General features: G+C 67.1%; 421 protein-coding genes, 5 tRNA genes, 1 other RNA gene and 3 pseudogenes (2 of these 430 running past the window's edge). 233 read left to right on the top strand and 197 right to left on the bottom strand.

From position 1 onward, the window contains the following. The 3 genes in view from ASD05_RS01040 to ASD05_RS01050 are tightly spaced (at most 20 nt apart) and all read left to right on the top strand, a layout consistent with a single transcriptional unit that may run on beyond the window. On the top strand, window positions 1-321 hold the 3' portion of the coding sequence (locus tag ASD05_RS01040) for a branched-chain amino acid ABC transporter permease (RefSeq protein ID WP_056586407.1). 888 nt of this gene lie to the left of the window's left edge; the window shows 321 of its 1,209 coding nt (coding positions 889-1,209); its start codon lies off the left edge, out of view; its stop codon occupies window positions 319-321. 20 nt (window positions 322-341) lie between these two features. Further along, window positions 342-1,115, top strand: coding sequence for an ABC transporter ATP-binding protein (locus ASD05_RS01045; protein WP_007830307.1), 774 nt, complete (start codon window positions 342-344; stop codon window positions 1,113-1,115). A gap of 16 nt (window positions 1,116-1,131) precedes the next feature. Further along, window positions 1,132-1,893, top strand: a complete 762-nt coding sequence (locus ASD05_RS01050; protein ID WP_042672979.1) for an ABC transporter ATP-binding protein — start codon at window positions 1,132-1,134, stop codon at window positions 1,891-1,893. A gap of 9 nt (window positions 1,894-1,902) precedes the next feature. On the opposite strand, the gene ASD05_RS01055 is transcribed toward ASD05_RS01050, so the two are convergent. Beyond that, window positions 1,903-2,361 carry a (2Fe-2S)-binding protein gene (locus ASD05_RS01055; RefSeq protein WP_007830311.1) on the bottom strand — a complete coding sequence of 153 codons (459 nt, stop codon included), beginning with the start codon at window positions 2,359-2,361 and terminating at the stop codon, window positions 1,903-1,905. A gap of 11 nt (window positions 2,362-2,372) precedes the next feature. Continuing rightward, window positions 2,373-4,568 carry a xanthine dehydrogenase family protein molybdopterin-binding subunit gene (locus ASD05_RS01060; protein WP_056586410.1) on the bottom strand — a complete coding sequence of 732 codons (2,196 nt, stop codon included), beginning with the start codon at window positions 4,566-4,568 and terminating at the stop codon, window positions 2,373-2,375. A 155-nt stretch (window positions 4,569-4,723) separates the two neighbouring features. Here ASD05_RS01060 and ASD05_RS01065 point away from each other — a divergent pair, with 155 nt between their 5' ends. Then, a complete protein-coding gene (locus ASD05_RS01065) occupies window positions 4,724-5,500 on the top strand; it encodes a Crp/Fnr family transcriptional regulator (RefSeq protein ID WP_056586413.1) in 777 nt (258 codons plus the stop codon). Here the strand turns inward: ASD05_RS01065 and ASD05_RS01070 are convergent. Then, a complete protein-coding gene (locus ASD05_RS01070; RefSeq protein WP_056586416.1) occupies window positions 5,472-6,452 on the bottom strand; it encodes a Bug family tripartite tricarboxylate transporter substrate binding protein in 981 nt (326 codons plus the stop codon). The two genes, ASD05_RS01065 and ASD05_RS01070, sit on opposite strands and share 29 nt — an antisense overlap. Before the next feature lie 17 nt (window positions 6,453-6,469). Further along, the gene (locus ASD05_RS01075; protein ID WP_056586419.1) at window positions 6,470-7,534 is read right to left on the bottom strand and encodes a CDP-6-deoxy-delta-3,4-glucoseen reductase; all 1,065 of its coding nucleotides are present in this window, start codon (window positions 7,532-7,534) and stop codon (window positions 6,470-6,472) included. Between the two features lie 76 nt (window positions 7,535-7,610). Here ASD05_RS01075 and ASD05_RS01080 point away from each other — a divergent pair, with 76 nt between their 5' ends. Then, window positions 7,611-8,543 (top strand): NAD-dependent epimerase/dehydratase family protein, encoded by a 933-nt coding sequence (locus tag ASD05_RS01080; protein WP_056586422.1) that lies wholly within the window; start codon window positions 7,611-7,613, stop codon window positions 8,541-8,543. Window positions 8,544-8,672: 129 nt separating this feature from the next. On the opposite strand, the gene ASD05_RS01085 is transcribed toward ASD05_RS01080, so the two are convergent. Next, window positions 8,673-8,757: transfer RNA gene (locus ASD05_RS01085), tRNA-Leu, on the bottom strand. 42 nt (window positions 8,758-8,799) lie between these two features. Between ASD05_RS01085 and cysM the strand changes: the two genes are divergently transcribed. The 3 genes from cysM to ASD05_RS01100 all read left to right on the top strand — a co-directional run bounded on the left by cysM (window position 8,800) and on the right by ASD05_RS01100 (window position 10,635). Further along, entirely contained in the window at window positions 8,800-9,702 is a 903-nt protein-coding gene (gene cysM, locus ASD05_RS01090) for a cysteine synthase CysM (RefSeq protein ID WP_056586426.1), read from the top strand. Window positions 9,703-9,842: 140 nt separating this feature from the next. Beyond that, window positions 9,843-10,418 carry an NUDIX domain-containing protein gene (locus ASD05_RS01095; protein WP_007830325.1) on the top strand — a complete coding sequence of 192 codons (576 nt, stop codon included), beginning with the start codon at window positions 9,843-9,845 and terminating at the stop codon, window positions 10,416-10,418. Further along, window positions 10,408-10,635 (top strand): sulfurtransferase TusA family protein, encoded by a 228-nt coding sequence (locus tag ASD05_RS01100; protein ID WP_056586429.1) that lies wholly within the window; start codon window positions 10,408-10,410, stop codon window positions 10,633-10,635. The genes ASD05_RS01095 and ASD05_RS01100 overlap by 11 nt, the downstream gene beginning before the upstream one ends. 75 nt (window positions 10,636-10,710) lie before the next feature. On the opposite strand, the gene galU is transcribed toward ASD05_RS01100, so the two are convergent. Both galU and ASD05_RS01110 read right to left on the bottom strand, forming a co-directional pair. Continuing rightward, on the bottom strand, window positions 10,711-11,601 hold the full coding sequence (galU, locus tag ASD05_RS01105; protein WP_056586432.1) for a UTP--glucose-1-phosphate uridylyltransferase GalU: 891 nt from the start codon (window positions 11,599-11,601) through the stop codon (window positions 10,711-10,713). 102 nt (window positions 11,602-11,703) lie between these two features. Then, entirely contained in the window at window positions 11,704-14,583 is a 2,880-nt protein-coding gene (locus tag ASD05_RS01110; RefSeq protein ID WP_056586435.1) for a valine--tRNA ligase, read from the bottom strand. A gap of 105 nt (window positions 14,584-14,688) precedes the next feature. On the opposite strand from ASD05_RS01110, the gene yaaA reads away from it, so the two are divergent. From yaaA to ASD05_RS01140, 6 genes are all read left to right on the top strand, one after another. After that, complete coding sequence (gene yaaA / locus ASD05_RS01115; RefSeq protein WP_056586437.1) at window positions 14,689-15,474, top strand: peroxide stress protein YaaA; 786 nt, start codon at window positions 14,689-14,691, stop codon at window positions 15,472-15,474. Window positions 15,475-15,630: 156 nt separating this feature from the next. Beyond that, a complete protein-coding gene (locus ASD05_RS01120) occupies window positions 15,631-16,473 on the top strand; it encodes a 2OG-Fe(II) oxygenase (protein WP_056586440.1) in 843 nt (280 codons plus the stop codon). A 10-nt stretch (window positions 16,474-16,483) separates the two neighbouring features. Further along, window positions 16,484-17,386, top strand: coding sequence for an alpha/beta fold hydrolase (locus ASD05_RS01125; protein ID WP_056586443.1), 903 nt, complete (start codon window positions 16,484-16,486; stop codon window positions 17,384-17,386). Continuing rightward, a complete protein-coding gene (queF, locus tag ASD05_RS01130) occupies window positions 17,383-18,249 on the top strand; it encodes an NADPH-dependent 7-cyano-7-deazaguanine reductase QueF (protein WP_056586446.1) in 867 nt (288 codons plus the stop codon). Before ASD05_RS01125 ends, queF begins: the two co-directional genes overlap by 4 nt. Window positions 18,250-18,372: 123 nt before the next feature. Next, complete coding sequence (locus ASD05_RS01135; RefSeq protein ID WP_056586449.1) at window positions 18,373-19,278, top strand: SDR family NAD(P)-dependent oxidoreductase; 906 nt, start codon at window positions 18,373-18,375, stop codon at window positions 19,276-19,278. 79 nt (window positions 19,279-19,357) lie between these two features. Next, window positions 19,358-20,248 carry a LysR family transcriptional regulator gene (locus ASD05_RS01140; RefSeq protein ID WP_056586452.1) on the top strand — a complete coding sequence of 297 codons (891 nt, stop codon included), beginning with the start codon at window positions 19,358-19,360 and terminating at the stop codon, window positions 20,246-20,248. Window positions 20,249-20,311: 63 nt separating this feature from the next. Here ASD05_RS01140 and ASD05_RS01145 read toward each other — a convergent pair whose 3' ends face one another. The 3 genes from ASD05_RS01145 to ASD05_RS01155 all read right to left on the bottom strand — a co-directional run bounded on the left by ASD05_RS01145 (window position 20,312) and on the right by ASD05_RS01155 (window position 23,751). Then, window positions 20,312-21,679 carry an MmgE/PrpD family protein gene (locus tag ASD05_RS01145; RefSeq protein WP_056586455.1) on the bottom strand — a complete coding sequence of 456 codons (1,368 nt, stop codon included), beginning with the start codon at window positions 21,677-21,679 and terminating at the stop codon, window positions 20,312-20,314. Window positions 21,680-21,788: 109 nt separating this feature from the next. Further along, window positions 21,789-22,952 (bottom strand): acyl-CoA dehydrogenase family protein, encoded by a 1,164-nt coding sequence (locus ASD05_RS01150; RefSeq protein WP_056586458.1) that lies wholly within the window; start codon window positions 22,950-22,952, stop codon window positions 21,789-21,791. Between the two features lie 16 nt (window positions 22,953-22,968). Beyond that, on the bottom strand, window positions 22,969-23,751 hold the full coding sequence (locus ASD05_RS01155; protein WP_056586461.1) for a citryl-CoA lyase: 783 nt from the start codon (window positions 23,749-23,751) through the stop codon (window positions 22,969-22,971). Window positions 23,752-23,858: 107 nt separating this feature from the next. On the opposite strand from ASD05_RS01155, the gene ASD05_RS01160 reads away from it, so the two are divergent. The 3 genes from ASD05_RS01160 to ASD05_RS01170 are packed head-to-tail and all read left to right on the top strand — an operon-like array spanning window position 23,859 to window position 28,722. Next, window positions 23,859-26,186 (top strand): acyl-CoA dehydrogenase, encoded by a 2,328-nt coding sequence (locus ASD05_RS01160; protein ID WP_056586464.1) that lies wholly within the window; start codon window positions 23,859-23,861, stop codon window positions 26,184-26,186. 43 nt (window positions 26,187-26,229) lie between these two features. Further along, complete coding sequence (locus ASD05_RS01165) at window positions 26,230-27,216, top strand: Bug family tripartite tricarboxylate transporter substrate binding protein (RefSeq protein WP_056586467.1); 987 nt, start codon at window positions 26,230-26,232, stop codon at window positions 27,214-27,216. A gap of 3 nt (window positions 27,217-27,219) precedes the next feature. Further along, complete coding sequence (locus ASD05_RS01170) at window positions 27,220-28,722, top strand: class I adenylate-forming enzyme family protein (protein WP_056586470.1); 1,503 nt, start codon at window positions 27,220-27,222, stop codon at window positions 28,720-28,722. A gap of 2 nt (window positions 28,723-28,724) precedes the next feature. On the opposite strand, the gene ASD05_RS01175 is transcribed toward ASD05_RS01170, so the two are convergent. Then, window positions 28,725-29,141, bottom strand: coding sequence for a nuclear transport factor 2 family protein (locus ASD05_RS01175; protein WP_056586473.1), 417 nt, complete (start codon window positions 29,139-29,141; stop codon window positions 28,725-28,727). A gap of 213 nt (window positions 29,142-29,354) precedes the next feature. On the opposite strand from ASD05_RS01175, the gene ASD05_RS01180 reads away from it, so the two are divergent. Then, window positions 29,355-30,035 (top strand): hypothetical protein, encoded by a 681-nt coding sequence (locus tag ASD05_RS01180; protein ID WP_056586476.1) that lies wholly within the window; start codon window positions 29,355-29,357, stop codon window positions 30,033-30,035. Here ASD05_RS01180 and ASD05_RS01185 read toward each other — a convergent pair. Then, window positions 29,978-31,165: a DNA topoisomerase IB gene (locus ASD05_RS01185; RefSeq protein ID WP_056586479.1), complete on the bottom strand. Its 1,188-nt coding sequence runs from the start codon at window positions 31,163-31,165 to the stop codon at window positions 29,978-29,980. The two genes, ASD05_RS01180 and ASD05_RS01185, sit on opposite strands and share 58 nt — an antisense overlap. Before the next feature lie 144 nt (window positions 31,166-31,309). On the opposite strand from ASD05_RS01185, the gene ASD05_RS01190 reads away from it, so the two are divergent. After that, the gene (locus ASD05_RS01190; protein WP_056586482.1) at window positions 31,310-32,356 is read left to right on the top strand and encodes a purine-nucleoside phosphorylase; all 1,047 of its coding nucleotides are present in this window, start codon (window positions 31,310-31,312) and stop codon (window positions 32,354-32,356) included. Between the two features lie 6 nt (window positions 32,357-32,362). On the opposite strand, the gene ASD05_RS01195 is transcribed toward ASD05_RS01190, so the two are convergent. Then, window positions 32,363-33,046, bottom strand: coding sequence for a TIGR02117 family protein (locus ASD05_RS01195; RefSeq protein ID WP_056586486.1), 684 nt, complete (start codon window positions 33,044-33,046; stop codon window positions 32,363-32,365). 7 nt (window positions 33,047-33,053) lie between these two features. Then, a complete protein-coding gene (dinB, locus tag ASD05_RS01200; protein ID WP_157609917.1) occupies window positions 33,054-34,271 on the bottom strand; it encodes a DNA polymerase IV in 1,218 nt (405 codons plus the stop codon). A 138-nt stretch (window positions 34,272-34,409) separates the two neighbouring features. On the opposite strand from dinB, the gene ASD05_RS01205 reads away from it, so the two are divergent. Together ASD05_RS01205 and ASD05_RS01210 are read left to right on the top strand one after the other, a co-directional pair. Next, window positions 34,410-35,255 carry an RNase A-like domain-containing protein gene (locus tag ASD05_RS01205; protein WP_056586492.1) on the top strand — a complete coding sequence of 282 codons (846 nt, stop codon included), beginning with the start codon at window positions 34,410-34,412 and terminating at the stop codon, window positions 35,253-35,255. Window positions 35,256-35,274: 19 nt separating this feature from the next. Beyond that, the gene (locus ASD05_RS01210; RefSeq protein WP_056509888.1) at window positions 35,275-35,553 is read left to right on the top strand and encodes a contact-dependent growth inhibition system immunity protein; all 279 of its coding nucleotides are present in this window, start codon (window positions 35,275-35,277) and stop codon (window positions 35,551-35,553) included. A 45-nt stretch (window positions 35,554-35,598) separates the two neighbouring features. On the opposite strand, the gene ASD05_RS01215 is transcribed toward ASD05_RS01210, so the two are convergent. Beyond that, entirely contained in the window at window positions 35,599-36,234 is a 636-nt protein-coding gene (locus ASD05_RS01215) for a hypothetical protein (protein ID WP_056586495.1), read from the bottom strand. A gap of 129 nt (window positions 36,235-36,363) precedes the next feature. On the opposite strand from ASD05_RS01215, the gene ASD05_RS01220 reads away from it, so the two are divergent. Further along, window positions 36,364-36,927 (top strand): putative glycolipid-binding domain-containing protein, encoded by a 564-nt coding sequence (locus tag ASD05_RS01220; RefSeq protein ID WP_056587754.1) that lies wholly within the window; start codon window positions 36,364-36,366, stop codon window positions 36,925-36,927. Between the two features lie 19 nt (window positions 36,928-36,946). On the opposite strand, the gene ASD05_RS01225 is transcribed toward ASD05_RS01220, so the two are convergent. Then, a complete protein-coding gene (locus tag ASD05_RS01225) occupies window positions 36,947-37,900 on the bottom strand; it encodes a GlxA family transcriptional regulator (protein WP_056586500.1) in 954 nt (317 codons plus the stop codon). Window positions 37,901-38,009: 109 nt separating this feature from the next. On the opposite strand from ASD05_RS01225, the gene ASD05_RS01230 reads away from it, so the two are divergent. Further along, complete coding sequence (locus ASD05_RS01230) at window positions 38,010-39,014, top strand: SLAC1 anion channel family protein (protein ID WP_056586503.1); 1,005 nt, start codon at window positions 38,010-38,012, stop codon at window positions 39,012-39,014. 3 nt (window positions 39,015-39,017) lie between these two features. Here the strand turns inward: ASD05_RS01230 and ASD05_RS01235 are convergent, their stop codons facing one another. Then, entirely contained in the window at window positions 39,018-39,875 is an 858-nt protein-coding gene (locus tag ASD05_RS01235) for a class I SAM-dependent methyltransferase (RefSeq protein WP_056586506.1), read from the bottom strand. Between the two features lie 78 nt (window positions 39,876-39,953). Here ASD05_RS01235 and ASD05_RS01240 point away from each other — a divergent pair, with 78 nt between their 5' ends. Beyond that, a complete protein-coding gene (locus tag ASD05_RS01240) occupies window positions 39,954-40,379 on the top strand; it encodes a helix-turn-helix domain-containing protein (protein WP_056586509.1) in 426 nt (141 codons plus the stop codon). Here the strand turns inward: ASD05_RS01240 and ASD05_RS01245 are convergent, their stop codons facing one another. Further along, a complete protein-coding gene (locus tag ASD05_RS01245) occupies window positions 40,380-41,162 on the bottom strand; it encodes an IclR family transcriptional regulator (RefSeq protein ID WP_007830371.1) in 783 nt (260 codons plus the stop codon). Window positions 41,163-41,349: 187 nt separating this feature from the next. On the opposite strand from ASD05_RS01245, the gene ASD05_RS01250 reads away from it, so the two are divergent. The 8 genes from ASD05_RS01250 to ASD05_RS01285 all read left to right on the top strand — a co-directional run bounded on the left by ASD05_RS01250 (window position 41,350) and on the right by ASD05_RS01285 (window position 48,763). After that, window positions 41,350-42,237: an amidohydrolase family protein gene (locus ASD05_RS01250; protein ID WP_056586512.1), complete on the top strand. Its 888-nt coding sequence runs from the start codon at window positions 41,350-41,352 to the stop codon at window positions 42,235-42,237. Further along, a complete protein-coding gene (locus ASD05_RS01255) occupies window positions 42,234-43,748 on the top strand; it encodes a sugar ABC transporter ATP-binding protein (protein ID WP_056586515.1) in 1,515 nt (504 codons plus the stop codon). The genes ASD05_RS01250 and ASD05_RS01255 overlap by 4 nt, the downstream gene beginning before the upstream one ends. 17 nt (window positions 43,749-43,765) lie before the next feature. Next, the gene (locus tag ASD05_RS01260) at window positions 43,766-44,803 is read left to right on the top strand and encodes an ABC transporter permease (protein WP_056586517.1); all 1,038 of its coding nucleotides are present in this window, start codon (window positions 43,766-43,768) and stop codon (window positions 44,801-44,803) included. Window positions 44,804-44,838: 35 nt separating this feature from the next. Beyond that, entirely contained in the window at window positions 44,839-45,792 is a 954-nt protein-coding gene (locus tag ASD05_RS01265; RefSeq protein ID WP_056586520.1) for an ABC transporter substrate-binding protein, read from the top strand. Window positions 45,793-45,813: 21 nt separating this feature from the next. Continuing rightward, the gene (locus tag ASD05_RS01270) at window positions 45,814-47,091 is read left to right on the top strand and encodes an L-fuconate dehydratase (protein ID WP_056586523.1); all 1,278 of its coding nucleotides are present in this window, start codon (window positions 45,814-45,816) and stop codon (window positions 47,089-47,091) included. An 18-nt stretch (window positions 47,092-47,109) separates the two neighbouring features. Then, a complete protein-coding gene (locus ASD05_RS01275) occupies window positions 47,110-47,886 on the top strand; it encodes an SDR family oxidoreductase (protein WP_056586527.1) in 777 nt (258 codons plus the stop codon). Window positions 47,887-47,915: 29 nt separating this feature from the next. Beyond that, on the top strand, window positions 47,916-48,245 hold the full coding sequence (locus ASD05_RS01280) for an L-rhamnose mutarotase (RefSeq protein WP_056586530.1): 330 nt from the start codon (window positions 47,916-47,918) through the stop codon (window positions 48,243-48,245). A 77-nt stretch (window positions 48,246-48,322) separates the two neighbouring features. After that, a complete protein-coding gene (locus ASD05_RS01285) occupies window positions 48,323-48,763 on the top strand; it encodes a helix-turn-helix domain-containing protein (protein WP_056586533.1) in 441 nt (146 codons plus the stop codon). Between the two features lie 23 nt (window positions 48,764-48,786). Here the strand turns inward: ASD05_RS01285 and ASD05_RS01290 are convergent, their stop codons facing one another. The 6 genes from ASD05_RS01290 to ASD05_RS01315 form a co-directional block, all read right to left on the bottom strand. After that, window positions 48,787-49,356: a spore coat protein U domain-containing protein gene (locus ASD05_RS01290; RefSeq protein WP_162248877.1), complete on the bottom strand. Its 570-nt coding sequence runs from the start codon at window positions 49,354-49,356 to the stop codon at window positions 48,787-48,789. After that, entirely contained in the window at window positions 49,320-51,632 is a 2,313-nt protein-coding gene (locus ASD05_RS01295; protein ID WP_056586539.1) for a fimbria/pilus outer membrane usher protein, read from the bottom strand. Before ASD05_RS01295 ends, ASD05_RS01290 begins: the two co-directional genes overlap by 37 nt. 37 nt (window positions 51,633-51,669) lie before the next feature. Continuing rightward, complete coding sequence (locus ASD05_RS01300) at window positions 51,670-52,500, bottom strand: molecular chaperone (RefSeq protein ID WP_082571932.1); 831 nt, start codon at window positions 52,498-52,500, stop codon at window positions 51,670-51,672. A gap of 13 nt (window positions 52,501-52,513) precedes the next feature. Continuing rightward, window positions 52,514-53,020, bottom strand: coding sequence for a spore coat U domain-containing protein (locus ASD05_RS01305; RefSeq protein WP_056586545.1), 507 nt, complete (start codon window positions 53,018-53,020; stop codon window positions 52,514-52,516). 218 nt (window positions 53,021-53,238) lie between these two features. Beyond that, window positions 53,239-54,396 (bottom strand): alpha-hydroxy acid oxidase, encoded by a 1,158-nt coding sequence (locus ASD05_RS01310; protein ID WP_056586547.1) that lies wholly within the window; start codon window positions 54,394-54,396, stop codon window positions 53,239-53,241. A gap of 114 nt (window positions 54,397-54,510) precedes the next feature. Further along, window positions 54,511-55,395 carry a LysR substrate-binding domain-containing protein gene (locus ASD05_RS01315; protein ID WP_056586550.1) on the bottom strand — a complete coding sequence of 295 codons (885 nt, stop codon included), beginning with the start codon at window positions 55,393-55,395 and terminating at the stop codon, window positions 54,511-54,513. A gap of 119 nt (window positions 55,396-55,514) precedes the next feature. On the opposite strand from ASD05_RS01315, the gene ASD05_RS01320 reads away from it, so the two are divergent. After that, entirely contained in the window at window positions 55,515-57,176 is a 1,662-nt protein-coding gene (locus tag ASD05_RS01320) for an L-lactate permease (RefSeq protein WP_056586554.1), read from the top strand. Here ASD05_RS01320 and ASD05_RS01325 read toward each other — a convergent pair. Further along, the gene (locus ASD05_RS01325; RefSeq protein WP_056586557.1) at window positions 57,154-57,762 is read right to left on the bottom strand and encodes a TetR/AcrR family transcriptional regulator; all 609 of its coding nucleotides are present in this window, start codon (window positions 57,760-57,762) and stop codon (window positions 57,154-57,156) included. The two genes, ASD05_RS01320 and ASD05_RS01325, sit on opposite strands and share 23 nt — an antisense overlap. An 85-nt stretch (window positions 57,763-57,847) precedes the next feature. Between ASD05_RS01325 and ASD05_RS01330 the strand changes: the two genes are divergently transcribed. Further along, on the top strand, window positions 57,848-58,270 hold the full coding sequence (locus ASD05_RS01330; RefSeq protein WP_056586560.1) for a DUF1348 family protein: 423 nt from the start codon (window positions 57,848-57,850) through the stop codon (window positions 58,268-58,270). Between the two features lie 168 nt (window positions 58,271-58,438). After that, entirely contained in the window at window positions 58,439-58,882 is a 444-nt protein-coding gene (gene cynS / locus ASD05_RS01335; protein WP_056586562.1) for a cyanase, read from the top strand. On the opposite strand, the gene ASD05_RS01340 is transcribed toward cynS, so the two are convergent. Continuing rightward, window positions 58,876-59,634 carry an SDR family oxidoreductase gene (locus ASD05_RS01340; RefSeq protein WP_056586566.1) on the bottom strand — a complete coding sequence of 253 codons (759 nt, stop codon included), beginning with the start codon at window positions 59,632-59,634 and terminating at the stop codon, window positions 58,876-58,878. The two genes, cynS and ASD05_RS01340, sit on opposite strands and share 7 nt — an antisense overlap. 249 nt (window positions 59,635-59,883) lie before the next feature. Next, window positions 59,884-60,477, bottom strand: a complete 594-nt coding sequence (locus tag ASD05_RS01345) for a nucleotidyltransferase family protein (RefSeq protein ID WP_200955373.1) — start codon at window positions 60,475-60,477, stop codon at window positions 59,884-59,886. A gap of 120 nt (window positions 60,478-60,597) precedes the next feature. Here ASD05_RS01345 and ASD05_RS01350 point away from each other — a divergent pair, with 120 nt between their 5' ends. Together ASD05_RS01350 and ASD05_RS01355 are read left to right on the top strand one after the other, a co-directional pair. Continuing rightward, on the top strand, window positions 60,598-61,158 hold the full coding sequence (locus ASD05_RS01350) for a nucleoside 2-deoxyribosyltransferase (RefSeq protein ID WP_056586570.1): 561 nt from the start codon (window positions 60,598-60,600) through the stop codon (window positions 61,156-61,158). A gap of 56 nt (window positions 61,159-61,214) precedes the next feature. Then, window positions 61,215-62,087 (top strand): alpha/beta fold hydrolase, encoded by an 873-nt coding sequence (locus tag ASD05_RS01355; RefSeq protein ID WP_056586573.1) that lies wholly within the window; start codon window positions 61,215-61,217, stop codon window positions 62,085-62,087. Window positions 62,088-62,117: 30 nt separating this feature from the next. Here ASD05_RS01355 and ASD05_RS01360 read toward each other — a convergent pair whose 3' ends face one another. The 3 genes from ASD05_RS01360 to ASD05_RS01370 all read right to left on the bottom strand — a co-directional run bounded on the left by ASD05_RS01360 (window position 62,118) and on the right by ASD05_RS01370 (window position 65,807). Beyond that, window positions 62,118-62,453 (bottom strand): DUF1161 domain-containing protein, encoded by a 336-nt coding sequence (locus ASD05_RS01360; RefSeq protein WP_056587760.1) that lies wholly within the window; start codon window positions 62,451-62,453, stop codon window positions 62,118-62,120. Between the two features lie 23 nt (window positions 62,454-62,476). Then, the gene (locus ASD05_RS01365) at window positions 62,477-64,714 is read right to left on the bottom strand and encodes an NADP-dependent isocitrate dehydrogenase (RefSeq protein WP_056586577.1); all 2,238 of its coding nucleotides are present in this window, start codon (window positions 64,712-64,714) and stop codon (window positions 62,477-62,479) included. A 151-nt stretch (window positions 64,715-64,865) separates the two neighbouring features. Then, window positions 64,866-65,807: a LysR family transcriptional regulator gene (locus ASD05_RS01370; RefSeq protein ID WP_056586579.1), complete on the bottom strand. Its 942-nt coding sequence runs from the start codon at window positions 65,805-65,807 to the stop codon at window positions 64,866-64,868. A 117-nt stretch (window positions 65,808-65,924) separates the two neighbouring features. Between ASD05_RS01370 and ASD05_RS01375 the strand changes: the two genes are divergently transcribed. Further along, on the top strand, window positions 65,925-66,791 hold the full coding sequence (locus ASD05_RS01375) for an oxidoreductase (protein WP_056586583.1): 867 nt from the start codon (window positions 65,925-65,927) through the stop codon (window positions 66,789-66,791). Window positions 66,792-66,800: 9 nt separating this feature from the next. Here ASD05_RS01375 and ASD05_RS01380 read toward each other — a convergent pair whose 3' ends face one another. Further along, complete coding sequence (locus ASD05_RS01380) at window positions 66,801-67,436, bottom strand: ATP-binding cassette domain-containing protein (protein ID WP_056586585.1); 636 nt, start codon at window positions 67,434-67,436, stop codon at window positions 66,801-66,803. A 55-nt stretch (window positions 67,437-67,491) separates the two neighbouring features. On the opposite strand from ASD05_RS01380, the gene ASD05_RS01385 reads away from it, so the two are divergent. After that, on the top strand, window positions 67,492-68,265 hold the full coding sequence (locus tag ASD05_RS01385) for a hypothetical protein (RefSeq protein ID WP_056586588.1): 774 nt from the start codon (window positions 67,492-67,494) through the stop codon (window positions 68,263-68,265). Between the two features lie 27 nt (window positions 68,266-68,292). On the opposite strand, the gene ASD05_RS01390 is transcribed toward ASD05_RS01385, so the two are convergent. The 3 genes from ASD05_RS01390 to pbpC form a co-directional block, all read right to left on the bottom strand. After that, complete coding sequence (locus ASD05_RS01390; protein WP_056586591.1) at window positions 68,293-69,585, bottom strand: CynX/NimT family MFS transporter; 1,293 nt, start codon at window positions 69,583-69,585, stop codon at window positions 68,293-68,295. Beyond that, complete coding sequence (locus ASD05_RS01395) at window positions 69,582-70,283, bottom strand: FadR/GntR family transcriptional regulator (protein ID WP_414930029.1); 702 nt, start codon at window positions 70,281-70,283, stop codon at window positions 69,582-69,584. Before ASD05_RS01395 ends, ASD05_RS01390 begins: the two co-directional genes overlap by 4 nt. A 125-nt stretch (window positions 70,284-70,408) precedes the next feature. Then, window positions 70,409-72,661, bottom strand: coding sequence for a penicillin-binding protein 1C (pbpC, locus tag ASD05_RS01400; RefSeq protein ID WP_056586597.1), 2,253 nt, complete (start codon window positions 72,659-72,661; stop codon window positions 70,409-70,411). 264 nt (window positions 72,662-72,925) lie between these two features. On the opposite strand from pbpC, the gene ASD05_RS01405 reads away from it, so the two are divergent. Next, window positions 72,926-73,132, top strand: coding sequence for a thrombospondin type 3 repeat-containing protein (locus ASD05_RS01405; RefSeq protein ID WP_007830422.1), 207 nt, complete (start codon window positions 72,926-72,928; stop codon window positions 73,130-73,132). A 67-nt stretch (window positions 73,133-73,199) separates the two neighbouring features. On the opposite strand, the gene ASD05_RS01410 is transcribed toward ASD05_RS01405, so the two are convergent. The 12 genes from ASD05_RS01410 to ASD05_RS01465 form a co-directional block, all read right to left on the bottom strand. Next, window positions 73,200-73,826 carry a LysE family translocator gene (locus ASD05_RS01410; RefSeq protein ID WP_056586601.1) on the bottom strand — a complete coding sequence of 209 codons (627 nt, stop codon included), beginning with the start codon at window positions 73,824-73,826 and terminating at the stop codon, window positions 73,200-73,202. A gap of 54 nt (window positions 73,827-73,880) precedes the next feature. Beyond that, window positions 73,881-74,159, bottom strand: a complete 279-nt coding sequence (locus tag ASD05_RS01415) for a DUF2277 domain-containing protein (RefSeq protein WP_056586604.1) — start codon at window positions 74,157-74,159, stop codon at window positions 73,881-73,883. Between the two features lie 31 nt (window positions 74,160-74,190). Next, window positions 74,191-75,582, bottom strand: coding sequence for an amidase (locus tag ASD05_RS01420; RefSeq protein ID WP_056586607.1), 1,392 nt, complete (start codon window positions 75,580-75,582; stop codon window positions 74,191-74,193). Then, window positions 75,579-76,316, bottom strand: a complete 738-nt coding sequence (locus ASD05_RS01425) for a DUF2848 domain-containing protein (protein WP_157609918.1) — start codon at window positions 76,314-76,316, stop codon at window positions 75,579-75,581. The genes ASD05_RS01420 and ASD05_RS01425 overlap by 4 nt, the downstream gene beginning before the upstream one ends. 3 nt (window positions 76,317-76,319) lie before the next feature. Continuing rightward, window positions 76,320-77,648 (bottom strand): MFS transporter, encoded by a 1,329-nt coding sequence (locus ASD05_RS01430; protein ID WP_157609919.1) that lies wholly within the window; start codon window positions 77,646-77,648, stop codon window positions 76,320-76,322. Window positions 77,649-77,700: 52 nt separating this feature from the next. Beyond that, window positions 77,701-78,393 carry a DUF4286 family protein gene (locus ASD05_RS01435; RefSeq protein ID WP_056586610.1) on the bottom strand — a complete coding sequence of 231 codons (693 nt, stop codon included), beginning with the start codon at window positions 78,391-78,393 and terminating at the stop codon, window positions 77,701-77,703. A 144-nt stretch (window positions 78,394-78,537) separates the two neighbouring features. Beyond that, a complete protein-coding gene (locus tag ASD05_RS01440; protein WP_056586613.1) occupies window positions 78,538-79,455 on the bottom strand; it encodes a LysR family transcriptional regulator in 918 nt (305 codons plus the stop codon). A 102-nt stretch (window positions 79,456-79,557) separates the two neighbouring features. After that, entirely contained in the window at window positions 79,558-79,926 is a 369-nt protein-coding gene (locus tag ASD05_RS01445; protein WP_056586617.1) for a nuclear transport factor 2 family protein, read from the bottom strand. Between the two features lie 94 nt (window positions 79,927-80,020). Further along, window positions 80,021-83,422 carry an efflux transporter outer membrane subunit gene (locus tag ASD05_RS01450; RefSeq protein ID WP_056586621.1) on the bottom strand — a complete coding sequence of 1,134 codons (3,402 nt, stop codon included), beginning with the start codon at window positions 83,420-83,422 and terminating at the stop codon, window positions 80,021-80,023. Further along, the gene (locus tag ASD05_RS01455) at window positions 83,410-84,723 is read right to left on the bottom strand and encodes a hypothetical protein (protein ID WP_056586624.1); all 1,314 of its coding nucleotides are present in this window, start codon (window positions 84,721-84,723) and stop codon (window positions 83,410-83,412) included. The genes ASD05_RS01450 and ASD05_RS01455 overlap by 13 nt, the downstream gene beginning before the upstream one ends. A gap of 37 nt (window positions 84,724-84,760) precedes the next feature. Next, window positions 84,761-85,945, bottom strand: coding sequence for an HlyD family efflux transporter periplasmic adaptor subunit (locus tag ASD05_RS01460; protein ID WP_235507825.1), 1,185 nt, complete (start codon window positions 85,943-85,945; stop codon window positions 84,761-84,763). A 656-nt stretch (window positions 85,946-86,601) separates the two neighbouring features. Continuing rightward, window positions 86,602-92,628 carry an alpha-2-macroglobulin family protein gene (locus ASD05_RS01465; protein WP_056586631.1) on the bottom strand — a complete coding sequence of 2,009 codons (6,027 nt, stop codon included), beginning with the start codon at window positions 92,626-92,628 and terminating at the stop codon, window positions 86,602-86,604. A gap of 461 nt (window positions 92,629-93,089) precedes the next feature. Here ASD05_RS01465 and opgC point away from each other — a divergent pair, with 461 nt between their 5' ends. Beyond that, window positions 93,090-94,232: an OpgC domain-containing protein gene (gene opgC, locus ASD05_RS01470; protein ID WP_056586634.1), complete on the top strand. Its 1,143-nt coding sequence runs from the start codon at window positions 93,090-93,092 to the stop codon at window positions 94,230-94,232. A 12-nt stretch (window positions 94,233-94,244) separates the two neighbouring features. On the opposite strand, the gene ASD05_RS01475 is transcribed toward opgC, so the two are convergent. Genes ASD05_RS01475 through ASD05_RS01485 form a run of 3 tightly spaced genes read right to left on the bottom strand, consistent with a single transcriptional unit; the run spans window position 94,245 to window position 96,400 of the window. Then, on the bottom strand, window positions 94,245-94,997 hold the full coding sequence (locus ASD05_RS01475) for an SGNH/GDSL hydrolase family protein (protein WP_056587768.1): 753 nt from the start codon (window positions 94,995-94,997) through the stop codon (window positions 94,245-94,247). Window positions 94,998-95,025: 28 nt separating this feature from the next. Beyond that, on the bottom strand, window positions 95,026-95,775 hold the full coding sequence (locus tag ASD05_RS01480) for an anti-sigma factor domain-containing protein (RefSeq protein WP_056587770.1): 750 nt from the start codon (window positions 95,773-95,775) through the stop codon (window positions 95,026-95,028). 31 nt (window positions 95,776-95,806) lie between these two features. Next, a complete protein-coding gene (locus ASD05_RS01485; RefSeq protein ID WP_056586637.1) occupies window positions 95,807-96,400 on the bottom strand; it encodes an RNA polymerase sigma factor in 594 nt (197 codons plus the stop codon). 142 nt (window positions 96,401-96,542) lie between these two features. On the opposite strand from ASD05_RS01485, the gene ASD05_RS01490 reads away from it, so the two are divergent. Beyond that, a complete protein-coding gene (locus ASD05_RS01490; protein WP_056586641.1) occupies window positions 96,543-97,082 on the top strand; it encodes a hypothetical protein in 540 nt (179 codons plus the stop codon). A 39-nt stretch (window positions 97,083-97,121) separates the two neighbouring features. Next, entirely contained in the window at window positions 97,122-98,432 is a 1,311-nt protein-coding gene (locus ASD05_RS01495; RefSeq protein WP_056586645.1) for a hypothetical protein, read from the top strand. A 13-nt stretch (window positions 98,433-98,445) separates the two neighbouring features. Here ASD05_RS01495 and ASD05_RS01500 read toward each other — a convergent pair whose 3' ends face one another. Genes ASD05_RS01500 through ASD05_RS30575 form a run of 3 tightly spaced genes read right to left on the bottom strand, consistent with a single transcriptional unit; the run spans window position 98,446 to window position 101,519 of the window. Continuing rightward, window positions 98,446-99,915, bottom strand: coding sequence for a rhomboid family protein (locus ASD05_RS01500; RefSeq protein ID WP_056586647.1), 1,470 nt, complete (start codon window positions 99,913-99,915; stop codon window positions 98,446-98,448). 19 nt (window positions 99,916-99,934) lie between these two features. Continuing rightward, window positions 99,935-101,332 carry an argininosuccinate lyase gene (gene argH / locus ASD05_RS01505; RefSeq protein ID WP_056586648.1) on the bottom strand — a complete coding sequence of 466 codons (1,398 nt, stop codon included), beginning with the start codon at window positions 101,330-101,332 and terminating at the stop codon, window positions 99,935-99,937. A gap of 31 nt (window positions 101,333-101,363) precedes the next feature. Continuing rightward, window positions 101,364-101,519 (bottom strand): hypothetical protein, encoded by a 156-nt coding sequence (locus tag ASD05_RS30575; RefSeq protein ID WP_235507842.1) that lies wholly within the window; start codon window positions 101,517-101,519, stop codon window positions 101,364-101,366. Here ASD05_RS30575 and ASD05_RS01510 point away from each other — a divergent pair. The 3 genes from ASD05_RS01510 (at window position 101,464) to ASD05_RS01520 (ending at window position 104,604) form a co-directional block, all read left to right on the top strand. Then, the gene (locus ASD05_RS01510) at window positions 101,464-102,462 is read left to right on the top strand and encodes a sensor histidine kinase (RefSeq protein ID WP_235507826.1); all 999 of its coding nucleotides are present in this window, start codon (window positions 101,464-101,466) and stop codon (window positions 102,460-102,462) included. The two genes, ASD05_RS30575 and ASD05_RS01510, sit on opposite strands and share 56 nt — an antisense overlap. 127 nt (window positions 102,463-102,589) lie before the next feature. Further along, on the top strand, window positions 102,590-103,339 hold the full coding sequence (locus tag ASD05_RS01515; protein ID WP_056586653.1) for a LytR/AlgR family response regulator transcription factor: 750 nt from the start codon (window positions 102,590-102,592) through the stop codon (window positions 103,337-103,339). Further along, window positions 103,336-104,604 carry an AI-2E family transporter gene (locus tag ASD05_RS01520; RefSeq protein ID WP_056586656.1) on the top strand — a complete coding sequence of 423 codons (1,269 nt, stop codon included), beginning with the start codon at window positions 103,336-103,338 and terminating at the stop codon, window positions 104,602-104,604. Before ASD05_RS01515 ends, ASD05_RS01520 begins: the two co-directional genes overlap by 4 nt. A 60-nt stretch (window positions 104,605-104,664) precedes the next feature. Here the strand turns inward: ASD05_RS01520 and ASD05_RS01525 are convergent, their stop codons facing one another. Continuing rightward, window positions 104,665-105,189 carry a GNAT family N-acetyltransferase gene (locus ASD05_RS01525; RefSeq protein WP_056586657.1) on the bottom strand — a complete coding sequence of 175 codons (525 nt, stop codon included), beginning with the start codon at window positions 105,187-105,189 and terminating at the stop codon, window positions 104,665-104,667. A gap of 48 nt (window positions 105,190-105,237) precedes the next feature. On the opposite strand from ASD05_RS01525, the gene ASD05_RS01530 reads away from it, so the two are divergent. Further along, complete coding sequence (locus ASD05_RS01530; RefSeq protein ID WP_056586660.1) at window positions 105,238-106,161, top strand: LysR family transcriptional regulator; 924 nt, start codon at window positions 105,238-105,240, stop codon at window positions 106,159-106,161. A gap of 11 nt (window positions 106,162-106,172) precedes the next feature. Here the strand turns inward: ASD05_RS01530 and ASD05_RS01535 are convergent, their stop codons facing one another. The 4 genes from ASD05_RS01535 to ppc all read right to left on the bottom strand — a co-directional run bounded on the left by ASD05_RS01535 (window position 106,173) and on the right by ppc (window position 111,454). Further along, window positions 106,173-107,420, bottom strand: a complete 1,248-nt coding sequence (locus tag ASD05_RS01535) for an MFS transporter (RefSeq protein WP_082571933.1) — start codon at window positions 107,418-107,420, stop codon at window positions 106,173-106,175. A 176-nt stretch (window positions 107,421-107,596) separates the two neighbouring features. Then, window positions 107,597-108,148: a hypothetical protein gene (locus ASD05_RS01540; RefSeq protein ID WP_056586663.1), complete on the bottom strand. Its 552-nt coding sequence runs from the start codon at window positions 108,146-108,148 to the stop codon at window positions 107,597-107,599. Then, on the bottom strand, window positions 108,145-108,546 hold the full coding sequence (locus ASD05_RS01545) for a GFA family protein (protein WP_056586667.1): 402 nt from the start codon (window positions 108,544-108,546) through the stop codon (window positions 108,145-108,147). The genes ASD05_RS01540 and ASD05_RS01545 overlap by 4 nt, the downstream gene beginning before the upstream one ends. A gap of 64 nt (window positions 108,547-108,610) precedes the next feature. Then, window positions 108,611-111,454, bottom strand: a complete 2,844-nt coding sequence (gene ppc / locus ASD05_RS01550) for a phosphoenolpyruvate carboxylase (protein WP_056586670.1) — start codon at window positions 111,452-111,454, stop codon at window positions 108,611-108,613. 104 nt (window positions 111,455-111,558) lie between these two features. Here ppc and hemC point away from each other — a divergent pair, with 104 nt between their 5' ends. From hemC to ASD05_RS01570, 4 genes are read left to right on the top strand one after another with little or no spacing between them, the layout of a single operon-like run. Then, on the top strand, window positions 111,559-112,464 hold the full coding sequence (gene hemC, locus ASD05_RS01555) for a hydroxymethylbilane synthase (RefSeq protein ID WP_235507827.1): 906 nt from the start codon (window positions 111,559-111,561) through the stop codon (window positions 112,462-112,464). Between the two features lie 16 nt (window positions 112,465-112,480). Further along, on the top strand, window positions 112,481-113,254 hold the full coding sequence (locus tag ASD05_RS01560; protein ID WP_056586674.1) for a uroporphyrinogen-III synthase: 774 nt from the start codon (window positions 112,481-112,483) through the stop codon (window positions 113,252-113,254). Continuing rightward, window positions 113,251-114,351, top strand: coding sequence for a uroporphyrinogen-III C-methyltransferase (locus tag ASD05_RS01565; RefSeq protein ID WP_056586677.1), 1,101 nt, complete (start codon window positions 113,251-113,253; stop codon window positions 114,349-114,351). Before ASD05_RS01560 ends, ASD05_RS01565 begins: the two co-directional genes overlap by 4 nt. A 6-nt stretch (window positions 114,352-114,357) precedes the next feature. Further along, a complete protein-coding gene (locus ASD05_RS01570; protein ID WP_056586681.1) occupies window positions 114,358-115,638 on the top strand; it encodes a heme biosynthesis protein HemY in 1,281 nt (426 codons plus the stop codon). A gap of 209 nt (window positions 115,639-115,847) precedes the next feature. Here the strand turns inward: ASD05_RS01570 and ASD05_RS01575 are convergent, their stop codons facing one another. Beyond that, entirely contained in the window at window positions 115,848-119,069 is a 3,222-nt protein-coding gene (locus ASD05_RS01575; RefSeq protein WP_056586684.1) for an Rne/Rng family ribonuclease, read from the bottom strand. A 562-nt stretch (window positions 119,070-119,631) separates the two neighbouring features. Here ASD05_RS01575 and ASD05_RS01580 point away from each other — a divergent pair. Genes ASD05_RS01580 through ASD05_RS01595 form a run of 4 tightly spaced genes read left to right on the top strand, consistent with a single transcriptional unit; the run spans window position 119,632 to window position 122,796 of the window. After that, window positions 119,632-120,732, top strand: a complete 1,101-nt coding sequence (locus ASD05_RS01580) for an RluA family pseudouridine synthase (protein ID WP_056587776.1) — start codon at window positions 119,632-119,634, stop codon at window positions 120,730-120,732. Next, window positions 120,725-121,396, top strand: a complete 672-nt coding sequence (locus ASD05_RS01585) for an HAD family hydrolase (RefSeq protein ID WP_056586687.1) — start codon at window positions 120,725-120,727, stop codon at window positions 121,394-121,396. The genes ASD05_RS01580 and ASD05_RS01585 overlap by 8 nt, the downstream gene beginning before the upstream one ends. A 10-nt stretch (window positions 121,397-121,406) precedes the next feature. Further along, window positions 121,407-121,778: a Rieske (2Fe-2S) protein gene (locus ASD05_RS01590; protein WP_056586691.1), complete on the top strand. Its 372-nt coding sequence runs from the start codon at window positions 121,407-121,409 to the stop codon at window positions 121,776-121,778. Between the two features lies 1 nt (window position 121,779). Further along, a complete protein-coding gene (locus tag ASD05_RS01595; protein WP_056586694.1) occupies window positions 121,780-122,796 on the top strand; it encodes a S49 family peptidase in 1,017 nt (338 codons plus the stop codon). Between the two features lie 4 nt (window positions 122,797-122,800). On the opposite strand, the gene ASD05_RS01600 is transcribed toward ASD05_RS01595, so the two are convergent. The 3 genes from ASD05_RS01600 to ASD05_RS01610 are packed head-to-tail and all read right to left on the bottom strand — an operon-like array spanning window position 122,801 to window position 125,306. Further along, window positions 122,801-123,955: an MFS transporter gene (locus tag ASD05_RS01600; RefSeq protein WP_056586696.1), complete on the bottom strand. Its 1,155-nt coding sequence runs from the start codon at window positions 123,953-123,955 to the stop codon at window positions 122,801-122,803. 2 nt (window positions 123,956-123,957) lie between these two features. Then, window positions 123,958-124,728 (bottom strand): SAM-dependent methyltransferase, encoded by a 771-nt coding sequence (locus tag ASD05_RS01605; RefSeq protein ID WP_056586699.1) that lies wholly within the window; start codon window positions 124,726-124,728, stop codon window positions 123,958-123,960. Continuing rightward, complete coding sequence (locus ASD05_RS01610) at window positions 124,725-125,306, bottom strand: Maf family nucleotide pyrophosphatase (RefSeq protein ID WP_056586702.1); 582 nt, start codon at window positions 125,304-125,306, stop codon at window positions 124,725-124,727. The genes ASD05_RS01605 and ASD05_RS01610 overlap by 4 nt, the downstream gene beginning before the upstream one ends. A gap of 82 nt (window positions 125,307-125,388) precedes the next feature. On the opposite strand from ASD05_RS01610, the gene ASD05_RS01615 reads away from it, so the two are divergent. The 24 genes from ASD05_RS01615 to ASD05_RS01730 all read left to right on the top strand — a co-directional run bounded on the left by ASD05_RS01615 (window position 125,389) and on the right by ASD05_RS01730 (window position 147,254). After that, entirely contained in the window at window positions 125,389-125,946 is a 558-nt protein-coding gene (locus ASD05_RS01615; RefSeq protein ID WP_056586705.1) for a YceD family protein, read from the top strand. Window positions 125,947-126,110: 164 nt separating this feature from the next. Beyond that, window positions 126,111-126,293 (top strand): 50S ribosomal protein L32, encoded by a 183-nt coding sequence (rpmF, locus tag ASD05_RS01620; protein WP_007830466.1) that lies wholly within the window; start codon window positions 126,111-126,113, stop codon window positions 126,291-126,293. A gap of 61 nt (window positions 126,294-126,354) precedes the next feature. Then, window positions 126,355-127,452: a phosphate acyltransferase PlsX gene (plsX, locus tag ASD05_RS01625; protein ID WP_082571934.1), complete on the top strand. Its 1,098-nt coding sequence runs from the start codon at window positions 126,355-126,357 to the stop codon at window positions 127,450-127,452. After that, window positions 127,452-128,432, top strand: coding sequence for a beta-ketoacyl-ACP synthase III (locus ASD05_RS01630; protein WP_056586708.1), 981 nt, complete (start codon window positions 127,452-127,454; stop codon window positions 128,430-128,432). The genes plsX and ASD05_RS01630 overlap by 1 nt, the downstream gene beginning before the upstream one ends. A 53-nt stretch (window positions 128,433-128,485) precedes the next feature. Then, entirely contained in the window at window positions 128,486-129,439 is a 954-nt protein-coding gene (gene fabD / locus ASD05_RS01635; RefSeq protein WP_056586711.1) for an ACP S-malonyltransferase, read from the top strand. A gap of 27 nt (window positions 129,440-129,466) precedes the next feature. Then, the gene (gene fabG, locus ASD05_RS01640; RefSeq protein WP_056510018.1) at window positions 129,467-130,210 is read left to right on the top strand and encodes a 3-oxoacyl-ACP reductase FabG; all 744 of its coding nucleotides are present in this window, start codon (window positions 129,467-129,469) and stop codon (window positions 130,208-130,210) included. 98 nt (window positions 130,211-130,308) lie between these two features. Beyond that, complete coding sequence (acpP, locus tag ASD05_RS01645) at window positions 130,309-130,548, top strand: acyl carrier protein (RefSeq protein ID WP_007830471.1); 240 nt, start codon at window positions 130,309-130,311, stop codon at window positions 130,546-130,548. A 99-nt stretch (window positions 130,549-130,647) separates the two neighbouring features. After that, a complete protein-coding gene (gene fabF, locus ASD05_RS01650) occupies window positions 130,648-131,892 on the top strand; it encodes a beta-ketoacyl-ACP synthase II (RefSeq protein WP_007830472.1) in 1,245 nt (414 codons plus the stop codon). 157 nt (window positions 131,893-132,049) lie between these two features. After that, entirely contained in the window at window positions 132,050-132,391 is a 342-nt protein-coding gene (locus tag ASD05_RS01655; RefSeq protein ID WP_235507828.1) for a hypothetical protein, read from the top strand. Window positions 132,392-132,401: 10 nt separating this feature from the next. Beyond that, window positions 132,402-133,076, top strand: a complete 675-nt coding sequence (rpoE, locus tag ASD05_RS01660; protein ID WP_082571935.1) for an RNA polymerase sigma factor RpoE — start codon at window positions 132,402-132,404, stop codon at window positions 133,074-133,076. 17 nt (window positions 133,077-133,093) lie between these two features. Next, a complete protein-coding gene (locus ASD05_RS01665; protein WP_056586717.1) occupies window positions 133,094-133,768 on the top strand; it encodes a sigma-E factor negative regulatory protein in 675 nt (224 codons plus the stop codon). A gap of 29 nt (window positions 133,769-133,797) precedes the next feature. Beyond that, the gene (locus ASD05_RS01670) at window positions 133,798-134,880 is read left to right on the top strand and encodes a MucB/RseB C-terminal domain-containing protein (protein ID WP_056586721.1); all 1,083 of its coding nucleotides are present in this window, start codon (window positions 133,798-133,800) and stop codon (window positions 134,878-134,880) included. Between the two features lie 94 nt (window positions 134,881-134,974). Further along, on the top strand, window positions 134,975-136,456 hold the full coding sequence (locus ASD05_RS01675; RefSeq protein ID WP_056586724.1) for a DegQ family serine endoprotease: 1,482 nt from the start codon (window positions 134,975-134,977) through the stop codon (window positions 136,454-136,456). Window positions 136,457-136,977: 521 nt separating this feature from the next. Next, the gene (gene lepA / locus ASD05_RS01680; RefSeq protein ID WP_007830478.1) at window positions 136,978-138,789 is read left to right on the top strand and encodes a translation elongation factor 4; all 1,812 of its coding nucleotides are present in this window, start codon (window positions 136,978-136,980) and stop codon (window positions 138,787-138,789) included. Between the two features lie 7 nt (window positions 138,790-138,796). Beyond that, a complete protein-coding gene (gene lepB / locus ASD05_RS01685; protein ID WP_056586727.1) occupies window positions 138,797-139,762 on the top strand; it encodes a signal peptidase I in 966 nt (321 codons plus the stop codon). Window positions 139,763-139,796: 34 nt separating this feature from the next. Further along, a complete protein-coding gene (locus ASD05_RS01690) occupies window positions 139,797-140,165 on the top strand; it encodes a DUF4845 domain-containing protein (RefSeq protein WP_007830480.1) in 369 nt (122 codons plus the stop codon). Between the two features lie 17 nt (window positions 140,166-140,182). Continuing rightward, entirely contained in the window at window positions 140,183-140,869 is a 687-nt protein-coding gene (gene rnc / locus ASD05_RS01695) for a ribonuclease III (RefSeq protein ID WP_056586730.1), read from the top strand. A gap of 7 nt (window positions 140,870-140,876) precedes the next feature. Next, window positions 140,877-141,842, top strand: a complete 966-nt coding sequence (gene era / locus ASD05_RS01700; protein ID WP_007830482.1) for a GTPase Era — start codon at window positions 140,877-140,879, stop codon at window positions 141,840-141,842. Between the two features lie 133 nt (window positions 141,843-141,975). Next, a complete protein-coding gene (recO, locus tag ASD05_RS01705; RefSeq protein ID WP_056586733.1) occupies window positions 141,976-142,746 on the top strand; it encodes a DNA repair protein RecO in 771 nt (256 codons plus the stop codon). Continuing rightward, entirely contained in the window at window positions 142,743-143,519 is a 777-nt protein-coding gene (locus tag ASD05_RS01710) for a pyridoxine 5'-phosphate synthase (protein WP_056586736.1), read from the top strand. Before recO ends, ASD05_RS01710 begins: the two co-directional genes overlap by 4 nt. Window positions 143,520-143,532: 13 nt before the next feature. Continuing rightward, window positions 143,533-143,925: a holo-ACP synthase gene (gene acpS / locus ASD05_RS01715; protein WP_056586739.1), complete on the top strand. Its 393-nt coding sequence runs from the start codon at window positions 143,533-143,535 to the stop codon at window positions 143,923-143,925. Then, entirely contained in the window at window positions 143,922-145,016 is a 1,095-nt protein-coding gene (nagZ, locus tag ASD05_RS01720) for a beta-N-acetylhexosaminidase (RefSeq protein WP_056586741.1), read from the top strand. Before acpS ends, nagZ begins: the two co-directional genes overlap by 4 nt. A gap of 3 nt (window positions 145,017-145,019) precedes the next feature. Beyond that, window positions 145,020-146,366: a galactosyl transferase GMA12/MNN10 family protein gene (locus ASD05_RS01725; protein WP_056586743.1), complete on the top strand. Its 1,347-nt coding sequence runs from the start codon at window positions 145,020-145,022 to the stop codon at window positions 146,364-146,366. A gap of 21 nt (window positions 146,367-146,387) precedes the next feature. Then, window positions 146,388-147,254: a hypothetical protein gene (locus ASD05_RS01730; RefSeq protein ID WP_056586746.1), complete on the top strand. Its 867-nt coding sequence runs from the start codon at window positions 146,388-146,390 to the stop codon at window positions 147,252-147,254. 18 nt (window positions 147,255-147,272) lie between these two features. Here ASD05_RS01730 and ASD05_RS01735 read toward each other — a convergent pair whose 3' ends face one another. The 5 genes from ASD05_RS01735 to ASD05_RS01755 form a co-directional block, all read right to left on the bottom strand. Then, window positions 147,273-147,959: a class I SAM-dependent methyltransferase gene (locus ASD05_RS01735; protein ID WP_056586748.1), complete on the bottom strand. Its 687-nt coding sequence runs from the start codon at window positions 147,957-147,959 to the stop codon at window positions 147,273-147,275. A gap of 38 nt (window positions 147,960-147,997) precedes the next feature. Beyond that, the gene (locus ASD05_RS01740) at window positions 147,998-148,519 is read right to left on the bottom strand and encodes a M48 family metallopeptidase (protein ID WP_056586752.1); all 522 of its coding nucleotides are present in this window, start codon (window positions 148,517-148,519) and stop codon (window positions 147,998-148,000) included. After that, window positions 148,516-149,787, bottom strand: a complete 1,272-nt coding sequence (locus tag ASD05_RS01745; RefSeq protein ID WP_056587782.1) for an Hsp70 family protein — start codon at window positions 149,785-149,787, stop codon at window positions 148,516-148,518. Before ASD05_RS01745 ends, ASD05_RS01740 begins: the two co-directional genes overlap by 4 nt. A gap of 2 nt (window positions 149,788-149,789) precedes the next feature. Continuing rightward, the gene (lysS, locus tag ASD05_RS01750; RefSeq protein ID WP_056586755.1) at window positions 149,790-151,352 is read right to left on the bottom strand and encodes a lysine--tRNA ligase; all 1,563 of its coding nucleotides are present in this window, start codon (window positions 151,350-151,352) and stop codon (window positions 149,790-149,792) included. A gap of 123 nt (window positions 151,353-151,475) precedes the next feature. Further along, complete coding sequence (locus ASD05_RS01755; protein ID WP_235507829.1) at window positions 151,476-152,120, bottom strand: LON peptidase substrate-binding domain-containing protein; 645 nt, start codon at window positions 152,118-152,120, stop codon at window positions 151,476-151,478. 49 nt (window positions 152,121-152,169) lie between these two features. Here ASD05_RS01755 and ASD05_RS01760 point away from each other — a divergent pair, with 49 nt between their 5' ends. Then, the gene (locus ASD05_RS01760) at window positions 152,170-152,730 is read left to right on the top strand and encodes a YggT family protein (protein ID WP_007830493.1); all 561 of its coding nucleotides are present in this window, start codon (window positions 152,170-152,172) and stop codon (window positions 152,728-152,730) included. 65 nt (window positions 152,731-152,795) lie between these two features. Here ASD05_RS01760 and accD read toward each other — a convergent pair whose 3' ends face one another. The 19 genes from accD to ASD05_RS01855 all read right to left on the bottom strand — a co-directional run bounded on the left by accD (window position 152,796) and on the right by ASD05_RS01855 (window position 172,296). Next, entirely contained in the window at window positions 152,796-153,668 is an 873-nt protein-coding gene (gene accD, locus ASD05_RS01765) for an acetyl-CoA carboxylase, carboxyltransferase subunit beta (protein WP_007830494.1), read from the bottom strand. 66 nt (window positions 153,669-153,734) lie between these two features. Further along, window positions 153,735-154,580, bottom strand: coding sequence for a tryptophan synthase subunit alpha (gene trpA / locus ASD05_RS01770; protein WP_056586761.1), 846 nt, complete (start codon window positions 154,578-154,580; stop codon window positions 153,735-153,737). Then, the gene (gene trpB, locus ASD05_RS01775; RefSeq protein WP_056586764.1) at window positions 154,580-155,857 is read right to left on the bottom strand and encodes a tryptophan synthase subunit beta; all 1,278 of its coding nucleotides are present in this window, start codon (window positions 155,855-155,857) and stop codon (window positions 154,580-154,582) included. The genes trpA and trpB overlap by 1 nt, the downstream gene beginning before the upstream one ends. 47 nt (window positions 155,858-155,904) lie before the next feature. Next, window positions 155,905-156,597, bottom strand: a complete 693-nt coding sequence (locus tag ASD05_RS01780) for a phosphoribosylanthranilate isomerase (RefSeq protein ID WP_056586766.1) — start codon at window positions 156,595-156,597, stop codon at window positions 155,905-155,907. Next, window positions 156,594-157,415, bottom strand: coding sequence for a tRNA pseudouridine(38-40) synthase TruA (gene truA / locus ASD05_RS01785; protein ID WP_056586769.1), 822 nt, complete (start codon window positions 157,413-157,415; stop codon window positions 156,594-156,596). The genes ASD05_RS01780 and truA overlap by 4 nt, the downstream gene beginning before the upstream one ends. Window positions 157,416-157,444: 29 nt before the next feature. Then, window positions 157,445-160,273 carry a FimV/HubP family polar landmark protein gene (locus ASD05_RS01790; protein WP_056586772.1) on the bottom strand — a complete coding sequence of 943 codons (2,829 nt, stop codon included), beginning with the start codon at window positions 160,271-160,273 and terminating at the stop codon, window positions 157,445-157,447. A gap of 169 nt (window positions 160,274-160,442) precedes the next feature. After that, the gene (asd, locus tag ASD05_RS01795) at window positions 160,443-161,585 is read right to left on the bottom strand and encodes an aspartate-semialdehyde dehydrogenase (RefSeq protein WP_056586775.1); all 1,143 of its coding nucleotides are present in this window, start codon (window positions 161,583-161,585) and stop codon (window positions 160,443-160,445) included. Between the two features lie 88 nt (window positions 161,586-161,673). Continuing rightward, window positions 161,674-162,762 (bottom strand): 3-isopropylmalate dehydrogenase, encoded by a 1,089-nt coding sequence (gene leuB / locus ASD05_RS01800; RefSeq protein ID WP_056586778.1) that lies wholly within the window; start codon window positions 162,760-162,762, stop codon window positions 161,674-161,676. Window positions 162,763-162,805: 43 nt separating this feature from the next. Beyond that, window positions 162,806-163,456: a 3-isopropylmalate dehydratase small subunit gene (leuD, locus tag ASD05_RS01805; RefSeq protein WP_056586781.1), complete on the bottom strand. Its 651-nt coding sequence runs from the start codon at window positions 163,454-163,456 to the stop codon at window positions 162,806-162,808. A 16-nt stretch (window positions 163,457-163,472) separates the two neighbouring features. Next, complete coding sequence (gene leuC, locus ASD05_RS01810; protein ID WP_007830503.1) at window positions 163,473-164,894, bottom strand: 3-isopropylmalate dehydratase large subunit; 1,422 nt, start codon at window positions 164,892-164,894, stop codon at window positions 163,473-163,475. 45 nt (window positions 164,895-164,939) lie between these two features. Then, complete coding sequence (locus ASD05_RS01815; RefSeq protein ID WP_056586785.1) at window positions 164,940-165,893, bottom strand: LysR substrate-binding domain-containing protein; 954 nt, start codon at window positions 165,891-165,893, stop codon at window positions 164,940-164,942. A 116-nt stretch (window positions 165,894-166,009) separates the two neighbouring features. Then, the gene (locus ASD05_RS01820) at window positions 166,010-166,150 is read right to left on the bottom strand and encodes an entericidin A/B family lipoprotein (protein ID WP_056586789.1); all 141 of its coding nucleotides are present in this window, start codon (window positions 166,148-166,150) and stop codon (window positions 166,010-166,012) included. Window positions 166,151-166,271: 121 nt separating this feature from the next. Then, complete coding sequence (gene gltA / locus ASD05_RS01825; protein WP_056586793.1) at window positions 166,272-167,582, bottom strand: citrate synthase; 1,311 nt, start codon at window positions 167,580-167,582, stop codon at window positions 166,272-166,274. A 24-nt stretch (window positions 167,583-167,606) separates the two neighbouring features. Continuing rightward, entirely contained in the window at window positions 167,607-167,921 is a 315-nt protein-coding gene (locus ASD05_RS01830) for a succinate dehydrogenase assembly factor 2 (RefSeq protein ID WP_007830507.1), read from the bottom strand. 23 nt (window positions 167,922-167,944) lie between these two features. After that, window positions 167,945-168,646: a succinate dehydrogenase iron-sulfur subunit gene (locus ASD05_RS01835; RefSeq protein ID WP_056510083.1), complete on the bottom strand. Its 702-nt coding sequence runs from the start codon at window positions 168,644-168,646 to the stop codon at window positions 167,945-167,947. Between the two features lie 16 nt (window positions 168,647-168,662). Beyond that, entirely contained in the window at window positions 168,663-170,471 is a 1,809-nt protein-coding gene (sdhA, locus tag ASD05_RS01840; RefSeq protein WP_007830509.1) for a succinate dehydrogenase flavoprotein subunit, read from the bottom strand. A gap of 7 nt (window positions 170,472-170,478) precedes the next feature. Continuing rightward, complete coding sequence (gene sdhD, locus ASD05_RS01845) at window positions 170,479-170,844, bottom strand: succinate dehydrogenase, hydrophobic membrane anchor protein (RefSeq protein WP_007830510.1); 366 nt, start codon at window positions 170,842-170,844, stop codon at window positions 170,479-170,481. A 13-nt stretch (window positions 170,845-170,857) separates the two neighbouring features. Next, entirely contained in the window at window positions 170,858-171,304 is a 447-nt protein-coding gene (gene sdhC, locus ASD05_RS01850; RefSeq protein WP_007830511.1) for a succinate dehydrogenase, cytochrome b556 subunit, read from the bottom strand. A gap of 233 nt (window positions 171,305-171,537) precedes the next feature. Next, window positions 171,538-172,296, bottom strand: a complete 759-nt coding sequence (locus ASD05_RS01855; RefSeq protein ID WP_056586796.1) for a GntR family transcriptional regulator — start codon at window positions 172,294-172,296, stop codon at window positions 171,538-171,540. 185 nt (window positions 172,297-172,481) lie between these two features. On the opposite strand from ASD05_RS01855, the gene ASD05_RS01860 reads away from it, so the two are divergent. The 5 genes from ASD05_RS01860 to ASD05_RS01880 all read left to right on the top strand — a co-directional run bounded on the left by ASD05_RS01860 (window position 172,482) and on the right by ASD05_RS01880 (window position 178,510). Next, on the top strand, window positions 172,482-173,468 hold the full coding sequence (locus ASD05_RS01860) for a malate dehydrogenase (protein WP_056586799.1): 987 nt from the start codon (window positions 172,482-172,484) through the stop codon (window positions 173,466-173,468). Window positions 173,469-173,480: 12 nt separating this feature from the next. Further along, complete coding sequence (gene tam, locus ASD05_RS01865; RefSeq protein WP_056586801.1) at window positions 173,481-174,269, top strand: trans-aconitate 2-methyltransferase; 789 nt, start codon at window positions 173,481-173,483, stop codon at window positions 174,267-174,269. Further along, window positions 174,266-175,264 (top strand): HpcH/HpaI aldolase/citrate lyase family protein, encoded by a 999-nt coding sequence (locus tag ASD05_RS01870; RefSeq protein WP_056586805.1) that lies wholly within the window; start codon window positions 174,266-174,268, stop codon window positions 175,262-175,264. Before tam ends, ASD05_RS01870 begins: the two co-directional genes overlap by 4 nt. Window positions 175,265-175,299: 35 nt before the next feature. Then, window positions 175,300-175,848, top strand: a complete 549-nt coding sequence (locus tag ASD05_RS01875; protein WP_056586807.1) for a hypothetical protein — start codon at window positions 175,300-175,302, stop codon at window positions 175,846-175,848. Window positions 175,849-175,924: 76 nt separating this feature from the next. Beyond that, entirely contained in the window at window positions 175,925-178,510 is a 2,586-nt protein-coding gene (locus ASD05_RS01880; protein WP_056586811.1) for a bifunctional aconitate hydratase 2/2-methylisocitrate dehydratase, read from the top strand. Between the two features lie 66 nt (window positions 178,511-178,576). Here ASD05_RS01880 and ASD05_RS01885 read toward each other — a convergent pair whose 3' ends face one another. After that, on the bottom strand, window positions 178,577-179,296 hold the full coding sequence (locus ASD05_RS01885; protein WP_056586815.1) for a hypothetical protein: 720 nt from the start codon (window positions 179,294-179,296) through the stop codon (window positions 178,577-178,579). An 18-nt stretch (window positions 179,297-179,314) separates the two neighbouring features. Continuing rightward, window positions 179,315-180,451: a DUF2827 domain-containing protein gene (locus tag ASD05_RS01890; RefSeq protein WP_056586817.1), complete on the bottom strand. Its 1,137-nt coding sequence runs from the start codon at window positions 180,449-180,451 to the stop codon at window positions 179,315-179,317. 470 nt (window positions 180,452-180,921) lie between these two features. Between ASD05_RS01890 and ASD05_RS31010 the strand changes: the two are divergent. Together ASD05_RS31010 and ASD05_RS29880 are read left to right on the top strand one after the other, a co-directional pair. After that, a pseudogene (locus tag ASD05_RS31010) lies at window positions 180,922-181,053 on the top strand (ESPR domain-containing protein); the annotation flags it as partial. A 216-nt stretch (window positions 181,054-181,269) separates the two neighbouring features. Continuing rightward, a pseudogene (locus ASD05_RS29880) lies at window positions 181,270-188,181 on the top strand (hemagglutinin); the annotation flags it as partial. Between the two features lie 11 nt (window positions 188,182-188,192). Here ASD05_RS29880 and ASD05_RS31015 read toward each other — a convergent pair. Together ASD05_RS31015 and ASD05_RS31020 are read right to left on the bottom strand one after the other, a co-directional pair. Continuing rightward, entirely contained in the window at window positions 188,193-188,609 is a 417-nt protein-coding gene (locus tag ASD05_RS31015) for a hypothetical protein (protein WP_414930030.1), read from the bottom strand. 18 nt (window positions 188,610-188,627) lie between these two features. Then, window positions 188,628-188,861 (bottom strand): hypothetical protein, encoded by a 234-nt coding sequence (locus ASD05_RS31020; protein WP_414930031.1) that lies wholly within the window; start codon window positions 188,859-188,861, stop codon window positions 188,628-188,630. On the opposite strand from ASD05_RS31020, the pseudogene ASD05_RS31025 reads away from it, so the two are divergent. The 4 genes and pseudogenes from ASD05_RS31025 to ASD05_RS01925 form a co-directional block, all read left to right on the top strand. Next, window positions 188,746-189,237: pseudogene (locus ASD05_RS31025) on the top strand (YadA-like family protein); the annotation flags it as partial. The gene ASD05_RS31020 and the pseudogene ASD05_RS31025 sit on opposite strands and share 116 nt — an antisense overlap. An 80-nt stretch (window positions 189,238-189,317) precedes the next feature. Continuing rightward, window positions 189,318-190,469, top strand: a complete 1,152-nt coding sequence (locus tag ASD05_RS01915) for a DUF2827 domain-containing protein (protein ID WP_056586833.1) — start codon at window positions 189,318-189,320, stop codon at window positions 190,467-190,469. Continuing rightward, complete coding sequence (locus ASD05_RS01920) at window positions 190,466-191,614, top strand: DUF2827 domain-containing protein (protein WP_056586836.1); 1,149 nt, start codon at window positions 190,466-190,468, stop codon at window positions 191,612-191,614. Before ASD05_RS01915 ends, ASD05_RS01920 begins: the two co-directional genes overlap by 4 nt. 8 nt (window positions 191,615-191,622) lie before the next feature. Further along, a complete protein-coding gene (locus tag ASD05_RS01925) occupies window positions 191,623-192,237 on the top strand; it encodes a hypothetical protein (protein WP_056586839.1) in 615 nt (204 codons plus the stop codon). An 18-nt stretch (window positions 192,238-192,255) separates the two neighbouring features. Here the strand turns inward: ASD05_RS01925 and ASD05_RS01930 are convergent, their stop codons facing one another. Further along, the gene (locus ASD05_RS01930; RefSeq protein ID WP_056586842.1) at window positions 192,256-193,101 is read right to left on the bottom strand and encodes a helix-turn-helix domain-containing protein; all 846 of its coding nucleotides are present in this window, start codon (window positions 193,099-193,101) and stop codon (window positions 192,256-192,258) included. Between the two features lie 133 nt (window positions 193,102-193,234). Here ASD05_RS01930 and ASD05_RS01935 point away from each other — a divergent pair, with 133 nt between their 5' ends. The 7 genes from ASD05_RS01935 (at window position 193,235) to ASD05_RS01965 (ending at window position 201,038) form a co-directional block, all read left to right on the top strand. Beyond that, window positions 193,235-193,669: a hypothetical protein gene (locus tag ASD05_RS01935; RefSeq protein ID WP_056586845.1), complete on the top strand. Its 435-nt coding sequence runs from the start codon at window positions 193,235-193,237 to the stop codon at window positions 193,667-193,669. 154 nt (window positions 193,670-193,823) lie between these two features. Further along, window positions 193,824-196,688, top strand: a complete 2,865-nt coding sequence (locus tag ASD05_RS01940; RefSeq protein ID WP_056586849.1) for an aconitate hydratase — start codon at window positions 193,824-193,826, stop codon at window positions 196,686-196,688. 37 nt (window positions 196,689-196,725) lie between these two features. Next, a complete protein-coding gene (locus ASD05_RS01945; RefSeq protein ID WP_056586853.1) occupies window positions 196,726-197,187 on the top strand; it encodes a metallophosphoesterase family protein in 462 nt (153 codons plus the stop codon). Between the two features lie 152 nt (window positions 197,188-197,339). Beyond that, window positions 197,340-197,642 (top strand): FeoA family protein, encoded by a 303-nt coding sequence (locus ASD05_RS01950; protein ID WP_056586857.1) that lies wholly within the window; start codon window positions 197,340-197,342, stop codon window positions 197,640-197,642. Further along, on the top strand, window positions 197,635-199,530 hold the full coding sequence (gene feoB / locus ASD05_RS01955; protein ID WP_056586859.1) for a ferrous iron transporter B: 1,896 nt from the start codon (window positions 197,635-197,637) through the stop codon (window positions 199,528-199,530). The genes ASD05_RS01950 and feoB overlap by 8 nt, the downstream gene beginning before the upstream one ends. A 28-nt stretch (window positions 199,531-199,558) precedes the next feature. Then, the gene (locus ASD05_RS01960; RefSeq protein ID WP_056586862.1) at window positions 199,559-199,849 is read left to right on the top strand and encodes a DUF6587 family protein; all 291 of its coding nucleotides are present in this window, start codon (window positions 199,559-199,561) and stop codon (window positions 199,847-199,849) included. A gap of 4 nt (window positions 199,850-199,853) precedes the next feature. Next, on the top strand, window positions 199,854-201,038 hold the full coding sequence (locus ASD05_RS01965; protein ID WP_056586865.1) for an FAD-dependent monooxygenase: 1,185 nt from the start codon (window positions 199,854-199,856) through the stop codon (window positions 201,036-201,038). 173 nt (window positions 201,039-201,211) lie between these two features. Here the strand turns inward: ASD05_RS01965 and ASD05_RS01970 are convergent, their stop codons facing one another. Continuing rightward, window positions 201,212-202,450 carry a hypothetical protein gene (locus tag ASD05_RS01970; RefSeq protein WP_056586868.1) on the bottom strand — a complete coding sequence of 413 codons (1,239 nt, stop codon included), beginning with the start codon at window positions 202,448-202,450 and terminating at the stop codon, window positions 201,212-201,214. A 70-nt stretch (window positions 202,451-202,520) separates the two neighbouring features. Continuing rightward, window positions 202,521-203,906 carry a reverse transcriptase family protein gene (locus tag ASD05_RS01975; RefSeq protein ID WP_056586871.1) on the bottom strand — a complete coding sequence of 462 codons (1,386 nt, stop codon included), beginning with the start codon at window positions 203,904-203,906 and terminating at the stop codon, window positions 202,521-202,523. A 377-nt stretch (window positions 203,907-204,283) separates the two neighbouring features. Here ASD05_RS01975 and ASD05_RS01980 point away from each other — a divergent pair, with 377 nt between their 5' ends. The 5 genes from ASD05_RS01980 to ASD05_RS02000 are packed head-to-tail and all read left to right on the top strand — an operon-like array spanning window position 204,284 to window position 211,990. Beyond that, window positions 204,284-205,315 carry a PDDEXK nuclease domain-containing protein gene (locus ASD05_RS01980; RefSeq protein ID WP_235507830.1) on the top strand — a complete coding sequence of 344 codons (1,032 nt, stop codon included), beginning with the start codon at window positions 204,284-204,286 and terminating at the stop codon, window positions 205,313-205,315. Continuing rightward, on the top strand, window positions 205,312-206,766 hold the full coding sequence (locus ASD05_RS01985; RefSeq protein ID WP_056586877.1) for a DUF3375 domain-containing protein: 1,455 nt from the start codon (window positions 205,312-205,314) through the stop codon (window positions 206,764-206,766). Before ASD05_RS01980 ends, ASD05_RS01985 begins: the two co-directional genes overlap by 4 nt. A gap of 19 nt (window positions 206,767-206,785) precedes the next feature. Then, a complete protein-coding gene (locus ASD05_RS01990) occupies window positions 206,786-207,451 on the top strand; it encodes a DUF4194 domain-containing protein (protein ID WP_056586879.1) in 666 nt (221 codons plus the stop codon). Next, window positions 207,444-210,818 (top strand): ATP-binding protein, encoded by a 3,375-nt coding sequence (locus ASD05_RS01995; RefSeq protein ID WP_056586882.1) that lies wholly within the window; start codon window positions 207,444-207,446, stop codon window positions 210,816-210,818. The genes ASD05_RS01990 and ASD05_RS01995 overlap by 8 nt, the downstream gene beginning before the upstream one ends. Next, window positions 210,815-211,990: a DUF3322 domain-containing protein gene (locus ASD05_RS02000; protein ID WP_056586885.1), complete on the top strand. Its 1,176-nt coding sequence runs from the start codon at window positions 210,815-210,817 to the stop codon at window positions 211,988-211,990. The genes ASD05_RS01995 and ASD05_RS02000 overlap by 4 nt, the downstream gene beginning before the upstream one ends. Window positions 211,991-212,014: 24 nt before the next feature. Here the strand turns inward: ASD05_RS02000 and kynA are convergent, their stop codons facing one another. The 7 genes from kynA to ASD05_RS02035 form a co-directional block, all read right to left on the bottom strand. Beyond that, window positions 212,015-212,851, bottom strand: a complete 837-nt coding sequence (gene kynA / locus ASD05_RS02005) for a tryptophan 2,3-dioxygenase (protein WP_414930032.1) — start codon at window positions 212,849-212,851, stop codon at window positions 212,015-212,017. Between the two features lie 20 nt (window positions 212,852-212,871). Continuing rightward, window positions 212,872-213,357 (bottom strand): hypothetical protein, encoded by a 486-nt coding sequence (locus ASD05_RS02010; protein ID WP_056586895.1) that lies wholly within the window; start codon window positions 213,355-213,357, stop codon window positions 212,872-212,874. A gap of 13 nt (window positions 213,358-213,370) precedes the next feature. Continuing rightward, window positions 213,371-214,657 carry a kynureninase gene (gene kynU, locus ASD05_RS02015; protein WP_056586898.1) on the bottom strand — a complete coding sequence of 429 codons (1,287 nt, stop codon included), beginning with the start codon at window positions 214,655-214,657 and terminating at the stop codon, window positions 213,371-213,373. Window positions 214,658-214,667: 10 nt separating this feature from the next. Next, window positions 214,668-215,321, bottom strand: coding sequence for an arylformamidase (gene kynB, locus ASD05_RS02020; RefSeq protein WP_056586901.1), 654 nt, complete (start codon window positions 215,319-215,321; stop codon window positions 214,668-214,670). A 74-nt stretch (window positions 215,322-215,395) separates the two neighbouring features. Further along, window positions 215,396-215,722: a YkgJ family cysteine cluster protein gene (locus tag ASD05_RS02025; protein WP_056586904.1), complete on the bottom strand. Its 327-nt coding sequence runs from the start codon at window positions 215,720-215,722 to the stop codon at window positions 215,396-215,398. A gap of 22 nt (window positions 215,723-215,744) precedes the next feature. Further along, window positions 215,745-217,196 carry a sensor histidine kinase gene (locus tag ASD05_RS02030; RefSeq protein ID WP_056586907.1) on the bottom strand — a complete coding sequence of 484 codons (1,452 nt, stop codon included), beginning with the start codon at window positions 217,194-217,196 and terminating at the stop codon, window positions 215,745-215,747. After that, entirely contained in the window at window positions 217,193-217,849 is a 657-nt protein-coding gene (locus tag ASD05_RS02035) for a response regulator transcription factor (RefSeq protein WP_056586909.1), read from the bottom strand. Before ASD05_RS02035 ends, ASD05_RS02030 begins: the two co-directional genes overlap by 4 nt. Here ASD05_RS02035 and ASD05_RS02040 point away from each other — a divergent pair. Further along, complete coding sequence (locus ASD05_RS02040; RefSeq protein ID WP_157609920.1) at window positions 217,778-219,886, top strand: alpha/beta hydrolase family protein; 2,109 nt, start codon at window positions 217,778-217,780, stop codon at window positions 219,884-219,886. The genes ASD05_RS02035 and ASD05_RS02040 overlap by 72 nt on opposite strands. Window positions 219,887-219,912: 26 nt before the next feature. Here ASD05_RS02040 and argF read toward each other — a convergent pair whose 3' ends face one another. After that, window positions 219,913-220,878, bottom strand: coding sequence for an ornithine carbamoyltransferase (argF, locus tag ASD05_RS02045; RefSeq protein WP_056510143.1), 966 nt, complete (start codon window positions 220,876-220,878; stop codon window positions 219,913-219,915). Then, window positions 220,875-222,083 (bottom strand): aspartate aminotransferase family protein, encoded by a 1,209-nt coding sequence (locus ASD05_RS02050; RefSeq protein WP_056586915.1) that lies wholly within the window; start codon window positions 222,081-222,083, stop codon window positions 220,875-220,877. Before ASD05_RS02050 ends, argF begins: the two co-directional genes overlap by 4 nt. 161 nt (window positions 222,084-222,244) lie before the next feature. Here ASD05_RS02050 and ASD05_RS02055 point away from each other — a divergent pair, with 161 nt between their 5' ends. Then, entirely contained in the window at window positions 222,245-222,568 is a 324-nt protein-coding gene (locus ASD05_RS02055) for a DUF3579 domain-containing protein (RefSeq protein WP_007831348.1), read from the top strand. 147 nt (window positions 222,569-222,715) lie between these two features. On the opposite strand, the gene rpsT is transcribed toward ASD05_RS02055, so the two are convergent. Beyond that, window positions 222,716-223,030 carry a 30S ribosomal protein S20 gene (gene rpsT, locus ASD05_RS02060; protein ID WP_007831346.1) on the bottom strand — a complete coding sequence of 105 codons (315 nt, stop codon included), beginning with the start codon at window positions 223,028-223,030 and terminating at the stop codon, window positions 222,716-222,718. Between the two features lie 119 nt (window positions 223,031-223,149). On the opposite strand from rpsT, the gene murJ reads away from it, so the two are divergent. The 7 genes from murJ (at window position 223,150) to ASD05_RS02095 (ending at window position 230,041) form a co-directional block, all read left to right on the top strand. Continuing rightward, entirely contained in the window at window positions 223,150-224,703 is a 1,554-nt protein-coding gene (gene murJ / locus ASD05_RS02065) for a murein biosynthesis integral membrane protein MurJ (protein ID WP_056586918.1), read from the top strand. 74 nt (window positions 224,704-224,777) lie between these two features. Then, window positions 224,778-225,629, top strand: a complete 852-nt coding sequence (locus ASD05_RS02070) for a SirB1 family protein (RefSeq protein WP_007831342.1) — start codon at window positions 224,778-224,780, stop codon at window positions 225,627-225,629. A gap of 1 nt (window position 225,630) precedes the next feature. After that, the gene (locus ASD05_RS02075) at window positions 225,631-226,059 is read left to right on the top strand and encodes a bleomycin resistance protein (protein WP_056586922.1); all 429 of its coding nucleotides are present in this window, start codon (window positions 225,631-225,633) and stop codon (window positions 226,057-226,059) included. A gap of 142 nt (window positions 226,060-226,201) precedes the next feature. Next, window positions 226,202-226,633, top strand: coding sequence for a YciI family protein (locus ASD05_RS02080; RefSeq protein WP_056586925.1), 432 nt, complete (start codon window positions 226,202-226,204; stop codon window positions 226,631-226,633). Window positions 226,634-226,665: 32 nt separating this feature from the next. After that, window positions 226,666-227,091, top strand: a complete 426-nt coding sequence (locus ASD05_RS02085; protein ID WP_056586928.1) for a YciI family protein — start codon at window positions 226,666-226,668, stop codon at window positions 227,089-227,091. Further along, a complete protein-coding gene (locus ASD05_RS02090; RefSeq protein ID WP_056586931.1) occupies window positions 227,088-228,386 on the top strand; it encodes an RNA polymerase sigma factor in 1,299 nt (432 codons plus the stop codon). The genes ASD05_RS02085 and ASD05_RS02090 overlap by 4 nt, the downstream gene beginning before the upstream one ends. Window positions 228,387-228,433: 47 nt before the next feature. Then, window positions 228,434-230,041: a M14 family metallocarboxypeptidase gene (locus ASD05_RS02095; RefSeq protein ID WP_162248878.1), complete on the top strand. Its 1,608-nt coding sequence runs from the start codon at window positions 228,434-228,436 to the stop codon at window positions 230,039-230,041. 27 nt (window positions 230,042-230,068) lie between these two features. Here the strand turns inward: ASD05_RS02095 and ASD05_RS02100 are convergent, their stop codons facing one another. The 5 genes from ASD05_RS02100 to purM form a co-directional block, all read right to left on the bottom strand. Continuing rightward, window positions 230,069-231,070 (bottom strand): GlxA family transcriptional regulator, encoded by a 1,002-nt coding sequence (locus ASD05_RS02100; RefSeq protein ID WP_056586937.1) that lies wholly within the window; start codon window positions 231,068-231,070, stop codon window positions 230,069-230,071. Next, window positions 231,034-231,654, bottom strand: coding sequence for a DJ-1/PfpI family protein (locus ASD05_RS02105; RefSeq protein WP_056586940.1), 621 nt, complete (start codon window positions 231,652-231,654; stop codon window positions 231,034-231,036). Before ASD05_RS02105 ends, ASD05_RS02100 begins: the two co-directional genes overlap by 37 nt. Further along, window positions 231,651-232,223, bottom strand: coding sequence for a cysteine hydrolase family protein (locus ASD05_RS02110; protein WP_056586943.1), 573 nt, complete (start codon window positions 232,221-232,223; stop codon window positions 231,651-231,653). Before ASD05_RS02110 ends, ASD05_RS02105 begins: the two co-directional genes overlap by 4 nt. A 120-nt stretch (window positions 232,224-232,343) precedes the next feature. Continuing rightward, window positions 232,344-233,429, bottom strand: a complete 1,086-nt coding sequence (locus ASD05_RS02115) for an AI-2E family transporter (RefSeq protein WP_200955374.1) — start codon at window positions 233,427-233,429, stop codon at window positions 232,344-232,346. 50 nt (window positions 233,430-233,479) lie between these two features. Beyond that, window positions 233,480-234,520, bottom strand: coding sequence for a phosphoribosylformylglycinamidine cyclo-ligase (gene purM / locus ASD05_RS02120; protein WP_056586946.1), 1,041 nt, complete (start codon window positions 234,518-234,520; stop codon window positions 233,480-233,482). Window positions 234,521-234,660: 140 nt separating this feature from the next. Here purM and hda point away from each other — a divergent pair, with 140 nt between their 5' ends. From hda to ASD05_RS02150, 6 genes are all read left to right on the top strand, one after another. Next, on the top strand, window positions 234,661-235,347 hold the full coding sequence (gene hda / locus ASD05_RS02125) for a DnaA regulatory inactivator Hda (RefSeq protein WP_235505650.1): 687 nt from the start codon (window positions 234,661-234,663) through the stop codon (window positions 235,345-235,347). A 26-nt stretch (window positions 235,348-235,373) separates the two neighbouring features. Next, window positions 235,374-237,005, top strand: a complete 1,632-nt coding sequence (pcnB, locus tag ASD05_RS02130) for a polynucleotide adenylyltransferase PcnB (protein ID WP_056586949.1) — start codon at window positions 235,374-235,376, stop codon at window positions 237,003-237,005. Next, entirely contained in the window at window positions 237,002-237,658 is a 657-nt protein-coding gene (folK, locus tag ASD05_RS02135) for a 2-amino-4-hydroxy-6-hydroxymethyldihydropteridine diphosphokinase (protein WP_082571937.1), read from the top strand. The genes pcnB and folK overlap by 4 nt, the downstream gene beginning before the upstream one ends. 13 nt (window positions 237,659-237,671) lie before the next feature. Further along, the gene (locus ASD05_RS02140; protein ID WP_056586953.1) at window positions 237,672-238,280 is read left to right on the top strand and encodes a trimeric intracellular cation channel family protein; all 609 of its coding nucleotides are present in this window, start codon (window positions 237,672-237,674) and stop codon (window positions 238,278-238,280) included. A gap of 125 nt (window positions 238,281-238,405) precedes the next feature. Further along, on the top strand, window positions 238,406-239,050 hold the full coding sequence (locus ASD05_RS02145) for a DUF47 domain-containing protein (protein WP_007831315.1): 645 nt from the start codon (window positions 238,406-238,408) through the stop codon (window positions 239,048-239,050). Window positions 239,051-239,064: 14 nt separating this feature from the next. After that, window positions 239,065-240,075 carry an inorganic phosphate transporter gene (locus ASD05_RS02150; RefSeq protein WP_056586956.1) on the top strand — a complete coding sequence of 337 codons (1,011 nt, stop codon included), beginning with the start codon at window positions 239,065-239,067 and terminating at the stop codon, window positions 240,073-240,075. A 3-nt stretch (window positions 240,076-240,078) separates the two neighbouring features. Here ASD05_RS02150 and ASD05_RS02155 read toward each other — a convergent pair whose 3' ends face one another. Both ASD05_RS02155 and ASD05_RS02160 read right to left on the bottom strand, forming a co-directional pair. Then, entirely contained in the window at window positions 240,079-240,525 is a 447-nt protein-coding gene (locus ASD05_RS02155; protein WP_056586960.1) for a TM2 domain-containing protein, read from the bottom strand. A 7-nt stretch (window positions 240,526-240,532) separates the two neighbouring features. Continuing rightward, window positions 240,533-241,057: a GNAT family N-acetyltransferase gene (locus ASD05_RS02160; protein WP_056586963.1), complete on the bottom strand. Its 525-nt coding sequence runs from the start codon at window positions 241,055-241,057 to the stop codon at window positions 240,533-240,535. 180 nt (window positions 241,058-241,237) lie between these two features. Between ASD05_RS02160 and rpsP the strand changes: the two genes are divergently transcribed. The 8 genes from rpsP to ASD05_RS02200 all read left to right on the top strand — a co-directional run bounded on the left by rpsP (window position 241,238) and on the right by ASD05_RS02200 (window position 247,379). Then, a complete protein-coding gene (rpsP, locus tag ASD05_RS02165; protein ID WP_007831311.1) occupies window positions 241,238-241,501 on the top strand; it encodes a 30S ribosomal protein S16 in 264 nt (87 codons plus the stop codon). Window positions 241,502-241,517: 16 nt separating this feature from the next. Next, window positions 241,518-242,072 (top strand): ribosome maturation factor RimM, encoded by a 555-nt coding sequence (gene rimM / locus ASD05_RS02170; RefSeq protein WP_056586966.1) that lies wholly within the window; start codon window positions 241,518-241,520, stop codon window positions 242,070-242,072. A 16-nt stretch (window positions 242,073-242,088) separates the two neighbouring features. Continuing rightward, on the top strand, window positions 242,089-242,835 hold the full coding sequence (trmD, locus tag ASD05_RS02175; RefSeq protein ID WP_056586969.1) for a tRNA (guanosine(37)-N1)-methyltransferase TrmD: 747 nt from the start codon (window positions 242,089-242,091) through the stop codon (window positions 242,833-242,835). A gap of 110 nt (window positions 242,836-242,945) precedes the next feature. Further along, on the top strand, window positions 242,946-243,323 hold the full coding sequence (rplS, locus tag ASD05_RS02180; RefSeq protein ID WP_007831302.1) for a 50S ribosomal protein L19: 378 nt from the start codon (window positions 242,946-242,948) through the stop codon (window positions 243,321-243,323). A 124-nt stretch (window positions 243,324-243,447) separates the two neighbouring features. After that, window positions 243,448-244,188: a CoA pyrophosphatase gene (locus ASD05_RS02185; RefSeq protein WP_056586972.1), complete on the top strand. Its 741-nt coding sequence runs from the start codon at window positions 243,448-243,450 to the stop codon at window positions 244,186-244,188. A gap of 41 nt (window positions 244,189-244,229) precedes the next feature. Continuing rightward, window positions 244,230-245,231, top strand: a complete 1,002-nt coding sequence (locus ASD05_RS02190; RefSeq protein WP_007831297.1) for a CobD/CbiB family protein — start codon at window positions 244,230-244,232, stop codon at window positions 245,229-245,231. 17 nt (window positions 245,232-245,248) lie between these two features. Then, window positions 245,249-246,340: a histidinol-phosphate transaminase gene (hisC, locus tag ASD05_RS02195; protein WP_056586975.1), complete on the top strand. Its 1,092-nt coding sequence runs from the start codon at window positions 245,249-245,251 to the stop codon at window positions 246,338-246,340. A 13-nt stretch (window positions 246,341-246,353) separates the two neighbouring features. Continuing rightward, on the top strand, window positions 246,354-247,379 hold the full coding sequence (locus ASD05_RS02200) for a hypothetical protein (RefSeq protein WP_056586977.1): 1,026 nt from the start codon (window positions 246,354-246,356) through the stop codon (window positions 247,377-247,379). A 14-nt stretch (window positions 247,380-247,393) separates the two neighbouring features. Here ASD05_RS02200 and rsgA read toward each other — a convergent pair whose 3' ends face one another. The 3 genes from rsgA to ASD05_RS02215 all read right to left on the bottom strand — a co-directional run bounded on the left by rsgA (window position 247,394) and on the right by ASD05_RS02215 (window position 250,070). Next, window positions 247,394-248,344: a ribosome small subunit-dependent GTPase A gene (gene rsgA / locus ASD05_RS02205; RefSeq protein WP_056586980.1), complete on the bottom strand. Its 951-nt coding sequence runs from the start codon at window positions 248,342-248,344 to the stop codon at window positions 247,394-247,396. Between the two features lie 12 nt (window positions 248,345-248,356). Beyond that, window positions 248,357-248,710, bottom strand: coding sequence for a 4a-hydroxytetrahydrobiopterin dehydratase (locus tag ASD05_RS02210; RefSeq protein ID WP_056586983.1), 354 nt, complete (start codon window positions 248,708-248,710; stop codon window positions 248,357-248,359). A gap of 106 nt (window positions 248,711-248,816) precedes the next feature. Beyond that, complete coding sequence (locus ASD05_RS02215) at window positions 248,817-250,070, bottom strand: M48 family metallopeptidase (RefSeq protein WP_056586986.1); 1,254 nt, start codon at window positions 250,068-250,070, stop codon at window positions 248,817-248,819. A gap of 59 nt (window positions 250,071-250,129) precedes the next feature. Between ASD05_RS02215 and orn the strand changes: the two genes are divergently transcribed. The 6 genes from orn to ASD05_RS02245 all read left to right on the top strand — a co-directional run bounded on the left by orn (window position 250,130) and on the right by ASD05_RS02245 (window position 256,847). Further along, on the top strand, window positions 250,130-250,726 hold the full coding sequence (gene orn, locus ASD05_RS02220; protein WP_056586989.1) for an oligoribonuclease: 597 nt from the start codon (window positions 250,130-250,132) through the stop codon (window positions 250,724-250,726). 253 nt (window positions 250,727-250,979) lie between these two features. Next, on the top strand, window positions 250,980-252,893 hold the full coding sequence (locus tag ASD05_RS02225; protein ID WP_056586992.1) for a DEAD/DEAH box helicase: 1,914 nt from the start codon (window positions 250,980-250,982) through the stop codon (window positions 252,891-252,893). Between the two features lie 211 nt (window positions 252,894-253,104). Continuing rightward, on the top strand, window positions 253,105-254,178 hold the full coding sequence (locus ASD05_RS02230; protein ID WP_056586994.1) for an NAD/NADP-dependent octopine/nopaline dehydrogenase family protein: 1,074 nt from the start codon (window positions 253,105-253,107) through the stop codon (window positions 254,176-254,178). After that, complete coding sequence (locus ASD05_RS02235) at window positions 254,168-255,172, top strand: 3-hydroxybutyryl-CoA dehydrogenase (protein ID WP_056586998.1); 1,005 nt, start codon at window positions 254,168-254,170, stop codon at window positions 255,170-255,172. The genes ASD05_RS02230 and ASD05_RS02235 overlap by 11 nt, the downstream gene beginning before the upstream one ends. Continuing rightward, a complete protein-coding gene (locus ASD05_RS02240) occupies window positions 255,169-255,966 on the top strand; it encodes an alpha/beta fold hydrolase (protein ID WP_056587001.1) in 798 nt (265 codons plus the stop codon). Before ASD05_RS02235 ends, ASD05_RS02240 begins: the two co-directional genes overlap by 4 nt. After that, entirely contained in the window at window positions 255,963-256,847 is an 885-nt protein-coding gene (locus tag ASD05_RS02245) for a quinone oxidoreductase family protein (protein ID WP_056587003.1), read from the top strand. The genes ASD05_RS02240 and ASD05_RS02245 overlap by 4 nt, the downstream gene beginning before the upstream one ends. Window positions 256,848-256,865: 18 nt before the next feature. On the opposite strand, the gene ASD05_RS02250 is transcribed toward ASD05_RS02245, so the two are convergent. Beyond that, on the bottom strand, window positions 256,866-257,348 hold the full coding sequence (locus ASD05_RS02250) for a MarR family winged helix-turn-helix transcriptional regulator (RefSeq protein ID WP_007831268.1): 483 nt from the start codon (window positions 257,346-257,348) through the stop codon (window positions 256,866-256,868). Between the two features lie 145 nt (window positions 257,349-257,493). Between ASD05_RS02250 and ASD05_RS02255 the strand changes: the two genes are divergently transcribed. The 22 genes from ASD05_RS02255 to ASD05_RS02360 all read left to right on the top strand — a co-directional run bounded on the left by ASD05_RS02255 (window position 257,494) and on the right by ASD05_RS02360 (window position 282,633). Next, a complete protein-coding gene (locus tag ASD05_RS02255) occupies window positions 257,494-259,686 on the top strand; it encodes an indolepyruvate ferredoxin oxidoreductase subunit alpha (RefSeq protein ID WP_056587004.1) in 2,193 nt (730 codons plus the stop codon). A 4-nt stretch (window positions 259,687-259,690) separates the two neighbouring features. Further along, window positions 259,691-261,187, top strand: coding sequence for an indolepyruvate oxidoreductase subunit beta family protein (locus ASD05_RS02260; protein ID WP_056587007.1), 1,497 nt, complete (start codon window positions 259,691-259,693; stop codon window positions 261,185-261,187). 16 nt (window positions 261,188-261,203) lie between these two features. Further along, the gene (locus ASD05_RS02265) at window positions 261,204-262,196 is read left to right on the top strand and encodes a PDR/VanB family oxidoreductase (protein ID WP_056587010.1); all 993 of its coding nucleotides are present in this window, start codon (window positions 261,204-261,206) and stop codon (window positions 262,194-262,196) included. Between the two features lie 16 nt (window positions 262,197-262,212). Next, a complete protein-coding gene (locus ASD05_RS02270) occupies window positions 262,213-263,526 on the top strand; it encodes an aromatic ring-hydroxylating dioxygenase subunit alpha (RefSeq protein ID WP_056587014.1) in 1,314 nt (437 codons plus the stop codon). A 120-nt stretch (window positions 263,527-263,646) separates the two neighbouring features. Continuing rightward, the gene (locus tag ASD05_RS02275; RefSeq protein ID WP_056587017.1) at window positions 263,647-264,129 is read left to right on the top strand and encodes an aromatic-ring-hydroxylating dioxygenase subunit beta; all 483 of its coding nucleotides are present in this window, start codon (window positions 263,647-263,649) and stop codon (window positions 264,127-264,129) included. Window positions 264,130-264,136: 7 nt separating this feature from the next. Then, entirely contained in the window at window positions 264,137-265,762 is a 1,626-nt protein-coding gene (locus ASD05_RS02280; RefSeq protein WP_056587021.1) for an AMP-binding protein, read from the top strand. Further along, window positions 265,759-266,931: a thiolase family protein gene (locus ASD05_RS02285; RefSeq protein WP_056587024.1), complete on the top strand. Its 1,173-nt coding sequence runs from the start codon at window positions 265,759-265,761 to the stop codon at window positions 266,929-266,931. Before ASD05_RS02280 ends, ASD05_RS02285 begins: the two co-directional genes overlap by 4 nt. Continuing rightward, on the top strand, window positions 266,928-268,181 hold the full coding sequence (locus tag ASD05_RS02290; protein WP_056587029.1) for an SDR family NAD(P)-dependent oxidoreductase: 1,254 nt from the start codon (window positions 266,928-266,930) through the stop codon (window positions 268,179-268,181). The genes ASD05_RS02285 and ASD05_RS02290 overlap by 4 nt, the downstream gene beginning before the upstream one ends. Window positions 268,182-268,197: 16 nt before the next feature. Then, the gene (locus ASD05_RS02295; RefSeq protein WP_056587033.1) at window positions 268,198-269,010 is read left to right on the top strand and encodes a cyclase family protein; all 813 of its coding nucleotides are present in this window, start codon (window positions 268,198-268,200) and stop codon (window positions 269,008-269,010) included. 139 nt (window positions 269,011-269,149) lie between these two features. Then, complete coding sequence (locus ASD05_RS02300) at window positions 269,150-269,884, top strand: SDR family oxidoreductase (RefSeq protein ID WP_056587036.1); 735 nt, start codon at window positions 269,150-269,152, stop codon at window positions 269,882-269,884. Between the two features lie 161 nt (window positions 269,885-270,045). Beyond that, on the top strand, window positions 270,046-271,212 hold the full coding sequence (locus ASD05_RS02305; protein ID WP_056587039.1) for an ABC transporter substrate-binding protein: 1,167 nt from the start codon (window positions 270,046-270,048) through the stop codon (window positions 271,210-271,212). 212 nt (window positions 271,213-271,424) lie between these two features. After that, window positions 271,425-272,570 carry an ABC transporter substrate-binding protein gene (locus ASD05_RS02310; protein ID WP_056587042.1) on the top strand — a complete coding sequence of 382 codons (1,146 nt, stop codon included), beginning with the start codon at window positions 271,425-271,427 and terminating at the stop codon, window positions 272,568-272,570. 22 nt (window positions 272,571-272,592) lie between these two features. Then, window positions 272,593-273,912 carry an aromatic ring-hydroxylating dioxygenase subunit alpha gene (locus ASD05_RS02315; RefSeq protein ID WP_056587044.1) on the top strand — a complete coding sequence of 440 codons (1,320 nt, stop codon included), beginning with the start codon at window positions 272,593-272,595 and terminating at the stop codon, window positions 273,910-273,912. Beyond that, window positions 273,909-274,373, top strand: a complete 465-nt coding sequence (locus ASD05_RS02320; RefSeq protein ID WP_056587047.1) for an aromatic-ring-hydroxylating dioxygenase subunit beta — start codon at window positions 273,909-273,911, stop codon at window positions 274,371-274,373. The genes ASD05_RS02315 and ASD05_RS02320 overlap by 4 nt, the downstream gene beginning before the upstream one ends. Window positions 274,374-274,413: 40 nt before the next feature. Continuing rightward, on the top strand, window positions 274,414-275,577 hold the full coding sequence (locus tag ASD05_RS02325; RefSeq protein ID WP_056587048.1) for an ABC transporter substrate-binding protein: 1,164 nt from the start codon (window positions 274,414-274,416) through the stop codon (window positions 275,575-275,577). Window positions 275,578-275,611: 34 nt separating this feature from the next. Next, window positions 275,612-276,667: a branched-chain amino acid ABC transporter permease gene (locus tag ASD05_RS02330; RefSeq protein WP_056587051.1), complete on the top strand. Its 1,056-nt coding sequence runs from the start codon at window positions 275,612-275,614 to the stop codon at window positions 276,665-276,667. After that, window positions 276,664-278,451, top strand: coding sequence for an ABC transporter permease subunit (locus ASD05_RS02335; protein ID WP_056587052.1), 1,788 nt, complete (start codon window positions 276,664-276,666; stop codon window positions 278,449-278,451). The genes ASD05_RS02330 and ASD05_RS02335 overlap by 4 nt, the downstream gene beginning before the upstream one ends. Then, entirely contained in the window at window positions 278,448-279,179 is a 732-nt protein-coding gene (locus ASD05_RS02340) for an ABC transporter ATP-binding protein (protein WP_007831224.1), read from the top strand. Before ASD05_RS02335 ends, ASD05_RS02340 begins: the two co-directional genes overlap by 4 nt. Further along, the gene (locus ASD05_RS02345) at window positions 279,169-280,758 is read left to right on the top strand and encodes an ATP-dependent acyl-CoA ligase (RefSeq protein ID WP_056587055.1); all 1,590 of its coding nucleotides are present in this window, start codon (window positions 279,169-279,171) and stop codon (window positions 280,756-280,758) included. The genes ASD05_RS02340 and ASD05_RS02345 overlap by 11 nt, the downstream gene beginning before the upstream one ends. Window positions 280,759-280,862: 104 nt before the next feature. After that, window positions 280,863-281,639: an SDR family NAD(P)-dependent oxidoreductase gene (locus ASD05_RS02350; protein WP_056587058.1), complete on the top strand. Its 777-nt coding sequence runs from the start codon at window positions 280,863-280,865 to the stop codon at window positions 281,637-281,639. Beyond that, window positions 281,636-282,169 carry a MarR family winged helix-turn-helix transcriptional regulator gene (locus tag ASD05_RS02355; RefSeq protein WP_056587060.1) on the top strand — a complete coding sequence of 178 codons (534 nt, stop codon included), beginning with the start codon at window positions 281,636-281,638 and terminating at the stop codon, window positions 282,167-282,169. The genes ASD05_RS02350 and ASD05_RS02355 overlap by 4 nt, the downstream gene beginning before the upstream one ends. A 2-nt stretch (window positions 282,170-282,171) precedes the next feature. Beyond that, entirely contained in the window at window positions 282,172-282,633 is a 462-nt protein-coding gene (locus tag ASD05_RS02360; RefSeq protein ID WP_056587063.1) for an acyl-CoA thioesterase, read from the top strand. A gap of 5 nt (window positions 282,634-282,638) precedes the next feature. Here ASD05_RS02360 and ASD05_RS02365 read toward each other — a convergent pair whose 3' ends face one another. Further along, on the bottom strand, window positions 282,639-283,031 hold the full coding sequence (locus ASD05_RS02365) for a hypothetical protein (RefSeq protein WP_056587067.1): 393 nt from the start codon (window positions 283,029-283,031) through the stop codon (window positions 282,639-282,641). Window positions 283,032-283,756: 725 nt separating this feature from the next. Here ASD05_RS02365 and ASD05_RS02370 point away from each other — a divergent pair. The 4 genes from ASD05_RS02370 (at window position 283,757) to ASD05_RS02385 (ending at window position 284,796) form a co-directional block, all read left to right on the top strand. Continuing rightward, a tRNA-Arg gene (locus ASD05_RS02370) sits at window positions 283,757-283,833 on the top strand. A gap of 41 nt (window positions 283,834-283,874) precedes the next feature. Further along, window positions 283,875-284,081, top strand: coding sequence for a hypothetical protein (locus tag ASD05_RS02375; RefSeq protein ID WP_056587070.1), 207 nt, complete (start codon window positions 283,875-283,877; stop codon window positions 284,079-284,081). A 26-nt stretch (window positions 284,082-284,107) separates the two neighbouring features. Further along, window positions 284,108-284,181 (top strand) — tRNA-His (locus tag ASD05_RS02380). Between the two features lie 51 nt (window positions 284,182-284,232). Further along, window positions 284,233-284,796: an HNH endonuclease gene (locus tag ASD05_RS02385; protein ID WP_056587073.1), complete on the top strand. Its 564-nt coding sequence runs from the start codon at window positions 284,233-284,235 to the stop codon at window positions 284,794-284,796. Window positions 284,797-284,888: 92 nt separating this feature from the next. On the opposite strand, the gene ASD05_RS29885 is transcribed toward ASD05_RS02385, so the two are convergent. Both ASD05_RS29885 and ASD05_RS02390 read right to left on the bottom strand, forming a co-directional pair. After that, window positions 284,889-285,059 carry a hypothetical protein gene (locus tag ASD05_RS29885; RefSeq protein ID WP_157609921.1) on the bottom strand — a complete coding sequence of 57 codons (171 nt, stop codon included), beginning with the start codon at window positions 285,057-285,059 and terminating at the stop codon, window positions 284,889-284,891. Between the two features lie 465 nt (window positions 285,060-285,524). Further along, window positions 285,525-285,600 (bottom strand) — tRNA-Lys (locus ASD05_RS02390). 139 nt (window positions 285,601-285,739) lie between these two features. Between ASD05_RS02390 and ASD05_RS02395 the strand changes: the two genes are divergently transcribed. Continuing rightward, window positions 285,740-286,447: an SDR family NAD(P)-dependent oxidoreductase gene (locus ASD05_RS02395; protein WP_056587077.1), complete on the top strand. Its 708-nt coding sequence runs from the start codon at window positions 285,740-285,742 to the stop codon at window positions 286,445-286,447. Between the two features lie 52 nt (window positions 286,448-286,499). Here the strand turns inward: ASD05_RS02395 and ASD05_RS02400 are convergent. Beyond that, window positions 286,500-286,575: transfer RNA gene (locus tag ASD05_RS02400), tRNA-Ala, on the bottom strand. An 88-nt stretch (window positions 286,576-286,663) separates the two neighbouring features. Between ASD05_RS02400 and ASD05_RS02405 the strand changes: the two genes are divergently transcribed. Next, window positions 286,664-287,530, top strand: coding sequence for an alpha/beta hydrolase (locus tag ASD05_RS02405; protein ID WP_056587791.1), 867 nt, complete (start codon window positions 286,664-286,666; stop codon window positions 287,528-287,530). Between the two features lie 16 nt (window positions 287,531-287,546). On the opposite strand, the gene ASD05_RS02410 is transcribed toward ASD05_RS02405, so the two are convergent. Next, a complete protein-coding gene (locus tag ASD05_RS02410; RefSeq protein WP_056587080.1) occupies window positions 287,547-288,524 on the bottom strand; it encodes a GMP reductase in 978 nt (325 codons plus the stop codon). A gap of 293 nt (window positions 288,525-288,817) precedes the next feature. On the opposite strand from ASD05_RS02410, the gene ASD05_RS02415 reads away from it, so the two are divergent. After that, entirely contained in the window at window positions 288,818-291,232 is a 2,415-nt protein-coding gene (locus ASD05_RS02415) for a UvrD-helicase domain-containing protein (RefSeq protein ID WP_056587083.1), read from the top strand. Between the two features lie 36 nt (window positions 291,233-291,268). Here ASD05_RS02415 and ASD05_RS02420 read toward each other — a convergent pair whose 3' ends face one another. From ASD05_RS02420 to ASD05_RS02430, 3 genes are read right to left on the bottom strand one after another with little or no spacing between them, the layout of a single operon-like run. Further along, a complete protein-coding gene (locus ASD05_RS02420) occupies window positions 291,269-292,108 on the bottom strand; it encodes a BPSS1780 family membrane protein (RefSeq protein WP_056587086.1) in 840 nt (279 codons plus the stop codon). A 9-nt stretch (window positions 292,109-292,117) separates the two neighbouring features. After that, the gene (locus ASD05_RS02425) at window positions 292,118-293,176 is read right to left on the bottom strand and encodes a homoserine kinase (protein ID WP_056587089.1); all 1,059 of its coding nucleotides are present in this window, start codon (window positions 293,174-293,176) and stop codon (window positions 292,118-292,120) included. 58 nt (window positions 293,177-293,234) lie between these two features. Beyond that, a complete protein-coding gene (locus ASD05_RS02430; protein WP_056587093.1) occupies window positions 293,235-293,606 on the bottom strand; it encodes a hypothetical protein in 372 nt (123 codons plus the stop codon). Between the two features lie 97 nt (window positions 293,607-293,703). On the opposite strand from ASD05_RS02430, the gene polA reads away from it, so the two are divergent. From polA to ASD05_RS02445, 3 genes are all read left to right on the top strand, one after another. Beyond that, a complete protein-coding gene (polA, locus tag ASD05_RS02435) occupies window positions 293,704-296,520 on the top strand; it encodes a DNA polymerase I (RefSeq protein ID WP_056587096.1) in 2,817 nt (938 codons plus the stop codon). A 37-nt stretch (window positions 296,521-296,557) separates the two neighbouring features. After that, complete coding sequence (locus ASD05_RS02440) at window positions 296,558-297,835, top strand: M20/M25/M40 family metallo-hydrolase (protein ID WP_414930033.1); 1,278 nt, start codon at window positions 296,558-296,560, stop codon at window positions 297,833-297,835. Window positions 297,836-297,960: 125 nt separating this feature from the next. After that, a complete protein-coding gene (locus ASD05_RS02445) occupies window positions 297,961-298,863 on the top strand; it encodes a LysR family transcriptional regulator (protein ID WP_007831195.1) in 903 nt (300 codons plus the stop codon). Window position 298,864: 1 nt separating this feature from the next. On the opposite strand, the gene ASD05_RS02450 is transcribed toward ASD05_RS02445, so the two are convergent. Next, window positions 298,865-300,076: a D-amino acid dehydrogenase gene (locus ASD05_RS02450; RefSeq protein WP_056587099.1), complete on the bottom strand. Its 1,212-nt coding sequence runs from the start codon at window positions 300,074-300,076 to the stop codon at window positions 298,865-298,867. A gap of 186 nt (window positions 300,077-300,262) precedes the next feature. Here ASD05_RS02450 and ASD05_RS02455 point away from each other — a divergent pair, with 186 nt between their 5' ends. The 5 genes from ASD05_RS02455 to ASD05_RS02475 all read left to right on the top strand — a co-directional run bounded on the left by ASD05_RS02455 (window position 300,263) and on the right by ASD05_RS02475 (window position 304,336). Then, window positions 300,263-301,153 (top strand): transporter substrate-binding domain-containing protein, encoded by an 891-nt coding sequence (locus tag ASD05_RS02455; protein ID WP_007831192.1) that lies wholly within the window; start codon window positions 300,263-300,265, stop codon window positions 301,151-301,153. 112 nt (window positions 301,154-301,265) lie between these two features. Continuing rightward, window positions 301,266-302,015, top strand: coding sequence for an aspartate/glutamate racemase family protein (locus ASD05_RS02460; protein ID WP_056587102.1), 750 nt, complete (start codon window positions 301,266-301,268; stop codon window positions 302,013-302,015). Window positions 302,016-302,118: 103 nt separating this feature from the next. Next, entirely contained in the window at window positions 302,119-303,015 is an 897-nt protein-coding gene (locus tag ASD05_RS02465) for a dienelactone hydrolase family protein (RefSeq protein ID WP_056587107.1), read from the top strand. A 108-nt stretch (window positions 303,016-303,123) separates the two neighbouring features. Next, window positions 303,124-304,005 (top strand): ZIP family metal transporter, encoded by an 882-nt coding sequence (locus ASD05_RS02470; RefSeq protein WP_056587110.1) that lies wholly within the window; start codon window positions 303,124-303,126, stop codon window positions 304,003-304,005. A gap of 118 nt (window positions 304,006-304,123) precedes the next feature. Continuing rightward, window positions 304,124-304,336 (top strand): hypothetical protein, encoded by a 213-nt coding sequence (locus ASD05_RS02475; RefSeq protein WP_056587114.1) that lies wholly within the window; start codon window positions 304,124-304,126, stop codon window positions 304,334-304,336. 10 nt (window positions 304,337-304,346) lie between these two features. Here the strand turns inward: ASD05_RS02475 and ASD05_RS02480 are convergent, their stop codons facing one another. The 8 genes from ASD05_RS02480 to ASD05_RS02515 form a co-directional block, all read right to left on the bottom strand. After that, on the bottom strand, window positions 304,347-305,801 hold the full coding sequence (locus ASD05_RS02480) for an N-acyl-D-amino-acid deacylase family protein (protein ID WP_056587117.1): 1,455 nt from the start codon (window positions 305,799-305,801) through the stop codon (window positions 304,347-304,349). 308 nt (window positions 305,802-306,109) lie between these two features. Further along, window positions 306,110-307,105 carry an ABC transporter ATP-binding protein gene (locus tag ASD05_RS02485; RefSeq protein ID WP_056587119.1) on the bottom strand — a complete coding sequence of 332 codons (996 nt, stop codon included), beginning with the start codon at window positions 307,103-307,105 and terminating at the stop codon, window positions 306,110-306,112. Then, window positions 307,102-308,142: an ABC transporter ATP-binding protein gene (locus tag ASD05_RS02490; protein WP_056587797.1), complete on the bottom strand. Its 1,041-nt coding sequence runs from the start codon at window positions 308,140-308,142 to the stop codon at window positions 307,102-307,104. The genes ASD05_RS02485 and ASD05_RS02490 overlap by 4 nt, the downstream gene beginning before the upstream one ends. A 10-nt stretch (window positions 308,143-308,152) precedes the next feature. Next, window positions 308,153-309,046, bottom strand: coding sequence for an ABC transporter permease (locus ASD05_RS02495; protein ID WP_056587122.1), 894 nt, complete (start codon window positions 309,044-309,046; stop codon window positions 308,153-308,155). Between the two features lie 24 nt (window positions 309,047-309,070). After that, window positions 309,071-310,006 carry an ABC transporter permease gene (locus ASD05_RS02500; RefSeq protein ID WP_056587125.1) on the bottom strand — a complete coding sequence of 312 codons (936 nt, stop codon included), beginning with the start codon at window positions 310,004-310,006 and terminating at the stop codon, window positions 309,071-309,073. 18 nt (window positions 310,007-310,024) lie between these two features. Next, window positions 310,025-311,617: an ABC transporter substrate-binding protein gene (locus tag ASD05_RS02505; protein WP_056587128.1), complete on the bottom strand. Its 1,593-nt coding sequence runs from the start codon at window positions 311,615-311,617 to the stop codon at window positions 310,025-310,027. Between the two features lie 48 nt (window positions 311,618-311,665). After that, a complete protein-coding gene (locus ASD05_RS02510; protein WP_056587134.1) occupies window positions 311,666-313,117 on the bottom strand; it encodes a M81 family metallopeptidase in 1,452 nt (483 codons plus the stop codon). 48 nt (window positions 313,118-313,165) lie between these two features. Beyond that, complete coding sequence (locus tag ASD05_RS02515) at window positions 313,166-314,323, bottom strand: NAD(P)/FAD-dependent oxidoreductase (protein WP_056587137.1); 1,158 nt, start codon at window positions 314,321-314,323, stop codon at window positions 313,166-313,168. 202 nt (window positions 314,324-314,525) lie between these two features. Here ASD05_RS02515 and ASD05_RS02520 point away from each other — a divergent pair, with 202 nt between their 5' ends. Beyond that, window positions 314,526-315,239 carry a helix-turn-helix domain-containing protein gene (locus tag ASD05_RS02520; protein WP_056587140.1) on the top strand — a complete coding sequence of 238 codons (714 nt, stop codon included), beginning with the start codon at window positions 314,526-314,528 and terminating at the stop codon, window positions 315,237-315,239. Between the two features lie 100 nt (window positions 315,240-315,339). Next, window positions 315,340-316,599, top strand: a complete 1,260-nt coding sequence (locus tag ASD05_RS02525; protein ID WP_056587143.1) for a M20/M25/M40 family metallo-hydrolase — start codon at window positions 315,340-315,342, stop codon at window positions 316,597-316,599. A gap of 42 nt (window positions 316,600-316,641) precedes the next feature. Here the strand turns inward: ASD05_RS02525 and ASD05_RS02530 are convergent, their stop codons facing one another. The 8 genes from ASD05_RS02530 to ASD05_RS02565 all read right to left on the bottom strand — a co-directional run bounded on the left by ASD05_RS02530 (window position 316,642) and on the right by ASD05_RS02565 (window position 325,238). Further along, entirely contained in the window at window positions 316,642-318,735 is a 2,094-nt protein-coding gene (locus ASD05_RS02530) for a DUF3300 domain-containing protein (protein WP_056587800.1), read from the bottom strand. 167 nt (window positions 318,736-318,902) lie between these two features. Then, window positions 318,903-319,538 carry a DUF3299 domain-containing protein gene (locus ASD05_RS02535; protein WP_056587803.1) on the bottom strand — a complete coding sequence of 212 codons (636 nt, stop codon included), beginning with the start codon at window positions 319,536-319,538 and terminating at the stop codon, window positions 318,903-318,905. 6 nt (window positions 319,539-319,544) lie between these two features. Beyond that, window positions 319,545-320,807, bottom strand: a complete 1,263-nt coding sequence (locus ASD05_RS02540) for an ABC transporter permease (protein ID WP_056587146.1) — start codon at window positions 320,805-320,807, stop codon at window positions 319,545-319,547. A gap of 55 nt (window positions 320,808-320,862) precedes the next feature. Further along, window positions 320,863-321,609, bottom strand: coding sequence for an ABC transporter ATP-binding protein (locus ASD05_RS02545; RefSeq protein ID WP_056587148.1), 747 nt, complete (start codon window positions 321,607-321,609; stop codon window positions 320,863-320,865). A gap of 4 nt (window positions 321,610-321,613) precedes the next feature. Then, window positions 321,614-322,186 (bottom strand): DUF2796 domain-containing protein, encoded by a 573-nt coding sequence (locus ASD05_RS02550; RefSeq protein WP_235507832.1) that lies wholly within the window; start codon window positions 322,184-322,186, stop codon window positions 321,614-321,616. 23 nt (window positions 322,187-322,209) lie between these two features. Continuing rightward, entirely contained in the window at window positions 322,210-323,118 is a 909-nt protein-coding gene (locus ASD05_RS02555; protein WP_056587154.1) for a sulfurtransferase, read from the bottom strand. Window positions 323,119-323,158: 40 nt separating this feature from the next. Further along, window positions 323,159-324,076 (bottom strand): DMT family transporter, encoded by a 918-nt coding sequence (locus ASD05_RS02560; RefSeq protein WP_007831137.1) that lies wholly within the window; start codon window positions 324,074-324,076, stop codon window positions 323,159-323,161. Window positions 324,077-324,098: 22 nt separating this feature from the next. Further along, window positions 324,099-325,238, bottom strand: coding sequence for an aromatic ring-hydroxylating oxygenase subunit alpha (locus ASD05_RS02565; RefSeq protein WP_056510304.1), 1,140 nt, complete (start codon window positions 325,236-325,238; stop codon window positions 324,099-324,101). A 275-nt stretch (window positions 325,239-325,513) separates the two neighbouring features. On the opposite strand from ASD05_RS02565, the gene xseB reads away from it, so the two are divergent. The 4 genes from xseB (at window position 325,514) to ASD05_RS02585 (ending at window position 329,930) form a co-directional block, all read left to right on the top strand. After that, a complete protein-coding gene (gene xseB, locus ASD05_RS02570; protein ID WP_007829283.1) occupies window positions 325,514-325,780 on the top strand; it encodes an exodeoxyribonuclease VII small subunit in 267 nt (88 codons plus the stop codon). Next, on the top strand, window positions 325,777-326,697 hold the full coding sequence (locus ASD05_RS02575) for a polyprenyl synthetase family protein (protein WP_056587157.1): 921 nt from the start codon (window positions 325,777-325,779) through the stop codon (window positions 326,695-326,697). Before xseB ends, ASD05_RS02575 begins: the two co-directional genes overlap by 4 nt. Window positions 326,698-326,877: 180 nt before the next feature. Continuing rightward, complete coding sequence (gene dxs / locus ASD05_RS02580) at window positions 326,878-328,737, top strand: 1-deoxy-D-xylulose-5-phosphate synthase (protein ID WP_056587160.1); 1,860 nt, start codon at window positions 326,878-326,880, stop codon at window positions 328,735-328,737. A gap of 110 nt (window positions 328,738-328,847) precedes the next feature. Further along, window positions 328,848-329,930, top strand: coding sequence for a TRAP transporter substrate-binding protein (locus tag ASD05_RS02585; RefSeq protein WP_056587164.1), 1,083 nt, complete (start codon window positions 328,848-328,850; stop codon window positions 329,928-329,930). Window positions 329,931-330,046: 116 nt separating this feature from the next. Here the strand turns inward: ASD05_RS02585 and ASD05_RS02590 are convergent, their stop codons facing one another. Then, window positions 330,047-331,879: a TRAP transporter large permease gene (locus ASD05_RS02590; protein ID WP_056587167.1), complete on the bottom strand. Its 1,833-nt coding sequence runs from the start codon at window positions 331,877-331,879 to the stop codon at window positions 330,047-330,049. A 21-nt stretch (window positions 331,880-331,900) separates the two neighbouring features. Continuing rightward, window positions 331,901-332,515, bottom strand: a complete 615-nt coding sequence (locus ASD05_RS02595) for a TRAP transporter small permease subunit (protein ID WP_056587170.1) — start codon at window positions 332,513-332,515, stop codon at window positions 331,901-331,903. A 164-nt stretch (window positions 332,516-332,679) separates the two neighbouring features. Between ASD05_RS02595 and ASD05_RS02600 the strand changes: the two genes are divergently transcribed. Beyond that, on the top strand, window positions 332,680-333,966 hold the full coding sequence (locus ASD05_RS02600; RefSeq protein ID WP_056587173.1) for an SUMF1/EgtB/PvdO family nonheme iron enzyme: 1,287 nt from the start codon (window positions 332,680-332,682) through the stop codon (window positions 333,964-333,966). Window positions 333,967-333,976: 10 nt separating this feature from the next. On the opposite strand, the gene ASD05_RS02605 is transcribed toward ASD05_RS02600, so the two are convergent. Next, on the bottom strand, window positions 333,977-335,416 hold the full coding sequence (locus ASD05_RS02605; RefSeq protein ID WP_056587176.1) for an MFS transporter: 1,440 nt from the start codon (window positions 335,414-335,416) through the stop codon (window positions 333,977-333,979). A 108-nt stretch (window positions 335,417-335,524) separates the two neighbouring features. Here ASD05_RS02605 and ASD05_RS02610 point away from each other — a divergent pair, with 108 nt between their 5' ends. After that, on the top strand, window positions 335,525-336,385 hold the full coding sequence (locus ASD05_RS02610) for a hypothetical protein (protein WP_056587178.1): 861 nt from the start codon (window positions 335,525-335,527) through the stop codon (window positions 336,383-336,385). 34 nt (window positions 336,386-336,419) lie between these two features. On the opposite strand, the gene ASD05_RS02615 is transcribed toward ASD05_RS02610, so the two are convergent. Further along, window positions 336,420-337,775 carry an aspartate aminotransferase family protein gene (locus ASD05_RS02615; RefSeq protein ID WP_056587181.1) on the bottom strand — a complete coding sequence of 452 codons (1,356 nt, stop codon included), beginning with the start codon at window positions 337,773-337,775 and terminating at the stop codon, window positions 336,420-336,422. Between the two features lie 107 nt (window positions 337,776-337,882). Between ASD05_RS02615 and ASD05_RS02620 the strand changes: the two genes are divergently transcribed. Continuing rightward, a complete protein-coding gene (locus ASD05_RS02620; protein WP_007829312.1) occupies window positions 337,883-338,839 on the top strand; it encodes a LysR family transcriptional regulator in 957 nt (318 codons plus the stop codon). 262 nt (window positions 338,840-339,101) lie between these two features. Here ASD05_RS02620 and ASD05_RS02625 read toward each other — a convergent pair whose 3' ends face one another. Continuing rightward, window positions 339,102-339,866 (bottom strand): FadR/GntR family transcriptional regulator, encoded by a 765-nt coding sequence (locus tag ASD05_RS02625; protein ID WP_056587184.1) that lies wholly within the window; start codon window positions 339,864-339,866, stop codon window positions 339,102-339,104. Between the two features lie 211 nt (window positions 339,867-340,077). Here ASD05_RS02625 and ASD05_RS02630 point away from each other — a divergent pair, with 211 nt between their 5' ends. The 8 genes from ASD05_RS02630 to ASD05_RS02665 all read left to right on the top strand — a co-directional run bounded on the left by ASD05_RS02630 (window position 340,078) and on the right by ASD05_RS02665 (window position 348,032). Next, window positions 340,078-341,283 (top strand): ABC transporter substrate-binding protein, encoded by a 1,206-nt coding sequence (locus ASD05_RS02630; RefSeq protein WP_056587186.1) that lies wholly within the window; start codon window positions 340,078-340,080, stop codon window positions 341,281-341,283. Between the two features lie 22 nt (window positions 341,284-341,305). Beyond that, window positions 341,306-342,166 (top strand): branched-chain amino acid ABC transporter permease, encoded by an 861-nt coding sequence (locus tag ASD05_RS02635; RefSeq protein WP_007829315.1) that lies wholly within the window; start codon window positions 341,306-341,308, stop codon window positions 342,164-342,166. Window positions 342,167-342,171: 5 nt separating this feature from the next. Next, on the top strand, window positions 342,172-343,131 hold the full coding sequence (locus tag ASD05_RS02640) for a branched-chain amino acid ABC transporter permease (RefSeq protein WP_056587805.1): 960 nt from the start codon (window positions 342,172-342,174) through the stop codon (window positions 343,129-343,131). Beyond that, on the top strand, window positions 343,128-343,895 hold the full coding sequence (locus ASD05_RS02645; RefSeq protein WP_056587189.1) for an ABC transporter ATP-binding protein: 768 nt from the start codon (window positions 343,128-343,130) through the stop codon (window positions 343,893-343,895). The genes ASD05_RS02640 and ASD05_RS02645 overlap by 4 nt, the downstream gene beginning before the upstream one ends. 172 nt (window positions 343,896-344,067) lie before the next feature. Further along, entirely contained in the window at window positions 344,068-344,778 is a 711-nt protein-coding gene (locus ASD05_RS02650; protein ID WP_056587192.1) for an ABC transporter ATP-binding protein, read from the top strand. A 34-nt stretch (window positions 344,779-344,812) separates the two neighbouring features. Further along, window positions 344,813-346,069 carry a Zn-dependent hydrolase gene (locus ASD05_RS02655; RefSeq protein ID WP_056587195.1) on the top strand — a complete coding sequence of 419 codons (1,257 nt, stop codon included), beginning with the start codon at window positions 344,813-344,815 and terminating at the stop codon, window positions 346,067-346,069. Next, window positions 346,066-347,562 carry a M81 family metallopeptidase gene (locus tag ASD05_RS02660; RefSeq protein WP_056587199.1) on the top strand — a complete coding sequence of 499 codons (1,497 nt, stop codon included), beginning with the start codon at window positions 346,066-346,068 and terminating at the stop codon, window positions 347,560-347,562. The genes ASD05_RS02655 and ASD05_RS02660 overlap by 4 nt, the downstream gene beginning before the upstream one ends. A 92-nt stretch (window positions 347,563-347,654) precedes the next feature. Further along, window positions 347,655-348,032, top strand: coding sequence for a nuclear transport factor 2 family protein (locus ASD05_RS02665; protein WP_056587203.1), 378 nt, complete (start codon window positions 347,655-347,657; stop codon window positions 348,030-348,032). Between the two features lie 39 nt (window positions 348,033-348,071). Here the strand turns inward: ASD05_RS02665 and ASD05_RS02670 are convergent, their stop codons facing one another. Beyond that, a complete protein-coding gene (locus ASD05_RS02670) occupies window positions 348,072-349,211 on the bottom strand; it encodes a helix-turn-helix domain-containing protein (protein WP_056587206.1) in 1,140 nt (379 codons plus the stop codon). 179 nt (window positions 349,212-349,390) lie between these two features. Between ASD05_RS02670 and ASD05_RS02675 the strand changes: the two genes are divergently transcribed. The 7 genes from ASD05_RS02675 to ASD05_RS02705 all read left to right on the top strand — a co-directional run bounded on the left by ASD05_RS02675 (window position 349,391) and on the right by ASD05_RS02705 (window position 357,055). Then, window positions 349,391-349,888: a (2Fe-2S)-binding protein gene (locus tag ASD05_RS02675; protein WP_056587209.1), complete on the top strand. Its 498-nt coding sequence runs from the start codon at window positions 349,391-349,393 to the stop codon at window positions 349,886-349,888. A 13-nt stretch (window positions 349,889-349,901) separates the two neighbouring features. Continuing rightward, the gene (locus tag ASD05_RS02680; RefSeq protein ID WP_056587212.1) at window positions 349,902-352,352 is read left to right on the top strand and encodes a xanthine dehydrogenase family protein molybdopterin-binding subunit; all 2,451 of its coding nucleotides are present in this window, start codon (window positions 349,902-349,904) and stop codon (window positions 352,350-352,352) included. A 24-nt stretch (window positions 352,353-352,376) separates the two neighbouring features. Beyond that, window positions 352,377-353,168: an FAD binding domain-containing protein gene (locus ASD05_RS02685; RefSeq protein ID WP_056587215.1), complete on the top strand. Its 792-nt coding sequence runs from the start codon at window positions 352,377-352,379 to the stop codon at window positions 353,166-353,168. Between the two features lie 67 nt (window positions 353,169-353,235). Further along, window positions 353,236-354,138 (top strand): AAA family ATPase, encoded by a 903-nt coding sequence (locus ASD05_RS02690; protein WP_056587218.1) that lies wholly within the window; start codon window positions 353,236-353,238, stop codon window positions 354,136-354,138. 30 nt (window positions 354,139-354,168) lie between these two features. After that, entirely contained in the window at window positions 354,169-355,383 is a 1,215-nt protein-coding gene (locus tag ASD05_RS02695) for a vWA domain-containing protein (RefSeq protein WP_056587221.1), read from the top strand. Window positions 355,384-355,416: 33 nt separating this feature from the next. Next, window positions 355,417-356,025 carry a CoxG family protein gene (locus ASD05_RS02700; protein WP_056587224.1) on the top strand — a complete coding sequence of 203 codons (609 nt, stop codon included), beginning with the start codon at window positions 355,417-355,419 and terminating at the stop codon, window positions 356,023-356,025. A gap of 16 nt (window positions 356,026-356,041) precedes the next feature. Continuing rightward, window positions 356,042-357,055 (top strand): XdhC family protein, encoded by a 1,014-nt coding sequence (locus tag ASD05_RS02705; protein WP_056587226.1) that lies wholly within the window; start codon window positions 356,042-356,044, stop codon window positions 357,053-357,055. A gap of 166 nt (window positions 357,056-357,221) precedes the next feature. Here the strand turns inward: ASD05_RS02705 and mnhG are convergent, their stop codons facing one another. From mnhG to gyrA, 21 genes are all read right to left on the bottom strand, one after another. Next, window positions 357,222-357,578 carry a monovalent cation/H(+) antiporter subunit G gene (mnhG, locus tag ASD05_RS02710; protein ID WP_007829341.1) on the bottom strand — a complete coding sequence of 119 codons (357 nt, stop codon included), beginning with the start codon at window positions 357,576-357,578 and terminating at the stop codon, window positions 357,222-357,224. Further along, window positions 357,575-357,853, bottom strand: coding sequence for a K+/H+ antiporter subunit F (locus tag ASD05_RS02715; RefSeq protein ID WP_007829342.1), 279 nt, complete (start codon window positions 357,851-357,853; stop codon window positions 357,575-357,577). Before ASD05_RS02715 ends, mnhG begins: the two co-directional genes overlap by 4 nt. Then, a complete protein-coding gene (locus tag ASD05_RS02720) occupies window positions 357,850-358,341 on the bottom strand; it encodes a Na+/H+ antiporter subunit E (protein ID WP_056587230.1) in 492 nt (163 codons plus the stop codon). The genes ASD05_RS02715 and ASD05_RS02720 overlap by 4 nt, the downstream gene beginning before the upstream one ends. Then, window positions 358,338-359,996 (bottom strand): monovalent cation/H+ antiporter subunit D, encoded by a 1,659-nt coding sequence (locus tag ASD05_RS02725; RefSeq protein ID WP_056587808.1) that lies wholly within the window; start codon window positions 359,994-359,996, stop codon window positions 358,338-358,340. The genes ASD05_RS02720 and ASD05_RS02725 overlap by 4 nt, the downstream gene beginning before the upstream one ends. 41 nt (window positions 359,997-360,037) lie before the next feature. Then, window positions 360,038-360,388 carry a Na+/H+ antiporter subunit C gene (locus ASD05_RS02730; protein ID WP_056510360.1) on the bottom strand — a complete coding sequence of 117 codons (351 nt, stop codon included), beginning with the start codon at window positions 360,386-360,388 and terminating at the stop codon, window positions 360,038-360,040. Continuing rightward, a complete protein-coding gene (locus ASD05_RS02735) occupies window positions 360,388-363,327 on the bottom strand; it encodes a monovalent cation/H+ antiporter subunit A (protein WP_056587233.1) in 2,940 nt (979 codons plus the stop codon). Before ASD05_RS02735 ends, ASD05_RS02730 begins: the two co-directional genes overlap by 1 nt. Before the next feature lie 75 nt (window positions 363,328-363,402). Continuing rightward, the gene (gene crcB / locus ASD05_RS02740) at window positions 363,403-363,783 is read right to left on the bottom strand and encodes a fluoride efflux transporter CrcB (RefSeq protein WP_056510364.1); all 381 of its coding nucleotides are present in this window, start codon (window positions 363,781-363,783) and stop codon (window positions 363,403-363,405) included. Window positions 363,784-363,814: 31 nt separating this feature from the next. Beyond that, the gene (locus tag ASD05_RS02745) at window positions 363,815-365,116 is read right to left on the bottom strand and encodes a TRAP transporter large permease (protein WP_056587236.1); all 1,302 of its coding nucleotides are present in this window, start codon (window positions 365,114-365,116) and stop codon (window positions 363,815-363,817) included. Next, the gene (locus ASD05_RS02750; RefSeq protein WP_056587239.1) at window positions 365,109-365,618 is read right to left on the bottom strand and encodes a TRAP transporter small permease; all 510 of its coding nucleotides are present in this window, start codon (window positions 365,616-365,618) and stop codon (window positions 365,109-365,111) included. The genes ASD05_RS02745 and ASD05_RS02750 overlap by 8 nt, the downstream gene beginning before the upstream one ends. A gap of 21 nt (window positions 365,619-365,639) precedes the next feature. Further along, a complete protein-coding gene (locus tag ASD05_RS02755) occupies window positions 365,640-366,608 on the bottom strand; it encodes a TRAP transporter substrate-binding protein (RefSeq protein ID WP_056587242.1) in 969 nt (322 codons plus the stop codon). Window positions 366,609-366,752: 144 nt separating this feature from the next. Beyond that, window positions 366,753-367,082: a ComEA family DNA-binding protein gene (locus ASD05_RS02760; protein WP_056587244.1), complete on the bottom strand. Its 330-nt coding sequence runs from the start codon at window positions 367,080-367,082 to the stop codon at window positions 366,753-366,755. A gap of 138 nt (window positions 367,083-367,220) precedes the next feature. Continuing rightward, on the bottom strand, window positions 367,221-368,390 hold the full coding sequence (lapB, locus tag ASD05_RS02765) for a lipopolysaccharide assembly protein LapB (protein WP_056587247.1): 1,170 nt from the start codon (window positions 368,388-368,390) through the stop codon (window positions 367,221-367,223). Continuing rightward, window positions 368,380-368,715, bottom strand: a complete 336-nt coding sequence (locus ASD05_RS02770; protein ID WP_056587250.1) for a lipopolysaccharide assembly LapA domain-containing protein — start codon at window positions 368,713-368,715, stop codon at window positions 368,380-368,382. The genes lapB and ASD05_RS02770 overlap by 11 nt, the downstream gene beginning before the upstream one ends. A 57-nt stretch (window positions 368,716-368,772) precedes the next feature. Further along, window positions 368,773-369,099 carry an integration host factor subunit beta gene (locus ASD05_RS02775; protein ID WP_056510378.1) on the bottom strand — a complete coding sequence of 109 codons (327 nt, stop codon included), beginning with the start codon at window positions 369,097-369,099 and terminating at the stop codon, window positions 368,773-368,775. A gap of 78 nt (window positions 369,100-369,177) precedes the next feature. After that, on the bottom strand, window positions 369,178-370,866 hold the full coding sequence (gene rpsA, locus ASD05_RS02780; RefSeq protein ID WP_007829366.1) for a 30S ribosomal protein S1: 1,689 nt from the start codon (window positions 370,864-370,866) through the stop codon (window positions 369,178-369,180). A 230-nt stretch (window positions 370,867-371,096) separates the two neighbouring features. Continuing rightward, window positions 371,097-373,109 carry a bifunctional 3-phosphoshikimate 1-carboxyvinyltransferase/cytidylate kinase gene (locus ASD05_RS02785; RefSeq protein ID WP_056587255.1) on the bottom strand — a complete coding sequence of 671 codons (2,013 nt, stop codon included), beginning with the start codon at window positions 373,107-373,109 and terminating at the stop codon, window positions 371,097-371,099. Between the two features lies 1 nt (window position 373,110). Then, complete coding sequence (locus tag ASD05_RS02790; protein WP_056587258.1) at window positions 373,111-374,001, bottom strand: prephenate dehydrogenase; 891 nt, start codon at window positions 373,999-374,001, stop codon at window positions 373,111-373,113. A 19-nt stretch (window positions 374,002-374,020) separates the two neighbouring features. Continuing rightward, a complete protein-coding gene (gene pheA, locus ASD05_RS02795; protein WP_056587262.1) occupies window positions 374,021-375,145 on the bottom strand; it encodes a prephenate dehydratase in 1,125 nt (374 codons plus the stop codon). A 24-nt stretch (window positions 375,146-375,169) separates the two neighbouring features. After that, window positions 375,170-376,300 carry a 3-phosphoserine/phosphohydroxythreonine transaminase gene (gene serC / locus ASD05_RS02800; protein WP_056587266.1) on the bottom strand — a complete coding sequence of 377 codons (1,131 nt, stop codon included), beginning with the start codon at window positions 376,298-376,300 and terminating at the stop codon, window positions 375,170-375,172. A gap of 7 nt (window positions 376,301-376,307) precedes the next feature. Continuing rightward, entirely contained in the window at window positions 376,308-376,898 is a 591-nt protein-coding gene (locus tag ASD05_RS02805) for a DUF2059 domain-containing protein (protein ID WP_056587271.1), read from the bottom strand. After that, the gene (gyrA, locus tag ASD05_RS02810) at window positions 376,895-379,540 is read right to left on the bottom strand and encodes a DNA gyrase subunit A (protein ID WP_056587274.1); all 2,646 of its coding nucleotides are present in this window, start codon (window positions 379,538-379,540) and stop codon (window positions 376,895-376,897) included. The genes ASD05_RS02805 and gyrA overlap by 4 nt, the downstream gene beginning before the upstream one ends. Window positions 379,541-379,764: 224 nt before the next feature. On the opposite strand from gyrA, the gene ompA reads away from it, so the two are divergent. The 4 genes from ompA to ssrA all read left to right on the top strand — a co-directional run bounded on the left by ompA (window position 379,765) and on the right by ssrA (window position 382,338). Beyond that, entirely contained in the window at window positions 379,765-380,415 is a 651-nt protein-coding gene (gene ompA, locus ASD05_RS02815) for an outer membrane protein OmpA (protein ID WP_056587277.1), read from the top strand. 132 nt (window positions 380,416-380,547) lie between these two features. Continuing rightward, entirely contained in the window at window positions 380,548-381,276 is a 729-nt protein-coding gene (ubiG, locus tag ASD05_RS02820; protein WP_056587281.1) for a bifunctional 2-polyprenyl-6-hydroxyphenol methylase/3-demethylubiquinol 3-O-methyltransferase UbiG, read from the top strand. Beyond that, window positions 381,276-381,941, top strand: a complete 666-nt coding sequence (locus tag ASD05_RS02825) for an HAD family hydrolase (protein WP_056587811.1) — start codon at window positions 381,276-381,278, stop codon at window positions 381,939-381,941. The genes ubiG and ASD05_RS02825 overlap by 1 nt, the downstream gene beginning before the upstream one ends. Window positions 381,942-381,953: 12 nt before the next feature. Beyond that, window positions 381,954-382,338, top strand: a transfer-messenger RNA (tmRNA) gene (gene ssrA, locus ASD05_RS29265). 68 nt (window positions 382,339-382,406) lie between these two features. Here the strand turns inward: ssrA and ASD05_RS02830 are convergent. After that, the gene (locus tag ASD05_RS02830) at window positions 382,407-382,610 is read right to left on the bottom strand and encodes a hypothetical protein (protein ID WP_007829384.1); all 204 of its coding nucleotides are present in this window, start codon (window positions 382,608-382,610) and stop codon (window positions 382,407-382,409) included. Between the two features lie 9 nt (window positions 382,611-382,619). Beyond that, entirely contained in the window at window positions 382,620-382,895 is a 276-nt protein-coding gene (locus tag ASD05_RS02835; RefSeq protein WP_056587284.1) for a hypothetical protein, read from the bottom strand. Window positions 382,896-383,242: 347 nt separating this feature from the next. On the opposite strand from ASD05_RS02835, the gene ASD05_RS02840 reads away from it, so the two are divergent. From ASD05_RS02840 to ntrC, 12 genes are all read left to right on the top strand, one after another. Next, entirely contained in the window at window positions 383,243-384,814 is a 1,572-nt protein-coding gene (locus ASD05_RS02840; protein ID WP_235507833.1) for a class I SAM-dependent methyltransferase, read from the top strand. A 37-nt stretch (window positions 384,815-384,851) separates the two neighbouring features. Next, entirely contained in the window at window positions 384,852-386,588 is a 1,737-nt protein-coding gene (gene ggt / locus ASD05_RS02845; RefSeq protein ID WP_056587287.1) for a gamma-glutamyltransferase, read from the top strand. Window positions 386,589-386,649: 61 nt separating this feature from the next. Further along, a complete protein-coding gene (locus ASD05_RS02850; protein WP_056587302.1) occupies window positions 386,650-387,399 on the top strand; it encodes a pseudouridine synthase in 750 nt (249 codons plus the stop codon). Between the two features lie 89 nt (window positions 387,400-387,488). Then, a complete protein-coding gene (locus ASD05_RS02855) occupies window positions 387,489-388,496 on the top strand; it encodes a YncE family protein (protein ID WP_082571939.1) in 1,008 nt (335 codons plus the stop codon). Further along, a complete protein-coding gene (locus tag ASD05_RS02860; RefSeq protein WP_056587304.1) occupies window positions 388,480-389,292 on the top strand; it encodes a polysaccharide deacetylase family protein in 813 nt (270 codons plus the stop codon). Before ASD05_RS02855 ends, ASD05_RS02860 begins: the two co-directional genes overlap by 17 nt. 13 nt (window positions 389,293-389,305) lie before the next feature. Continuing rightward, entirely contained in the window at window positions 389,306-390,280 is a 975-nt protein-coding gene (locus tag ASD05_RS02865) for a sterol desaturase family protein (RefSeq protein WP_056587307.1), read from the top strand. A 50-nt stretch (window positions 390,281-390,330) separates the two neighbouring features. Beyond that, window positions 390,331-391,221: an EI24 domain-containing protein gene (locus ASD05_RS02870; RefSeq protein ID WP_056587310.1), complete on the top strand. Its 891-nt coding sequence runs from the start codon at window positions 390,331-390,333 to the stop codon at window positions 391,219-391,221. After that, on the top strand, window positions 391,218-392,018 hold the full coding sequence (locus ASD05_RS02875; protein ID WP_200955376.1) for a competence/damage-inducible protein A: 801 nt from the start codon (window positions 391,218-391,220) through the stop codon (window positions 392,016-392,018). The genes ASD05_RS02870 and ASD05_RS02875 overlap by 4 nt, the downstream gene beginning before the upstream one ends. A gap of 146 nt (window positions 392,019-392,164) precedes the next feature. Next, window positions 392,165-393,580 (top strand): type I glutamate--ammonia ligase, encoded by a 1,416-nt coding sequence (glnA, locus tag ASD05_RS02880; RefSeq protein ID WP_007829403.1) that lies wholly within the window; start codon window positions 392,165-392,167, stop codon window positions 393,578-393,580. A gap of 135 nt (window positions 393,581-393,715) precedes the next feature. Continuing rightward, window positions 393,716-394,225 carry a hypothetical protein gene (locus ASD05_RS02885; protein WP_056587316.1) on the top strand — a complete coding sequence of 170 codons (510 nt, stop codon included), beginning with the start codon at window positions 393,716-393,718 and terminating at the stop codon, window positions 394,223-394,225. Between the two features lie 4 nt (window positions 394,226-394,229). Continuing rightward, window positions 394,230-395,309 carry a nitrogen regulation protein NR(II) gene (gene glnL, locus ASD05_RS02890; RefSeq protein ID WP_056510423.1) on the top strand — a complete coding sequence of 360 codons (1,080 nt, stop codon included), beginning with the start codon at window positions 394,230-394,232 and terminating at the stop codon, window positions 395,307-395,309. A 22-nt stretch (window positions 395,310-395,331) separates the two neighbouring features. After that, window positions 395,332-396,864: a nitrogen regulation protein NR(I) gene (gene ntrC, locus ASD05_RS02895; protein WP_056587319.1), complete on the top strand. Its 1,533-nt coding sequence runs from the start codon at window positions 395,332-395,334 to the stop codon at window positions 396,862-396,864. Window positions 396,865-396,888: 24 nt separating this feature from the next. Here ntrC and ASD05_RS02900 read toward each other — a convergent pair whose 3' ends face one another. From ASD05_RS02900 to ASD05_RS02920, 5 genes are all read right to left on the bottom strand, one after another. Beyond that, a complete protein-coding gene (locus tag ASD05_RS02900) occupies window positions 396,889-397,416 on the bottom strand; it encodes a hypothetical protein (RefSeq protein WP_056587322.1) in 528 nt (175 codons plus the stop codon). Window positions 397,417-397,419: 3 nt separating this feature from the next. Further along, window positions 397,420-398,205 (bottom strand): exodeoxyribonuclease III, encoded by a 786-nt coding sequence (gene xth, locus ASD05_RS02905; RefSeq protein ID WP_056587325.1) that lies wholly within the window; start codon window positions 398,203-398,205, stop codon window positions 397,420-397,422. A gap of 353 nt (window positions 398,206-398,558) precedes the next feature. Next, window positions 398,559-398,798: a hypothetical protein gene (locus ASD05_RS02910; RefSeq protein WP_007829428.1), complete on the bottom strand. Its 240-nt coding sequence runs from the start codon at window positions 398,796-398,798 to the stop codon at window positions 398,559-398,561. Window positions 398,799-399,001: 203 nt separating this feature from the next. Next, on the bottom strand, window positions 399,002-399,526 hold the full coding sequence (locus ASD05_RS02915) for a dihydrofolate reductase (protein WP_413748048.1): 525 nt from the start codon (window positions 399,524-399,526) through the stop codon (window positions 399,002-399,004). 5 nt (window positions 399,527-399,531) lie between these two features. Beyond that, the gene (locus ASD05_RS02920) at window positions 399,532-400,374 is read right to left on the bottom strand and encodes a thymidylate synthase (RefSeq protein WP_056587333.1); all 843 of its coding nucleotides are present in this window, start codon (window positions 400,372-400,374) and stop codon (window positions 399,532-399,534) included. Between the two features lie 71 nt (window positions 400,375-400,445). Between ASD05_RS02920 and nthA the strand changes: the two genes are divergently transcribed. The 4 genes from nthA (at window position 400,446) to ASD05_RS02940 (ending at window position 403,621) form a co-directional block, all read left to right on the top strand. After that, window positions 400,446-401,111, top strand: a complete 666-nt coding sequence (gene nthA / locus ASD05_RS02925) for a nitrile hydratase subunit alpha (protein ID WP_056587336.1) — start codon at window positions 400,446-400,448, stop codon at window positions 401,109-401,111. After that, complete coding sequence (gene nthB, locus ASD05_RS02930; protein WP_056587339.1) at window positions 401,108-401,773, top strand: nitrile hydratase subunit beta; 666 nt, start codon at window positions 401,108-401,110, stop codon at window positions 401,771-401,773. Before nthA ends, nthB begins: the two co-directional genes overlap by 4 nt. A gap of 61 nt (window positions 401,774-401,834) precedes the next feature. Next, a complete protein-coding gene (locus ASD05_RS02935; protein ID WP_056587342.1) occupies window positions 401,835-402,203 on the top strand; it encodes a nitrile hydratase accessory protein in 369 nt (122 codons plus the stop codon). 167 nt (window positions 402,204-402,370) lie between these two features. Next, window positions 402,371-403,621, top strand: a complete 1,251-nt coding sequence (locus ASD05_RS02940; protein ID WP_056587345.1) for a glutamate carboxypeptidase — start codon at window positions 402,371-402,373, stop codon at window positions 403,619-403,621. Between the two features lie 8 nt (window positions 403,622-403,629). Here ASD05_RS02940 and ASD05_RS02945 read toward each other — a convergent pair whose 3' ends face one another. From ASD05_RS02945 to ASD05_RS02955, 3 genes are all read right to left on the bottom strand, one after another. Then, complete coding sequence (locus ASD05_RS02945) at window positions 403,630-404,334, bottom strand: glutathione S-transferase N-terminal domain-containing protein (RefSeq protein WP_056587348.1); 705 nt, start codon at window positions 404,332-404,334, stop codon at window positions 403,630-403,632. 82 nt (window positions 404,335-404,416) lie between these two features. Further along, window positions 404,417-405,253 carry a phosphate/phosphite/phosphonate ABC transporter substrate-binding protein gene (locus tag ASD05_RS02950; protein WP_056587351.1) on the bottom strand — a complete coding sequence of 279 codons (837 nt, stop codon included), beginning with the start codon at window positions 405,251-405,253 and terminating at the stop codon, window positions 404,417-404,419. 123 nt (window positions 405,254-405,376) lie between these two features. After that, on the bottom strand, window positions 405,377-406,075 hold the full coding sequence (locus tag ASD05_RS02955) for a TetR/AcrR family transcriptional regulator (protein WP_056587354.1): 699 nt from the start codon (window positions 406,073-406,075) through the stop codon (window positions 405,377-405,379). A gap of 201 nt (window positions 406,076-406,276) precedes the next feature. Here ASD05_RS02955 and ASD05_RS02960 point away from each other — a divergent pair, with 201 nt between their 5' ends. Genes ASD05_RS02960 through ASD05_RS02970 form a run of 3 tightly spaced genes read left to right on the top strand, consistent with a single transcriptional unit; the run spans window position 406,277 to window position 409,792 of the window. Beyond that, entirely contained in the window at window positions 406,277-407,080 is an 804-nt protein-coding gene (locus ASD05_RS02960; protein WP_056587357.1) for an SDR family NAD(P)-dependent oxidoreductase, read from the top strand. Window positions 407,081-407,105: 25 nt separating this feature from the next. Further along, the gene (locus tag ASD05_RS02965; protein ID WP_056587360.1) at window positions 407,106-408,242 is read left to right on the top strand and encodes a DUF5938 domain-containing protein; all 1,137 of its coding nucleotides are present in this window, start codon (window positions 407,106-407,108) and stop codon (window positions 408,240-408,242) included. Window positions 408,243-408,247: 5 nt separating this feature from the next. Next, window positions 408,248-409,792 carry an AMP-binding protein gene (locus ASD05_RS02970; protein ID WP_056587364.1) on the top strand — a complete coding sequence of 515 codons (1,545 nt, stop codon included), beginning with the start codon at window positions 408,248-408,250 and terminating at the stop codon, window positions 409,790-409,792. Here ASD05_RS02970 and ASD05_RS02975 read toward each other — a convergent pair. Then, on the bottom strand, window positions 409,780-411,390 hold the full coding sequence (locus tag ASD05_RS02975; protein WP_056587367.1) for a class I adenylate-forming enzyme family protein: 1,611 nt from the start codon (window positions 411,388-411,390) through the stop codon (window positions 409,780-409,782). The genes ASD05_RS02970 and ASD05_RS02975 overlap by 13 nt on opposite strands. 96 nt (window positions 411,391-411,486) lie before the next feature. Next, entirely contained in the window at window positions 411,487-412,302 is an 816-nt protein-coding gene (locus ASD05_RS02980; protein WP_056587370.1) for a hypothetical protein, read from the bottom strand. 207 nt (window positions 412,303-412,509) lie between these two features. Here ASD05_RS02980 and ASD05_RS02985 point away from each other — a divergent pair, with 207 nt between their 5' ends. Further along, window positions 412,510-413,172, top strand: a complete 663-nt coding sequence (locus tag ASD05_RS02985; RefSeq protein WP_056587373.1) for a DUF1345 domain-containing protein — start codon at window positions 412,510-412,512, stop codon at window positions 413,170-413,172. Window positions 413,173-413,193: 21 nt separating this feature from the next. Here ASD05_RS02985 and ASD05_RS02990 read toward each other — a convergent pair whose 3' ends face one another. From ASD05_RS02990 to ASD05_RS03000, 3 genes are read right to left on the bottom strand one after another with little or no spacing between them, the layout of a single operon-like run. Further along, window positions 413,194-414,135, bottom strand: a complete 942-nt coding sequence (locus tag ASD05_RS02990) for a DMT family transporter (RefSeq protein WP_056587375.1) — start codon at window positions 414,133-414,135, stop codon at window positions 413,194-413,196. 29 nt (window positions 414,136-414,164) lie between these two features. After that, window positions 414,165-414,662, bottom strand: coding sequence for a methylated-DNA--[protein]-cysteine S-methyltransferase (locus ASD05_RS02995; protein WP_056587378.1), 498 nt, complete (start codon window positions 414,660-414,662; stop codon window positions 414,165-414,167). A 6-nt stretch (window positions 414,663-414,668) separates the two neighbouring features. Next, window positions 414,669-416,273, bottom strand: coding sequence for a DNA-3-methyladenine glycosylase 2 family protein (locus ASD05_RS03000; RefSeq protein ID WP_056587381.1), 1,605 nt, complete (start codon window positions 416,271-416,273; stop codon window positions 414,669-414,671). Window positions 416,274-416,384: 111 nt separating this feature from the next. Here ASD05_RS03000 and ASD05_RS03005 point away from each other — a divergent pair, with 111 nt between their 5' ends. Both ASD05_RS03005 and ASD05_RS03010 read left to right on the top strand, forming a co-directional pair. Then, window positions 416,385-417,767, top strand: coding sequence for a phosphomannomutase/phosphoglucomutase (locus ASD05_RS03005; RefSeq protein ID WP_056587384.1), 1,383 nt, complete (start codon window positions 416,385-416,387; stop codon window positions 417,765-417,767). 4 nt (window positions 417,768-417,771) lie between these two features. Further along, the gene (locus ASD05_RS03010) at window positions 417,772-419,154 is read left to right on the top strand and encodes a 3-deoxy-D-manno-octulosonic acid transferase (protein ID WP_056587387.1); all 1,383 of its coding nucleotides are present in this window, start codon (window positions 417,772-417,774) and stop codon (window positions 419,152-419,154) included. Window positions 419,155-419,284: 130 nt separating this feature from the next. On the opposite strand, the gene ASD05_RS03015 is transcribed toward ASD05_RS03010, so the two are convergent. From ASD05_RS03015 to ASD05_RS03030, 4 genes are read right to left on the bottom strand one after another with little or no spacing between them, the layout of a single operon-like run. Beyond that, complete coding sequence (locus ASD05_RS03015) at window positions 419,285-420,823, bottom strand: TolC family outer membrane protein (protein ID WP_056587391.1); 1,539 nt, start codon at window positions 420,821-420,823, stop codon at window positions 419,285-419,287. Window positions 420,824-420,844: 21 nt separating this feature from the next. Continuing rightward, complete coding sequence (locus tag ASD05_RS03020; protein ID WP_056587394.1) at window positions 420,845-421,192, bottom strand: rhodanese-like domain-containing protein; 348 nt, start codon at window positions 421,190-421,192, stop codon at window positions 420,845-420,847. Window positions 421,193-421,208: 16 nt separating this feature from the next. After that, window positions 421,209-421,886 (bottom strand): protein-L-isoaspartate O-methyltransferase family protein, encoded by a 678-nt coding sequence (locus ASD05_RS03025; protein WP_056587397.1) that lies wholly within the window; start codon window positions 421,884-421,886, stop codon window positions 421,209-421,211. Window positions 421,887-421,907: 21 nt separating this feature from the next. Further along, window positions 421,908-422,633: a TetR/AcrR family transcriptional regulator gene (locus tag ASD05_RS03030; protein ID WP_056587398.1), complete on the bottom strand. Its 726-nt coding sequence runs from the start codon at window positions 422,631-422,633 to the stop codon at window positions 421,908-421,910. Between the two features lie 104 nt (window positions 422,634-422,737). Here ASD05_RS03030 and msrA point away from each other — a divergent pair, with 104 nt between their 5' ends. From msrA to ASD05_RS03060, 6 genes are all read left to right on the top strand, one after another. Beyond that, a complete protein-coding gene (gene msrA, locus ASD05_RS03035) occupies window positions 422,738-423,289 on the top strand; it encodes a peptide-methionine (S)-S-oxide reductase MsrA (RefSeq protein WP_056587401.1) in 552 nt (183 codons plus the stop codon). A gap of 23 nt (window positions 423,290-423,312) precedes the next feature. Next, entirely contained in the window at window positions 423,313-423,684 is a 372-nt protein-coding gene (locus ASD05_RS03040) for a hypothetical protein (protein ID WP_056587403.1), read from the top strand. A gap of 80 nt (window positions 423,685-423,764) precedes the next feature. After that, complete coding sequence (locus tag ASD05_RS03045; protein ID WP_056587406.1) at window positions 423,765-425,858, top strand: TonB-dependent receptor; 2,094 nt, start codon at window positions 423,765-423,767, stop codon at window positions 425,856-425,858. Window positions 425,859-426,012: 154 nt separating this feature from the next. Next, window positions 426,013-426,966, top strand: a complete 954-nt coding sequence (locus ASD05_RS03050; protein WP_056587409.1) for an AEC family transporter — start codon at window positions 426,013-426,015, stop codon at window positions 426,964-426,966. A gap of 254 nt (window positions 426,967-427,220) precedes the next feature. Further along, complete coding sequence (locus ASD05_RS29890) at window positions 427,221-427,598, top strand: hypothetical protein (protein WP_056587412.1); 378 nt, start codon at window positions 427,221-427,223, stop codon at window positions 427,596-427,598. Further along, on the top strand, window positions 427,595-428,803 hold the full coding sequence (locus ASD05_RS03060) for an OmpA family protein (protein WP_056587817.1): 1,209 nt from the start codon (window positions 427,595-427,597) through the stop codon (window positions 428,801-428,803). The genes ASD05_RS29890 and ASD05_RS03060 overlap by 4 nt, the downstream gene beginning before the upstream one ends. Window positions 428,804-428,914: 111 nt before the next feature. Here the strand turns inward: ASD05_RS03060 and pdxH are convergent, their stop codons facing one another. Then, window positions 428,915-429,568, bottom strand: coding sequence for a pyridoxamine 5'-phosphate oxidase (pdxH, locus tag ASD05_RS03065; RefSeq protein WP_056587818.1), 654 nt, complete (start codon window positions 429,566-429,568; stop codon window positions 428,915-428,917). Window positions 429,569-429,606: 38 nt separating this feature from the next. Between pdxH and ASD05_RS03070 the strand changes: the two genes are divergently transcribed. After that, a complete protein-coding gene (locus tag ASD05_RS03070) occupies window positions 429,607-430,167 on the top strand; it encodes a nucleotidyltransferase family protein (protein ID WP_414930034.1) in 561 nt (186 codons plus the stop codon). Between the two features lie 19 nt (window positions 430,168-430,186). Here ASD05_RS03070 and ASD05_RS03075 read toward each other — a convergent pair whose 3' ends face one another. Together ASD05_RS03075 and ASD05_RS03080 are read right to left on the bottom strand one after the other, a co-directional pair. Further along, the gene (locus ASD05_RS03075; protein WP_056587418.1) at window positions 430,187-430,726 is read right to left on the bottom strand and encodes a superoxide dismutase family protein; all 540 of its coding nucleotides are present in this window, start codon (window positions 430,724-430,726) and stop codon (window positions 430,187-430,189) included. After that, window positions 430,723-431,427, bottom strand: coding sequence for a gamma-glutamylcyclotransferase (locus ASD05_RS03080; protein WP_082571946.1), 705 nt, complete (start codon window positions 431,425-431,427; stop codon window positions 430,723-430,725). The genes ASD05_RS03075 and ASD05_RS03080 overlap by 4 nt, the downstream gene beginning before the upstream one ends. Before the next feature lie 135 nt (window positions 431,428-431,562). On the opposite strand from ASD05_RS03080, the gene ASD05_RS03085 reads away from it, so the two are divergent. From ASD05_RS03085 to ASD05_RS03100, 4 genes are all read left to right on the top strand, one after another. Then, on the top strand, window positions 431,563-432,120 hold the full coding sequence (locus ASD05_RS03085) for an OmpA family protein (protein WP_056587424.1): 558 nt from the start codon (window positions 431,563-431,565) through the stop codon (window positions 432,118-432,120). 200 nt (window positions 432,121-432,320) lie between these two features. Beyond that, the gene (gene edd / locus ASD05_RS03090) at window positions 432,321-434,162 is read left to right on the top strand and encodes a phosphogluconate dehydratase (RefSeq protein WP_056587427.1); all 1,842 of its coding nucleotides are present in this window, start codon (window positions 432,321-432,323) and stop codon (window positions 434,160-434,162) included. A gap of 154 nt (window positions 434,163-434,316) precedes the next feature. Continuing rightward, on the top strand, window positions 434,317-434,952 hold the full coding sequence (gene eda / locus ASD05_RS03095) for a bifunctional 4-hydroxy-2-oxoglutarate aldolase/2-dehydro-3-deoxy-phosphogluconate aldolase (protein ID WP_007829490.1): 636 nt from the start codon (window positions 434,317-434,319) through the stop codon (window positions 434,950-434,952). A gap of 2 nt (window positions 434,953-434,954) precedes the next feature. Continuing rightward, window positions 434,955-435,683 (top strand): haloacid dehalogenase type II, encoded by a 729-nt coding sequence (locus ASD05_RS03100; RefSeq protein WP_056587430.1) that lies wholly within the window; start codon window positions 434,955-434,957, stop codon window positions 435,681-435,683. Here ASD05_RS03100 and ASD05_RS03105 read toward each other — a convergent pair whose 3' ends face one another. The 10 genes from ASD05_RS03105 to ASD05_RS03150 all read right to left on the bottom strand — a co-directional run bounded on the left by ASD05_RS03105 (window position 435,684) and on the right by ASD05_RS03150 (window position 444,812). Beyond that, entirely contained in the window at window positions 435,684-436,217 is a 534-nt protein-coding gene (locus ASD05_RS03105) for a DUF1697 domain-containing protein (protein ID WP_056587434.1), read from the bottom strand. Further along, on the bottom strand, window positions 436,217-436,630 hold the full coding sequence (gloA, locus tag ASD05_RS03110) for a lactoylglutathione lyase (protein WP_042672808.1): 414 nt from the start codon (window positions 436,628-436,630) through the stop codon (window positions 436,217-436,219). Before gloA ends, ASD05_RS03105 begins: the two co-directional genes overlap by 1 nt. Before the next feature lie 63 nt (window positions 436,631-436,693). Continuing rightward, window positions 436,694-437,383 (bottom strand): glutathione S-transferase family protein, encoded by a 690-nt coding sequence (locus tag ASD05_RS03115; protein WP_056587436.1) that lies wholly within the window; start codon window positions 437,381-437,383, stop codon window positions 436,694-436,696. Between the two features lie 105 nt (window positions 437,384-437,488). Next, a complete protein-coding gene (locus tag ASD05_RS03120) occupies window positions 437,489-438,172 on the bottom strand; it encodes an ABC transporter ATP-binding protein (RefSeq protein ID WP_056587439.1) in 684 nt (227 codons plus the stop codon). Next, window positions 438,169-439,851, bottom strand: coding sequence for an ABC transporter permease (locus ASD05_RS03125; RefSeq protein ID WP_056587443.1), 1,683 nt, complete (start codon window positions 439,849-439,851; stop codon window positions 438,169-438,171). The genes ASD05_RS03120 and ASD05_RS03125 overlap by 4 nt, the downstream gene beginning before the upstream one ends. Before the next feature lie 89 nt (window positions 439,852-439,940). Beyond that, entirely contained in the window at window positions 439,941-440,996 is a 1,056-nt protein-coding gene (locus ASD05_RS03130; protein ID WP_056587448.1) for a Fe(3+) ABC transporter substrate-binding protein, read from the bottom strand. A 76-nt stretch (window positions 440,997-441,072) separates the two neighbouring features. Continuing rightward, entirely contained in the window at window positions 441,073-442,929 is a 1,857-nt protein-coding gene (locus tag ASD05_RS03135) for a BTAD domain-containing putative transcriptional regulator (protein ID WP_056587451.1), read from the bottom strand. Window positions 442,930-442,977: 48 nt separating this feature from the next. After that, window positions 442,978-443,253 (bottom strand): DUF4242 domain-containing protein, encoded by a 276-nt coding sequence (locus ASD05_RS03140; RefSeq protein WP_056587821.1) that lies wholly within the window; start codon window positions 443,251-443,253, stop codon window positions 442,978-442,980. 77 nt (window positions 443,254-443,330) lie between these two features. Then, a complete protein-coding gene (locus ASD05_RS03145) occupies window positions 443,331-444,260 on the bottom strand; it encodes a LysR substrate-binding domain-containing protein (RefSeq protein ID WP_056587455.1) in 930 nt (309 codons plus the stop codon). A 3-nt stretch (window positions 444,261-444,263) separates the two neighbouring features. Continuing rightward, window positions 444,264-444,812: a PaaI family thioesterase gene (locus ASD05_RS03150; RefSeq protein ID WP_056587458.1), complete on the bottom strand. Its 549-nt coding sequence runs from the start codon at window positions 444,810-444,812 to the stop codon at window positions 444,264-444,266. A gap of 75 nt (window positions 444,813-444,887) precedes the next feature. Here ASD05_RS03150 and ASD05_RS03155 point away from each other — a divergent pair, with 75 nt between their 5' ends. The 3 genes from ASD05_RS03155 to ASD05_RS03165 all read left to right on the top strand — a co-directional run. Beyond that, on the top strand, window positions 444,888-445,343 hold the full coding sequence (locus ASD05_RS03155) for a MarR family winged helix-turn-helix transcriptional regulator (protein ID WP_056587461.1): 456 nt from the start codon (window positions 444,888-444,890) through the stop codon (window positions 445,341-445,343). Between the two features lie 109 nt (window positions 445,344-445,452). Beyond that, window positions 445,453-446,766 carry an MFS transporter gene (locus ASD05_RS03160; protein WP_056587464.1) on the top strand — a complete coding sequence of 438 codons (1,314 nt, stop codon included), beginning with the start codon at window positions 445,453-445,455 and terminating at the stop codon, window positions 446,764-446,766. 17 nt (window positions 446,767-446,783) lie between these two features. Continuing rightward, on the top strand, window positions 446,784-447,123 hold the start of the coding sequence (locus ASD05_RS03165; protein WP_056587466.1) for an MATE family efflux transporter. The gene runs 1,076 nt beyond the window's last position; only the first 340 of its 1,416 coding nucleotides appear in the window; it begins with the start codon at window positions 446,784-446,786; the stop codon falls past the right edge of the window.

Consider the following 447,123-nt stretch of genomic DNA (forward strand, 5'->3'; position numbering starts at 1 on the left):
GTGCTGCTGGCCGCGCTGCCCGAAGTACTGCGCTACGTCGCCGGCCCGCTGCAGTCGCTGACCGACGGCCGCCTCGACGCGTCCATCCTGCGTCAGCTGTTCATCGCGCTGGCCATGATCGTCATCATGCTGGTGCGTCCGCGCGGCCTCTGGCCCTCGCCGGAACACGGCAAGACGTTGACCAAGAAGGGCGCAGTGCCCGTCGACCCGGCCCATGCGGCCGTGGCTCCCGGATCGCTGCAAACGCATGCGCCGGGCATCGATACGCCCGCCGACGAATTGCCGGGTGCGGCTTCGCGTCCCATGTCGATCAATCCCTGAACGCCGAAGGAAAAATCAACATGACGACAGACACCATCCTCGACGTCCGCGGCATTTCCAAACGCTTCGGCGGGCTGCAGGCCCTCTCCGACGTGGGCATCACCATCAAGCGCGGCCAGGTCTATGGCCTGATCGGCCCCAACGGCGCTGGCAAGACCACCTTCTTCAACGTGATCACCGGGCTGTACACGCCCGACAGCGGCACCTTCGAGCTCGCCGGCAAGCCCTACCAGCCGACGGCTGTGCACGAAGTGGCCAAGGCCGGCATCGCGCGCACCTTCCAGAACATCCGCCTCTTCGCCGAAATGACAGCGCTGGAGAATGTGATGGTCGGGCGCCACATCCGCACGCACTCGGGCGTGCTCGGCGCAATGTTCCGCACCGGCGGCTTCAAGGCCGAGGAAAAGGCCATTGCCGACCGCGCGCACGAACTGCTCGATTACGTCGGCATCGGCAAGTTTGCCGACTACAAGGCGCGCACGCTGTCGTACGGCGACCAGCGCCGCCTGGAAATCGCCCGCGCATTGGCCACCGACCCGCAGCTCATCGCGCTGGACGAGCCCGCCGCCGGCATGAACTCGACCGAGAAGGTCGCACTGCGCGAGCTGATCGACCGCATTCGCCGCGACAACCGCACCATCCTGATCATCGAACACGACGTCAAGCTCATCATGGGCCTGTGCGACCGCGTCACCGTGCTGGACTACGGCAAGCAGATTGCCGAAGGCACCCCGGTGGACGTGCAGAAGAACGAGAAGGTGATCGAGGCCTACCTCGGCACCGGAGGCCACTGACATGAGCACCGCAACCATGAGCGAACAAGAAACCTCGTCCACCGCCGCGCAAGCCAAGGCGGCCGGCAAGACGCTGCTGAAGGTCACCGGCCTGAGGGTCGGCTACGGCGGCATCCAGGCCGTGAAGGGCGTGGACTTCGAGGTGCGCGAAGGCGAACTGGTGTCGCTGATCGGCTCCAACGGCGCCGGCAAGACCACCACCATGAAGGCCATCACCGGCACGCTGCCGGCCGGAGCAGGCAACATCGAATTCCTGGGCCGCAGCATCAAGGGCCGCGGTGCCTGGGACCTGGTGGAAGAGGGCCTCGTGATGGTGCCCGAAGGCCGTGGCGTGTTCACGCGCATGACCATCACCGAGAACCTGCAGATCGGCGCCTACATCCGCAAGGACAAGGCCGCCATCGCGAGCGACATGGAGCGCGTGTTCGTCACCTTCCCGCGCCTGCGCGAGCGCAAGGACCAGCTGGCCGGCACGATGTCGGGCGGCGAACAGCAGATGCTGGCCATGGGCCGCGCGCTGATGGCGCGCCCCAAGGTGCTGCTGCTCGACGAGCCGACGATGGGCCTGTCGCCGATCATGTGCGACAAGATCTTCGAGGTGGTGCAGACCGTGGCCTCGCAGGGCGTGACCATCCTGCTGGTCGAGCAGAACGCAAACCGCGCGCTGCAGCTGGCCGACCGCGGCTACGTGATGGAATCGGGGCTTATCACCATGAACGGTGAAGCCAAGGCCCTGCTGAGCGACCCGCGCGTGCGGGCCGCCTACCTCGGCGAATAAGCGAGCCTCCTACCCCATTGCCGCCGCCGCAGCCTTGATGGCCTCGCGGATGCGGCCGTAGGTGCCGCAGCGGCACACGTTCTCGATGGCGTCGATGTCGGCGTCCGTCGGGTTGCGCGTGCGGCGCAGCAGGTCCACTGCCGCCATGATCTGGCCCGGCTGGCAGAAGCCGCATTGAGGCACGTCGAGGTTCATCCAGGCCTGCTGCACCGGGTGCAGCGTGTTGCCGTTGGCCAGGCCCTCGATGGTCGTCACCTGGCGGCCGCGCACGTCGGACACGCGCACCGAGCAGGTCGTCACGGCCTTGCCGTCGACGTGGCAGGTGCAGGCCTTGCACACGTTGATGCCGCAGCCGTACTTCGGGCCGGTGATGCCGAGCTTGTCACGCAGCACCCACAGCAGCGCCAGGTCGTCGGGCGCCTCGACGTCCACGTTCTGGCCGTTCACCTTGAAAGATTGCACAGGCATGGCGGGTCTCCTCAGGCGGGAATCGGAACGTTGACGGGCGTGGGCAGCTTGCCCGGCGGGATCGGCGTGAAATCGACCGGGAAGTTCAGCGGGAAGCTGCGCGGCTTGATGCCGGTGGCGCGCCCATAGGCGTTGGCGATGGCGCCCGAGCTCGCCGACAGGCCGACCTCGCCCAGCCCTCCGATGGCCTCGCCGTTGGCCGGCAGGATGATGACCTTCACGTCCTTCGGGTAGTGCTTCATGCGCGAGAAGTGGTACTGCGAGTAGCTGCCTTCCAGCGGCAGGCCGTTCTGGATGTGCAGCCCCGCCGACAGCACCAGCGCGATCGATTCGCACAGGCCGCCCTGCAGCTGCGCTTCGATGCCCGAGGGGTTGATCGGCGTGCCCACGTCGATGGCGATGGTCGCGCGCACCACGCGGGCCTGCGCCGGTACCCGCGCGTCGATCTCGACGATGCAGGCCGTGAACGACTTCGTCTCCTGGTGCACGCCCACGCCCTGCGCAAAGCCCGCCGGCATCGCCTTGCCCCACTGCGCGGCCTCCGCCACCGCCTTGAGCACCGCACGGGCGCGCGGCAGGCGCAGGTACTCGAGCCGGAAGGCGACCGGGTCCTTGCCCGCGGCGCGGGCCATCTCGTCGACCAGGATCTCTTCCACCAGTCGCGCGGGCTGGATGTGCACCGAGCGGTACGAGCAGGTGTTCATGTCCATCGGCACCGGCGTCAACAGCTTGGTCGTGACGCCGAAGTTGTAGGGCGAGGTCACCATGGTCTTGAACATCACCTGCTCGATCGCGAAGTTGCCCACCGTCTGCGGGAAGGCATTGGGCAGTGCGATGGCGGCGGCCTCGAGCATGTTGCCGAAGCCGTGGCGCGTGTCCAGCCGCACGCTGGCGATGCGCTGCTCGAAGGCGATGACCTGGCCCAGCAGCATCGTGGCGCGTGCCTTCTGGTAGATCGGCGGGCGGATGCGCGTGTGGCGCATGTCGTCGGTGCGGTGGTACATCAGGCGGCAGGGGCGCCCCAGCGCCTTCGACACCTGGATCGCCTGCAGCACCGGGTCCCAGAACAGGCGCCGCCCGAACGAGCCGCCCGAGGGCACCACATGCACGACAACCTTGTTCAGCGGCAGGCCCAGCTCGGCGGCCACTGCCTGCTGGGTGACGATGGGGCTCTGCAGCCCGGCCCAGATTTCGGCGCGATCCGCTCGCACGTCCGCAATCGCACATTCGACTTCCATCGGGCAGTGCGCGGCCGGCGCGAACTCGAACTCGGCCTCGACCGTCAGCGCGCCCAGCGGTGGCAGCGCAAAAGGCAGCAGCGACGACTTCAGCTTGCTCATGATGGTGGCGTTCGACTCGCCGTCGAGCGGGCCGGCGCCCCAGGTCACGTCGAGCGCGTTCACCGCGGCCCAGGCCTGGCCGAAGGTCTCGGCCATCACCGCCACGCCCGGCGGCGTCGGCGTGATGCCGTTGGTGGCGGGAATCGGCACCACGCCGATCACGCCCGGCATGCCCATCACCGTGTTCAGGTTGTTGATGCCGACGAACTTACCGTTGATGGTCGGCGGGCGCCGCACCATCGTCGGCTTGGCGCCGGGCACCGCCTGGTCGAGCGTGAACTTCTTGCGGCCGGTGACGATGTCGAGTGCGTCGAGCCGCGTCACGCGCTGGCCGACCACCGAGGGCGTGGAGCCCGAGAGCAGGCCGCCGAGGCCGCCCAGCGTCGGCATGCCGGCATGCATCGAACGCACGCTCGACGAGCCGCCGGTGAGCTGGTTCCAGATCAGCTCGGGGCTCGCGTCGGCCGAGGTGACCTCGATCGCGCTCAGCGGCAGGCGCAGCTTGTCGGCCAGCATCATGGCGCTGGCCGTGGCGATGCCCTGGCCCACTTCGAGGCGCGGCAGCGCCAGGCGCACGCGGCCGTCGCCGGTGTTCGTCACCTTCACCAGCGGCATGGTCGGCAGCGACGTGAGCGTGACCGCGTCGCCGATGTCGATCAGGTCGGTGGTGTCGGGCGGGGTCATCGGCAGCAGCGCGGCCACCGCGGAGGCGGGCGCCGTGAGGGCGCCGAGCCCCGCGATGCCGGCCGCCGCCGATGCCAGCGGCGCGGCCGTGGCGTAGCCGAGCACGTCGCGCCGGCGCAGGCCGTGCGCATCCCCGCCGTCCGGTCCGCGCGCGGGGCGCGGGTCCTTGTTCGAACGCTTCATCGTTGTCTCCTTGTTGTTTGGCGAACGCGGATGACTGTGGCACCATCGCCGCGCCGAAGATGTCGTTGCAACGACATTTCTTACGGTCCCCGCCGACCGGCGCCTGCGACGGATCGGCCGATGCGATGTCACGAGGGACGACAGCAGGAGGCGCGATGTCGAACGCGTTGGAGAACATGCTCCGAGAGAGCTTGTGGGCGCGCGCGCTCACGGACGACGAACTCGACCGCGTCGTCCAGGAGTCGCACGAGCGCGTGGTCCCGGCCGGCGGCTTCGTCGTGCGGCGCGGCGAGCCGGCCGATCACTGGATCGGCGTGATGGATGGCCTGCTGAAGATGTCGGTGTCGCTGCCCGACGGGCGCGTCTCAACCTTCACCGGCGTGACCGCTGGAGGCTGGAGCGGCGAAGGCTCGCTGCTCACCCCCGGATGCTGGCGCTACGACGGCGTGGCGCTGCGGCCCACGCGCGTGGCCTGCGTGCCGCGGCGCAGCTTCGAGCGGCTGATGTCCACCAGCATCGGCTTCAATCGGTTTCTGTTGTTACACATCAATGCGCGACTGAGCCTGTTCATCGGCCTCATGGAATTCGATCGGCTGCTCGGCCCCGACGCGCGTGTGGCGCGTTGCCTGGCCAGCCTGTTCGACCCCATCCTCTATCCGCGTGCCACCCGCTTCGTGCGGCTGAGCCAGGACGAGATCGGCCTGCTGTCGGCCGTGTCGCGCCAGCGTGCCAACCGCGCGCTGCATGCGCTGCAGCGCGACGGCCTGTTGCGCATCGAACATGGCGGCGTGGAAGTGCTCGACCTCGCAGGCCTGCGCACTTACCAGAGCGGGGCGGCCGAAGCGGCGGCGGCCGTGGCTGCGGCCACCGACACGCAGGCCGCAGCGCCCCTGAACGACCTCGTCAGTCCACCTTCGCCCCGGTGGCCTTGACCACCTTCTCGTACTTGGCGAGTTCGCTCTTCATGAAGCTGCCGAACTGCTCAGGCGAGTTGCCGACCGGCTCGGCCAGCATCGAGGCGAAGCGGGTCTTCGTTTCCGGCGCGTTCAGCGCGGCGACGAAGGCCTGGTTGAGTTTCGCGACCACCTCGGGCGGCGTGCCGGCCGGTGCGACCAGGCCCCACCAGGTGTCGATCGAGAAGCCCTTGAGCGTGTCGGCCACGGGCGGCACGTCGGGCAGGGCGCTGCTGCGCTTGAGCGTCGTGACCGCGATCGCCTTCAGCTTGCCCGAGCGGATGTTCGGCGCGGCCGTGGCGAGGTTGTCGAAGTTGAAGTCGACCTGCCCCGAGATCAGCGCCAGCTGCGCCGGGTTGCCGCCGTTGTACGGAATGTGCACTGCAAAGATGCCCGCTTCCTTCTTGAACAGCTCGCCCGCCAGGTGGCCGGCGCTGCCGTTGCCGCCGCTGGCGTAGTTGAGCTTGGCCGGGTTGGCCTTGGCATAGTGGATCAGGTCGGCCACGCTGTTGATGTTCAGGCGCTTGGCCGTGTCGGCGTTCATCACCAGCACGTTGGGCACGCGGACCATCTGCGTGATCGGTGCGAAGTCGGTCGCGGCGTTGAACGGGATCTTGTTGTAGAGCCACGGGTTCACCGCGTTGGTGGCGGTGGCCGCGACGCCGATCGTCAGGCCGTCGGCGGGTGCCTTCGCCACGATGTCGGCACCGATGTTGCCGCCAGCGCCGGGCTTGTTATCGATGATGACCGGGCCCAGCGTGTCCTTGACGCGCTCGGCCAGGATGCGAGCGGTGTTGTCGATCGGGCCGCCTGCCGCGTAAGGCACGACGAGGCGGATCGGTCGCTGTTGCTGCTGCGCCATCGCCTGGCTGGTGCCCAGCAGGGCCGCGACGCCGGCGAGCAGGGTGAGTAGGAAGTGTCTTGTCTTCATTGTCTTTTTGGGGTGTCTCAGGGAAGGGCCTTGTCGGCCTCTGTGGTGAATGCGTCGGCAAAAAATTCTTCTTCCGGCAGGCCCGCCAGCGCCACGTAATCGCGCTTGGCCGAGTCGACCACGATGGGCGCACCGCAGGCATAGACCTGGTGGCCCGACAGATCGGCGAAGTCTTCCAGCACGGCCTGATGGACGAAGCCGGTGCGGCCGGTCCAGTTGTCTTCGGGCGTGGCATTGGAAATGACGGGCACGTAGCGCAGGCTCGGCATCTGCGCCATCTGCTCGCGCACCCAGGCGTCCATGTACAGGTCTTCGGGCCGCCGGCCGCCCCAGTAGAGCGTGGCGGGCCGCTCGATGCCCTTGAACTTCATGTGCTCGAGCAGCGCCTTGATCGGCGCGAAGCCCGTCCCCGAGGCCAGCAGGATCATCGGCTTGCCGGAATCCTCGCGCAGGAAGAAGCTGCCGAAGGGGCCCTCGATGCGCAGGATTTCCTTTTCCTTCATCGTGCCGAACACATGGTCGGTGAACTTGCCACCGGGCAGGTGCCGCAGGTGCAGTTCGATGCCCGTGCCGGGCTGGCCCAGCGTGTGCGGCGCATTGGCCATCGAGTAGCTGCGGCGTGCGCCATCGCGCAGGATGAACTCCACGTACTGGCCGGCGTAGAACTGCAGCGGCTCGCCTGCCGGCAACTGCAGGCGCACCATCATCACGTCGTGCGACAGGCGCGTGAGGCCTTGCACCCGTACCGGCATCTTGCGGATCGGCAGCGCGCCGGCTTCCGTGACCTGTCGCGATTCGAGCACCACGTCGCTCCGGGCGTGCGCACAGCAGGTCAGCACGTAGCCGGCGAGCTGTTCCTCGGCGCTCAGGGCCTTGCTCTGATGGGGGCCCAGGGTGACCTCTCCCGACAGCTTCTTGCACTTGCACGAGCCGCAGGCGCCGTCCTTGCAGCCATAGGGAAGGCCGATGCCCTGCCGGATGCCTGCCGCGAGGATGGTCTCGTCGCCGTGAACCATGAAATGGCGTCCACTGGGTTCGACGTGGATGGAAAAGCCCGCTTCGTGCGGTGCTGTAGCAGTCATCGGTATTCTTCGAGGTGAACTCTTCGCGGGCCGTACGAAGCCCGGTGAGCAACTGAATTGGGACAGGAACAGGATTTTGCCTTCAATCAATAGCCCCTCCGGCGCTCTGCCAGCGCGGTTCCGGCGCGAGCGCCTGCTGATCGTGGGATGCGGCGACATCGGCCAGCGTGTGGCGCGCGATCTGCGCGGCCGCATGCAACTGGTGGCACTCACTTCGTCGGCCGACCGCGTGGGCGCCCTGCGCGCGGCCAGCATCCGACCGCTGGTGGGCAATCTGGACGACGCGGCCACCCTGCGCCGGCTGGCGGGCATCGCCACGCGGGTGTTGCACCTGGCGCCGCCCGCCCGCGACGGCGGTGCCGCCTGGTGGCGCGACCAGCGCACCACCGAGCTGGCGCGGGCATTGCGCCTGCGGTCGTTGCCTTCGGCTTTCGTCTACGGTTCGACCAGCGGCGTGTACGGCGATTGCGGCGGCGCCCGCGTCGACGAAACCCGCGGCGTGCGCCCCGACACACCGCGCTCCCATCGCCGCGTGGATGCCGAACGCGCCGTGCGCTGGCTGGGCCGCAGCGCCGGTGTGCGTGCCAGCATCCTGCGCATTCCGGGCATCTATGCGCCCGATCGCGAAAACGGCACCCCGCGCGGCCGCCTGCAGCGCGGCACGCCGGTGCTGCGGCGCGAGGACGATGTCTACACCAGCCACATCCACGCCGACGACCTCGCGCGCGCCTGCGTGGCGGCCCTGTTCCGCGGCAAGCCGCAGCGCATCGTGCATGCCTCGGACGACACCGAACTGCGCATGGGCGACTACGTCGATCTGGCCGCGGACCTCTACGGCATGCCGCGCCCACCGCGTGTGGCGCGCGGCGACGCCGAGCGGCAGCTGCCGCTGCAATTGCTGAGTTTCATGGGGGAGTCGCGCCGGCTGGACAACACGCGGCTGAAGCGTGAGCTGCGGGTGCGGCTGGCGCATCCGACGGTGCATACGGGCCTGCGCGAGGCGGCCTGACCTGTGAATCGGGAGCGGTTCCCTTCCAGGGAAACCGCGGAACCGGCTCTGCCGGGCCGCCGGTTGCGCCCCCGGTAGGGGGTTGGCGAAGCGACACGAAGTGCGCGAAGCCTGGGGGCGAGAAAAATCTGGTGCCCGGGGCCGGAATCGAACCGGCACACCTTTCGGTGGGGGATTTTGAGTCCCCTGCGTCTACCAATTTCACCACCCGGGCAGGGTTCTGAACGAAGCCCAAAATTATGGCACAGTGGCTGCCATGAATTATCCGACGATCGAAGACGCCATCGGCAAGACCCCTCTGGTCGCACTGCAACGCATCAACGCCGCAGAAAACGCCAAGCGCGGCAACGTCATTCTCGGCAAGCTCGAAGGCAACAATCCCGCGGGCTCGGTCAAGGACCGGCCGGCCCTCTCGATGATCAAGCGCGCCGAGGAGCGCGGCGAGATCAAGCCCGGCGACACCCTGATCGAAGCCACCTCCGGCAACACCGGCATTGCCCTGGCCATGGCTGCTGCCATCAAGGGCTACCGCATGGTGCTGATCATGCCGGAGGACCTCTCGATCGAACGCGCCCAGACCATGAAGGCCTTCGGCGCCGAACTCGTGCTCACGCCCAAGAGCGGCGGCATGGAATACGCCCGCGATCTCGCCGAACAGATGGTGGCGCAGGGCAAGGGCCGGGTGCTCGACCAGTTCGCCAACCCCGACAACCCGCGCATCCACTACGAGACCACCGGCCCCGAGATCTGGGCCGACACCAAGGGCAAGATCACGCACTTCGTGAGCGCCATGGGCACCACCGGCACCATCACCGGCGTGTCGCGATTCCTCAAGGAGAAGAATCCGGCAGTGCGCATCATCGGCGCGCAGCCGGCCGAAGGTTCGCGCATTCCCGGCATCCGCAAGTGGCCGGCCGAGTACATGCCGAAGATCTACGACCCGAGCTGCGTCGATGAAGAAATCAGCGTGAGCCAGGACGACGCCGAAGAGATGTGCCGGCGCCTCGCGCGCGAAGAGGGCATCTTCGGCGGCATCTCGGCGGCCGGTGCGCTGTGGGCCGCGCTCCAGGTGGCGAAGACGGTCGAGAACGCCACCATCGTGTTCGTGGTCTGTGATCGCGGCGACCGCTATCTCTCCACTGGCGTCTTCCCCGCCTGACAAGGCCCGCCCCCAGGCTATGCGCACTTCGTGTCGCTTCGCCAACCCCCTCCGGGGGCAACACCTGCAGCCCGGCAAAGCCGGTTCTGCGGTGTTCCTGGAAGGGGCCACTACTCAACAACAAGAAGGCTGAGAACCCCATGCCCCACCCCAAGTTCTGCCAGGTCTGTGCCACGCCCCTCGAGTGGATCGCGCTGATGGAAGACGGCGGCCCCAAGGAGCGCCTGCGCTGCCCCAACTGTGGCCACACGCACTGGAACAACCCGACCCCGGTGCTCGCGGCCATCGTCGAGTACCGCGGCCAGGTGCTGCTCGCGCGCAATGCGGCCTGGCCCGGCAAGATGTTCGCGCTGATCACCGGCTTCATGGAAGCCGGCGAGACGCCCGAGGAGGGCATTGCGCGCGAGGTGAAGGAAGAAACCAACCTCGACATCAGCGCCGCGAAGATCGTCGGCGCCTACGACTTCCAGCGCATGAACCAGATCATCATCGCGTACCACGTGGTGGCCGATGGCGAAGTGAAGCTCTCGCCCGAGCTGGTGGACTACCGCCTCTACGACTTGCCCGACCTCAAGTGCTGGCCCGCCGGCACCGGCTACGCGCTGGCCGACTGGCTGCGCACGCGCGGCCATGAGCCCGTGTTCTTCACCGCGGCCGAGAACGAAGAGCGCCGCCGCGGCCTGAACCTGCCGCCGGAGCCGGGCAATGCAAGTTGATCGCGAGCTCGACACGCGCGGGCTGAACTGCCCGCTGCCGATCCTCAAGGCCAAGAAGTCGCTCAACGAGATGGCGAGCGGGCAGCTGCTGAAGGTGGTGTCGACCGATCCGGGATCGATCCGCGACTTTCAGGCCTTCGCACGCCAGACGGGCAACGAGCTGATGGCACAGGAAACCGTGGGCGGCGACTTCATCCACGTGCTGAAGCGGCGCTGACAAAGAGAAGAGAAAAGAAAAGGGCCGCGTCAGCGGCCCTTCCTTCGTTCACGATGGCGCTCGAAGAAGAAGCGACTACAGCTTCAGGCTCTTGAGGTATTCGCGGAACTCCGCGCCCACCTCGGGGTGGGCCAGCGCCAGTTCCACCGACGCCTGCAGGAAGCCTTCCTTGCTGCCGCAGTCGTAGCGGATGCCCTTGTACGAATAAGCGTAGACCGATTCCTTCTTCATCAGCGCGGCAATGCCGTCGGTCAGCTGGATCTCGCCGCCCGCGCCCTTGGGCTGGTTGCGGATCTCGTCGAACACGCCTGGCGTGAGGATGTAGCGGCCGGCCACGCCCAGGCGCGAGGGCGCGTCTTCGGGCTTGGGCTTCTCGACCATGCGGTTGACCTTCACCAGGCCTTCCTCGATCACGTCGCCGGCCACGATGCCGTAGCGCTTGACGTGCGCCAGCGGCACTTCCTGCACCGCAAGCAGCGAGCCGCCGAGGCGGCTGAAAGCCGCGGTCATCTGCGCCAGCACGGGCTGGCCGCCCTCGGGGCCGACCATCAGGTCGTCCGCCAGCAGCACGGCGAAGGGTTCGTTGCCCACAAGGTGCTCGGCGCACAGCACCGCATGGCCCAAGCCCAGCATGCGCGGCTGGCGCACGTACGAGCAGGTCATGTCGTCGGGCGACACCGAGCGCGCGATGTTGAGCAGCGCATCCTTGCCGCTGGCTTCGAGCTGGCTCTCGAGTTCGTAGGCGGTGTCGTAGTGATCTTCGATCGCACGCTTGTTGCGCCCGGTCACAAAAATCATGTCGCGGATGCCCGCGGCGTAGGCCTCCTCGACGGCGTACTGGATCAGCGGCTTGTCGACCACGGGCAGCATTTCCTTCGGCTGTGCCTTGGTGGCTGGCAGGAAGCGAGTACCAAAGCCTGCAACGGGGAATACGGCCTTGCGAATGCGGGTCGAGGAAGTGGACATGGGCAGTACAGCGTCTTTCTTCAAAAGGGGGTGCAGGATGATGCGACGGCGCGGCGCGAAGCCGTTCTCAACATCCTAAACGCCTTCCCGGCCCCTCGTGTGTCAGCCAAGACGCACAAGCTGATCGCGCAAACGCTCCAGCATGGCCGTGAAGTCAGCCAGGCGTTTGCGTTCCTGCTCGATCACCGCCGGCGGCGCCTTCGCAACGAAGGCTTCGTTGCCGAGCTTGCCGTTCACCTTCGCGATCTCCCCTTCGATGCGCGCGATTTCCTTGCCGATGCGAAGCTTCTCGGCAGCCTTGTCGATCTCCATGTGCAGGCACAGGCGCGCAGCGCCGACCACCGCCACGGGCGCCGCCTCGGCCGCGGCCGACCACGAAGCCTCGTCGTCGAAGACCTTCACTTCCTTGAGCTTTGCGAGCGCCTGAAGCACCGGCGCCGATTCGCGCAGGAAGGCCGCGCCTTCGGCGTCGTCGGCCACCGCGTAGAGCGGCAGTCGCGTGGCCGGCGACACGTTCATCTCGCCGCGCAGCGTGCGGCATGCATCGACCAGCGCCTTCAACCTCGCCACGTGCGCCTCGGCCGCCTCGTCGATCTTCTCGGGCTGGCTCTTCGGATAGGCGGCGACCATGATCGACTCGCCCTCACGTCCCGCAACCGTCGACACCTTCTGCCACAACTCTTCCGTGATGAACGGGATCACCGGATGCGCCAGGCGCAGCAGTGTTTCGAGCGTGCGGATCAGCGTGCGGCGCGTGGCGCGCTTCTGCGCGTCGTCGCCGGTCTGGATCTGCACCTTGGCGATTTCCAGGTACCAGTCGCAGAACTCGTCCCAGGCGAACTGGTAGATCGCGTTGGCCACGTTGTCGAGGCGGTATTCCTCGAAGCCCTTGGCCACTTCGGCCTCGACGCGCTGCAGCTGCGACACGATCCAGAAGTCGGCACGGCTGAACTTCAGGTAGCCGTGGGCCTTGCCGCCGATCTTGCAGTCTTCCTTCGTGTGCTCCAGCAGGCCGCAGTCCTGGCCTTCGCAGTTCATCAGCACGAAGCGCGTGGCGTTCCACAGCTTGTTGCAGAAGTTGCGATAGCCCTCGCAGCGCTTGCTGTCGAAGTTGATGCTGCGGCCCAGCGAAGCCAGCGAAGCGAAGGTGAAGCGCAGCGCATCGGCGCCGAAGGCCGGGATGCCATCCGGAAACTCCTTCTGCGTGTTCTTGCGAACCGCGGGCGCCGTCTCGGGCTTGCGCAGGCCCTGCGTGCGCTTGTCGAGCAGTTCGGGCAACTGGATGCCGTCGATCAGGTCAACCGGGTCGAGCACGTTGCCTTCCGACTTGCTCATCTTCTTGCCCTGCGCATCGCGCACCAGGCCGTGGATGTACACGTCCTTGAACGGCACGTTGCCGGTGAAATGCTTGGTCATCATGATCATCCGGGCGACCCAGAAGAAGATGATGTCGTAGCCCGTCACGAGCACCTGCGAGGGCAGGTACAGCTCCAGGTCCTTCGTCTTCTCGGGCCAGCCCAGCGAAGAGAAGGGCACCAGCGCCGCCGAGTACCAGGTGTCGAGCACGTCCTCGTCGCGGCGCAGCGTCTTGCCCGGCGCCTTGGCCTGCGCGTCGGCCTCGTTCTCGGCCACGTACACATTGCCTTCCTCGTCGTACCAGGCGGGAATCTGGTGGCCCCACCAGAGCTGGCGCGAGATGGTCCAGTCCTGGATGTTCTCCATCCAGTGGTTGTAGGTGTTGACCCAGTTCTCGGGCACGAAGCGCACCTCGCCGGACTTCACCACATCGATGGCCTTCTGCGCGATCGACTGGCCATCGGCGCCGGGGCGCGTCATGGCCACGTACCACTGGTCGGTGAGCATCGGCTCGATGATGGCGCCCGAGCGCGCGCAGCGCGGCACCATCAGCTTGTGCTTCTTCACCTCGATCAGCAGGCCCAGTGCGTCGAGGTCGGCCACGATGGCCTTGCGCGCGACGAAGCGGTCCAGGCCGCGGTACTTCTCGGGGGCGTTGTCGTTGATGGTCGCGTCCAGCGTCAGCACGCCGATCATCTCGAGCTTGTGGCGCTGGCCGACGGCGTAGTCGTTGTAGTCGTGGGCCGGAGTCACCTTCACCACGCCGGTGCCGAATTCCTTGTCGACGTAGTCGTCGGCAATGATCGGGATCAGCCGGTCGACCAGCGGCAGCTTCACGCGCTGGCCGATGAGATGCTTGTAGCGCTCGTCTTCCGGATGGACCATCACGGCCGTGTCGCCGAGCATGGTCTCGGGCCGGGTGGTGGCCACGGTCAGCGTGCCGCTGCCGTCTTCCAGCGGATAGGCGATGTGCCAGAGCGAGCCGTCTTCCTCTTCGCTCTCGACTTCGAGGTCGCTCACCGAGGTCTTGAGCACCGGGTCCCAGTTGCCCAGGCGCTTGCCGCGGTAGATCAGGCCTTCTTCATACAGCTTCACGAAGGTGTGCGTGACCACCTTCGAGAGGTCGTCATCCATCGTGAAGTATTCGCGGCTCCAGTCCACCGTGTCGCCCATGCGGCGCATCTGCTCGGTGATGGTGTTGCCCGACTTCTCTTTCCATTCCCACACGCGCGCCACGAAGTTCTTGCGGCCCAGGTCGTGGCGGCTGATCTTCTGCTCCTGCAGCTGGCGCTCCACCACGATCTGCGTGGCGATGCCCGCGTGGTCGGTGCCCGGCAGCCACAGCGTGTTGTCGCCCTTCATGCGGTGGTAGCGCGTGAGGCTGTCCATGATCGTCTGGTTGAACGCATGGCCCATGTGCAGCGTGCCCGTCACGTTGGGCGGCGGCAGCTGGATCGCGAACGATTCGGCGCCTTCCTTCGGTTGCTGCGTGCCTCTGAAGCCGGCCTTGGCGTAGCCGCGCTTCTCCCATTCGGGGCCCCAGTGCGCCTCGATGGCGGCGGGCTCGAACGATTTGGAAAGGCTGTCCAGGCCAGGCTGGGCGGGAGAAGTGGTGGGTTCGCTCATGGGAATACGGAACGGCCCTTCAGGGAGCCGTGGGGAGACAGGGTGGGATAGCCCGCGATTTTACCGGCGCGGCCCAGCGTCACGGCAGCCACTGATAATTCCGCCATGCTGTTCCTGCTTTCCCCTGCGAAGTCGCTCGACTACGACACTCCGGTTCCCTCCGAAATCCCCGCCACCCAACCCCATTTCGAATCTCCGCGCGGCCCCTCGGTCGAGCTGATCAGGCTGCTGCGCGAGAAGTCGCCCCAGCAGATCTCCGAGCTGATGCACCTGTCGGACAAGCTCTCCGCCCTGAACGTGGCCCGCTACCAGGCCTGGTCCGGCAAGAGCACCGAGAAGAACGCCCGCCAGGCCGCCTTCGCCTTCGACGGCGACGTCTACGGCGGTCTCGATGCCCGCACGCTCACCAAGGGGCAGTTGGCCTGGGCGCAGGACCACGTCTGCATCCTCAGCGGCCTCTACGGCCTGCTGCGCCCGCTCGACCTGCTGCAGCCTTACCGCCTCGAGATGGGCACGCAACTGGCCAATCGCCACGGCAAGGACCTTTACGCCTTCTGGGGTTCGCGCATCGCCGAGCACCTCAACGAGCGCCTCGCGGCCGACCGCACGCCGGTGGTCGTCAACGTCGCCTCGCAGGAGTACTTCAAGTCGGTCGACAAGAAGGTGCTCAAGGCCCGTGTGGTCGAATGCGTGTTCGAGGAGTGGAAGGGCGACAGATACAAGATCGTGAGCTTCTTCGCCAAGCGCGCGCGCGGCCTGCTGGCTCGCTGGGCCGTGCAGCACAAGGCGGCCACGCCCAAGGCACTGGAAAAGTTCGACCTCGAGGGTTATGGTTTCGATGCAGAAGCATCGACAGCCGAAAGGCTGGTGTTCAGGAGAAGGTTGGACTGACCCCCAGTCTTCGCGCACTTCGTGTCGCTGCGCCAACCCCCTTGCAGGGGGCAACACCGGCGGCCCGGCAAAGCCGGTTCCGCGGTGTTCCTGGAATGGGGCGTGGCGGTTTTTTCATGCGTTGCGGGGCTTGCTGCAACGTGGAGGAGTATTGAGATGTCGCAACCGATCAGTCCGGAACTGCGCGAGTGGCTGGTGGCCCAGCTCGCGGCCGGGCATTCGGTGCCAGCGCTGCGCGCTTCCATGCGCGCGGCCGGCTGGCACGATGCCGCCGCCGACACGGCGCTGGCCCAGCTCGAGGCCGGATTCCCCAACGTGGAGGTGGCCCTGCCGCCCGTGCGCACCAAAATGCCCGGCCCCGACCTCGACGGTGCGCCGCTGTACCTCGATGCCGGCGACCGCCGCGTGCAGGTGCTGCAGACCATGCGGCATCCGCGTGTCGTCGTGTTCGGCAACCTGCTGTCGGCCGAGGAGTGCGAAGGCCTGATCGCTGCGGCGCGCGTTCGGCTCGCGCGTTCGCTCACCGTGGAGACCCGCACCGGCGGCGAGGTGCTCAACGTCGATCGCACCAGCGACGGCATGTTCTTCGAGCGCGGCGAGAACGAGATCGTCGCGCGCCTGGAGCAGCGCCTCGCCACGCTGCTGCGCTGGCCGCTCGAATTCGGCGAGGGCCTGCAGATCCTGCGCTACGCCCCCGGCGCGCAGTACCGCCCGCACTACGACTACTTCGACCCCGGCGAACCCGGCACGCCCACCATCCTCAAGCGCGGCGGCCAGCGCGTCGCCACGCTCGTGATGTACCTGCAGGAGCCCGAAGGCGGCGGCGCCACCACCTTCCCCGACGTGGGCCTCGAAGTGGCGCCGGTGCGCGGCTGCGGCGTGTTCTTCAGCTATGACCGGCCCGACCCCGTCACTCGCACGCTGCACGGCGGCGCGCCGGTGCTGGCGGGCGAGAAGTGGGTCGCCACCAAGTGGCTGCGCGAGCGCGAGTTCAAGTAGCAAGAAGCCGATGAAAGTCACCGCCAACGGCCTGCAGATCGAAGTCGACGACACCGGAGGCGAGGGGCGCCCCGTGATCCTGCTCATCATGGGCCTGGGCATGCAGCTGGTCGCATGGCCCACGGGCTTCGTGCAGCAGCTGGTCGAGGCGGGTTTTCGCGTGGTGCGCCACGACAACCGCGACATCGGGCTGAGCCAGGGCTTCGACCATGCGGGCGTGGGCAACGTCGTGTGGGAAACCATCCGCCATCGCCTCGGCCTGCCGGTGCGCTCCGCCTACACACTGCAGGACATGACCCTCGATGCGCTCGGTGTACTCGATGCGCTGGGCATTGAAAGGGCCCACATCGTCGGCGCTTCCATGGGCGGCATGATCGCCCAGCGCATGGCCGCTACCGCACCGCAGCGCACGGCAAGCCTCGTGAGCATCATGAGCTCCAGCGGCGCACGCGGCCTGCCCGGGCCGCGCCGCGAGGTGGCCTCCATGCTCATGCGTCGTCCGGTGGGCCGCGACGAGGCCGCGCTGGTCGCGCACAGCATCCGGCTGCTGCGGCTGATCCAGAGCCCCGCCTACCCGCAGAGCGACGAAGAGCTGGCCGCGCGCCTCACCTTCAGCATGCGCCGTGCGTACCGCCCGGCCGGGCTGATGCGGCAGATGCTGGCCGTCGGCGCCGATGCCGACCGGCCGCAGGTGCTGGCGCGCATCCAGTCGCCCACGCTGGTGCTGCACGGCGACGCCGATGCGCTCGTGCCCATCGCCTGCGGGGAAGACACCGCCAGGCGCATTCCCGGGTCGCAATTCGTCGCCATCCCCGGCATGGGCCACGACCTGCCGCCCGAGGTGTGCACCATCCTCGCCAACCACATTGCTCCGTTCGCGCATGCAGCGGAGGCCAGAAACGCCACACCATGAGCCACGACCCGAACCCCAACACGCCCGAGCAATCGCAACTCGGCCGCGCCTCGGCCTACGCCGACCGCTACGACCCCACGCTGCTGTTTCCCATCGCGCGCGCCACGCAGCGCGAGACCATGGGCATCAGGTCCGATGCCTTGCCCTTCTTCGGCGCCGACCTCTGGACCGCGTTCGAGGTGAGCTGGCTCAACCTGCGCGGCAAGCCGCAGCTGGCCATCGTGCACTTCACCATTCCGTGCGAGACGCCCAACATCATCGAGAGCAAGAGCTTCAAGCTCTATCTCAACAGCTTCAACAACAGCCAGTTCGCGAGCGCCGACGCGGTGCGCGAGCGCCTGCGCGCGGACCTGTCCGAAGCCGCGTGGCGCGGCAGCGACCAGTCGGCCGGCATCGGCGTGAAGCTGATGGCGCCCGACATGTTCGACCGCGAGCCGGTGCACGAACTCGACGGCCTCGACCTCGACCGCCTCGACATCGAGTGCACCCACTACCAGCCCGCGCCGGAGCTGCTGAGCAGCGACGCCACGCAGGTGCATGTGAACGAAACCTTCACCAGCCGCCTGCTCAAGAGCAACTGCCTCGTCACCGGCCAGCCCGACTGGGGCAGCGTGCAGATCCGCTACAGCGGCCCGCCCATCGACCAGGCCGGGCTGTTGGCGTACATCGTGAGCTTTCGCAACCACAACGAGTTTCACGAGCCGTGTGCCGAGCGCATGTTCACGGACATCTGGAGCCGCTGCAAGCCGACCAAGCTCGCGGTGTATGCGCGCTATACGCGGCGCGGCGGGCTGGACATCAATCCGTTTCGCACGAGCTGGCCGCAGGCGCTGCCGGCGAACATCCGCACGGCGCGCCAATAGCCGTCCCCGGGCCGCGCCGAAGGCCCTCTTCGGAAACCTGGAACCCGCTCTCGCTGTGCCTGTGGCATTCTGAAATATGCCCGCGAACCCGCGGTCGAAAGAACCTCCGGAGCACAGACAAACATGGTTGAAGGAAAAGTGGTCGTCGTTACGGGCGCGGGCGGCGGCATCGGGCGCGACATCGCGCTGGCCATGGCGGCCCACGGCGCGAAAGTGGTGGTCAACGACATCGGTGCCGCGCTCGATGGTGCCGGCGGCAGTGCCGGCCCCGCGCAGCAGGTGGTCGACGAGATCCGCGCGGCCGGCGGCCAGGCCGTGCCCAACACCGACAGCGTGGCCGATGCCGCCAGCGCGGCGCGTATCGTGCAGTGTGCGCTCGACAGCTTCGGCCGCATCGACGCGGCGGTCAACAACGCGGGCATCCTGCGCGACCGCTTCTTCCACAAGATGTCGGTCGACGAGTGGGACTCGGTGCTCAAGGTGCATCTCTACGGCGCCTACCACGTGAGCCGTGCGGCGGCCACGCACTTCAAGGAACAGAACGCGGGCGCGCTGGTGCACATGACCTCCACCTCGGGCCTGATAGGCAACTTCGGCCAGGCGAACTACTCGGCGGCCAAGCTCGGCGTCGTCGCGTTGTCGAAGTCGATCGCGCTCGACATGCAGAAATTCAACGTGCGCTCGAACTGCATCGCGCCTTTTGCCTGGAGCCGCATGATTGGCGCCATTCCCACCGACACTGACGAGCAGCGCGCACGCGTCGACAAGATCAAGCAGATGACGCCGGCCAAGGTGGCGCCCTTGGCGGTGTACCTCGCGAGCGAGGCGGCGGGCGCGGTCAACGGCCAGATCTTCTCGGTGCGCAACAACGAGATCTCGCTCATCAGCCAGCCGCGGCCGGTGCGCTCCATCCACCGCTCCGAGGGCTGGACGCCGCAGAGCATCGCCGAGCACGCCATGCCCGCGATGCGCGCGAGCTTCTTCCCGCTCGATCGCTCGGCCGACGTGTTCAGCTGGGACCCCGTCTGAGGACAAACCCGCAAGCGGGCGCGCACGGCGCCGTTCGCCGGACAATGCACGTTCCCTTCCTTACTCGTGCCTGCGCCCGGTGAACCTGCATTTCGACCTGTTCGACCTGAAACTGTTCGTCTACGTGGCGGACGCGCGCAGCCTCACGCGCGGCGCCGAGAAGGCCTGCATCTCGCTGGCTGCCGCCTCCACCCGCATCAAGCAGATGGAAGAGGCCGTGGGCGGCAAGCTGCTGCACCGCAGCGCGCAGGGCGTGACACTTACGGCCGCGGGGCAGGCCGTGCTGTACCACGCCAAGCGCGTGATGCAGCAGATGGAGCACCTGCGCTGCGACATGCAGGACTTCGGCAAGGGCATCAAGGGCCATGTGCGCGTGTTCGCCAATACCACCTCCATTACCGAGTACCTGCCGCAGAAGCTCGCGGGCTTCCTCACGCAACATCCGGCCGTGCAGGTGGACCTGCGCGAATACCTCAGCGAAGAGATCGTGCGCGCTGTGGCCGATGGCGAGGCCGACATCGGCATCCTCGCGGGCGACGTGCACACGGGAGATTTCGATGCGCGTCCCTTCGGAAGCAACCAGCTCGTGCTGGTGGTGCCGCTCACGCACCACCTCGCGGGCGCCCCTTCGGTGGCCTTCGCCGACACGCTCGACGAGCAGCACGTGGGCCTGCACCATGGCAGCGCCATCCACCGCTTCCTGCAGCGCCGCGCCGAACTGGCGGGGCGCGGCTTCAATCCGCGTATCCAGGTCAGCAGCTTCGAGGCGATCTGCCTGATGATCGAGGCGGGCGTGGGGGTTGGTGTGCTACCCGCGTCTTCCGCTCAGCGGCTGTCGATGGCGATGCGCATCTCGACCGTGGCGCTCAGCGATGCGTGGGCCGAACGGGAGCTGAAGTTGATCGCGCGCGATCGGGAACAGCTGCCTGCTTCTGCCCGGGAGCTGTTCGATCACCTGATCGCTTCCTGAGCCTGCGCATTCCATCCGGCACCGCAGACCGGGCCCCGGGGCGGGTTTGAGGCCCTTCCTTCCTCAGGGCAACCAGCGCGCCACGTTCTGGGTCTCGCCCAGTTGCCAGATGCGGTTGCACAAGGCCTTTGCTTCTTCTGCCGTCACGCCTTCACCGTAGTGCGCGAGGCGCTGCATCTTGTCCTCGATCTCGGCGCGGCTCAGGCTGTTGCCGGGGTCGCCCTTGGGTTCGTCGACGCGGCCCTGCAGTGTGCGACCGTCGGTGGTGTGCACACTGACCTTGCCGATCCAGCGTGCGGGGTAGGCGGTGTCGACTTCGGCGTCGAGCTGCATCGTCACCTTGTCGCGGAAGGCCGAGACTTCGGGCGCGAGAAAGTCGCGGTCGAATTCGCCGAGGCCTGCGCGGCCGTGCACGGCAATGAGGCCGAGTACCGTGCCCATCGAGAACTTGCCCTGGTGCACGGTCGCCGGCACCGTCACGCGGCCCAGCACGTCGATCGCACCCTGGTGCACATGCGTGGTCACTTGCGACACGTCGGCGGGCTTGAGCTTGTTCTGCGTCATCACCTGCAGCAGCGCGTCGGCAGCGGGGTGGGTGTGGCGGCAGGAGGCGTGGTACTTGAAGGAGGTTTCGGCCAGCGTCCAGCGCGTGCCGAGACCGTCGGTGAGCTTGGCCGGGTCGGCGTCGCTCGACATGCCGACGCCCAGGCCCTGCGCGCCTTCGAGGATCTTCGCCGCGCCGGTGAAGCCGTCCTGCGCGAGGTAGGCCGACATCAGCCCGCTCGCCGCCGCGTGCGCGCAATGCAGTTGCTTGGAGTCGGCCGCATCGCGCAGGAACTCCCACACACCGGCCGACTGCGTGCCGGCCGAGCCGAAGGCGTGCAGCATCTGCTGCGGCGTGAGATTCAGCAGGCGGCCGACTGCTGCTGCAGCGGCGAGCGTGCCCGCCGTCGCGGTCGTGTGGAAGGTCTTGTAGTGCGAGCGACCGAGAAATTCGCCGACGCGGATGCCGACCTCGTAGCCCGCGACCACGGCCGTCAGCAGTTGCGCACCGCTTGCGCCGAGGCTCTGCGCCACGGCCAGCGCGGGCGCTATGACGACGGCGGCAGGGTGGAACACCGAGCCGTTGTGCACGTCGTCCTGCTCGACATAGTGCGAGGCCGCAGCGTTGACCAGCGCCGCGAACACCGGCGAACTGGTGCGGCGCGAGGTCAGTATCTCGCTGGGCCCGTCGGCCGGCCCCATCATCTGCGCGAAACGCTCGATGCTGCGCACCGGCCGTGCCGTGCGGGCGGCGAGCACCGAGCCCAGCCAGTCGAGCATCAGGTCTTCGGTGCGGCGCAGCACGGGCGCAGGAATGTCGGCGAACTGCAGTTCGGCCGCGAAGGTCGCGAGCACCTTGCTCGGATGGTCGGCGGTAATGGGAGTCATGAACGATCCTTTCGTGGAACACCGAGGAACCGGCTTTGCCGGGCCTCAGGTGTTGCCCCCGGTAGGGGGTGGGAGAAGCGACACGAAGTGCGCGAAGCCTGGGGGTGAGTCAAAAAGACCGTGGGAGGCCGAGCATGTGCTCCGCTACGTAGCTCAGGATCAGGTTGGTCGAGATCGGCGCCACCTGGTACAGCCGCGTCTCCCTGAACTTGCGCTCGATGTCGTATTCGCATGCAAAGCCGAAGCCGCCGTGGAACTGAAGGCACGCATTCGCAGCCTCCCAACTCGCCTTGGCCGCCAGGTACTTCGCCATGTTGGCCTGCGCGCCGCAGGGCTGGTGTGCGTCGAACAGGCGGCAGGCTTCATAGCGCATCAGGTTCGCCGCTTCCACTTCGATGAACGCTTCGGCAATCGGAAACTGCACGCCCTGGTTCTGCCCGATCGGGCGGCCGAACACCACGCGCTCCTTGGTGTAGGCCGTCACCCGGTCGATGAACCAGTAGCCGTCGCCGATGCACTCCGCGGCGATCAGCGTGCGCTCGGCGTTGAGCCCGTCGAGGATGTACTTGAAGCCCTGGCCTTCCTCGCCGATCAGGTTCTCGGCCGGGATCTCGAGGTTCTCGAAGAACAGCTCGTTGGTTTCGTGGTTCACCATGTTCAGGATGGGCTGCACCGTCAGCCCCTTGCCGATGGCCTCGCGCAAGTCGACGATGAAGATCGACATGCCTTCGGACTTCTTCTTCACGTCCGCCAGCGGCGTGGTGCGCGCCAGCAGGATCATCAGGTCCGAATGCTGGATGCGCGAGATCCACACCTTCTGCCCGTTGATGACATAGCGGTCGCCCTTCTTCACCGCCGTGGTCTTGATCTTGGTGGTGTCGGTGCCGGTGGTGGGCTCGGTCACGCCCATCGACTGCAGGCGCAGTTCGCCGTTGGCGATCTTCGGCAGGTAGGCGCGCTTCTGCGCCTCGCTGCCGTGGCGCAGCAGCGTGCCCATGTTGTACATCTGGCCGTGGCAGGCGCCGGAGTTGCCGCCGCAGCGGTTGATCTCTTCCATGATCACCGAGGCCTCGGTCAGGCCCAGGCCGGAGCCGCCGTACTCCTGCGGAATCAGCGCGGCCATCCAGCCGGCCTTGGTGAGCGCATCGACGAATTCGGCGGGGTAGCCGCGCGCCTCGTCGATCTTGCGGAAGTAGGCATCGGGAAACTGCGTGCACAGGTCGCGCACCGCATCGCGGATGTCGGGGAAGTTCTTGTCGTTGGCGTTGTTCATTGTTTGCTGCTGCTCATCAGTCCTGGCGTGGGCCGCCGGCTTCCTTTTCCACGCGCTGCCAGATCTCGACCGCCATCGGGTCGTCGATCTCCTCGAGGATGTGGCCCACGAGGCCGATGGCGCGCGCCATCACGCCGAAGCCGCGAATGATCTTCCAGGGAAAGCCGAACTCGGCCGCAATGGCGCCGATGGCACCGGTCGCGTTGATCGGCAGCGATTTGCCCGACACGCGCTCGGCTTCCTCCTGCACCGCCTGCATCAGCGCGACATAGTGGCTCGACAAGCCGTTCTCCGCCGCGATCTGGAACAGCCGCGGCGTGCGCGGGTCGATCGGCTTGTGCAGCGGATGACCCAGCCCCGGCACGATCTGCTTGCGCGCGCGGTGGTCGGCCACGATGTCCTTCGCCATGTCCGCAAGCGGGCGCGTGGGCTTCTCGCCGAAGGGAATCGCTTCGTAGAGCATCTTCGCCGCGCCTTCGGTGCTGCCGACGAACACCGTGCCCAGGCCGCAAAGACCCGCTGCCACAGCGGCTTGCAGCGCTTCGGGAGCACCCGCATACGTGAGGCGCGCAGCCAGCGCGCTGGGGGTGATGCCGTGCTCCACCAGCGTGACGACGATGGCGTTGAAGGTGACGGATTCCTGCGGCGTCGGGATGCGGCCCGTGAGTTCCAGGAAGGCCATGTCGCCGAGGTTCAGGTGGCCGAGGATTTCCGAAGGCAGGTCTCGCCCGCGCACGGTGATCTTGTCCGGCGTGCTGTGGCCCAGCTCGGTGTGCAGGGATTTCTTGATCTTGGTCATGGCGCCGAATCTAGCCCTCCATCGCGCGAGGCGGCTCCGTGATTGCGAAACCCTCCCTTCGGCAAATGCGAATGCCGCCCGGCAGGGCCTTCTGTCACGCTGCGGCGATGGACTTCGAATCACTTTCGGCGATGCGCGAAGCGGCGCTCGACTACTTCGTTCGCAGCCGCGCCATCCAGCGGCGGCGCGAGCGCATGGAACAACCTGATGCCGACGAGGCGCACGGCTGGCGCGCGATCGCCGAGCTCGGCTGGCCCGGCATGCTGGCCCCCGAATCGGCTGGCGGTCTCGCATTGGAGCTCGACGGCGCAGCGGAAATCCTGCGGGCCGCGGGCGAGCATGTGGCGCCCGAGCCGCTGCTGGCCGTGGCCGGCCTCAGTGCGCTGCTGCTGGCGCGGCTCGGTACGCCGGGCGCGAACGCCTTGCTCGCCGAACTGGTCGCAGGCCGCAGCCTGCCCGCACTGGCATGGCAGGAGAGCGCGGGCGACCTCAGCGCCGTGCCGCTGGCCTGCGGCTGCGAGCCGCGGCCCGGCCACATTGGCGGCGTGCTGCTGCAGGGCGAGAAGCTCATGGTGCTGCCCGGCGCGGCCGCCAGCGGCTGGCTGGTGTCGGCGCGCGGCGACGACGACGCGGTGCTGCTGTGGGTGCCGCGCGGCACCGATGGCGTGACGGAAGCGCTGGTGCCGCTGGTCGATGGTGGCCAGGCCTCGAACCTGCGCTTCGAGCAAGTCGCGCTGCCGTCGGAAGCCGTGCTGGCCGAAGGGCCGGCTGCGCAGGATGCCTTGCGCCATGCGCTCGCGGCCGGCCAGATCCTTCAATCGGCCGAACTGCTGGGTGCGGGGCAGGCCATGCTGGCGCAGACGCTGGCCTACCTGCGCACGCGCTCCCAGTTCGGCAAGCCCATCGGCAGCTTCCAGGCGTTGCAGCACCGCTGCGTCGACATGTTCATTCACCTCGAAGTGGCGCAGGCCACGTTGAACGAGGTGCTGGCGGTGGCAGGGCAGGGGTTGCCGGTGGACCGGCTCGAAGCCGAGGCAAGCCGCGTCAATGCGCGCTGCACGGCCGCCGCGCTGCAGGCTTCGCGCACGTCGGTGCAGCTGCATGGCGCCATCGGCTACACGCAGGAGTGCGACCTGAGCCTGTTCTACAAGCGCGTGCTGTGCCTGTCGGCGTGGCTTGGGAATGTCAGTGCGCATCAGCGGCGGCATGCCGTACTGGCTGGCGATGCCGAAGCGACTACAGGCGCGGCTACATGGCAAGGAGAGTTCCCGCGCACGGCAGACTGGTCCACCATGCCCGAGGCCGAGTTCCGCCGCATGGTGCGCGCCTTCCTGCAGCAGCGCTATCCGCAGCAGCTGCGCTACCTCTCGCACCGCGCACGCTGGAGCGAGATGCGCGAGTGGTATCTCACGCTGTCGGCACAGGGCTGGATCGCGCCCGCCTGGCCGCAGGCGCACGGCGGCATGGGCCTGCCTGCCGACAAACTCATCGCGTGGATCGAAGAGCTCGAACAGTACGGCGTGGCGCGTGCGCCCGATCAGGGCATCGTGATGATCGGCCCGTTGCTCATCCAGCACGGCACGCCCGAGCAGCAGCAGCGCTTCCTACCGCGCATCCTCAGCGGCGAGAACGTCTGGTGCCAGGGCTACTCGGAGCCCAACGCCGGCTCCGACCTCGCGGGCCTGCGCACCGAGGCGCTGCCCGCGCGCGATGCGCAGGGCGAGCACTTCGTGGTCAACGGCCAGAAGATCTGGACCACGCTCGCGCAGGACGCCAACCACATCTTCATGCTGGTGCGCACTGACAAGGAGGCGCGCAAGCAGGAGGGCATCAGCTTCCTGCTGTGCGACCTGCACACGCCGGGCATCACCATCCGGCCGATCCACACGCTGGCGGGCGAGCCCGAGTTCTGCGAAGTGTTCTTCGACAACGTGCGCGTGCCGGCCGAGAACCTCGTGGGCAAGCTGCACGGCGGCTGGACCATCGCGAAGGCGCTGCTGGGCTTCGAGCGCATCTTTCTCGGCAGCCCCAAGCAGTCGCAGTACGCGCTGGGCCAGCTCGCGCGGCTGGCGCAGGCACGGCGCCTGTTCGCCGACCCGGTGTTCGCGCAGCGCTTCGCGGCGCTGCGGCTCGACGTGCTGGACCTGTCGGCGGCGTACACGGGCTTCGCGAACATCGTGCGTGCGGGCAAGCCTCTGCCTGCTTCGGTGTCGCTGCTGAAGATCTGGGCCAGCGAGACCTACCACCGCATCGGCGCGCTGCTGGTCGAAGCGGGCGACGAGCAGGGTGCCGTGGCCGGCGACCAGGTGCTCGACGGCCAGACCTTCAACGTGCTCGCGCCACTCATCGGCTCCACGGCCGCAATGATCTACGGCGGCACCAACGAGATCCAGCGCAACATCCTCGCGCGGCAAGTCCTCGACCTGCCGACCTGAGCGACGCAGCCGCCAAAGCAATTCATAACAGGAGACAACGCTCATGACCTCGATCGACTTTTCGCGCCGGCAATGGGTGACCGCGCTGGCGGGCGGCGCGGCGCTGGCCGCCGTGCCGCATCGCGCCTTCGCGCAGCAGCCCCTGCCGTCCCTCATCAAGCTCGTGGTCGGCTATTCCGCGGGCGGCCCGGTGGACGGTGCCGCGCGCCTGCTCGCGCCCGCGCTGAGCCAGGCACTCGGGACGCAGGTCATCGTCGACAACCGGCCCGGCGCCAGCGGCTCGCTCGGCGGCGACGCGGTCGCGAAAGCACAGCCCGATGGCGCGACGCTGTTCTTCGGTGCGAGCCCGACCATCACCATCAACCCGAACGTGCAGCGCCGCATGGCCTTCGATCCGATGAAGGACCTGACGCCCATCGCGCCGCTGGTGGACTACACCAACGTGCTCGTGGTCAACAACGAAGTCCCGGTGCACAGCGTGGCCGAGCTGCTGGCCTATGCGAAGGCGCGGCCCGGCAAGGTGTTCTATGGCTCGGCGGGCGTAGGCGCGTCCAACCACCTGAGTGGCGCGCTGCTCGAGAAGATGACCGGCGTGCAGCTCACGCACGTACCCTACAAAGGCAGCGCGCCGGCGCTCGCCGACGTGATGGCCGGCACCGTGACCATGATGTTCGACATCATCGCCACCTCCAAGCCCTTCATTCAGACGGGCAAGGTGCGCGCGCTGGCCGTCACCTCGCGCCAGCGCAACCGCATGCTGCCGGAGGTGCCGACCATGGTCGAGTCGGGCGTGCCCAGCTACGACGTGGGCGGTTGGTTCGGCCTCTACGGTCCGGCGCGCATGGACCCGGCGCTGGTCGCGCGCATGAACGCCGCCGCGCAGAAGATGCTGGCGCGCGAGGACATCGCGAACCGGCTGCGTGAACAGGGCTACGACGTGTGGTCCGGCGCGGCCGATCTGCTGGCGGCCAAGGGCAAGTCCGACCGCCAGCTCTGGGCGACCGCGTCCAAGGGCATCGAGGCGGAATAGCCGATGCGCCGTATCCACAGCCTGCTGGAAGAACGCGTGACAAGCACGCCCGATGCCGTCTTCCTCTTCGAGCCCGCGGGCACCACGACCTATGCCGCGCTGCAGGCGATGGTCGACGTTGCCGCACAAGACCTGCTGGCCGCCGGCGTGCGGCCGACCGACCGCGTGGTGCTGGTGGCCGAGAACTGCGCCGCGCACATCGCGCTGCTCATGGCCTGCAGCCGTGTCGGGGCATGGTCGTGCGGCGTGAACGCGCGCATGTCGCCGGGCGAGATCGCGGCCATCGTCGAGCGCGCCGATGCCCGTGTCTGCTACTTCACGACCGCCGCCTCCGAAGCCGCTGAAAAGCATGCGCAGAGGGCCGATGCAACGCCCGCGGCGCTCGGTGGCGTGATGCGTTCGGCCGTGCGTGCCGAAGCGCGCACCGAGCCTGATCCGGCACTGGCCGACACGGCCGCCATCATCTTCACTTCCGGCACGTCGGGCACGCCCAAGGGCGTGATGGTGTCGCACCGCGGCCTGCTGCACTTCGGCCGCGTGTCGGCCCAGGTGCGCGCCCTGGGCGAGCGCGACCGCGTCTATGCCTTCCTGCCGATGACGCACATCTTCGGCATCGGCACGGTGTTGATGGCTGCGCTCACGGGCGGCGCGGCGCTGGTGCTGCGCGGCAGCTTCTCGCCAGCCGACGTGTTGCACGCGCTGGCGCACGAGCAGGTGTCGAACCTGCTCGGGCCGCCGACGATGTATGCGCGGCTGCTGGCGCACATCGAGGCGGAGGAGGCGACGCCGTGCTTTCCGCAACTGCGCTACGTCTACACCGGCTCCGCGCCGCTCGACCCGGCACTCAAGCAGCGCGTGGAGCAACTGTTCGGGCAGCCGCTGCACTATGGCTACGGGCTGTCGGAGTACGCGGGCTCGGTGTTTCTCACACGCACCGAGTCGCCGCGCGCCGACACCTCGGCGGGGTATGCGGTGGAGGGCGGCGAGGCCCGTATCGTGTCCCTCGACGGCAACGACGCCGCCCCCGGCGACACCGGCGAGATCTGGCTGCGCGGCCCCGGCCTCATGCTCGGCTACTTCCGCGACACCGCCGCCACGGCGCAGGTGATGCGACCCGGCGGCTGGTACGCCACCGGCGACCTCGGCCGCTTCGGCGAGGACGGCGCGCTGTTCGTGGTCGGGCGGCTGAAGGAAATGATCATCCGCTCCGGCTTCAACGTCTACCCGGCGGAGATCGAGGCCGTCATCGGCCGCTTCGAGGGCGTGCACCTGTGCGCGGTGGTCGGCGTGCCAGAGGCCGACGGCAACGAGCAGATCGTCGCCTTCGTCGAGCTGAAGCCCGGCGCAACGCTCGACGAAGCGGTGCTGCGCGCGCACCTCGTCGAACACCTGTCGCCCTACAAGCGCCCGGCCCGCATCGAGGTGATCGACGCGATGCCCACCACCGCCAACGGCAAGCTGCTCAAGCGCGAACTGCAGGCGCGCTGCGGGCCGGCCGCGGGCTGATTTCAGCCGAAGATCGCGGCCCGGCCCTTCTGCGTGTCCATGTACTCGCGCACCCGGGCGATGAGGCCTTCGCGCAGCTCGAAGACAAAGCAGTAGTCGTTGTCGTAGTGCCGGCCACTGGCCAGCGTGGCCTGCATGCGCTCTTCGAGGATCACGGTGTCGCCGTCGCAGTGCAGGTGGGAGAACGCCACTTCGACGTCGGCGACGAAGAGCCTGGGAAAGGCGTCGACCAGGAAGTGCGCGATCGCCGCCGGCCCGATCATGTGGTCGGGCACGCCGAGTGCCACCGCCGTCGCGTTGCCCTTGGGCGCCAGCCATTCGGCGTCCTCGGTGAAGACGGCCTGGATGCGTTTCGGATCGCGGCTTGCGAAGGCCTTCCAGGCTTCGGTGACGGCGCGCTTGTTCTGCTCTGGGGTCATTGGGTCGGGTCGGGATTGGACGAAGGCCTGAAGGTAGGGGCCGGGCCCTGTGCCGGCACGCCGTTTCCGGACATCTCCAATCCGTGGGCGGCGCCATCGTAGGCACGCTCCTACACCCGGGGTGGGAGGTGGGGCCGATACTTGTTATTCCCCCTCGTTTCAGGAAGTACCCGTGACCGTGCCGATGAACCCGACGCCCGTGGCCGCTGCGAAATGAAGTCCTCGCCGAGTGCGCGCAGCTGGATTGCCGCCGGCGTGCGCCACGAATTGCTCACACGCGCGCTGCCCGCCTTGCGGCACGACATGGCGGCACCTGTCTCGGTGGTCCGCATGGCGCTGCTGATGCTCAAGCGGCAGGTCGGCGCAGCCACCATCGACGCCGCCGCCTGCGAAGAACGGGTGGCGCTGATCGACAACCAGGTGTCCGAACTGGTCGAGGCCATCCGCTCGCTGCGCGACTGGGAACTGGCCACCACGGATGACGGCATCACTCGCAGCGCGCTGGTGGCGCAGTGCGTGGCCCTGATGCGCTCCGCCTTCGACCTGCACGGCGTGACACTCGATGCGGACGCCTCGCTGGACCCGCAGGAAGGCGAACATCGCTGGCCCGCCGCGGCTGCGCTGCGCTACCTGTTTCTCGGCGCGCTGGGCTACCTGCACGACGGCGCGGCCGAGGCCGGGGCGATCCGGGTCGAGGCGGACGGCGCCAATGCACTGCGCCTCACGGCCCTGCCGCGCGAACCCGGCGGCACGCATGCCGTGCTCGACGCGCACCGTGCGCCGCGTGCGCTGGCCATCGACGCCGTCGCATTGCAGAACCTGGCCGAAGACCTCGGCTACGCCGTGGCGCTGGAAGGCGACAGCGTGCGCCTCGTGCTCGCGACCGGCAACTGAGTCTTTGCGCGTTTGCGCGCTGCCTGGCCGCCCCGCTGCGCGCGCAGGAAGGCCAGCAGCCGACGCTCGGCCGCATGCAGCCCGCGCGAGGGCTTGGCGGTGCGGTGCGCGGCGATCTTCTCGAGCAGCGCACCCGTGGCCTCGTCGCCATCCGAAAGCGCACTGCCCAGCGCCAGCACCGCCGGATGCACGTAGGCCTTCTTGCAGACGGCCGGCGTGTTGCCCAACTGCCTGGCGACAGCCGCCAGGATGTCCTTGGCGCTGTAGCGGCTGCCGTCGGCAGCGACGCGGCCCGGTTCGCAGGCCAGCAGGGTGAGCTCCAGCGCCTGCACCGTGCCGTGCCAGGTGCGGAAGTCCTTGGCGGTGAAGCGCTCGCCCTGCGTGGCCTCGGCCAGGTAGTCGTTCACGTCGGTGGACGAGATGCCGCGCAGTTCGCCGTCCTCGTCCTCGTACTGGAACAGCGCCTGCCCCGGCAGCTGCTGGCATTGCCGCACCACCCGGGCCACGCGCGGATCGTCGAGCTTCGCCTCGTGCATGACGCCGCTCTTGCCCCGGAAGCGCAGCCGCAGCGCCTGGCCCTGCACGGCGGCATGCCGGTTGCGCAGCGTGGTGAGGCCGTAGGAGCCGTTGCTGTTCGCGTATTCCTCGTTGCCCACGCGCAGCAGCGTGGTGTCGAGCAGGCGCACCACCGCCGCGAGCACCTGGGTGCGGCCAGGCGCCTTGCGGCCCTTCGTCGACCGCAGGTCGCGCGCCACGCGGGCGCGGATGCGCGGCAGCGCGAGCGCGAAGGCTTCGAGGCGATCGAACTTGGTTTCGTCCTTCATCGAGCGCCAGTCGGCGTGGTAGCGGTACTGCTTGCGCCCGCGCGCGTCGATGCCGGTGGCCTGCAGATGGCCGTTGGGCAACGGGCAGATCCACACCTGGGTGTAGGCGGGCGGGATGGCCAGCATGCGGATGCGCGAAATCTCGTCCACGTCGCGCAGCCAGCGTCCATTGGCGTCGCGGTAGCGGAAACGCTCGCCGTGCTTCAGACGGCGGATGCCGGGCATGTCGGGGTTCACGTAGACGAGGCCGTTGGCGATGGGCGTCGGCTTCGAAGGCGGCTTGGCAGGGGGAGAAGAGGCCGGCATGGGGTTTGCGTGGTGGCGTGACATCGCGCTTTTGCCAGCATCGACAATCGCCGGTTGTAGGACGCCGCAAGCGCCCTCGGTGCGGCAGGCGCGCTTGTGCGCCTGCGCTGCCTTCTTCGTCTTTCCTCTTGAACGGGTTCCAGAATGACTTCTTCCAGGTCCACTCTTTTCACCGCCCGCTGGCTGGCTGTGCCTGCCGCAGCGCTGTTGTTCACGGCCTGCGCGTCCACCACTTCCACCCCGACCGCCTCGGCCCCGGGCGCGCCCGTGAAGGTCAAGGTCTTCGTCGCCGCCATGTTCGAGATCGGCCAGAACACGGGCGACCGCGCCGGCGAGTTCCAGCATTGGTACGAACGCTACTGGAAGGGCGCCAAACCCATTGCGGTGCCCGGTGCGCTGCAGCCTGTGTACTGCAACGCCGACGGCGTGTGCGGCGCGGTGCTCGGCATGGGCAAGGTCAACTCGTCGTCGTCGATGCAGGCCATCCTGCTGAACCCGCAGTTCGACTTCTCGCAGAGCTACTACCTGATTTCGGGCGTGGCCGGCACGCCGCCTTCGCGCGGCACCATCGGCGAAGTGAGCTGGGCCACCTGGCTGGTCGACTACGATCTCGGCCACCGCTGGGCCCCCGAGGAGAACAAGCCCGGCGAGCCGACCTTCATGCCGCGCAAGGGCTACGAGGAGTACCGCCGCTTCAAGCTCAACCCCGACCTCGTGAGCTGGGCCATGAGGCTCTCGGCCGACACGCCGCTCAAGGATTCGGACGGCGCGCGCAAGTACCGCCTGCGCTACCCCGATGCAGCGGCCCGCCGCGCGCCTTTCGTCGGCACCGGCACGCACATGACCGGCGACACCTTCTTCCATGGCCCCGGCATGTCGAAGCAGGCGCAGTACATCGCCAGGCTCTACGGCGCCGACGACTACGTCATCACCGAAATGGAAGCCGCCGCCATCACTCTCGTGATCAAGCGCACCCACGGCACCGACCGCGTGATGAGCCTGCGCGGCGCGGTCAACTTCGACCAGGGCAGCCCGAAGGAAACCACGCTGCAGCACCTGGACCCGGCGCCGGGCGAAACGGCCGGCGGCTTTGCGGAGACGGTGGAGAACATCGAACTGGTGGGCTCGCGCGTGGTCGATCACATCGTGACCAACTGGCCGAAGTGGCAGGGCGGCGTGCCGAAGCCCTGAGCGGGTTCAGGGCCGTGAAGGCTTCAGATGCCATGTCACCGTGAAGTCGAACGGCGTCCAGCGGCTGACGGTGACGCCTGCCTGCCGCAGCCCGCGGCCGGTCCAGGTGTTGCAGGTCTCGAAGAGGTGATAGCCGCCTTCGGCTTCGTAGAAGGCGTCGTCGTCGCCGTAGTGCGCGCCGGCGATGGATGAGGCATGGCCCGAGGGCAGGGCGGCGCGCACGTAGCCGACCAGTTGCGCGTACTGCGCGTGCGAGAGCGGCAGGCTGTAGGCCCCGCGCGCCAGCTGTTCGCGCCGCAGGTAGCTCACATGCATCAGCGCGCGGTTGCCGCCCGACAGCGCCCCGAAGGCGCGCGCCGCCGTCAGGTCGCCCCAGGTGGGCGTGTTCAGGTAGAACTCGCGATCGCCCCAGCCGATGGCGATGAATTCGGCATCGGGCGGCGGCGCCCTGAAGTCTTTCAGCGCAAACACCTGCAGCCAGTCGATGGTGGCCGAGCGGATCGGAAACACGTAGTCGGTGTGCACACCGTTGCTCAGCACCCAGGCCTGTACGTCGGCTGGTGCATCGCCCGCAGGCCTGGCATTGGCGGGCCAGAACACCAGCGCGCAGGCCACGATCAAGTAAAGGCCGATCAGCGCGACGAAGCCCAGCAGCGTGAAGGCGATGCGGCGCAGCCAGCGTTTCGCCACGGCGGTTTCAGAACAGCGACGCGGTGGTCGATGCGGGCTCCGGTGCCGCGCGGTGCGCGCCGGTCCCGGCGGGCGCGAGCGCCTCGGGGCTGCCCGCCTTCGCCAGCGCGCCCACGCGCACGCCCAAGAGGCGCAGCGGGCGCTCCAGCGGCACGCGCTTCAGGCACAGGCCACCCGTGTGGCGGATGGTCTTCGCGTCGGACGTGAAGCGCTCGATGGTCTGGTCGCGCGTGGCGATCTTGAAGTCGTCGTAGCGCAGCTTGATGCCAATGGTCTTGCCCACGTAACCCTTGCGCTGCAGGTCGGCGGCCAGCTGCTCGCACAGGTGGGTGAAGATCGCGCCCAGCTCGGCGCGGTCGCGCACGGCGTGCAGGTCGCGGTCGAAGGTGGTCTCGCGGCTCATCGACACGGGTTCGCTCTCGGTCACCACCGGCCGGTTGTCGCGGCCCCAGGCCACCTCGTGCATCCACGCGCCCGTGGCCTTGCCGAAGGTGGCAACGAGCCAGTCGCGGTCGCGCGCCGCGAGCTGGCCCACGGTCTCGATGCCGAAGCGTTTGAGCTTCTCGTCGGCCTTCGGCCCGATGCCGTTCACCTTGCGGCAGGGTAGCGGCCAGATGCGCGTTTCGAGGTCGTGCTCGTAGACCACCGAGATGCCGTTGGGCTTGTTGAACTCGCTCGCCATCTTGGCGATGAGCTTGTTGGGCGCCACGCCGATGGAGCAGGTCAGGCCGGTGGCGTCGAAGATGGCGGTCTGGATCAGCCGCGCCAGCGAGCGCCCGCCGTCGCGCTGGCCGCCGGGCACGTCGGTGAAGTCGATGTACACCTCGTCCACGCCGCGGTCTTCCATGAGCGGGGCGACCTCCAGGATGATGTTCTTGAAGGCGCGCGAATAGCGCCGGTACTCGTCGAAGTCCACCGGCAGGATGATGGCCTGCGGGCACAGCTTGGCGGCCTTCATGAGCCCCATGGCCGAGCCGATGCCGAACTGCCGCGCGGGGTAGGTGGCGGTGGTGATCACGCCGCGGCCCGTGTAGTCCTTCAGCAGCGGAAAGGCCGCGACCGGAATGTCGGCCAGCGTGCCGCCCTCGGGCAGGTCGCGGATGGCCTCGTCCACGCGCCGCCTGCCGCCGCCGATCACCACCGGCAGGCCCTTGAGCTGCGGATAGCGCAGCAGCTCGACCGACGCGTAGAAGGCGTCCATGTCGAGGTGGGCGATGCGGCGCATCGGCGGGGATTTCGGGGGCTCGGAACTCACGTTGACGATTGTCTCGCGCTCCGGCGATGTTCGCCTGCCGGGCGACCGCGTGCAAGAATGCGCCCGATTGCAGATGGACCCTCCGATGGCATGGGAAAGGGAAATGGCATGGACGACGAAGTCGAAGGCTTGAGCATCGCGCTGACGCCGGTGCAGATGGCCGCGGTGCTGGACGGGCAGGACGTGCCCGAATCCGCGAGCTGGAGCAACCGCCTCTGGGGCACCGTGGGGCTGGTGGGCGGTGTCGTGGAACTGGTCGGCGCCGGCGTGCTCTGCGTCGCACCCGAACCCACGATGGTGACCAAGGCCGGCTGCGTGGTGCTGGGCGTGCACAGCTTCGACACCATGGCCACGTCGGGCCGCCAGATCTGGACCGGCACGCCGCAGCGCACGGCCACCGCCGTGACTGCCAGCTCGGCGGCCGAGGCGCTGGGTGCTTCGCGCGACACAGCCGATGGCATTGGGCTTGCGGTGGATGTGGCGGTTCCGCTGGTCGTGGCAACCGGGCTCGTCGCGTCGCGTGTGATCGCGGTGCGCGCCAGCAGGTTTCGCCTGGAGCCGGTCGACCTGTTGCGGCATGAAGGACCAGTAGGCACAAAGATCGGCGGCCACGCGATCCGGGAACATGTCGGCAAGACCGAGGCGGAACTTTTCCAGCGATTGGTGAACAAGCCATCGCTGCCCAAAGTGTCGTCGTTCCACAATCTCGACATCGCGGAGCGCGCCATCAGCGCCACTGTTCGTGCCAACGCCAGAGCCATCAAGGCGTGGTCGCGCTCGGCCGCAGTGGGCTCCAAGCCCATGGCGTTCGAGCACAACGTGGGCAGCGTGGTGGGCATCGGCGTGCAGCGGGGCAGCACCGCCGTCAGTCAGCTGAGCAAGGTGCGCGTGATCCTGAACATGAAGAGCTACAACGGAATGCCGTACTACATACTGACGGCGCACCCCATTTGAAACCAGCAGCCGAATCGCCATGAAGCGCTACGAACTCATCGAGAACCTCACCGAGGTCTACTTCGGCCAGGATTACGATTATTTCGGCGAGACCGGTGCCGAAGTCATGGCCGAATACCGGAAAGCCTGCACGCCCGCCGAACTTGAGGCGTTGCGCGTCGAGATCGTCGATTTCATGCGCTCGCACCCGGACCTGGAAACCGACTTCCCGCGCCGGTTCGAGCGCCCCGCCCAGCCGGAAGACTTCGGATCCACCATACGCGAGTTCCTGGAAAACGTGCTTGCCGCATTGAAATAGCAGCGCGCGCCCCATCTGATTGTCTTGTCCGCGGCGCGGGCAATTTCAGCGCAGATCAAGTGCCCCGGCCGGTTGCATCTCGCCACCAGGCCACGCCTGCGGTCCAAGCTCTTTCGCAAGATAGGCCACGAGCTTCGCGGTGCGCTCGCGCAGCGGGGCAATGCGGGCCTGCACGCCGGCCCTGGGCAGCGCAATGGCCTGGCCGGGTTCTTTGGAGTCGGGGTCGCTTTCGCGGATGTAGAGCGTGCCGTTGCGAGCCCACACCTCCACCGCCCAGCCCTGGTCCTGGTCGTCGTAGATATTGCCCTCGTCGTGCCCGACCACGGCGCCGAGGAAGTGGTCCATGGAAGAGAAGGTGTCGTACCAGGGGAAGGACAGGTGCACGTCCGCCTCCTCGTTGTCGAGCCGCAGGTCCATCCAGAAATACTGGCGCACCTGGTGGAGTTTCAATGCGTGCTGCCGGGCCAGCGCGGCCACCTGGGCGTAGTACGCGGCAAGTTCCGCCTCGTGCCCGACGGCCTCCGAGGTGCGCACCCGCAAGCGCTCGGCGCGCTGGAATTCCGGCAACGCGAGCGGCTCGGGCCGCTGGTACGGCGCAGCGTTGAACGCATCCCACAAATGAAACGCGATCTCGGGCTCCAGCGAGTCGATCGGCTTGGCATCGGCGAACCACGGTTCCACTTGCGCGCTCCTCTGAATGGTCGAGCGGACGATGTTAGCCCGCGCCGAGGAGCGTGTGCCGACTTCCACCTGCGGGCGCCACGGGTCATAGCTTGCGCAGTGCAGCATGCCGGTGCCATCATCCGCGCCATGCAAACCGTCGCCTCCATCCTCTGGCGCAGGCTCGATGTACCCGGCCACGACGCCTGCCGTCTCGAACGCAATGCCTCGGCCTGGCAACTCGATGGCGCGGCCGTATTCCGGCTGGAAGACGGCCGCAACGGCCAGCTGCACTACCGCGTGCGATGCGACCTGCACTGGCACACCCAATGGGGCACGGTGCGCGGCTGGCTCGGCGATTCGGCCGTCGACCTGTCGATCGCCCGCGACGCGCACGGCCGCTGGAAGCTCAACGACGAGGCGGTGCCCGACCTGTCGCACTGCGTCGACCTCGACCTGGGCTTCACGCCCGCCACCAACCTGCTGCAGCTGCGCCGGCTCAACCTGGCGAAGGGCGAGGGCGCCGACGCGCCGGCGGCCTGGGTCGACCTCGACGGCGGCGGCGTGCTGAGCGAGCTGATGCAGCGCTACGAGCGGCGCAGCGACACCGAATATGCCTACGAGGCGAAGCGCTTCGACTATGCGGCGACGCTGGGTGTGACGGAAGACAGCTTCGTGCGCGACTATCCGCGGCTCTGGGTCGCCGAAAAGTAAGGCCGCCCGGGTGTCGTCGTCAGCTGGCGAAGCGCCTGCGGTATTCCACGAGGCTCACGCCCAGGCGGCGGCCGAACGCGCGCCTGAAGCCGTCCACGTTCGCATAGCCCACCGCGTCGGCCAGCCGCTTGGCCGGCAGGTCTGATTCCTCGGCCATGCGGCGGGCGGCGTCGATCCTCGCATTCTCGACAAACTCCGCCGGCGTGGTTCCGGTTTCGTCGCGGAAGATGCGCGCGAAGTTCCGCTCGCTCATGCCCGCGCGCAAGGCGAGGGCCGGCACGGAGAGGTCGTCCTTGAGGTTTGCGAGCACATGGTCCTGCACCTCGCGCATGCTGGAGCGCTCCGAGGTCTGTGCCGCCAGGTGGGCGCTGAACTGGCTTTGGCCGCCGGGCCGCTTGAGGAACATCACCAGCTGGCGCGCCACGCTCAGCGCGAGGTCGCGGCCGTGGTCTTCCTCCACCATGGCCAGCGCGAGGTCCATGCCGGCCGTGACCCCGGCGGAGGTGAAGAGCTGGCCGTCCCTCACGTAGATCGCATCCGACTCGACGGTGGCGAGCGGGTAGTCCGAAGCGAGTCGGCCGGCGAGCTTCCAGTGGGTGGCCACGCGCTTGCCGTCGAGCAGCCCGGTGGCGGCCAGCACGAAGGCGCCGCTGCACACCGAGCCGTAGCGCCGCACAGTGCGCGCCTGGCGCCGCAGCCAGTCCTGCAGCTGCGTGTCGGCCGCCATGTCCTCCACGCGGGGGCTGCCCGCGACGAGCAGGGTGTCGATGGCGCTGCGATGCGTGGCCACCGTGGAATCGACGCCCAGCCGCAGCCCGCCGCTGCTCTTGAGCATGCCTTCGCCGGTGGCTATCACCTGGACGTGATAGGCACGCCGGTCGCCCAGCTGCTGCGATGCCTCGGCGAAGACGTCGGCAGGCCCGGCCACGTCGAGCAGCTGGAAACGGGGAAAAGCGAGGATGGCGACGCGCATGGCAGACAAGGCCCCGGGATTGGCGGAAAACGCCGTGAGTTGGTGGAAACGACGACTGGAGTCTGGCGGAAAATACCAACTAATGCAAATTCAGCCAAGGGCGTCCAACATGCAAAACCAAGCTCTGAATCCTTCTTCACCTGCCATTGCGTCGATCGCGCCTCGCGCGGAAGCCTCCGTGCGCAACCTCCCGGTCAACCTCTTCGCCTCGGTGATGGGCCTTACCGGACTGGCCCTCGCATGGCGGCTCGCGCACGACAGCCTGGGTGCGCCGGCCATCATCGGCGAGGCCGTCGGGGCGTTCGCGCTGGGCGTCTTCGTGCTCATCTCGATGGGCTACCTGACAAAGCTCGTGAGGCACCCGCAGGCGGTGCAGGCGGAATTCCTTCACCCCGTGGCGGGCAACTTCTTCGGCACCATCGCGATTTCCATCCTGCTGCTGTCGGCCGTCGTGGCGCCGTACAGCACGCCGCTGGCGCACCTCGCGTGGACCGTGGGGCTGCTCGCGACCCTGGTGCTGAGCTTCGTCGGACTGTCGAGGCTGCTGAAGGGGCAGGTGGATGCCTCGCTCGCCGTGCCGGCCTGGATCCTCCCGGGCGTGGCCACGCTCGACATTCCCGTCACCGGCGCGCACATGCCGATGGCATGGGCGCCAGAACTCAATCTGGCCGCCAGCGCGATCGGCGCGGTGCTGGCGCTCGTGCTCTTCACGATGGTCATCGGCCGGCTGGTGCATCGCGACCCGCTCGCTCCCGCCATGGAGCCGTCGCTGATGATCCTGGTGGCGCCCTTTGCGGTGGGCTTTCTCGCGTACACCAACATCGTCGGCGAGATCGACCGCTTTGCCTCGCTGCTCTTCTACTTCGGCCTCTTCATGTTCGCGGTGGTCGCGCCGAAGGTGTTCCGTCGCGGCGCCACGTTCTCGCCGAGCTGGTGGGCGATCGGCTTCCCGGTGGCTGCGCTCGCCAACGCCGCGCTGAAGTACGCCGGGTCGCGCGCGAGCGAGCCGCTCTGGGTGATTGCCGTGGCGCTGCTGGTCGCGCTCAACCTGGCGCTGGCGGTTCTCACGGTGAAGACCGTGCGGATTGCGCTCAATGGGAAGCTGTTCGCCTGAGCCTCAGGCAGATGCGTTCGCCCCGCGCGCAACGACCATCCAGCAGGCCGCAGTCAGGCGGACCTCGTCGCCATGCACATAGGGCTCGAAGGCGGTGCGCACCGTGTCGATGACCTGCACACGCGTGCGCTCGTCCGCCTGCTGAAGGGCAAGGCCGACGGGACCGAGCCGGCCCAGGTAGCCGAGCAGCGCCGTCTCGGACATCGTGCAGGGCACGTCGATGGGCTGGATGTCGATGCCGGCCCAGCCGCTCTCTTCGAGGATCGCCTGGACCCGCTGCCTGTCCGCGAAGGCGAACTGGCCTGGCGCGTCCGGCCGGCGGGCAGGGAGGTTCGGCAGCAGTGGTGCGGCGGCGCGCTCCGCGGTCGTCATGAACGGGTTCTCCGCCGCACTGCGCCAGGCGATGAACCGCAGCTCGGCACCTTCTCTCGCGGCCCGTAGCAGGTTCGCGAAGGCCTGCACGGGGTCGTCGAAGAACATGACGCCGAAGCGCGACATGATGCGGTCGAAGCTTGCGGGCCCCAACGCGTGGGTCTGCGCATTGGCGCAGATGAAGCGCGCCGGCGTGCCTTCGCGTTCGGCGCGGATCCGGGCGGCGGCGATCATCGGCTCCGAGATGTCGATGCCGACACAGCCACCTCCGCTGCCGTGCCGCCGCGCGACGGCGAGCGTGGTGCTGCCCGTGCCGCAGCCAACGTCGAGCACACGGCTCGCGGGGTTGGCGGACACCGCTTCGACGAGCAGGTCTTCGAGCGGCTGGAACAGATGGTCGAGCGTGGCCTGCGCGTCGACCCAGGCGCGCCCGGCCAGGCCGTTCCAGAGCCTGCCCTGTTCGTCGCCGGGCTGTCGTGTGGCTTCCATGGTCGTTTCCTTTTGCTTGCCTTCAGGAGGCGGAAACCGCACTATGCAAGTTCAAGTCGACTTGAGGTCAAGAGGGCGATGAAGCATCTGGATATCGGCGAGGTCGCGCAACGCTCCGGCGTGCCCGCCTCCACACTGCGCTACTACGACGAAAAAGGCCTCATCGCCTCCACAGGCAGGCAAGGCCTGCGCCGCCTGTTCGATCCCGGCGTGCTGGAGCGGCTCGCGCTGATCGCGCTCGGGCGTGCCGCCGGCTTTTCGCTGGACGAGATTGCGCGCATGTTCGGGCCCGACGGGCAGCCGCGCATCGACCGGGTGATGCTCACGGCCAAGGCGGAAGAACTCGACCGCACGATCCGCAGCCTGAGCGCCATGCGCGACGGCCTGCGGCACGCCGCTGTGTGCCGCGCGCCCAGCCACATGGAATGCCCGACCTTTCGCCGCATCCTAGGAGCTGCGGCGTCCGGGGCCATCGGCGGGCGAAGGAAGAAGGCCCCGAAGTAGTCAGGCTGCGTTCGCCATCAACGACAGGTCGCGCGCCGCCTGCAGCATCAGCTCGCGCGCGCGGTCCAGCGACGGAATCGCATGGCGGTCGATGCGCCGGATGTACGGCGTGGTGAGCACCGCCAGCGCATGCCCGTGCGGGCCGAAGATAGGACACGAGATGTCGATCACGCCGAAGTACTGCAGGCTCTCGCGCTGCCGGTAGCCCGTGGCGCGCACCGCTTCGAGCATGTGCTCCAGCTCGTCGGGCGGGATCTGCACCTCGCCGTCGAGCGCCACGTGCTCGGCCACCATCTGCCGGCGCCGCTCGTCCGATTCGCAGGCCAGCAGCACCTGGCCTGAACCGGTGTCGAGCAGGTTCACGCGCGTGCCGGGCCGCACCGTCATGCTGCTCGCCGCCGGGCTGTTGACCTGCGCCACGATCTGCACGTTGCCCCGGTCGTACACGCCGAGGTGGCAGGACTGCTCGGCTTCCTTCACGTAGCGATCCATCACCGGCAGCGCCTGCGTGACCAGCCGGTGGTTCGGCGGGTAGCGGTGCGCCAGGTCGAACATCTTCAGGCTCAGGCTGTAGCGGTCGCCGGCGAGCGAGCGCAGCACGTACTGGCGCGCCACCAGCCGTTCGAGCATGCGGTAGATCTCGCTCGGGCCGCGGTCCAGCGCTTTCACGATCTCGCCGCGCGTCAGGCCCTCGGGCTGGTCTGCCAGCAGTTCGAGGATGTCCAGGCCCTTGTCGAGCGCGGGTGCGCGGTAGCGGTCCTGGTCTTCGGTCGGCTTGCTCAAGATGTCTGGATGGATAGATTTGTTCACGTATGAATTTCAACAGCAGACCCATCTTTTTGCAAGTTTGGTTCTACGGGTAAGCACTCATCAAGTGGGCTTGACGCCAAAAGTTCGTCTGTAAATACTCTGTTCACAAATGGACTAAGAGACAAGACCTTCGGCAGGCCCCTCGCCGCCCGCGACCCACATGATCCAGCGCATCGACTCGCATCAGCATTTCTGGCGGCCCGCGCGCGGCGACTACGCGTGGCTGCGTGCGGACGTGCCCGCCCTGGCGCCGCTGGTGCGCGACTTCCTGCCCGAGCATCTCGCGCCGCTGCTGCAAGCACATGGCATCGGGCGGACCGTGCTGGTGCAGGCGGCCGACTCGGAAGCCGAAACGGATTTCATGCTCGAACTGGCCGCTGCGCATGACGTGGTCGGCGGCGTGGTCGGCTGGGTCGACCTGAGCCGGGCCGAGTCCGTCGCGTCGCTGGAGCGAATGGCGGCGCACCCCAAGTTCAAGGGCGTGCGGCCGATGCTGCAAGACCTGCCCCAAGACGACTGGATCGCGCACGCGCCGCACCCCGACGTGCTGCGGGCCATGGTGCGCCTGGGGCTGCGCTTCGATGCGCTCGTGACGCCGCGGCACCTGGCGCCGCTGCTGCAGTTCCTGCGCGAATGGCCGCAACTGCCGGTGGTGATCGACCATGCGGCCAAGCCGCCCGTGGGCAGCGCCGATGGCGAAGTCATCGCTGCGTGGCGCCGTCAGATGCGCGAGATCGCGGCGCTGCCGCAGGTCTGCTGCAAGTTCTCGGGCCTCTGGACCGAGGCGCCGCCCTCCATGCACCGCGATGCGGATGTCGTCACCTATGCCGTGCGACCGCTGTGGGAGCACCTGCTCGAATGCTTCGGCCCCGATCGCCTCATGTGGGGCAGCGACTGGCCCGTGCTCACGCTGGCCGGCGACTACGCGGGCTGGATCGCCCTCAGCGAGGCCTGCATCGGCAGCCTCGCGCCCGGCGAGCAGGCCCATGTGTGGCACGGCACCGCGCAGCGCTTCTACAACCTGCCATTGCATCGGGAAAACCCATGACGCAACCCATCGTCGTCCTGCGCGACCTGAGCAAGTCCTTCGCCGGCGTGCGCGCGCTCGACAAGGCGCAGTTCGACCTGCTGCCCGGCGAGGTGCACGCACTCATGGGCGAGAACGGCGCGGGCAAGTCCACGCTGATGAAGGTGCTGGCGGGCGTGTACCGCAAGGACTCGGGCGAGGTGCTGCTCGACGGCCAGCCCGTGGACATCGCGAGCCCGCGCGCGGCCCAGGCGCTGGGCATCGGCATCATCCATCAGGAGCTCAACCTGATGAACCACCTGAGCGCCGCGCAGAACATCTTCATCGGCCGCGAGCCGCGCGGGCGCCTGGGCCTCTTCATCGACGAGGAAGCGATGTGCGCCGAGACGCAGCGCATCTTCGAGCGCATGAACCTGCGCCTGGACCCGCGCACGCCCGTCGGCGAGCTCACCGTGGCCAGGCAGCAGATGGTGGAGATCGCCAAGGCGCTGTCCTTCGACTCGCGCGTGCTCATCATGGACGAGCCCACCGCCGCGCTGAACAACCAGGAGGTGGCCGACCTGTTCCGCATCATCGGCCAGCTCAAATCGCAGGGCGTGGCCGTCGTCTACATCTCGCACAAGATGGACGAGCTCAAGCGCATCGCCGACCGCGTGACCGTGATGCGCGACGGCCAGTACATCGCCACCGTGCCGATGGAGGCAACGCCGATGGACTCGCTCATCGCGATGATGGTGGGCCGCCAGCTCACCGAGGTGGAGAACGACTTTCCCGACACCGCGGGCAACGAGATCGTGCTCGAGGCGCGCGGCATCACGCGCGGCACGATGGTGCGCAACGCGAGCTTCGTGCTGCGCCGTGGCGAGATTCTCGGCTTCGCGGGCCTCATGGGCGCGGGCCGCACCGAACTCGCGCGCGCCGTGTTCGGCGCCGACCGCATCGACGCGGGCGAGGTTTTCGTGCACGGCAAGAAGGCGCACATCAAATCGCCCGAAGACGCGGTGGCCTGCGGCATCGGCTACCTGTCGGAAGACCGCAAGCACTTCGGCCTGGCCACCGGCATGGACGTCGAGACCAACATCGCGCTGCCGAGCATGAAGAAGTTCTTGTCGATGGGCCTGTTCATCGACCAGGCCGCCATCGAGGCGGCCGGCGAGCGCTACGTGAAACAGCTCAGCATCAAGACCCCCTCGGTGCGCCAGCAGGTGCGGCTGCTGTCGGGCGGCAACCAGCAGAAGATCGTGATCGCCAAGTGGCTGCTGCGCGACTGCAGCGTGCTGTTCTTCGACGAGCCCACGCGCGGCATCGACGTGGGCGCCAAGGCCGAGATCTATCGCCTGCTCAACGAACTGGCCGCGCAGGGCAAGGCCATCGTGATCATCTCTTCGGAGCTGCCCGAGATATTGCGCGTGAGCCACCGCGTGCTCGTGATGTGCGAAGGCCGCATCACCGGCGAGCTTGGGGGGCGCGAAGCCTCGCAGGAAAAGATCATGCAGCTCGCCACCCGGCGCGAAGCTGCCGCCACCGCATGACGACTGGAGACAACCCCTTGACGACCCCCACCGCCACCACCGCCGCGACGACCACCGATGCACCGGGCTTCTCGCTGAAGGCGCGGCTCTTTCGGCCCGCCACGCGCCAGAAGTTGCTGGCCTTTGCCAGCCTCATTGCGCTGATGGTGTTCTTCAGCTTCGCGTCGCCGCAGTTCCTGCAGACCGACAACCTCGTGAGCATCCTGCAGTCGACTGCCGTGAACGGCGTGCTCGCCATCGCCTGCACCTTCGTCATCATCACCGCGGGCATCGACCTCTCGGTGGGCACGCTGATGACCTTCTGCGCCGTCATGGCCGGCGTGGTGCTCACCTACATGGGCATGCCGCTCGCGCTCGGCATCGCGGCCGCGATCTTCTTCGGTGCGCTGGCCGGCTTCGTCTCGGGCGTGCTGATCGCCAAGCTCAAGATCCCGCCCTTCATCGCGACGCTGGGCATGATGATGCTGCTCAAGGGCCTGTCGCTGGTGATCTCGGGCACCAAGCCGATCTACTTCAACGACACGCCGGACTTCCCGGCGATCTCGCAGGATTCGCTCATCGGCTACTTCATTCCGTCGCTGCCGATCCCGAATGCGGTGCTGATCCTGTTCCTGATAGCGATTGCCGCGAGCCTCGTGCTCAACAAGACCATCCTCGGGCGCTACACCTTCGCGCTCGGCAGCAACGAGGAGGCGGTGCGCCTGTCGGGCGTGAACACCGACTTCTGGAAGATCGTGGTGTACACGGTGAGCGGCGGCATCTGCGGCATCGCGGGCCTGCTGATCGCCTCGCGGCTGAACTCCGCACAGCCCGCGCTCGGGCAGGGCTACGAACTCGATGCGATTGCGGCCGTGGTCATCGGCGGCACCTCGCTCAGCGGCGGCACGGGCACCATCGTCGGCACGATCATCGGCGCCTTCATCATGAGCGTGCTGACCAACGGCCTGCGCATTCTCTCGGTCGCGCAGGAATGGCAGACGGTGGTCACGGGCGTGATCATCATCCTGGCCGTGTACGCGGACATCCTGCGCCGACGCAGCAGCAGCAAGCAGTGAACCACCCGGATTTCCACAACCACAGGAGACTTCGCATGATCCAGAGAAGAGCAGTCGCAACCACGCTCGGTGCAGCCCTCATCGGCCTGTCGGGATTCGCACAGGCACAGCAGGCGCAGGAGATCTACATCCCGCTCGTGTCCAAGGGCTTCCAGCACCAGTTCTGGCAGGCCGTGAAGTCGGGCGCGGAGCAGGCCGCGAAAGACCTGAAGGTGAAGGTCAGCTTCGAGGGCCCCGAGACCGAGGCCATGGTCGACAAGCAGATCGACATGCTCTCGGCCGCGCTCGCCAAGAAGCCGCAGGCCATTGGCTTCGCCGCGCTCGACAGCCAGGCCGCGATTCCGCTGTTGAAGAAGGCGCAGGCCGCGAAGATCCCGGTGGTGGCGTTCGACTCGGGCGTGGACAGCGACATTCCCGTGACCACCACCACCACCGACAACAAGGCCGCCGCCGCGCTCGCCGCCGACAAGATGGCCGAAATGATCGGAAAGTCGGGCGAGGTGGCGCTGGTGGTGCACGACCAGACCAGCCGCACCGGTGTCGACCGGCGCGACGGCTTCGTCAACCGCATCAAGTCGACCTACCCGAACATCAAGATCGTGAGCGTGCAGTACGGCGGCGGCGACCAGTTGAAGTCGACCGAGATCACCAAGTCGATCCTGCAAGCCTCGCCCAACCTCAAGGGCATCTTCGGCGCCAACGAAGGCTCCGCCATCGGCGTGGTCAATGGCGTGAAGGAGATGAAGCGCAACGGCAAGGTCGTGATCATCGGCTACGACTCGGGCAAGCAGCAGAAGAACGCGATCATGGACGGCAGCATGGCCGGTGCCATCACGCAGAACCCCGTGGGCATGGGCTACAAGACAGTCGAGATGGCGGTGAAGGCCATCAAGGGCGAGAAGCTGCCGAAGGTGGTCGACACGGGCTTCTACTGGTACGACAAGACCAACATCGCCGACCCCAAGATCGCCTCCGTGCTGTACGACTGATCGCGTGCCCGCGAAGACCCCATGACCATTGTTCGCTCCATGCGCGTGCTCGACGTGCGCTTTCCGACCTCGCAGCATCTGGACGGCTCCGATGCGATGAACCCCGACCCGGACTACTCCGCGGCGTACGTCGTGCTTGAAACCGACCAGCCGGGGCTCGAAGGCCACGGCCTCACATTCACCATCGGCCGAGGCAACGAGATCTGCTGCGCGGCCATCGAGGCGATGCGCCATCTGGTCGTGGGGCTCGACCTGGCGTGGGTGGCCGAGGACATGGGGCGCTTCTGGCGCCACATCACTTCCGACAGCCAGCTGCGATGGATCGGTCCCGACAAGGGCGCGATCCACCTGGCCACCGGTGCCGTGGTCAATGCGATGTGGGACCTGTGGGCCAAGTCCGAGGGCAAGCCCGTGTGGCAGTTGGTGGCCGACATGAGTCCCGAGGAACTGGTGCGCTGCATCGATTTTCGCTACATCACCGACTGCATCGGGCCCGATGAAGCGCTGGCGCTGCTGCGCGAGGCCGCCGTCGGCAAGGCCGAACGCATCGCCACGCTGAAGGCCGAGGGCTACCCCTGCTACACCACCTCGGCCGGCTGGCTCGGCTACTCCGACGAGAAGCTGCGGCACCTCGCGCAGGAGGCGGTCGATGCGGGCTTCAACCACATCAAGCTCAAGGTGGGGCGCGACCTGCAGGACGACATCCGTCGCCTGCGCGTGGCGCGCGAGGTGCTCGGGCCCGAGCGGCACCTGATGATCGACGCCAACCAGGTCTGGGAGGTCGGCCAGGCCATCGACTGGGTGCGGCAGCTGGCGTTTGCCAAGCCGTGGTTCATCGAGGAGCCCACCAGCCCCGACGACGTGGAGGGCCATCGCAAGATCCGCGAGGGCGTCGCGCCGGTGAAGGTGGCCACGGGCGAGATGTGCCAGAACCGCATCATGTTCAAGCAGTTCATCATGCGCGGCGGCATCGACGTGGTGCAGATCGACGCGTGCCGGCTCGGCGGCGTGAACGAGATCCTCGCGGTGATGCTGATGGCCGCGAAGTACAAGCTGCCGGTGTGTCCGCACGCCGGCGGCGTGGGGCTGTGCGAGTACGTGCAGCACCTGTCGATGATCGACTACCTCTGCATCTCGGGCACGCGCGAAGGCCGCGTGGTCGAGTATGTGGACCATCTGCACGAGCACTTCGTCGAGCCCTGCGAGATCCGCAACGCGGCGTACATGCCGCCGAAGGGCGCGGGCTTCTCGATCACGATGAAGCCGCAGTCGCTCGAGCAATACCGTTTCCGCGGATAGAGAAAGGCACCGCGTAACATGGACCTGAAACTGAAAGACAAGGTGGTGATCGTCACCGGCGGCGGCAGCGGCATCGGTGCGGCCATTTCGATGACGCTGGCGCAGGAGGGCGCGGTGCCGGTGATCTGCGGGAAGAATCCGCTCGACGCACCGTTCGAGGAGGCGCTGCGAGCCTTGCAGCCGCGCGCGCGCTTCTTCCAGTTCGAGCTGATGGAAGAGGCCGCCTGTGCCAAGGCCATTGCCGACACCGCCGCGGAGTTCGGTCGCATCGACGGCCTGGTCAACAACGCGGGCGTGAACGACAGCGTGGGGCTGGAGGCGGGGCGCGAAGCCTTCGTCGGTTCACTCGAACGCAACCTCGTTCACTGCTACGTGATGGCGCACTATTGCCTGCCGCACCTGAAGGCGAGCCGAGGCGCGATCGTCAACATCTCGTCGAAGACGGCCGTGACGGGGCAGGGCAACACGAGCGGCTACACGGCGGCCAAGGGCGCGCAGTTGTCGCTCACGCGCGAGTGGGCTGCGTCGCTGCTGGAAGACGGGGTTCGCGTGAACGCGGTGATTCCGGCCGAGGTGATGACGCCGCTGTATCAACGGTGGATTTCCGCATTCGACGAACCCGACCGAAAGCTCGCCGAGATCACCGACAAGATTCCGCTCGGCCGCCGCATGACGACGCCGCAGGAGATTGCAGACAACGTCGTGTTCCTGCTGTCGGAGCGGGCCTCGCACACCACCGGGCAGTGGGTGTTCGTGGACGGTGGGTATACGCACCTGGACCGGGCACTGACCTGATCTATTTCCTGATTTGACTGGAACGACCCATGCGCCATTTCCTGGCTCTCGATTTGAAAGACGATCCCGCATTGATCGCCGAATACGAGGCTTATCACCGCGACATCTGGCCAGAGGTGCGAGCGCATCTGCATGCGCACGGCGTAACGGGCATGGAGATCTACCGGCTCGGCACGAGAATGGTGATGTCGATGGAAACGGACGATGCGCACTACGACGCCCGGGCCATGGCGCTTGCAACGCAGAACAATCCAAAGATTCGGGAATGGGAAGAACTGATGTGGAAGTTTCAGGCACCCACGCCCTGGACACCCGAAGGAGAGAAGTGGACGGAGATGGCCAGGATCTTCTCGCTGTAATCAAAAGATTCAAATTTCGATTCCGGGGAAATTAATAATCTTTCCCGCCGCTTACATTTGGTCGGCACAATGCCGCCATGCCAAATATCGCGTCCATCCTTAAATCCGAAATCTCCCGCGTCGCCCGCAAGGAAGTCCGCGCGGAAATCGAATCCCTCAAGAAGGCATCCGTCCAACACCGGTCCGCCATTGCCGCGCTGCGTCGGCAGGTGGTTGCGCTGGAAAAGGAACTGCGCAACGTTGCCAAGGGCTCCGCCCGCAGTGCACGTGCAAGCGAGCCCGATGAAGAGGGAGACGGTGGGCCGAAGCGCCGGTTCAGCGCTGGTCGGTTGGCTGCACATCGCACGAAGCTGGGTATTTCCGCCGCGTCTTATGGACAGCTGGTGGGGGTGTCCGGCCAGACCATCTACCACTGGGAACAAGGCAAGGCCCGCCCGAGGGCTGCGCAGCTGGAGAGCCTGGCTGCCGTGCGCGGGATGGGGCGGCAGGAAGTGGCGCAGCGACTGGAATCCAACTAGCTGCAGAGCCCTTCTTTCGGGGCTCAGTAAGTCACGGTCACCGTGATGGTGTCGGTATAGCTTCCTGGCGCTGCCGTGTATTGGCCCACAGGTATGCGGCCGTAAACGGTATGCGTGGTGCTGGCGCTCGCGTTCCCGTTGAACCCCACCGAGGCAGAGGCGCTGCCCGACACCGTGTCGGTCGCCCAGACCGTCCCGTACGTCGAACTGGTGTAGAGGTTGTAGTTGAGGACATAGCTGCCGTAGCTCATGTAGCGGCTTGTGGTCGTTCCCGAGTTCCCGCCACTCAGGCTGACCGTATAGCTCAAGGTATCGGTTCCGAGGATGCGCCCTGAAAACGTAGCCATCACCGTGACGGTGCCGGTCGTGGTCGTGGCGCTCGTTGTGCCCGCGCTGTAGTTGCCGAAGCTCAGGGCCGTCGCGCTGACGGTGGCGGAGCAGTTCAGCGTTCCCAGTCCCGATCCCGAGCACGTCGCATGTGCCGATGCGGCGCACAGGGCGCCGATCAGTCCGGCAGCGCATGCCGGCCACCAGCGGAATGGCCGGGGCATCGCGCTCAGCGTGCCGAGGGCGCAGGCATTTTTGTTTCGCATGTGTAGGGCCCGATCTGTGGCAAGGCGCCGGTGGTCGGAATGGGGCCGACCGTGAAACTGCAATGGCCATTGCGCCATCTCGCCTCGAAGCGTTCGCCCGCGCGGGGGCGCTCGAGCTGGAGCGTGCCGCCGTAGCCGGTGATCAATGCGAAGGGGCGGTCCTCGCCGGTGACGTCGATGCCCGCCGGCAGCGGCGAGGCGTCGGGCAGCAGAATCTGCATGGTGGCAATCGGGTCGCGCGCGATGTCGAAGGTGGCCGCCGCAACGCCCTTGTACGAAGGCACGACCTGCAGCACGTCGGAGTGCACCTGCGCCGAAATCGGCAGGTCGCCGTTGTCCACGCTGATCTTGTTCAGCTCATAGGCACGCAGCCCGGTCACGAGAGCGCGGCCCTCGCTGTCGGTCGTCGTCGCCGGATTGTTCTCCCTGTAGACCTTGATGCCCGGCGCACCGGGCACGGTCACCAGCGCAAATCCGTCGCTGGACGACTGCGCCGCGAAGAACATCCCCGACGTGTAGCCCAGTGAGCCCTCGGCAAGCAGCCTGGCGCTGGTTTCGTTGTCGAGGTTCACGGCCTGCGCGGTAAGGCTCGCATAGGGAGCCCGCCAGGTGGCTTCGGCCTGGGCGCGTTCGGTTTCGCCGTGTGCGGCAATGACGCGCCAGCCCCAGCCCTGGTCGCTCGGCGCCGCCTGGTTGACGTCGATCGTGGTGGTGGTCTTGTCGTTTTGCCGGTTGGCGGAGGCCGATGCGGTTTGCCGGTCGCCCAGCGGAAGGGTCAGCGTGAAGCCTGCCGACGCGACATGCTTGCGATTTGCCGTGGCGCTCGAGTCGGTGCGCGCCACATAGGTGTTCAGATAGACGCTGCCGAACTGGATCGAATGATTGAGCGACAGCACCTTGGCCTCGTCGCCACCGCTGTAGCGCAGCGCTGTGTAGGCCAGGCCCAGGCTGCCAAGGCTGCGGCCAAGGGATCGCCCAACGAACAGCTGCGTTTGCCCGGTGGTATGCGTCTGGCTGTCCAGCCAGGCAACCTGCATGAAACCTGCGCTGGCGGATTGCCGGCTCGCCGAGAAGCTCCAGTCGGGTGCGATGTGCGCGAACGAAACACGCCCGAGCCTGCCGCTGCCCGCGTCTTGCGTGCGGCTGGCTGCGCCGTGCAGCCCGAACTCTCCCAGCGGTGCCCACACCCAGCTCAGGCCGGTGCCAGCCACTTGAATGCGCGCGCCGGTCTCGCCATGCAGTTCCATGGTGGCTGTCTCGCTGAGTCCGCGGCGCCAGTTGCCGGAGGCGAACAGGCTGCCGTAGTCATTGCTCTGAAGACCGTAGTTGAGCCGGGTCCACCCGAGGTTGACCGAGTAGTCCGACAAGCCTGAGCGCAGCAGATTGGTGCTCACGTAGTAAGGCGTCTTGACGGTGCGCCGCACGCCGAGCGCGTCGGACACCGCGAAGCTCATTTCGCCGGCGCCGGTGAGCACCGGCACGTTGCCCAGGGAGAACGGACCGGAATCGACCTGCCCCTGATAGTGCAGTGTGTTGTTGACGTAGGCCTCGAGCGTCGATGCGACGGCCGATCCGCCTGTGAGCGACGGCACCGGATAGCCGATGTAGCCGGGGCTCAGGCCGAACTGGGTGCCGAACTGCACGCCGCCGAAGCGCGACGGCGTGGACCATGCGGCGTTCTGCGTGATGCCGTCGCCGATCGTCAGCCGCGTCAGGCGGTCCGAATCGTCGTGGCGGTAGTAGCTTTCGAGCCGCACCATGCGGCTGAGCGAAGAAGCGCCGGTCGCATTCTGATAGGCCGACTGGCCGACGAGCATGCTGTTCGCGAGCAGCCCCCAATGGCCGGACACCGTGCTGTCGAGCAGGCCCGATGCGGCGGTGCCGTTGCTGTCATGCTGCAGCGCGACGCTGTAGTTGAGGAAGGCGGCATTCACGGCGGGCGTCAACGGCGGCCGGCTCGCGGCCTTGCTGTCGAGCGTGCGGGGCACGAATGCCGTCACCGGCAGACGCACCTGCGCGGTCTGCGTGCTTTCTTCCAGCGTCACGCTGCCGTCGGGCAAGGCGGCGGGGTCGTAGTAGTCGGTTCCTTCGACAGTGGCGACCGCCTGTGCGGGAACGACGACGCGCCAGGCCTGCAGGTCGGCGCGGCTGAACAGGAGCTTGCCGTCGTGCCGCAGCGCCGAGCGGGCAGGGCCTTCCGCCGCGCCATTGACTTCGACGTCGATAATCAGCGGGGTGAGCGCCCGCTCGTCCGTGCCGGCCTGGGCCTGCGCCATCTGCGCCGCCGGCAGCCAGCAAGCGAAAGCGAGCAGGCTACGGAGTCGCGGCTGTCGCACCGGGCACTTGCAGGAAGACGGGAGGAAGCGGCGCCTCGGAGTCCGCCTGAGCCTCGAACTGGAGCCTGGTGCCCGGGGGCAGCGGAGGCAGTGCAACCGGCAGCGCCGCGCTCTGCTGTGGCAAGGCGTAGACCGACATCCGCTGGCGCAGCAACTCGCGGCCGTCCGCATGGCGCACGGTGACCTGCGTGACCTGCAGATGCTCGCGCCCGAGGTTGTCGATCGTCAGCGCCGGCGCGGATGCGGCCGGCTGCGCGCCGGCGTCCGGCGCACGCAGGTGCCACGCGACCGAAGGCGCTCCCGCCGGGGACGAGGGAGGCACGAAGATCGGAAGGACCAGTTGCAGCAGCGTGCGCAGTTCGGAGCCTGTCCCATTGCCGTCGGAGGGCGCCCTGTCGCGCGGCAGTTGCCGCAAGAAGATGCGGTAGCTGCGCTCCTCGGCCAGAGCGGGCGCCTGCAGGCCGAGGCGCACGATCTGGCGGCCCCCGGCCGGAATGCGGAAGATGGCCGGATTGACCAGCACTTCGCGCGTCGGCGCATGGACATCCTGGCGATCCTTCTGCGACCAGCTCATGACCTCGGCCTGCATCGCGATTTCGTCGGCGCCGTCGTTGGTCACGACCAGCGAAGCAACCGGCCGCTGGGGCTGCAGCACGACCCGCACGGGAGCTATCTGGATGCTGGCTGCCCCGACGTCGAAAGAAGCGGCCAGGCCGGCCATCGCCACCAAGCCGAGGATGAATGCCGCGCACGGCGGGAGACGGCGCGTGGCCCTTCCCGCCATGAGCCTCTGGCCAAGCTGAGACATGGACCGGCGACGCTCAGTAGGTGAGGGTCAGGGTGATGGTGTCGGTGTAGTCGGTTGCCGGTGCCACTGCGTACTGGGCGGCCGGGATCTTGCCGTAGACCGTGTAGGTCACGGCAGAGCCGGTGCCGGTGTAGTCCGTTCCGGTCGTGCTGTTGCTCCAGTTGGTCGCGTACGAAGAATCCTTGTAGAGACCGTACGACAGGCTGTTGTACCCGGATGCCGCGGTTGCGCTTGTCATGGCCCGGCTAGTGACCGAGCCGCTGCTGCCCGCACTCATGCCCAGCGAGTAGGTGGTGCCGTAGGTGCACTGCACGGTGAACGAAGTCGTGCCGGTGAGGGCCGTGCCCGGGGTGAAGCTGCCGAACGCAAGCGTGTCGGGCGTGGCCATGGCGCAGGAGCTGAGCACCGTGGCCGTCACCTTGAAGGTCGTCGTGGCCGTCGTGGCATGCGCACACTGGAGCGGCACGGCAAGCGCTGCGAGGACCATGGCGATGCCGCCACCAAATTTCGAGATATTCATACAAGCCCCAAGAACAAACAGTGGATATCGGAAAAGAACTCCGGATGGCTCCGGCCCAAATCGCACCGATCATTCAAGGGGCAGCTGGCAATGGCTTGCTGCCTGGTTCGACACGACCGCCTTTGCGATCAGTCGAGTAAACCTAAAGAGTTAGCAGAAAAGTAGCAGATCTCTAAGGAAAAGCTTCAGGGGCGGTGGGTGTAAACCATTGCCGGGGCTCAGAACGTACCCGGCAGCAGGATGCTCGAATCGACCTCGTCGATGTTCGTGCGGCCACAGAAGGCCATCGTGATGTCGAGTTCCTTGTGGATGATCTGCAGCGCGCGCGTCACGCCTTCCTGGCCGTAGGCGCCCAGCCCATACAGGAAGCTGCGGCCGATCATGGTGCCGCGCGCGCCCAGCGCGCGGGCCTTGAGCACGTCCTGTCCGCTGCGGATGCCGCCATCCATCCACACCTCGATCTCGCTGCCCACGGCCTCCACGATGGCCGGCAGCGCGGCGATAGACGAAGGCGCGCCATCGAGCTGGCGGCCGCCGTGGTTCGACACGATGAGCGCATCGGCGCCGCTGCTCGCCGCGAGGCGCGCGTCTTCCACGTCCATGATGCCCTTGAGGATCAGCTTGCCGCCCCAGAGCTTCTTGATCCACTCGACGTCCGCCCAGCTCAGCGCCGGGTCGAACTGCTCGGCGGTCCACGACGACAGCGACGACAGGTCCTTCACGCCCTTGGCATGGCCCGCGATGTTGCCGAAGGTGCGGCGCTTCGTGCCCAGCATGCCCATGCACCAGCGCGGCTTGGTCGCGAGGTCGATCAGGTTCTTGATGGTGGGCTTGGGCGGCGCGGTCAGGCCGTTCTTGATGTCCTTGTGGCGCTGGCCGAGGATCTGCAGGTCGAGCGTGAGCTGCAGGGCCGTCACGTTGGCCGCCTTGGCGCGCTCGATCAGGCGCTCGATGAAGTCGCGGTCCTTCATCACGTAGAGCTGGAACCAGAACGGATGCCGGTCGGTGTTCGCGGCGATGTCTTCCAGCGAGCAGATGCTCATGGTCGACAGCGTGAACGGAATGCCGAAGGCCTTGGCTGCGCGGGCGCCGAGGATCTCGCCGTCGGCATGCTGCATGCCGGTGAGGCCGGTGGGCGCGATGGCCACGGGCATGGCGGTTTCCTGGCCGACCATGGTGGTGCGGGTGGAGCGGCCTTCCATGTTCACGGCCACGCGCTGGCGCAGCTTGATCTTCTGGAAGTCGCTCTCGTTGGCGCGGTAGGTTCCCTCGGTCCATGCGCCGGAGTCGGCGTAGTCGTAGAACATCTTCGGCACGCGCCGCTTGGCGATCACCCGCAGGTCTTCGATGCTGGTGATCTTGGAAAGGTCGGACAAGGGCTGTCTCCTGAGCGGTTCTTGTGGGGGGACGAAAGTGAATCGGCCATTATGGGCAGGGGCCCTGGCGTCCCATCTGAAAAAAGCCGGCCCCGCAACTGAAAATAATTCAGTTCAGTGGCGCAGTGCCTCGCGCAGCCATTCGACGAAGGTCGCGCATTCCCGGCGCTCCATCGCGCCGGGCCGCCAGCACAGGAAGTAGGCGTTGGGCGAGGGCACGCTACGCGGCGACAGCCGCACGAGCCGCCCGCTGTCCAGCCATGCGCTGCCCAGCCGCAGGTGCATCAGCACCACGCCGAAGTCTTCGGCCGCTGCGTCGAGCGCCAGCCCCAGGTCGTTGAACTGGTGGCCCGTGGCCGGCTCGGGCAGGCCCACGCCACAGGCCTTGAACCACGTGCGCCATGACTCCAGCGGCGTGCGCAACAGCTGCGCGCGCGACACCTCGGCATCGGTGGCGAAGCCGTCGAAGGGACCGTGGCGCTTCAGGTAGGCGGGGCTGCACACCGGCGAGACCTCGTCGGCCAGCAATTGGACGAACTCGCGATCGTGAAAGGGCCCGGTGCCGAAGCGCAGCTCGATGTCGGCCTCCTCGACCGTGGTGTTGCGCACCGGCGTGGTCACCTGAAGCATCAGCTCGATGTTCGGATACGCATCGCGAAACCGTGCGAGCCGCGGCAGCAGCATCTGGCGCGAGAAGGTCGGCGTGACCGCCACGCGCAGCCGCCGCACCTGCGATTCGGGCTCGTGGCCGGGCACCTGCTGCAGCGCCGCGATGGCCTCGCGCACGCGCGCCAGGTAGGCCATGCCGTCGGCGCTGAGGCCGAAGTCGCCGCCCACGAAGAACTTGAGGCCCAGCAGCAGTTCGAGCTGGCGGATTCGATGACTCACCGCGCTGGGCGTCACGCTGAGTTCGTCGGCGGCAAGGTTTACGCTGCGAAGGCGCGCGACAGCCTCGAAGGCCTGCAGGCCCTGGGTCGAGGGGAGACGCGGAGAAACCATCTTTTGTCGGCGAAGGGAGGGGGTTAGGATGGTAGCGAACGCTCTCGGTCACTCCTGGCGGACTCGCTTTGCCTCGCGTTGCCGGCTCAAGAAGATTCCAACAACAAGGAGACAGGCGCATGGTCTGGCAACAGGTTTACAACCCGTTCGGCAACATGATCGTATCGACGGCACTGGCCGCGATACCGGTGGTGGTGATGCTGGTGTGCCTCGGGCTCCTGCACGTCAAGGCGCACTACGCGGCGGGGCTGGGCCTGCTGAGCGCGGTGGTCATCGCGGTGTTCGCATTCGGCATGCCGGCCGACATGGCGGGCAAGGCGGCCTTTCTGGGTGGGCTCTCCGGCCTGCTGCCCATCGGCTGGATCGTGCTGAACATCATCTTCCTGCAGCAGCTCACGCAGCAGAACGGCAGCTTCCAGATACTGCAGGACTCCATCGCCGGCATCACCGAAGACCGGCGCCTGCAGCTGCTGCTCATCGCCTTTGCCTTCGGCGCCTTCTTCGAGGGCGCGGCGGGCTTCGGCACGCCGGTGGCCGTCACGGCCGCCATCCTCATCGGGCTGGGCTTCTCGCCGCTCGCGGCCTCCGGGCTCTCGCTCATCGCCAACACCGCGCCGGTGGCCTTCGGCGCATTGGGCACGCCGGTCATCACGCTGGCCAAGGTGCATGGCTACGACCTGATGGCGGTTACCGCGATGATCGGGCGGCAGCTGCCGTTCTTCTCGCTGCTGGTGCCGTTCTGGCTCATCTGGGCCTTCGCGGGGCGCAAGGGAATGATGGAGGTGTGGCCCGCCATCCTGGTGACGGGCGTGTCCTTCGCGGTTCCGCAGTTCCTGGTGTCGAACTACATCGGGCCGGAGCTGGTGGACATCATCGCGGCCATCGTGTCGATGGTGTGCCTGGTGCTGTTCCTGCGCGTGTGGAAGCCGAAGAATATCTGGACCTCGGTATCGCTCAAGGGGCACGAGGCCGACAGCGGCGAAGCCGGTCCGGCCGTCGCGCCCACGAAGCATTCGAGCGCGGCGGTGATCCGCGCCTGGACGCCGTGGCTCATCCTCACCGTGTTCGTGTTCATCTGGGGCCTGCCGGTGGTGAAGACCTGGCTCAACGCCATCTTCGCGCCGAGCTTCCCCATCGACGGTCTGCACAACATGATCGAGAAGGTGGCGCCCGTGGTGCCCAAGCCTACGAAGGAAGGCGCGGTGTACCAGCTGCTGCTGCTCTCGGCCACGGGCACGGGTATCCTTGTCTCGGCCATCGTGGGCGGGCTGATCATGAAGTACAACCCCATTCAGCTCGTGGCCGCCTACGGCCGCACGCTGTGGCTGGTGAAGTTCTCGCTGCTCACCATCGTGCTGATGCTCGCGCTGGGCACGCTCACGCGCTACTCGGGCCTCGACACCACGCTGGGGCTGGCCTTTGCCAACACCGGCATGTTCTATCCCTTCTTCGGCACGCTGATGGGCTGGCTGGGCGTGGCGCTCACGGGGTCGGACACCGCATCGAACGTGCTCTTCGGCGGCATGCAGAAAGTGGCAGCCGACCAGCTGGGCCTGAGCCCCAACCTCATGGGCGCGGCCAACAGTTCGGGCGGCGTGATGGGCAAGATGATCGATGCGCAGTCGATCGTGGTGGCCTCCACCGCCACGCGCTGGTTCAACCACGAGGGTGAGATCCTGCGCTACGTGTTCTTCCACTCCATCGCGCTGGCCTGCCTCGTGGGCCTCTACGTGACGCTGCAGGCCTATGTGTGGCCGTTCACGGCGATGGTCGTGAAGTGATCGAATCGCCCAGCGCCTGAAGCAGCCGGCGCAGGTCGCCGACCGCTTCGCGCGCCACCGCCGCATCGCCCATCTGCGCCTTGACGATGGCGCCGTCGACACCCAGCGCGGCCGCCTGCGCGATGGCCATGCGCCGCGGCCCTCCAAGCGCTTCCGGCAGCAGGCCGGCGATCACCTCGACCATCTCGCGCTTGTGCCCGCGCGCGATGTCGCTGGCGCCCGCCACGCTCGTGCCCACCTCCACCACCGAGTTGATGAACGCGCAGCCGCGGAACACCGGGTCGGCGAACCACTCGGCCATGACGTCGACCAGTATTTCCAGCGCCTGACTGTCGCCGATGCGCCGCTGCGCCCCGCGGCGGCCGAGTGCATCGACGAACCACGCCATCCACAGGCCGTGCCGGTGGTCGAGAAAGGCGCGCACCAGGCCGTCCTTCGACGGGAAGTGCCGGTAGAAGGTGACCTTGGTGACGCCCGATGCGGCAATGACGCGATCGATGCCGGTGGCGCGGATGCCGTCTGCGTAGAAAAGGTCGTGCGCTGTGAGCAGGATGCGCTCGCGCGCGGGCAGTGCGGAGATGTCCATGGCGCGATTGTAGGCATGTAGACAGGTCTGTCTACATGTGGCACATTGCGGCGCATCCCCTTCATCACAGCACTGAAAGATCTCCATGGAATCCCGCCCGCCGCTACCGCCCTTCACCCTCGAATCCGCCACCCGGAAGGTGCAGGCCGCCGAAGACGCCTGGAATTCGCGCGACCCCGTGCGCGTGAGCCTGGCCTACACACCCGACACCGAGTGGCGCAACCGCGCCGAGTTCGTCAACGGCCGCGAGCAGGTCGTGGATTTTCTTTCGCGCAAGTGGGTGCGCGAGCTCGACTACCGGCTGAAGAAACAGCTGTGGGCCTTCATGGACAACCGCATCGCGGTGCGCTTCGAGTACGAATGGCACGACGACGCGGGCCAGTGGTATCGCAGCCATGGCAACGAGAACTGGGAGTTCGCGGAGAACGGGCTGATGCAGAAGCGCTTTGCGAGCATCAACGACCAACCCATTGCCGAGTCGGACCGCAAGTTCCACTGGGCACGTTGACCGGGGTCTTGCTCCTTCCCCCTCTGGGGGAAGGTTGGGATGGGGGCAGGCCTTCGAACAGGCACCATGCTTTCTCTGAGGCCGCTTGCCCCCACCCTCCCCCAGAGGGGGAGGGAGCAAGTTCCGGCACGCCTGTTGCTTGCCCGAGCCCTTTCAACAGGAGACCGCATGAACCGCAACGACGTCACGGAAAAGATCATCACCGTGAAAGTGAGCAAGGGCATCCAGTGGGCCGACGTGGCAAAGAAGGTCGGCCTTTCGAAGGAGTGGACCACCGCCGCCTGCCTCGGCCAGATGACGCTCGACGACAGGCAGGCGAAGATCATCGGCAAGATCTTCGGCCTCACCGTCGAGGAGCAGAAGTGGCTGAAGGTGGTCCCCTACAAGGGCTCGCTGCCCACGCCGGTGCCCACCGATCCGCTCATCTACCGCTGGTACGAGGTCGTGAGCGTGTACGGCACCACCATCAAGGAACTCATCCATGAAGAATTCGGCGACGGCATCATGAGCGCCATCGACTTCAGCATGGACATCCAGCGCCAGGCCGATCCCAAGGGCGATCGCGTCAACGTGGTGCTGTCGGGCAAGTTCCTGCCGTACAAGACCTACTGAACGTACACCGCCGGGTGCGGCCTCTGCGCACCCGCCGGCCGCATCGTGCGGGCCGTGATGCCGTAGCCCTCGATGGCCCCGGCGATCGATCGCGCCACCGCATCCACGGGCACCGCGATGCGCCGGTTGGTGCGCATGCGCTCCCGGGCATAGGTGGCGGCGATGCGCTCTGCCAGCGGGTCGCCGGGGCCGTTCACGTCGGGGCTCACCACCGTCACGTGCAGGCGGCCGGCATGCTCCTGCCGCAGGCCTTCGGAGATCGCGTTCACCGCGTACTGCGTGCCGTGGTACACGGCCGAACTCGGCGACACGCCCTGCATCGCCACCGGCGCCACGTTCACGATGTGGCCCCAGCCCTGCTCCTGCATCGCCGGCAGCACGGCCGCGATGCCGAGCAGCACGCCGCGCAGGTTCACGTCGATCATGAGTTCCCACTCCTCGATCTTGCGGTTCCACAGCGGCGACATCGGCATCACGCCCGCCGCGTTGACGAGCACGTCGATCTGCTCGTGCGTCTCCAGGGCGAACTCGGCAAAGGCTTCCATGTCGGGCCGGTGCGTCACGTCGAGCCGCTGGAAGCTCGCGGTGCCGCCCGTGGCCTCGATCTCGGCCGCGAGTGCCGCGAGCCGGTCGGTACGGCGCGCGCCCAGCACCACCTTGGCGCCGCGCCGCGCGAGCAGCCGTGCGGTTGCTTCGCCGATGCCGCTGCTCGCGCCGGTGATGAGGACGACTTTTTCCTGGATTGCGCTCATGATGAAACTCCTCGTGCTGGTCGGTTGCCGTGGGGCGCACACAGAAGAGGGTGCGCCGGGCATGGAGAGAAGTTTCGCGTCCGAGGGCCCCGAGGCGGTATCCGAATCGAACTCGGTTTTTGCCTGATCCTGCAAAACGCAAGGGCGGCGGGCGCTTCCTATGGCGCGGCGTAGTGCTTTGGCTTTCGCGATGTAGCCACTGTGGCTTCTTGCTCAATCCGCCGGCTGTCGCGCAGAGCGGGCGGTGCTTCAGGGCTGCGCGGCGAGGATCTCGACCTTGGGCCAGCGTCGCGCGAATTGCTTCTGCTCCACGCGCTGCCGGTACGTCGCGGCATCCGCGCGCGCGGGGTTGTGCCGAACGCGCAGCCCGAACAGATCTTCCAGGCCGTGCGGCGCCAGCACGCGGATCGAGTCGTCGTCAGCCAGGGACACCCCGACGCAGGTCGCGAACTCCGGCCATGTCGAAATGCCTTCCTCCAGCGAGGTCAGCGGAGCCACGACCTGTCCAAGGCTTTCCCGAAACCAGTGATGCACGTGCGCCTGGTTGGTCACTTCCCAGCGATGCTCCGGCATCCGCATCGACAGCTGTTTCTGCAGGGCGGCCTCACCGAGCTGCGGCGGCTCGTCGGCATCGAAGTACACGACGTCGATGTCTTCCAGGGCCGAGGGCTTGCTGAATCCATGAAGCGAATCCCAGACGAGGCTGCGCACTGCCCCCGCACCGATGCACCAGGCGCCGAGGTCCAACTCGCGCACCGCCGCCAAGGCGGCCATGAGATAGGGCGCGCCGCGCACCAGTTCGATGAGTCGTTGCGCGTGGCCGGGTGAAGAGGTGCGATGCATGGGCCGGCGACTGTAGCTCACCGCGGCATGTGCGCTGGCGCCGATACACCGATCGGAAAATCTTCACGCATCATGCTGGTGCATCTTGAGCCGAATCCAAAAAGCGAGGATGCTCGGCCGATGGAAAACAACCCCGATCCCTCGAGGCGCCCGCAGATCTACCTCGCGGGACCGGACGTCTTTCGTCCTGACGCGAGAGACCATTTCGTTCGGCTCGCTGCGGCCTGCGACGCGCTCGGCCTCTGCGCGCTGCTGCCGGCCGACGGCAACGAGGAGCCCGCGCCCGACGCTCCGGAAATGCAGATCTACAAGGCCAACATGCAGCGCCTTCGCAGCGCCGACGGCGTCGTCGCCAACCTCGCCAGCTTCAGGGGGCTGGAGCCCGATTCCGGCACGGTGTTCGAGGTGGGCGCGGCGGTCGCGCTCGGGATTCCGGTAGTGGCCTACGGCGTGCCCGACGGCAGCTATGCGGACCGTGCGCGGACGGCACTGTCGTGCGAAGCCGATGCGAACGGCGTGCTGCGCGAGAGCCGCTCCGGCATTGCCGTCGAAGACTTCGGCCAGCCGCTGAACCTGATGCTGGCCTGCTCGATCCACATCGAGCCGACACCGGAAGCGGCGTTGAAGAAGATGGGCGAGGTGTTGGCTGTCCTCCGTGCGACAAACGCTGGAAACTCCTGACCAAAGCTCCGGCCGCCAACCCCTAGGATGGCGTTCCCCTTTCACCGGAGCACTGCATGCCGACCACCGAGACGCACTTCGAATTGACCGCCAACGACGGCGTCACGGTGGAGGCCCATCGCTGGCAGGGCGCGACGCAGCGCGCGGTCATCCAACTGGCGCACGGCATGGGCGAACATTCGCTGCGCTACCGGCATCTGGCGAACGCGCTGGTGCAGGCCGGCTACGTGGTGTATGCGAACGAGCATCGCGGCCACGGCAAGGGTGCCTCGGCGCGCGGCGAGCTGGGCGAGTTCGGCCCGCGCGGTTTCGCCGGGCTGGTGGACGACATGGCGCTGCTGAGCCGCCACGTGCGCGGCGTGCATCCGGGCCTGCCGCTGATCCTCGTGGGCCACAGCATGGGCTCGTTCGCCACGCAGTACTACCTCCTCGAGCACAGCGCACTGCTGGCGGGCGCCGTGCTTTCGGGCACTTCGGCGCTCGACCTGCTGGGCGCGGCGTTGCAGTCCGGCTTCAAGCTGGAAGACATGAACGCCGCGCTGCCCGACGTGCGCACGCCCTTCGACTGGCTCAGCCGCGATCCGGCGCAGGTCGATGCCTACATCGCCGATCCGCTGTGCGGATTCACGGTCTCGGCCGAGGGCCTGGGGTCGATGTTCGCGAAGCTGGCCGAGCTGGCGCCGGGCGCGATGCGCAGGCGCATCCGCCCCGAGCTGCCGCTCTATCTGTTCGTGGGCGACCAGGACCCGGTCAGCAACAAGGCCGAATGGTTCTACCCGCTGGTGCAGCGCTACCGCGAGGCGGGGCTGCGCGATGTGTCGTGCCACGTGTTCGGCGGCGCGCGCCACGAGGCGCTGAATGAAGTCAATCGCGATGAGGTCGAGGCGGTGCTGCTCGCGTGGATCGCGCGGGTGGTGGGCAAGGGCTGAGCGCCGTTGCCGTCACCCCGTTGGCTGCTGCTACTTCTTGCAGTCGCCGCCGACGGACACGGTGCCGTCCTTGCACTCGGTGAGCATCGGCTCGCCCTTCGTAGGTGCCGGGGCCGAGCCTGCGCCGGACGCGGGCCCGGCGTCCTTTAGGTAGACGATCTTCTTGGTGCCGAGCTCGCAGCTGCCCACCACCTGCCCGTTCGCCGATGCGTTGGCATCGACGACGGTGACGGTGAAGCGCGCCACGCCGGCCGCAGCGATCTTCGACTCGATGCCGGTGCGCAGGGCCTCGCAGTCTTCGGCCCCGTGGGCCGCGCCAGCCAGCAAGGCGAGCGCGGCGGGGAGCACCGTGAACCAAGGCTTCATGGCTGCCACCCGCTCGATGCCCATCAGCGCTGGGCCGACGCCAGCGCCGCGTTGAGCGTGGGGCTCGGGCGCATCACGGCTTCGAACTTGGCGGGGTCCGCCAGGTAGTAGCCGCCGATGTCCACCGGCTTGCCCTGCACGGCGGCGAGCTCGTCGACGATCTTCTGCTCGTTGCTGGCGAGCGTGCCGGCCAGCTTCACGAACTGGGCCTGCAGTTCCTTGTCTTCCGTCTGTGCGGCCAGTTCCTGAGCCCAGTACATGGCCAGGTAGAACTGGCTGCCGCGGTTGTCGAGCTGGCCGGTCTTGGGCGACGGGTTCTTGTTGTTGTCGAGCAGCTTGCCGGTGGCGGTGTCCAGCGTCTTGGCCAGGATGGCGGCTTTCTTGTTGCCGGTCTTCAGGCCCAGGTCTTCCAGGCTCACAGCCAGCGCGAGGAATTCACCCAGCGAGTCCCAGCGCAGGTGGTTTTCTTCCACCAGCTGCTGCACGTGCTTGGGGGCCGAGCCGCCCGCGCCGGTCTCGTACATGCCGCCGCCGGCCATCAGGGGCACGATCGACAGCATCTTGGCCGAGGTGCCCAGTTCCATGATGGGGAACAGGTCGGTCAGGTAGTCGCGCAGGATGTTGCCGGTGGCGCTGATGGTGTCCAGGCCGCGGACCACGCGCTCCAGCGTGTAGCGCATGGCGCGCACCTGGCTCATGATCTGGATGTCCAGGCCCGTGGTGTTGTGCTCGTGCAGGTACATCTTGACCTTGGTGATCAGCTGCGCCTCGTGCGGGCGGTAGGCGTCGAGCCAGAACACCACCGGCATGCCGGAGTTGCGCGCACGGTTGACGGCCAGCTTCACCCAGTCGCGGATCGCGGCGTCCTTGACCTGGCACATGCGCCAGATGTCGCCTTGCTCCACGTCTTCGCTCATCAGCACTTCGCCGGTGTCCAGGTCGGTGATGTTGGCGACGCCGTCTTCCGGAATCTCGAAGGTCTTGTCGTGCGAGCCGTATTCCTCGGCCTTCTGTGCCATCAGGCCCACGTTGGGCACGGTGCCCATGGTCTTGGGGTCGAAGGCGCCATGCCACTTGCAGAAGTTGATGATCTCCTGGTAGATGCGGGCGAAGGTCGATTCGGGCATCACGGCCTTGACGTCCTTCAGGCGGCCATCGGCGCCCCACATCTTGCCGCCGTTGCGGATCATAGCGGGCATGGAGGCGTCCACGATCACGTCGTTGGGCGAGTGGAAGTTGGTGATGCCCTTGGCCGAGTCGACCATGGCCAGCTCGGGCCGGTTCTCGTGGCAGGCGTGCAGGTCGCGCTTGATCTCGTCCTGCGTGCTCTGCGGCAGCGTGGCGATCTTGTTGTACAGATCGACCATGCCGTTGTTGACGTTGATGCCCAGCTCGTCGAACAGCTTGCCGTGTTTCTCGAAGGCTTCCTTGTAGAAGATCTTCACGCAGTGGCCGAACACGATGGGGTGCGAGACCTTCATCATGGTGGCCTTGACGTGCAGCGAGAACATCACGCCGGTCTTGCGTGCGTCCTCGATTTCCTTTTCATAGAAGGCCAGCAGCGCCTTCTTGCTCATGAACATGGAGTCGATGACCTCGCGATCCAGCAGGGCGACCTTGGGCTTGAGCACGATGGCCTTGCCGCTCTTGGTGAGCAGTTCCATCTTGACGTTGCGCGCGCGGTCCAGGGTCATGGACTTCTCGCCGTGATAAAAGTCGCCGCCGTGCATGTGCGACACGTGCGAGCGCGAGGCCTGGCTCCAGTCGGCCATGCTGTGCGGGTTCTTGCGCGCGTATTCCTTCACGGCCTTGGGTGCGCGGCGGTCGGAGTTGCCTTCACGCAGCACGGGGTTCACGGCGCTGCCGGTGCACTTGTTGTAGCGCGCGCGGATGTCCTTGTCCTCGTTTGTGGTCGGGTTCTCGGGGTAGTCGGGGATCTTGTAGCCCTTGCCCTGCAGTTCCTTGATGGCGGCCTTGAGCTGGGCCACCGAGGCGCTGATGTTGGGCAGCTTGATGATGTTGGCCTCGGGCTTGAGCGTGAGCTTGCCCAGTTCGGCCAGGTTGTCGGGCACCTTCTGGTCGTCGCTGAGGAATTCGGGGAACTCACCCAGGATGCGGGCCGCCACGGAGATGTCGCTGGTTTCGACGTTGATGCCGGCCGGGTTGGTGAAGGCGCGGATGATGGGCAGAAACGCGTAGGTCGCCAGCAGGGGCGCCTCGTCGGTGAGGGTGTAGACGATGGTGGGTTGCTTCGAGCTCATGCGCTTGCTTCCGTAGATCCTGGGTTGTCGGGTTGGCTGGAACTTCCGGCAAGGACGAGGTTTATGGTGTTTTCGCCGGAATCCCCGATTGTCGCCCCACCGGGAGCCGGTTCCGGCCCGGCAGGCCGTATGTCCCACCTCGGCAGGCGTCTTAGCCTGTGGGCGAGGGCGCCTGGGCGCCGTTTTCGGCGCTCTTCTCCAGCATTTCCCGCGCCAGGTCGACGAAGGCGCGCAGCTTGGGCGCCTGCGCCGCGCGGCGCGGAAAGTACAGGAACAGGCCCGGCTCCCCGAAGGCCGAGCGCGGCAGCAGCTGGCGCAGGCGGCCCTCGCGCAGATCGGCACGCACCAGCGGCTCGAAGATGTAGGCGATGCCCACGTCGGCCAGCGCCAGGTCGCGGGCATAGAGCGCGTCGGTGACGCGCACCGTGCCCGGCACCTCGACCGAGACGTGGGCACCTTCCTTGTCGCGCAGGTCCCAGGCGTACACGCCGCCCGAGGTCACGAAGCGAAAGCCGATGCAGTTGTGCTGCTGCAGCGACTCGATGCTGTGCGGCTCGCCGGCGGTGGCCAGGTAGCGCGGCGTGGCCACCATGATGGCCTCGAAGGGCGGCGTCAGCCGCACCGCCACCATGTCCTGCGCCACGGTGTGGCCCAGCCGGACGCCCGCGTCGTGGCCGCTGGCCACGATGTCGGCCAGCCCGTCGTCGCTGGTGATCTCGATCACCAGCCCGGGATGGCGCAGCGCCATTTCAGCCACCAGCGGCGTCATTGCCAGCGGCAGGGCCACGTGGGGCGCGTTGATGCGCAGCACGCCGCCCACGCGCCCGAGCGCTTCACCGAAACGGTCCACCGCATCGCCGATCTCGCCTATCGCGGGTGCCAGCATGCCGATGAAGCCGGCGCCCGCCTCAGTGAGCCGCACGCTGCGGGTGGTGCGCGCGAAGATCGGCTGGCCCAGGTGGTCTTCAACGGCCCGCACCGCGTGGCTCACGGCCGAGGCGCTCATGCCGAGTTCGGCCGCGGCGGCGGCAAAGCCGCCGCGCCGGTGCACCGCCAGCACGATGGCGAGATGCGGGAGCAGGTTGCGGTCCATTCATGCATCGTATTGCATAGTGCATTCGATTTGGCCTATCTAGTCGATGAGTGGCAATGCTGGGACAGTCACGCCATGCCTTCAAGGCAACCCTTCCACCCTCAAGGAGCCAGCATCATGTCCACCCCCGTCAGCCTCTCTTCGCAAACCCGCCAGACCTGGTTCATCACCGGCGCCGCCTCCGGCTTCGGCCACGCCTTCGCCGAGCACGCCCTGGCGCAGGGCCACAACGTGGTCGCCACCGCCCGCGATGCCGGCCGCCTCGCCGACCTCATGGCGCTGGCGCCCGAACGTGTGCTGGCCGCGCCGCTCGACGTGGACGTGGCCGGCGCCGCCGAAGCCGCCGTCGAGGCTGCGGTGGCGCGCTTCGGTCGCATTGACGTGCTGGTCAACAACGCGGGCTACGGCGTGGTCGGCGCGCTCGAGGAAACCTCCGATGCCGATCTGCGCGCGCTGATGAACACCAACTTCTTCGGTGCCATGGCCGTCACGCGTGCCGCGCTGCCGGTGCTGCGTGCGCAGAAGTCGGGCGCCATCGTGAACATATCGAGCCTCGGCGGGCAGCTGTCGTTCGCGGGCTTCAGCGCGTATTCGGCCTCCAAGTTCGCGCTGGAAGGCGCCTCGGAAGCGCTGGCGCAGGAGGTCGCGCCCTTCGGCATCAAGGTGCTGATCGTCGAGCCGGGCCAGTTCCGCACGCAGCTCGCGGGCAGCGGCATGCGCCACATGCCGGTGATCGAGGCCTACCAGCCGGTGGTGGGCGCCACGCGCGAGTTCGCGCACAGCATGCACAACACGCAGGCCGGCGATCCGCGCAAGGCCGCGGTGGCCATCGCCAAGGCGCTGCAGGCCGAGCACACGCCACTGAGGCTGCAACTGGGCGGCGACTCGGTCGACGCGGTGCGGGCCCATGCGCAGGCGCTCCTCAAGGAGATGGAAGCCTGGGAAGCCGTGAGCCGCAGCACCGACTTCGACACAGCCGCCTGAAGGCAGGCGTCAGGCCAGCGGCAGTTCGATGGTGGCCGCTAGCGGCACGGTGTCGATGCGCGCCGCGCTGGCCACGATGACCGCTTGCCTGGCCTGCGCCGAGAAGCCCGAGAGCGTGGCCCACAGGCATCGCGTCGACGGTGCATCGAGCCCGGCCGTCGGCTCGTCGAGCAGGACGAGTGGCCGGCCCGATGCCAGCCCGGCAGCCATCCACACCTTGCGCTTCGAGCCGGTCGAGAGCATGAACATCTTCTTGTCCAGATGCGGGGCCAGCGAGAAGCCGTCGGCGATGGCCTGCCACTTCGCCTCGTCGAAGCCCGCGTCGCCCTCGACGAGCGAAGCCGTGCATTCGCGCGCGCTGAGTTGGTCGAAGCGGTCGGTCACGGGGTCGACGAAGAACACCTGGCGGCGGTACGCCTCGGGCGCGGCGTCGAGGCTCGTGCCTGCAACCGTCAGCCGCCCGGAAGCGGGCAGCGTGCCGGCGATCACCTGCAGGAGCGCCGACTTGCCAGTGCCGGTGTCGCCGTAGAGCAGCGTGACGCCGGTGCCGACGGATGCGTTCCAGTCGGACACCAGCGCGGGCTGGTCGGGGTAGGCGAAGCGCAGCGCGTCGATCCGGAGGAGGGCGGAAGAAGAAGGATTCATGGTCGCGTGCGACTTTATCAACCAGGAGCCCTGCCGGTGGCTACCATCCGGCTCCATGAGAAAACTGCCATTCCTGCTCGCCCTGCTGTCGTTCGCTGCTCCCGTGCTTGCCGCGCCGTCGGCGCAGGTGTTCGATGCGGTGAAGAAGCCCGATTCGCTCGATGCGAAATGGCGTACGCGCCTGTGCGCCTTGCTGCCGCAGCCCTGCAACGTGCAGCAACTGGGCCTTTACCGTCCGCGCGGCGCCGCGCCCGGCGACTACGTGGTGCTCTCGGCCGAGCCGCTGGCCATGGCGCGCGTCAAACGCAGCACCGACGCGGCGGGCTGGCAGCTCGACCGCCTCCACGATTTCGCGGGCTACGCGCAGTCCCTGAAGAAAGACAGCGGCGCCGAGCAGCCCGAGGCGCGCCTGTCGCTCGCGCCGGCGCTCTATCCGCTGGCCGAAGGCAAGTGGGCCGTGGCTGTGCTGCAGACCGTGTCGGAGATGTACTCCGGCGGCGGCGCCTCGTTCGACACCGCGGACTTCGTGCCGCTGGAAGGCGGCAAGGCGGTGCACGAGGACATTCCGTTCTCGTGTTTCAAGATGATCCGCGCCTGCTTCAGCGAGAAGGAATACAAGACCTCGAAGCACTGCCACGACGAGGGCAACGGCAGCCTGCGCATCGCCTACGGCGAGGCTGCGAAGCCGGGCGCGCCCTACGACTGGCAATACACCTGGGTGCAGACCGAGTGGCCGCAGAACGAGCCGCGGAGCGCGGCGACCACCACGCGCATCCGCTTCACGGCGAAGACCACCGAGCGCGCCGGTTTCTGCGGCGGTCCGCAGTAATCACAAACAGGGGCGAGAAACCGCCACTCAGTGCCGAGGCACGGTCGTCGTGCCCACGTGCATCGTGCGGCCGGCCCCCAGCCCCGTGATGACCAGCGCCACGCCCAGCCCGATGAACAGCCACGACGAGGCGCGAAAGCTCCCCGTCCAGCCGTGCAGCAGCCCGGCCACCAGCGGCCCGAAGGCAGCCACCATGTAGCCCACGCCCTGCGCCATGCCCGAGAGATGCGCGGCCACGTGCGAATCGGGCGAGCGCAGCACGATCATCGTGAGCGCCAGCGCGAAGGTGCCGCCCTGCGCAATGCCCAGCAGCACGGCCCAGGCCCACACGCCGAACACGCCTCCCAGCGGCGCGAACAGCATCGCCAGCATCGCGCCCACCGTGAGCAGCGCCAGCGCGACCGCAAGGCCGCGCTGGTTGCGCAGCTTCACCGCCAGCGCGGGCACCACGAGGCAGGTCACCACCTGCGTCATGACCGACAGCGACACCACGTAGCCGGCCGTCTCGCTGCCGAGCCCGCGCTCGCGCAATATCGGCGCGAGCCAGCCCATCACGATGTAGGCGAGCGCGGACTGCAGGCCCATGAAGAAAGTGACCTGCCAGGCCAGCCTGTCGCGCCACAGCCCGCGCACCGTGAAGCCCGATTCGCTCGCCACCGGCTTCAGCGGCAACGCCTGCGGCGCCCAGATCAGCGTGACCAGCGCGGCCGGCAGCGCCCACATCGCGAGCGCCATGGTCCAGCCGCCGCCCAGCGCGTGCTCGATGGGCACCGTGAGGCCCGCGGCGCTGGCCGCGCCGCCGCACACGGCCATGGTGTAGAGGCCCATCATCAGCGCCGCCTGCGACGCAAAGTCGCGCTTCACGAGGCCCGACAGCAGCACGTTCGACACCGCAATGCCGCTGCCCGCGATGGCCGAGGCCAGGAACAGCAGCGGGATGCTGCCGGTGCCGCGCAGCACCGTGCCGACCAGGATCAGCACCATGCATGCCAGCAGCGTGCGCTCGGTGCCGAAGCGGCGGCCCAGGCCGGGCGCGAGCGGCGCGAACACGCCCAGGCAGACGATCGGCAGCGTGGTCAGCAGGCTCGCGGCCGTGGCCGAGAGCCCGGTGGCCTTGATGATCTCCGGCAGCACCACCGAGAGGCTGGCGAACACCGGGCGCAGGTTGAAGGCGATCAGCACCACGCTGGCGGCGAGCAGGACGCGGCGCGCGAGGGTGGGCGCGGGCGTGGGGCGCGGCGCAGGCAGGCTGTCGGCTTCGGCGTCGATCAGCAGGTCGTCGGCCGTGGTGTGGCCTGAGGCGAGCGTGAGCGAGCTCATCGTGTGCCCAGTGCCAGCGCGTTGATCATCGGCGCCATGAAGGCGCGCACCGCCGCGGCGGCCACGTCGGGGTCGCGGCTGGCAATGCCTTCGACGATCGCGCGGTGTGCGGCGTCGTCGGGCTCGGGCAGGTTGGTGCCGCCCATCGAACTCGCGATCGTTTCCTTGATGTAGCCCGTGATGAAGCGGCAGGTTTCGGCCAGCGCGAGGTTGCCCGATACGTCGACGATGGCGAGGTGAAAGGCGAGGTCGCGCTCGATGAAGCCCGCACCGTTGTCGCTGGCGTCGGGCACGCCGCGCTTGTCGAGCAGGGTGTGGAGGCGGCGCAGGTCGCGCGAGGTGTGGCGCACTGCGGCGAGCCGGGCGGCTTCCACCTCGAGCGCGCGGCGCACTTCGAACTGGTCGCGCAGGCTGGCCAGGCGCAGCTTCTGCAGGCTGGACGAAGGGTCGAAGCCCGAGCGAACATAGGTGCCCGAGCCTTGCCGCACTTCGAGCAGCCCGCGCGACACCAGCGTCTTGACCGCCTCGCGCACCGTGCCGCGGCTCACGCCCAGCAATTGCGCGAGCTGAGGCTCGATGGGAATGCGGGAGCCGACGGCCCAGCGGCCGGCGGAGATCTCGGCGCGGATGCTGTCGGCGGCGGTGTCCGCCAGGGAGGTTCGGGGGGCTTGGGCAAGCATCGGGAGGACCTGGGTCATTCAATGATTGGACGAATTTTGCCGCCAAACAAAGCCCGGACTGTCCATGTGGTGGTTGGCCCGGACGGCATCTTTACCAAGCGCCGGCCCTCTCTTCGCGCCCCGAAGCGCGCCGTCCACGGCCTTTACCGGCGCGCGCTTTTCGTCACCACGCCGGCGCCGCGCACTTCGAGCCGGCGCTGGTCCACCACCTTGCCGCCGGCGTCCACCAGTTCGATCACGTGGCGCCCCGGCCAGGGAAACCACTGCACGCTGTTGCCGCGCTCGAAGGGCTTGCCGTCGATGCGCCACTGCACGCCGCGGCCTTCGGAGTCGAAGCGCACGCGCTGGCGCTGCGGCGGGATGTCGGGATCGAGCGCGATGATGGTGCCGTCGGCCGGCGCGGTGATGCGCGCCGAGGCGGCGCCGGCCGCCATGCCGGTATCGAGCGCGAACAGCGGCTGCTCGGTGCCCTGCAGGAACCACTCGCTGCGTGCCGCTTCGAGCGGGTTGCCGTCGGCGCCGTTGCCGAAGCTCACGCGCGCTTCGACGAGGCCGGGCGGCGGCGCGGGCGCGCGGCTCGGCTCGCGCGCGTGCAGGAAGCGCATCACCTCGGCCCACACCGGTGCGGCGCCGCTGGTGCCGCTCACGTCCCACATCGACTCGCCGCTGGCGTTGCCGACCCACACGCCTACCGTGTAGCGCTGCGACCAGCCCACGGCCCAGTTGTCGCGCATGTCCTTGCTGGTGCCGGTCTTCACGGCGGTCCAGAAGCGGGTGGAAAGGATGCTGTCGAGTCCGAAGGTGCGGGTGCGCGCGTTGGGGTCGGAGAGGATGTCGCCGACGATGAAGGCGGCGCGCGGGTCGAGCATCGGCGGCTTCGATCTTTCGGCCGGGACGGGTGGCCGCACGGTCAGCGTCGTCGTGCCGTAGCGCCCGCCGTTGGCCAGCATGCGGTAGGCGTTGGTGAGCGACAGCAGCGACACCTCGGCGCTGCCGAGCGCGAGGCTGTAGCCGTAGTAGTCGCCGCTCTCGCGCAGCGGCAGGCCGACGGCGCGCAGCTCGCGCGCGAAGGCTTCGGGCGACACCATCACCAGCGTGCGCACGGCCGGCACGTTGAGCGAGGCGGCCAGGGCGGTGCGTGCCGACACCGGGCCCTTGAAGCGGCGGTCGTAGTTCTGCGGAATGTAGAGGCCGCTGGCGGTGCTGATCTGCGCCGACGAGTCCTCGATCAGCGAGGCCGCGGTGATGCGCCGCTCGGCAATCGCCTGGCCGTAGAGCAGCGGTTTGAGCGTGGAGCCGGGCTGCCGCAGCGCGGTGACGCCGTCGACCTCGGCCGCCTGGCTCAGCGGGCCGGAGGAGCCGACCCAGGCAAGCACTTCGCCGGTCGCGTTGTCGAGCACCACCAGCGCGCCGTCTTCCACGTGGCGCTCGCGCAGTTCGCGCAGGTGGCGCTGCAGCGTGTCCAGCGCAAAGCGCTGCAGCGGCGCGCGCAGGGTGGTGCGCACACTGGTTTCCTTGCTGTCTTTCTCCCTCCCCCTCTGGGGGAGGGCCGGGGTGGGGGCCGCCCCCGCATTCGCATCCCGAATCTCGCGCAGCACGCGCCGAGCCGCATGCGGCGCGATCCCTTCGTTCGTCTCGAAGGCGCGGCGCTGCACCGCTGCGCTCGTGAACATGTCGAGCGCCTCGCAGTCGACCTTCTGCTGCGGTTCCATCGCGCGCAGCACCTCGCAGGCGCGCTGCGCCACCACGGCGGGCTTTGCATTCGGCGCGCGCACCAGCGCCGATGCCACGGCGGCCTCGCGCGCATCGAGCCCGCTCGGCGCCTTGCCGAACAGCGTGCGCGAGAGCGCATCGATGCCCACGATCTCGCCGCGGAACGGCACGGTGTTGAGGTAGGCCTCGAGGATCTGGTCCTTGCGCCAGTTGCGCTCCAGCTGCGCGGCCGCCACTGTCTGACCGATCTTCTGCGTGAAGCTGCGTCCGCCAGAGGCGCGGCGCAGGTCGTCGTCGAGCAGGCCCGACAGCTGCATCGTGATGGTCGAGGCGCCGCGCGTGCGCGTGTTCCACACGTTGGCCCAGGCCGCGGCCGAGACCGCGCGCCAGTCGATGCCGCTGTGTTCGTAGAAGCGCTTGTCCTCGCTCAGCACCATGGCCGTGCGCAGCGCGGGCGACACGTCGGCCAGCGCGGTCCACCGGCCGCGCCGCACGGTGGGATCGGTGCGCACGCGCTGCAGCAACTCGCCGTTGCGGTCGAGCACCTCGGTGTCGGAGGAGCGGAAGTCGCGCTTCACTTCTTCGAAGCTCACGAGGGCCCAGGCTGGATGGACGCAGGCCGCCGCCAGCAGGGCTGCGGCGAGGGCCTTGCGGATGGGGACGAAGAGGGGCGCGGATTGCATCGAAAAGGTCGGTGTCCGGAAGCGTGGGCGCCGACATTCTCTGCGATGCACCACGGGAACGGCGCCTACCCCGCGACGGGCGGCTTGCCGCCTTGCGGGCATGAAAACTTCAGCCCAAAGTTCTCGCCATGTTCCACATCCGGTAACCAACTTCACGCAAGCGCCTCACTGCAGAAACCCGATGCGTACCGGCGTGGCCTTCAATGCAGTACCGGCTCGCAGGAGGCGAAGCCCGGTTCCACAAACACTCCAAGGAGAACTCACATGACGAAGACATTGGCGATCCTGCTGGCCGCGTCGGCCATCCTGGCCGGCTGCGTGGTCGCGCCTTACGACCGCCCGCCGCCGCGCGGCCACTACTACGGCGACCGCGACCGCGACGGCGTGCCGAACCGCTACGACAGGGACCGCGACAACGACGGCGTGCCCAATCGCTACGACCGCGCCCCGAACAATCCGTACCGCTACTGACTGCCACAGGAAAAGGCCGCGAAGCATGGCGCTTTGCGGCCCTTTTTCATGAGCGCGCGCGGGCCGCTCAGCCCGGCCGGCGCGCCATCAGCGCCCAGATGCCGGCCGCGCTCAGCAGCGAACCACCCGCGAAGTTGAAGCGCCGCTGCGCGCGCGGCGATGACAGCAGCCGGCGCGCCGAGCCCGCGAACACCGCATAGAGCGTGGCATTGGTTGCGGCCAGTGCGACGAAAGTGACGGCCAGCACCCACAACTGGTACGTGACATTGGCCGCCGGGCTGATGAACTGCGGCAGGAAGGCCACGAAGAACACGATGCCCTTCGGGTTCAGCGCCGTCACCAGGTAGGTGTTGGCGAACAGGCGCAGCCGCGAGGCGGGCGCGGCCGGCGCGGCGATTTCGGTGGACGAGATGCCCGCGCGCAGCAGCTTGATGCCGAGGTACAGCAGGTACAGCCCGCCCACCCACTTGACCACCGTGAACCAGAAAGCCGAGGTGGCCAGCAGCGCACCCAGCCCCAGCAGCGACACCACCAGCGCCGTCGAGTCGCCGAGCGCCACGGCAGCGACCAGCGGCACGTTGGCGCGGCGGCCGTGCGACATCGAATAGCTGATGACAGTGAGGATGGTCGGTCCCGGAATGACCAGCATGACGGCGGAGGCCGCGACGAAGGCGAGCCAGAGTTCGATGGGCATGGGTTGTGTTCCTGTGTGGTTGTTGCTCGGATGGAGGCTATCGCTTGTCTTTTATCACGCGGGGCTGCTGCCGAATCGCACGGCCGCGCGGGCCTTGGCGCGTTCGGCCTCGACGCCCCGGTCGCGCGGCTCGGCCGTGGTGACCAGCGATTCGATCAGCCGAGCCGCAGTGGCGGCCACTTCATCGACCGCGCGCCCGAAGACTTCCTCATTGGCCTTGGACGGCACGCTGAAGCCGCTGAGCTTGCGCACGAACTGCAGCGCGGCGGCGCGAATTTCCTGCTCGGTGGCGGGCGGCTCGAAGTTGTAGAGGGTCTTGATGCTGCGGCACATGGGTGCTCTCCATTCGACGACGCCATCCAGTCTAGCGAAGGAGGGCCATGGCGTGAGAGTCGTGGTGGATGCCATCGATGTGGCGCAGCACGGGCTCGGCAGCCAGCGCCACCGCCGCCAGCCGCGCATCGTCGCCGTGCACCGACGCCAGCATCAGCCCCACCGGCAGTTCGCCCGGCGCATGGCATGGCAGGCTGAAGGCGCAGCCGTCGAGCAGGTTGATCGCGAAGGTGTTGCGCAGCAGCAGGCCGTTAGCCCTGAAGAAGGCCGCGTCTTCCGCCAGCGCATCGATGGGTGGCGCGACGATGGGCACGGTCGGGCACACCAGTGCGTCGAAGCCTTCGATGGCGCGGCCCACGCGGCCGATCCAGTCGCGCCGGCGGTCCTGCATGGCGATGTAGTCGGCGGCGCGCACCTCGGTGCCGAGCGCGATGCGGGCGGCCACGCGCGCGTCGAAGCCGTCGCGCCTGGCGGCGAAGCGCTCGCGGTGCACGGCGGCGGCTTCCACCGGCGAGAAGCCGCCGGGCGCGTTGACGGTCGCGATCTCGGCGAGTTCGGCCAGCGTGATGTCCACGATCTGCGCACCCGCCGCCGAGAGCGACTGCAGCGCGCGGTCGAAAGCGCGCGCCACCGCGGGCTCGATGTCGTCGAACATCAGCGTGCGCGGAACGGCCAGGCGCATGCCCTGCAGCGGTCGGCGGCGCACCGCGAGCGGCGCGTCGGCAATGGCGGCATCGGCGATCAGGCAGTCTTCCACGCTGCGTGCCATGGCGCACACCGTGTCGAGCGAGCGCGCGAGTTCGAAGGCGCCCGTGCGCGGCACGCGCGACTGCGTGCTCTTGAAGCCGACCAGGCCGCACAGTGCGGCGGGGATGCGGATCGAGCCGCCCGTGTCCGAGCCCAGCCCGGCCACCGCGAGCCCGAGCGCCACCGACACCGCCGCGCCGGACGACGAACCGCCCGGAATGCGCGGCGTCTGCGCATCGGCCGGGTTGCGCGGCGTGCCGTAGTGCGGGTTGATGCCCACGCCCGAGAACGCGAACTCCGTCATGTTGGTCTTGCCGACGATGGCCGCACCCTGTGCGCGCAGCCGCGTCACGGCGGTCGCGTCGTGCGCCGCCGGCGCTTCGCCCGCACAGACGGCGGAGCCCGCCATGGTGGTTTCACCGGCCACGTCGTACAGGTCTTTCACCGACACCGGCAGGCCGGCGAGCGGGGCGGTCTCGATGCCGGCCTTGCGCGCCGCATCGGCATGGCGCGCGGCGGCGCGGGCTGCGTCGGCGTAAAGGCGCGTGAAGACATGCCGTGCAGCAGGCTGCTCGGCCGCTTCGAGCACTTCGTCGATCAGCGCCTCGTGCGACAGCTCGCCGCGCGCGATGCGCTCGCGCAGCGCCGTGATGGTGTTGCCGTTCTTCATCGTCATGCCACCACCGGCAGTGCTTCCACCGCATAGCGATGCACGATGCGGCGCTGCAGCTTCGGGTCGTGCAGCTCGATCTCCATCTGCGTCGCGGGCCGGATGCCTTCGCCCTTCGCGTTGGGCAGCGCGCCCAGCGTGCCGCAGGTCATGAAGAGGCCCTCGGGAACCGCATCGGCACCGGGCATGCCATCGCGCAGGCCGGTCAGCGGGCGGATCGATGCGAGCGTGCCGCGCTGGTAGTCGACCCAGCGGCCGTCCTCCAGGATGCGCGAGCGCAGCTCCAGCGTGTCCTGGTGCGCCTGCACGTCGCGCCAGCGCCAGGCGGTCTCGGCCACGGGCTTGGCGCACATCTGCTTCGACACCGCCACCGAGTAGCTCTCGACCTGCCGGTCGGTGTGATCGGAGGCCACGCTCAGCCACCACTCGCCCTGCAAGAAGAAGAGCACCGGCTCGGCCTCGCCGGAGCTCTGGTCGCCCAGCGCCTCGATGGCGGGCGATTGGGTCAGCAGCTGGGCCGCCACGCGGTAGTACAGCGGCACGCTCGAAGGGCGCGGCACGCCGAGCGCGGCCAGCTCCTCGATGTGGTGCTCGATGGCGGCGATGTCGCGCCCGGTCCAGCCCGCCACCACCAGCGCGCGCGGCGCGACGAGGTACAGGGCGGTGGAGCGCGTGCCGTCGTCGGCGATGCTCTCGCAGGCGAAGCGCAGGCGGGAATTCGTGTTGCTCGTCGTCGTCATCGCTCAGCTCTCCAGTGGGCGCTTGGCGGTTTCGCGCGCGACCACCAGGGCGATCAGCGTCACGCACAGCGCGGCCACCACGTAGAACGACACGGCCACCGTGCTGCCCCAGGACTTGAACAGGCTCGCGATGATCAGCGGCGCGAAGCCGCCGCCCACGATGCCGGCCAGCGTGTAGGCCAGCGAGGCGCCCGCGTAGCGCACGCGGCCGGGGAACTGCTCGGTGACGAAGGCGGCCTGCGGGCCGTACATCATCGCGTGGATCAAAAGGCCCACCACCACCGCCGCGCAGATCGCGACCGGGTGCGCGCTGTTCATCAGCACGAAGAACACGAAGGCCCAGATCATGCCCAGCAGCGCGCCGGCGATGTAGACCGGGCGGCGGCCGATGCGGTCCGACAGGCTGCCGAACCACGGCACCGCGATCGCGTTGCAGGCCGCGCCGATCATCGTGGCGGTGAGCGCCAGCGGGCGCGACAGGTGCAGCACCGTCGTCACGTAGGTCAGCGTGAACACCACCACCAGCGCATACAGCACGTCGGAGCCGATGCGCGAGCCGCCGGCCACCAGCAGGCGGCGCCAGTGCTGCGTGAGCACTTCCTTGATGGGCGTCTTGGCGGTGGCCTTCTTCTTTTCCATCTCGCGGAAGACGGGCGTTTCGTCCACGCCCCGGCGCAGCCACAGACCGAACAGCACCAGCGCGACGCTGGAGATGAAGGGAATGCGCCAGCCCCAGCTCTGGAAGTCCTCAGGGCTCAGCCAGGCCGACACGATGGCGATGAAGCCGGTGCCGATCAGCGTGCCGCACGAGGGGCCCACCTGCGTGAACGAGGCGTTGCGGCCGCGCTCGTCGGGCTTGCCGTGCTCCATCGACAGCAGCACCGCGCCGGCCCATTCGCCGCCGAGCGCCACGCCCTGCACGAAGCGCAGCGCCACCAGCGCGACGGGTGCCCAGATGCCCCAGCTCGCATAGGTGGGCAGCAGGCCCATCAGGCCGGTGGACACGCCCATGATGACCAGCGTGGCCACCAGCACGAAGCGCCGGCCCAGCCGGTCGCCGAGGTGGCCGAACACCACGCCGCCCAGCGGGCGCGAGATGTAGCCGACCGCGTAGGTCGAGAACGCGAGGATGGTGCCGGTGAGCGGGTCGAACGAGGGGAAGAACACCGCGTTGAAGACCAGCGCCGCCATGATGTTGTAGACGGTGAAGTCGTACCACTCCAGCGTGGTGCCGATGGAGCTGGCCATGGCCAGCCGGCCCATCTTCGCGGAGGCCGGCGCGGCCTGCCCGGGTGCCACGGAAGCCGCGGCGGGAAGAACATGTTCGGTCATTGGATGCCTTTGTTCGGTGAGGGGGATGTGTGGGGGACAGAGGTCTGCTGTTTCAGGCCAGCTCTGCCGCAGTCAGCTTCCAGCCGAGCGCGAGCAGCCAGCCGCTGGCCGGATCGGCGTCGAATGCGGCGGCGGCCGTGGCGCGTGCGGCGCGGGCCGCGCCTTCGCTGCTGGTCTCGATCACCAGCAGCGGCTGCAGTACCCGGCCCTCGACGGATTCGCGCGGCAGCGGCGTGCTGAGCGCAACGTCGGGCACGAGCAGGTACGACTGCACGAAGCCTGCCTGCTCCTTCTTCAGCTGCGCGCCGGTGCTCGCGGCGGCTGCCACCTGGGCTTCGGCATCGGCTGCGGGCGCCAGGGGGAGCACGGCCACGTGGCTGCCGCTGCCGAAGCCAGTGACGGCACGCACGGCGCACACGCGGCGCATCGGCTGGCGCATGCGGTCGAGGTTGGCGACCGACCACGGCGTCTGCTTTTCGAACGCGGCGCGGTAGCCCGGCGAGCCGAACACCGCCAGCGAGTCGGTGCGGTACAGCCCCTGGTACTTGCGGCCGCCTTCGAGCGAGAAGTAGCGCGCGCCCGAGAGAAAGCCGGGAATGCGCACGCGCTCTTCCACATGCTCCTGGTCGTACCAGCGGTTGAAGTCGGCCTCGTCGGCGGGCTCGACATCGGAGGCGACGAACAGCAGGCCGTTCACTGCTGCTGTTGCTGCCGTTGCGGAAGAAAGGGAATCAGGGGTATTCATGACGGCGAAAGAGGAGCGGGCCTTCGGAAAAATGAAGGCGCGATCTTCCGCCGCGTGGTCGGGCTGTCACAAACGAGTTTTTCTGGGCGACAGCCACAAGAATTACTGGCCCCTTTTCGGGGCCGAAATGCGCCATTTCGAGGGTTAATCCTCTGTGGTCGCGCTCCAGGTTGGTGCGATGGCCGAGGTGGTGAACTGGTCGGAGGCCCGGCAGGCCAGCTCGGCCACGAGCCGGATGGCGTCGGAGTCGGCGGCTTCCAGGTGGCTCACCACGATGCGTTGCGGCGAGATGAGCGCGTCGCACTCGATGATCTTCACGTCGCCGATGGCCACGTATTCATAGCAGGGCGGCAGCGGCACCAGCGCGTTGCCGAAGCCCGCCTTCACCAGCCGCGCCAGCGCCGAGATCGAGCTCACGCAGTGCACCTTGCCCAGCGGAATGCCCGCCGCGCGGAACAGGTTCTTCAGCGCCTCGTGCGGCTGCGAGCCGGGGCTCATCGTGAGCACGGGCTGGCGCAGCAGCTGCTCGACCGTCTGCACCGGCTCGGCGCCGGGCGCGCCCACCCAGCCCATGGGCATCGGCAGGCAGGGCGTGCTCACGATGCCCGCGCCGGCGATGTGGTCGGTCTGCAGCGCGATGTCGAGCGCGCCCTCGCGCAGGCCGCGATGCAGCGCCAGCGTGGTCTCGGAAGTGAGCTGCACCTCGATGCCCGGATAGGTCGAGCGCAGGTTGGTGAGAAAGCCCAGCAGCCAGGTGTGGACCACGGTCTCGATGGCGCCGATGCGCACCAGCCCGAGGATGTCTCCCCGCGGCCGGCCGAGCGAGACGATCTCGCGCCGCAGCTCCAGCAGGCGCTCGCCGTAGCCCATCAGCCGCACGCCCACGGGCGTGAGCCGCAGTTCGCGCGCGTCGCGCTCGAACAGGCGCGCGCCGATGTCTTCTTCGAGGGAGGCGACGCGGTTGGACACCGCCGCCTGCGTGATGTGGAGCCGGTCGCTCGCCGCGCGGAAGCTGCCGAGCCGGGCGGCCCAGAGGAAGGCTTCTACAAATCTTGTGTTCATGAGGGCACCTGCGGGGCATTCTGCCCGCATCGCGCTCACAGGAGAACTTGCTTCCTACTCGTGCCTGCGTGCGGAAGGCTGCCGGCGCGGCGCCATCGGCGCTTATTCGCCGGTGTCGTAGAAGAACTCTTCCCGCACGATCTTCCCGTCCTTGACGGTGTAGAGCGCCATTTCTTCCATCGTGAAGCGGTGGCCGTTGGACTTCATGGTCACGTCGAAGCGGAAGCCGACGATGAAGCGGTCACCATGCGGCCATGGGCCTGCGACCTGCGCGGAATGCACCTCATGGTTGGCGACCCACCAATCGCCCTTGGCCTTGATGGCCGCGAGGCCGGCCGCCTCGCGCGCCTGGCCGGGCGGCGCACCGGCCTCGACGCTCACGGCCTCGGGTGCGTAGAGCACCTTGGCCTCCTCGTATTTACCTTCCTTGCACAGCGCCACGAGCTTGTTGGCGATCTCCAGGGTATCCATGCGTTTCTCCTGCACTGATCGAGGCGCGAGTGTAGGCCGGTGTGCCTGCCGAAGCTACATGCGCGTGCGTGTCTTCAGCAGGGGGCGGTTCGCCTCAGGTGCTGCTCCACCCCCCACCCAGGGCCTTGTAGAGGTTGACCATGTTCACGGCTTCCTTCAGCTGCAGCTCGATCAGCTGCTGCTGCTCTGAGTAGAGCTCGCGCTGCGCATCCTGGCTGGAGAAGTAGTCTTCCAGGCCGCTGCGAAAGCGCGTGCGCGAGATGCGGGCCACGTTTTCCAGCGCCTGCACGCGGGACTGCTGCGCCTGCAGCTGCGGGCGCAGGTGGTCGCTAGCGATCAATGCATTGGCGGTTTCGCGGAAGGCCACTTGCGCGGCGGATTCGTACGAGGCCATCGCTGCCGCGAGCCGCTCTTCGCTGCCCGTGATGTTGGCCGAGCGGCGTCCCCAGTCGAACAGCGGCAGCGACACGCCGAGCACGCCGGCCCAGCTCCGGCTGCCGCTGCTCAGCAGCGTCGACAGCTCGCCGCTGACGCCGCCCGCCAGGGCCGTCAGCGAGATGGTCGGCAGCATGGCCGCCTTGGCCGCGCCGACGCCGGAGTTCGCGGCCTCGACGCGGGCATAGGCCGCGAGAAGGTCGGGCCGGCGCTGCAGCAGGCTGGACGGCAGGCCCGCCGCCACGGATTCCGTCGACTGCTCGGGCCAGGGGCGCGCGGCGCCGGTGTCCGGCGACACAGGCTGGCCCACCAGCACGTTGAGCCCCTGCAGGTCCTGGGCAACGCGCATGCGGTATTCCTCCTGCCGCACACGGGCGTTCTGCAGCAGCGACTGCGCGCGGAAGACGTCCAGCTGCGCCGCACCGCCCGCGGCCTTGGCGCGGCCGATCATGTCGGCGTTGGAAGACAGCGAGGCCTCGTTGGCGTTGGCCAGTGCGAGCTGGGCGCGGTCGGCGCGCAGCGTGAGATACGCATTGGTCACTTCGCCCACCAGGCTCATGCGGGCTGCGGCGTAGTCCTTGTCGCCGGCCTCGGCCAGGGAGCCGCTTTGCTGGGCGGTGCTCTGCTGGCGGCCGAAGAAGTCGAGCTCGTACGACGTGACGCCGGCCTGCACGTCGAAGCTGTTCGAGATCCGCCCGTCGGACGGCACGTTCCCCACCGGGCTGAGCGAACCCTGCGTCGTGGTCTGGGCGCGCTGCGCATGGCTCGACAGCCCGATCTGCGGGAACAGCGAGGCGCGGCTGCCCGCGTAGGCCGCGCGGGCTTCGCGCGCACGGGCCGCATAGACGCGCAGGTCGCGGTTCTGGTTCAGGGCGGTGGCGATCAGGCCGCGCAGTTCATCGTCCCGAACGAAGCTGCGCCAGTCCGCGGGTTCCGATGCCGGCACCGCCTGGCCGGCGGGCCAGCTGGAAGGCACCGCCAGGTCGGGCTGCTTGAGCGGCGGCGTGAGGTTGCAGCCGCTTACCACCAGCAGGAGGCCGGCCGCCAGGACGAGCAGCGACAGCCGCAGGAACAGGCGCACGAAGCCGGCGCCAGGCGCACGGAACCCCGCGCTGGCGAGCAGCGCCGAAGCCGCCCCCCACGGGCGCACCTGCACCGCGACGTGGCTCGGCAGCACGTTGAAGACATGGCTCACCAGTTGCTCGCGCTGCGTCTCGGTGCCGGCGAAGCGCAGTTCCGCGCTGGCGCGCCTGCGGCCGGCGACGAGCGCGGGCAGCCAGCCCACCGCATCGACGTAGACCTCCAGGGCCTGCCCCACGCGCAGGCGTTTCAGCAGGGCGCCGCCTTCGAGCAGTGCCCCGTCCACGGCGATATTGACGAAGCGCGAGTCGCCTTCGCCCGTCGCCGTGCGGACCCGCGTCGCGGCGCGCCAGGGGAAGCGCTCTTCCTGGTCGGGCCGCGGCAGGTCGACGCAGGCGATGAGCGCGCCAAGGCACAGAATGAGCGCGATACCGGTCCACACCAGATTGAGCTGGTCGCCCGGCGTGAGCGCAGCGCCGCTCATGACGGCCGATGCACCGCCGCCCTGCAGTGCGACGAGCAGCCCGCCGAACACGGCGACCAGCTTCCAGTGCACCACCGTCTTCGAGCGGTCCAGGCCCTTGGCGGTGACCTTGAAGGGATGGCCGAAGGGCTTCAGCATCGCGGCGAGCAGCGTGCTGGTGACGGCCATCGCCGCCACGAGCTGGCTCACCTCGCTGAACACGGGCAGGCAGCGCCGCTGGCTGATCCAGTAGCTGTAGGCCCAGAACATCACGAGCGGCGGCAACCCGTAGGCCGCGAAGGCCTGCGGCGTCGCGTGGAAGACCGAGACACCGGCATACCAGTACAACGCCGGCGCCACCATGATCATCGCCATGAACGGCTTGCCCAGCCAGTGCAGGAGCCCGTGCAGGAAATGCAGCCGCGCCGACAGGCTGTAGCCCTTGCCGCGCAAGGGCCCCTGAGGCAGCAGCGCGAGCTGCACCGTGCCGAGGCACCAGCGGCTGCGCTGGTTGATGTAGTCGACGATGCTCTCGGCCGACAGGCCGTGCGAAAGCCGCTCGCCCAGCCAGCGCGTGATGTGGCCATGCCGCAGCAGCAGGTAGGTGGTGTGGATGTCCTCGCAGACGCTGCCGACCGGGAAGCCGCCTGCGGCCGTGATCAGGTCGCGCCGCACGATGAACGAAGTGCCCACGCAGAAGGCCGAGTCCACGGCATCCTTCGCGGGCTGCAGCACGTCGAAGAACACGCGCTGCTCGTCGACCCAGCTGTTGGTGGCGCGCAGGTTGTGCTGGATGGGGTCGGCGTTGTAATAGAACTGCGGCGTCTGCACGAGGCCCACCTTGGGGTCGTCGAACAGGCCCAGCATGCGGTAGGCGATCTGGCGCTGCGGCGCGAAGTCCGCGTCGAGCACCAGGATGAAAGGCGCGTTGGTCACCTCCGCCGACAGGCGCAGGCCGTTGTTGAGGTTGCCGGCCTTGGCATGGCTGTTGTCGGGCCGCCGCGCATAGTGCACGCCCCGGCGCTCGCAGTAGTCGCGCAGCCAGTCGCGGCGGGTGTCGTCCAGCACCCAGACCTTCAGCTGCGGGTAGTCGATGGCCTGGGCCGCGATGATGGTTTTCTCGAGCACGGCCAGCTCCTCGTTGTACGTGCAGATGAACACGTCCAGTGCCGGCACCTGCTCGCCGCGCGCGCGCAGCGCGGCTTCGCCGCGATCGGCCAGCCCGTGGTTGTCGCGCCGCCGCAGCAGCATGTGGATGGACATCAGCGTGTAGACGATGGCCGTCAGCTCGAAGACCAGGAAGACCCAGGCAAACAGGGTCTCGAAGCCGAGGTCCGAGGGCGGCATGGTCGCCACCACGCGCCAGACGGCGTAGCGCATCAGCAGCAGGGCGGTGAGTGCTCCGAACAACGCGCGGTGGCCGATGCGCTCGACGCGGCCCCACGTCATCAGGAGGAGCGCAAGCCCCGCCACGAGGGCATTGAGCTGGAACTCCGGCGTGGCGATCAGGTGGGACATGATGGATTGGCTCCGGTTGCGGCGGTCTTGCCGGTGAATGGGTTGAAGCCGGTGGCGGCCAATGCGATCCACGCAGTGGCGCCCAGGTGCGGCCAGTGGTAGTAGAAGAAGTCGGCGCCCGCCGAGTCGGGCCCGATGGCCAGCCCGGTGGAGATGCGGGAAGCGGGGGTGGCGTAGTACAGGCCGTTGTCGGCGCGCTGCGACGCCAGCAGGCGCCACAGCGCTTCGGGCGCCGCGCCCTTGCGGGCCACCAGCGTGGCGGCGACCTGCGCGCTGCCTTCGGTCCAGATGCCGTCGGGGCTGCGCGAGAAGCCGTAGCCCTCGCCGAAGCGATGGTTCTTCTCCACCCATTCGAGCCCTCGCATCCAGCCGCAGGAACGGTCGGTGGCCGCCAGCAGCGGCCAGAGCTGGGCGTCGAGCCCGGAGCCTTCGGTGGCGATGGTGGCGCCGTCTTCCTTGGTGCCGATGTTGAAGCGCTGCTCGGACGGGTTCCACATGCGGGTCACGAAATCGAGCGCGGTGCGCGCCTGCTGGGTCTCGGCCTCGCCTTGCCCGCCGGCGCGCGCCGCCCACGCGGCGACCACCGCGACATCGATGTTGTGCTCGGTCGACTTCCAGGTCTGGGGGCGCTGCTTGTTGTCCCAGCCGTACCAGCCGCCGTTGTAGCCGTCGGGTGCGTTCCGGGCACGCGTGCGCTGCTCGATCCAGCCGAGCAGCTTGCGCGTGCTCGCCAGATAGGCTGGCGTCGGTTCGGCCTGGTTCAGGTTCAACAGCAGCAGCGCGGCCCATGCCACGTTGCCCGTCGCGGTGCTCACCTGGTAGGCGTCGGCGATCCATTGCTTTTTGCCCGCATCCCAGTAGCCCGGCAGCGCGGCCTTGTCCTCGGTCATCGGCCCGGCGCGATAGGCGTTGCGCACGCGCCCGTCGGCCACGTTCGGGCCGCGCTCGAGCGCGCGGACGATCGCGTCGCCGATGCGCCTGGCCGAGCCCGCGTCGCCGCATGCCAGCAGCGCGATGCCGGCCAGTGCGTTGTCGTAGGTGAAGGCTGCGCCCGCCAGCGCGGGTTCCAGCGGTGGCGTGCCCTGGCCGCCTGCGGCGAGCCTGTAGCTGGCAAGGAAGAGTGGACCTGACGCAGCGCCCTTCTGGTCTTCGGCCACCGCCCGGCGCAAACCCTCACAGCTTTGCTGTGCGAGGCGCTGCTGCGTGGCACCGGGTTGCTGGGCGAGCGCCGGCAGCGGGGCCAGCGCCGCCAGGGCGGCCGTGCAATGCGCCAGAGCCAGGCCGCGGGGGAAAAAACGCATGCTTGTCTTTCGATGCAGGGCAGTTCATTGCCTGTACTCAGGACCTGAGGCTGGCCGAAACCACCTTGCCGGGCGCGCACAGGTTGCTCTCGCCGGCGGACTGCGCCTTCGGCGGCTCGTTGCTGTCGATGCGCGCCACGGCGTAGATGGAGCCCTGCTCGGCGAAGGGGAAGGGCACGCTGTAGGTGCTCTGCAGCGCGTCCGATGCCACCGGCAGCAATTGCTCCACGCGCGCCGGCACCGATGCGACGGCCTGGCCGACCTTCACGTCAAGCACCGAACCGATGCTCAGCCGCTTGGCCAGCCGGGCCGGAAACACCGCCACCACGCCCAGCCGGCTGCAATCGGTGACGCGCACCAGCGACTGCCCCGCCGTCACATACGCGCCCTCGGGCGCCAGCACGGTGTGGACCTGCCCCGACTGGGTGGCCTTGATCTCGTAGGAGGACAGTTTCTCCACCCGCTGGCGCTCCTCTTCCTCGAGCGCCGCGACCTGCTTGAGTTGCTGGACGATGGCGGTGCCGTCCTGTCGGGCACGGTCGACACTGTTGCGCAGCACGCCGCGCCGGCTCTCCAGCGTCTGGAACAGGCTGTTGCCGCCTGTCCCCACGAAGGCGCCCTGTCCGGCGCTCGCCACCGTCTGGGCCTGCCCGGCGAAGGCCTGTGCCGCCACCGCGGCGTTGGCACGCGCCGTGTTCAGCTGGGCCTCGGACGCGTTCATCACCTGCTCGCTGATCGCCCCCTGTTCCAGCAGCGCCTGGTTGGTGCGGACTTTGTTCTCCTGCTCCTCCACCACGCTCTGCGCCACGTCGCGCTGGCGCTGGGCGATCTGCCAGGCCTCCCAGGCCTGGGCCAGCGAGGCCTCGCGATGGACATTGGCCTCATGGCCGACGAACTTCATTTCCTGGCTGTCGGCCTTGAACTGGTTGCCCAGCTGCGCAAGCTGGCTCTGCAGCGCGAGGTGCTGCGATCTCAGGGTGGTCAGTATTTCCTGGTTGACGGTCGGATTGCGTACCGTGGCCACGACGGTGCCGGCTTCGACCGCATCGCGCGTGTGGACCACCATCCGGGTGACCACGCCGTTGATCGGCGACGTGATCAGCCCTACCGGCGCCTGCAACACGGCCCGGGTGGCCTGCGAGGACAGCAGCGGCTGGATCAGCGTCTCGACCATCAGCCACAGCACGAACGCCAGCAGCCCGTAGCCCGCGAGCTTGGGCACGAAAGCGCCCCGCTGTCGGTGGCGGCCGGACGAGCCGGAAGGCCGGCGGGCCGAGGCGCGGGCATTGCGCCTCAGGGCGCGGGAAGGACGGAACGAACCGGTTTTCGAGACATGCATACCAACCTCTCGTGGCGACGGCGCACGCCGGAACGTCGGCGTGCATCCAGGGGATTGAAGAGACTGCCCGCGGCCCTCACGTGGCATGCTGCAGTGCAATATAAAGGTAGGGCAAAACCCGGATTTGGGCTGCGTCGAGGCGAAACAAAGTGTGCAAACTTCACATTTCAGCCACAGCGCGAGTCAGGCCAAAGTCCTACAAAGGCGTCGGATTGCGCGCCGTTGACGATCAAAAGGCGCACCGGCATGCCAGCCGAGGCGGGGCCGGGCTTCTCAAGGGAATGCGTGGGGTGACGGCGTCGAAAGACCCCGATGGGCGGCCGATGGCCTTTCGCCATGCGGGATGGCGGGAGGCGAACCGGCGCGGTATTCAGTAACGATGCTGACCGCGGCCGCACAACCTGGCCAGGTTGCGCGGCTCGCCGACCCCCCGCGCTGCGCTCGCCCGCGGCCGGGGCGAGACAGCCGGATGCGCCGCGGGGTGCGGATCCGGCCGGGTCGACGAGGTAAAGAAGCTGGAGAAGAAGCGCCGGGCGCCGCTACTTCGCCGCTTCCACCTTCACCCGCGCATTCGGCGTCTCGCCGAACATCTCGGGCGCGTACATCGCCTCGACGCGGCTCGGCGGCAGCGCGAAGTCGCCGACGTTGTTCAGGCGCACCGTGTATTCCATCTTCACCACGCCCTTGGGCAGGTACTCGTAGTAGCTGCGGAAGGCCTCGAAGCTGCGCTCCTCGAATGCGGGCCAGCCGGCGCCGCTCTTCTTCTCGCCCTGCGTGGCGATCTGCGAATCGCGGCCCAGGCCGCTGCCGAGGATGGTGGCGGCGCCGGGGATCGGGTCGCTGATGACGACCCAGGTCATGTCGGTGCTGGCGTTGACCTCGATGCTCACGCGCAGCACGTCGCCGCGCGTGTACCTGCCGGCCACGGCCTGCTCGACCGGGGTGATGGTCTTCTTGAGCGCATAGCCGGCCGCGAACGGCGCCTTCAGCTGCACGGCGGCAATCGACTGCAGCGTGAGCCACGGCTTGCCGGTGCCCTGTTGCGTGACCAGCAGCGTGTCGCGCACGGGTGCGCCCGACGGCGATGCAGCCCACGGCAGGAACATCGTGTTGTTCTTCAGGTTGCCCGGCGAGGCGGGCGCTCCGAAGAAGGTGGTCTGGTTCGGCGCGCCGGTCGCGTCGCTGGTCTTCACGCGCTCGACCTTGTTCCAGTCGACCTGCGCCTTCACCGCGCCGAGCGTGGCGGCGGTCACGCCGGCCACCGGGGTGCTCTCGAACACCTTGCTGAATTTCTCCAGCGCCAGTCCGCCCCACAGGTTGGCGGTGGTGGTGTGCCAGGCGCCGTTCTGCTGGCGGCCGATGAAGCCGTTGGCGAGCTTGCCGATGTCGTCCTTCCAGGCCGGGTCGTCCATCACGCTGAGCAGCAGGCGGGCGGTGTTGACGTCGCCGTTGGTCATCAGCCACCACCAGTAGTCGTCCTGCTCGGTGCTGAAGATCAGCTTGGTGCCCTGGTACGACAGGCGCGCCTTCAGCACGTTGTTGGCCTCGTCCAGGCGCTGCTGGCGCTGCGGCACGTCGTTCACGCGCTTGAGGATGTTGAGCCAGTCGATCACTGCGCTGGTGGGCCACTGGTTCGGCGCGATGGTGATGCTGCCGACCATGCTTCCCTTGGCCTTGCCGTAGCGCGAGAGCGCCTCGAGCGCGGCGAGCTTGCGCACGTCGAGGTCCTTGCGCGGACTCCAGAACTCGCGCGTGATGCGGCCTTCGACGAACGCGATCAGGCCCGACTCCATCGGCGCGCGCACGTCGTCGGCGAGCGCGAAGGCGGGGTTGAGCTGCGCGGCCTCGTTGGTCGATGCAAGCAGGTACGAGGTGAGGATGTCGCTGCCGCGGTTCGCCTCGCCGTCGCGCGGCGGGAAGTAGTTGGCGAGGCCGTCGCTGTCCAGATACGTCGGCAGCTGGGCCAGCACGCTCTGCCACATCTTCGCGTCGCGCAGGCCGACCGACTTGCTGGTCTTCTGTTCGAGGCAGATGAAGGGGTAGTTCGCGAACCAGTCGCGCACGCCCGGCAGGCCTTCGGCCAGCTTGGGTTGCAGCGACATCTTCAGGCCGCCGCGGCCGGGCAGGGCATCGGCGGGCGGCGCCACGTCGAGCGTGAAGGGGCCATCGAGCTGCACCAGCGTGGCCTGCTGCACCGTGAGCGGCACCGACGGGATGATGCGCTGGCGCACCTTGAGCGCGTCGCGCGCGCCGCCGATGGTGTCCTTGGCCTCGATCTCCCACAGGATGGCTTCGGCGCGCGTCTGCGCGAGCTGCGCGGGCGCGGTCACGTTCCATGCCACCTCGCGGGCCTCGCCGGCCGGGATGTCCACGGTCTGCGTCTCCAGCGTGAGCAGGGTGGCGCGCGGCGTGGCCTCGACCTTCATCGGCTTCTGCGTGGTGTTGCGCAAGGTGATCTGCGCGCGGAACTGGTCGTCCTCGCGCACCAGCGGCGGCAGGCCGCTGATGATCTGCAAGTCTTGCGTGGCCTGGATGCTGGCCTGGCCGGTACCGAACAGGCTGGCGCCCGAATCGGCCACGGCCACGATCTTGAAGGTGGTGAGCGCATCGTTCAGCGGCACCGTCACCACGGCCTGGCCGTTGGCGTCGAGCACCACCTTCGGGCTCCACACGAGCAGGGTGTCGAGCAGTTCGCGCGTCTGGCCCTTGCCGCCGCCGCCGCCCGCAGGCACGGCCTTGCGCCCGTAGTGGCGCCGGCCGACGATTTCCATCTGCGCGGTGGAGGTGCTCACGCCCCAGCTTCGCCGCTGCAGCATCGCGTTGAGCAGGTTCCAGCTGTCGTTGGGCATCAGTTCCAGCAAGGCCTGGTCGACCGCGGCCAGCGCCACTTCGGCGCCGGCGGCCGGCTTGCCGTCGGGCAGCTTGGCGCTGATGGTGACCTGTGCCTTGCTGCGGATCGGGTAGCTGGGCTTGTCGCTCGTGACGGTCACGTCGAGCTGGTGGGCGCGCGTGCCAACGCGGATCTCGGCCATGCCGAGGCGGTAGGCGGGCTTGCTCAGGTCGACCATGGCGGTCGGCGCCACGTATTCCTTGCCTTCGTACCAGAAGGCCGTCCACCACTCGCGCGGCGACTTGAAGCCCCAGGTGAAGAAGCTGTACCACGGCACCTCGCGCAGGCGGCCGCGCAGCGCGAGCACGCTCACGTAGGCGTTGGGCCCCCACTCGGACTTGACCTGCAGGGTGACGGTCGGGTCCTTGCCGTCGAGCTGCACCACGTGCGTCTCGATGATGCCTTCGCGTTCCACCGCGACCAGCGCGGTCGCGAAGCGGAACGGGCTGCGCACCTGGAACTTGGCGACTTCGCCTGGCTGGTAGCTCTTCTTCTCGGGCAGCACGTCGATGCGGTCGTTGTCCTCGCCGCCGAACCAGAGTTCGCCCTGCTTCGTCACGTAGACCGAGCTCACGGCCTTGGCGTCGCGGCCCTCGCTGTCGGTGGCACTGGCGATGAGTTCGACCTCGCCGGCTTCCTTCAGCTCCGATTCGCACAGCAGCAGTCCGCGCGCGTCGCTCTTGCCGCTGCAGACGGTGCCGATGTCTTTCGTCTCGGTCTTGTTGTCGTAGGTGTAGAAGCCGCCCACCATGCGCTTGCGGCTGGTGGTGGTGATGCGCGCCACGGCACGCACGTTGAGCGTCACGTTGGCCTGGGGCTTGCCCGAGAGGTCGAGCGCGAGCGCCTGGAACTTCAGCTTCTGGCTGGTCGAAACCCAGCCTTCGGTCTTGATGCCGGCGATGACGGAGGCGGGCCACAGCGTCTGCGTGCTGCGGATGGTCTGCACCTCGCCGTTCGGGTCGGCGTAGGTGGCTTCGAGCAGCAGTTCGCGCGCGGCCTTCACTTTCGGCACCTTGTCGATGGTGACCTTGCCGGCGCCGTCCTTGTTCAGCGTGAGGGGCAGCTTGTCGGCGATCACGCGGGTGTCGTTCACGCTGTTGAGGTCTTCCTCGCCCGAGCCGGCCTCGGCCGCGGCGCTGACTGCGGTGGTGGCCTCGCTGCCGTCCCCCTGCGCTGCGCGCGGCGGGTTGAAGCTGAAGGCGTCATAGTCGGAGAAGCTCAGGCTCTTGCCGCGCACCATGGCCGACACGCGCACCGGCAGGTTGGCGGCGCCGCCGCCGGCCACGTAGTTGATCTGCACGTCGGTCGGCACGCTGGTGGCAGCCACCAGCGGCTTCTTGTCGGTGGGCGCGATGCGGCCTTCGAGCACGGGCAGGCGGAACTCCTCGACGCGGAACATGCCGGTGGAGAAGCTGCGGCCGTAGCCTTCGTCGCCATCGCTTTCGCCCTCGCCGTTGGCGTCCTTGCCGCCGCCGGTGCGCAGCATCACCTCGTACACGCCGAGCTTGGCGGCCGGCGGAATGGGGAATGTGTTCTCCGCGCTCAGGCCGCCGGTCGCGGTCTTGCGCCATTTCAGCGGCTGCGTGAAGCGCTGGCCGCTGCCCACGTGGGTGATGACCAGCGTGTCGGGCCGGTTCTCGGGCAGGCCGAAGCCCTTGCTGGTCTGCGTGCGGATCAGGCTCTTCATCGACACCGTCTCGCCGGCGCGCAGCAGCGTGCGGTCGAAGATGGTGTGGGCGACGCGGTCGGCCTCGGCCTGCATGCTGGTCGGCACGTTGAAGCGCCAGGGCTCGATGCCGCGCTGCCAGTCGCTCCAGGTGAAGGCGAGGTCTTCCACGCCCTTGTCGTCCTTGGCGCGGGCACTGACGAACCAGGCCGCCGTGTCGTATTCGTTCGGGCCGTTGCACGACGGCGCCTGCGGCGAGATGCCATTGAGCATGACCACGCCGTTGGCATCGGTGGTGCCGGTGGCCACGGCCTTGCCGTCGCAGCCCGACACGCGCACATCGGCGCCGGCCACGACCTTGCCCTTGTCGAGCGTGGTGACCCAGGCCATCGAGTTCTCGCGGCCCAGCTTGAAATGCACCGCCAGGTTGGTGGCCAGCGCGGTGGTACGCACGTACATCGTGCGGCCGGCGTTGTAGCGCTCGTCGAGCAGCGCCTCGCCCAGCTTCTGCGAGGCGATTTCGAGCACGTGGAAGCCCGGCGTCAGCGGGATGCCGATGACCTCGAAGGGGCGCGGATCGCCGCTGTCCGACTTGGGCATGTCCAGCGCCTTCACGCCCGACTGGCCCGCCAGCAGCGACAGCATGCGGGTCTGCAGCGTGGTGCGGTCGTCCTTGTCGATGACCGGGGGCAGCGGGCCCCTCACGTCCTTGCGCGCCTGCTCGCGCGAGATGGTGAAGCTGTCGTAACGGCGCACCTTGCGGAACCACGCGATGATTTCCGCGTCGGTCTTCGGGTTCATGTCGCTCACTTTGCCGGGCGTGAGGGCGTTGACCATCAGCTTCGGCTCCACGCGGCGCACGGTGACCGGCATCATGGCCGGGGTGTCGGGCTCGGCCAGGCGCTCGACCACGCCGAAGGGCGAGGCGGCGAACTTGGCCAGCGGCGGCATCGCGCCGGTCGCCACCTTCAGCGGAAAGCTGCCGGGCGAGGCCAGCGGCCGGCCCGAGGCGTCCTCGAACTTCGAGGGCAGCTCGATGCTGAACTGCGCACTCTCGGCCAGCGGGGGCTCGAAGCTCACGCTGCTGACCACGTCGTCGTCGCTCTGCGCGCCGCCCTCGTTGTCGAGCTTGGCCTTGATCGTCTTGTCGCCCTTGAGCTGGATCTGCGAGGCCAGCTTGCGCGTGACGGGCGCGTTGAACTGCAGCTGCATCGGGCGCAGCGGCAGGCAGCCGGCCTGCGCGTTCTCGCGCTCGCAGGTGAACGACACGGCGAAGGGCTCGCGCACCTGGAAGTCGAAGCGGCGCTCCACGTTGTTCGCCACGCCCGAGGGCGTCGCCACGCCCTTGCCGTAGACGATCTGCACCTTCGCGCCGGGCGTCAGCGTGCGGTTGCATTGCATCGTGACGAAGCGCAGCGGGTCTTTCTCCGCAGCCTTGTCGCGGCCGAAGGCCTTGAGCAGGCCGGCGCGCTGGTCGCCGTCGAGCAGCTTGACGGGAATGCGCTCGCCCACGCCGTCGGCCGCGCACCAGACGTTCTGGCGCACGCTGTCGAGCGTGGCCGCGCCGTTGAGCTCCAGCATGAACATCTGCTGCTCGTCGATGCGGCTGTAGCTGCCCGGCATGTAGTTGCGCACGAACGGGCCGCCGGTGTTGAACTGGTAGCGCTCGGGTCCGGTGAGTTCGCCCGAGGCGGGCTTGAAGGTTGGAATGCGGGTGACGGTGCAGCGCACGCCGGGCGGCAGGTCGTTCTCGAAGTCGTAGACCCAGGCCTTGGCGTCGGTCCAGCGGCCGGTGCCCTTGGCGGCCTGCGCGTCGGTGCAACTCACTGTAAGCGGGGCGGGGGCCTTGGGGTCGCCGAAGTTGACGGCCGCCTGGTCGAACTTGGCGACGACCTGGCGCACTCGGGCGACTTCGCCCTGCGGCGTGAGGCTGGTTATCTGGAGGGCAAAGCCCGGGGCGGCCGCGAGGACACCGCCAGCCAGGAGCAATGTTGGAACGAAACGATTCACTTTTGTTGTATCTCCACCTGAAGGCAGCGCGCAGCGTATCCGATTTGCGCGACGGTTCGGCAGTGCCAACGGTCATAGGCCGTTGGCGTGGTCGCATTCGATTCGATGCCGATGCGTTGGCTGCTGTTCGGGGTGTGCTCACGCCGACGGGATGCCTTGCTCCGCGAATGTCCCCCGGCCTGCGGCCTCCTCCTTTATTTCGCTGCGCAAGGCACCCCATCGGCGTGAGCGATGGACGCAGCGGTCGAACCGCCGGCACGAGCAGATCGTCCATGTGCGAATGGCACCGGGTACTCCCCGCAGCGAAACAAAGGAGGAGCCCGAAGGGCGGGGGACATTCGCGGAGGGGAGTACCCGGTGTCATTCGCACGCCCCCCCGAACGAGTCTGCCGGCCTTCTTACAATCGAACCCTGTCGTGCGTGCGCCGCGCGGACCGCCACCAAGACCTCGCCGCCGACCGATGAAACGCTACTGGGAAATAGACGCCTTGCGCGGGCTGATGCTCGTGCTGATGACCGTCACCCATCTGCCCACCCGCCTGACCGATCCGCTGGGCCAGCCTTTCGGCTTCGTCTCGGCCGCCGAAGGCTTCGTGTTGCTGTCGGCCTTCGTCGCCGGTCTGGTGTACAGCCGCATCGGCTACCTGCGCGGCGTCGACTCGATGCGCCAGGCCTTCTGGCGGCGCGTGGTGAAGGTCTATTTGTGCCAGGCGGCGATCCTGCTGTTCTTGTTCACCGTGATCGCGGCAGTGGGGTTGCACATCGACCAGCCGGCCGTGAAGAACCTGGTGTCGTACTACCTGGCCGAGCCGCGCGACGGCTTCCTGTTCGGGTTGCTGCTGATCTACGAGCCGGCGCTGCTCGACATCCTGCCGATGTACATCTTCTTCATGCTCTTGAGCCCCTGGGTGCTCGCCTTTGCCATGCGCCACGGCTGGACCGGGGTGATGGTGGCGAGCGCGACCGTGTGGGCAGCGGCGCAGTTCGGGGTCAGCGAATGGATCTATGCATTGGCTGTGCGCTACCTGGACGTGCCGGTGCCATTCCACGAGATGGGCGCGTTCAACACCTATGCGTGGCAGTTCCTGTGGTTCGCGGGTCTGTGCATCGGCGCCACGCGCAGCGGGCCGGAAGCCCGGCCCCTGCGTTTTCCGTGGTGGCTGCTGGTGCTTGCGGCGGGCATTGCGCTGTACGGGGTCTACTGGCGCCACACCGGCATCAACGGCCAGGCGCCGTTCGGCGGCGACGTGGAGCTGAACCTGCTGTTCGACAAGTGGCAACTCGGCCCGCTGCGGCTGGTGAACCTCGTGGCGCTGTGCATCCTGGCGGTGCGCTTCGGGCCATGGCTGATGCGCCGCATTCCGCGGCTGCGCTGGCTGGAGGCGATGGGTTCGGCCTCGCTGCCGGTGTTCTGCGCGCACCTCGTGGCGGTGCTGCTGGTGCTGGCCTTCTACGGCGACAACCAGATGGCGCGGCCGTGGTGGGGCGACGGCCTGCTGCTGCTGGCGGTGTTCTCGGGGATGTACTTCGTGGCGCGCTTCACGCACGGGGCGGATGTGCCGCCGCCGGCGGACGACATGCCGTCGGAGACCGCGCGCGCCTGACCGGCAACGGTCTCAGGGCAAGGGGGCCGTCGGCGCCGGGGCCGGCAGGTGCGGCGCAATGATCGAATGCCACAGCCGGTAGCCTTCGTCCGTCATGTGCAGCCTGTCGCCCCGGAACAGCTCCGCGCGCGGGCGCCCATCGGCGCCCAGCATCGGCGTGTAGACGTCGATGAACTCGCTGTTGGGCAGCAGGTTCAGGTAGGCCGAGATCACGTGATTGGTCTCGCGGATCTGCGGCATCAGCTGCTCGCGCGAGGGGCTGGGCTTGACCGAGATGAAGCTGATGCGCGTGTCGGGCAGATCGGCGCGCACTGCGTTGGCGAAGCGCGCGAAGCTGTCGAGCACCTGCAGCGGGGTGCGGCCTTCGGCCAGGTCGTTGTCGCCCGCATAGACCATCACCTGGCGCGGCTTGTAGCGCACCACGAGGTCGCGCGCGAACAAGCTGCAGTCGGCCAGCGTCGAGCCGCCAAAGCCGCGGTTGACCACGCCGCCGGGCACGCGCGCGAAATCTTGCGCGAGGCGGGTCCACATGCGCACCGTGGAGCTGCCGACGAACACCACGCCACCGGGCGCCGGAAAACGCTCCTGGTCGGCGCGCGCGAAGGCCGCGAGCTCGTTGTGCCAGCGCTCCTTGGCGGCGAGGTAGTCGCGCGCGGACGCGGCCTCGGCGGCGGCCGTCTCCGATTCCTGGGGAAAGAAGGCGGACTGGGCATGCGAGGCGAGTGCCGCAGTCAGCAGCGCGACCGCGGCCAGCGCGGTTTTCATCGAAGGCATCGGAAGGACGGCAAACAGGTCAGATGGTTTTTTCAATGAGGGCGCCATGGAAGAGCACCGGGCCGGTCGGGCCGCCCTCGCTGGGCACGCCGCCCTTCGGTTCGAGACTGATCGCCAGGGCCGGCACGCGCACGTCGGATTCTGACGCAGCCAGCCGCAGCGCGGGCGCCTTGTCGAGCACGCCCAGCGAACGCGGTGCGCCGCCTAGGGGCAGGGCCCAGAGCTGCAGCGACTTGTCGTTGCCTTCGTCGAAGCCGCCCACGCGCTGCAGCACCAGCTGCTTCTTCTTCGGATCGAAGGTGACGAGCATCGAGGGCGCGGCCTTGTCGTCGTTCAGCACGGCCACGTACTGCACCGCCGGGGCGTTCTGCAGCTGGTCGCGCAGGTTCAGCCCGACCACCACGGCCAGCACCGTGGCCAGTGCGCCGGCGGCCGTGGCGCCGCGCCACAGCGCGAGGCTGCGCAGCCAGCCGCCTTGCGACTGCGGCTTGCCGGCGGCGGCATTGCGCTGGCGTTCGATGGCGAGCGCGGCCTGCTCGGCGTCGATCGTGTTGCGGATGCGGGTCCACACGGCCGGGTCGGGCACGACCGGGGGCTGCATTTCGGTCATGCCCGCGAGCCGGCTCTGCCAGACCAGCGCGGCGGCGCGCACCGGCGCCTGTTCGCGGGCCAGGGTCTCGAAACGGCGGCGGGCGCCGCCGCGCAGCGTGCCGAGCGCGTGGTTCGCGGCCAGCAGTTCGAGCAGCTCGGGGTGCGCGAGGAGATTCATGGGAGGGTCGCCTTCTTCTTCGCCATCGCTCTCACGCAAAGCGCCCCATGCAGATGCGCAGTTTTTCCAGCCCGCGCCGGATCCATGTCTTGACCGTGCCCAGCGGCAGCCTGAGCTGCTCGGCCAGTTCGCCGTGGCTCATTTCGCGCAGGTAGGCCAGGCTGACCACCTCGCGCTGGCGGCCCTCGAGCCGGCTCAGGCACTGGTGCAGCGCCCAGGCCTGCTCGCTGGCATCGGCGGTGTCGGCGGGGTTGGGTGCATCCGATTCGAACTGGTCGGCCATGATTTCGTCGAATTCCTGGGTCAGCCGGGTGCGGTCGGCGGCGCGGCGGCGCAGCAGGTCGAGCGCCCGGCTGCGCACGATCAGCCCGAGCCATGCGAGCGGCGGGCTGAGCGAGGCGCGATAGTCGCCGGCGACTCGCCAGACAGTCAGGAAGGCTTCCTGGAGCACGTCCTCGGCCCATTCGCGCTGCCGCACCACGCGCATCGCGAGGCCCATCAGCTTGGGCGAGGTGCGGTCGTACAGCAGGCGCAGGGCGGCTTCGTCGCGACGGCCGATCCGGTCGATCAGTGCCATCAGTTCGGCGTCGGGGCTGGGTGCTGGCATTCGGGGATTGTCGGGCATCGATGCACATGCCCGGTATACGGGGCTCCCGGGCGGCCGGATTCAGGGGCACGAGCTCGTTTCGACGCCTCCAGGAAACATTCGGCAACGTATACTGCCCCGCAAAATCAAGAGGGATGCGCGCAGGCGCGGGCGGGAAGAAATGAAGCAAATTGCGATCGTGATCGCGCTCTGCGTGGGCGCGTGGTATTTCTTTATTGGCGGCCGCAAGCTTGACGAATCGATGGTGCGCGACTTCTACCAGAAGGAAGCCCACGCCATCTACTCGCGCGACGCCGAGATGCTGTGCAAGCAGCTCAGCCGCAAGGCCCGGATCGAGAGCAAGACCACCATGATGGGGAAAACGGTGGAGCGCTCCCACAACCGCGACGAGGCCTGCCAGGCGAACCGCGAGGCCTTCGAGACTTTCAGCAGGGTGGGCGAGCGGATGGGCGGCATCCTCACCATCGAGTACGACTACCACATCGACACCATCGAGGTGGCCACCGACCGCAAGAGCGCGACCGTCACGGGCACCAATGTGCTGAAGATGGGCGAGTCGCTGCTGCAGTACAAGACCAGCTTCACCCAGCGCCTGGAACGCGAGCTCGGTCAGATGCGCCTCGTGCATGCCGACGAGGTCACGGTGATGCGCATGGGCGGTGCCGGCGCCATGAGCCAGAGCGAGTTCTTTCGCAAGTAAGCGGATACAGGCACAAAAAGAAAAACAGGAGGAATTGCCATGATCGCCGTCAAGGATTCGCTGCCGCCGCCACCGCCGTTCTGGCGCCGCCTGAACAGCTTCTTCGCGTTCCCGTTCCAGATGCGGCCGCTGGCCTACGGCTTGCTGCTGTCGTTCTGCAGCCTGCTCTTCGACGCGATCTTCTTCCTGCCGGATGCGCTGGCGCTCTTCGTCATCGAGGTCGGCATCATGCTGGCGGCCAGCCGATACGGCTTCAAGGTCATCGCGCTGGGCGCGCGCGGCATCCGCGATTCGGCCGACTTCGGCCGCGAATCGAGCGACGACTGGACCTACCTGCCGTGGAAGCTGTTCGCGATCACGCTGGTGCAGGCCTTCCTGATCGGCTGGCTCGCCTGGTATGCGCCGATCCTGGGCACGGTGGGGCTGTTCGTCATGTCCTTCACCTTCCCGGCGGCGGTGATCGTGCTGGTGCAGTCGGGCAGCTTCTTCCAGGCGATGAACCCCGGCCACGTGATGGACGCGATGCGCATCATCGGCTCGCCGTATGCGCTGCTGTGCTTCTTCCTGTTCCTGCTGAGCACGGGCGCGCAGGTGGCGCTGTCGCTGCTGCTGCCGATGTTCGACGGGCGCATCGCGCTGCCGGTCATCAACTTCGCGTTCATCTACTTCGGCTGGGTCATGGCGAGCCTGCTGGGCTACGTGATGTTCCAGCACCACGATGCCTTTGGTTTCGACGCGGTGCCGGGCAGCGAACTGGGCGACGGCTCCCCGGTCGACCGCCGTACGCCCGAGCAGATCGCGGCGCAGCGCATCGACGCCGAGGTGGCCCATTTGATCACCGAGGGCGATCTCGCGGCCGCGCTGGGCTCGGCCTACGAAGCCCAGCGCACGGCCGCGTCCGACGACCTCGCGGCGCAGCGCCGCTACCACCGCGTGCTGGCGCTGATGCCCGAGAAAAAGGACACCATGCTTGACCAGGCGCGGCGTTTCATTCCGCTGCTGATGCGGCGCGACCTGGCCTCGGAGGCGCTCAAGGTCTTCAAGGCCTGCAAGGAGAAGGACAAGGCCTTCGCGCTCGACGACGCGGCGATGGTGGTCGCGATGGCGCGCGCCGAGTGGCGCAGCGGCGACGCGCACGCCACGCTGGCGCTGCTGTCGGGCTTCGACAAGCGTTTTCGCGGCCACGAGGCGATTCCGCAGGCCTACGAGCTGGCGGCGCGTGCGCTGGTGCAGGGGCTGGGGCGCTCGGACATGGCACAGCCCATCCTCGCGACGATGGAGTCGCGCTACCCCGACAGCGAGCAGACGCAGGAAGTGCGCTGGCTGCTGCGGCCGGCGGCGGCCGCCTAGTTCTTCAGGCTCCTCAGGCGCGCTGCAGTGCGCGCGTCACCATGTCGTTCGGCGCGAGGCGCAGCAGGTGCGGCAGCAGGCCGATCGCCTTGTCGCGCTCGCCCGCATGCAGCAACCCGTTCGCACAGGCCGACAGCGTATCGGCCAGTTCCGGATGGTCGGGCGCTGTCTTCAGCAGGATGCGGCAGAGCTTGTCGGTGTCTTCGAATTGGCGGATGCGGGCAAAGCGGCGCGCGAGCCGGGCCATGTCCTCGGGCTTCAGCCGTGCGCCGGGCTTGGCCTGGTCGAGGTAGGTCTTGTAGCTGGCGTGCTGCAGCGCCATCGTGCCCTCGTCGGTGGCGGGCAGGCGGAAGATGCGGCGGGCGGCCTGGTGGAAGTCGTCGCTCGCGGGCTGCAGCCGCGCGGTGTTGAACCAGGCGCGCAGCGTGTCGCTGTCGCCGGGGCGCAGCGCGGCGGCGGCGCGCCATTCGCCACATGCCTTGTCGAACTTCATTGCGGCGCTGAACTTCTGGGCAGCGGCCACGTGCTCGCCGAAGCGGTCGGGCTCGGGTGCGGCGGCCGTCTCCGGCGCCTGCACGCGGCGCAGCAGCAGGGCGCCGGTCATCAAGGCCGCACCGGTCAGCAGGCCGCCCAGGTGGGCCATGTAGGCAATGCCCTGGCCGCCCAGCCAATGCTGCATCAGCTCGTTGACGATCCATGCCGGCAGCAGCAGCAAGGCCGGCGCGGTGACGTAGTTGAAATAGAAGAACAGCTGGTAGAAGAAGCGGATGCGCTTGAGCCGGTACATCACCGCGTACATGCCCATCAGCGCCGAGATGGCGCCCGAGGCGCCCAGCCCATAGCCATCCTTGCCGGCATAAGCCCAGCCGGCCAGCGCCGAGGCGCCGACGGCGCCCAGCAGATAGAAGCTCAGGTAGGTGCCGCGTCCGAGCGCCAGCTCGACCGAGAAGCCGAACAGGAACAGGAACAGCATGTTGCCCAGCAGGTGGCCGGTGCTGCCATGCAGGAAGGCGGCGGTGATCCAGGTCCAGGGCTTGAGCTCGGCGTCCTTGGTGTAGTCCTGCGACCAGCGCGCGGTGAAGGGCGCGGGCAGCATGGCCTCGTACTGCTGGCGGTCACGCTTCCATTCGCCGTACTGCGGGTTGGTGGGCGTGATGATCCCGTCGGCTTGCAGCTTTGCCAGGAACTTCCTGTCGTTCTGCAGGCTTTCCAGAAGCTGCGGATAGGTTTCCTCGTGCGGCAGCATCCGGCGAGCCAGCTTGCCGCGCTTGGGGTCCGTCTTTTCGAGCCATTCCACGAAGGGCGGCAGCTCGAGTTCGGGCAGCACGCTGTTCACGTAGTAGTGGGCGGCGCGCTCGCGCGCGTTCTCCTCGCTGCGCTGCGGCCCCCACCACACGATCATGTTCACGAGGATCAGCAGCAACGTCATCCACGGTGGATTGCGCCAGCTCGGTTTGTTCTCGAGCGGTATGGCGTAGAACACGGTGCCGCTTCGGTCGCGATCAGCCGAGGCGCGCGCGGTGGCGGACCACCTGCGCCTTCACCTGCGCGGGCGCGGTGCCGCCCAGGATGTTGCGCGCGTTCAGCGAGCCGCGCAGGCTCAGCACGTCGTACACGTCCTTCTCGATGCTCGGGTTGAACTGCTGCAGCACGGCCAGCGGCAGCTCGGCCAGGTCGACCTTGTGCGAGGTGGCGGCCTTCACGGCATGGGCCACGGTTTCGTGCGCGTCGCGGAAGGGCAGGCCCTTCTTCACGAGGTAGTCGGCCAGGTCGGTCGCGGTGGCGTAGCCGCGCAGCGCGGCGGCTTCCATCGCCTCGGGCTTCACGGTGATGCCGCCGATCATCTCGGCGAAGATGCGCAGGGTGTCCTTGAGCGTGTCGACGGTGTCGAACAGCGGCTCCTTGTCTTCCTGGTTGTCCTTGTTGTAGGCCAGCGGCTGGCCCTTCATCAGCGTGATGAGCGCCATCAGGTGGCCGACCACGCGGCCGGTCTTGCCGCGTGCCAGCTCGGGCACGTCGGGGTTCTTCTTCTGCGGCATGATCGACGAGCCGGTGGTGAAGCGGTCGGCGATGTTGATGAAGCCGAAGTTCTGGCTCATCCACAGGATCAGCTCTTCGCTCATGCGGCTCACGTGCACCATGCACAGGCTGGCCGCGGCGGTGAATTCGATGGCGAAGTCGCGGTCGCTCACGGCGTCCAGGCTGTTCTGGCAGACGCCGTCCATGCCCAGCGTCTTGGCGACCAGCTCGCGGTCCAGCGGGTAGCTGGTGCCGGCCAGTGCGGCGGCGCCCAGCGGCAGGCGGTTGACGCGCCGGCGCACCTCGGCCATGCGTTCGGCGTCGCGGCTGAACATTTCCACATACGCCAGCATGTGGTGGCCGAAGCTCACCGGCTGCGCCACCTGCAGGTGGGTGAAGCCCGGCAGGATCACGTCGACGTTCTTCTCGGCGATGTCCACCAGCGCCTTCTGCAGCTCGACCAGCAGGTCGCCGATGAGGTCGATCTCGCCGCGCAGCCACAGGCGCACGTCGGTGGCGACCTGGTCGTTGCGGCTGCGGCCGGTGTGCAGGCGCTTGCCGGCGTCGCCGACCAGCTGGGTCAGGCGAGCCTCGATGTTCAGGTGCACGTCTTCGAGGTCGAGCTTCCACTCGAAGGCGCCGGATTCGATCTCGGCGCGAATCTGCGCCATCCCGCGTTCGATCGCGGCGTGGTCCTGCACGCCGATGATGCCCTGCGCAGCCAGCATGCCGGCGTGGGCGAGCGAGCCCTGGATGTCGGCCTGCCACAGGCGCTTGTCGAAGAAGACGCTGGAGGTGTAGCGCTTCACCAGGTCGCTCATCGGTTCGGAGAACAGGGCCGACCAGGCTTCGGATTTCTTGTCGAGTTGGTTTTGGGTCATGGGAGCCGTCCAGGAGGCAATAATGGGTTGGTCACCCGATGTAACTGATGTCTGCGATGCGCAACCCGGCGATTTTATCGGCCAGCTCCACAACCACGCCCCCGCCATCGCCGGAAAGGGCGCGCGCGCCCTTGCGCGGCAGTCCGTCCATCTTCGACGCCTGCCAGATCGGGGTGGTGCTGCGCACCGTGGTGTTCGTCGAGGTGGTGGTGGCGATTGCGACCCTGTTCGTGGCGTCCACGCCCGGCGAATGGCTGGTGCAGGCGGCCACGGTCACGGGCGGGGCCCTGCCTGCCACGCTGCTGTGGCTGGTGAGCGCCTGCGGGCTCAAGAAGCCGCTGCAGCGCCTGCCGAAGCAATGGCAGTACACGGCCGGCGCCGTGCTTGGCGCGGTGTCGGCGTTGTATGGCTGCGGCCTGCTGCGCCTCACGGGCGTGCTCTCCACCGCGCCCTGGCTGGCCAGCGCCCTGGCCGGCACCCTGTTCGCAGCGCTGGTGATGGCCGCGATGGTGCTGCGCGCGCGCGGCCAGACGCCCGCGGCGATGACGGCCCGGATCGAAGAGCTGCAGTCGCGCATCCGGCCGCACTTCCTGTTCAACACGCTCAACAGCGCCATCGCGCTGGTGCGCGAGGAGCCGGCCAAGGCCGAGACCATGCTCGAAGACCTGGCCGAGCTGTTCCGACAGGCGCTGGCGGACCCGGGCGAATCGGGCACGCTGGCCGACGAGATCGCGCTGGCCGAGCGCTACCTCGCCATCGAGCAGGTGCGCTTCGGCGACCGCCTGCGCATCCGCTGGGACCTCGACGCCGCCGCCAGCAACGCGCGCCTGCCGCCGCTGCTGCTGCAGCCGCTGGTCGAGAACGCCATCAAGCACGGCGTGGAGCCCAGCCCCGAGGGCGCCAAGGTGCGCATCCGCACCGAGCGGCGCGGCGGCATGGTGGTGATCGAGGTGGTCAACAGCCTGCCGCCGCTGCGCTGGGCCGACGAGCCGCTGCCGCGCGGCCACGGCATTGCGCTGGCCAACGTGCGCGACCGTTTGCGGCTGCTGCACGACATGCAGATGCAGTTCAGCGCCGGCATGGACCAGAAGAATTACCGGGTTCGCATCGCCATTCCCGCCGAATCATGACGGATCAGGCTCGCCCCCAGGCTGCGCGCACTTCGTGTCGCTGCGCCAACCCCCTGCCGGGAGCAACACCTGCGGCCCGGCAAAGCCGGTTCCGCGGTGTTCACCGAAAGAGAAGAAGAGAGACTGCATGACCCTCAGGACACTGATCGTCGACGACGAAGCCCTGGCGCGTTCGCGCATGCGCACGCTGCTGCGCGACTGCACCTCGCCTGCCGCCGACGTGGTGGCCGAAGCCTCGCAGGGCGCCGAAGCGCAGCGGCATCTTGCTGCGCTGGCGCTCGACCTCGTGCTGCTCGACGTGCACATGCCCGGCGTCGACGGCATCGAGGTGGCGCGCGCGCTGCGCAGCCGGCCCGACGCGCCGGCCGTGGTGTTCGTGACCGCGCATGCGAGCCATGCGGTGACGGCCTTCGATCTCGATGCGGTCGACTACCTGACCAAGCCCGTGCGCGCCGAGCGCCTGCAGCAGGCGCTGCAGAAGGCCGAGCGCTTCCTGAAGGAGCGCCGTGCACTGCAGGCCGAGGCCCAGGTACCCGAGGCGGTGCTGATCCAGGACCGCGGCCGCGCCGAACGCGTGCCGCTGTCGGAGGTGCTCTACCTCAAGTCCGAATACAAGTACCTCACCGTGCGCACCGCCACGCGCAGCCACATCCTCGACGGCTCGCTCAACGAGTTCGAGGAGCGCTATCCGAACCGCTTCCTGCGCGTGCACCGCAATGCGCTGGTGGCGCGCTGGGCCATCCGCGCATTGGAAAAGTACGACGATGGCGAGGACGCCGAAGGCTGGGCGCTGCGGCTCGACGCCATTCCTGAACCCGTGGCCGTGTCGCGCCGCCAGCTCGCCGCGGTGCGCGAAGTGCTGAAGGAAACGCGATGAACGACGAGCAGAAACCCCCGGCCTCCGAAGAAAAGCCCGCACCCGCCGAAGCCTCCGCGGAGCCTCCGGCTGCCGCGCCTGCATCCGAGGCCGCGTCCGAACCCCCGCCCGAACCTTCGCCGGAGGAACTGCTCGCGCAACCCGCGCCGACCGGGCGCGAACGCCTGGTGCTGGACATGCCGATCGACGTGCGCAGCGCCTCCCTGGTTCTGCTCGCGGTGCTGGCCACGGTCTTCACGCTGCAGTGGGCGAAGGCGGTGTTCATTCCGCTGATGCTGAGCCTGTTGCTGGCCTATGCGCTGTCGCCGCTGGTCGAGCGCCTGTATCGCTGGAAGCTGCCGCGCTGGATCGGCGCGGCGCTGATCCTCGCGGGCGTGTTCGGCGGAGTGGGCTGGACCGGCTACTCGCTCTCGGGGAATGCCTCGCAGCTGCTCGATGCGCTGCCGATCGCAGCACAGAAGCTCGGGCAGGCGATGCGCAGGGACAGGAACGCCAGCGCCACGCCGCTCGAAAGCGTGCAACAGGCCGCCGCCCAGCTCGAACGCGCCGCCGAGGAAAACTCGGCCCGCGTGGCGGCGCGCAAGGGCGTGGCGCGCGTCATCGTCGAACGGCCCAACTTCAACGTGCGCGACTACCTGCTGAGCGGCACCGTCGGGCTGCTCAGCGCCATGGGGCAGCTCACGCTGGTGGCCTTTCTGACGTACTTCGCGCTGTGCTCGGGCGACACCTTCCGGCGCAAGCTGATCAAGATCACCGGGCCGAGCCTGCAGAAGAAGAAAGTCACCGTGCATGTGCTCGACGACATCACGCGCAACATCGAGCGCTATCTGCTGGTGCAGATCTTCACGAGCGCGCTGGTCGGCCTCGCCACCGGCCTCTCGTTCTGGGCCATCGGCCTCGAGAACGCTGCCGTCTGGGGCATCCTCGCGGCGGTCACCAACCTCATTCCCTACATCGGCTCGGTGATCGTGCTTTCGGCGGCCGGACTCGTGGCCTTCCTGCAGTTCAACACGCTGCAGATGGGCCTGCTGGTGGCCGGCACCTCGCTGGTCATCCACACGCTGGTCGGCAACCTGCTCATGCCCTGGCTCACCAGCCGCACCAGCCGCATGAACCCGGTGGCCGTGTTTGTCGGGGTGATCTTCTGGGGCTGGCTCTGGGGTATCTGGGGGCTGCTGCTGGGGATTCCGATCACGATGGTGATCAAGTCGATCTGCGACCGGGTCGAGGACCTGCAGCCGGTCGGGGAGCTGCTGGGGGAGTAGGGCTGCGCACAGCAGCGCAAGCCGGCCGCTCCCGGGCGCCGTCGTCGTTCGGCGCGGGGCTCAGCGCAGGGCGCGCTGCATCAACACGGTGTCCACCCACCGACCGAACTTGAAGCCGACGTCGCGCAGCACGCCGACCCGATCGAAGCCCAGTTTTTCGTGCAGCCGCTGCGAGCCCATGTTCGCGCTGTTGCCGACGACCGCCACCATCTGCGTGAAGCCGCTGTCGGTGCAGCGGCGGATCACTTCGTGCAGCAGCGCCCGGCCGATGCCGTGGCCGTGCATGCCGTGCGCGACGTAGATCGAGTCTTCCACCGTATGGCGGTAAGCGGAGCGGGCGCGGTAGGCCGTGGCGTAGGCATAGCCGGCCACTTCGCCGCCGATCGTCGCCACGAGGTAGGGGAGGCCGCGAGCGGCTACGTCGGCACGGCGCACCTGCATCAGCTCGACGGTGGGCACTTCTTCCTCGAAGGAGCAGAGGTCGTGCAGCACATAGTGGCTGTAGATGGCCTGCACGGCGGCCATGTGGTGCGGTTCGGCGTCGAGGACTTCGACGGTGGCGGAAGCGATGGATTGCGATGGCATGCCCCGATCTTGACGATCCACATTCGATAAGTGAAGCTTCGCCAAGATATGCAAGGCATGAGAAATACTTTGGAAAAGTCGCTGAACCTCGACCAGCTCAGGTCCTTCGGGCTGGTGATCGAAACGGGCAGCTTCTCGGCCGCCGCCGACCGGCTCGGTCTCTCGCAGCCCGCTGTGAGCCTCCAGGTCCGCCAGCTGGAGCGTCGCCTGGCGGTGCGCCTCGTCGAGCGCGTCGGCAAGCGCGCGAAGGCCACGCCCGCGGGCATGGAGCTGCTGCGCCACATGCCGCACATCGACGCCGCGGTGGAGAACGCGATCGATGCGCTGGCCGACCATGCGAGCGGCATCGCGGGCCGGGTGCGGCTGGGCACGGGCGCCACGGCCTGCCTGCATTTCCTGCCGGCCGTGCTGCGCGGCCTGCGCGAACGGTTTCCGGAACTCGGCGTGGTGGTGAGCACCGGCAACACGGAAGACCAGGCGCGCAAGGTGGAAGAGAACAGCCTCGACCTCGCGCTGGTCACGCTGCCGGTGGCGGGGCGGTCGCTGGCGGTGTTGCCGGTGCTCGATGACGAGTTCGTCGCGATCGGCCGGGCGGACTCCTCGCCACCGAAGGCGAGGGTGGCGCCGGGCGACCTGGGCGCGTTGCCGCTGGTGCTGTTCGAGCCCGCCGCCAATACGCGCAAGCTGGTCGACCGCTGGTTCGCTGCGCAGGGCCTGCAGCCGCAGCCCGTGATGGAGCTGGGCAGCGTCGAGGCGATGAAGGAAATGGTGGCCGCAGGGCTGGGCCATGCCATCGTGCCCGGCATGTCGATGGTGGGCCGTGGCGCCCATCCCGAGCTGAAGGCCAGCCGGTTGAATCCCCGCATGCACCGCACGCTGGCCGTGGTGATGCGGCGGGACAAGCCCGTCAGCAAGGCCTTGCGCGCAGTGCTCGATGCCCTCGTGGCGGCCGGAAAGCCCGCCCGCCGCTAGCCAGGTTCTCGTTATTCGGGAATGGCGGCCAGCGCCGCGCCGCCGCGCGCCCGGCCCAGCGTGCCGACAATCAGCGCGGCGATCAGCACCAGCACGCCGCTGAGCACCATCGCGCTGGAGATGCCGAAGCTGTCGACCGTCACGCCGCCGATCAGCGCGCCCGAGGCGATCGCCACCTGGAAGCCGCTCACCAGCAGGGCTTGGCCGGCTTCGGGCGCGTCGGGCACCGCTTCCATCATCCAGCCGGTCAGCGCCACCGGGATCAGGCCGAAGGCCACGCCCCAGATCACGACTACCACCGCGCCCGGCACGAAGCCGGAGCCGATCACGGTCGTCAGCAGCAGCGCCGTCGCGAGCATCAGCGCCGCCAGCAGGGTGGTGCCGCGCACGCTGCGCGCCACGAGGCTGCCGCCGACGAAAGTGCCGACGAAGCCCACCGCGCCGTAGACCAGCAGCAGCGTCGAAACCGAGTTGGGCGCCAGGCCGAACACCTGCTGCAGCAGCGGCTTCAGGTAGGTGTAGGCCGCGAAGTGGCCGGCGATGAAGAACAGCACCGCGAGCAGGCCGACCTGCGCCATGCGGCGCGTGAGCGGCGTCAGCAGGTCGCGTGCGCCGATGGCGCGCACCGGCGGAATCGATGGCAGCAGCCACAGCTGCACCAGCAGCACGAACGTGGCGAGAGCACCGGTCACGGCGAACGAGGCGCGCCAGCCGAACAGCGTGCCGAGGAAGGAGCCGGCCGGCACGCCGAGCACGGTGGCGGCCGACACGCCGGCGAGCACGTACGACATGGCCCGCGCCTGCGAGGCATGCGGCACCAGCTGCGTGGCGGCGGCGGGCGCGAAGGTCCAGAAGCCGCCGACGCACAAGCCGAGCAGTAGGCGCGCGACCAGCATGGTGGCGAAGTTGGGCGCGAAGGCGGCGAGCAGGTTCGAGGCGATCAGCAGCGTGGTGAGCGCGATCAGCACGGTGCGGCGGTCGAGCTTGCCCGAAGCGACGATCAGCGCCGGGCCGGCGAAGGCGGCCAGCACGCCGGGCATGGTGACCATCAGGCCGGCCGTGCCGTCGGACACGTTAAGCCCGCGCGCAATGTCGGTCAGCAGTCCGATGGGCATGAACTCGGTCGAGACCATGGCGAAGGTGCCGACGGCGATGGAGCCGACGGCAAGCCATGCGGAGCGGGAGGCCGAGGCCGGTGCGGGTGCCGCCGCGCTCGCGAGCTCGTCGATGCAGGGGTTGCTGCTGGGTGAATTCATCATGGAATGCGGTCCTTGGAAGCACCGGCGATGAGCACGCCAATGCTGGTGAAGAGGCATTCGAGTGTGCGAGCGGTCGCGTGCGCGACATAGGGGCTGGGAAGCAGTAGTCAGTTTCCCGAGGGCGAACAATCGGCCCTTTTGATGGCTATCGCCATCCGAATGCCCGCTGTCGCGGCTCAGGGGAGCGCCGGTCGCAGCTGCAATATCCGGCCATCGGCGATGAACGAGTGGCCGATCAGCACACGAAAGGCCGCACCCTGCGGAAACTTCGGTTGGGCAATGGCCGGCGAGAGGAACTCGATCTCCAGCGCTGCAGGCTTGCCGCGTTCCAGCGCATCGCCTGGCGGCACGACCCAGCGCGCCGAGAAGCCTTCCTTGTCGATCACCAGCGCGCAGCGGTATTCGCCCGGCGCGATAGGAATGTCCTGCGAGGGCAGGGCCGGCTTGCGGAAGGTGAGCTCGGCGAGCACATGCGGCGCGAACGCGCCCAGCGTGTCGAAGCTCGGTGGCGCCACGGCCGCGGGCGGCGGCGCGCGGCGTGGCCGCTTGCTGATGAGCCACGCGATGACGTTGCCGATGATCGGCACCCACAGCACCATCAGCAGCGTGCCGATGTCGCGGGTGGTGGAGCCGGGCACTGCGTAGTGCCGCACGACGGCGCCGCCGATGGCCACGCACAGCAGGACGGCGACGATGACCTTTCGGCGGAACTGGATCTTCGTGCTCATGCCTTGGGCGGCGCCGCTTCCGCAAAGGAGGGAATGTCGCCAGCGTGGTCCAGCCACGGCACTTCGTGCGAGGTCCAGATGTGCGCGGTGGGCCGCTGGCCCGGGTCGTCGTCGAGCGAACCCAGGCGCAGGATCACCTGCGGCTGCGCCACCCATTCGGCGACGAGGTGCGTGCCGCAGCGGGTGCAGAAACGGCGCAGCTTGCCGGGCGTCGACTCGAAGGAGCCGATGGCGTCTTCGCCCGCAGTCCAGCGGAAGTCGGACCTGTCGACGCGAGCGGTCGTGGTGAAGGCCGCGCTGTGCGCCTTGCGGCAGGTCGCGCAATGGCAGTGGGCGATGGGCCCGGCGAGGCGGGCGGCTTCGTACCGGACGGTGCCGCAGAGGCAGGAGCCTTTCATGGCGATCTCTCTTGGGTGTTGGGGCCGCGAGTCTATGCCCGCTTTCGCCTCTCCCCCGGATGCGTCAGCCCGTGTTGCGCAGCCCCGCCGCCACCCCGTTGATCGAGATGTGAATGCCGCGCTGCAGCCGCTCACCGCCGTCGCCCGCGCGGTAGCGCCGCATCAGCTCGACCTGCAGGTGATGCAGCGGGTCGATGTAGGGGAAACGGTGGCGCACCGAGCGCTGCATCTCGGCGTTGCCTTCGAGCCGCTGCTTCGCGCCGGTGATGAGCGTGAGCGCATCCGATGTGCGGTGCCATTCGGCATCGATCATCGAGAACACCTTCTGGCGCAGCTTGCGGTCCGTAACCAGCTCGGCGTAGCGCGAGGCCAGCGCGAGGTCGCTCTTGGCCAGCACCATGTCCATGTTCGACAGCAGCGTGCGGAAGAAGGGCCACTGCGCGTACATCCGCTGCAGCAGGGCCACGCGTTCCTTCTTGCCCGCGGCGGTGCCGGCGGCGGCCAGGAACTGCTCCACGCCCGAACCGAAACCGAACCAGCCCGGAATGGTCAGGCGGCACTGGCCCCAGCTGAAGCTCCACGGCACCGCGCGCAGGTCGTCGATCTTGTGGCTGGGGTTGCGCGACGCGGGGCGCGAGCCGATGTTGAGTTCGGCGATCTCGCGGATCGGCGTGGAGCCGAAGAAGTAGTCGCCGAAGCCCGGGGTTTCGTACACCAGCTTGCGGTATGCGGCCATGCTCGCGGTCGACAGTTCGCCGGCCGCCGAGAGGAAGGTGGCCGGCGCCAGCTTGCCCTGCGGCAGCAGCGTGGCTTCGAGCGTGGCGGCCACCAGCGTCTCGAGGTTGCGCCGGCCGATCTCGCGGTTGGCGTACTTCGAACCGATGACTTCGCCCTGTTCGGTGAGGCGGATCTGGCCGCGCACCGTGCCCGGCGGCTGCGCGAGGATCGCCTGGTAGCTCGGGCCGCCGCCGCGTCCCACCGTGCCGCCGCGGCCGTGGAACATCCGCAGGCGAATCGGGTTGGCCTTTTTCTTGTTCAGCTCGTCGAACAGCGACACCAGCGCGATGCCCGCGCGGTAAAGCTCCCAGTTGCTGGTAAAGATGCCGCCGTCCTTGTTGCTGTCGCTGTAGCCGAGCATCACGTCCTGTTCGGCGCCCGAGCGTTCGATGAGGGCCTGGATGTTCGGCAGCGCGTAGAAGGCACGCACGATGGGCGCGGCGTTGCGCAGGTCTTCGATGGTTTCGAACAGCGGCACCACGATCAGGTCGCACACCGCGTTGGTGGCCATTGCGCCGCGCAGCAGGCCCACTTCCTTCTGCAGCAGCAGCGCCTCGAGCAGGTCGCTCACCGTTTCGGTGTGGCTGATGATGTAGTGGCGGATGGCCGCCGCGCCATAGCGCGCACGCGCGGTGCGAGCGGCGGCGAAGATGGCCAGTTCGCTCTTCGCGAGTGGCGAGTAGTCGGCGTCGGGCACGCGCAACGGGCGGGCGTCGTCGAGCAGCTTGAGCAGCAGCGTCTGCTTGGCCTCTTCGGCCAGCGAGGCGTACGAAGGCTCGATGCGCGCCGTGGCCAGCAGCTCGGCGATCACGGCCTCGTGCTTGTCGGAGCTCTGGCGCAGGTCGACGGTGGCCAAGTGGAAGCCGAACACTTCGACCGCGCGGATCAGCGGCAGCAGGCGCGGTGCGGCGAGCACATTGCCGTGCTTTTCCTCGAGCGACTCGGCCACGGTGCGCAGGTCGGCCAGGAACTCTTCGGCCGCGGCATACGGGTTCTGCGGCGAGACGGCATGGCGCGCAGCCTCGCCGCCGGTGAGCTCGCGCAGCGTGGCCGCGAGGCGCGCATACACGCCGGTGAGCGCGCGGCGGTAAGGCTCGTCCTTGCGGTGTTCGCTCTTGTCGGGCGAGCGCTCGGCCAGCGCCTGCATCTCGACCGACACGTCGACCAGCGTGGCCGACAGCGACAGCTCGCTGCCCAGGTAGTGCACCTCGGTGAGGTAATAGCGCAGCGCCAGTTCGCACTGGCGGCTCAGTGCGTATTCGAGCGTCTCGGCGGTGACGTTGGGGTTGCCGTCGCGGTCGCCGCCGATCCACTGGCCCATGCGCAGGAAGGGGGCGACCGAAGGCGTGTGGCCGCCCTGGGCCAGTGCCTTTTCGAGGTCGGCGTACACGCGCGGAATCTCGCGCAGGAAGGTGGCTTCGTAGTAGCTCAGCGCGTTCTCGATCTCGTCGGCCACGGTGAGCTTGGAAAAGCGCAGCAGGCGCGTCTGCCAGATCTGCGTGACGCGGATGCGCATCTGCGTTTCGTTCTCGGCGAATTCGAGCGGCGTGAGCGCATCCTTTCCCCCGGCGTAGGCGCTCTGGCGCAGCTTGATCTCGTCGCGCGCGGTGAGCAGTTGCGCGATGGCGCGCTCGGCGTCGAGGATGCTCTTGCGCTGCACTTCGGTCGGATGCGCGGTGAGCACTGGCGAGACGTAGCTGTGGGCCAGCGAGGCAACGATCTCGTCGGGCTTCACGCCGGCCTTGCGGATGCGGGCGAGTGCGGTCTGCAGGTCGCCGTCGACGCTTTCGCCGGCGCGCTCGGTTTCGGTGCGGCGGCGGATCTGGTGACGGTCTTCCGCGAGGTTGGCCAGGTGGCTGAAGTAGGTGAAGGCGCGGATCACGCGCACCGTCTCGGCCGCGCTCAGGCCCTTGAGCAGGTTCTTCAGCGCGCGGTCGGCGGCGTGGTCGGCATCGCGGCGAAAAGCCACGGACAGGGTGCGGATCTTCTCGACCAGCGCGTAGGTCTCGTCTCCCTCCTGCTCCCGGATCACGTCGCCGAGGATCCGGCCCAGGAGCCGGATGTCGTCGATCAACGGCTGGTCTTCGGCCTGGCGGCGCTTGGGGGGAGCAGGGGTCTTGCTGGCTTTCATTCGATGTTGGTCCTGGACTTCTTGAATGGATGCGCCGCCTGCGTTGCTGCGGCGCAACATGCTAGCATTCCAAGGGTTTGGAACACGTACTTTTGGAACAGGTCTTGAGCAATATCGTGATCGCCACGCGCGAAAGCCGCCTGGCACTCTGGCAAGCCGAACACGTGCAGGCGCTTTTGCAAGAAAAGGGCCACACGGTCAGCCTGCTCGGCCTGACCACCACCGGCGACCAGATCCTCGATCGTTCGCTCAGCAAGGTGGGCGGCAAGGGGCTCTTCGTGAAAGAGCTCGAACTCGCGCTCGAAGAAGGGCGCGCCGACATCGCTGTCCATTCGCTGAAAGACGTGCCGATGGACCTGCCCGAAGGCTTCGCGCTCGCCTGCGTGCTGGAGCGCGAAGACCCGCGCGACGCGCTCGTCTCCCCGCGCTACGACTCGCTCGGCGCACTGCCGCAGGGCGCGGTGGTCGGCACCTCCAGCCTGCGCCGCGTGGTGCTGCTGCGCGCGCTGCGGCCCGACCTGCGCATCGAACCGCTGCGTGGCAATCTCGACACCCGCCTGCGCAAGCTCGACGAAGGACAGTACGACGCCATCGTGCTGGCAGCGGCCGGGCTCAAGCGGCTGGGGCTCGAGAGCCGCATCCGCGTGGCTTTCGACCCCGACACCATGCTGCCGGCCGCGGGGCAGGGTGCATTGGGCATCGAGGTGCGCGCGGACCGCACCGACCTCGTCGACCTGCTGGGCTCGCTGGCCCATGACGGCGACTGGCTTTCCACCACCGCCGAGCGCGCGGTGAGCCGCGCAATGGGCGGCAGCTGCTCGATGCCGCTCGCGGCCCACGCGCGATGGCAGGCCGACGGCGCGCTGCGCATCGATGCAGCGTGGGGCGACCCGGAAGGCAACGCGCCGCTGGTGAAGGTGCATGCGCTGGCGCCCGCCGCCGGCTTCGCCGAGGCCGACGCGCTCGGCCAGCGCGCCGCGGCGCTGCTGCGCGACGCCGGAGCCCACTGACATCCGTGGTCATCGCATGACCGCTCGTCCCGTCATCGTCACGCGGCCGGCGCGCGAGGCAGTGCAATGGGTGAGCGACCTGCGCGCAGCGGGGCTCGACGCAGTCGCGCTGCCGCTCATCGTGATCGAGCCGGTGGTCGATGCCGAGCCCTTGCGCACGGCGTGGCGCCAACTCGCGGACTACTCGGCGCTGATGTTCGTGAGCGCCACGGCCGTCGAGCATTTCTTCCAGCACAGGGAGCCTGCCCGCGCATTGGCGGGATGCCGCTTCTGGGCCACGGGGCCGGGTACCACGCGCGCCTTGCTTCGTGCCGGCGTGCCGACCGGGTCCATCGAAGCGCCGCCGCCCGAAGCCACGCGCTTCGACTCCGAAGCGCTGTGGGAGCGCGTGCAGGCTCAGGTATCGGCCGGCGTGCGCGTGCTGATCGTGCGTGGCGGCGACGAGGCCGGACGACCGACGGGGCGCGACTGGCTCGCCAACGAGATCGATGCCGCGGGCGGCCGTCGCGACACCGTGGTGGCATACCGCCGGCTGTCGCCATCGCTGGACGTCGTACAACACCAGTTGGCCATCGATGGTGCCGAGGGCCGCGCGATCTGGCTCTTCAGCAGTTCCGAGGCCATCGGCAATCTCCAGCGGGCGATGCCTGGCGTCGACTGGCATGCCGCAAGCGCGGTCGCCACGCATGCACGCATCGGCGAAGCTGCGCGGGCCGCGGGTTTTGGGGCGTTGCGTGTATGCACGCCGCTGCTGGATGCACTGATCGCGTCTATAGAATCCCTGGCATGAGCGCCGCGTCCCCGTCAGACGATCTTTCCTCTTCTTCCCCAACCGCTGCCACCGCGCCGGTGCCTGCCACGCTGGCACCGCACCAGACGCCGGCCGCGCAGGCCGCGGGCGCGCTGCTCCTCTCCCGCCTGGGATTCGGCCTGGTGGCCCTCGTGGCGCTGGCCGCATTGCTGATTGCGATCGCGCTGTGGCAGAAGGTCAGCGGCATGAAGGAGCAACTGGCGCGCCAGAGCGCCGACGCCATCGCGCAATCGATGGAGGCGCGCACGCTGGCGCGCCAGGCGAGCGATACCGTGCGCGAGGCTTCGGCCCGTGTGGCACTGGTCGAAACCCGCGTGGCCGAAGTCGCGCTGCAGCGCTCGCAGCTCGAAGAACTGATTCAAAGCCTCTCGCGTTCGCGCGACGAGAACCTCGTGGTCGACATCGACTCGGCCGTGCGCCTTGCCTTGCAGCAGGCACAGGTCACGGGCAGCGTCGAGCCGCTGCTGGCCGCGCTCAAGGCCGGCGACGTGCGTATCGCGCGTGCCGCGCAGCCGCGGCTGACCCCCCTGCAGCGGGCCATGCAGCGCGATGCCGACCGCCTGCGCAGCAGCGTCAGCACCGACAGCGCCGAAGCGCTTCAGAAGCTCGACGAACTGATGCGCGGCGTGGACGACCTGCCCACGCTCAACGCGGTTGCCGTGCGCGGCAACGGCACCAACGCCTGGCAGGCCGAACCGATTCCCGCCGATGCGCCGTGGTGGCAGCGCGCGCTGCTCACGGTGCGCGGCGAAGCCCGCTCGCTGGTGCGCGTCGGCCGCATCCAGAGTCCGGAGGCGATCCTGCTGGCGCCCGAGCAGTCCTATTTCCTGCGCGAGAACCTCAAGCTCAAGCTGCTCAACGCGCGCCTGTCGCTGCTGTCGCGACAGATGGAAGCCACGCGCAGCGAACTGTCGCAGGTGACCGCGTCGCTCAACCGCTATTTCGATCCCGCATCGCGCCGCACCCAGGCTGCCGCCACGCTGCTGCAGCAGTTGCAGGCCCAGATGAAGACGACCGAGCCGGTGCGCATCGACGACACGCTGGCGGCACTGGCCACCGCGGCTGCAGGACGCTGACCGGGAATGCGCGCCGCAATCTGGCTCCTCGCGCTGTTCGCCGTCGCCGCGGCCGTCGCCCTGTTCGCAGGCAACAACCAGGGCACCATCACCGTGTTCTGGCCGCCGTGGCGCGTCGACCTGTCGCTCAACCTCGTGCTCGTGATCCTGCTGGTGGCCTTCGTGCTGCTGCACGCGGCGCTGCGGGCGCTGGCGGCGTTGTTCTCGCTGCCGACGCAGGCGCGCCAGTGGCGCCTGCAGCAGAAGGAGCGCACGCTGCATGCGGCCCTGCTCGATGCGATGGTGCAGCTGATCGCGGGCCGCTTCTCGCGCGCGCGCAAGGCCGCCCAGGCCGCGCTCACACAGGAAAAAACGCTGGCGGCCCTCGGCGCCAGCCTGCCGCAGGCGCAGCAGGTGCGCGTGCTGTCGCACCTGCTGGCCGCCGAGAGCGCACAGGCCCTGCAGGACAAGCCGGCGCGCGACGCGCACCTGCAGCAGGCCCTCAACGAAAGTGCGGACCGCGCCGTGCTCGCCAGCCCGGAGACGCGCGAAGGCGTGCAGCTGCGCGCGGCGCGCTGGGCGCTCGAGGACCGCGATGCGGCGGCGGCGCTCGCGCGGCTCGAAGAGCTGCCGCAAGGCGCGCAGCGCCGCACGCTGGCCCTGCGGCTGCGGCTCAAGGCGGCGCGGCAGGATCGCCGCACGCTCGAGGCGCTCGAAACCGCGCGCCTGCTGGCCAAGCACCGGGCGTTCTCGGAAGCCGCGGCGCAGAGCATCGTGCGGGGTCTCGCGACCGAGTTGCTGTCGGGCGCGCACGATCCTGCGCAGCTGCTTCGCGCCTGGACCGAACTCGATGCCAACGAACGCGGAATGCCCGAGGTGGCAATCCATGCCGCGCAACGGATGGTCGCGCTGCGCGGCGACCTCGCACTGGCGCGTGGCTGGCTGCTGCCGGCCTGGGAGCGCATGGTGGCCAATCCGCGTGGGCTGGGCGACGCGTTGCGCGTCAAGCTCGCGCGCGCGCTCGAAGCGGGGCTCGATTCGGTGGACGCCGACTGGCTGGCGCGCATCGAAAGTGCACAGCGCAACAATCCGCGCGATCCGAACCTGCAATACCTCGCGGGCATGGCCTGCATGAAGCGCCAGCTGTGGGGCAAGGCCCAGCAGTTGCTGACGCAGGCCGGCCTGGGACTGCAGGACACCGAGCTGTACCGCCGCGCCTGGCTTGCACTGGCCAGGCTGGCCGAAGACCGCAACGACACCGAGCAGGCCGCCGAGGCGTGGAAGCGCGCGGCGCAGGTCGAGAGCTGAGCGTCTGCAGCGGCAGGCGGATGAGCGCGGGGCGGGGGCGCGCACCCGGAGTCCCGAGCGGGCCATGACCGCGTCGTAGCCCGACGCACCCTGAAGATATCCCGGCGATCCAGCATGGCATTCGCGCGGCGATGCGAGCTACCGGCTCATTGCAAGGCATAAAAAAACGGCGCCAGGTGGCGCCGTTTTGGGTTGCGGGCGTGTGTCGCTCAGAGCGTGCGTTGCTGTTGCTCGAACGGCAGCGACATCGAGCCGAGGTCGCGGCGGGTTTCGACCAGCACCAGCGGGCCTTCGTCGAGCACGACCACCGGCGGGCGTTCGCGCGGCACATGCACCGGCTTCGGCTCGGCCTCGATGGCGGCGCGGGCCTGGGCGATGCGCTCGGCATCCGAGTTGACCCACTGCAGGCCCGAGCTCTCGGCGATCTGCGCGAGTTCGGTCAGCGGCAGCTCGAAGGACTGGACCTTGGGCAGCGCGCGGCCGTTGGCGGCTGCGGGCGCCTTGGCGCTTTCGACCACGATCGGTGCGGACACCGGCGCCGGGCGCTCGGTGCGGACCTGCTGCGGTGCGGCGGGCTGGCGGGCTTCCGGTGCGGCGACTTCTCGAGCTGCTTCGGCGCGTTCCGACACCAGCGGCAGTTGCTGCTGCGGACGGGACTCCGGGGCTTCCGCCGCGACGCCTTCGGCGACCGGGGCGCCGGCCGTGCTGCCGGCTTCGGCTTCGTCGCGCGGGCCGCGTTCGCGGCGGTCACGGCCGTAGCGGTCGCGCGAACGGCCGCGGCGCTCGTCGCCTTCGCGGCGGGGCATCTGCTCGTTGCTGCCGTTGATGGCTTCATTGCCTTGCGCTGCATCGGAAGCCGCGGCTTCGGCGCCGCGTGCATCCGCTTCGGCTTGCGGCGCATCGTTGCGGCGTTCGCGGCGGCCGTCGTTGCGGTCGCCACGGTCGCCACGCGGAGCGCGCTGTTCGTCGCGGCCGCTGCGGGGCTGGCGCTCGCCTTGGGCGGCTTCGTCGCCAGCGGGTGCTGCGTCGCCGCGCGGCTGGCCGTTGTCGCCGTTGCGCTCGGCGCGTTCGCCGCCACGGTCGTTGCCGCGTTCAGCACGTTCGCCACGCTCATTGCGCTCGCCACGTTCACGGCGTTCGCCCCGGGCGCGGGGTGCGCGTTCAGCTGCGTTGCCTTCGTCGCCTGCGACAGCGCCGGATGCCAGTTGCTGGGCTTCCAGGCTGATGTTGCCGTCGAGGGCCTCGGCCGGCGCGTTGTTGCGGCCTTCGCGGCCTTCGCCTTCGCGGCGCTCGCCACGGCCGCTGCGGCGTTGTTCGCCATCGCGCGGTGCGCGCGCTTCACGCGGCTCGCGGGGCTCACGCTGCTCGCGCGGTTCGCGTTGCTCACGCGGCTGGTTGATGCCGTCGCTGCGCTGCTCGCTGCCGCGGCCTTCACGGCCTTCGCGACCTTCACGGCGCTCGCCGCCACGGCCACCACGGCGTTCGCCGTCGCGGCCACCGGAGCGTCCGCCGCTCTCGCCACGGCCTTCACCGCGAGCTTCGCCACCACGACCGCCGCGGCGCTGTTCGCCGTCGCGTGCGCCGGCACGTTGTTCGCCATCGCGGCCCGGACGGCCGTCGCGGCGGGGCTTCGGCGCCTCGACCGGAATCACGGCGGGCGCAGGTGCTGGAGCGGGTGCCGGCGTACCGCCGAACAGGTTCTTGATCCAGCCGAAGAAGCCGGTCTGTGCCGGAACCGGCGCGCTCACCACGGGCGGAGCGACCGGTGCGGGTGCTGCGGCGACAGGCGCACGCACCGCTTCGGGCTTGGGCGGCACCACCGGCGCGGGAGCGTCGGGCAGCACGCCCTTGATCACCGGCGTCTGTTTGTTGGTGGGTTCCTGCGAACGGCGCGTGACCGAGGTCGGGTCTTCGATCTCGTCGGCCATCTTGTAGCTGGCTTCGATGTGGTCGAGGCGCGGATCGTCGTGCTTCAGGCGCTCGAGCTTGTAGTTCGGCGTTTCGAGCGTCTTGTTGGGCACCATCAGCACGGTGACGCGCTGCTTGAGTTCGATCTTGGCGATTTCGGGGCGCTTTTCGTTCAGCAGGAACGAAGCCACCTCGACCGGCACCTGCACGTGCACGGCGGCCGTGTTGTCCTTCAGGCACTCTTCCTGAATGATGCGCAGGATCTGCAGCGCGCTCGATTCGGTGTCACGGATGTGGCCCGAGCCGCCGCAGCGGGGGCAGGGAATCGACGAGCCTTCGCTGAGCGCGGGCTTCAGGCGCTGGCGGCTCATTTCCATCAGGCCGAACTTGCTGATCGAGCCGAACTGCACACGGGCGCGGTCTTGCCGCAGCGCGTCGCGCAGGCGGCTTTCGACCTCGCGGCGGTTCTTCGACTCGTCCATGTCGATGAAGTCGATGACGATCAGGCCGCCCAGGTCGCGCAGGCGCATCTGGCGGGCCACTTCATCGGCGGCTTCGAGGTTGGTGCGGGTGGCGGTTTCTTCGATGTCGCCCCCCTTGATGGCGCGGGCGGAGTTCACGTCGACCGAGACCAGCGCTTCGGTGTGGTCGATCACGATGGCGCCGCCCGAGGGCAGCTGCACGGTGCGCGCGTAGGCCGATTCGATCTGGTGCTCGATCTGGAAGCGGCTGAACAGCGCCGCGTCGTCGCGGTAGCGCTTCACGCGGGCGGCATGCTCGGGCATGACGTGCGCCATGAACTGCTGCGCCTGGTCGTAGATGTCGTCGGTGTCGATCAGGATGTCGCCGATGTCGTGATTGAAGTAATCACGGATGGCGCGGATGACGAGCGACGATTCCTGGTAGATCAGGAAGGCGCCCTTGCCGCCCTTGGCCGCGCCGTCGATGGCGCTCCACAGCTTGAGCAGGTAGTTCAGGTCCCACTGGAGTTCGGACGCGATGCGGCCGATGCCGGCGGTGCGCGCGATGATGCTCATGCCCTTCGGGTACTCGAGCTGGTCCATCGCCTCCTTGAGCTCGGCGCGGTCGTCGCCCTCGATGCGGCGCGAAACGCCGCCGCCGCGCGGGTTGTTGGGCATCAGCACGACGTAGCGGCCGGCCAGCGAGATGAAGGTGGTGAGGGCAGCGCCCTTGTTGCCGCGCTCTTCCTTCTCGACCTGGACGGTGAGTTCCTGGCCTTCTCGGATCGCGTCCTGGATGCGGGCCTGGCTGGCCGACACGCCTTCGGCGAAGTACTGCTTGGAGATTTCCTTGAACGGCAGGAAGCCGTGGCGGTCTTCGCCGTAGTCGACGAAACAGGCTTCGAGCGAGGGCTCGACGCGGGTCACGACCGCCTTGTAGATGTTGCCCTTGCGCTGTTCGCGCCCTTCGATTTCGATTTCGTAGTCGAGCAGTTTCTGCCCGTCGACGATGGCCAGGCGGCGTTCTTCGGCCTGCGTGGCATTGATCAGCATCCGCTTCATGATGCGTTGTCCTTATATGTATCGTTCTACCGGCTCTTGACGAGCCAACGATGCACGGACGACGCCCGCGAAACCAGGGGAATTGCCGCTTGGGCCCCGGATGCTGTGACTGCCGCGCCAGGCGCGAGCAGGCCTCTCGAGCGCTAGCTCAAGAAGACAGCCGGGGTGGGGGCGCGTGGATGGGCGCGAGCCAGATTCGGTGTTGAGTGGCTATCTTTTTGATAGCCGGTTGCGCAAGGGTGGCGCGCGCCGCGGACGATTCAATGCCTGAGGCCGCTGGTCGAAACCAGGTCGGCCAGCGCAGGCACATTTGAATCAGCAGCATCAACACAACAAGGGACTCGCTTCGATCCGCCGGCAGCTTGGAAGCTGCAGGCTGGGTATTCCGTATCGGTGTTTCGTGGGTGTCGGCTTGACTTGGGTGCCTGGTCTGCCACTTTGCGCCATTGCGCGGGGTTTGCAGCTCGGCGCCAAAGCGGCATCGACCTCGCAGCGCTGTCCTGGGTATTTGATGGCAGTGGACTAAACTTCTGTCTAATCAAGTACTTACATGACCGCGCTGGTGAAAAACATTATAGGTGCGAAGCAGGGCCCGGCGGCTGCTCCAAATCCCGCAGACCCAAAAGCCCCAACCGAGACCGGGGCGCCGCATTCGGCCATCAAATTCCTCACGGTCGACGCCGAATCTGCCGGGCAGCGGCTCGACAACTTCCTGTTCCGCCATCTGAAAGGCGTCCCGAAGACGCACGTCTACCGGATCATCCGGTCCGGCGAGGTGCGCATCAACAAAGGCCGTGCGCAGGCCGAAACCCGCATCGAGGTGGGCGACGTGCTGCGGCTGCCGCCGATCCGCATCTCGCCCCGCGCGGAAGAGGGCGCGGCCCCGCCCGCGCCGGCGCGTGAGTTCCCGGTGCTGCTGGAAGACGATGCCTTGCTGGCCATCGACAAGCCGGCCGGCGTGGCCGTCCATGGCGGCAGCGGCGTGAGCTTTGGCGTGATCGAGCAATTGCGCACGGCGCGGCCCGCCGCCAAATTCCTGGAACTGGTGCATCGGCTGGACCGCGAAACCTCCGGCATCCTGCTGGTCGCCAAGAAGCGCAGCGCGCTGGTCGCGCTGCAGGACCAGTTCCGCGAACGCGAGACCGGCAAGACCTACCTGGCGCTGGTCGAGGGGGCCTGGCCCGCCAACAAGAAGGTGCTCGATGCGCCGCTCGCCAAATATCTGCTACCCGACGGCTCCGGTGCGGGCGCCGGCGAGCGCCGTGTGCGCGTGGTCGCCAAGGACCATCCGGATGCCATGCGCGCCGTCACGCTGGTGCGCGTGCTGGCACGGTTGTCGCTGCCCGGGGATGCCACGCCGCTGTCATTGCTCGCGGTGACGATCAAGACTGGCCGCACGCACCAGATCCGTGTCCACCTCGCGTCGGCCGGCCATCCGATTGCCGGCGACGACAAGTACGGCGAGTCCGAACGCCAGCGCGCGCTGCAGAAACTCGGCCTCAAGCGCATGTTCCTGCATGCCTGGCGGCTGCAATTCAACCACCCGGCCAGCGGTGATCGCGTGGCGCTGCAGGCCGGCCTGCCGCCCGAGCTGCACGCGCTCATGCCGCCTGCCGCCCTCGAGGCGCTGGCCCAACACCCCGTTGCGACGACCCATGACTGATTCCCCCCGCCCCCTTCGCTTCGACCTGATCGCCTTCGACTGGGACGGCACGCTCTACGACTCCACGCGCCTGATCGTGCGCTGCATCCAGGCGGCGGTGATCGACGTCGGTGGCGCCAAACCGAGCGAGAACGACGCCGCCTGGGTGATCGGTCTGGGCCTGGCCGAGGCGCTCGCCCGCGCGGCGCCCGACGTGCCGAAGGAAAAATATGCCGAGCTCGGCGCGCGCTATCGCTATCACTACCTCCAGCACCAGGACGACCTCGTGCTTTTCGACGGCGTGCTGCAGATGCTCGATGCGTTGCGCGCGCGCGGCCACAAGCTGGCCGTGGCCACGGGCAAGTCGCGCCGCGGCCTCAACGAAGCGCTCAGGTCGGTCGCGCTGCGCGACCGCTTCGACGCCTCGCGCACGGCCGACGAAACCTTCGGCAAGCCGCATCCGCGCATGCTGCTGGAGCTGATGGAAGAACTCGACGTGCCGCCGGAACGCACCCTGATGATCGGCGACACCACGCACGACCTGCAGCTCGCCCAGAACGCGGGCGCCGCCAGCGTGGGCGTGAGCTACGGCGCGCACGAACCGGCCAGCTTCGACGAATTCAAGCCGCTGCACATCGCGCATTCGGTGGCCGGGCTGGAAGCCTGGCTCCTCGAAAACACCTGAAGACCCCGCCATGAGCGACGAAGAACGCATTCCGCTGTGCAACGCCTCGGACCTGGTCGAAGGTGGCCTGGCCGTGCCTTTCGACGTGGTCTACGGCGGTGAAACCTGCCGCGCCTTCGCGGTGCGTTTCGAGGGGCGGCCGCATGCGTTTCTCAACCGGTGCAGCCATGTCGCGATGGAGCTCGACTTCCAGCCCGATCGCTTCTTCGACGACACCGGCCAGTGGCTGCTGTGCGCCACGCACGGTGCGGTCTACAAGCCCGACACCGGTGAATGCATGGGCGGCCCATGCCGTGGTGGCCTCGTGAAGATCGCCCTGAGCGAGCATGGCGGCGTGGTGCACTGGCATACTGACTGGAACCTTCACCCCCTGACCTTCTGACATGACCGACCCGAACCGAACGGAACCCGAAGGGTTCGAACCATTTGAGCCGGCCCCCTCCAAGAACATGGCCAAAGATCCCACGCAGCGCCCCGGATGGGAGCGCACCACGCTCGAAAAGCTCGCCTTCGCTTCGCTGAACGAACAGAGGGCCACGCGCCGCTGGAAGACCTTCGTGCGCCTGTCGTGGCTGGCTTTCTTCATCTTCCTGGCCTGGTTCGCGCTCTCGCGCGGCACGCCGAGTGCGGCCAAGACCACGGCCCATACGGCCGTCGTCGAGATCAAGGGCGAAATCGCCAACGGCGGGGATGCGAGCGCGGAGTTCGTGATCGCCGCGATGAAGACGGCCTTCGAGGACGAGGGTGCCAAGGGCGTGGTGCTGCTGATCAACTCGCCCGGCGGCAGTCCGGTGCAGGCCGGCATCATCAACGACGAGATCAAGCGCCTGAAGGCCAAGTACAAGAAGCCGGTCTATGCCGTGGTCGAGGAAACCTGCGCTTCGGCTGCCTATTACATCGCTGCTGCCACCGACAAGATCTTCGTCGACAAGGCCAGCATCGTCGGCAGCATCGGCGTGCTGATGGACGGCTTCGGCTTCACGGGCGTGATGGAGAAGGTTGGCGTCGAGCGCCGCCTGCTGACCGCCGGCGAGAACAAGGGCTTCCTCGATCCCTTCAGCCCGATGAGCGATGCGCAGCGCGCCCATGCACAGACGATGCTGAACCAGATCCACACGCAGTTCATCAACGTGGTCAAGGCCGGCCGCGGCGACCGCCTGAAGCTCGACACTCCGGGCCTGTTCAGCGGCTTGTTCTGGAGCGGCGAGCAGGCGGTCGAATTCGGCCTTGCCGACCAGCTGGGCAACGTCGACTACGTGGCGCGCGAAGTCATCAAGGCCGAAGAGGTGATCGACTACACGCGGCGCGACAACGTGGCCGAGAAGCTGGCCAAGAAATTCGGCGCCGCGATGGCCGAAACCACGGTGCGCCTCATGCACACCGCCCCGGCCCTGCGCTGATTTCCTATTTGTTGTTCTCGCCGCTGGCGGTGTAGCGCGCCGACGCCGCCAGCGCCGCGGCGAAGGCCACGACCACATAGAGCGCGGCGGTCAGCGAGGTCGTCCGCGCCAGCAGCCCGATCACCGCCGGGCCTGCCATGAATCCCAGGTATGCCAGGGCCGAGACAGATGCAATGCCTCGCGCAGGCTCGATGCCCGGCACTTTTGCCGAAGCCGAGAACAGGATCGGCACCACGTTCGCAAAGCCGACGCCCACGCCCGCGAAGCCGATCAGCGCCAGCCACGGCAGGTCGGTGGCCAGTACCAGCGTCATCGCCACTGCTGCCAGCAGGCCGCTGCCGAGCAGCAGTGTGGTCGGTGCGAAGCGGGCGCGCATCGCGTCGCCGCCGAAACGCGCCGCCGCCATTGCGGCCGAGAAGCTCGCATAGGCGAGCGCGGCCTGTTGCTGCGGGCTGCCGATTTCCTGCTGCATGTAGAGCACGCTCCAGTCGTAGATGGCGCCCTCGGCGATCAGTCCCAGCGCGGCCAGCACGCCCAGTACCGCGAGCGCGCCACGGGGCAGCAGGAAACCATGGTCGGCCTCGGTGGCGCCGCTGGTGGCGGCTCTGGGCAGCATGCGCGTCGAGGCCGCGGCGACGAGCAGCGCCATTGCTGCGGCGACCAGCAACAGGTGTGCCTGCGCGCCGAGTCCGGCTGCCAGCGCGGCGCTGCCGCTCGCGGCGCCGGCCATGCCGCCCAGGCTGAACATGCCGTGCATGCCGCTCATCAGTGGCGCGTCTCCATGCAGTTCGAGCTGCGCCGCCTCGGTGTTGATCGACACGTCGAACACGCTGGTCACGAGGCCGAAGGCGGCCAGCAGGCCCAGCAGGGCAGCGTAGCCAGGCATCGCGATCAGGCCGGCCAGCAGCAGCGCGTAGATGCAGCCGCAGATGCCGGCCACGCGGCGCGGGCCGTGGCGTCCGATCCAGCGGCCCGCGCTGGTCAGGCCGAACATCGCGCCGGCACCGGCTGCGAGCATCGCCAGGCCGAGCTGCGCCTCGTCGATGCCGTAGTGCGCCTTGACCGTCGGCACATGCACGCCCCAGGTCGCGAAGATGAAGCCGGCGCAAAAGAACTGCGCGCGCGATGCCCAGCGCGTGGCTGCGGTAACGCCGCCCATCGTCAGCGGCCGATGGCGAACACGGCGGGCAGGCGTTCGTCTGTCGTGGCTTGCGGCTTGGCGGCGCGCCAGGACTTGACCGTCTCGCTGCGCACATGGGCGGTGGCGAGCGTCAGGCCGCGCGCCACGGCGAGCCGGGTGTTGTGCTGCAGGGTCTGCACGAGCGCCTGCAGCAGCGCGGCGTTGCGGTAGGGCGTTTCGATGAACAGCTGCGTCTGGCCGGACTTGAGCGCGAGCGCTTCGAGCTCGCGGATGCGGGTTTGGCGTTCAACGGCGTCCTGCGGCAGGTAGCCGACGAAGGCGAAGTTCTGGCCGTTGAGGCCGCTCGCTGCAAGCGCCAGCAGCAGCGAAACGGGGCCGGTCAGCGGCACCACCGTGATGCCCAGGTCGTGTGCGGCGCGCGCCACCGAGGAGCCCGGATCGGCCACCGCCGGCATGCCGGCTTCGCTCAGCAGGCCGATGTCGTGGCCTTCGAGCGCGGCGGCCAGCAGGGGGCGGGCATCGAATTGGCCGGCATGATCGCCTTTCTTGTGCACTTCGCGCGGCAGTTCCTGGATGGCCTGCGCCTGCAGCGGTGCAGCCAGTGGCGCGACCGCATCGATGCGCTTGAGGTAAGCGCGCGCGGACTTCGCGTTCTCGCAGATCCAGTGAGTGATGCCGGCGGCCGCTTGCAGCGTGCCCAGCGGCAGGGCGTCCTGCAGCGGGGCTTGCACATCGCAGCCGAAGTCGAGCGGCGCGGGTACGAGGTAGAGCTTGCCCTTTTGTTGTGTCACAGCAGATCGACCCCCGCGGCGCGCAGCATCTGGCAGGTGCGGATCAGCGGCAGGCCGACCAGCGCGGTCGGGTCGTCGCTGTCGATGGCGCTCAGCAATGCGATGCCCAGGCCTTCGCTCTTGGCGCTGCCGGCGCAGTCGTAGGGCTGCTCGGCTTGCAAATAGTGTTCGATGGCGGTGTCGGTGAGGTCGCGAAACACCACGCGCACGGGCGCGATGTCACGCTGGGCGAAGCCGGTGGCGTGACAGACGACGGCCACGGCTGTCTGAAAGATCAGCGTCTGGCCGCGCATGCGGCGCAGCTGGGCGGTGGCGCGGGCATGGTCGCCGGGTTTGCCGAGCGCTTCGCCCGCCAGGTCGGCCACCTGGTCGGAACCGATCACCACGGCGTCGGGAAAGCGGGCGGCCACGGCATTGGCCTTTTCCAGCGCGAGGCGAAGGGCGAGGTCATGCGGTGTTTCGCCGGCAAGAGGTGTTTCATCGACTTCCGGCGAGTGCACATCGAAGGGCAGGCGCAGGCGGGAGAGCAATTCGCGGCGGTAGCGCGAGGTCGAGGCGAGGATCACGGTGCGTTGCATGGGGACGATTGTGCGTGAGCCGCTCAAGACCCTCCGCCATGTCCCGCGCCGGGGGAACGCCCGGCGCGCTAGACTGCCGCGGATGAAGAGAGAATTTGCTCCCGAACGGCTCAATGTGCCGGGCTTTACCGCTGCCGCTGCCACCCTGGAAGCCGCCGACCCGGTTCCTGACTATGAGCGCCTGGCCGCCGAACTGGCCGTTCCGGCGCCCGATGCGCTGGTCCGGTGGGTGGCCCATGGGGAAGAACGCCCCGGCGCGGATGGCAAGGCTACGCCCTGGCTGCACCTGGAGGCCGAAGCCGTGGTGCCGCTGGTTTGCCAGCGCTGCTTGTCGCCCGTCGATTCCCTGCTGTCGGTGGATCGCTGGTTCCGCTTCGTGGCCGATGAGGCCACCGCCGAGGCGCAGGACGAGGAATCCGAGGAAGACCTGCTCGTCGTGAGCCGGGATTTCGACCTGCACGCCCTGATCGAGGACGAACTGCTGATGGAAATCCCCGTCATGCCCGCCCACGATGTCTGCCCGACGCCGGTGCAGCTTTCGTCCAGCGACGAAGACTTCAAGGCGGCCGAGGAAGCCAAGCCGAACCCTTTTGCGGTGCTCGGTGCGTTGCGTTCGCGCAAGCCGGAAGAGGGGAAGTAGCCCTTTTCTACCGGCTGGGCTATAATCATGGGCTTCGCGCGCGCCGCCGTGAGCAGCGATACAGGTAGCAACGAGAGAGGCATTCCATGCATGCCGCTGAAGTTTCTGTATTGCCACCGCTTGAGCCCGTATCCAATCACTCACCTAACAGTCCAGGAGCCATCATGGCCGTCCAGCAAAACAAGAAGTCGCCTTCCAAGCGCGGCATGCACCGTTCCCACAATGCGCTGGTCGTTCCCGGCATCGCCGTGGAGCCGACCACCGGCGAAACGCACCTGCGCCACCACATCAGCCCCAACGGTTTCTACCGTGGCCGCCAGGTGCTCAAGAACAAGTCCGAAGCCTGATTCCGCATCCCAAGGCCAAGGCCCGAAGCTACTTCTGCCGTAGCGTCGGGCCTTTGTTTTGATGGCTACGACTTCTTCTCCCGAAATCACTGCTGCGCCTTCCGCAATCACGCTCGCCGTGGATTGCATGGGGGGCGACCATGGGCCGCGCGTCACGCTCGCGGCCTGCCGCGCATTTCTCGAGCGGCACAGCGAGGCCTCGTTGCTGCTGGTCGGTGCGCCGGCCGCGCTGGCGGGATTTGCCGCGCATCCGCGTGCCCGCATCGTCGCTGCCAGCGAAGTCGTGGGCATGGACGATCCGATTGAAATCGCCCTGCGCAAGAAGAAAGACTCTTCGATGCGCGTGGCGATCCAGCAGGTCAAGGACGGCGCTGCCCAGGCGGCGGTCTCGGCCGGCAACACCGGCGCCTTGATGGCCATTGCGCGCTACCTGCTCAAGACACTGGAAGGCATCGACCGCCCGGCCATCGCGCCACAATTGCCGAACGCAAAGGGTGGGGCGACGACGGTGCTCGACCTGGGCGCAAATGTCGATTGCGATGCCGAAGACCTGCTTCAGTTCGCGGTGCTCGGTTCGGCGCTGGTCTCGGCGTTGACCGGTAACGAGGCGCCTTCGGTCGGCTTGCTCAATATTGGCGAAGAAGCCATCAAGGGCAGCGAAACCATCAAAAAAGCAAGCCAACTGCTGCGTACGGCTGCCAATTCCAAGGATCTGAACTTCTACGGCAACGTGGAGGGCAACGATATCTTCAAAGGCACCACCGACATCGTCGTTTGCGATGGGTTCGTCGGAAACGTGGCTTTGAAGGCCAGCGAAGGCGTGGCCTCCATGATCGGCGAGTTCATTCGAGTCGAATTTTCGCGAAGCGTTTTCACGAAACTTGCTGCAATTGTTGCCTATCCGGTCTTAAAAGCATTTAAAACTCGCTTGGATCATCGGCGGTACAACGGTGCAGCGCTCCTGGGCCTGCGTGGCCTGGTTTTCAAGAGCCATGGCTCGGCTGACGAAGTGGCTTTCGGCCATGCGCTGGATCGCGCTTATGATGCCGCTCGCAACAACCTGCTCGATCGCGTGCGGGCCCGCATCGCCCACGCCGCGCCTTTGCTCGCGCGGCAGGATCCGGCGGCGCCGGTCGACGCGACGGCCCTTCACGTTTGATGACCCCTCCTTACTCACGCATTACCGGCACCGGCAGCTACCTGCCTCCACGCCGCGTGACCAATGACGATCTCGCCAAGGATCTGGCGACGCGCGGCATCGAAACCTCCGACCAATGGATCGTCGAACGCACCGGCATCCATGCGCGGCACTTCGCCGCGCCGGACGTCACGAGCAGCGACCTTGGTTTCGAAGCGGCTCGGCATGCCCTGGAAGCCGCCGGCCGCAAGGCCAGCGACGTCGACCTGATCATCGTCGCGACCTCGACGCCAGACATGGTGTTCCCGTCGTCGGCCGCCATCCTGCAGAACAAGCTCGGCATTGCCGGCTGTCCGGCATTCGACGTCCAGGCGGTCTGCAGCGGCTTCGTCTATGCGCTCACCGTTGCCGACGCGATGATCCGCACCGGCTCCGCGCGCTGTGCACTGGTGGTGGGCGCCGAAGTGTTCTCCCGCATCCTCGACTTCAACGACCGCACCACCTGCGTGCTGTTCGGCGACGGCGCGGGCGCGGTGGTGCTCGAAGCCAGTCAAGAGCCTGGCATCCTGGCCAGCGACCTGCATGCGGACGGAAAGCACGTCGGTATTCTTTGCGTGCCGGGCCATGTGTCCGGCGGCAATGTGCTGGGTACGCCGCTGCTGCACATGGATGGCCAGGCCGTCTTCAAGCTCGCAGTGCGCGTGCTCGAGGAAGCGGCGCGCACCACGCTGGCCAAGGCCGGCAAGACCGATTCCGATATCGACTGGCTCATTCCGCACCAGGCCAACATCCGCATCATGGAAGGCACGGCGAAGAAGCTGAAGCTTCCGCGCGAGAGATTGATCGTCACGGTGAACGAGCACGGCAACACCTCCGCTGCATCGATTCCGCTGGCGCTCGATGAGGGCGTGCGCTCCGGCAAGGTGAAAAAGGGCCAGACGCTCATGCTCGAAGGCGTGGGCGGCGGCTTCACCTGGGGCGCGGTGCTGTTGAATCTGTAGTGCGTTGCAGCGCCCGGAAGAGGGTGCTGCGATGCAAGATGACGCTTGAAACAATGAAATCCTTTGCTTTTGTCTTTCCGGGTCAGGGCTCGCAGGCCGTCGGCATGCTCGACGCTTGGGGCGATCATCCGGCCGTGGCCGAAACGCTTCGCGAAGCTTCCGAAGCGCTCGGCGAAGACATCGGTGCGCTCATCAAGAATGGTCCCAAGGAAGAGCTGGCGCTCACCACCAACACCCAGCCCGTGATGCTGATTGCCGGCGTGGCCGCGTGGCGTGCCTGGCTGGCAGAGGGAGGCGCGGCGCCTTCCGTCGTGGCCGGCCATTCGCTCGGCGAGTATTCCGCGCTGGTGGCTTCGGGCGTGCTCACGCTAGCGCAGGCCGCGCCGCTGGTGCGTTTTCGCGCGCAGGCGATGCAGCAGGCGGTGCCTGTCGGTGTCGGCGCAATGGCTGCGGTGCTCGGCATGGAGTCGGGCAAGGTGGTGGCCGGGTGTGCGGAAGCCACAGCCAGTTTTGGCGCGGGCAGTGCGGAAATCGTCGAGGCGGTGAATTTCAACGACCCGATGCAGACCGTGATCGCCGGCAGCAAGGCCGCGGTCGACAAGGCCTGCGAACTGCTCAAGGCCAACGGCGCCAAGCGCGCGCTGCTGCTGCCGGTTTCGGCTCCGTTCCATTCGAGCCTCATGAAACCCGCGGCGCAAGCATTGCGCGAGAAGCTGGCTTCCATCGAACTGGCCGCGCCACAGATTCCCGTGCTGAACAATATCGACGTTGCCGTTGAAACCGATGCCAACCGCATTCGCGACGCCCTGGTGCGGCAGGCTGCCGGCCCGGTGCGCTGGGTCGAGAGCGTGCAGGCCTTGAAACTGCGAGGTATAGCCGCCATCATCGAATGCGGTCCCGGCAAGGTGCTGGCCGGCATGGTGAAGCGCATCGCCCCCGATCTGGAAGCCGCGTCGGTGTACGACCCGGCCACGCTCGCGGACACCCGACAATCGCTCGCCGGCTGAACCGGCAAGGCCCCGACACTTTTTCTTATGAGCATTCCCAAATTCGAAGGGCAAGTCGCCCTGGTCACCGGCGCAACGCGCGGTATCGGCGCAGCGATCGCGCTGGAACTGGCCCAGCGCGGTCTCAAGGTCGTGGGCACCGGCACCACCGACGACGGCGCGGCCAAGATCACCTCGGCCCTCAGCGCCTTCGACGGCCGCGGCCGTGCACTCGACGTGAATGACGGCGCCGCCGTCGAGGCTCTGATCGACGAGATCGTGCAGGCCTACGGCGCAATCCACGTGTTGGTGAACAACGCCGGCATCACGCGCGACACGCTCGCCATGCGCATGAAGGACAGCGACTGGGATGCGGTGCTCGACACCAACCTCAAGGCCGTCTTCTCGCTCTCGCGCGCGGTGATCCGGCCGATGATGAAGCAGCGCTACGGCCGCATCATCAGCATCACCAGCGTGGTCGGCGCTTCCGGCAACGCCGGCCAGGCCAACTACGCGGCAGCCAAGGCCGGCGTTGCGGGCATGACCCGCGCGCTGGCCCGCGAACTCGGCAGCCGCAACATCACCGTCAACTGCGTCGCACCCGGTTTCATCGAAACCGACATGACGGCCAGCCTTCCCGAAGCCCAGCAGCAGGCGCTGCTCCAGCAGATTCCGCTGGGCCATCTGGGCAAGCCGGCCGACATCGCGCACGCGGTGGCTTACCTCGCATCGCCCCAGGCGTCCTACGTCACGGGGCAGGAGCTGCACGTCAACGGCGGCATGCACATGTAGCCGCAAGGCGCAAATTTCCCCGTACCGGGTGCACGGCAAATGCCACAATGCGCCCGGCTAAAATCCACCGATTACCTACAACCCTCAGAGGGAACCAAATGAGCGATATCGAAGCACGTGTCAAGAAAATCATCGCCGAGCAGCTCGGCGTGGAAGAGTCCCAAGTGACGAATGAAAAGGCCTTCGTGGCCGACCTCGGCGCGGACTCGCTCGACACGGTCGAACTCGTGATGGCACTCGAAGACGAATTCGGCATCGAAATTCCCGACGAAGATGCCGAGAAGATCACCACGGTGCAAAACGCCGTCGACTACGCCACCAAGAATCAAAAGGCCTGATAGGCCAGCTGACAACACTGCAACTGCGGCCGGCGGCTTTTACTTGAACCGCTCGCGCCGACAGGCAACTGTTCAGCGCTTCCAGAAAGGTTTGCCGGCATGACCAAACGCCGCGTCGTCGTGACCGGACTCGGTTGCATCGCTCCTGTCGGAAACACCGCAACCGAATCCTGGGCCAACCTGTTGGCCGGGAAGTCGGGTATTGCGAACATCACCGCGTTCGATGCAAGCGCCTTCGCCTGCAAGTTCGCCGGTGAGGTCAAGGGTTTCGACATCACCCAATACATCTCGGAGAAAGAAGCGCGTCACATGGACCGCTTCATTCATCTGGGACTCGCCGCCGCCATCCAGGCGGTGCAGGACAGCGGACTGCCGACCGGCGAAGCGCTATCCTATGAAAAAGCCGTGCGCATCGGCTGCAACATCGGCTCCGGCATCGGCGGCCTGCCGATGATCGAAGAAACGCACGGCGAATATGCGAATCGCGGCCCACGCCGCATTTCGCCGTTCTTCGTGCCGGCGTCGATCATCAACATGATCTCGGGACACGTCTCGATCAAGTACGGCTTCAAGGGCCCGAACATCGCTGTCGTCACGGCCTGTACCACCGGCCTGCATGCCATCGGCACGTCGGCACGCATGATCGAGTACGGCGATGCCGACGTGATGATCGCGGGCGGTGCGGAATCGACCATTTCCCCGCTCGGCATCGGCGGCTTCACCGCGCCTCGCGCGTTGAGCACCCGCAACGACGATCCCGCCACGGCCTCGCGTCCGTGGGACAAGGACCGCGATGGTTTCGTGCTGGGCGAGGGCGCCGGCGTGCTGGTGCTCGAGGAGTACGAACATGCCAAGGCGCGCGGCGCCAAGATCTACGCCGAAGTCGCGGGCTTCGGCCTGACGGGTGACGCGTACCACATGACCGCGCCCGACGTCGACGGCCCGCGCCGCTCGATGGCCATGGCACTGGCCAATGCCGGCGTCAATGCCGACCAGGTCCAGTACCTCAACGCGCACGGCACCTCGACGCAGATCGGCGACCTCAACGAGACCAACGCGGTCAAGCTGGCATTCGGCGATCACGCGAAGAAGCTCGTCGTCAATTCGACCAAGTCCATGACCGGCCACCTGCTGGGCGGCGCGGGCGGCATCGAATCGGTGTTCACGGTGATGGCGCTGCACGAGCAGAAGAGCCCGCCGACCATCAACATCTTCAACCAGGATCCGGAGTGCGATCTCGACTACTGCGCCAACGAGGCGCGCGATCTGAAGATCGATGTCGCGGTCAAGAACAACTTCGGCTTCGGCGGCACCAACGGCACGCTGGTGTTCAAGCGCGCTTGAGCAGCATTGCTCTTTCATGCACAGCGCGCCGTCGGTGACCTATCCGGTGGGGCGCTCGCGTGGCGCAACCCGGATTCTCGTTGTTCTCTGGGCCCTGGGCGCTTGCTGTGCGGGCGCGTCCTGCTATCTCTTCGATAGCGCTGGATGGCGCCAGCTGTTGCTGGTTTTCAGTGTCGTGTTCGCGGGCGTCGCCGCGGGCTTCGGCTTGCGGCGCGATGGCGCGGGCGTGCTGCATTTCGACGGCCTCCATTGGTCACTGACGGGAGGCCCTGCCTCCCGCACCGTGCATGCCGCCCGGGCATTTGCGGCGCTCGATTTCCAGTCGCTGATGCTGGTCGGCCTCACCGAGCCGGGACGCGCCAGGCGCTGGCTCTGGATCGAGCAGAGGGCCATGCCGGAGCGCTGGCGCGACGTGCGCCGCGCGCTATATGCGCGCGCCCCGTCGGCGGCACCTGCTGGCGATCCCTGGCGTGCGACGGCGCCGGCCGACGCGCCCTGAACTTCCGTCGATGACCACTTCCGTGCCTCCCGTGCCGCCGGAATCCGGCCTGACCGATGTGCCCGCCGCGGCGCCGCGTCCGGGTGAGGTCGATTTCCAACTGGTCCAACGTACCGTCGCGGGCGACCAAAAGGCGTTCGAATTGCTGGTCATCAAATACCAGCGCCGCATCGAGCGCCTGATCGGGCGGATGGTGCGCGACGTCGACCTGATCGAGGACATCGCGCAGGAAACCTTCATTCGCGCCTACCGCGCATTGCATCAGTTCCGCGGCGAGGCGCAGTTCTACACCTGGCTTTACCGGATCGCCGTCAACACCGCCAAGAAGGCGCTGGTGGACATGAAGCGCGATCCAACCATTTCCGAGGCTGCCCTGAGGCCTTCTTCTGAGGACGACGATGAAACTTACCGTCCCGGAAACGAACCAACCACCGACGAAACCCCCGAATCGGTCATGGCGGCGAACGAAATCGCCAGTGCCGTCGAGGCAGCCATGGATGCGCTCCCTGCCGAGCTGCGCCAGGCGGTCACGCTGCGTGAAATCGAGGGCATGAGTTACGAAGAGATTGCCGAGGTCATGGATTGCCCCATCGGTACGGTGCGTTCGCGTATTTTCCGGGCGCGCGAGGCCATTTCGGCCAGGGTCAAGCCACTGCTGGACAACCAGTCCGGCAAGCGTTGGTAAGTAAGCAGGTGAATGAAATGAATCAGACGATGACGGTTCGGGAACAGGTGTCCGCACTTGCGGATGGTCATTTGCAGGGCAAGGAGTTTGCGCAGGCGATCGAAGCAATCTGCGCCGATGGCGAGGCGCGGGCGGCATGGCAGGCCTTCCACGTCGCGGGCGACGTGCTGCGTTCGGGTTCGCATTCGCCGTGCAGCGACACCTCCACGTTCTTGGCGCGCTTCCAACAGCGGTTGGCGGCGGAGCCCGTGATGGTCGCCCCTGCGTCGACGCCGGTTGCCGCATCGGTGACACAGCCTGTGCAGCGCAGGGCGGAAGCGGCCAACGAGCCGGTGTTCCGCTGGAAGCTGGTGGCCGGTGCGGCGTCGCTGATGGCCGTGGCCGCCATCAGTTGGACCCTGGTCGGCAACGGTACCGCGGTTCCGCAAGGAGGCGCGCAGCTGGCGTCGGTCCCGCAGCAACAGCAGCCGGCGGTGAATTCGGTGCTGGCGGCAGCAGCGATCAACAGCCCGCAGCCCGCCGGCAGCGTGCTGACCCCGACGCGTGTGCTCGTGGGCAATGGCAATCCTCAAGTCATGTTGCGCGATCCGCGGCTCGACCAACTGCTCGAGGCGCACCAGCAGGCCGGCGGCGCATCGCAAATGCCTTCGGGTTTCCTGCGCAATGCCACTTTCGAGGGACCGACGCGCTGAGTGCGCGCAACTCCTACCTGCCGCCCGCAATGACCGTTCAGATGCCGATCTCCGCACGCGCCTGCGTGCTTGTGTTTGCCGCTTTCTGCCTTGCGCAGGCTGCCACCGCGCAGACCCGCTCGGGCGGCGCAAATGCGAAGAGTGCGGCCACCGCACAGACGGACGAGCCGCCGGCCATGGGCGTGACCGAGTGGCTGCAGCGCATGCACGCGGGTGCCCGGCAGCGCAACTACGTGGGCACCTTCGTGGTGTCGGCGCCGGGCGGCGATCTGTCGAGCGCGCGCATCTGGCATGTGCGCGACGGCGAGCACCAGATCGAACGCATCGAAGCCCTGTCGGGGCCGCAGCGCTCGACCTTCCGGCGCAACCGCAATGTCATGACCTTCCTGCCGGAAGCAAAAGTTGTGAAGGTCGAAAAGCGCGAGAATCTCGATCTCTTCCCGAACCTGCCGGACCAGCCCGATTCGTCGATCGGCGATTTCTACGACGTGCGCGCGATCGGCAAGGACCGCGTGGCCGGTTTCGACGCCGACGTGGTGCAGTTGGTGCCGCACGATGGGCTGCGCTTCGGCTATCGCATCTGGAGCGAGCGCCGCTCGGGGCTCGTGGTGAAGCTGCAGACCATCGACAGCGAATCCCGCGTGGTGGAGCAATCGGCCTTCTCCGAACTGCAGCTCGACGCGCCGGTGAAGGCGCAGGCGCTCTCGCAGATGATGTCCAACACCTCGGGCTACCGCGTCGAGAAGCTGGAGCTCGAGCGCAGCAACGCGCAGGACGAAGGCTGGATGCTGCGAACACCCGTGGCCGGATTCAAGCCCCGAAGCTTCTTCCGCCGTCCGACGGCAGGCGGTGAAGGCAGCAGCGGCAAGCCGAAGCAGGACGCGGCCACGGTCCAGTGGACCTTCTCCGATGGCTTGGCCTCGGTGTCGCTCTTCATCGAGCGCTACGACCCGGCGCGCGCGCCGCGCGACGGCGTGCTGACCATCGGCGCGACCAATGCCATCCGCCGGCGTCTGCCCGAACCGGCTAGCGACTGGTGGCTGACCGCGGTCGGCGAGGTGCCGCAGCAGACGCTCAATGCGTTCGCCCAAAGCCTCGCGCGTACGCGCTGACGGGCCGCACAAGCCCAGTTGCGCTGAACCAAGCGCACGGTGCAGACTCACAGCACTTGTTTTTCCGCCGCTCTGTTCTTTTGAAAGAAAACCGATGATCTTCAAAGTCGAGGGACACAAGTTTCGTTCCGGCCTGCTGGCTCTTGCGCTCGCAGTGACAGCTGGCGCCACATTCCTGCCGGTCGAGCCGGCCCATGCGCAGACGCGCACACTGCCCGATTTCACCGACCTGGTCGATCAGGTAGGCCCCTCCGTGGTCAACATCCGCACCATCGAGAAGGTCGCACAGCGCGGCAGCAACGGCGAGATGGACGAGGAAATGCAGGAGTTCTTCCGCCGCTTCTTCGGCCAGCCGCTGCCCGGCGCACCGCGCTCGACCCCGCGGCCGAACCGGCCGCAGCAGCCGCAGGAAGAGGAGCGTCCGCGCGGCGTCGGCTCCGGTTTCATTCTCACGGCCGACGGCTACGTGATGACCAATGCGCACGTGGTCGAGGACGCCTCCGAAGTGCTGGTCACGCTGACCGACAAGCGCGAGTTCAAGGCCAAGATCATCGGCGCCGACAAGCGCACCGACGTCGCGGTCGTCAAGATCGAGGCCACAGGCCTGCCCGCGGTGAAGGTCGGCGACATCTCCAAGCTGCGCGTCGGCGAATGGGTGATGGCCATCGGCTCGCCCTTCGGCCTCGAGAACACCGTCACCGCCGGCATCGTGAGCGCCAAGCAGCGCGACACCGGCGAATACCTGCCGTTCATCCAGACCGACGTGGCCATCAACCCCGGCAACTCGGGTGGGCCGCTGATCAACATGCGCGGCGAAGTGGTCGGCATCAACAGCCAGATCTACTCGCGCTCGGGCGGTTTCATGGGCATCTCGTTCTCGATCCCGATCGACGAGGCGATCCGCGTGAGCGAGCAGCTGCGCACCTCGGGGCGCGTTTCGCGCGGCCGCATCGGCGTGCAGATCGACCAGGTGACCAAGGACGTGGCCGAAGCCATCGGCCTGGGCAAGGCGCAGGGTGCACTGGTGCGCGGCGTCGAGGCCGGTTCGCCGGGAGAGAAGGCTGGCGTGGAGCCGGGTGACGTCATCACCAAGTTCGACGGCAAGGCCATCGAGAAGCCGAGCGACCTGCCGCGCTTGGTGGGCAACACCAAGCCGGGCACCAAGAGCACGCTCACGGTGTTTCGCCGCGGTGCTTCGCGCGACCTCAACGTGACCATTGCCGAGATCGAGCCCGACAAGCCCGGCAAGCGCGCGAACGACCGCGACGAGCCGGCGCCGAAGCCGTCGGCATCCGCTGCCCTCAAGTCGCTCGGCCTGGCCGTGAGCGATCTCACCGATGCGCAGAAGAAGGAGCTCAAGGTGAAGGGCGGCGTGAAGGTCGATGCCGCCAACGACGCCGCGGCTCGTGCCGGCCTGCGCGAAGGCGACATCATCCTGGCGGTGGCGAATGTCGAGGTTTCCAGCGTGCGCGAATTCGAGTCGGCCGTCGGCAAGGCCGACAAGAGCAAGCCGCTCAGTGTGCTGTTCCGTCGCGGTGACTGGGCCCAGTACGCGCTGATTCGTCCCGCACGCTGAACCGGCCTTGGCGTCAAGTGGCCCCACCCGGCAGTCGGGTTTGGGGCCATTTTTTGAGGTGTTTGCGACGTTCTGGCGCCAGCCTCGAAAAAAATCTGACGACCTGGAAATGCCAATATTTGTTTGCGATCACTAACTTATCGGAAGGCTAAGGACGGATTTCGGTAGAATAGGGCACCCTCGGCGGGCGGTCAGCGCATAAGGAGTGCCCTGACCTTCACGATGCGAGATGTCAGACAGCAGTCCACCGGTGCTCCACAGATCGCCCACAAGTTGTTCAGCAACTGCTCCACCGATCCTGTGGATAACCTGTTCGTATCTTTGATGTTGTGGACCTGCAACGACCCCTTTGGACCCTGTTCCCGGATGTACGTGCTTCCCTTTTTGCCTACAATGAAGTTCCAACTACTGCAGTTGCCATTGCTTGTTGGTTCAGGGCGCGTCTCCAGAAGACGCGCCCTTTTTTCTTGCCTGTCGCACTCTGCGCACGAGCCAATTCAAGTACTTAAGCGTTCCCGTTGATGAATCACATCAGAAACTTTTCGATCATTGCGCACATCGACCACGGCAAGTCGACGCTCGCAGACCGTTTGATCCAGCGTTGCGGCGGCCTCGCAGAACGCGAGATGGAAGCGCAGGTGCTCGACTCGATGGACATCGAAAAAGAGCGTGGGATAACCATCAAGGCACAGACCGCTGCGCTGCACTACAAGGCACGCGATGGGCAGGTCTACAACCTCAATCTGATCGACACGCCGGGCCACGTCGACTTCTCGTATGAGGTGAGCCGCTCGCTGTCGGCATGCGAAGGCGCATTGCTCGTCGTCGATGCATCGCAAGGCGTCGAAGCGCAGACAGTGGCCAACTGCTACACCGCGCTCGACCTCGGCGTCGAAGTGGTGCCCGTGCTCAACAAGATCGATTTGCCCAACGCGGATCTCGACAACGCACGCACCGAGATCGAAGACGTGATCGGCATCGACGCGACCGATGCGATCCCGTGCTCGGCCAAGACCGGCGTGGGCATCGACGACATTCTCGAAGCCATCGTCGCCAAAATGCCCGCGCCGCGCGGCAATCCCGACGGCCCGCTGCGCGCGATGATCGTCGACAGCTGGTTCGATGCATACGTTGGCGTCGTCATGCTGGTGCGCGTGGTCGACGGCCGGCTCGCGAAGGGCGATCGCATCAAGATGATGGCGTCGGGTGCGATGTACAACGCCGACAGCGTCGGCGTCTTCACGCCCGCCAACGAAGCGCGTGCGTCGCTCGAGGCGGGCGAGGTGGGCTACATCATCGCGGGCATCAAGGAACTGCAGGCGGCCAAGGTCGGCGACACGGTCACGCTGATCAAGCCCGGCAGCGGTGGCGCGGCGGCCACGGCCACCGAGGCGCTACCCGGCTTCAAGGAGATCCAGCCGCAGGTGTTCGCGGGCCTGTACCCGACCGAAGCGAGCGAGTACGACTCGCTGCGCGACGCGCTCGAAAAGCTCAAGCTCAACGATTCGTCGCTGCGCTACGAGCCCGAGGTGAGCCAGGCGCTCGGCTTCGGCTTTCGCTGCGGCTTCCTCGGCCTGCTGCACATGGAGATCGTGCAGGAGCGCCTGGAGCGCGAGTTCGACCAGGACCTGATCACGACCGCGCCGAGCGTGGTCTATCAGGTGGTCAAGAACGACGGCGAAGTGCTCATGGTCGAGAACCCGTCCAAGATGCCCGACGTCGGCAGGATGGCGGAAATCCGCGAGCCCATCGTCACCGTGCATCTCTATATGCCGCAGGAATACGTTGGCTCCGTCATGACGCTGGCCAACCAGAAGCGCGGCGTGCAGATGAACATGGCCTACCACGGCCGCCAGGTCATGCTGACCTACGAGATGCCGCTCGGCGAGATCGTGCTCGACTTCTTCGACAAGCTGAAATCGGTGAGCCGCGGCTACGCCTCGATGGACTACGAGTTCAAGGAGTACCGCGCGTCGGACGTGGTCAAGGTCGACATCCTGCTCAACGGCGACAAGGTCGATGCGCTGTCGATCATCGTGCACCGCAGCCAGTCGCAGTACCGCGGCCGGGCGGTGGTGTCGAAGATGCGCGAGATCATTTCGCGCCAGATGTACGACGTGGCGATCCAGGCGGCCATTGGGGTCACCATCATTGCGCGTGAGACAATCAAGGCGCTTCGCAAGAACGTGCTGGCCAAGTGCTATGGCGGCGACATCACCCGCAAGAAGAAGCTGCTCGAGAAGCAGAAGGCGGGCAAGAAAAGAATGAAGCAGATCGGCTCCGTCGAGGTCCCGCAAGAGGCCTTCCTCGCGATTCTGCAAGTCGAAGACTGATCAAAAAATGGCATTCCTCACCTCCCTGGTCCTCGCGGCATTTGCCGCCTATGTCGGCGCCTGGTATTTCAACGCGATCGAAGGCAACTTCGCTTTGCTGCTGTTCCTGGCCACGGTGGTCACCGGGCTGTACTGGCTGGCCGAGCGCTTCTATTTCCTGCCCCGGCGCGAACGGGCCGCCGCCAGGCTCGAAGACTCGCTGACCGAGCGCAATGCGCGCCTGGCCGAACAGGGCATCAAGCAGGTCGATACGGCCGACGCGAAGGCGAGCGAGCGGCTGCTGATGCAGCCCTGGTGGCTCGACTGGACCGCGGGCCTGTTCCCCGTGATCCTGGTGGTGTTCCTGCTGCGCTCGTTTCTCTACGAGCCCTTCAAGATTCCCTCGGGCTCGATGATGCCCACGCTGCTGACCGGTGACCTGATACTGGTCAACAAATTCACCTACGGCCTGCGCCTGCCCGTGATCAACACCAAGATCACCGACGGAACGCCGCTGGCGCGCGGCGATGTGGTGGTGTTCCGCTACCCGCCCAAGCCGAGCATGGACTACATCAAGCGCGTGGTCGGCATTCCCGGCGACGAAGTGGCCTACCTGAACAAGAAGCTCACGATCAACGGCCAGCCGGTATCCAAGGTGGCGGATGCCGACTACCTCGACAGCGAATCGATGCGCCTGCTCAAGCAATACGGGGAAGACCTCGGCGGCAAGCAGCACAAGCTGCTCAACGACGAAGCCGCGCCGTCCTTCGTTCCGGGCGCCAGCGACTTTCCGTTTCGCGAAAACTGCCGCTACTCGGTCGAAGGCGTGGTCTGCAAGGTGCCGGCCGGCAACTATTTCATGATGGGCGACAACCGCGATAATTCGGCGGACTCGCGTTTCTGGGGCTTCGTCCCGGACAAGAACATCGTGGGCAGGGCGTTCTTCGTCTGGATGAACTTCGGCGATCTGGGTCGCATCGGTCCGTTTCAATAAGCATTCATCAGCATAGTTCGAGGGGTATGAGGGCATGAGAACACATCGGTTCGTTCGCAGCAGGGCTGCGCAGCAACGCGGCATTTCGTTCATCGGCTTGGTGTTCGTCGCGGTGGTGCTCGGGTGCCTGGGCGTGGTCGTCGCGCAGGTCATTCCGACGCTGATCGAATGGCAGGCCATCGACAAGGCCGCCAACAAGGCCAAGGAAGGGGCAACCGTGCCCGAAGTGCGCGCGATTTTCGATCGCGCCCAGGCCATCGACGACTTCAAGTCGGTCAGCGGCAGGGACCTCGAGATCAAGAAGGTCGGCGACAAGGTGGTCGTGTCGTACTCGTACGAGCGCGAGATTCCCCTGTTCGGCCCCGCCTTCCTGACGCTCAAGTACAAGGGCGAAACCCGCTGAACACGGCGCCAAAAAAGGTGGACGGCGGCCTCGCCGCGCTGCAGGCGCGCCTCCGGCACACCTTCTCCGACCCGCGGCTGCTCCAGCTCGCGCTCACGCACCGCAGCTTCTCGGCCGACCACAACGAGCGCCTCGAGTTTCTCGGCGACTCGGTGCTGAACCTGGCGGTCTCGCACTTGCTCTACATTCGCCTGTCGGCTTTGCCCGAAGGCGACCTGTCGCGCGTGCGTGCCAACCTCGTCAAGCAGGACACGCTGCATCGCCTGGCGGTAGGGCTGGCGCTGTCGCCGCTGCTGCGGCTCGGCGAAGGCGAGGCGCGCTCGGGCGGGCCCAACCGGCCGTCGATCCTGGCCGATGCGCTCGAGGCGCTGATCGGCGCGGTCTACCTGGACGCCGGCTTTGCCGCCGCCGAGGCGCTGGTGCACCGGCTCTACGAGTCGGTCGAAATCAACCCGCGCATGGAAGCCGCGGCCAAGGACCCGAAGACCGAATTGCAGGAATGGCTGCAGGGTCACAAAATGAAGCTGCCGGTGTATCGCGTGGCTGCCACACTGGGCGCGGCGCACAAGCAGACTTTCGATGTCGAGTGCGAGGTGCCCGAGTTGGGGCTTCGCGAACGCGGCATCGGCGGCTCGCGCCGCGCCGGCGAGCAGGCGGCCGCGGCTGCCATGTTGATCCGGCTCAAGGCACGCGGTGGCGCGTGAAATCACTATGAACGATGCTATCAATCCCGTAGCCGGACCCGAAGACGCAGAAGGCGGCGCGGGTACCGGCGGTCCCCAGCACTGTGGGCTCATCGCCATTGTCGGCAAGCCCAATGTGGGCAAGTCGACGCTGCTCAACGCGCTGGTCGGCCAGAAGATCAGCATCACCTCGCGCAAGGCGCAGACCACGCGCCACCGGATCACCGGCATGCGCACGCTGGGCGCCACGCAGTTCGTGTTCGTCGACACGCCGGGTTTCCAGACCCTGCACGCCAACGCGCTGAACAAGTCGCTCAACAAGACCGTGCAGGGCGCGGTCGGCGACGTGGACCTGATCCTGTTCGTGGTCGAGGCCGGCAGCTTCACGCCGGCCGACGAGCGCGTGCTCAAGCTGCTCGGCAAGGGCATCCCGACCGTGCTGCTGGCCAACAAGCTCGACAACGTGCACCGCCGCGGCGACATCGCGCCCTGGCTGAAGACCATGCAGGAGAAGCACAGCTTCGCCGAGTTCGTGCCGATGTCGGCGAAGAACGCCAAGGATGTCGAGCGCCTGTTCGGCATCTGCGAGAAGTACCTGCCCGAACAGCCCTGGTTCTACGACGAGGACGAGCTGACCGACCGCAGCGAGAAATTCCTCGCCGGCGAGCTGGTGCGCGAGAAGCTGTTCCGCCTCACCGGCGACGAGCTGCCCTACACCTCGACCGTCATCATCGACAAGTTCGAGGAAGAGCCGCCCCAGAAGAAGGGCCAGAAGCGCCTGCTGCGCATTGCCGCGACCATCGTGGTCGAGCGCGATGGCCACAAGGCGATGGTGATCGGCGACAAGGGCGAGCGCATCAAGCGCATCGGCATGGAAACACGCGTCGAGCTCGAAAAGCTGGCCGACGCCAAGGTGTTCCTCGAACTGTGGGTGAAGGTGCGCTCGGGCTGGGCCGACGACGAAGCCCGCGTGCGTTCCTTCGGCTACGAATAAGCAGGCACACCCCCAGGCTTGCTCGCTTCGCGTAGCCGCCAACCCCCTTGCAGGGGGCGACGCCAGCGGCCCGGCAAAGCCGGTTCCGCGGCGTTTGCCGGCCCCAAGCCTCGATGCTTCCTAGCGCACTGACATGGCCACCCACCGCGTTTCGCATGAACCGGCTTACGTCCTCCATCGCTACGACTGGAGCGAGTCGAGCCTGATCCTCGAGGTCTTCACCCGCCACCACGGGCGCATCGCGCTCGTGGCCAAGGGGGCGAAGCGGCCGAGCTCCAACTTCCGACCCGTGCTGCTGCCGCTGCAGCCGCTGCAGCTCAACTACGGCGGCGACGCCGAGATCCGCACGCTCAAGGGCGCCGAGTGGATGGGCGGCCACGTGATGCCGACCGGCGAGGCGCTGCTCTCGGGCTACTACGTCAACGAACTGCTGCTGCGACTGCTCGCGCGCGACGACGCCCACGAAGCACTGTTCGACGCCTACGCCGGGGTCGTTCAGGTGCTGGCGGGCGACCATGCCGAGGCCCAGGCGGCCACCCAGGCGGCGGCGTTGCGCGCTTTCGAGTTGCTGCTGCTGCGCGGGGTCGGCCTGCTGCCATCGCTCGACGCGCAGACCCTCACGCTGGAACCGCTCGCCGCCCGCGAGCGCTACAGCCTCGTGCCCGAAGCCGGATTGCGCCAGGCTGCCACCGACGAGGCTGCACTGACCGGGGCCGAATGGCAGGCCCTGCAGGCCGTTCTCGACGACCGGGCTCCATTTACCGCCACGTTGCGTGAAATTGCCACCATGAACGCCGGTAGCAACAGTGCCCTGCGCAACCAGTTGCGCGCCTTGCTCAACTACCATTGCGGCGTGTCCACGCTGCGCACGCGGCAAATGATGAGAGATCTGCAAGCACTATGAGCACTTCAGGCCACGCCGGCACCGCCACTGCCACCTCGCTGTCGGTCAACCTCAACAAGGTCGCCCTGGTCCGCAACACGCGCCACCTGGGCATTCCGAGCGTGGTGAAGGCCGCCCAGGCCTGCCTCGCCGCCGGCGCACACGGCATCACGGTACATCCGCGGCCCGATGCCCGCCACATCCGCGCGCACGACGTCAGTGACCTGTCGGCGCTGCTCGCCAAGGATTGGCCTGCCGTCGAGTTCAACATCGAAGGCAACCCGTTCCAGAACCTGATGGATTTCGTGCGCACGCTGAAGCCGCACCAGGCCACCTTCGTGCCCGACAGCGAAACCCAATCGACCAGCGACCACGGCTGGACCTTCCCCGACGACGCCGAGCGCCTGCGCCCGCTGATCGCCGAAGCCAAGGCGCTGGGCGTGCGCGTGAGCTTGTTCATGGACCCAATTCCCGAGATGATGGCGGCCGTCAAAGCCGTGGGTGCCGACCGCGTCGAGCTCTACACCGAAGGCTACGCGGCGTCACGCGGCACGCCCGACGCGCAGGCCGTGCTGGCGCGCTATGCCGATTCGGCGCGCGCGGCGCTGGCCGCGGGCTTGGGCGTCAACGCCGGGCACGACCTGAGCCGCGACAACCTCACCGCCTTCCTGCGTGCGGTGCCCGGCGTGCAGGAAGTCTCGATCGGCCATGCCTTCGTGGCCGACGCGCTCGAGCTTGGCTACACGGCCGCCACGCGCGACTACCTGCGTTGCATCGACGAGGCGCAGCAATGAACGCCAGCGCCGCATGATCTACGGCATTGGCACCGACATCTGCGACCTGCGTCGCGTTGCAGCGACCTTCGAGCGGCAGGGCGAACGCTTTGCCCGCAAGGTGCTGAGCGATGCCGAATTCAAGGTCTGGGAAGCCCGTCGCGCTCGCTGGCCCAAGCGCGGCCTGAGCTATCTCGCGACCCGCTTCTCCGCCAAGGAGGCCTTCAGCAAGGCCATCGGCCTGGGCATGCGTTCGCCCATGAGCTGGCGGCTGTGCGAAATCGCGAACCTGCGCAGCGGCAAGCCCGTCATCGTGCTGCATGGCGATCTGAAGGACTGGTTCGAGGCACAGGGCCTCACGGCCCACGTGACCGTGACCGACGAAACCGAATACGCCGCGAGCTTCGTGGTGGTGGAGAAAACATGATTGCCGGGCTTGCCGATCGCCCCCACGCGCCGCTGATCATCGATATGGCGGCCACCGAACTCAACGACGCCGACCGCCGGCGCCTCGCCAATCCGCTGGTCGGCGGCGTGATCCATTTCGCCCGCAACTGGCGGGATCGCGCCCAGATGACCGCGCTCAACGCCGAGATCAAGGCAATCCGCCCCGACCTGCTGATCTGCGTCGACCACGAAGGCGGCCGCGTGCAGCGCTTTCGCACCGACGGCTTCACGCGCCTGCCGTCGATGCGCGCGCTGGGCGAGCTGTGGATGCGCGACGCCATGCGCGCCACCCAGGCCGCGACCGCTGCCGGACAGGTGCTGGCGGGCGAGCTGCGCGCCTGCGGCGTCGACTTCAGCTTCGCACCGGTGCTCGACCTGGACTACGGTGGCAGCAGCGTCATCGGCGACCGCAGCTTTCATCGCGACCCGCGCGTGGTCGCGCTGCTGGCCAAGAGCGTGATGCACGGCATGCTGCAGATGGGCATGCGCAATTGCGGCAAGCACTTTCCAGGGCACGGCTTCGTGCATGCGGATTCGCACGTCGAGATTCCGGTGGACAAGCGCGGCCTCAAGGCCATCCTGGACGACGATGCCAAGCCGTACGACTGGCTGTCGGGCACGCTCGCCGCGGTGATGCCTGCGCACGTGATCTATCCGAAGGTCGACAAAAGGCCGGCGGGCTTCTCGCCGAAATGGCTCAAGGCGATCCTGCGGCAGCGCCTTGCCTTCGACGGCGCCGTGTTCAGCGACGACCTGAGCATGGAGGCGGGCCGCTACATCGACGGCCGGCTGCTCAGCTATGCCGATGCGGCGCTGGCTGCGCTCGAAGCCGGGTGCGATCTGGCGATGCTGTGCAACCAGAGCGTTGGCGACGGCGCGCCGCTGGATGAAATGCTCGACGGCTTTGCTCTCGCGGCGCGCACTGAGCGCTGGAAGCCCGACATGCGCAGCGAAGCGCGCCGCAGGGGCCTGTTGCCAAGCGGCCCCTTGATTGCCTGGGACGCACTGCTGGCTTCCGCGGCCTACCGTGACGCCAAACGCGCGTTGGCCCAGCCCGGCCTTGCGGAGTAAGCCATGCCCTTGTGCCTCAGTATCCTTCAGCGCCAGGACGAAGCGGTGCTGCGCAACCACGCGCACTACTGCAGGCTCTATGGCTATCCCCACAAATGGATCGAGAGCGACCGCATCCTTCACCCGGCGCTTCGCACCAGCGCCAAGTACAGCGAGATCCTGCGCCATCTGCGCACGCTGACTGAAGGAGACTGGCTGCTCTTCATCGATGGCGATTCGGTGGTCTTCCACCCCGTGGCGATCGACGTCCTGATGCAGGGACGTGACCTGCTCGCGGTCGAGAGTCCTCCCGTGGGCAGCCAGACGGGCCTGGCCATGACCAACATGATGGTCGTGCGCAACACGGCTGCCAACCGGTCGATGCTGCACCAGTTGATCGTCGATTCAGGGCACGTGATCGCGCTGGCGGCGAAACGCATCGACGAGGCCGCGCGCCTGCGGCCTGCCGGCCTGCTTGGATGCAATGCCATGGAGCAGGGGCTCTACGTCAACGTGTCCTGGCGCATTGCGCAGTGGTACCAGGCGTCGATCTTCGTGGTCAACCTGGGACCGCTGCCGGTGGAGGTGGAGGGCGAACTGCGCGAGGACATGCTGCACGATCTGAACCTGCAGCGCTTGCTGGCAGAGCAGGTCAACGAGGCGCTGACCCAGGGGCGCCCGGTCCTGCAGGAGCCGGCGTACCCGGAGGTATCGCCGGCGGCGGTGGACAGCTACAACCCGGAGGCGCCCATCGCCTTTCTGACGCTCTATACGCCGCATATCCGGAGCTACGCGCGCGTATCCGAGCACAACGTGCGCCGCTATTGCGACAGGCATGGCCATGCGTACCACGTGTACCGCGACATTCCCGCATCCATCGGTCCGAACATCAACGGCTCCTGGATCCGGAGCTGGCTCCTCAACCAGCACCTGGCCCGTCATGAGTGGGTCATCTGGGTGGATGCGGATGTCGTCTTCTACAACCAGGCGAAACGCATCGAGCCACTGCTCGAAGGGCGCGAGCTGCTGCTCGCCAAGGACGTCGGCGCCTGGCAGTTCAACTCTGGCGTCATGGGCTTTCGGAACACGCCCGGCAACGCGCGCCTGCTCGACCGCATCTGGGAGCGCATCGGCGGCGTGGCTGACAAGTCGGCGGTCTACAGCAGCCAGGGCGACCAGTACTACACGAACGAGGTGCTGATGGAAGAGGGCCTTGTCGGCGAGCAGAACATCCTTGACAACCTCAGCATCAACACGCCGCCGCATCTGGCCAGCGAAGACACCCTGCTGGTGCATTTCATCAATCTCGGCGAGCCTTACCGCTCCGTGTACATGGCAGCGATGGATGCCCGCTCACGACGGATCCGATAGCAGCTGGCGAAAGGAAACGACATGACGATGGGCGTGCTGGTCTACATCGACAACAAACGGGAAATCATCGACGAGTTTTCATGGCTCTACAAAAGCATGATCTTCTCGAACCTGTTCTCGCGTGCAAGGATCATCGCCGTCTGCCATCCGGACGCCGTCGGCGCACTGCCTCAAGACGAGCGGATCGTCGTGATTCCGAGCGAGCCCTACGCGCAGCGCAATGCCGACTGGAACGGCTACGGCTACATCAATTCCGTGGCGAACCTGTGCGAGCCGGCCGTGATCGAGGAGTGCCGGAAGTACGACACCCTGCTGAAGACCGATTGCGATACCTTCGTCACGCCGGCGCTCACGAACTTCACGCCGACCGGCCTGTGCTTCGGCTTCGGCGCATACGCCTATGAAGAAGAGGTTCGCCGCAAGCTGTCCGAGTGCAGCCAGCGCTGGGGCTTCCCGCATTCCGGCCTGCACAACGTCGGCGCTTCGGTGCTCGGGCCGTCCGAGTTCGTCTGCAATTTCGTGGAGTCCCAACTCGACTACTGCAACAAGCTGCTCGACGAGGAGTTTCGCCACTTCCAGGGTACATGGCCGGGCTGGTGCAAGAACGTCGTCACGATGTACGCGGGCGAACTGGCCCTGCGTCGCACCTACCCCCAGCAATGTTCGCTGGGGCTGCTTGACCATCTGCCCTATGCGAGCCGCGCGCTGGGCAGCGACGTGCTGCACATCCATGCGTGGCACACCGACCAGTACTGGTCCAAGCACCAGTACCGCGCTGGCAACTATGCCGGCATGGCGCTCGACGAAATCGACCGGCGCACCTCGGGCGGCTACTGCCACTGGCTGGCCGTCGCCGACGTCGAGCAGGTCAGGGCCGCGGTGGACTGAGGAAGACGCGGGAAGTCTTCAGCGCCCGATGCGCGCCAGCGTCTCGCGCACATCGTCCAGCAGCCACAAACCCAGACTGCGGTCGGTCTGCGGAAACCGCGGGGAGCCTTCCAGCGAGGGATAGATGATCGCCTCGGTCACGTTGCCTTCGACGATCAGTCGCCGCGGCGGCGGCAGGTGATAGGGCGCCATCTCGAGGTTGATGGGGGTCCAGCCGCCCGTTTCGATGTCCCCGTTGCGCGGCAGCGTGCGATAGGTGAAGGTGGTGGTCAGCAGCCACTGCGAGCGGCTTTCGGCCAGCGCGTGCAGCGCCCGGAACACGTCCGCATGCGAGAAGTGGAAGAGGCAGTCGCGGCACAACACGAGGTCGACCTTGGGCAGGTCGCCCGAGAGCAGGTCGAGCTTGCCGAAGCGCCGGCCGCTGCGGCCGAAGCGCTCGTTGTTGCGCTGCACCAGTTCGTCGACGATGTCCGCGCCCAGGTAGTCGATGCCTTCGAGGTCGACATGCTGCATCCAGTTGAAATCGCCGCAGGGCATGTCGAGGAAGGTCTGCACGCGCAGCTCGCGCAACAGGGCCGGCAACTCGCGGATGATCTGCGCGGTGTTGCTGAGCTCGGAGCCCGCGCCCGACACGCTTTCCATCGAACCCCACGTGTTGGTGTTGAAGATGTTCGAGAAGATGGCTTCGGTCGGCGGGGTGGACATGAGTGCGGTCGATCCGTGGAAAAGGGAAAGGCGGGCGGTCACGGCGCCTTCGAGGCCGTCGACCAGAGCCGTTCGCCGCCGGTGTCCAGGTGGGTCAGGTAGAGCCGCAGGTCAAATTCGAGCTGATGGTAGTCGGGCTCCATGTGCGCGCATAGCGCGTAGAAGGCCTTGTCGTGATTCTTTTCCTTGGTATGTGCGAGTTCGTGCACAACGATCATCCGCAACCAAGCCAACGGCACGCCCTTGAACAGGCTCGCCACCCGGATTTCACGCTTTGCCTTGAGCTTTCCGCCCTGCACGCGCGAAACCGTGGTGTGTGTCCCGAGCGCGTTGCGGATCACGTGCAGCTTGTTGTCGAACATGACCTTCGACAGCGGTTCGGCCTTGCGCATGAATTCGCTCTTGAGGTCGCTCACGTAGTCGTAGAGCGCGCGGTCGGTCTGCACGCTGTGCATCCCGTCGGGATAGCGCTTGACGAGCATCGTGGCCAGCTTGTCCTCGGCCATCAGCTGGCGGACCTGATCCAGCAGGGGCGCCGGATAGCCCGCCAGGTATTTCATGCCCGGTACCCAGTGCGCGCCGCGCAGGCCAGCCCCGTAGCCACGCCGCCGAACAGGTCGCCCTCGACCAGATTCACGCCCGCGAAGCTCCTGCGCAGAGCGTGCTGGAACGGCCGAAGTGCGGAAGAGCCGCCGGTGAGGTAGATCGCGTCGAGGTCGCCGCTGCGCAGGCCCGCGCGCTTGACGCAGGCGTGCGCGCAGGCGATCACGTTCTCGAGCGAACCGGCCAACTGTTGAGCCATGTCGGCCGGCGTGAGCGAGGCCACCAGCCCGCGCTCGGCACAACCGAGGTCGATGGCAGTTTCGGCGTCGGTGATCGACGCATCGATCTTGGCCGCTTCCACCGCACTCGCGATGCGATGCCCGTGCCGTTCTTCGAGCACGGTCATCAGCCGGTCGTGCAGCCGCGTGTCGCTGTAGCTCGTGCGCAGGTCTTTCGCCTGGCGCACGGCCTTGGCGGCATAGAGCCAGTTGATCAGGTGCCAGGAGGAGAGTTCGAAGAACACCTTGCTCGGCACTTCGCGCCCCTGCGGGCCGTGGTGCCGGAAGCCGAACTGTGGCATCACGCGCTCCAGGTTCAGGCGCTGGTCGAAATCGGTGCCGCCGATGTGCACGCCGCTGGTGGCCAGCACGTCGTCGCTGCGGTCCTCGCGCGTCGCGCGCTCGGGTCCGACGCGCACCACGGTGAAGTCGGAGGTGCCGCCGCCGATGTCGACGATGAGCACGATGGACTCCTTGGCGATGCGCTGCTCGTAGTCGAACGCAGCTGCGATCGGCTCGAGCTGGAAGGCGATCTCGCGGAACCCCGCTGCGCGTGCCGCGTGGCGCAGGCTTTCCTCGGCACGCTCGTCGCGCTTCGGATCGTCGTCCACGAAGTGCACAGGCCGCCCGATCACCACGCGCTCGGGCACTTGGCCGAGTTCACGGCTGGCGCGCACGGCCAGCTCGCGCAGGAAGCGCGCAATGATGTCCTCGAAGCTCACGAGGCCGTCGTAAATGGCGGTCTTCTCCTGCATCAGAGCGCTGCCGAGCAGGCTCTTCAGAGAGCGCATCAGCCGGCCTTCGGTGCCCGCGAGGTACTGGCCGATGGCGTCGCGGCCGAAGTGCGTGGTTCGGTCTTCGGCGTTGAAGAAGATCGCGGTGGGTAGGGTGGTGGCCGCGCCTTCGATGGGCAGCAAGCGGGCCTCGCCGTGGACCCGGCAGGCCACGGCGGAGTTGGAGGTGCCGAAGTCGATGCCGATCGTCGGCAGCGACGACGGTAACTGCACGTTCAAGATTCCCTGCGCAGCGCCGGGAACAGAATCACATCGCGGATGCTCGGCGAATCCGTCAGCAGCATCATCAGCCGGTCGATGCCGATGCCGCAGCCGCCGGTAGGCGGCATGCCGTATTCGAGTGCGCGCACGAAGTCGTGGTCGTAGTACATGGCTTCGTCGTCGCCGCTGTCCTTGGCTGCGACCTGCGCGTTGAAACGTGCGGCCTGGTCTTCCGCATCGTTCAGCTCGCTGAAGCCGTTGCCGAATTCGCGGCCCGTGATGTAGAGCTCGAAGCGCTCGGTGACCTCGGGGCGCTCGTCGTTGGCGCGCGCCAGCGGCGAGATCTCGGTCGGGTGCTCCATGATGAAGGTCGGCTGCCAGAGCTTCTCTTCGACGGTTTCCTCGAAGTACATCACCTGCAGGCTGGCGAGGCTGCGCTGCGAGAGCTTGTCCTTCTCTTCGCTGAGGCCGATCTTGCGCAATGCATTGATCAGCCAGGCGCTGTCGTCCACACCGTCGCCGGCGTCGGTGTGCTTGAGGATCGCTTCGTGGATCGTCAGGCGTTCGAAGGGCTGCGTCAGATCGACGGCCTTGCCGCCGTACGTGAGCTGCTGCGTGCCCACGGCCTTGTCGGCGATGGTGCGGATCAGCGTCTCGGTGAAGTCCATCAGGTCGCGGTAGTTCCAGTAGGCCGCGTAGAACTCCATCATCGTGAACTCGGGGTTGTGCCGCACCGAGATGCCCTCGTTGCGGTAGCTCCGGTTGATTTCGAACACGCGCTCGAAGCCGCCGACGATCAGGCGCTTGAGGTAGAGCTCGGGCGCGATGCGCAGGAACATTTCCTGGTCGAGCGCGTTGTGGTGCGTCTTGAAAGGCTTGGCGTTCGCGCCGCCCGGAATCGGGTGGAGCATGGGCGTCTCGACTTCGAGGAAGTCATTGGCCACCATGAACTCGCGCAGCGCGCTCACTGCCTTGCTGCGCGCGGTGAAGCGCACACGGGCGGTTTCGTCGGTGATCAGGTCGACGTAGCGCTGGCGGTACTTCTGTTCCTGGTCGGCCATGCCGTGGAACTTGTCGGGCAGCGGGCGCAGGCTTTTGGTAAGCAGGCGCAGCTTCGTGACCTTGACCGACAACTCGCCGGTCTTGGTCTTCATCAGCGTGCCTTCGGCGCCCACGATGTCGCCGAGGTCCCAGCGCTTGAAATCGGCGTAGACGTCTTCGCCGACCGCGTCGCGCGTCACGTAGAGCTGGATGCGGCTCGTGGCGTCCTGCAGCGTTGCGAAGCTGGCCTTGCCCATCACGCGCTTGAGCATCATGCGGCCGGCCACGCTCACGGAAACGGCTTGCGCTTCGAGGGCCTCGGCCTCGGTGGCGCCATGTGCCTCGACGAGTGCCGCGGCGCGGTGGCCTGGCTTGAAGTCGTTCGGGAACGCGACACCCTTGCCCTCGGCCTGCGCTGTGCGCAGCAGCTTGAGCTTCTCGCGGCGTTCGGCGATGAGCTGGTTGTCGTCGACGGCTGGCGCAGAGGCGGGCGCGGCAGCGGGCGTGGGAATGGGAGGGGTCAGGTGATCGGACATGGGGAGCGGGTGAGGCGCAACGGGAGCGTGCGCGAGCCCGGCATTTTAGCCGATCGAATTCCGGCGAAGCCGCTGTGCAATGCCCGCCGATCCTGCGTAATGCGCTACGAAAAATATAGCGATCTATTGAGCAATGCCCGTACGTGCGAGCAGATCGCTGACCAGTTCGAGGCGCATCAGCGGGCTGTCGAGCTCCATCAGGCGCTGCTTCAGTTCGAGCTGCATCGGCACCAGTTCGCACCAGCGGTTCGCCACCCAGCCGCAATCGTCGAGCAGGTAGGGCATGCCGATGGGCAACCGTACCGATTCGCCCTGTTCGCGGCGCCGCTCCTCGAGCGTGTCGATCAGGCGTTGCAGTGCCGTGGCGGTGTGCTTCAGGTCGTCGGGAATTTCGAGCGCAACATCGTCGGCCACGGCCTCCACTTCGGCGACCCACAGACCGTGCTTCTGCAACTCGGTGCCGCGCACCCGGAAGCGTTGCGTGCCCACGCATTCGATCTGCAGCAGCCCGCTTTGCGGCGATTCGAACTCGCGAATCATCGCCAGCGTGCCGATGGCGGCGAAGCTCTCTTCATCGGCACCGGCCTTGCGCACTTCGCTGCCGCTGGTGAGGCTCACCACGCCGAAGGGCGCATCGGCCTTTCGGCATTTGCCGATCATGTCGAGATAGCGGACCTCGAAGATGCGCAATGGAAGAAGGCCGCCAGGAAACAGGACCGTACCGAGCGGGAACAATGGCAGTGAATGCAAAAGGGGTAGTGTCGTCATCGAAGAGCCTTGCGTGGCTATCATCGCATTCCGCTCACGGCTGCGCCTCATGCTCTATCAGATTCCCTCGTTCCTCCTCGACGTGATCGTCGGCCTGCTCGGCGGCGCCTGCCTGCTGCGCCTCTACATGCAGTACCACCGGGTGCCGTTCGGCAATCCGCTCGGGCGCTTCGTGTTCGCCATCACCGACTGGATCGTGCTGCCGCTGCGGCGCATCGTGCCGTCGGTGAAGCGCTGGGACCTGGCCAGCCTGATAGCGGCCTGGCTGCTGGTGTTGCTGAAGTTCCTGCTGCTGTGGCTGCTTGCCGGCAACCTGGGACGGATCGCGACCCTTCCACTGGTGTCGCTGGTCGGGCTGATGCAGCTGGCCGTCTCAGGCCTGACCGCACTGCTGGTGGTCTATGCGGTGCTGTCTTGGATTCCGGGCGCGTCGCCGATGCTGCTTGACCTGATCTCCCGGCTGGCCGAGCCGCTGGTGCGGCCCTTCAGGCGCTTCATCCCGCTGATCGGCGGCGTCGACCTCTCGCCGCTGGCGGCCATCGTGGTGCTGCAGGTGATCGCGATCGTGCTGGGCAACCTGCTGGTGTTTGCCTATCAACTGACGTTCTGAACCTCACAAGCAAAAGAGCCCGGGTGCATCGCACCCGGGCTCTTTTGCATCGGCTTGTTGTTCGATCAGCTGACCGCGTCGGCCGGCTGGCGCAGCAGCATGGCCAGCGAGCTGGCAATGGTCTTGCGCAGTTCGCGGCGGTCGCTGATGAAGTCGATGGCGCCCTTGGTCTGCAGGAACTCGGCGCGCTGGAAGCCTTCGGGCAGCGTCACGCGCACGGTCGACTCGATCACGCGCGGGCCGGCGAAGCCGATCAGCGCCTTGGGCTCGGCAATGACCACGTCGCCCACGAAGGCGAAGCCGGCCGAGACGCCGCCCATGGTGGGGTCGGTCAGCACGCTGATGTAGGGCAGGCCCTTCTTCGCGAGGCGCGTGAGCGCGGCGTTGGTCTTGGCCATCTGCATCAGCGATAGCAGGCCTTCCTGCATGCGCGCGCCGCCGGTGGCGGTGAAGCAGATGAAGGGCACCTTCTGCTCGATGGCGGTTTCGACGCCGCGCACGAAGCGCTCGCCGACCACGCTGCCCATGGAGCCGCCCATGAACTCGAACTCGAAGCAGGCCACGACCACGCTGATGCTGTGCACCGAGCCGCCCATGACGACCAGCGCGTCGGTCTCGCCGGTGTTCTCCAGCGCTTCCTTGAGCCGCTCGGGGTACTTGCGGCTGTCCTTGAATTTCAAGGCGTCGACCGGCAGCACCTCCTGGCCGACTTCGTAGCGGCCCTCGGCGTCGAGGAACGCGTCGAGCCGCGCGCGGGCGCCGATGCGGTGGTGGTGGCTGCAGCTGGGGCAGACGTTCTGGTTGTGCTCAAGGTCGGTCTTGTAGAGAACGGTCTCGCAGGCGGGGCACTTGATCCACAGGCCCTCGGGCACCTGGCGGCGCTCCGATGGGTCGGTTTGTGCGATCTTGGCGGGTAGCAGTTTTTCAAGCCAGCTCATAGGACTCCGAATTAGCTCCCCTCTCCCGCACGCGGAAGAGGGGCTGGGGGTGAGGGGCAGCAGTGATTATCGGCCAGCCGCATTTTTCGGGATAGCCGCCGGCAGCGCATCGAGCGCCTCGCGAATGCCGGCGAGGAATTCGCGCACCGCCGGCACGACCTTTTCGCGGGGCTGGTCTTCGATCAGCTGGATGATCTTCGTACCGATCACGACCGCATCGGCGGCCGAGCCGACCGCCTGCGCGGTGCGCGCATCGCGAATGCCGAAACCCACGCCGACCGGAATGCTCACGTGCTGGCGGATGCGCGGAATCATCTGCCCGACCGCCTCGGTGTCGAGGTGGCCGGCGCCGGTCACGCCCTTGAGCGACACGTAGTAGACATAGCCGCTGGCGATGCGTGCGACCTGCGCCATGCGCTCGTCGGTGCTCGTTGGCGCCAGCAGGAAGATCAGGTCGATGCCGGCCGCCTTCAGGTCCGCAGCGAAGGCTTCGCATTCCTCGGGCGGGTAGTCGACCACCAGCAGGCCGTCGACGCCGGCCGCGGCCGCATCGCGGATGAAGGCCTTCTTGCCGTGCACGAGGTCGTAGCGCTCGACCGGGTTGGCATAGCCCATCAGCACCACGGGCGTGGTCGCGTCCTTCTGGCGGAAGGCGGCGACGATGGCCAGCACCTGCTTCATGCCGATGCCCAATGCCAGCGCGGCCTCGCCGGCCTTCTGGATCACGGGGCCGTCGGCCATGGGGTCGGAGAAGGGCACGCCCAGCTCGATCACGTCGGCGCCGGCCTCGACCATGCCGTGCATCAGCTCGGGTGTGATGTCGGCGAACGGGAAGCCGGCGGTGACGTAGGGAATGAGCGCGCGGCGGCCGTCTTTTTTCAGTGCGTCGAAGGTGGTTGCAATGCGGCTCATCACTTGCCTCCCTTCACGCTCAGACCGCGCATCGAGGGGCGGTCATAGAAGTCGACGCCCGACAGGTCGGCCACGGTGCCGATGTCCTTGTCGCCGCGGCCCGAGAGGTTCACCAGGATCGACTGGTCGGGGCGCATGGTCTTCGCGAGCTTCATCGCGTGGGCCACGGCATGGCTGGATTCGAGCGCGGGAATGATGCCCTCCGTTCGGCACAAATAATGGAAGGCTTCGAGCGCCTCGGTGTCGGTGATGCCGACGTATTCGGCCCGGCCGATGTCGGCCAGGTACGCATGCTCGGGGCCCACACCGGGGTAGTCGAGGCCGGCGCTGATGCTGTGGGTCTCGGTGATCTGGCCGTCGTCGTTCTGCAGCAGGTAGGTGCGGTTGCCGTGCAGCACGCCCGGGCTGCCGCGCAGGATCGAGGCCGAGTGCTTGCCGCTGTCGAGCCCTTCGCCCGCCGCCTCGACGCCGATCAGGCGCGTGCCCGCGAACGGAATGTAGGGATGGAAGATGCCCATCGCATTGCTGCCGCCGCCCACGCAGGCGACCACCACATCGGGCTGTTTGCCCTCGGCCTCGCCGGTGATGCCGTCGGCCGCGAGCATGGCGGGCATCTGCTCGATGCACTCGGTGCCGATCACGCTCTGGAAGTCGCGCACCATGGTCGGGTAGGGGTGCGGACCGGCCACGGTGCCGATGATGTAGAAAGTGTTTTCGACGTTCGTGACCCAGTCGCGCATCGCCTCGTTGAGCGCGTCCTTCAGCGTCTTGCTGCCCGATTCGACGGGCACCACGGTCGCGCCGAGCAGGTTCATGCGGTAGACGTTCGGGCTCTGGCGCTTCACGTCCTGGCTGCCCATGTAGACCACGCATTCGAGGCCGTAGCGCGCGCAGATGGTGGCGGTGGCCACGCCGTGCTGGCCGGCGCCGGTTTCGGCGATCACGCGGGGCTTGCCCATGCGGCGCGCGAGCATCGCCTGGCCGATCACGTTGTTGATCTTGTGGGCGCCGGTGTGGTTGAGGTCTTCGCGCTTCAGGTAGATCTGCGCGCCGCCCATCTCGCGGCTGGTGCGCGCCGCGTGGTAGATCGGCGAGGGACGGCCGACGAAGTGCTTCAGCTCGTAGTGGAATTCGGCGAGGAACGCCGGATCGTCCTTGAACCTGGCGTACGCGTCGCGCAGTTCGTTGATCGCGTGGGTGAGCGTTTCGCTCGCGAAGGTGCCGCCGTAGTTGCCGAAATGGCCGGTGGCGTCGGGTTGCTGGTAGTTGCTTTGCATGATTTCCGATCGGTGGGCCGCAGCCCGACATCGATCGGCTGCGGCGGCTAACTGGAGAAGGACGCGTCGGCCGCCTTGACGGCTGCGACGAATTGCCGGATCTTTCCGGCGTCCTTGAGGCCCTTGTTCCCGGGACCGTCGATTTCGACGCCCGAACTCACATCAACGGACAGCGTCTTGCAGCGCGTCCGCAGGATGCGAATGCCATCGCTCACGTTTGCAGGTGTGAGCCCACCACTCAAGACGAGGTGAGCGTCGACGGCGGGTGGAAGAAGTGACCAATCGAATGCCTTGCCGCCACCGCCATAACCTTCGACATGGGCGTCGAGCAGGATGGCCTGGGCGTGGGAGTAATCGGACGCGTATTTTACGAGGTCGAAGCCGGCGCCGGCAGTCCCCAGTGGAATGCGGGCGGCGCGCATGTAGCGGAAGCGGCCTGGGCCGGTGGCTTCCTCGCACTGTTCGGGCGTTTCCTCGCCGTGGAACTGGGCGATGGCGCCCTTCACGTGAGCGAGTGCTGCTATGACTTCAGGAGCATCCTCGTTCACGAACAGCAGCACCGGCGTGATGAAAGGGGGCAGGCGCGAGGCGAGTTCGGCAGCGCGTTCGACCGTCACCGCGCGGGGGCTTTTCGCATAGAGCACGAAGCCGATGGCATCGGCACCCGCTTCGACCGCGGCATCCACATCGGCCTCACGTGTGAGGCCGCAGATCTTGATGCGGGTGCGGGGAGACGTCATGGAGGTCCATCATAAGGAGCGCCACCAGCCTGAAGCGTCGCTTCGGCCGGCAGACCCCACTTGGCATCGTACAACGGGCCCAGGAAGTACAGGCCGTCGGCAGAGAAGGTCGGCGCCGCCGCCTTGCGGCTGCGCGCCTCGAGCACCTCGGCGATCCATTCGGGCCGCTCGTCGCCGCGGCCGATGCGCACGAGGCATCCCATCAGGTTGCGGATCATGTGGTGCAGGAACGCATCGGCCTCGAACTCGAAATGCCAGCGGCAGCGTTCGCCTTCGCCAATCCGCGTGACTTGGATGCGGCGCAGGTTCTTCACGGGCGACTTGGCCTGGCAGGCCGAGGCGCGGAACGAACTGAAGTCGTGCGTGCCGATGAGCACGGCGGCGGCTTTGCGCATTGCATCGCCGTCGAGCGCATGCATCGACCAGCCGACCCGGCCCGAATCCAGGCTGGGCCGCACCGGCGACTGCGAGAGCACGTAGAGGTAGCGGCGTGCCAGCGCGCTGGCGCGGCAGTGGAATTCGTCGGGCACCGGGTGCGCCCACTGCACCGCGATGTCGTCGGGCAGGAAGCGGTTGGTGCCGCGCGTCCAGGAGAAGGGTTCGCGCTCGACATCGGTGTCGAAGTGCACCACTTGCATCAGCGCGTGCACGCCAGCGTCGGTGCGGCCGGCGCACAGCGTGCCGATCTTGCCGGAGGGCTGTGCGGCGAACTTCGTGAGGGCCGCTTCGAGCTTGTCCTGCACCGTGCGGCCCGAGCGCTGGCTTTGCCAGCCCTCGTACGCCTGGCCGTTGTACCGGATGCCGAGCGCCAGCCTCACGAATTCAGGGACGGTACAACAACAACCGCTCAGCGCAGTTCTGCGAGCAGCTGACGGGCTTGCGACTTGAGATCGCCGGCGCTTTCGGCTTCGACTTCCTCGACCAGCGAACGAGCGCCTTCGACGTCGCCGATGGCTTGCAGTTCGCGAGCCAGCGACAGCTTGACGGCGTGCGGGCTGTCGTCGCCTTCATCGTCATCGTGCGTGGCGGCTGCGGCGGGCTTCGCGGTTTCGGCAGGGCGGGCCGGCAGGCCTGCCAGCGCGCTCATGTCGAACTCGATGAAGCCCGAGTCGGCCGGCAGCGCATTGCGCAGCATGGCGGGGCGGGTGTTGTCTGCATCGCTCAGCGAACCGGGGAGCGTGTCGGGCGTCAGCGCGCCGGGGGCGGTGTCGAAATCGTTTTCGAGATCGACAGGCGTGGCGGCGTGGCCGTTCGACAGGGGGGCTGGGGGGCGCGCGGTTGTCGGGGCGGACGCGTAGATCGACTTCGGCAGGCTGGCGCTGACCGGTGCATGTTGCTGGGCCGGTGCGGGGGCGGGGGCCGGCGGTGTGGTCAGGTCGAGGTCGAAGTCCAGCGGTGCCACCGAGGGCACGAAGGCGGGCGGTGCAACGGCGACCGGCGGCGCAACGGGAGCAGGTGCTGCCGGCTTGGCGGCCGCGGCGAGGGCGCCCGCGAAGGCGGCCGTCTCGGCCGCGCTGGCGCCGCCGCTGCGGGGAGCGCCCGATTCGTACAGCGGGTTGCCCGGATCGAGATCCTTGCCCATGTCGACCACACGGTTCCAGTCGGAGCCGAGGCCACCCGTCAGCTTGTGCACTTCGGTGGCGAGGCCTTCGTAGGCACGCACGTCGCGGCGCTTGGCGTGGATTTCGAGCAGCTTGAGGTGGATGGCGGTGCGGTCCGGGTTCAGGCGCAGCGCTTCGCGCAGGATTTCCTCGGCCTGCAGGTCGCGGCCATAGGCCAGGTAGACGTCGGCTTCGGCCACGGGATCGACGTCGCCCGCGTCGAGCTGGCTCGGCGAGTACGACAGCGACGAAACGGTGGAGTCGCCGCGATGCTTGGTGTCGACCGATTCGCCGCCGCTGGCGCCGAAGAACGAGTCCTTCGGGATGCGGCTTTCGAGGAACACGCTCTCGCTCATTTCCTCGCGCCGGCGGCCCAGCACGCGGTACAGCAGGAAGCCGATCAGCAGCGCGATCAGCGCTCCGCCGGCCAGCATCAGCGGGTTGTCCAGCAGCTCTTCGAGGAAGGTGGGCTCCGGTGGGGGCGGCGGTGCCGGCTTCTTCACGGCCGGCTTGGGTGCCGTGGCGGCCACGGCGGCGCTTGCAGCCGGGGTTGCGGGAGCAGCAGCGGCTGCATCGGTTGCGGCTGCTGCCGGTGCGGCAGCGGCGGCCTCTGCCGTCGGGGCAGCAGCAGGTGCGGCAGGCGTTGCTTCGGGCGTGGGAGCGGCGGGGCTCGGTGCTGCCGTGGCTGCTGCAGGAACGGCAGGTGCGGCCGCGACGACAGGAGCGGGGGCCGGGGTCGGGGCTGGCGCCGGCGCAGCAACGGGGGCAGGGCTTGCCGCGACTGGAGGCGCGACCGTCGCGCTGGTGGCCGGTGTCGGAACCGGGATGCCCGGCTTCGCCGGTGCCGGTGCAGCCGCACCGGCGGCAGCAGGTGCCGACGAACCGGTGCCCGTTGCGGCCTTGAGCTTGTTCAGCTCGCTGATGTTCTTCGACAGTTCCGCGACGCGGTTGCTGCTGTCCTGCGCCTGGCGGCTCTGGGCGACCTTCTCGTCGGCGGCGCGGGAGGCCGCGCTGCCTTGCGAGATCGTGAGCTTGTCGGGCGTGCTGGCTGCTGCGTTGCGGTCTTCGACGTTGGCCTGCAGCTTGCCCGAGGCCTTGCGGCTCGCGGCCGCCACGTTCGAGGTCGGCGCGTTGTCGGCCAGCCGCTGGCGATAGGCGCCGAAGTCGCGGCTTTGTGCCGTGACCGTGCGGCGTGCTTCGTCCGGCAGGATGGCGGCCGCCTCGGCGCCGCTCGGCAGATCGAGCACGGCACCGGCGCGCATGCGGTTGATGTTGCCGCCCGAGAACGCATCCGGATTGGCGAGCAGCAACGCCACCAGCATCTGGTCCAGGGACACGTCGGCAGGCTTGTGGGCGGCCGCGATCTTGCTGGCGGTGTCGCCGCGCTGCACCGTAACCTGTTCGCCGCCATTGCTGCGAGCAGGTGCGGCCGCAGTGACCGGCGCGGGCGCTGCGGCGGCCGGCGCCGGCGCAGGCGCCACGGGTGTTGCCGATGGCGCCGCCACAGGGGTGCGCTCGCGGCGCGCACGGGCTGCCGGGGCAGCGCGTTCGGTCGGCGTGGCGATCTGGGGTGCGATGGGCGTGGCCGGCGCGCTGGTCGTTGGCTGGCGCATGGCCGGCGGATCGAGCAGCACGGTGTAGTCGCGCACGATCCGGCCGGAGGCGCCGTTGGCTTCGAGCAGCAGGTCGATGAACGGGTCGTTCAACGGGCGGTTGCCGCTCAGGCGCACCACGTACTGGCCGCCGGCGCGACGCTGCAGCGTCGCCTTGACGTCGCTCAGTGCCGAGTTGTACGGAACGCCCGCGTTTTTGAAGGCTTCGGCCGTGGCGATGTTGATCTTCAGACCGTCCGCCTCGTTGGCGGCGATTTCGGTCACGTCGATCTCGGCGCGCAACGGTTCGCCCAGGGCCGATTGCACCTTCAGCTGACCCAGCGCAAAAGCGCTGGCGTCGGTGCTGGCGATGCCCAGGGCTACGGCTGCCGCCGCGCCGAGGATGGAAAGCCGCCAGCCATTCGATGGCGGAAGCGGGCGAGCGGCCGATGGGCTGGCCGCAGGCAACAGATGTCTTGTCATGCTGATAGGGGGCGGCTCAGGCCCAGAATTTGTAAGAGGACGTTAGCACCATCACCGGGTACTGACAAGGCAGTGCGTGTGTTCTACCCAGTGCGCGCATACTTACGATCACATCTTCCGTTGCCAAAAGGCAACGGTTTGTGTTTCAAAAGGCCCTGAGCTGCCCGCATCAGGCTTCAAGCAGGATGCGCAGCATGCGGCGCAGGGGTTCGGCGGCGCCCCACAGCAGCTGGTCGCCGATGGTGAAGGCGCCGACGTACTCGGGGCCCATCGCCAGCTTGCGGATGCGGCCGACCGGAATGTTCATGGTGCCCGTCACGGCCACCGGCGTCAGGTCCTTCACGGTGGCTTCGCGCGTGTTCGGCACCACGCTGGCCCACGGGTTGTCCGCGGCGATCATCGCTTCGATGTCGGCCAGGGGGACATCCTTCTTGAGCTTGAAGGTCAGGGCCTGGCTGTGGCAGCGCATCGCGCCGACGCGCACGCAGAAGCCATCGACCGGCACGGCGGCAGTGCCGAAGCCCGCACCCTGGCCGAGGATCTTGTTGGTTTCTGCACCGGCCTTCCACTCTTCCTTGGACATGCCGTCGCCCAGGTCCTTGTCGATCCAGGGGATCAGCGAGCCGCCCAGCGGCGCGCCGAAATTGGCCGTTTCGGCTGCGCTCAGGTTCTGCTGCTTGTGCAGCACCTTGCGGTCGATCTCGAGAATGGCCGACTTCGGGTCGTCCAGCAGCGCGCGCACTTCGGCGTTCAAGGTGCCGAACTGGGTCAGCAACTCGCGCATGTGCTGCGCACCGCCGCCAGAGGCTGCCTGGTAGGTCATGCTGGTCATCCACTCGACCAGGCCGGCCTTGTAGAGGGCACCAACGCCCATGAGCATGCAGCTCACGGTGCAGTTGCCGCCGATCCAGTTCTTGCCGCCGTTGGCGAGCGCGTTCTGGATCACCGGCAGGTTGACCGGGTCCAGCACGATGACCGCGTCGTCCTGCATGCGCAGGGTGGAGGCGGCGTCGATCCAGTGGCCGGCCCAGCCTGCGGCGCGCAGCTTGGGGAAGACCTCGCTGGTGTAGTCGCCGCCCTGGCAGGTGATGACGATGTCGCACTTCTTCAGTGCCTCGATGTCGTTCGCATCCTTCAGCGCGGTTTCGTTCTTGGCCATGGCCGGGGCCTTGCCACCGGCGTTGGAGGTCGAGAAGAAGACCGGCTCGATGAGGCCGAAGTCGCCTTCGGCCTGCATGCGGTCCATCAGGACCGAGCCGACCATGCCGCGCCAGCCAACGAGGCCGACCAGAGGTTGAGATGCGTTCGCCATTTCAGTTTGCCCTTATGAAAAAAGAAAAGTTGTCTTTTTTGCCCCCGACTCGTCGAGCCGGGGAGGGGCGTGACGAAGCGGGCTGCGGTTAGCCGGTAATCGTCTTTTTGGTGATTGCTGCAACGACCGCGTCGCCCATCTCGCGGGTGCCGACTTGCTTCGTGCCTTCCGACCAGATGTCGCCCGTGCGCAGCCCCGAAGCGAGCACGTCCTTGACTGCCGACTCGATACGGTCGGCAGCTTCGGGCTGGTTGAGTGAAAAGCGAAGCATCATGGCAGCAGACAGGATTGTAGCCAAAGGATTGGCAACCCCTTTGCCGGCAATGTCCGGCGCGCTGCCGTGGCTGGGCTCGTACAGGCCCTGGTTGCTCGAATTGAGCGATGCCGAGGGCAGCATGCCGATCGAGCCGGTCAGCATCGCGGCCTCGTCCGAGAGGATGTCGCCGAACATGTTGCCGGTGACGACCACGTCGAATTTCTTGGGCGCCTTCACGAGCTGCATGGCCGCGTTGTCGACGTACATATGGTCGAGCTCGACGTCCGGATAGTCCTTGTGCACCTCCGTGACGACGTCCTTCCAGAACTGGAAGGTCTCGAGCACATTGGCCTTGTCCACGCTGGTCACGCGCTTGCTGCGTTTGCGAGCGGCCTCGAAGGCCACGCGGGCGATGCGCTCGATCTCGGGGCGCGAGTAGCGCATCGTGTCGAAGGCTTCCTCGGCGCCCGGGAAGTGGCCGTCGACCGCGGTGCGGCGGCCGCGCGGCTGGCCGAAGTAGATGTCGCCGGTCAGTTCGCGAATGATCAGGATGTCCAGGCCCGCGATCAGCTCGGGCTTCAGGCTCGAGGCGCCCACCAGCTGCTCGTAGCAGATGGCCGGGCGGAAGTTGGCGAACAGCCCCAGGTTCTTGCGCAGGCCCAGGATGGCCTGCTCGGGGCGCAGCGGGCGGTCGAGCTTGTCGTACTTCCAGTCGCCGACCGCGCCGAACAGCACCGCGTCGGATTCCTTTGCCAGCTTGAGCGTCGATTCGGGCAGGGGATGGCCGTGGGCCTCGTAGGCGGCACCGCCGACCAGCGCCGACTCCATCTCGAACTTCAGGTCGAGGACTTCGAGCACCCTGACGGCTTCCGCCACGATTTCGGTGCCGATGCCGTCACCGGGGAGAACTGCGATTTTCATAAGTTGGTCCGAGGTTTTTTCTTGGAAACGGAAATGCGGTCGATCACGAGATCATCGTGTGCGCCAGCCAAGGCTTCGATGCCAGGCGCTCGGCCTCGAAGGCCTTGATCTTGTCCTTGTGGCGCAGCGTCAGGCCGATGTCGTCCAGCCCGTTGATCAGGCAGTACTTGCGGAAGGCCTGCACGTCGAACGCAAACTCCTGGCCGTCGGGCTTCACGACCACCTGGCGCTCCAGGTCGATGGTCAGCGTGTAGCCCGGAAAGGCAAAGGTCTCGTCGAACAGCTGGGCCACCTGCGCTTCGGGCAGCACGATCGGCAGCAGGCCGTTCTTGAAGCTGTTGTTGAAGAAGATGTCGGCGTAGCTCGGCGCGATGATCGCGCGAAAGCCGAACTGGTCGAGCGCCCACGGCGCATGTTCGCGCGACGAGCCGCAGCCGAAGTTCTTGCGCGTCAGCAGCACCGAGGCGCCGGCGTAGCGCGGCTGGTTCAGCACGAAGTCGGGGTTCGGCTTGCGACTGGCCGGGTCCTGGCCCGGAAAGCCAGCGTCCAGGTAGCGCCATTCGTCGAACAGGTTCACGCCGAAGCCGGTCTTCTTGATCGACTTGAGGAACTGCTTCGGAATGATCGCGTCGGTGTCGACGTTCTCGCGGTCCATCGGGGCTACGAGGCCCTTGTGCACGGTGAATTTCTGCATGTGAATCTCTCTGGGTTCAGGCGAACGTACGGACGTCGACGAAGTGGCCGTGCACCGCGGCGGCGGCGGCCATGGCCGGGCTCACAAGGTGGGTGCGGCCACCGGCGCCCTGGCGGCCTTCGAAGTTGCGGTTGCTGGTGGATGCGCAGCGCTCACCGGGTTCCAGGCGGTCGGCGTTCATTGCCAGGCACATGGAGCAGCCGGGCTCGCGCCATTCGAAGCCCGCCGCCTTGAAGATCAGGTCGAGGCCTTCGCGCTCGGCTTGTTCCTTCACCACGCCCGAGCCGGGCACGACCAGCGCGAGCTTCACGTTCTTGGCGACCTTCTGGCCCAGCTTCTTCACCACGGCAGCGGCTTCGCGCATGTCCTCGATGCGGCTGTTGGTGCAAGAGCCGATGAACACCTTGTCGATGAAGATGTCGTTCATCGCCTTGTTCGGCTCCAGCCCCATGTAGACGAGTGCGCGCTCGATGGCGCTGCGCTTGCTGGCGTCTTTTTCCTTGTCGGGATCGGGCACACGGCCGTTGATGTCGACCACCATCTCGGGCGAGGTGCCCCAGGTCACCTGGGGCTGGATCTGCGTGGCGTCGAGTTCGACCACGGCATCGAACTTCGCTCCCGGGTCGGACTGCAGCGTGCGCCAGTAGGCCACGGCCTGGTCCCATTCAACACCGGTGGGCGCGAGCGGACGGCCCTTCACGTAGGCGATGGTCTTCTCGTCGACCGCCACCAGCCCGGCGCGCGCGCCGGCCTCGATGGCCATGTTGCAGACCGTCATGCGGCCCTCCATGCTCAGGTCACGAATGGCCGAGCCCGCGAATTCGATGGTGTAGCCCGTGCCGCCGGCCGTGCCGATCTTGCCGATGATGGCCAGCACGATGTCCTTGGCCGTGCAGCCCAAAGGCAGCTTGCCCTCGACCTTCACGAGCATGTTCTTTGCCTTCTTGCCCAGCAGCGTCTGCGTGGCCATGACGTGCTCGACCTCGCTGGTGCCGATGCCGTGCGCCAGCGCGCCGAACGCGCCGTGCGTAGAGGTGTGCGAGTCACCGCACACCACCGTCATGCCCGGCAGCGTCGCGCCCGATTCAGGGCCGATCACGTGCACGATGCCCTGACGCTTGCTCAGGAACGGGAAGAACGCCGCCGCGCCGAACTCGGCGATGTTGTGGTCGAGCGTGGTGACCTGTTCCTTGCTGGTCGGGTCGGCAATGCCTTCGTAGCCGCGCTCCCAGCCGGTGGTCGGCGTGTTGTGGTCGGCCGTGGCCACGACCGAGCTGATGCGCCACAGCTTGCGGCCGGCCTCGCGCAGGCCTTCGAAGGCCTGCGGGCTGGTCACTTCGTGCACCAGGTGGCGGTCGATGTAGAGGATCGCGGTGCCGTCTTCCTCGGTATGGACGACGTGTTCGTCCCAGATCTTGTCGTAGAGCGTGCGTGCCATGTCGGTCTCTTCTGTCTTTCGTGGGGAGGTGAATTGTCTTGTGTTCTATGCGGCGAGAGGCTCGGCGGCATCGGCGGCGGCCGCCGACGTGCGCAGATGGTTGACCAATGTGCGCGCGGCCACCGGCAAGGTGGAGAAGTCGCGTGCCACCAGTCGGATCTCGCGCCTGGACCAGGCGTCGTTCAGCGCCACGCTGCGCAGGCGGCTGCCGATGCCTGCCTGCAGCAGCTCGAATGCGCGCTGCGGCATCACGCCGATGCCCAGCCCGTTGTCGATCATGCGGCACATGGCGTCGAGCCCGGTCACGTGGATGCGCAGCTTGACGCTGCGACCCGCCTCCAGCGCGGCCTGGTGCATGGCCACGTAGATCGAACTGTTGGTGTGCAGGCCGACATGGTCGAAGTCCAGCGAGGCGGAGAAATCGATCGGCTCCTGCGTGGCCAGCGGGTGCCCGGCCGGCACGATCAGCACGAGCCGGTCGTGGCGATAGGGAAGTGTCTGCAACTCGTTGGTGCCGTCGGGAATGTGGCAAATGCCGAGGTCGGCGGCGCCTTCCTGGATCGCGCGCACCACTTCGTTGCTCAGATGCTCTTCGAGGTCGATCTTGATCGCGTCGTGCTCGCGCGTGAAGGCGCCGAGATCCTCGGGCAGGAACTGCACGATGGCCGAGATGTTGGCGTGCACCCGGACATGGCCGCGCACGCCCTCGGCGTATTCGCTGAGTTCGCCCTGCATTTTCTCGAGGCTGTAGAGCACCGAGCGCGCATGGTGCAGCAGGCTCTCGCCCGCGGGGGAAAGATCCACGCCGCGCGCGTGGCGGTAGAGCAGGGTGGTGCCCAGGGTGGCTTCCAGGTCCGAAAGCCGCTTGCTGATGGCCGAAGCGGCAATGAATTCGCGTTCCGCCGCGCGCCCGATGCTGCCCAGTTCGCAAACGGCCACGAACAGCTGCAGCGACGTAAGGTCGATGCGCCGGGCGAAGTTGCGTTCGGAAGAGGTCATACGGGTCTTGGCATCTCATATGGAGATGGAAGCCCGTATTTTCCCCTTGTTTTCAGGTCTTGGTCATCGCCATGCGCGATGGCATTGCTGTCGTCGCGCGATGAGCGAAGGGGGCGTCACTGACGCTTCTTGGCCGAATCCTCCATCTTTTCCCCTGCCTTCTGGACGTCCTGGCCGGCTCCTCTCCAGGTGTTGCAACCCGACAGTGGCACGGCAAGAGTAAATGCGACCGCGAACAATGCGACGAGAGACTTCATGATGAAACTCCTTCGACTAGGTGCGTTGCAGGCTATCGCCGATTCCCGAGCGTCGCATGTCAGCCAAGACGCAAAAAAGCTGCCCGAGGGCAGCTTTCCGTATTGAGCGCGGGCAGCGCGATCAGCGCTTGCCGATGGGCTGCACGTCGCGCTTGGGCGAGCCTTCGAACAGCTGGCGCGGGCGGCCGATCTTGTACTCGGGGTCGCCGATCATTTCGTTCAGCTGGGCGATCCAGCCGACCGTGCGGGCCAGTGCGAAGATCGCGGTGAACAGCGGCACCGGGATGCCGATGGCGCGCTGCACGATGCCCGAGTAGAAGTCGACGTTCGGGTAGAGCTTGCGCGACACGAAGTACTCGTCTTCCAGTGCGATCTTCTCGAGTTCCTTGGCCAGCTTGAACAGCGGGTCCTGCTCCAGGCCGAGTTCGGTCAGCACTTCGTTGCAGGTTTCCTGCATCAGCTTGGCGCGCGGGTCGTAGTTCTTGTACACGCGGTGGCCGAAGCCCATCAGCTTGACGTTCGAGTTCTTGTCCTTGACCTTCTTGATGAACTCGCCGATCTTCTCCACGCCACCTTCCTTCTGGATGTCATAGAGCATGTTGAGCGCCGCTTCGTTGGCGCCGCCGTGGGCCGGGCCCCAGAGGCAGGCCACGCCGGCTGCGATGGCCGCGAAGGGGTTGGTACCCGACGAGCCGCACAGGCGCACGGTCGAAGTCGAGGCGTTCTGCTCGTGGTCTGCGTGCAGGATGAAGATGCGGTCGAGCGCACGCTCGAGCACCGGGTTCACCTTGTACTCCTCGCACGGCGTGGCGAACATCATGTGCAGGAAGTTGCCCGCATAGCTCAGGTCGTTCTTCGGGTACATGTAGGGCTGGCCGACGGTGTACTTGTAGGCCATGGCCACGAGCGTGGGCATCTTCGCGATCAGGCGGATCGCGGCGATCTCGCGGTGCTCGGGATTGTTGATGTCCGTGCTGTCGTGATAGAAGGCCGACAGCGCACCCACGAGGCCGGTCATGATGGCCATCGGGTGCGCATCGCGGCGGAAGCCGCGCAGGAAGAACTGCATCTGCTCGTTCACCATCGTGTGATTGGTCACGACCTTGGTGAAATTGGCCTTCTTGGCGGCGTCCGGCAGCTCGCCGTACAGCAGCAGGTGGCAGGTCTCGAGGAAGTCGCAGTTGGTCGCGAGCTGCTCGATGGGGTAGCCGCGGTACAGCAGTTCGCCCTTGTCGCCGTCGATGTACGTGATGGCCGATTGGCAAGCCGCCGTTGACATGAAGCCCGGGTCGTACGTGAACATGCCCGTCTGCGCATACAGCTTGCGGATGTCGATCACGTCAGGGCCCACGGTGCCCTTGTAGATCGGCAGATCGACGCTGTCGCCGCCGTTGCTGAACGACAGCGTGGCCTTGGTATCGGATGCTTTCATTTCGGTTTACTTTCAGAGGTGGATTCAGGACGAAGGAGAGATGGCGGGACGCTGTGCGCCGTCGGTTCGCATCAGCTGCAGCAATGCGACCACCTCGGCCCCGGCCCATTCGGGCTCGGGCTCCTTTCTGCGCAGAAGGAGGTCGAGGAGATCATTGTCCGACAGGTCCATCAATGTCTCCATCGCTCCCGCCTGACCCACGGTCATGCGGGATTCGTGCCGCTCGAAGAAGCGGGCGATGAACAGGTCGTTCTCGAGCAGTCCGCGCCGGCAGCGCCATTTCAGCTTGCTCAGGGCACGTTCGCTGAGCGGCTGATCGGAGTCGGCGGCGGTTTGCATGGTGACTTCTTGCAGGACGGGCGTCAGATGGCGCGGCGCACCATCAGTTCCTTGATCTTGCCGATGGCCTTGGTCGGGTTCAGGCTCTTCGGGCACACGTCCACGCAGTTCATGATCGTGTGGCAGCGGAACAGGCGGTACGGATCTTCCAGGTTGTCCAGGCGCTCGGCGGTGGCTTCGTCGCGGCTGTCGGCGATGAAACGGTAGGCCTGCAGCAGGCCGGCCGGGCCTACGAACTTGTCGGGGTTCCACCAGAAGCTCGGGCAGCTCGTGGAGCAGCTCGCGCACAGGATGCACTCGTACAGGCCGTTGAGCTCGTCGCGCTCCTCGGGCGACTGCAGGCGCTCCTTCTCGGGCGGCACGCTGTCGTTCTGGAGGTACGGCTTGATCGAGTTGTACTGCTTGAAGAACTGCGTCATGTCCACGATCAGGTCGCGGATGACGGGTAGGCCCGGCAGCGGCTTGAGCACGACCGTGCCCTTGAGCGTGTTCATGTTGGTCAGGCAGGCCAGACCGTTCTTGCCGTTGATGTTCATCGCGTCGGAACCGCAGACGCCTTCGCGGCACGAGCGGCGGAACGACAGCGTCGGGTCCTGCGCCTTGAGCTTCATCAGGGCGTCCAGCAGCATGCGCTCATGGCCGTCGAGTTCGATCTCGATCGTCTGCATGTAGGGCTTGGCGTCCTTGTCCGGGTCGTAGCGATAGATCTGGAATGTGCGCTTCATCGTGTGTTCCTAATTTTTAGAATGTCCGGACCTTCGGGGGCACCGATGCGACCGTCAGGGGCTGCAGCTTGACCGGCTTGTACGAGAGGCGGTTGTCCGCGCTGTACCAGAGCGTGTGCTTCATCCAGTTGGCGTCGTCGCGGCCGAGCGGCGCGACCGGATCGTCCGCCGGGCGTTCGTAGTCTTCCACGGTGTGGGCGCCGCGGCATTCCTTGCGGGCGGCGGCCGAGACCATCGTGGCCTGCGCCACTTCGATCAGGTTGTCGACTTCCAGCGCTTCGATGCGGGCGGTGTTGAACACCTTGGACTTGTCCTTCAGGCCGATGGCCTTGACGCGTTCGCGCACGGCGGCGATCTTGGTCACGCCTTCGTCCATCGAGGCCTGCTTGCGGAACACGGCTGCGTGCTGCTGCATGACGGCGCGGATCTCGCCGGCCACGTCCTGCGCGTATTCGCCGCCGGTGGTCGACTCGAGGCGGTTCAGGCGCTCCAGCGTGCGGTCGGCCGCATCCTTGGGCAGTTCCTTGTGTTCCTTGAGCTTGTCGTTGAACTCGACGATGTGGTTGCCGGCCGCGCGGCCGAACACCAGGAGGTCGAGCAGCGAGTTGGTGCCCAGGCGGTTCGCGCCGTGCACGCTCACGCAGGAGCATTCGCCCACGGCGTAGAGACCGTTCACCACGGCGCTGTTCTCTTCACCCTTCTGGATGACGACCTGGCCGTGGATGTTGGTCGGAATGCCGCCCATCTGGTAGTGGATGGTCGGCACCACGGGAATCGGTTCCTTCGTGATGTCGACGTTGGCGAAGTTGACGCCGATCTCGTACACCGAGGGCAGGCGCTTGTGGATGGTGTCTGCGCCCAGATGGTCGAGCTTGAGCAGCACGTAGTCCTTGTTGGGACCGCAGCCTCGGCCTTCCTTGATTTCCTGGTCCATCGAGCGCGAGACGAAGTCGCGCGGCGCCAGGTCCTTCAGCGTGGGCGCATAGCGCTCCATGAAGCGTTCGCCGTTGCTGTTCAGCAGGATCGCGCCTTCGCCGCGGCAGCCTTCGGTCAGCAGCACGCCCGCGCCGGCCACGCCGGTCGGGTGGAACTGCCAGAACTCCATGTCCTGCAGCGGAATGCCCGAGCGGGCCGCCATGCCGAGGCCGTCGCCGGTGTTGATGAAGGCGTTGGTCGAGGCCTGGAAGATGCGGCCTGCGCCGCCGGTGGCCAGCAGCACGGTCTTGGCCTGCAGGATGTGCAGGTCGCCGGTTTCCATTTCGAGCGCGGTCACGCCGACCACGTCGCCCTCGTCGTCACGGATGAGGTCCAGCGCCATCCATTCGACGAAGAACTGCGTGCGGGCTTCGACGTTCTTTTGATAGAGCGTGTGCAGCATCGCGTGGCCAGTGCGGTCGGCCGCGGCGCAGGCGCGCTGCACGGGCTTCTCGCCGTAGTTGGCCGTGTGGCCGCCGAACGGACGCTGGTAGATGGTGCCGTCGGGGTTGCGGTCGAACGGCATGCCGAAGTGTTCGAGCTCGTACACGACCTTCGGGGCTTCGCGGCACATGAACTCGATCGCGTCCTGGTCGCCGAGCCAGTCGGAGCCCTTGATCGTGTCGTAGAAGTGGTAGTGCCAGTTGTCCTCGCTCATGTTGCCGAGCGAGGCGCCGACGCCGCCCTGCGCAGCAACGGTGTGCGAACGCGTGGGGAACACCTTGGACAGCACGGCCACGTTGAGGCCGGCGCGTGCGAGTTGCAGCGAGGCGCGCATGCCGGAGCCGCCGGCGCCGACGATCACGACGTCGAACTTGCGCTTGGTGATTTTTTCTTTTGTGTAGGTCATGGTGGGGTCAGATCTTCCAAAGCACTTGAATGGCCCAACCCGCACAACCGACAAGCCAGACGATGGTGAAAATTTGCAGGGCAAGGCGAATGCCGACGGGCTGGACGTAGTCCATCCACACGTCGCGCATGCCAACCCACACGTGATAGAGCAGGGCAGCGATCACGGAGAAGGTCAGCACCTTCATCCACTGCGCGGCGAAGATGCCGGCCCACAGGTCGTAGCCGATGGGGCCGCGCGAGAAGATCAGCTGTGCGAGCAGGATGATCGTGAAGAGCGCCATCAGGCCGCCCGTGATGCGTTGGCTGAGCCAGTCGCGCAAACCGTAATGAGCGCCGACGACGATGCGCTTGGAGCCGTAATTCACAGACATGGTTGGCTCCTTCTCAGTACAGGCCGAACAGCTTGGCGCCGAGCACCACGGTGAGCAGGATGCTCAGTGCCAGCGTGACGACGGCCGAGGTATGGCCGAACTCCTTGGTCACCGCGGCGTGGCTCACGTCCATCCAGAGATGGCGCAGGCCGGCGATGAAGTGATGCAGGTAGGCCCAGATCAGCGCGAGCGCGACGAGCTTGAAGAACCACCCCGGAGCGAAGCCGATGCCGACGTTGAAGGCGCTCTTGAATCTCGCGAACGAATAGTCAGATGACAGCGACGTGTCGAACATCCAGATGATGAACGGCAGCAGCAGGAACATCAGCACGCCGCTGACGCGGTGCAGGATCGACACGATGCCCGCCGGCGGCAGCCGATAGGTCGTGAGGTCCGTGAAGGCATTGATGTTGCGGAATTCGCGACGCGGTGGCCGGGGAGGGGTTGCAAGCTCTGTCATTGGGGGGATTGCTTTCGTGGCTTTGTGACTTGTTGGCTTGTTCTGAGAGCGAACGCTTTTGTTTCTTCTGCGGAAATGCAAACAACGCAAAATTCTATTGCAATGCACCATCGGGCAGCGGACGCGTGCGAGTCAGTGCACCGTTGCAGTCGGATGCTCTTGACTTCGCTGCGCTTCGCACGCGTTGTGTGCGCACGCTGGCGCACCGGTATCCGGCTTTCGTCTGCATCGGGTCAGCCCAGCTGGTTTCTGTAGTGGTGGGTGTCGGTGCGATAGAGCCCGCGGCGCAGTTCCATCGGCATGTCATGGTAGGTGTGCGCCACGCGCTCCACGCTCAGCAGGGGCATCTGCGGTGTCACGTCGAGCAGCGCGGCCTGTTCGGCATCGGGCAGCACGGCGCGGATCTTTTCTTCGGCACGCACCATGCGCACGCCGAACTCCGTCTCGAACAGCGCGTACATCGGGCCGGGCCACGCGCGCAGCCGCTCGGCGGTGAGTCCCTTGAAGGGTGTGCCGGGCAGCCAGAGGTCTTCGAGGATGGTCGGCACGCCGCCGTAGGCGAGCACGCGCCGCACCTGCAGCACCGCGTCGCCCGTGCGCAGGCCGAGGGCACGCGCCACGTCGGCCGATGCGCGCAGGCGCTTGCAGTCGACGATGGTGCGTACCGCGGGGCCTTCGGTGTTCGGGTCGCCCGCATCGGGCACGAGCTTGAGGAAGCGGTACTGCACATGCTGCTCGGCATGCGTGGCGACGAAGGTGCCCTTGCCCTGGCGGCGTACCACCAGATTTTCGGCCGAGAGTTCGTCGATGGCCTTGCGCACCGTGCCCTGGCTCACGCGAAAGCGCACTGCCAGTTCCATCTCGCTCGGGATGGGCTCGCCCGGCTTCCACTCGCCCGCCTGCAGGCTCTGCAGGATCAGGGTCTTGATCTGCTGGTAGAGCGGACTGAAGGACGGCGTCGGGGGCTCGTCGAGTGTGGTGGGCGTGTTCATGGCAGCGGTGGGGTGCGCCTTGGCGGACCCCAGGAGGATATCTTATATAAGACATAAGACGAGGCTCATTGAATCGGCTTAAAATGCGGCCGGTCTCGCGCTGCGGGAAGGTATTCCGATCCCGCAGGACCCTGGCGCCCCACGAGAGCACCAACACCGTTTTCATCACCTTCTGGAGTCTTCCCATGAGCAAAAAGCCCGTCCGCGTTGCCGTCACCGGTGCCGCCGGTCAAATCGGTTACGCCCTGTTGTTCCGTATCGCCTCCGGTGAAATGCTCGGCAAAGACCAGCCGGTCATTCTTCAGTTGCTCGAAATCCCCGACGAGAAGGCCCAGAAGGCGCTCAAGGGCGTGATGATGGAACTCGACGACTGCGCCTTCCCGCTGCTGGCCGGCATGGAAGCCCACGGCGACCCGATGACCGCCTTCAAGGACGCCGACTACGCACTGCTCGTCGGCTCGCGTCCCCGCGGCCCCGGCATGGAACGTGCCGAGCTGCTGGCCGTCAACGGTGCCATCTTCACCGCGCAGGGCAAGGCACTGAACGCCGTCGCCAGCCGCAACGTCAAGGTGCTGGTGGTCGGCAACCCCGCCAACACCAACGCCTACATCGCCATGAAGAGCGCACCGGACCTGCCGCGCAAGAACTTCACCGCCATGCTGCGCCTGGACCACAACCGCGCCGCCAGCCAGATCGCCGCCAAGACCGGCAAGCCGGTGGCCGACATCGAAAAGCTCACCGTCTGGGGCAACCACTCGCCCACGATGTACGCCGACTATCGTTTCGCCACCATCAACGGCGAAAGCGTCGCCAAGATGATCAACGACCAGGAATGGAACGCCAACACCTTCCTGCCGACCGTCGGCAAGCGCGGCGCCGCCATCATCGAAGCTCGCGGCCTGTCGTCGGCCGCTTCGGCTGCCAACGCCGCCATCGACCACATGCGCGACTGGGCCCTGGGCACCAACGGCAAGTGGGTCACGATGGGCATTCCGTCGGACGGCCAGTACGGCATTCCGAAGGACGTGATGTTCGGCTTCCCGGTCACCTGCGAAAACGGTGAGTACAAGCTGGTCGAAGGCCTCGAGATCGATGCATTCAGCCAGGAACGCATCAACAAGACGCTCGAAGAGCTCGAAGGCGAACGCGCCGGCGTCGCCCACCTGCTGTAAGCAACTCGCAGCATGCTCGACTGGAATCCCGCGCTCTACCGTCGCTACGAGGACGAGCGCACACGACCCGCGCAGGAGCTCCTCGCGCGGGTGCCGCTGACCGAAGCCGACCGCGTGGTCGACCTCGGTTGCGGGCCGGGCAATTCCACCGAGCTGCTGGTTCAGCGGTTCCCGAAGGCGCAAGTCCTCGGAACCGACAACTCCGAAGCCATGCTGGTCAGCGCGCGTGAGCGGCTGCCGAAGGCGGGCTTCGAGTTGAGCGACATCGCGACCTGGGCGCCGCAATCTCCGGAACAAGCGCCCGACCTCATTTACGCCAATGCGTCCCTGCAATGGGTGCCCGATCACGAAAAGCTGATCCCGCGCCTGTTCGACGCGCTGGCCCCGGGTGGCGTGCTCGCCATCCAGATGCCCGACAACCGCCAGGAACCCACGCACCGCCTGATGCGCGCGCTGGCGGCCGAAGCGCCGTGGGCCGAGCCCATCGGCGATGCCGACAGGCTGCGCACCCTGCTGCTGCCGCTCGGCGGCTACTACGACCTGCTGGCGCCGCATTCCGCCAGCGTCGATGTCTGGCACACGATCTACCAGCACCGCATGGCCGATGCCGCTTCCATCGTCGAATGGGTGCGCAGCACCGGCCTGAAGCCCTTCGTCGATCGCTTGCCGGTCGACCTGCAGGCGAGCTACCTCGCCGAGTACCAGCGCCGCGTGGACGAGGCATATCCCGCCCGGGCCGACGGCAAGCGGCTGCTCGCGTTCCCGCGCATGTTCATCGTGGCGCAAAAGAGCAAGGCATGACCCACACAGCCCACCCCGCCGAAGTGCTGCTGGGCGCACAGGCCGGCGCCGTGACGCTGCCCGTGTGCGACCACTACAGCGGCGTCGAGGCGCGCATGAAGAAGAGCCTCGCGCTCCAGGCCGAGATGGCCGAGGAGTTCGGCGCCTGCGTGTTCGACGTCACGCTCGATTGCGAAGACGGCGCCCCCGTGGGCGGCGAAGCCGAGCATGCCGCGCTCGTCACCGAACTGGCGCTGGCCGCGAAACCCGGCATGCGCGTCGGCGTGCGCGTGCACCCCGTCGACCACCCCGCCTTTGCCGGCGACGTGATCACCATTGCCGGCCGTGCCGCCCAGCACCTGAGCCACCTGATGGTGCCGAAGGTCGAATCGGTGGCCGATGTGTTGCAGGCTGTTGCGGCGCTCGAGGCGGCGGATGCCGACGCATTGCCGCTGCACGTGCTGATCGAATCGCCGCTCGCCGTGCACAACGCCTTCGAGATTGCCGCCCATCCGCGCGTGCAGTCCCTGAGCTTCGGCCTCATGGATTTCGTCTCGGCGCATGCTGGCGCGATCCCCGCCGATGGCATGAGTGCGGCAGGGCAGTTCAGCCACCCGCTGGTGGTGCGCGCCAAGCTGGCCATCGCGTCGGCCGCACATGCCTATGGCAAGGTGCCGTCGCACTGCGTGGTCACCGAGTTCAACAACGCCGATGCCATGCGCACGGCGGCGCGCAAGGCGGCCGACGAATTCGGCTACACGCGCATGTGGAGCATCCACCCGAATCAGATCCGCCCCATCCTCGAGGCCTTTGCGCCGGACGAGGCGCAGATTCAGATCGCCTCACAAATCATTGCAAAAGCCGCGGCCGCGGATTGGGCTCCGACACAAATTGATGGCACATTGCACGACCGCGCGAGCTACCGCCACTTTTGGCAGGTCTTGATGCGTGCCCACGCAACAGGGCGCGCGTTGCCCCCCGAGGCGAAAGCCTGGTTTGCGCTCGCGGCCTCCTGAAACCACCCCTGAATCCAGCTCAAGGAAACCCACACATGAAGAAAATTGCCCTGATTGCCGCCGTCGCGCTGGCGCTGCCGTTCGCCGCACTGGCCCAGGATGCGGCCAAGCCCGCCGCCAAGACGACGGCCAAGAAGGCGCCGGCCAAGCACCAAGTCACCCGCCGCGCCGCCAAGGCCGTCGAGGAAGTCACGCCGGTCAATACCGATACCGACGTGACGCTCAACGACGCCGACTTGGCCGTGGCCCAGCGCGTGTCGACCGGCCGCGCCCAGTGCGAACTCGGTGCCGATGTGACCGTCACGCCCGACGAGAAGAAGCCCGGCTTCTTCACCGTGACCACCAAGGGCCTCAAGTACCGCATGCACCCGGTCGAAAGCCGCACCGGCGCCATCCGCCTCGAAGACCCGCGTGCCGGCGCCATGTGGCTGCAGCTCGGCAACAAGTCGATGCTGATGAACCAGAAGGCCGGCCTGCGCATCGCCGACGAATGCCAGACGCCCGCCCAGGTCGCGTTTGCAGAAGAAATGAAGAAGAACCCGCCGAAGAGCCTTTTCGAAGGCGCCGACCCGGCCAAGAAGTAAGTAACGAAACGGCGTGCGGCGCGGCTCTTGCTTGCTGCGTTGCACGCCCGCCAGCCCAGTTTCCGGAGAAAAAAAGATGTTGCAAGCCTACGTTGACCATGTTGCCGAACGCGCCGCGCTCGGTATCCCGCCGCTGCCTTTGAGCGCGAAGCAGACCGCTGAAGCGATCGAGCTCCTCAAGAGCGCGAATGCAAAGGACGGCGCGTTCCTGCTCGATCTGCTCACCCATCGTGTGCCTGCCGGTGTCGACGACGCGGCGAAGGTCAAGGCGAGCTACCTTGCGGCCGTGGCCCACGGCACCGAGAAGAGCGAGTTCCTGTCGCGCGCCCGCGCCACCGAACTGCTCGGCACCATGCTCGGCGGCTACAACATCAGCCCCATGATCGACCTGCTCGACGACGCCGAAGTCGGCGCCGTGGCGGCCGAAGGCCTGAAGAAAACCCTGTTGATGTTCGACCAGTTCCACGACGTCAAGGAAAAGGCCGACAAGGGCAACGTGCACGCCAAGGGTGTGCTGCAAAGCTGGGCCGACGCCGAGTGGTTCACGAGCCGTCCCGAAGTGCCCAAGAGCATCACCGTCAGCATCTTCAAGGTGGCTGGCGAAATCAACACCGACGACCTGTCGCCCGCCCCCGACGCGACGACCCGTCCCGACATTCCGATGCACGCCCTGGCGATGCACAAGAACGCGCGCCCCGGCATCGTGCCCGAGGAAGACGGCAAGCGCGGCCCGGTGAAGTTCATCGAAGACCTGCGCGCGCGCGGCCACCTGGTGGCCTACGCGGGCGACGTGGTCGGCACGGGTTCGTCGCGCAAGAGCGCCACCAACTCGGTGCTCTGGTTCACCGGCGAAGACATTCCCTTCGTGCCTAACAAGCGTTTCGGCGGCGTCTGCCTCGGCGGCAAGATCGCCCCGATCTTCTACAACACGATGGAAGACTCGGGCGCGCTGCCGATCGAACTCGACGTCACGCAGATGAACATGGGCGACGTGGTCGAGCTGCGTCCCTATGAAGGCAAGGCGCTCAAGGACGGCAAGGTCATCGCCGAATTCCAGGTCAAGAGCGACGTGCTGTTCGACGAAGTGCGCGCCGGCGGCCGCATTCCGCTGATCATCGGCCGCGGCCTGACGGCCAAGGCGCGCGAGGCACTGGGCCTGCCCGTGTCGACGCTGTTCCGCCTGCCGACCAGCCCCGTCGACACCAAGAAGGGCTTCTCGCTCGCGCAGAAGATGGTCGGCCGCGCCTGCGGCCTGCCCGAAGGCCAGGGCGTTCGCCCCGGCACGTACTGTGAACCCAAGATGACCTCGGTCGGCTCGCAGGACACCACCGGCCCGATGACGCGCGACGAGCTGAAGGACCTGGCTTGCCTGGGCTTCTCGGCCGACCTCGTGATGCAGTCGTTCTGCCACACGGCGGCATACCCCAAGAAGGTCGACGTCAAGATGCACCACGAACTCCCCGAGTTCATGGCCAACCGCGGCGGCGTGTCGCTGCGCCCGGGCGATGGCGTGATCCATAGCTGGCTCAACCGCCTGCTGACGCCCGACACCGTGGGCACGGGCGGCGACAGCCACACCCGCTTCCCTATCGGCATCAGCTTCCCGGCCGGCTCCGGCCTCGTGGCCTTCGCGGCTGCCACCGGTGTGATGCCGCTGGACATGCCCGAGTCGGTGCTCGTGCGCTTCAAGGGCAAGATGCAGCCCGGCGTCACGCTACGCGACCTGGTCAACGCCATTCCGCTGTACGCCATCAAGGCGGGCCTGCTGACCGTGGCCAAGCAAGGCAAGAAGAACATCTTCTCGGGCCGCATCCTCGAAATCGAAGGCCTGCCCGACCTGAAGGTGGAGCAAGCCTTCGAGCTGAGCGACGCTTCGGCCGAACGCTCGGCCGCTGGTTGCACCGTGCACCTGAACAAGGAGCCGATCGCCGAGTACATCAACAGCAACATCACGCTGATGAAGTGGATGATTGCCGAAGGCTATACCGACGCGCGCACACTGCAACGCCGCATCGCCGCGCAAGAGGCATGGCTGGCCGACCAGCAACTGCTCAAGGGCGACGCCGACGCCGAATACGCCGCCATCATCGAGATCGACCTGGCCGAGATCCATGAGCCCATCGTGGCCTGCCCGAACGACCCCGACGACGTGAAGACGCTCAGCGACGTGGCCGGCGCTGCGATCGACGAAGTGTTCATCGGTTCGTGCATGACCAACATCGGCCACTTCCGCGCAGCGTCGAAGCTGCTCGAAGGCAAGCGCGACATTCCGGTCAAGCTCTGGATCGCGCCGCCCACCAAGATGGACGCACACCAGCTCACCGAAGAAGGCCACTACGGCGTGTTCGGCAATGCAGGTGCCCGCACCGAAATGCCGGGCTGCTCGCTGTGCATGGGCAACCAGGCGCAGGTGCGCGAAGGCGCCACGGTGATGTCGACCAGCACCCGCAACTTCCCGAACCGCCTGGGCAAGAACACCAACGTGTACCTGGGCTCGGCCGAACTGGCCGCCATCTGCTCGCGCCTGGGTCGCATCCCGACGCGCGAGGAATACATGGCTGCCACGGGCGTGCTCGATGCGTCCAGCGCGCAGATCTACCAGTACCTGAACTTCGACAAGATCGAGGACTACAAGGGCGTGGCGGATTCGGTCGCGGCCTGATCTCCTTCGGCCTGCCCCATGAAAAAGCCCCTTCGCCGGGGCTTTTTCATTGGCGGCGCGCAGGGTTCAGAGCGCAGGCGGATTGGGGTTCAGGTATTCCTGGCCCGTGAGCACCATGGCCGCGCCGGCCGGGCCCCCGACGGCATGGGGCAGGGACGCCAACAGCGAACTGGCGAAGTCGCCGCGGTAGAGCTTGGCCCCCTGGTGCGTCAGGTTGGAGTTGGCGTCGATGTAGACCGACTCGCCCAGCCCTGACCACAGGCGGCAGAAACCGTAGTCTTCCGAGAGATAGCGGCGGGTCACGGGGTCGACCATGACGTCGAAGAAGCGGTAGTGAAGGCCCAGGTCGGCCTCGCCGATGCTGTCGGGCACGTAGCTGAGGTCGGGGTAGCTCGCGATGAGCCGCTCGAACACTGAGCGCTTGATGGCCATGAAGCCGGTTGGCGCTTCGGTCATCTCCATGAAGCCGTCGGGCTGGATCCTGAGTTCGTCGTAGCCCGAGAGCAGCAGGCGGAAGGCTGCCTGCGCCGAGAAGCCGATGTCCGCGTCGATCCAGAACAGGTGTGTCCATTGCGGATTGGCGAGGAACTGGGCCACGCAGTTGTTCCGCGCGCGCGTCACCAAGCTCTCGCCCTGGTGCATCAGCACCTGCATCCGCATGCCGGTGCGCTCGGACTGGACAGTGAAGTTCAGCATCGACGCGACATAGTTCTGGAAGAACTTGCCGTCGTGGCTCGGTGTCATGACCACGGGGAAGAACTGCTGGAGTTCGGACGGGGCAAGCATGCAGGGTTCCGTGGGGCTCTATCGGGCGGGACGCTGCATCAGGCCGAGCAGCAGTGTGTTGTAGACCTCGGTGGCCGCGGCGTTGCCGGGCAGATAACGGTCGATCAGGCTGCGCTGGCGCGCACGGTAGTCAGCTGCGTTGGCGTCGTGCGTGTCGATGGCTTCGAGCACGCGGGCACTGCCACTGGCTACGTCGTTGCCCTCGTAGTAGTAGCCGAGGTCCGCGCACAAGTGCGCGTTGTGTACCAGCGGATAGCCCTGCCAGCAGGTCTCGAGGTAGAAGTAGTTGAGCGGGTTCTCCCACTGGTGAGAGACGACGATGTCCGTGTTCTGCGCCAGGAAAACAGGCGTTTCGTGCCGCCCGAGGAACACCGCCTTGTGCTCGCGGACGAGGTCGAGCTGGTTCATCAGCGTGATGAATTCCATGTTCTCCCTGGCCAGGCGTTCGGCGTTGGTGACCTGCAGTAGTGCGATGGAGCCGGGCCGCGCGCGGTAGGCCAGTTCGGCGATCAGGACGGGGTAGAGGCAGAACTTCGCCACATTGATGTTCGGCTCCATCACGCTCAGCCGGCGCGGCCCGGCGTGCGGCTGATAGACGCCGGCATCGGGCAGGGCGCGCGTGCGTTCGTCGAGAAACACGGGGCTCCAGACGAAGGGCACGGGCCGCGCTTCGGCCCGGCGCAGCACCTCGAAGTAGGGCTGGCTGATGTTTGCCACCTGCGGAACCATCCAGATGTCGTCGTAGCGCTGGTTCACAAACAGGTTCTGTCCCCAGAGCGGCTTGTTGAACAGCATCGACTCCATGGCGTGCACGTATTCGAAGCCGCAGCAGTAGGACACCAGCCGCGCGCCGCGGCGCTTCAGGTAGTCGGTTTGAGCTGCATCGATCTGGCCGCCGAGCTCGATCAGCACGTCCACGTTGTCCTTGGCCGTCTCGAAGGTCGCGGTGGGCCAGCGCGTCTGATCCCAGGGCAGCGAAGGAGTGATGGAGATGGCCGTGGTGTTGACCAACACCACCGAGGCCACGCCGGGGCAGTGCTTCAGTGCTTCCGCCAGGAACACGGCGTTCTGCTTGATGCCGTTGTTCCAGAGGGTTTCTGCCTCGTGGTGGAGGCCGATGGTGATGCCGATGCGAAGCATGGAAGCTGGGGGCATTAAATTGTTTCGTAAATGTTAATTGCCCGGGGCGGCCATTAAGGCTGTATTTGCATATCGAATTCATCTGAAGTTTTGTGATGAATTTCATATTTTTGCGGGTTGGTCGCCTTGAATCTTGCGGAAAAAGAGGGTTAAGCGCCGGGCGCCCAGAACGCAGCAGTAAGAGCGACGATGAGCGAAGTTCCTGCCTGTTGGCATTCTAGAAGTTGCTCATCTGGCCGTAGTCCTCCGACAACTAGCGCCTCGGGGAAAAGTAACTCTTCTCCGAGTTTTGTGAACTAAATCATCAGGATTAATTTTCCTGGCTACGGGGATTACTCCTAAATGTAAACAAGTCCGTACATTCCAGCAGTCCTGCAATCAAGGCGACCCACGTGTGCCTTCAGCGATGGAACCTGGAGCAGGCGCATCGCACTTTTGGTCGATCTCAACCTGTCCGTTTCTCACCGCGAGCCGAGTCAAAGCAAATGAACAAGTCTTATAGAAGCATCTGGAACGAATCCCTAGGTGCATGGGTTGCCGCATCTGAAATCACCAAGGCCCGCGGAAAACTCGGAAGCAGTCGCACGCAGGGGAGGCTTGGCGGGCTGAAACTGACCGCGGTAGCGGCAGTCTTGGCTGCTGGATTGCAGGTCCCATCGGGAAGCGTGTATGCAAGCACATACGCTCCCGACGGCAACAACTGTGTCTCAACAGGTACTACAGCGCAGCTTGGTCAGGTAACGCCGTCCAACACCAATGCCTTTCCCGTGGATGGAAGCGGAACTTGGTCGAACGTGCTGGGTTGCAACGCCAGTGGCAACGGCAAGAGCGGGGTGTCGGTGTTCGGTAGCTTTGCTCAGGGGACTGGGGACGGGGCGGCAGCCTTCGGCTTCTTATCGCTGGCCGGCCAATGGGGAAGCGCTTTTGGGCTGTCCAGTACCGCGACCGGCACAGGCAGCACCGCTCTGGGCTTTGGCGCGAGAGCTCAGAGCCTCAATTCGGTCGCGATCGGCGGAGCGGGCGGCAATGGAACTACCGCACTGTCGCCGGCAAACTCCACGACCGCTTCTGCGGCGGGCGCAATTGCCATCGGCAGCAATGCGACCAAGGGCGCTCAGGCCGCGGCTACGGATGCCATAGCAATCGGCGGCGAATCGTCGGTGGCGGCTGCGGCAACATCCGGCATTGCGATCGGACGCGGTGCCGTTGCGAGCACCGCGCGCAGCGTGGCGCTCGGTGATGGCAGTACGACGGCTGCGGCAACCGCCGTGCCCAGCGCAACCATCGGAAGCGTCACTTATGGAGGCTTCGCAGGCACTGCACCGATCGGAGTGGTCAGCGTCGGCGCAGTGGGTTCGGAGCGCCAAGTCACCAATGTGGCCGCGGGCAGCGTGACATCCAGCTCGACCGATGCGATCAACGGCAGCCAGCTGTTTTCGGGGCTGAGCACGACCGGCAGCAGCATCGGCAGCTTGTCGACGTCGACGTCGACGGGTCTGAGCACGGCGACCAGTAGCATCAGCAGTCTGTCGACCGGACTGAGTACGACGAACAGTAATGTCGCCAGCCTGTCGACCTCGACCTCCACGGGCCTGAGCACGGCAACAAGCAGCATCAGCAGCCTTTCGACTGGCCTGAGCACGACGAACAGCAAGGTCGCCAGCTTGTCCACCTCGACCTCCACGGGTTTGAGCACGGCGACGAGCGGTATCACCAGTCTGTCCTCGGGCCTGAGCACCACCAATAGCAATGTGACGAGCTTGTCGACTTCGGCCTCCACAGGCCTGAGCACGGCGACGAGCGGCATCACGAGCCTGTCTTCTGGTCTGAGCACCACCAACAGCAATGTGGCGAGCCTGTCGACGTCTACCTCCACGGGCCTGAGCACCGCAACCAGCGGCATCACGAGCCTGTCGAGTGGCTTGAGCACGACGAACAGCAATGTCTCCAGCTTGTCGACTTCGACTTCCACGGGGCTGAGCACGGCAGCGAGTGGCATCACGAGCCTGTCTTCTGGTCTGAGCACCACCAACAGCAATGTGGCAAGCCTGTCGACCTCGACCTCCACAGGCCTGAGCACCGCAACCAGCGGCATCACGAGTCTGTCGAGCGGTCTAAGCACGACGAACAGCAATGTGGCGAGCCTGTCCACTTCGACCTCCACGGGTCTGAGCACTGCGACGAGCGGTATCACCAGTTTGTCCTCTGGTCTGAGCACCACCAATAGCAACGCCGCCAGCTTGTCGACTTCGACTTCCACAGGCCTGAGTACCGCAACGAGCGGCATCACCAGTCTGTCGAGCGGTCTGAGCACGACGAGCAGCAACGTGGCGAGCTTGTCGACCTCGACCTCCACGGGGCTGAGCACGGCAACCAGCGCCATCGCAAGTCTGTCGAGTGGCTTGAGCACGACCAACAGCAACGTTACGAGCTTGTCGACATCGACCTCGACCGGATTGAGCACGGCGACGAGCGGTATCACCAGCCTGTCTTCAGGTCTGAGCACCACCAACAGCAATGTGGCGAGCTTGTCGACCTCAACCTCCACCGGGCTGAGCACCGCAACCAGCGGCATCACAAGCCTGTCGAGTGGCTTGAGCACGACGAACAGCAACGTGGCGAGCCTGTCGACTTCCACTTCGACCGGCCTGAGTACGGCTACGAGCAGCATCGGCAGCTTGTCCACGTCGACTTCGACGGGTTTGAGCACTGCGACCAGCGGCATCACCAGCCTGTCAAGCGGCCTGAGCACGACGAACAGCAATGTCTCCAGCCTGTCGACCTCGACTTCTACGGGTCTGAGTACCGCGACCAGCGGCATCACCAGCTTGTCGAGTGGGTTGAGCACGACGAATAGCAACGTGGCCAGCTTGTCGACCTCGACATCGACCGGTCTGAGCACCGCGACCAGCGGCATCGGCAGCCTGTCCACCGGCTTGAGTACCACCAACAGCAACGTGGCGAGCCTGTCGACTTCCACCTCGACCGGTCTAAGCACCGCTACGAGTGGCATCACCAGTCTGTCGAGCGGTCTAAGCACAACGAACAGCAATGTGGCGAGCCTGTCGACCTCGACCTCCACGGGCCTGAGCACCGCAACCAGCGGCATCACGAGTTTGTCGAGTGGCCTGAGCACGACGAACAGCAATGTGGCCAGCCTGTCGACTTCGACTTCCACAGGCCTGAGCACCGCAACCAGTGGCATCACGAGTCTTTCGAGCGGTCTGAGTACGACGAACAGCAACGTTGCGAGCCTGTCGACTTCCACCTCGACCGGCCTGAGCACCTCCTTCAGCGGCATTGGCAGCTTGTCGACGGGGCTGAGCACGACGAACAGCAACCTGAGTACGCTGAGTTCGTCGGTCAGCACGATCTACAACACCGGTACGAAGTATTTCCATACCAACAGCACGGGTGCAGACAGTCAGGCTCTCGGTGCCGACAGCGTGGCCGTCGGCCAGAACGCGATATCGAATGGCGACGCCAGCGTGGCGCTGGGCCTGAATGCGCAGACCAACGTGGCCAACAGCGTAGCGCTGGGCGCTGGCTCAGTGGCCAACGTGGGGGCGCTGACCAACTACACCGCCTTCGGCCTGGCCGCGCCGCAAACCTCGTCGGGCGAGGTAAACGTGGGCAATCGCCAGATCACGGGTGTGGCCCCGGGCGGTGCTCCCCAGGATGCCGTCAATGTCAGCCAACTTTCCACGACCGCGGGTTCGTTGTCGACCGGCCTGAGCACGACCAACAGTGCCGTTGCCAGCCTGTCGACCTCGACCTCCACGGGCCTGAGCACGGCCACCAGCGGCATCTCCAGCCTGTCGACCGCTTTGAGCACGGCGGGCAGCGGTCTCGACAGTCTGTCGACCGGCCTGAGCACGACCAACAGCAACGTAGCCAGCCTGTCTACCTCGACGTCAACCGGTCTGAGCACTGCGACGAGCAGTATCGGCAGCCTGTCGACTTCGACCTCCACGGGGTTGAGCACGGCCAACAGCGGTATTTCGAGCCTGTCGAGCGGCTTGAGCACCACCAACAGCAACGTGACTAGCCTGTCGACGTCTACCTCGTCGGGCCTAAGCACGACCAATAGCAACGTTGCGAGCTTGTCGACTTCGACGTCCACTGGTCTGAGCACTGCTACGAGCAGCATCGACAGCCTTTCCACGTCGACCTCGACGGGTCTGAGCACCGCGACAAGCGGCATCAGCAGCCTGTCCACCGGCCTGAGCACGACGAATAGCAACGTTGCCAGCCTGTCGACCTCTACCTCGACGGGCCTGAACACGGCGACCAGCGGCATCACCAGCTTGTCGACCTCGACGTCTACCGGTCTGAGTACTGCTACCAGCAGCATCGACAGCTTGTCCACGTCGACTTCGACGGGTTTGAGCACCGCGACCAGCGGCATCAGCAGCCTGTCCACCGGCTTGAGCACGACGAATAGCAACGTTGCCAGCCTGTCGACCTCGACCTCCACCGGGCTGAGCACGGCCACGAGCAGCATCGACAGCCTGTCCACGTCGACCTCGACGGGTCTGAGCACCGCTACGAGCGGCATCAGCAGCCTTTCGACGGGCCTCAGCACGACCAACAGCAACGTGAGCAGCCTGTCGACCTCCACATCGACAGGGCTGAGTACCGCGACGAGCGGTATCACCAGTCTGTCCTCGGGGCTGAGCACGACGAACAGCAACGTGGCCAGCCTGTCGACGTCCACCTCGACGGGCCTGAGCACTGCTACAAGCGGTATCAGCAGCTTGTCCACGGGCTTGAGCACGACGAACAGCAGCGTGGCCAGCCTCTCGACCTCAACTTCGACCGGTCTGAGCACGACCAACAGCAATGTGAGCAGTCTGTCGACTTCGACCTCGACCGGCTTGAGCACAGCGACCAGTGGTATTTCCAGCCTGTCGAGCGGCTTGAGCACGGCGAACAGCAATGTCGCCAGCTTGTCCACGTCGACCTCGACCGGTCTGAGCACGACCAACAGCAATGTGAGCAGCCTGTCGACTTCGACCTCGACGGGCCTGAGCACCGCAACCAGCGGCATCAGCAGCCTGTCCACCGGCCTGAGCACGACGAATAGCAACGTCGCCAGCTTGTCGACCTCGACGTCTTCCGGGCTGAGTACTGCTACCAGCAGCATCGACAGCTTGTCCACGTCGACTTCGACTGGCTTGAGCACCGCGACGAGCGGCATCGGCAGCCTTTCGACAGGCCTTAGCACGACCAACAGCAACGTGAGCAGCCTGTCGACTTCGACCTCGACGGGTCTGAGCACCGCAACGAGCGGTATCAGCAGCCTGTCCACCGGCCTGAGCACGACGAACAGCAATGTCGCCAGCCTGTCCACGTCGACCTCGACCGGTCTGAGCACGACCAACAGCAATGTGAGCAGTCTGTCGACTTCGACCTCGACGGGTCTGAGTACAGCAACCAGCGGCATCACCAGCCTGTCGAGCGGCTTGAGCACGACCAACAGCAACGTCGCCAGCTTGTCGACGTCCACTTCGACTGGCCTGAGCACTGCTACAAGCGGCATCAGCAGCTTGTCCACCGGCTTGAGCACCGCGACGAGCGGCATCAGCAGCCTTTCGACGGGACTCAGCACGACCAACAGCAATGTGAGCAGCCTGTCGACTTCGACCTCGACGGGTCTGAGCACGGCAACCAGCGGTATCACCAGTCTGTCGAGCGGCCTGAGCACGACGAATAGCAACGTCGCCAGCTTGTCGACCTCGACTTCGACTGGCCTGAGCACAGCTACAAGCGGCATCAGCAGCTTGTCCACCGGCTTGAGCACGACGAACAGCAACGTTGCCAGCCTGTCGACCTCGACCTCCACCGGTCTGAGCACGGCCACGAGCAGCATCGACAGCTTGTCCACGTCGACGTCGACGGGCTTGAGCACTGCCACCAGCGGCATCAACAGCCTCTCCACCGGCTTGAGCACGACAAACAGCAGTGTGGCTAGCTTGTCGACGTCGACGTCGACCGGGCTAAGCACAGCGACGAGCAGCATCGACAGCCTGTCCACGTCGACCTCGACGGGTCTGAGCACCGCGACGAGCGGCATCAGCAGCCTTTCGACGGGACTCAGCACGACCAACAGCAATGTGAGCAGCCTGTCGACCTCGACCTCTACGGGTCTGAGCACGGCCACCAGCGGCATCAGCAGTCTGTCCACTGGCTTGAGCACGACAAACAGTAACGTCGCCAGCCTCTCGACCTCCACTTCGACCGGTCTGAGCACCGCCACGAGCAGCATCGACAGTCTGTCCACGTCGACCTCGACGGGTCTGAGCACCGCGACAAGCGGCATCAGCAGTCTGTCCACCGGCCTGAGCACGACAAACAGCAACGTAACCAGTCTGTCGACCTCCACTTCGACCGGTCTGAGCACTGCTACAAGCGGCATCAGCAGCCTTTCGACGGGACTCAGCACGACAAACAGCAACGTGAGCAGCCTGTCGACTTCCACTTCGACCGGCTTGAGCACAGCAACAAGCGGCATCAGCAGCCTGTCCAGCGGTCTGAGCACCGCGACCAGCAGCATCGGCAGCTTGTCGACCGGCCTTGCCAATTCGGTCCAGTACGACAACGCAAGCCATACCAGGGTCACGCTGGGAGGCGTGGGTGCAACCTCGCCGGTCATCCTCACGAACGTCGCCGCGGGTGTGAACCCCACCGATGCAGTGAACTTCGGTCAGCTGACGTCGCTGTCGACCTCGCTTGGTGGCGGTATCGGCAGCCTGTCGACCAGCCTGAGCACGACAAACAGCAACGTGGCCAGCCTGTCGACCTCGACCTTCACGGGCCTGAGCACGGCCACGAGCAGCATCGACAGCTTGTCCACGTCGACTTCGACCGGCCTGAGCACCGCGACCAGCGGCATCAGCAGCCTGTCGACGGGGCTCAGCACGACGAACAGCAACGTTGCCAGCTTGTCGACTTCGACGTCCACCGGGCTGAGCACGGCGACCAGCAGCATCGACAGCTTGTCCACGTCAACCTCGACCGGCCTGAGCACCGCGACCAGCGGCATCAGCAGCCTGTCCACCGGCTTGAGCACGACGAACAGCAACGTTGCCAGCCTGTCGACTTCGACTTCCACCGGCCTGAGCACGGCCACGAGCAGCATCGACAGCCTGTCCACGTCGACCTCGACGGGTCTGAGCACCGCTACGAGCAGCATCAGCAGCCTGTCGACGGGCCTGAGCACGACGAACAGCAACGTTGCCAGCCTGTCGGCCTCGGTCTCGACCGGCCTGAGCACGACCACGAGCAGCATCGGCAGCTTGTCCACGGGTCTGAGCACGACGAACAGCAACGTGACCAGCCTGTCGACCTCGACCTCCACAGGCCTGAGCACCGCGACCAGCAGCATCGGCAGCCTGTCCACCGGCCTGAGCACGGTGTCGAGCACGGTCGACAGCCTGTCCACGGGCTTAAGCACCACGACGAGCGGCATCGGCAGCCTGTCGACGGGCTTGAGCACGACGAACAGCAGCGTGGCCAGCCTGTCGACCTCGACTTCGACCGGCCTGAGCACGGCGACCAGCAGCATCGGCAGCCTGTCCACCGGCCTGAGCACGACGAACAGCAGCGTGGCCAGCCTGTCGACTTCGACCTCGTCGGGCCTGAGCACCGCGACCAGCGGCATCGCCAGTCTGTCGACCGGTGTCGGCAGCCTGTCGACCAGCCTGAGCACGACCAACGTCAACGTCAACAGCCTGAGCACGTCGGTCAACAACATCTACAACACCGGCACCAAGTACTTCCACGCGAACTCGACGGCGGCGGATGCCCAGGCCTCGGGCCAGGAAGCCGTGGCGATCGGCCCCCAATCGGTGGCCAGCGGCGCCAACTCCTTCGCGGCCGGCAACGGCGCCCGGGCAACGGCCGACGGCGCGGTGGCGGTGGGCTTCGGCGCCCAGGCCACGGGTGCGAACGCGATCGCCATCGGTACCGGGGCGCTGGCCACGGGCTCGCAGGCCATCGGTGTGAACTCCCGCGCAGGCGGCGGTGGCGTGGCGCTGGGCGACAACGCCGACGCAGGCGGTACGGCGCTGAGCCAGGCGCAGAACATCTCCAAGGGCACGGCCATCGGCTTCGGCGCCATCGTGCAGCAAAGCGGCGGCGTGGCGCTGGGCTCGGGCTCGGTGGCTTCCACCGCGGCGGGTGTGGCCGGCTACGTGCCGGGCAGCGCGACGGCGCAGCAGGCGGCGGCCATCAGGGCAACCACCAGCACGCAGGCCGCGGTGTCGGTGGGCGATGCGGCCTCCGGCCAGTACCGCCAGATCACCGGCGTGGCGGCAGGTACGGCCGACAGCGATGCCACCAACGTGGCGCAATTGAGGGCCACGGCCAATGCGGTTGCGGCCGGCGGCGTGCAGTACGCGACCAACCCGGACGGCTCGGTCAACTACAACCAGGTTACGCTGGGCAACGGCCAGGCACCGGGCGGCACGCGCATCAGCAACGTGGCGCCGGGCGTACTGCCGACGGACGCCGTGAACCTGAACCAGCTGAACCAGGTGCAGGGACAGGTCGGCGACGTGGCGCGCATCGCCTACTCGGGCACGGCCATGGCCTTCGCGATGTCGGGCACGTACCTGCCGACGTTGTACCCCGGCGAAAAGACCGTGGGCGTGGGTCTCGGCAGCTACAAGGGCTACAGCGCCGTGGCGCTGACCTTCAAGGCGCTGTCCGACGACGGCAAGATGTCCTGGGGCGCGGGCCTGACGACCACGGGCAAGGAGTGGGGCGTCAACGCCGGCATCGGTTGGAAGTGGAAATAAGCCACTGAATCTGGCCACAACTGGGAGGCTCCCGCGCTGACGGTGCGGGAGCCGTTTTTTTTGGTACACACTTCGCCCCCATGCGCATTGGTATTTCAGTCCTCACCCACGCGGGACAGAACATCTGGGAAAACGGAATGGGGCAGAACGTCCTGTTTCTCGCCCGGCTGCTGCAACGCATCGAGTTCGTCGAATCCGTGACCCTGGTCGACGCAGGCGACCAGCCGAGCATGCCGCCCCAGGTCGACCTGGCCGCCATGGGCCTGGCTTTCGGGCGGGCACGCGACCTGACCGATGCGCTGGACGTGGTCATCGAGATGGCCGGCGCGCTCGATGTGCAATGGCTTTCCTACTTCCGCGCATGCGGCGGCCGCGTGGTGTTCCATTGCGTGGGCCAACCCTTCGCGGCCTTGGCCGAGCCGATCCTGTTCACCGACAAGGGGCACTTCAGCAAGCCCGACCGCTGCGACGAGGTATGGCTGTTGCCCAAGGACGCGGTGTTCGCGCCGATGATGCGCACCATGCACCGCTGCCCGGTGTTCGAGGTGCCGTATCTCTGGTCGCCGCAGTTCCTTGTCCAGCGCGTCGCGGAAGTCGAGGCCGCGGGCCACCGTTTCGGCTACACGCCGCGCACGGCCGAGCAGCCGGGGTTTCGGGTGGCGATCTTCGAGCCCAACATCTCGGTGGTGAAGTCCAGCAGCGTGCCCATGCTGATCTGCGACGGGGCCTATCGCGCCGACCCAACTGCCGTGGCCTCGATGCAGGTGCTCAACACCCTGCACGTCAAGGACCACCCGACGATGCTGTATCTGGCGAACTCGCTCGACATCGTGCGCCAGCACAAGGCGATCTTCCACGGCCGGCACGACTTCGCGGGCTTCATGGTGCAGTTCGCCGACGCGGTGGTTTCGCACCAGTGGCAGAACGACCAGAACTACAGCTACCTCGATGCGCTCTACGGCAACTACCCGCTGGTGCACAACTCGCCCTGGCTGCGCGATGCCGGCTACTACTACCCCGACTTCGACATCGCCGCCGGCGCGGCGCAACTGCTGCAGGCCGTGCGCAACCACGACCGGCAACTGGACGACTACCGCGCGCGCTCCCTGCGGATCTTCGAGACGCTCGATCCGCTCCACCGGGCGAACGTCGACGGCTATGCGCAGCGCCTTCTGCACCTGGTGGGCGGCGATGCCGCATTCCGTGCCGACGGCGTGAGGAGCGCCGCATGAGCGAAGCGCAGAAAAAGACCGCCATGCCGGCCAAGCTGAAGGTTGGCGTTTCCATCTTCATCCGCAAGGGCGAGCAGAGCCTGTGGGAGAACGGCGTCTACCAGAACTGCCTGTTCCTCGTGATGCTGCTGCTGCGTTCGCCGCGCGTGGAAAGCGCCGTGCTGGTGGCCGGCGGCGGCGACGGCGGTCCTGCGGATGCAACCAATTTCCTGGCCGACTCGCCGGTGCCCATCATCGACATGGCCACGGCCGCGCAGGAGCTCGATCTCATGATCGAGATGAGCGCCCAGCTGGCCATGTCGTGGTCCGTGGCGTTTCGCGAACGCGGCGGCAAGATCGTCTCGATGCGCGTGGGCAACGACTACGTGATCGACATCGAGCGGATGATCTTCGACAAGCCGCACGGCCTGCTGGTCTCCGGCGCGCCGTACGACGAGGTCTGGACGATCCCCGAGTACGAGGTGTCGTGCAAGCCTTACTTCGAGAGCACCTTCCGCGCACCGGTGCGACTGATGCCCCACCTCTGGAGCCCGATGGTGCTGGAGCGCGCCATGGCCCGCGCGCCGCAGAGCCCGCCGTTTGCCTACGAACCCGGCCGCAAGCAGTGGCGCGTGGCCATCTTCGAGCCCAACATCTGCATGGTGAAGACGAGCTTCATCCCGATGCTCGGCTGCGAAGCGGCGCACCGCGCGCAGCCGCGGCTGATCGAGAAGATGTGGGTCTACAACAGCTTCCATCTGAAGGACAAGCCGCTGTTCATCGGCTTCGCGCAAAGCCTGGACATCGTGCAGCACGGGCTGGCCACCTTCGAGGGACGCTTCCCGGTCTACCAGGTGATGCCGGGCAAGATCGACGCCGTGTTCGCGCACCACTGGGAGAACGCGCAGAACTACCTCTACTACGAGGCCCTGTACGGCGGCTATCCGCTGATCCACAACTCGCACCTCATCGGCGACTGCGGCTACCGCTATCACGGCTTCGACTGCGAGGAGGGCGGTCGGGCCCTGCAGCGCGCCTTCGCCGAACACGACGCCGACCTGCCGGCCTACCGCGAGCGCGCGCGTCGCTTCATCGCGACGCTCGACCCCGAGGGCGAGGACAACGTGCGCACGTACACCGCCGCCATCGAGAACCTTTACGCATGAGGACCGGGATGAAGCCGAACCGACGATTCCCCCGCCTGCTGCTCGCCGCCGTGTCGTGGGGTGCTGCCGGCGCTGCACTCGCGCAGGGCGTGCTGGTGCCCCAGGCGCCACCGGCGGCGCCGCAGGACACGCTCACGCGCGCAGCAACCAGCGTGGGCATCAAGCGCTGCCTGCCCGCCATCACGCGGCTTTCCACGCTCACCGTGCAGGGCAGCCGCAGCCACGACGTGCTGCTCGACTGGGACCGAAAGCGCCCTGACGCCGGGCCGATGTTCTCGCTGATCGGCATGGAGTTTCCGAACGCCGGCGTGGCCGCGTCGATCACCGCCATTCCCGACGACAGCGGCGCCTGCACCGTGTCGGCCGAGCGCATCTCGGTCGCGCCCTTCACCTGCGCGAGCGTCGGCCAGCAAGAGCTGGCGAGCTACAAGATGACGCGGCTGCTGCCCAACTACGCGGTCTACACCGACGAGAAAGAGCCCACCTCGTCGGTCTCGCTGATCGATTCGCCGCCGGGCTGCCTGATCATCCGGCGCTACGTTGAATACGGCTGGCGGGACCCGGCCGCGGTTACTGGCGCAGCCCCGGCCGGTGCTGCGGGCCAGCCTCCGAAGAAGCGCTGAGCCAGCGGTCCCCGGTTTTCAAGCCGTCGCCTGCGCCGCCAATGCCGTCAGCGCAGCAGCGGTCTGCTCATCGGCCGGGAAGAACGATTCCACCGCCAGTTCCTGCAGCGTGACGTCCACCGGCGTGCCGAAGATGGTGGTGGTGCTGATGAAGCTCAGCACCCCGTTCGGCGTGACGAACTGGATCGGCACCGCAATGGCCGACAGTGCCGTGTCGACTGCGGGCAGGTCGTGGCTGACCGCGGGTGGAGGGTAGGCCTCCAGTTCGTCGTGCAATTCCTGCAGCACCGCGTCGCCGGTGGCGGCGATCTGCTGCTGCAGCCGTTCAAGCAGATGGGTTCGCCATTGGGCGAGATTGGCAATGCGTGGAGCCACGCCGTCGGGATGCAGGCTCAGCCGCATCACGTTGATGGGCGCCTGCATCAACTCGGGCGCGGCGCCTTCCATCAGCATCGGCACCAGCGCGTTGTGCGCCACCAGGTTCCAGTGGCGGTCCACGGCCAGCGCGGGAAAGGGCTCGTGCCCCTTCAGCACCAGGTCGACCGCGCGGCGCGCGGCGGCCATCGCCGGATCGTCGAGCGAGCGCTGCCGGTACATCGGTGCAAAGCCCGCGGCCACCAGCAGCGCATTGCGTTCGCGCAGCGGCACCTCGAGCCGTTCGGCCAGGCGCAGCACCATCTCGCGGCTGGGCGCGGCGCGGCCGGTTTCCACGTAGCTCAGGTGCCGGGTCGAGACCTCGGCCTCCTGCGCCAGGTCGAGCTGGCTCAGGCGGCGGTGGGTGCGCCAGTGCCGCAGGTGGGCGCCGAACGGGTCGCGCGCGCCGGGCTGGCTGGCCTTGGACAGGTGGGAGCGGGTGGTGTTCATGGGGCTGCATTCTGGCGCGCCGGCGGCGCGGCGCCATGACCTCCCAGGTCATCGACGCGATCCACGCCGGCCGGAATCATGGGCTCCAACGCGGCAGGGCTGGCTTGCGGCGTAACCACCCAAGGAGATTCACATGTCCGTCTTCGCATCCCCCCGTTTCCTGCCCAACGTGATGTGGGCCGATGCCGCTTCCTGCGCCGCGACGGGCGCGCTGCAAGTGGCGTTCACCGGCGCACTGGCCAGGTTGACCGGCCTGCCGGCGCCGCTGCTCGCGGGTACGGGCGTTTTTCTGCTGGCCTATGCGGCTGCCGCTGCTTTCATAGCCAGCCGCAGCACGCCGCCGCGTACCCTCATCGGCCTGGTCGTCGCCGGCAACTTCGGCTGGGCCGCGGCCTGCATCGCGCTGCTGGTGAGCGGCGTCTTCCCGGTCACTGCGCTGGGCATGGCCTGGGTGCTGGCGCAGGTGGCATGCGTGGTCGTGCTGGCCGAGCTGCAATGGACCGGGCTGCGCCGCACCCGTGGCGGTGCCCGCGTGGTTTCCGGCCTGGAGCCGGCTGGCCGCTGGTGAGATCGCGGAATGCCGGCGACACCCCCTGTCCCCGGCATTTTTCGCCATGAGGAACATGGCCCGGCAAGGCGTCGGCAGGGAAGACCGACTACAGCCGTTGACATCGAACCCTGATATCTTTGAGAGGCTTCCACGAACAAACAGGAGTTCCCCCATGGCCAAAGCGCCGGCGCATGCCTTTGCGTCCACCCTCAAGACCTTCAAGACCGCATCGGGCAAGTCCGGCAAATACTGGTCCCTGAAGGAGCTGGCCAAGCAGTACCCGACCATCGACCGCCTGCCGGTTTCCATCCGTATCGTGCTCGAATCGGTGCTGCGCAACTGCGACGGGCAGAAGGTCTCGGCCAAGCATGTCGAAGAGCTGGCCCACTGGGCGCCGAACGCCGAGCGCACCGACGAGATTCCATTCGTCGTCACCCGCGTGGTGCTGCAGGACTTCACCGGGGTGCCGCTGCTGGCCGATCTGGCCGCCATGCGCAGCGTGGCCGCCAAGCTGGGCAAGTCGCCCAAGACCATCGAGCCGCTGGTGCCTGTCGACCTGGTGGTCGACCACTCGGTCATGGTCGACTACTACGGCACGCCCAAGGCGCTCGACCTGAACATGAAGCTGGAATTCCAGCGCAACAACGAGCGCTACCAGTTCATGAAGTGGGGCATGCAGGCCTTCGACACCTTCCGCGTGGTGCCCCCGGGCTTCGGCATCGTGCACCAGGTCAACCTCGAGTACTTTGCGCGCGGCGTCTACACGAGCCCGAACGACAAGGCCGACGTGCCCGTCTACTACCCCGATTCGCTGGTCGGCACCGACAGCCACACGACCATGATCAACGGCGTGGGCGTGGTCGGCTGGGGCGTGGGCGGCATCGAGGCCGAAGCGGCCATGCTGGGCCAGCCGGTCTACATGCTCACGCCCGACGTCGTGGGCTTCGAGCTCACCGGCAAGCTGCGCGAAGGCGTGACGGCCACCGACCTCGTGCTGTACGTCACGTCCATCCTGCGGGCCGAGAAAGTGGTGGGCAAGTTCGTCGAATTCTTCGGCCCCGGCGCCGCATCGATCGCCGTGCCCGACCGCGCGACCATCGGCAACATGGCGCCTGAATACGGCGCGACCATGGGCTTCTTCCCGGTCGACGACATGACCGTGGCGTATTTCGAAGGCACAGGCCGCACCCAGGAGGAGGTTGAGCGCTTCGCCGCCTACTACAAGGCGCAGGGCCTGTACGGCATGCCCAACCCGGGCGACATCGACTACACGAAAATCGTCAGGCTCGACCTCGGCATCGTGTCCCCGAGCCTGGCCGGTCCGAAGCGCCCGCAGGACCGCATCGACCTTGGCCACCTGGCCACCAAGTTCTCCGAGCTCTACAGCAAGCCCAACGAAGCCAACGGCTTCAACCAGCCGGCCGACAAGCTCAAGCTGCGCTATCCGCTGAGCGTGAACGGCGTGCGCGAGGACGACGAAGCCGCGGCGCCGCCGCCCGGTGCGCCGCGCGACGTGGTCGAGATGGTGGCCAACCGCTCGACCCATGCCGCGGCACACACCAGCGCCACCGCACCGCCGGCGCCCAAGGGCGATGTCACCATCGGCAACGGCGACGTGCTGATCGCGGCCATCACCTCGTGCACCAACACCTCGAACCCGAGCGTGATGCTGGCCGCCGGCCTGCTCGCGAAGAAGGCGGTGGAGGCGGGGCTCACGGTCAAGCCGCACGTCAAGACCTCTCTGGCGCCCGGCTCGCGCATCGTCACCGAATACCTCGAGAAGGCCGGCCTGCTGCCGTACCTCGAGAAGCTCGGCTTCTACCTCGCGGGCTACGGCTGCACCACCTGCATCGGCAACGCCGGCGATCTGACGCCCGAGATCAACGAGGCGATCACCAAGAACGACCTGATCGGCGCGGCCGTGCTGTCGGGCAATCGCAACTTCGAGGCGCGCATCCATCCGAACCTGAAGGCCAACTTCCTCGCCTCGCCGCCGCTGGTGGTGGCCTTCGCCATCGCCGGCAACGTGATGACCGACCTGATGACCGAGCCCGTGGGCAAGGGCAGGAACGGCAAGGACGTGTACCTGGGCGACATCTGGCCGACGCCGAAGGAAATCGACGAGAACCTGCGCTATGCGATGAATGCGAAATCGTTCCGTGAGAACTACGACAAGGTCAAGACCGACCCGGGCAAGTTCTGGAGCAGCATCGAGGGCACCAACGGCCAGGTGTACGACTGGCCGAAGTCGACCTACATCGCCGAGCCGCCGTTCTTCGAGGGCTTCAGGATGACGCCGCACGCGTCGGACGCGGGCTTCAAGGGCGCGCGCGTCATGGCGCTGTTCGGCGACTCGATCACCACCGACCACATCTCGCCGGCCGGCTCCATCAAGGAAAGCTCGCCCGCGGGCATCTGGCTCAAGGCGCATGGCGTGGCCAAGGCCGACTTCAACAGCTACGGTTCGCGCCGCGGCAACCACGACGTGATGATGCGCGGCACCTTTGCCAACGTGCGCATCAAGAACCTCATGATTCCGCCGGACGCCAATGGCACGCAGGAAGAGGGCGGCGTCACGCTGTTCCAGCCCGGCAACGAGAAGATGTTCATCTACGACGCCGCCATGAAGTACATGGCGCAGGGCGTGCCGACGGTGGTGTTCGGCGGCGAGGAATACGGCACCGGCTCCTCGCGCGACTGGGCGGCCAAGGGCACGCAGCTGCTGGGCATCAAGGCCGTGGTGGCCCGCAGCTTCGAGCGCATCCATCGCGCCAACCTGGTCGGCATGGGCGTGCTGCCGCTGCAGTTCCGCGGCGCCGATTCGTGGCAGACGCTGGGCCTCACCGGCGACGAGAAGATCGACGTGGTGATCGGCAGCGAGCTGAAGCCGCAGATGGACGTGAAGCTGGTCGTGCACCGCGCCGACGATACGCACCAGGAGGTGACGGTGCGCCTGCGCATCGACACGCCGATCGAGGTCGACTACTACAAGCACGGCGGCATCCTGCCCTTCGTGCTGCGGCAACTGCTGGAATAACCCGGGGCTTGTTTTCCTGAGAGGCCTTTCTTCTTCCATGCTCCGCATCGGCCTCATTTCCGACACCCACGGGCTCCTGCGGCCCGAGGCCGTCGCTTTTTTGAGAGGCAGCGACTTCATCGTGCATGGCGGCGACATCGGCAGCGCCGGCATCCTCGAAGCGCTCGCGGCCATCGCGCCGCTGACGGCCGTGCGCGGCAACAACGACCGCGAGCCCTGGGCCGAGGCAATCGCTGAAACCGAACGGCTGGCGTTCGGCGATGTGCAGCTCTATGCCATCCACGACCTCGCGCAGCTCGGCATCGATCCGTCGGCGGCCGGTGTGCGCGTGGTCGTCTCGGGCCATTCGCACCAGCCGAAGATCGCGGAGCGCGGCGGCGTGCTGTACGTCAACCCGGGCAGCGCGGGCCCGCGCCGGTTCAAGCTGCCCATCGCCGTGGCCGAACTGCTGATCGACGGCGATGCCGTCACCGCGCGCGTCGTCGAACTGGCCGTTTGAGCCCCGCACGGGGCGGCCGAACCAAGCGAAAACCCCCCGATTTGCCGGGCTTCCATGCTTTTGAGGGGGGTGGTCAGGTTTTTGTGAGTGAGAATTGCTAGCATCTAGCCTTTGCTTACCGGCACGCCCGATATTCCGGGCGTCATCTCACCGTGCGAACCACCGATTTCGGCGCAGCGCCGACCACCGCCGTCGCCCTGCGCCTCGACCAGCTTCCGAACAACCAGTGGGCGACCGTGCTCGACGTGGCGCGCCCCGAGGATGCGGACGGCCGCGAACTGGTCCTGCGCCTGACGGAAATCGGCTTCGTGCCCGGCGAGGCCGTGCGCATCGTCGCCAGCGGCGTTCCGGGGCGCGAACCGCTGGCGGTCCGCCTCGGCCACACCACCTTCGCACTGCGCCGCCACGAGGCCGCGCTGATCCACGTCACGCCTGGAGCCGCCAACCATGGTTGAAGCCGTCATCCAGGGGCCCGGGCGCCTCGCGCCTACCGCTCAGCCCGACCGCATCGCCCTGCTGGGCAACCCCAACTGCGGCAAGACCGCGCTGTTCAACCTGCTCACCGGCAGCCGCCAGAAGGTGGCCAACTACGCCGGCGTGACGGTCGAGCGCAAGGAAGGCACGCTGCGCACGCCGTCGGGCCGCCGCGTGTTCGTGCTCGACCTGCCGGGTGCCTACAGCCTGAACGCGCTGAGCGCCGACGAGGCCGTCACTCGCGACGTCGTCACCGGCCAGAGCAAGGAAGCCTTGCCCGACCTGCTGGTGTGCGTCACCGACGCCACCAATCTGCGCCTGAACCTGCGGCTGGTGCTCGAGGCCCGGCGGCTCGGCCTGCCGATGGTGGTGGCGCTCAACATGACCGACATGGCCCGCAAGCAGGGCATCGCGGTCGACGCGGCGGTGCTCTCGCGCGAACTGGGCGTGCCGGTCATCGAAACGGTCGGTGTGCACAGCGGTGGCGCGCAGGGCCTGCTCGAAGCGCTCGACACGCCCGTGGCCGCCGCTGCGCCGCAGCCCTGGCAGGCACCGGGCCTCGACGACGTGCTGGCCACGCAGCGCGAGGTGCGCCGCATCCTCGGCCTGGCGGTGAAGGAGCCGGCGGGCAGCCTCGCCACCAGCGACCGCATCGACCGCGTGGTGATGCATCCGCTGTGGGGCATGCTGGTGCTCGCCGTCACCATGTTCCTGATGTTCCAGGCCGTGTTCAGCTGGGCCAATGTGCCGATGGACGCCATCAAGGCCGGCACCGAGGGGCTGGGCAGCCTGCTCAAGGCGCACATGCCGGAGGGCATGCTGCAGAGCCTGCTGGTCGACGGGGTCATCGCCGGCGTGGGCGGCGTGATCGTCTTCCTGCCGCAGATCCTGATTCTTTTCCTCTTCATCCTCGCGCTGGAAGACTCGGGCTACCTGCCGCGCGCGGCCTTCCTGCTCGACCGCGTGATGGGCACCGTGGGCCTCTCGGGCCGCTCGTTCATTCCGCTGCTGTCGAGTTTCGCCTGTGCCATTCCCGGCGTGATGGCCACGCGCACCATCAGCAACTGGCGCGACCGCATCACGACCATCATGATCGCGCCGCTCATGACCTGTTCGGCGCGGCTGCCGGTGTATGCGCTGCTGATCGCTGCCTTCATTCCGGCGCGCACGGTGGGCGGCGTGTTCAACCTTCAGGGCGTGGTGCTGTTCGCGCTGTACGTGTTCGGCATCGTCTCGGCCATGGCCGTGGCCTGGGTGATGAAGCGCTTTCGCGACAGCACCTCGCAATCGCCACTGCTGATGGAGCTGCCCGCCTACCGCTGGCCGAACCCGCGCAACCTGGCGCTGGGCCTGTACGAACGGGCTTGGATCTTCATCCAGCGCGTGGGCACGATCATCCTCACGCTGACGATCCTGCTGTGGTTCCTGTCTACCTTCCCGTCGCCGCCGGAAGGCGCGACCGGGCCGGCCATCCAGTACAGCCTGGCCGGCATGATCGGCCGCGGGCTGGAGCACATCTTCGCGCCCATCGGCTTCAACTGGCAGATATCGATCGCCCTGGTGCCGGGCATGGCAGCGCGCGAGGTGGCCGTGGGGGCGCTCGGCACGGTGTACGCGCTGTCGGCCACGGGCGACGACGTGGCGGGGCAACTGCAGCCGCTGATCGCGGGCAGCTGGTCGCTGGCTACCGCGCTGTCGCTGCTGGTCTGGTACGTGTTCGCGCCGCAGTGCATCTCGACGCTCGCGGCCGTGAAGCGCGAGACAGGCTCGTGGAAGTACGTCTGGATCATGGCCGGCTATCTCTTTGCGCTGGCCTACATGGCGTGCTTCATCACCTACCGCGTTGCACTGGCACTTGGAGCAGGTTAAAACCCGCCACGAAAGGTTTGAAGAAGAAATGGCACAGCAACTGATCGTCGGATTGATCGTCGCGGCAGCCGCGCTCTATGCGGTCTGGCGCTGGATGCCCGCGGGCTGGCGCCGCGGCGCGGCGCAGAAGTTCGCGGCCGGCACGCAACGCGCGGGCTGGGTCGACGAAGCCCGCGCGAAGGAGCTGGCCGCCTCGCTGGCCAAGACCTCGGGCTGTGGCTCGTGCGACAGCTGCGGAAGCTGCGCTCCCAAGACTCCCCTGAAGCAACCCGAAGCCGACCAGGGCACCATCGCGCCGTCGTCCACGCACAGCCGCTGAGCCGATGCCCGCGCACATCCTCGTCGCCGGGGGCGGCATCGGGGGGCTGGCCACTGCGCTGGCGCTGTCCCGCCAACGGCACCGCGCCGACGTCTTCGAACAGGCCGCGGCCTTCGGCGAAATCGGCGCCGGCGTGCAGCTCGGCCCCAACGCCACGCGGCGCCTCCAGCAACTCGACCTGGGCCCCGGGCTCGCGGCCATTGCGGCGCGGCCCGATGCGCTCGCGGTGCACAGCGCCGAAAGCGGCTCGGAGCTGGCCCGCATGCCGCTCGGGGACGCCATGCAGCAGCGCTACGGCGCTCCGTATTTCTGCGTGCATCGCGCCGACCTGCACGGGCTGCTGCTTGATGCCGTGCGCGCATGCGGTACCGGCACGCTCGTCACCGCGGCGCACATCAGGCAGGTGGAAACCAGCGACGACCTCGTATGCCTGTCGAGCACCGATGCGCGTGCCTGGGAAGGCGAAGCCGTCGTCGGGGCCGATGGCCTATGGAGCATGGTGCGGCAGCAGCTCGATTCCGCGTCTGCCGCGCAGCCGCCGCGCGTCACCGGCCACACGGCGTGGCGCGCGCTGATTCGGCAAGCCGACCTGCCCGCCGCATTGCGCCGCCGGCAAGTCGATGTCTGGCTCGGCCCGCGCCTGCATGCGGTGGCGTATCCGGTGCGCGGCGGCGATTGGCTCAACGTGGTTGTCATCGCCGAGTCCGCCCCCGCAGGCGATGCACGCGACTGGGACCAGGCCGGCAGCGTCGCCGCGCTGAAGCAGGCCATGGGCCGCAGCTGCGCAGGCCTGCAGGCGCTGCTCGACGCCATGCCCGGCTGGCGCGCGTGGTCGCTCGGTGACCGCGCACCCCTGAGCGGCGCTGCCGACATGGCGCACGAGCGCGTCGCGCTGGTGGGCGATGCGGCGCATCCGATGGTGCCGTACCTCGCGCAGGGCGCGGGCATGGCCATCGAAGACGCGGTGGCGCTGGCCGATGCGCTGGGCGACGGCAGTGCCGCCGACGTGCCCGCCGCGTTCACGCGCTATGCCGAGGCGCGCTGGGCACGCAATGCGCAGGTGCAGGCGCGCGCGCGCCGCAACGGCGAGATCTTCCACGCCACGGGCGCAATGCGGTTGGGGCGCGACATGGCGATGCGCTTATTGGGAGCCAGGTTGCTCGACCAGCCGTGGCTGTACGGCGGTTGATGCTTGTGTCCACCCGGGGTGCGTGCACAGGCCACCGGGTACTCCCCTCCGCGAATGTCCCCCGCCTTCGGCTCCTCCTTTATTTCGCTGCGGGGAGCACCCGATGCCCTGTACGCTGCTGGTTCGTGGCCGATCAACCAGTGCTCTGAACGCTCACGCCGAGAGAGTTCGTTTCACAGCCGAAAAGTCTGCAGGTGCTCGATGCGCTCTGCAAGCCCTTCCTGCCCCAGGTAATGGCCGTGTTTGTCGGCGAGCGTGGTCTTCAGTTCGAGCAGCATCGCATCGCGGTCCGCGGTGAAGGCCGTCTGCACGTCGATGCCCGCCCGCGCACAAGCATCAGCGATCAGGTGCGCGCTCGCGGGCGCACCGCAGGCCGCGCATTTGACGATGGCAGCCACGTTGGGCTCCGCGCCGTTAGCCAGCAGCGCGCTCGTGAGTTCGGGCGCGATCTGTCCGTCGATGTTGCGCAGTGCATCGGCCGCCACTGGCGCACCCGCACGCACCAGCGCCGCGGCCGCGGCAAAAGCGCCGTGCCCCACCGCAACGTCGGTCGCGAGCGCGCTACCTTGCAACGGCCCGTCGAAGTCCACGCCCGCGGCGGCGAGCTCTGCGACCAGCTCGGCATCGTCGGTCGCGATGGCATGGCGCAGCGCCACGCGTGCAAGCGAGGGCTGGTGGCGCAGCGTGCCCGCGGCCAGCGGCGAGCGCCAGTCGGCCACGGCACGGGAATAGAAGGCCACCAGCTTGTCCATCAGGTCGAGGTCGAGCCCGTGCTCCTCGTGGCGGTCGTCGAGGTATTCGAGCAGCGTCTGCCCCGAGAAGTAGTCGCCGGTGGGAGCCAGCGGGTCTTCTTCCAGGTGCAGAGCCGCGAAGGCGCCCATGAGGTCGGGCGCGATGGTGTTCACGCTGTCTTCGTGAAGCGCATGCGTCCATGCCGGCGGTAGGCCCTTCTTCCAGGCGATGACCTGTCCGTGCCCGGCGCCCGGTTCGACCATTGCGTAGATGCGGTCGGTGTATTCGAAGCCGCCGAAAGGCAGGTGCGTGAGCTTGCCGCTCCACGGCGTGCCGCTTTCCCGCGCGGCTTCCCCGGCCAGTTCGAGTTCGTGCGCGATCCAGCCCTGCAGGTCGTGGTAGCCGTCGCTGCCGTTCCAGAACAGCTCGTTCCAGCTGATGGCTTCGAGATTGCCGTTCATCTCGAGCGACAGGTCGTAGTCGAGCCGCCCGCCCGCGGTCTGTTGCCACAGCGCGAGCAGCGCTTCGGGGATCGGGCCTGCGCATTGGGCCTGCACGGCATCGATCTGCTGCCGCGGCATCGGCGGCTGTGCGTCGAAGATCACGCGGTCGGCGAACAGCACGACGCCATGTTCGCGCAGGGTGGAGAGCTCGTCGGTTGTGAACCGGATCTCGTTCATGGCTGGGATCTCCGTTGTTTGCAAAACTGTAGCGGTTTGCGCCGAACGGGCAAGCCGTGACACCCTAGGTTCATGAGGGCGTTGGGGTTGCGTCCGGCCACGTGATGCGCTCGAAGATGCGCATCAGCCTCGCATGGCGCGCCGCACTGAACTGGCCGATCCATGCCATGCGGCCCAGCAGGTGCGCGCGAAAGTCGAGCACTTGCGTCGGGTTCTGGCTGGCGGGGCCGTCCATTGCGCAGCGATGCAGCACGGCTTTGAGCCGGTCGAAGTCCTCGCGCGGCGCGTTGGCCTTTTCATTTACGACCACGCCGGTCACGCGCTGCTGGCGATGCCGGGGCATGCAGCGCACCTTGCGCGGATGCAGCTCGAAACCCTCGTCGGCCGCGACGCCGCCGACCCACGCGCGCAAGGCCGCAAACCGTGCGCGCAGTGAGGCCGGCCCGGAGAACACCAGGTCGTCGGCGTAGCGCGTGTAGGTGGCGCCGAAGACCCATGCCAGGCCTTCGAGCCGCAGGTCGAGCCGGAACGCACAGAGGTTGGCCAGCGCGGGCGAGCAGGGCGAGCCCTGGGGCAGGTGCGGCGTGGCCAACCGTTTGGCGCCCATCCAGTCGAGCCCACCGCCGTCGCGCAGCCGCTCGATCACCGCGGCGCCGGTGCGGTGCGTGCACAGGGTGGTGAGGGCGCGCGCGACGCCGTCGGGGTAGCCCAGCGTGCGCCATACGGCATGCACGCGCGAGGCACGAACGCCGGGGAAGAAGTCGCGCAGGTCGAAGCCGATCACCACCTCCTTGCCCGTGTGCGCGGCCGCGTGGCTCGCGACCGAGCGTCCCTGCACAAAACCGTGCGCCGCTTCGTGCACGGGCACGCGCTGCAGCAGATCGTCGAGGATGCGGCGCTGCGCGCGCTTCAGGTCGGCCTTGGGAATCTCGAGCAGGCGCAGGCCGCCCAGGCGCTTGGGCTGCAGTTGGTAGCGGTAGTGCGATGTGGGTCGGGGGCCGGCCTTGTCCGGTACGCGAAAAGCCTGCGCCGGGGAGGTGAGCCACGCCAGCCGGTCCGCATCGAGTTCCAGCCACTGCGCGAGATCGGCCAGTGTCGGAATGCTTGGCAGGGCGAAGTGGTCCAGTCCCATCGGACGCGGGAACATCTCCGCGGGCCGCAGGATGATTCGCCGAACGCGTGGCTGTTCCTCTTGCTCGAAGGCCGCATCGAACTCGGGCAGCTCATGGATCGCCTGCGCCAGCGCGAGGAGATCGGTGCGCTGCCACGTGGCTTGCGAGCGGTTGCCGAGGGCTTCCGTCAGCGGCTTCAGCCAGGGCGCATCGGTGCCTAGCGTTGCCGCTGCCCGCGCGCGCAGGGCATCGGGCGTGTTGCCGCCGGGCTGCCCTGCATCGGCGAGCAGCGCACGAGCGAGGCTGCGAGCGATCCAATCCCTGTAGCTCAGTTCACGCGTCATGAATGAAGGCCGCGAAGCCGATGAAGGTGGGTGGCAACCGGCCCTTCAACCAGCCGGTGAAGCGCCAGCTGGGCTGCGCGAATGCGCAGTTCCGCTTGCGCGCCGGAATGTGCAGTCATCCATCCACCACGGGGTTCCCCCGAAGCACAAGGCCGAACGACGGATCGCAAAGCCTTGTCGAGTCTTGAAGTGCCGGTGCCGTGCGGATTGTAGAAGCGCCTGAATTTCAGGAAAAAGTACGACCTGCGGCAAACAAGAGATGGTCAGCTGATTTCAATACCTTCAATAATCCGCCACAGCGCTCTGACGTTGTTTGCGCCAGCCAATATCTGCAACAGGATCCAGTGTTAATGAAAAGTCCTAGACCTCCGTCGCTCATGGATGTGCCCACCGGCTATGCCGAATGGCTCACTGAGCTGAAGTTGCGTGTCCAAGGTGCCAGGCAGCGCGCGGCGACTGCTGTCAACCGCGAGTTGGTAAGTCTGTATTGGCAGATTGGCCGGGACATCCTTGCACGACAGGCCAAGCAAGGGTGGGGTGCCAAGGTAATTGAGCGGTTGGCCCATGACTTGCGCACGGCCTTTCCCGAGATGAAAGGGTTTTCTCGCGCCAACCTGATGTACATGCGTGCTTTTGCCGAGGCATGGCCCGATGAGGAAATAGTCCAACAGGCTGTTGGACATTTGCCCTGGGGCCACAACCTGGTTTTGCTGAGCAAGCTCAAAACAACACAGTTGCGCCTGGTTTATGCGCAGAGAGCAATCGAGCAGGGTTGGTCGCGCAATGCGCTCAATATCCATATCGAAACGCGTCTTCTGGAGCGAGAGGGGAAAGCGGTGACCAATTTTTCGACACGACTTCCTGCACCGCGCTCGGATCTTGCGCTGCAAGCACTCAAAGATCCCTATGTATTTGATTTCCTGGGTATTGGCCAGGAAGCGGGGGAGCGCGAAATCGAAGTCGCGTTGGTCGAACACATTTCCCGCTTTTTGCTGGAACTCGGTGCTGGTTTTGCGTACGTTGGACGACAGGTTCCCATTGAAGTGGGTGGAGATGATTTCTTCATCGACCTCCTTTTCTATCATCTGAAGCTGCACTGCTACGTGGTCATCGAACTGAAGGCGGGAGCTTTCAAGCCTGAGCATGCCGGTCAGTTGAGCTTCTACTTGACGGCGGTCGATGCGCAACTCAAGTCCGATCAGGATGCCTCGACCATCGGCTTGCTGCTGTGCAAGACAAAAAATCGCGTGGTTGCCGAATATGCGCTTCGCGACTCCGCTAAACCAATCGGCATCGCTGAATACCAGTTGGTCGAATCACTTCCGAAGGAATTGCAGACGAACTTGCCGACCATCGAGCAGATCGAGCAGGAGTTGGTGCGATATCAGGACAAAGGGGAGGACGCGTGAGCCTTGACTATGCCACATTGGATTTGCTTCGGCAGAGCCACCCCGCGTGGCGTTTGCTGCGGTCGGACCATGCACCCTTGGTGGTGAGTTTCTTGCACCGTGTCTTCATCGCGCCGAACGTGCGGGTGATGTCGCAGGCAGATCTTGCCGAGGCGCTAGAGGATGAACTGTTTGAACTACGCGAGCGGGCAGGCCCAGGTTCCTTCCCCAAGGCTGCTGTTGAATATCTCAACGATTGGGCTGGCAACGACAAGGGGTGGCTGCGAAAGTTCTACGCCTTGGGTTCGGATGAGCCGCAGTTCGATCTGACGCCTCCGGCCGAAAAGGCGATTGCATGGCTTGGAACCTTGACAGAGCGAGCCTTCGTGGGGACAGAGTCAAGGTTGCTGACATTGTTCGAACTGCTCAAGCAAATGAGCCAGGGCAGCGAAACTGACCCTGCGGCACGCATTGCTGAGCTGCACAAACGGCGAGACGAGATCGACGTCGAGATCGTAAAGATTCTCGGCGGAGATATTCCATTGCTGGACGACACGGCGCTCAAGGAACGCTTTCAGCAATTTACTGCTTTGGCGCGCGAGCTGATGACCGATTTTCGCGAAGTGGAGCAAAACTTTCGCGGCCTCGATCGACGTGTCCGGGAGCGCATTGCGCTGTGGGATGGCGCGAAGGGCCTCTTGCTGGAAGAAATCATGGGTGAGCGCGATGCGATTGCCGATTCGGATCAAGGGCGCAGCTTTCGGGCTTTCTGGGACTTCCTCATGTCGAGTCGCCGGCAGGAGGAGCTTTCGGCGATGCTGGAGCGCGTGCTGAGCCTCCCGGCCGTCTCGGACCTCAAGCCGGACACCCGCACCCGCCGTGTTCACTACGATTGGCTTGAGGCGGGCGAGCATGCGCAGCGGACGGTGTCGCAGCTTTCTCAGCAATTGCGGCGCTTCCTCGACGATCAGGCCTGGCTCGAGAACCGCCGCATCATGGACATCTTGCGTGGCATCGAGGCGAAGGCCCTGGCATTGCGCGAGTCGCCGCCTCCTGATGAGACGATGCGTATTGCAGTGCCGGTTGTCGATCTGGAGCTACCGATGGAGCGACCGCTTCATACGCCAGCGTTCAAGCCGTCGATTGCCGATACGGCGCTTGAGTCTGGCGAGAGCAATGTGGATGCGGGCGCGCTTTTCTCTCAGGTGGTGATCGACAAGGCCCAGTTGGAACGTCACGTGCGCCATGCGCTGCAGGATCGCACACAGGTGACGCTGAAGGAACTGACACATATGCAGCCGCTGCGGCACGGGCTGGCGGAGTTGGTTGCTTACCTGCAACTGGCCGATCAGACGTTCGCGGCCGTCATCGACGAGGCGACCACGGACGCCGTTTTCTGGCAGGTCACTGGACAGGACGGCTTTGCAAGGTCCCGACAGGCGCGGCTGCCGCGCATCATTTTTGTTCGATAGCCCAGGGGAGACGAAGAGGATGGACGAGAACATTGAAATACCGTTGCCGCTCACCGGTGCCGCAACGCACGATCTGTCGGCAGTGGTGATTCCTTTGCTGAGGGGCGTGATCTACCGCGAGGTCGACAGCGGATTGTGGAGTTCGCTCTACAACCTTCAGGCTCGCGTCCGGGACTATGTCTCGGTGCTGGGTTTGGAGCTGGTGTTGGACGATGCAGAAGGCTACGCCTTTCTTCGTTCTCGCACACGTCTTGCCGAAGAAACAGAGGACCCCTCTGCCGCGAAGTTGCCCAGGCTGATCGTCAGGCGTCCGCTGTCCTTCCCGGTGAGCCTGCTGTTGGCACTCCTGCGCAAGAAGCTGGCGGAGTTCGATGCGGGTGGTGGCGACACACGGCTCGTTCTTTCGCGCGACCAGATCGTGGAACTGATGAGGGTGTTCTTGCCTGAGCACAGCAACGAAGCCAAGCTCGTGGACCAGCTCGAGAGCTATCTGGCCAAGATCGTGGAGTTGGGTTTTCTGCGCCGATTGAAGCCGGGCAGCGGCGCGCATGACGGGCAAGTTGCAGCCTTCGAGGTTCGCCGCATCCTCAAGGCTTTTGTCGACGCGCAATGGTTGTCCGACTTGGACGCGCGACTGGCTGGTTACCGCTTGCAACTTCTGACTGGGGGCGCAGCCGATGAATGAAGAACAGACCATCGGCCTGGACTTCGTTGCGGACGATGCGCTTTCCGGCTTTCGGTTGCACAGGCTGGAAGTCTTCAACTGGGGCACCTTCGACGCGCGTGTGTGGGCACTTCATCCGGACGGCCGCAATGCCTTGCTGACCGGTGATATCGGTTCCGGAAAATCGACCTTGGTCGATGCCGTGACCACATTGCTGGTGCCGGCGCACCGCGTCGCCTACAACAAGGCTGCAGGTGCAGACAACAAGGAGCGCAGCTTGCGCTCCTACGTGCTGGGGCATTACAAATCGGAGCGCAACGAAAGCAGCGGCGCGGCCAAACCCGTGGCGCTGCGCGGTCACAACAGCTACTCGGTCATCCTCGGCGTGTTTCACAACGCGGGCTACGACCAGACCGTCACGCTTGCACAGGTGTTCTGGATGAAGGACGCCCAGGGGCAACCGGAGCGTTTCTTCGTCGCTGCGGAGGGGAACCTGTCCATTGCCAAGGACTTTGCAAACTTCGGCACCGATATTTCTGCGCTGCGAAAGAAGCTGCGCGCCACGGGTGCTGAAGTGCTTCCCAGTTTTCCTCCGTACGGCGCCTGGTTTCGCCGCCGCTTTGGCATTGAGAATGAGCAGGCGCTCGATCTGTTTCATCAGACCGTGTCGATGAAGCAGGTGGGCAACCTGACGGACTTCGTGCGCAGTCACATGCTGGAGCCCTTCGAGGTAGCGCCGCGCATCGCCGCATTGATCGGGCACTTCGAAGATTTGAACCGCGCGCATGCGGCCGTACTCAAGGCAAAGCAACAGGTGAAGTTGTTGACGCCTCTGATTGAAGACTGCGACCGCCATGGGGATCTGCTCAAGCAGACGGACGACCTGCGCGTATGCCGAGAGGCGCTCAAGCCTTATTTTGCTGGGCTGAAACTGGAACTGCTCGACAGGCGCATTGCTTCCCTGGCTGAAGAATGGGCGCGGCAGAACGCTCAGGTGCAGCGATGGGAGGAACTGCGTAGCGGTCAACGCATCCAGGAAAAAGAGCTTCGACAGAGCATTTCCGACAACGGCGGCGATCGACTGGAACAACTGAGCGAGTCCATCCGCAGCAAGAAGGCCGAAGTCGAGCGGCGGCGCGTCAAGGCCAGGAACTACAACGAGTTGGCGCGTTCGGTGGGGCTGCTCCACATGGAGTCGGCTTCCGATTTCTTGACGCAGCGCCAAAGCCTGGCCGGAATGAAGGAGGAGATCCAGGCGAGGGAGGCCGCGTTGCAGAACGATTTGACCGAGCATGCGGTGAGGCTGCGCCAGGGAAAGTCGGAACACGACGAGTTGGCGGCCGAGATCCGAAGTTTGAAAGCGCGACGCAGCAATATCCCTGGCGAACAGGTCGCGATGCGCGCCACCCTGTGCGAGGCGCTGGGTCTGGACGAGGATGCCATGCCATTCGCAGGCGAGTTGCTGCAGATCCGGGACGACGAGCGCGAATGGGAGGGTGCAGCCGAGCGCTTGATGCGCAGCTTCGGTCTGTCGCTGCTGGTGCCGGACAGGAGCTATGCCGACGTATCCGAATGGGTCGATAGAACGCATCTTCGCGGGCGTATCGTCTACTACCGTGTCCGCGCCGTACAGCGTGGTGACGTGCCGGGTCCGCATCGCGACTCGCTGGCGCGCAAGCTATCGATCAAGCCTGACTCCTCTTTCTACGATTGGCTAGAGCGCGAGGTCGCGCATCGCTTCGATGTCGCCTGTTGCTTGACCCAAGAGCAATTTCGCCGTGAAACCCATGCCATCACACGCACGGGGCAGATCAAGGCAAAGGGAGAGCGGCATGAGAAGGATGACCGGTATCGACTTGACGAGCGCAGCCGCTACGTTCTTGGCTGGACCAACACGGCCAAGATCGCCGCGCTGGAGACCAAACTCAGATCGCTGGAGAAGCGGTTGGCGGACGAGGCAGGCATCGTTGCCGGACTGATGGGCGAGCAGAGCGCGCTCAAACTGCGATGGGATGCATTGTCCAGGCTCGATGTCTATGACAATTTTGGCGAGTTGGACTGGCAGTCGCTCGCCAAGGATGTGGCGAGGCTGGAGCAAGACAAGGCGGCATTGGAGTCCGCTTCCGATATGTTGAAGACCCTGGCTTCGCAACTGCAAGAGCTTCTCGAAGCCCTTGAAAAAACCGAAATGGAACTCGAAGGTCACCGCGACAAACGCTCCAAGACCGAACAGAAGAAAGTCGATGCAGAGGCCCAGCATGCACAAACCCAGGTCTTGCTGGATGATCCCTCCCTAAGCCTGCACGCCATGAATTTCGAACGCCTTGAGGGTACGCGGGCCGAAGCTTTGGGCGAACATCAACTCACCGTCGAGTCATGCGACAACCGCGAACGTGAGATGCGTGACTGGCTTCAGGCGAAGATTGATGCCGAAGACCTCAAGCTCAAGAGGTTGCGAGACAAGATCATCCAGGCCATGGCCGCTTACAAGGATGCCTACAAGCTCGAAACTGCCGAGGTCGATGCGAATGTCGAAGCTGCATCCGAATACAGGGAAATGTTGAGCAGCCTTCAGGCAGACGACTTGCCGCGCTTCGAGGCGAAGTTCAAGGAACTGCTCAACGAGAACACCATTCGCGAAGTCGCGAACTTCAAATCCCAGCTCGACCGCGAGCGCGAAACCATCAAGGACCGAATTGCTCGCATCAACGAGTCGCTGACGCAGATCGACTACAACGCAGGCCGCTACATCGTGCTCGAAGCGCAGCCGGCGCTGGATGTCGATGTGCGCGACTTCCAGACCGAGTTGCGAGCATGCACCGAAGGCACCCTCACCGGGTCCGACGACGCCCAATACTCGGAAGCCAAGTTTTTGCAGGTCAAACACATCATCGAAAGATTGCGAGGGCGCGAAGGGCTCTCCGAACAAGACCGCCGCTGGACCGGCAAGGTGACCGACGTGCGCAACTGGTTCGTGTTCGCCGCCAGCGAGCGTTGGCGCGAAGACGGGACTGAACACGAGCACTATTCCGATTCTGGTGGGAAGTCGGGTGGTCAAAAGGAAAAGCTCGCGTACACCATCCTGGCGGCGAGTCTGGCCTATCAGTTCGGCCTGGAGTGGGGAGAGGTGAAGTCTCGTACCTTCCGTTTTGTTGTGATCGACGAGGCTTTCGGGCGTGGTTCCGACGAATCGGCGCAATACGGGCTGCGCCTGTTCGCGCAGCTCAACCTGCAATTGTTGATCGTGACGCCCCTGCAGAAGATCCACATCATCGAACCATTTGTCTCTAGTGTGGGTTTCGTCCACAACGAGGAAGGCCGATCCTCGAGACTGCGCAATCTTTCCATCGACGAATATCATGCGGAAAAAGCGAAGGCGGCAGGATGAACTGGACGCGACCCTCCGACTTGCGGGATCAACTACTGAAACTGTGGGATCGAGGTGACCTGCTTGCACGCCTGGTCACTGGCGAGAGCTTGTTTCCAAGACGGTTGGCGTTGAAAGACCCGACGTCGGCTGAAATGACAGATCATTTCGATGAAGTGCGCGATTGGAGCCGAGATCTCCGTGCTGCGACGGGCTACCGCATCGTCATGCGGGAGTTCAGACATCGCGTCCTGGGGGCCAACGCGATTCCTGCCGAGGTCTGGGTCGACAGCCTGGACCAGGCGCTTGCACTGGTTGGAAAGCAGAAGGAGGCTGTTCGCTTTGCGGCCTTGATCGAACTCACGCGCGCCAGCCAGCCTTTGCTATTGCCGTGGCTTGCCAGGCGTCCGCTGCGGGTGCTGGAGGTGGAGAGTCAGTGGTCTCGATTTCTGGAGATCGTTGCCTGGCTGCAGAGGCACCCTCGGCCTGGCCTGTACTTGCGGCAGGTGGACATTCCGGGCGTGCACAGCAAGTTCATGGAGACGCATCGCGGCACTCTCATGGAATTGCTGGACATCACCCTTGCGCCCGAAGCCATAGACAAGACCGCGACTGGCGCAGGCGAATTCGTGCGGCGGTATGGCTTTCTCGGCAAGCCATCCCGAGTCCGGTTCCGTATCCTGGACCCAGAACTAGCGTCGCGCGCGGCTTGTCCTGCGCAGGACATCACAGTGGATGCGCCAGGCTTTGCACGGTGGGACCTGGGCTGCTCGCGTGTCTTTGTGACCGAGAACGAGATCAACTTCCTCGCTTTTCCTGCCATCAAGGGAAGCATCGTCATCTTCGGCTCCGGCTATGGTTTCGAGATGTTGAGCGATGTTCCCTGGCTTGCGCGTTGCGCCATTCATTACTGGGGTGATATCGACACGCACGGCTTCGCGATTCTCGATCAACTGCGCGCTCGCTTCGATCACGTCGAGTCGTTCCTGATGGACCGTGCGACCCTGATGACATTCAAGATGCAATGGGGCGACGAAGCGACGCCGACCTGGCGCGAGCTGTTACGCCTTCGGCCGGAGGAGCAGGCGCTCTATGACGACTTGCGCGATAACCGCTTGGGCAGGCATCTGCGTCTGGAACAGGAAAGAGTCGGTTTCGACTGGGTCGAGAACGCATTGACTGCGCTTGGATAGCGGGCGCCTGTGCTGTCTTGCCGGCTACAGATCGGTGCGCAGCTTCCAGATTTCGGGAAACAGCACCACGTCGAGCATCTTGCGCAGGTAGCTCACGCCGCCTGTGCCGCCGGTGCCACGCTTGAAGCCGATCACACGCTCCACCGTCGTCACGTGGCGGAAGCGCCAGAGGCGGAACGCATCTTCGAGGTCGGTGAGCTTTTCGCCGAGCTGGTACAGGTCCCAGTGATCGTGCGGGTTCCGGTAGACCGTGAGCCACGCGGCTTCGACGCCGTCGCTCGCCTCGTAGGGCTGTGTCCAGTCGCGTTCGAGCCTGTCGGCGGGCACCGGCAGGCCACGGCGCGCCAGCAGGCGCAGCGACTCGTCGTACAGCGAAGGCGCGCGATAGGCCGCATCGACCTGCGCCAGCAGGTCGGCACGGTGCGCGTGCGGCTTGAGCATGGCGGCGTTCTTGTTGCCGAGCGCGAACTCGATGCAGCGGTACTGCGCGCTCTGGAAGCCGCTGGAGTTGGCGAGGTAGGGGCGCATGGCCGTGTACTCGGGCGGCGTCATGGTCGAGAGCACGGTCCATGCGCTCACCAGCTGTTCCATGATGCGGCTCACGCGCGCGAGCATCTTGAAGGCGTCGGCCAGCTTCTCGTCGGCGATGCAGCCGATGGCTGCGTGCAGCTCGTGCAGCATCAGCTTCATCCAGAGCTCGCTGGTCTGGTGCTGCACGATGAACAGCATTTCGTCATGTGCGGGCGAAAGCGGGTGCTGGGCGTTGAGGATCTCGTCGAGGTGCAGGTAGTCGCCGTAGCTCATGGACTTGCTGAAGTCCAGTTGCGCCTTTTCTTCGTGGACGATTTTTTCGGTGCTCATGATGTTTTGCTGGTTGGTGGTCATCGCCAGACCACGGCGGTGTAGGAGGGGAGGCCCATGCCGGACTCTTTCCTGGGGTAGACGAAGCGCACGGCTTCGTCCTTGCGCTTGAACTGCTGGTAGGTTTCGCCGCCCGGGATGCGGCCCTTCTCGGCCGGCGCGTAGCCGGCGTCGCGCACCTCTTTCACGAGGCGATCGAAGGCGGCCTTGTCGGTCAGCGAGAGCTGGATGCTGTTCTCGCTGCCGCGGCTTTCCACATAGGTGGACTTCATGAGATGCGTGGTCTGGCCGTCGACGAACTTCTCGTACTCGATCATGCTGACCTCGTCGGTCACGGTCTTGTCGGCATACGAGAAGCCCTGGCGCTTGATCTCCTGGCGGAAGGCGTCGGGCGACAGGACGACGAAGGCCTTCAGTTGCGGCAGCGTGAAGTTCGGCTGCTGTGCAAGGGCGGGGGCTGCCGCCATCAGCAGCGTGGCGGAAAGAGCGAACAATGCGTGTTTCATGATGCGGCGCCGCTCAGGTGACGGCGTTCTTGCGGTTGAACTCTTCGCGCTTCCACTCGCCCGTCTCGAGCACCTGCACGAGGTGCTCGACCGAGTTCCACACGTCCTCGAAGCCGATGTACAGCGGCGTGAAGCCGAAGCGCAGGATGTCGGGCATTTGCGAGTCGCCGGCACGGTAGTCGCCGATGACGCCGCGCGCGATCAACGCCTGCACGATGGCGTAGGCGCCTTCTTCACGGCTCAGGCAGACCTGCGAGCCGCGTTGGGCGTGCTCACGTGGGGTGATGAGCGAGACGCCCTGGCCGGCGCAGCGTTCTTCCACCAGCTTGATGAAGAGATCGGTCAGTGCGAGCGACTTGGTGCGCAGCGCTGCCATCGCGCCGTGATCGCCGTTGAAGGCTTCGGCCGCGAGCACGGTGTCGAGCCCGCATTCCAGGCCTGCGAGCGCGATGATCGGCTGCGTGCCGCAGAGATACCGGCCGACGCCCGGAGCCGGGCGGTAGTGCGGCGTGAACTCGAAGGGCGCCGCGTGGCCCCACCAGCCCGACAGCGGCTGCTCGAACTGGCCCGCATGCTTGGTGTGCACCCATGCGAAGGCCGGTGCGCCGGGGCCGCCGTTGAGGTACTTGTAGCCGCAGCCGATCGCGTAGTCGGCGTTGCTCTCGTTCAGTGCGACCGGCACCGCGCCCGCGCTGTGCGCGAGGTCCCACACCGTGAGCGCGCCCGCGGCGTGCGCGGCGGCGGTGACGGCTTTCATGTCGTGCATCGCGCCGGTGCGGTAGTTCACGTGCGTCAGCATCAGCACGGCCACTTCGTCGGTCAGCACCGAATCCGGGCCTTGCAGTTCGCTCGCATCGATCAGCTTGAGCGTGAAACCGCGCTCGCGGCACAGCGATTCGGCGATGTAGAGGTCGGTCGGAAAGTTGCTGCGTTCGCTCACCACCAGCTTGCGCCCGCTGTCCTTCTGCTGCGACAGCGCAGCGAACAGCACCTTGTAGAGATTGACCGAGGTGCTGTCGGTGCACACCACCTCGCCCGGCGCGGCGCCGATCAGGCGGGCCACCTTGTCGCCCAGACGCTGCGGCAGGTCGAACCAGCTCGCGGTGTTCCACGAGCGGATCAGGCCTTCGCCCCATTCCTTGGTCACGACTTCGGCGATGCGTGCGGGAGCGGCCTTGGGCATCACGCCGAGCGAGTTGCCGTCGAGGTAGAGCACGCCCTCGGGAATGGTGAATTGGTCGCGCAAGGCGCGCAGCGGGTCTTGCGCGTCTAGCGCGCGGCAATCTGCAAGAGTCGTCATGGTGGAGGTTTCAGCGAGGGAGTTCGCGCAGCACGGCGCGAACGGGGGAGGCATCGGCGCTGACCAGCTTGAGCGGCAGCGCGATGAGTTCGTAGTCGCCTTCGGGCACGTCGTCGAGCACGAGGTTCTCGAGCACGCGCAGGTCGAGGCGGCGGATGCGTTGGTGGCTTTCCAGCGTCTTGCTGTCGGCCGGGTCGATGCTGGCGGTGTCGATGCCGATGAGCTTCACGCCCATGGCCGCGAGGCGCTCGACGGTGGCGGGGGCGTAGGCGGCAAGCCGAGGGTCCCATCGGTCCACCGGCATGGCGGTGTAGGTGCGCACCAGCACGCGCTGCGGCAGGCTGCTGTCAACGGCGTGGGCGATGTGCTCCCATTCGATCAGCGGGCCCTTGTCGATCGCATGGATCACGCGGCAGGGGCCGAGGAAGGGCGTGAGGTCGACGTTGCCGATGGTCTGGCCTGCAGGGTCGTAGTGCAGCGGCGCATCGGCGTGCGCGCCGACGTGGGGCGAGAGCTTGATCTCGCTGACGTTGACCGGGCAGTCCGGCGAGATGGTCGCCGCCCAGCGCTGCTGGTAGGGCGTGTCGCCGGGAAACACCGGCGTGCCTTCATGCACGGGCGGCGAGATGTCCCAGATTCGGGGGCGGGGTTGCTTTGAACGCATGGCGCGAAGTTAGCGCCCGGCGAGCGGTCGTGGTGTCGGTTATTTCCAACACCTTATGTGACGAGTTGAAGCCGTCAAGGAAGCGACGACAGTACGGGCAGTCCGTGCCGGGCGCGCGCCCGCTCGCAGGCGTCGCTGCCGGCCTGCAGCTCGTGGCACGGATTGGGGCGCCATTCGTAGATGCCGCAGCCCACCGCCTGGCCGATCTTGCCGGTGAGCGCTGCGCACCGCATGGGCGTGTGGTCGGTGCCGCGCATGCGGCAGATGGCGTCGTTCACCTCGACGGCAAGGCCCGAAGGCACCTTGCCGCCGTTGTCGTCGAGCTCATGGACGCTGAAGTCGACGCGGTAGCTGGCGCAGCAGGCGCCGCATTGCTGGCATGGAGAGGTGGTGCGGCTCATCGCGTGATGGTAGCGGCGTGGTTCACGGCGTCTGCTGGTCGCCCGCCCGTGGCAGGCGGACACGGAACCCCACGCCACGCCCCTGCAGCCCGTCGATGATCTCGACGCTGCCGTCCAGGCGCAGCGCGGCCTGTCGCGCGATCGCCAGGCCGAGGCCGGCGCCGCTGGCGCGCGGCTCGGTGCCCCGGTGGAAGCGCTCGAAGACATGTTCGCGCTGCGAGGCCGCGATGCCGGGGCCGTCGTCGCGCACTTCGAGCAGGAGTTGCCCCTCGATATCGCACAGGTCCACAGCGACCATGCTGCCCGGCACGCCATGGCGCAAGGCGTTGTCGACGAGGTTCTGGACGATCGACTCCAGCGCGCCCAGGTCGATGCGGCAGGACAGGGCGTCCGGCGCATCGAGTGACAGTTCGCGCCCTTCGCGCATCGCAGTCTGGGCGGCTGGGCCCAGCAGCGCGCGCAGCCAATGCGCCACGTCGACGCGGGTTGCACTGCGCGGGCCGGCGTGGTCCAGCGCAGCCAACTCGAGCAGTTGCCGAGCCAGGTGCGAAGTCCGCGCGATGGCCTGGTTCAACTGCCTCTCGGCCAGGGCGCGCTCTGCGGGGTTCTGCGCGTGCGCGAGCACATGGGCCTGCGCGTTGATCACCGCCAGCGGCGTCCGGATCTCGTGGGCCGCGTCTTGCACGAACGCGCGCTCGCGCTGCACCGTGCCGCGCAGGCGCGACAAGAGGGCGTCGAGCGCCTGCACCAGTGGCTTCAGTTCGCGGTAGCGCGCCGGCACGCCGACGGCGTTCAGGTCGTCGCTTGGGCGCTCTTCAATGTGCCGCGCCAACTGCTGAAGCGGACGCAGGCTGGCCCGTACCGTGAGCCAGACGGCCAGCAGGACGAACGGAAAGGCCACCAGCAGATAGGGCAGGATAAAGCCGGCGTTGTAGCGCAGGAAGGCGCTGCCGGTCCGGCGCGGATTGAGGATCTGCAAGCGCCAGTGCGCGCTGGTCCGGTCGTAGCGCCAGTAGAGTTCCGCCCAGTCAGTGGCGGATGCGCCGGGTGCCTCGGACGCAGCGGCGGTGGCCGTCCACGGCCACCCCTCGGACGCGAAGACGCGGCGATCATGGCTGTCGCGCAGTTCGTAGAGCACGACCCCGCCCAGGCGTTTGTCCTGGGTGCGGCGGATCGCGGTCCAGCGTTCGGTGGCGGCCATCACGGCGCGTGCGTGTGCCGGATCCGGCATTTCGTCCAGCGCTACCAGCAAGGCATCGCCGAACTGCTTGAGCCCGGGGGCCTCGGCGAGGTACTGGCGATTCTCGGCATAGAGGTAGCCCAGCAGCGCAATCCAGATCAGCAGGAAGACGAGCAGCGTCGACCAGGTGCCGCGCCGAACAAGCGACGGCTCGGACAGGTGCCGCCACAGCGCATGCCGCGCGCTCGCCGGAGCCAGGGAGCGAGCCCCTTCGGGCGGCTGTGCGGGGGTCATGGTTCGAGCAGATAGCCGACGCCGCGCACGGTACGTACGCGCTCGGTGCCGATCTTCTTGCGCAGGTTGGAAACATGCACTTCGATGGCGGCAAAGTCGACCGGATCGCCCAGCGGTTCGAGGCGTTGCGACAGCACATCTTTGGCCACCACGGCACCGGGTTCGCGCGCCAGTTCCATGAGCAGCTGGAATTCGCGCGGCGAGAGCGCCAGCGGCGCGCCCTGCAGCTTCGCTTGGCGCCGGCCCGGCTCGATCTCCAGCGCGCCCACGGTCCAGTGCTCGCTGGCTTGCTGCGCGCTGCGCCGCACTACGGCGCGCACGCGTGCCACGAGTTCAGCGGTGTCGAAAGGCTTGATGACGAAATCGTCCGCGCCGCCGTCGAGGCCGGCCAAGCGGTCGTCGATGGAGGAGCGCGCGGTGATCACGATGACCGGTACCCGAACGCCGCTGCGCCGCCAGCGCCGCAGCAGGTCGAAGCCGCTGGCATCGGGCAGGTTCAGGTCGAGCAGCACGCAGTCGACCCGCTCGGCATCGATGGCATGCGGCGCATCCGCGGCGCGGCGCACCCACTCGCTGGTGAAGTGCTCGACCTTGAGGCTGGCCTGGAGCGCGCGCCCGAGGTCGAGATCGTCTTCGATGAGCAGGATGTGCATGGCTTTGCATTGTGGCGCGCGCACCTTTGGGAAAGCCAAAGGTTGGCCTGCCCACAATGCGGCATCCAACAAGGAGAAGATCTCGTGACACTGAGAATTTTGATCGCGGTCATCCTGGCGGGCCTGCTGGGAGGCTGCGCGATCGCGCCGACGCATCCGGCGCTGCAGGACCAGGTTTTGCCGCCGTTGATTCCGGTGCGCGAGTTCGTCGCGAACCTGGAAGGTACGAGCCTCTATCGCGTGTCGCCCGACGGCGCGTCGCTCGCCTGGAAAGGCGTCAGCGGATTGAAACCGGCCGTGTGGGTGAAGGCATTGGCTAGCGGCGAAATGCGGTCGATTCCGCTGCGTGTGCAATCCATCGTCTGGTCGGGGGACAGCCGCTTTCTTTTCCTGACGGTGGACCCTGCGGGCGACGAAGACACGCATGTGTTTGCCGTCGATATGGTGAGCGGCCAAGCTCAGCCAGCGGACCTGACGCCGTTCAAAGGCACTCGTTCGCGGATCCAGCGGCGCATCGAGAACAGTTCCGAGGTTCTCGTGTTCTCAAACGCGCGCGACAAGAAAGTGTTCGACCTCTACCGGATCGACCCCGCCAAGGGCACAAGGGTGCTCGTTGCGCAGAATCCGGGCAACGTCACGAGCTGGTCGACGGACCGCGATGGCCGCCTGCGCGCACGTACGGTGCAAGACGGCGAAGACCGGTACCTGCAGGTGCCCGACGGCGACGCATGGCGCACGACGCTGCGCTGGCAGAAGGAGGAAGGCTGGTGGATCGCGGATTTCGTGCCCGGGACGAACACCGCATGGGCGGTCTCGAGCCGCGGGCGCGACAAGGAGGCCCTGGTGCGCATCGATCTCGAATCGGGCGCCGAGGAAGTGGTCTACCAGGATGCGGAGGTCGACATCGAGCAGGTGCTGATGAGCCCCCGCAGCAATACGCCGCTCGCGGCCTATTCGATGCCGGGCCATCCACGCAACAGGTTTTTCGACACTGCACTTGCGGCGCGGCTCGAGCCCCTGGCAGGCGGCGAACCTGCGGCGGTCCATGTGACCAGCATGGCCGATGACGAACAGACCATGACCGTCAGCGTCGGCACCGACCGCGGCTGGAAGTACTACCTGCTCGGCGGTTCCTCCACGGCGCCCGTGCTGCTCGGCGAAAGCAACACCAGTGGCCTTGCTTCGTCGCTAGCGCCGACCCGGCCGGTTGCCTACGCTGCGCGCGACGGTCTGCAGATCCATGGCTACCTCACGCTGCCGCCGGGCGTGCAGGCTCGCGCGCTGCCGATGGTGCTGCTGGTTCACGGCGGTCCCTGGGCGCGCGATGTGTGGACCTACCAAGGCACCAACCGGAGCGTGCAACAGTTTCTCGCCAATCGAGGCTATGCAGTGCTGCAAGTGAACTACCGCGGGTCCAGCGGCTACGGCCGCGCCTTCATGGAAAAGGCCGTCGGTGAATTCGCCGGCAGGATGCATGACGACCTGATCGACGGCGTGCGCTGGGCGGTGGCGCAGGGTGTGGCCGATCCGGCGCGGGTGGCCATCTACGGCGCGAGCTACGGCGGTTATTCGGCGCTCGTGGGCGCCACGATGACGCCCGAGACCTTCGCCTGCGCAGTCGACGTGGTGGGCATGTCCGACCTGTCGCGGCTCCTCGAGAACGCGCCCGCCTACTGGTCGCTGGGCATGCCTTGGTGGAAGCGCTATGTGGGCGATCCGGCTGACCCGGCACAGCGAAAGGTCATGGATGCCAAGTCACCGATCAACCATGTCGCCAAGGTGCGCGCGCCGATGCTCGTCATGCATGGCGTGAACGACCCGCGCGTGAAGTTCGATCAATCCGAGCGCATGGTGGCGGCCTTGCGCGGCGTGGGCAAAAAGGTCGAGTTCGTGAGCTTCCAGGGAGACGGCCACGGCAACCAGAAATGGACCAACAATCTTGCGATGTATCGCCACGCCGAGGACTTCCTCGCAGGCTGCCTCGGCGGACGCAGCAGCGGCTTCGACTACTACCAGCTGGGCGCCTGGGCCTTCTGAGCGGACCCGGCCCCCGACGCTGGCGCCTACAGGCGCCCGAGGAGCAGGAACTCCATCAGCGCCTTCTGCGCATGCAGCCGGTTCTCGGCCTCGTCCCACACCACCGACTGCGGCCCGTCGATCACTTCAGCCTGCACTTCCTCGCCGCGGTGCGCGGGCAGGCAGTGCATGAAGAGGGCGTCGGGCTGCGCGATGCGCATCATGTCCTCGTCGACGCACCAGTCTGCAAAGGCCTTGCGGCGCGCCTCGTTCTCGGCCTCGTAGCCCATGCTGGTCCAGACGTCGGTGGTGACGAGGTCGGCGCCGCGGCAGGCTTCCATCGGGTCCTGGAAGACCTTGTAGCTGTCGCCCGAGCGAATGCCCGCGATCGACTGGTCGACCTCGTAGCCGCTGGGCGTGCTCACATGCACGGTGAAGCCCAGGATCTCGGCCGCCTGCAGCCAGGTGTTGGCCATGTTGTTGCCGTCGCCCACCCAGGCCACGGTCTTGCCCTTGAGGCAGGAAAGTGCGTCGCCGCCGGCGTCGCGTGAACCGCGGTGCTCGATGTAGGTGAAGATGTCCGCAAGGATCTGGCAGGGGTGGAACTCGTTGGTCAGGCCGTTGATGACCGGAACGCGCGAGTGCGCGGCGAAGGCGTCGATCTTGGTCTGCTCGTACGTGCGGATCATCACGAGGTCGACCATGCGGCTGATCACCTTGGCGCTGTCCTCGATGGGTTCGGCGCGGCCCAGCTGGCTGTCGCCGGTGGTCAGGTGCACCACGCTGCCGCCGAGTTGGTACATGCCGGCCTCGAAGCTCACGCGGGTGCGCGTGCTGGCCTTCTCGAAGATCATGGCCAGCGTGCGGTCGACCAGCGGCTGGTGCTTCTCGTAGGTCTTGAACTTCTTCTTGATGATCGCCATGCGATCGAAGAGGTAGGCATATTCGTCGGCCGTGAAGTCCGAGAACTGCAGGTAGTGGCGGATGGCGTTGGGCGTGGCGGCGGTCGTCATTGCGCTGCAGGCTCCGACAGGAAGGTTTTCACGATGGGCGCGAGGATGGCGACGATCTCGTCGGCTTCGGCCGTGGTCAGGATGAGCGGCGGCACGAGGCGGATCACCTTGTCGGCCGTCACGCTCAGCAGAAGGCCGGCGTCGCAGGCGCGGTTCAGGATCACGCCGCAGGGCCGGTCGAGTTCGATGCCGAGCATCAGGCCCTGGCCGCGGATTTCCTTCACGCCCGGCAGGCCTCCGATTTCGCGCTCCAGCGCGGCCTTGAGGTGCCCGCCCACGTTGGCGGCGTTCTCGAGCAGCTTGTGCTCTTCCATGATGCGGATGGTCTCGATGCCGGCGCGCATCGCGAGCGGGTTGCCCCCGAACGTGGTGCCGTGGTTGCCGGGCCCGAAGATGTTGGCGGCCTTGGGGCCGGCCACCACGGCGCCGATCGGCACGCCCGAGCCCAGGCCCTTGGCCAGCGGCATGACGTCGGGCTTGATGCCCGCCCACTGGTGGGCGAACCACTTGCCGGTACGGCCCATGCCGCACTGCACCTCGTCGATCATCATGAGCCAGTCGCGCTCGTCGCACAGGGCGCGCACCTGCTTGAGGTATTCCCAGCGCATCGGGTTGATGCCGCCTTCGCCCTGGATGGTTTCGAAGAACACGGCCACCACGTTGGGGTTGCCTTCGGTGGCCTTCTTCAGTGCCTCGATGTCGTTCAGCGGCACGCGGATGAAGCCCTCGACCAGCGGGCCGAAGCCGGCCTGCACCTTGGGATTGCCGGTGGCCGAGAGGGTGGCGATGCTGCGGCCGTGGAAGGCGGCTTCGTAGACGACGATCTCGGGGCGCTCGATGCCCTTGTCATGGCCGAACTTGCGGGCCAACTTGAGGGCGGCTTCGTTGGCCTCGAGGCCGGTGCAGCAGAAGAATGCGTTGGTGAGGCCGGAGATTTCGGTCAGCTTGGTGGCGAGCTGCTCCTGGCCGGTCACGTGGTAGTAGTTGGAGCTGTGGATCAGCTTGGTCAGCTGGTCCTGCAGGGCGGGCACCAGCTCGGGGTGGTTGTGGCCCAGGGTGTTCACTGCGATGCCGCCGAGGCCGTCGATGTAGGCCTTGCCCGTGGTGTCCCAGACTCGGCAGCCCTGGCCGTGCGACAGCGCGATCGGCAGGCGACCGTAGGTGTTCATGACGTGGGGCGAGGTGGGCTGGGCGGTAGCGCTCATTCGGGTTCTCCAGATAGGGAACGCGGATTCTAGGCGTGCGGTTTGACGGCTTCGTTGAGGATTGCGCATTACAGCAATGCCCCGTGTTCAGGATGCAAAAAGTGCCGCGGATAGAATCGCTTGCTGCACCGCAGCACCTGCTCCGGTCGCCTCATTCAACGATGATTTCCTCCACTGCCAAAGAAATCTTCATCCAGGGAATTACCAAGGATGGCCGGACCTTTCGCCCGAGCGATTGGGCCGAGCGCCTGGCCGGCGTCATGAGCTCTTTTCGCCCCGGCGGCGCTTTTCCGGGCAGCTACCTGAGCTATTCGCCCTGGTGCGTGCCGACGACCATCAATGGCGTGAAGTGCGTGGTCGTGAACCGAGCGCTGCGCGACGCGGAGCCGATGGCATGGGATTTCTGCGTGAACTTCGCCAAAGACAACGATCTGCAGGTCGCCGAAGCCTGTCTGGTTCCCGACACCCCACCCCCAAAGGCCTGACCGGCCTTTTTTCTTGTCCGTCGCCTGGCTTCATGAATCAACCGGGCATGAAAAAACCGCCCGAAGGCGGTTTTTTACACTTTGCTGCAGCGCACCCCGATCAAACGGCGGACCGGAGGATTCCGGTCCGGGCTTGCCTGACAGGTGTCAGGCGGCGGCCTTTTCAGGCGCGAGGGCGAGGGCCTTGACCTTGGCCGACAGGCGGCTCTTGTCGCGGGCGGCCTTGTTCTTGTGGAAGATGCCCTTGTCGGCGACGGTGTCGACGATGCTCTGGGCCTTCGCGAACAGTTCGCTTGCCTTGGTCTTGTCGCCAGCCAGAACAGCCTTTTCGACGTTCTTGACAGCGGTACGGTATTTGGAGCGCAGCGAGGTGTTCGCAGCGTTGAGCTTGGTGTCCTGGCGGACGCGCTTACGGCCGGAGGCGAGGCGCGGGTTCTTCTTCTTGGGCTTGGCGGATGCCATATTTAATGTTCCTTAGGTGTCTGAGGATGATGCAGCAAAGCCCTCGATTATAGGCCGGGTTGCCTTTTCCGCCGAATCGGCCCGTTTCAGGGGTTTGGCGGGCCCTACACTCGGCCCCCGTGTCCCTGCTCAAATCCGCCTCCACCGTCTCCCTGCTGACCCTCGCCTCGCGGATCACGGGCCTCGTGCGCGACGTGCTGTTTGCCTCGGTTTTCGGCGTCAGCGCGCTGACCGACGCGTTCAACGTCGCATTCCGCATCCCCAACCTGTTCCGGCGGGTCTTCGGTGAAGGCGCCTTCAGCCAGGCCTTCGTGCCGGTGCTGGCCGCGCGCAAGGCCGAAGACGGGGAAGAGGGCGCCAGGCAGCTCATCGACCACGTCGCCACGCTGCTGACCTGGACGCTGGCGATCGTCTGCGTGGCAGGCGTGGCCGGCGCGCCGCTGCTGGTCTGGGCCATGGCCAGCGGTCTGCCCGGCTTCGATGCCGCCATCGTCATGACGCGCTGGATGTTCCCGTACATCGGCTTCATGTCGCTGGTGGCGCTGGCGGGCGGCATTCTCAACACCTGGCGCAGGTTCGCGGTGCCGGCGGCCTCGCCGGTGCTGCTCAACGTGGCGCTGATCCTGTCGATCCTGGTCGGGGCGCCGCTTTTCCGGCACTGGGGCATCGAGCCGATCTATGCACAGTGCGTGGGCGTGATGGCGGGGGGCGTGCTGCAGCTTGCGCTGCAGATTCCGGCACTGCGCAAGCTGGGGTTGATGCCGCGCCTGGGAACCAGCCTTCGGGCGCTGCGCACCGCCTGGACCGACCCGAACACGCGCAAGGTGCTCAGGCTGATGCTGCCCGCGCTGCTGGGCGTGAGCGTGGCGCAGATATCGCTGCTCATCAACACGCAGATCGCCTCCCACCTGGCGGTGGGCAGCGTCACCTGGATCACCAACGCAGACCGGCTGATGGAGTTTCCCACCGCGATGCTCGGCGTGGCGCTGGGCGTGGTGCTGATGCCGCAGCTGGCCGGCGCTCGCGCCGCCAAGGACGACGCGCGCTATTCCTCGCTGCTCGACTGGGGCCTGCGCCTCGTGGTACTGCTGTCGGCGCCGTGCGCGGTCGCCTTGCTGCTGTTCGCAAAACCGCTGGTGGCGGTGCTCTTCCACAACGGCGCCTACTCGGGCGAGGACGTGGGCCGCACCACCCTGGCGCTGATGGGCTATGGCGTCGGGCTGGTCGGCATCGTGGCCGTGAAGGTGCTGGCGCCCGGCTACTACGCCAAGCACGACACGCGCACGCCGATGCTCATCGCCGTGGGCGTGCTGGTGCTGACGCAGATCCTCAACATCTTCCTGGTGCCGGTGCTGCAGCACGCAGCGCTGACCCTGACCATCGCCATCGGCGCGCTGGTCAATTCGACCTGGCTGCTGGTCGGCCTGGTGCGCCGCGGCAGCTACAAGCCCGAGCCGGGCTGGGCCAAGTTCGCGCTGCAGGTGCTGGCCGGCACGCTGGTGCTGGCGGGCCTGCTGGTCTGGGGCTCGGCGCATTTCGACTGGATCGCCCTGCGCGATCAGCGCCTGCTGCGCATCGGCCTGCTCGCCGCGCTGATCGCCGGCGCCGCGCTGCTCTATTTCGCCGTGCTGGCGGCGGTGGGTGTGCGGCTGCGCAGCTTCGTTCGCCGCTGAACCCCCGCGCGCGGGCGCCGCAATCCGCACGTGTCCCGCCTTGACGCCCCTGACGGGCTCCTCTACAAAGACACATGACGTTCAGCTTTCAGGTTCCCACCGCACTGGAGTATTTCGAATCGCTGGTCTGCAGCGACGATCACTTTCCGCTGCTCGAAGCGGCCGCCAGCCTGGCGCAGGACGAATACCCCGAGCTCGACGTCCAGCAGGTGCTGGGCGATGTCGACCAGCTCCTCGCCCGCCTCAAGCGCCGCCTGCCGGCCGACGCTGCGCCACTGGCCCGCCTGCGCGCCCTGAACCAGTTCTTCTTCAACGACCTGAGCTTCGGCGGCAACGTCAACGACTACTACGACCCCGACAACAGCTACCTGAACGCCGTGCTGCGCACCCGCCGCGGCATTCCGATCTCGCTGGCCGTGCTGTGGATGGAACTGGCGCAGGGCCTGGGCCTGCAGGCGCGCGGCATCGGCTTTCCGGGGCATTTCATGCTCAAGGTGACGCTGCCCAAGGGGCAGGTGGTGATCGACCCTTTCACCGGCAAGTCGCTGTCGCGCGAGGAGCTGGGTGAACGGCTCGAGCCCTACAAGCGCAGCAACGGCCTCGTCGGTGATTTCGACGTGCCGCTGGGCCTGTACCTGCAGCCTGCCAGCCCGCGCGAAATCATCGCCCGCATGCTGCGCAACCTGAAGGAAGTGCACCACGCGCAGGAAGACTGGCAGCGCGTCATCGCCGTGCAGGACCGCCTGATCGCGCTGCTGCCCAGCGCCTGGGGCGAGTACCGCGACCGCGGCGTCGCGCACGCCGAACAGGGCAACACGACGCAGGCCGTGCGCGACCTGGAAACCTACCTGGCGAAGGCCGAGGACGCCCTCGACATCGACGCGATCGCCGAGCGCGTCGCCACCCTTCGCCGCACGGCCAATTGAAATGGACGCGAAGGCAGGTGTGAGCCCGGCGCCCGATCTGGGCACCCTGCATGAATTCCATGGCGTTCAGCCGGTGCTGCCGGTGTCGGATGTCTCGCGCGCCGCGCGGTGGTTTCGCGACGTGCTGGGCTTCGAGCTCGATTTCATCGCGGGGGAGCCGCCCAGCTATGCCCGCGTGAAGAAGGGCGACCGCAGCTACGGCGACCCGGTCTACCTGCGGCTGTGGCAGTGCAACGCGCGCGAGGCCAAACCTTGGCGCGGCGAAATCGTGATCCACGTGGGCAAGGACATCGACGGCCTGCATGCCGCCTACGTGAAGCGCGGCGTGACGGTCATCGAGCCGCCGGTCTCCCAGCCCTGGGGCCTGCGTGAATTCGCGATCCGCGAGCCCGACGGGCATGTGCTGCGCTTCTGCGGCTACCTGTCCTGAAGTCTCGAATTTCTGAAACACAAAATTACAAATAGATCGACGCGAGCGTGTCGATCCGTCTTCTGCTCGTCCGACGTGTGAACAGGAGCAGGCAAATTCCATCGAGCCGCTCCCAAGCTCATCAACCTTCAGGAGAAACGACATGCGATTCATGATTCTGGTCAAGGCCAACGCCGATTCCGAAGCCGGCGTGATGCCCAGCACCGAAATACTCACCGCCATGGGCAAGTTCAACGAGGAACTGGTCAAGGCCGGTGTGCTGCTGGCCGGCGAAGGGCTGCACCCCAGCTCCAAGGGCGTGCGCGTACGCTTCGAGGGCCCGACCAAGCGCACCGTCATCGACGGACCGTTTGCCGAAACCAAGGAGCTGCTGGCCGGCTTCTGGCTGTTCCAGGTCAAGTCGAAGGAAGAAGCCATCGAATGGATCAAGCGCAGCCCGTTCCAGGAAGGCGAGATCGAGATCCGCCAGGTGTTCGAGGCGGCCGATTTCGGCGACGCGATGACGCCCGAACTGCTCGCCCAGGAAGACCGCCTGCGGGCCGAGACTGAAGCCCGCGCCAAGGCCGGCAACTGAAGCAACCGCAACCGGACCGAAGGAGACCTGCCATGCGATTCATGCTGCTGATGATTCCCCACGGCTACGAAACCGCCGCGCCCGGCACCATGCCCGACGACGTCGAGGCGGTGTCGGCCATGATGGCCTACAACGAGTCGCTGCAGAAAGCCGGCGTGCTGATCAGCTGCGACGGCCTGCATCCACCCTCGATGGGCGCGCGCGTGAGCTTCAAGGACCGCAAGCCCACCGTGGTCGACGGCCCCTTCGCCGAAGCGAAGGAAGTGCTCGGCGGCTTCTGGATCATCGACGTGCCCTCGCGCGCCGCCGCCATCGAATGGGCCAGCCGCTGCCCCGGCAGCGACAATGAGGTCATCGAGGTGCGCCAGATCCAGGAGATCGGCGATTTCCCGGCCGACGTGCAGGCCGTGGCCACCGAATTCACGTCGATGCAGACGGTGAAGAAGACCGGCGCATGAGCCACGGCGAGGGCCGCGCGGACACCGCTGCCATCCGCCGCACCATCGAGGCGGTATGGCGCATCGAGTCCGCGAAGATCATCGCCACTGTCGCGCGCATGGTGCGCGACGTGGGGCTGGCCGAAGAGCTGGCCCAGGACGCGCTGGTCTCGGCCCTCGAGCAATGGAGCGAATCGGGCGTGCCCGACAACCCGGCGGCCTGGCTCACGGCAGTGGCCAAGCGCCGCGCCCTCGACCGCCTGCGCCACCTGCAGCTGGCCGAACGCAAGGCCGGCGAGATCGGCCGCGAACTCGACGCACAGCACGAGATGGCCCAAGCCGACTTCGCCGAAGCGGTCGATGCCGCGCTGGACGACGACATCGGCGACGACCTGCTGCGCCTCGTGTTCACCGCCTGCCACCCGGTGCTGTCGACCGAAGCGCGCGTGGCGCTCACGCTGCGGCTGATGGGCGGCCTCACCACCGACGAGATCGCTCGCGCCTTCCTCGTGCCCGAAGCCACCGTGGCGCAGCGCATCGTGCGCGCCAAGCGCACACTGGCCGAGGCGCGCGTGCCTTTCGAGGTGCCGCGCCGGCATGAGCTCGAGGCACGGCTCGCCTCGGTGCTCGAAGTGCTCTACCTGATCTTCAACGAAGGCTATTCGGCCACCGCCGGCGACGACTGGATGCGTCCGGCGTTGTGCGACGAGGCGATGCGCCTGGGTCGCATCGTGGCCGAGCTGGTGCCCGGAGAATCCGAGGTGCACGGGCTCGTGGCGCTGATGGAAATCCAGGCCTCCCGCACCGCCGCGCGCGTGGGTGCCTCGGGCGAACCGGTACTGCTGCTCGAACAGAACCGGGCGCGCTGGGACCAGATGCTGATCCGCCGCGGCCTCGCGGCGCTCGCGCGCGCCGAGTCGCTCGGCGGCGCGCTCGGCCCTTATGCGCTGCAGGCCACCATCGCCGCCTGCCACGGCCGCGCGCGCACCGCCGACGAAACCGACTGGGGCCGCATCGCCGCGCTCTACGACGCGCTGGCCGAGCTCACGCCGTCGCCCATCGTCGAGCTCAACCGCGCGGTGGCGCTGTCGATAGCCTTCGGGCCGGCCGCGGGGCTCGAGGTGGTCGATGCGCTCGTGGACGAGCCCGCCCTCAAGGGCTACCACCTGCTGCCGACCGTGCGCGGCGACCTGCTCTTCAAGCTCGGCCGCCTCGACGAGGCGCGCAAGGAATTCGATCGCGCGGCTTCGCTCACCCGCAACACGCGCGAACGGGCGCTCCTGCTGGCACGTGCGCGGGCGTGCACCCTGAACTGAACGGTTGCCGAAGCTGCGGCAGCCTGGGCGAGAGGAAAATGCGCGCCATGCGCCGCACCCCTCCCTTCCGTTTCCTGTGCATCCTTGGCCTGACCCTGCTGTCGGCCGCATCGGCCTGTGCCCAGTTCGATCCTGCCAAGATGTGGGTCGAACCGCCGGCCATCGCGGCGCGCTTTCCCGATCCGCCCGTGAGCTACGCCACGCCGGGCTTTCGCGCCGGCCGCACCGATTTCGCTTCGCACGCCGAGGTGCTGGCCTTTCTCGATGACCTGGCGCGCCAGTCGCCGAATGTGCGCGTCGAACGCCTGGGCGTGTCGCAACAGGGGCGCGAGATGCCGCTGGTGCTGCTTGCCGACCAGGGGCGCGTCGATCCTGCGCGGCCCACCGTCATGGTGATCGGCCAGCAACACGGCAACGAGCCAGCCGGCGGCGAAGCGGTGCTGGCCCTGGCGCAGCAGTTCGCCAGCGGGCCGGGCGCGGCGCTGCTGCAGAAGGTGAACCTCGTGCTGCTGCCGCGCGGCAACCCTGATGGCGCGGAGCATTTCACCCGCGTCACCGCCAACGGCGTCGACGTGAATCGCGACCACCTGTTGCTGCGCACGCCCGAGGCCCGCTCGATCGCGGCCGCCACCCTGCGCTTTCGGCCGCAGGTGGTGCTCGACCTGCACGAGTTCACCGTCGGCGGTCGCTGGATCGACAAGTTCGGCGCGGTCATGAAGTACGACGGCCTGCTGCAGCCCGCCACCGTGGGCAACCTCGACGCCGCCATTGCCGCGAGCGCGCAGCGCGACTACATCGACGCCATCCAGGCCGCGTTCACGCAGGCTGGGCTGCAGGGCTTCAAGTACCACACCACTTCCGGCGGCAAGAGCGCCGACCGCACCGTCTCGATGGGCGGCGTGCAGCCCGACACCGGCCGCAATGTGAGCGGCCTGCACCAGGCCGTGAGCCTGCTGCTGGAAGTGCGGGGCGTGGGGCTGGGCCGCGCGCATTTCGCCCGTCGTGTGTACACGCAGGTGCTGGCCGCCACCACCGTCATCGAGACGGCGGCGCGCCAGGGCCCGGCGCTGATGCAACTCACCGCGCAGGCCGGCCAGCGCGCCAAGGCCGACGCCTGCCACGGAGACCTCGTGGTCGAGGCCTGGCAGACGACGACGCGCCAGCGCCTGGACTTTCTCGACGAGAAGACCGGGGAAGAAAAAGCGGTCGATGTCGAGTGGCGCGCGGCCGAGCCGCTGAAGGTCGCCAATGCGCGTCCGCGCCCGTGCGGCTATCTGCTGGCGGCCAGTGAAACGGTGGCCGTGCAGCGCCTGCAGATGCTGGGCGTGCGCGTCGAGCGCATCGACAGCGCCGCGCCGTGGCAGGTCGAGCGCTACGAGATCCTGTCGCAGAGCGACGGCCAGCGCCAGGACGCGCGCGGCGCCATCGAGGACGGCGAGGCGATCCGCGCCTTCCGCGTGCGGCCAAGGATGGGGCGTGCCGTGATGCCGCCGGGCAGCTTCTATGTGTCGCTGGCGCAGCCGCTGTCGCCCTTGGTCAGCGCCGCGCTGGAGCCCGATTCGCAGAACAGCTATGCGGCCAACCGCCTGCTGGAGATCGGCGACGACAAGCTGCTGCGCGTGCCCGGTCCCGCGCCTGCGGGCGTCTGGCACTGAGCGCCCCGGGCGCATCTCGAACACCCGTCAGGTTTTCAGCGGTGCATTCGCCTCGGACGGCGAACCCGGCAAGCCGAACTGGTGCCACGCGCGACGCAGTTGCGTATCGGAGCCGAAGCCCGACAGTTCCGCCGCTCGCGTGACGTTCGCACCCGAAGCCAGTGCCAGTTGCGCGGCCGCCAGCCGCAGCCGGCGCAGGTACGCCAGTGGTGCCACGCCCGCATGCTCGACGAACAGGCGCGTGAGATGCCGCGCCGAGGTGTGCGCCACCTCCGCCATGCGCGGCACGCTCCACTCGGCCTGAGGCTGTTCGCTGACCGCGTCCTGCACCCGGTGCAGCGCGGCGTGCAGGTGGTTGCGGTAGGCGAGAAAGGGCGACAGCTCCGGATCGTTCGGGCCGCGCCGCAGCGCCACCACCATGGTCTGCGCCACCTGAGCCGCGAGGGCTTCGCCGCAGATCTCGCCGATGCGGTGCAGCACGAGGTCGATGCCGGTCGTGACGCCCGCGCTGCTGTAGAGCGGCGGGTCGATCACGAAGACGCGGTTGGCCACCACGTCGCAGCGTGGCTCCGCCGTGCGCAGTTCGTCCAGGTGATGGTGGTGTGTGGTGGCGCGTCGGCCCGCGAGCGCGCCGGCATGCGCCGCGAGCACGGCGCCGGCGCAGATCGTCACCAGCTCCAGCCGGCCGCGCTCGAAGCGCAGGCCGCGCAGCCAGTGCAACAGGTCTTGCGCCTCGGGGTTGTCGATGGCGATGCTGTTCCCGGGCAGGCCGACCAGCACCACCCAGGCCGGGCTGTCCCACCGCGTGGGCAGCGACGCCAGCCCGGTGAGCGCAACGCCGACCGAGCTGAGGGAATCGGGCCGGGGGCTCGCGAACTCGATCGTGAAGCGCTCAGGCTGGCCCATTGCGCGCAGCCGCTGGTTGGCGATGCGCAGGGCCTCGGCCGGCCCGGCCCAGTCGAGCACCAGGCTGCCGGGCAGGAGCGCGAAGACTACGCGGATGGGCTGTTGCTGCTGTTGTGGGTCCATGCGTAGTCCATCTGGCGCGCGGTGCGCTCGGCCAGTTCGCGTCCGGCGAGGCGTTCGACCAGGTGCAGGCTCATGTCGATGCCCGCGCTGATGCCGGCCGAGCTGACGATGCGGCCGCTGTCGACCCAGCGCACGCTTTCGCGCACGTCGAGTCGTGGAAACTGCGTGCGCAGGTCGGCGATGTCTTCCCAGTGCGTAGTGACCGCTTGGTACGTGACCACGCCGCTCTTCGCGAGCAGGAAGGCACCGGTGCAGACCGATGCCACGAGCTGCGCGCCGGCTGCGCTTTCCGCGATCCAGCGCAAGGTGTCGGGGCAGGCCATCGGCACATCGACCACGCCGCCGGGAACGATCAATACGTCGGCTTTCGGGCTGCCTTCGAGCGTGTGGTCGGCCAGCAGGCGAAGGCCCGCGCGCGCCTGCACGGGCGATGCCTGTGCGACCGAGGCCACCTCGAACGGCGCGGCCGTGCCGGGCTGCATCCGTTGGCTGACGCGGCTGGCGGTGGTGAACACCTCGAAGGGGCCGGCGAAGTCGAGTGCCTCGACGCCGTCGTAGGCCAGGATCAGAACGCGCAGGCTCATGCGCTCGCCTTCGCGCCGGCGCGTTCCAGCGCCTGCGCCACGCTGCAGACCGTCGCGAACCGGCCGTGCAGCACGGTGGCGGTGCGCGCCTTGATGTCGGCGGCGGCCAGCGGCCGGCCGTCGGGCTGGGTCATGTCGAAGGTCAGGGTGGCGTCGGTCACGTAGTCGACTTCCCAGCCCAGGTCCGAGGCGTGGCGCGTGGTGGTTTCGCAGCACTGTTCGGTACGGATACCGCTCACGATGAGCCGGCCGATGCCGTTCTGCGTGAGCCAGATGTCGAGTCCGCTGTTGACCAGCGCGCTGTGCCGGTGCTTGGTGAAGGTGGCCGCGGCCTCGAAATCAGCCAGGCCTTCGATGGGCCGGATGTGGCCCGATTCGACCGCGAAGGGATTGCTCGCGTCGGCTGGTTCGTCGACGTGGAAGACCCGCACGATCGGCGTGCCGGCGGCGGCGCAACCTGCGATGAGCGCGTTCTGCGCGGCGAGGTAGGGAGCGGCCTGGCGTTCGTCCCAGTAGGGGCGCTGGCGAAACGACGCCTGGGCGTCAATCACAATCAGACAGGTTTTCATGGTGGTGGCTCGCAAGGGCGGAATGGATGATGCCGCCTATTCTTGTGCGTTGCCAGCCCATGGTCCGTTCGGGGGCGGACCAGAATCGATCAGATCAGGACATCGTCAGGCGCCGTCTTTTCAGACCAGCGCCGCCGCCTGCAGCTCTTTCTTCAGGTACGCGTAATACAGCGGCGCCGCCACCAGCCCGGCCGGACCGAACACCGCCTCGGCCACGAACATCACGGCCAGCAGCTCCCACACGCTCATCTGCGTGCGCGCGCCGACCACCTTGGCGTTGATGACGTACTCGGCCTTGTGGATCACGATCAGGAAGATCAGGCAGGCCAGTGCCGTGACCGGCGACACCGAAAGACCCACCAGCGTGATCACCGAGTTGCAGACCAGGTTGCCCACGATCGGCACCAGCCCGGCCAGGAAGGTGAGGGTGATGAGCGCCGGCGTATACGGCAGGTGCGCGCCCCACAGCGGCATGACGAACAGCAGGAAGATGGCGGTCAGCAGCGTGTTGAAGGCCGCGATCCAGAACTGGGCCGCCACGATCTGGCCGAAGGCCTCGCCGAAGGTCTGCACGCGCTGGTGCAGCTGCTCGGCCAGCGGCAGCCGGCGCAGCGGCGCGTGCGACACGGCGGCCAGGCTGCCCACGATCAGGCCCACGTACGAAAACAGGATGCCGTGCAGCCAGGCGCGCCCGGCGACGGCCAGCGAACCGGCCTGCGCGCGCAGGTAGTTGGCGATCACGCGCTGGATCTCGGCGGCGCCTTCGGGCAGGTAGACCGCGATCTCGACCGGCAGCTTGGAGCGCAGCTCGAGCACCGTGCGCGCCGTGTAGTCGAGCAGCTCGCGGTACTGGTCGGGCGCGTCGACGATGTATTCGCGGGCTTGCGACAGCAGCAGCGTGATCAGCGCAATCGGCCCCACCAGCACGAGGACGACGGCCAGCACGCCGGCCCAGCCATTGGTGCGCTGGCTGCTGGGTGCCGGAATGCGCCGCGTGTCGCCAGCCAGCAGCCGCGCGAACCACCGCGTGGCCAGGAAGCCGATGCACACGCAGAGCAATCCTGGCAGCAGGTGCTCCCACATCACCAGCATCAGCGTTCCCAGCATCAGCAGGTAGCTTGCGATCGTCACGCCGCGCGAGGCTGTGGCGCGGTGGATGGGGACCGTCGGAACGGCGGTGGTGACGGGTTGCGGCTTCTTGGCCATCCGGGGGTGTCAGGCGCTCTGTTCGGGAAAGTGGAAGGTGCGGCCGCCGCTCAGCCGACGACCACCGCGGCGCCTTCGCCGCGCGCGGCGATCACGCCGATCTCGTGCACCGATTCGCCGGCGGCGCGCAGCGTGGCGGCGCAGGCGGCGGCTTCTGCCGCATCGATCACCACGACCATGCCGATGCCGTTATTGAAGGTGCGGTTCATCTCGATGTCGTCGATACCGGCCACCTTCTGCAGCCAGGCGAACAGCTCCGTCTGCGGCCAGCTGCCCTTCTTGAGGTGGGCGGCCGTGCCTTCGGGCAGCACGCGCGGGATGTTCTCGAGCAGGCCGCCGCCGGTGATGTGGGCCAGCGCCTTGATCGGGTGCTTGGCCAGCGCCTCGAGCACCGGCTTCACGTAGAGGTGGGTAGGTTCCATCACGGCTTCGCGGAAGGGCTTGCCGTCGAGCGTGGCGGGCAAATCGGCGCCGGCACGCTCGATCACCTTGCGCACGAGGCTGAAACCGTTGGAATGCACGCCGGCCGAGGCCAGGCCCAGCACCACGTCGCCGGGCTTGACGTTCTGGCCCGTGAGGATCTTCGACTTCTCGACCGCGCCGACCGCGAAGCCCGCGAGGTCGTATTCGCCGGCCGGGTACATGCCGGGCATTTCGGCGGTTTCGCCTCCGATGAGGGCGCAACCCGACAGCTCGCAGCCGCGCGCGATGCCGCCGATGACGGCCGCGGCCGTGTCGACTTCGAGCTTGCCGCAGGCGAAGTAGTCGAGGAAGAACAGGGGCTCGGCGCCCTGCACCAGCACGTCGTTGACGCTCATGGCCACGAGGTCGATGCCGACCGTATCGTGCATGTTCCATTCGAAAGCCAGCTTGAGCTTGGTGCCCACGCCGTCGGTGCCGCTCACCAGCACCGGCTCCTTGTAGCGCTTGGGCACCTCGAACAGGGCGCCGAAGCCGCCGATGCCGGCCAGCACGCCCTCGCGCAGGGTTTTCTTGGCCAGCGGCTTGATGCGGTCGATCAGCGCGTCGCCGGCATCGATGTCGACACCGGCGTCCTTGTAGCTGAGCGGGGTGGGCGTGGAGGAGGTCATGGGTGGTCGAGGTCGGGAGGGACGCGAAAGGATGCGGAGAGTAGGAGCGGAAGGCGGCTCCGGTAACCATGTTGGCCGGGCCGATAGAATTCCTCACGATTTTAAGGGCCCTCGCGGCCCCCTCCATGAACCTTCCCGGGATGAAACAGCTCGCGCTCGATATCGGCATTGCGACGGGCCCCAGCTTCGACGCCTTTTTTGCCGGCCCCAACGAGGCGGCGCTGCGGCACCTGCAAGTGTGGGTGGGCGGCGCCGGCAGCCCTGCGCTGCACTCGCCGGTGCCCACCTATCTGTGGGGCGAAGGCGGCAGCGGCAAGACCCATCTGCTCGAATCGGTGCGTGTCGCACTGCGCGAGCAGGGCGCCAGCGTGGGCTGGCTGCACGCCGGTCTGCTGGAGCCGCCCGAGTTCGACGAGCGCTGGGGCGCCGTGCTGCTCGACGACGTCCACCTCTATACCGCCGTGCAGCAGCACGCGGCCTTCAACTGGTTTGTCAACGCCCAGACCCTGCAGCGCGGCGTGGTCGCCGCCGGCGCCCTGCCGCCGGCCGACCTGCCGCTGCGCGAAGACCTGCGCACCCGCCTCGGCTGGGGCCACGTGTTCCACTTGCAGGTGCTGAGCGAAAGCGAACGCCGCGCGGTGCTGCGCCAGGCCGCCGACGCGCGCGGCGTGATGTTGTCCGACGAAGTGCTCGACTACATGCTGCACCGCTTCAGCCGCGACCTCGGCAGCCTGATGGAACTGCTCACGCAGCTCGACGGCTATGCCCTGCAGACGCAACGCGCGATCACCATTCCACTGATCCGCTCCATGCTCGAGAACGAATAAAGAGCGAACAAGGCTTTCAACCAACAATGATCAAGAAATTCATCGACAAGCTGCTCGGCAAGAACGCCGGCAGCGCACAGGGCAAGAGCCGCTTCGGCAAGCGCCAGGAGGTGCCGGCAGAGGTTCACAAGATCGATCCGGCCCTGGTCGACGAACGCGCGAAGAACGTGGTCACCACGCTGCAGCAGGCCGGCTACGAGGCCTACGTGGTGGGCGGCGCGGTGCGCGACCTGCTGCTGGGGCTGCGACCGAAAGACTTCGACGTGGCCACCAACGCCACGCCCGAGCAGGTCAAGTCGCTGTTCCGCCGCGCCTTCATCATCGGGCGGCGCTTTCGCATCGTGCACGTGGTGTACGGCCGTGGGCGCGAGCACGAGGTGATCGAGGTCTCGACCTTCCGCGCCTACATGGACAACGCCGCCGCCGAGCAGGTCGCGGGCAATGAGCGAACCAGCAAGGGCGAGCTCGCGAGCATGAAGCACGCGGTGGACGCCAGTGGCCGGGTGCTGCGCGACAACGTCTGGGGCCCGCAGGATGAAGACGCGGCACGCCGCGACTTCACCGTGAACGCCATGTACTACGACCCGGCCAACCAGGTCGTGGTCGACTATCACAACGGCATCAAGGACGCCCAGAAGCTCACGCTGCGCATGATCGGCGACCCGGCCACGCGCTACCGCGAAGACCCGGTGCGCATCATTCGTGCCATCCGCTTCTCGGCCAAGCTCGCCGCGCTGGGCTTCAAGATAGAAACCAAGACGGCGGCTCCGCTGGTCGAATCGAGCAAGCTGCTGGCCGACGTGCCGCAGAGCCGCCTGTTCGACGAGATGCTCAAGCTGCTGCAGACCGGCCACGCCGTTGCGACGGTCGAGCAACTGAACAAGCTCGGCCTGGCCCGCGGCATCTACCCGCTGCTCGACGTGGTCGTCGAGCGCGCCGACCAGCCCTTCGTGAAGGCTGCCCTGCAGGACACCGACCGCCGCGTCGGCGAAGGCAAGCCCGTGGCGCCCAGCTTCCTGCTGGCCTGCGTGCTGTGGGCCGACGTGCGCGACGGCTGGGCCCAGCGCCAGGAGGGCCGGCACGGCCAGCGCGCGCAACCGCCGTTCCCGGCGTTGCAGGACGCCATCGACGACGTGTTCAACGCGCGTATCGGCGATGTCTCGGGCCGCGGCAAGCTGGCCGCCGACATGCGCGAGATCTGGATGATGCAGCCGCGCTTCGACAAGCGCACCGGCTCCACGCCCTACAGCCTGGTCGAGCAGGCGCGCTTCCGCGCCGCCTTCGATTTCATGCGCCTGCGCGCCGACGTGGGTGAAGTCGGCGAGGCGATTGCCGAGTGGTGGCAGGAGTTCAGCACCGCCGACGACGTGCGCCGGCAGGACCTGCTGGAGCAGGTGCGCGAAGAGCAGAAGGTGCGCCAGCGCGTGCGGGTGCGCGACCCCGCGCCAGCACCCGCACCGGCCAGGCCCCGCAACGAGCCGGCCGCCCGCCTGAACGACCATGCCGAGTCGGACGACGAGGTCGAAGTCGAAGCCGGTGCCGTGCCGCCCGATGGTGAAGCTGCCGCGCCGCGCAAGCGCCGGCGCCGCCGCAAGCCGCGTCCCGCAGGCGGTAGTGGTGGCGGAGGCGGAGGCGGCGGCAACGCTGCTGGCGAATGAGCACGTCCGACCGGCCGAAGGACGGCAAGAAGAGCTCCGCAGCCAAGACAACGGGCAAGAAGCCCGCGCCGGCGCCGCGTGCTGGCGCCAAGCCGCCGTCCTCATCGGCCGGTGCCAGGAGCGGCCCGCCCGCGCGCCGTGCGCCTGCCGGTGCTCCCGTTCGTCGCCCGCGCGGTCCGCGCGAGGACTACCCGACCGTACAGGCTTTCGTCGCCATCGGCGCCAATCTGGGCGATGCCGAAGCGGCCGTGAAAGCCGCCATGGCCGCGATCGGTGCGCTGCAGCGCACCCAGGTCACTGCCCGATCATCGCTCTATCGCAGCGAGCCGGTGGACGCCGAGGGGCCTGACTTCATCAACGCCGTGGTGGCCGTGCGCACCGGCCTCGACGCCGAGCAGTTTCTCGTGGCGTTGCAACGCCTGGAAACGCTGGCCGGCCGCGAGCGGCCCTTTCCCAATGCGCCGCGCACGCTCGATCTCGATCTGCTGATGCACGGCAATTCGGTGATCGACACGCCGGCACTGACCCTGCCGCACCCTCGCATGCGCGAGCGCGCCTTCGTGCTGAAGCCGCTTGCCGAAATCGCGCCCGACAAGGTGCCGCGCGCGGCGCTGGCACGGGTCACGGGCCAGGTGGTCAAGCGCATCGTCTGACGACGCAAAGGCCGTGCTGCTCTACGTCCTCGATCTCGCCGGTGTGGCGGTCTTCGCGGTCAGTGGGGCATTGGCGGCCGGCCACGCGGGCCTCGACTGGCTCGGCGTGGTGGTGATCGCTTCGGTCACCGCGGTGGGCGGCGGCACGTTGCGCGACCTGCTGCTCGACCGCCACCCGGTGTTCTGGATTCGCGACACCCGCTACAGCTACGTGATCCTGGCGGCGGCGGTGTTCACCATTGCGTGGGCACACCTGATGCCGCTGCCCGAGCACGCGCTGGCCGTGGCTGACGCGCTGGGGCTCGGCCTGTTCGCCATCACCGGTGCGCAAGTGGCCGAAGAGCGGCGCCTGCCGGCCGTCATCGTGATGCTGGTCGGCACCATGACCGGTGCGGCCGGCGGCCTGCTGCGCGACGTGTTCACCGCCCACGTTCCTCTGCTGCTGAGCAGCGGCATCTACGGCTCCGCCGCCATTGCGGGCATTGCGGCCTACCTGCTGCTGCAGGCGGCCGGAACCCCGCGGCGCTGGGCTTTTCATGCCGGCGTGCTGCTGATCGTGGCGCTTCGCCTGGGTGGCATCTACGGCGGCTGGCACCTGCCGGTGCTGCGCTTGCCGGCCTGAATTTCGGGCCTTTCAGCGGCTTTGAAAACCCGGTCCGGCCGGACCGGACCCGCGCGCCCGTTAAACTTCGCCGGTTTTTCATGAAGGCGTCATGAAATCGTGATTGACGCACCCCAGGAGTTTCCATGTTCGGCAAGCTGCTGCCCCGCGAGGGCAATTTCTTCGAGATGTTCAACCAGCACGCCGAGCGCATCGTCGAGGCAGCGCGCGCGTTCGAACAACTGGTCGCCAACTACAACGACGTGCACCTGCGCGAGCAGTACAACCGCGACGTCGACAACGCCGAGCGGGCCGCCGACCGCGTGACGCACGACGTCAACCGGCTGATCCACAAGACCTTCATCACGCCCATCGACCGCGAGCAGATCCACAAGCTCATCAACACGATGGACGACGTGGCCGACCTGATTCAGGACTCTGCCGAGACCATGGCGCTGTACGACGTGCGCCACATGACCGAAGAGATCGTGCGCCTCACGGCCCTGAGCGTGAAGTGCTGCGACCGCCTGAAGGACGCCGTCAAGTTCCTCGGCAAGATCGCCGACCCGGCCGTGGCCGAGGCCACGCTGAAGACCTGCGAGGAAATCGATCGCCTCGAGTCGGACGCCGATCGCGTGATGCGCAGCGCCATGAGCAAGTTGTTCCGCGAGGAGCCCGACGTGCGCGAGGTGATCAAGCTCAAGGCGATCTACGAGCTGCTGGAAACGATCACCGACAAGTGCGAGGACGTGGCCAACGTGATCGAGGGCATCGTCCTCGAGAATTCCTGAGCGGGTAGCGACCGATGGCAACGGTTCAGGTCGCCCTCTGGGTGGTGATAGTGCTGGTCGTGCTCGCGATCCTGTTCGACTTCATGAACGGGTTCCACGACGCCGCCAATTCGATCGCGACGGTGGTGTCCACCGGGGTGCTCAAGCCGGGGCAGGCCGTGGTGTTCGCGGCCTTCTTCAACCTGATCGCGATCTTCATCTTCCACCTGAGCGTGGCCGCGACCGTGGGCAAGGGCATTGCCCAGCCGGGAGTGGTCGACGTGCATGTGGTGTTCGGCGCGCTCGTCGGCGCCATCAGCTGGAACCTCGTGACCTGGTACTACGGCATCCCGAGCAGCTCGTCGCACGCGCTGATCGGCGGCATCGTGGGCGCGGTGATTTCCAAGACCGGCACCAGCGGACTGGTCGCCGGGGGCATCTGGAAGACGGTGGCTTTCATCTTCGTTTCGCCGCTGCTCGGCTTCGTGCTGGGTTCGATGATGATGGTGCTGGTCGCCTGGGGCTTCCGGCGTGCCACGCCTTCGCGGGTGGACCGCTGGTTCCGGCGGCTCCAGCTGGTTTCGGCCGGCGCCTACAGCCTGGGCCACGGCGGCAACGATGCGCAGAAGACCATCGGCATCATCTGGATGCTGCTGATCGCCACCGGCTATGCCAACGCCGGGGACGCGAGCCCGCCGACCTGGACCATCGTGAGCTGCTATACCGCGATCGCGCTGGGCACCATGTTCGGCGGCTGGCGCATCGTGAAGACGATGGGCCAGAAGATCACCAAGCTCAAGCCCGTCGGCGGCTTCTGCGCCGAAACGGGTGGAGCGCTGACGCTGTTCCTGGCGACGGCGCTGGGCATTCCGGTGTCGACCACGCACACCATCACCGGCGCCATCGTCGGCGTCGGGTCCGCGCAGCGTGCGAGCGCGGTGCGCTGGGGCGTGGCGGGCAACATCGTGTGGGCGTGGATCTTCACGATCCCCGCTTCGGCCTTCGTCGCCGCAATCGCCTACTGGATCAGCCTGCAGGTGTTCTGACGGCTACTGGGAGATTTTCCGGCCCTCTTCGATCTGGTGTTCGAAGTAGCGCTGGAAGCTGAACACGATGCTGGCCATCAGGATCGTGCTGCCGAAGAAAAGGGCCATCACCACTGCACCGATGGTGAACCAGTTCGTACGGCCCGGTTCGGCGTCGGCCGGTGCGCCGGTGTTGTAGCGGGTGTTCCATTTCTCGGGCGTCATCAGGCCATAGACAATGGCCGTCAGCGCGCAGCCCGCGATGGTGAAGCCCAGCAGCGGGATCAGCGCCCAGCTCAGCCCGTCGTCCACGCCGTACATGCGCACGCGCTCGATGCCGTAGATGCCCAGTGCCGTGGGAATGGGCAGCAGCCAGCCGAGCCAGTCGCCCATGCCGCGCAGGTAGAAGCGGTGCAGACCCAGCGGGCCGCCGAGGAAGGAGAGCCAGGCGGCGGTGGTCTTGTTTTTCATTCGGGTGTCACTCGGGGCGGGTGGTGCTGCCTTCGCCAAGCACTTTCTCCATCAATACGACGTCGCGCCATTCGCCGAACTTCCAGCCGCAGTCTTTCAGCACGCCCACGTGCGTGAAGCCCTGGCTGCGGTGCACGCCGACCGAGCCTGCATTGGTCGAGTCGCCGATCACCGCGATCAGCTTGCGCACGCCGGCCGCTTCGGCCGCCTGCGACAGCGCCGCGAGCAGCTTGGCGCCGAGCCCCTTGCCGCGTGCTGACTCCGACATGTAGATCGAGTCTTCGGCCGAAAAACGGTAGGCCGGGCGCGGCTTGAACCAGTTGCAGTAGGCAAAACCCAACACTTCGCCATCTTCTTCGGCCACGAGGTACGGCAGGTTCTTGCCCAGTACGTCGGCACGGCGCGCGCTCATGTCGGCAGGTGAAGGCGGCTCTGTTTCGAAGGTGCCGGTGCCGTGCAGCACGTGATGGGCGTAGATGGAGGTGATGGCTGCGATGTCTTCTTCGTGGCTGGGGCGGATGGTGAGGGGCATGCGTGTGGAAGCGGATGGCGCAAGGCCGGAATTCGGAGAAAACGCGGGACGGGCTATAATCGCGGGCTTTTCAGCGTGTCGCTGGCCGGGTGGCCATGTCGCGTGTCTCGACGCTGGAAGAACATTGTGAGCGGGCCTTTTCTTCATCCACAAGGCCTGCTGACCACCCAAGGATAAATCATGGTCGTCATTCGACTCTCCCGCGGCGGCTCCAAAGGCCGTCCGTTCTTCAACATCGTCGTGTCGGACAAGCGCGTTCGCCGCGATGGCCGTTTCATCGAGCGCCTGGGTTTCTACAACCCAACCGCCAAGGAAAACGAAGAAAGCATCCGTATCGCCCAGGACCGCCTGGCGTACTGGAAGAGCGTTGGCGCACAAGCTTCGCCCACCGTTCTGCGCCTGATCAAGCAAGCCGCTGCCGCGGCTCCCAAGGCGGCGGCCTAAGCCGTCCCGCACGGCGATGCTGCCCGCACTCGAAACCGCCGAATTGCCGGCGGATGCGATTGAAGTAGGGCGCATCGCCGATGCATGGGGCATCAAGGGCTGGTTCAAGGTCCTGCCCCATAGCGCCCAGCCCGAGGCGCTTTTTTCTTCCAAGCGCTGGTTCCTGCAAGCTCCCGGAGCTGCTGCGAACGCCGCTTTCCGGCTCGCGATCCGCGAAGCCAAAGAACATTCCGACTGCATCGTCGCCACGTCCGACGATGTGCCAGACCGCAACGCAGCCGAGGCGCTGCGCGGTGCGCGCGTGTTCGTGCCGCGTTCGAGTTTTCCAACGGCCGGCGACGACGAGTACTACTGGGTCGACCTGATCGGCCTGTCGGTGGTCAATCGCGAAGGCGTCGTGCTTGGCACGGTGCGCGAGCTGCTCGCCACCGGTCCGCAGACCACGCTGGTGCTGACCGCCGAAGAAGACGGCAAGGCCATCGAACGGATGGTGCCTTTCGTCTCGGTCTTCGTCGACAAGGTCGATCTGCCGGGCCGGCTCATCACGGTCGACTGGCAACCCGATTTCTGATCCGAGGCCTGCGCGCATGCGCTTCGACGTCCTCACGCTCTTCCCCGAACTGTTCGCTCCCTTCATGGCCAGCGGCGTGACGCGCCGTGCCTACGAGTCGAAGCAGGTCGAGGTCGTTCTGTGGAATCCGCGCGACTTCGCGCAGGGCAACTACAAGCGCGTGGACGATCGCCCCTTCGGCGGTGGTCCCGGCATGGTGATGATGGCGGAGCCGCTTGCGGCCTGCCTCGATGCGGCGCTGGCGGCGCGCGGCGCGCAAGCTCCCGTGGTGCTGTTCTCGCCCATCGGCGAGGCGTTGCGCCATGAATCGGTCGAGCGCTGGTCGGCAAGCGACGGTGCGGTGCTGATCTGCGGGCGCTACGAAGGCATCGACCAGCGTTTCATCGATGCACGCGTCACCCATCAGGTCAGCCTTGGCGATTTCGTGCTCTCCGGCGGCGAGATCGCTGCCATGGCGCTGCTGGATGCCGTCGCGCGGCTGCAGCCCGGGGTGCTCGGCGACGAGGCCAGCCACGTGCAGGACAGCTTCAACCCGGCGCTCGACGGCCTGCTCGACTGCCCGCACTACACGCGGCCCGAGCAGTGGAACGGGCAGGGCGTGCCGGCGCCGCTGCTCTCGGGCCATCATGCCCAGATTGAGCGCTGGCGGCGCGACCAGCGACTGGCCATCACGGCTGCGCGGCGCCCCGAACTGATCGATGCGGCCCGGGCGGCGGGGCGTCTTGGCAAGGCCGATGAGGCCGCGCTGAAAAAAAAGCTATAATCCCGGGTTCCCCGATCCTCTGCCCGGCCGCGCCCGGTCTTCTTGCGGTTGTCCCGCGAAAGTCCAAGGCGCCTTTTGTGTAGCCCGGCACGATCGAACATCAGGAAATCATGAACCTCATCCAGACCCTCGAGCAGGAAGAAATCGCCCGTCTCGGCAAGACCATCCCCGATTTCATGCCCGGTGACACGGTCATCGTCAGCGTGAACGTCGTCGAAGGCACCCGCAAGCGCGTGCAGGCCTACGAAGGCGTCGTGATCGCCAAGCGCAACCGTGGCCTCAACAGCGGCTTCACCGTGCGCAAGATCTCCAGCGGCGAAGGCGTGGAGCGTACGTTCCAGACCTACAGCCCGCTGATCGCCGGCATCGAAGTCAAGCGCCGCGGCGATGTGCGCCGCGCCAAGCTGTACTACCTGCGCGACCGCAGCGGCCGTTCGGCACGCATCAAGGAAAAGCTGCCGAGCAAGTCGACGGCTGCTGCCAAGTAAGCAGTTCGCCTTCGTGCAAGAAAGCCGCCGCTCTGGCGGCTTTTTGCATTGTTGCTCCCGCTCAAAGACAACTTTTCATTTTTCCGCTCTACTTCTTCCATCCGGCTCCGGTACCTTTCATCTCTTGACCACCTCATCCGCTCCCCTGCAGGCCACCTCCGTCGAACCCGTCAATGCCGTGGTGCCGCCCGCACTGCTGCAGTTCGACCCGCGCCAGGTGCCTTTCGTGGCCGGACCCGAGGGATTGCCTGCAGTGCCGCCTGCGCAACTGACGGCGCAGGCACTGCGGGCGCGTTTCGCCACGCCGCCTGCCTGGACGCCCGAGCTGCGCCACGAACCGCGAATGACCGATCGCATTCCCGCGCAGGCCGCGGTGCTGGTGCCGATCGTGCAGCGACCGCAGGGTGCGGCCGTGCTGCTGACAGAGCGCACCTCGAACCTGTCGACCCATTCGGGGCAGGTTGCGTTTCCCGGCGGCCGTGTCGATCCGGAGGACGCCAACATCGCGGCCGCCGCGTTGCGCGAGGCCTGGGAAGAGGTTGGCCTTTCTGCGCAATACATCGAAGTGCTCGGCAACCTGCCGACCTACACGACGGTGACCTCGTTCATCGTGACGCCCGTGGTCGCGCTGGTGCAACCCGACTTCGAGCTCACCATCAATCCCTACGAAGTGGCGGAGGCTTTCGAGGTGCCGCTCGCGTGGCTGATGGACCCCGCCAACCACCGCCACCACACCGTGCCCGCGCCCGATGGCACCCGGCGCCAGTGGTACTCGATGCCCTACCAGGACGGCGCCGACGAGCGCTTCGTCTGGGGCGCGACCGCTGGCATGCTGCGCAATCTTTACCGTTTCCTGAGCGCCTGAATCCCGCCTGAATCTCCAGGCGCTCTCGCTATCATCGAAGGATGAGCTTTTTTGCCATCCTGTGCGCGCTGCTGATCGAGCAGGTGCGGCCGCTGGGCCCGCACAACCCCGTGTATGGCGCGGTGCTGGCGTGGACGCGCTGGACCAGCCGCAACTTCGACGCGGGCAAGCCGCATCACGGATGGATCGCCTGGGGGCTCGCGGTGTTCGTGCCCACGCTGGGCGCGCTGGGCGTGCACTGGCTGCTCGTGCTCACGCTGGGGTTGCCCTTCGCGGTGCTCTGGAGCATCGCGGTGCTCTACGTCACGCTGGGCTTCCGGCAGTTCAGCCACCACTTCACCGACATCCGCGATGCGCTCGACGAAGGCGATGAGCCGCTCGCGCGCTCGCTGCTCGCGCACTGGCAGGGCGTCGACGCGGCCGACCTGCCGCGCAGCGAGATCGTGCGCCACGTCATCGAGCATTCGGTGATCGCCGCGCATCGCCACGTGTTCGGCGTGCTCGCGTGGTTCTCGATCGTCGCGGCCATCGGCCTCGGGCCGGCGGGCGCGGTGTTCTACCGCATGAGCGAGTTCGTCTCGCGCTACTGGGCGCACAAGAACGGCGCCGCGGTGCAACCGTCGAGCGTCTCGGTGCAAGAGGCTGCGGATCGCGCCTGGCATGCGATCGACTGGCTGCCCGCACGCATCACGGCGCTGGGCTTCGCGGTGGTCGGCAGCTTCGAGGAAGCGATCGATTGCTGGCGCAATGACGCGCAGCGCTTTCCCAACGAGAACGACGGCGTGATCCTTGCGGCCACCTCGGGTGCGGTCAACGTGCGCCTGGGCGGTGGTTCGCTGAGCCCGATCCCGGTTGCCGATCCGCTGCCCCGCGCACAGGCCGGTGAATCGCTGGCCGATGGCCGCCGCATCGACAGCGGCAGCACGCCGGGGCGCGAGCCCGAACCCGGCCACCTGCGCAGCGTGGTGGGCCTGGTCTGGCGCTCGGTCGTGATGTGGATGGTGCTGCTGGCCTTGCTCACATTGGCTCGCCTGCTGGGCTGAGCGAAAAAAGAACTTCAATGGCAAATCCCGTTCCGGCTTTCTGGAGCCCGCGCATCGGCGCGCTCGAACCCTATGTGCCCGGCGAGCAGCCGCGCATTGCGAACCTCGTCAAGCTCAACACCAACGAGAACCCGTACCCGCCGTCGCCGCTCGCCATCGAGGCCATCCGGCGTGCGGCCGAGAACGGCCTGGAACTGTATCCCGATCCCACCTCGCTCGTGCTGCGCGAAGCGGTGGCACGGCGGCACGGCCTGCTAGCCGATCAGGTGTTCGCGGGCAATGGCTCGGACGAGGTGCTTGCGCACGCCTTCTTCGCATTCTTCCAGCAGGCTGAGCCGCTGTTGATGCCCGACGTGAGCTACAGCTTCTACAAGGTCTATGCACAGCTCTATGGCATCGCGTGCGAGCTGCAGCCGGTCGACGATGGCCTGCGCATCGACGTCGATGCCCTCGCGGAGCGTGCCCGCAAGGGTTGTGCGGGCGTCGTGATCGCGAACCCGAATGCGCCGACCGGCATCGGCCTGCCGCTCGCGCGCATCGAGCAACTGCTCGAAGCCTGCCCCGATCGCGTGGTGCTGGTCGATGAGGCGTACGTCGATTTCGGCGGCGAGAGTGCGCTGCCGCTGATCGGCAAGTACCCGAACCTGCTGGTGGTGCAGACCCTTTCCAAGTCGCGCTCGCTGGCCGGCCTGCGGGTCGGCTTCGCCTGCGGCCAGGCGCATCTGATCGACGCGCTGGTGCGCGTGAAGGACAGCTTCAACTCGTACCCGCTCGACCGCCTGGCCTCGGCCGGTGCCGTGGCCGCGATGGAAGACGAAGACTGGTTTCGCAGCACCCGCGACAAGGTCGTCGACACCCGCGAGGGACTCGCCCTCCAGCTCGAAGACCTGGGCTTCGAGGTGCTGCCGTCGCAGGCCAATTTCATCTTCGTACGCCATCCGCAGCGCGATGCGGCCGAGCTGGCGACGCTGCTTCGCGAGCGTGCGGTGCTGGTGCGGCACTTCAGGCAGCCGCGCATCGCACAGTACCTGCGCATCAGCATCGGCACGCGCGAGCAATGCAGCACGCTCGTGCAGCGCCTGCAGGACATTCTTGACCTGACTCCTTGAAGGAACCCCGGCGATGCCGACCCACGACACCGACCCGCGCACCGCGGCTTGCGCAGGCTTCTGGCAGGCAGTGAGCGATCAACTCGAGAGCCTTCGCGCCCTGCCTGCCCGCGAACTGATGGAGGGGCTCAACGCACTGCTGGAGCCCTTCTTTCCTCGGTTGTCGGCCGAGGTGGCAGGCGAGCCGCCCGCGTTCAAGCTCGTGCTGACGGCGCACGGTTCGGTGGACGACTTCGAGGACCTGATGGCGCTGGTGCAAAGCAGCCCCAGGCTGCCGCAGGTGGAGGTGGAAGCTTTCCGCCAGCGTTCGAGCGACGGTTTCGGCATGCGCATGAACGATTTCGAACTGGCGAGCTCCGAAGTCCTCGTGAAGCATGAGCCCTACCGGGGCCGGGTGGCGCTGGAGATCGGCTTCGCCAAGCCCATTCCGATGGACATGCAGGACCACGCGCGCCACATGAGCCTCATCATGCTCGACCACATCCTGGGCGAGTACGACTTTGCGGTGAAGGTCGGGGCGGTCGACCACGTCGAGATCGATGCGCAGGCGGATTTCGATGGCGTGCCACTCGACGATTTCGTGCCACTGTTCGACGCCTGCTGGCGCGACGAACTCGGCCACACCGGTGTGTTTCCCCCGGGCGAGCACGCGTGGTCGGGCGTGAGCGCGACGCGCGAGGCCGAAGACGGCCGCGAGGTCGAGGTGATCGTCATGCGCAACGACGCGGCCACCGCACTGGTGGGGCGCGCCGACCTGTGCCACCGCCTGTCGGTCGCCACGCCGGTCGAATCGGGCGAGGAGCTGGAAGAAGCGCGCACCTACGAAGACCGGCTGACAGCGCGGCTGCAGACGCACGAAGCGGGCTGCTGCACGCACGTGGTGCTGGAGGAGGGCGTTCGCACCGTGCACTTCCAGGTGGCCGATCCCGAGACGGCGATCTCGCATGCGCAATCGTTGCAGGACGACATGGACCTGCCAACGACGCTGGACCTTGCCTTCGATCCGACCTGGGAGTCATACCGGATCTGGGCCGGCTGAGGCAGCCCCGTTGGTCAGTACCGCTTCTGGCTCAGCTCGGCGAACAGCTCGCCGTAGATCCTGTAGCGGCTCGCGCTGATGGCGCCCGGTTTGCTCGCGGTCTCCACGTTCGCGATCACGCCGCAGCCCGGTTCGTGCAGGTGCGTGCAGTTGTAGAACTTGCAGTCGTTCGCATGCTCGGCGATGTCGGGCATGAGCCCTGCGAGCTGCATCGGCGCGATATGGTTCAGGCCGAATTCCTGGAAGCCCGGCGAGTCGATCAGGCCGGTGGTGCGGGCCTCGTCGATCCAGTACCAGGTGGTGCTCGTGGTCGTGTGCTTGCCTGAGTTCAGCGCCTGCGAAATCTCCTGCGTCAACACCGTGGCGCCCGGCACCAGCAGGTTGGTCAAGGTGCTCTTGCCCGATCCGGACGGACCGAGCACGAGGGTGGATTTGCCGGCCAGGAGCTTCATCAGCGATGCGTAGTCCGCCTCGCCCGACGCCTTGAGCGACAGCGGCAGCACGCCGTGGTGCATGCGGCGGTAGGGCGCCAGCTTGTTCCACGCGCGCTCGAAGGGCTCGACCAGGTCGCTCTTGTTGAGCGCGATGATCGGTGTGATGCGCTCGGCCTGCGCCGCGATCAGCGCGCGTGCCAGTTGATGTTCGGAAAACTCCGGCTCGGCCGCGATCAGGATCAGCACGTGGTCGAGGTTGGCCGCGAACGACTTGGTGCGGATCTCGTCCTGCCGGTAGAACAGGTTGCGCCGCGGCAGTACCTGCTCGATGGTGCCTTCGTCCTCGCTGGCCTGCCAATGCACGCGGTCGCCGACCACGGCCTGGCTCTTCTTGCCGCGCGGATGGCAGATCAATCGTTCGCCCGTGGGTGTTTCGACCAGGCAGTGGCGTCCATGGCTGGCAACGACAAGGCCCTCGTGGAGTGCCTTCGCAGCGGTTGCCGTGGGCGCGGCGCGGCCGGGCTTAGCCAAGGGCGTGGTCCGTCATGCGGCGGGGCTGGCGACCAGCGCGTCGGCCTGGCGAGCGCAGTCGAAGTCGGTGACCGACAGGCCGCCCACGTCGTGCGTGTTGAAGCGCACCACGCAGCGGTTGTAGTGCACCGACAGGTCGGGGTGGTGGTCCTGCGTGTGCGCCACGAAGGCCAGCGCGTTCACGAAGGCGATGGTCTCGAAGTAGTTGGCGAAGGTGAAGGTCTTCTCGATGGAGACATTGGCGCCGTCGCCGGTGAGCTTCCAGCCGTCGAGCTTTGCGAGGCCCGAAACGATCTCGGTGGCGCTCAGCGACTTGCGGGGAGGAAGGTTCTTCCAGTCTTTGGGCTTGAACATGCTCTGATTCATGGTTGTTCCTGTTTGGGGCAGATCGCGGAACACCGCGGAACCGGCTTTGCCGGGCCGCAAAGGGGGTTAGCGAAGCGACACGAAGTGCGCGAAGGCTGGGGGTGAGTCATGTCATGCGCGCAAGGCGCTCGGAAGCCGGCGGGTGCGAATAGTAGAACTTGACGAACACCGGGTCGGGCGTGAGCGTCGAGGCGTTGTCCTGGTAGAGCTTGAGCAGTGCGGCCGACAGGTCGGCCCCGCTGGTCTGCGCCACCGCATAGGCATCGGCCTCGAACTCGTGCTTGCGCGACAGCCGTGCGGGCAGCGGGGCAACGAAGAAGCCGAACACCGGCACGGCGGCCATGAACAGCAGCAGCGCCAGCGCGCTGTTGGGCGCCGTCATGTTGGGCTGCACGCCCAGGCCCGTGTAGAACCAGACCTGCGTCGACACCCAGCCCAGCAGCGCAAAGCCGGCCAGGCTGAGGGCGAACATCGCGACCAGCCGCTTCACGATATGGCGATGCTTGAAGTGACCGAGCTCGTGCGCGAGCACGGCTTCCACCTCGCCCGCGTTGAGCTGGCGCAGCAGCGTGTCGTAGAACACCACGCGCTTGCTGGCACCGAAGCCCGTGAAGTAGGCATTGGCGTGCGCGCTGCGCGTGCTGCCGTCCATCACGAAAAGGCCCTTGGCCGCGAAGCCGCAGCGCTTCATCAGTGCCGTCACGCGCTCCTTGAGCGTGGGGTCGTCGAGCGGCTTGAACTTGTTGAACAGGGGGGCGATGAAGGTCGGGTAGATCAGCATCAGCAGCAGGTTGAAGCCCATCCACGCGCCCCAGGCCCAGAGCCACCACAACTGGCCGGCCGCGCCCATGAGCCAGAGGATCAGCGCCGCGATGGGCAGGCCGATCACCGCGCCCAGCAGCGTCGACTTGAGCGTGTCGGCGAGCCAGAGCTTCCAGGTCATCTTATTGAAGCCGAAGCGCTCTTCGAGCCTGAAGGTCTGCCAGAGCGTGAAGGGCAGTTCGAGCAGCCCGCCGATGATTGCGAAGGCAGCCAGCAGCGCCAGCTGCTGCGCCATGCCGCCGCCGATCCACGCCAGCAGCAGCTTGTTGAGCAGGTCGAGCCCGCCGAGCAGGGTCCAGCCCAGCAGCAGCGTCGCGCTCCAGGCCATCTCGACCAGGCCGAAGCGTGCCTTGGCGATGGTGTAGTCGGCCGCCTTCTGGTGGGCGGCGAGGGTGATGGTCTGCGCGAAGGCGGCCGGCACGGCGCCGCGGTGAAGCGCCACATGGCGCACCTGCCGCGAGGCGAGCCAGAACTTCACGATCAGGCCTGCAACCAGCGCGGCCGCAAAGGCCAGGGTGAAGATGAGCGAGTAGGACATGAAGCAGTGAGTTTAGCCCTCGGTATCTGGCGCTGCGGGCCTTCGACGACAATCCTGCGATGCCCGAATCCCTTGACCTGACGCCTCCCGCCGCAGTGCCCACCCTGAAGAAAAGCGACCAGAACCTGGTCTGGCTCGACTGCGAAATGAGCGGCCTCGACCCTGAAAAAGAGTTCCTGCTCGAAATCGCCGTGGTCGTCACCGGCCCCGACCTCACGCCTCGCATCGACGGCCCTGTGCTCGTCATCCACCAGAGCGACGCCGTGCTCGACGCCATGGATGCCTGGAACAAGGGCACTCATGGCCGCAGCGGCCTGATCGACAAGGTGAAGGCCTCGACCCTCGACGAAGCCGCCGCCGAGCAGCAACTGCTGGAATTCATCGCCAAGTACATTCCGCGCAGCGGCTCGCCCATGTGCGGCAACACCATCGGGCAGGACCGCCGCTTCCTGGTCAAGTACATGCCCAAGCTCGAGGCGTATTTCCACTACCGCAATCTCGACGTCAGCACGCTGAAAGAGCTGGCCAAGCGCTGGAAACCCACGGCCTACAACAGTTTCAAGAAGCAGCAGGCGCACACCGCGCTGGCGGACGTGCATGAATCCATCGAGGAACTGGCGCACTACCGCGAGACCTTCCTGCGCCTCACGGATTGAGAAACCCGGAAATTAGGTAAAAACCCGAGTCCATGCCATAATTGCAGGCTTCGCTGATCGGGCGGGTATTTCAAGCCCGGCCAGCGTCTCTTGCATCTCCCTATCTTGCACACCGCGCCCGATCGCATTCGCTGATCAAAAAGGGCCGCAGCCTTGGGCACCAGCCCGAAGTTGAATGTCGTTGGATGGTTGATGTTTTTAACCACCAACGGGGCGCCGCCTACGGCAGCGCTCGCGTTTGAGATTGATATTCATGACCGACGCTTTTGAAGCGCAGGGCGAGTTCGCGCCTGTGCAATCCGCTACCCATAACGAATTCACCGCTGTTTCGGACACCGTGTCCGAATCGCACATCCTCGAAGCGCTGGATGCAGCCGCTCCCGAAGTGGCCGCGGCCGAAGAGCCTGCCCAACCCAACGGCTTCATCAAGCTGGGCCTCGCGCCCGAGCTGATCGCCGCCGTGGCCGACCTGGGTTTCACCCAGCCCACGACCGTCCAGGAAAAGGTCATCCCGATCGCCATGGGCGAGCAAGAGGGTGCTGCCCAGACCGCTCGTTTCGTCGACCTGATGGTTTCGAGCCAGACCGGTTCGGGCAAGACCGCCGCCTTCCTGCTGCCCGTGCTGCACACGCTGCTGAAGCGCCAGGCCGAAGCTGAAGCCGAAGCCAAGGCCGAATTCCAGCGCCTCGCCGCCGAAGCCGCTGCCCGCGGCGAAGCCGTGCCGAAGAAGCCGAAGCGCAAGGACCCGACCAACGCCCGTCATTTCAAGCCCGCCACCCCCGGCGCGCTGATCCTGTGCCCGACGCGCGAACTCGCGCAGCAAGTCGCGCACGACGCCATCGAACTGGTTCGCCACTGCCGCGGCCTGCGCATCGCGAACGTGGTGGGTGGCATGCCCTACCAGCTCCAGATCGCCCGCCTCCAGAACGCCGACCTCGTCGTCGCCACGCCGGGCCGCCTGCTCGACCTGCAGCGCTCGTCGCAGATCAAGCTCGACCAGGTCAAGTTCCTGGTGGTCGACGAAGCCGACCGCATGCTCGATCTCGGCTTTGCCGATGACTTGGCCGAAGTCAACCAGCTCACCATCGAGCGCCAGCAGACGATGATGTTCAGCGCAACCTTCGCGCCGCGCATCCAGCAGCTGGCCCAGCGCGTGATGCGCGAGCCGCAGCGCGTGACCATCGACAGCCCGCAAGAAAAGCACGCCAACATCAAGCAAGTGCTGTTCTGGGCCGACAACAGCCAGCACAAGCGCAAGCTGCTGGACCACTGGCTGCGTGACACCACCATCAACCAGGCCATCGTGTTCGCGAGCACGCAGGTCGAGTGCGACGGCCTCGCCAACGACCTGCAGCAAGACGGCTTCAGCGCCGTGGCGCTGCACGGCGCCCTGAGCCAGGGCCTGCGCAACCGCCGCCTGATGGCGCTGCGCCAGGGCCAGGTCCAGATCCTGGTGGCCACCGACGTTGCCGCCCGCGGCATCGACGTGCCGACTATCACCCACGTCTTCAACTTCGGCCTGCCGATGAAGGCCGAGGACTACACCCACCGCATCGGCCGCACCGGCCGTGCCGGGCGCGACGGCATCGCCGTCACGTTCGCCGAGTTCCGCGATCGCCGCAAGATCATGGACATCGAGCACTACAGCCGCCAGCAGTTCAAGGCGGAAGTGGTGCCGGGCATGGAACCGCAGCAGCGCATGCCGCAATCGCGCCCGCCGCAAGGCGAGTTCCGCGGCGGCCGCGGCGACAACCATTCGCGTGACCGCAAGTTCGGCGGCGGCGGCGGTCATCGCGGTGGCAATGGCGGCGGCTTCGGCGGCGGCAACAGCAACTACGCAGGCGCCAGCGGCTTCAACGACCGCGGCTCGCGTCCCCCGGCACCGCGTGGCGGTGGCTTCGGCGGTCAGGGCCACGGCCATGGCGGCGGTCACAACGCCGGCTTCGGCGGCGGCCGTGACGAAGGCGGCTATGGTCGCAAGCCGGGCTGGGGCGACAGCGCCCCGCGCGGCGGCGGCAATGGCGGTGGCCGCGACTTCGCTCCCCGCGAAGGTTTCGCTCCGCGTGAAGGCTTCGCGCCCCGCGGCAATGGTGCAGGCCATGGCGGCCAGGGCAAGGTGTTCGTGCCCCGCGACGCGCAAAAGCGCTCGTTCAAGCCCAGCCGCTGATCCTTGCCGAGCGGCCTGACAGCCGCCTCGCCCCTCGAAAGCCCGCGCTTCTCACGAACGCGGGCTTTTTCATTTCGGGTTTCCGAGCAGTACGGTGTCGTTCGATTTTGATTGACACCTGAATCGATGAAAAGTAATGTAATAGCGCATTGCTTCCCCGGGTCCGTCCTGCGGCCGCCGGTTCATCGACACCTGCTTTTCGACTTTCGACATGAAAATTGCGATTCTTGGGGGTGGTCATGGCGCCTATGCGGCCGCCGCCGACCTGTCTGAAACCGGCCACGAGGTGCGCCTGTGGCGCCGCGATGCCGCAGCGCTGGAGCCCGTCGTCCGCGCCGGCGCGATCACTCTGAAAGACGCCGCAGGTGCCCGCGAGGTGCCCATTGCGCTGGCCACCGCCGACATCGGCGCCGCCCTGAAGGGCGCCGAGCTGATCGTCATTCCCACGCCCGCCATCGCACAGCACGACATCGCGCTCGCGATGGCGCCGCATCTGGTCGATGGCCAGGTCGTGTTCCTGCCGCCGGGCACCTTCGGCAGTTACGTGATGGCGAGGACGGTGAAAGAGGCCGGCAGCCGCGCCGACGTCGCCTGGGCCGAGACCGGCACCTTGCCGTACCTCGCGCGCAAGCATGGCGAACGCGAGGTGAACGTCACCATCCGCGCCATCCGCTTGCCGACCGGCGTCTATCCGGCGCGCAAGGAAGCCGACGCGATCGAGGTGATCCGCAAGGCCTACCCGGCCGTGCATGGCTGCGGCGACGCGCTCTCGGGTGCGTTGATGAATGCCGGCCCCGTCATCCATCCGCCGCTGATGGTGATGAACGCCGCGCCGCTGCAGCACTTCGAGCGCTGGGACATCCACAACGAAGGCACGCAGCGTGCCGTGCGCGATGTGACCGACCGGCTCGACCGGGAGCGCATCGCCGTGCGCGAAGCCTTCGGGCAGGGCGCGCCGCACTATCCGCTGGCCGACCACTACAACAACGACCAGTGGATGTACGGCGACGCGCACAAGCAGCTCGTGAAGTCGGGCGACTGGCGCGAGAACATCGACCTGCACACGCACCGCTACATCACCGAGGACACCGAACTCGGCCTTGCCTTCCTGGCCTCGGCCGCGCGCCATGCGGGCGTGGACGCGCCCATCGCACATGGCCTGCTGGCCATCGTCGGCGGCTTTCTCGGCCGCGACCTGCGCCGCGGGCCTCGCACTTTCGAAAGCCTCGGCCTTGCCGGCCTGAGTGCCGCCCAACTCAAGCAGAGGCTGCACGATGGCGAATGAGGCCGTGCTCCCGCGCTTCGCGGCCGTCGGCGCGGGCCGCATGGGACGCGGCATCGCTATCGCGTTCGCCTATGCCGGCCGGCGCATCTCGCTGATCGACCTGCGCCCGCGCAGCGACGACGCGTGGCAGCGCCTGCGCGACGAGGCCAGGGCGGAGATCGAAGCCAGCCTTTCGGGTCTCGCGCAGCTTGGCGTGATCGATGCCTCGCAGATCGAACGCATCGCCGCGCGCGTCGATTTCGTCAACGCCGCCGCCGCGCCGCAGGCGCTTGCCGCCGCCGAACTCGTGTTCGAAGGCGTGCCCGAAACCATGGAGGCCAAGCGCGAGGCTTTCGAGCATCTCAACCGCCATTGCCGCGACGACGCCATCCTCACCTCGACCACCAGCAGCATCCTCGTGACGCAGCTGGCAGCGCTCGTGCGGCTGCCAGAGCGCTTCCTCAACATGCACTGGCTCAACCCGGCCTATGTGATCCCGGTGGTGGAACTCAGCTGTCATCCAGGCACCGACGCCGCCGTGCTCGCGCGCACCAAGGCGCTGATGGAAGAGATCGGCAAGCTGCCCGTGGTCTGCGGCGCCTCGCCCGGCTACATCGTGCCGCGCCTGCAGGCGCTGGTGATGAACGAAGCCGCGCGAATGATCGAGGAGGGCGCCGCCACCGCCGAGGAGATCGACAAGGCCACGCGCTACGGCCTCGGCCTGCGCTTCGCGGCGCTCGGCGTGGTCGAGTTCATCGACTTCGGCGGCTGCGACATCCTGCATCACGCGAGCCGCGAGATGTCGGCCTCGCTCGACGCAGGCCGCTACACCGCGCCCGCCATCGTCGGGCGCATGGTCGAGCAGGGGCGGCTCGGCCTCAAGAGCGGCAGCGGCTTCTACGACTATGAAGGCCGCGACGTCGCAGCCTACCGGCGCGACGTGCTCTCGCGCACGCTCGGCGAACTGCGGCACGCGGGCCTGTGGCGCGCGCCGGCCGACGAGACCTTGCCATGAGCATCCGCCGCGCCTTTGCCGACCTGTCGGTGGGGCAGGTGCACTATGCGGAATGCGGCGACCGCAGCGCGCCGGTGGTGCTGTTGCTGCACCAGTCGCCGCGCAGCTGGGCCGAGTACCGCGCCGTGCTGCCGCTGATCGGCGCGCAGCGCCGGGCCATCGCGATGGACACCGCCGGCTTCGGCGACTCCGCGGACGGCGGCGTGCCCGCGAGCATCGGGCAATGGGCGCGCGTGGCGTGCGAACTGCTGGACGTGTTGAACATCGCGCAGGCCGACGTGGTGGGTCACCACACCGGCGGCGTCGTGGCAGTGGAGCTTGCAGCCGCGTTTCCCGATCGCGTGCGCAGCCTGGTGCTGTCTTCGACGCCTTGCACCGACGAAGCTTTTCGCCGCGCGCGTGCGCAGCGCCCGCCCATTGATGAAGTCACGCCAAGCGAAGATGGCTCCCATCTCGCAGCGCTATGGCAGAAGCGCCAGAGCTTCTATCCACCGGGGCGGCCCGAACTGCTCGAAGCCTTCGTGCGCGATGCGTTGAAGGTCGAACGCGTCGAAGAGGGCCATCGCGCTGTCGCGTCGTACCGCATGGAAGAACGCATCGGCCTTGTCGCGCAGCCCACGCTGATCGTGCGTGCCACCGACGATCCGTTCGCGGCGCCGCATGCGGCGGAGCTGCGGCATCACTTGCCGCACGCGCGCATCGTCGACATCGAAGGCGGTATGGTGCCGCTGCCCGATCAGATGCCCGATGCCTTCGCGCGCACGGTACTCGACTTTCTGGCGACGCTGCCATGAAGGCCGTGCGCATCCACGGCTTCGACGCAGTCCCCGTGCTGGAAGAGGTGGCCGACCCCGTCGCAAGGCCGGGCCGCACCATCGTGCGCATGGAAGCCGCGACGGTCGGCCACATCGACCGCACCGTGTGGCGCGGCAGCTTCCTGCGGCATCCGCCGTTGCCTTACACGCCCGGCGTGGAGGCTGCGGGCACCGTCATCGCGAGCGAACGTTACGACGTCGGCCAGCGCGTGTGGCTGCGCGGCGGCGGACTGGGCACGCTCTTCGATGGCACCTGGTGCGAACTTGTCGATGCGCCCGACGAAGCGTTGGGACTCTTGCCTGACGGCGTTCCGATGACGCTGGGTGCCGCGTTCTTTTCCCCATGCACCTCGGCCTGGGTGGCGCTGCACGACGTCGCGAAGCTGCGGCCCGGTGAACAGGTGCTGGTGACCGGCGCGAGCGGTGCCGTCGGCTCGCTCGTGATGCAGCTGGCAGGCAGCCTGGGCGGCGCAGCGACGGCCGTCGATGCGAATGCCGAAGCACCGCCCGCGGCCAGCGCCGACCTGCTCATCGACACCGTCGGCGGCGACGTCCTTGCGAAAGTCCTGCCCGCGGTGCGCCCCGGTGGGCGCGCGGTGCTGATCGGCTACACCGCCGGCCCGACGCTGCAGCTGGACATTGCACATTTCCTGCAACGCGATGTCGCGCTTCTGCCGCTCAACATGTTCCGGCGTGAATCGGCCGGCCGCGCCGCTGCCCCCGAGTTGCTTGCAAGGCTGGCCGACGGTCGCCTGCATCTGGACGTTCGGCCCTTCGCATTCGACGATGCGGCCGGCGCGCTCGACTGGATTGCACAACGCGGCCACCGCGGGCGGGCTGTTCTCGTGCCCCGCCTTTGACTGGCGAGGCGCGAAGACTCAGTCTTCTTCCGGGCCCTCGACCGGCACATGCACATGCAGGTCGATCATCTGCCGCAGCGTCTGCTTGAGCTCTTCGGCGCGCCGCAGCCCGAAGGGTTCGAGCACGCGCCGCTCGTGGTCGCGCGCGAGTTCCATCAGGTGCTCCACCGCCTTCAGCCCCTTGCGCGTGATGCGCACCAGCGTGATGCGGCGATCACTTTCGTGGGGCAGGCGTTCGACCTGTCCGCGCGCTTCCATGCGGTCGAGCAGCCGCGTCACCGTCGGCTGCTTGGTGACAGTCACCTGGGCGAGCTGGCCGATGCTGATCGGCTCGCTGCCCGCAAGCGATGCCATCACGCGCCATTCCGACACGGAGAACCCCTGCTGTCGCGCAACCTCGTGGAACTCCGAAGAGATCAACTGGCTGGCCTGTGCCAGCAGCGCCGGCAGGTAGTCGTCGACGAAGCGATGCGATTCGGTGGATGGATCTGGTTCAGCCATGAAGGCACCTCACAGTCGCCGCGGGCACGCAGCTTGCATGTCTAGGGTAATTCATGATTGTGGATACATTCATTTGTCAACATTATAGGAAGCGTGATGTGGCACCTGAAGCGCATCCTCCCACGCGAAGGAAGAAGGACCCCCAATGGCTGAGCGTTCGTTCGTCGAAGAAGTCAAGAAGCTGAGGCTTTCTGGCGGAGATGTCTTTCGTGGGGAGGGCATTCTGGCGGTCACCAAGGCCTTGCTCGAATCCGGAGTTTCCTATGTGGCGGGCTACCAGGGCGCGCCCATCTCGCACCTGATGGATGTGCTGGCCGATGCGCAGGACATCCTGGCCGAGCAGGGTATCCGCTTCGAGAACAGCGCAAGCGAAGCCACTGCTGCCGCCACGCTCGCGGCGTCGGTCAACTACCCTTTGCGCGGCGCTGTCACCTTCAAGGCCACCGTGGGCACCAACGTGGCGTCCGATGCGCTGGCCAACCTGGCTTCGGGCGGCGTCACCGGTGGCGCGCTCATCATCGTGGGCGAGGACTACGGCGAAGGCTCGTCGATCATGCAGGAGCGCAGCCATGCGTTCGCGATGAAGTCGCAGATCTGGCTGCTCGACCCGAGGCCCAACCTGCCGAGCATCGTCGATGCGGTGAAGCAGGGCTTCGATCTGTCGGAGGCCAGCCACACGCCCGTGATGCTGCAGCTGCGCATCCGCGCTTGCCATGTGCACGGCCACTTCATCGCCGGCGACAACAAGCGCGCGAAGTTCACGCTGAAGGACGCGCTCGAGAACCCGCAGCGCGACGTCGGCCGCATCGTGCTGCCGCCCGCGAGCTTCGTGCACGAGCAGGAAAAGGTGAAGGACCGGTGGCCCGCCGCCGTGCGCTTCATCGAGGAGCGCAAGCTCAACGAGTTCTTCTCCGAAGACGCCGACGACATCGGCATCATCGTGCAGGGCGGCTGCTACAACACGCTGCTGCGCGCGCTCGAGCGCCTGGGCCTGGCCGACGTGTATGGCAACACGCAGGTGCCGCTCTACGTGATGAACGTGGCCTACCCCGTCATCGAGAGCGAGGTGATCCGCTTCTGCGAAGGCAAGCGCGCGGTGATGGTGGTGGAAGAAGGCCAGCCCAACTTCGTCGAACAGAATCTTGCGACCATCCTGCGGCAGGCCGGTTCGACCACGGCGCTGCATGGCAAGGACATGCTGCCGGTGGCCGGCGAATACACCGCCGCCGAACTGCTGAAGGGCGCGCGCAGCTTTTGCGAGCGCTACGACCGGCTCGCGCCGCTGCCGGTGCCCGCCCCCGTGCGCAAGGTGATCCCTCTGGTGGAGGTCGCAGCGATCGGCGTCGATGCCGCACCCGAGCCCGCATTGCCGTCCACAGCGCTGGGCGAAGTGGTCCACGCCCGCCCACCGGGCTTCTGCACCGGCTGCCCCGAGCGCCCGATCTTCAGCGCCATGAAGCTGGTCGAGCGCGAACTGGGCCCGCACCACGTGAGCGCCGACATCGGCTGCCACCTGTTCTCCATCCTGCCGCCGTTCAACATCGGCAACACCACCATGGGCTACGGCCTCGGCGGCGCAGGTGCGTCCGCGCTCAACGCGCCGGCCGGCAAGCGCGCGATCTCGATGATGGGCGACGGCGGCTTCTGGCACAACGGCCTGACCAGCGGCGTGGCCAACGCGGTCTTCAACAAGAGCGACAACCTCACCATCGTCGTCGACAACAACTACACCTCGGCCACGGGCGGGCAGGACATCCTCTCGTCGAACGCCGTCAACAAGACGCGCAGCACCGGCCACGAGATCGAGCGCGCCGTGCGCGGTGTGGGCGTCGAGTGGGTCAAGACGCTGCGCCGAACCTACGACGTCGCCGGCATGCGCGATGCGCTGAAAGAAGCGCTCACCACCAAGACCCGAGGCCCGAAGGTGCTGATCGCCCAGTCGGAATGCATGCTCAACAAGCAGCGCCGCGAGAAGCCGCTGGTGCGCAAGGCCATCGCCGACGGCAAGCGCATGGTGCGCGAGAAGTTCGGCGTCGACGCCGATACCTGCACCGGCGACCACTCGTGCATCCGCTTGTCGGGCTGCCCGTCGCTGTCGATCAAGCCCAACCCCGATCCGCTGCGCACCGACCCGGTCGCGACCGTGCTCGACAGCTGCGTGGGCTGCGGCGTGTGCGGCGAGGTTTCGCATGCCGCCGTGCTGTGCCCTTCGTTCTACAAGGCGCAGATCGTGAGCAATCCGAGCCGCTGGGACCTGCTGCGCGAGCGGGTGCGCGCTGCCGTCATCGGTTGGCTGCAGCGCGGCGAAGCACGCCGTCGTGAAGCCTATGCGTTCTGAAGCGATGACGAACAGCGCACAACCGATCAAGATCGCGATCCTAGCCATGGGCGGGGAGGGCGGCGGCGTTCTGGCCGACTGGATCGTCGACATGGGCGAGGCCAATGGCTACGTGGCGCAGACCACGTCGGTGCCAGGCGTGGCGCAGCGCACGGGCGCAACCATCTACTACGTCGAGCTTTATCCGACATCCCAGGCAGACGCCGATGGTGGCAAGCCTGTGCTGGCGCTGATGCCATTGCCGGGCGATGTCGACGTGGTGCTGGCGTCGGAACTTATGGAGGCCGGACGCGCGGTTCAGCGAGGGCTGGTCACGAACGACCGCACCACGCTGATCGCCTCCACGCACCGCGTGTTCTCGATCGCGGAGAAGAGTGCGCTGGGTGACGGCCGCGTCGACAGCGACCAGCTGCTCGCGCACACGGCACGGGCTGCCAAGCGCTTCATCCGCTTCGACATGGCGCAGGCTGCCGAAGCCTCGGGCAGTGTGATCAGCGCTGTGCTCTTTGGTGCATTGGCAGGATCGGGCGTGCTGCCTTTCGGCCGCGCGCAGTTCGAGGCGACGATCGAACGCGGCGGCGTGGGTGTGAAGCCCAGCCTCAAGGCCTTCGGTGCCGCATTCACCCGCGCGCAGGGCGGCGACGACGGCGAGCCGGTGAAAGAGGCCCCACTCGCCGCGCCGGCACCGCAACCCCGCCACCCGGCCGTGCGTGCGCTGGTCGAGCGCGTGCAGCGCGACTTTCCGGCTGCCGCGCAAGACTTCCTGCTCGAAGGCGTGCGCCGCCTCATCGACTACCAGGATCCGGCCTACGCTGGCCTGTACCTCGACCGCATGGCGGCCTTGCCGGTCGGCGACCACCGGCTGCTGCGCGAAACCGCGCGCCACCTTGCGCTCTGGATGTCCTACGAAGACACCGCCCGCGTCGCTGCCCTGAAGACCCGCGCCGCCCGCTTCGAGCGCGTGCGCGGCGAGGCGCGCGTGCAGCCGGGCCAGGTGCTGGCCATCAACGAGTACATGCACCCGCGCCTGCAGGAAATCTGCGAGACGCTGCCGAGTGGCATCGGCCGCTGGCTCATGGATTCGACGCTGCCGAAGAAGCTCGTCGAGCGCTTCACGCAGCACGGTCGCGTGATCCGGACCAGCTCGCTGCGCGGCTACCTGATGTTGCGCACGGTGGCAGCCATGAAGCGCTGGCGCCTGTCGACACTGCGCTATGCCGAAGAGAACCGCCGCATCGAGGAATGGCTGCAGCGCATCGCCGCGACTGCGCAGCGCAACCCGGAGCTCGCCGTCGAACTCGCGCAGTGCCAGCGGCTCGTGAAAGGCTACAGCGACACGCACGAGCGCGGCGTTCGCAACTACGACACTGTGATGCGTGCCGTCGAGCGCGCCGGCGCGGGACTGGCACCGGCCACGCTGCGCGAACTGCGCGACGCGGCGCTGGCCGACGAACACGGCCACAAGCTGCAGGCTGCACTGGCGCAGCACGCACTGGCCTGACGAAGAGACAACGAAGATGACCGCACCCTCCGCCACCCTCTCGCTGCGCGTCGTCGAAGCGCGGGCACTGAATCCGCTGATCCGCATGCTGCGCCTGCGCGCCGAAGACGGCCGCGCGCTGCCTGGCTTCGCGGCCGGCGCCCACATCCGCGTGCAGGTGTCGCTGCCCGATGGCAAGACCGACTGGCGCCACTACTCGCTCATCAACTTCGCGACCGCGCGCAACGCCACCAACGCGCCAACCGAGTACGTGATCGCCGTGCGCAAGGATGCTGAAGGCCGCGGCGGCTCGCGCTTCATGCACGAGCAGTTGAAAGAGGGCGACACGGTCGCCATCGAGGCGCCGAAGAACGACTTTCCGCTGCACACCGGTCCCGGCGGCACCGTGCTGGTGGCGGGTGGCATCGGCGTCACGCCGCTTGCCACCATGGCCGCGCGCCGCCGCGCCGAAGAGGCGCCGGTGCGCATGCACTATGCCGGCCGCAGCCGCGAGCTGATGGCCTTCCTGCCCGAGCTGCACGCGCTGCTCGGCGACGAGCTGCGCGTGCACGCCGATGCCGAAACCGGTGCGCCCCTCGACATCGACGCGCTGCTCGACGGCGTGCCCGCCGGCGATCGCCTCTACGTCTGCGGCCCCAAGGTCATGCTGGACGCCGTGCTGGCCCGCACCCAGGCGCGCGGCTGGGAACACGACCGCGTGCACTTCGAACTCTTCACCGAGCCGGTCGCGGAAGCGGGCGACCAGCCCTTCGAGGTGGAACTCGCCCAGTCGGGCCAGCGCTTCACCGTGCCGGCCGACCAGAGCATCCTCGATTGCCTGATCGAGCATGGCTGCGACCCTATGTTCGACTGCAAGCGCGGCGAATGCGGTGTGTGCGCCGTGCCCGTGATCGAAGGCGAGATCGAGCATCGCGACTACGTGCTCACCGCCCGCGAGAAAGCGGCAGGCAACGTCATCCAGATCTGCATCTCGCGCGCCAAGGGTGCGCGCCTGGTGCTCGACCTTTGAAGGAGCCACGAGAACCATGCCTTCATACCGAGACAACCCTGAAGCCGTCCGCGCGCTGGTGCGCAACGACCAGGTGCACCGCGACCTGTACACCAGCCAGGAACTGTTCGAGCTGGAGCAGGAGCACTTCTTCGCCAACACCTGGAACTATGTAGGTCACGAGAGCCAGTTGCCCAAGCCGGGCGACTGGATCAGCAACGAGATCGCCGGTCGCCCGCTGATCGTCGTGCGCCACGCCGACGGCGGCGTGCGCGCCATGATGAACCGCTGCGCCCACAAGGGCTCGCGGCTCGTCAACGGGCCGTGCGGCAACACCGGCAAGTTCTTCCGCTGCCCGTACCACGCCTGGACCTTCAAGACCGACGGCTCGCTGCTGGCCATTCCGCTCAAGACCGGCTACGAGAACACCGCGCTGCACGAGTGCGAATCGGCCAAGGGGCTCACCACGCTCAAGCACGTGCGCAGCCATCGCGGCTTCATCTTCGTGAAGATCAACGACGCCGGGCCGGACTTCGACGCGTACTTCGGCGATTCGCTGAGCTCCATCGACAACATGGCCGACCGTTCGCCCGAAGGCGAGCTGGAAATCGCCGGCGGTTGCCTGCGCTTCATGCACCAGTGCAACTGGAAGATGTTCGTCGAGAACCTCAACGACACCATGCACCCCATGGTGGCGCACGAGTCCTCCGCCGGCACCGCCAAGCGCATGTGGGCCGACAAGCCCGAGGACGAGCCCAAGCCCATGGCCGTGGAACAGTTCGCGCCCTTCATGTCCGACTACAAGTTCTTCGAGGACATGGGCATCCGCACCTACGACAACGGCCACAGTTTCACGGGCGTGCACTTCAGCATCCACAGCAAGTACAAGGCGATCCCCGCGTACGACGATGCGATGAAGGCGCGCTACGGCGAGGAGAAGGCTGCGCAGATCCTCGGCATGGCGCGCCACAACACCGTGTACTACCCGAACCTGACGATCAAGGGCGCGATCCAGGCGATCCGCGTGGTGAAGCCGATCTCGGCCGACAGGACGCTGATCGAGAGCTGGACCTTCCGCCTGAAGGGCGCGCCGCCCGAGCTGCTGCAGCGCACCACCATGTACAACCGGCTCATCAACTCACCGTTCTCGGTGGTCGGGCATGACGACCTGCAGGCCTATCGGGGCATGCAGGCCGGATTGCATGCGAGCGGCAACGAGTGGGTCAGCCTGCACCGCGACTACGACGCGTCGGAGCTGAAGGGCGGAGAGATCACCACCGGCGGCACCAACGAGTTGCCGATGCGCAACCAGTACCGCAGTTGGGTCGAGCGCATGACGGAGACGATGTAAATGGCTAACCCCCAAGGCTTCGCGCACTTCGTGTCGCTTCTCCAACCCCCTTGCAGGGGGCAACACCTGCGGCCCGGCAAAGCCGGTTCCGCGGTGTTCCTCGAATGAAGAGGTACTCAAATGACATCGGTGACGCATCAGGATCTGATCGACTTCGTCGTGAACGAAGCACACCTGCTCGACACGCGCCGCTATGAAGAATGGAACGCGCTCTTCACCGACGATGCCTTCTACTGGATTCCGCTGGTGCCCGACCAGGAAGACGGCCTCAACCACACCTCGCACCTTTACGAAGACAAGCTGCTGCGCGACCTGCGCATCGAGCGTCTCAAGAGTCCGCGTGCCTTCTCGCAGCAGCCGCCCAGCCGCTGCCACCATCTGCTGCAGATGCCGGTGGTCGAGCAATTCGACGCCGAGGCAAACCGCTACGTAGTGCGCACTGCGTTCCACTACACGGAGTCGCAGGGCGACGAACTGCAGTTCTACGTCGGCACCTTCTTCCACCACCTCACGGTGCAGGACGGCGCGCTGCGCATGATGCTCAAGCGCGTCAACCTGCTCAACTGCGACGCGGCGCTGCCGGCCGTGCAGCTTTTCATCTAGGGACGCGATGACATACGCGACCGTCCATCAAGTCTTCGCGGCCACCGCGGCGCGCACGCCGCAGGCCGAGTTCCTGTTCACCGAATCGGTGACGGCCGCCGCCTATGGCATCGCGCCCGGCGCGATCCGCTGGGGCGAAGCCGCCGAACAGGTCGAGCGCCTGCGCGCGGCCTACGCGCAAGCCGGCTATGGGCACGGCCACCGGGTCGGCCTGCTGCTGGAGAACCGGCCGGCATTCATCTTCCACTGGCTCGCGTTGAACGCCCTGGGCGTGAGCGTGGTGCCGATCAACGCCGAGATGCGTTCGGCCGAACTGGTCTACCTGATCGGCCACAGCGAAATCGGCCTGGCCGTGACGCTGCCCGAGCGTGCCGGTGACCTGCGCGCTGCGGCTGCGCAGGCCGGCGTGGCCTTCGAGACGATGGGGCCCGACGACGCGGTGCCAAGCGCGAAGACAGTTGCACCGTGCGCCCATGAGCCCATCGGCATCGATACCGAGTGCGGCCTGCTCTACACCTCGGGCACGACGGGGCGACCCAAGGGCTGCATCCTGAGCAATGCCTACTTCCTGCGTGCCGGCGAGTGGTACGCCGCGCTCGACGGGGTCTGCAGCATCCGGCCCGACGCCGAGCGCGTCATCACGCCGCTGCCTCTCAACCACATGAACGCGATGGCGTTCTCCACCATGGTGGTGCTGGTGGCGGGCGGCTGCCTGGTGCAGCTGGACCGCTTCCATCCGAAGACCTGGCTGGCCAGCGCGCGCGAAAGCGGCGCGACCATCGTGCATTACCTCGGCGTGATGCCGGCCATGCTCCTGTCCGCGCCCACCTCGCCGGCTGACCGCGACCACGCCATCCGCTGGGGCTTCGGCGCTGGCGTCGACCGCAAGAACCACGCGCCCTTCGAAGAACGTTTCGGCTTCCCGCTGGTCGAGGCCTGGGCCATGACCGAGACCGGCGCGGCCGCCTGCATCATGGCCAACCGCGAACCGCGCCTCGTCGGCACCAGCTGCTTCGGGCGGCAGGAAGACTTCGTGCAGATCCGCCTCGTGGGCGAAGACGGCAACGATGTCGGGGTCGATGCGCCCGGCGAGCTGCTCGTGCGTTCGGCCGGCGACGACCCGAAACGCTACTTCTTCTCCGGCTACCTGAAAGACGAGGAAGCCACGCGCGAAGCCTGGGCCGACGGCTGGTTCCACACCGGCGACCTGGTGCGGCGCGACCCCGAAGGCAACTTTTTCTTCGTCGACCGCAAGAAGAACGTGATCCGCCGCAGCGGCGAGAACATCTCCGCGGTTGAAGTGGAGAGCGTGCTCAACCAGCATCCGGCCGTGAAGACCTCGGCCGTGGCCGCCACACCCGATGCGGTGCGCGGCGACGAGGTGCTGGCCTGCATCGTGATGCGCGAAGGCGCCGACGCATCGCAGCGTGAACAGATCGCAGCCAGCATCGTCGCGCATGCACTGGACCAGCTGGCGTACTACAAGGCGCCCGGCTACGTGGCATTCGTTGATGCCCTGCCGCTCACGCCGTCGCAGAAGATCCAGCGCGGGCAATTGCGCGAGATGGCGCAGTCGTTGCCGGGGCAGGGCCACTGCATCGACACACGTGCCATGAAGAAGAGGCAAGCATGATGAAGCGACGGCTTTCCTACGAAGGCGTCGCGGTCGCGGTGCCCGTCACCGTGCCTTACGTGCGCTACTCCACGCGCACCGCGCACTGGTTCATCGGCCAGGCCGTCGAGGCGCTGGTCCAGGCCAGCGGCGTGGCCAAGGAGCAGATCGACGGCCTGTGCCTCAGCAGCTTCTCGCTCGCGCCCGACACGGCCGTGGGCGTCACGCAGCACCTGGGCCTGTCGCCGCGCTGGCTCGACCACGTGCCCACCGGCGGCGCTTCGGGCGTGATGTGCCTGCGCCGCGCCGCGCGGGCGGTGCAGGCGGGCGATGCCGACATCGTGGCCTGCGTGGGCGCCGACACCAACCACGTCGACTCCTTCCGCCAGACGCTCGGCAGCTTCAGCAACTTCGCGCGCGACGCGAGCTACCCCTACGGCTCGGGTGGACCGAACTCGATCTTCGCGTTCATCACTGCCAACTACATGCGCACCTACGGCGCGAAGCGCGAAGACTTCGGCCGCATCTGCGTGGACCAGCGCACCAACGCGCTGGGCAACCCGAACGCGATGTTCAAGAAGGCGCTGACGCTCGACGAGTACATGGCCGCGCGCCCCATCTCCGACCCGATCCACCTGTTCGACTGCGTGATGCCCTGCGCCGGCGCAGACGCCTTCCTCGTGATGAGCGAGGAGCGCGCACGCGACCTGGGCCTGGCACACGTCGTGATCCGCGGCGCCATCGAGCGCCACAACGCCTATGCCGAAGACCCGGTGATGGTGCAGGGCGGCTGGCGCAAGGACCGTGATGACCTCTATGCGCAGGCCGGCATCCGGCCAGCCGAACTCGACTTCGTGCAGACCTACGACGACTACCCGGTCATCGTGATGATGCAGTTCGAGGACCTGGGCTTCTGCGAGAAAGGCGAAGGCTCGGCCTTCGTGCAGTCGCACACCATGACCTTTGACGGCAGCTTTCCGAACAACACGAGCGGCGGGCAACTCTCGGCCGGGCAAGCCGGCGCGGCGGGCGGCTTTCTCGGCATGGTCGAGGCGATCCGGCAGTTGACTGATCAAGCCGACAAACGCACGGTGCCCAACGCGCAACTCGGCCTCGTTGCCGGCTTCGGCATGGTGACCTATGACCGCTGCCTCTGTACGGGCGCGGTCATCCTCGGAAGACCCGCATGACCATGCCGATGATGCGCCCGCCGCGCAAGAACCCGGTGCTGCGCACCCGGCAGATGAACCTGCCGCCCGGCGCGCGCGGTCGCGTGGCGCTCGGCCTTACGGCGGCCGCTGCCGAAGGCCGCTTCGAGCTGCAGACCTGCGAGGACTGCGGCACGGTGCAGTACCCGCCGCGCGAGGTCTGCCACAAGTGCCTGTCGGCCGCGCTGCGCTGGCGCCAGCAGAGCGGCGAGGGCGAGCTGCTCGGCAGCACCACGCTGCACCACAGCAACGACCTGTTCTTCCGCGAGCGGCTGCCCTGGCGGCTGGGCCTGGTGCACCTCGATGCCGGCCCGACGCTCATGGTCCACCTGCATGGCGAAGTCGGCGACGCACCTCAGCGCGTGCGTGTCGGCGCCTGGCTCGACCGCGCCGGACAAGCCGTTCTCATTGGTTTTCCGAATGAAGGGAGTGCCCACATGGCCGACGACAAGATGCTGCGAGAAATGACCAGCGACCCCAAGTTCCGCAAGGCGCTGGTGACCGACGGCAAGACCGAGACCGGACAGGCCATCGTGCGTGCGCTTGTGAAGGCCGGGGCCGATATCGTCTGGGTCGGCCATGCCGAGCCCTGGAAGAAGATGGGCGACGGGCTCGACGATATCTCGGCGCTGCCGCAGGTCACGCTGGTCCCACTGGACCTGACCAACGGCCGCCAGGTGACCGAGCTCGCGGGCTCCATCGGCGGCAAGGTCGACATCGTGATCAACAACGCCGAAGTGCATCGCACCTTCGGCATCGGCGCGCGCCGCGGCACCGACGTGGCCAAGGCCGAAATGGACATCAACTACTTCGGCCTGCTGCGCTTGGCGCAGGAGTTCGGCCCCGCGCTCAAGGGCCGCTCGGCCGATGGCGAAACGGGTGCGACGGCTTGGGTCAACCTGCTGTCGATCTACGCGCTCAGCAACTTCCCGCCGCACGGCACCTTCAGCGCCTCGAAGGCTGCTGCGCATTCGCTCGCGCAATGCCTGCGCGCCGAAATGCGCCCCGCGGGCATCCGCGTGATCAACGTGTTCCCCGGCCCCCTCGACGATGAATGGAACCAGCACACGCCGCCGCCCAAGCTGGCGCCCACCGCATTGGCCAACGCCATCGTGAAGGCGCTGCGCGACGGCGTGGAAGACGTCTACCCAGGCGACGTGGCGCAGGAGTGGCTGGAGCGCTGGCGCGATAACCCCAAGGTGCTGGAACGCGAGCTGGCCGCAGGCGGTTGAGCAAAGGAACCCCACGATGACCACTACAACCGAACTGATGTCCGCCGCCGAAATCCTCGGCAGCCTCGTGACCGCGATGGCCAGCGGCCGCATCCGCGTGATCGACCTCACGCAGACGCTCACGCCCGAGTTTCCGCAGATCGCGCTGCCGCCCGAGATGGGGCAGTGCTGGCCTTTCCGCATCGAGGAAGTGTCGAAGTACGACGAGCGCGGCCCGGGCTGGTACTGGAACAATTTCTCCTGCGGCGAGCACACCGGCACGCACTTCGACGCGCCGATCCACTGGATCTCGGGCCGCGACCTGCCGAACAACTCGGTCGACACGATCCCGGTGCAGCACTTCGTGGCGCCGGCCTGCGTGATCGACTGTTCGCCGCAGGTCAAGGACGACCCCGACTACCTGCTGACCCTGGAGGACATCGAGGCCTACGAGGCGGCGCACGGCCGCATCCCGAAGGGCGCTTGGGTGCTGATGCGCACCGACTGGTCCAAGCGCAGCGACCCTGAGGCGTATCAGAACTTCGACGAAACGGGCCAGCACACGCCCGGCCCGAGCACCGAGGCTGTGCGCTTCCTGATCGAGCAGCGCGACGTGCTGGGCTTCGGCTCCGAAGCCATCGGCACCGATGCCGGGCAGGGCTATCACCTGCGCCCGCCGTACCCGTGCCACTACTACATGCACGGCGCGGGGCGCTACGGGCTGCAGTGCCTGAGCAACCTCGACCTGCTGCCGCCGGCGGGCGCGGTGCTGATCTGCCCGCCGCTGAAGATCGAGAAGGGCAGCGGCAGTCCGCTGCGCGTGCTGGCATTGGTGGGAGCTTCGCTATGACTCGCTGTTCCCGCATTGGCTTTGGCTCCTTCTCCCGCTCGCGGGAGAAGGCGGGGGATGAGGGTTCTTCGCCTTGCGCGCACCCTCACCCCAACCCTCTCCCGCGCGCGGGAGAAGGAGCAAGACGCGGAGGCCGGGCATGAGCAGCGCCGCACCCAAGGTCGCGGCCGTCACCGGCGGCAGCGCCGGCATCGGCAAGGCCATCTGCGAGGACCTGCTCGCGCAGGGCTACGAGGTGGTGTCGCTGGCGCGCCGCAAGGCCGAGATCGACCATCCGAAGCTGCACAGCCTCGAGGTCGACCTGAGCGACCGCGCCGCCACGGGCGAAGCGGTGCGTGAACTGGTCGAACGCTTTGCGCCGACCACCATCGTCCACAACGCCGGCGTCATCCGCGCCGCGCTGCTGCCCGACGTGAAGCTCGACGACCTCGATGCGCTGGTCGACCTGCACCTGGGCTGTGCGATCCAGTTCGTGCAAGCCGCGCTGCCCGCGATGCGCGCACAGCGCTTCGGCCGCGTGGTGCTGCTGTCGTCGCGCGCCGCGCTGGGCCTGGCCACGCGAACCAGCTACTCGGCCACCAAGGCCGGCATGCTGGGCATGGCGCGCACCTGGGCGCTGGAACTTGCTGCGGACGGCATCACGGTGAACGTGGTGGCCCCCGGGCCGATCCGCACCGACATGTTCTACGACGTGGTCGAGGCCGGCAGCGAGAAGGAACGCGCGCTCGCTGCCTCGGTGCCCGTCAGGCGCCTCGGCGAATCGGCCGACGTGGCACGCGCCGTGCGCTTCTTTGCCGATGCCGACAACAGCTTCGTCACCGGCCAGGTGCTGTACGTGTGCGGCGGTACCAGCGTCGGCAGCCTGGCACTTTGAAATGACCCCCAGTCTTCGCGCACTTCGTGTCGCTACGCCAACCCCCTTCCAGGGGGCAACACCAGCGGCCCGGCAAAGCCGGTTCCGCGGTGTTCCGCGAAGTGGCATCGCAGCCTCGTTTTCCTTTTCGTCGTCCCTTTGACAACCTCTGGAGCATCGCCATGAAAGTCCTGAACCGAATTCGCACGCTTGCGGCCATCGCTACGGGCCTCGGTGCCCTGAGCGCCGCGGGCGCATGGGCCGCCGATCTCAAGGTCGGTTTCATCACCTCGATGTCGGGACCGGTGTCGTCGCTCGGCATTCCCTACGACAAGGGCATGAAGGCCGCGCTGGCCTACAAGTCGGAAGTCGGTGGCCGCAAGGTGCAGGTGATCCAGCTCGACGATGCGTCCGACCCGTCCACGGCCGCGCGCAATGCGCGCAAGCTGATCGAGGAAGACAAGGTCGACGTCATCATCGGGACGGCCGGCGCACCCGGCTCGCTGGCCATTGCCGGCGTGGCGCGCGAGACGAAGACACCGCTGATCTCCATCGCCAATGCCGACCTGGCCGGCGAGGACGGCGCCTGGATGGTGACGCTGCCGCAGCCCGCACCGTTGATGATGGGCGCGATGGTCGAGAAGATGAAGCAGGCCGGCGTGAAGACGGTGGCCTACATCGGCTACTCCGACGCCTGGGGCGACCTGGTCTACGACGCGCTCATGAAGTCGGCGCCCACGGCCGGCATCAAGGTGGTGTCGAACGAGCGTTATGCGCGCAGCGATTCCTCGGTGGCCGGGCAGGTGCTGAAGATCGTGGCGCTGCGGCCTGATGCGGTCATTACCGGTGCCTCGGGCACGCCCGGCGCGTTGCCCTACCTTGCACTGACCGAGCGCGGCTACAAGGGAAAGATCTACGGCATGCACTCGCTGATCAACCCCGACTTCATCCGTGTCGGCGGTCCGTCGGTCGAAGGCCTGCTGGCGCCTACGGGCCCGGTCGTGGTGGCCGAGCAGCTGCCCGACAGCAATCCGATGAAGAAGACCGCGATGGACTTCCGCGCCGCCTACCAGAAGGCCAACGGCGCGGCGCCGACCGATACCTTCTCGGCCTACAGCTTCGACGCCTGGCTGATCTACCTCGATGCGGCGCAACGCGCGCTGGCGAGCAAGGCCGAGCCGGGCACGCCGCAGTTCCGCCTGGCGCTGCGCGATGCCATCGTGAGCACCAAGGAGCTGGTGGGTACGCACTCTGTCTACAACTTCAAGCCGACAGACCGATATGGGTCGGACGATCGCTCGCGCGTTGTCGTGAAGCTTGAAAAGGGGCAGTGGAAGCTGGTGCCTTGAGATGACGCGCTGTTTTCGCACTTCGATGCGCGGGGGGCATTGTTCGGGGCGTGCTCACGCCGACGGGGTGCCTTGCTCCGCGAATGTCCCCCGGCCTGCGGCCTCCTCCTTTATTTCGCTGCGGGGAGCACCCGATGCCCTGTGCACGCACCCCGAAAGCCGTGCCCCCAAAGCACCTCTGAAACAAGAGCACCCAGCATTGGAAACCTGAGATGAAGAACAAACTGACTCACATCCTCGGCGCCACCGCGCTCACTTTGGCAACCGTGCAAGCCACCGCAGCCGATCTGAAGATCGGCTTCATCAGCTCGCTCTCGGGCCCCGTGGCAGCGCTCGGAATTCCTTACGAGAAGGGCATCCGCGCCGCCATTGCCGAGCACCCCGAAATCGCCGCCCGCAAGGTCCAGCTGATCGTGCTCGACGATGCTTCGGACCCTACGACTGCCGGACGCAACGCGCGCAAGCTCGTGACCGAAGACAAGGTAGACGTGCTCATCGGCACCTCGGGCGTGCCCGGCGCCATGGCCATCGCCGCGGTGGCCAAGGAACTCAACACCCCGCTGATCTCGCCCACGCCGGTGACCATCGCCGGCCCCGAGGGCGCGTGGACGGTGACGGTGTCGCAGCCATTCCCGCTCATGGTCGCGGGCGTGGTCGACCGCATGCAGAAGTCTGGCGTGAAGACGGTCGCCTTCATCGGCTTCTCGGACGCACTGGGCGACCTGGCCTACGACTCGCTCGTGAAGAGCGCCGATGCCGCCGGCATCAAGGTGGTGGCCAACGAGCGTTATGCGCGCAGCGATTCCTCGGTGGCCGGGCAGGTGCTGAAGATCGTCGCGGCCCGGCCCGACGCGGTGTTCGCGGGCAACTCCGGCACGCCCGGTGCGTTGCCCTACATCGCACTGGCCGAGCGTGGCTACAAGGGAAAGATCTATGGCACGCACGGCCTCATCAACGCCGACTTCGTGCGCGTGGGCGGCGCCTCCATCGAAGGCCTGCAGGTGCCCAGCGGCCCGGTGCTGGTGGCCGACCAGTTGCCCGACAGCAACCCGATCAAGAAGGTGTCGATGGGCTTTCGCAACGCCTACCAGAAGGTGAACGGCGCGGCGCCGACCGACGCCTTCTCGTCCTACACCTACGACGCCTACCTGCTGCTGGCCGATGCCGCCTCGCGCGCCAAGGGCGAGCCCGGCACACCGCAATACCGCACCGCCCTGCGCGACGCCATCGTGAGCACCAAGGAGCTGGTGGGTACGCACGGCATCTACACCTTCAAGCCCGGCGATAGCTATGGCTCCGACCGGCGCGGCGTGGTGATCGTGCAGATGAACAAGGGGCAGTGGAAGCTGGTTCCCTGAAAAAAGACCCGGGCCCACGTCGATGACCAGTTACCGCCATCATCCCGAACGCGTCGCCGCCCTCGTGCAGCACGACCGCGTGCACCGCGACCTGTACCTGAGCGAGGAGATCTTCGCGCTCGAGCAGGAGCGCCTGTTCGCGAACACCTGGGTCTTCCTCGGCCATGCGAGCCAGGTGCCCGAGCCCGGCGACTTCGTGGCGCAGGACATCGCGGGCCGGCCGCTGCTGATGGTGCGGCAGCCCGACGGCGCGGTGCACGTGCTCTACAACCGCTGCGCCCACAAGGGCACGCAACTGGTGACGGACGAGAGCGGCAACACCGGCCGTTTCTTCCGCTGCCCGTATCACGCGTGGACCTACAAGCTCGACGGCGCGCCGCTCGGCGTACCGTTGAAGAACGGCTACGAGGGCACGCAGCTCAAGGCGTGCGAGTCGGGGCAAGGGCTGTCGGTGGTGAGGCACGTGAAGGTGTACCGCGACTTCGTGTTCGTGCGCCTCTCCGAAACGGGGCCATCGTTCGAGGACTACTTCGGCGAGGTGCTGGGTGCCATCGACAACATGGTCGACCGCTCGCTCGAGGGCAAGCTCACCGTGGGCGGCGGCGTGCTGCGCAACATCGTCCATTGCAACTGGAAGATGTACCTCGAGAACATCAACGACACGGTGCACCCGATGTCCACGCACGAGTCGGCCACCAAGGCGGCCGAAGCGCTGTGGGAAGGCCATGCGCCCACCGACCCCAAGCCCATGGCGATGGAGCAGATCCTGCCCTTCGGCTCGGGCTACGAGTTCTTCGACAAGATGGGCGGGCGCGTGTTCGCCAACGGGCACAGCGTGCTGGGCGTGAACTTCAGCATCCACTCCAACTATGCGCAGCTGCCGGAGTACGAGGCCGCGATGCAGGCGGCGCACGGCATTGGGCGCGCCACCGAAATTCTGCAGCGATCGCCGCAGAACTCCGTTCTTTATCCGAGCCTGTCGGTCAAGGGCTCGCCGCAGGCCATCCGCGTGATCCGTCCGCTGGCCGCTGACCGCACGCTGATCGAGGCGTGGAGCTTCCGCGCGGCCGGCGCACCCGCGCTGCTGTTCGAGCGCGCCATGAGCTACAACCGGCTCGTGTTCTCACCGATGTCGGTGGTGGCACACGACGACGTGCACCTGTTCGAGAGCATCCAGCAGGGCCTGCGCGCGGGCGGCAACGAATGGGTGAGCCTGCACCGCAACTTCGATGTGGCCGAGCTCGCGCAGTCGACCATCACCACCAACGGCACCAACGAGCTGCTCATGCGCAATCAGTTCCGCGCCTGGGCGAAGTCGATGGCCGTGGAGGCCGCGCCATGACCGACCTGCGCGATTTTGCCGCCCACGAAGCGGCCCTGCTCGACGAGCGGCGCTTCGACGACTGGCTGGCGCTCTTTGCCGATGACGGCCACTACTGGGTGCCGCTGCTCGGCGCTGCGCAGGCCGATCCGTTCTCGCACAACTCGCTGGCCTACGAAGACCGGCTGCTGCTGCAGCTGCGCGTGGAGCGCCTCAAGAACCCGCGCGCGCATTCGCAGCATCCGGCCAGCCACAGCCAGCACGTGCTGCAGCCCTCGCGCATCGAGCACGAGAACGCCGATGAAACGCGCCTGCGCACGCCATTCCTGTACGTCGAAGCGCGAGGCGAATCCCAGATCCTTCTGAGCGGCACCGCGCGCCATCACCTCGTTCGCACGCCGGCCGGCTGGCGCATCCGCGAGAAACGCATTGACCTGCTCAACGCCACGCGTGCGTTGCCGGCCGTCCAGTTGTTCATCTGAGTTACCTGTCCATTCCAACCATCCTCACCGGAGCTACGACATGAAGAGCCTGATGCAGACCTTGACGCGCGGTGCGCTCGCCGCGACGCTGATCGCCTGTGGTGTTGGGGGCGCGCTGGCGGCCGACCTCAAGGTCGGTCTCAGCGTGTCGCTCTCAGGGCCGAATTCCTCGCTGGGCGTGCCTTATGCCAAGGGCATGCAGGCCGCGCTGGCGTACAAGCCCGAAGTGAACGGCCGCAAGGTTCAGCTCATCGTGCTGGACGACGGCTCCGACCCGACCACGGCCGGGCGCAACGCGCGCAAGCTGATCGAGGAGGACAAGGTCGACGTGCTCATGGGCACCTCGGGCGTGCCCGCCGCCATCGCGATGGCGCAGGTTGGCAAGGAAGCGGAGACGCCGATGATCGGCCTCACGCCGATCTTGCTCGACCCGAACGAAAACCCCTGGGTCATGACCGTGGCCCAGCCCACGCAATTGATGATCGACGCCGTGGTCGAGCGCATGAAGCGCAACAACGTGAAGACGGTGGGCTACATCGGCTTCTCCGATGCCTGGGGCGACCTGGTCTACAACGCGCTGATGAAGGCCGCGCCCGAGGCCGGCATCAAGGTGGTGAGCAACGAGCGCTATGCGCGCGCCGACGCGTCGGTGACGGGGCAGGTGCTGAAGATCGTGGCGCTGCGGCCCGACGCGGTGATGACCGGCGGCGCCGGCACGCCGGGCGCACTGCCGTTCCTCGCATTGCAGGAGCGCGGCTTCAAGGGTGGCGTGTACGGCCAGCACGGCTTGATCAACCCCGACTTCGTGCGCGTGGTCGGCGCGGCCGGCCAGAACGCGCTGATGCCCACCGGCCCGGTGATCGTGGCCGAGCAACTGCCCGACAACTACCCGACCAAGAAGATCGCGACCGAGTTTCGGGCCGTGTTCCAGAAGGCGAACAACGCGCCGACCGGCGACGCCTATTCGGCCTATTCGTTCGACGGCTGGCTGGTGTTTGCGGACGCCGCATCGCGCGCCATGAAGAAGGCCGAGCCGGGCACGCCCGAGTTCCGCGTGGCGCTGCGCGACGCCATCTTCAGCACGAAGGAAGTGGTGGGCACGCACGGCGTCTACACCTTCAAGCCCGGCAGCCTCTACGGCGTGGACGAACGCGCCCGCGTGATCGTCAAGCTCGACAACGGCCAATGGAAGCTCGCACCTTGAACCGCTCGCCTTTGATTTTCCGGAGGGCTGCGCGATGACCTGGGACGTGGCGCTCATCCTCCTCACCGACGGCTTGGCCAACGGTGCCGTCTACCTGCTGGCCGGCCTGGGGCTGGTGTTGATCTTTTCCGTCACGCGCGTGGTGTTCGTGCCCTTCGGCGACATCGCGGCCTTTGCGGCGCTGTCGCTCGCGGCCTTCGAAACCGGCCGCGTCCCGCCGACCATCGGTATGGTCGCCGTGCTCGCTGCCCTGGCGCTGGCAACGGAAATCGGCAGCCTGCTGCGGCGCGGCGAGGCCGCACGCGTTCCCAAGGCGGTGCTGATGTGGGGCGTGCTGCCCGCGATTCCCTGCGTGCTCGCGTGGCTCGCGGCACGGCCCGGTGTGCCGGTCGCGGTGCACATCGCGGTGGCCGTGCTGCTGGTGGTGCCCATCGCGCCGCTGCTGGCGCGCGTGGTGTTCCAGCCCATCGCCGACGCCTCGGTGCTGGTGCTGCTGATCGTGTCGCTGGCGCTGCACTTCCTGTTGTCGGGCCTGGGCCTGCTGTTCTTCGGGCCTGAAGGCTCGCGCACCACGCCACTGACCAGCGCCATGTTCACGCTGGGCGACGGCTTCACGGTCAGCGGCCAGGTGGTGCTGATGGTGGGCGCGGCCATCGTGCTGAGCGGGCTGTTCTTCCTGGTGTTCGAGCGCACGGTGGCCGGCAAGGCGCTGCGCGCCACGGCGGTCAACCGCGTGGGCGCGCGGCTGGTCGGCATCCGGCCGGTGCGCACCGCACTGCTGGCCTATGGGTGCGCCTCGCTGCTGGCGGGGCTGATCGGCGTGTTGATTGCGCCGGTGACGACCATGTACTACGACTCGGGTTTCATCATCGGCTTGAAGGCCTTCGTGGCCGCGATCATCGGCGGGCTCGTGAGCTACCCGATGACTGCGGTGGGCGCACTCGCAGTCGGCGTGGTGGAAAGCTTCGCCTCGTTCTGGAGCGGTGCGCTGAAGGACGTGATCGTGTTCAGCCTGCTGATCCCGGTGCTCATGCTGCGGTCCTTCATGGCCACGCATGCCGAAGAGGAAGAAGACGAGGTGGACCAATGAGCGCCAACCGCAAACGCATGACGTGGATCGCCGCGGTGGTGGTCGTGCTGGCCCTGGTACCGGTGGTAGCGGGGAGCTTCACGGTCTCGCTGCTCAACGACATCGGCATCGGCGCGCTGGTGGCGCTGGGCCTCGTGCTGCTCACCGGCGTGGGCGGCGCGACCTCATTCGGGCAGGCGGCCTTCGTGGGCATCGCGGCCTACGCCACGGCATGGCTCACGACCACACAGGGCATGTCGCCATGGATCGGGCTGCTGTTCGCGCTGCTGCTCACCGGCCTCTCGGCGCTGGCCATCGGCATGCTCACGCTGCGCCTTGGCGGGCACTTCCTGCCGCTCAGCACCATCGCCTGGGGACTGTCGATCGCAATGCTGTTCGGCAATGTCGATGCGCTTGGGCGGCACACGGGCCTGTCGAACATTCCACCGCTGCAGGTCGCGGGCTGGTCGCTGGCCGATCCGCGTTCGATGTACTACCTGATCTGGGTGGTGGTCGGGCTGGCCTGCCTGTTCAGCCACAACCTGCTGCAGTCGCGGCCGGGGCGCGCGATTCGCGGGCTTCGCGGCGGTGCCACGCTGCTGGCGAGCGTGGGGGCGGATGCCTACCGCGTGCGGCTGTCGCTGTTCGTCACTGCTGCTCTGTTCGCGGGACTGGCGGGCTGGCTCTACGCGCACATGAACCGCTTCGTGAGCCCGTCGCCCTTCGACGTGCGCGCGAGCATCGAGTACCTGCTGATGGCCGTGGCCGGCGGGCTCGGCCAGCTGGCGGGCGCGCTGGTGGGCGCTGCGCTGGTGCTGGTGCTGAAGAACGGCCTGCAGGACGTATTGCCGATGCTCACGCAGCGCGCCGGCCAGCTCGAGGCCGTGGCCTTCGCCGCGCTCTTCATCCTGCTGCTGCACTTCGCGCGCGGCGGCGTGATGGGCCTGCTGCGCCGCTGGACGCACCGGCGCGGCGGCTCGCAGGAGCCTTCGCGCCACGAGGCCCCGCCGGTCGATCCCTTGCCTCACCGCACGCTGCCCGAGCGCGGCTCGCAGGTGCTGTCGGTGAATGGTGCGGTCAAGCGCTTCGGCGGGCTGGTGGCCGTCAACGACGTGAGCTTCGACGTGAAGGCCGGCGAGATCGTCGGGCTGATCGGGCCCAACGGCGCGGGCAAGTCGACCATGTTCAACCTGCTGACCTGCACGCTGCCGATGAGCGCGGGCCAGGTGCGCTTCCTGGCGCACGACATCGCCGGCAAGCCACAGCGCGAGGTGGCGCGGCTGGGGCTGGCGCGCACCTTCCAGCACGTGAAGCTGCGCCCGCACATGAGCCTGCTCGACAACGTGGCGCTGGGTGCGCATTCGCGCACGCGCTCGGGCATCCTGAAGGCGGGGCTGCGGCTCGATCGCATGGAGGAAAGCCAGATCCTGCAGGAGGCGCAGCGGCAGCTCGACCGTATCGGCTTGGGCGACCGCGCGCACGAACTCGCGGGCAGCCTGCCGCTGGGCACGCAGCGCATTCTGGAAATCGCGCGAGCGCTGGCCGCCGACCCGGTGCTGCTGGTGCTCGACGAGCCCGCCGCCGGCCTGCGCCGCAAGGAAAAGATGGCGCTCGGCGAACTGCTGCGCAAGCTGCGCGAGGAGGGCGTGACCATCCTCATCGTCGAACACGACATGGACTTCGTGATGAAACTGGTGGATCGCTTGGTGGTGATGAACTTCGGCTCCAAGCTCGTGGAGGGCGTGCCGTCCGCGGTACGCGCCGACGAGCGCGTGCAGGCGGCTTACCTGGGGAGCGTTGTATGACCGCGATGCTGGAGATTGGCGATCTGCACGTGTCGTACGGGCAGGTTGAGGCGGTGCGCGGCGTGTCGCTCGACCTGCAACCGGGCCAGATCATTTCGGTGATCGGCCCGAATGGCGCAGGCAAGACCACGCTGCTGGCCGCGGCGATGGGTTTGCTGCCTTGCAAGGGCACGCTGCGCTTCGAGGGCGAAGACCTGCAGGGGCTCGACGTGGAAGCGCGCGTGGAGCGCGGTCTGTGCCTCGTGCCCGAGAAGCGCGAGCTGTTCGGCGAACTTACCGTGCTCGACAACCTGCAGCTCGGCGCCTATGCCAAGCGGCTGCGCGGCGATGCGATGAAGAAGCGGCTGCAGTCGGTGTACGACCGCTTTCCGCGGTTGGCCGAACGGCGTTCGCAGCGCGCCGACACGCTCTCGGGCGGCGAGCGGCAGATGCTGGCGGTAGGGCGCGCGCTGATGTCGGCGCCGCGTCTGCTGATGCTCGACGAGCCGAGCCTGGGCCTCGCGCCGCTGATCGTGCGCGACATCCTCACCATCGTGCGCAAGCTGCGCGAAGACGGTGTCTCGATCCTGCTGGTCGAGCAGAACGCGCGTGCGGCGCTCGAAAGCTCGGACGAAGGCTATGTGCTGGAGACGGGCGAGATCGCGCTCTCGGGCGCTTCGGCGGAGCTGGCGAGCGACCCGCGTGTGCAGGCGACCTATCTCGGCGGAGGCACGCACGATGACGAGTGACCCGCGGGCTGTGTCGCCCGTGCAGCGCACGTTGCCGGCGATGCTGCAGCGGCAGGCCGGGCTGTTCGGCTCGCGTCCGTTGCTTCGGATCGGTGGCGACGAGTGGACGCATCGCGACGCTGCGCAGGCTGCAGCCGTTCGCGCCAGTGCGCTGGCCGCGGCCGGCGTGGTGCGCGGCGATCGCGTCGCCGTGATGTGCGGCAACCGCATCGAGTTTCTCGAAAGCTTCTTCGGCGCTGGCTGGCTGGGCGCATCGATGGTGCCGGTCAACACCGCGTCGATGGGGCCGCAGATCGAGTACTTCCTGGCAAACAGCGAGGCGAAGCTGCTGGTGATCGAGGCGGGTTTTCTTGAGCGGCTCGCGACGGCGGATCTGGCGCGCACCGCGTTGCGCGAGGTCTGGGTGGTGGGCGAGGCGGAGTCCGCCGGCTGGCAAGCGCCCCAGGGCGTGCGCGTAACGCCTTACCCCGAGGGCGGTGAGGCGCTGGCGCCCGCAGCGGTGCAACCCGGCGACCCGCTCGCGATTCTGTACACCTCCGGTACGACGGGGCCAGCCAAGGGTGTCGTCTGCCCGCATGCGCAGTATTTCTGGTGGGGCGTGAACAGCGCGGAGGTGCTCGGAGTCGGCGCCGACGACGTGCTGTGCACCACACTGCCGCTCTTTCACATCAATGCGCTCAATACCTTCGCGCAGGCTGCATTGACGGGCGCAGAGGTGGTGTTCGCGCCGCGCTTCTCGGCCTCGGGCTTCTGGCCGGCGATGCGCGCGAGCGGGGCGACGGTGGTCTACCTGCTGGGCGCGATGGTGCCGATCCTGCTCGCGCAGCCCGAAGGGCCTGGCGAGCGCGATCACCGGGTGCGCATCGGCCTCGGTCCGGGCGTGCCGTCCGCCGCGGGTGCGGCGTTCAAGGCGCGCACCGGCGTGCAACTGCTCGAAGGCTACGGCTCGACCGAAACCAATTTCGCCATCGCCACCGCGCCGGATTCGCCGCGCGGCGGTGTCATGGGTTGGCTGCGCCCGGGTTTCCAGGCGCGCGTGGCCGACGAAGGCGATGCAGCACTGCCACCCGGCGAGGCCGGCGAACTGCTGCTGCGTGCGGACGAGCCCCATGCCTTCGCGAGCGGCTACTTCAACATGCCGGAGAAGACGGTAGAGGCCTGGCGCAATCTCTGGTTCCACACCGGCGACCGCGTGGTGCAGGACGCCGATGGCGCCTTTCGCTTCGTCGACCGCATCAAGGACGCGATCCGCAGGCGCGGCGAGAACATCTCATCGTTCGAGGTCGAGCAGGTGCTGCTGAGCCATCCGGGCGTGGCTTCGTGCGCGGTGTACCCGGTGCAATCCGAACTGGCCGAGGACGAGGTGATGGCCGCGCTGGTGGCGCGCGACGGCGTGCCGATCGACCCGGCCGAACTCGTGCGCTTCTGCGAAAGCCGGCTGCCTTACTTCGCCGTGCCGCGCTACATCGACGTGCTGCCCGACCTGCCGCGCACCGAGAACGGCAAGGTACAGAAGTTCAAGCTGCGCGAGCGTGGCGTGAGTCCGCAGACCTGGGACGGCCGGCCCGCGAGGGCCTGAGGCTCCCGGCAGACGCAACGCGCTCCTTCTTTTCGGCCGTTTCATGCGCTGACAGTTTCGCCGGTACATTTCGCTAAAATGATTCAGAACTAAAACATTCAGGTATGCAATCAAATTCACTGACCGGCCGCCATGCACTCGTCACGGGCGCGGCGCGCGGCATCGGCGCCGAGATCGCGCGCACCCTGGCCGCCGAAGGCGCCGTTCTGACGCTGCTGGGGCGTGACCGTGAAGCGCTGAAGCGTGTGGCCGATTCGCTCGCGGGCAGCGGTCACGGCGTGGCCGCTGCCGATGTGGCGAATCCGGAGGCGGTGCAGGCGGCCTTCGCGGAGGCCCGGGCGGCGCGCGGCCCTGTCGCCGTGCTCGTCAACAACGCGGGTGCCGCCGAGAGCGCGCCCTTCCTCAAGACCTCGTTCGAGCTCTGGCAGCGCATGTTGTCGGTGAACCTCACCGGCAGCTTCCTGTGCGCGCAGGCTGCGCTGCCCGACATGCTCGATGCGGGCTGGGGCCGCATCGTCAACATCGCCAGCACGGCGGGGCAGAAAGGCTACGCCTACGTGGCGGCCTACACCGCGGCCAAGCATGGCGTGGTCGGGCTCACGCGTTCGCTGGCGCTCGAAGTGGCGCGCAAGGGCATCACGGTGAATGCCGTGTGCCCGGGCTACACCGACACCGACATCCTGCGCAACAGCGTCGCCAACGTGGTCGGCAAGACCGGGCGCAGCGAGGCCGACGCGCTGGCCGAATTCTCCAGCGTCAATCCGCAGCGGCGCATCGTGCAGCCGGCCGAAGTCGCCGATGCGGTGCGCTGGCTGTGCGGCGCGGGCGCTGCGTCGGTCACCGGCCAGTCGATCTCGGTTTCAGGGGGAGAGGTGACATGACGCGCGACAACGATGCCTCGCACGCCGTCCTGAGCGATGCGGAAGAACTGGGCCACGAAGCCCGCGCGGGCCACGAGGACCACGCGATGCTCAAGCTCTGGCTGCGCATGCTGGCCAGCACCACGCAGATCGAGGCCGAGATCCGGCGCCGGCTGCGCGAGCGCTTCGGCATCTCGCTCGCGCGCTTCGACTACATGGCGCAGCTCCATCGCTACAAGGACGGGCTCAAGATGCGCGTGCTCTCGCGCTACCTGATGGTGACCGGCGGCAACGTCACAGGCCTGACGGACGAACTCGAGCGCGAAGGCATGGTGGCGCGCGCGCCCAGCCCCGACGACCGCCGCGCGTGGATCGTGAGCCTCACGCCGACAGGGCGCCGCACCTTCGAGACGATGGCGAGCGAGCACGAACAATGGATCCTCGAGATGTTCTCGGGGCTCGACATGAAGACCGTCAAGCAGATGCACACCCAACTGGGCCTGCTGCGTGTGCACGTGATGCGCGGCGAGCTGCCGGCCGAGGAGGGCTGAGCATGAGCGTGGGCACCCCTGTCGATCTCCCGGCCCAGGGCAGCGAGTTCCGCCGCGCGCGGCTGATCCGCTTCTCGGACTGCGACCCGGCGGGCATCGTTTTCTACCCGCAGTACTTCGTGATGCTCAACGGGCTCGTCGAAGACTGGGTCAACGAAGGCCTGGGGCTCAGCTACCACGGGCTGGTGGCCGTGCGGCGCATCGGCCTGCCCACCGTGAAGCTCGAAGCCGACTTTCGTGCGGTGAGCCGCATGGGCGACCAGGTCGCGCTCGGCCTCACCGTGCAGCGGCTGGGGTCGCGCTCGATGACGCTGCTTGTGCGCTGCTTCGATCCGGCGACCGGCGAACTGCGCATGCAGATGCAGCAGGTGCTCGTGACCACGTCGCTCGAAACCCATCGCGCCGTCGCCATTCCAGACGACATGCGCGCAGCCATCCTGCGCAACGCGCCCGAGCTGGGCTGAGCATCCTAGGGGGCGGGCTCGCTGCCCGCCGCGTCCTGCGCGCGCTTCTTCAGCCAGCCGCCGAGCTCCTTCTTTCCTTTGGCATTGGCGGTGCGCCATGCGTTACGCGCGGCCGCAATGAAGCGCTCTTCCGCAGCATCGGGTACTTCGCTGGGGCGGTCTTCTTCGTCGAGCCAGCCGGGCTCGACGCTGCAATGCCGTTCGATCTGCCGTGCCAGGTTGTCGCCGATGGGCCGCGAGCTCTTGATCTGGCTCCACATGCTCGGAGAGATTTCGAGTTTCTTAGCAAACGCCTGGTCCAGCCCCTTGGCTGGCAGACCCGCGGCGACGGCCTCTTCGAGAAAGCGGCGGTGCAACGCAAGGGCATTGCGGCGGCGCGCGACGGTGATATTGGGCACTGTTCAAAAACAACAACAAGACAAGAAAAGATTGTCCCGGTTGTTGACGCCGTCGTAAACACTATTTACAGTTGCCTTCATTCGCGGCCCAGGCCGTCCCTTTTTTCCAACCCCTTACAGCCGACAGCGGCAATTTTTGACTCAGGAACCATCGTGAACACCGCCTTGCACCTCACCAGCATTCGACCCGCCTCGGGCCGATCGCTCGTGCGCGTCTGGTCGTGCGGTGGTTTCGACAGCATGCCGTCGGTCCGACTGAATCAGCACCAGAGCCACGTGTATTCCACGAAAGCCGCAGCCAGCCTGCGCGTCGGAAAAGTCGAGGATCAGGTGCTACCGGGTGGAGGTTGCGCATAGGCGCACACCTTCCAAGCTCTCTCATGCAGAGGCCCGGAAACCGCAAGGTTCCGGGCCTTTTTGTTTTGTCTGTCGTGCTTGTTTGCCATTTCGGGTGTGCCTTCACCACACCGCCAGAGCCCACCGCGTAGACGGTCTGGCGGGATGTGCAGGAACCGATCACTCCTGTGCAGCGACGTCGTACGGGACAGCGCCCAGCGCGCTGTCCGTCGCGTGAGGACACAACCGAAATGGAAAACGGGCCACCGTTTTTTTCGAACCACACCGAACCCGAGCGGGACCGGGCCGTGCAGATGGCCCTCCCGCGGAAACCGGCCGCAAAGATTGGGCGGCGCCGGAACCCGTAACCGGACACTTTTTGTTTTCGACCCGCGTTAGCTCAATGGATCAGAGCACTTGCCTACGAAGCAAGGGGTTGCACGTTCGAGTCGTGCACGTGGGGCCATTTTTGTTTGTTCGAGCTGTCACACCAACCAAGGAGCCACCATGCGCAAGCGCAACACCCCGATCCGGATGATCACCGTGCGTCCGGCACAGCCACGCGGCCGTATGGTGATGGCCCTGGCCCGCAGGTTCGGCATTGCCGTCGATGCGCGTCGCACAGGCGAATGCACGGCGGACTCCGCGGGGCGCGAGCCGCTGCCGGAGGGACTCGACCCCGACCAGCGCGTTCGCGCAGTCGGCGAATGGTAGACGGCCGCCTTTTCCTTGTTTTCATGGTGCGCGTAGCTCAATGGCAGAGCCGCGGGTTGTGGTCCCGCTGACGACGGTTCGATCCCGTTCGTGCACCCCACCTCGTTTCATTCGACCTCATCACAACCATCGCCGCAAAAGGAGGCGAGACATGCATCCTCACGTCCTGCAACTCGATATTCAGGGCACGCCGCAAGCCTGGATTTCGCTGGAGCAGGCGGTGTTGCACTACGCGACCGGCTCGGTCGCATGGGAAGACGGCGGCCTGCCGCTCGCCACGCTGCGTGGTGGCTTCAACGTGGCGCGCGGCGTGCAGTCGCGCATCGACGTGGCGCCGATCGTTGCACTGCGCGGTGCGTCGAAGATCAACCTCTTCGACGTGATTCCGAGCGTCACCAAGAGCAAACTGCTGCGCCGCGACCGCCACACCTGCGCCTACTGCGGCGAGGTGTTCCACGAAAGCGACCTGCAGTGCGAACACGTGCTGCCCGAATCCCGCGGAGGTCCGTGGACCTGGACCAACCTCGTGAGCGCATGCGGGGTCTGCAACAACCGCAAGGCAGCGCGCACGCCGGAGGAGGCGGGCATGCCGCTGGTCTATCTGCCCTATGTGCCGAGCCGCTACGAGAACTTCCTGCTCGAAGGACGCAACATCCGCGCGGATGTGCACGAGTGGCTGGCGAAGCGGCTGCCCAAGGGCTCGCGGCTTCAGTGAGGGCAGGGCCGTGACCCTGGTCTTTGTCCATGAAAAAAGCCCGCTGCCTGTCTCCCAGGCGGCGGGCTTTTGTAACTGTGAGGCGCCGGTGTTCAGCGTCCGAAGAAGCGGTAGGCGATCAGGCCGGCGGCCGCCAGGCCACTCGCGATGGCGAGGATCACCTTGGTGGCACGACCCGAACCGCGTTTCGAGCGGGGCCAGTGGTCCGGCCCGATCAGGTCGATGGGGACGGTGGGTTTGCCTATGTCGGACGCCTTTTCCATGGGAGGAAATATAGCTCACGCGTGAAGGCGCGGCCCGGGGCTTGGCCGCATCCTGTGGCCTCTGAACATCGTTGTCGACCTTGGCTGCGGCTGGACAAAAAAATACCCGCCTGAGCGGGTTGAACGAGCTTTATGGCTTCGAAGTTGATTTCCCTGTGTCATTGTTGTTGTGCTGCGTGACAGCCAGTACAAGATGCCATGCCGGATGGGGACCTTTTGCAGGTTGGGTCCAGAGCAGCTTGTAAGTGGCGCACAAATCGTGAAATATTCCCGCATGAGAAGGGAAATCATCCTCGAAGGTTTGACGTGTGCACTTGAGGGTTGGGTTCGCAGTGCTTCTGCAACGCAGCTCTGGCAGTGCATCAATCGGGTGGCCAGCGAGCCAAAGAAAAAGCCTCCTCGCGTGGACCGTGAGGAGGCTTTGACAAAAAAATAGCGCGAAGAACGCGCTATTTTTGGTGTTGGTGGTGGGCCCTGAGTGACTCGAACACTCGACCTACGGATTAAGAGTCCGCTGCTCTACCAACTGAGCTAAGAGCCCTTGCGTTGAAAACGTTTGGTGTTTTCTGGCAAGACCACGAGTATATCCCAGAATTTCTGCATGGCCAAAAAATTTGTGGCCGCAGCGTTAGGATTCGCCACACCCGAGAGGGCAGGGCCCTTTAACCAGGAGAATTTCGATGAGCGATGCGAACACCACACCCCATGTCTTGATCACCGGCGCCGCTGGCGCACTGGGCCGCGCCGTGGCTCGGCATTTCATCGACCAGGGCGCGCGCCTGGCGCTGGTCGACCACCATGCGGGCCGTCTTGCTGAAGTCTTTCCGGGCCTCGACAACTCGCAGCATCTCCTGCTGGCGGGCGACGTGACTTCCACCTCCGAGATGGCCGCCCTCGCGGAGCAGGCGCTCAAGTCCTTCGGCCGCATCGACACGCTGGTCCACATCGCAGGCGGATTCGAAATGGGCGAAGCGACGCATGCGCTCACGCGCGCGAGCTGGGACCGGATGATGAATCTCAACGCATGGTCGTTCGTCGCTGTGACGCAGGCGGTGCTGCCCTCGATGATCGCGCGCCGCGCCGGCAGCGTCATCGCCGTGACGGCGAAGGTCGCGGCACGCGGCGTGCCGGCCATGGCCGCGTACATCGCTTCGAAGAGTGCGCTGCAGCGCCTGGTGGAAGCCATGGCAGCCGAGGCTTCGCCGCACGGCGTCAACATCAACAGCGTGGCTCCGAGCGTGCTCGACACGCCAGCCAACCGGCAGGCGATGCCCGATGCGAACCCGGCCGACTGGGTGTCCACCTCGGTCGCGGCGCAGACCATTGGCTTCCTCGCGTCGCTGGCGGCCTCGGCGCTGCATGGACAGCATCTGACACTCGATACCTGAGCTTGAAAAAAGAAAAGGCCCTGGCAGATGCCAAGGCCTTTTCTGTGTCGGTTGGTGGAGAGGAGGAGGATCGAACTCCCGACCTCCGCATTGCGAACGCGGCGCTCTCCCAGCTGAGCTACCCCCCCAACACAGGTCGAATTTTAACCAAAACTCCGTCTCGGCGCACGCTGGCGTGCCAAGATGCGCGCCTCGCAAAACACGGAGAAAAAGCGCATGGCCTCGTTCGATCCCGCCTGGCTGGAGGGCATGTACAACAACCTCGCACGGGTCAAGGACCACCCCGCCTACTTCGAGCGCTGGGCACGTGAATCCGCCGCGGTGCGCGAGGCCTTGCCCGCGCGGATCGACGTGCCATATGGCCAGGGCGTGAACGAAACGCTCGACATCTTCCCGGCACCCGTGCCCGACGCCCCCGTGCTGGTTTTCATCCACGGCGGCTACTGGCGCGCCATGGACAAGAAAGACCATTCATTCATCGCGCCCGCGTTCAATGACCGCGGCATCTGCGTGGTCCAGCCGAACTACGCGTTGTGTCCCGGCACGCCGCAGCGGCCCGTCACGGTGCCCGGCATCCTGCTGCAGATGGTGCGCGCGCTCGAGTGGACATGGCGCCACATCGCGGCCCACGGCGGCAATCCGTCGCGGATCACCGTCGCTGGCCATTCGGCTGGTGGGCACATGGCGGCGGCGCTGTTGGCCTGCGACTGGAAAGCGGTCGCCTCCGACCTGCCTGCGCAGCTCGTGCGCAATGCGCTGTCGATCTCGGGCCTCTACGACCTTCGCCCGCTGCAGCGCACGCCGTTCCTCGAAAACACACTGAAGCTGACCGACGCGGACGCCCTGCGCGCCAGCCCCGCCTTGTGGCCAGCACCGAAACGTGGGCAGCTCTACGCAGTTGCAGGCGGCGAGGAGAGCGAGGAGTTCATCCGCCACAACGAGATGATCCGCGAGGCGTGGGGGCGCAACACCGTGCCGGTGTGCGAGGTGCTTCCAGGGCTCGACCACTTCGGCGTGGTCGATGCGCTCGCCGATCCGGCCCACGCGCTGCACCGGCACGCGGTGCAGTTGTTCGAGGCCTGACCGGCAGAGCCCGGGCTTACATCAACAGATGTTCGCCCGCGTTGTCTCCGCCCAGGGTGACGTAGTTGACCTTGCGGATGTCCAGCAGCGTGCGCCCGCCCGCGTAGCTGATCGAGCTCTGCACGTCCTGCTCCATCTCGACCAGCGTGTCGGCCAGCTTGCCCTTGATGGGTTCGAGGATGCGCTTGCCCTCGACGTGTTTGTACTCGCCCTTGTTGAAGTCGCTGGCGGAGCCGTAGTACTCCTTGAACAGCGCGCCATCGACCTCGACTGTCTTGCCGGGCGACTCCTCGTGCCCCGCGAACAGCGAGCCGATCATGACCATCGACGCGCCGAAGCGCACGCTCTTGGCGATGTCGCCATGGTCGCGGATACCGCCGTCCGCAATGATCGGCTTGGTCGCCACGCGCGCGCACCACTTGAGCGCCGACAGCTGCCAGCCGCCCGTGCCGAAGCCGGTCTTGAGCTTGGTGATGCAGACCTTGCCCGGGCCGATGCCGACCTTGGTCGCGTCCGCGCCCCAGTTCTCGAGGTCGATCACCGCTTCGGGCGTGCCGACGTTGCCGGCAATCACGAAGGTCTTCGGCAGCTTTTGCCTGAGGTAGCCGATCATGTTCTTCACGCTGTCGGCGTGGCCGTGCGCGATGTCGATAGTGATGTACTCGGGCACGAGGCCTTGCGCCACCATCTGGTCGACGGTGTCGTAGTCGGCCTTCTTCACGCCCAGCGAGATCGATGCGAACACGCCCTTGCCCTGCATGTCCTTGACGAACTTCACGTTGTCGAGGTCGAAGCGGTGCATCACGTAGAAGTAGCCGTTCTGCGCCAGCCACAGGCAGATCGATTCGTCGACCACCGTCTTCATGTTGGCGGGCACCACCGGCAGGCGGAAGCTGCGCTCGCCCAGCGTCACGCTGGTGTCGCACTCGGAGCGGCTCTCCACGCGGCACTTGCGTGGGAGGAGAAGAATGTTGTCGTAATCGAAAATCTGCATGACCAGGCTCCAGTAAATATGGCCCCCCGGCTTGCCACTGCGTGTGCTTCGCCACCCCCCGAGGGGGAGGCTCGAGCCGCCTTGGGGCGGCCCGGCGGCGGCCGGGATCGTTGAAAGAAACGAATGAGCGCTTGGTCCGGCCGGCTTTCGCGGTGCGTTTCGCAAAGGAAACGCCCACAAAAAACCGGGCGCAAGAATCTTGGGCCCGGTGATTGATTTTACGCGGCCTCGCAAAGGCAGGTCTTCCGATTCTTCATATAACCCGCATACGCAGTGGTTTCTACAATCGCAGGATGTTGTTTCACGATCCTGCGGCTGACGCCCACCCTCCAGCGCTGCCGCTGCTCCAGAACCTGAACGCGGAGCAACTCGCCGCGGTCACTCTGCCTGAGGGCAACGCGCTGATCCTGGCCGGCGCCGGCTCCGGCAAGACGCGCGTGCTCACCACCCGCATCGCCTGGCTGCTGCAGACGGGGCAGGTCTCCGCCGGCGGCATCCTCGCCGTGACCTTCACCAACAAGGCCGCCAAGGAAATGATGACGCGCCTGACGGCGATGTTGCCCGTCAATGTGCGCGGCATGTGGATCGGCACTTTCCACGGCCTGTGCAACCGCCTGCTGCGCGCGCACTGGAAGCTGGCCAACCTGCCGTCGACTTTCCAGATCCTCGACACGCAGGACCAGCTCTCGGCCATCAAGCGCCTGATGAAGCAGTTCAATGTCGACGACGAGCGCTTCCCGGCCAAGCAGACGCAATGGTTCATCGCCGGCGCCAAGGAAGACGGCCTGCGCCCCGACGCTGTCGAAGTCCGCAGCGACGACGACCGCAAGAAGGTCGAGCTCTATCGCCTCTATGAAGAGCAATGCCAGCGCGAAGGCGTGGTCGACTTCGGCGAGCTCATGCTGCGCAGCTACGAACTGCTGCGCGACAACGACCCGGTGCGCGAGCACTACCAGCGGCGCTTCCGCCACATCCTGATCGACGAGTTCCAGGACACCAACCGCCTGCAGTACGCGTGGATCAAGATGCTCGCGGGCAACACCGCCGCGGGCCAGTTCGAGCCGGGCCGCAACAGCGTGATCGCCGTGGGCGACGACGACCAGAGCATCTACGCCTTCCGCGGTGCGCGCGTGGGCAACATGACCGACTTCGTGCGCGAGTTCAACGTCACGCATCAGATCAAGCTGGAGCAGAACTACCGCAGCTACAGCAACATCCTCGATTCCGCCAACGAGCTCATCAGCCACAACAAGAAGCGCCTCGGCAAGAACCTGCGCACCGATCAAGGCCCCGGCGAGCCGGTGCGCGTATACGAATCGCCCACCGACCTCGCCGAGGCCCAGTGGATGGTCGAGGAAATGCGCCAGCTCGTGCGCGATGGCTTCGACCGGAAAGAGATGGCCGTGCTCTACCGCAGCAATGCGCAGAGCCGGGTGATCGAAACGGCGCTCTTCAATGCATCGGTGCCTTACCGCGTGTACGGCGGCCTGCGCTTCTTCGAGCGCGCCGAAATCAAGCATGCGCTGGCCTACCTGCGCCTGCTCGAGAACAAGGACGACGACACCAGCTTCCTGCGCGTCGTCAACTTCCCGCCGCGCGGCATCGGCGCGCGCACGCTCGAAACCCTGCAGGATGCGGCGCGCGCGGCCGGCCGTTCGCTGCACGATGCAGTGAGCGTCGTCGGCGGCAAGGCCGGCGCAAACCTCACGGGTTTCGTCGCCAAGATCGACGTGTTGCGCGAGCAGACCCAGGGCGTGAGCCTGCGCGAGATCATCGAGCTGGTGCTTGACCACAGCGGCCTCGTCGAGCACTACAAGGCCGACCGCGAAGGCGCCGACCGCATCGAGAATCTGGAAGAACTCGTGAATGCGGCCGAGAGCTTCGTCACGCAGGAGGGCTTCGGTCGCGACGCCGTGGCGCTGCCGGTCGACGAGCTGCGCCAGTCGCCCGCCAGCCAGGGCCTGGACCCGAACCGCCCGGTGCTCGACGAGCCGCTCGCGCCCGACGCCGAGACCGGCGAAACCCTGAGCCCGCTGGCCGCCTTCCTCACGCACGCGGCACTCGAATCGGGCGACAACCAGGCGCAGGCCGGGCAGGATGCGGTGCAACTGATGACGGTGCATGCCGCCAAGGGCCTGGAGTTCGACTGCGTGTTCATCACCGGCATGGAAGAGGGCCTGTTCCCGCACGAGAACTCGATGAGCGACTTCGAGAGCCTCGAGGAAGAGCGCCGCCTGATGTACGTGGCGATCACGCGTGCCCGCAAGCGCCTGTACCTGAGCCATTCGCAGACGCGCATGCTGCATGGCCAGACCCGCTACAACGTCAAGAGCCGCTTCTTCGACGAACTGCCCGAGGGCGCGCTCAAGTGGCTCACGCCCAAGAACCAGGGCTTCACGCCGTCGGCCTTCGGCTATGGCGGCGGCTACGCGAGCACGCGCGGCGGTGGTGGCGGCTACGGTGGTGGTTATGGCGGCGGCAGCAACAGCCGCGACAAGGAAACTTTCGCCAGCCCACCCGTGCCGCCGCAGAAGACCGCGCCGTCGCACGGCCTGCGTTCAGGTATGGAGGTGTTCCACAACAAGTTCGGCGAAGGCACGGTGACCGCGCTCGAAGGCACGGGCGACGATGCGCGCGCGCAGGTCAAGTTTGCGCGGCATGGCGTGAAGTGGCTGGCGCTGTCGGTGGCCAAGCTCACGCCGATCTGAGCCGGCCGCCAGGGGGGCAGCAGCCGCTCGCGGCGCTCAGTCGGGCTTGAAGGTGTCGCGGAAGGTGAACCAGTTCGACGCCTGTGCCATGGCGGCGAGCGCCAGCAGCGTGCCGACCATCAACACATTGCCGACGGCCATTGCGCCGGCATCCGAGCCCAGCGAGCCCACCCCGATCACGACGGTGGCGATCAGCGCCACGCAGGCAAGGCTGATCAGGACCACGCCGCACCACACGAGCCAGAACAGCGCGTAGGCGCTGAAATTCCGGAACATCGCCACCAGGCTGAAGAAGATACTCTTCACCGGCTCCACCTTGTGCCAGTGAACGAGCGCGGGGGCATGCCACATCGCCGCGACCAGCGGCAGCGTGAGGCACAGCTGAAGCATATTGGCCACCTGGAAGCGGCTGCTTTCCAGCACTTCCTTCGCAGGCGCTTCGCCGAGGAAGTAGCTGCGCACGAACTGGCCGCCATCGACGACGGCTGTCGCGAGCACCGTCAGGAAGAAATACACCGCGGAAATCAGGCCGAGCACCACCAGCGAACGCCATTCCGTCCGCATGGCGCGCGCCACTGCCAGAAACATGAGCGCGCCGGTCGGTTTTTTCACGTCGCCCGTGGCGTTGCCATTGCCGTTGCCGTTGCCAGGTGCGGAATCGGCCACCGACGCTGCGACCATGAAGGCGAGCGTGGAAAACGGCAGCAGCATGAGCGGAAGGAACCTGCCGACCAGCGGCAGTTGCGACACGTTGGAAATCACTGCCATGAACAGAAGAAACAGCGAGACGAAGGCCAGCGGCTGCCGCCAGAAATTCCGGAGCCCGAGGCGGACCCATTCGACGCCGGTTCGCGCCGGCACGAGGTTGAGTTTCATGTGTGTGGATCAGGCAGCCAGTAGCGGCTCGAGGGCCTGTGCCATGGCATGCGGGTAGGTGGCGCGGTCGCGCAGCACGCGTTCGAAGTGCGCGGGGTCATGGGGCTTGAGCATGCTCGCCTCGCGCGGCAGATGGAAGTCCCAGAGCCGGGAGATCCAGAAGCGCAGCGCGGCGGCGCGCAGCATTGCGGGCAGCAGGGCGCGTTCGGCGGCGTTCAGCGTTCGCACGGTTTCGTAGGCCGAGAGCAGCGCATCGGCGCGTTCAACATCGTGCCGACCGGTCGGCAGGTCGATGGCCCAGTCGTTCAGGCATACGGCCAGGTCGAACAGCCAGGTGTCGGTGCCGGCGAAGTAGAAGTCGAACACGCCAGTCAGGCGCGGTGCGGCGCCGGCGTCGCCATCGGTCGCGAACATCACGTTGTCGCGGAACATGTCGGCATGCACCGGGCCGCGCGGCAGGGCCGCATAGGCCGACGACTCGGCGACGTGGTTCTGGTAGGCCAGTTCGGCGCGCAGCAGGGCAGCCTGCGGCTCTTCGATGTACGGCAGCACCACCGGCACCGTTTCGTTCCACCAGGGCAGGCCGCGCAGGTTCGGCTGGATGCGGGGGTAGTCGCGCCCCGCGAGGTGCATGCGTGCCAGCATCGCACCCAGTTCGGCGCAATGCGCCGCACCGGGCGCCAGTTCGCTGCGGCCCGAGAGCTTCTGCACCACCGCCGCAGGCTTGCCGGCCACGATGTGCAGCAAGTCGCAAGAGGCTTCGGCGGGCACGGGAGGCTGGCTTTTCCTGGGCTTCTCGGCGGCGACGGGCTCTGCCGCCGCCACAGGCGCAGGAACCGGCAGGCCGGCGGCCGCCAGGTGCTGCATCAGGCAAAGGTAGTAAGGGAGCTGCTCGGCGCTCAGGCGTTCGAACAGCGTCAGCACGAACTCGCCGGACTCGGTGGTCGCGAAGTAGTTGGTGTTCTCGATGCCGCCTTCGATGCCGCGCAGTTCGCGCAGCGGGCCCAGGCCCAGGCGTTGGACGAGCGCGTCTGCCTCGCCGAAACCCACTTCGGTGAAAACTGCCATGGCGGTACTCAGCGCCGGGTTGCTGGTTCGAAAACGGAAAGGGAAGAGCGCAGCACGGTCAGAACTTCATCACGTTCCAGACGCGGGGGCCGTTGGCGCCCGTTTCAGAGGAGCCCTGGCGCCCCGTGGGGGCGTCGGCGGGCAGCACTTCATAGCCCGGCACGTTCGACTTGGGCTTGACGTTGATGCTTTGCGTGCGGCCGCCGTAGCGAACTTCGTCGACCGATGCGCCGCTGTCCTCGGTGTGGATGTTCTCGACCTTCTGGTTGCGTCGGCCCTCGGCTTTGGCCTGCTCCTGGTTTTGTAGCGAATCGGCCGGAGCCGCCGCAGGGGCAGACGCGGGCTGCTGCGCCTGCACGGCGGCAAAGGGGGCTGCGAAAGCCAGCGCCAGCAGGATGCGGCGGGCGACCAGGAGTGTGGAGCTAGGCATGCATCGATTGTAGGCGCGCCCCCGATCCTTGGGCGTCGGTTGGCGCCTCGTGCCGTCGTGGTTCGGAGCGCTGCTGCGGGCACGGCAAAATGGCCCGATGACCGACAAGAAAACGCTGCTGCTCGTCGATGGCTCGAGCTATCTCTACCGCGCCTTCCACGCCATGCCCGATCTGCGGGCCGTGCCCGGCGACTCCAAGAGCCCGGCGACCGGCGCCATCCGGGGAATGATCAACATGATGACCGCGCTGCGCCGCGAGGTGCGCGCGGACTACGCGGCCTGCATCTTCGATGCGCCCGGCAAGACTTTCCGCGACGACTGGTACCCCGAGTACAAGGCCAATCGCTCGCCGATGCCCGACGACCTGCGCAGCCAGATCGACCCCATCCACGAAGTGGTGAAGCTGCTCGGCTGGCCCGTGCTCAGCGTGCCCGACGTGGAGGCCGACGACGTCATCGGCACGCTCGCCAAGATCGCCGCCGCGCAGGGTGTCGAGGTGATCGTGTCCAGCGGCGACAAGGACCTGAGCCAGCTGGTCGACGAGCACATCACCATCATCGACACGATGAACGGCAAGAAGCGAGACGTGGCGGGCGTGACGGCGGAGTTCGGCGTGCCGCCGAACCTGATGATCGACTACCAGACGCTGGTCGGCGATTCGGTCGACAACGTGCCCGGCGTCGAGAAGGTCGGCCCCAAGACGGCAGCCAAATGGCTGCTCGAATACGGCTCGCTCGATGCGCTGATCGAACGGTCCGTCGAGGTCAAGGGCGCGGCCGGCGAAAACCTGCGCAAAGCGCTCGACAAGCTGCCGCTGAGCAGGCGCCTCGTCACCATCCGCACCGACTGCGACCTCGATGGCCACGTTGTCGGCCTGCCGTCGCTGGACGGGCTGCCCGTCGGTGCGCCGCAGACCGCCGAGCTCAAGCCCTTCTACGAGAGGTTCGGCTTCAAGAGTCTGGTCAAGGCGCTCGAAGCGCAGGAAGTGCCGCCCGAGCTGATCGAGGAGAGCCTCAAGAAGAAGGCCGCCTCCCGCGCCGATAGCGACCAGGGCGGCCTGTTCGACGAACCCTCCGAGCTCGAAGCTCTGGAGGCCGCTTCCCCCGCAAGCAACCTCAAGTACGACACGATCACGACCTGGGCGCAGTTCGACGCCTGGCTCGCGAAGCTCGAAGCCGCCGAACTCGCGGCTATCGACACCGAAACCACCTCGCTCGACGAGATGGTCGCGCAGATCGTCGGCGTGAGCTTCAGCGTCACGCCCGGCGAAGCGGCCTACATCCCGCTGACCCACAACTACCCCGATGCGCCGGAGCAGTTGCCCATCGACGAGGTGCTCGCCAGGCTCAAGCCCTGGCTCGAGAACGGCGCGAAGAAGAAGCTCGGCCAGCACATCAAGTACGACCGCCATGTGTTCGCCAACCACGGCATCGAGGTGCAGGGCTACGCGCACGACACCATGCTGCAGAGCTACGTGCTCGAAGTGCACAAGCCGCACGGCCTCTCCAGCCTGGCCGAGCGCCACCTCGGCCGCAGCGGCATCTCGTACGAAGACCTGTGCGGCAAGGGCGCGCACCAGATCCCGTTCAGCCAGGTCGACATCGCCAAGGCCGCCGAGTATTCGTGCGAGGACAGCGACCAGACGCTCGACGTGCACAACACGCTGTGGCCCCAGCTGGAGAAGAACGAGAAGCTGCGCTTCGTCTACCAGCTCGAAATGGATTCGAGCGAGGCGCTCTACCGCGTCGAGCGCAACGGCGTGCTGATCGACGCACCCACGCTCGCCGCGCAGAGCCACGAACTCGGCACGCGCATCATGGCGCTCGAGCAGGAGGCCTACGACATCGCGGGCCAGCCCTTCAACCTCGGTTCGCCCAAGCAGATCGGCGAGATCTTCTTCACCAAGCTCGGCTTGCCCGTGGTCAAGAAGACGCCGAGCGGCGCACCCAGCACCGACGAGGAAGTGCTGGAGAAACTGGCCGAGGATTACCCGCTGCCGGCCAAGATCCTCGAGCATCGCGGCCTGTCGAAGCTCAAGGGCACCTACACCGACAAGCTCGGCCAGCTCGCCAACCCGCGCACCGGCCGCGTGCACACGCACTACGCGCAGGCTGTGGCCGTCACGGGGCGCCTGAGCAGCAACGACCCCAATCTGCAGAACATCCCGATCCGAACGCCCGAAGGCCGCCGTGTGCGCGAGGCCTTCGTGGCACCCGCCGGCAGCGTGATCGCGAGCGCCGACTATTCGCAGATCGAGCTGCGCATCATGGCCCACATCAGCGGCGATGAGTCGCTGCTGCGCGCCTTCACCGAAGGCATCGACGTGCACCGCGCCACGGCCGCGGAGGTGTTCGGCTCCACGCCAGACCAGGTGTCGAGCGAGCAGCGCCGCTATGCCAAGGTCATCAACTTCGGGCTGATCTACGGCATGAGCAGCTTCGGCCTGGCAAAGAACCTCGGCATCGAGACCAAGGCCGCGGCTTCGTACATCGAGCGCTACTTCGCGCGCTACCCGGGCGTGAAGGCCTACATGGACGAGACCAAGGCGCTCGCCAAGGAGCAGGGCTATGTGGAAACCGTGTTCGGCCGCCGTCTCTACCTGCCCGAGATCAACTCGCCCAACGGCCCGCGCCGCGGCGGCGCCGAGCGCGCGGCCATCAATGCGCCGATGCAGGGCACGGCGGCCGACCTCATCAAGCTCAGCATGGTGAAGGTACAGAACGTGCTTGACGACGAGAAGCGCGGCACCCGGATGATCATGCAGGTGCACGACGAACTGGTGTTCGAAGTGCCCGAGGCGGAGATCGAATGGGTGCGCACCGAAATCCCGCGCCTCATGGCCGGCGTGGCCGCGCTGAAGGTGCCGCTGCTGGCCGAGATCGGCGTCGGTCCCAACTGGGACAAGGCGCATTGAAGAAGACGAAACAACCACTCGAGAAGAACGCACGCACATGATCGGATTTCCACACCGCAGGATCCTGCTCGCCGTCGTCTGCGCGGCCTGCTTCGGCACCGCCTTTGCCGCCCCGGATGCCGCCGTCGCATCGCTTGCCGCCAAGGAAAAGCCCGCGCTGCTCGACACGCTCAAGGAGCTGGTCTCCATCGAATCGGGCAGTCGCGACCTCGACGGGCTCGAGAAGATCTCCAACCTCGTCGCCGCGAAGTTCAAGGCGCTGGGCGGCGAGGTCGAACTGATCGATCCGAGCGCCGAGGCCTACCGCATGGAAGACACGCCTGAGAAGATCGGCCGCGTGGTGCGCGCCACCTTCAAGGGCACGGGCAAGAAGAAGATCCTGCTGATCGCGCACATGGACACGGTCTACACCGTGGGCATGCTCGACAAGCAGCCGTTCCGCATCGAAGGCGACAAGGCCTACGGCCTGGGCATTGCCGACGACAAGCAGGGCGTGGCGGTCATCACGCACATCGTGTCGATGCTGCAGGCGATGAAATTCAAGGAGTACGGCACGCTCACCGTGCTGATCAACGGCGACGAGGAAATCAGTTCGCCCGGCGCGCGCGCGCTCATCACGCGAATGGGCAGCGAGCACGATGCGGTGCTGTCCTTCGAAGGCGCCTATGTGAAGGAAGACAAGCTTTCGCTCGCCACGGCGGGCATCGCCTCGGTCACGCTGCACGTCACGGGCAAGGCCTCGCACGCGGGCTCGGCACCCGAGCTGGGCGTGAACGCGCTGTACGAGCTGTCGCACCAGATCCTGCAGATGCGCGACCTGTCCGATCCGGCCACGGGCCTGAAGATGAACTGGACCATCTCGAAGTCGGGCAGCAACCGCAATGTGATTCCGGCCAGCGCCACCGCGGCCGCCGATGTGCGCGTGCTGAAGGTCAGTGACTACGACCGCATCGAGCAGCAGGTGAACGAGCGCGTGAAGAAGCAGCTCATTCCCGAGGCCAAGGTCGAGCTGAAGTTCGAGCGCCGCCGTCCGCCGCTGGAGGCCACCGACGCCTCGCGCGCCCTGGCCCGCCATGCGCAGCAGATCTACAAGGACGAGCTGCGCCGGCCGCTGGGCGCTGACGACAAGGCCGCCGGCGGCGGCACCGACGCGGCCTTTGCGGCGCTGAAGACCAAGGCGCCCGTCATCGAGCGCTTCGGCCTGCAGGGCTTCGGCGCGCACTCGGCCGATGCCGAATACGTGCTGATCGACTCGATCGAACCGCGCCTCTACCTCGGCACGCGCATGGTCATGGACATCGCGCGCGCGAAATGAACTCGCCCCCAGTCTTCGCGCACTTCGTGTCGCTTCGCCAACCCCCTGCCGGGGGCAACACCGGTGGCCCGGCGAAGCCGGTTCCACGGTGTTCCGCGAAGAAGTCATCGAGCCGCTGATTCATCATGCGCCTGCGTCACATCGAGGTCTTCAACGCGATCATGCTCACGGGCAGCGTGAGCGCGGCGGCGCGGCTCATCAACATCACGCAGCCGGCGGTGAGCCGCACGCTGCAGCATGCCGAGCTGCAACTGGGCTTTCCGCTGTTCCAGCGCGCCAAGGGCCGGCTCACGCCGACCACCGAGGCGCTCACGCTGTACCCGCACATCGAGCGGCTGTTCGCGCAGCTCGACGAGGTGCAGCGGCTGGCCGCCAACCTGCGCACCGCGGGCGACACGGGCGAGCTGCGCATCCTCAGCGTGCTGGCGCTGAGCTACGACATCCTGCCGCGCGCGCTCAAGGCGTTTCGCGAAAAGCATCCGGGCTATGCGATCACCGTCGAGTCGCTGCACTCGCCGCAGATCATGTCGGCGCTGCTGCTGCAGGAGGCCGACGTGGGCTTCGCCTTCAGCCCCGCGGTGCATCCCTCGCTCACGCAGGAGACGCTGGCCGACAGCCGCATGGTGTGCGTCGCGCCCAAGGGCATGCTGCCGCGCGCGCTGGTGCGCAACGGGTCAGTGGCGCTGCACGACCTTGTGAACCGCCCGGTGATCGGCCTCGACAGCCGCGACCCCGTCGGCACCAGCCTGAGCCAGGCCTGCCGGCAGGCGGGCGTGGGCTTCCAGCAGGCGGTGGTCACGGTGCAGACCTATCACGCGGCGCTGGCCATGGCGCACCACGGCATCGGCGTGGCGCTGGTCGATGGTTGCACGGCGCGCTCGGCGGACCGCGAGAAGGTCGACGTGCTGACGCTGGAGCCGCACATTCCGGTGCCGATCCGCGCGCTGCGCTTCGCGGCACGGCCCGATTCGGTGGCTGTGCGCGGCATCACCCGCTGCATGCAGCAGGCGATTCAGGAAAACATCTAGCTCAGGCCTGCAAGTCCTGTGCGACCTGCAGCGCCGAGCCGAACGCCAGCGTGAACCCCAGCGCGCCGTGGCCCGTGTTGAACAGCATGTTCGACGGTGCGCTCGGCAGCCGCCCGATGATCGGCAGCCCCGTCGGCGTGGCGGGCCGCATGCCCGTCCAGGGATGCAGTTCTTCCAGTCGGCTCGCATGCGGAAAGAGGGCGCGCGTCGCCGCCGCCAGCGTCTCGATGCGCGTGGCCGGAATGCTCGCGTCGTGTCCCACGAGCTCGGCCATGCCCGCCACGCGCAGGCGCGATCCGATGCGCGCGAACACTACCTTGCGCGCGCTGTCGGTCACGTTCACATGCGGGGCGGCGCCGGGCGTTGGATCGACGTCGACTGTGATGCTGTAACCCTTGAGCGGGTACACCGGCAGATAGGCGCCGAGTGCGCGGCCGAGCTTGTGCGAGGCCGAGCCCAGCGCCATCACGAAAGCATCGGCTTCCACGTCGCCGTTGCTGGTCCATGCCGCGGCGACGCGGTTTTCGCTGCGCGCAAAGCCATTCACGTCGGCGCCGAGCATGAAGCGTACGCCGCGCGCACTCAGTGCGCGCATCAGCTCGGCGCACACCTTGAGGCAGTCGGCCGCACATTCGCTCGGCGTGTAGACGGCGCCCGCCATCTGGCCGCGGTAGCCGGCGAGCGCGGGCTCGATGGCGATGCATTCGTCGGGCGTCACCAACCGCTGTTCGCTGCCCATGGCGCGCTGCAGTTCGAGCTGTGCGCGCGCACCCTCGAGCGACGCCGAGCTGCCATACAGCACCAGTTTCCCAGTGGCAGAGAAATCGCAGTCGGGCGCGATGTCGGCCTGCATCGCCTCGAACCCGGTGCGGCTCGATGCGGCCAGCGCCAGCAGCCTGGCCGTCGTGTCGCGCGAAGTCTGCGTGTTGCAGGCGGCAAGAAAGGCCATGCCCCAGCGCCACTGCAGCGGATCGAGCTGCGGCCGCAGCTTCAGCGGCGAGGTGGGCGACAGCAGCAGCTTGGGCAACTGCTTCCAGATCGACGGATCGGCCAGCGGCTGCACGTAAGAATAGCTGAGCTGCGCGCCATTGCCGCCGCTTGCACCTGCGCCGGGGCCGGCACGGTCGATCACGGTGACCTGATGGCCCTGGCGTTCGAGCTGCCAGGCGGTGGCAAGGCCCACGATGCCGGCACCGAGCACACACACATGCATGGAGGCAACTTTCCGGAGATTGAGATCAGAGCCAAGACTGTAGGAGCACGCGGCCCCGGCCGGAAATGCCAAAAGAAGCCTCGCCCATAACCTTTGGGCATGGGTCGGATTTCTATTGGAATTGTCGTTTTGCGTCACTCCTTCCTACACTGGCCGCCTGTTCAATCCAACCGAATGAGGGCTCGAATGAAACTTTCCGTCCTGATGGCTTCGATGGCCGCCGCGGTGCTTTTCACCGCCACGGGCGCACAGGCCGCCGACACGCTCGCCAAGATCGCCGAGTCCGGCAAGATCACGCTCGCCTACCGCGAGTCGTCGGTGCCCTTCAGCTATCTCGACGGCCCCAACAAGCCGATCGGGTTCTCGGTGGAACTCTCCAACGCCGTGGTCGAGGCGGTGAAGAAGAAGCTGAACAAGCCCAACCTGCAGGTCGCGCTGATGCCCGTCACTTCGCAAAACCGCATTCCGCTGATCACCAACGGCACCGTCGACCTGGAGTGCGGCTCCACCACCAACAACTCCGCACGCGGCAAGGACGTGGCCTTTGCCATCAATCACTTCTATACCGGTACGCGCCTGCTGGTGAAGAAGTCCTCGAAGATCAAGGACTACGCCGACCTCGCGAAGAAGACCGTGGCGAGCACCACCGGCACCACCAACGCGCTGGTCATGCGCAAGTACAACACCGAGAAGAACCTGGGCATGGACATCGTGCTCGGCAAGGACCATGCCGATTCGTTCCTGCTGGTGGAAAGCGATCGCGCCGTGGCCTTCGCCATGGACGACATCCTGCTGTTCGGCCTGATCGCCAATTCCAAGACACCGGCCGACTTCGAGGTGGTGGGCGAGCCGCTGCAGGTCGAGCCCTATGCCTGCATGCTGCCCAAGGACGACCCGGCCTTCAAGAAGCTGGTGGACGACACCTTCGCCGGCATGATGAAGAGCGGCGAGTTCGAGAAGCTCTACAACAAGTGGTTCATGCAGCCGATCCCGCCGAAGAACGTGCCGCTGAACCTGCCGATGAGCCCGCAGCTGAAGGAAAACCTGAAGGCCCTCAGCGACAAGCCCGCTACTTGAGCTCGCCCCCAGGCTGCGCGCACTTCGGGTCGCGCACGCCTTCCCCCTACCGGGGGCAATACCAGCGGCCCGGCAAAGCCGGTTCCGCGGTATTCCTGAAAAGAGAAAGATCATGGCTTCGACGAACGTTGTAGGCATCTTGGGGGGCATGGGCCCCGCGGCGGGCGCCGACTTCGTGCGGCTCTTCGTGCAGGCCTGCGCGCAGCAGATGCGCTTGCGCGGCGAGCCGGTGCGCGACCAGTCCTTTCCCGAGCACTGGCTCGCGCAGGTGCCGGTGCCCGACCGCACCGACGCACTGGCTTCGGCCGAGCAGGGCGCGCATCAGCCGCTCGAACCGATGCTGCAGGCGCTGGGCCGGCTGGCCGCGCTGGGCAGCAGGGCCGTTGCCATTGCATGCAACACCGCACATGCCTGGCACGCCAACCTGCAGGAGCGTTTTCCGCAGGTCGAGCTGCTGCACATGGCGCGCGAAACGGCGCGCCACGTGGCCGAGCAGGGCGCGGCCGGCGTGGCGCTGATGGCCACCGAAGGCACCTACCGCGTGCGGCTCTACGAACAGGCGCTGGCCGACGCGGGCCTGGGCTGCCATGTGCCGCTGCCCGAGGAGCGCCGGACCATCATGCGGGGCATCTTCGACGGCGTGAAGGCCGGCAACATGCCGCTCGCCGAGCAGTGCTTCTCCGAGGTGGCCCTGAAGCTCGCCGAACGCCACGGCCCCGTCACCATCATCATGGGCTGCACCGAGGTGCCGCTGGGGCTGCAGGGCTCTGCGGCCGTGGCCGGGCTGGACCTGGTCGATCCCGCGCAGGTGCTGGCCGCTGCGCTGGCGCGCCGGGCGTACGCGTCGCACCAACCCCACTGAATTTCAGGGCTTGGAGGGGCAGGGCTGATTTCGCCTACATTGCGGCGTGCGTTTTCCATGGCGCCACGCCCCATTGTTCGACGATTCAACTGGAGCCCTTCCCATGTCCCTCGACGACAGCCGTTCCGACTTCGATTCGCTTCGCCCCGGCGAGAGCACCGACCAGGGTGCCACGCGCCGCACCGCGCTCAAGGCTGCCATCGGCATGGGCTACGCGGCCGCCGTGTTGCCGGTGATGGCGCAGACCGCCGTCAGCACCACGGCCGAAGGCCTGAAGGCCGGCCCCATCAAGTACACCGTCAACGGCTTCGAGGTGCCCGCCTACGCGGCCGCGCCGGAAGGCAAGACCGGCCTGCCGGTGGTCTTGGTGATCCAGGAAATCTTCGGCGTGCACGAGTACATCGCCGACACCTGCCGCCGCTTCGCCCAACTCGGCTACATGGCCATCGCTCCCGAGCTGTATGCGCGCCAGGGCGACCCGCGCGGCTACACCGACATTCCGAAGCTGCAGGCCGACGTTGTCAGCAAGGTGCCCGACGCGCAGGTCATGGCCGACCTCGACGGCGCGCTGGCCTATGCCAAGGCCAACGGCGGCGACACCAGCAAGGCCGGCATCACCGGTTTCTGCTGGGGCGGGCGCATCGTCTGGCTCTATGCCGCCACCGGCAAGGTCAAGGCGGGCGTGGCCTGGTACGGCCGGCTCGTCGGGCAGGCCAGCGGCCTGACGCCGAAGCACCCGATCGACATCGCCGCCGGCCTGCAGGCGCCGGTGCTCGGCCTGTATGGCGGAAAAGACCAGGGCATCCCTCTTGACACGGTTGATAAGATGAAAGCGGCTCTGGCCACCGGAACCCCGGCGGCCAAGGCGTCGAGCTTCGTCGTGTATCCCGAAGCAGGCCATGCATTCCATGCCGACTACCGCCCGAGCTATGTCAAGAGCGCGGCGGAAGACGGCTGGCAACGCGCCACGGCCTGGTTCAAAGCCAATGGCGTCGCCTGAAGACGGCGCCTTGTAGCCACCCCGCCGAAGGCCGTCCGTGTGACGGCCTTTCTCTTTTTATGAACGGTATGCGGCCCTGACGGCCGCTCTTCTTGCGCAAGCCCAGCTATGAATTTGATAGTCATCATCGCGGCGACCCTGGTTGCCGGTATCGGGAGCGTCTGGCTCGCGGCCCTGTTGTTGAAGGTGGGTGTGCGCAGCGGGTCGGGCGGCGTGAACCCGCAGCACCTGCTGAGCCTGGCGGCCGGCGCGCTGCTGGCCACCGCCTTCATGCACCTGCTGCCTGAAGCCTTCGAAAGCCGCATCGAGCCGGCGCTGCTGTTCGCGGTGCTGCTGTTCGGGCTGGTGTTCTTCTTCCTGCTCGACAAGGCCGAGCTGTGGCACCACGGGCACGAGCATCACCATGGCGGGGAGAACGGCGGGCACGACCATGGCCACGCGCACTCGCACGTTCATGCGCACGACCACGGGCCCCGCACCGGCGGCTGGGCCGTGCTCACAGGGGACAGCGTGCACTGCTTCGGCGACGGCATCCTGATCGCCTCGGCCTTCACCGCCGACCTGCGCCTGGGCCTGGTCGCCGCCATCGCGGTGCTGGCGCACGAAGTTCCGCATCACATCGGCGACCTTGTCGTGCTGCGCCAGAGCTCGGCCAACCAGCGCGCGGCGCTGGTGAAGGTGTCGCTCGCCGGCACCATGACCGCGCTGGGCGGCATCGCGGGCTGGTGGCTGGTCGATCAACTGCACAGCTGGCTGCCGTACTTCCTGGTGCTGGCTGGTAGTAGTTTTGTATACGTGGCACTGGCCGACCTGATTCCGCAACTGCAAAAGCGCCTGCCGGCGCGCCAGACCGCCGCGCAGATCCTGTGGCTGGCCGCGGGCATCGTGCTGGTCACGCTCGTGAGCCGGCTGGCACACGGCGAGCATGGGCACGAACATGGCCACGACGACCCGGGCCACGGGGAGCACGGCCACGTGCACAAGGACTGACGGTCCGCCAGATCCTGCAGGAAACTTCCCGACACCGATGCTGCGCGCCGGATGAACCGCAACGGTCGAAACAGGCGCACCATAGGGGGGCTGTCAGAAATCTGCCTAGGAACCGATCATGAACACCATCGACGCCACCGCGCGATCCGCTGCGCCCGCCGAAGACGAGGAGGACGACACGCCCGCCGATGACTTCGAGGAGCAGGATGCCGACGTGTCCGACGACCTGTCGGAGGAAACGGGTATCGACCTCACCGATGCGAGCGAGCTCGATGCAGACAACGTGCCGGCCGACGAGGAATTCGATCGCGTCATGAACGCGCCCGACTGACCTCGCTCGCTCAGGCTGCGTCGCGCCGCGTGATCACCTGTCCGTTGCGTGCCCCGCTGTGCACGCCAGCGCGCCAGGTCACGGCGCCGTTCACGATCACCGCATCGATGCCTTCGGCCGCCCGCGTCGGCGTTTCGTAGTTCGCCGTGTCGCGCACCGTCGCGGCGTTGAAGATCACCACGTCGGCGTGGTGCCCCGGCTTCAGCGTGCCGCGCTCGTGCAGGCCGAAGTTGCGGGCCGTGAGCCCGGTCATCTTCCACACCGCCGTCTCCAGCGGAAACAAGCCGACATCGCGGCTGTAGTGGCCCAGCACGCGGGGGAAGGTGCCCCACAGGCGCGGATGCGGTTTGTCGCCCAAAGGAATGCCGTCCGAGCCGATCATGGTGTCGTCGAACGCGAGGACGCGCTGCACATCGTCCTCGTCCATCATGAAGTAGATGGCGCTGCCGGGCTGCAGCCGCTTCGCTGCCTCTTCGCCCGACACGCCCCATTCGGCGGCAATGTCCTTCAGGTCGCGGCCCGCGCACTCGGGATGCGGCACGCTCGACGCGATAAGCACGCGGCCTTCCATCATCCCGCGGTCGGTGCGGATCATGGTGGAGCCGGCGGTGTACGGATAGCAGTCGAGCCCGATGCACTGGTGCTTCATCGCCTCCTGGATGAAGGGCAGCGTCACCTTGGTCTTGCCGAAGTTGTGCGTGTTCTGCACCTTGTGGTGCGACACCACCACCGGGATGTCGAGCGCGCGGCCGATGTGGAAAGTCTCTTCGAGCGACTCCATCACGCGGTCGCTCTCGTCGCGCATGTGGGTCACGTACAGCGCCTTGCGCGCGGTGAGCGGGCGGCCGACCTCGATGATTTCCTCGGTCGTCGCCTTCACGGCGGGCGGGTAGAAGGTGCCGGTCGACATGCCGATGGCGCCGGCCTGCATCGCTTCTTCGACCAGCGCCTGCATGGCCGCGATCTCGCTGTCGTTCGCGGGGCGGTCGAGGTCGGCCATGACCACGGCGCGCAGGGTCGAGTGGCCGACCATCGCGGCCACGTTCACCGACGACGGCGTGGCGCGCAGCGCGTCGAGGTACGCCGCGAAGCTCGTGAAGCGGCCTTCTGCGGGCGACTCGAGCAGGCTCAGCGGCATGGGCAGGTCCATGTCCACGCGCAGCGGCGCGGCGCTGATGCCGCAGTTGCCCGCGACCACCGTGGTCACGCCTTGCGACACCTTGAAGGGCATCTGCGCCTGCGAAAGCACGGCCTGGTCGTCGTGCGTGTGCGAGTCGATGAAGCCGGGCGCGACGATGCGGCCGGTGGCGTCGAGCGTCTGTTCTGCCGTGTGGCCCGCGAGGTTGCCGATGGCGGCGATGCGGTCGCCCACGATGCCGACGTCGGCGTTGAAGCGCGGGGCCTTGGTGCCGTCGATGACGGTGCCGCCTTGGATCAGGAGATCGTAGTGGGGGGCGTTGTTCATTTCGGTCCTTTCATGTGTTGTCTTGGGCGGTTGTGTTCGGGGCGTGTGCACAGGCCACCGGGTACGCCCCTCCGCGAATGTCCCCCGGCCTTCGGCCTCCTCCTTTATTTCGCTGCGGGGAGCACCCGGTGCCCTGTGCACGATGGGCGCTCTGCTTATGCCGGCAGTTCAACCACTCTGCTGAACGATCACGCCGATGGGGTGCCTTGCGCAGCGAAATAAAGGAGGAGGCCGCAGGCCGGGGGGCATTCGCGGAGCAAGGTACCCCGTCGGCGTGATCGCACCCTGAACGGCTGCGCTCCACCATCTCAACGGAAATGGCAAGCAACCAAATGGCTGCCGTTGGAAGAGACCGGCCGCTCGCTCAACTCAGGCGCCTTCTCCTTGCACACGGCCTGCGCCATCGGACAGCGTGTGTGGAAGCGGCAACCGGAAGGCGGGTTGGCGGGGCTCGGCGGGTCGCCCTGCAACAACATGCGGCGCGCGGGCGTGCGCGGGTTGGGCACGGGCACGGCCGAGAGAAGGATCTCGGTGTACGGATGCAGCGGCGCCGAGAACAGCGTGTCGCGGTCGGCGATCTCCACGATGTGGCCCAGGTACATCACCGCCACGCGGTGGCTGATGTGGCGCACCACCGCGAGGTCGTGCGCCACGAACAGGTAGGCGATGCCGAACTCGGCCTGCAGGTCCATCAGCAGGTTGACGACCTGCGCCTGCACCGACACGTCGAGCGCCGACACCGGCTCGTCGCACACGATGAGCTTCGGGTTCAGCGCCAGCGCCCGCGCGATGCCCAGCCGCTGGCGCTGGCCGCCCGAGAACTCATGCGGAAACTTCTTCGCCGCTTCCGGCCGCAGCCCCACGCGCGAGAACAGCCACTGCACCCGCTCGCGCCGCTCGGCCGCCGCGCCCATGCCGAAATTGCGCAGCGGCTCGGCCACGATGTCGCCGGCCGTGAGGCGCGGGTTCAGCGAAGCGTAGGGATCTTGAAAAATGATCTGCAGGTTGCGCCGGCGCATGCGCATGTCTTCGGCCGAGAGCGATAACAGTTCCTCGCCCTCGAGCTGCACCGAGCCCGCGCTGGGCTCCACCAGCCGCAGCACCGATTTGGCCGTGGTCGTCTTGCCGCAGCCCGATTCGCCCACCAGCGATAGCGTTTCGCCGCGAGCGACGTCGAACGAAACGCCATCCACCGCCTGGATCGCCGGCCGGGCCGGCCGCAGCCAGCGCTTGGGCGTGGTGTAGTGCTTGCGCAGGTTGCGCACCTGCAGCAGCGGTGCGGTCGTTGTTGCTGCTGTCGTCATGCGGCCATCTCCTCGGCGCCGGCCGGTTGTTCCCAGTGTTCCTCGACGGCGAAGCAGGCCACCACGTGGTCGCCTCCCTGCGGCACGAGCCGTGGCGTTTCGACGCGGCAGCGTTCGCGCGCATGGCTGCAGCGCGCGGCGAAGGCGCAGCCGCGCCCAAGCTCGTGCGCGGCCGGCACCAGTCCCGGAATCTCGGTGAGTCGCGTGCTCGCGGTGTTCATCGCGGGCATCGAGGCCATCAGCGCGCGCGTGTAGGGATGCAGCGGGCGGTCGAACAGGTCGATCACGTCGGCTTCCTCCACCTTCTTCCCGGCGTACATGACCACCACGCGGTCGCAGCTCTCGGCCACCACGCCGAGGTCGTGCGTGATCATCACCACGCCCATGCCCAGCTCCTTCTGCAGCCGCTTGATGAGGTCGAGGATCTGCGCCTGGATGGTCACGTCCAGGGCAGTCGTCGGCTCGTCGGCGATCAGCACCTCGGGATTGCAGGCCAGGGCCAGCGCGATCATCACGCGCTGGCGCATGCCGCCCGAGAGCTGGTGCGGGTACTCGTTCACGCGGCGCTCGGGCTCGGGGATCTGCACCACGCGCAGCATCTCGACCGCGCGCTTCATCGCGTCGGCGCGGCTGGCCTTCTGGTGCAGCTGCACCGTCTCGGCGATTTGCCGGCCCACGGTGAGCACCGGGTTCAGCGAGGTCATCGGCTCCTGGAAGATCATCGAGATGCGGTTGCCGCGGATCTGCCGCATCTCGCGTTCGCTGAGCTGCATCAGGTCGGTGCCGCGCAGCCGCACGGCGCCCATGTGGCGGCCCGGCGGCGTTGGCACCAGCCGCAGGATCGACAGCGCGGTCACGCTCTTGCCGCAGCCCGATTCGCCGACCACGCCGAGCGTGCGGCCCGCGCGCACCGTGTAGGAAACGCCGTCGACCGAGCGCACCACGCCCGCCAGCGTGTGGAAGTGGGTGCGCAGGTTGTCGACTTCGAGCAGCGGCTCGCCGGGGGCAAGTGCGGTGTGGGACATGGTGATCGTCATGGCATGTCCTTCAAAGTTGCCGCGCCAGGCGCGGGTCCAGCGCATCGCGCAGGCCGTCGCCCAGCAGGTTGATGGCCAGCACCGTGGCCGCCAGCAGCAGCCCCGGGTACAGGATGATGTGGAACGCCACCGCCACGAAGTTGCGGCCCTCGGCCATCATGTTGCCCCAGCTCGGCGTCTGCGAAGGCACGCCCACGCCGAGGAACGACAGCGCCGCCTCGGTCAGCACCGCCGCCGCCGCCACGAAGGTGGCCTGCACCACCAGCGGCGCCACGATGTTCGGCAGCACGTGGCGCAGCAGGATCATCGGCAGCCGCGTACCGACCGCGTGCGCGGCCTCCACATACAGCTGTTCGCGCAGCGTGAGCGCGAGCGAACGCACCAGCCGCACCACGCGCGGGATCTCGGGCACGGTGATGGCGACGATCACCGTCGTCAGGCTGGCGCGCGTCACGGCCATCAGCGCGATGGCCAGCAGGATGCCGGGGATGGCCATGAGCCCGTCCATCACCCGCATGATCGGGCCGTCCGCCCAGCGCACGAAGCCCGACACCAGCCCGAGCACGACACCGAAGAAAGTGGCCAGCACCGCGACCGTGGCACCCACGATCATCGACACCTGCCCGCCCCACACGGCGCGGCTGAACACGTCGCGGCCGAGCGCGTCGGTGCCGAACCAGTGCTCGCCCGACGGCGGCTGCATGCGCATCAGCGGGTCGATGTCCTGCGGGTCGTGCGTGGCGACCCACGGGGCGCCAATGGAGAGGGCCGCCATCAGGATCAGCAGCAGCGCGCCGATGATCAGCGTCGGGTGCTTGCGCGCCCAGCGCCAGCGTGGCGGCACGAAGGGGGTGTCGTCGTGCGCATCCGGCATCGTGGGGGCGGGCGCGTCGATCTCGCTCATGGGGAGGACCGTGGACATGTTTGTTCAGTACTGGATGCGCGGATCGAACAAGCGGTAGCTCAGGTCGATCAGCAGGTTGATCAGCACGTACACCCCGGCCGACAGCAGCAGCACGCTCTGGATCACCGGGTAGTCGTGCCGCTGCACCGAGTCGATCACCAGCCGGCCCACGCCGGGAATGGCGAACACCGTCTCGGTGACCACCACGCCGCCGATCAGCAGCGCGATGCCCGCGCCCACGGTGGTTGCGATGGGAATGGCCGCGTTGCGCAGCGCATGGCCCAGCACCGGCAGCACGCCCAGGCCCTTGGCGCGCGCGGTGCGGATGTAGTCCTCGTGCAGCACTTCGAGCACGGTGGCGCGCGTCATGCGCGTCACCAGCGCGATGTAGACCAGCGCGAGGTTCACGCAGGGCAGCACCAGCGAGCGCAGCCATTCGCCCGCGCCCTCTGCGAAGCGCACGTAGCCCTGCACCGGAAACCACGGCAGCTGGATCGCGAAGCTGTAGACCAGCAGGTAGCCCACGAGGAACACCGGCACCGAGAAGGCCAGCACCGCGAACAGCATCACCAGCCGGTCGATCCAGCTGCCTGCGCGGTAGGCCGCGAGCGTGCCCAGCGGCACCGACACCACCAGCGTGATGAGCATGGTCAGCGCGGCGATCGACACCGTGGGCTCCAGCCGCTGCCCCAGCAGCTGCGTGACCGGCATCTGCGTGAAGATCGAGGTGCCCAGGTCGCCGGTGAAGAGCTTGCCTATCCACAGCCCGAACTGCTGCCACAGCGGCAGGTTCAGGCCCAGCGCGGCGCGCAGCTTCTCGATGTCTTCCGTGGTGGCGAGGTCGCCCGCGATGAGCGCGGCCGGATCGCCCGGCGACAGGTGGATCAGCAGGAACACCACCACGGCCACCACCGCCATGACGGGCAGGGTCGCTATGAAGCGTCGAACGATGTAGCCCATGGCGGTGCCCTTGAATTCTTATTGCCTGTCGAGCGCCCAGACCGTCGGCATGCCGGACCAGAGCTTGTCCAGCCCCTTCAGGCTGGTGCGCGCGGCGAAGGCGGCCGAATACTGGCCCGCGTTGATGTACGGCACGGCCTCGTAGGCGCGGGCCTGGAATGCGTCGAGCAGTTCCTTGCGCTTGGCAGGCACGGTTTCCTTCAGCCACGCGGTGCGCAGCTCATCCAGCGGTTTGTCGCAGGGCCAGCCGGGCAGGGTGTTGCCGCAGGCCGCGCTCAGGTAGGCGTTGCTGATGGGCGAGTTGGCATCGAACTCGCCGGCCACGGTGACGTACATGTTCCAGCCGCCGGCATCCGGTGCGTCGCGCTTGGCGCGGCGCGCGCCGATGGAAGCCCAGTCCATGGTCTGGGCGTCGACGTTCAGGCCGATGCTTTTCATCGTTTGGGCGGCCATCAGCGCCTCGGCGTTCAGGTACGGCACGTCGCTGGGCACCAGCAGCACCACCTTTTCGCCCTTGTAGCCGGCGTCGGCGAGCATCTTCTTCGCCTTGGCGATGTCGGCCTTGCGGTAGGGCTCGGCGCCGGCCGCGGTGTCGTTGGGGCTGCCGCAGATGAAGTAGGTGGCACAGTAGGCCATGCGCATGTCGAGCGGGAAGCCCATGGCGGCTATGAAGCGCTCCTGGCTCACGGCCTGCAGCAGCGCCTGGCGCACCTTCGGGTTGTTGAGGGGCGCATGCAGCTGGTTCATCACCAGGAAGCCCTGGTAGGCGCCGCCTGAGCCGATCTTCACGCCCGTGTCGGTGCGCAGCGGCGCGATGTAGTCGGGCGGCAGCTGCTCGATGATGTCGACCTCGCCGCGCTTGAGGGCGGCCACGGCGCTGTTGGCGTCGGGCAGGTAGAGCCATTCGACGCGCTCGAAGCTGCTCTTCTTGCTGCCGGCCAGGCCGCTGGGCGGCTCGCTGCGCGCCACGTAGTTGGGGTTGCGCACGAACACCGCCTTGTTGCCCGGCACCCATTCGTCGCGCTTGAAGATGAAGGGGCCGGAGCCCAGCACTTCGGTCAGCGGCGCGGTGGCCGGCAGCTTCGCCAGCCGCTCGGGCAGGACCACCGGCGGAAAGCCCGAGGGCTTGGCCAGCGCGTCGAGCACCATGCCGAAGGGCTCGTTGAGCGTGAGCGTGAAGCTGCGCGCGTCGGTGGCCTTCCACTCGGCGCCGCTGGCCGTCATCGCGCGGCCCAGGCTGTCGCGCGCGGCCCAGCGCTGCAGCGAGGCGACGGCGTCGGCCGAGGTGACGGCGCTGCCGTCGGAGAACTTGAGGCCCGGGCGCAGCGTGAAGCTCCACTGCTTGCCGTCCTTCGAGGCGGTGTACTTCTCCACCATCTGCGGCTGCGGCTTGCCGTTCGCGTCCTGCGCGAAGAGCGTGTCGTACACCATGTAGCCGAAGTTGCGCGAGATGTAGGCGGTGGTGAAGGTCGGGTCGAGGATCTTCAGGTCGGCATGCGCCACCACCTTCAGCGTCTTGGGCTGCGGCGTCTGGGCATGCGCGGGAAGGCTCGCCGCGAAGGCGGTGGAAAGGGCCAGGGCGGCGAGAGCGCCAAGCGTCCGTCGTTTCATCGTCGGTTCTCCGGTGAGGGAAGGCAGCAAAAAGAAGGAAGGAAAAGCTCAGGCCGCGACGCCGATCGGCCACTTGGGCAGGCGGGCCTTGCGATACGGCAGCGTGTTCAGGTCGAGCGTGACGGCGCCCGGCGCGCCCGCGTAGATGACGTGCTTCGCCACCTTGGAGTACGACGCGTAGAAATGCTGCGACGACTTCACGACGATGATCTTCTTCGTCGCGAGGTCGCAGCCCAGCTGCGTGAAGAGGTCGGTGCCCATCGCCTGGTTGCGCAGCGTGATCAGCACGATCTCGATGCCGTTGGCCTCGACCAGCGCGCTGTCGCCCATCAGCGTGGGCGTGCCCGCCAGGCCGGTCATCACCAGGTCGTGCTTGAGCGCCTTCACGGTGCACTCGACATCGAGCGGGTCGCCCGACAGCGGGCTGATCTTGCCGCCGATGCGCATCGGCAGCTTCGCGCCCACGCCCGCGTCGAAGGCGATGCGCACCGCGATCGGGTCCCACAGCGGGCCCAGCGCCGCGTTGGTGATGCCGCGCTCAACCATGCGGCGCAGGATGAAGGTCGAATCGCTGGCCGCGCCACCGCCGGGATTGTCGGCGCCGTCGGAGATCACCACGGGGCCGCCGTCGAAGGCCAGTGCCTCGTCGAGTGACGCATCGATGCCGGGGTAGTTCACGGTGAGGCCGTCGCGCATGGCGATGACCTCGTCGGCGAGCTGGCGCGCCAGCAGGTCGGCCTGGGCCTTGTCGCCGTCGGTGTAGACCAGCACCTTGGTGCCCATCTCGGGCACGTCGCCCCACGAGAAGCCGTGCGTGAGCGAGATGGAAAGCACGCCGTTCTTGCCCTCGAGCGACTGCATGCGCTCGACGAAGCCGCGTGCCGGCTGGCGCGAGGTGTGCACGGTGACGATCATGTCGCAGTCGACCACCGCGGGCACGGGCTTGAGCTTGCCCTCGACCGTGGCGGCGCAGATGTCGACCAGCTCGAGGCCGCGTTCGAGCACGTCGGTGTGCGGGTATTCCTTGAAGGAGACCATCACGTTGGCGTTGGAGATCATCTCCGGCGTGAGGTGGTTGTGCGGATCGAGCTCGGCGCCGACCACCACGTCGGGCCCGACGATCTGCCGAACGCGTGCCAGCAGGTCGCCTTCGCAGTCGTCGTAGCCGTCGGCCACCATCGCACCGTGCAGGCCGAGCAGCACCATGTCCACGGGCAGCACTGCGCGCAGGTCGGCCAGCAACTCGTCGCGCAGCGTCTCGTAGGCGTGGCGCGTGGTGGTGCCGCTGGGCTGCGCGCCGGCCACCATGCCCTCGAACAGCGTCCAGCCCTTGTCGGCGCCGCGCATGCGCGCAGCCCACAGTGGGCCCGAGAACAGCGTCATCGCGTCGGGGTGCTTGCCGGCGGGGAAGTAGCCACGGTCCTTGAAGGAGGCGAGGCCCGTCGGCATCGGGCCGAAGGTGTTGGTTTCGGTGGCAAGGGAAGCACTGAAGACGCGCATGGTCAGACCTCGTGGGGTGGGTTGTGTTCGTTGTGGGGCAGGCCGGGTTCAGCCGGCCGCCGCGCGCAGCCGCTGCGGGCCCAGCATTTCCGCCGTGAGTCCGAAGGCGGCGATGCGTTCGGGCAGCGGCAGCCCGCGTGCCAGCGCGGCGCAGGCTTCGCCCATGGCGGCCGATGTCTGGATGCCGTAGCCGCCTTGCGCCGCCACCCAGAAGAAGCCGGGCACGCCGGGCTCGAAGCCGCCAACGAGGTCGCCGTCGGCCACGAAGGAGCGCAGGCCGGCCCAGGTGCGCGTGGGGCGGCGGATGGCCAGCGTGGTCGCTTCCTCGATGCGGTGCATGGCGATGGCGATGTCCATCTCCTCGGGCTGCACGTCCTGCGGCTCGACCGGGTCGGCATTGGCCGGCGAGCCGAGCAGCATGCCGGCGTCGGGCTTGATGTACCAGCCCTCGTCGGCGCCGAACACCATCGGCCAGTGCGCCACGCTCTGGCCTTCTGGCGGCGCGAAGATGAATGCGGAGCGCCGACGCGGCTCGATGCCCAGCGGCGGCACGCCGGCCATGCGTGCGATGGTGTCGACCCATGCGCCGGCTGCGTTGAGCACCACCGGCGCTTCGTACACCGTGCCGCCGGCTTCCACGCGCCAGCGTTCGCCCGTGCGAGCGATTGCCGTCACGCCCGCATCGCACACCAGCTGGCCGCCCGCGCGCCGCATGCCGCGCAGGTAGCCCTGGTGGATGGCGTGCACGTCCATGTCGGCGGCATCGGGCTCGTAAACGGCGCCCTGCACCTGATCGGGGCGCAGCGCCGGCACCATTTCGCGCGCCTCTTCGCCGCTCAGGCGCGAGGCGCCGGTGTTCATGTCGCGCAGCACCTGCCAGTGGGCTTCGAGCTCGGCCATGTGGTCGGCGCCCGCGACCATCATCGCGCCGCGCGGCGTGAGCAATGGATGTTCGCTGAAGCCTTCGGGCGGATGTTCGAGGAAGGCGCGGCTCGCCATGGTGAGGGCGCGCACCTGCGCGGTGCCGTAGCTTTCCATGAAGAGGGCGGCGGAGCGGCCGGTGGAGTGGTAGCCGGGTTGCGATTCCCGTTCTAGAAGGATCACGCGTGCGTGCGGCGCGAGCCAGTGGGCCACCGAGGCCCCGGCGATGCCGCCGCCGATCACGAGGAAGTCAGCCACGATGGGCTCTGCAGTGCTGGAGGTCATTGATGAAAAGTGTAGGAATAATTTTGCGGATACGCAAATTGATTCGAGGGTTCCAAGGGGAAACCATGATGCACCGAGGTGGTGAAATTTGCGTTCGCGCAATTTGCGTATACGCAACTTCCGCGCCGGGGTCACGCGGGTTGGCATGGATGGTGCGCGCCCCGGCTGGCAGAATCCTCGGCACCACAGGAGAAAGCCAAGCGTGAATCCACACACAGGGACCAAGACGCGAACGAAGCCCGGGGACGAGCCACCCACGCTGGATCGCGCCACTTTCGGCAACCGCCTGCGCACCGCGCGCAAGCGCTTCGGCTGGACGCTGGCGCAGCTCGCGGAGCGCTCGGGCGTGTCGATCACCACCATCTCGCGCGCGGAGCGTGGCCAGCTCGCGCTGGGCTACGAGAACTTCACCGCGCTGGGCCACGCGCTGGAGATGGACATGAACGCCATGTTCGCGGGCGCCGGCGTCAAGCCCGCGCAGCTCGACGGGCCGGTGGTCACGCGCGCCGGCAAGGGCATCGTATACAAGGGCCTTTCCATCGCCTACGAGTTCCTCGGCACCACCGCCGCGGGCAAGCAGATGAGCCCCATCGTCGGCACGGTGCACGCGCGGAAGATCCACGGTCCGGAAGACTTCGTGCGGCATGGCGGCGAGGAGTTCGCCTATGTGCTCTCGGGCGAGATCGAGGTGCACTTCGACAACGGCGAAGTGGTGCGCATGGCGCGCGGCGACTCGCTGTATTTCGACAGCCGCCTGGGCCACGCTTACATCAGCGTGAGCCGGCAGCTCGCGCGCATCGTGGGCATGACCATCGGCGAGAGCGGGCACATGCAATCTGCGCGCGAGGCGCCTGCGTTGAAGGCGCCTCGCAAGACCGGGGCCGCGAAGAAGACCGCGGCTCGCGCCAAGCGCTGAGCACCGTTCCCGCACGGCGCCGGGTGTCTCCGATTTGCGCGCGGCCGGCGCCTTGCCCCGCTATGCTTGCCGCCGCCATTCACTCGGAGACCGAATCATCATGACCATGCGTTCTTCCTTCTTCACCCGTTGCTCGATTGCCGTGGCTTGCAGCCTCGCGCTCGGCGCTGCGCACGCCGCACCCGATGCCAAGCTGCTCGCCGCCGCCGAGAAGGCGCAGCCCGCCGTGATCGACAACCTCAAGGAGATGGTGCTGATCGAATCGGGCAGCCTCAACGTCGACGGCCTGCTCAAGATGGCTGACGTGGTGGAAGGGCGGTTGAAGGCCGCCGGCTTCAAGACCGAGCGCCGCAAGGCCACGGCCGGCGCGGGCGCCGATCTCGTCATCGGCACCATCAAGGGCGCGGGCAAGCGCAGGATCATGCTGCAGGGCCACATGGACACGGTGTACGCGCCCGGCATCCTCAACAGCCAGCCCTACAAGGTTGACGGCAACCGCATCTACGGCCCCGGCATCGCCGACGACAAGGGCGGCCTCGCGGTGATGCTGGCCTCGCTGAAGATCCTGGCCGACGCCGGCTGGCGCGACTACGACACGCTCACGGTGCTGATGAACCCCGACGAGGAAGTGGGCTCGGTCGGCTCGGGCGAGCTGATCGCCACCATGGCCGACCAGCACGACACGGTGCTGTCGTTCGAGCCCACGGTGGCGAAGTCGGTGGTCAAGGGCGAGTCGCTGCTCCTGGGCGCGGCCGGCATCGCACAGGCAACGATGGAGGTGAAAGGCCGCGCCGCGCACGCCGGCGCCGCGCCCGAACTGGGCCGCAACGCGCTGTACGAACTGTCGTACCAGATGCTGCAGACCAAGGACCTCGCCAAGGACATTCCCGGCGTGACGCTCAACTGGACCGTGGCACGCGCCACCGGCCCCATCAACCAGATCACCGAGAAGGCGCAGGCGCTGGGCGACATCCGCATCACGCAGCCGGGCGCCGAGAAGAAGCTCAACGAAGCGCTGCAGGCCAAGATCGCCGCCGGCAAGCTGATCCCCGACACCGAGACCACGGTGAAGGTGGAAGTGGGCCGCCCGGCTTTCATCGCGGGCGACAAGGGCCGCGCGCTGGCCGAGACGGCGCAGGCCATCTACAAGGAAATCGACCGCGACCTCGCGCTGACGCCGATGACCGGCGGCGGCACCGATGCGGGCTACGCGGGCCGCTCGGGCAAGGCCACGGTGGTCGAGAGCTTCGGCCTCGCGGGCTTCGGCTATCACGCACGCGACGAGTACATCGAAGTCGATTCGATCGTGCCGCGCATCTACCTCGTCACGCGGCTGCTGACCGAAATCGGCAAGAACTGACAGGTTCTGAAAAGAGCCGGCATGCGTTAGCCGGCTCGCCGCTCAGGGACGCTCTTGCGGCTGCCCTGGTTCGCCGTGACGGGGTGGGCGATGGGCCGCTGCCGCAGCCGCTGCTGCCGCGGCCACGCGCTGTTGTTGCTGTTGCGCCTGTTGCTGGGCGTGCTGCTGCGCCGCCTGCTGTTGCTGCGCCAGTTGTTGTTGGCGTTGCTGTTGCATCTGCATCGCCTGTTGCTGCTGTTGCTGATGCGCGGCTTGCTGTTGCGCCTGCTGTTGGCGCATCTGCTCCATCTGTGCCTGCTGCTGCTGGCGCGCTTGGTTCTGCGCCTGTTGCTGCTGTTCCCGTTGGTGCTGGATCTGGGCCTGTTGTTGCTGCTGTTGCAGCTGTTGCTGGTGCGCGGCTTGCTGTTGCGCCTGCTGTTGCTGGCGCGCTTGGTTCTGCGCCTGTTGCTGGCGCATTTGCTCCATCTGTGCCTGTTGCTGCTGGCGCGCCTGGTTCTGCGCCTGTTGTTGCTGCTGTTCCCGTTGGTGCTGGACCTGCGCCTGTTGTTGCTGTTGCTGCAACTGGGCCTGCTGCTGCGCTCGCGCTTGCTGCTGTGCCTGCTGTTGTTGCTGCATCTGCTGGCGTCTTGACTGCTCCAGTTGCGCCTGTTGCTGCGGCTGCGGCTGCTGTGCTCCCGGCGGTTGGCCCGCGAGGCGCGCCGGCGGGTGCTGCTGCTGATGCGCCTGTTGTTCTGCCTGCTGCGCTTGTTGTCGACGCAATTGGTCCTGCTGCTGTTGCTGTTGCTGCTGGAGCTGTGCTTGCCGCCCCTGCTGCTGCAGTTGCTGCTGCAGTTGCTGCGCGTGAAGCTGCTGCGCCTGTTGTTGTTGCGCCTGCTGCTGCGAGCGCTGCTGCACCTGTTGCTGCATCTGCTGCTGGCGAAGCAGGGCCTCCTGCTGGCGGGCCTGCTGTTGCTGCTGCTGCTGGGCCAGCGCGGCTTGCTGCTGCATCTGCTGTTGCTGCTGCGGCGCGAAGCCCGGAGCGGTCGCGAAGTTGGGTGCCGCGGCGCCGGCCGGCAGTCCGCGCGGTGCGCCGCCATTGTTGTTGTAGACGGTGCGCACGTTGCTCACGTTGTTGACCACTGTGGTCGAGCGCGAGATGTAGGTGTTGTTGTTGTAGACCACGGCCGGGCGGTAGGCCGGGGGCGGGGGGGCGCCACGGTCGCGGTCTCGAGCGCGCCAACCCGGCGCGCCCCAGTTCACGTTCCACGAATGCCAGCCCCAGTCGTGCCGCTCCAGCGCGGCACCGACCACCACGCCGGCGCCGAACGCGAGCACGCCGGCCGTAATCATCTGGCCCTGGCTGTAGCCCGGCGCCACCTCGACGGGGGGCGCGTACGCATAGCCGGGGTACACCGGCTGCGGCGTGCCGTAGATCACCTGCGGGTCATAGGCCGGCACATACACCACGTCGGGCTGCACGGGCTCGATGGTGATGTACTGCGGCGGCGGTTCGATCACTGCGGGGCCGCTGTAGTACGCGGCTTGTGAATCGGGCGCGGGCGCGTAGTTCTGTGGCGTCGCCGCGCTGACCACGCGCAGCTTGTCATTGTTCTTGAGCCGGCCGGCCTTGGCCGCGCGTTGCCGCATGACCTGGATCGCGTTCATCACGTCGGTCGGGTCGTTGTAGTAGGCCTTGCCCAGCGACTCGGTCCACGGGATGTTGCCGGCCATCTGGTCGACCACGCTGCGGAAGGCGGTGAGCGACTTCACGCTGGGGTCCCAGGGCTGCTGGTTGGCCGCATCGGCCAGCGGGCCGGCCTTGAGGCCGCGGTTCTGCGCGAGCCAGTCGTGCGCGGCGGTGATCTGCTCGGGGTAGGTGGCGCCGGCCAGGATCTGCGCGACCAGCTTGTCGGGGTACAGCGCAATGGGCGCGACCATCTGGTAGAGCTGGTCGGCCGAGGGTGGCACATAGGCCACTGGCACGGCCGCAGGCGCGTTGTTCTGCGGCACCGATGGTGCGGGAATGGACGATGTGGCGGGGTCGACGGCAGCGGTCGGCGTGCTGGTTGTCTTGTCGCAGCCTGCAATGGCGAGTGCGCCGATGCACACCGAAATCGTCAGGAGCCGCGGGGCCGTTGGGCGATGGGTTTTTGTCATCTGGAGTTCCATGTGGGCGCCGGCGTCGGCCCGGAACTCTTTCAACGGTGCGCGGCGGCAGGCGATGACAAAGCCTGCGCCCCGGATGCAACGGTCTGTGTCGGTTCTGCGCGGTCAAGCCTGTCGGCGCAGAACCACACGGCCAGGAGGCCGCTGCCTTGCTGCGGCTACTTGGCGCCGCCCGTGTACTTGGTGACGCTGGTGGCACTCACGTGATAGCCACTCACGCCCATCATCGAGTCGTTGCGCAGGGTCTGCAGCTTGCCGGTGACCCACACCGTGTCCATGGCGCGGAACTTGGCGCCCTTCTGCGGCACCACGTGCAGGATCTGGTTGGCCGGCGGCGGCGGCGTGTGGATGCAGGCGCCGAAGTAGGGCACCAGCAGGAACTCGGTGACTTCGCCCTTGGCCTCTTCGAGCGGCACGATGAAGCCGGGGATCCTGACTTCGGTGCCGTTCATCGCGGGATTGGTCGGCGCGTTGTTCGACACCTCCTGCATCTTCATGAGCATCTCGTTGGCGCGCGGGTCCCCGTCGTCGAGCGCGCTCAGGTCCATGCCCTTGAATTCCTTCGCCGGGTCCCAGTCCTTGGGCACCAGTTCTTCCCAGGTGATCTGGCGCGGCTGGCCCGGCACAGCCTTGGGCGCGGCCGGCGTCGCCTTGCCGCCCAGCGGGTTGGCGGCGGTGGTGTCCTTGGGCGCGGGCTCCGCGGCCCAGGCGGCGGCTGCAAGGCCGGTGCCTGCGACCAGCATCGAAAGCCGGATGAAAGCTTTGCTCTTGGACGTCGTGTGTGCGATGGGCATCATGATTCAAATTCTCGGTGAGAGGCCGTCGGCAAGGGAGAGGCGGTAGGCGCGGATGCCGGGCAAGAGGCTTGCCAGCCATCCGGCCGCCAGCAGGCTTGCCATCAGCAGCCATTCGTTCAGTGTAGGTTTCGAGAGGCTCAGTGTCAGTCCGAACTGCGACTGCAGCCATGGCGAGAGCAGGGTAATGCCCAGCACAGCCATCACCACGCCGAAGGCCACGCCGAGCACGGTGACCATCGCGCCTTCGAGCGCGAGCAGCGCCAGCACGTGGCGCAGGCCAGCGCCCACGGCGCGCAGCACGGCGAGTTCGCGGCGACGTTCGTTGAGGCCGGCCATCACCACCGAGACCAGCCCTGCGAGGCTGACCAGCGCGACCAGCGCGGACATCAGCAGCAGCGCGTTCTCGCCGATGCCGATCACGCTCCACAACTCGTCGAGTGCCACGCCGGGCAGGATGGCCATCAGCGGTTCGCCGGTGTAGGTCGAGATCCATCGCTGCACGCCGAACACCGCGGCGCGGTTCTTCAGGCCCACCAGCGCGGCCGTCACGTTCTTGGGCGTGAGGTCGAACTTGCGCACCTGCTCGGCCGGAATGTGCACGCCCGGCATCGGCGCGCCGCCCACCCATTCGAGGTGGATGGCCTCCATCGCCGCGAGGCCGATGTGCACCGTGCGATCGACCGGTGTGCCGGTGCGCGCGAGCACGCCGACCACGGTGAAGGGCTTGTCCGCATGCTCGGCCACGTTGAGTTCGCCGCTGCCGTGCGCGAGCGTGATCTTCTGGCCCACGCGGTAGCCGAGCTTGTCGGCCACTTCGGCGCCCACCACCGCATCGAACAGCTCGCTGAAGGGCTTGCCCTCGCGCAGCTTCAGCGTCTGCCTGTCGCCGTAGCGGAAGTGCGTGAAGTAGTCGGTGGACGTGGCCAGCACCGCGAAGCCGCGGTGCGAATCGCCGAGCGACAGCGGCACCACCCAGTCGACACCCGGGTGCGCGGACAGCGCCTGCACGCTCTTCCACGAGATGTTGTTGGTGGCCGCGCCGATGCGGAACACCGAGTACAGCAGCAGCTGCGTCGAGCCGGTGCGTGCGCCCACGATCAGGTCGGTGCCGGAGACGGACGACGAGAAGTTCTCGCGCAGCTCGGTGCGGATGCGTTCGACACCCAGAAGAAGAAAGGTCGACAGCGCGATCGAGAACACGGTGAGCGCGAGCGTGAAGCGCCGGTTCCAGGCGCTGTGCCATGCAATGGAGAAAAGCGCCTTCATTGGCAAACCTCCGCGCGTCGCGCAACGGTATTCGCCTTGGGAGCGGCCCGGCGGCTCATGCGTCCGCCGCCATCGCGCTGGTGGCCGCACGGTTGATCTCGGGCAGCAGCACATGCCGCGCGAAGCGCTGCGCGATGCGCTGGTCGTGGCTCACGAACACGAGCGCGCTGTGGTGCTCGGCACAGGCCGTCAGCAGCACGTCGAGGAAGGCTTCGCGCCGGTCTTCGTCGAGGGCGGAGGTGGGCTCGTCGGCAATCACCACCTCGGGCTGGCCGATGAGTGCGCGCGCGGCGGCCACGCGCTGCTGCTGCCCGACCGACAGCTGAACGGCCTGGCGCTTCCACAGGTTGCGGTCGAGGCCCATCCGGCCGAGCAGGTGCTCGGCCTCGTCGCGCGAGCTGCCGTTGCGCGATGCATTCGCCTCGCGCCGCTGCGAGAAGCGGCAGGGCAGCAGCACGTTGTCGATCACGCTCAGGTACGGCAGCAGGTTGAACTGCTGGAAGATGTAGCCCACATGGGCCACGCGGCTGCGGTCGCGTGCGGCGCCCGAGAGCTTCGACCAGTCGTGCCCGAGCAGCGTGACCCGGCCTTCGTCGGCCACCAGCACGCCGGCCAGCAGCGACAGCAGCGTGCTCTTGCCGCAGCCGCTCGGGCCGTGCAGGAACACCGATTCGCCGGCCGTGATGCGAAAGGCCTCGATGTCGATGCACGGTTTCTTCACGCTGGGCCATGCGAAGCGCAATGCTTCGGCTGCGAGCACGACGCGCAAGGCCGACGGCTCGGCTTGCAGGGAGGTACTCACAGCCTTACTTGCCCCAGCTCAGGCGAACGGGCTGCGTGGCTTGCGCACCGGCAGGGCGCTTCAGCTGGCGCTTGAACTGCCCCTGGGCCGTGGCAATCTGCGAGTCGATCTGGCGCAGGCCCTTGAATGCACCGAACAGGTTGAGGTCGATGAACTTCGCGGCAGTCGCGTTGGTGCAGTTGAAGGAGAAGGTGGCGTCGAGGTCGGCGTGGCCGACGGGCTCGGCGGGGTCGGGATTGCCCAGGCCCAGCGCGCCGGAGCGCAGGTCGACCGGGCCGAGCTTGCAGTTGGCGGCGGGGTCGACGATGAAGAGCTTGTCGGCCGCGCGCAGCTGGGCGACGGCCTCTTCGACGAGCTTCTTCTCGGCATCGGTCCTGGGTGCGCGTTCGAAGCCGACGATGTTGTCGAGCGGGGACTCCATGTCGATCACCACCGTGGGGCCGTCGACGGCCACGTCGAGCTTGAGCTGGCCGTGCACGTGGGCGTGCTGCTGCTGGGCCTGCGCGGTGAGGAACGGGGCTGCCGCGAAGAGCGCGGCGGCGATTGCGAGTCCCGTGGTGCGTTGGAAGCTCCGCAAACGTCGACTCGTCGTCATCAATGTCATGGTTCAGCGCCTTGCCGGGTCGGCAGCCCCGGCGTGTTGCTCCATTCGCTCCAGCTGCCGGCATAGAGCGCGGTCGTCCCGAACCCCGCGATCTGCATGGCGAGCAGATTCGGCACGGCGCTCACGCCGCTGCCGCAATGGTGGACGACAGTCGCCGCGTCGCGTCCCGCGAGCAGCGCTTCGAACTCGCCACGCAATTGCGATGCCGGCTTGAATTTGCCGTCGGGGCCGAGGTTGTCGGCGAAGGGCCGGTTGAGGGCCCCGGGGATGTGACCGGCAATCGGGTCCAGAGGTTCCACCTCGCCGCGGTAACGTGCGCCGGCGCGTGCATCGATCAGGTTCTGGTCAGGCTGGCCGAGCCGGCGCACCACGGTGTCGGTGGTCACGAGCTTCGCGATGGGCTCGCCCGCGACGAAGTTCGACTGGAAGCGCGCGGGCTCCTCGCGGTCGGTGACTTCGCCGCCCGCGGCCTGCCAGGCCTGCAGGCCGCCGTCGAGCACGGCCACGGCCTCGTGGCCCATCCACTTGAGCATCCACCACAGGCGGCCACAGTAGTTGGCGCCGTTGCGGTCGTACACCACGGCCTGCATGCCGTTGGCGAAGCCAATGCTCGACAGCCACGCCGCGAACTTTTCGCGGCTGGGCAGCGGGTGGCGCCCGCCCGATGCGGGCACGCCGTCTTCCTGCGCCACCACCACCTCGCCGTGTGCGCCCGGGACGCCGTGCCTGGCGCTGAGGTCGGTGTCGAGGTTGGCGTACAGCGCACCCGGAATGTGGGCGGCGGCGTACTGCTGCGCGCCGGCTTCTGGCTTCATGAGGTCGAAGCTGCAGTCGAACACCATCAAGGGCGTGTCGCCCGCTTGCAATTGCTGGAGTTGTTCGACGGAGATGAGGGTGGTGTACATGGCGTGTGCTCCTTCGAAATCGAGAATGTCGTTGTGTCGTTCAGTGCTCTTCGGCCGGCGCCTTGGGCACCGCCCGCTGTCGCAACACGGTGGCGGCAATGCCGCTCGCGATGATGAGCGCCATCCCGGCCCAGCCAGTGGCATCGATGCGGTCGTTGAACAGCACCACGCTGTAGAACGCAGCGAACACGATGCCCGAATACTGCAGGTTGGCCACCACCAGCGTACCGGCAGCGGTCTTGGCGGTGGCGTAGGCGCGGGTCATGCAGAGTTGTCCGAGGGCGGCCAGCAAGCCGATGGGCAGCAGCCACAGCGCATGCTGCCACGTCCATGCACCGCCGTCCGAAAACCCGGTGGTCGCCGTGGCAATGCCGCCGGCCACGGCCGAGCCCACCGCGAAGTAGAAGACCGTGCGAAGTTCGGGCTCGCCGATGCGCGACAGCGCCACCACCTGCATGTAGGCAAAGGCGGCCGTGAGGCCCGACAGCAGGCCCAGCATGCCCGCGAAGCCTTCGTTGGCGTTGACGCTGGGCTTGAGCATCAGCACCACGCCCGCGAAACCCGCCAGCACGGTCAGCACCAGCGCGCCCTGCAGCGGCGGGCGTTCCACGCGGCCGTCGCGCCCGGGCACCGGCACCCACGCCAGCAGCGAACCGCCGACGAGGAAGGCCGCGACCCACACGCTGCTCATGTAGTTGAGCGTGACGGCGGTGGCCAGCGGCATGTGGGCGATGGCATAGAACCACGCGCCCAGCGAGACCACGCCGATGGTGCTGCGCCAGGCATGCATGCCGGGGTAGCGGGTGGCCAGGGAGACGCCGCGGTTGCGGGCCAGGAGCCAGAGGAAGACGATGCCGATGAGGCCGCGGCCCAGCACCATCTCGCCGCTGTTGAACCACGCCGAGGCCACCTTGACGACCACGCTCATCGTGGCGAACAAGAAGGCGCCGAGCACCATCCAGAGCGCTTGCACTATCGACTCAGGCGTTCTGCATCGCGCTGCGATACCACTCGTGGAACTGCTGCATGCCGTCTTCCATCGGGCTCTGGTAGGGGCCCGTTTCGTTGTCGCCGCGTAGCATCAGCGCGCGGCGCCCGGCGTCCATGCGCTCGGCGATCTCGTCGTCCTCCACGCAGGTTTCCATGTAGGCGGCCTGCTGGGCTTCGACGAACTCGCGCTCGAACGCGACGATCTCCTCGGGATAGAAGAATTCGACCATGTTGAGCGTCTTCGTCGGGCTCACCGGGTGCAGGGTAGACACCGTGAGCACGTGCGGATACCACTCGACCATCACATGCGGGTAGTAGGTGAGCCAGATGGCGCCGTACTTCGGCGGCTTGCCGTCGCGGTACTTGAGCAGCTGCTCCTGCCACTTCTGGTAGATCGGGCTGCCCGCGCGGCCCAGGCGGTTGGCCACGCCCACCGTCTGCACCGAATAGCGGGGCTTGAACTCCCAACGCAGGTCGTCGCAGGTGACGAAGCTGCCCAGTCCCGGATGGAACGGGCCGACGTGGTAGTCCTCGAGGTAGACCTCGATGAAGGTCTTCCAGTTGTAGTTGCACTCGTGCAGCTCGACGCGGTCGAGCGCGTAGCCGCTGAAATCGAGATCGGCCTGCGGCCCGAGGCCGGCCATGTCGGCCGCCACGTCGGGGCCCGAGCCATCCGGATTCTTCTCGAACAGAAGGCCGTTCCATTCGGTCAGCGGGTAGTTGTGCAGGTTCAGGCAGGGGTCCTGCTCGAAATGTGGGGCGCCGATCAGCGTGCCGGTGGTGCGCGAATCGCTTGCGGCGTAGGTCCAGCGGTGCAGCGGGCAGACGATGTTGCCGCCGGCCTGGTTGTCGAGCTGGCCCCGGCCTTGCAGGATCAGGGCCTGGCGGTGGCGGCAGACGTTGGAGATCAGCTCCACGCCCTTGGGCGTGTGAACCAGCGCACGGCCCTGGTGCTCCTGCGGCAGGGTGTGGAAGTCGCCCATTTCGGGCACGGCCAGGCGATGGCCGACATAGCGGGGCCCTCGCGAAAAAAGGTTCTGCATTTCGCGGGCATAGAGTGCCTCGTCGAAATACGCGGAAACTGGAAGTTGGCTCGCGGCCTGCTGCAGTTGAAGACTTAAATCAGACATGGAGGACCTGACCAAGCTCCCCACAGGGAGAAAAAAGAAAAGAACGGAAAGGCGCCGTCCGGGAGGCTCGACGGCCCGAAGAGTGTGTTGACGTCGCCAACGAGAGAAGTTCGCATTGTACCCGGGGGGCATCTTTTGTCCCCTGGCTCTTCACCCGGCTTGGCTGCGTGCAATCGGGCGCCGCTCGAGGCGGTGGCGACTCGTCCGGAGGGACGGCCGCCCGGTTGTTCTGCTCCCAGTCCTAAAATGCCCGGTTTCACCCACGTTTCGCTTGCATGCCCAAGGTGCCTCCCCCTTCCTCGTCCAGCCCGGCGGCAACGCCCGATACGGGCCCGCTGCCTGCCAGTTACGAAGCCGGACTCCAGGAACTGGAGCAGCTGGTGGCGGAACTCGAATCAGGCCAGCTGCCCCTCGACCAACTGCTCGTGAGCTACCAGCGTGGTGCGGCGCTGCTCGCCTTCTGCCGCGACAAGCTGCAGGCGGTCGAAGACCAGATCAAGGTGCTCGATTCGGGCAGCCTCAAGGTCTGGACGCCTGAATGAGCGCCGCCGCGCTGAATTCCAGCCATTGGGACGCCCGCACGCTCGCCGGCTGGAGCGACCCCCATCTGGCGAACGTCGAAGCGGCCTTGTCGCGCTGGGTCGGCGTCGATGCGCCCGTGCTGCTGGGCGATGCCATGCGCTACGCCGTGCTCGATGGCGGCAAGCGCCTGCGGCCGTTGCTGGTGCTCGCGGCCAGCGAGGCCGTCGGCGGCAACCAGGCCGCCGCCCTGCGCGCGGCCTGCGCCACCGAGCTGATCCACGCCTATTCGCTGGTGCACGACGACCTGCCGTGCATGGACAACGACGTGCTGCGCCGCGGCAAGCCCACCGTGCACGTGAAATTCGGCGAGGCCGACGCCCTGCTGGCCGGCGACGCGCTGCAGGCCCTGGCCTTCGAACTGCTCACGCCCGACGGCGACGAGATTCCTGCTGCCACGCAGGCCCAGCTGTGCCGGCTGCTTGCCCGGGCCGCGGGCAGCCAGGGCATGGCCGGCGGCCAAGCCATCGACCTGGCCAGCGTCGGCATTGCATTGAATGAAGCACAGCTGCGCGAAATGCACCGCCTGAAGACCGGCGCGCTGTTGCAGGGCAGCGTCGAGATGGGCGCTGCCTGCGGTTCCCTCGCCGGGCCGGCACTGGCCGCGCTGCGCGACTATGGCGCGGCCATCGGCCTGGCGTTCCAGGTGATCGACGACATCCTCGACGTCACGGCCGACTCGGACACTCTGGGCAAGACCGCCGGCAAGGATGCCGCGGCCGACAAGCCCACCTACGTGTCCCTTCTAGGCCTCGACGGCGCGCGCGCCCAGGCCCGCCAGCTGCTGGCCGACGCGCTGGCCGCGCTGGCCCGCAGCGGCCTGCCCGACACCGCAGCGCTGCGCGCTTTGGCCCACATGGTGGTCGATCGCGATCGCTAGGATGAAACTTACCCCCAGTCTTCGCGCACTTCGTGTCGCTTCGCCAACCCCCTTCCAGGGGGCGACACCAGCGGCCCGGCAAAGCCGGTTCCGCGGTGTCTCTCGACTGAATCGCGGCAGTTTCGTGTGTCGCGGGCCACACGAAGCGTGATCGAACACTGAGAAAAGAAAATACCTCCCATGGCTGCTCCGCTGCTTCCCACACTCCACGACCCCTCGCCGATCCGCAAATACGACCGGGCCCAGCTGCGCCAACTGTCCGACGAGGTGCGCGCCTGCGTGCTCGACAACGTCTCGCGCACCGGCGGCCACCTGAGCTCCAACCTCGGCACGGTCGAACTCACCGTCGCGCTGCACCACGTGTTCAACACGCCGCACGACCGGCTGGTGTGGGACGTGGGCCACCAGACCTATCCGCACAAGATCCTCACGGGCCGGCGCGAGCGCATGCCCACGCTCAGGCAGATCGGCGGCATCTCAGGCTTTCCGCAGCGCACCGAGAGCGAGTACGACACCTTCGGCACCGCCCATTCGTCGACCAGCATCTCGGCCGCGCTCGGCATGGCCATGGCCGCCAAGCAGAAGGGCGAAGACCGCCACGCCGTGGCCATCATCGGCGACGGCGCGCTCACGGCCGGCATGGCCTTCGAGGCACTGAACAACGCGGGCGTGTGCGACTGCAAGCTGCTCGTCATCCTGAACGACAACGACATGTCGATCAGCCCGCCCGTGGGCGCGCTCAACCGCTACCTTGCGCAGCTGATGAGCGGCAACTTCTACGCCGCCGCCAAGAGCGTCGGCAAGAGCGTGCTGCGCAATGCGCCGCCGCTGTTCGAGCTGGCCAAGCGGTTGGAGCAGCACGCCAAGGGCATGGTCGTGCCGGCCACGCTGTTCGAGCAGTTCGGCTTCAACTACGTGGGCCCGATCGACGGCCACGACCTCGACTCGCTGGTGCCCACGCTCGAGAACCTCAAGCACCTCGAGGGCCCGCAGTTCCTGCACGTGGTCACGAAGAAGGGGCAGGGCTACAAGCTCGCAGAGGCCGATCCGGTCGCCTACCACGGCCCCGGCAAGTTCGATCCGCAGGTGGGGCTGGTCAAGTCCGCTGCGGTGGTGAAGCAGACATTCACCCAGGTGTTCGGCCAGTGGCTGTGCGACACCGCCGCCGCCGATGGCCGGCTGGTGGGCATCACGCCCGCGATGCGCGAAGGCTCGGGGCTCGTGGAGTTCGAGAAGCGCTTCCCCGACCGCTACTACGACGTCGGTATCGCCGAACAGCACGCCGTGACCTTCGCGGCCGGCCTGGCCTGCGAGGGGCTCAAGCCGGTGGTCGCGATCTACTCGACCTTCCTTCAGCGCGCGTACGACCAGCTGATCCACGACGTGGCGATCCAGAACCTGCCGGTGGTGTTCGCGCTCGACCGCGCGGGCCTCGTGGGTGCGGACGGCGCCACGCACGCGGGCGCGTACGACATTCCGTTCCTGCGCTGCATTCCGAACATGAGCATCGCCTGCCCGGCCGACGAGCGCGAATGCCGCCAGCTGCTGACCAGCGCCTACGAGCAGAGCCATCCGGTGGCCGTGCGCTATCCGCGCGGCGCGGGCGCCGGCGTCGCGCCGCATCTCACGCTCGAGGCCTTGCCCTTCGGCAAGGGCGAGATCCGCCGCGAAGGCAGGCGCATCGCCATCCTCGCGTTCGGCACGCTGCTGTATCCCGCGCTCACCGCGGCCGAGTCGCTCGACGCCACGGTGGTCAACATGCGCTGGGCCAAGCCGCTCGATGTCGAGCTGCTGCTGAAGGTCGCGGGCACGCACGACGCCATCGTCACGCTGGAAGAGGGCGCCACCATGGGCGGCGCGGGCAGTGCGGTGCTCGAAGCGCTGCAGGCTGCCAACATCCAGAAGCCGGTGCTGCAGCTCGGCCTGCCCGACCGCTTCATCGAACACGGCGATCCGGCGAAGCTGCTGGCGAGCATCGGGCTCGACGCGCCCGGCATCGAAGCCTCGATCCGCGAGCGCTTCGTTTCGGGCGCAGGGTAAACCCCCGCCGGGCCCTGTAAGCGCGTTTTTACAATCAAGAAGACTTACACAGTCCCCAACGCGGCCACAAGCCGCGTTTTGTTTTATTCCAAGAACTCGGAGAGCTATCAATGGATCGTCGTTCCCTCATCAAAAACGCCGGCATCGCGGGCGTTCTGGCCGCTGGCATTGCGCCGGCCGTTCACGCGCAAGCCGCGATTCGCTGGCGCCTGGCGTCGAGCTTTCCCCGGTCCCTGGACACCATCTTCGGCAGCGCCGAAATGCTCTCGAAGACGGTCAAGGCGCTGTCGGGCGGCAAGTTCGAGATCTCGGTCCATCCCGCAGGTGAACTGATGCCCGCGTTCGGCGTGGTCGATGCGCTGCAGGCCGACACCCTCGAGATGGCGCAGACGGCGGCCTACTATTTCACCGGCAAGGACCCGATCTTCGCTTTCAGCTGCGCAGTGCCGTTCGGCCTGACCGCGCGCCAGACCGACTCCTGGAAGGAGTACGGCAACGGCCGCAAGCTGCTCGACGCCTTCTTTGCGCAATACAACTTCCGCACCGCCAGCGCCGGCAACACCGGCACGCAGATGGGCGGCTGGTACCGCAAGGAAATCAAGACGGTCGAAGACCTCAAGGGCCTGAAGATGCGCATGGGCGGCGGCGTGTTCGGCGAGGCCATGGCCAAGCTGGGCGTGGTGTCGCAGAACATGCCCGCGGGCGACGTGTACCAGGCACTCGAAAAGGGCACGCTGGACGCGGCCGAGTTCGTCGGCCCCTACGACGATGAGAAGCTGGGCTTCAACAAGGTCGCCCCTTACTACTACTACCCCGGCTGGTGGGAAGGCGGCGCCGACCTCGAGTTCTTCATCAACAACAAGGCGTTTGCCAAGCTGTCGGACGAGAACAAGGCCATCCTCGATGCGGCGACCAAGGTTGCCGCGCGCGACATGATCGCCAAGTACGACGCGTTCAACCCGGTCGCGCTCAAGCGCCTCGTGGCCGCCAAGACCCAGTTGAAGCCGTTCCCCAAGGCCGTGATGGACGCGGGCTTCAAGGCTTCGATGGAAGTGTTCGCCGAGCATGAAGCCAAGTCGGCCGACTTCAAGAAGATCCACCAGGACATGCGTGCGTTCCAGCGCGACCAGATCCTGTGGAATCGCTTCTCGGAGTACCCGTTCAACCAGTACATGAACTCGGTCAAGATCTGAGCATCAGCTCCGGGCCGCCCTTCGCGGCCAGCCAGTAAAAAGGCCGGTCTGCTTTCGCAGGCCGGCCTTTTTTCATGGGCCTTCCGGGGCTGGGCGAGCCCCGGTTTCGCGCCACCTCAGGGCTTCTGCGGCTTCAGCGCGTCCTGCATGGCCTTCATGGGATCGCTTTCGCCGCCTTCGGCTGGCGGCTCCGGCGTGGCCGGCGCCGTACCGGCGCTCGCACCTGGTGCGCCAGGCTCGACCTTCGGTGCGGATTCTTCCGGCGTGCCGTAGGGATCGGCGGGCGTGGCGTCGCCTTCCGGCTTGAGACTGTCGCGCATCTGCGCGCCGATGTCGTCGAGGTTGACCTTGACTTCCTTGTCGAGGCTGCCCGTCACGATCTGCGGGAAGGCGATGAGTACGCCGACCATCGTGAGCTGGATCAGCACGAACGGGATCGCGCCCCTGTAGATCTGCATCGTCGTCACCGGCTCCATGACCTTCTGGGTCACGCGATCGACGTACTGTTTTTCAGGCGCCACCGAGCGCAGGAAGAACAGCGCGAAGCCGAACGGCGGGTGCATGAACGAGGTCTGCATGTTCACCGCGAGCAGCACGCCGAACCAGATCAGGTCGATGCCGAGCTTGTGTGCCACCGGCGCCAGCAGCGGCACCACGATGAACGACAGCTCGAAGTAGTCCAGAAAGAACGCCAGGAAGAACACCAGCACGTTCACCGCGATCAGGAAGCCCACCGGTCCGCCCGGCAGCGACGAGAGCAGGTGCTCGACCCAGATCGGGCCGTCGGCGGCCTGGAACACCAGGCTGAACACCGTGGCACCGATGAGGATGAACATCACGAAGCTCGACAGCTTGGTGGTCGAGGCCAGCGCCTGCTTCAGCAGCGACAGGCTCATGCGCCGGCGCACCCAGGCCATGACCAGCGCGCCCATGGCGCCCATGGCGCCGCCTTCGGTGGGCGTTGCCACGCCCAGGAAGATGGTGCCCAGCACCAGGAAGATCAGCAGCAGCGGCGGGATCAGCACGAAGGTCACCCGTTCGGCCAGCCGCGACAGCAGATTGAGCTTCAGGCCCTTGTTGATCAGTGCGATCACCAGCGCCACGAACACGCCGCCGCACATGGCGACCACCACTTTCTCGTCGGTGGCCACGAAGGTCACGGGCTTGCCCTGGAACCAGGTGTGCACCGCTTCCATGTTGCGCGCCAGCCAGGCGGCCACCAGGGCCGACAGGGCGGTGAGGGCCACGAGCGACGTGTAGCCGCCGCTGCCGTTGGGTTCGCGGAAGGTGCGCGCCTCGGCCGGCAGCGCGGGCACTTGCGCCGGCTTGAAGATCGCGAGGAACACGACGTAGAGCACGTACAGCCCCATCAGCATGAAGCCGGGAAGGAAGGCGCCCTTGTACATGTCGCCGACGCTGCGGCCGAGCTGGTCGGCCATGATGATCAGCACCAGCGAGGGGGGAATGATCTGCGCCAGGGTGCCCGAGGCCGCGATGACGCCGCTGGAAAGCCGCCGGTCGTAGCCATAGCGCAGCATGATCGGCAGCGAGATCAGGCCCATCGAGATGACCGAGGCCGCGACCACGCCGGTGGTGGCCGCCAGCAGCGCGCCGACGAAGATCACCGCCAGCGCCAGGCCGCCTCGCATCGGGCCGAACACCTGGCCGACCGTGTCGAGCAGGTCTTCGGCCATGCCGCTTCGCTCGAGGACGAGCCCCATCAGCGTGAAGAAGGGCACCGCCAGCAGCGTGTCGTTGGCCATGATGCCGATCAGCCGCTGGGGCAGCCATGCCATCACCGACGACTGGAACACGCCGAGCTCGATGCCGACGAGACCGAAGAACAGGCCGCAGGCCCCGAGGCTGAATGCCACGGGGAAGCCAAGCAGCAGGAAGCAGATCAGCCCCGCGAACATGATCGGGGCGAAATTGGCAACAATGAATTCCATGGTGTTTGTCTGCTTGGCCGTTCAGTGTTGCGGTTTTGCGGCCTTGGCGGCATCCGCCTCGGCTTGCAGGCGCAGGGCTTCGATGAGTTCGGCCTCGGCTGTCTTGTCCGTCAGCCGGCCCATCGGGTCAGGCCCTTCCCCGCGCAGGAATGCGATGCGCTTGATCAGTTCCGACCAGCCCTGCAGCAGCAGCAGTACGAAGCCCACCGGCAGCGCCGCCCAAACGGGCCAGCGGATCAGCCCGCCCGAGTTGCCGGACATCTCGCCCGACTGATACATCTGGATCACCACGGGCGTCGACAGCCACAGCACCGCGATGCAAAGCGGCGTCAGGAAGAAGGCGAAGCCGATGATGTCGATCCACACCTGCTTGCGCTTGGACAGGCGGCTGTTGAGCACGTCGATGCGCACGTGCTCGCGGTTCAGCAGCGTGAAGCCTGCGGCGATCAGGAACGACCACGCGAACAGGTACCACTGCACTTCGAGGAATGCGTTGGAACTGGTGTTGAACACCTTGCGCACGATCGCGTTGATGGCGCTGATCACCGTGGCGGCCAGGATCAGCCAGATGGCGTATTTGCCCACCTGGGCATTGAGCCAGTCGATGGCCCGGGACAGCTTGAGCAAGCCTTGCATTTCATCTCCATTTTTGTATTGGATGCCCCCCGATACGACGGCACCCGACGCACTGGCCTTGTGTGCCAGCGGGTCGGGTGCGGGAGGCGGAACGAATTCTATCGATGTAATGGAAAGTGTCTTTCGGGGCGTACCCGGGGCCTGGCGAGTGGCCATAATGGCCGATGGCCCAGACACCGCGCCCACCGCCAGCCCCCGCCGAGGCGACGTCTCAGTCGATCGATTCTCCCGACATCTGCCGGGCGGGCCGCGACCTGCTTTCGCTGGCACTGATCGATGCGCGCAACCATACCCTGCACCTGCTGTCGCTCTATGAGCAGGCGCTCGGCGAGGGCATGCCGGTGCCCTCCGCGCCGGATGTCGTGCCGCCGGTCTGGCTGGCCGGCCACATCGGCTGGTTCGCCGAATGGTGGATCGGACGCAACACCCAGCGCGCTTTCGGGGCCGACTGCCCGGTGCGGCCCACGCGCCTTGCGGCCATCGACCCTGGTGCCGACGGCTGGTGGAATCCCGCGCAGAGTGCGCCAAACCGGCGCTGGACGCCCGACCTCCCGGACCTCGCGCAGACCAAGGCCTACCTGCTCGAGACGCTGGAGAGCACGCTCGAACTGCTCGACAACGCGGCCGAGACCGATGCCGGCCTGTATTTCTATCGCCTCGCGCTGTTCCACGAAGACCTGCGTGGCGAGCAGTTCGTGGTGATGGCGCAGACGCTGGGGCTGCCGCTGGGCTTCGAGCAGGCGCCCATCGCCGTTACGCGCGAGCCGCTGCTGCTGCCGGCCACGCGATGGGAGCTGGGCATGCCCGAGGGCGGCTTCGCCTTCGCGCAGGAACGCGCGGCGCATCGCGTCGACGTGCCCGAGTTCGAGATCGACGCGCAGCCCGTCACCTGGAACCAGTACACCGAATTCGTCGACGACGGCGGCTACGACCGCGAGGAGCTGTGGCACGGCGAAGGCTGGCGCTGGCTGGCCGCGCAGGTCGAGGGCCGGCGCGGGCCGCGCCATGTCGAGCAGATCGGCGGGGCGCGCAGCGGCACCGGCGGCTCGGTGCTGCAGCAGCGCTTCGGCGCGACGGTGCGCGCGGCCGGCCATCACAGCGCGGTGCACCTGAGCTGGTGGGAGGCCGACGCCTGGGCACGCTGGGCCGGACGTCGCATCGCGACCGAGGTCGAGTGGGAGATCGCGGCGCACACGGCCGCGCGGCGCGGCTTCCGCTGGGCCGACGTGCATGAATGGACGGCGGGCACGCTGCAGCCGTGGCCGGGCTACCGGGCCGACCCGTGGAGCGCGGGGGGCGACTTCGATCCCGCGGCTGCCTTTGGCCGCGCGCGCGTGCTGCGCGGAGCGTCGTTCGCGACGCGTGCGCGCCTGCGTTCGCCGCGCCGCCGCGGCTTTGCGCTGCCTGATCGCGACGACGGCTTCTTCGGCTTCAGGACCTGCGCGCTGTAGAGACTGATGATCAGCGCTCGCCGCCGGCTTCGGACGACAGCGGCGGCGCCACCTCTTCCAGCGGCTTGCGCTCCGCGTCGACCGCATGGCGCAGGGCCAGCAGCCCCGCGACGATGACCAGCGCCGCCCCAATGCCGTAGCCCACCATCACCGCACCCCGGCTGCCGGTCTCGATCAGCAGGCCGAACAGCAGCGGCGCAGCGAAGCCGCCCGCGCCCATGCCGACCGCATAGAAGATCGCGATGGCGATGGCCCGCATCTCGAGCGGAAACACCTCGCTCACCGTGAGGTACGCCGAGCTCGCCGCCGCCGATGCCAGGAAGAACACCGCCGACCAGCACATCGCCTGGCTGCGCGCATCGAGCCAGCCCATCATGAAAGCCCAGCCCGTGAGCGCGAGGCCGACGCCCGCGAGCACATAGGTCAGCGCGATCATCCGTCGCCGCCCCACGCTGTCGAACAGCGGCCCCAGCAGCAGCGGCCCGAGCACGTTGCCCAGCGCGAACGGAAAGATGTAGAGCGCCACCTCGCCTTCGGGCACGCCATAGAAGCGCGTGAGCACCAGCGCATAGGTGAAGAAGATCGCGTTGTAGAAGAAGGCCTGCGAGATCATCAGCGCCAATGCGACCACGCTGCGCTGCGGATAGCGCCTGAGCAGCACGCGCGCCACTTCCCGCATCGGCGGGCTGTTGGGACGCGCGGCCGTGTAGTTCACATGGCCTTGCGGCGCGGGCAGCGGTCCGTGCTGCGCCCCGACCTCGGCCTCGATCCGCTCGACGATGCGCCTGGCTTCATCGGCCTGCCCGTGCGCAACCAGCCAGCGCGGGCTCTCGGGAACGTGGCGCCGCACCAGCAGGATCGCCACCGCCAGCACCGCCCCCAGCGCGAAGCCTGCGCGCCAGCCCCACACCGGGCCGATCACGCGCGCGTCGAGCAGCACGAGGCTCAGCGCCGCGCCCAGCGCCGCGCCGATCCAGAAGCTGCCATTGATCGCGAGGTTGACGCGCCCGCGCACGCGAGCCGGGATGAGTTCGTCGATGGCGGAGTTGATGGCCGCGTACTCGCCGCCGATGCCCAGCCCCGTGACGAAGCGGCACAGCGCGAAGAAGGCGAAGTCGGGAGAGAACGCGGTGGCCAGCGTGCCGATGGTGTAGACCACCAGCGTGACGAGAAACAGCTTCTTGCGTCCGAGCCGGTCGGTGAGCCGCCCGAAGAGCAGGGCGCCGAGCACCGCACCCGCCACGTACACCGAGCCCGAGAGGCCGATCTCGCCGGCCGTGAGCCCGAGCGTGTCGGGCCGCTCCAGCACCGCGCCGATGGAGCCCACGAGCGTGACTTCGAGCCCGTCGAGCACCCAGGCCACGCCCAGTGCGATCACCACGCGCCAGTGCCAGCGGGACCATGGCAGGCGGTCGAGGCGGGCGGGGATGTCGCTGCGCAATGCCGTCATTGCGCCGATTATTGGAAGGCGGCCGGCGCGCCGCCTGTAGGACCGTGCCGGTCTATGATCCGCGCGCCGCGAGGGAGCGGCGACTACATCAATGCAGCGAGGGGAAACATGACTGGTCTCGATGGCGCGCATCGCCGCGCGTTCTGGCTTTGTGCATTTCTGGCAATCGCCAGCTTGACGGGCTGCGGCGCACCGCCCACCTACAAGAATCGTCCGGTTTCCGGGGCTTCGCCCGGGACTTTTGCGTTAGCGCATGCAAAGGCGGTAGAGGAGCCGCGGCATGCGATGCGTCACCTGGATGAAGCCAGGAGCGTTGTCTATATGCAATCCGAGGGCGGGGGCGGCGTTGCGGTCGGGCTGCTGTTCGGTCCATTGGGCGCGGCGGCCAATGCCGGCATGATCGACAACAGAACCGAGCTAGACGCGCAGCGCCTGAAAGGCAAGCTCATGCTGGAGCCCCGGCAACTCTTCCTCGATGCCGCGATTCGACAGGGGCTGGATGTGGCCAGCGCGGGTGCGGCGGGGCAAACCGGCGCAACGCCCTATCTGCACATCAGCAAGGCCAGCAACGGACGGTTGCTCACAGCCGTGGCGGTCCGGTTGGAGCAGGGCACCGGTGCCGACCAGTGGACTGGCCTCTACTTGTACCAACTGCCACTTTCCTACTCGCTGGACGATCTGGCCAAGCCTACCGAGGAGATCCAGCGTCAGCTGAGTACGGAGGCCGCACGGGGCTTCTCGGAGCTTGCGGCCTTCATGGCGAAGGAAGGGCAGCCAAAAGATGGACCGGGGAAGACCGCGCCGGAAAAGGAATTCACCTATGTCTCGGATCTGCTGACGCCGCGTTTCGAGATCCAAATGCGCGGCCGCTTCATCGCACGGTCGGAAGATCTGGTGTGGTTCAGGACTTTCGACGGCATCTACGCAGTGCGCGCGTCCAACATCAAGATCAAGTCGGGGCGGATCTGAGGGGCTGCTCCGCCAGATCTCCCCTTGTCTTCGATCAGGCCGTCTCGGCCAGCGCGTCGGCCAGTGCGTTGACCATGCGATCGATCTCGGCCTTCTCCGCAATGAAAGGTGGCGCGAGCTGGATCGTGTCGCCGCCGTAGCGCACGTAGAAGCCCTTCTTCCAGCAGTTCATCGCGATCTCGTAGGGGCGGCGTGCGGGTTCGCCCGGCAGTGCGGCAATGGTGATGCCCGCGGCGAGGCCGTAGTTGCGGATGTCGGCGACGTGCTTGCTGCCCTTGAGGCTGTGCACCGCGTTCTCGAAGTGCGGCGCCAGCGTCTGCACGCGGCCGATCATGTCTTCCTTCTGCAGCACGTCGAGCGCGGCGATGCCGGCGGCGCACGCCACCGGGTGTGCGCCATACGTGTAGCCGTGGGGGAACTCGAGCATGTAGTCGGGGCCGCCGGCGGCCATGAAGGTGTCGTAGATGTCCTTGTTGGCGACCACGGCGCCCATCGGCTGCGCGCCGTTGGTCACCTGCTTGGCGATGTTCATGATGTCGGGCGTCACGCCGAAGGCTTCGGCACCCGTGAGCGCGCCGCAGCGGCCGAAGCCGGTGATGACCTCGTCGAAGATCAGCAGGATGTTGTTCGCGGTGCAGATGTCGCGCAGGCGTTTCAGGTAGCCCTTGGGCGGAATCACCACGCCGGCCGAGCCCGCGAAGGGTTCGACGATGACGGCCGCGATGTTCGAGGCGTCGTGCAGCGCGATCAGGTCGAGCAGGCGGTCGGCCAGCTCGGCGCCGTTCTCGGCCATGCCGCGCGTGAAGGCGTTCGATGCGAGCTGCGTATGCGGCAGGTGGTCGGCCTCGACGCCCTGGCCGAACAGCTTGCGGTTGGCCGCGATGCCGCCGACCGAGATGCCGCCGTAGTTCACGCCGTGGTAGCCCTTCTCGCGGCCGATCAGGCGCGTCTTGCTTGCCTGGCCCTTGGTCCGCCAATAGGCACGCGCCATCTTCAGCGAGGTGTCGGCGGCTTCGGAGCCCGAGCCGGTGAAGAACACGTAGTCGAGGCCGGCGGGCGTGAGCTCCTTGATCTTGTTGGCCAGCTCGAACGAGAGCGGGTGGCCGAACTGGAAGGCCGGCGAGTAGTCGAGCTTGGCGATCTGGCGGCTCACCGCCTCGGTGATCTCGGGGCGGCCGTGGCCGAGGCCCGAGCACCACAGGCCGGAGAGGCCGTCGAAGATCTTGCGCCCGTCGGCGTCTGTGAAGTAGGCGCCCTTGGCCTCCACGATGATCCGCGGATCGGCCTTGAAGTTGCGGTTGCCGGTGTAGGGCATCCAGTGCGCGTCGAGCCAGGCGGCGTCGGTGCGCTGGGCGGGCGTCGGTTCGATGGCGGGCGTGGCGAGGGTCATGGCGCTTCCCGCACGGGGCGGGCTCCGGGGGGTGATGGGATGTGCCGATTGTTCGCAGAGCCTTCAGTGTGGAGAATGGCGCAATATCAATGTTCACTTGACAGTTCATGCAAGTAAAAGAGAAGGCCCAGAACAGTGCCCAGAGCACCCGCAGCCGCGCTGTTCTGGGGCAGCTCAGCGACATGGACCTGCGCCTGCTCAAGGTGTTCAAGAGCGTGGTCGACTGCGGCGGCATGGCCGCGGCCGAGCTGGAACTGAACATCGGCACCTCCACCGTGAGCCGCCATGTGAAGGACCTGGAGACGCGGCTCGGCCTGGTGCTGTGCCGGCGCGGCCGGGCGGGCTTCGCGCTCACGGCCGAGGGGCAGCGCGTGTACGACGAGACGCTGCGGCTGCTGGCCTCGGTCGACGCCTTCCGAGGCAGCATCGACGACATCCACAACCGCATGGGCGGACAGCTGGACGTGGCCCTGTTCGACAAGACTGCGACCAACCCGAAGGCGCGCATCGGCGAGGCGATTGCGCGCTTCACCGAGATCGCACCGGAGGTGAGCCTGGCGGTGCATGTGGGTTCGATCAACGCGATCGAGCAGGGCGTGCTGGAGGGCAACTTCCAGATCGGCATCATCCCGGCGCACCGCACTTCGAAGAGCCTCGTGTATGCGGACCTGTTCGACGAGACGATGCTGCTTTACTGCGGCAGGGGCCATCCGCTGTTCGACAGCCCGCATGCCAAGCTCACCTGGTCGAAGCTTGGCGCGCATCATTTCGCGGGGCTGGGCTACCACTCGCCCAACATGGAGCTGAGCCACCGCGCCAAGCTGTCGCGCAAGGCGACCGGCTTCGATCAGGAGGCGATTGCGACGCTGATCCTCTCGGGGCGCTTCCTGGGTTTCCTGCCCGACCACTATGCCCAGGCGTTCGAGCAGCGCGGGCTCATGAAGGCGGTGCTGCCGGCGCGGTTCAACTATGCGTGCCGGTTCGTGAGCCTGCTGCGGCGGTCGCCGAAACCGTCACGGGCGGTATTGGCGTTTCAGGCGTGTCTGGAAAAGGCCCATGCCTGAAACAGGGGGGTGCGATCGCGCCGATGCGGTGACCTTTTTCGCGAATGTCCCCCGGCCTGCGGCCTCCTCCTTTATTTCGCGAAAAAGGCCCCCGCATCGGCGCGATCGTTCAGAGCACTGGTTGACCGGCCAGCACAAGCGCTGCGTCCATTGTGCGCAGGGCGCCGGGTGCTCCCCGCAGCGAAATAAAGGAGGAGGCCGAAGGCCGGGGGACATTCGCGGAGGGGAGTACCCGGTGGCCTGTGCACGCGCCCTGAAAAATCTAACGCTGCCCGCTTGGCAGCAGCAGATGCTTGGCCCCGATGTGCGCTTCCATCTCGTGCATGTGCTGTTCGGCATCGACCATGTGCTCCGCCATCAGCCGACGCACTTCGTTTGCATCTTCCTTGCGATAGGCCGCGAGCAGCTGCGTGTGGTAGTCGACATTCGTCTCGCCGAAGTGGTGATGGTCCAGCGCCTTCTTGTAGACCACGAGGTCGCGCAGCAGGTCGTTCAGGAAGCGGCACATGAAGGACAGCACCGGATTGGGGCAGGCCTCGGCCAGCATGGTGTGAAAGGCCAGTTCGGCTTCGCGCTGCGTGCGCAATTCGTCCTCGTTGGTGGGCTCTATGGTGCAGAGGCGCACGTTTTCTTCGAGCCGTTCGAACTGCGCGGGCGTCAGCTTGCCGATCACGCTCACCGCCAGCTCGGGCTCCAGCACCTTGCGCAGCTGGTAGATGTGATGCCCGTCGAGGTGATGGAAGTGCAGGAAGTTGCGCAGCGGCTCCGAGGCATGATCGACCGACACCTGCTGCAGGTACGCACCGCCGCCGGGGCCGGTGCGGATGGCGATGAGCCCGCGCACCTCCAGCGCCTTCAGTGCCTCGCGCACCGTGCTCTTCGAATAGCCGAAGAGCTCGATCAATTCCTTCTCGTTCGGTAGCCGGTCGCCGGGCTGCTTGCGCTCCGCCACGATCCAGCGCTTGACGTCTTCGACGATGACGTCCGAGAGCTTCTGCCGCTTGGGACGGTTCTCTCCCACTCTCATTGAAACGCTCCATGCCCATCGGGAGATGCGCGGGATGCGCAACAGCGCGCGATCTTAAACGGCGTGATGCACGAGGTTGATCTGGTTTTGGGCACAGGGCTTGCTAGCGGGTTTTTACCAGCATATTAATCATATTTATCCGCTTAAATTTGCCGGCGCTTGTCCCAGCCGCTTCTTTTTCCTACCCCACACCACGACCGGAGTTCCTCCAATGCAACGCAGACAACTTCTTCAACTCGCCGCCCTCTCGGCCGCTCCCGCCTCGCTCCTGGCCGGTCGCGCGGCCTTCGCCCAATCGGCCGATGCGATCCGCTTCGGCTGCCCGGTGCCCATGTCGGGCGCGTTCGCTGCCAATGGCAAGTTCGCCGACCTGGGCATGAAGCTGGCCATCGAGCAATACGGCAGCGTGCTGAAGCGTCCGCTGGCCTACACGGTGCTCGACACCGAAGGCAAGCCGGCGACTGCTGTGCGCAAGGTGCAGGAAGCCTCGCAACAGCAGGGCGCGAAGTTCTTCGCGGGCGGCATCCTGTCGTCCGAAGCGCTGGCCATGGGCAAGGAGGCCGAGAAGGCCGGCGGCCTGTTCATCACCACCGCGGGCGCCGACGAGATCACCGGCAAGGACTGCAACCCCGCCACCTTCCGCTGGTCGGTGCCCACCTTCGGCGCCATCGAGCAGACGGTGCGCCCGCTGATCGCGTCGATGCCCAAGGCCAAGCGCTGGTACACGATCACGCCGCAATACGTGTTCGGCGAGGGCCTGCTGGGCGCGGCCAAGAACATCTTCCAGGAGAAGGGCATCGAGCACGTGGGCAACAGCTACCACTCGCTCAACGAGAAGGAGTTCAGCGGCTACCTCACCAACGCCATGGCGGCCAAGCCCGACGTGCTGCTGCTGCTGAACTTCGGCGCGCAGTCTTCGGCCGCGCTGCGCCAGGCAGTGAGCTTCGGCATGCACAAGAACATGACGATCCTCATCGCCTGGGCCTCGGGGCTCGAGCAGTTCGACGAGCTGGGCGCCGACCTGTGCGACGGCGTGTACTTCGGTGCGCAGTACTGGCACACGGCCGACACCGCGCTCAACAAGGACCTCGTGAAGCGCACGGCCGACAAGCTCAAGATCGTGCCCAACTACAGCCTCGCGGGCTCGTACATCTGCACCAAGATCCTGATCGACGGCATCGTGAAGGCGGGCTCGGTGGACCAGAAGGCGGTGATCGCCGCGCTCGAAGGTATGAAGTTCGACGGCCTCACGGGCACGGAAGAAATCCGCAAGGCCGACCACCAGGTCGTCAAGGACTACTACCTGCTCAAGGGCAAGGCCAAGTCGAAGATGGCGAACGCGGCCGACTACGTCGACGTGGTCAGTTCAGGCAAGTCGTTCCTCCCGATCGACAAGAGCGGCTGCAAGCTGGCCTGACGCAACGCAAGCCAACGAGCCCATGACCGTCTACCTGCTCCAGACCATCAACGGAATCGGCATCGGCATGCTGTATTTCCTGCTGGCCGTTGGCTTGTCCATCGTGTTCGGCCTGCTTCGCTTCGTGAACTTCGCACACGGTGCTTTCTATCTGCTGGGCGCCTACCTCTGCTACCAGGCCATGCAGTGGGGCCTGGACTTCTGGGTCGCGCTGGTCGTGGTGCCGCTCGCCGTGGGCGCGCTGGGCTGGCTGGCCGAGAAGCTGCTGCTGCGCCGCGTGTACGCCAAGGCGCACGAGTTCCACATCCTCGTGACGGTGGGCCTCGCGCTCGCGGTGCAGGAGATCGTGATCGTGTTCTGGGGCCCGCTGGGCAACAGCGTGGCCACGCCCGACCTGCTGCAGGGCGTAGTCATGTGGGGCGCCTTCGTCTATCCCAAGTACCGGCTGTTCGTGATCGGCTTCACCGCCGTGCTCGCGGTGCTGCTGTGGTGGGTGCTCGAAGGCACGCGCCTGGGCAGCGCGGTGCGCGCGGGCAGCGAATCGACCGAGATGGTGTCGCTGCTCGGCATCAACGTGTTCCGGGTGTTCAGCCTGGTGTTCGCGCTGGGTGCGGCCACGGCGGCGCTGGCCGGCGTGCTGGCCGCGCCGATCCGCGGCGCCGAGCCCTTCATGGGCGTCGAGGCGCTGAGCGTCGCCTTCGTGGTGGTGGTAATCGGCGGGCTAGGCAGCTTCGGCGGCGCGCTCGTGGGCGGGCTGCTCATCGGCATCGTGCAGAGCCTCATGAGCACCATCTGGCCGCCGGGGGCGAGCCTGATGATCTACATCGCGATGGCGGCCGTGCTGCTGCTGCGCCCGCATGGCCTGCTCGGCCGAAAAGGATGAACGCCATGCCGAGAAAAATCACTTTCCTTCTGGCACTGATCGCCGCGCTGGGCCTGCCGCTGGTGCTGCGCTCGGGCTCGCTCGCGAGCGAGGTGCTGATCTATGCACTCGCGGCCCTGGGCTGCAACCTGCTGCTGGGCTACACGGGGCTGCTGTCCTTCGGGCAGGGCATCTTCTTCGGGCTGGGCAGCTACACCATCGCGATCCTGCTCACGCGCCTGCACCTGCCCATGCCGCTCGCCTTGCTGGCGGCCGTCGCCATGGGCGCGCTCGGCGCGGCGCTGGTCGGCTGGGTCGCGATCCGCCAGCGCGGCACCTACTTCGTGATGCTCACGCTGGCCTTTGCGCAGATGTTCTATTTCATCGCCTACACCGCCACCGACCTCACGGGTGGCGACAACGGCCTGCTCGACGTGCCGCGCCCCGGTTTCATGGACACGCCGTGGAAGTACTACGCCTTCGTCGCGGTGATCTTCCTGATCGCGTTCGGGCTGCTGCTGCGCGTGACCGATTCGATCTTCGGTCGCACGCTGCTGGCCATCCGCGACAACGAGGACCGGGCCGCCGCCGTGGGCTACGACCTCAAGCGCTTCAAGCTGCTGGCCTTCGTGATCTCGGGCGCCGTCACCGGCCTGGCGGGCGGGCTGCACGCGATGATGACCGGCATCGCGCCGCTGTCGAACGCCGAGTACCACACGAGCGAGATGATCCTGGTCATCACCGTGATCGGCGGCACCGGCAACCTGTTCGCCTCGGTGCTGGGCTCGGCCTTCTATGTGCTGCTGGCCGACTGGCTCTCCACGCTGTGGCCGCGCTGGCTGTTGCTGCTGGGCTTGCTGCTGATCGGCGTGAGCATCGGCATGCAGCGCGGGCTCTGGGGGCTGGGCGAGGGCGCCTGGCGCCGCATCTTCCGCAAGACATCGCCCGACGCCAAAGTGCCCGCGGCCCTGGGAGAAAAAGCATGACGGACATCCTCATCGAAGCCGTCGGCGTCACCAAGCACTACGGCAAGTTCGCCGCGCTCGGCGGCGTCGACCTGAAGATCAGGCGCAATACCGTGCACTCGGTGATCGGCCCGAACGGCGCGGGCAAGACCACGCTGTTCCACATGCTCACGGGCACCGGCACCACCACGGGCGGCCGCATCCTGTTCGACGGCCACGACGTGACGCGCGAGCCCGACCACCAACGCGTGCAGCGCGGCATGGCGCGCTCGTTCCAGGTCACGGCACTGTTCGCGAGCCTTTCGGTGCGCGAGAACCTGCGCGTGGCGGCGCAGGGCGTTTCGCCGCGCCAGGCCATGAACTGCTGGCGCGCGCCGGTCGGCGAACTCGCCTGCGCGCGGACGGTGGACGAGGTGCTGCAGCGCGTGGGGCTCGAACGGCTGGCGAACACGCCGGTCAGCGAGTTGTCGCACGGCCAGCAGCGCCGCCTCGAAGTGGGCATGGCGCTGGCCGCCAGGCCGAAGGCGATCTTTCTCGACGAGCCGACCTCGGGCATGGGCATCGACGACCTCGACGACATGAAGCACCTGATCCGCGGCCTGCGCGACCAGCACACCGTGGTGCTGATCGAGCACAACATGAACATCGTGATGGACATCTCCGACACCGTGACCGTGATGCAGCTGGGCCGCGTGCTTGCCGAAGGGCTGCCGGGCGACATCCGCTCCGATGCGCGCGTGCGCACGGCCTACCTCGGCAACATGATCACTGGAGGAAAAGCATGAGCGCCGTCTCTTGCTCCCTCTCCCCCTGGGGAGAGGGTGGGGGTGAGGGCATGGGCCTTCGCAGGTGTGCTGCCTTTGCCATCGCCGTCGGCCCTCACCCCAGCCCTCTCCCCGAGGGGAGAGGGAGCAAAAGCCGCACCACGAGCGGCCATTCAAGAACAGAGGTTCGCCAATGACCCATTCCATCCTCGAAGTCGAGGGGCTGCACGCCCACTACGGCAAGAGCCATGTGCTGCAGGGCGTTTCGATGCGCGTTGGCGATGCCGAACTGGTCACGCTGCTGGGCCGCAACGGCGCGGGCAAGTCGACCACGCTCAAGAGCATTGCCGGCGCCGTCACGCCCACGAAAGGGCGCGTGCGCTTCCAGGGCGCGGACATCGCGGGCATGCCGCCGCACCGCATCGCCGCACGCGGCGTGTGCCTGGTGCCCGAGCACCGCGGCGTCTTCAAGCTGCTCACGGTGGAAGAAAACCTGCTGCTCGGCCTGCGGCGCGAATCGCCCTGGCAGCTGGCCGACATCTACCGCATCTTTCCGCGGCTGAAGGAGCGCCGGCGCAACGGCGGCGGGCAGCTTTCGGGCGGCGAGCAGCAGATGCTGGCCATCGGCCGCGCGCTCATGAACCATCCGCGCCTGCTGATCCTCGACGAGCCGGTCGAAGGCTTGGCGCCGGTGATCGTCGAGGAGATCGTCGCGCAGCTCAAGACCATCAAGGCGGCCGGCGTGGCCATCCTGCTGGTCGAGCAGAACCTCGAAGTCTGCGTGCAGCTGGCCGACCGCCACTACATCGTGGAGCAGGGCGTGATCGTGCACGAGGCCGGCAACGCCGACTTCATGGCCGACCATGAAGTGAAAGACCGCTATCTGGGCGTGGGCCTTGCTTGAGGCTTCCCGCAACACTCTTCCTTATCGCAAAGCCATGAACTCACACACCGAACTCCGCATCGACGGCCAGCGGCTCTGGAACTCGCTGATGGAACTGGCGCAACTCGGCGCCACCGAGAAAGGCGGCGTCTGCCGCATCGCGTTGACCGACCTCGACCGCCAGGGTCGCGACTTGTTCACGCGCTGGATGCGCGAAGCGGGTTGCGAAGTGCGCGTGGACGCCATCGGCAACATCTTCGCGCGCCGCGCCGGCCGCAACAACGCGCTGCCGCCCATCACCACCGGCAGCCACATCGACACGCAGCCCACGGGCGGCAAGTTCGACGGCAACTATGGCGTGCTCGCGGGGCTGGAGGTGATCCGCAGCCTCAACGACGCGAAGATCGAAACCGAAGCACCGCTCGAAGTGGCGGTGTGGACCAACGAGGAGGGCTCGCGCTTCGTGCCCGTGATGATGGGCTCCGGCGTGTTCGTCGGCGCCTTCACGCTCGAGCATGCGCTGGCGCAGCGCGACAACGAGGGCGTGAGCGTGTCCGACGCGCTTGCCGCCATCGGCTACGCGGGCAGTACGCCTGCTTCGGTGGCCGCATCGCCGGTGGGCGCGTACTTCGAGGCGCACATCGAACAGGGCCCGGTGCTCGAAGCCAACGAGCGCGTGATCGGCGTGGTCGAAGGGGCGCTGGGCCAACGCTGGTACGACGTGGTGGTGCAGGGCATGGAAGCGCATGCCGGCCCCACACCGATGGAACTGCGCAAGGACGCGCTGCTGGCCGCCTCCGAGCTCGTGATCGAGGTCAACCGCATCGCGCTGGCGCACGCACCGCATGCGCGCGGCACGGTCGGCTGGATCGACAACTATCCGAACTCGCGCAACGTGATCCCGGGCCGCGTGAAGCTCAGCGTCGACCTGCGCGCGGCCGACGACGTGGTGCTGTCGGCCATGGATGCCGAGCTGAAAGAAGCGGTGCAGCGCATCGCGACGAAGGGCAAGGTCGAGATGTCGGTGGAGCAGGTCGTCTACTTCCCGCCGCAGCCCTTCACGCCCAAGCTCGTGTCCGCCGTGCGCGAGGCCGCACAGGCGCAGGGCATGAGCTGGATGAACGTGATCAGCGGCGCCGGTCACGACGCCGTGTACCTCGCGCGCGTCTGCCCCACGGCGATGATCTTCGTGCCCTGCCTCGACGGCATCAGCCACAACGAGATCGAGGATGCGCAGCCCGACCACCTCGAAGCCGGCTGCAACGTGCTGCTGCAGGCGATGCTGCAAAGCGCGGGAGTGGCGTCGTCATGAAGGTGCTGATCGCACGTCTCAACCACGAGACCAACACCTTCTCTCCCGTGCCGACGCCGCTCGCGGCTTTCGGTCCCGACGGCCCGACCTTCGGCGAGCAGGCCTACCGGGACAACAAGGGCATGCGCACGGCGATGTCGGCCTTCATCGACCTGGCGGAGCAGGCCGGCGCCACGCTGGTCACGCCGGTGTCGGCCTCGGCCAACCCGAGCGGGCCGGTCGACGCGCAGGCCTACACCACGCTCACGCAGTGCATCGTCGATGCGGCGGCTGGCTGCGACGCCATCCTGCTCGACCTGCACGGCGCGATGGTCGCGCAGAACAGTGCCGACGGCGAAGGCGACCTGCTCGTGCGCCTGCGCACTGCGGCGCCGGGCGTGCCCATCGGCGTGGCGCTCGACCTGCATGCCAACGTCACGCCTGCGATGGTCGGCAATGCGGACGTGATCGTCGGCTTCAAGACCTATCCGCACATCGACATGTACGAAACCGGCGAGCACGCCGGCCGCCTGCTGTTCGACCTGCTGGCCGGGCGCAGCAGACCGGCGATGCGCTGGCGCCAGCTGCCGCTGATGGCGCACACGCTGCGCAGCGCCTCGTTCACCGGCGCGATGCAGCGCGCCATCGAGGCGGCGCGCGAAGCCGAGAAATCGTCGGAGTCGCTCGCGGTGTCGATCCTGGCGGGCTTTTCGCTGTCGGACATCGAGGCGCCGTGCATGAGCGTGATCGTGGTCGATGCGCAATCGCCCGAACGCGCGCAGGCCACGGCCGACCGCATCGCGATGCAGATGTGGAGCGAGCGCGAAGCCTTCATCTACCGCAGCGAGCCGCTCACGCAGTCGGTGGCCCGCGCAAAGCTCATCGCCCAGGGCGCCACACGCCCGGTGCTGCTGCTCGACCATGGCGACAACTGCATGTCGGGCGGCAGCTGCGACACCATGGACGTGCTGCAGGAAGCGCTGGCGCAAGGGCTGCACGGCATCGGCGTGGGGCCGCTGTGCGACCCCGAAGCGGTGGCCGAACTGATTGCGGCGGGGGAGGGCGCGGAGGCGACCGTCGCGCTCGGCAACAAGGTCTCGCTGGAAGGCATCGGGTTGAAGAAAACGCCGGTGCGCCTGACGGGTACCGTGCGCACCATCGGCAACGGCGAGTACGTGATCACCGGCCCCACCTACACCGGCCAGCGCAGCAGCATGGGCCGTACGGTGCTGTTCGACATCGGCGCTGCGCGCATCGTGGTGACCGAGCGCACGCAGGAGCCGTGGGACATCGGCGTCTTCGAGTGCGCGGGGCTCGATCCGCGCAAGGAACGCTTCCTGCTGCTCAAGTCGCGCATGTACTGCCGGCCGGTGTTCGAGCCGCTGTCGGCCGCGCTGGTGGAGTGCGACAGCCCGGGTGTGACCAGTTCGGACTACGGCCTGTTCCCGTTCAGCAAGGTGCGCCGGCCGGTGTTTCCGCTGGATGCGAACGCCTCGATGGAGCTTGCCGCATAACCTGCCACGTCATCGACGCGAATCGCGTGCGGCGCGACCATTCCTTCACCCCGCGATGTTGCGGGTCGAACCCCTCGAAAGGAATCGTCATCATGAACACCGCCGCACACGATGCCACTGCGATTGCCCAACGCTACATCGCCGTCTGGAACGAAACCGACGCCGCGCGCCGCGCCGCGCTGATCGAAGCCGGGTGGGCCGCCAACGCGCACTACGTGGACCCGATGGCGCAGGCCAGAGGGCATGAGCAGATCAGCGCGCTGGTCGGCGCGGTGCACCAGCGCTACCCGGGCTTCCGCTTCAACCTGCTGGGCAAGGCGGACGCGCATGGCGACCACCTGCGCTTCTCGTGGACGCTGGGGCCGAGCGGGGCGGAAGACCTGATCCAGGGCACTGACTTCGCCCAGCTGGATGCCGGCAAGCTTCGCTCGGTCACGGGCTTCCTGGACAAGGTACCCGTGGGGGCCTGAAGCAGCGGGAAGGCTGAATGAAAACTGAACGCCGTACGCTCAGTCCGGCATGCCGGCCGAGCGGCCGCGCCACAGCTTGCGGTAGACAGTGGCACGGCTGATGCCCAGGGCCCGCGCGGCTTCCGCCACGTTGCCGCGCGCGTCGGCCACCGCCTTGCGGATCAGCTCGGTTTCGACGTCGCGCAATCGCGGGCGGGTGCTGGATGCGGGAGCACCCTCGGGGCCGCCGCCGCGCCGGGGCCGCGCCTGCACCCGCAGGCCCGACCAGAGCGGCACTTCGAGCACCGCGTCGCCGCGCCGGGCCGCGTCGAACATCATGTGCAGGGGCAGCGCGAACAGATCGTTGAAATTCAATGCGTGTTCGCAGCGTGCCAGCGGCTGGTGCAGCATCTGCCGGGCCGCCGCATTGGCGCCCGTGATGCCGCCGCCAGCGTCGATGCACAGCAGCCCCTCGGTGGCCTCGCTGCTCGGGCTGCCCGGCCAGGCCAGGTGCAACAGCAGCTCGCAGGGCTCGCGAATCAGCAGCATGTTCTCGATGCTGCGCGCGGACAGGGTGGCCAGGTGGCGCAACTCCGGGCGCTCGACCACCTGCACGCCGGTCAGGTCGAGCATGCCGATGCACTCGCCCCGGGGGCCGAAGAGCGGGGCGCCGGCGCAGCTGTAGACGCTGGTGTCGTCGAAGAAATGCTCGCCGCGGTGCAGCCACACCGATTCCTGCTCGGCCAGCGCGGTGCCGATTGCGCTGGTGCCGATGGCGCGTTCCGACAGGTCGACGCCGACGCGCGCGATGTCGCGCGCATGGCGGCTGGCGGCGTCGACGCCGCCGGGCAGGTTGCCCACGTCGATCACGACGCCGTCGGCGTTGGTCAGGATGGCGAAATAGCGGGTGTCGGCGATGGCGCGCGAAAGCCGGTCGATCACCGGCCGGGCCGCCGAAACCAGCGCCCGGTTGCGTTCGGCGACATCGCAGCCGGCAGCCCGGCTCACCGGATCGAAGCTGACTCGCTGCTGCGGCCGGCGGCCGGCCTCGATGCAGCGCTGCCAGGAACGGGTGATCCACGAATCGACGCACGCGGCACCGCGCGCACGGGGCGACGACTCGCCCTCGATCAGTTCGCGGCGGGCTTGGGCAATGGCCAGGGAACGCTCAGGAGGTGGCGAAACGACAGTGGCGGGCATCGTGGTTTTTCGCGCGTGTGGGGCGGCTTTTCCCGGCTCGCCGGACGGCAAGCTGTTTCATTTTGAGAATTTCGTTCGCTCTGTGCAAGAGTCGAGGGTTTTGCCTAGGATAGTGCGAAAGGTGGGCATCCAAGATGCTTTTTGCTGAACCAGCCATCACCTTTCACGGAGACAGCCAAATGCAGGTCGCTTTCAAGGTCAACGGCCGTCAGGTCACGGTCGACGCTCCTCCCAATACTTTCCTCGTCCACGCCATCCGCGAGCACCTCCACCTCACCGGAACCCACGTCGGCTGCGACACCGCCCAGTGCGGCGCCTGCACCGTCCACCTCAACGGCAGGGCAGTCAAGTCGTGCAACATCCTGGTCGCGCAGGCCACAGGCGCGGACATCACCACCATCGAGGGCATCGCCGAGGCCGACGGCACCATGCATCCGATGCAGGCTGCATTCAAGGAATGCCACGGCCTGCAGTGCGGCTTCTGCACCCCGGGCATGGTCATGAGCGCCATCGACCTTTGCACCCACCACCCCAAGTCGAGCGAATCGGAAATCCGGGAACTGCTCGAGGGCAACCTGTGCCGCTGCACCGGCTACCAGAACATCGTGAAGGCCGTGAAGATGGGCGGCGAGGCCATGGCCTCGGGCACGCCGGTCAAGACAACCGTCACGGCGTGAAAGGAGCAGCATCATGGGTGCTTCCGACTTCTCGAACCTGCCGCACATCGGCGAGGCGCTGCGGCGCAAGGAAGACTATCGCTTCCTGACCGGCGCCGGCAACTACACGGACGACATCACGCTGGCCAACCAGAGCCATGCGGTCTTCGTGCGCTCGCCGCATGCCCACGCCGCCATCAAGTCGATCGACATCGCCGAGGCGCTGAAGATGCCCGGCGTGGTCGGCATCTTCAGCGGCAAGGACATCGAAGGAAAGATGGGCGGGCTGCCCTGCGGCTGGCTCATCAACAACCCCGACGGCACCCCCATGAAGGAGCCGATGCACCCGATCCTCGCGATCAAGAAGGTGCGCTACGTGGGCGACCACGTCGCGATGGTGGTGGCCGAGACGGTCGAGCAGGCCCGGAATGCCGCCGAGGCGGTGGTGGTCGACTACGAGGTGCTGCCCGCGCTCGTGAGCGTGGCCGATGCGGCGAAGAAGGCGAGCGGCGTCACGCTGCACGACGAGGCGCCCGACAACCAGTGCTACAAGTGGGCGCTGGGCGACAAGGCAGCGGTCGATGCGGTGTTCGCCAATGCCGCGCACGTCACCAAGCTCGACCTGGTCAACAACCGGCTGGTGCCCAACCCGATCGAGCCGCGCGTGGCCATCGGCAGCTACAGCCGCGGCACCGACGACTACACGCTCTACGTCTCCAACCAGAACCCGCACGTCGAGCGCCTCTTGATGACGGCCTTCGTGCTCGGTCTGCCCGAGCACAAGGTGCGCGTGATCGCGCCCGACGTGGGCGGCGGCTTCGGCTCCAAGATCTTCCTGTACGCCGAAGACGTGTGCCTGACCTGGGCCGCCAAGCAGCTCAACCGCAACATCAAGTGGACGGCCGACCGTTCTGAATGCTTCCTGTCGGACGCGCATGGCCGCGACCATGTGAGCCACGCCGAGATGGCAATGGACAAGGACGGCAAGTTCCTCGCGATGCGCGTGCACACCGACGCCAACCTCGGCGCCTACCTGTCAACCTTCTCGACCGCGGTGCCGACCATCCTCTACGCCACGCTGCTGGCGGGCCAATACACCACGCCGCAGATCTACGTCGAGGTGGATGCCTGGTTCACCAACACCGCGCCGGTCGATGCGTACCGTGGCGCGGGCCGGCCCGAGGCCACCTACCTGCTGGAGCGGCTGGTGTCGCGCTGCGCCTGGGAAATGAAGCTGGGGCAGGACGAGATCCGCAAGCGCAACTTCATCAGCACCTTCCCCTACCAGACGCCGGTCGCGCTGCAGTACGACACGGGCGACTTCCACGCCTGCATGGACAAGGCCCGCGTGCTGGCCGAGGTCGACGGCTTCGCCGCGCGCAAGGCGGCGACTGAGGCCAAGGGCAAGCTGCGCGGCATCGGCTACTCGAGCTACATCGAGGCCTGCGGCATCGCGCCGTCGAACATCGCCGGTGCGCTCGGCGCGCGCGCCGGCCTGTTCGAATGCGGCGAGATCCGCGTACACCCGACTGGCAGCGTGACGGTGTTCACCGGCTCGCACAGCCATGGCCAGGGGCATGAGACCACCTTCGCGCAGGTCGTGGCGGCGCGGCTGGGCATTCCGGTCGAGAACGTCGACGTGGTGCACGGCGACACCGGCCGCGTGCCCTTCGGCATGGGCACCTACGGCTCGCGTTCCATCTCGGTGGGCGGCGCGGCCATCATGAAGGCGCTCGACAAGATCGAGACCAAGGCCAAGAAGATCGCCGCGCACCTGATGGAGGCAAGCGACGCCGACATCGAGTTCGCCAACGGCGAGTTCACGGTCAAGGGCACAGACAAGAAGATCCCATTCGGCCAGGTGGCGCTCACGGCCTACGTGCCGCACAACTACCCGCTCGACAAGCTGGAGCCGGGCCTGAACGAAACCGCCTTCTACGATCCGACCAACTTCACCTTCCCCGGTGGCACCTACATCTGCGAGGTCGAGGTCGACAAGCAGACCGGCGAGGTCAAGGTCGACCGCTTCACCGCGGTGGACGACTTCGGCACCATCATCAACCCGATGATCGTCGAGGGCCAGGTGCACGGCGGGTTGGTGCAGGGCATCGGCCAGGCGCTGCTCGAGAACTGCGTCTACGACAACGAAACCGGCCAGCTGCTCACCGGCAGCTTCATGGACTACGCCATGCCGCGCGCAGGCGACTTTCCGCAGTTCAAGCTCGACACCGTGTGCACCCCGTGCACGCACAACCCGCTGGGCACCAAGGGCTGCGGCGAGGCGGGAGCCATCGGCTCGCCGCCGGCCGTGATCAATGCCGTGCTCGACGCGCTGGCGCCGCTGGGCGTCAAGGACTTCGACATGCCCGCCTCGCCCAGCCGCGTCTGGGAAGCGATCCAGAAGGGCAGCGGCAGCGCTGCGAAAGACGCGATGCCGCAGGAGCCTTCGCTTGCTGCGAGCACCCAAGGCCGTCCGGCCCCCTGAACAACAAAGAAGGAACCACACACCATGTACGCCTTCACACTCGAACGGCCCACTTCCGTGGCCGATGCGGCCAAACTCGTTGCCGCAGGCGCCAAGCCGCTGGCGGGCGGCCAGACCCTGCTGGCTTCGATGAAGCTGCGGCTCTCGGCCCCCGATCAGCTGGTGGACCTGAGCGGCATCAAGGAACTCACCGGCATCGCGAAAAACGGCAACGCCATCACCATCGGTGCCATGTCGCGCCATCTCGACGTGGCGAACAACGCCGACGTGAAGGCCGCCTTCCCGGCGCTGGCCGACCTGGCCGCGCGCATCGGCGACCGGCAAGTGCGCGCGATGGGCACCATCGGCGGCTCCGTGGCCAACAACGACCCTGCCGCCTGCTATCCCAGCGCGGTGCTGGGCTCCGGCGCGACGGTCATCACCTCGAAGCGCGAGATCGCGGCGGACGATTTCTTCCAGGGCCTGTTCACCACGGCACTCGAAGAAGACGAACTGATCACCGCGATCCGCTTTCCCATTCCGAAGCGCGCGGTCTATGAAAAGCTGCGCCAGAAGGCGTCGAACTTCCCGCTGGTCGGCGTGTTCCTCGCGCAATACGACAGCGGCGTGCGCGTGGCGATCACCGGCGCGGGCAACGGCGTGTTCCGCCATGCAGGGCTCGAGGACGCGCTCAACAAGAGCTTCACGGCGGCCGCTGCCGCAGCCGTGAAGATCGACGCGAGCGATCTCAACAGCGACCTGCACGCCTCGGCCGCGTATCGCGCGAACCTGATCAGCGTGCTGACGCAGCGCGCAGTCACCAAGGCCCTGGGCTGAAGAAGCCGGGGTTGTTGTTCCCCCAACGGAAGACGCGACAGCCTCGTGTCTTCCGCTACGCTTCGCCATGATCTTCCCGACCATCGATTCCCTCTCCGAAGGTTTGATGCGGGCCGGCTACTTTGCCGACCGCCGGCTGGCCACGGCCGTTTTCCTAGCGCTCAAGTTGCAGCGCCCGCTGCTGCTCGAAGGAGAGCCCGGCGTCGGCAAGACCGAGCTGGCGAAGGCGTTGTCGACTGCGCTGAGCCGCGAGCTGCTGCGCCTGCAGTGCTACGACGGCCTGGAGCAGCGCGAGGCGCTCTACGAATGGAACTACGCCGCCCAGCTGCTGCACATGCGCGCCGCCGAGGCCACCGGCGCGGCGCGCGACGTGGAGGCTGAGGTCTACCAGCCGCACTACCTGATCCGCCGCCCGCTGCTGCAGGCGCTGCAGACGCCGCTGCCCGGCGCCGTGCTGCTGATCGACGAGGTGGATCGCGCCGATGAGCCCTTCGAGGCCTTTCTGCTCGAATACCTCGGCGAGTACCAGGTGAGCATTCCCGAACTGGGCACGGTGCGCGCCGTGGTGCCGCCCGTGACCATCCTCACGAGCAACCGCACGCGCGAGCTCAACGACGCGGTCAAGCGCCGCTGCCTGTATCACTGGCTCGACTACCCGGAGCGCGAGCGCGAGCTGGCCATCGTGCGCGCGCAGGTGCCGCAGGCCGGCGAGAAGCTGTCGGCGCAGGTGGCGGCCTTCGTTGCACGGCTGCGCGATGCGCCCTTCGTCAACGCTTTCCAGCGTGCGCCCGGCATTGCGGAGAGCGTCGAGTGGGCGAGGGCGCTGATCGCGCTCGACACCGTCGAGCTCGATCCCGAAGTGGTGGTGGACACCGCCGGCATCCTGTTCAAGCAGCGCGACGACGTGGCGGCGCTCACGCGGGAGCTGGCTTCGGACCTGCTCAAACCCGAGGAGCCGGTCGCGCGCTGAGCGCGTCCCCGTTCCAGACAGCGATTTCGCATGGCCGGCATCCAGCAACTCGGCGATGTCCGCGGCGGAAAGCTCGCCGGCAACATCGCCGCCTTTGGCCGTGCCCTGCGCCGTGCCGGCGTGCGTACCGATGCCATGCGCATCGCGCTGGCGGCCGAGGCGGCCACGCTGGTGGGCGTGGACGACAGGCTCGACCTGGGCGCCGCGATGGAAGCCGTGATGGTGAGCCGCGAGCAGGACCGCATGGTGTTCCGCGAACTCTTCGACGCCTGGTTCCGCGACCCGGAACTGGCCAACAAGCTGCTCGCGCAGATGCTGCCGAGTGCCGAAGGTAAGGCCGAGCCCTCGAAGCGCCGGCCGCGCGTGCGCGAAGCGCTTACCGCGCCGCGCAGCCCTGCCAGGCCAGCCGAGCCGGCAAAGCCCGACCGCGAGATCGAGTTCGACGCCGCCATGACGTCGAGCGATCGCCAGCGCCTGCAGCATGCGGACTTCAACGCGCTCGGCGCGTCCGAATACCGCCTCGTCGAACGGCTGGCGCGCGACATCCGGTTGCCGATTCCCGAACTGCCGTCACGCCGCCTGCGCGTGGCCGGCGATGCGGGCCAGCAGCATGCGCGCATGCATTGGCCGGGCGTGCTGCACGAGGCGGCGCGCACCGGTGGCGAGATCCTGCGGCTGCCCAGGCTTGCGCGGCGCCAGCAGCCCCTGCCGCTGCTGGTGCTGGTCGATGTGTCGGGCTCGATGGAGCGCTATGCACGGCTGCTTCTGGCGTTCCTTCATGCGGCGACGCGCCGGGCGGGGCGCCGCGACGTGTTCGCCTTCGGTACCCGCCTGACCGACCTGACCCCCGCCTTCCGGCTCGCCGACACCGATGCCATGCTCGATGCGGCCAGCCTCGCCATCGACGACTTCGCAGGCGGCACCCGGCTCGGCAGCTCCCTGACCGAACTGCGCCGCGCCCACGCCCGCCGCCTGACCGGGCGCCGCACGCTGGTGCTGGTGATCAGCGACGGGCTCGACACCGGCGAGCCATCGCTGCTGGAGCAGGAGCTGTTGTGGCTCAAGCGCCATTCGCGCCGCCTGCTGTGGCTCAACCCCTTGCTGCGCTTCGAGGGCTACGCCCCTCTGGCGCGTGGGGCCGGCGTGCTGCACCGGCAAGCAGATGCGATGCTGGCGGTTCACAATCTCAGCGCACTCGAACAGCTCGCCGCGAGCCTGGCCGCCTTGATGCGGTCCGGCCGTTAGCGTTGCCCAGGAAGAAGCAAAAGGAAACCCACCATGGAAATGCTCGGAAACCGCCGCCTCGGCATCACCCAACAACAGGCATGGGACGCGCTCAACGATCCCGAGACGCTGAAGAAATGCATCCCCGGCTGCGACAAGTTCGAGCTCACGGGCGACAACCAGTACAGCGTTGCGCTCGCGCTCAAGATCGGTCCGATCTCGGCCAAGTTCAACGGCAAGGTGGTGCTGTCGGACATCGTCGCGCCCGATGGCTACAAGCTCACCTTCGAGGGGCAGGGCGGTGTGGCGGGCTTTGCCAAGGGCTCGTCGAGCGTCACGCTCAAGCCGGTGGCCGAAGCGGAGGCCGCGACGCCGCCGGTTGCCGGCTGCGAGCTCGACTACACCGTGCAGGCACAGGTCGGCGGCAAGATTGCCCAACTGGGCCAGCGCCTGATCGACGGCGCTGCCAAGTCGACCGCAGACGATTTCTTCAAGCGCTTCGAGGCCGAGATGCAGAGCCGCTATGGCCCCCCGCCTGCACCGGCCGAGGAGGCCGCCAGCGCCGAGGCGCCGGCCGAGAAGGCCGGCATGATGTCCGGCCTCATGAAGAAGATCGGCCTCGGCAAGAAAGACGACACCGCCGCGACCGGCGACGCCGGCTGAGGGGGCGAACCGCGCTATGGAAAATCTCGACGTCATGGTGCTGCGCACGCTGCGTGACTGGCGGCGTGCCGGCAAACGCGCGCTGCTGACAACCGTCGTGCGCACCTGGGGCTCGTCGCCCCGGCCGGTGGGTTCGATCATGGCCCTGGCCGAAGACGGTGCTGTGGTGGGATCGGTCTCCGGCGGCTGCATCGAGGACGACTTGATCGCGCGCTACAGCCACGCCCACGGCAAGGGCGAGGATGTGCCGCTGGGCGCGCCGCCCGCGCTCGTGAAGTACGGCATCACCGCCGACGAGGCGCATCGCTTCGGGCTGCCTTGCGGCGGCACGCTGGAGCTGCTGCTCGAATACGCGCCCGACGCCGGGTCGCTCGACCTGCTGGTCGCGCAGCTGGAGCAGGGCAAGCTCATGCAGCGCACGGTGACGCTCGCCACGGGCGCGGTGCGGCTCGCCGAAGCGACGGCGCCCGACGAGCTCACGGTGAACGACGCCGAACTCACCAACACCTTCGGCCCCGAATACCGCATGCTGCTGATCGGTGCCGGCCAGCTCGCCGAGTACCTCGCCACGATGGCCAAGTTCAGCGGCTTCGCGGTGACGCTGTGCGATCCGCGCGCCGAATACCGAACGGCGTGGTCGCTGTCTGGCGTGCACATCACGACCGAGATGCCGGACGACGCGGTGCTGGCCTTCAAGCCCGACCGCCGCAGCTGCGTGGTCGCGCTCACGCACGACCCGAAGCTCGACGACCTGGCGTTACTCGAGGCGCTGCAGAGCGAGGCCTTCTACGTCGGCGCCATCGGCTCGCGCCGCAATGCCGACGCGCGGCGCGACCGCATGATCGAGCACTTCGACCAGACCGAGGAGTCGCTCGCACGGCTGCGCGGACCCATCGGCATCTACATCGGCAGCAAGACACCACCGGAGATTGCGGTGAGCGTGATGGCGGAAATTCTTGCGGTGAAGAATGCGGTGACTCTGCCGCGTGAAGTCGAAGTGGCTCGGGCCAAGGAGATGCAGCAGTTGTAGCCCGGCTGATGTCTTTTGGGGCATTCGGGGTGTGTGCACAGGCCACCGGGTACTCCCCTCCGCGAATGTCCCCGGGCCTTCGGCCTCCTCCTTTATTTCGCTGCGGGGAGCACCCGGTGCCCTGAGCACTGGACGCGTTGCTGGTGTACAGCCGATCAACGACAAGTCAGCCCGACTTCGCCTCAGGCGGCACATCGCCACCCTTCTGCCGCTCGCGGAACAGCGCCGCGCGCATCAGGAAGATGGTGGTGATCGGTGCCGTGAGTGCGATGAACAGCACGATCAGCACCGCGTGCAGGAACAGGCTGAAGCCCTGCACCGAGAAGTACACGATGGTGGCCACGGTCATGCACCACACGCCTACTGTCGCACCCAATGTCGGCGCATGGATGCGGCGGAAGAAGGTGGGCAGCCGGATCAGGCCGAACGAGCCGATGGCTGCGAAAGCTGCGCCCAGCACGGCGAACACGGCGGTGACGATCTCGGCCCACAGCGGCAGGGGGCCTGCGATGAAGTCCGTCATTCGATCACCTCCCCGCGCAGTAGGAACTTGGCCATCGCCGTGGAACCCACGAAGCCGAACAGCGCGATCAGCATCGCCGCCTCGAAGTAGACGTTGCTCGCGTAGACGATGCCCAGCACCAGCATCATCAGCATGCCGTTGATGTAGAGGCAGTCGAGCGCCATCACGCGGTCCTGGGCGCTCGGGCCGATCAGCAGCCGGGAGAGCGCGCACAGCATGGCCACGGCCAGCAGGAAGAGCGCGAATTTCAGGGCCCAGAAGAGGATGGGTGTCATGACTCGAAGATCTCCATCAGGGGGCGTTCGTAGCGCTGCTTGATCAACGCGATGAAGGCGGCATCGTCGTCGAGGTCGAACACGTGGATCAGCAGCGTGCTGCGGTCGAACGACACTTCGCCCCAGGCCGTGCCGGGCGTGAGGCACATGATCATCGCCAGCACCGCGAGCCCGTTGGGGTCGCGCATGTCGAGCGGAATCTGCACGAACTTCGAGCCGATGCGCGAGGTGCGTCGCGTGAGCAGCAGGCGGGCCACGTCGTACGCCGACTTCAGCATGTCGAAGGTCACGACGAAGGACAGCCGCAGCGCGACGCCAGGCCGGCGCATGCGCACCGCCGCCGGGCGCAGGCCCTCGGTGAGCAACGGTACGGCGATGGCGAGGATCAGGGCTGCCAGCAGCGTGGCCGCGTCGAGCGATTGGTTGAGCAGCAGCCAGACGACGAACAGCGCGAACGACAGCGGCGGGGAAGGCAGAAGGCGCTTCATGGGGCCGTGCCTTCCTTCTTCTTCACCGGGTTCGGTATCTGCCTGGCGCCCAGCACCGCGTTGCGGTACGCCGTGGGGGTCTTCAGGCCTTCCGCCGTGGCCCTGGCGTGCTGCATCACGGGCTCGGCCCACACGGTCAGCGCCACGCAGGCCGCGAGAAGTCCGGCCACTGGCAGCACTTCGAGCGCGGGCAGCGAAGGCATGGTGGGGTGGAGCTGCGTCCAGAAATGGCGGATGCCGGTGCGGCTCAGGGCGATCAACGAGAGAAAACCGGAGACGATCAGCAGCGCGAGGAAGATCCAGCTGGCGGTGCCGAGCGCCTTTGCGCCGAGCAAGCCCGAAAGCATCGCGAACTTGCCGATGAAGCCCGACAGCGGCGGCAGCCCCGCGAGCAGCAGCGTGCAGCCCACGAAGCTCAGGCCAAGGAAAGCCACGCCGGCGGGAATCGCGCGGCCGTAGAGCGCCTGTGCTTCGTCGTCGAGGTTCACGTTGTCGAGCGCGCGCAGGTCTTCGGCGAGGAAGGGGGCGTTGCCCGCCGCCTCGTGCGGCGCGACGCTCATGCCGGCGTTGCGCCAGCGTTCGATCATGTCGGTCAGCAGGAAGAAAGCGCTGACCGCGAGCGTGGAACTCAGCAGGTAGTACAGCGCGCCCGCCCACACGGCCGGCCGTCCGAGTCCGAGCGCCGCGAGCAGGGTGCCGGCCGACACCAGCACGCTGAAACCCGCGAGGTTCGACAGCCGCTGGGTGCCGACGATGCCGAGGGCGCCGACGAACAGCGTGGCCAGCCCGGTGCCCACCAGCGCGGCCTGTCCGAAGGCCGCCGAGTCGCCGGTGTCGGGCGCGAACAGCACGGTCCACAGCCGCAGGATCGTGTAGATGCCGAGCTTGGTCAGCAGCGCGAACACCGCGCCCACGGGCGACACCGCCGCGCTGTAGGCCGGCACCAGCCAGAAGTTGAGCGGCCACGCGCCGGCCTTGGCGAAGAAGGCGGTCGCGAGGATGGCCGCCGCCGCATGCACCAGCCCGCGGTCGCCCGGCGCGAGTTCGGCGATGCGCACGCCGAGGTCGGCCATGTTGAGCGTGCCCGTCACGCCGTACAGGATGGCCGCGCCGATCAGGAACAGCGACGAAGCCGCGAGGTTGATCGCGACGTACTGCAGGCCCGCCTGCACGCGCAGCCGGCCGGAGCCGTGCAGCAGCAGGCCGTACGAAGCCGCGAGCATGACCTCGAAGAAGACGAACAGGTTGAACAGGTCGCCCGTGAGGAAGGCGCCGTTCAGGCCCATGAGCTGCAGCTGCAGCAGCGGATGGAAATGCACGCCCGCGCGGTCCCAGCGCGAGGTCGAATAGATCGACGCGGCAAAGGCGATGACACCGGTGAGCGCGACCATCATGGTCGAGAGCCGGTCGGCCACCAACACGATGCCGAAGGGCGCGCGCCAGTTGCCCGGCAGGTAGACGCCGATGGAGCCCGGGCCGCCGCCGGTGTCGGCCGCGTTGACCCAGCGCAGCAGTGCGAGTGCGGCGAGCAGGCCGACGAGGCCCGAGATCACGCTCAATGCCGACTTGGTGCGCCGACGGTTCTCGCCCAGCAGCAGCATGAGCGCGGCCGTGAGCATGGGTACGAGGATCGGCACCGCCACCAGGTGCGGCATGCTGAACTCGAGCAACCGGTCGAGCAGGTGGAAGAATTCCTTCACTCTGCCTCCTGCCGCTCTTCACCGTCCACATGGTCGGTGCCGGTGAGGCCGCGCGAGGCGAGCATCACCACGAGGAACAGCGCCGTCATCGCAAAGCCGATCACGATGGCCGTCAGTACCAGGGCCTGCGGCATCGGGTCGGCCGTGTTGGCCAGCGTGGCGGTGAAGCCCTTGACGAGCACCGGCTCGCTGTCGACCTTGAGCCGGCCCATGCTGAAGATGAAGAGATTGACCGCGTACGAGATCAGCGTCAGGCCCATGATGACCTGGAAGGTGCGCGGGCGCAGCAGCATGTACACGCCCGAGCCGGTAAGCACGCCGATCGCCAATGCGAGCACGATTTCCATCAGCGGGCTCCCTCTGCGGCGGCCTTGGCTTCGGCCTCTCTCTCTGCCTGCTCGTCGGCCCAGCGGTGGCTTCTTATCGACTGGTGGGCCAGCCCGGTGAGGATCAGCATGGTGGCGCCGAGCACCAGCGCGAACACGCCGATGTCGAAGAAGAGGGCGCTGGGCACATGCACCTCGCCCAGCAGCGGCAGGTGAATGTGCGCGGTGTGCGTGGTCAGGAAGGGGTAGCCGAAGAACACCGCCCCGCTGCCGGTGGCCAGCGCGAACAGCAGGCCGATGGCGATCCAGCGGCGCGGATAGATGCGCAGATGCTCTTCGACCCACTCGGTACCCGAGACGATGAACTGCAGCACCAGCGCCACCGACATCACCAGCCCCGCGACGAAGCCGCCGCCCGGCGCGTTGTGGCCGCGCATGAAGAAGTAGACCGACACCAGCACCGCCAGCGGCAGCAGCAGCCTCACCAGCACGGCCGGCACCATCAGGTAGCCGACGGCGGTGTCCTTGGCGCGGCGCGGGTTCAGCAGGTCGCTGCTGCCGTCGTCGACCTGCAGGCGCTGCTGTATCGGCAGGGCCATCGACTCGATCGCGGGGCGGAAGCGCCGCAGCAGGGCATACACGGTGAGCGCCACCACGCCGAGCACCGTGATCTCGCCGAAGGTGTCGAAGCCCCGGAAGTCGACCAGCATCACGTTGACCACGTTGGTGCCGCCGCCTTCGGTGAGCGCGCGTTCGAGGAAGAAGGGCGAGATGCTCTGCGGGAACTCGCGCGTCATCATGGCCCAGGCCAGCATCGCCATGCCGCCGCCGGAAACAGTGGCCACCAGCAGGTCGCGCCCGCGCCGGCCCCAGGGCCGCAGCCGTGCGCGCGCGGGCTGCACGGCGTCCTTGCTGCGCATCGGCAGCCAGCGCAGTCCCAGCAGGATCAGCACGGTGGTCACGGCCTCGACCACCAGTTGCGTCAGCGCGAGGTCGGGCGCGGAGAACCAGATGTAGGTCACGCACGAGACCAGCCCGGCGCCCGAGGCCAGCATCAGCGCCGCGAGCCGGTGGAACTTGGCCTGCCACGCGGCGGCCAGCGCGCAGGTGCCGCCGATGATCCAGGTCATGGCGAACATCGGCGAGAAGGGCAGCAGCTCGCGCGTGCCGGGCGCGGCGGGCGTGGCCCACAGCGAGGCCGCGGCGCCCGCGACGGCCACCACGACCAGCAGCAGTAACTGCCACTGCATGCGGCGCGTGCCGAGCAGGCGGCGGCTGCGCCGACCCGCCTCGCTCAGCAGCGCGAGCAGGTGCTCGAAGATGGCCTGGCCGTCGAAGCGGTGCAGCAGTGGCGTGTGTGCGAGACCGCCGTCCGCGCGCCGGCTGCGCTGCAGCAGGTAGAGCGCGGCGCCGCCCGCCAGCGCCACGAAGCTCATCGCGAGCGGCAGGTTGAAGCCGTGCCATACGGCCAGGCTGTACTCGGGCAACGTGCCGCCCACCACGGGCGCCGCGGCCGCCGCCAGCAGCGGGCCGATGGACCAGGCCGGCGCCACGCCCACGACCAGGCACAGCAGCACCAGCAGCTCGACCGGCACGCGCATCCAGTGCGGCGGCTCATGCGGCTGCCTGGGCACGTCGGGGCCGCAGGGCGGACCGAAGAACACGTCGAACACGAAGCGGGCGGAGTAGGCCACGGTGAAGACGCCCGCGACGGTGGCGATGATCGGCAGGCTCCAGTCGATCCATGGCGTGGACTGGATGAACACCGTCTCGGCGAAGAACATCTCCTTCGACAGGAATCCGTTGAGCAGCGGCACGCCGGCCATCGAGGCGCTGGCGATGATGGCCAGCGTGCCGGTGATCGGCATCAGCCGCAGCAGGCCGCTGAGCTTGCGGATGTCGCGCGTGCCGCTCTCGTGGTCGATGATGCCGGCGGCCATGAACAACGATGCCTTGAAGGTCGCGTGGTTCATGACATGGAACACCGCCGCCACTGCCGCCAACGGGCTGTTCAGGCCCAGCAGCAGCGTGATGAGCCCGAGATGCGAGATGGTCGAGTAGGCCAGCAGTGCCTTCAGGTCGCGCTGGAACATGGCAATGAAGCCGCCGAGCAGCAGCGTGACCGCGCCCGCGCCGCCCACCATCCAGAACCACTGCTCGGTGCCCGAGAGCACGGGCCACAGCCGTGCCATCAGGAACACGCCGAGCTTCACCATGGTGGCCGAGTGCAGGTAGGCCGACACCGGCGTGGGCGCGGCCATGGCGCGCGGCAGCCAGAAGTGGAACGGGAACTGCGCGCTCTTGGTAAAGGCGCCGAGCAGCACCAGCACCAGCACGGCCGGATAGAGCGCGTGCGCGCGGATGAGATCGCCCGAGGCCAGCACCACGTCGAGTTCGTAGCTGCCGACGATGCGGCCCAGCACCAGCACGCCGGCCAGCAGGCACAGCCCGCCCGCACCTGTGACGGTGAGTGCCATGCGCGCCCCGCGCCGCGCGTCGCGGCGGTGGTGCCAGTAGCCGATGAGCAAGAAGGAGAAGAGGCTGGTGAGCTCCCAGAACAGCACCATCTGGATCAGGTTGCCCGAGAGCACCACGCCCATCATCGCGCCCATGAACGCGAGGAAGAACGAGAAGAAGCGCGGCACCGGGTCGGAGGCCGACATGTAGTAGCGCGCATAGAGCACCACCAGCGCGCCGATGCCCAGCACCAGCATGCAGAACAGCCAGGCGAAGCCATCCATGCGGAACACGAGGGTGAGACCGAGGGCCGGCAGCCATTCGATCTCCTGCCGCAGCACGTTGCCGTATGCGATCTGCGGAAAGAGCCATGCAGTTTGTATCGCGCAGCCCAGTGCGATCAGCCCCGCGAGCGTCGACTCCCTGTTGCGCGCGTTCGATGGCATCAACGCGGCCAGCACGCTGGCAATGAAGGGGAGTGCGACGAGAAAGACCAGGGGCATTGGGGTCGATTCTATCGATCAACCCTTTGGGAAGCCCTATCTATAACCGCAAGGCATAAGGCGCTTTTTGCCCGTTCAAGCCGAGAAGATCCGCACGGTGCGGATGCCGAGCCAGGTGAAGAAGAGCGAGCCGCCCAGGTGGGCCGAGGCCGTCACCATGGCCACGCCCAGCCGGCCTTCGAGCAGCATGGTGGTGACCTCGACGGAGAAGCTCGAGAAGGTGGTGAGGCCGCCGAGGAAGCCGGTGATCAGCGCGAGCCGCCAGACCGGATCCAGGTCGGGCAGCAGCTGGAAGGTGGCAACGGCCACGCCGATGAGGTAGCCGCCGATCAGGTTGGCAGCCAGCGTGCCCCAGGGCATGAGGCCGCCCATGCCCAACCAGAGGGCAAGGCCCCAGCGGGCCAGGGCGCCGATCGAGGCGCCGATGCAGATGGCAAGAATCGGGAGAAGAAGCATGCGTTTATTGTCGGCGCGTCGCCCCGCGGTATCAGGGCGCCATCTGTTGGGGCAGCCAGGTCACCAGCTGCGGCACGAAATAGATGGTCAGCACGGCCGCGACCATCAGGAAGAACATCGGCAAGGTGACGCGTGCGATGTAGAGCAGGTCCTTGCCGGTCATGCCTTGCAGCACGAACAGGTTGAAGCCCACGGGTGGCGTGATCTGCGCCATCTCGACCACCAGCACGACGAAGATGCCGAACCAGACCGGATCGATGCCGGCCGCCGTAACGGTCGGCATGATCACGCCCATGGTCAGCACCACCATCGAGATACCGTCGAGGAAGCAGCCCAGCACGATGTAGAAGGCAGCGAGCGCCAGGATGAGCTGGAACTTCGACAGGCCCAGCGAGCCGATCCATTCGGCCAGGTGCCGCGGCAGGCCGATGTAGCCCATGGCCAGCGTGAGGAAGGCCGCGCCCGCGAGGATCAGCGCCATCATGCAGTACAGCCGCGTGGCTCCCAGCAACGCGTCCCTGAAGCTTTGCCAGGTGAGCGAGCCCTGCGCACCCGAGATGATCATCGCGCCGACCACGCCCACCGCCGCAGCTTCGGTCGCGGTGGCGATGCCCGCATAGATGGAGCCGAGCACCGACAGGATGAGCAGGGCCACCGGGATCAGCGACATCGAGGCCTTGAGCTTTTCCATGAAAGGAAGCTTCGCGTCGGCCGGCGGCACGCGGTCGGGATGGCGCAGCGCCCAGAACACGATGTAGCCCGAGAACAGCAGCGCAAGCATGATGCCCGGGATGACGCCCGCGATGAACAGCCGAGCGATCGACACATCCGCGCTCACCCCGTAGACGATCATGATGATCGACGGCGGAATCAATAGGCCGAGCGTGCCCGCGCCGGCCAGCGTGCCGATGACCATGTCGTCGGGGTAGCCGCGGCGCTTTAGCTCCGGCAGGCTCATCTTGCCGATGGTGGCGCAAGTGGCCGCGCTCGACCCGGAGACCGCGGCAAACACTGCGCACCCCACCACGTTGGTATGCAGCAGCCGGCCCGGCAGGCTTTGCATCCAGGGCGCGAGACCCTTGAACATGTCCTGCGAGAGCCGGGTGCGAAACAGGATCTCGCCCATCCACACGAACAGCGGCAGCGCGGTGAGCGTCCAGCTCGAGGCCGACCCCCAGATGGTCACGGCCATGGCGTCGCCGGCGGAGCGCGACGAGAAGATCTGCATGGCGATCCATGCCACGCCCGAGAGCGTGAGGCCGATCCAGACGCCGCTGCCGAGGATCAGGAACAGCGCGGCGATCAGGAGGCCTGCGACGGCGATGTCACTCATGGCGAAGGGCCTCCGTCTCGACGGCCTTGGCGGGGCGGCCACGCCACTCGATCACGAGTTCGTCCAGCGACGCGACGGCAAAGACGATGGCGCCGAGCGCCATCGACAGTTGCGGCATCCACAGCGGAGTGGCGTCGTTGCCGGTGGAGATGTCGTGGAAGTCGAACGACTGCCAGGCCAGGCGAACGCTGTACCAGGCGAACAGCAGCGCGAGGAGTGCCGCGGCGGCCATCGCCCAGCGCTCGAGCCAGCGCTGCGCCGCGGGCGGCAGAGTCTGCAGCACCAGCGTCACGCGGATGTGCTCCCCGCGCTTGAGCGTGTGCGCGAGCGCCAGGAAGCCCGCGCCGGCCATCAGGTAGCCGGCATAAGCATCGATTCCGGGAATGTTGAAGTGAAGCTGGCGGCCGAGGATGGACAGGAGGACCATCGCCAGCAGGCCGACCATGAAAAGCGCCGCCAATGCGGCGGCGCTCGTGTAGAGAAGGTCAAGCGTCTTGCGCATCGGGTGCAGTTCGAGCCCGCCTCACATCTTCTTGTAGGCGTCGACGACAGCCTGGCCCTCGGCACCGGCCTTTTCGGTCCACTCCTTGAGCATGGTGTCGCCGACCTTCTTCATGTCGGCCTTGAGCTGTGCGGAGGGCACGTGCACCGTCATGCCGTTCTTCTTGAGCAGGTCGAGGTATTCGAGGTTCTTTTTCTTCGACAGGTCCCACCCGCGCTTCTCGGCCTCCGCCGCCGCCTTGAGCACCGCGTCCTGCGTGGGCTTGTCGAGCGCATCGAAGGCCTTCTTGTTCATGAGCACCGCGTTCTTCGGCAGCCAGGCCTGGGTGTCGTAGAAGTTCTTGATGTATTCGTAGGTCTTGGTGTCGTAGCCGGTCGACCCCGAGGACATGTACGACTCGATCACGCCCGTGGCCATGGCCTGCGAGAGCTCGGCCTGCTGCACCGTGACGGGCTGCGCGCCGACGAGTTCGCCGATGCGCGCGGTGGCGGGACTGTAGGCGCGCCACTTCACTCCCTTCAGGTCGGCGGCCGATGCAATTTCCTTCTTCACGAAGATGCCTTGCGGCGGCCAGGCGACCGTGTAGAGAAGCACGATGCCTTGCTCGGCCAGCTTCTTCTCGAGCACCGGCTTCTGTGCCTGGTAGAGCTTCCAGGCGGCGTCGTAGCTGTCGGCCAGGAACGGGATGCCGTCGGCGCCGAACGGCTGCCACTCGTTCTGATAGTTCACGAGGAGGATCTCGCCGAGCTGCGCCTGGCCACCCTGCACTGCGCGCTTGATCTCGGGGGCCTTGAACAGCGAGGCGTTGGCGTGCACTGTGATCTTGAGCTTGCCGCCGCTGCCCTTGTCCACGTCGTTCGCGAACTGGGTGATGTTCTCGGTGTGGAAGTTGCTCGCCGGGTAGGCGGTGGGCAGGTCCCACTTGGTCTGCGCGAAGGCTGCGGCGCCAAGGGTCAAACCAGCGAGGGCGATGCCGAACTTGTGATTCATGAGCTCTCCGGAACGTATGAAAGTGAAAACGAAAACGAGCATACGAGCAAAATCCGGACCATCCCTGAGGCATTTCCCTGCCTTGGTGCATGCATGAAAAAAGCCGCCCACAGGCGGCTTGCTTGCTATAGGACGGATGGGAAATCAGGGTTTGGCGGCCTTGGCTACCTTGCCTGCCTTGCCTTCTTTGGGAGCGGCAGGTGCCGCACCACCGAAGGCTTGGCCATTGACCGTCAGGCCTTCGGCGGACAGCTTGGCGGCCTTCTTTTCCTTCACGCCCTTCACGCGCTGCATGAGGTCGGGCCAGTCCTTGAACTCGCCTTCCTTGCGCGCATCGAGGATGCGCTTGGACATGGAGGGGCCGACGCCCTTGACGCCGTCGAGATCGGCGGCCGTGCCCTTGTTGACGTCGACGGCGGCGAACGAAACGACCGCGAACAGCATGGCCGTGGCGGTCAGGATTTTCTTGAACATGATGAGAACTCCCTTTGTCTTGTTGATATGACTGACAGCCGGCAAGAGCGCCGGCTCAGGCTCAACGAGGCACAAAAGAAGGGCGTTGACGCGTGGAAGCCGCACCGGCCGCCACGTGACCATTGTTCAAAAATGTGATCAGAGTTCTTCGACGCGGCGCGGCGGATAGCTGTCCCAGGCCTGGCAGCCGGGGCAGTGCCAGAAGTACTGGTGCGCCTCGAAGCCGCAGGCGGCGCAGCGATAGCGCATGAGTGGCCGGGTAGCCTGATCGAGCGCACGCTGCACTTGCGGATGGAACTGCTGGTGCTCGAAGTGTTCGCCCGCAAGCCAGCGCGAGGCAGCGACCAGCGAGGGCTGCTGTGCAAGATGCGCGATGTAGCCGTCGCGCGGCGTGGGGTTGGGTTCTTCGGCGGTGGCGGTCGGTGTGCCGCCGAGCGCCATCAGTGCTTCGAGCACGTCGATCGACGGCGACTCCACGTAGCGGCGTTGCAGCAGCGCGAGCGCCTCGCCTTGGCGGTGTGCGGCCACGGCGGCCTGTTGCACTGTGGCTGCATAGAGCGGCAGCGCCAGCGGTGCCGTGTCGCTCAGGGCCACGAGCGTGTCGAAGGCCGCGGCCGCTTCGCCTTTGCGCAATTGCAGGTTGGCCGTGTCGATGGCGGGGCGCGGTGCCTGCGGCGCAAGTTCAACGGCCTGCGAAAGCAGCTTTGCCGCGCTGGAGAGGTCGCCTGCCGCGACGCGCTCGGTCGCTTGCTCGCAGAGGTGATGCGCGCGGCGCGTGCTGTAGCTGGCCTGGTCGGACTCGTCGAGCTTCTGGGCCACGTCGGCGGCCTGCGCCCATTCGCGCGAGCGCTCGTAGATGGCCAGCAGAGACAGTCGCGCCTCGTTCTCGTAGCGCGTGCCTTCGAGCTTCTGCAGCGCGGCTTCGGCGCGGTCGAGCAGGCCGGCGCGCAGGAAGTCCTGTGCCAGCGCGTGCTGCGCGCGTTCGCGGTCGCTGCGGCTCAGGTCACCGCGGCCCAGCAGGTGCTCGTGCACGCGCACCGCGCGCTGGTACTCGCCGCGGCGGCGAAAGAGATTGCCGAGCGCGAAGTGCAGCTCCTGCGTGTCGGGGTCGTTCTGCACGGCCTCGATGAAGGCGTCGATGGCCTGGTCCTGCTGCTCGTTGAGCAGGAAGTTGAGGCCACGGAAGTAGGCCTTGGGTGCTTGCCTGTTCTCGAGCTTGAGCTGGCGGATGTCGAAGCGCGATGCGAGCCAGCCCAGCACGAAAGCGACGGGCAGGCTGATCAACAGCCAGCTGGGATCAAAGTCCATGTTGACGTACGGCGGGAAGGTCGGTGGCGGAGATGGACGGCGCCGATGCAGGAGTGCTCGTGGCGACCGACGGCGCGGATGGCTGAGCCTCGGAGGCGACGGGTAGTTGCGCCGCGGCGGTGCGATGCTTCCACCAGCCCGGCAACATGCCGAGCGCGCCCACCACGAGCCCGCCGGCGAAGGCCGCGAGCACGACGAGCACCAACGGCGCGCGCCAGTAGGTGCCGAAGAAGAAATAGACGGTTGCGTCGTGCTGGTTGTTCAGCGCGAAAGCAAAGAGCGTAAAAAAAATGGCTGCCTTGAGCAGCCACAGGAGGTATTTCATGCACGTTCCCGTTGGCGGGACGATTCTACGTTTGCGACCATCGGGACGGGCCGCCGGTCAGGCCTTGCGGCCCTTGGCTTCCTTGCCGGCGTCGAGCTCCGCGGTGCGTGCATCCACGGCCTCGCGCAGCGCCTTGCCAGGCTTGAAGTGCGGCACGCGTTTCTCGGGAATCTGCACGCTCTCGCCCGAACGCGGATTGCGGCCGATGCGCGGCGGACGCCGGTTGACCGAGAAGCTGCCGAAGCCGCGGATCTCGATGCGGTGCCCGCGCACCAGTGCGTCGCTCATCGCGTCGAGGATGGTCTTGACGGCGTATTCGGCATCGCGGTGCGTGAGCTGTGCAAAGCGCGCTGCGAGTTCTTCGACAAGGTCTGAGCGGGTCATAGGCCGAACATAAACGAGAAACGTGGACGAAAAAAAAGACAGAGCGGCCCCAGGGCCTGCTCTGTCTTCGGACTCAGCTTACTTGCTGTCGTTGTTGTCGAGCTTGGCGCGCAGCAGGGCGCCCAGGCTCGTCGTGCCCGCGTTTTCGCGTGCCGACTGCTGGCTCAGGCTGGCCATGGCGCCTTGTTCGTCGACCATGTCCTTCTGCTTGATCGACAGCTGGATGTTGCGGGTCTTGCGATCCACGTTCACGACGATGGCGGTGACTTCATCGCCTTCCTTGAGCACGTTGCGGGCATCTTCGACGCGGTCGCGCGAGATTTCCGAAGCACGCAGGTAGCCGATGATGTCTTCGCCGAGGTCGATTTCAGCGCCGCGGGCGTCCACGGTCTTGACCTTGCCGGTCACGATCTGGCCCTTGTCGTTCACGGTGGTGAACGTGGTGAACGGGTCGCTGTCGAGTTGCTTGATGCCCAGCGAGATGCGCTCGCGGTCGACATCCACAGCCAGCACGATCGCTTCGACTTCCTGGCCCTTCTTGTAGTTGCGAACGGCGGTTTCGCCGGCTTCGTTCCACGAGAGGTCGGACAGGTGAACCAGGCCGTCGATGCCGGCAGCCAGACCCACGAACACGCCGAAGTCGGTGATCGACTTGATCGGGCCCTTGACGCGGTCGCCACGCTTCGTGTTTTGAGCGAACTCTTGCCACGGGTTGGCCTTGCACTGCTTCATGCCCAGGCTGATGCGGCGCTTGTCTTCGTCGATTTCCAGGACCATGACTTCGACTTCGTCGCCCAGCGAGACGATCTTGTTCGGAGCGATGTTCTTGTTGGTCCAGTCCATTTCGGAGACGTGCACCAGGCCTTCGATGCCGGGTTCGAGTTCGACGAACGCGCCGTAGTCGGCAATGTTCGTGACCTTGCCGAACAGGCGGGTCGATTGCGGGTAGCGGCGCGAAACGCCCATCCACGGGTCGTCACCCATTTGCTTGAGACCCAGCGAGACACGGTTCTTTTCGGTGTCGAACTTGAGGATCTTGGCGGTGATTTCCTGGCCGGCCTGAACGACTTCGCTCGGGTGGCGAACACGGCGCCATGCCATGTCGGTGATGTGCAGCAGGCCGTCGATGCCGCCGAGGTCCACGAACGCACCGTATTCGGTGATGTTCTTGACCACGCCGCGCACGACTGCGCCTTCCTTCAGCGTTTCCATCAGCTTGGCGCGTTCTTCGCCCATGCTGGCTTCGACCACGGCACGGCGCGACAGCACGACGTTGTTGCGCTTGCGGTCGAGCTTGATGACCTTGAATTCGAGGGTCTTGTTCTCGTACGGGGTCAGGTCCTTGATCGGACGCGTGTCGATCAGCGAGCCGGGCAGGAATGCGCGGATGCCGTTGACGAGCACGGTCAGGCCGCCCTTGACCTTGCCGCTGGTGGTGCCGGTGACGAAGTCGCCCGATTCCAGTGCCTTCTCCAGGGCGAGCCACGAAGCCAGACGCTTGGCGGTGTCGCGCGAGAGGATGGTGTCGCCGTAGCCGTTTTCAACGCTGCCGATGGCAACGGAAACGAAATCGCCGGCCTGGACTTCGAGTTCGCCCTTGTCGTTCTTGAACTCTTCGATCGGCACGTACGCTTCGGACTTCAGGCCGGCGTTGACCACGACGTGGTTGTGTTCGACACGCACGACTTCGGCCGTGATGACCTCGCCGGTGCGCATTTCGGAACGCTTCAGGGACTCTTCGAATAGGTCGGCAAAAGATTCAGACATTTATGGTTCCTTCCGTCAGGCAGGGTTGGCAGGCGCTCATGCGAAATTGCGTGCGGCTGCTGTGGGTCTGTAGACGGCGGTTGGTTGTGGGCATGAGCCCGGTTGGTTGAACAACCAGCAGGCCGGTGCGCTGTCGCGCGGAAGGAGCCTGCTGGAGCGGTAGGCGTCACCCGGAAAACCCGGTTGGCGCGAGCCTTTCAAGCGGACTTGAAGGGCTGCACTTCAACCGCTCAAGCGGGCTTGAACGGTTGAATTTCCTGCCACCAGTTCAACACCGTATCGATCGATTGTTCGATCGACAGCTGGGAGTTGTCGAGGTGGCGAGCATCCTGCGCCGGCTTGAGGGGAGCGACGCTGCGGGAAGAGTCCCGGGCGTCACGTGCTTCCAAGTCGGAGCGAAGACTGTCGAGTGTAGTCGAAATACCCTTTGAAATCAACTGCTTATGGCGCCGTTCGGCACGCTGGGCGGCGCCGGCCGTGAGGAACACCTTGAGCGCCGCGTCGGGGAAGATCACCGTGCCCATGTCGCGCCCGTCGGCCACCAGGCCGGGCAGGCGGCGGAAGCGGTGCTGCAGGTCCTGCAGCGCCTCGCGCACGGCGGGCAGCGCGGAGACACGCGAGGCGTCCATGCCGGCGGCTTCGGTGCGGATGTCGTCGCTCACGTCTTCCCCGGCCAGCAGCACCTTTCCTTCGGTGAACTGCAGGGGCAGCGCGGCGGCGAGGGTGGCAATTTGTGCCTCGTTCGCGGCGGTGGCCTCCAGGCCGGCGCGGCGCATGGCGAGGCCGGTCACGCGGTACAGCGAGCCCGAATCGAGGTAGTGGTAGCCCAGCAGGCGCGCCACCTCGGCGGCCAGCGTGCCCTTGCCGGAGGCGGTCGGGCCGTCGATGCAGATCACCGGCACCTCGGCGGCCTCGGCCACCGAGAACAGGGTCTCGAAGTAGTCGGGGAAGGTCTTGGCGACGCAGTGCGGATCGAGGATGCGCACCGGCACGCCGGCCGGGTTGAACGCCGCCAGCGAGAAGCACATGGCCACGCGGTGATCGTCGTAGGTGTGGATGCTTGCCGGGAGCCAGCCGGACTGCGCCAGCGGGTGCACGCGGATGAAGTCGGGGCCCGCTTCGACGGCGGCGCCAAGCTTTTTCAGCTCGTTGGCCATGGCGTCGATGCGGTCGGTTTCCTTCACGCGCCAGCTCGCGATGTTGCGCAGCGTGCTCGGGCCGTCGGCGTAGAGCGCCATCACGGCCAGCGTCATCGCGGCGTCGGGGATGTGGTTGGCGTCGAGGTCGATGGCCTTGAGCGGCCACGCCCCGCGGCGTACTTCGAGCCAGTTCGGGCCGCTGTCGACCAGCGCACCCATCTGCCGGGCGGCGTCGATGAAGCGGATGTCGCCCTGGATCGAATCGGCGCCCACGCCCTCGATCCGGATGCCGTTCTTGCCCGATACGCCTGTTGCGATGGCGCCCAGTGCTATGAAATAGCTAGCGGAGGAGGCATCGGCCTCGACGTGGATGTCGCCCGGCGAGCTGTAGCTGCTGCCTGCGGGAATGGTGAAGCGCTCCCAGCCGTCGCGCCGCACGTGGATGCCGAAGCGCGCCAGCAGGTTCAGCGTGATCTCGATGTAGGGCTTGGAGATCAGCTCGCCGATCACCTCGATCACGATGTCGTTGGCCGCCGCTAGCGGTAGCGCCAGCAGCAGGGCAGTGAGGAACTGGCTGGACACATCGCCGCGCACGCGAATCGGGGCGTCGAGCGCGAGTTCGCCATGCGGCACCGGGTGGATGCGCAGCGGCGGATAGCCGGGGTTGCCGAGGTAGTCGATGCGGCAGCCAAGCTGGGTCAGCGCGTCGACGAGGTCGCCGATCGGGCGCTCGTGCATGCGCGGCACGCCGCTGAGCTCGAACTCGCCGCCCAGCAGCGACAGCGCCGCGGTCAGCGGGCGCATCGCGGTGCCGGCATTGCCGAGGAACAGCGGCAGCAGCGTTTCGTTGGGCTTCAGCTGCCCGCCCAGGCCGGTGATGCGCAGCGTGCTGCCTGCAGGGTCGATGCCGCAGCCGAGCGCGCGCAGGGCGTCGAGCATCACGCGGGTGTCGTCGGAGTCCAGCAGGTCGTGGATGGTGGTGGTGCCGCTCGCGAGCGCGGCGAGCAGCAGCACGCGGTTGGAAATGCTCTTGGAGCCCGGCAGCCGGACCGTGCCGGCCGCGCCGGCGAGAGGCGGGAGATCGAGGAAGGCCGTCGAGAACATCTCAGTTGTCCTGCTGCTGCGACGAGGTGTCGGTCGCCGGTTTCCAGGCCGCGCGGGCCTTGCTGGCAGCGGCGATGGATTGCTCCAGTGCCTGCAGATCGCCTGCGGTCATCAGTGCTTCAAGATCTTCCAGGGCCTTGCGGAAGGCCTGCGACTGCTGCAGCACCTGTTCGCGGTTGGCCAGCAGCACATCGCGCCACATGACGGGGTCGCTGGCGGCGATGCGCGAGAAGTCGCGAAAGCCCGGGCCCGCGAGACTCAGGAAGCGGTCGCCCTGCGGCTGGCTGGCGATGGCGTTGGTGTACGCGAAAGCCAGCAGGTGCGGCAGGTGGCTCACGGCGGCGAAGGCGGCGTCGTGCTCATCGTGCGTCATGGTGACGACGTGCGCGCCGATGCCGCTCCATGCCTGCGAGGCCCGCTGCACATTGGAGCGCAGCGTGGTCTTGACGGGCGTCAGCACGACCTGACGGCCGGTGAAAAGCGAAGCCTCCGCATGCTCGATGCCCGAGAGCTCCTTGCCGGCAATCGGATGCGCCGGCACGAAGTTCGCAAACTGCTTCTGCAGGCCGTTGCGCGCGGCCTCGATCACGTCGCCCTTGGTCGAGCCCACGTCCATCACGAGCGTTTCGCTCGAAATGCCATGGCGGATCGCCTTGAACGTGGCTTCCGACGCCGCCACCGGCACCGCCAGCAGCACGATGTCGGCGCCCGATACCGCCAGCAGCGCCGAAGGTGCCACCACGTCGATCACGCCCAGCTGGCGCGCCCGCTCGGTGGTGGAGGGCGACTTGCTGTAGCCCACCACGCGTTTCACCAGCTTCGCGCGCTTGAGCGCGAGCGCAAACGATCCGCCCATCAGGCCGCAGCCGATCAGTCCCAGTTGTTCGAACATGCTTCTGCTTGCCTGTCGCTCAGGCCTTGACGGGGTAGGCGCCCAGCACCTTGTAGAAGGCGCAGAGTCCGCGCAGTTCGGCCAGTGCCGCGGCCACGTTGGGCTGCGAAGGGTGGCCGTCGAGGTCGATGTAGAAGTAGTACTCCCACTGGCCGGTGCGCGCCGGACGCGACTCGAAACGCGTCATCGACACGTTGTTGGCCTTCAGCGGCACCAGCAGGTCGTGCACCGCGCCGGGCCGGTTGGGCACCGAGACGATCAGGCTCGTGCAGTCACGGCCCGAGGCCGGCGGCATGGCCAGCGTCTGTGGCAGGCAGATCACCGAGAAGCGGGTGCGGTTGTACGAGTCGTCCTGGATGGCATGCGCCACGATGTGCAGGCCGAAGCGGGTGGCGGCGCGTTCGCCGGCCAGCGCGGCCCAGGCCGGGTTGGTGGCCGCGAGGCGCGCGCCTTCGGCGTTGCTCGACACAGCGCGCCGCTCGGCGTTGGGCAGGTGCTTGGACAACCAGGTCTGGCATTGCGCGAGCGCCTGTGGATGGGCCAGCACGGCTTCGATGCCTTCGAGCGAATTGTTGCTGCGCAGCAGATGGTGGCGCACCAGCAGGCTGACTTCACCGACGACATGGGTGGGCGAATGCAGGAACAGGTCGAGCGAGCGCGTGACCACGCCTTCGGTCGAGTTCTCGACGCCGACGACGCCGTACTGGGCGCTGCCCGCGGCGGTGGCGTGGAACACTTCGTCGAAGCTGGCGCAGTAGATCAGGTCGGCGGCGCCGCCAAAGTACTCGATGGCCGCCTGCTCGCAGAAAGTGCCTTCGGGGCCGAGCACGGCCACGCGTTGCGGCGATTCGAGCGCCAGGCAGGCCGACATGATCTCGCGCCAGATGGCCGCCACATGGAGATCCTTGAGCGGACCGCCATTGCTCTTCTTCATCTTCTCGATGACCTGCGCCACGCGGTCGGGGCGGAAGAACGGCGTGCCCTCGCGCTTCTTGACCTCGCCGACCAGTTCGGCAACGTGGGCCCGTTCGTTGAGCAGGCTCAGCAGCTGCTGGTCGAGCGAGTCGATCTGCACGCGCAGATCGGCCAGGCTTTCTGATTTATCGGAAGGAGAAGAGGGCGTTGTGGGTGTGGAGGCGGTCATCGTGCGATCAGCTAGGGCATGCGCCTAGGCATGCGATCGCTCGAATTCTCGCATGTAGCTCACAAGTTCCTGTACGCCTGCCAGCGGCATGGCGTTGTAGATGCTTGCGCGCATGCCGCCCACCGACTTGTGGCCCTTGAGCTGCAGCAACCCGGCCTCGCGCGCGCCGGCCAGGAAAGCCTCGTTGCGGCTTTCGTCCGCCAGGAAAAACGGCACGTTCATGCGCGAGCGGCAGCCTGGATCGATGCGGTTGGCATAGAAGTCGGAGCCGTCGATGAAGCCGTACAGCAGCCTCGCCTTGGCGATGTTGCGCCGCTCCATGGCGGCGATGCCGGTGTGCGTGCCTTCGGTCTGCTGCAGCAGCCACTGGAACGTGAGCCCCGCCATGTAGATGCCCCAGGTCGGCGGGGTGTTGTACATGGAGTTGTTGTCGGCCACGGTCTTGTAGTTGAACGCGCTCGGGCAGATCTCGAGCGCGTGGCCCAGCAGATCATCGCGCACGACCACGATCGTCAGGCCGGCGGGGCCGAGATTCTTTTGTGCGCCGCCAAAGGCAAGGCCCACGCGGCTCCAGTCGACGCTGCGCGAGGCAACGTGCGAGGAAAAATCGATGACCAGCGGGGCATTGCTGCCGAGCGCGGCCAGGTCGGGCAGTTGCTGGAATTCGATGCCGTTGATGGTCTCGTTGGAGCACACGTGCACGTACGAGGCATCCTTGGAGAGTTGCCAGGTCGACGGATCGGGCAGCTTCGTATGCTGGTCCTCGGCATTGCTCGCGGCCACGCGCGCCGTGCAATAGCGCTGCGCTTCCTTGTGCGACTTGATGCTCCAGCTGCCGGTGAGGACGAAATCGGCGGTTTTGCCGCGCGACAGGTTCATCGGCACGATGGCGTTTTCGCCAAGGCCGCCACCCTGCATGAACAGGATGTGGAAATTCGAGGGCACGGCCAGCAGCGTGCGGAAGTCGGCTTCGGCTTGCGTGCAGATGGCGCCGAATTCCTTGCCGCGATGGCTCATTTCCATCACGCTCATGCCACTGCCCTGCCAATCGAGCATTTCGGCAGCGGCGCGTTGCAGCACCGCCTCCGGCATGGCAGCCGGACCGGCCGAGAAGTTGTAGGGGCGCTTGCCGGCCGGCGTCTGCTGCTGGGTCACGTTGCTTTTACTTCTTGGCTGGAGCCTTGGCAGGTGCCTTGGCGGGAGCGGAACCTTGGGTGGCACCGTCGGTCGGCGCGCCGAGTGCCTTGGCGACTGCGGTGTCGAGTGCGCGCATCTTGGGTTCGACCGAGGCGCGCGTGTCGGACACGAGCTTTTCCGTCAGTGCGGTCTGCATCTTCGGGTTCAGGTCCTGGTACTTCTTGCTCAGGGGCGAGTTGATCCAGGCCAGCAGCTGCTTGAGTTCGTCTTCGTTGAAGTTCTGCTCCAGCAGAGGGGTGAGGGCACCTGGGGCCAGTTGAATGGCCTTATCGCGAACGATCGGATAGGTCTCGTCGAAGTACTTCTTCAGTTCGGCGTCGGCAGCCTTGGCGGCGGCTTCGCGCTTGGCTTCAGGCACTTGCGTCTGGAGGTACTGCGAACCCGCCTGTGCGATCGGAGCGCTCGATTGCTCGACCAGGCCGCGTGCCAGCGATTCGATGCCGGGGCGCTGGATGTCGATGAACTGCTTGATGAGCGCGGCCTTGTCCTGGGCCATGGCGGCCATCGAACTGCCAGCCAGGGCGACCGTCAGAAGCGCGAGTTTGATTTTTTTCACTGAGGATTCTCCGTTGAAGATGAGGAAGTATCGTCCGCGTCAGGCTCGGTTTCGCCGTTCGCGTCGTTTTCGACGATACGTTGTAGCCCGCTGAGTTTGGCGCCTTCGTCGAGCCCGATCAGCGTAACGCCTTGCGTTGCGCGACCAAGTTCACGAATTTCGGCAACCCGGGTGCGCACCAGCACGCCCTTGTCGGTGATGAGCATGATCTCATCATCCGCATGCACCAGAGTGGCGGCAACGACCTTGCCGTTGCGCTCACTCTGTTGAATCGCGATCATGCCTTTGGTTCCCCGGCCGTGGCGGGTGTATTCGGTAATGCTTGTCCGCTTTCCGTAACCATTTTCCGTGGCGGTGAGCACGCTTTGCTGCTCGTCCTCGGCCACCAGCATGGCGATCACGCCCTGGCCCGGCTCCAGCGACATGCCGCGCACGCCGCGGGCGTTGCGGCCCAGCGGCCGGACGTCTTCCTCGTCGAAGCGCACGGCTTTTCCGTTGTCGCTGAAGAGCATCACGTCGTGCTTGCCGTCGGTGAGTGCGGCGCCGATCAGGTAGTCGCCTTCATCGAGGTTCACGGCAATGATGCCGCCCTTGCGCGGGTTGTTGAACTCGTCGAGCGCCGTCTTCTTGACCGTGCCCATCGAGGTTGCCATGAATACGTATTGGTCGGCTGGGAAGTTGCGCTTATCGCCGGTCAGGGCGAGGGCGACGTTGATCTTCTCGCCTTCCTGCAGCGGGAACATGTTGACGATGGGGCGTCCGCGCGAGCCGCGCGAACCCGCCGGCACTTCCCAGACCTTGAGCCAATACAGCCGGCCGCGGTTCGAGAAGCACAGGATGTAGTCGTGCGTGTTGGCGATGAAAAGCTGGTCGATCCAGTCGTCTTCCTTCGTGGCCGTCGCCTGCTTGCCGCGGCCGCCGCGTTTTTGTGCGCGGTACTCGCCCAGCGGCTGGCTCTTGATGTAGCCGCTGTGCGAGAGCGTGACGACCATGTCGGTCGGCGTGATCAGGTCTTCGGTCGAGAGGTCGTAGGCGCTGTGCTCCACCAAGCTGCGGCGCGCGCCGATCTTCGACTGGCCGAACTCCTGCTTGATGGTGCCGAGTTCTTCGCCAATGATGGTCGAGACGCGTTCGGGCTTGGCGAGGATGTCGAGCAGGTCGTCGATCTCGGCCATCACGTCCTTGTATTCGGCGACGATCTTGTCCTGCTCGAGGCCGGTCAGGCGCTGCAGGCGCATCTGCAGGATTTCCTGGGCTTGCGTTTCCGACAGGCGGTAGAGGCCGTCGCCGCCCATGCCGAACTCGCGCTCGAGGCCTTCGGGGCGGTAGTCGTCCGCGTTGATCACGCCGCCGTCGGCGCGCGTGCGCGTGAGCATTTCGCGCACCAGCTTGCTGTCCCAGCTGCGGGTCATCAGCTCGGCCTTGGCAACGGGTGGCGTGGGCGATTCGCGGATGATGCGGATGAATTCGTCGATGTTGGCGAGTGCCACCGCCAGGCCTTCGAGCACGTGGCCGCGTTCGCGGGCCTTGCGCAGCGTGAAGACGGTGCGGCGCGTGACCACTTCGCGGCGGTGCTGCAGGAAGACCTGGATCAGGTCCTTCAGGTTGCACAGCTTGGGCTGGCCGTCGACCAGCGCCACCATGTTGATGCCGAAGGTGTCCTGCAGCTGCGTCTGCTTGTAGAGGTTGTTGAGCACCACCTCGGGCACTTCGCCGCGCTTGAGCTCGATCACCAGGCGCATGCCCGACTTGTCGGATTCGTCCTGGATGTGGCTGATGCCTTCGATCTTCTTCTCGTGCACCAGTTCGGCCATGCGTTCCTGCAGCGTCTTCTTGTTGACCTGGTAGGGGAGCTCGTCGACGATGATCGCCTGGCGCTGGCCGCGGTCGATGTCCTCGAAGTGGCACTTGGCGCGCATCACGACCTTGCCGCGGCCGGTGCGGTAGCCGTCCTTCACGCCGTTGATGCCGTAGATGATGCCGGCGGTGGGGAAGTCGGGTGCCGGCACGATTTCCATCAGCTCGTCGATGCTGGCCTCGGGGTTGCGCAGCAGGTGCAGGCAGGCGTCGACAACCTCATTCAGGTTGTGCGGCGGGATATTGGTGGCCATGCCGACCGCAATACCGCCGGAGCCATTGACCAGCAAATTCGGCAACTGGCTGGGCAGTACTTTCGGTTCTTTTTCCGAACCGTCGTAATTGTCCTGAAAGTCGACAGTTTCCTTATCGATATCGGCCAGCATTTCGTGCGCAATTTTGGCCAGCCGGATTTCCGTATACCGCATTGCGGCCGCGTTGTCTCCATCGACCGACCCGAAGTTGCCCTGGCCGTCGACCAGCATGTGGCGCATCGAGAAGTCCTGGGCCAGTCGCACGATGGTGTCGTAGACCGACTGGTCGCCGTGCGGGTGATATTTACCGATCACGTCGCCGACGATACGGGCCGACTTCTTGTACGGCCGGTTCCAATCGTTGTTGAGCTCATGCATCGCGTACAGCACGCGGCGGTGCACGGGCTTGAGGCCATCGCGAGCGTCGGGGAGTGCTCGGCCCACGATCACGCTCATGGCGTAATCGAGATAGCTGCTGCGCATTTCCTCTTCGAGACTGATGGGCAGGGTTTCTTTTGCGAAGGAGGTCATGAGCAAGGGGCTGGCGGCAGGAAGGCGAAATTTTACGCTGTGAGGGGTGTCGCACCGCCGCAACACAAGCGGCCTATTCCGCCTCCGTCCTACGCTTCCGGGCCGTCCAGCGGCCTGTTTGCCAAAGACCCTATGGCACAATCGCCTCAACGTTTTGGGTGGTGGTCACTTAAAGCGTCCTTGATTCGCAGCGCGGCTGCGGCTTTTTCCCCAAGAGGAGAACCATGAAGAAACTGAATAAAGTGGCGATGATGTTTGCAGTCGCTGCGCTCGCCACTGCCGCCGGCGCGCAGACCCGTGTCACCGCTGCGGACGGCGGTCCTACGATCGACAACTGGCAAAACGGCACCGGCGAACTGGTTTGGAAGAACGGCACGAACGAACTGTGCTGGCGCGATGCCAACTGGACGCCGGCTACGGCTGCCGCTGGTTGCGACGGCGCTCTGGTTCCTGCTGCTCCGGCTGCTGTTGCTCCGACCCCTGCTGCTCCGGTCGCACCGGCCGCGCCGCAAGTCGCTGCCAACAAGGTGACCTTCGCTGCTGATGCCTTCTTCGACTTCGACAAGTCGGTTCTGAAGCCCGAAGGTCGCGCCAAGCTGACCGACCTGGTCGAGAAGATCCGTGGCGTGAACCTCGAAGTCATCATCGCTGTGGGCCACACCGATTCGATCGGTACGGACGCCTACAACCAGCGTCTGTCGGTGCGTCGCGCCGAAGCCGTCAAGGCCTTCCTGGTCTCGAAGGGCATCGAACGCAACCGCGTCTACACCGAAGGCAAGGGCGAGAAGCAGCCTGTGGCTGACAACCGCACCAAGGAAGGCCGCGCCAAGAACCGTCGCGTGGAAATCGAAGTGGTCGGCACCCGCGCCAACTAATCAGTCGATTCCATCGATCATGAAAACCCCGCCTAGGCGGGGTTTTTTTATGGCCGTCGAATTCGCGATTGATCTTTTGTCAGCAAAGCCGACGCGCTGCTTATCGGTCATTGCTCGTTTCATAATCGCTGTATGACAGAAAATGTGAATGCGGATCCCGCCGAACTGGCCAAGTTTTCAGAACTCGCACATCGCTGGTGGGATTTGGAGAGCGAATTCCGCCCGTTGCATGAAATCAATCCGCTGCGCCTGGACTGGATTGACGGAATTGCGCCAATTTCGCAGCGCCGCGTGCTTGATATCGGCTGCGGCGGCGGCATCCTGGCCGACTCGATGGCTCGCAAGGGCGCCGAGGTGCTGGGCATCGACCTTGCGGGCAAGGCGCTCAAGGTCGCGCAACTGCATGCGCTCGAGGCCGGCACCCGCGGAGTGAAGTACCGCGAAATCAGTGCCGAGGCGCTGGCCGTCGAGCAGCCGGGCAGCTTCGATGTCGTCACCTGCATGGAGATGCTCGAGCATGTGCCGCAGCCGGCCTCGGTGATCCAGGCCTGCTCAGCGCTCGTCAAGCCGGGCGGTTGGGTGTTCTTCTCGACGATCAACCGCAATCTGAAGTCGTTCATGTTTGCGATCGTGGGCGCCGAGTATGTCCTCGGTATGCTGCCGCGCGGGACCCACGAATATGCAAAGCTGATCCGGCCCAGCGAACTGGCCGGCTACTGCCGCGCGGCGGGCCTGGATCTGCGGTACACCCGCGGCATGGAGCACAACCCGTTGACCCGGCGCTACTGGCTCAGCGGCGACACCAGCGTCAACTACATGTTCGCCACGCAGAAGCCGGCCTCGCCGGATTCAACGAAATGATGGGCGCGCAGACCCGGGCCGTGCTGTTCGACCTCGACGGCACGCTGATCGACAGCGCGCCCGATCTGGGTGCTGCAGCCGACAAGATGCGCACCGATCGCGGCCTCCATTCGTACCCGCTGGAGCGCTACCGCCCCATGGCCGGAGCAGGCGCGCGCGGCATGCTCGGCGTTGCTTTCGGCATCACGCCGGATTCGCCCGAGTTCAATGAGCTGCGCGAAGAGTTCTTCGTGGCTTATGAGCGCCGCATGCTGCTCAACACGCAGGTATTCGACGGCATCCAGGCGCTGATCGAGGCGCTGCGCGAGCTTGGCTTGCTGTGGGGCGTCGTCACCAACAAGTCGATGCGCTTCACCGATCCGCTGACGCGCGCTATTCCGCTTTTTGCGAGTGCGGGCGCGGTAGTGAGCGGCGACACCACGCCATTCGCGAAGCCGCATCCCGAGCCCTTGCATGAGGCGGCGCGCCGGCTCGGCGTGCCATCGGAGGCGTGTGTCTACGTCGGCGACGACGAGCGCGACATCATCGCGGGCCGGGCTGCGGGCATGCGTACGGTTGCGGCGACCTATGGCTACATGGGGCCGCAGGCCGATTCGACGCTCTGGCAGGCCGATGCTTCAATCTCTTCGCCCCTTGAGCTCTTGAAGTTACTCAATAGAGCCTAAAATGTACGGCTTGGGGCTGCACTGGTTTCGACGTGGGTTCGGAGTCGCAGCGGGGCATGTCGAGCTGAATGCGCTCGTAAAACAGATTCAAACAAACTAACTGCAAACGACGAACGTTTCGCACTCGCTGCTTAATTGCCAGTGAGCCTTGCAACAGTTGGCCGATGGGCTGGGCAAGGGGGTCTGGAGCAATCCTGACCTCCCGGCTGCAAGGATAATTACATGGGCTGGCTCCGATCCGGGTACCTTGGGTCGGGGCGAGAAAATAGGGTGCTGGCGTCCGGTTTAGCGTGTGACTGCGCGACTCCGGAAGCGAGACTCAAATCAGATCACTAAACATGTAGAACTGCGCGATGAAGGCTTGCGGACGGGGGTTCAAATCCCCCCAGCTCCACCACATTTCTCAACGCGGGTCTCACTGAACAAGGCCTTGCAGATGCTGGACCATGTCCAGCGATCCCAGACTCAGTTGCACTGGAACAGGACGCCCTGTTCTGCAGGCGCCTTGCCGAGCCAGCGCGGCGTCTTGCTTTGCGCATCGCAATAGTCCGAGGCCTGTACGTACGTCTTGGCCCGCAGCACGCCGTCGCGAACCTGAGTCACTTCGTTGGGTGGTGTCGAGCAGCCGGTGAGGACCAAGGCAAGCGGAAGCAGTGTGCGCCAATTCATCGGGTCATTCTAAGACCGGCGATCGCTGGCACCGGGCCCGCGGTCCGGGTAGAGATACTTGAAGTATTCACCGGACTTGCCGAACAACTGGCGCGCCAACTGCACGGGATCTTCACCCTTGTGCTTCTCGTAGAGCACAGGCCCCCAGATGATGAAGCCGTCGATGCTGAGGCTTCTCGGCGAAGGCTCGATGGCCTTCCACGCGTGCGCGAACTTCGAGATCCAGGCCAGCGCTTCCTTGAGCGCGTGATTGGGCGCAGCGGTTGTTTCTTCGGTCAGAGACATGGCGGGTATCCTTTTTGAAAAGACTGTATAAATATACAGTAAACTGTGTCCCAGCCGAAATTTCTCCTTGACGGGTAACCGTCCCCCGCTGGTCAACCTGTGCGGGGACCTCGATGCATGCCAAGCAGAGAGGCTTTCAAGCCCAGCCCTCGCGGCTGGGCTTTTTTCTGTGCCATTCGCGCAGCCTGCGCGGGCTCGTTTTTTTGCCCGAACGCGGGCTATAGTCGGCCAGCGTTGTCATATTGCATTTGCTGCAATCCATCGCTGCCCGCGGTGCCCGTACCAAGGCACTGCCGCTTGCCCAGATCCCGAAAAGGACGCTCGTGCCGGATTCGCTGACTTCAGAGTTGACCACTTACTACGACACGGTGCCCTATGACTCGCATCCGTTCCCACAGTCGGCGATGGAGCATCTGGAAGCGCTGGCATTTCTCTTCGGGCTCGAAGTTCCGTCCCCTGCAACGGCCCGCGTGCTGGAGCTTGGCTGTGCGGCCGGCGGCAACCTGATTCCCTTTGCGGCGCGCCACCCCGAGGCTTCTGCGATCGGCGTCGACCTCTCGCCGGTGCAAGTGGCGCAGGGCATGGCGGCCATCGGGCGCGCCGGGCTGTCGAACATCGAGCTCAAGGCCTTCAACCTCGCGGACATCGACGCCTCGTTCGGCCAGTTCGACTACATCGTGTGCCACGGCGTCTACAGCTGGGTGCCGGGCCCGGTGCAGGACGCGATCCTGCGCATCTGCTCGGAGAACCTCGCGCCGAATGGCGTGGCCTACGTAAGCTACAACGTGTACCCCGGGTGGAAGGCGCGCGAGATCGTGCGCGACGCAATGATCCTGCGCGGCGGCCCACGCGATACGCCCGACGAAAAGCTGTCCTATGCACGCGGCATGCTCGATTTCCTCGAGCAATCGGCCCGCGCCGACAGCGTGCTCAAGAAGACGCTCGAGGAGGCGATGCCTATCGTGCGCAGCGCCAGCAGCTCGTACCTGCTGCATGAGTTTCTCGAGCCCTGCAATGCCCCGTGCTATTTCAAGGAGTTCGTGGCGCGGGCGGGCGTTCATGGCCTTGCCTACCTGGCCGATGCAGAGCCGTCGACGATGTTCGTGCAGAACTACGGCGACAAGGTGCGCGATCCGCTGCTGCGCGAATGCGGCGGCAGCCAGGTCATGATGGAGCAGTACCTCGACTTCCTGGTCAATCGCACCTTCCGCCAGACCCTGTTGGTCAAGCAGGAGCAAGCCAGGCATATCCGCTACAAGCTGGAGCCCGCGCGCATCCGTTTGCTCGAGTTCGCCGGCGTCTTCAGGGCCGACAGCGGCGAGGCGCTCACGCTCGATGCCCGTGAGCAGCCGTGCAGCGCGATCCAGGGCCGCAAGGTCACGCTGCGGGTACCGGTGCACAAGGCGGTGGCGCATCTGCTCGACATGCGTTATCCGGCGTCGATGTCGGTGCCGGCCCTCATCGAGGCCACCTCCGCGCTCACGGCGCAGCCGCCCGCCGACGTCGAAGCGGCCGTGCTGGCCATGCTCGAGGAGCTGTTGATCCTCGGCGCCCTGCGCATCCGCCGCACTGCGGTGCCAGCGGCCGACGCGATTTCCGACCGGCCGCAGGTCCTGCCCGCTGTCCGGGGTGCTTCCGGCCTTGCGTCCGACGCCGGTGCCACAGCCAACACCTGCAATCAATGGCACGAGCCCGTGGTGCTGACGCTGCTCGAGCGAAGCCTGCTGCCGCTGCTCGACGGCACACACTCGCACGATGCGCTGGCTGAGCATCTCGAAGCGGAAGTGCGCAGCGATCGCCTGCGCTTCGTCAAGGACGACAAGCCGCTGACCGACCCGCCGGCAGTCAAGGAATTCGCCCGCCAGCAGGTCGCGCTGGCGCTCGACGCCCTGCGCCGCAAGGCACTGCTGACGGCCTGAACTTCATTCTTCATCACGCCCAAGAGGAGACTTTTACATGCAACAAATCCAATGGACCCCGAAGCTGCGCGCCGCCGTCGCCGCGGTGCTCGCGCTGGCGGCCGCCGGCGCGTCGAATGCCGCGTCGGTGGCGCCCGTCGCGTCCGAGCACGGCATGGTCGTGAGCGCGCAGCACCTGGCCAGCAAGGTCGGCGTCGACGTGCTCAAGCGCGGCGGCAACGCGGTCGATGCGGCGGTGGCCGTGGGCTATGCGCTGGCGGTGGTGTATCCGGCGGCCGGCAATCTCGGCGGCGGCGGCTTCATGACCGTGCAGCTGGCCGATGGCCGCAAGACCTTTCTCGACTTCCGCGAGAAGGCGCCGCTGGCCGCCACGGCCAACATGTACCTCGACAAGGACGGCAACGTCATCAAGGGCCTGAGCACCAACGGGCACCTCGCCGTGGGCGTGCCGGGCTCGGTCTCGGGCATGGAGTACGCGCGCGAAAAGTACGGCACGATGAAGCGCGCCGACCTGATCGCCCCGTCGATCCAGCTGGCCGACAAGGGCTTCGCGCTGGAGCAGGGCGACATCGACATGCTGCTCACCGCCACCAACGATTTCAAGAAAGACCCGGTCTCCGGCGCGATCTTCCTGAACAAGGGCGAGCCTTTCGCCATCGGCCAGAAGCTGGTGCAGAAAGACCTCGCCAGGACGCTGAAGGAAATCAGCGCCAAGGGCACCGACGGGTTCTACAAGGGCTGGGTGGGCCAGGCCATCGTGGCTTCCAGCCAGGCCGGCAAGGGCATCATCACGCAGGCCGACCTCGACCAGTACAAGACGCGCGAACTCGCGCCGGTCGAATGCGACTACCGCGGCTACCGCGTAGTGTCGGCGCCGCCGCCCAGCTCGGGCGGCGTGATCATCTGCGAGATGCTCAACATCCTCGAGGGCTATCCGCTCAAGGACCTGGGCTTCCGCTCAGCCCAGTCGGTGCACTACCAGATCGAGGCCATGCGCCATGCCTACGTGGACCGCAACAGCTACCTGGGCGACCCCGATTTCGTGAAGAACCCGCTCGAGCGACTGCTCGACAAGGGCTACGCCGAGAAGATCCGCGCCGCCATCGACCCGAAGAAGGCCGGCGTCTCGAAGGACATCAAGCCCGGCGTGGCGCCGCATGAAGGCAGCAACACCACCCACTATTCGATCACCGACCAGTGGGGCAACGCGGTGTCGGTCACCTACACGCTGAACGACTGGTTCGGCGCCAAGGTCACGGCCGCCAAGACCGGTGTGCTGCTGAACAACGAGATGGACGACTTCACTGCGAAGGTGGGTGTGCCCAACCTCTACGGCCTGGTGCAGGGCGAGGCCAACAAGATCGAGCCAGGCAAGCGCCCGCTGAGCTCGATGAGCCCGACCATCGTGTCGAAGGACGGCAAGCCGGTGTTCGTGGTCGGCACACCGGGCGGCAGCCGCATCATCACGGCCGTGCTGCACACCATCCTGAACGTGGTCGACTACGGCATGAACGTGCAGGAGGCCGTTGATGCGCCGCGCTTCCACCAGCAATGGCTGCCCGACGTCACCAACGTCGAGACCTTCGCACTGAGCCCCGACACGCGCAAGATCCTGACCGACATGGGCCACAACCTGGGCGTGCCGCAGCCGGCCAACCACCTGGCGGCGATCATCGTCGGCGCGCCGTCGCTGGGCGGCAAGCCGGTTGGCGCCAACCGCTTCTATGGCGCCAACGACCCTCGCCGCAACACCGGCCTGGCCGCCGGCTACTGATACTGCGGCAAACTAGCAGGCGGTCGTGCCCTTGTCGGCACGGCCGCTTTTTTCTTTTTTCATGCACCTGCAAGACATCCTCTACACCCAGGGCTTCGGCACGCGCCGCGTGTGCGCGGGCCTGGTCCAGCAAGGCCACGTGACCATCGCGGGCCAGGCGGTGACCGACCCCTTTGCCGACCTCGATCCCGAAGGCCTGCTTTTCACCGTCCAGGGCACTGCGTGGGCGTACCACGAGAAGGCCTATCTGATGCTGCACAAGCCGGCCGGCACCGAGTGCTCCCAGAAGCCCTCGACCTACCCGAGCATCTACACGCTGCTGCCGTCGCCGCTGCGCCTGCGTCCCAACAAGGGGGCGGTGCAGGGCGTGCAGGCGATCGGCCGGCTCGACCAGGACACCACCGGCCTTCTGCTGATGACCGACGACGGCCAGTTCATCCACAAAATGGGTTCGCCCAAGCACCATGTGCCGAAGGTCTATGAAGTGACGGCCAAGCACCCGGTGGACGAGGCGCAGATCGCGAAGCTGCTGGCCGGCGTCGTGCTCGACGACGACCCGAAGCCCGTGCGCGCGGCCGCCTGCGAATCCGACAGCCCGCTGCACCTGCGGCTCACGCTCACCGAAGGCAAATACCACCAGGTCAAGCGCATGCTGGCGGCGGTCGGCAACCGGGTCGAGGGGCTGCACCGATCGCGCATCGGCGACCTGGCGCTGCCCGACGACCTGGCTCCGGGGCAGTGGCGGTGGCTGACGGCCGAAGAGGTCGCGGCGCTGCGCGCGCCGGCCAAGCCAGCGAAACCGGCGAAATAGGGGGCAAAGCGAGCGAAAGAGCGTATTCCCGGTCAGCCAGCCATAAGTCCTGGCCGTTAAGATTCGCAGCTCTCTCTCGGAACCTTCCCTTGCGACTCCCTGCTCGACCGAACGGCCGCACCGTGGCCTTCCTGCTTTCCTGTCTGACGGCCCTGGCGGCACACACCGCTGCCGCCGCGCCGGCCGAACCTCCGCCGATCTTCGTGCTCAACTCGCTGGATGCCAACGTGAGCGTGATCAATCCGGTCGACTGGACGGAAAAGCAGCGCATTGCCACCGGCAAGGAGCCGCACCACCTCTACATGACGCCCGACGAGAAATCGGTCATCGTGGCCAACTCGGCGGGCGATTCGCTGACCTTCCTGAACCCCCGCACGGCCGAAGTGCAGCGCGTGGTCTACGGCATCATCGATCCGTACCAGCTGCAATTCTCGCGCGACATGAAGTGGTTCGTCACGGCGGGCAACCGCCTGAACCACGTCGACATCTACCGCTGGGACGGGAAAGACCTGAAGCTGGCCAAGCGCATCGCCAGCGGCAAGACGCCCAGCCACATCTGGATCGACAACACCAGCACCATCGCCTACGTGACGATGCAGGACAGCGACGAGATGATCGCCATCGACCTGCCCACGCAGACCGTCAAGTGGCGCACCGCCACCGGCACCATGCCGGCCGACATCTTCGGCGTGCACAACGACAAGACCCTGCTGGTGGGCCTGACCGGCAGCGACGGCGTGCAGGTGTTCGACGTGGCCGGCGCCGAGCCGAAGCTGGTCGGCAAGATCCCCACCGGCAAGGGCGCCCACGCCTTCCGCTCGGCCGGCGACGGCAAGAGCGTGTTCGTCAGCAACCGCGTGGCCAACAGCATCAGCCGGATCGACCTGGCGACGCTGAAGGTCATCGCGAACTATCCCGTGCCCGGCGGCCCCGACTGCATGGACGTCTCGGCCGATGGCAAGACGCTGTACGTGACTTCGCGATGGGCCAAGAAGCTCAGCGTGGTCGACCTGGCCAGCAACAAGGTCGTGCGCCAGGTCAACGTCGGCCGTTCGCCGCACGGTGTCTGGACGCTCGATCATGGCAAGCGCATCTAGCCGCATCGGCGCGGCCCTCGCGTTGTCGCTGGCCGGGGCCCTGGCTCCCGTGGCCTGGAGCGCGCAGCCGGGCGCCACCTGCGAAAAGCCCGTGTACCTGACCTTCGACACCGGCCATATGGGCATCGCCCCGCTGGTGGCCGACGTGCTCAAACGGCATGACGTGCGCGTCACCTTCTTCGCCGCCGCCGAGCGCACCCAGACCGACGGCGACAGCCTCGACGACCATTGGGCGCCGTGGTGGAAGGCGAGGGCGACCGAGGGCAACGAATTCGGCTCGCACACTTACGACCACGCGTACTGGCGCGCCGACGTCAAGGGCACACCGCCGAGCTTTCGCATCAAGCCTTCGGCCGGCCCGCAGGACGGCAAGGAATCGACCTGGAGCGCGGCCGAGTACTGCGCCAACATCCGCAAGTCGTCCGACCGCCTGGCCGCCATCACGGGCAAGAAACCGCTGCCGCTGTACCGCGCGCCGGGCGGCAAGACATCCCCCGCGTTGCTGGCCGCCGCCGAGGGCTGCGGCTACAAGTACGTCGGCTGGGCACCCGCCGGCTTCCTCGGCGACGAACTGCCGAGCGAGAAGTTCGGCAACGCCAGGCTGCTGACGCAGGCGCTCGACACCATCCGTCCTGGCGACATCCTGCTTGCGCACCTGGGCATCTGGTCGCGCAAGGACCCGTGGGCGCCGGCCAACCTCGAGCCGCTGATCGTCGGTCTCAAGGCCAAGGGCTTCTGCTTCCAGACGCTGCGCCAGCATCCGGACTTCCGCGCCTGGATCGCGTCCCACCCCTGAACGAGTTGCCGCCATGATCGATTGGCTGACAGACGCCTTTTCCGCCTTGCAGGGCTGGTTCTTCGAGACCGCCGTGCAGCCGCTGGTCTATGCCGTCGGCCTCGGCGGCTGGACCGAGGACGCCTTCGACGCCACCGGCTGGCTGCTGGTCGGCCTCATCCAGATCCTGGTGCTGATCGCGGTCATCGGGCCGTTGCAGCGCTGGCGCTCGGTGGAGCCGGTGGTCGATCGCCATGCGATCCGCATCGACGTGCTCTACACGCTGATCCACCGCCTCGGCCTGTTCCGGCTGGCGCTGTTCTTCACGCTGCAGCCCTTCTTCGACGATGCGCTGGGCAGCCTGCGCACGGCGGGGTGGGGCACCTTCCATCTCGACGAGGTGTGGCCCGGCGTGACCGATGTGCCGGTGGTGGCCTTCGCCATCTACCTCGTGGTGCTCGACTTCGTCGGCTACTGGATCCACCGCGGCCAGCACCAGTTCAACTGGTGGTGGGGTCTGCATTCGCTGCACCACTCGCAGCGCCAGATGACCATGTGGAGCGACGACCGCAATCACCTGCTCGACGACATCGTCCATGACGCGCTGATCGTCATCGTGGCGCAGCTGATCGGCGTGGCGCCGGGGCAGTTCATTGCCTTCGTCGCCTTCACGCAGCTCAGCGAAAGCCTGCAGCACGCCAACCTGCGGTTGAGCTTCGGCGCCATCGGCGAGCGGCTGTGGATCAGCCCGCGCTTCCATCGGCTGCACCACAGCATCGGACTGGGGCACGAGTCGAATGGCAAGAGCACGCTGGGCGGCCACAACTTCGGCGTGCTGCTGCCGTGGTGGGACATGCTGTTTCGCACCGCGAACTTCGAGGACCGCTACGACCCGACCGGCATCCGCGACCAGGTCGAGTCGGACGCGAATGGACGCGTGCGCGACTACGGCCGTGGCTTCTGGGCCCAGCAGTGGCTCGGCCTGAAGCGGATGGCCGGTCGCGGCTGAGGGGCTCCGGGCCCTGAAAGGCGCGTCCGACGCGTTATCCTCGCTGCCTCATGCGCCTGCTCCTCGACTCCTTCTGGCGCGCGGTCGCCTATTGCATGCTGCCGCGCGTGATCGTGCTGTCGCTGCTGCCTTTGGGCCTGATGGTGGTGCTGGCCGCGGGGCTCGGTTACTTCTACTGGGACGACGCGGTTGTATGGACGCGGGGCGCGCTCGACGCCTGGCCGCTGCTGTCGAGCTTCTGGGCCTGGATCGGCCGTCTTTTCTCCGGTGACGTCACTTCCGCGCTGGCGTCCCTGGTCGTGGTGTTTGCCGCCACCCCGGTGATCGTGGTGCTCTGCCTGCTGATCGTGGCCGGCTTCATGGCTCCCGCGCTGACCAAGCTGGTGGCCGAGCGGCGCTTTCCCTCGCTCGAACAGAAAAAGGGCGCTTCGTTCTTCGGCAGCGTCGCGCGTTCGCTGGGCGTCACCATCCTGGCGCTGATCGCCCTCGTGGTGTCGATGCCGCTGTGGCTCATTCCGCCGCTGGTGCTGATCCTGCCGCCGCTGATCTGGGGCTGGCTCACCTACCGCGTGATGAGCTTCGATGCGCTGGCCGAGCACGCCAGCCCTGAGGAGCGCGCCGCGCTGCTGCGCGCGCATCGGCTGCCGCTGCTGTGCATCGGCGTGCTCTGCGGCTACCTGGGCGCCGCGCCCAGCATCGTCTGGGCATCGGGGCTGCTGTTCGCCGCTGCCTTCTTCGTGCTGGTGCCGATCGCCATCTGGATCTACACACTGGTCTTCGCCTTCTCGGCGCTCTGGTTCGCACACTACTGCCTCGACGCGCTTGCGCAACTGCGCGCTCAGCGTGCCATGGCCGAAGCGTCGACCGCCGACGGCACCACGTCGGCCCTCGAAGCCGAGGGAGCCAGCAAGGCCGCACTCTCTCAATGGGGTTCACCATGACACGCGCATTCGGTCTCATCGTCGTCGGCGACGAGATCCTTTCCGGCAAGCGGGCCGACAAGCACATGGCCAAGGTCATCGAGCTGCTCGCCGCGCGCGGCCTGCAACTCGGCTGGGCGGAGTACGTGGGCGACGAGCCCACGCGCATCACCGCCGCGCTCATGCGCGCCTTTGCCTCGGGCGACATCGTGTTCTCGACCGGCGGCATCGGCGCCACGCCCGACGACCACACCCGCCAGTGCGCTGCCCAGGCGCTGCGCGTGCCGCTCGCGCTGCACCCCGAAGCCGAGATGCTGATCCGCGAACGCATGCGGGACACGGCGGAGGAACAGGGCCTGCCCTATGAGCCCGACCGTCCCGACAACATCCACCGCCTCAACATGGGCGTGTTCCCGCAGGGCGCGACCATCATCCGCAACCCGTACAACAAGATTCCGGGTTTCAGCGTCGACCACGTGCATTTCGTGCCGGGCTTTCCGGTCATGGCCTGGCCGATGATCGAGTCCGTGCTCGACAGCCGCTACGCCGACCTGTTCACCCGCAATGCCGTCGCCGAGAAGTCGGTGATCGTTTTCGGTGCCATGGAAGCCACGCTGACCCCGCTCATGCAGGCCATCGAGGCCACGCACGCCGGCATCAAGGTGTTCAGCCTGCCCAGCGTCGACCACCCTGAATATGGCCGGCACATCGAGCTGGGCGTCAAGGGCGACCCCGGCCGGCTCGATGCCGCATATCTCCAGTTGATCGAAGGGTTGCACACCTTTGATGCCAAGCTTGGCCCAGAATTGGTGCGTTGATATCAATGGCACCAACTTGGTGAATTTCCGCCTCCATTTGGGGTTTGCAGCCCCCGCCAAGGCCTCGTCCGGTGAGGCGACAATGGCACAGAAACTGCATCCCTCGTCCCTGTATTCCTAACCACCATCCAACTCAGGAGAAACTGATGGCAAAGACCGTCGCCGATGTACTCAAGCTCGTCAAGGAAAACGAGGTCAAGTTCGTCGACTTCCGCTTCACCGACACCCGTGGCAAAGAGCAGCACGTCACCGTGCCGGTCTCGGCTTTCGATGAAGACAAATTCACCTCGGGCCACGCGTTCGACGGTTCGTCCATCGCCGGCTGGAAGGGCATCGAAGCTTCGGACATGCAGCTCATGCCCGACCCGAACACCGCCAACATCGATCCCTTCTTCGAAGAAACGACGCTGATCCTGACCTGCGACGTGATCGACCCCGCCGACGGCAAGGCCTACGAGCGTGATCCGCGTTCGCTCGCCAAGCGCGCCGAAGCCTACATGAAGGCCTCGGGCCTGGGCGACACCGCCTTCTTCGGTCCGGAACCCGAATTCTTCGTGTTCGACGGCGTCCGCTGGAAGAACGACATGTCGGGCTGCTTCGTGAAGATCGACTCCGAAGAAGCCTCGTGGAACACCGACAAGGAATACGAGCACGGCAACACCGGCCACCGTCCCGCAGTCAAGGGCGGCTACTTCCCGGTTCCCCCGGTCGACAGCTTCCAGGACATGCGCTCGGAAATGTGCCTGGTGCTCGAATCGCTCGGCATCCCCGTCGAAGTGCATCACCATGAAGTGGCCAACGCCGGCCAGATGGAACTCGGCACCAAGTTCAGCACGCTGGTCCAGCGCGCCGACTGGGTCCAGCTGCAAAAGTACGTGATCCACAACGTGGCCCACGCCTACGGCAAGACCGCCACCTTCATGCCCAAGCCCATCGTCGGCGACAACGGCTCCGGCATGCACGTGCACCAGTCGGTCTGGAAGGACGGCAAGAACCTGTTCGCAGGCGACGGCTATGCAGGCCTGAGCGACTTCGCGCTGCACTACATCGGCGGCATCATCAAGCACGCCCGTGCCCTGAACGCCATCACGAACCCCGGCACCAACAGCTACAAGCGCCTGGTGCCCGGCTTCGAAGCCCCGGTGAAGCTGGCCTACTCGGCCAAGAACCGCTCGGCCTCGATCCGCATTCCGTTCGTGGCCAACCCGAAGGGCCGCCGCGTCGAAGCGCGCTTCCCCGATCCGCTGATGAACCCCTACCTCGGCTTCGCTGCGCTGCTGATGGCCGGCCTCGACGGCGTGGAAAACAAGATCCATCCGGGCGAAGCCGCCAGCAAGGACCTGTACCACCTGCCGCCGGAAGAAGACGCGCTGATCCCGACCGTCTGCCACAGCCTCGACCAGGCCCTGGAATACCTGGACAAGGACCGTGCGTTCCTGACCAAGGGCGGCGTGTTCACCGATGCATACATCGACGCGTACATCGAACTGAAGATGCAGGAAGTCACGCGCTTCCGCATGGCGACCCATCCGGTCGAGTTCGACATGTACTACTCGCTGTAAAGGCGGGCCCCTGACGGGGATTCAAGACAAAAGGACGGCCTCGGCCGTCCTTTTTCATTGGGCTGGAACATTTGGTCACGGTTGGCATCGAATTGCACGAAAATGCACCTTTGTCGCCGCCCTCCACCGATACACATGAAGACTGCTTCTCTCATTTTTCTGGCCGGTTCATTGATCGCGCTACCGGCGCTCGCGCAAGAGCGCGTCTGGCGTTGCGGCAACGAGTACACCAACAACGCCACCATCGCCCAGCAGAAGGGCTGCAAGGTCATGGAAGGCGGCAACGTCACGGTCGTGCAAGGCACAAAGACTTCGGGCGGCGGCTCCGCGTCGTCCGGTGGTTCCTCCGCGGCACGCGCGCCGGCGGGCAGCCCGCGTGTCGAAGGCGTCGACCAGCGCGCGCGCGACGGCGAGGCGCGTTCGGTGCTCGAAGCCGAGCTCAAGAAGGCCGAGGCACGCCAGGCCGAGCTGCAGAAGGAATACAACAACGGCGAGCCCGAAAAGCAGGGCAGCGAAGGCCGCAACTACCAGAAGTACCTGGACCGCGTCGCCGAAATGAAGGCCGAGCTGGCGCGCAACGAAAGCGACATCGCCGGCATCCGTCGCGAGATCGGCCGCCTGCCGAACAAGCAGCAGTCGCAATAGCCATATGGTGTTCGGGAAGAAGGCGAGCGGCGCCAATCCGCGCTTCCAGTCCTTCGACCTGCTGTCCACGCTGATCGCGGTGGTCAACAGCAACGGCTCGGTGCTGTTTGCCAATGCAGGCCTCGAAGACGCACTGGGTACATCGCGGCGCACCCTCGAGGGTTCGCAGTTCGGTGCGTGCTTTCACGAGCCGCAGGTGCTGCGCACGGCGATCGACGGCGCAAGCAGCAACGACTTCGCCACGCTGCGCTACGAAGCCTTCCTGCGCCGCGTCAATCACGAGCTCATGCCGGTGCAGGTCACGCTCGCGCATGGCGACAAGAAGGGCGAACTCATCATCGAGATGTCGCCGCTCGAGCATCAGGTGCGGCAGGACCGCGAAGAGCGCCTCATCGACCAGGCGCAGGCCAACAAGGAACTCATCCGCAACCTCGCGCACGAGATCAAGAACCCGCTCGGCGGCATCCGCGGCGCGGCACAGCTGCTGCAGATGGAGGTCGAGTCGCGCGACCTCATCGAATACACCCAGGTCATCATCCATGAGGCCGACCGGCTGCAGACGCTGGTCGACCGCCTGCTCGCGCCGCACCGCCGGCCGCACGTGGTGGGCGACGTCAACATCCACGAGGTGTGCGAGCGCGTGCGCTCGGTCATCCTTGCGGAGTTTCCGCGCGACCTGCACATCGAGCGTGATTTCGACGTGTCTATTCCCGAGTTCCGCGGCGACCGCGAGCAGCTCATCCAGGCCACGCTCAACATCACGCACAACGCCGCACAGGCGCTGGCCGAGCGCCGCGCGGCCGGCGATGCGCAGATCACTTTCAAGACGCGCATCGCCCGCCAGGTGATCTTCAACAAGCAGTGGTATCGACTGGCACTGGAATTGCATGTCATCGACAATGGACCGGGTGTGCCGGACACGATCAAGGACCGCATCTTCTATCCGCTGGTATCGGGCAGGGAAGGCGGGACCGGGCTGGGATTGACGCTCGCACAGACTTTTGTGCAACAGCATCACGGCGTGATCGAGTGCGACAGCGTCCCGGGCCGAACCGATTTCAAGATATTGATACCGCTGCCCTAGCAGCCCGGCAACAAGGAGATGCATGAAGCCGATCTGGATAGTTGATGACGACCAATCGATTCGCTTCGTGCTCGAGAAGGCTCTGCTGCGCGAAGACTTGCCCACGCGCAGTTTCACGAACACGCGCGAGGTGCTCGCAGCACTCGAACAGGCCGCCGACGACGATCAGCAAGGTCCCCAGGTCCTGGTGAGCGACATCCGCATGCCCGGCGGCTCCGGGCTCGACCTGCTCGACAAGATCAAGGCCAAACATCCTGGCCTGCCCGTCATCATCATGACGGCCTTTTCAGACCTCGACAGCGCCGTCTCGGCCTTCCAGGGCGGTGCCTTCGAATACCTGCCCAAGCCCTTCGACCTGCCGCGCGCGGTCGAGCTCATCCGCCGCGCCGTCGACGAAAGCCAGCGCGAAGAAGTCGCCGAAGAACGCATGGTCGCGGCGCCCGAAATGCTCGGCCAGGCGCCCGCGATGCAGGACGTGTTCCGTGCCATCGGCCGGCTCTCGCAAAGCAACGTCACGGTGCTCATCACCGGCGAATCGGGCTCGGGCAAGGAGCTGGTGGCGCGTGCGCTGCACAAGCACTCGCCGCGCGCCAACGGCCCCTTCGTGGCCATCAACACCGCGGCCATCCCGAAGGACCTGCTCGAGAGCGAACTCTTCGGCCACGAACGCGGTGCCTTCACCGGCGCGCAGACCATGCGCCGCGGCCGCTTCGAGCAGGCCGAGGGCGGCACGCTGTTCCTCGACGAAATCGGCGACATGCCCTTCGACCTGCAGACGCGCCTGCTGCGGGTGCTGAGCGACGGCCATTTCTACCGCGTGGGTGGCCACAACTCGGTGAAGGCCAACGTGCGCGTCATCGCCGCGACCCACCAGGACCTGGAGCAGCGCGTCAAGCTCGGCGGCTTCCGCGAAGACCTGTTCCACCGCCTCAACGTGATCCGCCTGCGTCTGCCGGCATTGCGCGAACGCGGCGAAGACGTGCCCGCGCTCACGCGCCACTTCCTGCAGGTGAGCGCGCGCCAGCTCGGTGTCGAGCCCAAGCGCATTTCCGACGCGGCGCTGGCCAGGCTCGCGGCCTTCAGCTTTCCGGGCAATGTGCGCCAGCTCGAGAACATCTGCCACTGGCTGACCGTGATGGCGCCGGCCCAGCTGATCGAAGCGAAGGACCTGCCACCCGAGGTGATGGCCGTCGGTGCAGGCACCGAGGCCCACGTGCCCGAAGCCGTGGCTGCCGCACCAACCGCAATGGCCCAGCCCGCCGCATCGCTGCCGGTTGCGGCCAGCGGTGAATCGGCGCCTGTGCCCACCGTTTCCGAATCCACCGAAGCGCATGCAGGCGTGAGCAGTTGGGAAAGCGGTCTGGAGGTCGAGGCGCAGGCGCTGCTGGCGGCCGGCCGCACCGACGTCTGGGACGTGCTCACGCGCCGCTTCGAGTCGAGGCTGATCCTCACGGCCCTGGCCAACACGCGGGGCCGCCGCATCGAGGCCGCGCAGAAGCTCGGCATCGGGCGCAACACCATCACCCGAAAGATCCAGGAACTCGGGATCGAATGAAAAGGCCCTTCGGGGCTTTTTTCTTCACCGGCTGCGCTGGCCGAGCGTCAGCGAGTCGATCTGGAATTTCCCGCTCTTGTCCCAGAGCCAGGTGTCAACGTACGTGTGACCGCCCAGCTTGCCCGGATTGGGCAGTGGCGACGTGGCCTTGATCAGTTCGGCAATCATCGGCGGCACTTCGGGCGCATGGCTCGGCGTGCGGCTGAACGTGACGTTCACCACCTTGCCGGTGGCGTCGATCTCGGTCTCGACCACCACCACCGCATACACCAGCGGCGGGATCTTGCCCTTGTAGATGCGGCTTGCGTACTTGTTGTAGATGTGGCGTGCGCCGATCTTGCGATACGTTCGCACGGCTGGCGTTTGTGCCGTGATCAGGCGCACGGTGGGCACGTTGCGGTCGTCCGGCGCGGCTTCGCCGGTGGGGGAGGTCGCGGTGGCGCCCGTACCGCCTTCGGCCTTGTCGGTGGGCTTCAGCAGGGAGCAGGCAGACAGCGCGAGTGCGGTGGCCACCAATGCGATGCGGCCTGCGATGCGGGTGGGCGCGGCCATCGGTCAGGCCCCCTGGTCCACATCGAGCACCACCGGCGCATGGTCGCTCGGCTTTTCCCATTTGCGCGGCACGCGGTCGATGATGCAGCCCTTCACGCGCGGCACCAGCGGCTGGCTCACCAGGACGTGGTCGATGCGCAGCCCGCGGTTCTTCTGGTAGCCCAGCATGCGGTAGTCCCACCACGAGTAGCTTTTCTCGGGCTGCTCGAACATGCGAAAACTGTCTGTCAGGCCCAGTTCGAGCAGCGCCTTGAAATGATTGCGCTCCTCGGTGGTGTGGTGGATCGTTTCCTTCAGGCCCACCGGGTCGAAGCTGTCGCGGTCTTCCGGCGTGATGTTGAAGTCGCCCAGCAGCACGAGGTTCGGGTTCGACACCATTTCCTGGCGCAGCCAGTCTCGCAGCGCGTCGAGCCACTTCAGCTTGTATTCGAACTTGTCAGTGCCCGGCGCCTGGCCGTTCACGAAGTAGCCGTTGACCACACGCAGCGGACCCGACGGCGTTTCAATGGTGGCTGCGATCACGCGCGACTGGTCGTCGGTGAAGCCGCCGATGTTCTTCACCACGTCGCGCATTGGCGCAAGGCTGAGGATCGCCACGCCGTTGTAGGTCTTCTGGCCGAACACCGCCGCTTCATAGCCGGCCGACTTGAGCACGTCGAGCGGGAACTTGTCGTCGGTCATCTTGAGTTCCTGCAGGCACAGCACGTCGACCGGATTGGCGATGAGCCAGTCGAGCACGTGCTGCAGGCGTGCGGTGAGGGAGTTGACGTTCCAGGTGGCTATTTTCATGAGGTCGACAAGTATCTGCAGGGCTGTCAGTGTGGCACGGGCCGCGGGGCCTTGGTTTTCGCAATCCTCGTGCGAAGGTAATTCGTCGCACATTCTGCCGTTGCCTCGGTGATGGCTTGAGCGGCGCCCTGCGCAAGGCGCCTCGCCTTCAGGGCTGCATGCCCGATCCGACGAGAGTTCGTCTTCTGAAGTTACATGCACGAGTGCTTTGTCACGAAAGCAGACGACTCGGTGCGCGGAGGGCGAATCCGTTCGGCACATCCGGCCCAGCCAGTGGCAAGAACCGCAGCGTGAGCCGCATCATTTGCGCGATGCCCGCGCAGCGCGCCATGCGAGGCCGAAGGCGCGGCTTCCTACAGCTCGATGAATGCCGACGTGGCCTTGTTGAGCGCCAGCTTGCCCTTGGCGGTGATCGATTCGACCTGGGCCAGCTGGCGTATCGCGCGCGCATCGGGCGCGCGGTCCGAGGGCGGAATGAAGGCCGTCACCAACTCTGCCGCACGCAGCACGCGCAGCCTGTCGATGTCTGCCGGCGTGTGAATGACGTATGGCAATTTCTGCTCGGCGATGACCCGAAGAAATTCCATGGACATGAGCCGTCTCCTTGGGTTGAGGGCGGGAGCGACATTTTGCGCACAAACAATTGGCGTTGTCTAAACCCTGAACCGCGCATGCCTTTTCCGGCGCGTACCGAAGTTTTCCTTTCGCGCTGCGGGTGCGACGAAGGTGCCAGTTTGTTCCCGGCAGACGGACGGCTAGTTTGTTGAACCGTCCGGGCTGGCCAAACTGTCGCCGCTCATCCGTTCGGGGATGCGATGCGCTCGTAGGTCACGAAGCTGAAGCCCAGGCCTTCCTTGGCCGAGACATGCGATTCGCGCTGCGTCTCGCGCCACACGGCTGCGTCGAGATCCGGAGCGTAGGCATCGCCTTCGTAGTTGCGCGCAACCTCGGTCACGACCGCGCGCTGCGCGAGCGGCTCGGCCTCGGCGTAGATCTGCGCGCCGCCGATGACCCACACGGCGTCGGCCTTCGATGACGATTCGCAAAGCGACAGCGCCTCCTGCAGGCTGCCCGCGCGCAGTGCGCCGTCGGCCTGCCAGCCGGGCTGCCGCGTCACCACGATGTTCTGCCGGCCCGGCAGCGGCCGGAAGCGTGGCGGCAGCGAGTCCCAGGTCTTGCGGCCCATGATCACCGGCGCGCCCGCGGTCTGCTGCTTGAAGTGCGCCATGTCCTCCGGGATGTGCCAGGGGATGGTGTTGTTCGCGCCAATCACGCCGTTGGCGGCGCGCGCGAAGATGAGGTTGACGCGGGGCTTGCTCATTCCGCTCATACCGCCACGGGCGCCTTGATCGGATCGCCGTGCCGGTAGTCCAGCACCTCGAAATCTTCGTACTGGTATTCGAAGATCGACGCCGGCTTGCGCTTGATGTTCAGCGTGGGGTACGGGTAGGGCGTGCGGCTGAGTTGCAGCGCGACCTGCTCGGCATGGTTGCTGTAGATGTGGCAGTCGCCGCCGGTCCAGATGAAGTCGCCCACGTCGAGGTCGCACTGCTGCGCCACCATGTGCGTGAGCAGCGCGTAGCTCGCGATGTTGAAGGGCACGCCCAGGAAGATGTCGGCGCTGCGCTGGTAGAGCTGGCAGCTGAGCTTGCCGCGTTCACCCTCGGCCTGCGGCGGCGCCACGTAGAACTGGAAGAAGGCATGGCAGGGCATGAGCGCCATCTTCGACAGCTCGGCCACGTTCCATGCGCTCACGATGATGCGGCGCGAATCGGGGTTGGTCTTCAGCGTCTTGATGACGTCGGCGATCTGGTCGATGTGGCCGCCGTCGGGCGTGGGCCAGCTGCGCCATTGCACGCCGTACACCGGGCCCAGGTCGCCGTCCTCGCGCGCCCATTCGTCCCAGATGGTGACGCCGCGTTCCTTGAGCCAGTTGTTGTTGCTGGAGCCGGTGAGGAACCACAGCAGCTCCTGGATGATGGACTTCAGGTGCACCTTCTTCGTGGTGACCAGCGGGAAGCCCTCGTTCAGGTCGAAGCGCATCTGGTGGCCGAACACGCTCTTGGTGCCCGTGCCCGTGCGGTCGCTCTTGAAGACGCCATGCGTGTCGACGTGGCGCATGAAGTCTTCGTACTGGGAGCGGACGGGGCGGGCGGGCGTGGGGGTCATGAGCGAGGGGCTTCCGGGGGGATCTGGCGGGTGGCTTCGAATTTTAAGTGCCCGGGCGTAGCATCGTCGGAATGAGTGCAGACCACCCCCACGACGACAGCGGCCACGGTCACGACCATGGCCATGACCACGAACACAGCGAACTCGGCGAGATGGACCTGCGCGTGCGTGCGCTCGAAAGCGTGCTCGCGCAGAAGGGCTACATCGACCCGGCCGCGCTCGACGTGCTGATCGACACCTACCAGACCCGCATCGGCCCGCGCAACGGCGCGAGGGTGGTGGCGCGGGCCTGGGTCGATCCGGCCTTCCGGCAGTGGCTGCTGGCCGACGCCACGGCAGCCATCGCCTCGCTGGGCTACACCGGCCGGCAGGGCGAGCACATGGTGGCAGTGGAGAACACCGACGACACGCACCACATGGTGGTGTGCACCCTGTGCAGCTGCTACCCGTGGCCGGTGCTGGGCCTGCCGCCCACCTGGTACAAGAGCGCGCCGTACCGCTCGCGCGCGGTGAAGGACCCGCGCGGCGTGCTTGCCGACTTCGGCGTGACCCTGCCCGAGACCACGCGCATCCGCGTATGGGATTCGACCGCCGAGGTGCGCTACCTCGTGATTCCGCAGCGGTCCGCCGGCACTGAAGGCCTGAGTGAAGACGAGCTTGCCGATCTGGTCTCGCGCGATTCGATGATCGGCACGCGGCTGGCCGGCGTGCCTGCGCAAGCGGGGAGCGCCGCATGAGCTACGCGACGAAGGCGGACCTCGGCGGGCAGCCCGGCTTCGGCAAGGTGGTGCCCGAAGCCGAGGGCGAGCTTTTTCATGCCGATTGGGAGCCGCGCGCGCTGGCGCTCGTGCTGGCCATGGGCGCGACGGGCTCGTGGAACATCGATGCGAGCCGCTCCGTGCGCGAGACGCTGCCCGACTATGGCGAGCTGAGCTATTACCAGATCTGGCTTCGCGCGCTAGAGCAGCTGATGCTGCAACGCGGTCAGCTCTTTCCCGACGAGATCGCGAGCGGCGAGATGCGCCACGCGGCCGCGCCTGTGGCCCGCGTGCTGCGCGCGGCCGATGTGCAGTCGGTGCTGGCCAAGGGCTCGCCCGCCGAGCGACCAGCACCTGCACCGGCTCGCTTCGCTCCTGGCCAGGAGGTGCGCATGCACCTCGGCAAGGTCGACCATCACACGCGGCTGCCGGCCTATGTGCAGGGCAAGCGCGGCACCATCGTTCACGTACATGGCGCGCATGTGTTCGCCGACACCAACGCGCAAGGGCTCGGCGAGCAGCCGCAGTGGCTCTACACGGTGGAGTTCGACGAAGCCGAACTGTGGGGCGACGATGCGCCGCGCCAGAACCTCTCGGTGTCGGTCGATGCGTGGGAGAGCTATCTGGAGGCCGTGGCATGAGCGCCGCGCCGGGCCGCCCCAAGCAAGCTCGCACCGCAGTGCGAAGCACGAAGGTATTCCAATGAGCGGCGAGCGCATGCCGCTGTCGCCCGGCATGCCGCGCGATGCGGACGGGCCGGTGTTCAGCGCGCTATGGGAAGCCCAGGCCTTCGCGATGACGCTTGCGCTGCACGAGCGCGGCCTCTTCACATGGCCCGAATGGGCCGAGGCGCTGGCGGCGCAGATCTCCGAGGCTCAGGCCGCGGGCGACCCCGACACCGGCCAGACCTACTACCTGCACTGGCTGGCCGCGCTCGAGAAGCTCGTGGCCAGCAAGGGCGCCAGCTCGGGCGACGAACTGGCCCGCTACCGGCATGCCTGGGAGCACGCGGCCGGCCGCACGCCGCATGGGCAGCCGATCGAGCTGCGCGGGGAAGACTTTTCGGGCTGAGCTTTTCCGGTTGAAGTGTCTGTAGAGTGCGTGCGGCAGCGCCCGCATCGTGAGCTTGATCCGTTCGCGAGTCGGGTGATAGCCTGCCGCGCCTTCCTCGACATTCCTTCAACAGAACGAACAACATGACGACCCTCTCGCGCCATCCCGCTTCGGCTTCTTCAGCCATGAAATCGCGGACTCCCGCTCGCCGCCACATGCTCGCCATCGCCCAATGCACCGCGCTCGCGTGTGCGCTCCTGGCTGGCAATGCCATGGCCCAGAAGCCGCATCAGGGCGTGCTCGACGCCGCCACGCAAAGCAAGGACGAGGCGCTGAAGATGCTGGAGCGCATGGTCAACATCGACTCCGGCTCGGCCGACACCGCGGGCCTCGACAAGGTCCGGGAGATGGCGGTGGAAGAGCTGCGCAAGCTCGGTGCGCGCATCGAGACCTTTCCGGCCGATCCGCATCCCGGTACCAACGTGGTCGCGACACTGACCGGCCAGGGCAAGAAGAAGATCCTGATCCTCGCGCACATGGACACCGTGTTCAAGGAAGGCACGGCTGCGGCCAAGCCCTTCTACATCAAGGACGGCCGCGCCTACGGCCCCGGCGTGATGGACGACAAGGGCGGGGTGATCGCCGGGCTCTACGCGCTGAAGATCCTGCAGCAGATCGGCTTCAAGGACTATGGGCAGATCACCTTCCTGCTCGACACCAACGAGGAGACCGGCTCCGTCGGCACCAGCGCGCTGATCGAGCGCATCGCGAAGCAGCACGACGTGGCGCTGAACCTGGAGCCGGGCCGCCCGGCCGATGGTCTCGTTGTCGAGCGCAAGGGCTCGGCCACCGCGCTCGTCGAGGTGAAGGGGCTGGCCGCTCACGCGGGCGTGGCGCCCGAGGCGGGCCGCAATGCGGCGATGGAAGTGGCGCACCAGGTGCTGCAGCTGTCGAAGACGGCGGACGCGGCGAAGAAGACCACCGTCAACTTCACGGTGCTCACGGCCAACGGACCGACCAACGTGATTCCGGCGACCGCGAGCGCCAAGGGCGATGTGCGCGCGGCCACGCCCGAGGAGCTCGACCGCGTGGAGAAAGACCTGGTCCGCATCTCGCAGAACAAGCTGATCCCCGAGACCGAGGTGCGCGTGCGCCTGATCCGCGGCCTGCCGCCGATGCCGCGTTCGCCCGCGTCCGACAAGCTGGTGCGCATGGCCGAAGGCATCTACGGCGAGATCGGCAAGAAGCTCACCGTCGAGAGCAGCGGCGGCGCGGCCGACGCGAGCCTGGTGGCGGGCGTCGGCGTGCCGGTGCTCGATGGCTTCGGCATCGTGGGTGGCGGCATCCACACGCCGGAGGAATACGCGGAGGTCGAGAGCGTGGTGCCGCGCCTCTACCTGCTGTCGCGCATGCTGATGGACCTCAGCGCGAACTGAGCAGGCGCTCAGCCGCGCTTCGGAATGCCCAGCCCCGCCACCACGGCGGGGCGCGCCACGAAGGCTTCGAGCGCGCGCGCCACGTTCGGAAAATCCTTGAAGCCCACGAGGTCCGCTGCCTCGTAGAAGCCGATCAGGTTGCGTACCCACGGGAAGGTGGCGATGTCGGCGATGGTGTAGCTGTCGCCCACGATCCATGCGCGATCCGACAGGCGCTGGTCGAGCACGCCGAGCAGGCGCTTCGATTCGGCCACGTACCGGTCGCGCGGGCGCTTGTCTTCGTAGTCCTTGCCGGCGAACTTGTTGAAGAAGCCGAGCTGGCCGAACATCGGGCCGATGCCGCCCATCTGGAACATCACCCACTGCAGGGTTTCGTAGCGGCCGGCGGCGTCCTGCGGAATGAACTTGCCGGTCTTCTCGGCGAGGTACACGAGGATGGCGCCCGATTCGAACAGCGCCAGCGGCTTGCCGTCCGGGCCATCGGGGTCGAGGATGGCCGGGATCTTGTTGTTCGGGTTGAGCGACAGGAACGCTGGCGAGGTCTGGTCGTGGGTCTCGAAGCTCACGAGGTGCGGCTCGTAGGGCAGGCCGGTCTCCTCCAGCATGATCGACACCTTCACGCCGTTGGGCGTGGGCAGCGAATACAGCTGCAGCCGGTCAGGGTGCTGCGCGGGCCATTTTTTCGTGATGGGGAAGCTCGAGAGATCGGTCATGGAGGGAGTCCTTGGGAGGGAGACGGCAAGCGCCGGATTCTGCCCGGGCCGGGCAGGCGGCGTGCGCGTACGGCCTTGCCCCTCAGATCCCCAGCCAGCTCATCAGCGAGGACTCGACGTCGGACGAAGGCGTGACGAAGCCCACATAGGTGGACGCAGCGAGCGCGCGCTTGCCGGCGTCGGTCTGCGCCAGGCTCAGCAGCGCATCGCGCGCCGCGTTCACCGTGGCCGCATCGAGCTTGCGCGACGCGAGCCACTGCTTGATCGGCACGGCGCGCGATTCCGCGCAGACCTTGCCGCCGCCGTCTTTCCAGGTCTTGATCACGCTGGAGGCTGCCGTTGCGCCGTAGGCTGCAAAGCCGTTCTGCACGTAGAAGGGCACGGCCTCCTGGAAGCGCGTGTTGGTGACTTTGACCGCAGTGCCTTGCAGGCCCTGCTCGCGCAGCATCGCGCGTGTGATCACCGCGGTGATCGAGTCGGCGTCGGGCATGACCAGCTGCTTGCCGGCCACGCTTTTCCAGTCGGAGATCGGCTGCTGTTCCTTGCACAGGAACGACACCTTGTAGTCGGTGTAGCCGGTGGTCCAGGCGAATGCGCTGTACTGCCCGCCCTTGATAGCGCCGAGGGCCACGTGCGACGGGTGCACGAAGGCGAAGTCGACCTGCTGCTGCTTCAGCGCGTCGCGCGCACCGTTGTACGAATTGAAGATCTTGATCGTCACCGGCTGCTTGAGCGCCTTGGACAGCACCTCGGCGATGGGCTCGAAGCGGGCGGTGACCTGTGCGTCGGACACGTTGTAGCTCACCCCTTCGCTGACACCGATCACAAAGGCATGCGACGAAGCGCAGGCTGCGAGAAGCAGCGCGGCCGTACCGCGGGCGATGGTGCGAGGTGAATGGAGGGCGGCGCGGTGTTTCATGGGGACTTTTTCCGGAGGGTGGTGTTGTAACTAAATTATTACATTCATCCACTCGAGGGAACAGGCCCGGACCGCAGGGTTAGCACTGACGAAACAACACTTTGGCGGCCCATGGGCCGACCGTCAGGCGGGTTGTGCGTGTCGGGTGCTGCGCTTGCGGGCCGCAGCAGGCATGGCCTTGGCAGGCGCGGCGAACAGGCGCGAGATGGCTTGGCGCACATCGGCCTGCATCTGGTCGACGGCCTTTGCATCGCCCGACAGGTGCTTCAGCAGCGCCTGCTGGAACAGTCCGTCGAACAGCGCATAGGTGGCCGAGGGCGGCATGCCGGGCAGCTCGCCCGAGAGTTCGGCGAAGCGGCTCATGATGCGCCAGATCATGTCTTCCAGGCTCTTGTCGATCTGCACGACATCGGCGCGGAAGGCTTCCTCGAACAGCGCCTGCGAACGCAGGTCGTACCAGAGGCGGTGCACGTGGCCTTCATCGCGCAGCGTATCGGCCAGGCTCTGCAGGAAGCCTTCCATCAGTTCGTCGCAGGTGGTGGCGCTCTCCACGGCATGGTCGTAGCGCTTGACGCAGCGCGCCTTGTACTGCTTGACGCTGCAGATGATCAGGTCGACCTTGTCGCTGAAGTAGTAGTGCAGCACGCCGTGCGAGAACTCCGAGTTCTGCGCGATCTCGCGCAGGCTGGTGCGCGCATAGCCCAGTGCCGCCAGCGTGGTGAGCGCGGCCTCGCCCAGTTCGGCGCGACGTTCGGAGAACTTGTCGATCCGCGCCTTGGGCACCCGTTCGGCGTGTTTCTTTGCCCGTTGATGTGTCGTCATTGAAAGCCGGACCGCACGCATGCCAGCCCTGTGTTCCTCGTGATTGCAAACCATAGCACGCAAGCGGGAGAACCCGCATCCGGCGCGCCCTGCATGCCATTCTAGGAAATCTTGACAGTCGTCAAATAAAAACTTGACGACTGTCAAGTCGATTTCTAGGATGACCGCTCCATCCCACAACACATCTACAGGAGACAAGCGATGGGCAAGTTCGACTTGAAAGGGCGCAAGGCCCTGGTGACGGGCGGTGCGCGCGGCATTGGCGCGAGCATTGCCGAAGCGCTGGCGGCGGCCGGCGCGTCCGTGATGATTGGCGACGTGCTCGCCGACCTGGGGCGCGAAACCGCTGCCAGGCTTTCCGCGTCGGGAGCGAAGGTGGGCTTCGTGCCGCTCGACGTCACGAAGGACGCCGAGTGGGCCTCGGCCACCGAGACCACCGTCAAGGAGCTCGGCGGCTTCGACATCCTCGTCAACAACGCCGGCATCGAGATCACCTCGCTGGTGGTCGACGTCGACGGTGACGACCTGCGCCGCATGCTCGATGTCAACGTGGCCGGCACGCTGCTCGGCATGAAGCACGCGTTTCGCGCGATGCGGCCCGGCGGCGGCGCGGGCGGCGGAGGAGCGGTGGTCAACATCGCGTCGGTCGCGGCGACCATCGCGTTTCCGGCCATTGCGGGCTATTCGGCCACCAAGTCGGCGGTCGACCGCGCCACGCGTGTCGCGGCCATGGAGTCCGGCAAGCTGGGCTACGGCGTGCGCGTGAACTGCATATACCCGGGGCTGGTGCCCACCGACATGGGCATGAAGCTCGCCAGCGACATCGTGGCCGCGGGGCTCGCGCCGAGCGTCGAGGCAGCCGTCGGCGACGTGATCGGCCAGACACCCCTGGGCCGTCTCGGCGAGGTCGGCGACATGGCCGACGTGGTGGTCTTCCTCTGCTCCGATGCAGCCCGGTTCATTACCGGCGCGGGCCTGGCGGTGGATGGCGGCATGGGCATGTGAACACACAACACCAAGGAGACACAACATGAGCACCGGCAAGAAGAAACCCGTCGTCGTCTACGGCGCCTCCGGCTACACCGGCCGCCTGGTCTGCGAGTACCTGCGCGAGTACAACATCCCCTTCATCGCCGCGGGCCGCAGCCAAGAGAAGGTGGACGCGGCGATGAAGTCCAACGTGCCCGGCATCGAGACCGCGAGCCACGATGTGGTGGAGGTGGCGCATTCGGTGAAAGCGCTCACGGAGCTCTTCACCGATGCTTCGGTGGTGCTCAATACGGTGGGGCCTTTCGCCAAGTTCGGCCACGAGGTCGTCGAAGCCAGCCTGGCCGCAGGGTGCCACTACACCGACACCACGGGCGAGCAGGACTGGCTCATCACGCTCGAGCAGAAGTACGGCGCCAAGTTCGCCGCCGCGGGCCTGCTGCTGTCGCCCGGCCTGGCACACATGTACACCACTGGCGAGATCGCCGCCCAGCTGTGCCTGGAGACACCCGGGCTCGACACGCTGGACATCGCCGTGTTCTGGGGCGGCAGCCCGACCATCGCATCCACCCAGACCATCCTGGTCAATGCGGCCACGTCGAAGGCCTACTACCTGGAGCAGAACGAGTACGTGGAATGGCAGCCCGACGCGGGCCTGTACCACCTGTCGATTCCCGGGCAGCACGAGGCGGCGCTGGCGCTGCCCTGGGGCGGCACCTCGCACCCGGTGTGGTTCAAGCGCGATCCGCGCGTGGCCAACGTGAAGGTGCTCGGCGGCGTCTTCAACAAGGCGCTGATGCAGGGCGTGCCGCAGATCGTGGCCGCCGCGCTCAAGGCCACCGAGGGCATGAACGACGAAGAACGCTATGCCGCCCTGTCCAAGACGGCATCGGGCGTGATGAACACCATGCCACCGCGCGAGAACCCGCGCATCAACAAGTCCGTCGATTCGGTGCATGCCTCCGGTCCGCTGGGCCGTGTGCACTGCGTGATCTTCGGCAACTGCAACTACAAACAGACCGGCTTGCTACAGGCTTATGCGGCCGCCTCGCTGCTGCAGCATGCACCGCGGCGCACCGGCTTCGCCTCGGGTTGCCAGGCCTTCGGGCATCGCGAGCTGTTGGGCGCGCTGCGCAGCTTCGGACTGGTGCAGGAGCCTGCGCTCACGCGGCTGGGCTGACTCGCATGCGCCTCGTCGACTATCTCGACAAGGGCGCCCAGCTGGGCGCCCATTCGCCGTGCCTGGCCTTGGGCGGCACCGAACTGAGCTATGCGCAGGTACAGCGCATCAGCTGGCGCGTGGCGCGCGGCCTGCAGCGCGCCGGCGTCCGGCCGGGGGACAAGGTGGCCGTGCTCTCGAGCAACGACGCGATGGCATTCGCCACGGTGTTCGGCATCTCGCGCGCGGGCTGCGTGTGGTGCCCGATCAATCCGCGCAACGAGGCGAGCGAGAACGCGTTCGTGCTCGACGCCTTCGATTGCGCGTGCCTGGTCTTTCACGGCAACTACGCGGCCATGGTCGAGCAGATGCGCTCGCAACTGCCCAAGCTGCGGGCGCTGGTGTGCCTTGACGGCCCGCAGGCCTTTGCGCCCTCCATGGAAGAGTGGTTGCAAGGGCTGGACGATTCACCCCTCGACATCGCGCCGCCCGACGACGTGGCCATGATCGCCGGCACCGGCGGCACCACCGGCCAGCCCAAGGGCGTGATGCTGTCGGGGCGCAACCTCGAAGCCATGTCGGCGCTCACGTTGATGGGCTATCCCTTCGAGGGCCGGCCCGCCTACCTCGCGCTCGCGCCGCTCACGCATGCGGCCGGTGTGCTGTGCCTGCCGGTGATGGCGCTGGGCGGGCAGGTCGTGATCATGCCCAAGCCCGACCTGGGCGAGTTCCTCGGGCTGATCGAAGAACACCGCATCACCCACACCTTCCTGCCGCCCACGCTGATCTACATGCTGCTGCAGCACCCGCAGCTGGCGAGCGCGAAGCTCGATTCGCTCCAATGCTTCTGGTACGGCGCAGCGCCCATGTCGGCCGCGCGGCTCGAGGAAGCACTCGGGAAGATCGGCCCCGTCATGGCACAGCTCTTCGGCCAGACCGAGGCGCCGATGATGATCTCGATGATGTCGCCGCGCGACCACTTCAACGCCGACGGCACGGTCGCACGCCATCGCCTGACGTCGGCCGGCCGGCCCGGGCCGCTGGTGCAGGTGGGCGTGATGAGCGGCGACGGCGCACTGCTGCCCACGGGCGAAAGCGGCGAGATCGTGGTGCGCGGCTCGCTCGTGATGCTGGGCTACTACAAAGACGCGCGCGCCACCGAAGAGGCGCGGCGCTTCGGCTGGCACCACACGGGCGACATCGGCTATCTCGATGCCGACGGCTTTCTCTACATCGTGGACCGCGCCAAGGACATGATCATCTCGGGTGGTTTCAACGTCTACTCCGCCGAGGTGGAGCAGGTGCTGATGCAGCACCCAGACGTGCAGGACAGCGCGGTGGTTGGCCTGCCCGACGAGAAGTGGGGCGAGCGCGTGGTGGCCGTGCTGCAGTTGCATGCCGGTCGGCATGTGGACGTGGAAGACATCAAGGCCTTCGTCAAGACACGCATCGGCGGCGTGAAGGCGCCCAAGCAGATCGAGGTATGGCCCGACCTGCCACGCTCCAAGGTGGGCAAGGTACTGAAGAAGGAAGTGCGGGCGGCGCTGCTGTCACCGGGTCAGCCCCGTTGATAGAGCCCCTGGTGTGCCTTGCGCAGCTCGAACTTCTGGATCTTGCCGGTGGAGGTCATCGGCAGCGCGGGCAGGAAGACGATTTCCTTCGGCACCTCGAAGCTGCCGAGGTGCTCCTTGCAGTGCGCCGCCAGCGCGGCCTCGGTGAAGTCCGCTGGCGCATCGGGCCGGCGCGTGACGAAGGCGGTGATGGCTTCGCCCCAGCGCTCGTGCGGCAGGCCCACCACCGCCGCATTGAGCACGGCGGGGTGCCGCAGCAGCACTTCCTCGACCTTGACCGACGGCACGTTCTCGCCGCCCGACTTCACCATGTCCTTCAAGCGGTCTAGAAAAATCAACTGCCCGTCACCGTCGAACTTGCCCAGGTCGCCCGAGTGGTGCCAGCCGAAGCGCTGCGCGTTCGCCGTCGCCTCCGGGTCCTTGTAGTAGCCCAGCATCACGTTGGGGCCGCGAAAGACGATCTCGCCGACCTGCTCCGGCCCGAGCAGTTCGCCCTCATCGCCCATCACGGCGACCTCGTTCACCAGCGTGCCCACGCCCCAATACGAGCCGAAGCGCTTGCGCTGCTCCTGCACCTCGAAGATGGTGGCGCCGGGGTACATCTCGGTCTGGCCCGAGACGAGTGCGAAGTTGGGGCAGAACCCGTCGAGCAGGCGCAGCAGCAGCGTGCGCGACATCGGCGCCATCGCGTAGACGCACAGCCGCAGGCTCGACAGGTCGCGCGCAGCGCGCTGCGGGTGCGCGAGCAGCGCGCCGTACATCATCGGCAGGCCGACCATCACCGTGATCCGGTGGCGCTCGATGGCGGCGAGCACCGCGCCGGGGTCGAAGCCGCGCAGCACGACGAGCGCGCTGCCCACCGCCAGCGCCGACATCAGCACCGTGTGCTGGCCGCAATGGAACAGCGGCAGCACGCTGCTCCACACGTCGGCGCGCTCGGGACTGCTGCCCCATTCGACCATGTTGCTCAGCAGCACCGAGTGAACCGACGCATGCGAATGCATCACGCCCTTCTGGCGCCCTGTGGTGCCGCTGGTGTACATGATGAGCGCAAGCTGCGTGCTGTCGATGGGCACTTCGGGCAGCGTGTGAGGTCCCTGCGCGATGGCCTGCGGCACGGTCGGCAGGCCGGCGGGCGGCGCATCGCCGTCGAGCACGCACAGCATCGGCGCGATGCCTTGCGCAGCCAGCAGTTCGCGCAGCTCGGGCTTCGCATGCAGCGCGGTGTCGATCACCAGGTGGCGCACCCCGGCATGCGCGAGGATGTAGCCGATGGCGTCCACTGCCAGCGCGGTGTTGATCGGCACCCACACCAGCCCGGCCTTCTGGATGCCCAGCATGGCGACCACCATCTGGATCGAGTTGTTGCACAGCATGCCCACGCGCTCGCCGCTCGAGAGGCCGAGGCCCAGCAGGTGATGCGCGAAGCGGTTCGACGCAGCGTCGAGTTCACCGTAGGACATGCGGTGTTCGCCCTCGATCAGCGCAGTGCGCGTGCCGAAGCGGCGCGCGCTGCGGTGGATCACGTCGCCCAGCGCGATGCGCGAGATGCGCGGATGGAACTGCGGCGGCGCGAGGCCGGTGGCGGCTGCAGGCATGCTCTGTGTCTCCGTTCTTCGATGATGGGCGCAGCCTAAGGCTGGCCGCCACACCGCGTCTTGCGAAGACTGGCTACACGCAGAACGCCCCAGGGCCTAGAAGCGTGCCTTGAGGAAAGCCGAAGGCCCCTGCAGGCGGACCTTCAAACGCGAATCGACAGAGCCGCTCTCGCGCGTCAGGTCGATGTTCGTCAGGCCATAGGCGAGCACCAGGCCCACGTTCTTCACCGGGAACCACTCGACGCCGGCGGAGGCGTTGTAGATGTTGCCGTGGAAGCGGCCGCTGCTCTTCCACACGCCCGAGGCATCGGCGAACAGCCGCAGGTCCGGCGTGATGGCGTGGCGCACGCCCACTTCGAGCAGCGGCGCCACGGCGTTGTCGCTGGAGCTTTCGTTCAGCGTTCTGACCTGGCCGTTCACCCCGGCGAGCGCAATCGCGCCGAGCGTCGCACGGTAGTAGGCCGCGCCGGCACCCAGGCCGAGCACGGTGTTGCCCGAGCCGATCCACCACTTGTACGAGAGCTTGGCAAAGTCGAGCTTGGTGTTGACGGTGGCGTTGCCGAAAGTATTCAGCGAACCGAAGTTGCCCAGGGACGTGGTGTTCGCGACACCGCCGGAGTAGTCGCGCCGGTACTGGTAGTAGTCGAACGAGACGCCGTGGCTGTCGCCGATCAGCACGTCGGCCGTGATGCGCGGCATGGTCACGCGGCCCGGCTTGATGTCGCCCGATTGCAGCGTGCCATACGGCGTGCCGACCGAGGCGTTGAACTTCGGATCGGCGCTGAAGGCGCCGACCGAGAAGCTGAACCGGTCGAGCGCGGGCGAGGGATCGGCCAGAGCCGGCGCGGCGGCAAGCAGGAGGCCGGTGCCGAACAGTGCGCCGAAAGCGGGGCGAGGGCGGAGCAGCAGCATGGATGAAATCCTTGGTGACCCGGATGGGAAATGGATGCCGCGGGCACGCGATGAAATAGGCGCAGGCCTGAGGCCTTGCGCTGTGCTTCCGGGCGAAGCTCCCTTGAACAGCGAGAACCCTAGTGGCGCGCGTGAGCTTTCTCGATGCGCGGAATGCCGCTGTACTTGTAGGACTCCTTCTACGCTACGGCGCTACAGTGCTCGCCCATGCGCCGACATCTTTCCACCACCACCGGTCCCCAACGTCTTCTCTATGGCGCGGCCACCGGCTGCGCCGTTGCGGCCGCGCTGATGCCGCTGCCCATGAGCGGCATGGCGCGCGGGCTGGCCGGATGGTGCGTAGGCGTGGGGGTCTTCCAGCTGCTGTCGTGGTGGCTGGCCGACACCTTCGATGCGAAGCGCACGCGCGAGCGCGCCCAGTCGTTGGACCAGCCCAATGTGGTGATCCTGGTCTCGATGCTGGTGGTGGTGGGCATGAGCGTGGTGGCCATCGCGATGCTGCTGCAGCAGGTGAAGGGGCTGAGCGGCTGGGAGCGCGCGGCGCATGTCGCGCTGGGCCTGGTGGCGCTGGCAGGGTCGTGGCTGACGATGCACACCATCTATGCCTTTCACTATGCGCACCGCTACTACATCGACCAGCGGGACGGTACGCCTGACGGTGGGCTCGATTTTCCGGGCGGGCACGACGCCCCCGACTACTTCGACTTTCTCTACTACTCGTACGTGATCGGCATGACCTCGCAGGTGTCCGACGTGCAGGCGACCTCGAAGGAGATGCGGCGCATCACGCTGCTGCACAGCGTGCTGGCCTTTGCGTTCAACATGCTGGTGCTGGCGCTCTCGGTGAACGTCGTCGCGGGTGCCGTGTAGGCGCCCCGCAAGAAAACACGCTCAGGCCGAGGCCCTGCGCGGCAGGCCGAGCTTGACGATGCCGGTCGACAGCGCCACGCCGCAGACGATGACGGCCGCGCAGATCAGCATCCACTGCGTGATGTTTTCTCCGAGGAACACCGCGCCGTAGAACAGCGCGAACACCGGCACCAGGAAGGTCACGGTCAGCGCGCGGGCCGGCCCGGCGCGTTCGATCAGACGGAAGAACAGGATGTAGGCGATGCCCGTGCAGGCGATGCCCAGCGCCAGCAGCGCCAGCCATGCGCGCAGGCTGGGCATCTGCGCGGGCCAGAGCCAGAAGGCGGGAATGGCGAGGAACAGCGTGGCGCCGATCTGGCTGCCGGTGGCGGTGGTCAGCGCGGGCACGCCGCCCAGGTGAGCGCGCGTGGCGCTGGCCGAGATGCCGTAGCACAGGCATGCGCCCAGGCAGGCCAGCACCGCGAAGAGCGCGGCATGGCCGCCGGCGCCCGCATGCAGGCCGGCGCTGCGGCTCGCGAGCATGGCGACGCCGGCAAAGCCGATCGCGAGACCGATGAGGCGTGAGCCGTTCGGGCGCTCGCGGAACCAGGCCCACGCCACGAGTGCGCCGAACATCGGCGTGGTGGCATTGAGCACGGCGGCCAGGCCGGTGTTGATGGTCAGCAGCGCGAAGCAGAACAGCGCGAACGGCATGCCCGAGTTGAAGACACCGACCGTGAAGCTGGCCTTCCAGTGCTTCGCCAGGGATGGCCCCTGGCCGCGCAGCAATGCGATGGGCAGCAGGAACAGCGCGGCGATCGCCACCCGCACCGCCGCCGTCGGCAGCGCACCGAACTCGGCCGCGCCGATGCGCATGAAGAGAAAAGACGCGCCCCAGAGCGCGCCCAGCAGCACAAGGTCGATGAGCCAGGCGCTGGGTGCGAGGGGCGTGGCGGCGGCGATGTTGTTGTTCGTGGTGGTCATGCGTCTTTCGCTCTGCTTCTTGTGGATGCTCAGAGCGCTCCCTCGAGTTCGAGCAGGGCGGTCTTGCGTTCGAGCCCGCCAGCGTAACCGGTCAGCGAGCCGTCGGCACCGAGCACGCGGTGGCAGGGCACGATCACGCTGATCGGGTTGCGCCCCACGGCCGCGCCCACCGCGCGCACTGCGGCCGGGTTGCCCACGTTCATGCTCAGCTTGCCGTAGCTCGTGGTGGCACCGGCCGGAATGGCCAGCAGCTGCTGCCACACGCTCTGCTGGAAGGCGGTGCCGTGCGACAGGTCGAGCTTCATGTCGAAGCGCTCGCGCTTGCCGGCGAAGTAGTCGCGCAGTTGGGCGGCCGCCTCCGCGAGCGCGGGATGGTCGTCCTTCGTGATCCAGCCTGCGGTGTCGGGCCAGTGGCGCTGCTGGTCGAACCAGACGCCGGCCAGGCCCTGGTCGGTGGCCGCCATCGTGATGCCGCCGAGCGGCGTATCGATGTGCGAGGTGTAGATGACTTTGCTCTTGAACTTCATGACATTTCAGGCGGTGAGGCCTGCCGTAGTGATGAGAGGGGATTCCGTGATCGCCGCGTCGGTGGCGGCCACGACAGGGGAAGGAGAAGAGGGCGCGTGCCACGCCCGCAGCACTGCATAGCTGCGCCACGGCCGCCAGGCTTGCGAGGCCTCGCTGGCCGCGCGCGCGGTGGTCACGCCCAGCGCCTTCTGCAGCGCCACGTCGCCGGCCGGGAAGGCATCGGGCCAGCGCAGCGCGCGCATGGCGATGTACTGCGCGGTCCACGCGCCGATGCCGGGCAGTTCCTGCAGCGCGGCGATGGTCGATGGCACGTCCGCCCCCGCATGCAGCGCCAGCTTGCCGGCCGCGACCTCGCGCGCGATGGCGTGCAGCGCGCTCTGCCGCTGGCGCACGATGCCGAGCTGGCCCAGCGCATCGCCGCTCGCGTCGGCAATGGCCGCGGGCGTGGGAAACAGGCGATCCAATCCTTCGAAGGGCGTCGCAAGCGGCTCGCCGAAGGCCTCGACCAGCCGCGAGCCCAGCGTGCGCGCCGCGGCCACCGTGATCTGCTGGCCCAGCACAGCGCGCACCGCCAGCTCGAAGCCGTCGACCGCGCCGGGCACGCGCAGTCCGTCGCCGTGCGGAAAGGCCGCATGCAGCGCCGCATTGATGGCCATCGGTTCGGCGTCGAGGTCGAACAGCGCGCGGGCGCGGCTGATGACGATGGGCAGCACCGCGGCCAGCGAATCGCTGATCGACAGCAGCACCTGTTCGCGCTCGAGGTCGAAGCGCAGCTGCAGCCAGCCGGCGTGCGCCTGTCCGCCCTGCTGGATGCGCAACGTGCGGGTGAGCTTCGCGTAAGTGGGCGTGCTGCCCTTGGCGGGCTGCTTGCCGTCCGATGTCGAGACGACTTCGACGCCGCGCAGCGCACGGCGCGCGAAGAAGCCGAGCATGGCGTTGGCGTCATAGGGCGGGCGAAAGCCCAGCCGCACCTCGATCGCCTTGCCTTCGCCGCCCTCGGCCGTGGCGCCGCCAGCGCGCCGCAGGGCGCTCGGGTTCAGGCCGTAGTGTTCGAGGAAGGCCGCATTGAAGCGCCGCACGCTCGCGAAGCCGCTGGCCAGCGCCACCTGCGTCATCGGCAGGCGGGTGTCGGCAATGAGCTGCTTGGCGGCCAGCAGCCGACGCGTCTGCAGGTACTGCAGCGGGGACACGCCGAACTGCACCTCGAAGATGCGCCGCAGATGGCGGTCGCTCACGCCGAGCCGCGCCGCGATCTGCGCCGCGCCCGGGCCGTCTTCCGACCACGCGTCGGGCTCGTCGATCAGCCGCGCCGCCTGCAGCGCGAGGATGCGCGAGGCGTCCTCGGTCGACCATGTGGCCGCGCGCGGCGCGAGCTCGGGCCGGCAGCGCAGGCAGGGGCGAAAGCCCGCTGCCTCGGCCTGCGCCGCGTGGCGGAAGAACCGGCAGTTCTCGCGCCGCGGCAGCTTGACGCGGCAGACCGGACGGCAATAGATGCCGGTGGAGGTCACGGCGGTGAAGAACGACCCGTCGAAGCGCGCGTCATGCGTCTTCATCGCCAGGTAGCAGGCGTCGCTCTCGAGCGCTTCGGTGGGTGTGTGGCTGGTGGGCATGGGGAAATGATACGGTTTCGACTCGTTTCAACTGGCCGTTTTCGGACATGTGGGCGCCCGGAGCCTTGCCTACAATGCCTCGTTCCAAAAACCAACAGGGAAACGCCTTTCATGCAGCTCAGCGCGTCCATCTTCAAGGCCTATGACATTCGCGGCGTCGTGCCCGTCACTCTCGATGCGGAGGTAGCCGAAGCGCTCGGCCGGGCCTTCGGCAGCGCCGCCCGTGCCGCCGGCGAGAAGTCCGTGGCCGTGGGACGCGATGGCCGCCTGTCGGGCCCTGTGCTGGCCGAGGCGCTGATCAAGGGCCTCGTCGCCACCGGCGTCGAGGTGATCGACGTGGGCGCCGTCACCACCCCGATGCTGTACTTCGCGGCCCACACGCTGTGCACGAGCGGCATCCAGGTCACCGGCAGCCACAACCCCAAGGACTACAACGGCTTCAAGATGGTGCTGGCCGGCCGCGCGATCTACGGCGACGAGATCCAGGGCCTGCGCAAGACCATGGAAGCCGGCACCGCGCAGCTCGCCCCCGGCGGCAGCGTGCGCAAGGTCGACGTGACCGAGGCCTACGTGAAGCGCATCGCCGGCGACATCAAGCTGGCCCGTCCGATGAAGATCGTGGTCGACTCCGGCAACGGCATCGCGGGTGCATCGGCCCCGGCCATCTTCCGCGCCATCGGCTGCGAGGTGACCGAGCTGTTCAGCGAAGTCGATGGCGACTTCCCCAATCACCATCCCGATCCGAGCAAGCCCGAGAACCTCAAGGACCTGATGGCTGCGCTGGCCGCGGGCGATGCCGAACTGGGCCTGGCCTTCGACGGCGACGGCGACCGCCTGGGCATCGTCACCAAGGACGGCCAGAACATCTTCCCCGACCGCCAGATGCAACTCTTTGCGCAGGACGTGCTGTCGCGCGTGCCTGGCGGCACCATCGTCTATGACGTGAAGTGCTCGCAGCGCCTGGCGCCGGCCATCGAGGCCGCGGCCGGCGTGCCAATGATCTTCAAGACCGGCCACTCGCTCATCAAGGCGAAGATGAAGGAAATCGATTCGCCGCTGGGCGGCGAGATGAGCGGCCACATCTTCTTCAAGGAGCGCTGGTTCGGCTTCGACGACGGCACCTATGCGGGCTGCCGGCTGCTCGAAATCCTGAGCAAGAGCCCGAACGCGAGCGACGTGCTCAACGCGTTGCCCACCAGCTTCTCGACGCCCGAACTGAACGTGCCCTGCGCCGAAGGCGAGCCGCACACCGTGGTCGACAAGCTCGTGAAGGGCGCGAGCTTCGCGGCCCCGGCCAAGGTCTCGACCATCGACGGCCTGCGCGTCGACTGGCCCGATGGCTTCGGCCTGATCCGTGCGTCGAACACCACCCCCGTGCTCGTGCTTCGCTTCGAAGGCCAGACCGATGCCGCGCTGAAGCGCATCGAAACCGAGATGCTCGCGCTGCTGCGTACGGCCAAGCCCGACGCCAAGCTCGCCGAAGCGTCCCACTGAGCCTGTGCGTTCCCTGCTGCTGCGCCTCTACGGCGTCTTCACCACCGTTGTGCAACCGCTCGTGCGCCGCAAGCTGCGGCGCCGCGCGGAGGCCGAGCCGGGCTATGGCGTGGCCGTGGAAGAGCGCTTCGGCCATTACGACGAAGCCACCACCGGCAAGGCCCAATGCTGGGTGCATGCGGTTTCGCTCGGCGAGACGCGCGCGGCCGCCATCCTGATCGCCGAGCTGCGCAGGCAGTACCCGGGCATCCCGATCCTGCTCACGCACGGCACCGCCACCGGACGTGAAGAGGGCGCCAAGCTGCTCGAACCGGGCGACACGCAGGTCTGGCAGCCGTGGGACACACCGGGCGCGGTGGCGCGTTTCCTGGACCGCTTCGAGCCGCGCATCGGCGTGCTGATGGAGACCGAGGTCTGGCCCGAAATGGCCGCTGCCTGCGCCGAGCGCCGCATTCCGCTGGTGCTGGCCAATGCGCGGCTCAACGAGAAATCGCTGGCCGCGGCCGAACGGCTCGCATGGCTCGCGCGGCCCGCCTATTCGGCCCTTGCGGCCGTGTGGGCGCAGACCGAGGCCGATGCGCACCGGCTGGTGTCGCTGGGCGCCAAGGTGGCCGGGATCTACGGCAACCTCAAGTTCGATGCCACGCCTGACGTGCGCCAGCTGAACGCGGCCGTGTCGCTGCGCGAGCACCTGCCGCGGCCGATGGTCGTGCTCGCGAGTTCGCGCGACGGCGAGGAGCGGATGCTGCTCGAAGTGCTCAAGCGCTTTGGTGCGACCTCGCCCGTGCCGCCGGAGCAGGGCGCGATCCGCTCGATTGCCAAGCGCGTGCATGACGTGCAATGGATGATCGTGCCGCGCCATCCGCAGCGCTTCGACGAAGTGGCGGCGCTGATCGAGGCCGAGGGCTTCGCCGTGGCGCGCCGCAGCGCGGCGGGCCAGCCGGCCGAGGCGGAGATCTGGCTCGGCGATTCGCTGGGCGAGATGGCGCTGTACTACGGCCTGGCCGACGTGGCGCTGCTGGGCGGCAGCTTCGAGCCGCTGGGCGGGCAGAACCTGATTGAGCCGGCGGCCTGCGGCTGCCCGGTGGTCATGGGACCGTCGACCTTCAACTTCGCCGAGGCGGCGCAGCTGTCGCTGGCGGCCGGCGCGTCGCTGCGCGTCGAGAACATGGAGCAGGCCGTGACGGCCGCGCTGAAGCTGGTCGAGAACCCCGAGCGCCGCGCCACGATGGCGCAGGCCGCGCTGGCGTTCTCTTCGTCGAATCGCGGGGCGGCCGAGCGCACGGCCGCTGCGGTGCTGGCGATCGCGCAGGCGGCGGAGCCTGTGGTGTCGGGGCATGCGCCGCTCGAAAACGAGCCGCCGCGCGCCGAACCCACACTCGACTGAGTTTGTATTGCTCCTTCCCCCTCTGGGGGAAGGCTGGGATGGGGGCAAGCGCCCAACGAGCGCAGCAGTGGGGCCGAGGCCGTCGTGCCCCCACCCCGGCCCTCCCCCGGAAGGGGAGGGAGAAAAAGCCTCAGCGCACCGGCGGGTTGAGGATCACCGGCGGCACCGGTGCCGTCGGCATCGTCGGCGCCGGCGGATTGAACGGCGGCACCGGCACCGGCGGAATCACCGGGATGCTCGGCGGCGTCACGGCAGGCGTCGTTGTGCTGCGATCCGGCCCCGTGGCCGGAGGCACCGCCGGCACGCTGCCGCTGCTCGCCAGCGTCGCGTTGATCGCGTTCATGTCGTCGATCGTCAGCGTGCCGTTGGCCTGGCGCAGCTTCAGGTTGCCCAGCAGCACGTTGTAGCGCGCCTGCGCGAGGTCGCGCTTGGTCTGGAACAGCTGGCTCTGCGAATTCAGCACGTCGATGTTGATGCGCACGCCCACCTGGTAGCCCAGCCGGTTGGCATCGAGCGCGCTCTGGCTCGAGGCCTCGGCCGCTTCCAGCGCCTTCACCTGCCCCGCACCCGAGACGAGCCCGAGGTACGCCGCGCGCGTGGCCTGCGCCACGCTGCGCTTGGTGCCGTCGAGCACGCTGCGCGACTGGTCCTCGAGCGCCAGCGTTTCCTTGACGCGGTTCTCGGTGGCGAAGCCGGCGAACAGCGGCAGGTTGAAGGTGACGCCGACCGTGGCCGCGTTGATGCGCGTGCCCACGGTGCTCGTGCTGGTGCCCGTCGGGTTGCGCGTGACGTTGTAGCCCAGGTTGGCGTCGAGCGTGGGCTTGTGGCCGGCCTTGGCCTTCTCCACTTCGAGCCCGGCCACGTCGAGCCCCAGGCGGGCCTGCTGGATGGCGGGGTGCACCTCGTCGGCCTGCGCGACCCAGGCGTTGATGTCCGCGGGCATGGCGGTGGGCAGCACCACCGGCACTCGCAGCGGCACCGGCACGCTGCCGGGGCGGCCGACCAGCTGGTCGAGCACCACCTTCTTCACCTGCAGGTCGTTCTCGGCCGCGATTTCCTGGGCGATCACGAGGTCGTAGCGGGCCTGCGCCTCGCGCGAGTCGGTGATGGTGGAGGTGCCGACCTCGAAGTTGCGCTTGGCCGATGCCAGCTGCTCAGCCACCGCGACTTTCTGCGCGCGCACGAGCGCCAGGCTGTCCTGGCTCGCGAGCACGTCGAAGTACGCCTGGCTCACGCGCACGATCAGGTCCTGCTCGGCGATGGTGAGCACCGCCTGCGCGATGTCGGCCTGGCGCTTGCCCTGCTCGTAGGTGGCCCAGTTGGCCGGCCGGTACAGCGGCTGCGTGGCGTTGATGCCGACGTTCTGCGTGTTGAAGTCGCGCGGCGTGGTGGTGCCGCGGCCGGCGCCGGTGAGGGTTTCGATGTCGAGGTCGCTGCGCGTCACGCCGGCCGTGAGTCCCACGGCGGGCAGGATGCCGGCCTTGGCCTGCGCGGCGCGCGCGATGCTGGCGTCGTACTGGGCCCGTGCACCCTGGTAGGTGGCGTCGAAGCCGCGGGCCGATTCGTAGAGTTCGTTCAGTGTCTGGCTCTGGGCCGGCGATGCGAGCAGGGCTGCGAAGATGCTTGCGAGCGCTGCGGAAAGAGGCGAAAGCCGGGGCCTGGAAGGCATTGAACGTCCTTGGAGAAAGAATCAGTAGCGCGGCACGGAAGGGTCGTGCTGCGAAGACCAGGCGTCGATGCCACCCGCCACGTTGGCGAGCTGGTCAAAGCCGTTCTGGTTCAGGAAGGCGGCTACGCGCTGGCTGCGTGCGCCGTGATGGCACAGGCAGGCAATTCGAAGTCCGGGCTGGCCGTCGTTCAGCTCGGCCAGCCGCCCGGGAATCTCGTTCATCGGAATCGCGACCAGGGTGAAGCCCTGGGGCACGACGCTCGCCGTCTGCAGTTCCCAGGGTTCGCGCACGTCGAGCAGCACGGGGGTGGCGTCGGCGTTCTGGGCGAACCAGGCGGCGAGGTCGGCGGGGCGGACTTGGTCGATCATTCGGTGGACCGCCAGCTCAGAACGAGAAGCGCGAAGGCTCGGGGAAGTTCAGCAGCCGCGGAGCCACGGTGTCCCAGGGCTGGATCGTGTCCCACTTGCTTTCGCTGGTGCGGGTGACGAAGTGGGCGCGCATCATCGGCTCTTCGCCCACGATGGCCGAGAGGCGGCCGCCGACCTTGAGCGAACCCAGCAGGTTCTGCGGAATGCGCGCGACCGAGCCGCTGAGCACGATCACGTCGAAGCTCGGGCCGCTGGGCAGCGGCACGGCGCCGTCGGCATGGCGCACTTCGACGTTGGTCACGCCGTTCTGGCGCAGCGTCTCGGCGGCGCGGGCGGCCAGCACGGGGTTGATTTCGAGCGACAGCACCTGAGCGGCGCGGGCGCCCAGCAGGGCGGCCATGAAGCCGGAGCCGGTGCCGATCTCGAGCACCGATTCATGCTTCTGGATGTGCAGGTCCTGCAGCGTGCGGGCCTCGACCTTGGGCGACAGCATGATTTCGCCGGGCACGGAGCCGTCGAGCAGCGGCAGTTCCATGTCGAAGAACGACAGCGTGCGGTGCGCGTCGGGGACGTAGTCTTCGCGGTGGATTTCGGCCAGCAGTTCGAGGATGTCGGTATCCAGCACATCCCAGGGGCGGATCTGCTGTTCGATCATGTTGAAGCGCAGGCGCTCGAGGGTGGGGGTGGGGTTCATGGCGTGGCTTTCCTTGTGGGCTCAGGACAAACCTTCAATTTTAGGCGTCGCCGATGACGCCTCCGCTGCGGTCGGCCTTCCGGGGCGCACGCAGAGTCCGTTGATCACCACCTCGGCCTGGGCGGCGAGGTATTTTTCAGGGTCGAGGGCCGACGCGCCGTCGACGCAGACCATGGCCGAATGCTTCCAGAGCATGAGGAAGATCATGGGCGCCACCACCGAATAGATCGCGTGGTCGACGTCCATCGGAGCGAACTCGCCGCTGTCGATGCCGCGCTGGAAAATGCGCCGCAGCAGTTCGTGGCCGGGGCGGACCACCTCGCGGCGGTAGAACTCAGCCAGGTCGGGAAAGTTGGCGCCCTCGCTCATCATGAGCTTGGTCAGGCCCGAGGCCTGGGTCATGCCGACGCGTTCCCACCACACTTTCATGCAGTAGCGCAGCATGTCGGCCGTGGTGCCCTCGAAAGCCGCGAATTCGGCGTTCCACTCGGTGAAACGGCCGCCGAGGCTTTCCATGACGACGGCCTTGAACAGCTCTTCCTTGCTCGGGAAATAGAGAAAGAGGGTGCCCTTGGAGACGCCGGCGCGCACCGCCACTTCCTCTGAGCGGGTGGCGGCAAAGCCTTTTTCGACGAACAGGTCGAGTGCGGCGGCCAGCAGTTCGCCGGGGCGCGCCTCTTTCCGGCGCTCGCGCTTGGCGCGCACCGGGCAGATGATCTTGTCGACGAAGGAACGGGGCGGGGACATGAGATGTTAATGACTCGCGGGTTAGTAATGTAGTGACCGATATCCGTCACGTCAAGCCGCCACAATAACGGGCTCGTCCTTTTCCAACCTCCCGGAGCCGCACCATGTCCACTTCATCGCCGCCCACCGAAACCATCGTGCTCGGCGGTGGCTGCTTCTGGTGCACCGAGGCGGTGTTCGACCGGGTGCAGGGCGTGCTGGACGTGGAGTCGGGCTATTGCAACGGCCAGACCGTCAACCCGACCTACGAGCAGGTCTGCACCGGCCGCACCGGCCACGCCGAGGTGGTGAAACTCGAATTCGACCCCGCGCAGATCAGCCTGCGCGAAATCCTCGAGATCTTCTTCGTCGTGCACGACCCGACCACGCTCAACCGCCAGGGCAACGACGCCGGCACCCAGTACCGCAGCGGCATCTACTACACGAGCGACGCGCAGAAGCAGGTGGCCGAGGAGGTCATCCGCGAGATCGGGGCCAGCAAGACCTACAGCTCGCCCGTCGTGACCGAGGTGGCGCAGCTCGCCAACTACTCGACGGCCGAGGCCTATCACCAGGACTACTTCCTGAACAATCCGAACCAGGGCTACTGCGCGTTCGTCGTGGGACCGAAGGTCGAGAAGTTCCAGAAGACCTTCGCGTCGCGCGTCAAGGCCTGAGCGCCGATCGGTACCTGCGCCCCGTGCATCTCTTCATCCGCCAGCCCCGGACCCGTTCGACCCGCGCGCTCGTCATCGCGCTGATGGTCGCGGTGTGGTTCGCGGGCACGCTGGGGCTGATGCACCGTTCGCTGCACGTGCCGGGCCTGCCGGTCGCCGCGGCGCAGGCTGCCCACAAGCATGCCGTCCCCCAGCTGGCCGGCCTGTTCGGCGAACACAACGACGCCGAGTGCCGGCTTTACGACCAGCTCTCGCACGGCTCCGGCGTCCCCGGCGTGCCGCTGGTGGTGCTGCCGATGCTGCTGCCGTCGGCCGTCTTTGCTTTCCTGCAGGGCGAAACCATCGCCCGCTGGGTCGCGCTGTTCGACGCGCGCGGTCCGCCTTCCACTCGCTGAATCCCCTGTGTTCCGGCTGCTGCACCCGCTTCCCGCGCGGGTGGCGGCCGGTCGTTTCCCGATTCAACGAGTGTCCCTTCATGACTCCCCATTTCCGTCGCAACGCCATCGGCGTTGCAGTTCTTTCGCTCGCCTCCTTCGCAAGCATGGCCCAGGACCAGGCACAGGTTCAGGCCCAATCCGCCGACGCCGCCAGCCTGCGCGAGGTCACCGTCACCGGCAATCCGCTCGGTGCCTCCGAACTGATCGCGCCCACGACCACGCTGTCGGGTGACAAGCTGCTGCTGCGTTCCCAATCGACGCTCGGCGAAACGCTGGACAACGTGCCTGGCGTGAGCAGCAGCTACTTCGGCCCCAACGCCAGCCGCCCGATCATTCGCGGCCAGGACGGCGACCGCATCCGCATCCTGCAGAACGGCGGCGGCGCGCCCGACGCCTCCGCGCTGAGCTACGACCACGCGGTGCCTGTCGATGCGCTGGTCACCGACCGCATCGAAGTGCTGCGCGGCCCGTCGGCGCTGCAGTACGGCGGCAGCGCCGTTGGCGGCGTGGTCAACGTGATCGACAACCGCATTCCTTCGGAGCCGATCAACGGCTTCGGCGGCCGCGCCGACCTGGGCTATTCCACCGGCAACAAGGAGAAGAACGGCGGCGTGGTGCTCGAAGGCGGCAACGACCGCTTCGCGCTGCACGTCGACGCCTTCAACCGCGACTCGAAGGACGTCTCGGTGCCGATCAGCCTCGAATGCAGCAAGCCCGGCTCGCCGTGGACGGCGCGCAAGATCTGCAACTCGGCCAACGAGGCGCACGGCGGCGCGCTCGGCGGCACGATGTTCTTCGACCAGGGCTACATCGGCGCCTCGGTCAGCACCTACCGCAGCAACTACGGCACCGTGGCCGAGGACGACGTCACCATCGGCATGAAGTCCGACCGCTATGCGCTCGAAGGCGAGTGGCGCCCGGGCGGCTTCATCAGCAGCATCCACGCCAAGCTGAGCCACACCGACTACCGCCACACCGAGTTCGAGGGTGGTACGCCCGGCACCACGTTCTCGAACATGAGCAACGACCTGCGCATCGAGGCGCGCCACCAGAAGATCGGCAACTTCGAGGGCCTGGTCGGCTTCAGCAGCGAAACCAACCGCTTCGCCGCCGATGGCGAGGAGGCCTTCGCGCCGCACAGCCGCACGCGCTCCAATGCGCTGTTCATGTACGAGGAGTACGGCACTTCGTGGGGCCGGCTGAGCTTCGGTGCGCGCACCGAGCAGGTCCGCATCCGATCGCTGGGCTATCCGGACGATCCGACGGTCACGCGCTTTGCGGTCGGCGAGCGCACCTTCAATCCGCACAGCGCGGCCTTCGGTGCGCTGGTCAACCTCGCGCCGCAGTGGCAGCTGACCTCGAACCTCGCCTACACCGAGCGCGCGCCGAAGGATTACGAACTGCTGGCCAACGGTCCCCACGTGGCGACGGCCGCGTGGGAAGTGGGCGACCCGAACCTGAAGAAGGAAAAATCGACCGGCCTGGACCTGGGTGCGCAGTGGAAGTCGGGCCCCAACACGGCCCGCGTGAATGCCTACGTCACGCGCTTCAGCAACTACATCGGCCTGACCGCGACGGGGCGCAACCTCGACGGGGAAGGCAACGTGGCCGAGCCCGGCGCCACCGACACGTTGGCCGAGTACGTCTACGGCGGCGTGCGTGCGCGCTTCGCCGGCATCGAGGCCAACGGCAACCTGCGCCTGCTGGGCAGCGAAGGCTTCGCGCGCATGGACGACGCCGGCACGCTGGACCTCGAATGGCGCGGCGACATCGTGCGCGCGAAGAACCTCGACACCGGCGAGCCGCTGCCGCGCATCGCGCCGCTGCGCCTGGGGGCGACGCTGGCCTATGCCAACGGCCCGTGGGGCGCGCGCTTCGGCTTCGACTACAACGCTGCGCAGCACCGCGTTCCGTCGGTAGGCGCGCGCGAGACCGATGCCTACACGCTGTGGAATGCGGCCCTCACCTACCGCATGAAGGTGCAGCGCGCCAACCTCACCTGGTATGCGCGCATGGACAACATCACGAACAAGCTGGCCTACAGCGCGACGTCGATCCTGACGACGACGGTGTATCCGAACGCGCCGTTGCCGGGGCGCACGCTGAAGGTCGGTTTGCGCGTGACGTTCTGATCCCGTGTTTCTCCCTCCCCCTCTGGGGGAGGGCAGGGGTGGGGGCAGGCGGCCTTTGACGAGGCTGTGGCTTTGGCAGGCGCCGCTTGCCCCCATCCCAACCTTCCCCCGGGGAGGGGAAGGTGCAAGACACTCACTGGGCTATCCTCGTCGAGTGAATTCCTTCGTCATCTCCTCCCTGCTCCCCGTCGTCCTGCTCATCGCCGCGGGCTACCTCGCCGGCAAGCGCCGCTGGATCGGCGGCAATGCGGTGAAGGACCTGTCGCATCTCATCTTCCTGCTGCTCGCGCCCGCGCTGCTGTTTCGCGCCATGAGCACGGTGCACGTCGAGCAGCTGAGCCTGAAGCCGGTGGCGGCGTACTTCGTCGCCTCGGGCCTGCTGTTCGCGGCCACGCTGGCGCTGCGCGGATTCAATCGCACCGCGGCGGTGATCGCGCTGGCCAACACGTACAGCAACACGGTGATGATCGGCATCGCGCTGATCGGCCTGGCGTATGGCGAGGCGGGCATGGTGGTGCTGCTCACGCTGATCTCGCTGCATTCGCTGGTGCTCCTGACCAGCGCCACGGTGGTGCTGGAGCTGGCCGTCGCGCGCGAGCACGCGGGTGTCGGTGGCGCAGACACGCGCCCCTCGATGGCACGCACCGTGATGCGTGCGCTGCGCAACGCCATTATCCACCCCGTGCCGCTGCCGATCATCGCGGGCCTGCTGTTCGCGCAGACCGGGCTGGTCATGCCCGAGTTCATCGACAAGCCGATCCAGCTGCTCGGCCAGGCCTTCGGCCCCATCGCGCTGGTGATGGTGGGCATCACGCTCGCGCTCACGCCCATCGGCCGGCACTGGCGCGGCGCGCTGATGCAGGCGCTGGTGAAGAACCTGCTGCATCCGCTGCTGGTGGCCGTCATCGGCTGGCTGCTGGGCGTGCGAGGCATTCCGCTCACGGTGATGGTGGTGGCGGCGGCGCTGCCCATCGGCGCCAACGTGTTCCTCTTTTCGCAGCGCTACCGCACGGCCGAAGACCTGGTGACGGCCAGCGTCGCGATGTCGACGGTGCTGGGGCTCGCCACGCTCCCGCTCGTGATGGTCTGGGTGCAGTGGCTGCCATAAAGGAGCTCGCCCCCAGGCTTCGCGCACTTCGTGTCGCTACGCCAACCCCCTACCGGGAGCGACACCAGCAGCCCGGCAAAGCCGGTTCTGCGGTGTCCCGCGACTGAATCGCGCCAGTTTCATGGCGCGCCGGATTCCGGCGTTTTCGCGAACTTTTGCCCGACTGAACGACAGCGCTAGCCCTATGCCGTTTGGCAGGGGTGGCCGTTTGGTGGGCTGGCGCGCGGCGTTCGCGCCCCTACATTTGCCGGCTGATGACGATCTATCCGGCGCGTGTTTCGCCCCTTGCCCTTGCAGTGACGGCGGTGGTCGCGACGGTGATCGCGCTGCACGGCGCACGCGCGCATGCGGCGGGCGAGGCCAAGCCGTGCCGCACGCCCTGCCTGGCCGTTCCTGTGCCGGCGGAGGCACCGCCGGCACAGGAGATTGAGCCCAAGCCCGCCGTCGTGCGGCCGGTGCCGAAGCCGCGACCGCAGATCACCGCCACCGCGGCGCCGGCGCCCGAGGCGCATCGCGAACCCGTCGAGCGGCACCCCGTGCCTTCGAAACGCTGCAGCGAGATCAACATGCGCGCCGCCGTGGGCGAGCCGCTGTCGGACCAGGACATGAAGACATTGAGGAGCCAATGCTGATGACGACCACCACCACCCAACGAGTTCGCCTGGCGCTGCGCGCGTTCGCGCTGTGCGCCGCCGTGCTTGCCGCCGCCTGCGCGCACCGCCCCGCGCCGGGCAACGCCATGCCCTTCGACCAGGCCGTGAACCAGGCGGTGGACGACCTGATGGTGCAGACGCAGAAACTGCCGGCCTTCCTGGCCAAGGTGGAGTCGACGCTCACGCAGCGCCGCATCGTGATCGACCCGCTGCTCGAAGGCGCGAGCGGCCAGCAGACCGAGGTGACGCGCGTGGCCGAGCAACGCATCGTGCAGCGCATGCAGGCGCAGTTCAGGCAGTTCACCGTCACGCCCTTCAACGCGAGCGAGATCGGCAGCGCGCAGTACGTGCTCAACGGCACGCTGGTGCGCGACAGGGACGCCTCGGGCGCACCGTACCGGCTGAACCTCGCGCTGACCGAAATCCGCAGCGGCATGGTGATCGCGCAGTCGGTCACGCGCATCAGCGACGCCACGCTCGACACACGGCCCACCGCCTTCTTCCGCGACAGCCCGGTGAATGGCAAGGACCGCGGCGTCGAGGGCTACATCCGCACCGCCGAGACCCAGCCCGGCCAAGCCGCGGACGCGCTGTACCTGGAGCGCCTGCCGACCTCGACCGTGTTGCAGGAGGCCACCGCCGCCTACGAGGCCGGCCGCATGAGCGAGGCGCTCGGCCGCTACGAGGCCGCGTCGAAGCGGCCCGACGGCCAGCAGCTGCGCATCTACAGCGGGCTGTACCTCACGCAGTCGCAACTCGGCCGCACGGCCGATGCCGAGAAGACCTTCGGCACCATCGCGCGGCTGGGGCTCGAAACCAACAACCTGAGCGTGAAGTTCCTGTTCAAGCCGGGCTCGACCGACTTCCTCGCCGATCCGAAGATCAGCGCCGCCTATCCGATGTGGCTGCGCCAGATCGCGCGGCAGGCGGCGCAGATCGATTCGTGCGTGGTGGTCACGGGCCACACGAGCCGCACGGGCTCGGAGGCGGTGAACGAGCGGCTGTCGCTGCAGCGCGCGGTGAGCGTGAAGACCCGGCTGGTGGGCGAGGCGGCGCCCCTGTCGAAGAAGCTGCGCGAATCGGGCATGGGCTTCCGCGAGAACATCGTCGGCACGGGGGCAGACGATGCGAGCGACGCGCTGGACCGGCGCGTCGAGTTCAAAGTCGTGAGTTGTGAGGCTTGATTCGCCCCCAGGCTTCGCGCACTCCGTGTCGCTACGCCAACCCCCTTCCGGGGGCAGCACCAGCGGCCCGGCAAAGCCGGTTCCGCGGTGTTCCTTGAAGGATCAGGAAGCTCAGGGAGCCAAGCGCTCGCGCACCCAGTCCGCACCTTCGAGCCGATAGCGCAGCCGGTCATGCAGCCGGCTCTTGCGGCCCTGCCAGAACTCCCAGCGATCGGGCACCAGCCGGTAGCCGCCCCAGTGCGGCGGGCGCGGCGGCGAGAGCATGTGCTTGGCCGCGGCAACGGCGGCGTTCTTCACCAGCACGTCGCGTCCGCTGATCACCTCGCTCTGCGGGCTGGCCCAGGCGCCGATGCGCGAGTCGAGCGGGCGGCTCGCGAAGTAGGCGTCGCTCTCTTCGGGGCCTGCCTTCTCGACGCGGCCCTCGATGCGCACCACGCGCTCGAGTTCGACCCAGTGGAACTGCAGCGACGCATACGGATTGCCCGACAGCTCGCGGCCCTTGCGGCTCTCGTAGTTGGTGTACCAGACGATGCCGCGCGCGTCGTAGCCCTTGATGAGCACGATGCGGCTCGACGGCCGCAGGTCGCTGCCCACGGTGCACAGCGTCATCGCATTGGGCTCGGGCACCTGCGCGTCAATGGCTTCAGTGAGCCAGCGCTCGAACTGCTTCAGCGGATCGCCCGCGCTGTGGGCTTCGCCGAGTTCGGCGCGCTCGTAGCTCTTGCGCAGCGCCGCCAATGCGTCATTGGAGAGGGGAGAGGTCATGCCGGGATTGTTGCGCACATACTCGGCCCATGACGACCATGAAGGCGAATTCCCCGGTGGTGATCGTGCTGGCCTCGGGCCGCGGCGAACGCTTCATTGCGGCCGGCGGCACGGGCTCGAAGCTGAAGGCGCTGCTCGCCGGCAGGCCGGTGCTGGAGCGCACGCTCGACGCGGTGCGCGCCAGCGGTCTGCCGTGGCACGTGGAAGATGCGGGGCACCCCGGCATGGGCGATTCGATCGCGGCCGCGGTGCGCGCAACGCCCGATGCGGCGGGTTGGCTGATCCTGCCGGGCGACCTGCCGCTGGTGCAGCCCGCGACGCTGCAGGCCGTTGCAGCGGCCCTCGGCGGCCGGGTGAATGCCGTGCAGCCGCAGTACCGGGGCGAGCGCGGCCATCCGGTGGGCTTTGCCGCCGGGTGCGGTGCGCAACTCGCCATGCTGGAGGGAAGCCTCGGCGCATCGTCCATCCTGCGGTCGATGCGTGCCATCGATTCGGTGGCCGACCTGGTGGTGGACGACGTCGGCGTGGTCACCGACATCGACACGCCCGAGGCGCTGGCGCAGGCCGAGGCGCTGTGGCTGGCGCGCGAGGGCGCCTAGCTCTTGCCGCCCGTTTCGATCAGGGCTTGGTGATCACCGCACAGGCGATGCGCGGGCCCGAGTTGCCCGACGGCTGCGTCGTGAAGTCGTCGCGGTCGCGATGCACCACCAGGGCGCGGCCCACCACGTTGTTGGCCGCGCCGTCCGTCAGCGAGATCGAGTGGTCTTCCACGCTGAAGCGGGCCACGCCGCTGGCATCGGCCACCAGGCTCGGCAGCTCGCCGGCATGGCTGCCCGCGGCGGCGAACTTGCCGTGCGTGCCGCCGGTCGGGTTGAAGTGGCCACCCGAGGCGTCGCCGTTGTTGCCGCAGTCGCCCTTCTCGTGGATGTGGAAGCCGTGCTCGCTGCCCGGTGCCAGCCCGCGCACTTCGCCCGACACGCGCACGCCGTGGTCGAGCGCGGCGAAGGTCACCGTGCCGCGCGTCGGGTTGGGCGTGATGGCGCCGGTCGGTACCAGCTCGACGGCGGTGCTCGGCTTGCCGCCCATGCTGCCGCAGGCGGCGAGAAGGGCGGAGGCGAGGAGGGCGGCGCCGGCGGCGGCGAGACGACGTTGGGTCATGTGTTTTCCTTGGACGATTCGGAAGGTTGGGAAGAAGGGTCTGAAGACCCCGGAACATATACCGGAGGCTGCGGCGCCCCGCAATCGGCGGCGGCCTCGGTTTGCTGCTGGCGCTGCTGCTCCTGAGCGGCGGCCAGCGCCACCAGGCGGGCCAGCGCCGCGTCGTGGATCGAGTGGCGCTGCAGTTCGAGCAGCGTCTGGCGCGCGTAGTCGAGCGAAGTGCCGTAGCGGCCGACGGCGTTGGCGAAGATGTGGCGGTAGCGCTCGTCGCTGAGCTCGCCCGTAAAGTTGGGGCTGCGCCGCGACAGCGTGAACGCCAGCGCGCGCACGGGCCCCTCGGCTGTGCCGCAGCGCAGCCATTTCGGGTCGTACACGCCAGTCGGCATCTCGCGCAGCCAGAGCCGGCGCAGCGTTTCCAGACCCTCGGCCCTGGGCACGCGGAACACCATGCCACGGCAGCTGCCGCCCGAGAGCAATCCGAACACGAGGCCGGGCACCTGGACGCTGCCGCGGTTCACGCGGCTCCACATCTTCAGCGCGCGGTGCCAGCCGCGCACCCAGGCCTGGCGCCGCTCGACGAAGTCGAACTCGGGCCGCCAGATCAGCGAGCCATAGCCGAAAAGCCAGAGATCCTCATGCCCGCCCCAGTCGGCGATGGCGCGCTCGAGCATCGGCTGCGGATCGCGCAGAGGTTTGGGCATGGGGTCGAGTCCCGGCGGACCGGGGTTCGGCGCAGGGTCCGACATGGGAATGCCGGGACCGCCACCTACAATTTCCTGATCATGGTTCACCGCACCATTATTTACCTACCCCTTCCCTATGGAGCAAGACCCCCGATGAGCGATGACGACAGCCAGCAGAATTTCATCCTCGGATTCGTCATGGCGCTGATCGCCCTGGTGATCTTCTTCGTGGTTGGCATCGTGCTCTGGCACAAGGGCCACAACCCGGCGGCCGCGCGGGCCGCCGCCGCCGCCCCGGCGGTGGTGATCTCGGCGCCGGCCCCCGGCGCCGCGCCCAAGGTGGCCGAGGTCACCGAGACCGTGACGGTCACGATCCCCGACGGCGCAAGCATCCGCGTGGTCGATGGCGTGGTGAACTTCTACTTCGCGACCGGCAGCGCCGACCTCGCGCCCGGCGCCGCCGAGGCGCTGGCCGCGGTCATCAAGGGCGTCGAGAGCGGCCGCAAGGCGGTGGTCTCGGGCTTCCACGACACCACCGGCGATGCCGCCATCAACGAACAGCTCGCGAAGAAGCGCGCCGAGATGGTGCGCGACGTGCTCGTGGGCCTGGGCGTGCCCGCGGCCAAGGTCGACCTGCAGAGGCCCGCCGTGACAGCCGGCTCGGGCAACAACGCCGAGGCGCGCCGCGTCGAGGTGAAGCTGGTGGACTGAGCGCTGCGCATCGGCTGCAAGAACAAGAAGAAGCCCGGTGACGCCGGGCTTTTTCATGGGTGCTTCCCTGCATGGGCGCGGATGAGTGGATTCGTATTGGCGGGCACCCGGATTTCATCGGGCTTTCGTGCCCGGCTTGTTACCATGGGTCTCCAGGCCTACAGCCGCCCTGGCGGCACGCAGCAAGAGCCACCGACCCCATGAGCAGCAGCACACACCCCATCGTCCGCGACGTCACCGATCGCATCCGCGAGCGCAGCAAGGGGCTGCGCAGCGCGTACCTCTCCCGCCTCGCCGAAATCCGCGACCGCGACCGCGGCTCCGACCGCATGGGCTGCGCCAACGTGGCGCACGCCGTGGCCGGCATTCCGGCGAACGACAAGTTCCGCGTGGTGGCCGAGCGCGCGCCCAACATCGGCATCGTCACCGCCTACAACGACATGCTCTCGGCCCACGCGCCGTACCAGGGCTACCCCGACATCATCAAGCACGAGGCCCGCCGTCTCGGCGCCACCGCGCAGGTGGCCGGCGGCGTGCCCGCCATGTGCGACGGCGTCACGCAGGGCACCCCCGGCATGGAGCTGAGCCTGTTCAGCCGCGACCTGATCGCCATGAGCACGGCCGTCGCGCTCACGCACGATATGTTCGACAGCGCGCTGCTGCTTGGCGTGTGCGACAAGATCGTGCCGGGCCTGCTGATCGGCGCGCTGCACTTCGGCCATCTGCCGACCGTGTTCGTGCCCGCCGGCCCGATGCCCTCGGGACTGTCGAACAATGCCAAGTCGAAGGTGCGCGAGCAGGCGGCGCAAGGCCTCGTGGGCCGCCAGGGCCTGCTCGATGCCGAGATGGCCGCCTATCACACGATGGGCACCTGCACCTTCTACGGCACCGCCAACAGCAACCAGATGCTGCTCGAGGCCATGGGCCTGCACGTGCCCGGCACGGCCTTCATCCAGCCCGGCGACGCGATGCGCGAGACGCTCACGCGCGAAGCGGTGCGCACGGTGCTGGGCAAGGCGAGCGACATTTCGTTCCAGTGCCCGCCCATCGGCGAGATGGTGGACGAGCGCTGCATCGTCAACGCCATGGTTGCGCTGCTGGCCACGGGCGGCTCCACCAACCACCTGATCCACTGGGTGGCCGTGGCGCGCGCCGCCGGCATCGTGATCGACTGGGACGACTTCTCGAAGCTCTCCGACGTGGTGCCGCTGCTGAGCCGCGTGTACCCCAACGGCAGCGCCGACGTGAACGAGTTCCAGGCCGCGGGCGGCCCCGGCCTCGTGATCGGCGAGCTGGTCGACGCCGGCCTCATGCATGCCGACGTGCTGACGGTGCGCGCGGGCGGCATCCGCGAATACGCGAACATCCCGGCGCTGGTGGGCGATGGCGCCGAACAGCGCCTGCAATGGAGCCCCGCGGCGCCGCTGAAGAACGAAGCCATCACACGCACGGTCGCGAATCCGTTCAGTGCCACCGGCGGCCTCAAGCTGCTGGGCGGCAACCTCGGTCGCAGCGTCATCAAGGTGTCCTCGGTGCCCGACGACCGCCATGTCATCGAAGCGCCCGCACGCGTGTTCGACTCGCAGGCCGCGCTGCACAAGGCCTTCACCGCCGGCGAACTCGAGCGCGACGTGGTCTGCGTGGTGCGCTGGCAGGGCCCGCAGGCCAACGGCATGCCCGAGCTGCACAAGCTCACGCCGCCGCTGTCGGTGCTGCAGGGCAAGGGATTCCGCGTGGCGCTGGTCACCGATGGCCGCATGAGCGGCGCGTCGGGCAAGATACCGGCCGCCATCCACGTCTCGCCCGAAGCGGCTGCGGGCGGCCCGCTCGCCAAGGTGCGCGACGGCGACCTGATCCGCCTCGACGCGGTGGCGGGTACGCTGGCCGTGCTGCTGCCCGAAGACGAATGGGCCGCGCGCGAAACCGCGACGCTGCCCGAAGCGCAGCGCATCGCCGACGGACACGGCCTCGGCCGCGAACTGTTCGCCGGCATGCGCCGCAATGCATTGACCGCTGAAGAAGGAGCCTGCTCATGGCTGTAATCGGACTCGCCCCCAGGCTGCGCGCACTTCGTGTCGCTTCGCCAACCCCCTTCCGGGGCAACACCGGCGGCCCGGCAAAGCCGGTTCCGCGGTGTTTCTGGAATTGAGCACCGCGATTTTCAGGATCGCGTGCTTGACGTAATGGAGCTATGAAATGACAAAAAAACTCACCGCCCTCGAAGTCATGCGCGATGCGCCGGTCATTCCGGTCATCGTGCTGAACGACGTGAAAGACGCCGTCCCTCTCGCTCGCGCACTGGTGGCCGGCGGCATCCGCATGCTCGAAGTCACGCTGCGCACGCCGCAGGCGCTGCAGTGCATCGAAGCCATCGCCAGGGACGTTCCCGAGGCCGTGGCCGGTGCCGGCACCATCCGCAGCGCGGCCGACGCCCAGGCCTCGGCGCTGGCCGGCGCGAAGTTCGGCGTGAGCCCGGGCTACACGCGTGCGGTCGGCAAGGCCTGCCACGACCTCGGCCTGCCGCTGCTGCCCGGCGTGGCCACCGGCAGCGAGATCATGATGGCGCAGGAAGACGGCTACACCCAGCTCAAGTTCTTCCCCGCGCTGCAGGCCGGCGGGCTGCCGATGCTCAAGGCCTGGCAGGGTCCGTTCGGCGACGTCACCTTCTGCCCGACGGGCGGCATCCAGGCGGGCAACGCGGCCGAGTTCCTCGCGCTGTCGAACGTGGCCTGCGTGGGCGGTTCGTGGATCGTGCCGACCGACGCGATCCGCGAAGGCGACTGGGCTCGCATCGAGCAACTGGCACGCGCCGCGAGCCAGCTGCCGCGCTGATCATGCGCGCCGATTTCGACGCGAGCGACCTGAAGGTCATCGCGTTCGACGTCTTCGGCACGGTGGTCGACTGGCACAGCGGCATTGCCGCCGAGGCCGAGCGCGCATTGCCGGGCGTGGACGGCGCGGCCTTCGCGCTGGCGTGGCGCGCGGGCTACCAGCCCGCGATGAAGGCCGTGATGGAGCGCATTGCCGCGGGCGAGGGCGGCTTCACGCTGCTCGACGAGCTGCACCTGAGCATGCTCGAACAGGTGCTGCGCGATTTCGGCCTGTCCGAGCGCCTCGACACGGCCGCCAGGCGCGACCTGAGCCGCGCCTGGCACCGCCTGCCGGCCTGGCCCGATTCGGTGGCGGGGCTCACGCGGCTCAAGAAGAAGTTCACCATCTGCACGCTGTCGAACGGCAACATCGGCCTGCTCACCGAGATGGCGAAGCGCGCGGGCCTGCCCTGGGACTGCGTGCTGTCGGCCGAGGTGTTCAAGGCCTACAAGCCCGATCCGCGCACCTACCTCGGCGTGGCGGGTGTGTTCGATGCAACGCCCGGTCAGGTGATGCTGGCCGCCGCGCACCACGACGACCTGGCCGCCGCGCGCGTGTGCGGCCTGAAGACGGCCTACATCGAGCGTCCGTACGAATTCGGCCGCGCCAAGCCGAAGGACGTGTCACCGCAGCCGGACAACAACCTGCATGCGCGCGACATCGAGGCGCTGGCCGACCTGCTCGGCTGCTGATCAGCCGGTGAGCAGCTTCTCCACCGTACGCAGGTTGCGCGTGGTGGTGCTGGACTTGTAGCGCGTCTTGGCCAGCAGCTTGGCCACCGGCGTATCGAGGCTTTCGCCGCGCGGGCATTGCCAGTACAGCACGCCCTTGCCGGGCTTCAGCTGTTCGACATCGGTATCGACGGTGCCGGCCTTCTCCACGATCTCGTCGAGCATCGCGGTGTCCGAGCCGAACACGATATAGGGATGCCGCTCGTCGTCGATGCGCTCGAAGGGATAGGCCTTGGCCACGTCGGCCACCTGCTTCTGGGTGAGCAGCACGATCCACGCCTCGTAGCCGAATCGCTTGCGCAGCGCCTGCTCGATGCGCTTGCGCAATGCGTCGGCATCGCGCTCGTCGGTGTCGAACAGCACGTTGCCGCTGGCGAGCACGGTGCGCACCGCGGCGAAGCCGAGTTCTTCCGCGAACAGCGTCTTCAGGTCGGCGCTCTTGATCGCGATGCCGTTGACGTTCACGCCACGCAGCAGGGCAACGCGGCGGGTCATCAGCGCAGGCCGCCGCCGGCGGCGCCTTCGTCGCGCTGGATCAGTTCAATCTTGTACCCGTCGGGGTCCGTCACGAACGCGATCACGGTGGTGCCGCCCTTGACCGGCCCGGCCTCGCGCGTCACGTTGCCGCCCGCGGCCTTGATCTTCTCGCAGGCCGCGTATGCGTCGGGCACGCCCAGCGCGATGTGGCCGTAGGCGGTGCCCAGTTCGTAGCTCTCGGTGCCCCAGTTGTAGGTGAGCTCGATCTCGGCCTGCTCGGGGTTGCCCTTGCCGTAGCCGATGAAGGCGAGGCTGTACTTGTACTCGGGGTTCTCCGAAGTGCGCAGCAGGTTCATGCCGAGCACCTTGGTGTAGAAGTCGATGGAGCGCTGGAGGTTGCCGACGCGCAGCATGGTGTGGAGGAGTCGCATCTCGTGGGGGCCGTTGGGCGTGAAGAAAGGGAGGCCGCTATTGTCTGCGTCCCGCCGCGGCGATCAAGCCGCCAGTGTCAGCAGGTGGGCCTGGTGGCGCTTCAGGAATTCCATCAGGTGCTGGGGATATTCAGGCACCACCGCATCGCGCACGCTGGGGCGGGCCGCCAGCGCCTTGCGCCAGGCCTTGACCCTGGGCAGTGCGTCGAAGACATGCGAGTCGCTGATCGCGTCGAACACCTCGAAGTAGCGGAACACCGGTGCGAAGACCGCGTCGACGAGGCTGAAGTTCTGGCCGGCGAAGTAGGGGCCTTCTCCCGAGGCTGCCAGCGCCGCTTCCACGCGCTCGAACCTGGCGACGAGCGCCAGCCGCTTCTGCTCGAACACGGCCGCGTCCTGCGTGGTCTCGTAACCCCAGAGGTCGCCGAGGATGGCCGAGCCGAACTCCATCCACGCGCGATGTTCGGCGCGCTCGAGCGGGTCTTCGGGGTGCAGGCGGGCGCCGGGCTGTGTCTCCTCGAGGTACTCGCAGATCACGTTGCTCTCGAACAGCACGGCCTCGCTGCCGTCGGGCTTGTGAACCTTCAGCAGCGGTACCTTGCCGAGCGGCGAGATGTCGAGAAACCACTGGGGCTTGTTCGCGAGGTCGATGACCACGCGCTCGAAGGGCACGCCTTTTTCATGCAGCGCGATCGCGGCGCGCTGGACATACGGGCACAGCAGGTGGCTGACGAGGGTGAGGGCTTGCGTCATGGGGCTTTCCGTTCCTGGGTGATGGATGTGTCTGGAAGGCCGCGATTCTTGCGGTCCCGAACAACCTTTTCCCGGAAAGCCCATTCGGAAAACGGGCCTCGTGTGCTATGCCGCTGCGTCGAGCCAGTGCGTGATGCGCCCGCCGTGCATCACGCCGATGCGGTCGGCCATGGCGTGCGCCTCGGCCTCGTTGTGCGTGACGAGGATGGCGGTCTGGCCGGCCTGCTTGAGGATGCCGCGCACCTCCGCAGTCAGCCGCTCGCGCGTGCCGCCGTCGAGGTTGGAGAACGGCTCGTCGAGCAGCAGCAGGGCGGGCGAGGGCGCGAGCGCGCGGGCCAGCGCGACGCGTTGCTGCTGGCCGCCGGAGAGCTCGTGCGGATAGCGTTCGCCCGCGTCGTCGAGGCCGACCAGCGCCAGCATTTCCGCCACGCGCGATTGCTGCGCCGTGCGGTCGAGCCGGCGCAGGCCGAAGGCCACGTTCTTCGCGGCCGACAGGTGCGGGAACAGCGCGTACTCCTGGAACATCATGCCCACGTGCCGCTGCTCGGGCGGCAGGTGCTTCTGCGCGGACGAGAGCAGCACGTCGCCGAGCCGGACCGTGCCGGCGCGCACGGGCTCGAAGCCTGCGATGGCACGCAGCACCGTCGTCTTGCCGCAGCCCGAAGGGCCGAACAGGCAGCCGATTTCGCCGGCGTCCAATGCCAGCGAGAAACCGTCGACGACCGTGTGCGGGCCGCGCGGTGTGTCGTATGCGAGCTGGATCGCGTCGAGGTGCAGGGGGGAACTCATGGTGTCTGGTCGGGGCCGGGTGCGACCGAAGGCGCGCCCAGCTGGTTGCGCGCGAGCAGCAGGACGGGCAGCAGGCCGGCCAGCACGATGGCGAGCGCGGCAATCGCGCCTTCTTCATACGTACCGCGCGCGGCCTCGGCGTAGAGCCAGGTGGCGAGGGTGTCGAAATTGGCGGGCCGCAGCAGCAGCGTGGCCGGCAGCTCCTTCATCGCATCGACGAACACCAGCAGCGCGCCCGTGGCGATGGCGGGGCGCAGCAGCGGCAGGTGCACGCGGCGCAGCGTGCCGCCGGTGGTTTCGCCGAGCAGGCGCGAGGCCTGCTCGATGGCGGGCGGAATGCGCGCGAGGCCGGCCTCGATACCGCCGACCGGCATCGCGAGAAAGCGGATCGCGCAGGCCACGACCAGCACGATGCCCGCGCCCATGAGCGGCAGACCCTGCCATCCGAATGCCGTGGCGAGCGCGCTGTCGAAGGCCAGTGCTGGCGTGAGCAGCCCGATGGCCAGCACCGTGCCCGGCACCGCGTAGCCCAGCGTCGCCGCACGCGCCTGCCATCGTGCGCGGTTGGCGAGGCCCGCGCCCTGGCTGCGCGAGGCCCAGGCGACGACCAGCCCCGCCGCGACCGTGGCCGCGGTGACACCCGAAGCCAGCGCCAGCGTGTTGCCGAGGCTCGCGACCAGGCCTTGGGAAATGCCGCCGCCCTGATGCACCCGCTTGAAACTTTCCCGCACGAGGTAGAGCGCAGGGGCCACGAAGCCGATCAGCACCGGCAGCGCCGCCGCCGCGCTGGCGGCCCAGGCCGCGCCACCGTGCAGCCGCCGCGGCTGCACCGCGCGCATGCGCTGCGCCGAGCCGAAGCGCTGGTGCTGCCGGCCATTGCGTTCGAGCCAGACCAGCGCCACCACCACGAACAGCATCGCGCAGGCGATCTGCGCAGCCCCCGCCAAGTCGGAGCGCGTGATCCACGTCGTGTAGACAGCCACCGTCAACGTGTTCACGCCGAGGAACTCCGAGGCGCCGATGTCGTTGAGCGTCTCGAGCAGCGCGAGGCTCAGCCCCACGGCCAGCGCCGGCCGCGCCAGCGGCAGCGCCACGCGGAAGAACGCGCCGCGCCGGCTTTCGCCGAGCGTGCGCGCCGCTTCCATCAGGTGCGCCGGCTGCGTCATGAACATCGCGCGCGCCGTCATGTAGACGTACGGATAGAGCACGAAGCCCAGCACGAAGATCGCACCCGGTATCGAGCGCAGATCGGGCAGGCGGAACTGGCGCGGGCTGTCGAAGCCCAGCACCCAGCGGATCGCGCCCTGCACGGGGCCGATGGGGTGCAGCAGGTCGAGGTACGCGAAGGCGACGATGTAGGTCGGCATCGCCAGCGGCAGCAGCAGCGCCCAGTGCAGCACACCGCGGCCGGGGAAGTCATGCGCCGTCACCAGCCACGCGCAGCCGGTGCCGATCACCAGCACCAGCACGCCCACGCCCGCAAGCAGCATGGCCGTGTTGAGCGCCGCTTGCGGCAGCACGTGCGCGAACAGCGGCCCCCAGTGCCCGAGGCCCGAGCCGAAGGCGAGCCACGCCAGCGTGAGCACCGGCGCGAGCACGCCGACGGCGATCAGGAACGACGCGCAGCGCCACGCCGGGCTTGCTGCGCGCAGGCCCTCATGCCGACCGTTGATGGTCATGCGGAACAAGGCTTCTCCATCGTGCGCGCTTCTTCCAGGAACACCGTGGAACCGGCTTCGCCGGGCCGCAGCCTGGGGGCGAGCCAACGCTACTGGTCGAAGCCGACCTTGTCGACCAGCGCGCTGGCCTGCTTGCGGTACTTGGCGATCTCGGCCACGGGCAGCGGGTCGGCCTTCAGCTCGCCGATGCTCGACGCGATGATCGGGTCGAGCGCGACGCCCTTGCGCACCGGGTACTCGTAGTTGGTCTGCGCATACAGCGCCTGCGCCGGCTCCGACACCAGGAACTCGAGCAGCTTGACCGCGTTGGCGCGCTGCGGCGCGTTCTTCGCCACGGCCGCGCCGCTGATGTTGACGTGCGTGCCGCCGCTCTTGGCGAAGGTCGGGCGCACCACCTTGATGGCGTCACCCCACTTGCGCGCGTCGGTGCCTTCCTTGGAACTCTTCATCTGGCCGACGTAGTACGAGTTGGCCAGGCCCACGTCGCAGATGCCGCCGAGGATGTCGCGCGCCACGTCGCGGTCGCCGCCGGTGGCCTTGCGCGCCAGGTTAGCCTTGACGCCGCGCAGCCACTGCTCGGCCTTGGCTTCGCCGTCGTGCGCGATCAGCGCGGCGACCAGCGCGGTGTTGTAGGGATGCTGGCCGGCGCGGATGCAGACCTTGCCCTTGTATTTCGGGCTGGCGAGGTCTTCGTAGCGGAAGCTCGCGAGCGGCAGGGCCTTGTCGGCATAGAGCACGCGCGCGCGCAGCGAGAGCGAGAACCACTGGCCGTCGGCGCCGCGCAGGTTGGCTGGAATGGCCGATTCGAGCGCGGGCGATTTCACGGGCTGCGTCACGCCGCCGTCGACCAGGTCCATCAGCGCGCCGATGTCCACGGTCATCAGCACATCGGCCGGCGAGCGGGCGCCTTCGGCCTTGACGCGCTCCAGCAGGCCGTCCTTCACGAACACGGTGTTGACCTTGATGTTGCTCTGCGCGCTGAAGGCGGAGATCAGCGGCTGGATCAGCGCGGGCTCGCGCGTCGTGTAGAGCGTGAGTTCGTCATTCGCAGCGTGGGCGGGCAGGGCGGTGAGGGCGAGCCAAGCGGTGGTGACGCCGATCAGTGTGCGCGCGGCGCGGACTTGAGCGCCAGAGCGTTCGGTCATGAAAAATCCTCCAGACGGTGACGTGTTCTTGTGAAAACATCGGCGGCACGGCGTGCGGCGCCAATGCGAACAATTATCACTGACGAAGAGAGGATGAGCCGTTTGGACTTACGAGCTGAAGGCCTACTGCAGGCGAATCGACGTTCAGTGTCAACGCCGTGAGCGCCGGATTGTCGATGTCTGTGGCCAGGGTTCGTGCGGCCACTGCCCCATCCGGATCGTCGAGGGCGGCGCGAAGGAGGTGGGCCCGCACCACGAGTTCCCGCATGCCGGTTCGTGCGGCGATGTCCATCAACTCGTCCACCTGCCGGCGGATCGGCGACGTGCGCCGCGACACGCCAAGGCGGCAAAGCGCCTCGAGCACATAGGCCTCGCCCCACAGGTAGGCGTCCGGCGGGCGGGTGCAGCGAGCCAGTGTGTCCAGCAGGATTTCCTCCGCGCGCGCAGCGTCGCCGCGCGCCATCGCGACCAATCCGAGGCCGCGGCCGGCTATGCCTTCCCAGCACGGATCGCCCAACTGGCATCCCAGCGCGAAGGCGTGCTCGAAGCGCTCCGCGGCCGACTCCAGTTGGCCGTCGCTCAGATCGATTTCGGCGCGAAAGGACAAGGGCCAGGGAAGGAAGGCGGTCCACAACCGGCCTGCCTGGTCGACGGCACGGTCGACGATCGGCCTTGCTGCTTCCCACTCGCCGCGCAGGATCATGGCCCGACCCAGCATGGACTCGGCGTAGATCACCTGTTTGGGCTCGCTCGCCTCCAACGCCCAGGCTGCGGCGTCGCGCAGCGTTTCCATGGCGGCCGGGTAGTAGGCCGTGTCGCTCAGGATGGAGCCCTTCACTGTGGCGATCCGGGCCCGCTCGGCAAGGCAGTCGCCTGCCAACGGCTCGGCCCGCGCCATCCACGCCAGCGCGCGCTCGTAGCGCCCTCGCAAGAACTCGACGTAGCCCAGTTCGCGGCATGCGGCGGCGGCCAGTGCGGGCGCGGCTTCACGGCCGATGGCCAAGGCCTCGTGCAGGGCCGCGGCGCCCTCTTCGTCGCGGCCGCGCGCTGCGTGCACCAGTGCGCCGCCCAGCGCAACCCGCACGCGCGTGCGCAGGGCGGGATCGCCGGTGCCATCGGCGTCGACCATGGCTCGGCGCAGGCATTGCAGGCCGGCCTCGAGCACGCCCGCGCCGATGGCGGCCTCGCCCGCCTCGAGCTGCGCCAAGGCACCCGCGCGACCGATGGCCGGCCGGGCCGTCGGCGTGGCCGTCACGGTGTGCAGCGCGTCGGCCAGCGCGGGCCCGGGTGCGACGCCAAGCTGGCGCCTGAACAGTTCCCGGCAGGCGGCGGCCTGCCGCGCCGCGCCCACCCCATCGCCCGCCGCCGCAAGGCAGCGCACCAGCAGGACGTGCGCGTTCTCGTCCAGCGGGTCCAGGCTGACGAGCCGGTAGGCCAGCTCGGCGGCCGCGCCCGGCGCGCCGCCCGCAACCCGGGACAGGGCGGCCTCGCGCAGCACAGCCTCCGACGTGGCTTGCATCCTTCGTCGCTCGGACTGCAGCCACGCTGCGAACGATGGGCTCGATGAAAAGCCCAGGCCCTCCAGCAACTCGCATCCGAGCCCATGGAGCGACAACGCGTCCGACCAGTCGCCCCGCGTCAGCACGGCAACGTCCACGCCGGCGACGTGCTCATGGGGAAAGGCGATCGCATCTCCGCGCAGCGTGCAGTCGCCCAGGGCCCGACGCAGTTCGCGAAGGTTCCAGCGCAGCGCAGCCAGCGGGTCTTCCGCGTCTTCGAACAGCAATCCGGCCAGGCGCTGCCGCGCAACAGCGCTCGGTTGGAGCGCGAGATAGGCAAGCAGTCCCCAGGCCTTGTGGCCCCGGATGGGCGCGACCGGGCCGTCTGCGCTCACCACACATGGCACGCCGAGAAGCTGGACGAAGGGCCTCATGCCCGCAGTGTGGCAGAGCGAGGCACGGGGCGCAGCAGGATGGAGGGGTCAGGCCTCCGCCGTCGTCGGATCGATCGTCGTCACCACGCGCGCCACGCTGTCGGCGGGAAATCCGCCCCTGCGCGCGTGCTCGCGCACCAGCTCTTCGCTGGCCGCGTTGTAGACGCAGTAGATCTTGTCGCCCGTGACGTAGCTGTGGACCCATTGCACGTCGGGGCCGAGTTCGCGCAGGACGCCGCACGACTTCTGGGATACGGCCTGCAGTTCGGCGGCGCTGGCGCCGCCGATGTTGGGAATGGCGCGTTCGATGACGAATTTGGGCATGAAGCTCACCTTGAAGAGAGAGTCGAAGGGAGCGCGACCGTAGGCGCGGCGCGTTTGAGCTTGCGTTTGACGGCGGGTTACCCCACTGCGGCCGAAGCCTGCCGTGCGAGCGACAGCGCCAGGTAGTCGACGAAGGCGCGCACGCGCGCGGCAAGTCGGTGGCGCTGCGGGTAGACCGCGTAGATGTCCGCGTCCGGCGTGTGGTACTGCGGCAGGACCTGCACGAGGAGGCCACTGCGCAGGTGGCGGGCAATGTCCCACTCCGCGCGCATCAGGATGCCGTGCCCGTCGAGCGCCCAGTTGACGGCGATCTCTCCGTCGTTCGTCGTCAGCGTGCCGCGTGTCTTGACGGCCTGCGTGGTGGCGCTCTTGCCCCGGCCGCTCGACAGCCGCCAGAGGCCGTAGGCCTCCTCGCCCTGCCGGATGCCGATGCAGTTGTGCCTGGAGAGGTCGCTGGGCACCTTGGGCATGCCGCGCCTGGCGATGTAGGCCGGCGCGGCGCACAGCAGGCGGCGGTTGGCCGCGATCCGCCTTGCGATCACGCGCGAATCCGGCGGCGCGCCGAAGCGCACGCAGACATCGAAGGAATCGTCCGTCAGCGGCGGCGGATTGACCGACAGCTGGAGCTGCACTTCCACCTCCGGATATTCGCGCACGAACTTGGATATCAGCGGTGCGATGTGGCTGCGGCCGAAGCCGAGCGTGGCGTTGACGCGCAGCAGTCCCCGTGGCGTCGCCTTCGACGCGCCCAGCATCTCGCCCATGCTGTCGATGTCGTTCAGGATGCGGCGCGCGTGCTCGAGATAGAGCTCGCCTTCGGGCGTCAGGCTCATGCGCCGCGTGGTGCGGTTGAGCAGGCTGACACTCAGGCGCGCTTCCATCTGCGCGAGATGCTTGCTCACGGCCGCCGTCGAGACACCCAGCTCGCGTGCCGCGGCACTGAGGCTGCCGGCGCTCGCCAGCGCGCAGAAGAAGCCCAGATCGGCCGGCTGGATCTCGTTTCCCACGGCTCAGCCCGCCGGGCGAGTCTCGAACACCAGGCAGGTCGTGGTGGCATGCGCGTACAGCGTGCCATCGGGTCCGAAGAGGCGAGCCTCGGCGGTGGCCAGCTGGCGGCCGCAGTGGATCACCTTGCCCTCGGCACGCACACGCTGCACCTTGGGCGTCAGGCCTTTCACGTAGTTCACGCTCAGCTCGGCGGTGGTGTAGGCCCGCCCGGGCGGCATCATCGTGTGAATCGAACAGCCCAGGGCGGAGTCGAGCATCGTGGCGACCCAGCCGCCATGGATGGTGCCCAGCGGGTTCAGGTGCTGCGGCAGCGGCGTGCCCTGGAAGATGGCCACGCCCGGGCGCACTTCGAGGATCGTGAAGTCCAGCGTCCTGGCGATGGCTGCAAAGGGAATCTCGCCGTTCAGCATCGCCTGCATCACCTCGAGGCCGGTCTTGCCCGCGATCTGGTCGGGGCGGGCGAGGCCGGGGCCTGGACCGGCTTCGAGGCGTTCGGTGATCTTTCGCTCTTCGGCGATCCATGCGTCGAGCTGGCTGGGGTTCTGCGTCATGCCGGGTGTTCTCCTGTCCGGGTTGCCTGGAGGGTTAAGTTGCATATGCAATAGTTGCAGCTACAATAATACCCCATGGACACCCTCGCCAAGCCACGCGGCTGCACCAGCTTAAAGGTGCGCCAGCTCTCGCGCCGCCTCTCGCAGCACTACGACGCCGAGGTGTCGAAGAGCGGCCTCAAGACCACACAGTACTCGCTGCTGTCGAATCTGGCGCGGCTCGGTCCCTCGCGTCCGGTCGACCTGGCGAGCGAACTCAAGATGACAGCCTCGACCCTGAGCCGCAACCTGCAGCCGCTGATCGCCGCGGGCTGGATCTCGCTGGGCGCCGGCGCCGATGCGCGCAGCCGGCTGGTGCAGATCACCGAAGAAGGCGATGCCAAGCGCCGCGAGGCGCAGCTGCACTGGAAGGCAGCGCAGCAAAAACTCAATGCGCTGCTGGGCGTCGAGCGCGTGCTCGCGCTGCACCGGCTGATCGACGAGTCGATGGAACTGCTGGGCGCGGAGGACGAGCCCGACGCCGAAGACTGACCCTTTTCCTTCCAACCGCAAGCCTTCACCCATCGCGTCCGAGGCCGCGCGCGGATTCCGTTTTCGTTTCTTGCTTCTCCTCACATTCAATTCCAACAGCAGAGGTCCCATGTTCGCCACTCCCGTCTCCGCATGGCTGCAGCGCCGCGGCATTCACTACGGATGGATCGTCGCCGCCATCACCTTCCTGACCATGCTGACCATGTCGGCCGCGCTGGGCCTGCCGGGCGCCATGCTGCAGCCGCTGGGCAAGGAGTTCGGCTGGAGCACCGGGCAGATCTCGTCGGCGCTGGCGCTTCGTTTCGCGCTGTTCGGCCTGATGGGGCCGTTCGCCGCGGTGCTGATGGAGCGCTACGGACTGCGCGCCGTGGTCTGCACCGGCCTCGCGCTGGTCGGGTTGGGCATGGCGCTGGTCACCATGGCTTCGCAGCTGTGGCACCTGTTCGTGCTGTGGAGCCTGATGCTGGGCCTGGGCACCGGCATGACGGCGCTGGTGCTCGGCGCGGTGGTGGCCAACCGCTGGTTCGTCGCGCGGCGCGGCCTCGTCGTCGGCATGCTCACGGCCAGTTCGGCCACCGGTCAGCTGGCCTTCCTGCCGCTCGCGGCCTGGATGATCGAGCACTGGGGCTGGCGCTCGGCCATCGTGCCGATCGTGGCCGGCAGCATCCTCATCGGCGTGCTGGCGCTGTGCCTCATGCGCAACCGGCCTTCGGACCTCGGCCTGCTGCCCTACGGCGAGTTGCCCGGCACGCAACCGGCCGCGCCTGCCGCCGCCGCGCCGGCGATGAACTTCGCCACGCCGTTTCGCGTGTTGAAGGAAGTTTCGACCAACCGCACCTTCCTTATCCTCGCCGCCACCTTCTTCATCTGCGGCCTGAGCACCAACGGGCTCGTGCAGACGCACTTCATCTCGCTGTGCGGCGACTACGGCATGAGCGCAGTGCCCGCGGCCTCGGTGCTCGCCATGATGGGGGCCTTCGACTTCGTCGGCACCATCCTCTCGGGCTGGCTCTCGGACCGCTACGACAACCGCAAGCTGCTCTTCTGGTACTACGGCCTGCGCGGCCTGTCGCTGTTCTGGCTGCCGCATTCGGAGTTCACCATCTACGGCTTGGGCATCTTCGCGATGTTCTACGGCCTCGACTGGATCGCCACCGTGCCGCCGACCGTCAAGCTCGCGGGCGCCGCCTTCGGCCCCGCCAAGGTGGGCCTGGTATTCGGCTGGGTCTTTGCCGCGCACCAGCTGGGCGCCGCCACGGCCGCCTACGGCGCCGGCTTTGCACGCACGCTGCTGCTGACCTACACACCGGCGCTCTACGCGGCCGGCGCAGCCTGCCTGGTGGCGGCGCTGATCGTGATGATGATCCGCCGTCCCGCGGCAAAGGCCGGCGCGCAGGTCGCGCCCGCCGCGGTACGGGCCTGAGCGCGCGGAGCCCCGACATGACGGCAGCCCACACCGAACTCGACCCGCGCACGCGCCGCCTGCTCGAGGCGCCCATCGTGCCCACCCTGCTGCGCCTCGCGGCGCCCAATGTGCTGGTGATGCTGGCACAGGCCTCCGTCGGCCTCATCGAGACCTACTTCGTCGGCAAGCTCGGCACCGATGCGCTCGCCGGCATGGCGCTGGTGTTTCCCATCGTGATGCTGATGCAGATGACCTCCAGCGGCGCGATGGGCGGCGGCATCGCCTCGTCGATCGCGCGCGCACTCGGCGCGCGCCGCAAAGACGATGCGGATGCGCTGGTGTGGCATGCCATCGTCATCGCGCTGGGTTTCGGCC

It is taken from the genome of Variovorax sp. Root434 (assembly GCF_001426595.1).
Taxonomy (GTDB): Bacteria; Pseudomonadota; Gammaproteobacteria; order Burkholderiales; family Burkholderiaceae_C; genus Variovorax.

Excerpts from the sequence above, each read along its gene's own strand:
- ASD05_RS03015 (WP_056587391.1), bottom strand. The coding sequence starts at position 420,823 with ATGCCTTCCAGGCCCCGGCTTTCGCCTCTTTCCGCAGCGCTCGCAAGC.
- ASD05_RS01065 (WP_056586413.1), top strand. The coding sequence starts at position 4,724 with ATGTCGAACGCGTTGGAGAACATGCTCCGAGAGAGCTTGTGGGCGCGC.
- lepA (WP_007830478.1), top strand. The coding sequence starts at position 136,978 with ATGAATCACATCAGAAACTTTTCGATCATTGCGCACATCGACCACGGC.
- ASD05_RS02655 (WP_056587195.1), top strand. The coding sequence starts at position 344,813 with ATGAACTCACACACCGAACTCCGCATCGACGGCCAGCGGCTCTGGAAC.
- ASD05_RS01525 (WP_056586657.1), bottom strand. The coding sequence starts at position 105,189 with ATGCCATCGCAATCCATCGCTTCCGCCACCGTCGAAGTCCTCGACGCC.
- ASD05_RS02500 (WP_056587125.1), bottom strand. The coding sequence starts at position 310,006 with ATGGGCTACATCGTTCGACGCTTCATAGCGACCCTGCCCGTCATGGCG.
- ASD05_RS02105 (WP_056586940.1), bottom strand. The coding sequence starts at position 231,654 with ATGAGCCTGCGCGTTCTGATCCTGGCCTACGACGGCGTCGAGGCACTC.
- ASD05_RS01340 (WP_056586566.1), bottom strand. The coding sequence starts at position 59,634 with ATGAGCGCAATCCAGGAAAAAGTCGTCCTCATCACCGGCGCGAGCAGC.
- ASD05_RS03150 (WP_056587458.1), bottom strand. The coding sequence starts at position 444,812 with ATGACGCAGAACCCCAGCCAGCTCGACGCATGGATCGCCGAAGAGCGA.
- ASD05_RS01970 (WP_056586868.1), bottom strand. The coding sequence starts at position 202,450 with ATGAACGAGATCCGGTTCACAACCGACGAGCTCTCCACCCTGCGCGAA.
- mnhG (WP_007829341.1), bottom strand. The coding sequence starts at position 357,578 with ATGACGGACTTCATCGCAGGCCCCCTGCCGCTGTGGGCCGAGATCGTC.
- ASD05_RS03075 (WP_056587418.1), bottom strand. The coding sequence starts at position 430,726 with ATGACCCAACGTCGTCTCGCCGCCGCCGGCGCCGCCCTCCTCGCCTCC.
- ASD05_RS02085 (WP_056586928.1), top strand. The coding sequence starts at position 226,666 with ATGCGATTCATGCTGCTGATGATTCCCCACGGCTACGAAACCGCCGCG.
- ASD05_RS02375 (WP_056587070.1), top strand. The coding sequence starts at position 283,875 with ATGCGCAAGCGCAACACCCCGATCCGGATGATCACCGTGCGTCCGGCA.
- ggt (WP_056587287.1), top strand. The coding sequence starts at position 384,852 with ATGCAACAAATCCAATGGACCCCGAAGCTGCGCGCCGCCGTCGCCGCG.
- ASD05_RS02450 (WP_056587099.1), bottom strand. The coding sequence starts at position 300,076 with ATGCATGTGTGTGTGCTCGGTGCCGGCATCGTGGGCCTTGCCACCGCC.
- ASD05_RS02675 (WP_056587209.1), top strand. The coding sequence starts at position 349,391 with ATGCAGGTCGCTTTCAAGGTCAACGGCCGTCAGGTCACGGTCGACGCT.
- ASD05_RS01830 (WP_007830507.1), bottom strand. The coding sequence starts at position 167,921 with ATGCAAACCGCCGCCGACTCCGATCAGCCGCTCAGCGAACGTGCCCTG.
- ASD05_RS02875 (WP_200955376.1), top strand. The coding sequence starts at position 391,218 with ATGACACGCGCATTCGGTCTCATCGTCGTCGGCGACGAGATCCTTTCC.
- ASD05_RS02920 (WP_056587333.1), bottom strand. The coding sequence starts at position 400,374 with ATGACCCCCACGCCCGCCCGCCCCGTCCGCTCCCAGTACGAAGACTTC.
- ASD05_RS01420 (WP_056586607.1), bottom strand. The coding sequence starts at position 75,582 with ATGACGATGAAGAACGGCAACACCATCACGGCGCTGCGCGAGCGCATC.
- ASD05_RS01390 (WP_056586591.1), bottom strand. The coding sequence starts at position 69,585 with ATGAGCTCGCTCACGCTCGCCTCAGGCCACACCACGGCCGACGACCTG.
- ASD05_RS02995 (WP_056587378.1), bottom strand. The coding sequence starts at position 414,662 with ATGAAGTTCAAGAGCAAAGTCATCTACACCTCGCACATCGATACGCCG.
- ASD05_RS02285 (WP_056587024.1), top strand. The coding sequence starts at position 265,759 with ATGATGAAGCGACGGCTTTCCTACGAAGGCGTCGCGGTCGCGGTGCCC.
- ASD05_RS02865 (WP_056587307.1), top strand. The coding sequence starts at position 389,306 with ATGATCGATTGGCTGACAGACGCCTTTTCCGCCTTGCAGGGCTGGTTC.
- rpsT (WP_007831346.1), bottom strand. The coding sequence starts at position 223,030 with ATGGCATCCGCCAAGCCCAAGAAGAAGAACCCGCGCCTCGCCTCCGGC.
- ASD05_RS01160 (WP_056586464.1), top strand. The coding sequence starts at position 23,859 with ATGGACTTCGAATCACTTTCGGCGATGCGCGAAGCGGCGCTCGACTAC.
- nagZ (WP_056586741.1), top strand. The coding sequence starts at position 143,922 with ATGATTGCCGGGCTTGCCGATCGCCCCCACGCGCCGCTGATCATCGAT.
- ASD05_RS01270 (WP_056586523.1), top strand. The coding sequence starts at position 45,814 with ATGACCATTGTTCGCTCCATGCGCGTGCTCGACGTGCGCTTTCCGACC.
- ASD05_RS01370 (WP_056586579.1), bottom strand. The coding sequence starts at position 65,807 with ATGGACCGCAACCTGCTCCCGCATCTCGCCATCGTGCTGGCGGTGCAC.
- argH (WP_056586648.1), bottom strand. The coding sequence starts at position 101,332 with ATGACCCAAAACCAACTCGACAAGAAATCCGAAGCCTGGTCGGCCCTG.
- ASD05_RS02665 (WP_056587203.1), top strand. The coding sequence starts at position 347,655 with ATGAACACCGCCGCACACGATGCCACTGCGATTGCCCAACGCTACATC.
- ASD05_RS01255 (WP_056586515.1), top strand. The coding sequence starts at position 42,234 with ATGACGCAACCCATCGTCGTCCTGCGCGACCTGAGCAAGTCCTTCGCC.
- ASD05_RS01385 (WP_056586588.1), top strand. The coding sequence starts at position 67,492 with ATGAGAAAACTGCCATTCCTGCTCGCCCTGCTGTCGTTCGCTGCTCCC.
- ASD05_RS01455 (WP_056586624.1), bottom strand. The coding sequence starts at position 84,723 with ATGCGTTTTTTCCCCCGCGGCCTGGCTCTGGCGCATTGCACGGCCGCC.
- ASD05_RS02495 (WP_056587122.1), bottom strand. The coding sequence starts at position 309,046 with ATGAGCGAGATCGACGCGCCCGCCCCCACGATGCCGGATGCGCACGAC.
- ASD05_RS01590 (WP_056586691.1), top strand. The coding sequence starts at position 121,407 with ATGAGCGACGAAGAACGCATTCCGCTGTGCAACGCCTCGGACCTGGTC.
- ASD05_RS02575 (WP_056587157.1), top strand. The coding sequence starts at position 325,777 with ATGAGCGCCGCCGCGCTGAATTCCAGCCATTGGGACGCCCGCACGCTC.
- rimM (WP_056586966.1), top strand. The coding sequence starts at position 241,518 with ATGCTGCCCGCACTCGAAACCGCCGAATTGCCGGCGGATGCGATTGAA.
- ASD05_RS02610 (WP_056587178.1), top strand. The coding sequence starts at position 335,525 with ATGACTGGTCTCGATGGCGCGCATCGCCGCGCGTTCTGGCTTTGTGCA.
- ASD05_RS02505 (WP_056587128.1), bottom strand. The coding sequence starts at position 311,617 with ATGAAACGACGGACGCTTGGCGCTCTCGCCGCCCTGGCCCTTTCCACC.
- eda (WP_007829490.1), top strand. The coding sequence starts at position 434,317 with ATGACAAAAAAACTCACCGCCCTCGAAGTCATGCGCGATGCGCCGGTC.
- pbpC (WP_056586597.1), bottom strand. The coding sequence starts at position 72,661 with ATGCAATCCGCGCCCCTCTTCGTCCCCATCCGCAAGGCCCTCGCCGCA.
- pdxH (WP_056587818.1), bottom strand. The coding sequence starts at position 429,568 with ATGACCTCTCCCCTCTCCAATGACGCATTGGCGGCGCTGCGCAAGAGC.
- ASD05_RS02425 (WP_056587089.1), bottom strand. The coding sequence starts at position 293,176 with ATGGCAGTTTTCACCGAAGTGGGTTTCGGCGAGGCAGACGCGCTCGTC.
- ASD05_RS02455 (WP_007831192.1), top strand. The coding sequence starts at position 300,263 with ATGAAACTTTCCGTCCTGATGGCTTCGATGGCCGCCGCGGTGCTTTTC.
- ASD05_RS01415 (WP_056586604.1), bottom strand. The coding sequence starts at position 74,159 with ATGTGCCGCAGCATCAAGACCCTCTACAACTTCGAGCCGCCCGCCACC.
- ASD05_RS02715 (WP_007829342.1), bottom strand. The coding sequence starts at position 357,853 with ATGACACCCATCCTCTTCTGGGCCCTGAAATTCGCGCTCTTCCTGCTG.
- ASD05_RS01350 (WP_056586570.1), top strand. The coding sequence starts at position 60,598 with ATGGAAAACAACCCCGATCCCTCGAGGCGCCCGCAGATCTACCTCGCG.
- ASD05_RS02960 (WP_056587357.1), top strand. The coding sequence starts at position 406,277 with ATGGGCAAGTTCGACTTGAAAGGGCGCAAGGCCCTGGTGACGGGCGGT.
- ASD05_RS02270 (WP_056587014.1), top strand. The coding sequence starts at position 262,213 with ATGCCTTCATACCGAGACAACCCTGAAGCCGTCCGCGCGCTGGTGCGC.
- cynS (WP_056586562.1), top strand. The coding sequence starts at position 58,439 with ATGAACCGCAACGACGTCACGGAAAAGATCATCACCGTGAAAGTGAGC.
- hisC (WP_056586975.1), top strand. The coding sequence starts at position 245,249 with ATGGCAAATCCCGTTCCGGCTTTCTGGAGCCCGCGCATCGGCGCGCTC.
- ASD05_RS01665 (WP_056586717.1), top strand. The coding sequence starts at position 133,094 with ATGAATCAGACGATGACGGTTCGGGAACAGGTGTCCGCACTTGCGGAT.
- ASD05_RS03100 (WP_056587430.1), top strand. The coding sequence starts at position 434,955 with ATGCGCGCCGATTTCGACGCGAGCGACCTGAAGGTCATCGCGTTCGAC.
- ASD05_RS02690 (WP_056587218.1), top strand. The coding sequence starts at position 353,236 with ATGATCTTCCCGACCATCGATTCCCTCTCCGAAGGTTTGATGCGGGCC.
- lapB (WP_056587247.1), bottom strand. The coding sequence starts at position 368,390 with ATGGACTTTGATCCCAGCTGGCTGTTGATCAGCCTGCCCGTCGCTTTC.
- ASD05_RS02415 (WP_056587083.1), top strand. The coding sequence starts at position 288,818 with ATGTTGTTTCACGATCCTGCGGCTGACGCCCACCCTCCAGCGCTGCCG.
- yaaA (WP_056586437.1), top strand. The coding sequence starts at position 14,689 with ATGCTGTTCCTGCTTTCCCCTGCGAAGTCGCTCGACTACGACACTCCG.
- ASD05_RS02645 (WP_056587189.1), top strand. The coding sequence starts at position 343,128 with ATGACGGACATCCTCATCGAAGCCGTCGGCGTCACCAAGCACTACGGC.
- ASD05_RS01710 (WP_056586736.1), top strand. The coding sequence starts at position 142,743 with ATGAGCACTTCAGGCCACGCCGGCACCGCCACTGCCACCTCGCTGTCG.
- ASD05_RS02770 (WP_056587250.1), bottom strand. The coding sequence starts at position 368,715 with ATGAAATACCTCCTGTGGCTGCTCAAGGCAGCCATTTTTTTTACGCTC.
- ASD05_RS02885 (WP_056587316.1), top strand. The coding sequence starts at position 393,716 with ATGAAGACTGCTTCTCTCATTTTTCTGGCCGGTTCATTGATCGCGCTA.
- asd (WP_056586775.1), bottom strand. The coding sequence starts at position 161,585 with ATGGCGAACGCATCTCAACCTCTGGTCGGCCTCGTTGGCTGGCGCGGC.
- ASD05_RS03030 (WP_056587398.1), bottom strand. The coding sequence starts at position 422,633 with ATGTCCCCGCCCCGTTCCTTCGTCGACAAGATCATCTGCCCGGTGCGC.
- opgC (WP_056586634.1), top strand. The coding sequence starts at position 93,090 with ATGAAACGCTACTGGGAAATAGACGCCTTGCGCGGGCTGATGCTCGTG.
- ASD05_RS01190 (WP_056586482.1), top strand. The coding sequence starts at position 31,310 with ATGACTTCTTCCAGGTCCACTCTTTTCACCGCCCGCTGGCTGGCTGTG.
- era (WP_007830482.1), top strand. The coding sequence starts at position 140,877 with ATGAACGATGCTATCAATCCCGTAGCCGGACCCGAAGACGCAGAAGGC.
- ASD05_RS03120 (WP_056587439.1), bottom strand. The coding sequence starts at position 438,172 with ATGAGTTCCCCCCTGCACCTCGACGCGATCCAGCTCGCATACGACACA.
- ASD05_RS02680 (WP_056587212.1), top strand. The coding sequence starts at position 349,902 with ATGGGTGCTTCCGACTTCTCGAACCTGCCGCACATCGGCGAGGCGCTG.
- ASD05_RS02565 (WP_056510304.1), bottom strand. The coding sequence starts at position 325,238 with ATGTCTGATTTAAGTCTTCAACTGCAGCAGGCCGCGAGCCAACTTCCA.
- ASD05_RS01155 (WP_056586461.1), bottom strand. The coding sequence starts at position 23,751 with ATGACCAAGATCAAGAAATCCCTGCACACCGAGCTGGGCCACAGCACG.
- ASD05_RS02870 (WP_056587310.1), top strand. The coding sequence starts at position 390,331 with ATGCGCCTGCTCCTCGACTCCTTCTGGCGCGCGGTCGCCTATTGCATG.
- ASD05_RS01560 (WP_056586674.1), top strand. The coding sequence starts at position 112,481 with ATGACCGCTCGTCCCGTCATCGTCACGCGGCCGGCGCGCGAGGCAGTG.
- ASD05_RS01055 (WP_007830311.1), bottom strand. The coding sequence starts at position 2,361 with ATGCCTGTGCAATCTTTCAAGGTGAACGGCCAGAACGTGGACGTCGAG.
- ASD05_RS29885 (WP_157609921.1), bottom strand. The coding sequence starts at position 285,059 with ATGGAAAAGGCGTCCGACATAGGCAAACCCACCGTCCCCATCGACCTG.
- ASD05_RS02340 (WP_007831224.1), top strand. The coding sequence starts at position 278,448 with ATGACCGCGATGCTGGAGATTGGCGATCTGCACGTGTCGTACGGGCAG.
- acpP (WP_007830471.1), top strand. The coding sequence starts at position 130,309 with ATGAGCGATATCGAAGCACGTGTCAAGAAAATCATCGCCGAGCAGCTC.
- rpmF (WP_007830466.1), top strand. The coding sequence starts at position 126,111 with ATGGCCGTCCAGCAAAACAAGAAGTCGCCTTCCAAGCGCGGCATGCAC.
- ASD05_RS01965 (WP_056586865.1), top strand. The coding sequence starts at position 199,854 with ATGCCCGCGCACATCCTCGTCGCCGGGGGCGGCATCGGGGGGCTGGCC.
- ASD05_RS02160 (WP_056586963.1), bottom strand. The coding sequence starts at position 241,057 with ATGCCCCTCACCATCCGCCCCAGCCACGAAGAAGACATCGCAGCCATC.
- ASD05_RS02470 (WP_056587110.1), top strand. The coding sequence starts at position 303,124 with ATGAATTTGATAGTCATCATCGCGGCGACCCTGGTTGCCGGTATCGGG.
- ASD05_RS02685 (WP_056587215.1), top strand. The coding sequence starts at position 352,377 with ATGTACGCCTTCACACTCGAACGGCCCACTTCCGTGGCCGATGCGGCC.
- ASD05_RS01535 (WP_082571933.1), bottom strand. The coding sequence starts at position 107,420 with ATGATGAATTCACCCAGCAGCAACCCCTGCATCGACGAGCTCGCGAGC.
- nthB (WP_056587339.1), top strand. The coding sequence starts at position 401,108 with ATGAGCTACGCGACGAAGGCGGACCTCGGCGGGCAGCCCGGCTTCGGC.
- rpsP (WP_007831311.1), top strand. The coding sequence starts at position 241,238 with ATGGTCGTCATTCGACTCTCCCGCGGCGGCTCCAAAGGCCGTCCGTTC.
- dinB (WP_157609917.1), bottom strand. The coding sequence starts at position 34,271 with ATGCGCCGCATCGCCCACCTCGACATGGACGCCTTCTACGCGTCGGTC.
- ASD05_RS02240 (WP_056587001.1), top strand. The coding sequence starts at position 255,169 with ATGAGCATCCGCCGCGCCTTTGCCGACCTGTCGGTGGGGCAGGTGCAC.
- ASD05_RS02225 (WP_056586992.1), top strand. The coding sequence starts at position 250,980 with ATGACCGACGCTTTTGAAGCGCAGGGCGAGTTCGCGCCTGTGCAATCC.
- ASD05_RS02215 (WP_056586986.1), bottom strand. The coding sequence starts at position 250,070 with ATGTCCTACTCGCTCATCTTCACCCTGGCCTTTGCGGCCGCGCTGGTT.
- ASD05_RS02585 (WP_056587164.1), top strand. The coding sequence starts at position 328,848 with ATGGATCGTCGTTCCCTCATCAAAAACGCCGGCATCGCGGGCGTTCTG.
- ASD05_RS01670 (WP_056586721.1), top strand. The coding sequence starts at position 133,798 with ATGACCGTTCAGATGCCGATCTCCGCACGCGCCTGCGTGCTTGTGTTT.
- ASD05_RS02110 (WP_056586943.1), bottom strand. The coding sequence starts at position 232,223 with ATGAAAACCTGTCTGATTGTGATTGACGCCCAGGCGTCGTTTCGCCAG.
- ASD05_RS02255 (WP_056587004.1), top strand. The coding sequence starts at position 257,494 with ATGGCTGAGCGTTCGTTCGTCGAAGAAGTCAAGAAGCTGAGGCTTTCT.
- ASD05_RS01315 (WP_056586550.1), bottom strand. The coding sequence starts at position 55,395 with ATGGTTTCTCCGCGTCTCCCCTCGACCCAGGGCCTGCAGGCCTTCGAG.
- ASD05_RS02350 (WP_056587058.1), top strand. The coding sequence starts at position 280,863 with ATGCAATCAAATTCACTGACCGGCCGCCATGCACTCGTCACGGGCGCG.
- ASD05_RS02310 (WP_056587042.1), top strand. The coding sequence starts at position 271,425 with ATGAAGAACAAACTGACTCACATCCTCGGCGCCACCGCGCTCACTTTG.
- ASD05_RS02950 (WP_056587351.1), bottom strand. The coding sequence starts at position 405,253 with ATGAAACACCGCGCCGCCCTCCATTCACCTCGCACCATCGCCCGCGGT.
- ASD05_RS02150 (WP_056586956.1), top strand. The coding sequence starts at position 239,065 with ATGGCAACGGTTCAGGTCGCCCTCTGGGTGGTGATAGTGCTGGTCGTG.
- xseB (WP_007829283.1), top strand. The coding sequence starts at position 325,514 with ATGCCCAAGGTGCCTCCCCCTTCCTCGTCCAGCCCGGCGGCAACGCCC.
- ASD05_RS02720 (WP_056587230.1), bottom strand. The coding sequence starts at position 358,341 with ATGAAGCGCCTTCTGCCTTCCCCGCCGCTGTCGTTCGCGCTGTTCGTC.
- ASD05_RS02230 (WP_056586994.1), top strand. The coding sequence starts at position 253,105 with ATGAAAATTGCGATTCTTGGGGGTGGTCATGGCGCCTATGCGGCCGCC.
- ASD05_RS02990 (WP_056587375.1), bottom strand. The coding sequence starts at position 414,135 with ATGACCACCACGAACAACAACATCGCCGCCGCCACGCCCCTCGCACCC.
- ASD05_RS02940 (WP_056587345.1), top strand. The coding sequence starts at position 402,371 with ATGAAATCGCGGACTCCCGCTCGCCGCCACATGCTCGCCATCGCCCAA.
- trpB (WP_056586764.1), bottom strand. The coding sequence starts at position 155,857 with ATGCAAAGCAACTACCAGCAACCCGACGCCACCGGCCATTTCGGCAAC.
- ASD05_RS02900 (WP_056587322.1), bottom strand. The coding sequence starts at position 397,416 with ATGGCCGCGCCCACCCGCATCGCAGGCCGCATCGCATTGGTGGCCACC.
- leuB (WP_056586778.1), bottom strand. The coding sequence starts at position 162,762 with ATGAAAATCGCAGTTCTCCCCGGTGACGGCATCGGCACCGAAATCGTG.
- tam (WP_056586801.1), top strand. The coding sequence starts at position 173,481 with ATGCTCGACTGGAATCCCGCGCTCTACCGTCGCTACGAGGACGAGCGC.
- lepB (WP_056586727.1), top strand. The coding sequence starts at position 138,797 with ATGGCATTCCTCACCTCCCTGGTCCTCGCGGCATTTGCCGCCTATGTC.
- ASD05_RS03070 (WP_414930034.1), top strand. The coding sequence starts at position 429,607 with ATGAAGGCGAATTCCCCGGTGGTGATCGTGCTGGCCTCGGGCCGCGGC.
- ppc (WP_056586670.1), bottom strand. The coding sequence starts at position 111,454 with ATGAAAGCCAGCAAGACCCCTGCTCCCCCCAAGCGCCGCCAGGCCGAA.
- ASD05_RS02155 (WP_056586960.1), bottom strand. The coding sequence starts at position 240,525 with ATGAAAAACAAGACCACCGCCGCCTGGCTCTCCTTCCTCGGCGGCCCG.
- ASD05_RS01240 (WP_056586509.1), top strand. The coding sequence starts at position 39,954 with ATGAAGCATCTGGATATCGGCGAGGTCGCGCAACGCTCCGGCGTGCCC.
- dxs (WP_056587160.1), top strand. The coding sequence starts at position 326,878 with ATGGCTGCTCCGCTGCTTCCCACACTCCACGACCCCTCGCCGATCCGC.
- ASD05_RS01290 (WP_162248877.1), bottom strand. The coding sequence starts at position 49,356 with ATGCGAAACAAAAATGCCTGCGCCCTCGGCACGCTGAGCGCGATGCCC.
- nthA (WP_056587336.1), top strand. The coding sequence starts at position 400,446 with ATGAGTGCAGACCACCCCCACGACGACAGCGGCCACGGTCACGACCAT.
- ASD05_RS02975 (WP_056587367.1), bottom strand. The coding sequence starts at position 411,390 with ATGCCTGCAGCCGCCACCGGCCTCGCGCCGCCGCAGTTCCATCCGCGC.
- ASD05_RS02725 (WP_056587808.1), bottom strand. The coding sequence starts at position 359,996 with ATGCCGCACCTGGTGGCGGTGCCGATCCTCGTACCCATGCTCACGGCC.
- ASD05_RS02070 (WP_007831342.1), top strand. The coding sequence starts at position 224,778 with ATGACGTTCAGCTTTCAGGTTCCCACCGCACTGGAGTATTTCGAATCG.
- ASD05_RS01980 (WP_235507830.1), top strand. The coding sequence starts at position 204,284 with ATGGATGTGCCCACCGGCTATGCCGAATGGCTCACTGAGCTGAAGTTG.
- glnL (WP_056510423.1), top strand. The coding sequence starts at position 394,230 with ATGGTGTTCGGGAAGAAGGCGAGCGGCGCCAATCCGCGCTTCCAGTCC.
- ASD05_RS01935 (WP_056586845.1), top strand. The coding sequence starts at position 193,235 with ATGTCCGTCTTCGCATCCCCCCGTTTCCTGCCCAACGTGATGTGGGCC.
- ASD05_RS02695 (WP_056587221.1), top strand. The coding sequence starts at position 354,169 with ATGGCCGGCATCCAGCAACTCGGCGATGTCCGCGGCGGAAAGCTCGCC.
- ASD05_RS02650 (WP_056587192.1), top strand. The coding sequence starts at position 344,068 with ATGACCCATTCCATCCTCGAAGTCGAGGGGCTGCACGCCCACTACGGC.
- ASD05_RS01940 (WP_056586849.1), top strand. The coding sequence starts at position 193,824 with ATGGCCAAAGCGCCGGCGCATGCCTTTGCGTCCACCCTCAAGACCTTC.
- gloA (WP_042672808.1), bottom strand. The coding sequence starts at position 436,630 with ATGCGACTCCTCCACACCATGCTGCGCGTCGGCAACCTCCAGCGCTCC.
- ASD05_RS03115 (WP_056587436.1), bottom strand. The coding sequence starts at position 437,383 with ATGACGCAAGCCCTCACCCTCGTCAGCCACCTGCTGTGCCCGTATGTC.
- ASD05_RS01185 (WP_056586479.1), bottom strand. The coding sequence starts at position 31,165 with ATGCCGGCCTCTTCTCCCCCTGCCAAGCCGCCTTCGAAGCCGACGCCC.
- ASD05_RS02945 (WP_056587348.1), bottom strand. The coding sequence starts at position 404,334 with ATGACCGATCTCTCGAGCTTCCCCATCACGAAAAAATGGCCCGCGCAG.
- ASD05_RS02835 (WP_056587284.1), bottom strand. The coding sequence starts at position 382,895 with ATGTCTCTGACCGAAGAAACAACCGCTGCGCCCAATCACGCGCTCAAG.
- ASD05_RS01380 (WP_056586585.1), bottom strand. The coding sequence starts at position 67,436 with ATGAATCCTTCTTCTTCCGCCCTCCTCCGGATCGACGCGCTGCGCTTC.
- ASD05_RS01135 (WP_056586449.1), top strand. The coding sequence starts at position 18,373 with ATGGTTGAAGGAAAAGTGGTCGTCGTTACGGGCGCGGGCGGCGGCATC.
- ASD05_RS02355 (WP_056587060.1), top strand. The coding sequence starts at position 281,636 with ATGACGCGCGACAACGATGCCTCGCACGCCGTCCTGAGCGATGCGGAA.
- ASD05_RS02210 (WP_056586983.1), bottom strand. The coding sequence starts at position 248,710 with ATGAATCAGAGCATGTTCAAGCCCAAAGACTGGAAGAACCTTCCTCCC.
- lysS (WP_056586755.1), bottom strand. The coding sequence starts at position 151,352 with ATGTCCGATCACCTGACCCCTCCCATTCCCACGCCCGCTGCCGCGCCC.
- ASD05_RS02785 (WP_056587255.1), bottom strand. The coding sequence starts at position 373,109 with ATGTTCTCGACGGCCTTCCTCGATCTCCCGCCTCTCGCCGGCGCGGCC.
- ASD05_RS02490 (WP_056587797.1), bottom strand. The coding sequence starts at position 308,142 with ATGACGATCACCATGTCCCACACCGCACTTGCCCCCGGCGAGCCGCTG.
- ASD05_RS01360 (WP_056587760.1), bottom strand. The coding sequence starts at position 62,453 with ATGAAGCCTTGGTTCACGGTGCTCCCCGCCGCGCTCGCCTTGCTGGCT.
- ASD05_RS01225 (WP_056586500.1), bottom strand. The coding sequence starts at position 37,900 with ATGCGCGTCGCCATCCTCGCTTTTCCCCGTTTCCAGCTGCTCGACGTG.
- ASD05_RS02420 (WP_056587086.1), bottom strand. The coding sequence starts at position 292,108 with ATGAAACTCAACCTCGTGCCGGCGCGAACCGGCGTCGAATGGGTCCGC.
- glnA (WP_007829403.1), top strand. The coding sequence starts at position 392,165 with ATGGCAAAGACCGTCGCCGATGTACTCAAGCTCGTCAAGGAAAACGAG.
- trpA (WP_056586761.1), bottom strand. The coding sequence starts at position 154,580 with ATGAGCCGCATTGCAACCACCTTCGACGCACTGAAAAAAGACGGCCGC.
- orn (WP_056586989.1), top strand. The coding sequence starts at position 250,130 with ATGCCCGAATCCCTTGACCTGACGCCTCCCGCCGCAGTGCCCACCCTG.
- ASD05_RS01280 (WP_056586530.1), top strand. The coding sequence starts at position 47,916 with ATGCGCCATTTCCTGGCTCTCGATTTGAAAGACGATCCCGCATTGATC.
- ASD05_RS01740 (WP_056586752.1), bottom strand. The coding sequence starts at position 148,519 with ATGAAATACCTGGCGGGCTATCCGGCGCCCCTGCTGGATCAGGTCCGC.
- ASD05_RS02760 (WP_056587244.1), bottom strand. The coding sequence starts at position 367,082 with ATGTTCAAGAAAATCCTGACCGCCACGGCCATGCTGTTCGCGGTCGTT.
- ASD05_RS02515 (WP_056587137.1), bottom strand. The coding sequence starts at position 314,323 with ATGACCTCCAGCACTGCAGAGCCCATCGTGGCTGACTTCCTCGTGATC.
- ASD05_RS01305 (WP_056586545.1), bottom strand. The coding sequence starts at position 53,020 with ATGAATATCTCGAAATTTGGTGGCGGCATCGCCATGGTCCTCGCAGCG.
- ASD05_RS01495 (WP_056586645.1), top strand. The coding sequence starts at position 97,122 with ATGATCGCCGTCAAGGATTCGCTGCCGCCGCCACCGCCGTTCTGGCGC.
- ASD05_RS01960 (WP_056586862.1), top strand. The coding sequence starts at position 199,559 with ATGGCACAGCAACTGATCGTCGGATTGATCGTCGCGGCAGCCGCGCTC.
- ASD05_RS01875 (WP_056586807.1), top strand. The coding sequence starts at position 175,300 with ATGAAGAAAATTGCCCTGATTGCCGCCGTCGCGCTGGCGCTGCCGTTC.
- ASD05_RS01235 (WP_056586506.1), bottom strand. The coding sequence starts at position 39,875 with ATGGAAGCCACACGACAGCCCGGCGACGAACAGGGCAGGCTCTGGAAC.
- ASD05_RS03080 (WP_082571946.1), bottom strand. The coding sequence starts at position 431,427 with ATGCCCAAACCTCTGCGCGATCCGCAGCCGATGCTCGAGCGCGCCATC.
- ASD05_RS01125 (WP_056586443.1), top strand. The coding sequence starts at position 16,484 with ATGAAAGTCACCGCCAACGGCCTGCAGATCGAAGTCGACGACACCGGA.
- ASD05_RS01175 (WP_056586473.1), bottom strand. The coding sequence starts at position 29,141 with ATGACCCCAGAGCAGAACAAGCGCGCCGTCACCGAAGCCTGGAAGGCC.
- ASD05_RS01110 (WP_056586435.1), bottom strand. The coding sequence starts at position 14,583 with ATGAGCGAACCCACCACTTCTCCCGCCCAGCCTGGCCTGGACAGCCTT.
- ASD05_RS02615 (WP_056587181.1), bottom strand. The coding sequence starts at position 337,775 with ATGACCCTCGCCACGCCCGCCATCGAACCGACGCCCGCCCAGCGCACC.
- ASD05_RS02775 (WP_056510378.1), bottom strand. The coding sequence starts at position 369,099 with ATGACCCGCTCAGACCTTGTCGAAGAACTCGCAGCGCGCTTTGCACAG.
- galU (WP_056586432.1), bottom strand. The coding sequence starts at position 11,601 with ATGTCCACTTCCTCGACCCGCATTCGCAAGGCCGTATTCCCCGTTGCA.
- ASD05_RS02115 (WP_200955374.1), bottom strand. The coding sequence starts at position 233,429 with ATGGCCAAGAAGCCGCAACCCGTCACCACCGCCGTTCCGACGGTCCCC.
- ASD05_RS01430 (WP_157609919.1), bottom strand. The coding sequence starts at position 77,648 with ATGACCGAACATGTTCTTCCCGCCGCGGCTTCCGTGGCACCCGGGCAG.
- ASD05_RS01890 (WP_056586817.1), bottom strand. The coding sequence starts at position 180,451 with ATGCCCCCAGCTTCCATGCTTCGCATCGGCATCACCATCGGCCTCCAC.
- ASD05_RS02345 (WP_056587055.1), top strand. The coding sequence starts at position 279,169 with ATGACGAGTGACCCGCGGGCTGTGTCGCCCGTGCAGCGCACGTTGCCG.
- gltA (WP_056586793.1), bottom strand. The coding sequence starts at position 167,582 with ATGAAAGCATCCGATACCAAGGCCACGCTGTCGTTCAGCAACGGCGGC.
- ASD05_RS01445 (WP_056586617.1), bottom strand. The coding sequence starts at position 79,926 with ATGGATACCCTGGAGATCGCCAACAAGCTCGTGGCGCTGTGCAAGGAA.
- ASD05_RS02485 (WP_056587119.1), bottom strand. The coding sequence starts at position 307,105 with ATGACGACAGCAGCAACAACGACCGCACCGCTGCTGCAGGTGCGCAAC.
- ASD05_RS01325 (WP_056586557.1), bottom strand. The coding sequence starts at position 57,762 with ATGGACATCTCCGCACTGCCCGCGCGCGAGCGCATCCTGCTCACAGCG.
- ASD05_RS03000 (WP_056587381.1), bottom strand. The coding sequence starts at position 416,273 with ATGCCCACCAGCCACACACCCACCGAAGCGCTCGAGAGCGACGCCTGC.
- ASD05_RS02405 (WP_056587791.1), top strand. The coding sequence starts at position 286,664 with ATGGCCTCGTTCGATCCCGCCTGGCTGGAGGGCATGTACAACAACCTC.
- ASD05_RS01855 (WP_056586796.1), bottom strand. The coding sequence starts at position 172,296 with ATGAACACGCCCACCACACTCGACGAGCCCCCGACGCCGTCCTTCAGT.
- argF (WP_056510143.1), bottom strand. The coding sequence starts at position 220,878 with ATGACGACCGCCGCCACGCCCAACGCCATCCGCCACTACCTGCAGTTC.
- ASD05_RS02260 (WP_056587007.1), top strand. The coding sequence starts at position 259,691 with ATGACGAACAGCGCACAACCGATCAAGATCGCGATCCTAGCCATGGGC.
- ASD05_RS02360 (WP_056587063.1), top strand. The coding sequence starts at position 282,172 with ATGAGCGTGGGCACCCCTGTCGATCTCCCGGCCCAGGGCAGCGAGTTC.
- ASD05_RS01870 (WP_056586805.1), top strand. The coding sequence starts at position 174,266 with ATGACCCACACAGCCCACCCCGCCGAAGTGCTGCTGGGCGCACAGGCC.
- ASD05_RS01450 (WP_056586621.1), bottom strand. The coding sequence starts at position 83,422 with ATGTCCCACCTGATCGCCACGCCGGAGTTCCAGCTCAATGCCCTCGTG.
- ASD05_RS01860 (WP_056586799.1), top strand. The coding sequence starts at position 172,482 with ATGAGCAAAAAGCCCGTCCGCGTTGCCGTCACCGGTGCCGCCGGTCAA.
- ASD05_RS01230 (WP_056586503.1), top strand. The coding sequence starts at position 38,010 with ATGCAAAACCAAGCTCTGAATCCTTCTTCACCTGCCATTGCGTCGATC.
- ASD05_RS01480 (WP_056587770.1), bottom strand. The coding sequence starts at position 95,775 with ATGAATCTCCTCGCGCACCCCGAGCTGCTCGAACTGCTGGCCGCGAAC.
- ASD05_RS02035 (WP_056586909.1), bottom strand. The coding sequence starts at position 217,849 with ATGCACATCCTGCTCATCGAAGACGATCTCGACCTCGGGCGCGCGCTC.
- ASD05_RS02250 (WP_007831268.1), bottom strand. The coding sequence starts at position 257,348 with ATGGCTGAACCAGATCCATCCACCGAATCGCATCGCTTCGTCGACGAC.
- queF (WP_056586446.1), top strand. The coding sequence starts at position 17,383 with ATGAGCCACGACCCGAACCCCAACACGCCCGAGCAATCGCAACTCGGC.
- plsX (WP_082571934.1), top strand. The coding sequence starts at position 126,355 with ATGGCTACGACTTCTTCTCCCGAAATCACTGCTGCGCCTTCCGCAATC.
- ASD05_RS01205 (WP_056586492.1), top strand. The coding sequence starts at position 34,410 with ATGGACGACGAAGTCGAAGGCTTGAGCATCGCGCTGACGCCGGTGCAG.
- ASD05_RS02630 (WP_056587186.1), top strand. The coding sequence starts at position 340,078 with ATGCAACGCAGACAACTTCTTCAACTCGCCGCCCTCTCGGCCGCTCCC.
- ASD05_RS02190 (WP_007831297.1), top strand. The coding sequence starts at position 244,230 with ATGAGCTTTTTTGCCATCCTGTGCGCGCTGCTGATCGAGCAGGTGCGG.
- ASD05_RS03025 (WP_056587397.1), bottom strand. The coding sequence starts at position 421,886 with ATGAACCCCACCCCCACCCTCGAGCGCCTGCGCTTCAACATGATCGAA.
- ASD05_RS01410 (WP_056586601.1), bottom strand. The coding sequence starts at position 73,826 with ATGCCCATCGAACTCTGGCTCGCCTTCGTCGCGGCCTCCGCCGTCATG.
- ASD05_RS02700 (WP_056587224.1), top strand. The coding sequence starts at position 355,417 with ATGGAAATGCTCGGAAACCGCCGCCTCGGCATCACCCAACAACAGGCA.
- ASD05_RS01375 (WP_056586583.1), top strand. The coding sequence starts at position 65,925 with ATGTCCACCCCCGTCAGCCTCTCTTCGCAAACCCGCCAGACCTGGTTC.
- feoB (WP_056586859.1), top strand. The coding sequence starts at position 197,635 with ATGGTTGAAGCCGTCATCCAGGGGCCCGGGCGCCTCGCGCCTACCGCT.
- ASD05_RS02305 (WP_056587039.1), top strand. The coding sequence starts at position 270,046 with ATGAAAGTCCTGAACCGAATTCGCACGCTTGCGGCCATCGCTACGGGC.
- ASD05_RS01565 (WP_056586677.1), top strand. The coding sequence starts at position 113,251 with ATGAGCGCCGCGTCCCCGTCAGACGATCTTTCCTCTTCTTCCCCAACC.
- ASD05_RS02735 (WP_056587233.1), bottom strand. The coding sequence starts at position 363,327 with ATGCCCCTGGTCTTTCTCGTCGCACTCCCCTTCATTGCCAGCGTGCTG.
- ASD05_RS01100 (WP_056586429.1), top strand. The coding sequence starts at position 10,408 with ATGCAAGTTGATCGCGAGCTCGACACGCGCGGGCTGAACTGCCCGCTG.
- ASD05_RS02620 (WP_007829312.1), top strand. The coding sequence starts at position 337,883 with ATGCAAGTAAAAGAGAAGGCCCAGAACAGTGCCCAGAGCACCCGCAGC.
- trmD (WP_056586969.1), top strand. The coding sequence starts at position 242,089 with ATGCGCTTCGACGTCCTCACGCTCTTCCCCGAACTGTTCGCTCCCTTC.
- ASD05_RS02200 (WP_056586977.1), top strand. The coding sequence starts at position 246,354 with ATGCCGACCCACGACACCGACCCGCGCACCGCGGCTTGCGCAGGCTTC.
- ASD05_RS02750 (WP_056587239.1), bottom strand. The coding sequence starts at position 365,618 with ATGCGCAAGACGCTTGACCTTCTCTACACGAGCGCCGCCGCATTGGCG.
- ASD05_RS02510 (WP_056587134.1), bottom strand. The coding sequence starts at position 313,117 with ATGCGCGTCTTCAGTGCTTCCCTTGCCACCGAAACCAACACCTTCGGC.
- ASD05_RS02025 (WP_056586904.1), bottom strand. The coding sequence starts at position 215,722 with ATGAGCCGCACCACCTCTCCATGCCAGCAATGCGGCGCCTGCTGCGCC.
- ASD05_RS02330 (WP_056587051.1), top strand. The coding sequence starts at position 275,612 with ATGACCTGGGACGTGGCGCTCATCCTCCTCACCGACGGCTTGGCCAAC.
- ASD05_RS01475 (WP_056587768.1), bottom strand. The coding sequence starts at position 94,997 with ATGAAAACCGCGCTGGCCGCGGTCGCGCTGCTGACTGCGGCACTCGCC.
- ASD05_RS01945 (WP_056586853.1), top strand. The coding sequence starts at position 196,726 with ATGCTCCGCATCGGCCTCATTTCCGACACCCACGGGCTCCTGCGGCCC.
- ASD05_RS03135 (WP_056587451.1), bottom strand. The coding sequence starts at position 442,929 with ATGAGGCCCTTCGTCCAGCTTCTCGGCGTGCCATGTGTGGTGAGCGCA.
- ASD05_RS02535 (WP_056587803.1), bottom strand. The coding sequence starts at position 319,538 with ATGCCCATCGCACACACGACGTCCAAGAGCAAAGCTTTCATCCGGCTT.
- purM (WP_056586946.1), bottom strand. The coding sequence starts at position 234,520 with ATGACCTCCTCCACGCCCACCCCGCTCAGCTACAAGGACGCCGGTGTC.
- ASD05_RS02970 (WP_056587364.1), top strand. The coding sequence starts at position 408,248 with ATGCGCCTCGTCGACTATCTCGACAAGGGCGCCCAGCTGGGCGCCCAT.
- ASD05_RS02635 (WP_007829315.1), top strand. The coding sequence starts at position 341,306 with ATGACCGTCTACCTGCTCCAGACCATCAACGGAATCGGCATCGGCATG.
- hda (WP_235505650.1), top strand. The coding sequence starts at position 234,661 with ATGAAACAGCTCGCGCTCGATATCGGCATTGCGACGGGCCCCAGCTTC.
- ASD05_RS02410 (WP_056587080.1), bottom strand. The coding sequence starts at position 288,524 with ATGCAGATTTTCGATTACGACAACATTCTTCTCCTCCCACGCAAGTGC.
- ASD05_RS02475 (WP_056587114.1), top strand. The coding sequence starts at position 304,124 with ATGAACACCATCGACGCCACCGCGCGATCCGCTGCGCCCGCCGAAGAC.
- ASD05_RS02660 (WP_056587199.1), top strand. The coding sequence starts at position 346,066 with ATGAAGGTGCTGATCGCACGTCTCAACCACGAGACCAACACCTTCTCT.
- gyrA (WP_056587274.1), bottom strand. The coding sequence starts at position 379,540 with ATGACCTCCTTCGCAAAAGAAACCCTGCCCATCAGTCTCGAAGAGGAA.
- ASD05_RS02755 (WP_056587242.1), bottom strand. The coding sequence starts at position 366,608 with ATGAATCACAAGTTCGGCATCGCCCTCGCTGGTTTGACCCTTGGCGCC.
- ASD05_RS01210 (WP_056509888.1), top strand. The coding sequence starts at position 35,275 with ATGAAGCGCTACGAACTCATCGAGAACCTCACCGAGGTCTACTTCGGC.
- ASD05_RS01275 (WP_056586527.1), top strand. The coding sequence starts at position 47,110 with ATGGACCTGAAACTGAAAGACAAGGTGGTGATCGTCACCGGCGGCGGC.
- ASD05_RS01925 (WP_056586839.1), top strand. The coding sequence starts at position 191,623 with ATGAAGCCGAACCGACGATTCCCCCGCCTGCTGCTCGCCGCCGTGTCG.
- ASD05_RS01615 (WP_056586705.1), top strand. The coding sequence starts at position 125,389 with ATGAAGAGAGAATTTGCTCCCGAACGGCTCAATGTGCCGGGCTTTACC.
- ASD05_RS02790 (WP_056587258.1), bottom strand. The coding sequence starts at position 374,001 with ATGTTCGAACAACTGGGACTGATCGGCTGCGGCCTGATGGGCGGATCG.
- ASD05_RS01285 (WP_056586533.1), top strand. The coding sequence starts at position 48,323 with ATGCCAAATATCGCGTCCATCCTTAAATCCGAAATCTCCCGCGTCGCC.
- ASD05_RS01435 (WP_056586610.1), bottom strand. The coding sequence starts at position 78,393 with ATGAATACCCCTGATTCCCTTTCTTCCGCAACGGCAGCAACAGCAGCA.
- ASD05_RS01060 (WP_056586410.1), bottom strand. The coding sequence starts at position 4,568 with ATGAAGCGTTCGAACAAGGACCCGCGCCCCGCGCGCGGACCGGACGGC.
- ASD05_RS01490 (WP_056586641.1), top strand. The coding sequence starts at position 96,543 with ATGAAGCAAATTGCGATCGTGATCGCGCTCTGCGTGGGCGCGTGGTAT.
- ASD05_RS01120 (WP_056586440.1), top strand. The coding sequence starts at position 15,631 with ATGTCGCAACCGATCAGTCCGGAACTGCGCGAGTGGCTGGTGGCCCAG.
- ASD05_RS01485 (WP_056586637.1), bottom strand. The coding sequence starts at position 96,400 with ATGCCCGACAATCCCCGAATGCCAGCACCCAGCCCCGACGCCGAACTG.
- ASD05_RS01365 (WP_056586577.1), bottom strand. The coding sequence starts at position 64,714 with ATGAGCTCGAAGCAACCCACCATCGTCTACACCCTCACCGACGAGGCG.
- ASD05_RS02465 (WP_056587107.1), top strand. The coding sequence starts at position 302,119 with ATGTCCCTCGACGACAGCCGTTCCGACTTCGATTCGCTTCGCCCCGGC.
- ASD05_RS01520 (WP_056586656.1), top strand. The coding sequence starts at position 103,336 with ATGAACGACGAGCAGAAACCCCCGGCCTCCGAAGAAAAGCCCGCACCC.
- ASD05_RS02280 (WP_056587021.1), top strand. The coding sequence starts at position 264,137 with ATGACATACGCGACCGTCCATCAAGTCTTCGCGGCCACCGCGGCGCGC.
- acpS (WP_056586739.1), top strand. The coding sequence starts at position 143,533 with ATGATCTACGGCATTGGCACCGACATCTGCGACCTGCGTCGCGTTGCA.
- rpsA (WP_007829366.1), bottom strand. The coding sequence starts at position 370,866 with ATGTCTGAATCTTTTGCCGACCTATTCGAAGAGTCCCTGAAGCGTTCC.
- ASD05_RS01675 (WP_056586724.1), top strand. The coding sequence starts at position 134,975 with ATGATCTTCAAAGTCGAGGGACACAAGTTTCGTTCCGGCCTGCTGGCT.
- fabG (WP_056510018.1), top strand. The coding sequence starts at position 129,467 with ATGAGCATTCCCAAATTCGAAGGGCAAGTCGCCCTGGTCACCGGCGCA.
- msrA (WP_056587401.1), top strand. The coding sequence starts at position 422,738 with ATGTCCACTTCATCGCCGCCCACCGAAACCATCGTGCTCGGCGGTGGC.
- ASD05_RS02605 (WP_056587176.1), bottom strand. The coding sequence starts at position 335,416 with ATGACGGCATTGCGCAGCGACATCCCCGCCCGCCTCGACCGCCTGCCA.
- ASD05_RS02440 (WP_414930033.1), top strand. The coding sequence starts at position 296,558 with ATGATCGGATTTCCACACCGCAGGATCCTGCTCGCCGTCGTCTGCGCG.
- fabD (WP_056586711.1), top strand. The coding sequence starts at position 128,486 with ATGAAATCCTTTGCTTTTGTCTTTCCGGGTCAGGGCTCGCAGGCCGTC.
- ASD05_RS01440 (WP_056586613.1), bottom strand. The coding sequence starts at position 79,455 with ATGAACACAAGATTTGTAGAAGCCTTCCTCTGGGCCGCCCGGCTCGGC.
- ASD05_RS01570 (WP_056586681.1), top strand. The coding sequence starts at position 114,358 with ATGCGCGCCGCAATCTGGCTCCTCGCGCTGTTCGCCGTCGCCGCGGCC.
- ASD05_RS03085 (WP_056587424.1), top strand. The coding sequence starts at position 431,563 with ATGAGCGATGACGACAGCCAGCAGAATTTCATCCTCGGATTCGTCATG.
- ASD05_RS02955 (WP_056587354.1), bottom strand. The coding sequence starts at position 406,075 with ATGACGACACATCAACGGGCAAAGAAACACGCCGAACGGGTGCCCAAG.
- ASD05_RS02555 (WP_056587154.1), bottom strand. The coding sequence starts at position 323,118 with ATGTACACCACCCTCATCTCCGTCGAACAACTCCAGCAATTGCAAGCG.
- ASD05_RS03005 (WP_056587384.1), top strand. The coding sequence starts at position 416,385 with ATGCAGCTCAGCGCGTCCATCTTCAAGGCCTATGACATTCGCGGCGTC.
- ASD05_RS01395 (WP_414930029.1), bottom strand. The coding sequence starts at position 70,283 with ATGACCCAGGTCCTCCCGATGCTTGCCCAAGCCCCCCGAACCTCCCTG.
- accD (WP_007830494.1), bottom strand. The coding sequence starts at position 153,668 with ATGAGCTGGCTTGAAAAACTGCTACCCGCCAAGATCGCACAAACCGAC.
- ASD05_RS01095 (WP_007830325.1), top strand. The coding sequence starts at position 9,843 with ATGCCCCACCCCAAGTTCTGCCAGGTCTGTGCCACGCCCCTCGAGTGG.
- ASD05_RS02525 (WP_056587143.1), top strand. The coding sequence starts at position 315,340 with ATGACCATGCGTTCTTCCTTCTTCACCCGTTGCTCGATTGCCGTGGCT.
- ASD05_RS02265 (WP_056587010.1), top strand. The coding sequence starts at position 261,204 with ATGACCGCACCCTCCGCCACCCTCTCGCTGCGCGTCGTCGAAGCGCGG.
- pcnB (WP_056586949.1), top strand. The coding sequence starts at position 235,374 with ATGATCAAGAAATTCATCGACAAGCTGCTCGGCAAGAACGCCGGCAGC.
- ASD05_RS02625 (WP_056587184.1), bottom strand. The coding sequence starts at position 339,866 with ATGAGAGTGGGAGAGAACCGTCCCAAGCGGCAGAAGCTCTCGGACGTC.
- ASD05_RS02980 (WP_056587370.1), bottom strand. The coding sequence starts at position 412,302 with ATGCTGCTGCTCCGCCCTCGCCCCGCTTTCGGCGCACTGTTCGGCACC.
- ASD05_RS02600 (WP_056587173.1), top strand. The coding sequence starts at position 332,680 with ATGGCCCAGACACCGCGCCCACCGCCAGCCCCCGCCGAGGCGACGTCT.
- ASD05_RS02445 (WP_007831195.1), top strand. The coding sequence starts at position 297,961 with ATGCGCCTGCGTCACATCGAGGTCTTCAACGCGATCATGCTCACGGGC.
- ASD05_RS01880 (WP_056586811.1), top strand. The coding sequence starts at position 175,925 with ATGTTGCAAGCCTACGTTGACCATGTTGCCGAACGCGCCGCGCTCGGT.
- ASD05_RS02910 (WP_007829428.1), bottom strand. The coding sequence starts at position 398,798 with ATGTCCATGGAATTTCTTCGGGTCATCGCCGAGCAGAAATTGCCATAC.
- ASD05_RS01345 (WP_200955373.1), bottom strand. The coding sequence starts at position 60,477 with ATGCATCGCACCTCTTCACCCGGCCACGCGCAACGACTCATCGAACTG.
- ASD05_RS02430 (WP_056587093.1), bottom strand. The coding sequence starts at position 293,606 with ATGCCTAGCTCCACACTCCTGGTCGCCCGCCGCATCCTGCTGGCGCTG.
- ASD05_RS02055 (WP_007831348.1), top strand. The coding sequence starts at position 222,245 with ATGATTTCCTCCACTGCCAAAGAAATCTTCATCCAGGGAATTACCAAG.
- ASD05_RS02095 (WP_162248878.1), top strand. The coding sequence starts at position 228,434 with ATGCGCCGCACCCCTCCCTTCCGTTTCCTGTGCATCCTTGGCCTGACC.
- ASD05_RS02335 (WP_056587052.1), top strand. The coding sequence starts at position 276,664 with ATGAGCGCCAACCGCAAACGCATGACGTGGATCGCCGCGGTGGTGGTC.
- ASD05_RS01545 (WP_056586667.1), bottom strand. The coding sequence starts at position 108,546 with ATGAAAGGCTCCTGCCTCTGCGGCACCGTCCGGTACGAAGCCGCCCGC.
- ASD05_RS03130 (WP_056587448.1), bottom strand. The coding sequence starts at position 440,996 with ATGACCGAACGCTCTGGCGCTCAAGTCCGCGCCGCGCGCACACTGATC.
- ASD05_RS02385 (WP_056587073.1), top strand. The coding sequence starts at position 284,233 with ATGCATCCTCACGTCCTGCAACTCGATATTCAGGGCACGCCGCAAGCC.
- pheA (WP_056587262.1), bottom strand. The coding sequence starts at position 375,145 with ATGACCGCCTCCACACCCACAACGCCCTCTTCTCCTTCCGATAAATCA.
- ASD05_RS01515 (WP_056586653.1), top strand. The coding sequence starts at position 102,590 with ATGACCCTCAGGACACTGATCGTCGACGACGAAGCCCTGGCGCGTTCG.
- ASD05_RS01050 (WP_042672979.1), top strand. The coding sequence starts at position 1,132 with ATGAGCGAACAAGAAACCTCGTCCACCGCCGCGCAAGCCAAGGCGGCC.
- ASD05_RS01780 (WP_056586766.1), bottom strand. The coding sequence starts at position 156,597 with ATGACGTCTCCCCGCACCCGCATCAAGATCTGCGGCCTCACACGTGAG.
- ASD05_RS01575 (WP_056586684.1), bottom strand. The coding sequence starts at position 119,069 with ATGAAGCGGATGCTGATCAATGCCACGCAGGCCGAAGAACGCCGCCTG.
- ASD05_RS02080 (WP_056586925.1), top strand. The coding sequence starts at position 226,202 with ATGCGATTCATGATTCTGGTCAAGGCCAACGCCGATTCCGAAGCCGGC.
- ASD05_RS01150 (WP_056586458.1), bottom strand. The coding sequence starts at position 22,952 with ATGAACAACGCCAACGACAAGAACTTCCCCGACATCCGCGATGCGGTG.
- ASD05_RS02590 (WP_056587167.1), bottom strand. The coding sequence starts at position 331,879 with ATGGAATTCATTGTTGCCAATTTCGCCCCGATCATGTTCGCGGGGCTG.
- kynU (WP_056586898.1), bottom strand. The coding sequence starts at position 214,657 with ATGACGACTCTTGCAGATTGCCGCGCGCTAGACGCGCAAGACCCGCTG.
- ASD05_RS02000 (WP_056586885.1), top strand. The coding sequence starts at position 210,815 with ATGAACTGGACGCGACCCTCCGACTTGCGGGATCAACTACTGAAACTG.
- ASD05_RS02850 (WP_056587302.1), top strand. The coding sequence starts at position 386,650 with ATGCACCTGCAAGACATCCTCTACACCCAGGGCTTCGGCACGCGCCGC.
- ASD05_RS02050 (WP_056586915.1), bottom strand. The coding sequence starts at position 222,083 with ATGAGCGCTACCGCCCAGCCCACCTCGCCCCACGTCATGAACACCTAC.
- ASD05_RS01265 (WP_056586520.1), top strand. The coding sequence starts at position 44,839 with ATGATCCAGAGAAGAGCAGTCGCAACCACGCTCGGTGCAGCCCTCATC.
- ASD05_RS03160 (WP_056587464.1), top strand. The coding sequence starts at position 445,453 with ATGTTCGCCACTCCCGTCTCCGCATGGCTGCAGCGCCGCGGCATTCAC.
- ASD05_RS02275 (WP_056587017.1), top strand. The coding sequence starts at position 263,647 with ATGACATCGGTGACGCATCAGGATCTGATCGACTTCGTCGTGAACGAA.
- ASD05_RS01300 (WP_082571932.1), bottom strand. The coding sequence starts at position 52,500 with ATGTCTCAGCTTGGCCAGAGGCTCATGGCGGGAAGGGCCACGCGCCGT.
- ASD05_RS02595 (WP_056587170.1), bottom strand. The coding sequence starts at position 332,515 with ATGCAAGGCTTGCTCAAGCTGTCCCGGGCCATCGACTGGCTCAATGCC.
- ASD05_RS01405 (WP_007830422.1), top strand. The coding sequence starts at position 72,926 with ATGACGAAGACATTGGCGATCCTGCTGGCCGCGTCGGCCATCCTGGCC.
- ASD05_RS01725 (WP_056586743.1), top strand. The coding sequence starts at position 145,020 with ATGCCCTTGTGCCTCAGTATCCTTCAGCGCCAGGACGAAGCGGTGCTG.
- ASD05_RS02010 (WP_056586895.1), bottom strand. The coding sequence starts at position 213,357 with ATGAAACACGCATTGTTCGCTCTTTCCGCCACGCTGCTGATGGCGGCA.
- ASD05_RS01975 (WP_056586871.1), bottom strand. The coding sequence starts at position 203,906 with ATGACGCGTGAACTGAGCTACAGGGATTGGATCGCTCGCAGCCTCGCT.
- ASD05_RS02235 (WP_056586998.1), top strand. The coding sequence starts at position 254,168 with ATGGCGAATGAGGCCGTGCTCCCGCGCTTCGCGGCCGTCGGCGCGGGC.
- ASD05_RS01425 (WP_157609918.1), bottom strand. The coding sequence starts at position 76,316 with ATGACGACGACGAGCAACACGAATTCCCGCCTGCGCTTCGCCTGCGAG.
- ASD05_RS01630 (WP_056586708.1), top strand. The coding sequence starts at position 127,452 with ATGACCCCTCCTTACTCACGCATTACCGGCACCGGCAGCTACCTGCCT.
- ASD05_RS01915 (WP_056586833.1), top strand. The coding sequence starts at position 189,318 with ATGCGCATTGGTATTTCAGTCCTCACCCACGCGGGACAGAACATCTGG.
- fabF (WP_007830472.1), top strand. The coding sequence starts at position 130,648 with ATGACCAAACGCCGCGTCGTCGTGACCGGACTCGGTTGCATCGCTCCT.
- kynB (WP_056586901.1), bottom strand. The coding sequence starts at position 215,321 with ATGCGTTCAAAGCAACCCCGCCCCCGAATCTGGGACATCTCGCCGCCC.
- ASD05_RS02030 (WP_056586907.1), bottom strand. The coding sequence starts at position 217,196 with ATGACCCCCGCACAGCCGCCCGAAGGGGCTCGCTCCCTGGCTCCGGCG.
- ASD05_RS02965 (WP_056587360.1), top strand. The coding sequence starts at position 407,106 with ATGAGCACCGGCAAGAAGAAACCCGTCGTCGTCTACGGCGCCTCCGGC.
- ASD05_RS01820 (WP_056586789.1), bottom strand. The coding sequence starts at position 166,150 with ATGAAGTCTCTCGTCGCATTGTTCGCGGTCGCATTTACTCTTGCCGTG.
- ASD05_RS02985 (WP_056587373.1), top strand. The coding sequence starts at position 412,510 with ATGCGCCGACATCTTTCCACCACCACCGGTCCCCAACGTCTTCTCTAT.
- ASD05_RS03125 (WP_056587443.1), bottom strand. The coding sequence starts at position 439,851 with ATGACCATCAACGGTCGGCATGAGGGCCTGCGCGCAGCAAGCCCGGCG.
- edd (WP_056587427.1), top strand. The coding sequence starts at position 432,321 with ATGAGCAGCAGCACACACCCCATCGTCCGCGACGTCACCGATCGCATC.
- ompA (WP_056587277.1), top strand. The coding sequence starts at position 379,765 with ATGAAGAAACTGAATAAAGTGGCGATGATGTTTGCAGTCGCTGCGCTC.
- ASD05_RS01730 (WP_056586746.1), top strand. The coding sequence starts at position 146,388 with ATGACGATGGGCGTGCTGGTCTACATCGACAACAAACGGGAAATCATC.
- ASD05_RS02480 (WP_056587117.1), bottom strand. The coding sequence starts at position 305,801 with ATGAACAACGCCCCCCACTACGATCTCCTGATCCAAGGCGGCACCGTC.
- xth (WP_056587325.1), bottom strand. The coding sequence starts at position 398,205 with ATGAAAATAGCCACCTGGAACGTCAACTCCCTCACCGCACGCCTGCAG.
- ASD05_RS02705 (WP_056587226.1), top strand. The coding sequence starts at position 356,042 with ATGGAAAATCTCGACGTCATGGTGCTGCGCACGCTGCGTGACTGGCGG.
- ASD05_RS01355 (WP_056586573.1), top strand. The coding sequence starts at position 61,215 with ATGCCGACCACCGAGACGCACTTCGAATTGACCGCCAACGACGGCGTC.
- ntrC (WP_056587319.1), top strand. The coding sequence starts at position 395,332 with ATGAAGCCGATCTGGATAGTTGATGACGACCAATCGATTCGCTTCGTG.
- crcB (WP_056510364.1), bottom strand. The coding sequence starts at position 363,783 with ATGCTTCTTCTCCCGATTCTTGCCATCTGCATCGGCGCCTCGATCGGC.
- ASD05_RS02315 (WP_056587044.1), top strand. The coding sequence starts at position 272,593 with ATGACCAGTTACCGCCATCATCCCGAACGCGTCGCCGCCCTCGTGCAG.
- ASD05_RS02540 (WP_056587146.1), bottom strand. The coding sequence starts at position 320,807 with ATGAAGGCGCTTTTCTCCATTGCATGGCACAGCGCCTGGAACCGGCGC.
- ASD05_RS02145 (WP_007831315.1), top strand. The coding sequence starts at position 238,406 with ATGTTCGGCAAGCTGCTGCCCCGCGAGGGCAATTTCTTCGAGATGTTC.
- ASD05_RS01165 (WP_056586467.1), top strand. The coding sequence starts at position 26,230 with ATGACCTCGATCGACTTTTCGCGCCGGCAATGGGTGACCGCGCTGGCG.
- leuD (WP_056586781.1), bottom strand. The coding sequence starts at position 163,456 with ATGCAGAAATTCACCGTGCACAAGGGCCTCGTAGCCCCGATGGACCGC.
- ASD05_RS01990 (WP_056586879.1), top strand. The coding sequence starts at position 206,786 with ATGGACGAGAACATTGAAATACCGTTGCCGCTCACCGGTGCCGCAACG.
- ASD05_RS01930 (WP_056586842.1), bottom strand. The coding sequence starts at position 193,101 with ATGAACACCACCCGCTCCCACCTGTCCAAGGCCAGCCAGCCCGGCGCG.
- polA (WP_056587096.1), top strand. The coding sequence starts at position 293,704 with ATGACCGACAAGAAAACGCTGCTGCTCGTCGATGGCTCGAGCTATCTC.
- ASD05_RS02290 (WP_056587029.1), top strand. The coding sequence starts at position 266,928 with ATGACCATGCCGATGATGCGCCCGCCGCGCAAGAACCCGGTGCTGCGC.
- ASD05_RS02935 (WP_056587342.1), top strand. The coding sequence starts at position 401,835 with ATGAGCGGCGAGCGCATGCCGCTGTCGCCCGGCATGCCGCGCGATGCG.
- ASD05_RS02825 (WP_056587811.1), top strand. The coding sequence starts at position 381,276 with ATGGGCGCGCAGACCCGGGCCGTGCTGTTCGACCTCGACGGCACGCTG.
- ASD05_RS01295 (WP_056586539.1), bottom strand. The coding sequence starts at position 51,632 with ATGGCGCAGGCCCAGGCCGGCACGGACGAGCGGGCGCTCACCCCGCTG.
- ubiG (WP_056587281.1), top strand. The coding sequence starts at position 380,548 with ATGACAGAAAATGTGAATGCGGATCCCGCCGAACTGGCCAAGTTTTCA.
- ASD05_RS01530 (WP_056586660.1), top strand. The coding sequence starts at position 105,238 with ATGCAAGGCATGAGAAATACTTTGGAAAAGTCGCTGAACCTCGACCAG.
- ASD05_RS02530 (WP_056587800.1), bottom strand. The coding sequence starts at position 318,735 with ATGACAAAAACCCATCGCCCAACGGCCCCGCGGCTCCTGACGATTTCG.
- ASD05_RS02325 (WP_056587048.1), top strand. The coding sequence starts at position 274,414 with ATGAAGAGCCTGATGCAGACCTTGACGCGCGGTGCGCTCGCCGCGACG.
- ASD05_RS01600 (WP_056586696.1), bottom strand. The coding sequence starts at position 123,955 with ATGGGCGGCGTTACCGCAGCCACGCGCTGGGCATCGCGCGCGCAGTTC.
- ASD05_RS02670 (WP_056587206.1), bottom strand. The coding sequence starts at position 349,211 with ATGCCCGCCACTGTCGTTTCGCCACCTCCTGAGCGTTCCCTGGCCATT.
- ASD05_RS01815 (WP_056586785.1), bottom strand. The coding sequence starts at position 165,893 with ATGACCTCTTCCGAACGCAACTTCGCCCGGCGCATCGACCTTACGTCG.
- ASD05_RS02090 (WP_056586931.1), top strand. The coding sequence starts at position 227,088 with ATGAGCCACGGCGAGGGCCGCGCGGACACCGCTGCCATCCGCCGCACC.
- ASD05_RS01885 (WP_056586815.1), bottom strand. The coding sequence starts at position 179,296 with ATGCTTGCCCCGTCCGAACTCCAGCAGTTCTTCCCCGTGGTCATGACA.
- kynA (WP_414930032.1), bottom strand. The coding sequence starts at position 212,851 with ATGAGCACCGAAAAAATCGTCCACGAAGAAAAGGCGCAACTGGACTTC.
- ASD05_RS01180 (WP_056586476.1), top strand. The coding sequence starts at position 29,355 with ATGAAGTCCTCGCCGAGTGCGCGCAGCTGGATTGCCGCCGGCGTGCGC.
- ASD05_RS03155 (WP_056587461.1), top strand. The coding sequence starts at position 444,888 with ATGGACACCCTCGCCAAGCCACGCGGCTGCACCAGCTTAAAGGTGCGC.
- ASD05_RS03140 (WP_056587821.1), bottom strand. The coding sequence starts at position 443,253 with ATGCCCAAATTCGTCATCGAACGCGCCATTCCCAACATCGGCGGCGCC.
- ASD05_RS01330 (WP_056586560.1), top strand. The coding sequence starts at position 57,848 with ATGGAATCCCGCCCGCCGCTACCGCCCTTCACCCTCGAATCCGCCACC.
- ASD05_RS01170 (WP_056586470.1), top strand. The coding sequence starts at position 27,220 with ATGCGCCGTATCCACAGCCTGCTGGAAGAACGCGTGACAAGCACGCCC.
- ASD05_RS02560 (WP_007831137.1), bottom strand. The coding sequence starts at position 324,076 with ATGGTGCTCGGCGCCTTCTTGTTCGCCACGATGAGCGTGGTCGTCAAG.
- ASD05_RS02395 (WP_056587077.1), top strand. The coding sequence starts at position 285,740 with ATGAGCGATGCGAACACCACACCCCATGTCTTGATCACCGGCGCCGCT.
- ASD05_RS02730 (WP_056510360.1), bottom strand. The coding sequence starts at position 360,388 with ATGGAAATCGTGCTCGCATTGGCGATCGGCGTGCTTACCGGCTCGGGC.
- sdhC (WP_007830511.1), bottom strand. The coding sequence starts at position 171,304 with ATGACAGAGCTTGCAACCCCTCCCCGGCCACCGCGTCGCGAATTCCGC.
- ASD05_RS02460 (WP_056587102.1), top strand. The coding sequence starts at position 301,266 with ATGGCTTCGACGAACGTTGTAGGCATCTTGGGGGGCATGGGCCCCGCG.
- ASD05_RS01320 (WP_056586554.1), top strand. The coding sequence starts at position 55,515 with ATGGTCTGGCAACAGGTTTACAACCCGTTCGGCAACATGATCGTATCG.
- recO (WP_056586733.1), top strand. The coding sequence starts at position 141,976 with ATGGCCACCCACCGCGTTTCGCATGAACCGGCTTACGTCCTCCATCGC.
- ASD05_RS02100 (WP_056586937.1), bottom strand. The coding sequence starts at position 231,070 with ATGGACCCACAACAGCAGCAACAGCCCATCCGCGTAGTCTTCGCGCTC.
- ASD05_RS01250 (WP_056586512.1), top strand. The coding sequence starts at position 41,350 with ATGATCCAGCGCATCGACTCGCATCAGCATTTCTGGCGGCCCGCGCGC.
- ASD05_RS02745 (WP_056587236.1), bottom strand. The coding sequence starts at position 365,116 with ATGAGTGACATCGCCGTCGCAGGCCTCCTGATCGCCGCGCTGTTCCTG.
- ASD05_RS01540 (WP_056586663.1), bottom strand. The coding sequence starts at position 108,148 with ATGAGCACGAAGATCCAGTTCCGCCGAAAGGTCATCGTCGCCGTCCTG.
- ASD05_RS01145 (WP_056586455.1), bottom strand. The coding sequence starts at position 21,679 with ATGACTCCCATTACCGCCGACCATCCGAGCAAGGTGCTCGCGACCTTC.
- leuC (WP_007830503.1), bottom strand. The coding sequence starts at position 164,894 with ATGGCACGCACGCTCTACGACAAGATCTGGGACGAACACGTCGTCCAT.
- ASD05_RS01075 (WP_056586419.1), bottom strand. The coding sequence starts at position 7,534 with ATGACTGCTACAGCACCGCACGAAGCGGGCTTTTCCATCCACGTCGAA.
- ASD05_RS02640 (WP_056587805.1), top strand. The coding sequence starts at position 342,172 with ATGCCGAGAAAAATCACTTTCCTTCTGGCACTGATCGCCGCGCTGGGC.
- rplS (WP_007831302.1), top strand. The coding sequence starts at position 242,946 with ATGAACCTCATCCAGACCCTCGAGCAGGAAGAAATCGCCCGTCTCGGC.
- ASD05_RS01790 (WP_056586772.1), bottom strand. The coding sequence starts at position 160,273 with ATGACAAGACATCTGTTGCCTGCGGCCAGCCCATCGGCCGCTCGCCCG.
- ASD05_RS02295 (WP_056587033.1), top strand. The coding sequence starts at position 268,198 with ATGACCACTACAACCGAACTGATGTCCGCCGCCGAAATCCTCGGCAGC.
- ASD05_RS01045 (WP_007830307.1), top strand. The coding sequence starts at position 342 with ATGACGACAGACACCATCCTCGACGTCCGCGGCATTTCCAAACGCTTC.
- sdhD (WP_007830510.1), bottom strand. The coding sequence starts at position 170,844 with ATGTCTGTGAATTACGGCTCCAAGCGCATCGTCGTCGGCGCTCATTAC.
- cysM (WP_056586426.1), top strand. The coding sequence starts at position 8,800 with ATGAATTATCCGACGATCGAAGACGCCATCGGCAAGACCCCTCTGGTC.
- ASD05_RS01220 (WP_056587754.1), top strand. The coding sequence starts at position 36,364 with ATGCAAACCGTCGCCTCCATCCTCTGGCGCAGGCTCGATGTACCCGGC.
- folK (WP_082571937.1), top strand. The coding sequence starts at position 237,002 with ATGAGCACGTCCGACCGGCCGAAGGACGGCAAGAAGAGCTCCGCAGCC.
- ASD05_RS01835 (WP_056510083.1), bottom strand. The coding sequence starts at position 168,646 with ATGAAGCGCACATTCCAGATCTATCGCTACGACCCGGACAAGGACGCC.
- ASD05_RS29890 (WP_056587412.1), top strand. The coding sequence starts at position 427,221 with ATGACGATCTATCCGGCGCGTGTTTCGCCCCTTGCCCTTGCAGTGACG.
- ASD05_RS02075 (WP_056586922.1), top strand. The coding sequence starts at position 225,631 with ATGGACGCGAAGGCAGGTGTGAGCCCGGCGCCCGATCTGGGCACCCTG.
- ASD05_RS01595 (WP_056586694.1), top strand. The coding sequence starts at position 121,780 with ATGACCGACCCGAACCGAACGGAACCCGAAGGGTTCGAACCATTTGAG.
- ASD05_RS03020 (WP_056587394.1), bottom strand. The coding sequence starts at position 421,192 with ATGATCGACCAAGTCCGCCCCGCCGACCTCGCCGCCTGGTTCGCCCAG.
- ASD05_RS02320 (WP_056587047.1), top strand. The coding sequence starts at position 273,909 with ATGACCGACCTGCGCGATTTTGCCGCCCACGAAGCGGCCCTGCTCGAC.
- ASD05_RS02830 (WP_007829384.1), bottom strand. The coding sequence starts at position 382,610 with ATGAATTGGCGCACACTGCTTCCGCTTGCCTTGGTCCTCACCGGCTGC.
- ASD05_RS01070 (WP_056586416.1), bottom strand. The coding sequence starts at position 6,452 with ATGAAGACAAGACACTTCCTACTCACCCTGCTCGCCGGCGTCGCGGCC.
- ASD05_RS02860 (WP_056587304.1), top strand. The coding sequence starts at position 388,480 with ATGGCAAGCGCATCTAGCCGCATCGGCGCGGCCCTCGCGTTGTCGCTG.
- ASD05_RS02245 (WP_056587003.1), top strand. The coding sequence starts at position 255,963 with ATGAAGGCCGTGCGCATCCACGGCTTCGACGCAGTCCCCGTGCTGGAA.
- rpoE (WP_082571935.1), top strand. The coding sequence starts at position 132,402 with ATGACCACTTCCGTGCCTCCCGTGCCGCCGGAATCCGGCCTGACCGAT.
- ASD05_RS01585 (WP_056586687.1), top strand. The coding sequence starts at position 120,725 with ATGACTGATTCCCCCCGCCCCCTTCGCTTCGACCTGATCGCCTTCGAC.
- sdhA (WP_007830509.1), bottom strand. The coding sequence starts at position 170,471 with ATGACCTACACAAAAGAAAAAATCACCAAGCGCAAGTTCGACGTCGTG.
- ASD05_RS01920 (WP_056586836.1), top strand. The coding sequence starts at position 190,466 with ATGAGCGAAGCGCAGAAAAAGACCGCCATGCCGGCCAAGCTGAAGGTT.
- ASD05_RS03045 (WP_056587406.1), top strand. The coding sequence starts at position 423,765 with ATGACTCCCCATTTCCGTCGCAACGCCATCGGCGTTGCAGTTCTTTCG.
- ASD05_RS02300 (WP_056587036.1), top strand. The coding sequence starts at position 269,150 with ATGAGCAGCGCCGCACCCAAGGTCGCGGCCGTCACCGGCGGCAGCGCC.
- ASD05_RS01690 (WP_007830480.1), top strand. The coding sequence starts at position 139,797 with ATGAGAACACATCGGTTCGTTCGCAGCAGGGCTGCGCAGCAACGCGGC.
- ASD05_RS01995 (WP_056586882.1), top strand. The coding sequence starts at position 207,444 with ATGAATGAAGAACAGACCATCGGCCTGGACTTCGTTGCGGACGATGCG.
- ASD05_RS03105 (WP_056587434.1), bottom strand. The coding sequence starts at position 436,217 with ATGACCCGCCGCGTTGCCCTGCTGCGTGGCGTGAACGTCAACGGCATC.
- ASD05_RS01760 (WP_007830493.1), top strand. The coding sequence starts at position 152,170 with ATGCTCTATCAGATTCCCTCGTTCCTCCTCGACGTGATCGTCGGCCTG.
- ASD05_RS02915 (WP_413748048.1), bottom strand. The coding sequence starts at position 399,526 with ATGAGCAAGCCCCGCGTCAACCTCATCTTCGCGCGCGCCGCCAACGGC.
- ASD05_RS01755 (WP_235507829.1), bottom strand. The coding sequence starts at position 152,120 with ATGACGACACTACCCCTTTTGCATTCACTGCCATTGTTCCCGCTCGGT.
- ASD05_RS01735 (WP_056586748.1), bottom strand. The coding sequence starts at position 147,959 with ATGTCCACCCCGCCGACCGAAGCCATCTTCTCGAACATCTTCAACACC.
- ASD05_RS01610 (WP_056586702.1), bottom strand. The coding sequence starts at position 125,306 with ATGCAACGCACCGTGATCCTCGCCTCGACCTCGCGCTACCGCCGCGAA.